Source organism: Butyrivibrio fibrisolvens, assembly GCF_037113525.1.
GTDB lineage: Bacteria > Bacillota > Clostridia > Lachnospirales > Lachnospiraceae > Butyrivibrio > Butyrivibrio fibrisolvens.
The window spans coordinates 3,690,975-4,152,347 of the sequence record NZ_CP146963.1 but is presented as its reverse complement, the minus strand read 5'-3'; the positions used below and the strand labels follow the sequence as shown (position 1 = coordinate 4,152,347).

The window sequence follows — 461,373 nt, the reverse complement described above, 5'->3', positions numbered from 1 at the left end:
AAGTGGAAAGGTTACAGTTGTTTTGAACGGAGCTTTTGTTGATTACACGGGTAATCCAGATTCCCAATATCAATTTAGCAATATTTATATTTTTTGAATCTGATAATCGTAGTTATTTTAAATATAGAAAAAATATAGATCATATGCCACTTTAAGTAATACTAATTAGAAATAATAGATTGATTGTTTTTAAACTTATATAAATCTTCACTTAAACTTAAGAAAACTCAAAAATCATTTGCACTTTTGTATGGGATTGCGTACAAATAACAAACTAATAAGAGCAGAAAAGATATTGGCTTATGTGTGGACCAATGTCAGAGAGAATTTACTCAAGTTAAAGATAAGGAATAAAAATGGAAAAACAAACGAATTACAAAGTATTAAGTTTTAAAGAATATGGTGATGAACGAGGTAACCTTGTCGTAGCGGAAGGGTCAGGTCTTGACGTGCCATTTGACATAAAAAGAGTTTTTTATATGTATGGTTCTGATTCTGATATTATTCGAGGTAATCATGCCAATAGATATACACATTTTGTATTAATCAATGTATGTGGAAGTAGTAAAGTTTTAGTCGATGATGGAAATAATAAAGAAGTGATAATTCTTGATAAACCTCGAATGGGGCTTTATCTTGGCCCAATGGTTTGGAAAGAAATGTATGATTTTTCTCCAGATTCAGTACTTCTTGTTTTGGCTAGTGAACATTATATTGAAGGTGAGTATATTCGTGATTATAGTCTTTTCATAAAGGAGATAGACTCCAAGAAAGATTAACATTAAATGGCTAGTACTTATAAAATTCAAATAATATGTTAATGGGTTCGCTATTGTGTCAACGTGGTTTACATTGATAAAGTGATTTTTACAAATATACTATAGAAAGGAAAGCTAATAATTAGCATATTATAAAAAGGTTTTCAAATATTTGAAGCGTTAATCCTATTAGGATTATTAAAGGTATTTAAGTATTACAATGGTTTGATTTATTATGGTTGAGTACTAAGATCTTTGTAAATATAAGAACGGGAAGAGAGAATAGAGATTTATTATGACTTTTTGTACATTATTTGATTCTTATTATTTAGATAAAGGAATAGCTTTGTATAGATCCTTGGAGAGAGTTGCTGGGGATCAATTTAAACTGTATATTTTTTGCTTTGATGAAAAGTCTTATGAAGTCTTAATGACTATGCAACTAAGTCAAGCTATACTGATTAAATCTAGTGTATTTGATAATGAAAAAATGCTCGCTCTAAAAAAAGAAAGGTCTAAAGCAGAGTATTGCTGGACATGTACACCACAGACTATAGAGTATGTTCTTGATCATTATGATGAGGAGAATGTTACATATATTGATGCGGATTTATATTTCTTCAGTAATCCTAAAACATTATTTGATGAGATAAAAGATGCTAATGCCAATATAGTAATAACAGAACATAGATTTGCTAATAATTTTAGTGGAAGAAGAATGCTTAAAAGAAGTGGAAAGTATTGTGTAGAATTCAATTATTTTGATCAAAGCGATAATGCTAGGGAGTGTCTAGAATGGTGGAAAGAAAAATGTATTGATTGGTGCTATCATATTTACGAACCAGAACGCATGGGAGATCAAAAGTATCTTGAAATGTTTCCTAAATTATTCAAAGGCGTTCATGAATTACAACATGTTGGGGGCGGAGTAGCTCCGTGGAATTTAGGACAATATACTTTGTTGAGCGCAATGAACGATACAATTGTGTTATCAAACAAAAAGCAAAATATAAAGTTTAACTTGATTTTTTATCACTTTCAGAACATCAGATATATTGGTACAGGTTACGTAAATATTTATTCAGGAACGAAAGACCGATGTATAAAAAATACAATATATATCCCATATCTAGAGACTATTGAGGAGATAAGAAGTGAATTAAGAAAATACGGTATTACTTTCGATGTTAAAAAATCATATTCTAGCAACAAAGTACTAGCATTTTTACAAAAAAATGTTTTGAGATATAAAATCAAATCTTTAACTGATATATATAATTTGAAGAAATTGTCTTATAGCGACAATGGATGAAAGAGGATCATAATTAGTGAAGGTTTTATATATTACAAATGTTCCGGCTCCTTATACAGTCGATTTTTTTAGTCAATTAGGACAAAGAATAGATTTAACTGTAATTTATGAGAGGAAGACGGCATCTGATAGGAATTGTAATTGGAATTCAAATGCATTTGTTAGCTACAAGGAATTCTATTTGAAAGGAATTAATTTTGGTCACGAGCAGAGAGTATCATTGGAAATAATTAAATATTTGAAAGATAGTTATGATGTTGTTGTAGTGGGAAATTATTCTTCCCCAACAGGAATGTTGGCAATAATATATCTTAGGCTAAAAAATAAAAAATACATACTACATGCAGATGGCGGGATAATAAAACAAGATAGTAGAGTGAAATATAATTTAAAAAAATGGCTTGTTTCTGGTGCGAATAATTGGTTTTCCAGCGGGAAGTATTGCACAAAATACCTTACACATTATGGCGCTGATTATAATAAATGCTATGAGTATTGCTTGGCTTCAATTCATGATAATGATATAGCCCATGAACCATCAAGTGAGAAAGAAAAAAACGATTTACGGACAGAACTTGGACTTGGTTTATCAAAAGAAGATTTCATTTTTTTGGCTGTTGGATCAAATATACATAGAAAAGGGTATGATATTTTGGATGAGGCATTGGAAATAGTAAAACAGAAATGTGATAGAAGTATATCTGTGATTGCTATTGGAGATGGATATAAAAACGAATATCACAATATTACATTTGTCCCATTTAAGGAATTTGAAGTTATTAAGAGATATATGAGATGTTCAGATGCATTTATTCATCCAACGAGAGAGGATATTTGGGGACTTGTTATAGCAGAAGCGATGTCTCAAGGATTGATAGTTATAACTACAGATAATTGCATGGCGGGACTTGAGCTTGTTAACCGAGAAACAGGGATTGTCGTTCCAGTGCAAAATTCGGAAGCATTGGCACTAGCTATGATATCAATTATGAACTTATCAAAGATTCAGTTTGATGAAATGCAAAAGCGTTGTATTCAGATAGCATCTAATTATACTATCGAGAAGATGGTCGAACGATACTATAAGATTTTATGTGAGGTTATTGAAATATGAATCAAAAAGACTGTCTGATCAGTATATGTATAGCTGCTTATAATGTAGAAAGATATATTGAGGATTGTGTAAAATCCGTTTTAGGGCAAACCTATAGTAATATTGAGATTTTGATTATTGATGATGGATCAAAAGATAATACAGGTATAATAATAGATAATTACATAGGCGTAGATGATCGAATTAGAGTAATACATAAAGAAAATGGTGGATTAGGCTCTGTCAGAAACATCAGTATAAGCGAGTCAAAAGGCGAGTATTTATTAATGATAGACGGCGATGATTACTTGACACCTGAGATGGTAGAAATAATGTATAAAGCCATATTAAAAAATACTGCAGACATATGTATTTGTGACTATTTTATAGATGAGATAAAACAGAGTTGCAGTTTTCATAAAGAAAAAGTACTATTAAAAGATGAATTTATGCCTTTGATATTAACGGATGATATTCAATCCGTTGCTTGGAACAAGCTTATTAGAAGAGAATGCTTAGATAATGTGTTATTTCCTAGTACAATAGTTCAAGATATTGCAGTAATGCATAAAGTATTTAATAATGCCAATCGTATAGTGTTACTTAGTGACAAATTGTATGTTTATAGAGATTCATTGTTCATTAATCCCAACAATATTACGAATGGTTCGGCATCTCGCTTTGAATCTAGCTATTACAGGGCATTATATTTTGATGATAGGTTAATCTATGCTAGTGAGCAATATAAGAGTTGTACAAGTGTTTTGACAAACAAAGTAGCGGGATTCTTATGTGCTGCATATTTGAAAGCCGTTCATGAGAAAAATCATTACATTGAAAGAGAAGAGATAAAGTTAAGATTGAAGGAATTATTAGACAGAAGAGATGCAGGCTTTCATCTATCAATTAAAAATAAAGTTGTTGTGTTTATAATCTTGTATGTAAGTTTGCTTGTTCCAATAACTTCCAGTTTATATATGAAAAAGCGATATAAGATATGAAAAAAATAATATATTTATCTAATGGCTTAAGCAAGGAAAAATATAATGAGATTTATGAGAAATATGGAGAGTATCCAAAGCAACAGATGCAACAGTATAATCTATCATTAACCAAGGGTTTTGGTGCTAACGATGGATATTTGGTAGAGGCGCTTAGTGTATATCCAAGTAATTCAAATAGCTTAAGTAAACTAGTAACACTAGCATCAGATGAAAAAAAGAGCTATGCGCATTATTATTATGCTCCTTATTCTTCCAATAGAGTGCTTAGACAAATTTTGATATTTATATATATATTCTTTTTTATCCTATTTAAATCTAGTGGTGAAACAATTATTATCTCAGATGCACTCAATATTGTCTCAAATCTTGCATTAATTATTGCGTCTAAAGCAAGGAAGAAAAAAAGTATAGGAATTCTTACAGATTTGCCAGAATTTATGGGATTGAAAGGTGCTACGTTAGGTTTATTACATAAAATAGTAGCATCTTTTGATGCATATGTTTTTTTATCTGAGCCTATGAATAAAAAAATTAATTTTCATAATAAACCTTACGTGGTAGTTGAAGGCCAGATAGAAGAATGTGGAATATTAGGGAAAGATTCGTTAATTAATGAAGATAATAAGAAGAGAAATATTGTATATGCAGGTAGTTTGACTATAAGTAATGGAGTGGCAAGGTTTATAGAAGCATTTGAAAAATGTAATCTTACTAATGTTGAGTTACATCTTTATGGGAAAGGTGAATTGGTAAGTACAATCGATTTTAGCAAATCTAAGAACATTGTATATAAAGGACAGGTTCCGAGCAGTGAGTTGAAGACTATTTTAAAAAAAGCAACTTTATTGGTTAATCCAAGACCTACTGATCAAGAATTTGTACAATATTCATTTCCATCTAAGCAAATGGAATACATGGCTTCAGGAACACCGGTGTTAACAACGCATATTCCTAGCATGCCTGATGAATACTTAGATTATGTGCTAGTTATCAAGGATGAATCTATAGATGGAATGACACGTAGTATTATTGAAGCTATGAAGATGACTGATGAGCAATTACTAATTTTAGGCCAAAAAGCTAGAGAATTTGTATATAAAAATAAAATAGGAAGAGTTCAGGCAAGAAAAATTTTAGATATGTCTGATCGAATATAGGTGTAAAAGTGAAAGTATTATGGTTATGCAATCTAATCCTTCCTCAAGTTAGGAATATACTTGGGCTAAATAAGACAAATGGTGGGGGATGGCTCCGAGATATTTATGAAAAGGCTATTGATTCATCAAAAATTGAGATTGCTACTTGTGCACCTATGGATGATATCGACTATAAAAAAAGCAAAGATATAGTTAAGGCTGAGTATAGAAAAAGTAAGTTTTGGGGTTTTTACAAAAACAATACCCGTTATGAGAATTATGATTTATACGTTGAAATGCAATTAAAGAAGATAGTTGCTGAATATACGCCAGATATAGTACATATATGGGGGACAGAATATTCTCATTCTTTAGCAATGATAAAAGCTATTGATGACTCTGGTAAAATAGTAATACATATTCAAGGCTTAATTTCGAGATGTGCAGATGCATATTTGGATGGAATTCCGGATTGGGTGGTAAATAGATTAACAATAAGAGATTTTTTGAAAAGAGACGGTTTGTTAAGACAGCAAGAAAAATTTTATAAAAGAGGCAAATTGGAAATCGAGGCTATTAGAAAATGCTCTTATGTTATGGGAAGGACTGATTGGGATAAAAATGAGACTTTGAAAATAAATCCAAGCATAGAATATTTTAAATGCAATGAAAATATTAGAAGTGAGTTTTTACTATGTGATAAATGGGATATTAATTCTATTGAATCAAATTCTATTTTTATGAGCCAGGGCTATTATCCAATAAAAGGTTTTCATGTGATGATAGAAGCTCTAAATATATTGAAAAAAAGAATTATGAAGTGAAACTGTATCTTGCAGGATTTAATCCATACAATTTGGACTGTTTTCGAAAAAAAATATTTGTTAGTAGTTATATAAAGCATTGTGTTGATTTGATAAATAAATATCAATTACAGGACAATGTTGTTTTTTTGGGTGAGTTAGACGCCGATGAGATGGCGTATTATTTAAGAAAATCAAATATTTATGTTATGCCATCTACTATTGAAAATTCACCTAATTCAATGATGGAAGCTATGATTGTTGGAACACCTTGCATCGTATCTAGGGTAGGTGGGATTCCTACAATTGGTAAGGAAAATGAAGACTGCTTGATGTTTGAAAATTGCAATTATAATGAGCTTGCCGAAAAGATTGAAAATGTATTGCTAGATCAAAGCTTGGCTCAAAGATTGTCTTCTAGAGCTATAAAAAATATGGAGAATGTACAGAACATAGATGATAACTTCCAGACATTATTATCAGTTTATGAGCATGTTTATAATGAATATGTAACTAGATAAGTTGCTATGTATGTTATAAATGTTTAGAAAGAGAAAAGAAAAATTATGTTTGGGGTTATGGGACTAATGAGTTGTTTTTTATGTAGCTATATTTGCTGGTGAGAGTGAACTTAATTATCATATGGGTAAATATGTAAAGATATATAGCCTTTATGTTTAATAACTATCTAGGTAGAAACAAGCTACTGTAAGAAAGGACAATCTAGTAATTAACAATGAATAGCAGAAATAGTGAGAGTAATCATGTGAATATGCCTTTTTATTCAATTATTATCCCCGTTTTTAATACGTATGCATTTTTACGTAGGTGTGTTAGAAGCATCCAAAATCAGAGCTATAAAGATTTTGAAATCATTTTAGTTGATGATGGATCGACAGATGGTAGTGGATCATTATGTGATGAAATATCTTATGAGGATTCAAGAATAGTTGTTGTACATAAGGAAAATGGTGGATTAAGTAGTGCTCGAAACGCGGGCATAATAATAGCAAAAGGGCAATATATTTGTTTTGTTGATAGTGATGATTATATAGAACCAAGCATGCTTATGGATGTTTTTGAAGTATTAAATAGAGATGGTAGCGACATAGTATGCTGTGGAAGATATGATGTATATTCTAATATTGAAAAAATAATAGGTTTGATTCCAACAGAGGATGGTATTATTTCTCCTATAGAGTGTTTCTCAAGAATGCTTACATGGGAAGGTATGGACTTTTCAGCATGTGATAAGGTTTTTAAATCTAAATTATTTGATAATTATAAATTTCCAATTGGTAAGCTAAGTGAAGATGTAGCTGTTATTTATAAAATAGTATTATCTGCCAATAAAATTAGTCTTATCCCAAAACCTTTGTATAATTATTGTCATAGACAAGATAGCATTACTACTTCATCGTTTAGTGAAAGAAGTCTCGATGTTTTAAACCATGCAAATGATATTTTGGAGTTTGTTTCACAAAAATATCCTAATATCATGTCAGCTGCAATATACTATAGAAGCACCGTACAGATATGTATTGTTGATAGCATATTGTCGTCGAAGCTTTCAAACATCATAAAGTACTGGGGGTAATAAAATCATCAATTTGTGAATTGGATAATAGAAAAGAAATACTTAAAATGTATGGATCAAAAGGAAATTCAGAGTTAAAAGTAAAAAAATCCAGACTATGCAATTTAAATTTCTTTATAGTGTATACATTTATTGTAAAAGTATATTTAAACATAGTTATTATAAAATATCTACTAATATTATTAAGATATATAAGAAATTATTCCTTTTAATGATATTTTGCTAATGAAGCTGAAAATAGAATATTGTAGATTAAAGCATAAACAATTGTTTTATTTGTTATCTACCCCATACTATGGTAATGTGGGAGATCAAGCTATCATTTTGTCTGAGCGAAAAATGTTGCTTGAATGTATGGAAAAGTCAAAGATAATAGAAGTCAATTCTTTTGAATATTCTTTTTTAGATGATTATTTAAAACAGAAAATTCGTCAAAACGATGTAATTGTCTTAGATGGAGGAGGAAATTTTGGAGATACTTGGCCTCATACTATGGAACGAATAAATAATATAGTTAAAAGGTATAGTAATAACAGAATTATCATATTCCCAGAAAGTTGGTTCTTTCAAGTTAATGACCCTAATAATAAACTTTTGCAAAGCACTATAGATTCATTTAGTGCTAATAAAAATGTGTTGTTGTTTGCCAGAGATACATGGTCTATGGGGGAAATGAAGAAGTGGATAAATGGTGTAAATATAAAATATGCCATGGATATGGTTTTTTATTATGGAGAATTTGAGCCTCGTAAAGTGAAAAGCGGTGTGATTGGTTGGTGCATTAGAGAAGACAAAGAATCTGCTCTCGGATCTTCAGTTGATATGCTAAAATCAGGAGCTATTACTAACGGATATATTATTAAGATTATTAATAATGATACATATATGCCCATCCGAAAATCACAACGAAAATCATATGTAAAAAGTATAATAGATCAGTACAAAGATTGCGAATTGATTATTACAGATAGATTTCATGGTATGGTATTTGCTATTTTACTAGAAATACCATGTTTGGTTTTTGATAATAAGACAGGAAAGGTAAGACATTCTTTTATTGATTTTGCTGAGAACTTGAATGGCTGTCGTTTGTTGTCAGCGGATGATATACCTAAGTTTGACTTTGAAAAAGCAATTAATCTTAATTATGTTAACATGGATAAGCTACATGAAAAGATAAGAATTAACAAAGAGATGATACTTCGAAATATTAGAGAATGGAAGGACAAATAATGGAAATAAAGAGACTAATAAATTGCTTTGTTCCTGTTTCAGTTTGTAACTTCGAATGTAGTTATTGCTACATTCCACAGATTACTGGAAGAAAAAAAAATGCTATGCCTGAATGGAAATTATCTCCGCCAGAAATCGCTAAAGCACTTTCTGCACAAAGGCTAGGTGGACAGTGTTTTATGAATATTTGTGGCGATGGTGAAACTCTTATACCTAAGGAGATGCCATCGATAATCGAAGAATTGCTAAAAGAAGGCCATGTATTAGAAATAGTTACAAATGGCACGTTGACAGAAAGATTTGAAGAGATTTTTAAAATAGATAAAGTTCTTCTTGAGAGACTTGAGTTTAAATTTTCATATCATTATGCAATGCTCAAAAGAAAAAATATGCTTGATGTTTTTTGGAATAATGTAAATAATGCAAAGAAATTTGGATGCTCCTTTACTATAGAATTAACTCCTCATGATGAATTGATTCCCCTAATTGAAGAAATAAAGCAAGATTGTCTAAAAAATGTTGGTGCGTTATGCCATATTACAACTGCATTTAATTATGCCGATAACTGGAATTTGTTAACTAGTTTATCGAAGGAAGAGTATTGCAAAGTGTGGGGACAATTTGACTCACCAATGTTTGATTTTAAAATGAGTGTTCTGGGAGAAAAACGAACAGAATATTGTTATGCTGGCGAATATCTCATATCTGTTAATATTGCTAGCGGATATGCTACGCAGTGTTATGCGGGAATAGGACAAAACATATTTGATAATATTGAAAAGCCAATTAAGTGGTTGGCAGTAGGAAAGCATTGTGAATATCCATTATGTTTCAATGCACATGCACTAATGGTATTTGGGGCAATACCTGAATTAGCAACAGATATATATTATGATGATATTAGAAATAGAAAGTGTAAAGACGGTACAGAATGGCTTAGTCAAACGGTAAAAGATGCTTTTCATTCAAAATTTATTGAAACCAATAAGCGTTATAGTATAAGTAAAAAAATAGTAAATGAATTGATGGTGACATGCGAAAAGATAAAGAGAAAACTTTCGAGATGATAAGTTATGTACAAAGACAAATGAATCAATCTCAGAAGGTACAAACAATAATAAACATAATTACAGGAGTGTTGGTTCTTGTATTCAATATGGGGATTAGTTTCTTTGTTTCTCCGTATATTGTTAAAACTTTAGGAGAGGAAGCAAATGGATTTACCCAACTTGCAAGTAATTTTGTTTCATATGCTTCGTTGATTACTTTGGCTTTTAATTCTATGGCTAGTCGTTTTATCTCAATATGCTTTCATAGAGATGATATTGATGGGGTTAATAAGTACTATTCATCTACTATGATTTGTAATTTAATTATTACTGCGATAATGTTACCATTTGCTTTATATATGATTCAACGGTTAGATAACATAATCGTAATTGAGTCGGCAAATATTAATGATGTCAAAGTGTTATTTGCTTGTGTTTTTGCCAATTTCTTCATTAGTCTTTTATCATCAGTATATAGCATTTCAATGTTTGTGAAGAATGCATTATATATACAAAATACGATATCATTTATTAGGAGTTTTCTTAATGCGTGTTTATTGATTGTTTTGTTTTATTTTTTTCCTCCAAGAATTTTCTTTGTGTCATTGGTAGGAGTCTTTTTGACTATAGTATTCACTTTGGCAACTATATTAATACATAAAAGGTTAATGCCTGACATACAAATAAAACTAAGATATTTTAACGCTGAAGCTGTAAAAAAAATGGTGGCTTCAGGTATATGGAATACTATTAATCAATGTGGAAGTTTATTGATGACGGGCTTAGACTTAGTGGTAACTAATTTATTGGTTAGCCCAGTTTCGATGGGAGTATTGGCTGTAGCAAAGACAATACCAACCGCGATTATTAATTTAGCATCTACACTTAATGCTAATTTAGCGCCCTCATTAACAATTAATTGGGCGAAAGGAAATCGAAATCTTTTGCTTAAAGAATTACGAAGCGGTATGAAGATTTCAAGTGTAATAGTATCAATACCATTAATGGTTTTTTGCGCTTTTGGTGTGGAATTTTATTCATTATGGATGCCAACACTTGATGCAAAGCAATTAACATTATTATCTTTTTTGACATGTATGGCATTTGTTCCGTGGGCGGGGCCCCAAGCACTTAATAATATCTTTACAGCGGCAAATAAACTAAAAGTTAGTACGGTGACGTTTTGCTTGTCAGGATTATTAAATATAATAATTACTTTTATATTATTAAAAACTACTGATTTAGGAATTTATGCAGTTGCTGGAACAAGCTCTGTTATACAAATTATTCGTTGTATAACAGTAACTGCTCCATATATTGCATATTTAATGGAACTTAAGTGGTATATATTTTATAAAGATGCTTTAATATCAACACTTTGCTGTTTGTTAAATTATATTATATCTCGTTGTATAGCAATTGTTATACATGCAGATAGATGGGATGTGTTGATTATCGATGTTCTTTTGTCAGTTATTGCGTCATTTAGTATTGATTTATTTGTTGTACTTAATAAAGAGGAACGTTGCAAGTTAATTGCGAGGATTATAAAAAAATGAGATCGCTTGCTTTTGTGTTCAAAAAAAACACTATTGCTGTTATTATGATGACGGTGGGACTTGTTGTAATCATAGGTATTATATCTTCAAAAACGGATTGGTTGAGTTTGAAGGAATATGAGCCAGACAATTTAATAATGCTGCAAGACTTAGAATATGGGAATCGTAGTTTTACATGCACAGGGTCAACATATGATTCAGAACATGATCAAATATGGGTTTGTAACTACGGAAGAATTAAAAATGATAGTCAGGAGAAGCTTAATCCGAGTGTTGTTTGTTTAAATGTAGATTTCGAGATTCAAAATGAAATATTTCTCAAAGATTTATTTGAAACAGATAATATAAATCTTCAGGGAATTACCTGGAAGAATGGCGATAATACGCTCTTTTTAGCAATCGGGGGGGTATAGCGCATATTACAGAAGAAGGGGATTTTTTAGGAATTATTACTGTAGATAATTATTCTAATATAAATGGTATAGCATATGATGACCAGACTGATACACTTTGGGTATTATGCGCAGATAAATATTTGCTTAATATTAGTCTTGAAGGAAATGTGTTGAATGTACTTAATTGTGATATAAAAGATCAAGATCAATTATTGATTATAGATGGAGAGCTATTATTCACAGCTGGAGCAGATTACTTGGGAGATAAAAATTATTTATACCGTATAAATAAAGATGGTAAATGTAGATTGCTAGGTGCATTAAAGAATTCATATGCGGTTGAAGGAATGGTATTTATAGATGATTCTTTATATGTTTTTAACGATGGGTATTACCATGATGCGAAGATTAAAAGTAAGCGCTAAGTTTTCCGGCGGATTCTGAAATCCGCCTAAATACTTCATAATGAATCTGAACAACAGACCACATTTTACTGTCACACCAGTGTTGCTGATTTGAACTATTAGACAACATTTTGGTGTCTATATCAGGAGGTTTAAGATGTCAGATTCATTAACAAGTTACAAGTCTCTTGACGATTGGTTCCGTATTGTTACTGAATGTCGTCAGAGTGGTTTGACCGATGATCAATGGTGTCAGATCAATGGTATTAATAAAAATACCTTTTATAGTGCTATCAAGCGGCTTCGCCAGAAGGCATATGAAGTACCATCTCCAATGCGATGTCCGCATGATGATATACACGACCTGACCTGCTCTAAGCAGGATGTGGTCAAAGTAGATATCGTTTCAGATATCGAACCACCAGAGGAATATATTCCTAAAGTGGTGCCGCACATTGACAATTCACATATGATAGAAATCGAGATTGGTGGAGCAAGAGTTTCTCTTTGTAACGGAGCTGATCCGGATCTTGTTTCTAAGACACTCTCAGTCTTGAGGAGTCTTTCATGATCGGCGATATAACAGCTGCAGATGAGATATACATCGTCTGTGGCTATACAGATATGCGAAAATCCATTGACGGGTTATGTGCTATCGTTGAAGATAAGCTTCACATGGATCCAAGAAGCAGTGCGCTTTTTCTTTTTTGTGGAAGACGAGCAGACCGTCTGAAGATACTCATGTGGGAGTCTGATGGATTTGTTCTCCTTTACAAGAGGCTTTCTGTTACGCAAGGCAGATATCGCTGGCCCAGAAATAAAGATGAAGTTAGAAATCTTACCTGGCGTGAGTTTGACTGGCTTCTTTCAGGCATCGATATCGAACAGCCTAAGGCCATCAGAGCTTCTTGAAATTTCGGTTCTGCTTTTTGTGCAGTTTTCTCCAAAGCCCCTTAAATGGATTAATACGAGGTCAAGTTTTCTTGTACTTTGGCATATTTGACGATATTAATTGCTCTTAATGTCTGATAAAATCTATGTATCAGACTTAAGGAGGCTTTAAGTGGCAAGAGATTCCAAAGATCTTCAGCTTATAGAGCTGAAAGACAACATCAAAGAATTAAATAATACTATCGGGAATCTCAATTCACTCATTGAGGCTGCTAATAAGCGTGAAGCTGAGCATCTGGCGGAAGAGCAAAGGCTTCGCGAACAGATAGACTATCTGACCAAAAAGCTTTTTGGAAAGTCCAGTGAAAAGCGTGATGATATCGAAGGACAGTTAAGCCTTTTTGATGAAGCAGAAACTCTTGCATCTGATGATGATCCGGAAGAACAGGAATTCATCTCTGTTGAGCAGCATACACGTAAAAAGAAAACCACTATGGCAGATAAGTTTGCTAACCTTCCGACACAGAAGGTTTATCTTGATGTTCCGGAAGATCAGCGAAAATGCGAAGTCTGTGGTACTCCCCTCGAAAAGATAGGTGAAGAGTTTGTACGCAGAGAAATCGAGATCATAAAGCCTGCCATAAAGATAATCGAGTATTACAGCATCAGCTACGGCTGCCCTAACTGCAAAGTAAATGCAGAAATTCCATACATCGTAAAAGGTCGAGATGGACATCCACACATGCTTCATGGTATGGCATCAGCAGGAACTGTTGCCTGGGTAATGTATCAGAAGTACGTTAACAGCCTTCCACTATATAGACAGGAAAAAGATTTCAAGATGTATGGAGCAGAAATCTGCCGTGGAACAATCGCAAGCTGGATTACCAAAAATGCTGAAGAGTTCTTTACACCTATGGCTGAGTACTTCAGAAGAAAACTTGTTTCAGGCAGATATGCAATGGCAGACGAAACTCCCGTTCAGGTCCTTAAAGAACCCGGAAGAAGAGCTGAATCCAAGTCGTACATGTGGGTATTCCGTTCGGGGGAGTTTGATAAGGAACAGATAGTATTGTTCCATTACTCACCAACTCGTGCCGGTGATACTGCAAAAGATTTCCTTGATGGTTTTCATGGTTATCTGATGACAGATGGTTACAGCGGGTACAACAAGTTGAAAGACTGTACGCGGACTTCATGTTGGTCGCATATACGACGCTATCTGATAGATGCCATTCCTAAAGGCCAGCAGTATGATCTTGCCCAACCTGCTGTACAGGGACTGGTATATATAGACAGGCTCTTCGATATGGAACGAAAAATCCATGAAAAGAAGGGCGTTACTTATGATGCCATAAAGGAATATCGTATCGAGAAAGAAAAACCAGTTCTTGAAGGATTCTGGAATTGGGTAGATGATCAAAAACCGTCCCCAAATACAAGATTCCACAAGGCTATAGTATATATCCAAAACAGAAGACCATATCTTGAAACATATCTTGAGGATGGAGGTTGCAGTTTTAACAACAATACTTCCGAAAGATCATGTAAGGCTTTTGTTACAGGACGTAAGAACTGGTTGTTCTCTGACAGTACCAAAGGTGCCAACGCAAGTGCTCTAACCTATTCCATGGTAGAAACAGCAAAAGCAAACGGAGTAGATGTATATCTTTATCTAAAACTACTCCTTACCAAGTGTCCAACATCGGATTTGAGTGATGAAGAACTGGAAAAACTTTCTCCATGGAATCCTGAGTGTAAAGAAGCGTTGGATAAGCTTTACATTCAGAAGCAAAATGCCATCTTTGATTCAATGTAATCTTTATCATATGTGAATTGTCAAGGTGCTCCGATTACTGAAATCATAGTAATCGGGGTATATTTTTATGGGCGTTATGCCCTTGTACCTAATAATTAGTTGGGGTGGCATGCGTTACCACCGGAAAACTTAGCGCTTACGATTAAAAAGAATTATGTTGCCGTATATACAAATGTTTTAAATAGTTGATAAGAATTTTAGTTATACACATTGGACGTGTTTTCTGTTTGGTGTAAGTATCTTATACCTGAATTTCCATAGGATTTCCGACTAAAAGGGATTCCGCCTCAAAAAAGGCACTTTGAAAATCGAAAAAACTCAGTAAAAATGCGCGTTTGAGCCTGACTTTTGTTGCCGAAAATAGCTTCCTGTGGTAGAATATATTTAGTAGGAATTCCGACTAAAACTACAGGAGGAAAACACATGTATCTGGATGCTTATGTGAAGGTGCCTGAGGTAAAGGGAAAGATAACTTTCAGGACGAAAGGCAACACAACATATGTCGAGTTTGAGTATGACAGAGTCTATAGCACTGAGAAGCAGTATACAGATGTAAAGCGAAAAACGATAGGAAAGCTTGCTGATGAAGATAAGCGTATAATGCAGCCAAATGAAAACTTCATCAAGTTTTTCCCTGACATTGAGCTCCCAGAAGAAAGGGACAGATCATCAAGGAGTTGTGGGCTACGGATCGGTACATGGGTTGTTATCAGGAAGATAGTTAATGAATATAAGCTCGCTGAGATCCTAGGGAGATATCTTCCGTGGAAGGATGTGGGGCTGTTTCTTGATCTTGTGGCATACTCAATTATTGAGGAAGATAACCGTGCCCAGCATTATCCTGCGTATGCCTATAGTCATCCTCTCTTTTCTGAAGGTATGAGGATATATAGTGATTCAAAAGTCAGCGAGTTCCTCAATACTATGGATGCAGATACCAGTGTCATGTTCCAGAACGACTGGAATGCGGAAAGGAATCACCGGGAGAGGATATATTTTTCATACGATTCAACATCTAAGATATGTGAAGCTGGAGACCTCAGGATAGTAGAAGTCGGTCATTCAAAGGAAAATGTAGAGACGGATATTTTTAACTACGCAATTGCCTATGATACAAAGAACCGGGAGCCACTTTTTTACGAAATATACCCCGGCAGTATCAATGATATGTCACAGTTCCAGTGCACTGTGGAAAAGGCTAAGGGCTATGGATATAAGAAGATAGGATTTGTTCTAGACAGAGGATATTTTAGTAAGGATAACATCTATCAGCTTGAAGATAGCGGATACAGTTTTGTCATGATGCTTAAAGGCAAGGCTGATCTTGTACAGAAATGGGTGCTAGAGAATAAGGGATCATTTGAAACGAGCAGATCGTGTAATATACCTGCTTATCAGGTCTATGGGAAGACCATTGAGAAGAAACTATTTGGGACAGATAAAAAGCCAAGATACATACATCTGTATCACAGTTCATCGTTGGAAGCAGATGAACGTACCGGCGTAGAGAAGAAGATAAATCAGCTTACGGCTTTTCTTAACAGTCATATAAATCAGTTCAGGGATTTTGGACCTGGAATGGAAACATACTTTGAACTGCACTATGACGAGAATGCAAAGAAGACTGGAAAGAAAGATAAGGACACAGCAGATAGTTCAGCAAGGAAGTTTGTGTTTTTTGAAGAAAAGATGCCTGTTATAGAGCTGGAACTTAAGCTTTGCGGATATTTTGTTATTGTCACATCAGAAAAGATGACAGCAAAGGAAGCGCTGGAAATCTATAAAGGGAGGGATGCATCCGAGAAACTGTTTTTATCAGACAAGACTTTCCTTGGCAATCACTGCTTAAGGATTGGTTCTGATGAATCAGCCACATCTAAGATCTTCATCGAGTTTGTTGCGCTGATAATAAGAAACCGTATGTACAACTATCTCAAGGATGAGATGAAGGAAATGGCTACCAAGCCTAATTACATGACAGTTCCTGCTGCAATAAGAGAGCTGGATAAAATCGAAATGTCCCGTCAGCTTGATGGGGTATACAGATTTGACCATGCAATAACAGCGAAGCAAAAGACAATACTCAAGGCATTTGGACTTACTGATGCAAATGTAAAATACAGGGCGCAGGAAATAAGCAAGATGCTTGAGATGGCAGATTGATGGAGGGTGATGATATGGCTAGAATGACATCGATGGATGCACTTGAAACTAAGATAGAGAAGGCACAGGAACAGGTGAGCAGAACGAAGAAACAGTATGATGCTGCTCTTGCAAGACTTAGTGATCTGTTGGACAAACGGGATGCGCTCAGAAGGGATGAACTTGTAAAGGCAATCCTAAAGAGCGATAAGACATATGAGGAAGTACTGGAGTTTCTTGGCTCCGGCCAGGAAGAGGCAGAATGATGACTGATCAGACAGAGATAATTGTCATGCTTTTGAAGAAACTTATAGATAAAAACGGACCCGAGTATCTTTTGGAGAAACCTTATGATGCTTATAAAGAACTGAACAGATATATGGAAGCAGACAACGCGGTTACTGCTGCGATGCTTTGTTTTCTGGTGAGCGGGCTTGTGAGCGATGCAGAGAAAGGCTGTGAGCCTGAGGAACTGTCAAAGGCTATACAGAAGAAATGCTGTTTCAACAAGAAGATGTCGGATCTGCTGTCAAAGATCTTCTGTGTACTTTATTCGGAAGAAAACAAGACAGAGTGGAAAGCAAAAGACAGTGAAGGGCTATCGGAGTTCCTGAAACAGGAGCATACTTTCAGATGGGAAGGATGCTCTGTCTGGGATGCAGGGAATGGTACAGTGGACTGCTACTATGATGCGGACATGGTATTGAAGCCGACTAAGGAAGCCGGGAAAACAGATGGTCTGAAGAGTATGCTAAAAAAGAATCCATTTGTTACGACAGATGCGATTTATAAGTTTTATGAAAAGGAACTATGTAAGTACCTCGACCATGAATTTGAAGAGTATTGCACCTGCGATGATTATTACCAACCGGTGGTTGAAGATTTTGAACTGGAATATGATGTGAAAGCCTGGGCAAAGAAAAATGGATTCAATGTCATCTCATGCAATGGAGATGGTAGAGATGACGGATATGAACCCAAGTTCAGAAGAGGTTGGTGAGAGACAAAAGACGACTTTTAGTCGGAAAAATCGTGGAAAATGAGGTTATACTCAAATGCTAATTATGTATGAGTGCTAAAGCAGATGATAAACTATAAGGGGGATTTTTGTTGATAACAATTAATAATTTGAGTGCTCGACTGAAAAAAAACGATAAGGCATTATGTATGTTATCATTAATTCTTGTTTTTGCGGGATCAGCAGATACAATGATGTCGTTTAGTTATAGACATATTATGTATTATAGCATGATTTTTAATTCTGCTCTTTTGGTGACATGTTTGATGTTGAAGAAAAGAAAAATAGAATGGAAGCTTTTTAAGATTGTAGTAGTATTATTGATTCTTGTATTTGTAAGTATGTTCGTAAATGCTGATTGGCATGGTTACTCTCAAATACTTGTTTTAATTATAGCATTTTTATTTGTAGAAAATGTAGATTATTTTGTCTTTTGGAAATTATATGATGGTTTTATTTTAGTGATTTCTATATTCTCATTAGCAGTAATAGTAATGTATATGTTGTTTCCAACAATGTTTATTTTTATTGCTAATTATTTACTTATCGTGATTGGTAATGGGGATAATGCGCTTAGTTTTGTTAATTTGGGGGTGACAGTAGTTCCATTATTTTCGATGCAGATGGGGGTGAGAAACTATGGATTGTTTCGTGAACCAGCAATGTTTTGTATATATGTTGGGCTGGCGTTGGGATATAACTTATACTCATCAAAGATTTCAAGTTCAAAATCACTAATCAAAATACTGATATATTTAGTTACAATTCTAACAACCTGGTCTGTTACGGGATTTGTTGCAGTTGCTTTTCTGATGACGTTTTATCTATTATTCTATTTTAGAGTGATGGATACTAAAGAAAAGCTATTTTGGATATCTGTATTATTAATTGCTTTGCTACTTGCTTTAAAATTCGAGGTATTCGGCTATCTTTATTCAAGAATACAATTGCATGGTCCGAGTGAAGAATCTGTACTTTCAAGAGTGTATTCCGTTATAGGAGGAGTACTAGTAGCAATTATAAATCCATTCTTTGGGATTGGAGCAACTAATAGTTGGCAGGAATTTGATAGAATTTGTAATTTACTCATTGGTAGAACAGTAATGTGGGCTAATCATGTTACATATTATATGGCTTCATATGGATGTATCTATATACTTATTTTCTTAGGAGGGGTATACAAGGCACTTAAAAAGATCACTGATAATAGAATTGCAATTGTTATGCTTGTTTTTGTTTTACTCTTGCTATGTGGAGAAGTGATGACTTATTCATCGCTAATGTTTATTTTGATGTTATATGGATATAAAAGTTGCTATGATTGATGATTCTTGTCTATTTGGTACAAGTATCTTGTAATACTCGGACACTAGTTCCGCAATTATCCGGACAATGGTTCTGTTAACATCCGGACAAGATTCCTGTATCAAGTGGACAAGATGACATCTATTTTTTATATTACTCGCTTGTCGCCATGTTGTCATCTCCAGCGTCAGCTGGCCTATGTTCTATTGTAGGGCGACGAGAAGGACCTTTTAGGTCAAATCTATACGCATTGCGAACTATGCGGTCAAGGACCGCATCTGCAATCGTTTGATCCTTGAAAACTGAAACCCAATTCTTAACAGGTAACTGGGCAGAGATAGCTACAGATTTATGTCTGTGATATCGCTCTTCGATGACTTCAAGAAAGTCCTGAGTCATACCAAGATCAAGCTGCTTCATGCCAAAATCATCAAGTAGCAGTAGCGTCGGTTTTACCAAATCCTGCATGAGCTTATTGTATGAGCCATCTCCTCTGGCAATGCTCATATCGGTAAGAAGCCTTGGAACTCGATAGCATCTGACAGTCAGACCTCTTGTGCAAGCTTCTCTGCCAAATGCTGAGAGCAGATATGTTTTACCTACACCTGTTGCACCAGTGATGATAAGATTGTTACCATTTGTTACCCATTGACAGTCTGATAGTCTTGCTACATCAGATTTTTTCAGCTTTCTGGAAGTGTCATAATCGATATTTTCCAAGCATGCTGTTGGTTCTCTAAGATGTGCCATACGTATGAGGCGGTTGGTTTTTGCCTTTGTCCTTGCATTAAACTGGGCTGTTACTATCATCCCAAGCCTGTCATCGAAGGACAGAGCCTGCGAGGCAGGAAGTTCATCCTGCCGGGCATACTCAACTCTCATGGCATTCAACTTCATTGCTGTTAACTGTTCCGCTGTTTGGTAGTTCATGATGTTTCACCTCCTATTCCCATTCTCCGACACGGAGATTCTCATGCTGTGGAGTTGGAGTGTCCGCATCGGAACTGTTTACGGGCTTTCTATCCTGGTTATTTTTCAGGATGTTCTTAAGTGTTGAGTAATTAACAGAGTTAAGTTCAATTGCCTTTTTACAGGCATTATCAACTCTGATATTACCATACTGTTTACTGAAGTTGATCACTGCCATACAGGATTTGTATGCCTGTTCCTCGTAGTCTACCGACTTAAGGAGTGTATCTATAAAGTGATAAGCATTGGTTCCAATACTTCCTGCTCTGCAGCGGTAATGAGCACCATCATACTGATTGAATTCTCTTACTGCACGATGGTTTGCAGGCATATGATTCTCATCGGTAACATAACGTTTTCCTGCGAAGCGTCTACGATGGATAGCTACTCTTTCGCCTATGTCGTTGAATATTTCAATCTTCTTGGCATAGACATGTACTTTAACAGAAGCCTTGTAAAGACTATAAGGTACTGAATAGTAAAATCCATAACAAAGGATGTGATAGTTATTGGGAACTGTCTTTACAGACAGTGTCTCATAATACTCAAACGGGTCCTTGGGTAAAGGCCTTAGTGCCGGCTTATCCAGTGCAAGAAAGTTACTTTCTCTTGAGCCTGGACGATGTTTGAAGTTCCTCTTTGATAATTCAAGTACGCGATCACGAATATCTGCATTAAGAGCATCAAAGCTATGATAAGTTTTACCTTTGAGCCACTCAAGAAGCCATGTCTCGAGCCAACCAACGCCGGATTCAACGGTTGACTTATCCCTTGGCTTTCTGACTCTGGCAGGAATGATGCCAATTGATAATGTCGAGCCAAATCCCTGTATGCTTGGTTAATCTCAGGGTTGTATAGATTTGCATGTATTACAGCAGTTTTACAATTATCTGGTACAAGTATTCTGGGAAGGCCTCCATACCATTCAAAAGCATCAATATGAGCCTGATTCCAGTTGATCTGAGTTTCGTCAGGAAATGCTTCAACAAATGGATATGAACTGTCTCCTAGTGTAGTTACAAAGAAGTGAGCTGAGTGAACAACTCCGGTTCCATACTCAACAACGCAGTCGAGGGTATCGCCAATCCAGTCAATAAACAGTTCTTTGCCTGGTTCGCGTTCCTGAGGAAGTACAACTTCTTTGCCTGTCTTATCTTTCCAGGTGTTGAACTTGGCACAAAAATAGCTATAACTGTAGCCATCAGGATTATCCTTGCGGTATTCCTGTTCCCAGATGTAGAAGAGGTTGATTCTGCTGCTGGACATAAGCCTTTTGTAGATTGATTCCCAGTCGGGTTCATCTTTCGATTGCTTGCGGCCGAATGTTTCAGGATAAATAAGTTCATTTATCCTGTCAGGAGAAAGCTTTAAGGCTTCCTCATAGCTGAGTCCACACTCTTTGCACTTGTTTAAGATGTCGCCAACAGTGGTTTTTGAACAACCTACTGCAGATGCAATATCTCGTAAGTTGAGCTTCATTTCCCTCAGGCGAAGGATTTCAGTAATTTTCATTGTTTCAAGACACCTCATTTCATACCCTCCTTAGAATGTAATTAATTACATTCTAAGAAGATCAATATGAGATGTCATTTGTCCGGATGATTCAGGAATGGCTGTCCGGATGATTCAGGAACAGTTGTCCGTATGTTTCAAGAATGCTTGTCCGGATAATAAAAGATCACGTGTTAATGATCTTTTAGCTTGACCCTGAACTGCTCTCACTCAATGACAAGAGACTGCTCAGGTTGTTGTCAATAGTTCCTGATGGCTATTGGATGGCATCAGCCATCCATCACCATCATTTTAGTTATAGATTTTATGTCCTTCGTACCTTGATAATTTTACAAAGTTCATTAAGCGCAAATGAGATTGCTATTACATCTTCAAAACAAAGCGGTTCGTATGGATGAAGAAGCTCATAGCTAATCTCCTCAATATCATCCAGAGATTCAAGTATGCAGCTCATCTTTTTATTTGGTATACAGAGGAAGAATCCATCATGGCACTGCCCGAAAATCAGTTTAAACGTATCCTTAAAGGCATATACTGTGACTTCGTATGGTTCGTGCAACAGCTCTTCTACATCAATCTTTGCTGTGTGCATGGTTGTGTATGCATCTTCAGGGTCATCTCCGTCGAATTCTGTTACGGGAAATTCGTAAGTGATTATGATACCTCACCTCCAAGCATCTCGTGGTCTATGACAAACTGAACCTGATGTTCATCGATGAGACGCTTATTCTGCTGACTTGCATACATAAGACATCCATCACAGATATGGTTTATTCGTCTTGGTATACCTGTTGAAACTTTATAGATCTCATCAATAGCTTTATCGGTAAATATATCCTTACGTCCTTCAGCGTAATTAAGATGAGATTCTATATAATGCTGAGTCTCAGCTCTGTCAAGATGCGGTATAACGCAGCTTATATCTATCCTGTGCCTTACAGCAGCATATCTTTGAAGTTTGAGCTTATCCCAAAGTTCACTTTGGCCAACAAGTACAAGTGCCATGGGGCTCATTGAATCAAAACGATAATTCAGAAGAAATCGGAACTCTTCGATAGTTTCTTTTTCAAGAAGATGCGCTTCATCGAGAATGCATACAACTTTTTTGCCATGGACACCGCGAATTATCTCGACTTCTTTTTGGAGTTGTCTCTTGGCATCACCTCTGTAGAACTTTGATTCAATCCCAAGCTGATCAAGCATTCCCTTATAAAACCATCTCGGGGTAAGCTTGGAATCAGATAGATAAAGGAAAAGGTACTCGTCCTTGGGAAGGGTTGACACAAACTTCCTTATCAGAGTTGATTTACCACATCCGGCATCAGCTGTAACTACAGCAAAGAGCTGCCTATCAGCTGCGTATGAAAGTCTTCCGAGCGTCTCATCTATGGCGATTGATTCATAAAGCTTTTCGGGTGGAACATTTCTGGTAAACGGTGTGTGTTTCATATCAAAGAATTGTTCATACATTGTTGCCACCTTCCTTTCTGTAGGAAGCGAAGGAGATGGCATCTGTAAGCCTCTTCTTTGACTGCGCATGTTTCTTTTCAAGAGCATCCAGGAACCTTGACGTTTCAGATGTTGCAAGCTGTATGCCGACCGGAAGGGTTTCGTTCTTGTCGCAGTATTCTCCAATCTTTAATGGCTTTGCGGTAAACGGTTCAATCCCCGGATAAGATACTGTGATAGTCTCAGGAAAGAACGGGTCATAGGCTACTTCCACCATGTGGCTGATAAGTGAAGGTTTAGTTTCGTACTTTCGTCCTTTAAAGCTTATGCAGGCTCCTTTATCTACCTGCCGTGTGACGTGGTACATGAAAGCCTCTGATACAGTTGATGTATCGATGAATGTAAGCGGTCTTTTGTCACGATTAAATTCTTGAACTGGAGTTATACCTTCATTCGGCACATTTACTCCGACGCTTTCATAGTACTCTCTGATACCAGAATGAGGCTTCTTGTTGTAATACTCTTCAAGGAAGATGGTCCAAAGGCGATTAAGTTCTTCAAGAGAAGTGATTTTTTTGAGTTTGGCTTCTCGCAAAAAGGCATCGACTACCTGATGGAATTTCTCAATCTTGCCTTTACTTTTACCGCTTCGCACCTTGGCATGGTTGATTCTTATGCCAAGTCTTGTAAGTGATAGCTTGAGCTGTTTTGCTATGTACTGAGTTCCATTATCAAAGTAGCATGCATCAAACTTTCCATAACGGAGTATGACCTTTCTGAATGTATCTTCAACAATGGTCTCTTCCTGGTTGTCATAGAACTGCGAAGAAAGTATCATCCTGGAATGGTCATCGATAGCAGAAGAAAGATATGTCTGAACTTTCTTTCCACCTATCTGTAACATCGGTCCATACTTAATGTCACCTTGGACAAGCATCATTCTGTGAGGCTTGCAGAATCTTTTGGATGAGCTTTCTCTGGCATCTGAATATACCTTAAGATGTTTGGTTCCAAAGCCCTGTTTGTACATGTGGCGTTGAAGAGTAGACCTTTTAAGAACACCAATAGGAACTTTACCTTCAATCTCAAGGATCGTTATGATTTGATCCACAGATCTTCCTGGTACCTCAAGCCTAAGCTGTATGGCTTCTTTTACAAGGTTGTCAAAGTTCTCTGGCAGCTTGTGTGAATGTACTCCTGATCTTGGAACAGGCTTAAGACCTTCAAACTCATTATCGCGAAATGAACTTTCATATCTGTACAGTGTTCTTGGTGAAATATCGTTCTGAACTGCGATCTTGTTTCGCATCTGGATCTTTTTAGCATTATCCATTTCAGGATCCAGAAGTGGTGATATAAGCCTGAAACGTTCAAGAGCCTCACGTTCCTGCCATTTGATATTTTCGTTATTTTCCATCGTCAGTTACCTCCTATGAGGCAACTATACGAGAACTGATCTTGACACTCAAAACAAAGTGAGTGCAAAGAATTACCAGACAGGGACAAGATAATTACCGCTATTGTAGATGGTGCGGATGATATATCCCAGCCAGTGAGGTTTGACTTCAATTTTTTTGAAAGTACTGAGCAATGATACGCCTGATATCAGGAAGTCATCTCTGTTATCAAGCAGCCTGTATATGGTATTGCGAAGATATCCTTCGGCACGTTCTTTGTTTTCTTTGTACCACAGGATCCATCTTTTCATAGTTTCCTCACAAGGGTAGTCTTCGGAATCCTCATCATCTGATGTAACAATTCCATCTATGACTCCGGTTATTATCTCTGAGTCATAATGTTTATAGGGGACCAGGCAATCCGGCAACTCTGTATGAAAGCCCCCACATCCCAAGCATTGAAGCCTTCGGATGATAAACCACTCTATAATACCACCTTCCTTGCGGTGTATCCGTTTCTTGGAATCTCGGTATTTAAGCTCACCACCACAGTGAGGACACGGTGGTGTGATACCATTGCTCTCAACTAAAAATATTTTCTTTATGGCGGGTAAGGTAGTACTCTGATATAATAATCATGGTTGAAAAACCACGTCCCAGAGTACGCGACTTTCCACGGAGGGTGCTCTGGGACATTCCTTTTTATATACTGTTCTTATGACAGTATACAGAGCAGTTCCGTGTCAAACAAGCAGATCTGTATTATGTTAATTTGAGAGGTCTACAACAATCACGTGTCCGGATAATTCAAGAATTTTGTCCGGATGTTACAAGAATCATCAGTATAGTAATTATATCCGTTAAAAGTACCATTGCTTAGAGGATTATCGTGATCCTGAAGCCCCATGGCAATATACAGACTGATAGGTTCACCTGTTCCCATGTCGTAGCCGGAAGCTCTCCTGTAGGATTCAGATAACGCTCCCGAGAAAATGGTAGCTACTATAGGAATCAATATTGCTGTTAATAATATAGAGCGGCTTTTAGAACGTATAAATTCGAGCATGCATATAATAACCATTGCTATCATCATTATCTGATATTGCTGTTTGATAAGACATGCTGTTCCTATAAGTATAATTGAGACGGTTATAAACAGATATTTCTTTTGGGATGATATTTGTATTGATAAGATCAGAAAATATAAAGACCAAAGTGCCAGTGCAAATCCAAGCAACATTCCATATACTTGTAAGATGTAAAAAAACATTGGAAAAAATAGAAATGAAAGTAGTATTACCAGTTTTACGACAAGCATATCTTTAATAGTCAGCCTTGCGATTCTCCAAACACATAAATTTATAAGCTGATACCATAACAGTTCGAATGCAAAAAAGATACGTAGATCCATTGTGACTTTGCCAAGGATACGCTCATAACTAAGTAATCCCAAAAGCGCGGGGTTCCAGCTGAAATAATAGCCATCTTCTATTCCGATATAGTTTCCTTCATTGAATCTCTCTATATAATTATAGATCATCATAGAATCAGAATGGACTATTGGTATGCAGTTTATTATCAGGAATACCCCGGCAATTGTCATTAAAAGTGCCATCCCTATGAACATAGTAGTGTCTGATACTTTTGTAAGAACATATCTTATTATTAGGTAAAGGAATATAAGAAAAGATACCAGTGTCAGAAAAGAAAGGATATCGTGTGATCTCAGTTCCAGATGTTGATCTTCTACGCTCTGGTATACATAATGTGCCAGCGAATTAAGTGAAAAAACAATTAGCGCTATACCTGCAATTAACAGAACAAAAACTATCGCTACTTTATACAGTTTGGCTCCCATTTTAATTATCCCCTTGTATTAGTTGAAATGAGTTTATGCATCAGTAAAGAGAAATAAAGAATAGAAAAGCATTGTATGGTTGCTGATATGTTTGCAAGAAACGAATATGTGATATAGTAATTGACGATATATAGCTTATTATAGGTGGTTTTAGCTTTGAAGTAAACTGATTGCGGAATGACATTGTAGATTGGGTGTGTTATACTATCAAGGGTGGTGGCGGTGTCGTAGGCATCGCTAATTTCTTGATTTTTCTACAATTAACTCCAAAAGACAGGTTTAGATAATATGAATGATAATGCATCAAATACTTTTAAAAAGAATAGTAAGTATTTATATAGATTCGCATGTGAAGCATTTTTTTCACTGGTAGCTGCAGTGATTTTTTTCTGCTTTTGGTATGAGTTTGTCAAAGAGCATAATAATACTGGTTCCCTTCTAGGTCTTGGTAACCTTGGAATGGCTACAGGTATCTATCTGATCTTGTTTGTTATTATAGGAAGATGGCTGCATGCCTTTAAGGTTGGCGTAGAGAGGGTCGCCAATATTCTTGCCAGTCAGGTTCTCACTATTTTTACAGTTAATATAATTGAATGTTTTGTATCCTGTGCTATAACAGGACAGTTCAGATTTTTCTTTAGTTTTATGGAAATATATTTTCTGGCATTCATCGTACAATCAGTGATCAATTGTATTTTTGCTGTGATAATGATCAATGCTTACAGACGGACATTCCCGCCGCTTAATATCATTGAAGTATACGGAGATTATAGAAATGATCTTTGCTATAAAATAAATGGAATTCGTTATAAATATGTTATTAAAGAGCAGATTTCTGTTGATGAAGATGAGGATACTATTTGTGATCACATAAAGTCTTACGATGCAGTGCTTCTCAATGATCTTCCAGCACATAAGAAGAATAAGCTTGTAAAGATGTGCTACAAAATGGATAAAAGGGTTTATTTCATGCCCAAGATATCTGATATTCTTGTTAAAAATTCTGAAGAGCTTAATCTTATAGATACACCACTGTTCCTTAATAGAAATAGTGGAATTACAACACAGCAGCTTTTTATGAAGAGATTTTTTGATATTGTACTTAGCTTTTCTGCGTTGGTTATCTTAAGCCCCTTGTTTTTGATCACTGCTCTGGCTATCCATCTAGAGGATGGAGGTCCTGTATTTTTTAGGCAAGAGAGGGTTACTATTGGTGGCAGAAGATTCATGATCCTTAAATTCAGATCTATGATAGTCGATGCTGAGAAGGATGGAAGACCTCGCCCTGCTGGAGAGAAGGATGACAGAATAACTAAGGTTGGAAGTATTATAAGAGCTATACGAGTTGATGAACTTCCACAGCTCATTAATATATTAGCCGGTGATATGTCCATAGTAGGTCCTCGCCCTGAAAGATGGGAACATGTTGAGAAGTACACACAGGAAGTACCGGAATTTCCTTTTAGACATAAGATGAAGGGTGGACTTACAGGATATGCGCAGGTATATGGTAAGTACAATACTAATGCGCTTGATAAGCTAAAGTTGGATCTTTTATATATTACAAATTATTCTCTTCTTTTGGATCTTCAGATCATCTTCGAGACAATTAAGATACTTGTACAAAAGGAGAGTACAGAGGGATTCACGGATGAAGCCAGAAAGGATATGCATGATGCAGATGTGTGAGAATAATAAACTATTTAACAAAAGAATTATTTTTTATTTAGTTAGAAAAGAGCGTAATAGTGATGACTGTCTACGCTCATTTATTTTGTGATACTTTATAATGGCAAGCGTTATTATAATAGAATGATCTAAACGGAGTAGGAATATATCGTGGAAACATATGATAAGATTATAATTGGCGCAGGATTATACGGACTATATTCAGCGCTCTTTTGTTGCAAAAAGGGGCAGAATGTTATAATACTTGAATGTGATAATGCGCCATTTAAACGTGCTACATATATAAATCAGGCAAGAGTACACCAGGGATATCATTATCCAAGGTCTATTTCTACTGCCATGAAATCTGCAGGGTATTTTGAGAGATTTAATAAGGATTATGCTTTTTGTGTAAATAAAGAGTTCGATCAGATATATGCTACTTCCAGTCAGTATTCCTGGTCGGATGGGCAGCAGTTTAAGGATTTTTGCAAGGCTGCTAATATTCCCTGTGAAGAGCTGCATGCAAGTAATTATTTTAAAGAAGGTATGTGTGATGGAGTCTTTAGGACCAGAGAGTATACATATGACGCTATGATACTTAAAGATTATCTGCTGGATGAACTTGCAAAATATCCGGATCAAGTGACCATTAGATATGGAGCAAAGATATCAGAGATAATCAAAGAATCCGATGCATTTATTATCTGTGATGAAGATGGTTCAAAATATAAATCCGGATTTGTTCTTAATTCCACTTATGCAGGAACCAATCAGATATTAGAAATGGCTGGTTTTGAAAAGTTTGGAATTAAGTATGAGCTTTGTGAGATCATACTTTGTGATGTCAATGATAAGCTTAAGAATGTTGGTTTTACCGTAATGGATGGACCATTCTTTTCAATAATGCCATTTGGTAAGACCGGTTTTCATTCACTTACATCTGTTACTTTTACGCCGCATACTACAAGCTATGATCAGGTTCCGACCTTTACATGTCAGGATCGTAGTGAAGGCCACTGTTCTGTGCATAGATTGGGTAACTGCAATGATTGCCCTGCTAAGCCTACAACAGCTTTCCCGTATATGGCGAATCTTGCAAGAAAGTATATGCTTGATAGCTATGAATTTGAGTATAGAGGGTCGCTGTTTTCAATGAAGCCTATTCTTATGAGCTCTGAGATTGATGATTCAAGGCCTACTGTGATAAGGACATATTCAAAGAATCCGACCTTTGTCGGAGTTCTTTCGGGTAAGATCAATACAGTCTATGACTTGGATGAGGTATTAACTAATGGATAATAAAGAGAAGAATTTTGCATCTGCAATAATTTATGTCCACAATGCAGAAAATCGAATAGAAGAATTCTTAAAAGCAATCATCGACTTTATGGAAGATAACTTTGAACATTCCGAGATCATCTGTGTTAATGACTGCTCTGATGATAGAAGCGTAGATATCATAAAAAAGTGTAGTGATTCAGTTACTGGTACAAGTGTTTCCGTAATAAATATGAGCCATTTTCATGGACTTGAACTTGCTATGGATGCGGGAATGGATCTTTCTATAGGAGATTTTGTGTTTGAATTTGATAACACAGTACTGGATTTTGAGCAGGGCATGATAATGGAAGTTTACAGGCGTTCTCTTCAGGGATTTGATATTGTAAGTGCTTCGCCTAATAGAAAAGCAAAGCTTTCGTCGAGACTGTTTTATAAAGTATTTGACAGATTCTCAGATACTACATATCAGATGACTACCGAAAGCTTCAGAGTACTTAGCAGAAGAGTCATTAATCGCATAAGTTCTATGAACAAAACAATTCCTTACAGAAAAGCTGTGTATGCGAACTGCGGCCTTAAAACTGATAACATTAAGTATTTTCCTAAAGTCTTTTCTGCTGAAACGTCTGATAAGAGAGAAAAAAAGTACCGTTCAGGACTTGCGGCTGATGCGCTTATCCTTTTTACAGATCTTGGATATAGCTTTGCCAAAAGTATGACAGCACTTATGATGCTCATGTCTGTATTTATGGTTTTGTATGCTATAGTTATCTTTGCTACAGGCCATCCTGTTGAAGGCTGGACTACAACCATCCTGTTCCTTGCAGTTGCGTTCTTTGGCCTTTTTGGGATACTGACAATAATCATTAAGTATCTGCAGCTTATAGTGAATCTTGTATTTAAAAGAAAGCACTATAATTTTGAAAGTATTGAGAAGCTTACGAAATAAGAGGTATAGAATATGACAGCACTGGTTGGATATACAGGCTTTGTTGGAAGTAATATATATGCTGAGTCTGATGGGAATATAGATGCAGTATATAATTCAAAGAATATAGAAGATGCTTATGATACAGCTCCTGATCTTCTAATCTATGCAGGGCTAAGGGCAGAGAAGTATCTTGCTAATAATGCTCCTGAAAAAGATATGGAACTTATTAAGCAGGCAGAATATAACATAACAAGGATCAAGCCTAAGAGATTAGTGCTTATTTCTACAATAGATGTATTCAAGGATCCTGTTGGTGTTACAGAGAAGTCAGAAATAGATACTAATGATCTGCATGCATACGGTTATAACAGATATGAATTAGAGCTTTGGGTCAGGAGAAACTTCCCTGATGCATTGATCATCAGATTACCGGGCCTTTTTGGTAAGAATATTAAAAAGAATTTTATCTATGACTTTATAAATGTTATTCCTTTTATGTTGAAGGAAGATAAGTTCAAAGAACTTGCTTTACGCGATCCTGATCTTAATAAGTATTACAGTTTGCAGGATAATGGCTTTTATAAAGTTAGTGTTTCAGATGACGAGAAGGAGCTGCTTAAGGATAAGTTTAGAACGCTTGGATTCTCAGCGCTTAATTTTACTGACAGTAGAAGCAAATATCAGTTTTATAATTTGGGAAGATTATGGGACGATATTCAGGTGGCTTTGGATAATGGCATAAGATTATGGCATCCTGCAACAGAGCCTGTATCTGCAGCGGAAGTTTATAAGTATCTGACAGGGGAAGGGCTTGTAAATGAGCTTTCAGGAAAGCCTGCAGAATATGATTATAAGACCATTCATGATTCACTATTTGGTGGGAATAGTGGCTATATCTGTACTAAAGATGAAGTATTACAGGATATAAAGAATTTTGTTTGTTCTGAAGGAATGTAAAATATGAAGTTATCTATATCTAATATTGCATGGACAGCTGAGAATGATGAAGTTGTTTATAAAATGATGAAAGACAAGGGCTTTTCAGGACTTGAAATTGCACCGACAAGAATATTTCCAGATAATCCATATGATCATGCTATAGAGGCTAGGAAGTGGGCAGAAAAGCTCTTTGAAGATCAGGAATTCAAAGTATCTTCCATGCAGTCAATTTGGTATGGCAGGCAGGAAAAACTGTTTGGTTCAGAAGAAGAGAGAGATGCTCTAATAAACTATACAAAGAAAGCAATTGATTTTGCTAAAGAGATTGGATGTGGAAATCTTGTTTTTGGATGCCCTCGTAATAGAAATCTCCCAGAGGGAGCAGATGATCAGGTAGCAATTGACTTTTTTAAAGAGATTGGTGATTATGCTGCTGATAAGGGAACGGTTGTAGCTATGGAGGCTAATCCGCCTATTTATAACACGAACTATATAAATGATACGTCTGCTGCATTAGTTCTTATAGAGAAGGTTGATTCTAAGGGATTTAAACTTAACCTTGATATGGGCACTATGATTGAAAATGGAGAAGATGTATCTGTTTTGAATGGTAAGGAAAGCCTTATTAATCATGTCCATGTAAGTGAGCCCGGTCTTAAAGTTATAGAGAAGCGGGAACTTCATAAGAAGTTATTTGACAAGCTTAGAGAATGTGGATATGACAGATATATTTCTATTGAGGTCTCAAGACAAGAATCCATAGAAACATTAGAAGAGATGATGAATTACGTTAAGGCCATCTTTGGATGACTTTATGTATGATAGGAATTGCTGTTCAAAGATGTTATAGTAAGTGGCTGGCAGGAGTATTATATGATTCATGAAAAGCAGAGTGGTGTGCCTAAATTTGAGTGCACTGAATATAATTCAAAGACCAAAGATTATGCGGTACTGATCCCTATCATCAACGAAGGCGACAGGATCCATAAGGAACTTTTTAGAGCTAAGAAACATAACATTTCTGATCATGTTGATATTATTATCTGCGATGGCGGATCAACTGATGGATGTACTGATGAGAAGAAGCTCAGAAGCCTTGATGTTAACACTCTTCTTGTAAAGAAAGATACAGGTAAGCAGGGCGCCCAGCTTCGAATGGGTATCTGGTGGGCACTTGAACGAGGCTACAAAGGTATACTTACTATTGATGGCAATAATAAAGATAGTATCGAGGATATTCCAAGGTTTATAGATAAGCTTGAAAAGGGATATGATTTCGTGCAGGGATCAAGATTTATAAAAGGCGGACGTGCTATCAATACTCCTATGGTAAGAAATATAGCTGTAAGACTTATTCATGCACCTGTGATATCATTAACAGCGCATCAAAGGTTTACAGATACAACTAATGCATATAGGGCATATTCAAGACGTTATCTGACTGATGAGAGGGTTCAGCCTCTTAGAGATATATTTGTGACTTATGAGCTTCTTGCATACTTATCAGTAAGAGCTACTCAGTTGGGAATGAAGGCGTGTGAGGTTCCGGTTACAAGGGCTTACCCTAAGAAAGGCAAGACTCCGACCAAGATAAGCTTTTTTAAGGGCAATAGCGAGCTGATGAAGATACTGTTTAGAAATGCCAGGGGGGCATACAATCCGTGATGGAGTGTCAGACTAAGCATAATTATTCGATGATCTTAGTGGATTACAATACGATCGCAGCTACAGTCTGCTATATAAAGTATTGTAAGGACGCTTTGATTTCAAAAGGAAATATAGAATATATTATTGTTGATAATTCTGAAGATGCTTCAGGATTTGAATATTTGAAACAGCATTACGAATTATCTCCGGTTAAGGAAATGGATAAGGGACAGATATACTCTTTTGAGTTAGAGGGTATATCTGTATATTATTATGCCACCTATGAGAATCTCGGATATGCAAAGGGGAATAATCTTGGTGCAGAGCTTTCATATTCACTTTTTGGAGATTCCATTCTTGTTTTTTCAAATAATGATATTTTATTTGAGGGTAAGCTTAATCTTGATATTGCAGGAGATAAGTTTACCAAGGATGTTGTAGTGGTTGGACCTGATATACTCGAGGGTGACAAACATTTAAATCCCATGTATAAAAAGAGTATAGTGAACTGTCTTTATGGTAATATGATCAAGACTTTGCGAAATAAGATCGAGGATCATTATACATTTTCCGGATGCTTCTGGTTTTTTGACAGCGCCTTGTTTGAACAGGTAGGCGGCTTTGATCCTAATACATTTCTGTATTTTGAGGAATATATAATAGAAGAGCGCATAAGACGTGCCGATCTGAAAATGGTATATTGCCCTGAAGTTACAGTAATACATGATCATGATTATAAGAAAGAGACACCTCAGCATTTTGAAAAAGTCAGCAGGTTATTTCTGAAATCATTGTGTTATTATGCCAGAGAGTATAAAGGCGTAAGCAATATAAAGATGGGCTTTATTAAATATCCTTATTTGATTATTCTGAAGCTTTTTGTCCTATTAAAACATATATTGTGAATTGGGTAGATATATAACAATCTAAGCATTTATGGAGATTTTTGTATAAATATGAAAATGGCAACTAAAAAACCAGGCAAGATAATTGCTGAAATAAAACAATCTGCATACATAAAGTGGTTTTGTAATAATCGTAATAGTATTATAATTGCACTTTTGATTTCTGTTTTTATCACCATATTATCTCATCCGGGAATCATTTATATTGATTCCTATGTTCGAATATCATTTACTGATAGTTTAAAGACATCTATTAAGGCTTTTTTAACTGGAGAATCTGCCTTATATCCGTCAAGCTCATGGCTTACTATTACACCCTCATTTTTTATTTTGCTTTCTAAAGAGATAGTTGGATCTATCATTCTTTATACATTTACCCAGTGCTTTTTACATTGGTTGTTAACTATTGTTTTTATTGATCAGTTAAATGAAAAGCAGCATCCGCTGTGGAATAAGATATGCCTTTTTCTGTCTCCTGTTATGTGGGCTTTTGGAGTATATTATGAGGCGAGTGTTGGTAGTGCCATTGCTATGTTGGCAATTCTTTTGCTTATCTGGAAATGGAGAGCACTTCAGGTTAGATTCGATAAGGTTATTACTGTTATCCTGATTATCGGATTTTCATTTGTATGCTTTGGATATAGGGCGAATGCTTTTTCTATAATTCCGGCCGTGATAATTATTGTCCTGTTAAGAGAAAAGAAGCTTTTGGCAAGAGTATTATTAAGCGCGTCTGTACTTCTTGGTTTTTTTGTTTCTGCATTTTTGCCTTCTCTTTTGAATATCAGAGTTTTGCCTTCTTATTCTGCAGGATTTGCATGGGAGATAGTATCTGTAATTCAATCTATGGAACCTGATAAGCAGTATGAGTATATAGATTACCTGGATGATCTGTTTGGAGACGGGGCTACTGCTATTGCAGTGCAGAATAACAGCTATGATGAGCAGGGATCATCTATCAATGGTATGTTTAATTCACCGATATCTTCAATGGCCATATCAGAAGGAGATCATTCTACAAGGCTGGTCAAGAGGTATGTGAAGATGGCGCTGCATGAGCCTAAAATGTTCCTAAAGACGAAATGGGAATTTATTTCTCATTCATTAGGAATCGGAAAGCCTGTAAATATGTATGAATATTATTATCAGCCATGGGATCCTGATAATGAATTTGGATTAAATGATTCACAGCAAAGAGCGTTTTATGTAAATTTCTTCCTTGCATTTATGGAATTTAACAGTATTATTAGAAGGCCATGGATCATGTACTTGCTTAGCCTTGTGCTTATTTTGATATGGCGTTTTAAGTATCAGGGAAAGAAGGCACCATTAAATTTATATGAAGCTACTTTTTTGGTCTCATTATTTTATTATGGTGCATATCTCTTAAATACGCAGGCATTCGAATTTAGATATTATTATCCATCATGGATATTATTGTTTGCTATTATCATCGGACTCATTCCGCAGATGTTTTTTAATAGCAAGAGGTCAAAGATAATTACGTTGACAGTATGTTTGGTCATTATTATTGCTTCACTGGCTGGTGGATATAAAAAGTATAGAGAAACCAGTGATGATATAGTGGCAGCTATTGATGATGTGGATACGACGTCAACTGCTATTATTTGATCGTTTGTATTTCTGTATTATGCTATAATATAGTCAGTTATGCGTATTTGCAGATAACTATTAGTGTTATCAAAAAGGCAATGTTACAATAACTGACTATTCTTGCTATGGGAAAGTATTATGAAAAAAATCGATATAGTAATTCCTTGTTATAACGAATCCAAATGTGTAGAACTGATATATGATGCATTGAAAGAGCTGTTTAGTAATGAACTTAAAGCTTACAGCTTTAGTGTTTTGTATATTGATGATGGAAGTAAAGATGATACTTTAGAACGTATTGTAAAGCTTTCAAATGCTGAAAACAGTAATGTCAGATATATATCTTTTGCACGAAACTTTGGTAAGGAGTCAGCTATTTACGCGGGACTTGAGAATGCTGATGGAGATTATGTGGCACTAATGGATGCGGACCTTCAGCATCCGCCGCACCTTCTTATAGACATGCTTCATGCTATCGAAGAAGAAGGATATGACTGTGCTACAGCCAGAAGAGTAAAAAGAGAAAAAGAATCCAGAATCAGAAATTTATTGTCTAATTCTTTTTATCATGTTATCAACTTGGCTACAGGTATGAAACTTGCACCGGGCATGACAGATTACAGGCTTATGAAGAAGCAGGTTGCTGATGCGATAGTTTCCATGAGAGAGCATGAGCGTTTTATCAAAGGTATCTATTCCTGGATCGGATTTAATTCCAAGTGGATTGAATATGAAAATGTAGAGCGTGTTGATGGCGATAGTAAGTGGAATTATAAGGGCCTATGGAATTATGCCAAGACAGGTATTATTGCCTTTGCCGTAGCGCCTCTGCGAGCAGTGATCTATTTGGGATTTCTTGTTATTTTAATTTCATTTGTTTATGGTGTCAGGCTGTATGCCATGTCGATTTCTGGTGCACGTCCATGGCAGGATACAACAACTATTTTGTTACTTCTTTTATTTTTGGGAGGAATGATAATTCTTCTCCTTGGAATAATAGGGGAGTATCTGGCAAGGATATATATGGAGGTTAAGAACAGACCTATATATATCGCCAAAGAGAAGAAGCTGGATGTGGACAAAGATTAATTATTTATTCTTTGTTGTGCGTTAAATGTAAATTCGAAAGGACAGATATTATACAGTGATTGGAACGGAGTTTTCATACGGTTCCGGACTTGGTAATCAGCTCTTTTGGTATGTATGCGCAAGAGCTGCTGCTGAGAATAAGGGCTGCGAGTTTGGAATAATAAATCCAAAGGGTCTTGCTAATAATATGCATTCCGATACAGGAATGTATTTCATGGATATAGACCTTGGCATAGAGATACCGGAAGCGGATAAGTCAAAATTTACTATATTTGAAGATGAAGATCACAGACTTTACCTTGGTAACTCTTCACATGACATGGAACATGGAGTCTATGTAAGCGGAGTTGACAAAGCTTTCTTTGATATTGAGGATAATACCCTTTTGTATGGTAATCTTCAGGGTGAAGAGTATTTTGAAAAATATAAGGACAAGCTAAAGGACTGGCTCAAGGTTAAGCCGGAGTATGATTCACATGAATATACCAAAGATAATCTTTGTATTATTCATTTAAGATGTGGAGACTACTCCAATTCACCTGAACTGTGGCTTGATAGGAAGTATTGGCTTCATGGCATTAAGAATATGAAAAAGGTTCGTCCGGATATGGAATTTCTGGCAGTAACAGATGATGTAGAGGCTGCTCACAAGATCCTTCCGGAGGTTAAGGCTGTTACCAATGACCTTGCCAAGGACTACGTAACTATCAAAAACGCTAAGTATCTTTTATTATCAAATTCATCTTTTGCAGTGTTCCCGGCTTTTACAAGTGATGAGCTTGTATATGCCATAGCCCCAAAGTATTGGGCAAGGCATAATGTATCAGATGGATACTGGGCATCAGAACAGAATATATATAGTTGCTTTCATTATATGGATAAGAAGGGTGGCGTCTTTTCAGCAGATGAATGCAGGAAGGAACTTGAAGAATACAAGAAGGCTTCTCCTGTTTACAGAAGACTTGATAGGAAGCCTGGCGCAGTTCTTAAATTCGGTCAGAATATCAGAGCTAAAGCTCTGTATTTTGCATATATGTCCAGAAAGGCATACAGAAGCATAGTAAGGAGAATGGGAATCATCGGATAATGAAAGGGGAGAACTATGAGTAAGCGAATTAAAGCAAGATTATCAGTTTTTCTAATGTGTGTATTAGCCGTCTTTTCTGTAATGTGTATTAGATCAGATGCGTTTGATACATATACTGTAAGTGGTACGGTAGGTATTGATACAACAAGTAGTTATCTTTATTTGAACACTCCGCAGGGCAAGATGACGATCGCTATAGACCCTGAGACAGATTTGAGCGGTTGTAAGATGCTTCTTCCTGACAAGGAAGTAACGGTTGAATGTCATAGGGGCCAGGATGCCTGTCTTCATGCATCTAAGATATATGAGACCGTCGCAGTTGTCGACTCTTCAACTTCTGCAACAGTATATGGTACTGTTACAAGTAAGACTACAGAAGATGTGATATTCCTTTCAACAACAGAAGGAACCATGCAGATCAAGGTTGATAGTACTACTGACTTTACTGGATGTCAGCTTGTTGCTATTGGCAAGGCTGTTTATATTAAAGTTGCAAGAGGAAGTGATGCATGTCTCCATGCAGTAACTGTAAGTGATAGTGATCCGTCTAACAGTGTTCCTGATACTATTATCGTAGGCGGTGTGGAAATGCCTAATGTAAGAGGTACAGTTACTGCTGAAACCACTACTTCGTTATTATACTTTTCAACATCCTATGGTACGATGATCGTTAAGTATGATAGTAACACAGACTTTTCAGGATGCCTGACACTGATTCCGGGACAGTCTATAGCAGTTGCGCTATACAGAGGCAATGATGCATATATGCATGCTGCAAAGGTTACAAATCTTGGTAATGCCAATTATAATGATGCAGGAGCATATACGACTACAGCATCCTTTACAGGTACTGTATCTGTAAGCTCTACTCTTAACACCTTGTATCTTGTTACATCAGATGGTACTATGCTCATTAAGCTTGATACGACTACAGCTTTGTCAGGACTTCCTCTTATAGTAGGGCGGACGGTAACAGTTACATGTGGATATGGAGCTGATGCTGCCTGGCATGCAATGAGTATTAATTAAAATAATATATAGTGTGTGCATTTATGATATAAAACGCATACTATAATGGTTGAGTGATCATGAAGTATAATATAGAGTCTCGCATGAGAAAAATATACAGACGACATATTTTATATCTGGATTATGCAGCACTTAGTGCTGCATATTTCCTTGCAATTTTTTCCAGATATATTTTTCTTGCGCCATTTTATGAAAGAACAAAAGGAATACAGGGACTTTATGTTTCTTTGTTCATGGTGTTACTGCTTATCAATGTAGTATTAAGCTATACCAAGGGTTCAAAATGGGGACTTCCTGTTGAGCAGAGTAGGACAGAGATCATATTTACTGTCATCAAGACGCAGATCTATTTCCTTTTGATACTGCTTATCTATCTGTTTATAGCTAAATGGAGCAGCAGAGTATCAAGGACTGTTATAGCTGCATTTTTCATCTACAATACGATATTTGATTCTGCTATAAGGATCTGGTACAGAAGACGTATACTTGGAAAGATCAGAAATGACAGTATCTATCAAAAGCTCCTTCTTATAACTGATAAAAAGCACGAGTCTGTTATACGGCACCAGATGTTAGAGCTTGGTGGAGGAATCGTAGATAAGGTAATAACTGTTGAAGATATGGCGGGCAATATAGATGATGAGCTCACCTTGGATGATTCTGATCTTAATTATGAGAGAGCTGTTATATATCTTCCTGACAGTAAACCCGAAAAGGTTGGCACTGTTGCAGAAATGCTTGCTTCAAAGAATATACCGTCGGATGTCATTATAACTTTCGAAGGTGGAAGAGTTTCACATAAAAGTATCAATTCTTCAGTAGGCTATAATGCCATAAGGTATACTGCTATGCTTCGTAAAGGTGTTGTTCTTGGGGTGAATTATACGGTTTCTAATATATCTGAAGCTGTTACATATGTACGTAATCACCTTGACCTTCTTAAGGGGCAGTACATTTGCTTTTCAAATGTACATACTACGGTTATGTCTTATGACAGAGAAGACGTCAGAGAAGCTGAGAATAGCTCTGCGTTAACCTTCCCTGATGGAGCTCCTATTGCAAGACTTCTTCGTCACGACACTGATACAGAAGCTGTCAGGATGCCGGGACCTGATTTCATGGAAGAGATGCTTAAGGCATCTATGGATGGACAGACTACTCATTACTTCTATGGCTCGACTCAGGAGACGCTTGATAAGCTTAAAGCTAATATCGAAAGAAAGTATCCGGGAACTATAGTTAAAGGCTATTATTCGCCTCCTTTTAGAGATCTTTCTGATGCTGAAGAAGATGAGATGATAGATATGATCAATAAGGCTGACCCAGATATTATATGGATTGGTCTTGGAGCTCCCAGACAGGAGAAATGGATGCTGGCACATAAAGGAAAGTTCAGAGGTGTCTGCGTTGGAGTAGGAGCTGCATTTGATTTTCATGCGGGCACTATTAAGAGAGCTCCTATATGGGTTCAGCTCATTGGCCTTGAATGGTTGTATCGTATGCTTCAGAATCCGGAGCGACTTGTTAAGAGATACTTTTTTACCAATATAAGATTTATGTGGCTGATTGCAACCGGCAGGAACAAGAAGAAATAAAGAGGACAAAATTTGGGACAGGGCATTGAGAATGATTCTCCGTCAGTACAAAAGAATACTGTCTTTAATACTATAAGAACAATATCGAGTATTATATATCCGCTTATTACTTTTCCTTATATCAGCAGGGTATTGGGAGCTGAGAATGTAGGTAAGGTTAATTTTTCATCTTCGTTTGTCAGCTATTTTTCCCTTATCACAACTCTTGGTATTACATCATATGCCATCAGAGAATGTAGCCTTGTTAAGGATGATAAGAAGGAACTTGAGAAGACTTCAAGTCAGATATATTCGATCAATATCTGTATGGCTGTAGTAGCGTATGTTGTACTCATCCTGTGCACATTATTTGTTCCTAAACTTAGCGGATATAAGACTCTTATTCTGATCCAAAGTCTAGGAATTATCCTTACTGTTATCGGAACCGACTGGCTCAATACAGCCATGGAGGATTTTCGGTACATAACTATAAGAACGGCTGTATTTCAGATATTGGCACTTATATGCATGTTTGCATTTGTCCGTTCCAGAGAGCATTACAAGGCATATGCTGTTACTGCTATTATTGCATCAAGCGGCGCCTATATAGCCAATGTTTTTTATAGAAAAAAGTATTGCCATGTAAGATTTACTACTCACATGGACTGGAAGAGACATACCGGGCCAATAGTGACCATGGTTACTATGATATTGGCACAGCATATCCTGAATAATCTTGATATAACAATGATCGGTGTTATCAAGGATGATACGGCGGTTGGGTTATATACTACAGCTGCATATTTGATCAACTTTGTAACCCAGCTTGCCAATGCGATCATATTTGTGATCATGCCTCAGATGACTAAGGCATTTGATAATAATGATAATGAACAGCTCAATAGCTTGTACAGGTATACGGTTTCATTTATGCTTGCTGTTGCACTTCCATGCTTTGCAGGGCTTCTTGTAATGCCGGAAGAGATATTGACTCTTATTGGTGGGGCAGAATATTTGCCTTCGGCAGGAGTAGTAAGGATACTTTCTTTTAGCATGCTGTTTATGCTGGTTGGAAGCTTCTTTGGTAATATAATCCTGATTCCAGCTAAGAGAGAAAAGCAGTTCATGAGAGCCTGCATGTCAGGTATGGTCATAAATGCAATAACTAACTGCATACTGATACCTCCGCTGGGAATACACGGAGCAGCTATTACAACTGTTGCTGCGAATATTGTTATCATGGTTATAAGTATGATCGGAAAGCCTGCAGAGATAAGGCTTTCTAATGTAGGCAAGATCATTACCGGTCCTATATTGGGTACTATATTTGTTTTTATTATTTGTATTGCGTTCAAGGTGTTGATAGAAAATGTGATAATAAGGCTTCTCATAGCTATAGTTGTAAGCGGTATTGCATATCTTGTGACTTTGATAGCGGTTAAGGATGAATTTGCTCAAAGTACTATTATCCCTGTGTTTAGAAAGGTATTGAAGATAGGTAAATAATAGTAGTTTTGGTCCTTTATAGATTTTGATTTTAGATACTTTACTGAAGTGGATGGCTTTATATGAAGATTTTGATGATCAATAAATTCCTCTATCCCAATGGTGGATCTGAGACATATATGTTTGGTCTTGGCCAGTATTTCCAAAGTATTGGACATGAAGTCCAGTATTTTGGAATGGAGCATGAAGGCAGATGTGTAGGCAACAATATGGATGCCTATACTAAGGATATGGACTTTCATGGGGGCTCTGTTTTTTCTAAGATAACTTATCCCTTTAAGACAATATATTCAAAGGAAGCAAGGAAGAAGATAAGACTTGTACTTGATGACTATGAGCCTGATGTGTGCCACCTTAATAATTTCAATTATCAGCTGACACCTTCTATAATCCTGGAAATTGATGCCTGGAGGACGGAAACAGGTCACAAGTGTAAGATAGTATATACTGCCCATGATTACCAGCTTATATGCCCTAATCATATGCTTAGGGACTTAAAGAGCGGAGCTAATTGTGAGAAGTGTATTGGCGGGCGCTTTGGTAACTGTACTAAGAACAGGTGCATTCATGGAAGCCTGTTAAAGAGTGTTATCGGAAGCTTAGAGGCGGAATATTGGAAGAGCAATAAAGCGTATTCATACATTGATGCCATTATCTGCCCTTCAGAGTTTATGAAGAAGAAGATGGATACGAATCCATTATTTGCAGGTAAGACTATAGCAATGCATAACTTCCTTCCTGAAGAAGTCAAGACTGCTGCTAATAAACAGATGCCAACTATAGAACCGGCTGATTATAAACTGCCGGAACACACCTATGTTCTGTATTTTGGAAGGTATAGTACGGAGAAGGGAATAGGTACGATCCTTAATGCTTCAGAAAGGCTCCCTGAGATCACTTTTGTATTTGCAGGTAAGGGACCTCTTGAAGCTGCTGTTGACTCAAGAGCAAACGCTGTAATGGTCGGAGTTGTCAATGAGATAAACGGTGCAGGTTCCAATGTCGTTAACCTTGGATTTAAATCAGGGGATGAGTTAAGACAACTTATAAAGAACGCTGCATTTACTATCTATCCATCAGAATGGTACGAGAACTGTCCATATTCTGTTATGGAATCTATAGCTCTTGGAACACCTGTAATGGGAGCTGATATAGGTGGTATTCCGGAACTCATAAATACTATTGAAAAGGGCTCTGATAACGCTACCGGAGAGACGTTTGAAAGCGGCGATGTAAGTGCGCTGGTCAAAAAGGTTCAAAGCCTTTATAATGATACGGGTAAACTTAAACAGTACCGCTTGAATTGTAAAGCAGGTCTCTTTGATGATGCAGCAGTATATGCAGAGAAACTCATGAAAATTTACACAAGATAATAAATATATCCTGAAAGTTGGAGATCTAGATGGTTAGAGTAGAAAAAAGAAATTCCTTCCGTGACAAAAGCGTAATAAAGGATTTCTATCACAAGTTTGTAAAGACAGGAATGGAGAAGGCTAATGATCGTATGGTGAATTCATATGATATGAATAACCTTCCGCAGCCTACTGAAATAGAGATTGAGACAGTTAACAGATGTAATGGAGATTGTCCTTTCTGTCCTGTTAATGTACATGAACCTCAAAGGCCATATGCAAAAATGACAGATGAGCTTTTTTATAAGATCATAGATGAGATTGCTCAGTGGGATTATAGAGGTCAGATAGCTCTTTTTAGTAATAATGAGCCCTTCCTTGATCCAAGGATCATTGATTTCCAGAAGTATGCCAAGGAGAAGATTCCGAATGCCAAGTGGCATCTCTATACTAATGGTACTGTAATGACTCTTGAGAAGTTCATAGATATCATGCAGTATCTTGATGAGATGGTCATTGATGATTATAGTGATGAGCAGGTATTAAGTCCTAATCTTAAGCCTATATATGAATATGTTGAGCAGCATGAAGAGCTTCAGCCAAAAGTTCTGTTCAGCCTTCGTCTTAAGCATGAGATTTTGAACTCAAGAGGTGGACAGTCACCTAATAAGAAGGAAGTAGCCCATAGAAGTAAGGCTAAGTGCGTCCTTCCTTTTCAGCAGTTTATAATTAGACCTGATGGACATGTCAGTCTTTGTGCAGCAGATGCACTTGGCAAGTATGATCTTGGTGATCTTAATAAGATGACTGTACAGCAAGCCTGGTATTCTAAAGAGCATATGCAGATAAGAGAAGCTATGAAGAAGATCGGAAGAAAAGGCCTTATGCTCTGTGATAAGTGCGACCTTGTAGGCGGCGAAGTGTGATCATAAGCCTGATAGCTAAAATATGATTGGTATGGGATGTCAAAGCGAAAATGCATTCTAATAAAAATAAATCAAAACTTCATATAGCAATGATAGGACAGAAGCGTGTTCCGTCCCGCGAAGGCGGCGTAGAAGTTGTAGTATGGGAACTTGCTACAAGACTTCGTGATAAGGGACACGTTGTTGACTGTTACAATCGTTACCAGAAGCACAAGCAGCCGAGAAATAAAGTTGCTGGAAAGCCCGGACTTTATTTCGATGATATCAGGATAATAGTTGTTCCGACATTAAATAACGGAAAGCTTAATGCTATAGTATATGCTTTCTTTGCAACTATCAGAGCCCTCTTTGGAGGATATGATGTTATTCATTATCATGCAGAAGGCCCCTGTCTTATGCTGTGGCTTCCAAAACTTTTTGGTAAGAAAGTAATAGCAACCATTCACGGTCTTGACTGGCAGAGAGCAAAATGGGGTAACTTTGCATCCAAGATGCTCATGACAGGTGAGAAGATGGCCGCAAAGTATGCAGACGAAGTCATAGTCTTGTCCAAAAATGTTCAGGAATATTTTAAAGAGACCTATGGCCGTGATACCCACTATATTCCTAATGGAATATCAAGGCCTGTTATCAGAAAGCCCGATCTTATCACTAAGAAGTATGGGCTTAAGGGTCACGATTATATAATGACCTTATGCCGTATAGTTCCTGAAAAGGGTATTCACTATCTTCTTGAAGCATATAAGAATATTGATTCTGATATGAAGATAGTAGTAGCAGGGGGATTTTCCAATGCTGCTGAATATATGGAACAGATAAGACGTATGGCAGCAGAGGATCCAAGAGTTATCCTTACTGACTTTATACACGATCAGGAACTTGAAGAGCTTTGTTCAAATGCTTATACCTTCTGCCTTCCAAGTGATGTAGAAGGCATGTCCATAAGCCTTCTTGAAGGCATGAGTTATGGAAGGTGCTGCCTTGTAAGTGATATTGATGAGAATATAGAAGTTGTTGGAGATAAGGCAGTATCTTTTAAAAAGAGCGATGTAGAAGATCTAGGTAATAAAGTAAGATTCCTTATAGATCATCCTGAAACAGTTAAGCAGTATGAAGATATGGCAGCAGATTATATCTGTGACAAGTACAACTGGGACAAGATGACTGATGCAACGATTGAGCTTTATAACGGATAAAATAGCAGGTATATTATGTCTAACGTTAAGACAATAACTAATCAAACTTCAGATGATAACAAGGTAACAGCAGCACAGTACTGTTACCTTCTTTATTTTGCGGTCATGTTCTTTGCAAAGGCAATTGGCCTTTATGACGGACAGCTTTTATATAACATATCTATAGTAGTAGGAATGACTCTTTTTGGATTGAAGGTCCTTATGTCCAGACACAGCATATTTGAGCTTTGCTGGATGTCTGTTCTTTTGATATGCGGATTCATGGTCGTTCTTAATACTGATCAGAGGGGCTTTCTTTTTTATATGACACTGGTTGCGGGTATAAAAGATGTTCCTGAGAAGAAGGTATTTAAAACAGCCCTTCTTATTCTTGGATTTGCTTATCCGGTGATGGCATTTCTTACATTATCAGGAATTGTCAGTGAGTATTACAGGCTTCATCACAAGATAGGTATGTATATTATCTGTCATGGACTTGGATATCCGCATCCTAATGTAACCCACATTACATATTTGATACTTACTATGCTGATCCTGTATTTTGTAAGGAACAGATCTGCTGTGCAGATGCTTAAGATAAGCATTTTTCTTATGCTCGGTAATGTGATTGTATTTGGATATACATTTAGTTTTACAGGTGCTATAGCAGTGACAGTATACCTTATAATTAATTTCTGCTTAACCTCAATTCCTAAGGCAAGAAAGTTGTGGGGAGTTCTGTCACAGATGGTACTTCCAATATGCCTTGCATTTGCTCTGATTGGACCACTTGTGATCAAAGGACATCTTTTTGATATTATAAATAAAGCATTAAATACACGTTTCTATCTTTCAAAGTATTTTTTGACTATGCAGCCGGCAACTTTTTTTGGTATGAGATTTTTGCCTGAAGAGCTGGAAAACTATAACTATACTATGGACTGTTCTTATGTATATGGACTAAGACAGCTTGGGGTTATTCCTTTTGTAATTCTTATTTTGTTTCTTTTATATACAATATATTCGCTTAATAAAAAGGGAAGAAATGTTGAACTGGCAATAATGCTTGGTATATGTGTTGCTGGAGTTACAGAACCCTTCATGTTTAATTCATCATACAGAAATATGGCTTTTGTACTGATTGGAATGCAGATCTTTGAATTATCAGATAAGATTTCAAAAAAGCTTCCGTCGTTTTGGAATAAAGAAATTCATATTATCAAAGCTGGGGATATTGTAGTTAATAGCAATGCGTTGTTAGTAGATAGAGTGGCCGGATATTGCGAGGATATTATTAAAAGAATAACTGAAAGTAAGGTTAGATTCGGTATTTTGTTTGCAATAATGTGTATAGCCTCAATTATAGGTTATTACGTTGCTGTACAACATCCAACTACAATGTATGTTAATTATGATATCAATGAAGAAGCTGACTGGCCTGAGACGATGCTTACGTTAGAAGATGTAGCAGAACTTGAAGAAAAGGGAGAGATAATCCTTGATTATACAGGGGAAGGTACTCCTATGTACGCATATGATGGACTTACTCCTATTATAGAATATAACAGGCGGGCGTTGGCTGTAGGACTTTATACAGGTGCACTTGGTGTTGTATTGGTATCTCTTGGTACGGCCCGATTCAGGAGCAAAAGAAAATGAGCTATATATTGATATTGATCATAGCTGCGGCTCTTCTTTTATACAGGAGCTTTCTTGGCTTTGATCAGACAGATGAATCATATTATTATGCCCTGGCTAAGAGACTGAGCCAGGGAGATCGCCCTTTTGTGGATGAGTGGTACCCTTCACAGTTTTCTTCAGTTTTACTAAAACCATTCTATAAAATATATACCTTTTTTGTTCCGGACGGAACAGGAATTATTCTGGCTGGAAGGATCACATATCTTGTCTTGGCAGTTTTAGTTGCTGTATTCATATTTAGAAATATGCATAAGAACAAGAATGTTTCTTTAACAGCAGCTCTTCTTTATTTATTCTATGCAAGGCAGAACGTAATGGGGCTTAGCTATTATCAGCTCTATCCATCCTTTATGATACTTGCGCTTATATTTATTGAAAAAGGATTTGGAGTATATATGATTCTGGCTGGCATATTTACGTCATTAGCTGTTATCTGCATGCCGTTTTTAGCCCCATTTATTTTTATTATTTGGATTGCTGCCATGTTTCGAAATAGGAAAGCGTTTTGGTTTGCAATCGGGGTTGTAATAGCTGCAACTGTTTATCTATGGCAGATACTTTATAATTCTTCCATAGAAGAACTTATGATCAATTTACAATATGTGATCGAGAACCCTGACTATGCTGATCTTAGTACATTGACCAAGATAATTAAGACTATTCTGACTTTGGGGCTTAATTGCCTTACCGGCGCTGTAGTGATGATAGTACTGATCATTATGCGTTTTAGAAAAAGACCGGTCAGCAATAATACATTTATATATACATCTTTAATTGCTTTTGTTCTTATGCTGATCTTTGGAGAGGGATTTACCAGTACAGGAACGGTATATATTCAGATTAGTTTTATAGGAGCTGCATATATAGTTAGAATGATTTTAGACAGAAGCGGCAAAGGTATAAAAGAGCTTATATCTAAGTGGCCCATTATAATGTATATTTCAGGTCTTGTGATGGCTTTTGCATTCTGGCTGGGATCTGATACCTGTGCTACATGCCTTTGTACCGGACTTGTGGTATCCTCATTGGCAGCGGTTGCTATTATTTATGATTATGTGATTGAAAATAACGAAAAATATAGCGAATCAAATAAGCGAATAATAGCTATGCTATTTGTATTGATGATTATTTCTTCCTGCTTTGTTCGCGTGTTTGGACCAATCTACAGAGATACCGCCGACAGAAGTGCTCTTAATACCAGAATTTGTCAGGGACCGGCTAAGGGACTTATGGCAGAAGCTGAAGATGCAGAACAGTATGATGAAGTATATGCTGTTCTTAAGGACTTTGAACAAAAATATCCTGATTCAGAACTGAAGATTTTTTACAGTAAATTTCTTCCTTGGGCATATTTATGTACTGAGTATAAATTTGCAGCACAGACACCATGGCGTATAGCTCTTATGAATGAACAGCTTGAAATATATGAAGAGATTCATCCGGAGAATATACCGGATATTGTAGTAATATTTAATGAAGATATAGGAATTACTAATGGTATGGATGGTGGAGAACACATGAATGAGTGGAATCCACGTGAAGGATATCTTTGGGACTATATGACAGAACAAGGGTATACTCAGATAACTACTTCAGTTGCAGATATTTTTATTCGGAGGGATTTATGACAAGCGCACTTGTATCTGTAATAGTACCGATCTATAACGTTAAAGATTATTTGAAAAGATGCTTGAAATCAATTGATGCTCAGACATATCAAAACATCGAAGTATGGCTTGTTGATGACGGCTCAACAGATGGCTCGGGAGAAATCGCTGATAAATTTGCGAAGAAAAACCACAAGAAGTTTAATGTGATCCATAAAGAAAACGGGGGACTTTCTGATGCCCGTAATGCAGGACTTAAAAAGGCAACAGGTAAGTATGTTACCTTTGTTGACTCTGATGATACCATTCATCTTCAATTCATAGAGCGTATTGTAACAAGAATGGAAGCTACCGGAGCACAGGTTGGAGTAGCGGATTATATAAGAAAAGTAGTTTCGAGTGGAGATGAAGTATCTGCTGATAGTAAAGTATCTGAAGATAAAAAAACATCTGAAGATAGAGAAAAATCTAAAGATGTTACATCATCAGCAGAAACAAAAGGGAAGTTGAAAAAAGGCAGTACTCAGGTGGTTTCAGCCAGAGAGGCAGTTAAGAATACATATCTGTCAAGAGCACATGGTTGGTCATTTACAACTTGGGGCAAAATCTACAGACGTGATCTTTTTGAAAAGCTTGATCTGACATTTCCAAAAGGAAAGATCCATGAGGATACATATACTACCTTTAAGCTTTTATATAATGCTGAGGTTGTCGCTTATGTAAATAAGGTCTTATATTATTATTCAGTAAGACCTGATAGTATCATGACAAAGGAACTTGATATAAGACACCTTGATGCCATTCCTGCTACAAGAAGTGCCTGCGAATATTTTGCCAATGCAGGAGATAATGAGATAGCTTCACTTGCAGTGAACTATCATTTCAGGTATATGTTTTACCTGGATTACTGGTTTAGAAAAAACAAAAACATAAAGCCTGAAGAACTCGCAGAATTTGAAAAAGAGATAAAGAAAGATGCGTCAGTATATGCGAGGTCAAAATATCTGCCATTTAAAAAGAGAATGGCTTATAAACTGGCAGCAGCGATTAAATTTGAGCCTCTGTTATCTTTGGTTAAAATGAAGACGTGAGACGAATTATCAATAAAAGTATCTAATTTAGTACAAGGCGGACATATGAACATAATTCACTTTTATGCAAGATATTTAAGAGAATCACATAATTGGAACAGAGAACGTGAAGTTACTCGTAATGGTGTTATGACTTTTGCTAACTGGTGGAGAGAAGATCCGCATAAGAACTGGTTTGCAAGATTTATTGATGCTGGGAATAAAGACCCTGAGCGCAGGATCAGATTCTATAGTATTTTTGGACCTTATAGTAAATTGAAGGAAGATTTTGATGGAGCCAAGATATTCTTTTCCGGAGAAAATCTTGAACAGCCGGTTTTACACAGAATACTAAAGACAGATCCTATAGAAGACAGGATATGGGCTGACAGAAGAAAGCTGTATGGTAATTATGGAGCTGGAGAAGTGGATCTTGCTATAGGTTTTGGTAATAGAGAAGAGGATTCACTTCTGGGATTTGAAGGGAGCAGGAAGACAAAATATATCCGCTTTCCTTTATGGCTTACATATGTCTTTGATCCTGACTGTACTCATGATGATATTAAGAGAACCATAGATGAGATAAATGCAGTTCGTTCTACAGGCAGGAAGGATACCCTCCTTCTTGCATCGCATGATTTCTGGGGGACAAGGTCAGATATCTTAAAGAGTCTTGAAGGTGTATGTGATATTAGTATTGCCGGTAAATGGCGCAATAACACCAAAGAGCTCTGGGAAGATTATGACAATGACAAGAATAAATATCTGTCAGAATTTAAATTTAACATATGCCCTGAAAATGTTGATGCACCGGGATATGTAACAGAGAAGATATTTGATGCTTTTAAATGCGGAGCTATTCCTATATATCAGGGCTGCCTAGGTAAGCCTGAGCCGAATGTGATAAATACAGATGCAGTACTTCTATGGGACTTCGATGGAGATAATTCAGATACTATAGCCTTGATTAAAAAACTAAATTCGGATAATGTATACTATGATAACTTTGTATCTCAGCCTAAATTCAAACCGGATGCGGCAGAGTATGTAGTTGCATGTATGGATGAGCTAAGGCGTAGCTTTGACAGGCTGATCTGATTAGGATCGGCAGAGCAAGATTCTTTTATAAGATCCTGAAAGAAGAAAAGGTTGTAAATAGATGGACGAACTTAAGAAATTACGAGCAATATTTACTCACAAGCAGAAAGCAGATAGTCTGGTGCTGCTTATTTTTATTGTAATAGGAACAGCATTTGAGCTTTTGGGAGTTTCTATGATTCTCCCTGTTATTAACAGTATTTTGGATAAGGATACTATTCTTGATGAGGATCCATATAAGTCTGTTGCAGGGATTCTTGGAATAGATAATCCTAATACTTTCGTTTTTGTACTGCTTATGTCTTTGATAGTATTGTATATAGTTAAGAATATCTATCTTATCTTTATGTATAACAGGCAGTACAAATATATATATTCCAACATGCGCTTTCTTTCTACAAAGCTTATGCGTTTCTATCTGGGCCAGTCCTATAGCTATCATAAGAAAAAGAATTCATCGGAGCTTCTTAGAAATGTGAATCAGGATGTAGCAGATTTCTTTGGAACTATTCAGGCACTAGTATTTCTTGTAACAGAAGGACTGACAGTTACAGCTCTTATAATATATCTGTTTATCAAAGATAAGACTATTACTATTGCAGTTGGCTTTATTCTTGCCATACTGGTACTTCTTTTTCTTAAGGTTTACAAAAAGCACCTTGGACTTATGGGGCAGAAGAATCGTTTCTTTGAAGCTCAGGTTAATAAGTGGGTTCAGCAGGCTTTTAATGGTATTAAAGAAGTTAAGGTCATGAACAAGGAAGACTTTTTCTTCAGAAAATATGATGAAGCATTTGCAGGCAGAGTTAAGAGTGAATACACATATCACACTATGGTTTCTATTCCTAAGCCTGTTATTGAAGCCGGCGCTATGTGCAGTCTCCTTGGTGCTATAAGTATAAAACTCCTTCTTGGAGTAAATACCCATTACTTTATTCCTACTATATCGATATTTGCAGTTGCATCTATAAGAATGCTTCCGTCCTTTAACAGGATTACAGAGTATCTTGGAACGATTTCTTATCAGAAAGCTGCTATTACTTCTATCTACAATGATTTCCTTGAGATGAAGGAAGCTGAGAAGAGTCAGAACGGCGGTCTTGAAAGAAGTAAGAAGAAGCTTTCTCTTAAGGAAGTGCTGCACCTTCAGAACGTATCTTTCCACTATGATGATTCTGACAGGATGATCCTTGATGATATATCTTTTGACATTAAGAAGAATACGTCAGTGGCCTTCATAGGTCAGTCAGGTGCAGGAAAGACAACTCTTGCAGATATCATACTTGGAGTATTGGAACCATCAGACGGACAGATACTTGCAGATGATATAAACATAGAAGACAAGCTTGATGAGTGGCACAATGCGATAGGTTATATCCCTCAGAATATCTATCTTATGGATGACACTATTGCAAGGAACGTTGCATTTGGTCTTTCTGATGAAGAAATTGATATGGAAAGGCTAGAGCGTGCCTGCCAGAGAGCGCAGCTTACTGATACATTAAAGGAACTGCCAGACGGGCTTAATACTGTAGTAGGAGAACACGGTGTCAGATTTTCAGGTGGTCAGAGGCAGAGAATAGGTATTGCAAGAGCTCTTTACAATGAGCCGGAAATACTCATACTTGATGAAGCTACATCAGCACTTGATAATGAGACTGAGGCAGCAGTTATGGAAGCAATCGATGCCCTTCACGGCGAGATGACTCTTATAGTAATCGCACACAGGCTCAGCACTATCAGGAACTGTGACTTTGTTTATAAGATAGGTAAAGGTAAGGCGGAGCTTCAGCCCAAAGGTGCTTATCAGAGCAAAGACATCAAGAAATGATATATGGTGTCTGTCTGCTAGTATATAATCGGAGTTTGAATGAGTTTAAAAGATACCATTAAGAGGACAAGCCTCTTTAAAGTATTAAATGAATATCGTTGGCGAGAGCATATGACACATCCGGGTAGTAAATACCCGGATAAAACTTTTTATGTAATAAGGCGTCATGATATGTATGCAGGACTCTTTTCATTTGTAGCGACTAATATCGCATCCATCAAAGTGTGTCTTGATAATGGATATGTTCCTGTAATAGATATGAAGTCTAGCCGTAATTCGCTTCTTCTTCCTGATGAAGTTGGTAAGATCAACGCCTGGGACAGGCTTTTTGATCAGCCCTTTGGTTTTGATCTTGATGATATGAAGATGGCAAGGAATGTGATTCTTGGATCTATTCATCCTCCGGAAAGCTTCCCTGACTATCGCATGCTGGAAGATGAAGAAGAGCTCAAGATGTGGAATGAGCTTGGACGTAAATATGTAAGAGACTGCATGAAAGCCGAAGATGTTCAAAAAGCAGACGATTACATGAAAGAGAATTTTGGTGTAGATGGAAGAGTACTTGCAGTAGTAGCAAGAGGAACAGACTATATCTCCAAAAAACCCTGGAATCATCCTATTCAGCCTGATGTTAAGACTATGATAGAAGATGCAAAGAAACTGATGGAAGAAAAGGGGTGTGACTATCTCTATCTTGCAACAGAGGATAATGCAATATGGGATATGTTTGAAGAAGCTTTCCCAGGGAAGCTGTATAGCTATCAGAAGCAGCACTACGACGTACCTGATGGAAAATATATAGCGGACGTTGCAAATGATATTCAGGCGCCTCTTGAACGTAACAGAGAGTATCTGATATCTATCCTGATCGTATCCAAATGTAATTGTCTTCTTGCAGGTGCATCAGGCGGAACTTATGGAGCTCTCCTTATGACAGATGGATATGAATATAAGAATATATATAACCTTGGCAGATATAAGTGATATATCTGCCATATTTTAATTCATGCATTATTGAATTCATGAAAAACTGTAATGATTTTTGAAATGAGACATTGCCTTTTATAATAGCTCTGAATATACAGATATATGCGTATCAATCATTGTATCTATATTGTATTTATTTACAATATACTCTGAGATGGATCTTTGATTATAGCTTTCATAATTTTCTATAAGCTGTTCTAATTTACTGGCAAGATCATCCGCATCTTCCGGCTTGAACAAAAGGCCGAGTTTAAGGTCGCCTTTATCAGTAGCATTCATGATCTCAGCCGGTCCTTCAAGATCTGCCGCAACAGAGGGCATACCTGTAGCAAGAGCTTCGATAAGAGATATTCCAAATCCTTCGTAGCGTGATGGTAAGACAAATATATCGCTGTTTGTAAGAAGGGTAGGGACATCATCCACATTACCTAAAAAGGTAAAGTGCTCAGTTAAGTCCTTATCCTGAATATATTTTTGAAGTTTGTCATAGCTTTCCTGCTGACCTTTAAATATATCTCCTGCAAATGTAACATGAATATTTGGGATTTTAGGTATAAGCTTTTCTATAGCGTATACTAAAAGGTCCTGTCCTTTTTTATCAGGATAAAAGCGGGCAACATTAAGGATTTCTATCTTGCTTGAGATTATAGGACTGTTCTTAATTTCTGTATTAAAGGCAGTCTGCCTTTCGGCATAGTGGAATCTCTCGGTATCAATTGCATTATGGATCGTTATAACTTTATCTGCAGAAACATTCCTAGTCAGAATTTCAGCTTTGACAGAATCTGATATGGCTATAGTCTTATCAAGGAATAGATTCCCAAGCCATACCTTGAGATTGGAATATTTAGGATAATTGCCGCTGTCGTGGACTGTGTTTATGATAACAGATCTGTGAATTCCTATTTTGCAAAGACCTGAGAAAATAACACAGTTTATGCCGTGACAATGAATTACATCTATATGATTTTTGCGGACATACTTTGCAAGCCTTCGCATATATTTGAAGTCATTCCTGTTACCGACAGGACGCTTAAGCTCCAAAACAGTAACTTCCGGATTGAGGGCATCCATCATAGACTTTGTCTTATCGTCATTGATGACGCATAGCCAGACCTTATGTCCTTTTTGGATAAGGGAATTGGACATGTCTACTATAAGTCTTTCAATTCCACCTACATTAAATGAAAATATTTCAAACATGATATTCATGAGAAAGCCACCTTGAGAGTAAGATTAACTGTATTGTACCACTTTCAGCTAGGTGGTTCTATCTAAGGAATATATTTGGCTTTTTTGTGTTTTTGTGGCAATATATATGAGGGAGTTTAGCATATGAAGTGTTTACTGATAGTTCCTGCCTTCAATGAAGGCTCGAATGTCGAAAAGGTAATAAATACAATTAAAGAAAAATGTCCGCAGGCTGATTATCTTGTCGTAAATGACTGTTCTACAGATAATACCAAAGAAGAGCTTGGACGTATCAAAGCCTCATATATTTCAGGTTGCGTTAACCTTGGAATAGGCGGGGCTGTTCAGTGTGGTTATAAATATGCCTTGAAGAATGGATATGATATAGCTATTCAGGTAGATGGAGACGGGCAGCATGATGTTAGCTATGTAGCTGAGATGGTCAGGATAATCGAATCAGGAGAAGCTGATATTGTGATCGGATCCAGATTTATAGACAAGGAAGGATTTCAGTCATCAGGAGCAAGGAGAACTGGTATTAAATTCCTGTCAGGACTTATTTTCCTTATGACAGGAAAGCATATCAAGGATGTTACCAGCGGTTTTAGAGCGGTTAATCGAAAGTTTATAGAAGTTTATGCTGATGATTATCCGGATGACTATCCAGAGCCTGAAGCCATAGTTATGGGACTGGTAAATGGTGGCCGTATCAAAGAAATGCCTGTTATGATGCAGGAGCGAATTGGCGGTACAAGCTCTATTAATGCAAAGAGAGCTGTTTACTACATGATCAAGGTATCACTTGCTGTAGTTATCAGAAGGATAAGCCTGGGACTTAGAACTCCGGGTAGTAGAATGTTTTCATGAGTAGGTAGGGAGGATAGATCGTGATAGGTGGATCACTTAGACTGACACTTATTGTTGTTCTCATAATATATTTTGTTATTATTTTGAAGCTTCTTAAGGATAAAGCTTTATCTTTAAAATATTCACTGACCTGGATATTTAGCGGAGTAGCCATGCTTATCCTTGTTATCTTTCCTCAGATTCTTCTTTGGGTATTTTCAAAGATAGGAATTCAGGGGTACATGAATGGATTTTTCCTCATGTGCATTGGTTTTGCGATTATCATTATGATGTCACTTACATCTATTGTATCAAGACAGAATCGTAAGATACGTACCCTTATTCAGGAAAATGCGATACTTGAAAAACGTATACGTGAAATAGAAGAGATCATTAAAAACTCATAATATATCTGGGATATCAGGAAGTAATCTATGGAAGCGAAGAAGAAAAAAATAGTTAGCAGTATAATTGCATATGCTATATCAGCCATATTGTTTGGCTTTTATGTACTTATGCTTGTACGTAGCATAAATCCTCAGACTACAGATGATTATCGAATGAGATATCTTGAAGATGGATATTTTTATGGTCAGCAGGATGAGTAAGATTATGAAGAAGAAAATAGTTGTTTTTGCAATATTATTTATAATGCTGTTGATCTGGTGGAGGGTTGAATACAAGGATTCTGTTACCGGATTTTATGAACAGGCAGTTGAAGCGGGAGAGCAGACCTTTACCGCTTCTATTTCTGATGTAAGATTTATTGTTATGACCAACAATGATCCTGTTCTTAAAAACAGATTGGATACAGAGGATGTATCAGTTGGTATAACTATCTGGTCAGATGATGGGGAGTATTATGATGCTGTTTCACAGCCTCTTTCCATTCATACTAACGGATATACCAGTACAGAAAATACCAGGTTTGAAGATCTTCCATTTAATCTTACAGTAGGTAAGCAATACAATATCGCATATTCTGCCCAGCTTCAGGATGGTACTCCTGTAGATCAGTTATCATTCCTTCTTTATGGTGACAATAGAAGTGTGGATTTATATAGTTTTGTGCTGATACTTATGATAGCTTTAGTATTTGCTCTGATGATCTTTACTCCTTGGAAGTTTGAAGTTCGATTTTCTCTTGTTTGGGCTTTGATGCTTGTACTTGCCATGGTCATCATGCCGGGACTCATGACAGACAGAGGAAGTGATTCGGCTCTGGCAGATTCTGAAAGATCAGCATTTGCAACCAGTTATGCCATGTCCAATGGAATTCTTGGCAGTGAGAAGACAGATGATGAAGGATATGTCTATATTAAAGAGAGCGGTATTCGTAACATTGGCTATAACATATACGGAGTTCCGCTTATAAGATTCTGGCTCGATGATAGTTATGGAAATTGCAGATCTGAAGGACAGGTTAGCTATTTGTTTAAGACAGATGATGGACTTCACTTGTTATCTGTTCCTTCTGCTTTAGTAGTTACTGCTTTGCGTGCTGTATCAGCCGGATATAAATGGATTATCATTTGCGGATGGCTTATAGGTGCCATTATTACTTTTGTACTTGCTCTTATAGCTATGAGGATAGCGCCTGATCACAAGAGATTTATAGGACTTATTATGTGTCTTCCATCAACACTTATGATGGCAATGTCATATTCAGGTATGGGAATTCTTATAGGTCTTGGACTGGTTATATTTGCACTTTTTAGTAAAAAGCTTGAGCCTGACCATTCTAAGATGGCTTCCTGGATACTTGTTGCTTTTTTTGCAGTATGGGCTTTGATATATACATTTGCTCATTGGAATCTTTCATCTATTCATACCTTTGTTGGAGCTGTATTGGGATTATTTACATCTTTTGATAATTGGCTGTTTACTATAGCGGCATATGATAATGAGTCTTTATATGATGTTTCAGTATTGCCGGCATACCTTATGCTTATTTGCTTATGCTTGATGTCACCTTTATGTAGTAAGTGGACAGGGAATATGTCAGAGCGTATGAAGAAGGTAATCGAAGCTGTTTTGATAGGTCTTTCATGTCTGATGATCCTGATAAGATATGATCAGTTCTGATAACGGAAGTATATGAAGAAGATAGTAAAGGTAGTTACTATTGCTGTAGCAATAGCGCTTGTGCTTATAGCGATCAAAAATGAATATGCCAGATTCCTGATGCAGGATGTTTCTTATGGTATGCCTGCTGTTATTGCTGAGGACAGGGAATATAGGGATAATGCAGATGATCAGGGAGTGACTTTGTTTATAGGGTCTTCCATGTTCAGGCAGGGACTTGATATTTATAGTCTGGAACAGGGACTTGATGGAAGGAACTATATTTTGTCCTATAACGGTAATGATCCGGCTCTTGAATATCTTGAGCTTGAGTATCTGATAGATAATGATGTCAGGATTGCCCATCTGTATATGGATATGTATACAGGCTCTATGATTAAGTCTCCCTGGGTAAGCGATGATCTTATTTTCCTTCAGACTGATACTGAGTTTAAGCTTAAAGTCTGGAATAATATCAAGGCTGATGCCGGATTCTCGGATTTTTGGGAAATGTTTGTATCAAGCGGCAATGATCTGTTATTGTCATGGCCTGTATATAATACTGTAGCAAGTAGTGTGTTTTACAGAGGCGGCAATATATCACAGACAGCATCTGTTAATGGTGAGTTTCAGGAGAATGTAGCAAAAGATAATAATACTTATTTGGCCTCTCCTTATGAAGATCTGGAACCTGGTGATGGATTTAATGATGAGCAGATTAGCTATATTCGTAAGATCATAAAGCTTTGCAGAGATAATGAAATAGAGATTACTTTTATAGAGACACCCAAGTATATATCCTATGGTATCAGCAGAGAGTATATGGAAATGATATATAAGTTTGCATTGATACTTGAAGAGGAGAATACACAGTATTATCTTTCAGGCACATCAAAGGCATCTATTCCGACAGATGCTAAGCTTCCACATCTTAAAGGTACTGTTGAATTTGATAATAGTAAAGCAGATTATTTTATTGATCCTATTCACTTGTCACCAAGCGGAAGAACTCTGTACACTCAAGAACTGGCAGAGGTTCTTGACTGATCGTTTTCAGGATGGTTTAAGATCCTGGATCACTTTAATAAAAACATAGAGGGATTGAATTGAACGTTTTTAATGAGCTGGGCATTTTATTGGGGAGTGATATTTTTATATTCCTGATATTCTGTCTGGTAGCAGTAGCTGTTAACTATATATTGCCTGTGAAGCTGCGAAACTATTGGATCTTTGCAGTAGGAATCGTGTTCTATGCTTTGTGTGATCTTAGGTTTCTTGCGCTTATTGCTGCTGAAATAGTGGCTAGTTTCTATGCAGGACTGTATTTTGGACGTAAGAGCGTTGGTAAGAAGAAACTTATTCTTATTACCATGATCTTTGCAGGAATACTCGTATTTTTCAAATTCTCATCAGCAGTTATCTCTGATTTTGATATTGATATTATAAAAGTGGCTATTCCTATTGGTATTTCATATTATACCTTCAGGATACTAAGTTACCTTTTTGATGTATATAAAAAGAAAAGGGAAGCAGAAGAAGACTTTGTCATTTATGCTGTGTATGTATCCTTCTTCCCACACCTTCTGTCAGGACCTATTGCTAGATCCGAGGGCATGACGGAGAGTCTTCATAAGGGACTTGTGTATGATAAAGAATTGTTTGCAAGGGGCATCATTCTGATAATATCAGGCCTTTTTAAGAAGGCGGTAATAGCAGACAGGATGAGTGGTTATGTAAATCTTGTATTTACTAACCCTGAGTACTATCCGGGGCTTGCATTATGGATCGGCGCAATCCTTTATACAATACAGCTTTATTGTGATTTTGGTGGCTATTCAGAAGTTGCTATCGGCATTACCAATATGTTTGGTATGAAATGTGAAAGTAACTTTAACAGGCCATATCTGTCTGGCTCCATGCGTGAGTTCTGGAGAAGATGGCATATATCCTTTTCCAGATGGCTGACAGACTATATCTACATACCGCTTGGAGGCAGCAGAGTTAAGAAGTCAAGGCATATCCTTAACACAATGATAACCTTTGCGGTATGCGGACTTTGGCACAGATGCAGTCTTAATTATCTTATGTGGGGTTTATACCATGGACTGATGAACCTGCTATCTCCAAAGTATAAGAAGAGAAGTAAGGAACTTTCAGGACTTCCTGATGATTCGTGGAGCTTTTCAAAAGTCTGGAAGAAGATACCTGGTATTGTTTTGACGTTCTTCTTTGCAATGACTGGCTGGATATTTTTCAGAGCTGATAGCCTGACGATAGCGCTCAGGTATATAGCCAGAATGTATACCAGCTTTAGTCTTAGTATGGCTGATATTCAGAATTCAGTTTTCATATTTACAAGTGATATGACAAGTGCATCCTATGCGATAGTCCTTTTTATTATGGTTCTTATCCTGCTTATCAAAGAGCTTCAGGATGAAAATATGGAAGCCATGCTAACAGGTGAAGATATAGTATTCAGGCACCAGATACGATGGACAGGTGTTTTTGTAGTATGCATTATATTATTTGGTGTTATAGGTAATGCCAGTTTCCTGTATGCGGGATATTGATCTGTGTAATATCTGAATTGGCCGTATTTTTGGAGTTTATATTTTTATGACAGATAACAAAATGAATTTTAAAAAGAGTCTTATATTTATAGCGGTGATCATGTGTCTTGGTATTATTTGTACACTTGCCATGGCACCTCTTTGCGTACCTGATGAAGAGATACATTATAATGATGCACTATATATGTCTAATCAGATGCTTAAAGCAGTAGGACATAATGATCTTAGGATACCTGCAGCAATGGATCAGATCGTGAGTTTTAGAGATGGAAGTCAGACAGTGTCTTTCTGGACTGATTGGACTACAGGACAGGAGCTTGTAGATTCAAAATTTGGTACTTCATGGGAAGGTACAATGCCATCATTCCCATACATCTGGTCAGGGCTGTTTCTTGCTATAACAAGGCTTATGGGTGCTCCTTATCAGGTAATACTGATCGTTAGCAGACTGGCTAATCTCCTGTTTTTTGCTCTTATTGCAGCACTTTCTATCTATGTTTGCCCTCAGATGAAGTGGGCGATAATGGCAGTATCATTTCTTCCCTCAACTGTTTGGGGAGTTAATTCTTTTTCTTATGACATGTGGAATACAGCATTTGCTGTGCTGTATGTCGCTTATATAGCACGTTGTATGACACTTGATAAGATAAAGATCAGGAACATTGTTGGGATATTTATCTTTATGATGCTGTTTCTTCCAACGAAGTTTATTTATTTCCCAATGGCTTTGCTTATCTTTATGCCGTCATATAAGAAGCTGGACAGGAAGGATAAAAGGGACATTATTATATTTGGAGGAGTAGCTCTTGCTATAGTTGGAGGCGTTCTCTGGTATTTACGAGGACCTGAAGTTATAGCATATTTTAGTTTCTGTTTTGACTTAAGAGCAGAGGCTGATTATTCCAATGTATATACTCTTTCAACTATAATTCATCATCCGTTCCATGTTTTTTATGTTATAGTTGCAACATTTATAGAGTATACACAGCATTTCATTATCAAGAGTATATGCGGAGAAAACTATAGCCAGCATGTTCCGGGATTTCTTCAGTTTGCGATCATTGTGGTTTTTGTCTTGCTTATATCCGGATCTGTAAATATTAGGAGAGCTGATAGTGATCTCTCTTCAGATGACGTTACTGAATTTCGTAGTATCAGAGCAAGACTAATAGCTGCGTTTATATATGTAGTCAATTCAATTGGATTTGCTGTTGCATTTCTGCTTATGTTTAATATTTACAGTGAAGGTGAGTTCCGCCTTATAGTGGGAATGCAGGGAAGATATTATCTTCCACTTTTAATGCTTCTTCCTTTTATTCTTAATAACCGCTTCTGGAAGCCTGATGAGAAGACTATGAAGAAGCTAATGGTAGCACTTATAGTTCTTAATGTTGTTGTTACCTTCTGTAAGTTTGCAGGAGTTATGGAGACCTGATACGGATGACCAAGACTAAGCTTATCCAGATAAATACAGTGTGCAATACCAGCACAGGTCATATTATGGGTGACATAGCAAGAGGAGCAAATGAAGCTGGTTTTGATACTATGATCATATATGGAAGAAGGATGCCATTTGATGATCTTAATTGTGTAAAAGTTGGGAATAGCGCCTTTTTCTGGCTTCATGTTGCACTTACAACGGCATTCGACCTTCAGGGACTTGGTTCTATACTGATCACGCGCAAGATAGTTAATATATTAAGACGAGAGAATCCTGATATTATTCATCTTCATAATATTCATGGTTACTATCTGAATTATCCGATTTTATTTAAATACCTTAGAGATGAGTTTAAAGGCAGGGTCTTTTGGACGCTGCATGACTGCTGGGCATTTACAGGTCACTGCGCACACTATGTTGCAGCAGGATGTGATAAGTGGAAAACAGGATGCAGTCACTGTCCTTGCAAAAATGAATACCCTATAAGCTGGGGATTGGATTCATCTAAGGGTAATTATACAAGGAAGAAGAAATTATTTTCCGGGATTTCAAATATGACGCTGATCGTACCTTCAGACTGGCTTAAAAGCCAGGTACAGGAGTCATTTCTTAAGGATTATCGGACTATAGTCGTTAATAATGGAATAGATGTAAAGCGCTTTAGTTATAATAAGTGTGAAGATATAAGGGCTAAATATGGAATTGCCGAGGATAAGAAGATAATCCTTGGTGTATCAAGTGTATGGAATCGCAAAAAGGGATTTGATGATTTCATTAAGCTTTCCGAAGTCCTTCCAGATGATTATGTCATTGTTCTTGTGGGACTTAGTCCTTCACAGAAGGTTACACTTCCAAAGAATATTGTTGGTGTTGTAAAGACAGCTGATCAGGATGAACTTATAAAGCTTTATTCGGAAGCTTACATTTTCATGAATCCGTCACTTGAAGAGTCATTCTCTCTTGTAACTGTTGAAGCTATGTCTTGTGGTCTTCCGGCTATAGTCCTCGATACCAGTGCGGTTGGAGATCTTGTACGTCCTGAAGTGGGAGTGGTTCTTCACGAACATGAGAGTGAAGATTATCTTAATGCTATAAAGCATATAGATGATAAGCTTAAAGCAGGAGAATATGATCGAAGCTCTATATCAGAATATGCCGGTAGGTATTCAAAGGCATCTATGATAAATAGCATGCTTAAAATATATAATGAGAATAGAGATAAAGACTATGAATAAGCGTATATTAAAAAATAAATCCGACGTTTTTAAAATACTTATGATCGTGTATCTGGTGATAATGGCTGTCCTATTTGCAAGCTATTATTATGCAGATTTCAGAGAGGTATCATGTGTCGGTATTAACTTTTGGGATATTCTGTTCAGAGGAGATCTTCTTCATTTCTATGATCAGGATTTTATTTATGATGGAATTCAGTTTTTTCCCAACTATAATATCCTGATGTATATGATCTTTGCAGTATGGAATCTGCCAACCTGGATTGTTACTAAAGTTTCGGCTGTGGATGTTTATAATTCTACGCTCTGTCTTCTGTGGATGAAGAGTATAACACTTATCTGGACAGCTGCTTTCATGTGGACTTTCACTAAACTGATAAAGGTATGTATAAAAGAATCTTCTAAAGAAAGCGGTATTGATGGGGAGTCATACGAAGATATAATATTTGGTGATCCTGTCAGAACCGGAGCGGCATTGTTTTTGTCATCAGCTTTCTACATGAGCGCAGTAGTTATCTGCGGTCAGTACGATATTATAAGCATGACATTTGTAATGCTGGGAATACTTCATTATATTACAGAAGATAAGATAAAACATGGCTATAATGTCTTTTTCATCCTGTATTTTGCAATTGCGCTTCCTCTTAAGATGTTTGCACTTCTTGTATTTATTCCGCTTCTTCTTTTGAAAGAGAAAAGGATTTACAGAATAGTTGTAAATGGAATACTTGTGTATCTTCCAACTTTACTTTTAAATAAGGTGTTCCCTGTCAAGTATGTTATTAATCCTGAAGTTGCAGAAGGGCTCACCTTGTCTTCAGCTAATTCTTATGACATGAGTCTTCTTCCATTGTATGTAGATCTTTATGATTTCATAAACATAGGATTTGGAGTTTTGTTCTTATATGTATTTGCGGAAGTGATCTTACTGATCATATGCTACATGTTTGATCTGAATAAGTCAGATTCTAAGATTAAGTGGATCATTTATGTTTGCTTCATGACTTATTTTAATCAGTTTGTACTTGCATATTCACATCCATACTGGCTTCTTATGATAGTTCCTTTTATAGTGATAATGATATTACTTAACAGGAAATACATGTATATAAATATTCTTATAGACACAGTAATGTGCCTTGGAATGCTCCTTGCACAGATGTTCTTCTTCACCTGGGCATATACAGGAGAGATTGTGATGAGGTCTTTCTGGAGATACATTACAGGTTCTAAACATGAGTTTGTGTCGCTTACAGAATTTGCAGCACGCTTTGTGGCCGACGATCGTCTGCAGACTTATGCTACAGGTATAGGACTTACTATATTTACTGCTGGAATGTTGGTATTTGCAGTGATCAATTGTCCGCCTATATACAAGAGACTTAAGATCGTAGATTATGAAGAGAAAGTAACTACATGGCTGTTTCCGGCAAGACTACTTGGTGGTCTTATATTTGGAATGATTCCTTTAGTATTGTATTTCCTTGTATGACGATTAAAAATCAGAATGGAAGAAGAGAAATAATAAATGCAAAGAATAAAATTATCCTCTATAGTGAACAAATTGAAAGAAGTATGCAGGTATTTTAAATCCTTAAAAACAATTGATGCTGTATTACTGGTTGTAGCTTTGCTATTTAGCTTTCTAACCATGTACTATGCAGATATAACTGTTACAGGACAGTATGGTCTGACTTTCTGGGACTCTCTTTTTGATGGTAAGATCCTTAGTTTTTATGAGAATGCTCTTTCAAGTGGTGTTGCTCCAGAAGGTGCAGTATATGATATTGGAACCTACATAATATTCGGCATTTGGCAGCTTCCTATATGGATACTTAATAAGGTGCTTGGTGTCAGTGCTCTTTCTGTAGGTGCGCTGTTATGGCTAAAGTTACTGCCGGTTCTTTTTCTGCTACTTACAACATATGAAACAGCAGAACTTTCATATAAGCTTGGTATCAGTGATACTCTTAAAGCTCAGGTGGGAATTGTGTTTCTAACATCTCTCATTACATATTTGCCAGTTATGGTAGTGGCTCAATATGATGTAATACCTTTGTATTTTATGGTCAGAGCTATAAATGCCTATGTTGACAGAGATGACAAGAGTTTTTATATAAACTTTGCAATATCTATGACAGTGAAACCTTTGACTATACTTGCGCTGTTTGTGCTAATAATCCTTAGGGAGAAGAATGTCGTAAGGATTGTCGTAGATCTTATCAAAGGATCATTTTTGATGATAATATGTAAGGCTGTTTATTCTATGAATGAAGCTTATAAGTTAAGCTGTAGCGGGTTCCTTCAGAAGAATATGCCGTCGCTTTTTGATGCATCAGTTAATATGGGAAGACTGGGTAATGCTTCACTTTTCATAATAGGGCTTATAGTAGTATATCTTGTGGCATATTTTGATGAATCATATCTTGATGCATCAAAAGAAGGAGCAGTAGCAGAACATATTAGCATTGACAGGAAAGCTTTATTGTATGTTTTTGGGGTATGGGCTGTATTTGTTGCATTTGCATCTGCAACCTGTTATTGGACTATATATATGGCTCCATTTGTGATACTTGTGTGTTTCATGTGTGGCAGACATCTAGATAAAGTGCTTCTTGTTGAAACTGTCATGGAATGTGCCCTTACGGTTCTTATGGTTTTAAGCTTTAGTTGGGTATATGGCGGAGATATGACTTATGGCTATCTTATTCTGAAAGGCTTTTGTGGCAAGGCTATTGCGGGCGAAGATGGTAAGACTATAGCGGGGCTTTTAAATTGGATATTATCGGCAGGAGAGCTTGCTCCGGCTATATGTGGTGTGTTTGTTGCTTGCTTAGCTGCGATTGGAATAAGAGCATATTTATGTAATAAAAATAGAGTACTTGAAGATATAAATTTGCAGGTAAGTGACAATGTTCAGGCCGTTAAATGTAATATATGGCTTCTGCGTCTTAAGATAGCTATTATCTGGATGTGGTGTATAGCGACACTTGGAGCTTTGTATTTGACAGGCAGGTAATATCAAGACTCAAAATACTGATTATTTATTTAATGTTATTATTGATATTTAAACAATTAAGGACTGGGTAATCTGATGGATTTAATGATTAATGATTTATATGAGGCTATTAAGATCAAAAAATACCTTACTCGTGAGAGGATATATATCTTTGTTGTAGGTATAATATCAGGACTTATCGCTCATATTTATTATATGGTCAATAGAATAGCAAGTGATGATATGGCAGTAATTGGTTATTCTGAAGACCCTTATAATGTGATCGAGTATGTTGTAAGAGGAAGTGCTACAGGAAGATGGCTTGGATCAGTAGTTGATCTTGTTATGACCTGGTATAGATCATTCTATGTTGCAGGATGGATCACTATAGTTCTAATGGCTTTGATATCACTTTTTCTTATCAGCTGTTTTAATATTAAAAGTAAGACAGGTATGGTATTAACAACTGTCTTAATTGAGATATCTCCTGTAACTCAGGGCTATGTTGTACTTGGTGAGATATCTTATGTTATAGCATCTTTATTTGCGGTTGTTTCAGCGTGGCTTATTATTAAGCGAAGAGGCGTGCTTTCAACATGGATTAGATCATTTATTTTTCTTGGACTAGCACTTGTGATCATGCCAACTAATATGTCATGCATGATCACAACTATTTTGCTGTGGGCTATATCAGAACTGGCGTATAGTAAAGAAAATAGTGCTGACGATATTATGAAGCTGATACTAAAGGCATTCGTAGTATTAGTTATGGCAGGAGCATTTCTGTTATTGTCTTCAGCTCTTATTATGAAGATCGGCAATGTATCATCTACAGGATATCAGGGCGCTGAACAGGCTGTTAGTGGATCTTTTCTAACACAGCTTCCACTTAATCTGTTTCAGGTTTACAAGAAGTTTATAGTACAGGGATTATGGAAGATACAGATTGTACCTGTTTTAAGAATTACTTATTACCTGGCTTATATCATTGATCTAATCTTGATCTTTGTTTTATGGAGTCAAAGTAAAAAAGATAATGTGTCATCTTCAGGTAAAAGGGCTGTATTGATAGGAATTGGACTGATACTTGTTCCTGTAGCTGTGTGCACAATTACAGTTATTAGCTATGGTTTTATGTACAGAGGCCAGCATAGATTTCCGCTTATGATCCTGATTATCGGTGGAATAATGCTTACAGAGAAGGTATCAATGCTTTATGGCAGTGCTATTAAGCAAAAGTCAAAGAAGATTTGGAACGTATGTATAATTGCAATTATTAATAGCGTTCTGATGATCTATGGCTTTTTCCTTTATGACAATATAGGCTACCAGATGCAGCATTATGTAATGGAGCATGATTCTGCTTTGTGTATCAGAATTTTATCAGCACTTGATGCGAATGAAGATTTTGAATATTCAGATCCAATATATTTCCTTAACATTACTACATGGGATGAAAATGAAGCTGTGACAGATGCTAAATACGAACCGGAATTATATTCTGTTATCTGGCCTGTAGTTACGACCAATCTGTATTGCTATGGAGATATTTCCATACGAAGACATATGACGAATTATGAAGGTGTTGACTTTATAAGCCCGTCAGAAGAAATTCAGAATGAGATAGAGGATTCAGAACTCGTAGAGCAGTATGATGATCTTAAGGCCTGGGATTTTGTGATCACAACCTATAAAGGTGTTACTGTAGTTGTTGTAAAAACCGTAATGCCTCCAAATGTTCTCTACGGATAAAGTCATGCATACAGAATTGCTATATTGGGCTAACGCATTTATAATGTTTATCGGATGTGAATGATTATGAAAAAAATAAGTATTGTTGTACCTTGCTACAACGAAGAAAATAGCATAGAGGCGCTTTATAAGGTGATAACTGACATGTTTCATGATCAGTTATCTTCTTATGACTATGAACTGATCCTTGCGGATGACTTTTCAAAAGACAGAACGAGAGAAATTATTGCTCGCATGTGCAAGGAAGATAAGCATGTTAAGGCTGTTTTTAATATGGCCAATTTTGGATTTTCCAGAAATGTCTTCTCAGCACTTCAGGAGATGACAGGCGATGCTGCATTTTTGGTTTTTGGTGATATGCAGGATCCGCCACAGCTTCTTCCAGAGTTCATAAAGAAGTGGGAAGCCGGATGCAAAGTTGTTATAGGCCAGAAGACTGCAAGCGATGAGAATAAGTTTATGACTTTTATGCGTAAGCGCTATTATGGTCTTATCCGCATGCTATCTGAAAGACCTCAGATTGAAGAGTTCAATGGCTATGGTCTGTATGATAAGAAATTCATAGATATATTGAGAGATATTGATGATGTTCAGCCATATCTTAAAACAGTTGTTTCTGAATATGCACCTAATCATGGAGTAGTATATTATCATCATCAGAAATCTGTCAGAGGAAAGTCAAACTTTAATTTTTACAAGAACTATGACTTTGCTATGGAGGGCATAACTTCTTCTACCAAGAAGCTGCTTCGTATAGCGACTTTCCTTGGAGCTGGTTTGGGTCTGTTTAGTATCATATACTCTATCTATGTATTTGTAATGAAGCTGATATCACCCGATTCATTTCCTGCCGGAACGGCATCCATAATGATAGGTGTGTATATCATTGGCTCTGCACAGCTCTTCTTTATAGGTGTTCTTGGCGAATATATGCTTAGCGTAAATCTTAGAACTATGAAGAAACCAAGAGTAGTTGTTGATAAGAGACTTAATTTTGATGATCACGAAGATGTTTTGAATTAAGACGTTTAAAATTATGACATTATAGATAAAGGATAAAGATGATTATGAATTCAAAATCAGGAATTGAAAAGTTCATCACAAATCCTTCCAGAACACAGTTAATAATATATATAGCGGCAATGATAGTAATATCACGTGCCGCCTTTTTTCTGTTGTATGTATGGCATTTGGATGGAAGCACATTTCAGGGATTCCTTGAAAGTATTAATATTTGGGATAGTAACTATTATAAGATGATCGTGACAGATGGATATCCCGAATCTGCAACGGCACAGTCAAGTTGGGCATTTTTTCCTTTATATCCTCTTACTGTAAGACTTGTAACTAAGCTTACAGGCATGAATATTGATCTTGCAGGATTTCTGATAAGCAATATCTGTTGTTTTGTTTCTTGTATATATTCGTATCTTTATATCATGGAGACAAGAAAGAATGCAGAAGAGGCTCTTTTTTATCTTACACTGATGGTAATGGGAGTGTGCGGCTTCTATGAGAGTATAATGTATACAGAAGCCATGTATCTGATGTTCTTATCAATGTGTTTCTATTATATGGAGAAAGATTCATATTTGGTAATGGGAGTATGCGGAGCATTAATGACAGCTACTCGTAATACTGGAGTATTTTTTGTATTTGCTATTCTTTTCTACTGGATACATAAGATTCAGGCAAAATCTTTCAAGGAGTTTGTGATACGGACTTTTTCAAATTCTAGACTTGTACTTGGAACTATGATGGTTCCTTTGGGAATGTTTTTATTCATGTATCATTTATGGAATCTTACAGGTGATCCACTTGCATTTGTTCACATACAAAAAGCTTTTATGCAGGATACAAAGCCGGGTATGTTTAATGTATTTGCAAGAGCCGTTGATTTATACGGAGGACAGCTTTGGTTCTGGGGATATGTTATAGGATTACTCTTGATACTCGTAATGCTGTGTACTCTTAAGAAGAATTCAGAGCGTGTATGGGGAATCATTAATTGGATAATCCCATTCCAAAGAGGAATGGGATGTCAGCAGAGATATCTCCATATCGATATTGTTACGGAACTTTGCTTTTCAGATTGGTGTATGAAGCTTAAACGTAGGTGGCGAATTGCAATATTGGTTCTGATGGCGCTTGCAGAACTTGTGCTTATGATAATGTGGCTTGATAGGAACGGATTTTTGGTATGAGAATTCTTTTAGTAAGGCCTTGGCCATATAAACTTAATATCGATAGTTACAACGTTCAGGAGATAGGCTTGTCACGAGCTTTAGTTAAGCGAGGGCATAGCTGTGGCATAGTCCTTTATCTTGAAGAAGGAGAGAGCTATACGGAAGAATATGAGCAGGGGATTACTATCTATTATTTGCGCGGCCGTAATTTCTTCAAGAATGGCCTGTTTGGCAAAGAACTTAAAAATATTATTGATGGATATGATATTATTCAGGTTCATGAATATGACCAGATTCAGAGCTGGAAGATATATTCTCATATTCATGATAAAAAGGTAGTTATATATCATGGACCTTATTTTGATAAGTTCAATAAGGGATATAACTTAAAGTGCTCGGTATTTGATTCTATGTTCCTTTCGTTTAGCCATAGGGCTAAGGATGAAGTGACCTGTCTTACCAAGAGTCCCCTTGCAGCGGATTTTTTAAAGTCGAAAGGTTTTAAGAATGTCACAAGTGTTGGTGTGGGACTTGATACAAAGCCTTTTGAAGGTGATGGAATAGACGATATATCGGATCAGATGCCTGGTGATAAGGTTAACATTATCTATGTTGGTAAGCTTGAAGAAAGGCGTAATACGCCGTTTCTTTTTGATCTTATGCAACGGATCCTTGATTCTGTTCCTGAAGCTTTCTGTACAGTAGTAGGTTCTGGAGACAAAGAATATGTTGAAGCGCTGCAGGATAAGATAAGTGCTTTAAAGGATACTGGAAGATTTCTATATATCGAGAAGGCGCCGCAGAAGGCCCTTGCACAGGCTTATAAAAAGGCTGATATCATGCTCTTTCCATCTAATTATGAGATATTTGGAATGGTTCTTCTTGAGGCAATGTTCTTTGAAAATGCAGTTATTAGCAGTGTGAATGGTGGATCATCAGAGCTTATATCAGATGGAGATAATGGAATTATCTGTAATTCATTTTCTACAGATGAATGGCTTGATAAAGTTACAGAACTTGTCAAAGACAAAGATAAGCTTTATTCTATAAAAGCTAATGCTTCTAAGACGATACATGATTCATATACTTGGGATAGTATAGCAGAGAAGTTTGAACAGGCGTATTGCTTGGAAAATATGTAGATTGTTAGGTATCAATAGTTTGAAGATATCTACTAAGCTGATATAAAAACAGATAATACTCGTAAGGTGGTATAAAGTGAAGACAGATAGAACGAAAAAGCTGATATTTGCGATCATTTCGATAATTGTTGTTTGTGCAATTAATGCATCTGTAGTAATGGTAACGGGTGTAGAGACAGAAAATTCGCTTCTGGAATTTGTAAGTAAGTTTTCATTTTCTGTTTCAACTGTAAATATAGTCGATGTAGTATCATGCTTTGGTATATACGCACTTCTCACATATGCATTTGGTGATGATAAGTTTAAATTAGTAATACCTGAGCTGATAAGCGCTGTTTTACTGTCATTTCTTTATATATGGTGTTTTAGCTATAAGCTGACACAGGATACATCAGCTCTTTTTGATAATCCGTTTCAGACATATATAACTATTTTCAGATTCTTGGGATATACAGTTTTATTTTATGCCGCTATAGAGAGCTTTTTCAAATTCCTTGGATCGGTGAATATCAAAGAAAATAATACGTCTTGTAAAGATGTCTTTATTATATCTTCTGTTGTTATATTCCTTGGTTGGCTGTTTTGGATCGTTATGGCATTTCCGGGAACAGTTGCCTGTGATGGAGTAACACAGCTTGGTCAGTACTATTTTGATTCTGTGTCAGCACATCATCCTCCTCTTTCAACCTGGATAATGGGAGTATTGTTTGATATTGGAAAGGGGATAACTAAGAATCCAAGATACGGTGTATTTCTTTATCTGTTCGTACAGGCTATAGTGGGTGCAGTCATTATAGGATATAGTATTTACACAATGGCTAGAATTGGTTTTGGCAGGATTGTTTGCTATGCTATAGCTGTGTTCTTTGCAATAATCCCCATTTTTGGAATGTTTGCGCAGTGGTATGAAAAGGATCTTTTCTATGGCCTTTTTACACTTCTGTTTTTGACAAAGCTGATCACTATGTGTCTGGATACAGAAAATGTTTCAATTAAAGATTGCATTATATTGACAGTGGAAGGCCTTCTCTGTGTATTCCTGAGAAATAATGGAATTTATGCTGTGATCCCGGTAATGATAGTAATGGCTTTCTTGATGAAGAAGAAACTTATACGCAGGTTACTATGGGGATGTTCAGCATTTGTAATAGTAGTATCTATCATTGTGAATGGCCCTGTGTTCAATTCTATGGGAATAGAAAAGGTTAATATCAGAGAAGCCCTTAGTGTTCCGATGCAGCAGTCTGCAAGATATGTTAAAGAATATGGCGGTGAAGTAACCGAAGAAGAGATGGCGGTTTTGGGAACCTTTTTTAACGATTATTATAATCTACCTGAAATATACGAGCCATTCTGTGCTGACTCAGTAAAGAATACTGTATTTGTCCAGAAAGAAAACCTTGGTAAGTATTTTCTTACATGGTTTAAAATGGGACTTAAGCATCCGGGAGTATATTTTGACGCCTTTATGTGTCTGAATTACGGATATCTGTCTCCTATAGAGCAGAATGCTGAAGCGAACGGAGATATGCCCAATCAGGATATGGAGAATGTTATGTCTCAGCTGATCGAAATGGGAGTAGATGGAAGCCAGGATTTAGATAATATTCAGATATTGAAGAGTATTATTTATGTAAATATGGTATTTCCATTGATCAGATATCTTTCCATGCCAGGTGCTTATATGTGGCTGACCATTATACTTATAGCGTTCTTCATAAGGATTAGAAGCCGTAAAGGGTATGTGATACTGATACCGAACATTATAAACCTATTAGTATGCCTAGCATCTCCTTTATGTAATGGTATGAGGTATCAGCTTCCGGTAATACTGTCAATGCCAATAATGATCGCTGTTACTATATATTTAATTAATAATAGTGAAAAACAAAAATAAAATTTTGAAATAGGACGAGATTATGAAGTTTTCGATTATTATACCTGTTAAAGAGATAAACGATTATATCCGCACAGCCATGCCTCATTACAAGAACATGGAATTTGATGATTATGAGATACTTATATTCCCTGATCATGTAGATGATGCGGTTGCTAATGAAGATGTTTTTAAAGCACTTGGCGATAAAGTGAGGATCATACCAAGCGGAGAGACTGGACCTGCTGAGAAGAGAGATATGGCGCTTGAGTATGCTAAGGGTGAGTATATTGCTTTTATAGATGATGATGCATATCCTGCAGCTCAGTGGCTTACAAAGGCATATGAGCTTCTTCAGGGAAGTGATGTTGGCGCTGTTGGAGGCCCTGCCGTGACTGCTCCTGAAGATGATATATGGCAGCAGGCATCAGGTAAGACATATGAGTCTAAGCTTTGCAGTGCAGGATATACATACCGATATATTCCTGAGCCCAGAAGAGATGTTGATGATCTTCCCAGTGTTAACCTTATCGTAAAGGCTGATCTGTTCAAAAAGATTGGCGGTTATGATTCAAACTATTATCCCGGTGAAGACACAAAGCTTTGCCTTGATATTGTTAATACAGGTCATAGGATAATTTACGATCCGGAGATCCTCGTATATCACCATCGCAGAAGGATGTTTAAGGCTCACCTTAAGCAGGCTACTAATTATGCTAAGCATAGAGGATATTTTGCCAAGGTGCTTCCACAGACATCAAGAAAATTTGCTTACTTTGTTCCAAGCCTTTTTGTTCTTGGACTTATACTTGGACCGATCCTTGCGATATTCTTTCCATTTATCTGGTATATATATGGCGGAGTATTGGCTTTATACTTTGTACTGCTTGCTCTTAGTATTCATAAACCGGGAAGTTTTAGCGTATGGATACTGACAATGGCCGGCATATTTACAACCCACGTTGGATATGGCATACGCTTTGTTCAGGGATTGTTGTCTAAAGAACTTTTAAGGTAAGAATTTTTAATATAGTAGATGTCCCCTCTTGGCTGGTTTGAACTGTGTCTCCAAAGTTGGATTTTGGAGCAATTCAAACCGGTCAAGAGGGGACATCTTATTTATACTGCTTTGAGTTATATTACAGACGAATAGATTGAAACGAGGTCATCTACAGTTTTATTTATATTATATTTTTTCTCTGAAAGGATACGTCCTGCATGCCCTAATTGTTTTCTGTAGTTTTCATTTGAAAGGACCTGGTCTAAAGCGTTTTCTATAGCTGTGGCGCTTTTACTTTGGATCATAAGTCCTTCTTTTTGGTCTTCCAGCATATATTGCATACCACCAACTTTAGTCACGATGGTCGCACAGCCATAAGCCATTGATTCAATTGGAGACAGTGGCATTCCTTCAAAGTAGGACGGAAGGATAAATATGGAGTGACTTTTTAAGAGCTCTTCCTTATCGGATCCTGTGATCCAACCCGGTGCTGATATGTGCTTGGAATCAGCAGCAATCTTTTCTCTGAATTCCGGTTCTTCGAAGCGGCCTGCAAGAGTAAGGTGAAGATCAGGATACTTGTCTTTTAGGTTGTTAACAGCTTCCAGAAGCTCGTTTATACCTTTATCCTTACATATTCTTCCAAGGAACAGGATGTTCCTGTTTGAATAGTCTTTGGTACTAATATCGTAATCAGGAATCTTAATTGTATTTGGAAGCATGCAGAGCTTTTCTTTATCTACTATATGACGGAAGAAATCGTACTGCGCTTTTGTAAGAACGATGAATTTATCACAGGCATTAAACAGCCTTACCATTTCATCTCTTTTTGATCCCTTAAGATCATTTCCATAAAATCTGTTTATATCGCCGCCATGCTGATGTATCACAAGCTTTTTATTGTGCTTTAAAGCAAGCTTCATGAACAGGGATTTACGATAGTAACTGGCATCAGCAGCAACATTGACATGGAGTATATCATAGTCTTTTATGCATATACTGACTTTAATATAAGCCTGGATGGCTTTAAGAAGCTTTTTAAATTTACTGCCATCAACCATAGTACCTATATAGCGAAGAGTGATCTTTCGATCAAGACCTGTATCATACAGGTTGTTGACAACGCCTGATACTCCGCCTTGAACACTGCGGTCGGGCCCGATCATAAGAACTTTTATTTTTTGGGTGTCTTTGCTCAAAGTGGTTGAAACCTCCGAAAATTCTACTGTTAATATAAGTATATTACACCATTTGATTCAAATGAACTATGTTATTATTGGTAGGTTATACAGCATACTAAAATCTTTGATTTGAAATGAGTACATGGTAAAATAAATCCTGGTATAAAAAACATAAGAGTAAGGACTATTATGAAGAAATTACTTAAAAATCTGACAATTATTCTGGCTATTGCATTTATGCTTAGTCTTATTCCCATAATACAATTATCCCCACATATCTATGCTCAGGTAGATGACTTCTCATTTTCGCGTTTTACACACGTAGCCTGGGTTCATACACACAATATTTTTGCGGTTATAGGAGCTGCTTTTAAGACTATTCCATTTTTCTATACTTTATGGCAGGGAACTTATACATCAGCATTTCTCATGTCACTTGAGCCAGGTATATGGAACCAGGAGTTTTATCATATAGTACCGATGCTTATGATAGCTATATTAGGAGTAGCTACATTCTGGTTTGTTAGTAGCTTTGTATCAGGAGTCCTTAAATTGGATAAGTATATAAGTTCCGGTATTACTCTGCTTATACTGATGATTTCCTTCCAGTGTATTAAGCAGCCGGCAGAAGCTTTCACCTGGTACAATGGAGCAATCCACTATACCGGAATATATGCTATGTGGCTTATATTGATTACGTGTAATATAAAAGTGTTTGCTTCGGGCGGAGCAGGCAAAAGAGCGCAAGTTGGACTGTGTTTGTTAGCGTTTCTTGTTGCAGGTGGTAATAATCTTACAGTACTTACTGCACTGATAGTTCAGGCCTATATGCTTCTGTTTATTGGAGTTATGGCTTTGTTTAAAGGAAAGCTAACAGGAAAGGAATCAGAAGATAATAAAAAATATTGTGAGCACAAGGCTGGTTATAATAAGCTTTTGATTACATTTATACCGGAAACAATATGCCTGTTTATTGGAGCTATGATCAACTTTCTTGCTCCAGGCAATGCTATCCGTATGGAGGCGATGGGGGGTAATTCTAATGGTATAGTTGAGACTATAGTTAAGTCTTTTTCTGCAGGGCTTAAATATAGCTTTGACTGGACTATAAGTATTTCATCATTATTGTTTATTGCATGGCTACTACCTTTTGCAATGGTCATCATTAAGAGACTGGTTGATAAGTTTGGCTTTGAATTTAAATTTCCGCTTCTTTTGATCCTTGCTGAGTACTGCCTGTTTTCTGCCATGTGGGCTCCCAATATATATACTTCAGATGAAACTGAGGTTCTCAGAACTCAGAACTTTATATATTTGGTGTATATAGTTTTACTTACTGTGACTGTTACTTATCTTATGGGATGGGTATATGTAAGACTGCTTAGGAAATATAAGATCACATCCAGGCTTCCATTACTGTGTGGAGCGTTGGTTGTCTGTGCTACGATTGGATTTGCTGCTACTATAGTACATGCAGGAAGTTATGGATATTACACATCGGTTGCTGCCTATAATGCAGTGAAGTCGGGGGATGCACTTCAGTGGGCAGGGACTATAAGATATGATTTTAAAGTGTTGGAAGAATCGGATGCGCCGGAAGTAAGAATAGCAAAGCCTGAGTCAGGATCTCCTGTTATTACCTGCGATGAGATAGAGGAGTGGAGACACGGCCTTGTATATTATTATGAAAAAGAATCAGTATTGTATGATTTTGAATGATAGGTAATTTTTTATATTTAATATAAAATTGGATGGCTGAATTCGCTATTTCAGCCATCCAATTTTTTTATTTTCTGTAATTTTCAACTATCTTTTTAACAGCATGTATTACATCATCTACATCGCTATCTGTAAGTCTTGGATAGAGCGGTATGCTCATGATTCCCTTGTATACTTTTTCTGCATTAGGACACAGGCCTTTTTCGTAACCAAGGCTCTTATAGTATGGGAACCAGTATACAGGAACATAGTGAACCTGACACTGAACATTCTCAGCACTCATGGCATCAAAGAACTGTCTTCTTGTGCAGTTCAATTTATCAAGGTCAAGCTGTATGATATACAGATGTCTGGATGTATCTGATTCAGGAATGTTCTTCTGAACGATTATCTCAGGGATATCCTTAAAGGCTTCATCGTACTTCTTAACTATTTCCTTACGTCTTGCAACAAATGAATCAATCTTTCTAAGCTGGCTGCAAAGAAGAGATGCCTGAATATCTGTCATTCGATAGTTAAAGCCAAGCATCTGCTGCTCGTAGTACCATATGCCTTCATGAGGGCCTTCAAGCATTTTGCTTTCATCATGTTCCATACCGTGAGAACGAAGGAGTAAAAGCTTTTCATAATATTCTTTATTGTTTGTAAGAACAGCACCGCCTTCTCCGCAGGTTACAGTTTTAACCGGATGGAAGGACAGGCATGTCATATCTGCAATTGATCCGACCATGCGACCTTTATAACTTGAGCCGATAGAGTGTGCAGCATCTTCGATGAATACAAGATTATGCTTGTCACAGATTTCTCTTATTCTGTCTGCTTCTACAACCTGACCTGTGAAGTCTACTGCTACTACAGCCTTAGTATTAGGTGTGATATGTGCTTCTATGGAAGCGGGATCTATGTTGTAGGTATCAGGGTTGATATCTGCAAATACAGGTTTTCCGCCGCAGTAGAGAGCACAGTTGGCACTTGCCATGAATGTAAGGGGAGTGGTTATAAGTTCATCACCCTTACCTATACCAGCAACAGCAGCTGCAAGGTGAAGTGCTGCGGTACAGTTAGTTACAACTACAGCATATTTTGCTCCTGTATACTCGCAGAGCATCTTTTCTGCTTCATCTACCTTAGGGCCGCATGTGATATAGTCACTAAGAAGGGTTTTCTTAACTTCTTCAGCATCTTCTTCCGTTACCCACTGACGGCCATAAAAGAGTTTATTTGCGCGGACCGGAGTTCCGCCATCTATAGCTAATTTTTCCATATATTATCCTTTCCGGCAACTTGCGATGATGTCACAGGCTGCAATACTTATATAGCGAATTAAAGTTGAATTGTGGTGAATTACGATATATTAGCATAAAGATTATAGCCCATTCAATTAGTTATGGCAATTTGGTACAATGATAGTCGTAGAGTTTGAATGTATTGCCATTTGTAATATAATGTCGTATGGACTAAATCAGATAATTGTTTTTGGAATACTAAAACAAATGCAACAGGGTAATAAGTGATAATAAGGAGTTAATAAGTTATGCATATAGTTTTACTTTCAGGTGGTAGTGGAAAGCGCCTTTGGCCGCTTTCCAATGATGTTAGAAGTAAGCAGTTCATCAAGATGTTTCATGGAACTGAGGACGGTGAACTCGAGTCAATGGTGCAGAGAGTTTTTCGCCAGATCAAGACGGCTGATCCATCAGCGGATGTAACAATAGCTACAAGTAAAAGGCAGGTATCTGCTATTCGCAATCAGCTTGGAGATAAGGTTTCAATCTGCGTTGAGCCTACAAGAAGAGATACGTTCCCTGCTATAGCGCTTGCAGCATCGTTCCTTCATGATACCAAGAATGTTGGCGATGATGAAGCTGTAATTGTATGTCCTGTTGACCCTTATGTTGATCAGGATTATTTTCAGTGCTTCCACGAGCTCGAGAAGATGGTTAAAGAGGGCTCTTATAACCTTAACCTTATGGGCGTTGTACCAACATATCCCAGTGAGAAATATGGATATATAATCCCTAAGGAAGAAAGTCTTATAAGTGAAGTTAAAGAGTTTAAGGAAAAGCCTGATCTTGAAACAGCTAAGACTTACCTTGAACAGGGTGCGCTGTGGAACTGCGGAGTCTTTGCTTTCAGACTTGGATATCTTATGGATAAGGCTCATGAGCTTCTTGAGTTTACAGACTATCATGATCTTAATGCTCACTATGAGAATGCTCGTAAGATAAGCTTTGACTATGCTGTTGTTGAGCATGAGACATCAATAGGCGTTGTTCGCTATAAGGGTGAATGGAAGGATATAGGTTCCTGGAATACATTTGCAGAAGAGATGCCTGATCGCATCATTGGCAATGCTCAGATGGACGAGACATCTAATAACAGCAATATTGTTAATGAGCTTAATATTCCTATCCTTGGAATGGGTCTTAACAATATGATCATAGCTGCATCTAACGATGGAATCCTTATTTCAGATAAGACACAGTCAAGCTATATTAAACCTTTTGTTGAGAAGATGCACCAGGATATCCGTTATGCTGAGAAGTCCTGGGGAAGCTTTACTGTAATTGATGTTCAGGAAGATGCTATGACTATAAGAGTAGAACTCCTTCCAGGACATAAGCTTAATTATCATAGTCATGAACATCGTGATGAAGTATGGACAGTTATGTCAGGTACAGGTGTTGTTATAATCGATGGTAAGCGCCGCGACGTATCAGCTGGAGACGTTGTAAGACTTCCAAAGGGAAGTAAGCATAGCGTAATTGCTTCAACTCATATGCAGATCATAGAGGTTCAGATTGGCGAAGAGATAAGCGTAGAAGATAAGACCAAATACCCATTTCCTGAATTTTAAGTCGTAAAGGTTGAAAATAAATGTTTGAAAACATGAATGAAGAGGAAGCAAGAAAGCATATATTAGCAGAAGTTACAGCCTATTGTGATAAATATCATACAAAGAAAGATTATAAAAAGGGAGACCGGATTCCATACGCATCAAGAGTTTATGATCATGATGAGATGGTGAATCTGGTCGATTCCTCTCTTGAATTCTGGCTTACATCTGGAAGATATACAGAAGAGTTCGAACGAAAGTTTGGAGAATACCTTGGGGTACGTTTTGTATCCCTGGTTAATTCCGGATCTTCGGCTAATCTTCTTGCTTTTATGACACTTACATCACCGCTTCTTGGCGATAAGAGGATATGCCGCGGTGATGAAGTTATAACTGTGGCAGCAGGATTCCCGACTACGATCGCACCTATTATTCAATTTGGTGCAGTTCCTGTTTTTGTAGATGTTACGATTCCCCAGTACAATATAGATGTGGCTATGCTTGAAGAGGCTCTGTCGGATAAGACTAAGGCTGTAATGATAGCTCATACCCTTGGTAATCCTTTTGATCTTAGGGCTGTTAAAGCTTTTTGCGACAGGCATGATCTGTGGCTAATAGAAGATAACTGCGACGCTCTTGGAAGCAGATATGATATGGGCGATGGGATGAAATATACCGGTACCATTGGTGACATCGGAACATCAAGCTTCTATCCACCCCATCACATGACTATGGGAGAAGGTGGAGCAGTATATACAGACAATCCTCTTCTTAATAAGATAATACGTTCAATGCGTGATTGGGGACGAGACTGCATTTGCCCTCCGGGACATGATAATGAGTGTGGTCATCGCTTTGACGGGAAGAGAGGAGAACTTCCTGAAGGCTATGATCATAAGTATGTGTATTCACACTTTGGTTATAACCTTAAGGCTACTGATATGCAGGCTGCTATCGGATGTGCACAGCTGTCTAAGTTCCCTGAGTTTGTTCAGAAGCGTAAACATAACTTTCAGTTTTTGACAGATGAACTGGAAGATACTAAAGATCAACTGATTCTGCCAAAGGCTGCAGAGCATGCAGATCCAAGCTGGTTTGGGTTTTGCATTACATGCAATGAAAGTGGTCGTAGAGCAAAGCTTGTTCCATATCTGGAACAGCATGGAATTCAGACCAGAATGCTGTTTGCAGGCAATATTTTAAAGCATCCATGCTTTGATCAGATAAGATCAGGTGATAAGGAATACCGTGTTGTTGGTACTCTTGATAATACTGACCGTATCATGAACGATACGTTTTGGATTGGCGTATATCCCGGTATGACTGATGATATGCTTAAAGAAATGACAGACCGCATTAAGGAAGGCTTACGTATATAGCCATAACTTTGATACAGGGATATGAGGTTAAGAATGAAAAAGCTAAAAGATTTTATAAATAAAGTACTGACAATGCGTAATCTGGCGGTTGCGTCCATAGCTTTAATGGTGGTAGCGCTTCTGCCGGTTATAATGTGTTCATTTCATAATTATGCTACCGGAGATGATTTTTATTATGGAGCAGCAATTAAACAGGCGTTGAGGGATGGCAGAGGCTTTTTTGGATGCATATCGGCAATGTGGAGCGATATTGTCGAGGAATATTTTGCTTTTCAGGGAACCTGGTCTTCGGGAATTATGTTTCGTCTGGTTCCGGTACTTGTGAGCGAGCGCTTTTATACTGTGACAACCTGGATTTCTTTTCTGATGTTACTGGGATGCACCTGGTACTTTTTACATTATGTTCTTATAGCAAAGTGTAAGTGGAATAGTGCGGCTTTTTGGATCGTAATAAGTATTATGAGCATCTGTCTGACCCAGTGGATGCCGTTCCCGAGAGCAGGATTATTCTGGTATACCGGAATGATCCATTATGTATTCCCATTTGGAATTACTATGCTGGTATTTACCTGGTGTTTTAAATATCTGGAAACAGATAAGATCAGGTATTATGTAGGCATTATACTTGGAATGACTTATATCGGAGGCGCAGGCTATCCAGAAGTTGTTTTGGCAGCAGGCGGTGTATTCTTCGTTTTTGTATGGATGGCATTTATAGAAAAGGTCAGGAAGAAACAGTTATGGCTATTAAGCATTCCGTTTTTACTGGAGATGATCGGATTTGCCATTAGCGCAGCTGCACCTGGAAATAAAAATCGTGGTGGTGAGGACTTTGGATTTAGCATTACTAATCCTGAATTATTCACGGCTTAATTACAAAGCCGCATAGTTACTGTATTTAAACTGCATATTGCTTTCACTTAATAAGTGAAATCTTATGGGTATTAATAAAGCCCCAATTCTGTTAAAATTTTAGGTGTCGAATCCAAAACCAAAACAGAAAAGAGGCTTCATATGTCTAGTTTAGATTACACAACCTTAGAAAGCAATAAGCGTTTTAAATTAAATTTTGATGGAGGCGATTTATCCTCCGATGCTGGTCTTCTCCTTATAAAGGAGTTCATCAGCAAACTGCACTTTGACAAGCTGATAAGCAGCATATTTCACACCAATGATTTTTCAATCCGCAGAACCCACAAGGATGATGCAAATCTTCTGCAAGTCATATACCAGATATTCTCGGCATACTATGAAGATGACTGCGCCGATGAGCTCACTAATGATCCTATTCTCACAGCTGTCCTGGCGAAGAAATCACTTGCTTCACAACCAACTCTGTCTCGCTTTTATAACCGCATGGATGACAATACTCTGAGACAGTTTGATAACCTCATGAAGGCAATGCGCAGGATTGTTTACAAGATAAAAAGTCCTGAATTTATCCTTCTGGATCTGGATTCTACATTACTTGATACGTACGGCAAACAGGAAGGTGAAGACTTCAACTTTCATTACCAGAAGCATGGTTATCATCCGCTTGTCTGCTATGATGGTCTGACTGGCGACCTTTTGAAAATTCAACTCCGTGATGGCGCTGCTTACTCAAGCAATGGTGTAGCTGATTTCCTAAGACCTGTTCTCGAGGAACTTTCCTCAATGGAGTTTGCCCCTGAGCTTTCTCTTCGTGGAGATAGCGGTTTTGCTACTCCTGAGCTATATGAATTGTGCGAAGAGGACAATTATAAAGTCTCCTATGCAATACGCCTGAAGATAAACTCCAAGCTGAGATCTCTCGTTAAAGCTGAAGATGCGCTTCTTTTCAAAATGACCCAGAAAAATGCTGTTGATTATGCTGTTGTATACGGTGAGTTTTATTATCAAGCTAGAATCTGGAACAAGCCCAGGAGAGTTGTCTTTAAAATCGAGAAACCCTATAACCAGATAACTCACATGTATACTTTTATAGTTACAAACATGACTGTAGATATAAAATCAGTAATCAAGTTTTACTGCGGTCGAGGCAACATGGAAAACTTCATCAAAGAAAGCAAGAACGGATTCGACTTTGGGGCTGTCAGCAGTCATTCAAAGCTTGTCAATGCAAACCGTCTTCAGATCCATGCACTTTCTTACAACATATTCAATTGGTTTAAACGATTGGCTCTGTGCGCTTCAATGAAGAAACAATGTGCAGATACAATCCGTTTGAAACTGATCAAGATTGCCGTTAAGGTAGTCAGATCAGGTAGATATATTTATTTCAAACTGTGTAGTAGCTGCCCTTATATATCTGAGTTTTACGAAACACTCACCAATATAAATAGCTTGCAACCACAGTTGGAATAGCAACTAACAATGCACCTTGGCAACTTAAAAGTCTTAATTTCTGATACATAGGGATAGTCTACCCTTTTTTAGGACTAAATCCCGCCTATTCTTGGAATCCACTTCAAAAAAACGGATTGTGTGTCAGCTTTTGAAGATTTAAGTTGTCATGAATAATTCAGGCTAATGTGTTTGTTACATTAGGTAAGTGCTTTAAAATGGGAATAACAGGAAGCGTTAATTATCTGATAGATACTCCTTTGTTATGGATATTGACGATCTTGGTACTGGCTGTATCATGGCGCATGTTCAGTAATAATACGGATCAGCAGGTTAAAGTTATTCTTAAGCATCCTGCATTATTCTTGATAGTATCATATCTATTGGTTAGTGCTGTTTATGCACCTCAGATGTATGCAGGAGATGTTCAGTCCGGATATTCGGGTGGAGTGTTCGATTCTTATTACTTTACCTTTATTGTTGTTTGGATCTTGGAACTTGTATATTTGAGTGGTTGGTTCTGGTTATATGTAGCACCGGATCTTGGACATATTGATAAAGCGTCCATAAAACTTGTTTTGTCTGCTGCTATACTGCTTATCATGGTTGTTGCCGGTAAGAATATGGTAAAGACATCAATTGATTATACCTGTTATAGCTTTTGGGCTAGTGGACAGCTGGCTGATTTTGAAGAGCAGATGCAGGAGCGTCTTGCAATCTTGCAGGATGATACGATAACGGATGCGGTAGTACCGGAGATGAACAGTGAGCAGGGACCTTTTATGCATTTTGCTTTGATGAGAGATCCTGCTGTGTATACTAATAGTGTTACGAAACGGTTTTATGGAAAGCATTCTGTTATCGCAATTCCAAGAGATGAGTACAATGAACATTTGGGGAAATGAGATTTGACTTTGGAAATGAGATCTGTCATGTAATGTAAGAAGCGGGTTCATTTGAAGTAAAGGAGTTTTTGTATGAAAGTAGTTCTTTTGGCCGGGGGATATGGCACAAGAATAAATGAAGAAAGTCATTTAAAGCCAAAGCCTATGATCGAGATTGGTGAGAAGCCTATTTTATGGCACATAATGAAGGAGTATTCTCACCATGGTTATAATGAATTTATTATCTGTGCAGGTTATAAGCAGTATGTCATAAAGGAGTGGTTTGCCAATTACTATCTTTATAACTGCGATGTAACTTTTGATCTTACAGATGATAATCGCATGACGGTTCATAATAATGCGGCTGAGCCCTGGAAGGTAACAATAGTCGATACAGGCCTTGATACCATGACAGGTGGACGTATTAAGAGGGTACAAAAATATATCGGTGATGAAACTTTTATGCTGTCTTACGGCGATGGAGTAAGTGACATCAATATGAATGATATCCTGAAGTTCCATAAGAGCCATGGCAAAGTTGCTACGATCACTTCTGTTAACATAGGTCAGCGTTTTGGAACTATGGAGATGGAAGGCGACAGGATATCTTCTTTCAGAGAGAAGAATGAAAACGATGGCAGCCGCATTAATGCAGGATATATGGTCTTAGAACCTGAGATATTTGATTATATCGAAGGAGATAATACTATCTTTGAAAAGGATGTATTAGAGCGCCTTGCAAGTGAAGGCCAGCTCATGGGCTATCGGTATGACGGCTTTTGGCAGTGCATGGATACAAAGAGAGAAAAGGACAGGCTTGAAGCTTTATGGGCAGGCGGTAATGCCCCATGGAAAACATGGGAGTAAAGTTGTAAATAATAGTTTTTGTAACTAAGAAGGGCAGATAATATGAGCATAGTAGATGTAAGTAAGAGATATTTAATTACAGGAGCAGCAGGATTTATAGGATATCACTTATCAAGAAGGCTTTTAGAAGCAGGAGCTTCTGTTATTGGCTTTGATAATATGAATGATTATTATGATGTATCTCTTAAAGAGGAGCGTTTAAGACTTCTTAAGGATGTATCATCAAAAGTAGGTAATGGTAACTTTACATTTGTTAAGGGGAATCTTCAGGATAAATCTGTTGTTGATCAGGTCTTTGGAAAATATCATCCTGATATCGTGGTTAATCTTGCAGCTCAGGCTGGTGTCAGATATTCAATAGATCATCCTGAAAGCTATATAGAATCTAATATTATCGGTTTTTATAACATTCTTGAAGCCTGCAGACACAGTTATGATAATGGAGCATCAGGTGTAGAGCATCTTCTTTTTGCATCATCAAGCTCTGTATATGGTGGTAACACTAAGGTTCCTTTTAGTACAGAAGATAAGGTTGATGAGCCTGTAAGCTTATATGCTGCAACCAAGAAGTCCAATGAGCTTATGGCACATTCTTATTCTAAGCTTTATGGAATACCTTCTACAGGGCTTAGATTCTTCACTGTATATGGTCCTCTTGGACGCCCTGATATGGCACTCTTTAAATTTACTAATAAGATATTAAAGGGAGAACCTATTCAGATATACAACAACGGAGACATGAAGAGAGACTTTACGTATGTTGATGATATCGTTACAGGTATTATGAATATGCTTCCGTGTCCTCCTGCTGATAATGGTAAGGGTGCACGTTATAAAGTCTATAATATAGGCAATAATCATCCGGAACCTCTTATGAATATGGTTTCATTTTTGGAAGAAGCCCTTGGTATGGAGGCTCAGAAAGAATTCCTCCCTATGCAGGCTGGAGATGTGTATCAGACATACGCCGATGTATCAGAGCTTGAAAGGGATTTTGGATTTAAACCGGATACATCTCTCAGAGATGGAATTAATTCTTTTGTAAGATGGTACAAAGAGTATTATAAATTGACATAAGGTTTATAAGAGTGTCATATAAACTGAGATATTTTGTTGTTATAAATGAGTAATTTAAAAGACTTCTTGAACATTGATAGTTCAAGAAGTCTTTTGCTTGGATTTAGTAATCAGCTATCTTGTATGGATTGTCCAGATATGTATCATCAAGACCAAGCTGTCTGTTGATAAGATGTGTTACAACTGCAGCGAATACTTTTCTGCCGCGCTGGGTAAGATGAATTCCATCTTCTGCCAGATAATCTTTTGCGGTATAAGTATCCAGGTCCATGAATCTTCCATGATATGCATCAAAGATTATGCATCCTTCGTTTTCTGCTGTCTGGATGCAGTTACCAGCATATTCTTCATAAGTAGCATAAGAGTTATGGTACATATTGCCATCACCAAGGAATGCGCCGTCCTTGCCCCAGAACTGGCAGTATATTGGAGAGCAGCACACTATTCTTGCTTTTGGACTTGCCTGTGACAGCTGGAAGAGTGCAACGTGCATGGCATTAACATAGCATGAAACATTTTTGATATCGGTAGAATCTGCCTGTGGTCTGTTTGAAAGGAAATCATTTACACCGTATTCTACAACGTAGTAATCGACTTTGGCAGGATCTATGCTGTTTGCGACATCTGCTACGCCATAGTAGTCAAATATTGAACTGTCGCCTCGGCCGTTCAGGAATTCGGATACGTTATAGAATGAGGCATCGCTGTATTGGTATTGTTCACCTACTTTTGTAGATGCAGTAGTTCCGCCGCATCCAAGGTTATATACGGTATAACCGGTAGAGTTATGGACAAGATCCGAAATAGAAGTTCCATCTTCTCTTCCGTTGGCAAACTGACTGTCTCCAAGGAATACGATTACTACCTGCCCGTCACCTGTAGGATCATTAAGTACAGTTGTACTACTTTCGGATGCTGTATCAACCTGTTCAGTTGATGAAGCTTCTGTTGAAGCATTGTCAGCAACATCTGCGGTACTTGCTTCCAGTGATGATACAGTACTTGAAGCTTCAGTTGCTGAGACAGAGGATACAGATGCGCTGTTTGAAGCGTTTGCAGAATCTGATTCGGATGCAGCTTTCTTTACTGTAGTATCAAAACTGCAGGCTGACAGCATAGACGCACCAAGCAAAAGCGCTGTAAGTCTTGTTAGTCTTTTTTTCATAATATTCTCCAATCGTATATATTTCACTTAACCTTATATACTATTGTGCTTTTCAAAACACTTACACCATAATACCACATGTCGCGATATCCTGCCTTAATTATATATGAAAATAAAAATACAATACTTGCACTAATATGGTATAATATCGTCGGTGACTATGCTTTGTGTGTCTGAATACTTTCCGTTTATAGTCACATAAGGGTAGAAAAAGCTATATTGAAGCAAAATATATTTTTGAATCGAGGATAGATATGGATAAGATTGCGGTACTTATACCGTGCTACAACGAAGAAAAAACCATTGAGAAAGTTATTAAAGATACACAGAGATGTCTTCCTGAGGCTGTTATCTATGTTTATAACAATAATTCCACAGACAGAACAGTGGAAATTGCAAAGGCCTGCGGTGCAATTGTAAGAAATGAATATATGCAGGGCAAGGGCAATGTTATACGTCGTATGTTCCGTGAGATAGAGGCACAGTGCTATATCATGGTAGATGGAGATGACACATATCCTATGGAGTCAGCTTCTGAGATGGTAGATAAGGTGCTTAACCATAATGCGGATATGGTTGTTGGAGACAGACTTTCTTCAACTTACTTTACTCAGAACAAGCGTCCTTTCCATAATTTTGGAAACAGCCTGGTTAGAAGTTCTATAAACAGACTCTTTGACTGTGATGTAAGAGACATCATGACAGGCTATAGGGCTTTCAGCTATGAATTTGTTAAGACCTTCCCTGTTTTGTCCAAGGGCTTTGAGATCGAGACTGAGATGACGATCCATGCTGTTACTAACAACATGCAGATTGAAAACGTCGTTATTGAATACAGAGACAGACCCGCAGGTTCTGAGTCTAAGCTCAACACCTACTCGGATGGTTTTAGGGTTATTAGGACTATCTCCCGTCTTTACAGAGATTACAAGCCAATGCACTTTTTCTCAGCAATGGCGTTTGTGCTTGCTGTCCTTGCAATAATATTTATCATTCCAGTATTCAAGGAATACTGGGAGACCGGACTTGTTCAAAGATTCCCTACTCTGATCGTATGCGGTTTTACTATGATTGCTGCGCTTCAGGCTTTCTTCAACGGTATGATGCTTCAGAATATGGCTATCAATAATCGCCGCACTTTTGAGATGCAGCTCAACGGTCTTCACAGGAAGAAGATGTCAGTTATCGCTGAAGAAAAGGATGTTAACTAAAACAATCAGTAATTAAGAATAGTGTACGCTATAGAAAGAAGTAATAAGTTATGCCAATTAAAGTAAACAGTTTCATGGGAAAACTCGGCTGGAATGCCAGAAAATATCTTCCAAATCTTGCCAGCAATGCTTATCTTAAGCTTCAGTTTATAACAAGATCACGTGCTCAGAAGAAATATGTTGACTATTTTTTAAATAGTCCTGAAGTTCCAAAGCCAAATGTAGTTAATATCGAGACTATAAACAGATGTAATTCCACCTGCGCTTTTTGTACTGCCAATGTACATGCAGAAAAGCGCCCTCTTGCCAAGATTGATGATAACCTTTACCGTTCTATTATCGATCAGCTTGCAGACTGGGGCTATAAGGGACATCTTACACTTTATGGTAATAATGAGCCATGGCTTGATACCCGTATCGTGGAATTCCATAAGTATGCCAGAGAGAAGCTCCCGGAAAGTTTTATATTCATGTCAACCAATGGCCTTATACTGACACTTGATAAGGTCAGAGAGATACAGCCTTATATCAATCAGCTCATCATCAACAATTATTCAATGGAGATGAAGCTGCATCCTAATATCCAGAAGATATATGATTACGTTAAGGCTCATCCTGAAGAGTTCAAGGATATCGATATTCAGATCCAGATGAGATATCTTCAGGAGGTTCTTACTAACAGGGCTGGAAGTGCTCCTAATAAGAAGGCTACTGAGAAGGTAATAAGAGAGACATGTCTCCTTCCTTTTACAGACATGTGGATTATGCCTAATGGTAAGATAGGTCTTTGCTGCTGTGATAACTTTGAGGTAACAGATTTTGGTGATCTGAATACAACACCTCTTAAGGAAGCCTGGGGAAGTCCTAAACTTATGGCTGCAAGAAAGGATATCGCTTCAGGTCGTCAGAATTATAAGTTCTGTACACATTGTGACTTCATTGATGCGGGATTCCGTATGCAGCTTGTCAAAGCTATTCTTGAGCACGGTGAAGATGCTGCTCACAGCATTGGTGGTCAGGAACGTATGAAAGTTTTCAATCAGGAAAAATAATCTTAGATAACGGCGATTTTATGAAAATAAGATCGCCGTTAATAAACAAAAGGGGACATCATTTTGGCTGGATATACTACTAATAAAACTGTGAATGTTCAAAATAATAATAATATCTTTCGTTATATAGCTGCAGGTATTATATTTCTTTTATTAGTGCTGATATGGCCTCTTTCTTTATTTCAGACAACAGATTCTGATATCAATAATCGTCTTTTAAAAGAAGATGACTCTTATACCTATTATTACCTTTCGTCAGGTGAATATATCACTACAGTATTAAAAGGAGATGGCTCCTATATAGATAATGGTGCAGTAAGGCTGCGTTTTCAGGGACAGGTGTCTCAGGATGCCTGCATGCACTATTATATGTATGATCCTGAAGGCAATATGGTTGTAGATCAGCATATTGATCTGTTTGAAAGACCAGAGAATGATGTTTATCAGATTCCTTTTGGAATAGTAATGGATAAGGGCGCTGGCTACCAGTTTATCATTGCGCCTGATAATGATTTTACAGTTGGAGTTTACTGTCTTGGAGAGTCTACAGAACCTGCTGTTGTAATGCACAGCTCTGACCAGATTTCTTCTACGACTCCTGTGGCTGTATCAGGAATTTTTAAACTGTGTATTTGGATTTGTGGACTTCTATGTATTGGCGTGCTGATAGGCTCTGCTGTTTTTGAGTCTAAAGATAAAATCAGTTGTTTATTTAATAATAAAACTTTTATTCCTGCAATATTGTCTCTGTTATCAATTATTGTTTATGGCCAGTACTTATTTGATCATAATATTGAATCTGGTGAAGGCCTTATAAAGGGTGCTTTTTTCGTTGTGATCATTACGATATTGGCCTTCATGTGTATATTTGCAGGCAGATTTAAACTTCCTATTTACGGATTTTTGATCCTTGCGGTAGGAAGCATTTATATTCTGACATTCCCGGCAGGTTCAATACCTGATGAAGTCAACCATTTTTACAGAGCCTTTTCTCTGGCATTTGGTAATCTTCAGTCTGTTAAGTTTAGTGATACTAGTGTTGGCGCCGTCCTTCCGACTGCGATTCAGTCTCTTTCTGATCCGGAAGCAGTATTTGATTTTGCAGATACAGCACAGATAGATTTTAATAATACAAGTCTTTATGCTCCTGTGTGTTATATTCCACAGATAATTGGAATAAGAATAGCTTTATTATTTACAGGTAATGTACATTCTGTATTTATGACTGCCAGATGGGCAGGCTTTATAGGCGCATTTATTCTTTATATGCTCGCTCTTTACATTATTCCTGCAGGCAGAGAGTTACTGTTCGCAGTAATGATGCTCCCTATGACGATTCAGGAGATGACAGGAGTAACTTCAGATGGCATGACCAATGCTATAGCTTTTTTATTTATTGCACTGGTTCTTAAGAAAGCTGTTTCTGATAACAGTCTTTCCAACAAGGATATAGCTCTTGTTACAATTATTGGAACACTGGTTGGAATGTGCAAGATTGTCTATATTGTGCTTCTGATTCTTCTCTTGCTTATTCCGGTTAGTAATACGTCTGGAGAAGGTAATGATTACCGTAGCAAGAAGAGCGATAATTCCAGATTTACATACGGTATTATGTTTGGCATTCCTGTCATTATGTGTCTTGTTTCCAATGTTTTCTTTGGTCAGAATCTTGTATCCAATGGAGAGAATATGGAAGCAGGAGCACAGATAAAGTATGTTTTAACACATATTCCTGCTACGATTATGACTGTTATAAGGTCAACTATAGAATACGGCATGCAGTGGATAGGAGAGATGACAGGTGATTATCTTGGACAGCTCAACATAAGGACTCTTCCTGTTGTGACTCTTGTTCTTGTTATAGTACTTATAGTTTCTTCTAAGAATATCAGGCTTCCTGAGAAGCTTAGATCTGTTAAAGCTATATGGATCTATGGATTTATCAGTGTGTTTGGCTTTTTACTTATTCTTGGAAGTATATATGCTACCTGGAATACTGTTGGAGATTTCCTTATAAGAGGAATTCAGGGAAGATACTTTTTGACAATACTACCGGTATTCGGTTTGTTTATTGCAGCACTTTCATCTAAAGGTGTGAATGATGATAATGATGGACAGCTTTCTTATTTTTATGACTATCATATCGGATCATATATACTTTTAGTGATTAATATGTTAGTAATAGTAGATGTATACACTTATATCATTATGAACGGATAATAGAAGTACTTGAGGGATTTGGCATATGAAAGCTTTATTTGACAACGTGGGCAGATTTTTAAGAAGATTTTGGTATTTTATTATTATAGGCCTGTTTTTTGTCTGTGCTTTAGTCCTTTATAAGACTGCTGGTACAGGTAGCTATTTTGCTATTCATGATAATCTTGATCTTTTCATTCCTCAGTTTCAGATGATGAAGAATGATGGGACGTTTTTTGCCCTTGAAGCAGAGACGGATTTTCTTAATAATATCAGCAGGAATGTTCTGCCATCAGAGTTTTCTCTTTATACGATATTGTATATGATCCTGCCTGCAGGTAAGGCATATGTTGCAGGCTATTTTATAAAGATAATTATCGCCATGATCGGAGGGGCACTTCTTTCATATGATATCCTCACAAATGAAGGCATAGATGAATGGGCTAGGCATGGTGTGTATTATGTACATCCTGTCAAGAATGATTACTCATCTTCCATGGCTATTGCTATTCTTGTTTCATTTGCATACGGAATACTTAACCTTTTCCCGGCGTTTGGAATACCCTTTGCAGCAATTCCGCTTATCATATATCTTTTAAGGGCGGTATACAGAGAGCCTTCAGTTCTTATATATTTTCTGATCTTTTGTTATCCTTTCCTTTCTTATTTTTCTTATCATGGAATCTTTATCATGGGGTATCTTGTGATAGCTATTATCTGGATGTGGATAAGGCATCATGAATTCCCGTTTAGGCTTTTTATAGCTTTGATCCTGTTGGCTGTTGGATCAATTATATTTGAATACAGACTTTTCATGACGATGCTGTTTTCGAACGAAGTGACCATTAGATCAACAATAGCTCAGGCGGATATGTCACCTTTAGCAATTGTGTTAGAGACTTTAAGGGTTTGGGCATTTGGTATGATGCATGCTAATGATGCGCATATATATATTGTTCTTCCTGCATGTATCATTTACTTTTTCTATCTTAATGCCAAGTATATTCGTAATAATAATTCTTCCGGAATCGTACATGATTACTTTAACTTTTGTGCTGCAGCGATTGCTTTTAACAGTATTATTTATGGTTTGTATTTCTTTGCACCTGTTCGTAATCTTTTTGAATATTTAGTACCGCCGCTTAAAGGCTGGCAGTTTAACAGGACTATATTCTTTAATCCATTTCTCTGGTACGCTTCATTTATGATCGTGTGCTACAGGATATGCAAATGGACCAGACAGAATTTTGTTAGTTCAGGACGAGGAGCTGTTTACAGAGGCCTTGTATATCTTATGGTACTGGCTTCTATAGCTGTTATTATAATGCAACCTGCTCTTCCTTTTGGACAGGATGCAAGATACGATGATATTTACTACACAGCATATGGAGAATATTATAGACATAATCATGACGGCAATACGCCTGATAATAATCTGAGCTTGGAAGAGTTCTATGATCCGCAGCTTTTTGAAGCATTAAAAGAAGAAATCGGGTACAAAGAAGGAGAGCAATGCGTAGCTTACCTTATGTATCCGGCACAGCTTGAGTATAACGATATATCAACTCTAGATGGTTATCTTGGTTTTTATTCTCAGGAGTATAAGAATAAGTGGCGCAGTGTCATTGCACCTGCGCTTGAGCTTCAGCCTGCATCAGCTACTTATTTTGACAATTCCGGAATAAGATGCTATCTGTATTCAGGTGACTATTTATCAGTACCTATGTATGCCAAGAATCTTGGCGGCGTAGCACAGGATAATTTGTATATTGATAATAAGGCTCTGTCAGAGCTTGGATGTAAATATATTTTTTCACGTGTGGAGATAACAAATTGTGATGATATGGGTCTTGAGCTTATAACATCAAAGCATGGAATCGCATATAAAGTTTATGTTTATGAACTGCATGAACTTATCAGCGAAGAAGAGAACGAAGGAGAGAAATGAAGAAGTATATAGATTTATTAAGGGTGAAGCATTATATAAAAAATGTATTAGTGTTCATTCCTTTGTTTTTTGGTGGCGTGATCTTTGAGAAAACTCTTTTTATTAATGCATGCTTGGGTTTTATTGCTTTTTCAGCAATTTCTTCTGCGATTTATATCCTTAATGACTATAGAGATATAGACAAGGACAGGTTACATCCAAAGAAAAAGAACAGGCCACTTGCAAGTGGGCTTATTAGTAAAAAGGCGGCAACTTTATTATTTCTTGCATGTCTTTCTGTGGCTGTGATCATGTCGGTTGCAGTAGGTGATTACAGAGCTTTTCTGCTGCTTTTGTTATATTTTATGCTGAATCTGTTATACAGTATGGGCTTAAAGAATAAGCCTATAGTTGACGTAGTTATACTTGCTTCAGGCTTTGTTATCAGGGTATTTTATGGCGGAGTGATCACGAATGTTGTGATCTCCAAGTGGCTTTATCTTGTAGTAATGGTCGGAAGCCTTTATATGGGTCTTGGAAAGAGAAGAAATGAATTAAGGACCCAGTCAGATACACGAGATGTATTAAAGCATTACAATGAAAGCTTTTTAGACAAGAACATGTATGTATGCTTTGCTCTTGTAAATGTTTTTTATGCGCTGTGGTCTTTGGAGATGCCTAATCCGGGAATGATCTGGACTTTTCCTTTCTTTCTGGTGCTGCTCATGTGTTATTCACTGAATGTTGAAGGCAATTCAGATGGAGACCCGGTTGAAGTTATAATTCATGATAAACTGCTTATAGGTATAATAGTTTCTTACGCTGTATGTATTTTTCTGCTATTATATGTCTTTGGTGAGTAATAATACATTAATGAGGAATTAGTATGATTAAGAAAATAAAAGAGGCTGTTTCGTTTGAGAGTCCTTTACATGTAGTTCAGATCATTACATTTACTTTTGTCATAGAACTACTGTTATCTTCAATTATGTTTTTGGCTGGGCTATGCATAACGTGGCCTTTTTTCTTTGTGTCTTTTGCATTGTCAGCTCTTGTAACGATTGTTGTTGATAAAGAGAAGGTCTCATGGTTTGAAATATTGCTCTCTTTGATCATCATTGTCTTTTTATCATGGATATGTGGGTTGATCTTTGATTATTCCTATGATGGCAATGCTTATCACAAGGTGGCAGTTGGCCTTTTGAAGAATAATTGGAATCCTTTTTTTTCAAAGCCTAATCTGAGCCTTACAGAAAAGCTTGCATCTGCGAGTTTTAATGACAATGTATATATTGAATCCTATTGTAAGATCACCTGGATTTTTGGCGCCAGTATTTATGCTGTTACAGGACTTATCGAGACTGGAAAGAGCTATACTTTGCTTGCTATGTTATGTTCTTTTTTGCTGGTGTTTTATTATATGCGCAAAAAGGAGTATAAACTCTCTATTTCTTTTCTGACTTCAATCCTTGTGATGCTGAATCCGATCGCGGTGCAGCAGATTTTTACTTTTTACATTGATGGCTTTTTGCATACGATAATATTTATGCTCATCATAGCTCTGATCATGCTTGAAGACAGGCAGACTTTTGATATGGGACAGTCTGCAAGCCTTGTTGCGGGGCTTATGATCATATGTGGTAATATCAAGTTTACAGGGCTCTTGTATGGAGGCCTTTTCTGCATAGCATTTTACCTGTATGACTTTTATAAAGAATTCAAGCAGCAGAAGGGTATCTCCAAAAGTATTATCAGAGAAACAATTTTGTATTTTGTACTCGTAATAGCTACTGTCGTATGGGGCGGTGCTACAACTTATATAACTAATCTGGTAAGGCATGGTTCTTTGACCTATCCTCTTACTGGTGAAGGTAAAGTAGATATAATGACCGGTAATTCTCCTTTTACAGAAGAGAATCATTTTAAGAATCTGTTTATCTCTTTGTTTTCTAAAGTTGATAATTTTCAGAACGGAAGTGGGAATACAACTAAGTTTAAGATCCCGTTTACATTTAGCCTTGAAGAATTAGCCAAGTTAAATATTCCTGATGCCAGGATTTCAGGCTTTGGTGTCATTTTTGGTGGCTTACTGATAGTATCTGTCATTATTATGACAGCGTGGTTTATTAAGGGAAGGAATGATAAGAAGAAAGTTATTATAGGCCTTATTTTACTAGTGTCTATAGCTTTGACTTTTGGAATCAAGGAAAGCTGGTGGGCAAGATATTCGCCATATATTTATGCTATAGTTCTGATGGCGGCTTTTGTCAGTATGAGTAGTGAGAAAGTGCCGCTTAAGATTGCTGCGTATATTTTTGTTGTACTGATTCTCTTTAATAATTGTCTTCCGCTTATTCATACCAAGGGGTACTATAAGGATTCAAGAGAAGCTGATGCCTTTTTTGAGGAACTGACTTATCAGAACGAAATAGAGATATCTAATTCAGAATATAAGGGCGTTTATTTCAACTTTAAAGATTATGGTATATATTATCGAATTAATAGTAAACTTGAAGAAGATGATAATGTAAATACTACAAATTATCTATGGACAAAGTGGAGAGCTTTAAATAATATTAATAACTGAGTGCCTTTTATTATCATGGGATGATGCTTGAAATTTCTCAGAAGAAGCGTAAGGAAGAGTGATGGATAAGAAATATAGAGTCATTGAATTTAAAGAGTATGGCGATGAAAGAGGAAATCTTGTCGTTGCGGAAGGTGATGGTATAGATATTCCTTTTTCGATCAAAAGGGCTTTTTATATATACGGATCAGATTCTGAAGTTATACGAGGGATGCATGCTAACAGGCTTACTAAGTTCGTTTTGATCAATGTTGCAGGTAGCAGTGATGTTCTTGTTGATGATGGAACGCACAAGGAGATCATCAAGCTTGATAAGCCAAGAATGGCTCTTTTCCTTGATACCATGGTCTGGAAGGAGATGTACAATTTCTCTCCGGATTCTGTTCTTATGTGCCTTGCAAGTGAGCATTATATGGAATCAGAATATATTCGTGATTACGATGAATTTTTAAAAGAGGTTAAGGGGTGAAATTTTGAGTAAGATATCAATTGTAGTACCGGTGTATTGGAATTCTGACACACTGGATATGCTGTATGAAGATATGAAGACCAAGATACTTGGGCAGCTTGGTGATTATGAGATCGTTTTTGTTGATGACGGATCAGGAGATAATTCCTGGGAAGTTATGAATAATATAAGAGAAAGAGATCCTGAACATGTTGTATGCGTTAAGCTTGCTCATAATTTTGGTGAGCATGCAGCACTTCTTGCAGGTCTTTCCGTATGTACCGGAGACTGCGCTGTAACTAAGCAGGCAGATCTTCAGGAAGATTCAACTCTTATCCTTCAGCTTTATGAGAGCTGGAAGCGTGGCAATAAGGTGGTGCTTGCAGTCAGAGAGTCTCGTGATGAGAATGCTGTTAAGAAGTTCTTTGCAGGTGTTTACTATTATCTTGTACGTAAGACTATCAATAAAGAGATGCCTCAGGGTGGCTGTGATTGCTACCTTCTTGATCGTCAGGTCATTGATACACTTGAGCATATGAGTGAGAAGAATTCTTCACTTACTCTTCAGGTTATGTGGGCAGGATATCAGTCAGAGAAGATTTATTTCCACAGACTGGACAGGACAGTTGGTAAGTCTAGATGGACGCTTGCCAAGAAGCTTAAGCTTGTAATGGATTCGCTTATAAGCTTTACATACCTTCCTGTTCGTTGCATGAGCTACGTAGGAACAATATTCTTCCTGGCTTCTATCGTGGGTATAATACTTGTTATAAGAGAGAAGCTGACAGTCGGAACTCCGATTGTTGGATATGCTTCTATAATGTGCGTAATTCTTCTTTCTGCAGGACTTATTCTGCTGAATCTAGGTATCCTTGGTGAGTATATCTGGAGGACACTGGAAGAATCCAGAAAGAGACCGCCGTTCCTTATTGATGTGGTCAGAAAATCTAAAGATGATAAAAATGATTAATAATTATAGGACATAATATATGATCATCAATATGATAAATATCATTTTGAAGTATTGATGATACATGATTATTTTAAAAGGATTATCAGATTATGAAGATTTTAGCTAATAGAATGGATCTTGGCTTTAAAATGCACCAGCAGGAATATGAAGATGCAGCTCTTCACGTTCTTCGTTCTGGCTGGTATATTCTTGGTAAAGAGCTCGAAAGCTTTGAACAGGAATTTGCTTCTTTTCACGAGAAAGAGATTATAGATGGAGATATAGATACCTGTAATTGTACAGGCATAACAGGCGGTGCTGATAGTAATAAACTTTACTGCGCAGGCGTAGCTTCAGGTCTTGATGCTCTTTGGATAGGTATCAAGATGCTTGGTATTGGCGCAGGAGACGAAGTTATCGTTCAGGGCAATACATATATTGCAAGTGTTATGGGTATTACTATGAACGGTGCAACTCCAATATTCGTTGAACCCGATGAGAATTCTCAGATTGATATTGATGCTATAGAAAAGGCTATCACTGATAAGACCAAGGCTGTAATGGTAGTTCATCTTTATGGTCAGGTTACAGATATAGACAGAATTGTAGATATTTGCAAGAAGCATAATCTTTATCTTATAGAGGACTGTGCTCAGGCCCATGGAGCTAAGTGGAACGGACAGAAAGTTGGAACTTTTGGTGATGTAGGCTGTTTTTCTTTCTATCCAACCAAGAACATGGGAGCCTTCGGCGATGCAGGTGCTATTATCGCCCATGATCCTAAGATCATAGAGGATGCTAAGACATACCGCAATTACGGAAGCCATAAACATTATTACAATAAGCTGGTTGGAGCTAATTCAAGACTTGATGAGATGCAGGCAGCACTTCTGAAAGTAAGACTTAAATACATGGATGAGATCACACAGGAAAGAAGAAAGCTTGCTACAACATATACAGAGAAGATACAAAATCCTGAGATCATTACTCCGGTTGAAATTGATAACAGCTATGCTGTATGGCATCAGTATGTAATTAGATGTAAACACCGTGATAAGCTTATCGATTATCTTAATGAGAAAGAGATTGGAAGCATCATTCATTATCCTGTTCCGCCACATCTTCAGGAAGCATACAAATATCTGGGACATAAGGAAGGGGACTTCCCTATCACAGAAGAATATGCTAATGAAGTATTATCTATTCCTATGTACAATGGAATGTCAGATGAAGAGCAGATGTATGTAATTGATGCGTTGAATGCATTTAAGGCTTGAAGAAGATATACTCATAAATAATGGTCTTAAAAATACCGCCCTAGCTTCCTAAATAGGTTGCTAAGGCGGTATTTATTCATAATAATTATTATGCTGAATTGAAAACTTAAATTCCAGTTCATTCAGCCAAAAACTGGAACTTAGTGTTGCAAAGTTGCTACCGGAAATAAGTCTTGCAAACATTCCGGTGTGATATATTTATAGTTCAGCACCAGAGTCCGGATGGCGTATACCAAGGAGAATTAACCATGGCTAAAAACGCACATCTAACTCTTGATGACAGATCTACTATCGAAGTATCCCTCCGAGAGGGAGATTCCTTTACTGATATAGGAAGAGAACTAGGAAAAGATCCCTCCACTATAGCAAAGGAAATAAAGAACCATATACAGTATTCCCGAAGTGGTAGTTACAACCCATGTGCCAAACGCGCTAATTGTTCACTAATAGGGCAGGCATGCAAGCCATGCAAAAATCCGCATCATGGCATTTGCAGGAGGTGCTCTTTCAGAAACTGCTTTGAGCATTGCCCTGATTTTGTGGAACTTACATGTCGCAAATTAAATAAACCTCCATATGTATGTAACGGCTGCGATACCCGCCATCGATGCAAGCTTGAACGACACCTGTATGTAGCAAAGGCTGCTCAACAAGAGTATGAATCCCAAAGGTCTGAAAGCCGGCAGGGAATCGCAATAACACCAACTGAATTGAAACGAATTGATGCGATCATTTCGCCACTTGTTAAGCAAGGTCAGTCAATACACATGATCTGTGTCAATAATGGAGATGACATAATGCTTGATGAAAAGACCATCTATAACTACATTGATGCCGGTCTCCTATCTGTGGACAACATAGATCTTCCTCGAAAAGTTCGTTACCGTGTTCGTTCTCATAAAAAACCTGTCAGAGTAGACAAGCAGTGCCACATAGGACGCACATATGAAGATTTTGAAGCATTTCTTTCAGCTAATCCAGATACAGCTGTTGTTGAAATGGATTCAGTAGAAGGTCGCAAAGGCGGAAAAGTATTACTGACTATATATTTTAGGGACAGTAGTTTGATGCTTGCCTTTATACGAGATGCTAATACTGCAAAATCTGTAAAGTGCATATTTAATGACCTTTATGAAAAGCTTGGTCATGATGTATTCACACAGCTTTTTCCTGTCATACTTACAGATCGTGGTAGCGAATTCACTGATCCGCTTGCCATAGAGTTTAATGACAATAATGAACGTAGAACCCGCATTTTCTATTGTGATCCACAACGATCTAATCAGAAGGGAGGTTGCGAAGTAACTCATGAGATGATACGTCGCGTTCTTCCTAAAGGCACATCGTTTGATAACCTGTGTCAAGATGACATTTATCTTATGATGAGTCACATAAATTCATACAATAGAAAAAAGCTGAACAACCAATCCTCACATCAGCTGTTCAGCTTCCTTCACGGTGAGAATGTACTTGATACCCTTAACATCAAGCTCATTCCTGCTAACGAGATAAATCTCACACCTCTGTTGCTGAAAAAGTAAAAATAGCTTACGCCATTCGGAACACATACCGATTCTCAGAGGGGTGGAATTTAATCTTGCGAAAAAGGAAGCTTAATTCGACCTCCGATTAGTGTGCGTACTTTTTCATAGATATTTATCTCGAAAAAAGCATAACAGCTTTTATGAGTCAAAACAATGTGTTTGGAATTGTAAATTCCAATAATAATCAACTTTGCAATACTAATTTCCTAAAAATCAGGAACTATATAGTTTTACTGGAATTTACTCTTGCGAGTATTCTAGTAAAACGGAATTAACTTTTGCAAACTGGAACCTCGGATTCCAATTCAGCTAATAATTATTATGAATAATTATTTTGAATATTTTTTTGAATATTACTTTTGAATGATTCGTTTAGTTGGTTTTTATGATGCTATATTTCTAGAATCTATAGTTTATTGATTTTTAAATTTAGCTAAAAAGTATTCGTCTAAAGGCTGGCCTTCTGCCCAGATATCTTCTTTGAAAAGGCCTTCAATACTGAAACCGCCTTTTTCGCAGGCTTTAACTGAAGCAATGTTGTCTGCCATGATCCTGCAATATACCTTATTAAAACCTAATTCTTGAAGACCGAAGTCAGAAGTAAGACGTGCCATTTCTGAACCGCGACCACCACCGGCATACTGTTCTTCTCCGATGAGCATGCCATATTCACATTTTTTATTGGCCCTGTCAAAATTTATCAGATATGTACTTCCGATTTTTACATTGTCAGCTTTGTCCCATACAACAAACTGAGCAACTTCATCAGTCATGACCTTATTCTTTATCCAGTTACGCTGACCCTCTACAGTAAAAGGTTCTTTGATGAAAAAGCGTGACATAACATAGTCGCTGTTACGCCATTTTACAAAGATTTCAGCGTCATCTAAAGTCATTGGGGTAAGGAAAATCTTCTCACCTTCTATTTTTATATTTGCGTCCATTGGAAAATCCTTTCATTGAAGCTCGTGATATTGTGATGATCAAATCCTCATCACATCTTTTATCAAAGTATAATATTAGCATTAAATGATTTCTTTTGCTAATTAATAAAAAGGAGACGGCTTACCGTCTCCTTAATATAGCTTAGTAGTTTGCTATTGAAAGCGGGACCTCAATAGATCCTTCTCCTTCGGAATCGTATATTCCCATATCATCAAGAATGATTCGTCGTAGTGCTTTTGCATACACAACTCGTCCCCTGTATGATAAGTGAACGCTATCTTCAAGGTATTCCTTGTAGGTATAGGAATTGAGATTAAATGCACCGCCGCCTATTGCATCGAGCTTTCTGGCACCTATATTATCAGCAAGTTTGAGTGCATAGTCAGCATAGTATGCAAGAGAACCAAGTCCTTTAGTGACATTATATGCATCTCCCATATCTTTACCGGAACCGTTATAGAATCTGCAATAACAAGGTGTACAGATGATGAAATGAGCATTTGGAGATATTTCTTTGAGGAGCTTTATTCCTTGGTTAAGTGCACCATAGAAGGTGTGCTCATCATAAGGATCCTCTTCGTTGTACATATCTACAGCTGTGTAGTAATCGTTATAACCATATTCGATAATGTAATAGTCAACTAATTCAGGCTTGATAGCATCAAGAACCATGTTGAATTCCTGATTAAGTATATTTGAATAACGTTCAGTGCTGACTTCACCTCTTAACATATGGCATATGGCAGTGAAGTTGGCTTCTTCGTAGTCGTTCTGATCATTGCTGGCATTGAAACCGCTTTGTGATCTTTCAACTCCCGCACAGGTTCCGCCAACTCCAAGATTGTAGTGGAGAGCATTCATCTCTTCTCCAACAAGTTCTGAGATGGATGTGCTTGAATTTCTCCATCTGTCAAACTGGCTGTCACCTATAAATACAAGTTGAAGATCGCCGTCAGGAACTGGCTCGTTACCGCCGCCGTAAGGATCTTTGGTAACAACAGGAGCGTCTTCACTTGGCTCGGCTGAAGTAACTTGTGTACTTGAATTATCAGAAGCTGTAACTGTTGAGCCTGCAGCTGGATCCTGCGTGCTGACTGATGAAGCCTGTGAAGGCTCTGTTGAAGATATTACATTAACAGAAGATGACTGTGTGCTTGCTCCGGTGCTTGAAAAAGCTGGTGATGTACAACCTGTTATTAAGGCAATTGAAACAATTAAAGACGTTATTGATAGACTATTATTCGTAGACATTTTTCCTCCCCTTTGTGAAAATATTACGCAAATATTACAAAATAATAATATCATATATAATATTTTTTTGCCATAAATATCGCTTAAAATCGATAAAATATAGCTTTTTGGGATAAGAACTATTATAATAGGCAATGGATTTAGATAGGAGAAAATAACAGTGGAATTTTATTCACTTGCATTCTGGGGCATTATCGCTATAGCTCTGGTATTGTATTATACAGTAATGAAAAGCAGGCAATGGATTTGCCTGCTTGTTTTCAGTGTTTTGTACTATGGTATCTGCGGACTTTCAGGTGTGCCTTATATTATCGTTACAACACTGACTACCTGGTTTTGCGGCCTCATGATATCACGTACGGTCAAAAAGACCAAAGAAAAAAGAAAAGCTCCGGGTTTATCCAGGGATGAGAAGAAGACCATTAAGAACAAGGGAGTATTCCAAAAGAGGATATGGCTAATACTTGACCTTGCTATAGTTCTAATGATACTTGCATGCGTTAAGTATCTTACAGTTTTTGAGATATTCAAAGTTTCAGGCCTTATTCTTCCTCTTGGAATATCTTTTTATACATTCATGGCGATAGCTTACATCGTTGATGTTTACAATGAAAAGTATGAGCCTGAGAATAATTTTTTCAGACTCCTTCTGTTTTTATCGTTTTTCCCTCAGGTAATTCAGGGACCTATAAGCAGGTATGATAAGCTCCGCTCCCAGTATGATATGGTTCATTCATGGAATGGAAGTACATTTAAAAGAGCTGTATGGCGTTTTCTTTTTGGCGCTTTGAAGAAATATGCCATAGCAGATATGCTATCAGGTTCTATATCCGGTATTTTTGATTATGGAAGTGAAGGGCTTCCGGGATCACTTATAGTGCTTGGTATTCTCATGTATTCAGCTCAGCAGTATGCAGATTTTTCCGGTGGAATAGATATGGCTCTTGCTGTTTCTGAAATGTTTGGTATAGAGCTTATGCCTAACTTTAAACGCCCGTATTTTGCAACGTCTCTTGGAGATTTCTGGCGTAGATGGCATATATCTCTTGGTGCTTTCATGAGAGATTATGTCTTTTATCCCTTTGCGCTTCTTAAGTTTATGCAGAAGTTTGGCAAGTGGTGCAGCAAACATTTTGGTAAGCATTTTGGACGCGTCCTTCCTGCAGGTATTGCAAATATTCTTGTATTCCTCCTTGTAGGTGTATGGCATGGCGCCGAGATGCATTATGTGATCTGGGGTCTATACAATGGCTTGGTGATCGCATTATCAGATATCTGTGCTCCGGCTTTTGAAAATATAAATAGTAAACTAAAGATAAACGCTTCATCAAAAGGAATGCATATTTTTAGGATCGTCAGGACTTTTATTATTGTTAATATAGGCTGGTACTTTGACAGAATATATGATTTCGGGGATTGCATTCATTGTTTGCACAATACTGTTACAAACTGGGCATCTTTTGAATTTACAAGAATGTTCACTCAGAAAGTTGTAGACACTGTTGACTCAACAGCATATCTTTATGGCGGATATGTTATTGCAGTTATAGGGGTAATTATAGTATTTGTGGTTAGTGTACTTGAAGAAAAAGGGCATGATGTAAAGGCTATGATAATGAGCAGAAACCTTATGTTCAGAAGTCTGATAGCTTTAGTAGTTATACTTCTTATACTTGCATCCTTCATGCTGACCACCGGCACAGGAGGATTTATGTATGCGAATTTCTAAGAAGCTTGCAGCATGTGCTGCGGTTATTATTGCATTTGTTTTGATTAATAACCTGCTGTGCTTTTTACTTGAACCGTACATGGGTTCCAGTACCGAGATGTGGACATACTTTTATGATAAGACTAGTAGCCAGCAAGTCGAAATGGTATATCTTGGGACTTCTCAGTGTGAATGTGCTTTTAACCCTGATGTTATAGATGCAGAACTTGGCATTGTTTCTTTCAATATGGGAACCAATATGCAGTCTTTTGAAAATTCGCTTATTGCCATTAAAGAGGCTCATGCACAGGGAATCGATAAGATTGTTTTTTCTGTAGACAGAGATATGCTGATGCAGGACAGGTCGGATAATTTCAGAGCTGATGCAAGTTTTGTAAGTGCTTATACAAGGAAGCAGGGACCGGTTAAGGCTTTTGTGACTTCGGCCGAATTTATTACATCCCCTGCCTTTATTACAAAGCCGTCTTCGATCAACTTCTTTTTTCCATGGGTATACAACAGAAGTACTAACATTCCTTTGAATGTCAGACAGAAGATTTCAGGAGTTATTGAAGATACTGATGGCCACAGACTTGAATCAGGATATGAACCATCTGATGAGATATGTGATCAGTCCTTGGTATACACTACTGTTGAAGAGGCTGATACTTATGCCTGGGGAAGAGATCTTCCTGTTCTTGAGATAACCAAAGAGAACAGGGCTATTCTGAATAAGATCTGTAAGTACTGCTATGATAATGGTATAATGCTTTATCCTGTTGAAGTTCCGTATCCGACGTTTATATCTCAGCATACTAAGGAAAGTTATTTCGCGGTTTATGAAGAGCTGAGAGATTTGTTCGGACAGTATGGATTCGATTATTATGACTTTAATCTTATAGATGAATCTTACTATAGCTGGGAACTTACGGAATTTAAGGATCAGGGACATTTTAATACGCAGGGAGCTGATAAGTTTTCAAAGATGTTTGCTGATTTTATGAAGCTTGATAAAGATAGTAAAGAAGGGTTATTCGATCTGTAAGGACCATTTAGTTTGTGAGTATAATGAAATTGCAGGAGATAAACGATGCAAAGATCAATAATTGATTGGCTGTTAAATAGTACTAAAGAAAGACCTGATGCCGTTGCGGTATCTGATCCAGATAAGGAATACACATATACAGAGCTCTTGAACTATTCAAAGAATGTTGCGGCAAAGCTTCTGCCTTATGTAAAGCCTTGCCATGCAGTTGCTTTCTACATGGAGAAGAGCGCCGATGGTCTTTGTGGCATGATGGGAACTGCCATGATTCGTGGCTTCTATAGTTTTATAGATGTCAGAGCGCCTCAGGCGAGAATAGACAAGATGCTTGAGATCCTTGAACCGGATGTGATAATAACAGATGAGAACTTTAAGGATAAGGCAGAAGTTTATTCTGATAAATTCAAGGTAGTGACAATAGAAGAACTTTTAACTTTTAAAGAAAGTGAGAGTTCTGATATCGAAAATAATGCTGGTAAGAATAATGAAGTTCTTTTTGACGCTACTGATGTTGGCTTCGAAGTTAAGGAAAGAATGCTTGAAGCCCTTGACACGGATCCCTTATATGTCAATTTTACAAGCGGATCTACAGGTGTTCCAAAAGGCGTTATGGTCAATCACCGCAGTGTGATCGATTTTATTGACTGCTTCACAGATATTTTTGGAATTAATTCAGATGATACTATGGGCAATCAGGCTCCCTTTGATTTTGACGTATCTGTAAAAGATATATACAGCTGCCTCAAAGTCGGAGCAAGACTTCAGATCATCCCCCGTGCTTATTTCAGCGCACCTACAACTCTTATGGATTATCTTGTAGATAACAAGGTTACTGTTCTTGTATGGGCGGTTAGTGCCATGTGCTTTGTATCCATTATGAATGGACTTGGTTACAAGGTTCCTGAGAATATACGTATGATCATGTTTTCAGGAGAAGTTATGCCTTCAAAGCACCTTAATACCTGGCAGAAATATATCCCGGATGCTGAGTACATTAATCTTTACGGACCAACGGAGATTACATGTAACTGTACCTACTACAGGCTTCCTAAAGGAAAGATACTTGGAGATTCAGAGACACTTCCTGCAGGTAAGGCTTTTCCTAACGAGAAGGTATTTCTGTTAGATGATGAAGATAATCTTGTCGATGAGACTAGTGTAGGAACTATGGGAGAGATATGCGTAGGAGGAACCTGCGTTGCTGTAGGCTATTACAAGAATCCTGAAAAGACAGCAGAGTCTTTTGTCCAGAACCCGCTTAATACAGCTTATCCAGAGCGTATATACAGGACCGGAGATATCGGTAAGTATGATGAGAACGGTGATCTTATCTATGTTTCAAGAAAAGACTTCCAGATCAAGCACCTCGGTCAGCGCATAGAGCTTGGAGAAATTGAAAATGCAGCCACAAGCATAGATGGCGTAACAAGAGCGTGCTGCCTATATGATTTTAAGAAAAAGAAGCTGATCTTATGCGTTACAGGATCTTTGGATGGAAGAGAGATAACATCGGCTTTAAGGGAAATAGTGCCTCAGTTCATGGTTCCTAACAAGGTTGTGGTACTTGAAGAGATGCCGCTTAATAAAAATGGTAAGATAGATAGGACAGTACTAAACTCGCAATATACTGCTCAGTGAAGAGCACTGCTTTTGTAGACAACATAAAAGGTACTTAAGTAGATAGAGAGGGTTATATGATAGATAATGAAGAGTTTAAGAAAATAGCTGATGAATATGCAACTCCATCATATATCTTTAATATTGATGATCTTAAAAAGCGTGTAGCAGACATCAGACAGATAGTCGGAGATAACATCGGTCTTTGTTATGCGATGAAAGCCAATCCTTTTCTTACAAAAGCTATGTCTGAGGTTGTGGACAAGCTTGAAGTATGTAGCCCGGGAGAGCTGGATATATGCGTAGCAGAGAAGATAGATGGCGACAAGATTGTATATTCGGGCGTCAATAAGACCAAAGAATCGATAATAGATGCCTTTAAGGCAAAAGCAGGTATTTATACAGCAGAATCTGTATTACATGCTAATTTATTGCAGGAAGCGGCTTGGGAAATTAAAGAATGTGGACTAATTTGCGAATCTAACGATGATTATCTGAAAGAAGAGAAAATGGCCAGTGGTTCTGATGATTTTTTTTCAGATGGTTTCAAAGTTCCTGTACTACTTAGGTTAAATGCCGGTAGCCAGTTTGGTATGTCCAGAGAGGATATTTGTTATATTCTGGATCATCAAGATGATTACCCGAATCTTGAATTTGTCGGTATTCACTACTTTGCTGGAACACAGAGGAAAAAGCTCAAACAGCAGATAGAAGAACTGGAAGAACTTCATGTTTTCATTGAAGAGCTTCGTGTTAAATACAGTCTCCCGCTTAGAAAACTTGAGTATGGCCCGGGACTTCCTGTTCCGTATTTCGAAGGTGAAGATTTCGAAGATACTCTTTTACCACTTAAAGATCTGGCACCAACGCTTACGGAAGTATCCAGGTGGTGCGATCTTACAATTGAGATGGGAAGATTTTTCACATCAACCTGCGGTATATATATATCAAAAGTAATGGATATCAAATCCAATAAAGGCACCAATTATTGTATAATTGATGGTGGAATCAATCACATTACCTATTTTGGTCAGGTCATGGGTATGAAGATTCCGATCATGAGGCACATAGAAGGCGATGGTCAGGCTGTTTATGGTACGGTTGAAGGAACAGCGGATTACGCCCTTTGCGGAAGCCTTTGTACAACTGCTGACGTTCTTGTCAGAAAGGTTTCATTCACGAATCTTAAGATTGGTGATATACTTGCATTTGAGAATATTGGAGCATATTCGATCACAGAGGGACTATATCTGTTTTTGAGTAGGACTATGCCTAAGGTTCTTATTTATGAAAATGGTAAGGTAAAGGTCGTTAGAGACTTTAAAGATACCTCAGTACTAAATCATTAGTTAAAAGGAGTTTTTGTGATGGATGAGAATTTTATTAGTATTTTAAGTGAGATAAAAGAAGATGTGGATTTCGAAAATGAGACAGCACTCATTGATGACGGAATCCTTGATTCTTTTGATATTCTGCAGATTATCAGTGCGCTTAACGAAGAGTATGATATAAGCATACCTGCATCTGAGATTGTTCCTGATAACTTTAATAGTGCTAAGTCACTTTGGGCTATGGTTGAAAGACTTCAGGACGAGGACTGAGTGATTTTGGGAGAATAATATGTCTGAAAATATAGGAAAGCCGATCCTTTGGATCGTAATTCCATGCTATAACGAAGAAGAGGTTCTGCCGGTAACAGCACCTCTTTTTCTGCAAAGGATAAAAGAAATGGCTTCATCCGGAATGATTTCGGATAAGAGCCGTATTTTATTTGTTAATGACGGATCTAAAGACAGAACCTGGGAACTTATAGAAGACCTTGCCAAGTCTGATGAGCATTATATAGGCATTTCACAAAGCCGCAACAGAGGACATCAGAATGCTGTTCTTGCAGGTCTTATGGAAGCTAAAGATGTTTGTGATATTACTATTTCCATCGATTGCGATGGTCAGGATGATATCACTGCAATGGATAAGATGGTGGCAGCATATCTTGACGGAGCTGAGGTTGTATATGGCGTTCGTTCAAGCCGTGATACTGATACTTTTTTCAAAAAATTCACAGCAGAATCTTTTTATAAAATCCTTAATTGGATGGGAGCAGAGGTTGTCTACAATCACGCGGATTACAGACTTTTAAGCTCTCGTGTTCTTAATGAATTTGCTGATTTTCACGAAGTTAATATCTACCTTAGAGGAATGGTTCCGCTTGTTGGCTTCAGATCAGCGACTGTATATTATGAAAGACATGAACGTATAGCCGGTTCCAGCCATTATCCACTGACCAAGATGCTTCATCTTGCTTTTGATGGAATAACATCTTTGTCCATTAAGCCTATTTCCATAATTACAGGAATCGGCAGTATTGTAAGCTTTATAGGTTTTATAGGAATAATATGGGCGATCGTTGTTGCTTTAAGCGGCGACGGATTCCCCGGATGGGCATCAACTGTATGTATGATCTTATTCCTTGGCGGTATACAGCTTATTTCCATCGGTGTTATCGGTACCTATATAGGCAAGATCTATATGGAGAGTAAGCACAGACCAAGGTACATAATAAGCGAGAAGACGTGGGAACCCTACGAAAGACATTACAAAGGATGATATTATATGGGCACTTATGAACCTAAGATTAGTATCATTGTTCCGGTATATAAGGCAGAAGATGTCATTCAGAAATGCATAGACAGTATGCTGGCTCAGAGCTATCGTAACTTTGAAGTTATTCTTGTTGATGACGGATCACCGGATGGATCAGGCAAGATCATTGATTCAGCTCATATCAGAAGTTCAAAAGTTATTGCTGTTCATAAAGAAAACGGAGGCCCTTCTTCCGCGGCTATCAAGGGCGTAGAGTATGCCTGCGGTGAATACATCATGTTTGTGGATGGCGATGACTGGATCGAGCCTGATATGATTGAAAAAATGGTGGTGCATTTAACAGGAAGTGATGCCGAAGTCATCTGTAGTAATTATATTATCGATAAGGAAAAATCAGATAAGCGCGGTAATATCTCAGTTCATGCTACTCCTGTAAGGATGCCGGCAGAGCCTGGAGAATATGTAGGAGAGCGCCTGGAGAAAGAGTTAAAGAAGGAACTGGTGGGGCATGAGAGAAGACCTATTTTCCTGTCCAGATGTTTTAAACTTTACTCGGCGCAGCTTGTCAGAAATAATCTTCATTTTGTAGATGTCTCTATTAGAATGGGAGATGATGTTAACATGATCACTCCGATTCTGCTTGACGCAAAGCGTATTTTTGTAATGCAGGATTCATTTTTTTACCATTATGTTTTTCATTATACATCTCTGGTTCATAGTTATGATCCGGGCTTGTATGATAATTGCGTAAGGCTTCGTGATAAGCTTGGCGAGATTTTGCTGGCTAAGAAGGTTCCTCATGCAATGGAAAAGGCAAGATATGAATTCCTGTATCTTTTTTTTCTGGTGGTAAAGTCAGAACTTCGAAGACCCTTAAAAGATGCTGCGGAATCAGATAAAAGGATCAGAGAATTATGCCGGATCGAGGATACGGCAAGGTTATTAGCTGATTATCCGGACGAAATATGTGATAGGGCTAATAAACTTATGATCCCGATATTACAGGGCCCGACAGCACTTAATATAGGATTTGCCAGGCTTGTTTTTGGTCTGCAGAAGGTTTTAGGTGCGTAATAGAACAGGTACTATTCTTAAGATTTATATTTAGTATTTTATGACAGTATTAAAGGACATATTATGCAAAATCCGGATAAGACTATAGCTGTTGAAAAAGAAACTATTACCCAGCTAAAGAATATTAATAAAAAGTCTTTAAAACAAAGGTGCAAAAATCTGGCTAAAAAGCTCATGGGAAGGGCAGCAGACCCTAAAGATATGATCTTTTGGCCTGCAGGTATGCTCCTTCTGGGACTTACTGAGATCAGAGATGATCAGCTAAATGCAAGTGTCAGAAAAGAATCCTGCATAGAAGCGGTTGAAGAATATCATGCCCTGTGGACATCAAGGCAAGGTGGACGAGTTCGTTTTGTAGACGATGCACTTGCAGGTTTTTCTCTACTGCGAATGTATGAGATTACTGCTGATGGTAAGTACCTTGATTCAGCTCATAGGATTTTTTCTTTTCTAAAAGATACAGCCAAGGATAGTGAAAGATCGATCATTTATAATGTTTCAGGACGAGATGATTTTATCCTTGCAGATGGAGTTGGTATGACAGCTCTTTTTCTGTCATATTATGGATCTGTTTTAAAAGGTCTTGATGTTGAAGATGAAGCTAGGGAGGCTTTTGATCTGGCGGCTCTTCAGCTTATAAATTTTAGAAAAAACGGATGCGACTCAAAAACACATCTTCCCTATCATGCATACAGCCTTACAAAAGGTAAGCTTGGAATATTGGGCTGGGGACGCGCTGTCGGCTGGATTTTGATGGGAGTTGCAGGTTGTGCCATGTATCTTCCTGAAGATCATGAGCACAGACAAACTATCATGGAATGGGCTAAAGAGCTTGTAGAAACAGCTATATCTTATCAAAGAAGCGATGGAGCTATTGCCTGGGATCTTCCCTGCATGGAAGGTCATGTTGATTCATCTGCAACAGGGATGATAGGATGGAGCATTAAGAAAATAGGTTCTGTTATGACAGATGGTTTGGTAGAATCAGAAGATGTTCTTGATAAGCTGGATAAGGCATTATTGTATCTTACAGAAAGCAGCGGCAAGGTTATAGATTCCTTAAGCCCGTGCGAAGACCTCGCTGTACATAGACAGGTCTATGGCACAAATGCCTGGGGACAGGGAGCAGTGCTTGCCTGTCTTAAAGCAAAATAGAAAATAAAGGTGGTTATATGAAAAATAAATTCGATTTATTCGTCCCTGGACGTCTGTGTATCATTGGTGAACACAGTGACTGGGCCGGAATACACAGAATGACCAATTCTGATATCGTACCTGGTCAAGCAATAGTAACCGGTATCGAGCAGGGAATATACGCAACAGTAGAAAAGGCTGACCATTTCATCGTTGAAAGTCCCCTTGCAATGTATCACGGAGAATCTCTTTGCTGCGAGATGGATACCGATAAGCTTCTTGAGGTTGCTTATAAGGGCGGATTCTTTTCTTATGTAGCCGGTGTTGCATCATATATCAATGAGAATTATCACGTTGAAGGTCTCAAGATCACAATAACCAGAATGGATCTTCCCATTAAGAGCGGCCTTTCAAGCAGCGCCGCTATCTGCGTTTTAGTAGCAAGAGCTTTCAATAGGATGTACAATCTCCACCTCAATACCATGGGCGAGATGAGAGTTGCATACAACGGCGAGCAGCGCACCCCGTCCAGATGCGGCCGACTTGATCAGGCGTGTGCATATGGCGTTAATCCTGTCAGAATGTTTTTTGACGGAACAGAAGTCAGCGTTAAGACTCTTACTGTTAAGACGCCGCTGTACTTCGTGGTTGCCAATCTGAATGCCGGCAAGGACACAGTAAAGATTCTCGCGGATCTCAACAAGTGCTTCCCTTTTGCCCAGAATGAGATAGAAAAAGACGTTCAGCAGGCTCTTGGTAAAGATAATGTCTTCTACATTGAAAAAGCCTGTGACGCGATTGAAAAGGGCGATGCCAAAGCTCTCGGCCAGGTCATGATCGATTTCCAGAATAACTTTGATACAAAGGTTGCCAAGGCATGTCCCGACCAGCTTACAGCGCCTGTTCTTCACGAGGTATTAAAGGATGAGACATTAAATAGTCTTTCATACGGCTCTAAGGGCGTAGGTTCTCAGGGTGATGGAACAGTTCAGTTTCTTGCCAAGGATGAGGAAAGCCAGAAGGCCATAATAGAATATCTTAAAGATGTAAAGCATATGGACGGATTCCCTCTTACTCTTAGACCTAAGAAGGCTGTTCGTAAAGCAATCATCCCTGTGGCAGGTTTTGGGACAAGGCTCTTCCCTACAACCAAGGCTATCAAGAAAGACTTTTTCCCAATCCTTGATACGGATGGAATATTAAAGCCTGTTCTTCTTATCCTGCTTGAACAGCTTGTTGAAGCTGATATAGAAGATATCTGTCTTGTCATCGGCGAAGAAGAAAGACCTTTATACGATATGTTTTTTGCCAGACTCTCATCAGAAAACTATGATAAGCTCTCGGATGAGAAGAAACAGTACCAAAACCTTCTTATGAGCCTTGCCAACAGGATCACATACGTATACCAGAAGGAAAGAAAAGGCTTCGGCCATGCAGTATATCAGTGCAGAGAATTCACAGGCGATGAGCCCGTACTCCTTCTCCTTGGCGATATGATCTACAGATCAAACACATCACTTAACTGTATGCAGCAGATGATAGATGCCTACGAGAACTGCGGACTTCCAATGATCAGTATGCACACAGTTGACCCCGAAGATGTCGTCCACTACGGAATAATGCACGGACAGTGGGAAAATAGTGAGCAAAGGCTTCTGAAACTCGACGAGATCAAAGAAAAGCCAACAGTGGATTACGCTAAGGAATATCTGAATGTTCCTACTAAAAACTGTGATGAGAACTACTACGCAGTCTTTGGACAGTATATCCTTACCAAGGAAGTATTTGATAATCTTGAGAAGAATATCAAAAACAACGTCCTCGAAAGTGGCGAGATCCAGCTTACAACAGCCCTTGAACAGACAAGAAATGATGTTGGAATGGTTGGCTTCGTAGTTGATGGTAAGTCCTATGATGTCGGACTTCCTGAAGAGTATGTAAAGACAATAAGTACATATAATAAAATATAAATCATTATTATCCGGATGTATTCATTATGTATGAGTGCGTCCGGATTTTTTGCGTAGGAAAATTGAGGTAAAAAAATAACATGATTCCATTTTTGAAAAAATAGTCGAAATAAAGAATATTAATAGCCGCCCAAAAGCCAGAAAATGTACTGTATATAATAAAATATGCAAATGTTTAATCGTAAATGAATAGTTAAAAATATTTAATTAAGGCTGTGAATATGAATATTCAAACCAAGGCAGATTCTGGGCTAAGACCCTATAGTTGTAAAATCGATAAAAAGTATACGCCGATTCGAACCCCTGAGGATGACGTTTCGTCGGATTTTATACACAAACGATATTTTGTGTTATATAATTCTTTTTGTGTTTTGAAGAACGCATAAATATTTCTTATGTGGTCTGGTTATTCCTAGATAAGTTTTTATTGGGGGAAGACATAGACCTATCTCTACCGCGTCTTATAAGAAGGGGACTTTTAAGGCGATAGGTTCTTGGTGACTGCGTTATTGTTCAATCTCTTTTTCAATAATGGCAATAACGCAGCATACCGTCTAAATAAATATAGGATCTATTTATCCTACAAGATCATTTTGTTCTGGAAGTTTTTCTTTATCCTACAAGATCATTTTGTTCTGGAAGTTTTTCTTTATCCTGCAAGAACATTTTGTTCTGGAAGTTTTTCTTTATCCTGCAAGAACATTTTGTTTCTGAAAAGATTTCTTTATTTAATAAGATTTCTAACTTCCTGAAGGCTTTTTCCTGTATTTCTGGCTATAGAAGCTAAATCATCATATTCAAGCTTTGATCTTTCAACGCCATATCCTGTTACTCTTTTTTCTCGAACCTGTCCCAAAGGAGTATTAAGAGCTTCTTCAGTTCTTTCAAGGATATATCTGTTACAGATGGTTTCACGTATTCCTATAGTCGTTGTGTTTTTGAAAATCTCACGAACCATCTTTTCTTTGTCAGTAGTGGAGCATATTACAGTCAGAAGAATTCCCGGACGATTCTTTTTCATGGTAATTGGAGTAGTGAATACATCTCTTGCCCCTGCTTCCATAAGTCGCTCAAGAGCAAAGCCCATTTCTTCTCCGGTCATGTCGTCAATGTTGCAGCGAAGCTCAATGATCAAATCGGTATCATTATTATCTGAACTATTTCTAGCTGTTTTCTCATCAGAGTGTATTGTTCTATCTTCAGCTGTTTTCTCATCAGAGTGTATTGCTCTATCTTCAGCTGTTTTTCCATCAGAGTGCAATGCGTTATCTTTATCTGTTTCTTCATTAAATCGCATTGCTTCATTTTGCGTAGTCCCTACCATGGCTCTTACGCAGTTCGCTCTTTCAAAGTCTTTATAACCCATTCCATATCCAATACTATCTGAAGTCATAGCTGGCATTGCCCCATATTCATTAACAAAATACTTAAGGATAGCAGCCCCTGTAGGAGTGCACAGCTCACCTTTAATCTCTGTACTATACATAGGTATTTCCCTAAGAATATAAGCAGTAGCAGGCGCTGGCACAGGAAGTATTCCATGAGCACACTTGACCTGCCCGCTTCCAACATGTATAGGAGAAGCTATTATCTTGTCCGCGCCGATTTTTCTTATGAGGATACAAGCTGCTGTGATATCAGCCACTGCATCCATTGTTCCAACCTCATGAAAATGAATCTCAGTAACAGGCTTACCATGTACGAGCCCTTCAGCTTCAGCGAGGATATTGTAGATGGATTTTACATCAGTCTTGATCTGTTCTGACACTTTCAAACTATCAACAATATCATTGATCTTTTGAAGATTGGAATGATGGTGGTGATGTTCATGATTATCATGTTCATGGCTGTGCCCATGGTCTGAGTTATGATCATGCTCGTGTTCGTGCCCATGGTGTTCGTGCAATCCCTCTGCCTCATCAATCCCATGAACTTTCACACTAACATGCGTACCCGTGATCCCGCACTTAACGCTTTTTTCCACATCAAAAGTCACATCAGGGATTCCCAATAAGGAGATTTCCTTGATAGCCTCAGCCTTATCTTTTTCATTCATTGAGTCAAGAAGGGCAGCAGTGAGCATATCTCCTGCAGCACCCATTCCAAGATCCAGATATAGTATTTTCATCAATAATCTCCAAAAAGTATATGTTTTCGTAACTTTGAAACAGAAACGCGCATTTACTGCGTGTTTCGCAATTTAATGAATCAGTCGGCAATAGAGCCTTTGACAAAGTCGAGCTGAATCTGTGTTCATTTCATATGGTTAATAAGACTTGCCTGATACGCCGCCCCAAACCCGTTATCTATATTGACAACAGAAACGCCGCTTGCACAGGAATTCAGCATAGACAAAAGAGCTGACAGCCCGTTAAAAGAAGCTCCGTACCCAACCGAAGTTGGCACCGCAATAACAGGACATTCTGCAAGTCCGCCAATAACACTTGCAAGAGCCCCCTCCATACCTGCAATAGCAATGATGACCTTGGCTCCCATGATATCGTCCATATGAGAAAGAGTTCTGTGAATTCCGGCTACGCCAACGTCATAGAGTCTGACAACTTCATTTCCCAGAAACTCGCAGGTAAGCGCAGCTTCTTCAGCAACAGGAATATCGCTTGTGCCACCGGTTGCGATAACGATCTTTCCAAGCCCGTCAGCCTTTGGCATATCTCCGATAATGCCGACTCTTGCATCTTCATGGTAATCGATCAAAATGGCTTCCTTCTTATGATTATCTGTACCATTTTCAGTAGCGAAACCTATTTTGCCAGAGGATGTTGAGTTCGAACCATTACCAAAACCAATTTTGCCTGAAGGTAAGGAATTTTCTCTATTATCAAACCCAATAGTGCCGCATAGCTTTTTTCTGACTTTAACCGCCTTTTCAGCATCCATCCTTGTAATAAGAATCCGCTCCTGGTCATTTTCGACCATAGTTCTTACGATCCCTGCAATCTGGTCAGCACTCTTACCCGCGCCATATATAACCTCTGCAACGCCCTTGCGAAGCTTTCTGTGAGTGTCGACTTTAGCATATCCGATATCTTCAAAAGGCCTTTTCTTGATAGCAAGCTCAGCTTCCTCAATGGAAATCTCACCGCTTTTAACTTTATTTAGCATTTCATGGATATTTTCCACGACTGCCTCCTTGTCTCTATTAGATATTTTTTATTCTGAGTTTCGGAAATATTATCGTTATCAAACAGTCATGACTTTTGAAGCAAAGCGCCAAACAGTCATCCCTTCACCCCAGTATCAATAACCTCATTCATACTACCAGTCCTATACCCCTGCAGATCAAGTGAAACATAGGCAAAACCGTACTCCTTAAACCTGGTAACAATCTCACCCCTGACATCATCACTCGCAATCCTCAGAATATCCTCTGCCGGCACCTCAATCCTCGCAATCTTCCCATGAATCCTCACCCTATACTGCTCAAATCCAAGCTCCGCCAGAAAATTCTCCGCCTTCTCAACCATCTTAAGCTTCTCGGTCGTAATTCTTTCCCCATAAGGAACCCTCGACGCAAGGCAGGCAAACGAAGGCTTAGACCATGTAGGAAGTCCAAGCTCCTTGGAATACGCCCTGATCTCGTCCTTGGTAAGTCCCACCTCTCTAAGCGGACTCAAAACCTTAAGCTCCTTAACAGCCTCAAGCCCCGGCCTGTAATCCCTGAGGTCATCCATGTTTGAACCTTCTGCGACATTTGTGATCCCATTTTCTTTTGCCAGATCGATGAGTCCCGAGAAGAGCTTATGCTTACAATAGTAGCAGCGGTTCTTAGGATTGGCCGCATACTCCTCAAGCTCCAGCTCATGCGGCTCATAGAAGAACTGCCTGATGCCTTCCTTTTTACAGAAGGCACCAGCTTCATCATATTCATGTCTTGGAAAAGAAGCTGAAACACCCGTAACAGCAATCGCCTTATCCCCCAGAACGTCATGCGCAACCTTAAGAAGAAAAGTCGAGTCAACGCCTGAAGAAAAGGCTACAGCAAGGTTTCCAAGTGATCTTATATATTCTTTTAACTCTTCAAGTTTATTCATGATTCAAATACTGCAGCGCAGTCTTTAAGCCTTTCTATTACATTGATGTGCTGAGGACAAGCGCTTTCGCACTGGCCGCATCCGATACACTGTGATGCAAGTCCCTGACCCTGTGTGACGCGGTCATAATCAGCCTGCCCCTGATCGATCTGCTCCCAGATAAGCTGCTTGTTTCTTGCAGCAAAAATAGCCGGGATCGGAATCTGCATAGGACAGCCCTTTGTACAGTAATGGCACGCTGTACATGGGATTGAATTAACAGATGCAAGCGCCTTCTGAGCCTTCTTGATAGTCTCAAGTTCGCTCTCATCAAGCTTTTTGAAATCCTTCATATAAGAAAGATTGTTCTCCATCTGCGCTACATTGGACATGCCGGAGAGAACTGTAAGGATGCCGTCCATTGAAGCCACATATCTAATGGCCCATGAGGCAAAAGACATATCGGGCTCTGCAGCCTTCAAGATCTCCTGAACTGACTGAGGCGGATTAGCAAGTGCGCCGCCCTTAACAGGCTCCATGACAACGATTGACTTGCCATGCTTTCTTGCAACCTCGTAGCAGGCTCTGGACTGAACAGTCGGGTTATCCCAGTCAGCATAATTTATCTGAAGCTGTACAAACTCAGCATCAGGATGCTTTGTAAGAAGCTCGTCCAGAAACTCAGGAGTGTCGTGGAATGAGAATCCCCAGTGCTTTATAAGCCCCTTAGTCTTCATCTCTTTTACAAAATCCCAAATGCCATAATCGTCGTACTTCTGTATATTGCCCTTTCCAAGCGCGTGAAGGAGATAGTAGTCAAAATAGCCTGCGCCAGTCCTTTCAAGACTTATCTCAAGCTCTTTTTTCGCATCCTCTGCATTCTTACATCCCGCATAACCCGCATTTAACTTGGTTGCAAGAGTGTAGCTGTCTCTTGGATGCCTTTCAACAAGCGCCTTCCTTGTAGTCTCTTCCGACCCCTCATATACGAATGCTGTGTCAAAATAAGTAAGTCCAGCCTCAAGGAACATGTCTACCATCTTGGATGTCTGCTCAACATCGATAGTATTAGTGCCCTCGATCCTGGGAAGTCTCATCAGACCGAAACCCAGTTTGGGCGTGCTTTCGCCAAAATATTTTTCTGCCATAGTTGTATCTCCTTTGCCGATTTCAATAATGTTTGCCAATAAAATTAAAGATATGATCAGTGATACTTCTTGCTTACAACTCTAGATATTTGAGCCAATTAAATTGTGCATAAGTCGCCATATAAATATGGTATCAATAATGGGCCACAGGTATCAATAGATAAAAGAAACTTTATGTTTATTTTATATCTATAGAATTGATATATATATGGTTTTGTTTTTTTGGTCGGAATAGTGAAAGAATACAGCATGCGGCCGTCCAATGACATTGTCGTATATAAGTGATATAGTTAACATATATACGATAATTGGCTGTAGTGTAGCTCAAACGGTGAGGTGCCTATGACAGAAACATATCTTGATATTATGGAAGATTCTCTTCGTAAGAAGATCGAAGTAATGCAGCAGATCGAGATTCAAAATGGCATACAAAAGAAAGCTTTAGAAAGACCGGAAGGTCCCGACCAGGACGCCTTCGATGAAGCTGTCCGTGTAAAAGGCGATCTTATAGGCAAAGTCACTGAACTTAATGACGGCTTCGCAGGTCTCTACGACAAGATAAAAAACGAACTTGACGACAACAAAGACAAATATCGAGACCAGATCACCCGCATGCAGAACCTGATTCGCCAGGTGACAGACCTTTCCAACACCATTGAAGTCCAGGAAGTCAGAAACAAAAAGCTCATAGATTCCTATTTTTCTAATTCAAAAATATCTGTGAAATCCAGCAAGCAGAGCGCAGCTGTATCTTCCGATTACCGCACAACTATGAACAAATCAGCTGGTGCCCAGTCTCATTTCGTCGATAGTCAAAGTTAAAAACTCAAGTCTGGTTATGCTATACTGAACATGGTGTAAAAAACGTTAGTGAAAGAGCGCATCGTCAGACGCTTATCACATGCGCAGTATGGGGACTAATATGGGTGATATAAAGAACATTTCAAAAGCTGATAACAGCTTTCTATATATGATAAAAGGCATTGCATGTATCACGGTTATTTTTATTCATTGCCTCTTTCCGGGTACAGTAGGTAAAGATATTCAGGCTATGTCCAGGTTTGCAGTGCTCTTTTTTTTCGTTGTATCAGGCAGGTACATTCTAAGAAACCTTCCATCAGGTACAAAAGCATCTATTATAAGAAGTCGAATGGCAGCTAAGATAGGGCACGTGTTTGTCATTACCCTATTACTAACACTTCTTTACAATGCCTATTCTTTTGTAGTTGCAACAACATCAGGATTCGGCATTCAGGATCTGATCTCCCAGAAATACAATCCCCACGAGCTATTCCTCTTGCTTATGTTCAATTCCGGCAAAATACTCTACGACTACACATACGACATAGATCATCTGTGGTATCTTTATGCAGTACTCTACGTCTACATACTGATATTTATTTTTGCCCCATATGCAAAAAAATGGAGCGGATTTCTGACATTTTTTTTCACTGGAATGCTCTTTTTCGCAGAACTCCTGCAGCTCTATTACCCCATACGCCCTTTCGACATAAGCATCCGCACCTGGTACATGGTCAGAAACTGGCTTCTCGAAGGAATCCCTTTCATAATGGCCGGCGTATGGCTTGATTCAGCCATTAATGACAAAAGAGATACCAAGGCAGCAGAACTGGTAAGAAAACTTGTCGGTGCATGCTCCCAAAGTAAAAATGCACGTAGAAATCGTGTTATCCTTCATGCATTCCTTATATTAGGTATAGCAATGTCGGTTCTTGAGTACAGACGTTTTGGTGAAATGACAGTTTACGTGGGTTCTGTTGTTACGATCTGCGCGATAATGTTCCTTGGCGAAGCATATGGCCAGACCGAAGCAATTGTTGCAAAGCCCACTTACCTCTGTCACCTGGGAAAAGACCTTTCTGCATCGGTTTACTATTTTCATATAATGGTGATCTCGATTATTAGTCGTACATTATATAGCTTGGAAGGCAATCAGCTATATGCATGGTTAAAACCAGTGATTGTAGCTTGCGTATCTATACTGGTGGCTGAATTGATCTTCTATATAAAGAAAAGATTCTGTAGGAGAAGGTGACGCTGAACTATTGCAATAATTGGTATGGAGTTGTGGTTAAAAGAGATCTTCTAATAATAAAAAGAATAGGTGGTATTAGAATTTTTACGATAGGTTATAAGGCTTTGTGATATAAAAAAATGATTTTGACGTTAAGGAAGATGAAAAAATGCCGATAAAAACAAAGATATGTGCATCATACAAAGGTAAGAGGATAAAGCAGAAGGAAAGCTTATAATTAAAGGCTTTGGCAAGGTTTTGATTGCTATCCCTGAATACGATGTACAATTTATAACTAAACGATAAAAAAATATTGAAAAAAATTAGAAAAATTGCTTGACACTGTAGGGGGCGTTTGATAATATATTACTTGCGCTGCGGCGGTAACGCCTCACGAAAACAGCGCAAACATAAAGCTTATAAATATCGAGCTTGTATTATGGAGCGATATCGAAGTGGTCATAACGAGGCGGTCTTGAAAACCGTTTGGCGGCAACGCCACAAGGGTTCGAATCCCTTTCGCTCCGCTGTAATCACAAAGCGGCATAGGACAGGATACATCGTCCGCTGTTAATTAAAAGATTAGATCTAAGTTCTAGTGAATATGATCTATGAATCAACCTTTTTGCAGAAGTACTCAAGTGGTTGAAGAGACACCCCTGGAAAGGGTGCAGGTCGTTAATAGCGGCGCGAGGGTTCAAATCCCTCCTTCTGCGCTCATCTGCATAGCAGATGTAAGATTACAAGCACTTTGACAACTTAACAGTAATGCAACCCTGAAAATTCCAGTTCTTCTTATATAGAAGGACAGAATGTTCAGAAGAACAAAAACCAAAAGTAAATTTTTGATGGTTTAGCCACCATCAAGCTGTCGAGAGATCGACAGAGGAGCAGAATTATTCTGATTTAAGTCAGTGTAAGTCTGAACCGGAAAGAACAAACATTAAAGTGAGAGTTCGATCCTGGCTCAGGATGAACGCTGGCGGCGTGCCTAACACATGCAAGTCGAACGGAGTTATTCGCTGATGAAGCTTCGGCAGAATCTTGAATAACTTAGTGGCGGACGGGTGAGTAACGCGTGGGTAACCTGCCTCATACAGGGGGATAGCAGTTGGAAACGACTGATAACACCGCATAAGCGCACAGTGTCGCATGACACAGTGTGAAAATATTTATAGGTATGAGATGGACCCGCGTCTGATTAGCTAGTTGGTGAGGTAACGGCCCACCAAGGCGACGATCAGTAGCCGGCCTGAGAGGGCGGACGGCCACATTGGGACTGAGACACGGCCCAAACTCCTACGGGAGGCAGCAGTGGGGGATATTGCACAATGGGCGAAAGCCTGATGCAGCGACGCCGCGTGAGTGAAGAAGTATTTCGGTATGTAAAGCTCTATCAGCAGGGAAGAAAGACCTCGTAAGAGGGGATGACGGTACCTGAGTAAGAAGCCCCGGCTAACTACGTGCCAGCAGCCGCGGTAATACGTAGGGGGCAAGCGTTATCCGGATTTACTGGGTGTAAAGGGAGCGTAGACGGTGTATCAAGTCTGAAGTGAAACCCCACGGCTCAACCGTGGGCTTGCTTTGGAAACTGGTAGACTAGAGTACTGGAGAGGTAAGCGGAATTCCTGGTGTAGTAGTGAAATGCGTAGATATCAGGAAGAACATCAGTGGCGAAGGCGGCTTACTGGACAGCAACTGACGTTGAGGCTCGAAGGCGTGGGGAGCAAACAGGATTAGATACCCTGGTAGTCCACGCAGTAAACGATGAATACTAGGTGTTGGGAGACATAGTCTTTCAGTGCCGGCGCTAACGCAATAAGTATTCCACCTGGGGAGTACGTTCGCAAGAATGAAACTCAAAGGAATTGACGGGGACCCGCACAAGCGGTGGAGCATGTGGTTTAATTCGAAGCAACGCGAAGAACCTTACCAAATCTTGAGATCCAGATGAATGATGGGTAATGCCATCAGTCCTTCGGGACATCTGAGACAGGTGGTGCATGGTTGTCGTCAGCTCGTGTCGTGAGATGTTGGGTCAAGTCCCGCAACGAGCGCAACCCTTGTCCATAGTAGCCAGCAGTAAGATGGGCACTCTATGGAGACTGCCAGGGATAACCTGGAGGAAGGTGGGGATGACGTCAAATCATCATGCCCCTTATGATTTGGGCCACACACGTGCTACAATGTCGTAACAAAGGGAAGCAACCCTGCGAAGGTGAGCAAATCCCAAAAATAACGACCCAGTTCGGACTGTAGGCTGCAACCCGCCTGCACGAAGCTGGAATCGCTAGTAATCGCAGATCAGAATGCTGCGGTGAATACGTTCCCGGGTCTTGTACACACCGCCCGTCACACCATGGGAGTCGGAAATGCCCAAAGTCAGTGGCCTAACCGTAAGGAGGGAGCTGCCTAAGGCAGGTCGGATAACTGGGGTGAAGTCGTAACAAGGTAGCCGTAGGAGAACCTGCGGCTGGATCACCTCCTTTCTAAGGAAAATAAAGAAGGAAGAAGTAAGGAGTTGCATTACTGTTTAGTTGTTAAAAAGCTAAAAAACGAACAAAAAGCTTTGAAAAAATCGAGCTTGACAGGATAAATACTGAAGAGTAAGATAGCAAAGCACTGAACCTTAACAACAAAACATTTCTGGTGGCGATGCGCTTCGGGGAAACACCCGTTCCCATCTCGAACACGACGGTTAAGACCTTAGCGGCCGAAAGTACTATACTGGTAACGGTATGGGAGGATAGGTGGCTGCCAGATTTATAAAAAAGTTTTAAATAGCGATGAGAGATCAGAACCTGTTTCCGATTTCTGATGACTGTTTAAAACAGTCGTAGGGTTTTAAATCTTGTATTTAAAACGCATTGTTCCTTGAAAACCGAATACTGAAATATAGATTATATCTAGTCATTCCAAATGATGAAGATATGTTCTATGTCCAAACCAAAATCAAGACATCAAAAAGGTGAATTTATTCATCAATTAAAAAACATTTCTAAAGAAATGGGCACTGACTATAACATATCGCTGTGTTATAGATCAGAAGAGAATCCAGAATGATCGAAAGATCAGGACTGATTCCTACGTAACTGGTTAAGTTATGTAGGGCGCAGGGCGGATGCCTTGGCACTAAGAGCCGATGAAAGACGTGATAAGCTGCGAAAAGCTGCGGGGAGAGGCAAATACTTCATGATCCGCAGATATCTGAATGGGGCAACCTAACTAGGAAGTACCTAGTTGACCTTAACTGAATCCATAGGTTAAGGCCGGGAACCCGGTGAACTGAAACATCTAAGTAGCCGGAGGAAGAGAAAACAAAAGTGATTCCGTAAGTAGCGGCGAGCGAACGCGGAAGAGCCCAAACCAGAGAGCTTGCTTTCTGGGGTTCGGACTGTATAATCGATTCAAGTCTGCTAACAGAAAGGTCCTGGAAAGACCTGCCAGAGAACGTGAAAGCCGTGTATGTGAAAGTGGATGAGACGAGACAGAATCCAGAGTAGGACGAGACACGTGAAACCTTGTCTGAATGAGCGGGGACCACCCCGTAAGGCTAAATACTACTTAGTGACCGATAGCGCATAGTACCGTGAGGGAAAGGTGAAAAGGACCCCGGGAGGGGAGTGAAAGAGAACCTGAAACCCTGTGCCTGCAAGCTGCGAAAGCTCTATATACGAGTGATCGCGTACTTTTTGTAGAACGGTCCGGCGAGTTATGTGTACCGGCAAGGTTAAGTATCTAAGATACGTAAGCCGAAGGGAAACCAAGTGTGAATAGTGCGAGTAGTCAGTATACATAGACCCGAAACCGGGTGATCTATCCATGGACAGGATGAAGCGGCCGTAAAAGGCTGTGGAGGTCCGAACGCACATCCGTTGAAAAGGGTGGCGATGAGCTGTGGATAGGGGAGAAATTCCAATCGAACTCGGAGATAGCTGGTTCTCCCCGAAATAGCTTTAGGGCTAGCCTTGTAGCGTGCCTGTTGGAGGTAGAGCACTGAATATCCGCGGGGGCTTCACCGCTTACCAAAGATTATCAAACTGCGAATGCCAGTCAGGTTTAGCACAGGAGTCAGACTGCACGAGATAAGTTGGGCAGTCAAAAGGGAAACAGCCCAGATCTACGGCTAAGGTCCCAAAGTACGTGTTAAGTGGAAAAGGATGTGGGATTTCATAGACAGCTAGGATGTTGGCTCAGAAGCAGCCATCCATTCAAAGAGTGCGTAATAGCTCACTAGCCGAGAGGTCCTGCGCCGAAAATTACCGGGGCTAAAACACGACACCGAAGCCTAGGGATTGCTTGTATCTACGGGTATAAGTGATCGGTAGGGGAGCATTCATAAGAGCGTTGAAACTGTACCGATAAGGAGCAGCGGAGCGTTATGAAGAGAGAATGCCGGAATGAGTAGCGAGATGAGGGTGAGAATCCCTCAGGCCGAATATCCAAGGATTCCAGGGTAAAGCTGATCTGCCCTGGGGAAGTCGGGGCCTAAGACGAGGCCGAAAGGCGTAGCCGATGGACAGCAGGTTGATATTCCTGCACCAGATATCATCAGAACTGTGGGGACACAGGTAACAGGGACAGCCCGGGAGAGCAGCCCGGGGCAAGCATGGCGCGAGGCCAGGGAGAAACCCCTTGGTAGGATTGTGCTGTGTGATGCGGAGCGAAATAAAGTAGTGAAGTGTCCGGAGGACCTGTGAGAAAAGCCGCTATAGTGTGATATCTGCCCGTACCGTAAACCGACACAGGTGGATGAGGAGAGAATCCTAAGGCCGACGGAAGAAGCATTGCTAAGGAACTCGGCAAAATGTACCCGTAACTTCGGGATAAGGGTAGCCTTCATGTATGAGTACATGAAGGCCGCAGAGAAGAGGCTCAAGCAACTGTTTAGCAAAAACACAGGTCTATGCGAAACCGAAAGGTGAAGTATATGGGCTGACGCCTGCCCGGTGCTGGAAGGTTAAGAGGAGAGGTTAGAGCAATCGAAGCTTTGAATTTAAGCCCCAGTAAACGGCGGCCGTAACTATAACGGTCCTAAGGTAGCGAAATTCCTTGTCGGGTAAGTTCCGACCCGCACGAAAGGCGTAATGATTTGAGTACTGTCTCGGCAATGCATCCGGTGAAATTGAAGTGCCAGTGAAGATGCTGGCTACCCGCGCCAGGACGGAAAGACCCCATGGAGCTTTACTCCAGCTTGATACTGGGATCCGGTATTGTATGTACAGGATAGGTGGGAGGCTAAGAAGTGATGACGTCAGTTGTCATGGAGCCGCTGTTGGGATACCACCCTTACCGTACTGGATTTCTAACCATGGACCGTGAAACCGGTCCGGGGACAATGTCTGGCGGGGAGTTTGACTGGGGCGGTCGCCTCCGAAAGAGTATCGGAGGCGCTCAAAGGTTCCTTCAGGATGGACGGAAACCATCCGAAGAGTGCAAAGGCATAAGGGAGCCTGACTGTGACACCGACGGGTGGAACAGGTACGAAAGTAGGACTTAGTGATCCGGTGGCAGAACGTGGGATTGCCATCGCTCAACGGATAAAAGCTACCCTGGGGATAACAGGCTTATCACTCCCAAGAGTTCACATCGACGGAGTGGTTTGGCACCTCGATGTCGGCTCATCACATCCTGGGGCTGTAGCAGGTCCCAAGGGTTGGGCTGTTCGCCCATTAAAGTGGTACGCGAGCTGGGTTCAGAACGTCGTGAGACAGTTCGGTCCCTATCCGGCGCGGGCGTAGGATATCTGAGAGGAGCTGTCCTTAGTACGAGAGGACCGGGATGGACGGACCGCTGGTGTATCTGCTGCGAAGGCAATCGCATAAGGCAGGGTAGCCAAGTCTGGCAGGGATAAACGCTGAAGGCATCTAAGCGTGAAGCCCCCCTCAAGATGAGATATCCCCACGCAAGTGGTAAGACCCCTTGGAGAGTACGAGGTTGATAGGCACAAGGTGTAAGAGTGGTAACATTCTCAGCTGATGTGTACTAATAGGTCGAGGACTTAACCAATAAGTCAAGAAGTTTGGAAATTCAGTGTTCGGTTTTGAGGGAACAATACATTCCTCAATAGCTCAGTCGGTAGAGCATTCGGCTGTTAACCGAAGTGTCGTAGGTTCGAGTCCTACTTGGGGAGCTACAGATCTCCGATCTGTTCTTTTTTTATATTTTTCGCTGTGAGGCGAGAACACGGCCCCTTGGTCAAGTGGTTAAGACATCGCCCTTTCACGGCGGTAACAGCAGTTCGAACCTGCTAGGGGTCATCACAATTTGGAGCTTTAGCTCAGTTGGTTAGAGCAACCGGCTCATAACCGGTCGGTCCTGGGTTCGAGTCCCCGAAGCTCCACTTTTTTCTAAATTTAATATGTTAAGACATGGGATCTTAGCTCAGCTGGGAGAGCATCTGCCTTACAAGCAGAGGGTCACAGGTTCGAGCCCTGTAGGTCCCATTTTCTTTATAAAATTGTTAATACGCCGGCATGGCGGAACTGGCAGACGCCTGGGACTTAAAATCCCATGGGTAGTAATACCCGTACCGGTTCGATTCCGGTTGCCGGCATATTTAAAAACGACAGGCTAATGCTTGTCGTTTTTTATATTGCACTTTTAGAATATCAAATTTTTACATTTTTAGGGTTGCATTATAGTTTTTGAATATTGCATTTTAAAATTTTGGGGATAGATAGTGTGTTTGAATTAGTATGACTTCTTGAATGTAAATTACAGAAACGCGCATTTACTGCGCGTTTCGTGATTCGATGAATCGGTTGGCAATAGAGCCTTCGACGAAGTCGAACTCAATTGGCTCTATTGCTGCATTTTTGAATCTATGATTCAAAAATGTATGATAAGTAAAAACTTACGTTATACAGATTATATTAGTAAATATAAATATTGTATAATTAGCTTATGTTTATCTTTTTTTGGAGGTAATTATGGTAGAAGACAACATTAAACGTGAACTTGGATATAAGACTGTAGAAGATTCCAAGGTTGAACGATATAAGGTAATGATGCATGAAGATATCAATGGTTATGGCCGTCTTTTTGGTGGTAATCTTATGCTCATGATCGATGAAGCAGCAGGTATTGTTGCTACAAGACATTGCGCACATACAGTTACAACAGCTGCTGTTGATAATCTTCAGTTTAAAAAGCCTGCTTTTCTTATGGATATTGTAGTTATAGAAGCTTATCTTACTTATGTAGGCAGGACTTCAATGGAAGTGAGAGTTGACACTTATGTTGAAGACAGAAAGACAGGTCTTCGTCATGTAATAAACAGAGCATATCTTACAGAAGTATGCCTTGATGATAATGAAAAGCCTATTACTATTCCTTACGGTCTTAAGATCGAGACAGAGTGCCAGAAAGCAGAATGGGAAGGTGCTCTTAAGAGAATTGATATGCGTAAAAAGCGCAGAGCAGAAGGCTTCTAAAAACTATTATCACCACGTGAGCAGTATTGAAAATTGATATATGGTGTGTTATTATTTTAACAAATGCTTGAATAAAAGGGCGCTATAGGATTCTATAGTCGCTCATAAATCACGGATATGTGAAAGGAGAAGTTACAAAATGAGTAAGAGTTTTGATGATATCCTTGCAAAACTTAAAACAACAGGCAAAAAGAAGCTTGCAGTTGCATATGCACAGGATGAGCATGTATTGGAGGCTGTAGAGCTTGCACACAAGAAAGGCATTGTTGATGCTGTTCTTGTAGGTGATGCAGATAAGATCGCTGAGATCGCAAAAACTCTCAATATGAATCTTGATGAGTATGAAGTAATTGACGTTAAAGATATGCAGGAAGCTGCTACATGTGCAGTTAAGCTTGTACATGATGGCAAAGCTGATATCTACATGAAGGGTTCTCTTGATTCCAAGACTTTCCTTAAGAGTGTTCTTAACAAAGAAGTTGGTCTTCGTACAGGCCAGACACTTTCTCACGTTTGTGTTTTCGAAATCCCAGGTATCGACAGACTTTTATTCCTTACAGATGTTGCATTCCTTCCTTATCCAACACTTGAAGATAAAAAGCAGATCATCGAATATACTGTTAACGTAGCAAGAGCTTGTGGCGTTGAAATGCCTAAGGTTGCTCCACTTGCTGCAGTTGAAGTTGTAAATCCTAAGATGCCTGTTACAGTTGAAGCTGATGAGCTTACTAAAGCTTGCGAAGCTGGCGAGATCAAGAACTGCATCGTTGATGGACCTCTTTCCATGGACCTTGCTATTGATCCTGAAGCTGCTAAGTTCAAAGCAGGTGCAGAGGATCGTAAGATCGTTGGCGATGCCGACATTCTTCTTTTCCCTGATATTCACGCAGGTAACCTTACATACAAGACAATCGTTCGTCTTGCAACAGTTAAGAATGGTAACATCCTTCTTGGAACAAAGGCTCCTGTAATCCTTACATCACGTTCTGACAGCGTTGATGTTAAGCTTAACTCTATCGCTCTTGCAGCAGTAGTTGCTGAAGACCAGAAGAACGGCACAATCTAATACAATAAATAGGATTCTGGATATATTATCTTGAATCTGAGTTTTTATAATTAGTTCAAGTACTGATAACTGTAATCATTCAACAATAAAAAGGAGATAAAATTATGGCAATCAAAAGCCTTATTATCAATCCAGGCTCTACATCTACAAAGATCGGTATTTTTGAAGACGAAGAACTTAAGATGGACGAAACTCTGCGTCACTCTACAGAGGAGATCGCAAAGTACGATTCAATAATTGATCAGAAAGACTTCCGTAAGAACATCATTCTTGACTTCCTTAAGGAAAAAAATATTGATGTTACAACATTCAACGTAATCGTTGGTCGTGGTGGTCTTTTAAAGCCTATTGAAGGCGGTACATATGAAGTAACAGACGCTGTTGTTAAGGATCTTGAGATCGGTGTTCAGGGACAGCACGCATCAAACCTTGGTGGTATCCTTGCTCGTGAGATCGCAGACCAGATCGGCGTTAAAGCTTATATCGTTGACCCTGTTGTAGTTGACGAGCTTAGCGATGTTGCTCGTGTATCAGGTATGCCTGATGTTCAGAGAACATCTATTTTCCATCCTCTTAACCAGAAGGCTGTAGCAAGACGTTATGCTAAATCTGTTGGCAAGAAATATGAGGATCTCCGCCTTGTAGTTGCTCACCTTGGTGGCGGTGTTTCTGTAGGTGCTCATGATCATGGCCGTATCGTAGATGTATACTCAGCATTTGAAGGTGACGGTGCTATGTCTCCTGAAAGATGTGGCGGACTTCCTACAGGCGCTCTTATCAGACTTTGCTATTCAGGCAAGTTCTCTGAAAAAGAGATGCTTAAGAAGGCTACAGGTGCTGGCGGATTCAATGCTTATCTTGGAACTAACGATGCAAGAGAAGTTATGAAGAAGATCGATGCTGGCGATGAGAAGGCAAGACTTGTTATGGATGCCTTCATCTTCCAGGTTTGTAAGGACATTGGTGCTCAGGCAACTGTTCTTAAGGGCAAGGTTGATCAGATCATCATCACAGGTGGTATCGCATATAATGAAAGAATCACAGCAGCTATGAAAGAAAGAATCGGTTTCATTGCTCCTGTAACAGTATATCCTGGTGAAGATGAGCTTCTTGCACTTGCTCAGGGCGCTATCCGTGTAATGAACGGCGAAGAGCAGGCTAAGGTTTATTAAGTCATAAATTTTGAGATATTAGTTTTATAATACAGTGATAGAGACTTCGAATTTTACTTTGAAGTCTCTATTTTTTATTTTGAGGTCAAAAAAGTTATTACCGTTTTCTCATTCAACTTATGATAGGCTGTTAGTTTTTTCCCTGAATCACTTGATTTTAAAATTTACAAGCTGTTAATTGAATAGACACATTATTTTTGATATAATGCTAGTCGGACTGCGACTATCTAAAAATAAATAGGCGTAGCTGGGTTAATTAACGCCATTTAAGTGGGGAAAGTTGGAAAGTTATGAGTTTACTCGATAAGATTATTGGAACACATTCAGAGAGGGAATTGAAAAGAATCACTCCTATCGTAGATAAGATTGAATCTCTTCGTCCTGAAATGCAGGCTCTTACAGATGAAGAGCTTCGTGCAAAAACAGATGAATTTAAGAGACGTCTTTCAGAAGGTGAGACGTCAGATGATATAATGCCTGAGGCATATGCTGTTGTCAGAGAAGCTGGTAAGCGTGTTCTTGGTATGGAACATTTCCGTGTACAGCTCATTGGTGGTATTATCCTTCACCAGGGTCGTATTGCTGAGATGAGAACAGGTGAAGGTAAGACACTTGTTGCTACACTTCCTTCATACCTTGATGCTCTTGAAGGCAAGGGCTGCCACGTAGTTACAGTTAACGACTATCTTGCTAAGCGTGATGCTGAGTGGATGGGTAAGATCCATGAATTCCTTGGTCTTACAGTTGGTATCGTTCTTAACGGAATGAACTCAGATGAGCGTCGTGCAGCATACAATTGCGATATTACATATGTTACTAACAACGAACTTGGTTTCGACTATCTTCGTGATAACATGGCAATCTACAAAGAACAGTGCGTTCTTAGAGGATTGAACTTCGCTATCATCGATGAGATTGACTCAATCCTTATTGATGAAGCAAGAACACCTCTTATCATTTCAGGTCAGAGTGATAAGTCAACTAAGCTCTACGAAGCCTGCGATATGCTTGCCAAGCAGATGCAGCGTGGTGAAGACGTTGGAGATTTTTCCAAGATGGATGCTCTTATGGGTATCGAACAGGAAGAGACCGGCGACTTTATCGTTAACGAGAAAGATAAGCTTGTAAACCTTACAGCGCAGGGTGTTGCTAAGGTTGAACGCTATTTCCATATTTCTAACCTTGCAGATCCTGAAAATCTTGAGATCCAGCACAATATAATTCTTGCACTCCGTGCTAATAACCTGATGCAGAGAGACCATGATTATATTGTTCGCGATGATGAAGTTCTCATCGTTGATGAGTTCACAGGTCGTGTAATGCCTGGACGTCGTTATTCAGATGGTCTTCATCAGGCAATTGAGGCTAAGGAGCATGTTAAGGTTAAGCGTGAGTCCAAGACTCTTGCTACAATCACATTCCAGAACTTCTTTAACAAGTTCAACAAGAAGTGTGGTATGACAGGTACAGCTCTTACAGAAGAGCAGGAGTTCCGTGATATCTATGCACTCGACGTTGTAGAGGTTCCAACAAATGAGCCTGTTGTTCGTAAAGATCTTCAGGATGCAGTATATAAGACCAAGAAAGAAAAGTACGAAGCAGTTGTAGAAGCTGTTAAGAAAGCTCATGAAAAAGGACAGCCTGTTCTTGTTGGTACTATTACCATCGAGACTTCAGAGCTTCTGTCCAAGATGCTTACTAAGGCTGGTATCCAGCACAACGTACTTAATGCAAAGTTCCATGAACAGGAAGCTGAGATCGTTGCTGAGGCTGGTAAGCACGGCGCTGTTACGATCGCAACTAACATGGCTGGTCGTGGTACTGATATTAAGCTTGACGAAGAGTCAAGAGCAGCCGGCGGTCTTAAGATCATAGGTACAGAGCGTCATGAATCAAGACGTATTGATAATCAGCTCCGTGGACGTTCAGGACGTCAGGGTGATCCGGGTGAATCCAAGTTCTACATTTCACTTGAAGATGACCTTATGAGACTCTTTGGTTCAGAGCGTCTTATCAGTATGTTCAATGCACTTGGAATTCCTGAAGGACAGGAGATCGAGCACAAGGCTCTTACAAAAGCTATCGAGTCTGCTCAGAAGAGAATCGAGGAGAATAACTTCGGTATTCGTAAGAACCTTCTTGAATATGATGCAGTTAACAACGAGCAGAGAGAGATCATCTATAAAGAGCGTCGCCGCGTTCTTGATGGTGAGTCACTTCGTGACAACATCTACAAGATGATCACAGATATTGTTGAAGAGAGCATTGATACTGTTATTGGCGATGGTCAGAACATTGATGACTGGGATCTTAAAGAGCTCAATGAACTTCTTTTGCCAACAGTACCTCTTAAGCCTGTAACTCGCGGCCGTATCACAAAGAAATCCAAAGACGGTCTCAAGCAGCAGCTTAAGGAAGAGGCAGTTGCTCTTTATGAAGAAAAAGAGACAGAGTTCCCTGAAGCAGAGACAATCCGTGAGATCGAGCGTGTAATTCTTCTTAAGGTTATCGACCGTAAGTGGATGGATCACATCGATGATATGGATCAGCTTCGTCAGGGTATCGGTCTTCAGGCATATGGTCAACGTGATCCTAAGATCGAGTACAAGATGGCCGGCTATGACATGTTCAATGAGATGATGGAAGGAATCAAGGAAGATACTGTAAGACTTCTTTTCCATGTACATGTTCAGGAGAAGGTTGAGCGTGAGCAGGTTGCCAAGGTAACTGGTACTAACAAGGATGAATCTGCAAAGAAGGCTCCTGTAAAGAGAGCTGCAGTTAAGATAAGACCTAACGATCTGTGCCCATGCGGTAGCGGTAAGAAATATAAGAACTGCCACGGCGCACAAGGCGGAGTGGAATAATTTAGAGGTTAAAAGATGGTTGTATTAGATAATATGAAGATCGAGATCCAGAATCTCAAGCCTACACTGGATGAGGTTACTGCTTCTCTTGATCTTGAAACTAAGAAGAAAAGAATTGAAGAGTTAAACCGTGAGATGGAAGAGCCTACCTTCTGGGATGATGCTGAAAAGGCCAACAAGAAGACCAAAGAGCTCAAGAACATGCAGGATCTTATTGAGAAGATCGAGAATCTGAATGTTCAGTACGGTGACATCATTGACATGATCGACATGTGCAATGATGAGGGTACAGAAGATGATGATATGGCAGCTGAGATCAGAGCTGATCTTGATGAGTTTAAAGTTGTTCTTGAAGAGATCAGAATTGCCAATCTCTTAAACGGTGAGTACGACAAGTGCAATGCGATCCTTAAGCTTTCAGCAGGTGCCGGTGGTACAGAGGCATGCGACTGGTGTTCAATGCTTTATCGTATGTACACAAGATGGGCTGAGCGTCACGGTTTTACTGTTGAAGTTCTCGATCTTCTTGATGGTGATGAAGCTGGTATTAAGTCAGTTACTTTCCAGATCAATGGATTAAATGCATATGGATACCTTAAGTCTGAAAGAGGTGTTCACCGTCTTGTTCGTATCAGTCCTTTCAACGCACAGGGTAAGCGTCAGACATCTTTCGTATCAAATGATGTAATGCCTGATATCGAAGAGGATCTTGATATCGAAGTTCGTCCTGATGAGATCAGGGTTGATACTTATCGTTCAAGTGGTGCAGGTGGACAGCACATCAACAAGACATCATCTGCTATTCGTATCACACACTATGAAACAGGTATCGTTGTTACTTGTCAGAACGAGCGTTCACAGTTCCAGAACAAGGATAAGGCTATGCAGATGCTCAAAGCTAAGCTCCTTATGCTCAAGATGGAAGAGAACGAAGCTAAGCTTGCAGGTATCAGAGGTGAAGTTAAGGATAATGCATGGGGAAGCCAGATCCGTTCTTATGTTCTTCAGCCATACACTATGGTTAATGACACAAGAACAGGCGAGAAGGTTTCAAACGCTGACGGAGTCCTTGATGGAGATCTTGATCCATTCATCAATGCTTATCTTAAGTGGCTTGCAACAGGTGGTAAGCCGGTTGGAGATGTTGAGGAAGACTAAGTTTTTTCTCCTATAATATGAAAATGCAAAGGGGCAGACGCTACGGCGTTCTGCTCTTTTTTTATGAAGAAATAGCAGATAGTTATATATTAAAGCTACGTTGGTGGTAGTGATAGAGTTAAATATTAAGACTATGCTGATCTTATCGATAGGGTAATACATAAAGAATATATCAATATTGCCGATAGGTATTAATAAATGGGAGAATACGAAAGGAGTCGTATGCTTATACAGTTTACAGTTAATAATTATAAAAGCATAAAGGATACTGTAACTCTTGATCTTCAGGCTGTTTCTGAAGTTAAAGAGCATAAGGATCATATAATAGAGCTTGAAGATGATGAATTTCTTCCACTGGCTATAATCTATGGACCAAACGGTAGCGGTAAATCGAATCTTCTTAAAGCGATTGAGCTTGTTAAAGGTCTTGTCCTTGGCCAGGCGGGCGGCGAAGAAGTTGTTCCTTTTTATTTTTCAAAAGAAAGCAGAAATGATCCTAGTAAGTTCGAGATCATTTTTTCTTCAGAAAATGCTGAGTACAGGTATCGGCTGCATATTAAAGAAGCAAGTGTTGTATATGAAAGCCTTGATCGTATCAACAATGACAACTGGCGTAGAGCTTCTATATTCGAAAGAAAAGAAAACGAAGTTACTGTAAGAAAAATATTCAAAGCCGATGAAAAAAAGCTTGAGAAAGCTACAGATATAACAGGAAGCGAAACGTTTCTTGGAAGGATCATACGTCTTTTCCCGGAAAATGAGATAGTTACTGATGCTACAAACTTCTTTGTAAGCGGTCTTGATTTCATGCAGGATGAGAAAAATGCAGACGTGCTTCTTACAGATGCACTTTCTCAGGAAGACGTATGGGATCTTTTCAGAAATATGATCGCTGAACTTGACCTTGATATTGTTGACCTTAAGGTTATACGCAGTAAGATTTATGTGACTCATCAGATTGGCGATGCTAAATACGAGATTCCTCTAGAAGCAGAATCTTCTGGTATCAGGAAGACAATATATCTTCTTCCGGTTATTGCTAACAGCCTTCTAAAGGGCCAGGCGGTAATGCTTGATTCAGGTATGCTTGAACTTCATCCATCAATACTTAAGCATATTCTTGGATATTATCTGAATAGAAACAGTAATCGGCGAAACGCACAGCTGATCTTGACTTCATATGATATGGTGGCGCTTGATAAGGACTTCCTTCGACGTGATGAGATATGGTTTGCTGCAAGAAGTGAACACCAGAGGACTGTTCTTTACAGTCTTGCGGATTTTGTCGTTCAGGAGGACAGGATCAAAGATAAGAAGTATGCCAAGAGATATCTTGAAGGTGTATATGGCGCTGATCCGTATATTCGCAATGTGATTAACTGGAACGAAGTTTTTGTGGAAAAAAACGAAGAGGAATAATATGCGATTGAAAATCGCTATTTTCCATATTTATCTTGATAATTAGCTAATTTAATCTTAATCCTATAAGGGCTGGAATTTACTTTTACAAATAAGATGGTTCTTGATTATGTGAATTATTACAAAAAAATATTGACGAATTCACGGCTCTATGATATTCTAGTACAGCGACATGAAATTTTAGGTCTTTTTTTTATGCATAAAATTTGACCTTTAAGAAAAAAGATAGAAAGCGCGCGGAGGTAGAGAGATGCGTACAAGAATTACACTTGCTTGCACAGAATGCAAGAACCGTAACTATGATACTACAAAGGATAAGAAGACTCACCCAGATCGTATGGAGATCAAGAAGTACTGTCCTTTCTGCAGAAAGCACACAATGCACAAGGAGACAAAGTAATCCTGCGACAGAAGGGAGACCGATACAATGGGAGAATCAGATAAGACAGAAGTATTAAAAGATAAAGCTTCTGAAAAGAAAGAGCCTAAGAAGAAAACAATCAGCTCATTCTGGGAAGGTCTTAAATCAGAGTTTACTAAGATTACATGGCCTTCAAGAGAGACTGTTGGTAAGCAGACAGTAGCAGTAACTATTATCTGCGCGGTTATGGCTGCTCTTATTGCTGTTCTTGATTATGTTTTCGGACTTGGCTTAAATTTCATTCAGAGCCTGTAATCTGAGGATGTTAAGCAGTTATTCACAGTAGCAGGAATTTGATGAGGAGATGCAAATGGCAGAAGAAGAAAAGAACAACATGAGCGAAGCTGCAGAATCAGCTGAAGTTGAAAATGTAGCCGAAAGTCAGGATGCCCTTTCAGAAGAGGATAAGACTTCTGAAGCAAAGTGGTATGTTGCTCACACTTATTCAGGATATGAGAATAAGGTAAAAGCCAATCTTGATAAGACAATTGAAAATCGTCACCTGGAAGATCAGATTCTTGAGGTGCGCGTTCCGCTTCAGGATGTAGTTGAAGTTAAGAATGGTGCAAAGAAGACTGTTCAACGTAAGATGTTCCCTGGTTATGTCCTTGTTCATATGATTATGAATGATGACACATGGTATGTAGTACGTAATACCAGGGGTGTAACAGGTTTCGTAGGTCCGGGATCTAAGCCTGTACCGTTGTCAGATGCTGAGATTAAGCCTCTTGGTATTAAGACTCAGAACGTGACAGTTGATTTCGAAGTTGGAGACGAGATTGCTGTTGTTGCAGGCGTTTGGAAGGATACAGCAGGTATCGTTCAGCGTATGGATTACAGTAAGCAGACAGCTACTATCAATGTAGAACTGTTTGGTCGTGAGACTCCTGTTGAGATCAGTTTCGCAGAAGTGCGTAGAATTGATAGCTAATAGTATTTATTAGCTGGATTTATACTGGTTCGGTATAAACGTTTTGTTTTGATATAGAGCAGTAATGCTTTATATAGATATATTCACCTATGGAGTGGGAGCAGAAGGTCTATAGCCCCTAGGTAGCTGTTCTGAGTCTTCGGAACGGTTGATTCTTTTGCGCTCAACCACATATTTTCTTAGGAGGAAGCCAAAATGGCAAAGAAAGTCGAAGGATACATTAAGTTACAGATCCAGGCCGGCAAAGCAACACCGGCACCGCCAGTTGGACCAGCTCTTGGTCAGCACGGCGTTAACATCGTTGAATTCACAAAGCAGTTCAACGCTAAGACAGCAGATAAGGGTGACCTTATCATCCCTGTTGTTATCACTGTTTACACAGACAGAAGCTTCACATTCATCACAAAGACTCCCCCTGCAGCAGTTCTTCTCAAGAAGGCTTGTAACCTGCAGAAGGCATCCGGTGTTCCGAACAAGAACAAGGTTGCTAAGGTTTCTAAGGACAAGATCCGCGAGATCGCTGAAATGAAGATGCCTGATCTGAATGCTAATACTATTGAAGCAGCTATGAGTATGGTTGCTGGTACAGCACGCAGTATGGGTATAGAAGTAGTAGACTAAGGAGGAGAGCAGATCATGAAGCACGGAAAGAAATATGTTGAAGCTGCAAAGCTGATCGAAAAAGCAAAGCTGTATGAAGCTGACGAAGCAATTGCTCTTGTCAAGAAGTCTGCTTCTGCAAAATTTGATGAAACTGTAGAACTTCACATCAGAACTGGTTGTGATTCCCGTCACGCTGATCAGCAGATCCGTGGAGCAGTAGTACTCCCTAACGGAACTGGTAAGACAGTTAAAGTTCTTGTATTCGCTAAGGGTACAAAGCTTGACGAGGCTCAGGCAGCTGGCGCTGATTATGTAGGTGGAGATGAGCTTATCCCTAAGATCCAGAACGAGGGATGGCTTGATTTCGACGTAGTAGTAGCTACACCTGATATGATGGGTGTTGTTGGTCGTCTTGGTAAGGTTCTTGGTCCTAAGGGACTTATGCCTAACCCTAAGGCTGGCACAGTTACTATGGATGTTGCTAAGGCTATTGCTGATATCAAGGCTGGTAAGATTGAGTACCGTCTTGACAAGGCTAACATTGTACACGTTCCGATCGGAAAGGCATCTTTCACAGAGCAGCAGCTCACAGAGAACTACAATGCTATTATGGAAGCTATTTCCAAGGCTAAGCCAAGCTCAGTTAAGGGTCAGTATCTTAAGTCTATCTCCCTTGCAACAACAATGGGACCTGGCGTTAAGATCGTAGCTAACCGTTATTAATTAACGGTCGGTAACTTAATAAGCTATCGAGGCAGCCACCATCTCTGATGGTGGCTGCTTTTTTATGCTCTTTTTTATGCTCTTTTTTATGCTCTTTTTTATGCTCTTTTTTATGCTCTTTTTTATGCTGTATTTTATGCTCTATTTTATGAATGTTCTATTTTATGAATGTTCAACTTTATGTATATCAACATTTTTCTTGCATGAATTTTTATAAAACCTAATTAAATGCGGCTATTGATGAAAGTCGTTCTTATTGCTAACATTAGAATATAGAATATATAAGCTGATTGAATATAAGATCAGAAGTGCTTTTCAACTACGTTTTCTAATAATTCTATGTCATAATGGGAGGTCTAATGCGAAGAAGAGAACATAAGGTGTATGTAAGACGCCTGAAATGCTATGGAAGAGGGCTTGTGCGTAGTTTTTTTCCAGCTATGGTTCTTGTTTTTTGTATTTCAGGCTGTCAGCTTGCAGCAAATGAAAGTAGTCTTGGTGCATCTGCAGTTCAGATAGATGAATCCGGTAATGAAATAGAATCTGATACTAATGGTACTGAGTATCTTAGCGGTGCTGTTGGAGTGCCTATGACTCAGGAAGAAGTTAGTGAAATCGGTGAAGAGGGTGCTACTGATATTGCAGATATAACCGATGAGGACGTTGCGCTTTCAGCAGCGTCAAATGCCTCTTCAACTGAAGAAGTTGCTTCAGAGCCTGATCAAAACGTATCTCCATTACCCAATGAACTGACTTTTGATATTGCTGATGGAGAAGATGTTGCTACAGTAGTGTTCGGCGGAGATGTACTTTTTGCAGAAGAATATGCAATTAAGTACAGCATTGCCAGAAATGGCGGCACTATTGAGGGTGTTATAGATCAGGGCCTGCTTGATTGTATGAGAAGTGCAGATATTTGCATGGTCAATAATGAGTTTCCATATACAATGGAGGGTGCTCCGCTGGAAGGCAAAACCTGGACATTTCATGCAAATCCGACTTCTGTTCAGTACCTTTTCGATATGGGCGTTGATATTGTGAGCATAGGGAATAACCATGTTTTTGACTATGGCGCAATAGGCCTTTCCAATACGCTTACAACGCTTGATTCTGCCCAAATGCCATATGTTGGTGCTGGTCGTGACCTGGAGGAAGCTTCAAAGACAGTTACATTTACTGCAAATAATGGCCTTAGGATTGCCTTTATAAGTGGCTGTGATATAGAAGGAAGCGATCCACCTTTTACCAGGGGAGCTACAGATACTCAAAGCGGAGTTTTCAGGGTAAGACAGGATGAACTTTTATGTCAGAGAGTAGCTGAAGCTAAGGCTACAGGTGCTTTCGTTGTAGTTTATATGCATTGGGGTCTTGAGAACACACTTGAACTTAATTATCTGCAAAAAAACCAGTCAGCTGATCTTGCAAATGCAGGAGCAGACCTGATAATCGGCGATCACCCGCATATATTGCAGAATCTTGATTATGTTAATGGTGTTCCTGTTATCTTCAGTATGGGTAATTATCTTTTTAATTCAAAGACTCTTGATACATGCCTTATTGAAGCCAAGATAAGTACCCAGGGTCTTGTGAGCTGGCGATTTATCCCTGGAATCCAGTCATCTTCAACTGTAAGAATGGCTTATGGAGATGAAAAAACAAGGATCATCAACTTTATGCAGTCTATTTCACCGAATGTTACTATTGATGGTGAAGGCTATATAACGCCTAATAATGCTCAGGGTTAAAAAAATTAAAATCGAAATTATAATAAAAAAGTATTGACAAAATACGTTTAAATGTTATATAGTATTCAAGGTCGTCAGACCTAAGCCGAAGACAGCAGGTGGTGAAAACCGTAAATTTGCGTAAGCGAATGCCCGCCGAGGAAAAGTATATGTTTATGACTTTACCCTCCCATGTCTTTGGGAGGTTTTTTTATTCGGCCAATTCTATAAGGAGGTAAAAAACATGGCAAAGGTTGAAATTAAGCAGCCTGTAGTAGCAGAGATCTCTGAGAAGATCAAAAATGCTCAGGCACTTGTTCTTGTAGATTACCGCGGACTTACAGTTGCTCAGGACACAGAGCTTCGTAGAGCTCTTCGTGCAGAGGGTGTAACTTACAAGGTTTACAAGAACACAATGATGAAGCGTGCATTCGAGGGAACAGATTTTGCTCAGCTCGATGGTATGCTCGACGGACCAAGTGCAGCAGCTATTTCTGAAACAGATCCTGCAGCACCTGCTCGTATTCTTGCAGAGTTCGCTAAGAAGAACCCACAGCTTGAGATCAAGGGTGGTGTTTGCGAAGGCAGATTCTTCGACGAGAACACAATCAAGGAGATCGCTTCTATCCCTCCAAGGGATCAGCTCCTTTCCCGTTTGCTTGGTTCTATGCAGTCACCTATGGCAAACTTCGCTCGCGTTATCAAACAGATCGCAGAGAAGCAGCCTGAGGCAGCTACAGCAGAGGCACCAGCAGCTGAGGAAGCTCCTGCAGCTGAAGAAGCACCTGCAGCAGAATAATTATTCTGTCGCATATACTTGAAAATTCAAGTGAGGCCTGAATAGTCAGGCAAACTAATAACAAAGAATTATACCAAATTATATGGAGGTAAATTATCATGGCAAAGTTATCCACACAGGAAATCATTGACGCTATTAAAGAGCTTTCAGTTCTTGAGCTTAACGATCTCGTAAAGGCTTGCGAGGAAGAATTCGGCGTATCAGCAGCAGCTGGTGTTGTTGTAGCAGCAGCAGGCGCTGGCGCAGGTGCTGCAGAAGAGCAGTCTGAGTTCAACGTAGAGCTTACAGAAGTTGGTCCTAACAAGGTTAAGGTTATCAAGGTTGTTCGTGAGATCACAGGTCTTGGTCTCAAGGAAGCTAAGGATCTCGTAGATGGCGCTCCTAAGATGATCAAAGAAGGCGTTGAGAAGGCTGAAGCTGAGGATATCAAGGCTAAGGTTGAGGCTGAAGGCGCTAAGGTTACTCTTAAGTAATTTAAACCTTTATAATGTTTTTACCTGGCGGAGAAGAGAAATCTTCTCCGCTTTTTTTATTCTTGAGTTTGTTTCTTATATTTTATTCTTAGATTTATTTCTTATATTTCATTCTTGAATTTAAATCTAATATTATATTCTTATATTTTTATCTTTTGTTTGGATATTTCAGTTGTCAGGAATTATTCTTCAGCTCTTTTACCAAAAAAATCATTTGACATTTGTATAGATTTGCATTAATATGGAAAATGCACTTATTGTGGAGTGAAAGGCCTAATTATGCCCTTTTATATTTTCAAGGTCAGAAACGGGTCGGAAACTCTTTTCATAAAATCCAAAGAACGGGGTGAATGTCAATGGAAAAGTACAGAATACATCCTACTGGTTCAGACAAAAATGTCCGCATGAGTTTTCAGCGCCAGAAGGACACCCTCGAGATGCCAAACCTCATTGAAGTCCAGAAGAATTCCTATCAGTGGTTCCTGGATGAGGGTCTCAAGGAAGCCTTCGATGATATCTCTCCAATTGAAGACTACAGCGGTAAGCTGAGTCTTGAATTTGTAGACTTCAAACTCTGCGAAGATGAAGTTAAGTATTCTATCGAGAAATGTAAAGAGAGAGACGCAACATATGCTGCTCCTCTTAAGGTTAAGGTACGTCTTCATAATAAAGAGAAAGACGAAATCACAGAACATGAGATCTTCATGGGTGATCTTCCTCTTATGACTGCTACCGGAACATTTGTAATCAACGGTGCAGAGCGTGTTATTGTATCACAGCTCGTTCGTTCACCTGGTATTTATTACGATATTACATATGATAAGCTTGGTAAAAAGCTTATCGCATGCACAGTTATTCCTAACCGTGGTGCATGGCTTGAGTACGAGACAGACTCTAATGATGTTTTCTATGTTCGTGTTGACCGTACACGTAAGGTACCTGTAACAGTACTTATACGTGCTCTTGGTATTGGCACAAATGAAGAGATCATTGATCTGTTCGGTGACGAGCCTAAGCTTCAGGGTTCTTTCTCAAAGGATCCTTCAACAGACTATCAGTCTGGTCTTCTTGAACTTTACAAGAAGATCCGTCCCGGCGAGCCGCTTTCAGTTGATAGTGCTGAGTCACTTATCAACGCTATGTTCTTTGATGCAAGAAGATATGATCTTGCTAAGGTTGGCCGTTATAAGTTCAATAAGAAATTACACCTTAAGAATCGTATCGGTGGCCAGATCCTTGCTGAAGATGTTGTTGATGAGACAACAGGCGAGATGCTTGCTTCTGCAGGAACAAAGGTAGACAGAGCCCTTGCAAAAGAAATTCAGGATGCAGCTATACCTTATGTATGGATTCAGACTGAAGAGCGCAATATAAAGGTTCTTTCTAACATGATGGTTGACCTTACTCACTATGTTGACTGCGATCTTGAGCAGCTTGGCATCAATGAGGATGTTTACTATCCTGTACTTAGAGAGATTCTTGATGAGTATGCAACAAAGGATGATGCAGAAGGTCTTGCTGAGACTATTCTTGCACGTAGAAATGATCTTATTCCTAAGCACATCACTAAGGAAGATATCATTGCATCCATCAACTACAATATGCACGTAGAGTACGGCGTAGGTCACAGTGATGATATCGATCACCTTGGTAACCGTCGTATCCGTTGCGTAGGTGAGCTCTTACAGAACCAGTACAGAATCGGTCTTTCAAGACTTGAGCGTGTTGTTCGTGAGCGTATGACTACTCGTGATGCAGAGGAGATTTCTCCTCAGACTCTTATTAACATTAAGCCTGTTCAGGCTGCTGTTAAGGAGTTTTTCGGATCATCACAGCTGTCTCAGTTCATGGATCAGAACAACCCTCTTTCTGAGCTGACTCATAAGAGACGTCTTTCTGCACTTGGACCTGGTGGTCTTTCAAGAGACCGTGCCGGATTCGAGGTTCGAGACGTACACTATACTCACTATGGTCGTATGTGTCCTATCGAGACACCTGAAGGTCCTAACATCGGTCTTATCAACTCACTTGCTTCTTATGCAAGAGTTAACGAGTACGGATTTGTAGAAGCACCTTATCGTCGTGTAGACCATACAGATGCAGAGAATCCTGTTGTTACAGATGAGATCACATACATGACTGCTGATGAAGAAGATAACTACCGTGTTGCTCAGGCTAACACACCTCTTGATGCTGAGGGTCACTTCATCCGTAACAGTGTATCAGGTCGTTATAAAGAAGAGACTTCTGAGTACCAGAAGAATCTCATTGATTATATGGACGTATCACCGAGAATGGTATTCTCAGTTGCTACAGCCCTTATCCCATTCCTTGAAAACGACGATGCTAACCGAGCTCTCATGGGTTCAAACATGCAGCGTCAGGCAGTACCGCTTCTTACTACAGATGCTCCTGCTGTTGGTACAGGTATGGAACAGAAGGCTGCAGTTGACTCAGGTGACAGCGTTGTTGCCCGCAAGGCAGGTACAATTGATTTTGTAGACTCTAAGATCATTCGTATGACTTACGATGATGGTGAGAAGGAAGAATATCACCTCACTAAGTTCATGAGAACTAACCAGTCTACATGCTACAATCAGAGACCTATCGTTGATAAGGGCGAGCATGTTGAAGCTGGACAGGTTATCGCAGATGGTCCTTCAACATTCCATGGTGAACTTGGTCTTGGTAAGAACCCTCTTATCGGATTCATGACATGGGAAGGTTACAACTACGAAGATGCTGTTCTTCTTTCAGAGCGTCTTGTTCGTGATGATGTATTTACATCAGTTCATATCGAAGAGTATGAAGCAGAAGCACGTGAGACTAAGCTCGGACCGGAAGAGATCACACGCGACGTTCCTGGCGTTGGTGATGAAGCATTAAAAGACCTTGACGAGAATGGTGTAATCCGTATCGGTGCAGAGGTTCGTGCCGGTGATATCCTTGTAGGTAAGGTTACTCCTAAGGGAGAGACAGAGCTTACAGCTGAGGAAAGACTCCTTCGCGCTATCTTCGGTGAGAAGGCTAGAGAAGTACGTGATACTTCCCTTAAGGTTCCTCATGGTGAATACGGTATCATCGTTGATGCTAAGGTATTTACAAGAGAAAATGGTGATGAGCTTTCACCTGGTGTTAATAAGTCAGTTCGTATCTACATCGCACAGAAGAGAAAGATCTCTGTAGGTGATAAGATGGCTGGTCGTCATGGTAACAAGGGTGTCGTTTCCCGTGTACTTCCTATCGAAGATATGCCATATCTTCCTAACGGACGTCCGCTCGACATCGTGCTGAACCCTCTGGGCGTTCCTTCACGTATGAACATCGGACAGGTGCTTGAGATCCACCTTTCACTTGCTGCAAGAGCTCTTGGCTTTAACGTAGCAACACCTATCTTCGACGGCGCTAACGAAAAAGATATTCAGGATATGCTTCAGATGGCTAATGACTATGTCAACATGACATGGGAAGACTTTGAAGCTGCATATAAGGATGTAGTAATGCCTGAGATCATGAAGTATCTGTATGATCACCGTGATCACAGAGAGCTTTGGAAGGGCGTTCCGATCACAACTGATGGTAAAGTACAGCTCCGTGATGGACGTACAGGTCAGAAGTTCGATGGTAAGACAACAATCGGACACATGCACTACCTCAAGCTCCACCACCTTGTAGACGATAAGATCCACGCTCGTTCTACTGGTCCTTACTCTCTCGTAACACAGCAGCCTCTGGGTGGTAAAGCTCAGTTCGGTGGACAGCGTTTCGGAGAAATGGAAGTTTGGGCACTGGAAGCTTACGGTGCTGCATATACTCTTCAGGAGATCCTTACTGTTAAGTCCGATGACGTAGTAGGTCGTGTAAAGACTTATGAAGCTATCATCAAGGGCGATAACATTCCTGAGCCTGGTGTTCCGGAATCATTCAAGGTTCTTCTCAAAGAATTGCAGGCACTTGGCCTGGATATCCGTGTTATGCGTGAGGATAATACGGAAGTTGAGATCATGGAATCTATTGATTACAGCGATTCTGATCTTAGATTCGAGATTGAAGGCGAGAATCGTAGAAACTTCGAGGATGAGTCCTTTGAAGCTAACGGATTCTCAAAGCAGAAATTCGATGAAGAGAGCGGTGAGCTTGTAGCTGATGAGGATGAATTCTCAGACGGATTCGATGATTTTGACGCTGCTATCGATGCTCAGGCAGATGATGGTATTAACGATTAATCCAGGTAACTACAGTTGATAAGTTGAAGACGTGCCTGTCTTAAGGGGCAGGCACCAGACAAGGAGAATATAAGCATGTCAGATTCAACAATGAATAAAGCAATCAATGAGGCTTCCAGCGGAAGATCAACTCTTCAGCAGCAGTATCAGCCGATGACTTTTGATGCAATTAAGATTGGTCTTGCTTCTCCGGAAAAGATTCGTGATTGGTCACATGGTGAAGTTACAAAGCCTGAGACAATCAACTACAGAACCTTAAAGCCGGAGCGTGATGGCCTTTTCTGCGAAAGAATTTTCGGACCTACAAAGGACTGGGAATGTCACTGCGGAAAATATAAGAAGATTAGATATAAGGGTGTTGTTTGTGATCGCTGCGGAGTTGAAGTAACAAAATCCTCAGTTCGTCGTGAGCGTATGGGTCACATCGAGCTTGCAGCTCCTGTTTCCCACATTTGGTATTTCAAGGGAATCCCTAGCCGTATGGGACTTCTTCTTGATATATCTCCAAGAATCCTTGAGAAGGTTCTTTACTTCGCATCATATATCGTACTTAATCCAGGAGAGACAACTCTTGAGTACAAGCAGGTTCTCTCTGAGAAGGAATATCAGGATGCAAGAGAAGAGTTCGGTAACAAGTTCCGTGCAGGAATGGGCGCTGAAGCTATCAAAGAGCTTCTCATCGATATCGATCTCGAGCAGGATTATGCTCAGCTTAAAGAAGAAGTTGAGACATCAAGCGGACAGAAGAGAGCACGTGTCATCAAGAGACTTGATGCAGTTGAAGCTTTCCGTGAGTCAGGCAATGATCCTAGCTGGATGATCATGGATTGTATCCCGGTTATCCCTCCGGATCTTCGTCCTATGGTACAGCTCGATGGTGGACGTTTTGCAACATCCGATCTTAACGATCTGTATCGTCGTATTATTAACAGAAACAACCGTCTTAAGAGACTTCTTGAGCTCGGTGCTCCTGACATCATCGTTCGTAACGAAAAGAGAATGCTCCAGGAAGCAGTTGATGCTCTTATCGACAACGGTCGTCGTGGTCGTCCAGTAACAGGACCTGGTAACCGTGCTCTTAAGTCACTTTCAGACCTTCTTAAAGGTAAGTCAGGACGTTTCAGACAGAACCTTCTTGGTAAGCGTGTCGATTACTCTGGTCGTTCCGTTATCGTAGTTGGTCCTGAACTTAAGATTTATCAGTGTGGTCTTCCTAAGGAAATGGCTATTGAGCTTTTCAAACCTTTCGTTATGAAAGAGCTCGTTTCCCGTGGAATCTCACAGAACATAAAGAATGCCAAGAAGCTTGTTGAGCGTCTCGATGAGCAGGTATGGGATGTACTTGAAGATGTTATCAAAGAGCATCCTGTTATGCTTAACCGTGCTCCCACACTTCACAGACTTGGTATTCAGGCATTTGAGCCTATCCTTGTAGAAGGTAAAGCTATTAAGCTTCATCCTCTTGCATGTACACCTTTCAACGCCGACTTCGATGGTGACCAGATGGCTGTTCACCTTCCACTGTCAGTTGAAGCTCAGGCAGAGTGCCGTTTCCTGATGCTGCTTCCTAACAACCTGTTGAAGCCTGCTGATGGCGGCCCTGTTAACGTACCTACACAGGATATGGTACTTGGTCTTTACTACCTTACACAGGAGCGTCCTGGTGCTAAGGGAGAAGGCAAGTTCTTCAAGTCTGTAGACGAAGCAGTTCTCGCTTATGAGAATGATGTTGTAACTCTTCAGTCTAAAGTATATGTTCGTGTAAGCAAGACTCTTGCTGACGGAACAGTTGCTACAGGTGTTGTACAGAGTACAGTTGGACGTTTCATGTTCAATGAAATGCTTCCACAGGATCTTGGATTTGTTGACAGATCTAAGCCTGAGAACCTCCTTAAGCCTGAAGTTGATTTCATGGTTGGTAAGAAGCAGCTCAAGCAGATTATCACAAAGTGTATCAACGTTCATGGAACATTCAAGACAGCTGAAGTTCTTGATTACATTAAGGCTACAGGTTATCATCTTTCAACAAGAGCAGCTATGACTGTTTCAATTTCTGACATGACAGTACCTCCTCAGAAACAGGAGATGCTCGATGAAGCTCAGAAGACAGTTGACCGTATCGCTGCTAACTATCGTCGTGGTCTTATTACTGATGAAGAGCGTTATCGTGCAGTAATCGATACATGGATGCAGACCGATAAAGAGCTTACTAACGTGCTTCTTGAAGGTCTTGATAAATATAACAACATTTACATGATGGCTGACTCCGGAGCCCGTGGTTCTAACCAGCAGATCAAGCAGCTGGCTGGTATGCGTGGACTTATGGCTGATACAACAGGTCGTACAATCGAACTTCCTATCAAGTCAAACTTCCGTGAAGGTCTTGACGTTCTGGAGTATTTCATGTCAGCTCATGGTGCTCGTAAAGGTCTTTCTGATACAGCTCTTCGTACAGCCGATTCAGGTTATCTGACTCGTCGAATGGTTGACGTATCACAGGAACTTATCATTCGTGAAGTTGACTGTTCTGCTGGAAAGGCAGAGATCCCTGGAATGACAGTACGTGCATTCATGGATGGAAAAGAAACTATCGAGCCATTGTCAGATCGTATCACAGGACGTTTTGCATGCGAGACTATCAAGGACGCAGAAGGAAACGTACTTGTTAAGAAGAATCACATGATCACACCTAGCCGTGCAGAGAAGATCCTCTCTGTTGGTGTAAATGCTAAGGGTGGCCCTATCGAGGCAGTTAAGATTCGTACAATCCTTACTTGCCGCAGCCACGTTGGTATCTGTGCTAAGTGTTATGGTGCAAACATGGCTACAGGTGAAGCCGTTCAGGTTGGTGAAGCAGTTGGTATCATCGCTGCTCAGTCAATCGGTGAGCCTGGTACACAGCTTACTATGAGAACATTCCATACTGGTGGTGTTGCCGGTGGAGATATTACACAGGGTCTTCCTCGAGTAGAAGAGTTGTTCGAAGCACGTAAGCCTAAGGGACTTGCGATCATATCTGAGCTTGATGGTCAGGTAGAGATTCGCGATACCAAGAAAAAGCGTGAAGTTGTTGTTACTAACGATGAGACAGGTGAATCAAAGGCATACCTTATTCCTTATGGTTCACGTATCAAAGTTCAGGATAAGCAGACAATCGAAGCTGGTGACGAACTTACAGAAGGTTCAGTAAATCCTCATGATCTTCTTAAGATCAAGGGAATCCGTGCGGTTCAGGATTATCTCCTTCGTGAGGTTCAGAGAGTTTACCGTCTGCAGGGTGTTGATATCTGCGATAAGCATATCGAAGTTATCGTACGTCAGATGCTCAATAAGGTAATGGTTGATGAGAGTGGAGATACTAACTATCTGCCAGGAACACTCGTAAGCGTTCTTGATTTCGAGGATGACAACGAGAGACTCATTTCCGAAGGAAAGAGACCTGCAGTTGGTAAACAGGTAATCCTTGGTATCACAAAGTCAGCTCTTGCAACAGATTCCTTCCTGTCAGCTGCTTCCTTCCAGGAAACAACTAAGGTTCTGACAGATGCAGCTATCCGCGGTAAGGTTGATCCGCTTCTCGGACTTAAAGAGAACGTTATCATCGGTAAGCTTATTCCTGCAGGTACAGGTCTTAAGAGATATCGTGATGTAGGTCTTAATACAGACGAGCATTTCAAAGATCCTGCAAGAATGATCCTTAGAAAGCAGCCTTCATCAAGCAGAGCTTCATTCGATAGAAGCGCTGATATGGAAGATGGAATTGTTGCTGAAGAAGTTGTATCCGTAATGGATGATGACGAATAATTCAGTTCCATATTGACAATATTGCATTAAAATATTATAATATCGAATTGTGTGAAAATACGGAAAGGGGAACGTATGTCCTCTTTCCGTGTTCGCACGTTGATATACACATTTCAACAGGAGGTAAAAAGAATGCCAACATTTAACCAGTTAGTCAGAAAAGGTCGTCAGACATCTGTAAAGAAGTCTACTGCTCCTGCACTTCAGAAGGGTTTTAACTCTCTTCACAAGAAGGACATAGCTACAGCTTCTCCTCAGAAGCGTGGTGTCTGCACAGCTGTTAAGACAGCAACACCTAAAAAGCCTAACTCAGCTCTTCGTAAGATCGCCAGAGTGCGTCTTTCAAACGGCATCGAAGTAACATCCTATATTCCTGGTGAAGGTCACAACCTTCAGGAGCATAGCGTTGTTCTTATCCGTGGCGGAAGAGTTAAGGATCTGCCTGGTACAAGATATCACATTATCCGTGGTACACTTGATACAGCCGGTGTTGCAGATCGTAAGCAGGCTCGTTCCAAGTATGGCGCTAAGAGACCTAAGGCCTCAAAGTAATTTAGTAACAAAAAATTAAATTAAGTGTTGGAGTTCTTTGAACATATAGTAATATAAATGATCAAACGAGCTTGCAGTTAAACTCGGACTGAACATACGGCAGTCAAAGTAATACAGCAGTAGAAGCTTTATCAGTTATATTAGTAAGTTTTAGGAAAACCGCACGAACACTTAATGCATGCGAGGCACTTGTGCACAAGTTGCCGTAGAAAGCCCCGCAAGTGAGTACCTATGATTTATTAACTAATAAGGAGGGAAGAACCGTGCCGCGTAAAGGACATATTGTAAAACGTGATGTACTGGAAGATCCAATGTACAACAGCAAGGTTGTAACAAAGCTTGTAAACCAGGTTATGCTGGATGGCAAGAAAGGTGTTGCACAGAAGATTGTATACGGAGCTTTCGCACAGGTTGAAGAGAAGGCTGGAAAGCCAGCTCTCGAAGTATTTGAGACAGCTATGAATAATATCATGCCTGCACTCGAAGTTAAAGCTAGACGTATTGGTGGTGCTACATACCAGGTTCCGATCGAAGTTAGACCGGACAGACGTCAGGCCCTGGCTCTTCGCTGGCTTGTACTGTTTTCACGTAAGAGAGGCGAGAAGACTATGATCGATCGTCTCGCTGGCGAGATTATGGATGCTTCTAACAATACAGGAGCAGCTGTAAAGCGTAAGGAAGACATGCACAAGATGGCAGATGCAAACAAGGCTTTCTCACACTACAGATTCTAATTATATATTCTGTTATAGAACGTTGTTTGCAATCATTTAGGAGGAAGAACCATTGGCTAAAAGAGAATATCCATTGGAGAGAACCAGAAATATAGGTATCATTGCTCATATCGATGCTGGTAAAACAACATGTACAGAGCGTATCCTCTATTATACTGGTGTTAACTACAAGATTGGTGAGACACACGACGGCGCTTCTACCATGGACTTCATGGAACAGGAGAGAGAGCGTGGAATCACAATTCAGTCTGCAGCTACAACATGCCACTGGACTCCACAGGAATACGGCAAAAAGATCGCTGGTGCTCCTGAGTATCGTCTTAACATTATCGATACTCCTGGTCACGTAGACTTCACAGCAGAAGTTGAGCGTTCACTCCGTGTACTTGATGGTGCAGTTGGTATCTTTGATGCTAAGAACGGCGTTGAGCCACAGTCTGAGAACGTATGGCGTCAGGCTGACACATACGGCGTACCACGTATCGCATTCATCAACAAGATGGATATCGTTGGTGCAAACTTTTACCACGATCTGGATATGATCCGTGATCGTCTTGGTAAGAACCCGATCGCTATCAATATCCCGATCGGTGCTGAAGATACTTATGAAGGACTTATCGATCTCTTCGAAATGAAAGCTTATTATTTCAAGGGTGAGAAGGGTGCTGATGAAGATTGTGAAGAAATCCCTGAGGAACTCAAGGATCAGGCTGAAGAGTGGCACAACAAGATGGTTGAGCAGATCGTAGAGCTTGATGAGAACCTTATGGAGAAATACCTTGAAGGCGAAGAAGTTACTACAGCAGAGCTCAAAGCAGCTCTTCGTAAGGGAACAATCGCTTCTGAGGCAGTTCCTGTATGTAACGGAACAGCTTACAGAAACAAGGGTGTTCAGAAGCTTCTTGATGCAGTTATCGAGTATCTTCCTGCTCCTACAGATGTACCGGACGTTGAAGGTACAGATATGGAAGGAAATGAGATCACATGTAAGTCTACAGAGGATGGCCCTCTTGCAGCTCTTGCATTCAAGATCGTATCTGATCCTTTCGTAGGTAAGCTTGCATTTATCCGTGTTTACAGAGGTATCCTCAAGTCAGGATCTTATGTACTCAACTCAACAAAGGATAAGAAGGAACGTGTAGGTCGTATCATGCAGATCCATGCTGATAAGCGTACAGAGATCCAGGAAGCATTTGCTGGTGATATCGCTGCAGCAGTTGGTTTCAAGGATACAACTACAGGTGATACAATCTGTGATGAGAACAGTCCTGTTATCCTCGAGTCTATCGAGTTCCCTGATCCTGTTATCGAGCTCGCTATCGAGCCTAAGACAAAAGCAGGCCAGGCTAAGCTTGGTGAAGCTCTTGGTAAGCTTTCTGAAGAAGATCCTACATTCCAGGTACACACTAACCACGAGACAGGTCAGACTATCATCGCTGGTATGGGTGAAGTTCAGCTGGAAGTTATCGTTGACCGTCTCCTTCGTGAGTTCAAGGTTGAGGCTAACGTAGGTGCACCTCAGGTTGCATATAAGGAAGCATTCACAAAGGCTGTAGATATCGAGTCTAAGTATGCTAAACAGTCCGGTGGTCGTGGTCAGTATGGTCACTGTAAAGTTAGATTCGAGCCTATGGATGCTAACGGTGAAGAGCTTTACAAGTTCGATAACGAAGTTGTCGGCGGTGCTATTCCTAAGGAATTCATCCAGCCTATTTCTGAAGGTATCGAAGAGGCTATGAAAGCCGGTAATATTGCTGGATTCCCTGTTGTTGGTATCCACGCAACTGTATACGACGGATCATATCATGAAGTCGATTCATCTGAAATGGCATTCCACATTGCCGGATCTATGGCATTCAAGGATGCTATGGCTAAGGCATCACCTGCACTTCTTGAGCCTATCATGAAGGTTGAGGTTACAATGCCTGAGGAATACATGGGTGATGTTATCGGTGATATCAACTCCCGTCGTGGCCGTGTAGAAGGTATGGATGACATGGGCAATGGTAAGATTGTTCGTGCATACGTTCCTCTTGCTGAGATGTTCGGTTATGCAACAGACCTTCGTTCTAAGACACAGGGTCGTGGTAACTACTCAATGTTCTTTGAGAAGTATGAGCCAGTACCGAAGAATGTTGCTGACAAGGTTATCTCACAGTACAAGCAGGCCTAATTTAAGCAAAAAAGCTTGAATTTGCGCCGATTATCGAATATAATCGAAATAGTCGGTGCTCAAAATATTCAATAACAATAATGATAATGTTGTTACACATTCATTTAAGGAGGACTTAAAAAATGGCAAAGGCACATTTTGACAGAACAAAGCCGCATTGTAACATTGGTACAATCGGACACGTTGACCACGGTAAGACAACTCTTACAGCTGCTATCACAGCAGTTCTTGCTGACAGACAGGGTGGCGAAGCAGTAGCTTTCGATCAGATCGATAAGGCACCTGAAGAAAAGGCACGTGGAATAACAATTTCATCTGCTCATATCGAGTATGAGACAAAAAACAGACACTATGCACACGTTGACTGCCCTGGCCACGCTGATTATGTAAAGAACATGATCACTGGTGCAGCTCAGATGGATGGCGCTATCCTCGTTGTTGCTGCTACAGACGGTGTTATGGCTCAGACAAAGGAGCACGTTCTTCTTGCTCGTCAGGTAGGCGTTCCTTACATCGTTGTATTCATGAACAAGTGCGATATGGTTGATGATCCTGAACTTCTTGACCTTGTTGAGATGGAGATCAGAGACCTTCTTAACGAGTACGAGTTCCCTGGCGATGATACACCTATCATCCGTGGTTCAGCTCTTAAGGCTCTTGAGGATCCTAAGTCCGAATGGGGTGACAAGATCGTTGAGCTTATGGATACAGTTGATTCTTATATTCCTGATCCTGCTCGTGAGATCGATAAGCCTTTCCTTATGCCTGTTGAGGACGTATTCACAATCACAGGTCGTGGAACAGTTGCTACAGGTCGTGTAGAGAGAGGTCAGCTCCACCTTAACGACGAAATCGAAATCGTTGGTATCAAGGAAGAGACAAAGAAGTCAGTTGTAACTGGTATCGAGATGTTCCGTAAGACTCTTGACTACGCTGAAGCTGGTGATAACGTAGGTATCCTTCTTCGTGGTGTAGATCGTACAGAGATCGAAAGAGGACAGGTTGTAGCTGTTCCTGGAACTGTTACATGCCACAAGAAGTTCACAGCTGAGGTTTACGTTCTTACAAAGGATGAAGGTGGACGTCATACTCCTTTCTTCAACAACTATCGTCCTCAGTTCTACTTCAGAACAACAGACGTTACAGGTGTTTGTAACCTTCCTGATGGCACAGAAATGTGCATGCCTGGTGACCACGTAACAATGTCTATCGAACTTATTCACCCTATCGCTATGGAGCAGGGTCTTACATTCGCTATTCGTGAAGGCGGACGTACAGTAGGTTCAGGCCGTGTTGCTACAATCGTTGAGTAATTTTTACTCATAACTTTGTAAAAAACATAATGAGAGTTCGGGTGTGTAAACATCCGAACTCTTTTTTTGGGAAAAACATTAAGGTAATTTTCATTTACGGGGAATATCATTATATAAATAAATTATTATTAATTACATTTGATGTGGGGTTCTAGTTATATACTTATATGAATAAACAACATAAAACTAGAATTTATGAAAAATAAAAAATCAATATTTTAGATAAACTTTACATATAATATGCTTTATCAAACTTATAATATATATTATGTACTGGCTTTTTATTTTAATTGATAGAAAGGTAAGTCAGTTCATTGGAGGTATTGATTTTATTGACTTGGAAAGTAATGACTTTTACTAAATTAGTATAAAAGTCATAATAACATGAACATGGGGAAGTACTAATGGAACGAGATAAAATACCGGCAGAGAGAATGCTGGGTAATATTTCATTATCAGATTTAAAAACCATTTCACAGGAAGACATTGAACAGCTTCTAAGAATGACTGATCAGATTCAGGACTTTCAGGAACTGATGATGAAATATGAGTGTGCGATGTACGAGATAAAGACAAAGCTAGATGTTCTTAATAAAGAATTGTCACTTCGTAATAATCGTAATCCTTTTGAATCAATCAAGACTAGAATTAAGGCTCCTATAAGTCTTTTTGAAAAAATGCAAAGGAAGGGAATTCCTTTTAAAGTTGAAAATATAAAAAATAATATTAGTGATGTTGCAGGAATCAGAGTAATCTGCTCATTTATAGATGATATTTATATGCTTGCCGATTGTCTTAAAGATCAGGATGATGTAAGACTTATAGAAATCAAAGACTATATTGAAAATCCAAAGCCAAGTGGTTACAGAAGTCTTCATCTTATACTTGAAGTTCCGATATTCCTTACACATGATAAGGAATTCATGACTGTTGAAGTTCAGTTTAGAACTATTGCTATGGATTTCTGGGCTAGTCTTGAACACAAAATGAAGTATAAAAAAGATATACAAGATGCAGAGATGATCACAGAAGATCTTTGCTTTTCAGCTGATATGATCAATCAGATTGATAGAAGAATGCAGCAGATCCGTGAAAGAATCGATTCTGGAAAAGTTAAAGATAGTCTATCAGAAACCAAAATTGATTTTAGTAATTTAGAATATAGTGATGATTTAATATCAGATGCAGATAAGAATGAACAGGGAGAAGAAAATGAACCGATTTCAGATTCAAAGCCTGAAAATACGATAAATGCAGTTTTAGATGCTGCCAAGAAACAGATAAGTCATTCTAACTCAATTGAAGTTGAACCTTCAGACCCGATTTTTATAGCTTCTGCAAATGCTAAGGATAATAGTAAAAAGAAAAGTGCTAAAGCTATAGAATCAAGTATTAGATAAAAGATACTATAAAAATTATAGTAAGAAATTATTGCAACATAAGAAAGACAACATAGGAATTATTATTTTAAGATTTCTTTATATAGAATATTGTATAAAGAATATTATATAGAGAATACTATATAAAGCTTATTATATAAAGATGCCTCCAACACTTATATGTACATGATTATACATACCAAGCTTGGAGGCATTTAATATTCATTTATATATGAACGAAAAGGTGAACTACAACCAAAATGGTGGGGAGTTATAGTTCTTAGCTTAATTGCTTATAAAGCAGTCCATCTTCCGCTGGCACCGCAAGGAAGTACCAATCCATTAGAAGATACAGGAAGTCCAACTTCATCAGCTTCGATCTTTCCTTTATGAATAGGATCAAGAACAGTATGAAGCATATATGAAAGAACTGCCGGCTGAAGGCCTGTTGTATATGAGTTGATCAAAAAGAAGAGAGGATTATCTGAAAGAACCTGTGAGCAAAGTTCAATGAATGGATATATGCTTTCCTCGATTTTCCAGATCTCACCTTTTGGTCCTCTACCATATGAAGGAGGATCCATGATGATCGCATCATATTTATTGCCGCGGCGAATCTCGCGCTGAACAAATTTGGAACAGTCATCTACAAGCCATCTTATGCTTGCATCTGCAAGTCCTGATGAAGCTGCATTTTCTTTTGCCCAGGTAACCATACCTTTACTTGCATCAACGTGAGTTACTGATGCACCGGCTGCAGCAGCAGAAACAGTAGCTCCACCGGTATAAGCAAAAAGATTGAGAACTTTAATATCACGACCGGATTCTCTTATAAGCTTTGAAAACCAGTCCCAGTTTGCAGCCTGTTCAGGGAAAAGACCAGTATGCTTGAAGCTGAAGGGTTTAAGATGGAAGGTAAGTGAGTTATAGTTGATAGTCCATTCTTCAGGAAGAGAATTAAATTCCCATTCACCTCCGCCTTTATTGCTTCTATGATAATGACCGTTAGGTTTTCTCCAGCCGGGAAGCTTTTTCTCTGTATTCCAGATGACCTGAGGATCCGGACGAACAAGTTGGTACTTGCCCCAGCGCTCGAGCTTCTCGCCATCTGATGTATCTAAAACTTCATAATCTTTCCAATTTTCTGCAAGCCACATAATTACTCCATTTCAATAGCCTATTATTTCTACTATATAGTTAACTACATTTCTGCTATATATAACTACGTTTCTAATACATAGTTAACTGCATTTCTACTATATAACTATGTTTCTAATACATAGTTATATATATTTCTGCTATATATAACTACATTTCTAATACATAATTAAATTCGTTTCTACTATATATAATATAGCGAATCTGATTATATTACAAAAAAAGGCTTATTTAAATAGTTAATTGATCATGAGGACAATAATTATAGAAGAAATCACATTTAATCATGGAAAAACTCTTAAACAGTATAAAACAGGGACATTCTGATATTATTAATCGAAATATGATTAAATTATTGTTCTTGAAGATTAAAATATATCAAGAATATTGATTTAAACGAGCTACTTTGGCGTTTTTGGACGAAAAATCATATAAATCACTTGCAAATCAATAAAAAAAGTAATATATTAGCAAGTGCTGTGACATGATAGCGTTGAAGCGAGAGGTTGCCACATTATCCAGTGATGTGGGTTTTCCGTGGAGCGAATGTCAGTGGGCTGCATGACAGCCACAAAATCATGACGACAAGTCACTGTACAAGCAAATGATGTCTGCTGCAAATCCTTAGGGATTGATGGGCAGAAACGACGTGAAGTGAAAATCTGAGTTGTAATTTGGGTTGCGAATCAGGACACACACGGGAGAATGTACAGTCACCGCTTGTCGTACTTAAACAAAAGTGCGAAAAGGAGGCGACTTTTTTTATGGCAAATCAGGTAATGAGGATTACTCTTAAGGCATATGATCATCAGTTAGTTGATGCATCTGCTAAGAAGATCATCGAGACAGTCAAGAAGAACGGATCTCAGGTTTCAGGACCAGTTCCGCTTCCTACTAAGAAGGAAGTAGTAACAATTCTTCGTGCTGTACACAAGTACAAGGATTCCAGAGAACAGTTCGAGCAGAGAACACATAAGAGACTGATCGATATCATCACACCTACACCTAAAACAGTTGATGCACTGCAGAGACTTGAAATGCCTGCAGGCGTTTACATCAACATCAAGATGAAATAATTCATCAGAAACTACTAATTATTTTAACCTCTACTAGTATGATGCAAGACGCATGATGCCGCGACACTGGAAATTACTTATATAAGTAATAAAACGACATTGCGAACGCTTTAAGCATCCGCTGTAGATGAACCAGGAGGTAAAAAACATGAAGAAGGCTATTTTAGCTACTAAGGTCGGAATGACCCAGATCTTCAAAGAAGACGGTTCACTTGTTCCTGTAACAGTACTTCAGGCTGGACCGTGCGTAGTAACACAGATCAAGACACAGGAAAACGATGGTTATTCTGCTGTTCAGGTTGGTTTCGTAGATAAGAAAGAAAAGAACTACGAATCTGGCAAGGTTTGGCACAGACATGGCGTAAACAAGGCTGAGGCTGGTCACTTCAAAAAGGCTGGTGTAACATCCAAGAGATACGTCAGAGAGCTTAAACTTGAGAACGCAGCTGATTATCAGCTTGGTGCAGAGATCAAGGCTGACATCTTCGCAGATGGAGACAAGATCGATGCAACAGCTATCTCAAAGGGTAAAGGTTTCCAGGGCGCCATCAAGAAGAATGGTCAGCACAGAGGACCTATGGCTCACGGTTCTAAGTTCCATCGTCATCAGGGTTCTAACGGTTCAAGTTCTGATCCTAGCCGTGTATTCAAGGGCAAAGGTATGCCTGGTCACATGGGCGCTGTAAGAGTTACAGTTCAGAACCTTGAAGTAGTAAAGGTAGACGCTGAGAAGAATCTCATTCTTGTTAAAGGCGCTGTACCAGGACCTAAGAAGGGCCTTGTTACTATCAAAGAAACAACAAGAGTTGAGGCATAACGAAGGAAAGGAGGACCATTCAGATGGCTAACGTATCTGTTTTAAATATGGAAGGTAAAGAAGTTGGCAAGATCGACCTGAACGATGCAGTTTTCGGTGTTGATGTCAACGAGCACCTTGTACACCTTGCAGTTGTTCAGTATCTTGCTAACAACCGTCAGGGCACACAGAAAGCAAAGACTCGTTCCGAAGTTTCCGGAGGTGGCAGAAAGCCATGGAGACAGAAGGGAACAGGTCATGCTAGACAGGGTTCAACAAGATCTCCTCAGTGGACAGGCGGCGGTGTTGTATTCGCTCCAGTTCCAAGAGATTATTCCTTCAAGATGAACAAGAAGGAGAAGCAGGCAGCCCTTAAGTCCGCTCTTACAGATAAGGTAGAAAGCGGCAATATCGTAGTTCTTGATGAGCTTAAGTTCGATGAGATCAAGACAAAGAAGTTCGCTGAAGTTATGGCAAACATCAATGTAGACCGTAAGGCACTTGTTGTTCTTGCTGATAACGATCAGAACGTTGTTCTTTCAGCTCGTAACTTTGCTCAGGCTAAGACAATGCAGGCAAACTTACTTAACGTTTACGATATCGTAAATGCAAAGACACTGGTTCTTACTAAGGACGCAGTAAGCAAAATCGAGGAGGTGTACGCATAATGGCAGCACTCGAATATTATGACATTATCCTGAAGCCCGTTCTGACTGAGAAGTCAATGAACCTTATGGGCGATAAGAAATACACATTCCTTGTTAATCCTCAGGCTAACAAGACTCAGATCAAGGAAGCTGTAGAAAAGATGTTCGAAGGTACAAAGGTTGCTAAGGTTAACACACTTAACGCTGATGGTACTAAGAGAAGAAGAGGTCAGGCAGTTGGTTTCACAGCTAAGACAAAGAAGGCTGTTGTAACTCTGACAGAAGATTCTAAAGACATCGAGATTTTCCAGGGACTCTAATTTATAGTTAATAATTATGCGTGCAAGGCCCTAGCAAGAGTCCAAGGCCAAGGGTATCATCCCTCGCATGCGACAAAATAAGGAGAAAAATAATCATGGGAATTAAGAAGTATGGTCCTTATACCCCATCCAGAAGAAACATGACTGGTTCTGATTTCGCTGAAATCACAAAGAAGACTCCTGAGAAGAAGCTTCTTGTTTCAAAGAACAGCATTGCTGGACGTAATAACCAGGGTAAGATCACAGTTAGACACAAAGGTTGCGGCGGTAGAGTTAAATACAGACTCATCGACTTCAAGAGAAATAAAGATGATATGCCTGCAAAGGTTATCGGTATCGAGTACGATCCTAACCGTACAGCTAACATCGCTCTTATCTGCTACGCAGATGGAACAAAGTCATACATCCTTGCTCCTGCAGGTCTTACAGATGGCATGACAGTTATGAACGGTGCTAACGCAGAAATCCGTGTTGGTAACTGCCTTCCACTTTCAGCTATTCCTGTAGGTACAGAAGTTCACAACATCGAGCTTTATCCTGGAAAGGGTGGTCAGCTTGTTCGTTCAGCTGGTAACTCTGCACAGCTTATGGCTAAGGGTGAGAAGTATGCTACACTTCGTCTTCCTTCTGGTGAGATGAGAATGGTTCCGATCGAGTGCCGTGCAACAATCGGTGAAGTTGGAAACATTGAACACAACCTTATCAATTATGGTAAGGCAGGCCGTATTCGTCACATGGGTATTCGTCCTACAGTTCGTGGTTCTGTTATGAACCCTAACGATCACCCACACGGTGGTGGTGAAGGTAAGGCTCCGGTAGGTCGTCCGGGTCCATGCACACCTTGGGGCAAGCCTGCTCTTGGTTATAAGACACGTAAGTCCAAGAAGGCTTCTAACAAGCTCATCGTAAGAAGAAGAAACGGTAAAGCCATCAAATAATTGAAGGGAGAATAAAATGTCAAGATCACTTAAAAAGGGACCTTTCGCTGATGCAAGTCTCTTAAAGAAAATAGATGCTATGAACGCACAGAACGAAAAGCAGATCATCAAGACCTGGTCACGTCGTTCAACGATCTTCCCTTCATTCGTAGGGCATACGATCGCAGTTCACGACGGAAGAAAGCACATCCCGGTATATGTAACTGAGGATATGGTTGGCCATAAGCTTGGTGAGTTCGTTCAGACCAGAACTTTCCGCGGCCACGCAGGCAACGAGAAAAAGACAGGTGCCAGATAAGGTAGAGCGAAAGGAGGTTCATTATGGCAACAGAAGAAAAGAAGAAGTCCAGATCTCAATACAAAGTTGAGAGAAATAGAGAAAATAGAGAGACAAGACCACACGCTAAGCTTACATACGCTAGAATTCCTGTTCAGAAGGCATGCTTCGTTATGGACGCTATCCGTGGTAAAGATGTAACAACAGCTCTTGCTATCTTACAGTACAATCCAAGATATGCTTCAAGCGTTATCTATAAGCTCCTTGCAAGTGCTGCAGCTAACGCAGAATTCCAGGGTAAGAACCGTGAAAATCTGTACATTGCTGAGTGCTATGCTAACAATGGCCCTATCATGAAGAGAATTCATCCTAGAGCACAGGGCAGAGCTTACAGAATCAACAAGAGAATGAGCAACCTCAGCATCATTCTGGATGAGAGATAAGAAAGGAGAGCTAAAATCAAATGGGACAGAAAGTTAATCCGCATGGCATGAGAGTAGGCGTTATAGCTGACTGGGATTCCAGATGGTACGCTGAAGAGGGTGCATTTGCTGATAATCTTGTTGAAGATTACAAGATCAGAAAGTACCTTAAGAAAAAGTTATATGCTGCAGGTGTTTCCAAGATTGAGATCGAGAGAGCATCTGACAGAGTTAAGGTTATCGTTTTCACAGCTAAGCCTGGCGTTGTAATTGGTAAGGGCGGCAACGAAATCGAGATCACAAAGAAAGAGCTTCAGAAGCTTACAGATAAAAAAGTCATGGTTGATATCAAAGAGATTAAGAGACCTGACCGCGATGCTCAGCTTGTTGCAGAAAACATTGCTAGCCAGCTTGAGAACCGTGTATCTTTCAGAAGAGCTATGAAGTCTTCAATGTCAAGATCCATGAAGGCAGGCGTTCTTGGTATCAAGGCTTGCTGTGGTGGTCGTCTTGGTGGTGCTGATATTGCTCGTAAAGAGTTCTATAGCGAAGGAACAATCCCGCTTCAGACACTTAGAGCTGATATTGATTATGGTTTTGCAGAAGCAGATACAACCTATGGTAAGGTTGGTGTTAAGGTTTGGATCTACAAGGGAGAAGTTCTTCCTAAGAAAGGACCTAAAGCTGATGCTGACAAGGAAGGGAGCGATAAATAATGTTAATGCCAAAGAGAGTTAAACACCGTAAACAGTTCCGTGGTTCTATGGCTCACAAAGCTACTCGCGGTACAACAATCGCTTACGGTGAATATGGAATAGTTGCCCTTGATCCTTGCTGGATCAGATCCAACCAGATCGAGGCTGCCCGTGTAGCTATGACACGTTTCACAAAGCGTGGTGGACAGGTTTGGATCAAAATATTCCCTGATAAGCCTGTTACAGCAAAGCCTGCTGAAACTCGAATGGGTTCAGGAAAGGGTACTGTAGAGTACTGGGTATCTGTAGTAAAGCCAGGTCGCGTAATGTTCGAGATCGGCGGTGTATCTGAAGATGATGCCAGAGAAGCACTTCGTCTTGCTATGCACAAGCTTCCTTGCCGCTGCAAGATCGTTTCCAAGGCTGATTTGGAAGGTGGTGTATCTGATGAAAACTAATGCATATGTTGAAGAGCTTAATAAGAAGGATGCAAAGGCTCTTAATGAAGAGCTTGTTTCTGCAAAGAAGGAACTTTTCAATTTAAGATTCCAGAAGGCTACTAACCAGCTGGATAATACTGCAAGAATCAACACTGTTCGTAAGAACATTGCTAGAATTCAGACAGTAATCACACAGAAATCAAAAGTAGCTGAATAATTTCGCTGAAGTTGCGGGAAAGGATAAAGAATCGTGGAAAGAAATCTTAGAAAAACACGTGTTGGTAAGGTTACAAGTGATAAGATGGACAAGACCATCACTGTTTCCATTGAAGACCATGTAAAACATCCTCTTTACAAGAAGATCGTTAAGAAAACATATAAGCTTAAAGCACATGACGAGAACAATGAGTGTCATGTTGGCGATACAGTAAAGGTCATGGAGACAAGACCACTTTCAAAAGATAAGAGATGGAGACTTGTTTCTATTATTGAACGCGCTAAATAATTTTGAGTATATTTTTAAGATAACTCATATTCCTGCGCATTATAAAGAAGGAGAATTAACATGATTCAACAGGAAAGCAGACTTAATGTCGCTGATAATACTGGTGCAAAAGAACTGCTTTGCATTCGTGTTATGGGCGGATCTACAAGAAGATATGCGAGAATCGGTGATGTAATCGTTGCTTCTGTTAAAGATGCAACACCCGGTGGTGTTGTAAAAAAGGGTGACGTTGTTAAAGCCGTTGTTGTTCGTACAGTAAAGGAGACACGTCGTAAAGATGGTTCCTACATCAAGTTCGATGAGAACGCTGCTGTAGTAATCAACGATGACGGTAATCCAAAAGGAACACGTATATTTGGACCAGTTGCTAGAGAGCTTCGTGATAAGAAATACATGAAGATACTTTCTCTTGCACCTGAAGTATTATAAGGAGGAACCCAAATTATGGCAGCAAGTAGAATTAAAAAGGGAGATACAGTTCGTGTTATCGCTGGCTCCTATGAAGACAAGGGTCATGAAGGTAAGGTTCTGTCCGTTGATGCTAAAAATCACAGAGTAGTTGTAGAAGGTATCAACAAGGTTAAAAAGCACCAGAAGCCTTCTATGCAGAATCAGAACGGCGGAATCGTAGAAGTTGAAGCTCCTATCGATATCTCCAACGTTATGCTCGTAGTTGACGGTAAGACAACACGCGTCGGCATCAAAGAAGAAAGAGACGAAAATGGCAAGGTTGTCAAGAAGTCTCGTGTTGCTAAGGCAACAGGCGAAGTTATCGACGTGATCTATCCGTCACAGAAGAAGAACTAACGGGAAGGAGGTACTAAGACGTGAGCAGATATAAAGATTTATATACAAATGAAATCGTTGACGCTATGACAAAGAAGTTCGGCTACAAGAACGTTATGGAAGTTCCGAAGCTTGACAAGATCGTTGTTAACATGGCAGTTGGCGAAGCTAAAGAAAATGCTAAGGTTCTTGAGAACGCAGCTGGCGACATGGAAATTATCACAGGTCAGAAGCCCGTTCTTACAAAGGCTAAGAAGTCAATCGCTAACTTTAAGATCAGAGAGGGCCAGGCAATCGGTTGCAAGGTTACTCTTCGTGGCGAGAAGATGTATGATTTCCTGGATCGTCTCGTAAACCTGGCACTGCCTCGTGTACGTGACTTCCGCGGCATCAATCCTGATTCCTTTGACGGAAGAGGCAACTATGCTCTTGGTATTCGTGAACAGCTTATCTTCCCTGAAATCGAGTATGATAAGGTTGATAAGACAAGAGGAATGGACATTATCTTCACAACAACAGCAAAGACAGACGAAGAGGCTCGTGAGCTTCTCAGACTGTTCAACATGCCTTTCGCAAAGTAATCATAGGAGGAAAGAAAAAACATGGCTAAATTATCCATGAAAAGAAAACAGCAGATGAAACCTAAGTTCTCAACAAGAGCTTATACACGTTGCAGAATCTGCGGTCGTCCTCATTCAGTTCTTAGAAAATACGGAATTTGCAGAATCTGCTTCCGTGAACTTGCATATAAGGGCGAGATCCCTGGCGTAAAGAAAGCCAGCTGGTAATTAGGACAAGTGATCACTTTGTGATCAAGTTCAACAAAATTTATTGCGGCTTCGTGTCTCTCCCCTTTTTGGGGAGTAAGGCGGAGCAAGAATATTAGGAGGAAAATTAAAATGGCAATGAATGATCCTATTGCAGATATGCTTACAAGAATTCGTAACGCTAACACTGCTAAACATGATACTGTAGACGTTCCTTCATCAAAGATGAAGCTTGCAATCGCAAACATTCTTCTTGAGGAAGGTTATATCAAGAAGCTTGACGTTGTTGATAACAAGGGCTTCAAGGATCTCCACATCACACTTAAGTATGGTGCAGATCGTAACGATAAGGTTATCACAGGTATCAAGAGAATTTCCAAGCCTGGTCTTCGTGTATATGCTGGTAAGGATGAGCTTCCAAGAGTACTTGGCGGTCTCGGAATTGCTATCATTTCTACAAACCAGGGTGTTGTAACTGATAAGAAAGCAAGAGAGCTCCAGGTTGGTGGCGAAGTTCTTGCATTTATTTGGTAAATTGGAGGTACGGGCATGTCACGAATCGGTAAAATGCCAATCGCAATCCCTGATGGAGTAAACATCACGGTTGCAGAAAATAACAAGGTGACTGTAAAAGGTCCTAAGGGAGAACTTACAAGAGATTTCCCTGCGGAGCTTTCAATCGAGCAGAAAGACGGCGAGATTGTTATAACAAGACCAGATGATCAGAAGAGAACAAAGGCTCTGCACGGACTTACAAGAGCACTTCTGAACAACATGGTAACAGGTGTTAAAGACGGATTTGAGAAGAAGCTCGAGGTTGCAGGTGTTGGTTACAGAGCTGCAAAGAAGGGCAAAACTCTCACACTTACTCTTGGATATTCTCATCCGGTAGAACTTGAAGATCCAGAAGGTGTTGAATCTACTGTTGAAGGTCAGATCATCACAGTTAAAGGTATCGACAAGGAAAAGGTTGGCCAGTACGCAGCAATCATCCGCGAGAAGAGAGCTCCTGAACCATATAAGGGCAAGGGAATCAAGTACGTTGATGAAGTAATCAGACGTAAAGTCGGTAAGACCGGTAAGAAGTAAGAGATAAGGAGAGTGTAAAATGGTTAAGAAAGAATCCAGACAGGAAATTCGTGAAAAGAAGCACCTGAAGGAACGTAAACGCTACAGCGGCACTGCTGAGAGACCAAGACTTGCAGTGTTCAGAAGCAACAAGAACATCTACGCTCAGGTTATCGATGACGTAGCTCAGAAGACTCTTGTTTCTGCTTCTACTCTTGAAAAAGACATCAAGGCTGAGCTCAAGAACACCGATGATGTTGATGCAGCTGCATATGTTGGAGATGTAGTAGCTAAGAGAGCCCTTGAGAAGGGTATCAAGGCTGTTGTTTTCGACAGAGCAGGTTACATTTATCACGGTAAGGTTGAAGCCCTTGCTGATGCTGCCAGAAAAGCTGGCTTAGAATTCTAAGAGAGGAGAACAGAATTAAATGAAACGTACAGTCGTTGATGCAAGTCAGCTTGAGTTAACAGATAAAGTCGTTACCATTAAAAGGGTTACCAAGGTAGTTAAGGGTGGCCGTAACATGAAATTTACAGCTCTTGTAGTTGTAGGTGATGGTAATGGACACGTAGGATGTGGTCTTGGTAAGGCTACAGAAATTCCGGATGCTATTCGTAAGGGTAAGGAAGCTGCAACAAAGTCACTTGTTACAGTTGCTCTTGATGAGAATAACTCCATTACACATGATTTCGTTGGTAAGTTCGGAAGTGCTGAAGTTCTTCTTAAGAAGAGCCCAGAAGGTACAGGTATCATCGCTGGTGGTCCTGCACGTTCCGTATGTGAACTTGCTGGTATCAAGAACATTCGTACAAAGTCTCTTGGTTCCAACAATAAGCAGAACGTTGTATTCGCTACAATCAACGGTCTCAGCAAGCTTAAGACTCCTGAGGAAGTTGCAAAGATGCGCGGCAAGTCTGTAGAAGAAGTTAATGCTTAAGGTAACAGCCTTAAGGAAAGGAGAAATCAATGGCAGCAGAAAAGAAACTCAAAATCACATTGATTAAATCCACTATCGGTGCTGTGCCTAAGCAGGTAGCAACCGTTAAATCAATGGGATTTAAGAAACTTAACAGCAGTGTAGTTCTTCCGGATAACTCCGCTACAAGAGGACAGATCCAGCAGATCAGACACCTTGTTAAAGTTGAAGAAATGTAATGATATAAACACGGTTCTGCAAATATTTTTGCAGAACCATGTTTGCTATGCACCCAAAAGGTGCGTATAATATAATGAGCGAGCAGATTATGAGACACGCTGCGAGGCATAATCTGCGTCTTAGTGATTCTCGCAGCGGGAAATGAGGAATATCATGGAATTATCAAATTTAAGACCAGCTGAAGGATCAGTACAGTCAGACAACTTCAGAAGAGGACGTGGACACGCTTCAGGAAACGGAAAGACTGCTGGTAAGGGTCACAAGGGTCAGAAGGCTCGTTCAGGAGCTCCAAGACCAGGTTTCGAAGGTGGTCAGATGCCTCTGTTCAGAAGACTTCCTAAGAGAGGCTTCAAGAACATCAATTCTAAGAACTATGTAGCTATCAATGTTGACAGACTGGAAGCATTTGATAACGGAGCTGAAGTTACTGTCAGCGCACTTAAAGAAATGGGCATTATCAAGAAGGAAAATGATGGTGTTAAGATTCTTGGTGGCGGAGAATTAACTAAGAAGCTTACGGTTAAAGTAAATGCATTCAGTGCATCTGCAAAAGAAAAAATCGAGGCTCTTGGTGGAACAGCAGAGGTGATCTGATGCTAACAACCCTAAAGAATGCATTCAAAATTAGAGAAATCAGAAGCAAGATAGTGTTTACACTTCTGATGCTTGCAGTAATCAGACTTGGTACATTGATTACTGTTCCCGGTATATACGGTGAGCAGTTCTCATATTGGTTCCGTCAACTTACAGCAGGCGGAAGTTTCGGATTTATGGAACGTTTTACAGGTGGATCATTCGAACAGATGTCTATTCTGGCTCTGAATATCACACCTTACATTACGTCATCTATCATTATTCAGCTACTGACAATTGCTATTCCAAAATTCGAAGAATGGCAGCATGATGGCGAAGAAGGTCGTAAGAAACTTACGAACATGACTCGTTACATCACAATAGCACTTGCGCTCGTAGAATCAATTGCTATGGCAGTAGGTTTCTATCGCAATGGACTTCTTATCAAATCTCAGAACTGGGTATATTGTGTAGAAATCGTTGCAGCGCTTACTGCAGGTAGTGCATTCCTTATGTGGATTGGTGAAAGAATTACGGATTATGGTGTAGGTAATGGTATATCCATTGTCCTTACAATCAACATTGTTTCCAGAATGCCGAAGGATTTAAAGACTCTGTACGAACAGTTCCTTCTTAATCACTCAGTAGTACAGAAGGTTGTATACGGACTTATCATTCTTGTAATAATCATAGCAATGGTAGTGCTGGTAGTCCTTCTCAATGATGCAGAGCGTAAGATTCCGGTTCAGTATGCTAAGAAACTGCAGGGCAGACGTCTTGTAGGTTCTAGTGGAGCAGAGATTCCACTTAAGGTTAATACAGCCGGCGTTATGCCTATCATTTTTGCAATGTCACTTTTCCAGTTCCCGATCATCGTATCTCAGCTTTTGGGATATAAGGGAACAGGAGTATGGAGCGAGGTTCTTAAGTACCTCAACGAAGGCAACTGGATTCAGCCTTCACAGTGGAAATATAGCGTAGGACTTGTATTATATATACTTCTTATGATATTTTTCGCTTACTTCTATACAGACATTACATTTAATCCGCTTGAGATTGCAGACAATCTTAAGAAGCAGGGTGGATTTATCCCAGGTATCAGACCTGGTAAGCCAACCAGCGATTATCTGCAGAATATGCTCAAATACATCATCCTTATTGGTGTATGCGGCCTGATCATCGTAGCGGTTCTTCCAATCGTATTTAACGGACTTTTTAATGCCAATGTATCATTTGGTGGCACTTCTCTTATCATCGTTGTAAGTGTTATACTTGAAACAGTTAAGCAGATTGAGTCACAGATGCTCGTTCGTAATTACAAAGGCTTTTTAGACGATTGAGATAATTAGAAAGAGGCCGGGTTTCATGGTTTTGCATGGCCCGACCTTCTTTTACGTTGACTAAAGAATATAAGCATAAAAAAGAGGAGACAGGGGAATGAAGATTATAATGCTGGGAGCACCTGGGGCCGGAAAAGGAACTCAGGCACAGATGATCTGTGACAAATACAATATTCCGCACATTTCAACAGGAGATCTTTTCAGATCAAACATTAAAAATGGTACAGAACTTGGAAAAAAAGCTAAAGAGTATATGGACAAGGGACAGCTCGTTCCTGATGAACTTACTGTAGAGCTTCTTTTAGACCGAGTTGCAAATGAAGATTGCAAAGATGGATATGTTCTTGACGGATTCCCAAGAACAATACCTCAGGCAGATGTTCTTGATAAAGAGCTTACTAAGCTTTCAGATAAGATAGACTTTGCTATAGATGTAGAAGTTCCGGATGAAAATATCGTTAGAAGAATGTCAGGAAGACGTGCTTGTCTTAAGTGCGGAGCTACATATCATATTGAGCATATTCCACCAAAGCAGGAAGGCATTTGCGATCGTTGTGGCAGCGAGCTTGTACAAAGAGATGATGACAAGCCTGAAACTGTTCAGAATCGTCTTAGTGTTTATCATGAACAGACACAGCCTCTTATAGAATATTACAATAGCAAAAACATCCTTAAAACAGTAGATGGAACCAAAGATATGAATGATGTCTTTGAAGATATCGTTAAGATCCTTGGATAATTGAGGTCCTGTTATGCAGATCTTTATCAAGACACCGGATCAGATTGATCTGATGCGACAATCAGGGCACCTCTTAGCGCAGGTGCATGCAGAATTACATCAGGCATTACGCCCGGGAATGTCTACTCTTGAGATTGATACCTTAGGAGAAGAGCTGATCAGAAAAATGGGCGGTATACCTAACTGCAAGAATTATGAAGGTTTTCCCGGTTCGATATGTATTTCTATAAATGAAGAAGTAGTACATGGAATACCAAGTGCCGACAGAATATTGCAGGAAGGTGATATCGTAACATTCGATACCGGCCTTATTTATAAAGGATGGCATTCTGACGCCGCAAGAACATGGGGGGTAGGTTCGATCAGTCCTGAGAAAAAGCAGCTGATAGATGTAACAAAGCAAAGCTTTTTCGAAGGAATCAAGAAGGCACGTGCGGGTAACAGACTCTACGAAATATCCAAAGCCGTTGATCAATATGTTACAAAGTATGGATATGGAATAGTACATGAATTGACAGGCCATGGAATAGGACAGAGTCTTCATGAAGACCCCAATGTTCCCAATTACAGACAGATTCGAAGGGGAATAAAACTTCAGAAAGGCATGACGATATGTGTTGAGCCTATGATCACTATGGGTAAAAGATATGTCGGATGGCTTGATGATGATTGGACAGTTGTGACAGTCGATGGTTTGCCTGCTGCTCATTATGAAAATACGATCGTAATAACAGATGACGAACCTGAAATATTGACAATGCTTGAAGATGAAGAATAATATGCTGCACATAGCAAGGAGGAAATAATGTCTAAGGCAGATGTAATTGAAATCGAAGGAAAAGTTATAGAAAAGCTTCCTAACACAATGTTCCGTGTTGAACTTGAAAACGGACATGTAGTTCTGGCTCACATCAGCGGAAAGCTCAGACAGAACTTCATCAGAATACTTCCCGGAGATAAGGTTACTATGGAACTTTCTCCATACGATCTTACAAAGGGTAGAATTATTTGGAGAGACAAATAATTTTATTGGAAAAAAATTACCGAAATTTTTGTATAAAATTTGTTGCATTTTAATTTGATTTGCGCTATACTATAAAACGGTCTTCTTTGTAGAAGGCTCTCTTTGCGTCTATTTTTAGTAAAGAGGTAGTATGACATAAAATGTGGGAAACTACAGGAAAGGAGTCGGGATGAAAGTCAGATCTTCTGTTAAGCCTATGTGCGAGAAGTGCAAGGTCATTAAGAGAAAGGGTGTCATTCGTGTTATCTGCGAAAACCCTAAGCACAAGCAGAGACAGGGATAATTCGATTCGTCCGGGCGCCGCTACATGCGGCTGATGTCTGTTCGATTAATATATCGTAGAGCCTACGTATATTACTTTTTGATACCAATATTATTATTGTGTGTTGGAAAGATCGGATCCTGTCCGATTGGGCATAGAAATTTCGCAAAGGCGGAGTTATGAATCAAAGATTCAGATGCCTCAATCAAAAGTAACCGTATGACGCTAAAAACAAACATATAGGCAACAAGCCACGCCTTTATGCACGCGTACATACATATAATTTATTATGGAGGAATTATTAAAATGGCTCGTATTGCAGGTGTTGATTTACCTAGAGACAAGCGCGTAGAAATCGGCTTGACTTACATTTATGGAATTGGCAGAACAAGTTCAAACAAGATTATTGCAGCTGCTGGTGTTAATCCAGATACACGTTGCCGTGATCTTACAGATGAAGAAGTAAAGAAGCTTAGTGAGATTATCACTAACGACTACATGGTAGAAGGTGATCTTCGTCGTGAAGTAGCAATGAATATCAAGAGACTGACTGAGATCGGATGCTATCGCGGAACTCGTCACAGAAAGGGTCTTCCTTGCCGTGGTCAGAGAACAAAGACAAATGCAAGAACACGTAAGGGACCTAAGAGAACTATTGCTAACAAGAAGAAGTAATAGTAGTCAGTCACTCGTTGACACAAATGATATAAGAATCGTGCATTCAATCATTTGTATACAAACTAAAAGGAAGAAAGTAGGTTAGTTTACTATGGCAAATCAGAAAGCTAGCGCTTCAAAGAAGCGTGTTAAGAAAAACGTTGAACACGGTCAGGCACACATCCAGGCATCTTTCAACAACACAATCGTTACACTGACAGATGCAGCTGGAAACGCTCTTAGCTGGGCAAGTGCAGGCGGACTCGGATTTAAGGGTTCAAGAAAATCTACTCCTTATGCTGCACAGGTAGCTGCTGAAACAGCTACAAAAGCTGCTCTTATCCATGGGCTTAAGACAGTTGATGTGTTCGTAAAGGGACCGGGTTCAGGAAGAGAAGCTGCTATCAGAGCACTCGCAGCTAATGGACTTACAGTTACAAGTATCACAGATGTAACTCCAGTTCCTCACAACGGATGCCGTCCGCCTAAGAGACGTAGAGTATAAGATTAGTCTTATGACTGATTTTTGCTGGCTGCGTCAAGCAGCCAGATATGCTTTGCTTATTTATAAGCAGGCAAAATAGTAGTAATAAATAGCAATTTAGTTAGTTGGAAGAAGGTCATGTCCATGATGGACAAAATTGATTGTAAACAACAGCAGGACAAATATCCTGAAGAAAGGAGCCACATAAAATGGCAGTAAACAGAACACCGATACTTAAAAGATGCAGATCTCTTGACCTTGATCCTACATTCCTTGGATATGACAAGAAGTCAAAGAGAAACCCTCAGAGGTCTGGCCGTAAGATTTCAGAATATGGCCTTCAGCTTCGTGAGAAACAGAAAGCAAAATTCATTTATGGAGTACTTGAGAAGCCTTTCAGAAATTACTATGAGAAGGCTGATCAGATGAGAGGACAGTCCGGTGAGAACCTTATGGTTCTTCTCGAGAGAAGACTCGACAACGTAATCTTCCGTCTTGGTTTCGCAAGAACAAGAAGAGAAGCTCGTCAGGTAGTTCTTCACAAGTTCGTACTTGTTAATGGTAAGGTAGTTAACGTTCCTTCTTACCAGCTCAAAGCAGGTGATACAGTTGAGATCAAAGAGTCTGCTAAGAACATGCAGAGATTCAAAGATATCGCTGAGATCGCTGGTGCTAGACTCGTTCCTGCATGGATCGATGCTGACAAGGAGAATTGGAAGGGTACTATTTCACAGCTTCCAGCAAGAGACATGATTGATGTTCCTGTTGACGAAATGCTTATCGTCGAGCTGTATTCCAAGTAATTCGTAAATAATTAATGATTATATAAAGAATGCAACTGTTGACTAAGCATAAAAGGAGGAAATATCAGTGTTTGATTTTGAGAGACCAAATATTGAAGTAGCAGAAATCTCAGATGACAAGAAGTATGGTAAATTCGTTGTAGAACCTCTTGAAAGAGGTTATGGTATTACACTTGGTAATTCCCTCAGAAGGATTATGCTTTCTTCTTTACCTGGTGCTGCAGTTAGTCAGGTCAAGATCGAAGGCGTTCTTCATGAATTCAGTTCTATCCCTGGAGTTAAAGAGGATGTTACTGAAATCATAATGAACATCAAAAATCTTGCTATCAAGAATAAATCTGAAACAAATGAGCCTAAGATTGCTTACATCGAATATACAGGTGACGGCGTTGTTAAGGCATCAGATATTCAGGTTGATCAGGATATCGAGATCATGAATCCCGATCAGACTATTGCTACACTTTGCGGTGCTGATGCAAAGCTTTATATGGAGCTTACAATCACACGCGGCAGAGGATATGTCAGCTCAGATAAGAACAAGTCTGGAGACCTTCCGATCGGAGTTCTTGCAATTGATTCAATTTATACACCTGTTGAGCGTGTAAATGTAACAGTTGAAAATACTCGTGTCGGTCAGGTAACTGACTTTGATAAACTGACACTGGATGTTCACACAAATGGTACACTTGAGCCTGATGAGGCTGTAAGCCTTGCAGCAAAGGTACTTTCAGAGCATCTGTCTCTTTTCATTGATCTTTCTGAAGTAGCTCAGACTGCTGATGTTATTACAGATAAAGAAGACAATGTAAAGGGTAAAGTCCTTGAGATGTCAATTGAAGAACTTGAACTTTCAGTTCGTTCATTCAACTGTCTCAAGAGAGCCGGAATCAATACTGTTCAGGAACTTTGCAATAAGACACCTGACGATATGATGAAGGTTCGTAACCTCGGACGTAAGTCACTTGAAGAAGTTCTTGCTAAGCTCGAAGAGCTCGGCCTGCAGCTTAGAAAAGGTGAAATGACTGAGGAACTTAACTAATGGAGTTAATTCGCTGAAGGTAAAACCAAAGTGTACGGATGCGAATCTCATGGTAAACATCACATTTTGCGGGTAAGCCCAATGAGCGCTGCAAAATGCACCAACGCAGAGGGAACTCTGTAATGAGAAAGGAAATATAATATCATGGCAATGTACAGAAAGCTTAGCAAAGCAAGCAAGCCTAGAAAGGCTCTTCTTAGAAACCAGGTAACAGAACTTCTTTACAATGGTAAGATCATTACTACTGAAGCTCGTGCTAAAGAGGTACGTCAGATTGCTGAGCACCTTATCGCACTTGGAATCAAAGAGAAGGACAATACTGAGACTGTTACTGTTGAAGTAAAGCACTGCAAGAAGGACGCTAACGGAAAGCGCATCGTTCTCGAGAGAAAGTACAACGAAAAGCTTAAGAAGACTCTTAAGGTTTACGATTATGACATCGAGAAGAAGGAAGTTACAAAGGACAAGCCTTCACGTCTTCACGCTAGACGTCAGATGTACAAAGAGCTTTACAAGGTTACAGAAGTTCCTACAGAAGGAAAGCTTCGTAAGCAGAACACAAAGGTTGTTGATCTTACAGATAAGATCTTCGATGAGTACGCTGTAAAGTATGCTAGCCGTAAGGGTGGCTACACACGTATCATCAAGGTTGGTCAGCGTAAGGGTGACGCAGCTATGATGGTTGTTCTTGAGCTCGTTTAATACAGTTTAGGATAACATTAAAAAACGCATGCACTTAGGTGTATGCGTTTTTTGCATATGATATTTCTGTTTTCTTCAACTTTAATATGAATTATAGATTTTTTGGATAGTTATATTTATTGATTTGCATTTTCTGATGAATTCTGAGTTGTAGAAGAGTACGCAGCCTCAGGATGCTTTTGAGCGTATTCAGAAAGTGTTTCTCCGGAATTAAGTAAGCGTGCACCTATAGCGCAGATGATAATGCAGATAACCAGAAGTAAGATCTTTTTATAAGTTCCCTGAATATTATTCATTTTAAGCCTCCCGATCCCTGAATTTCGTTGCTATACCAATATTTTACTCTAATTGACGCTTCTTGGCTAATTTTGTATAATCGTGGAGATACAAAGCGATATTATGCGCTAAAACGTGGTAATAGAGATTTGATCAAAAATTAATAACAAAAAACTTAGAGATATCCCTAATAATATGAATAATAATTCATCACATATGATCCATACTAAAAACGTCAGATTTCAATATGTAAAGCATGATGAGGAAGGCAATCCTGTCGGCACCGTTACAGCAGTAGACGGAGTTGACATGACCGTAAATAAAGGCGAATTTATTGCTATTTTAGGTCATAACGGATCAGGAAAATCTACACTCGCCAAGCATTTTAACGCCCTTTTATATCCAAGTGAAGGGGCTGTTTTTGTTGACGGAATGGATACAACAGATGAAGATAAGGTCTGGGATATACGTCAGAAGGCTGGTATGGTCTTTCAGAACCCCGATAACCAGATCATAGGTCAGATAGTCGAGGAAGATGTTGGATTTGGCCCTGAGAACATGGGAGTGCCTACCGAAGAGATCTGGGAAAGAGTAAATGAAAGCCTTAAAACTGTAGGCATGTATGAATATAGAAAAGCATCTCCAAATCACCTGTCAGGTGGTCAGAAGCAGCGCGTATCTATAGCCGGAGTCATAGCTATGCATCCGGAGTGCATTATTATGGATGAGCCAACAGCGATGCTTGATCCATCAGGACGCAAAGAAGTCATAAGAGCTGCCAGGGCACTTAATGATGTAGAGAACATAACAGTGATATTGATCACTCATTACATGGAAGAAGTAGTCCATGCAGACAGAATCTTTGTTATGGATAAGGGGAGAGTCGTGATGTCCGGAACCCCGCGAGAAGTCTTTTCCCAAGTAGATAAGCTTAAGGAGTTAAGGCTCGATGTCCCGCAGGTTACTTTACTTGCAGACAGTCTTAGAAAAAAAGGACTTGATATCCCGACAGGCATATTGACAAGAGATGAGCTTATCGATTCACTTTTAAAACTAAATCAAAAAACAAATCAGAATTCTTGATTATTACAAGCATTAGAACAATCAAGATCATCTTTTTTGAAAAAGAAGAAACTGTTTCATTAAGATTAAATCTTAATGAAAGGCATTACAAGATTTTTTACAGACATATTTTAATCGAGGAATAACATGGCATTAAAGCTAGATCATGTCAATTACATATATGATGCGGATACCGAAATGGCACACGTGGCTCTCAAAGACGTGACGCTGGAAATAGGTGGCGGAGAGTTTATCGGCCTTATCGGCCACACAGGATCCGGTAAGTCTACCCTTGTCACGCACCTAAATGGCCTCGTTAAGCCTACCTCCGGCCAGGTACTTTTTGATGGTCAGGACATCAATGAAAAGGACTATGATCGCAAGAAATTAAGATCTAAAGTCGGTCTTGTGTTTCAGTATCCTGAGCATCAGCTTTTTGAAACAGACGTTTTGGCCGATGTATGCTTTGGACCCAAGAACTTAGGCCTATCTAAAGATGAAGTAGAAAAAAGAGCTTACGAAGCCCTAAGACTCGTAGGACTTAGTGATGAATATTATAAGCAGTCTCCATTCGATCTTTCAGGCGGCCAGAAAAGGCGTGTTGCAATAGCAGGAGTAATTGCCATGGAGCCCGAGATACTTGTTCTTGACGAACCCACTGCAGGACTTGATCCCAAAGGCAAGAATGAGATTCTCGACCTACTCAAAAAGCTCCATAAAGAAAAAGGCATAACCATAGTTCTGGTCTCACATAGCATGGAAGACGTTGCGAACTACGTTGACAGGATCATCGTAATGGATCATGGTCAGGTTCAGTTCGATGATGAGCCAAGAAAAGTATTTGAAAACTATAAAGACCTTGAGAAGATGGGACTTGCAGCGCCTCAGGTAACATACATCATGAAAGACCTTAAGGAAAAAGGCTTTGATGTTGACGATACAGTTACGACAATAGAGCAGGCTGCAGATGAGATCATGAAAGTTTTTAATAAATAATATCAGTATTTAGAATTATAGAAAACAAGGACAAAACTCAATGTTACGAGACATTACTATAGGACAGTATTATCAAACTAAATCCGTCATCCATGATCTTGATCCAAGAGTCAAGATAGTGGCTACGCTTGCTTTTATAATATGTCTGTTTATGGTAAACAATCTGACAGGATATGCAGTAGCAGCTGCGTATCTTGTAGCGATCATATATCTGTCACATGTTCCGCCATCATTTATATTCCGCGGAATGAAAGCCATATTCATGCTCCTTATGATCACATTTTTATTCAATCTCTTCCTTACACCTGGGGAGACACTTGTATCTTTTTGGATCTTCAACATTACAAAAGAAGGCCTGATACTTGCAGGTAAAATGGCAATAAGGCTGATATTCCTAATAACAGGATCATCAGTCATGACACTTACGACCACTCCAAACCAGCTTACAGACGGCCTTGAAGTTCTTCTGGGACCGTTAAAAAAGCTCAAGGTTCCGGTTCATGAGATCGCCATGATGATGGCCATAGCCCTTAGATTCATACCAATCCTCATGGAAGAAACTGATAAGATCATGAAAGCGCAGATGGCCAGAGGTGCTGACTTTGAAACAGGCGGAATGATCAAAAAGGCCAAAAGTCTTGTGCCAATACTTGTCCCCCTCTTTATCTCAGCATTCAGACGCGCCAACGACCTCGCCATGGCCATGGAGGCAAGGTGCTATCACGGCGGAGAAGGCAGAACAAGGATGAAGCCACTTATGTACAGACATCGCGATTTTGTCGCATATGCCGCCTTTATTATATTCATGGCTGCCATGATCGTGTGTGGCAGAATGAGTTTTTTGGTCTGACTTATGGAAAAAGAACTACAATAAATATATTCTTCACGATCTTGTATGGTGAATTCGCATTTACTGCAAATTTCGTGAGGAAGTGACAAAAGTTATAAATTTATCGAATAATAAATATTTATTGAGATCTAAAGATCTTATAGAAATGGAGTAAATATGCCAAGAGTAATGCTGATAACAGCATATGACGGCACAAATTATAACGGATCAGCGTATCAGCCTGAGGCTACAACAGTAGAAGGTATGCTGATGCGCGCACTAAAAGGATTAACAGGCGAAGACGTAGAGCTTATAGGCGCAAGCCGCACTGATGCAGGAGTTCACGCACTTAGTAATCTCTTTGTGTTTGATACAGGTTCTACCGTTCCTCCGGATAAGTTTTCCTACGCCCTTAACAGCATGCTTCCTGAAGATATAAGGATCATGAAATCAATGGAAGTCGATAGTTCTTTTCACCCAAGGCACTGTAACACAGTCAAGACCTATCAGTACAGGATATGGAACGCCGATGTGATGCTCCCTGTCAAAAGACTCTATGCCTGGCATTGCAGCTTTGATCTCGATATCCAAAGGATGCAGGCAGCAGCGCATTATCTGGAAGGAACTCACGATTTTACCTCATTTTGTAATACACAGACTCAGACACCTGACCACGTACGCACTGTTTGCAGCGTAGGTGTGTTCAGAGAAGGTCAGGAAGTCGTTATTGAAGTAAAAGGTAAAGGCTTTTTGTATAACATGGTAAGGATCATAGCCGGTACGCTTGCTATGATTGGCAGAGGCAAGGGCGAGCCGGAAGATATAATAAATATGCTTGAAGCAAAAGACAGGTCCGCAGCCGGCCCTACAGCGCCCGCAAACGGTCTTTGCCTTATGAAGTACGAATTTCCGGATAAAGAAGTATCTCTGTGAGCACTAGAAATAGAAATGCCAATAGATTATCCTGAAAAACCTAAATCAGTAAGTATGATTTACAATAAAATGCTTGACAAATCTACTAAAATCAGACTAAAATATATTGCTGTGTGACGATTTTTTGTTACACATTTAATTTGTTAATATCATTCGGAAGACCCGGTAAGCTTCCAATGATACAGTGAAAACTTGCCTTCATGGTGCGGTTTTCATAGGTGCATCGGCACCGCGAAGCGTCTGCCTCACAAACAGAGAAGTCTATCCACGGACTTTAGTGCTTCGTATATATCATGGCAGAAATCAGGTGAAGGGTTTCTGTAACGTGAAAAGGCTGGCGGCAGTTCTTTTCATAGTATATAGTCACAGTAACTATGGAGGTAATACGATGAAAACATTCATGCCAAGCGCAACTAACGTAGAGAAGAAATGGTACGTAGTTGATGCAACAGATAAGACACTTGGTCGTCTTGCTACAGAAGTAGCTAACGTCCTTAGAGGAAAGAACAAAGCTATCTACACACCTAACATTGATACAGGCGATTTCGTAATCGTAGTAAACGCTGAGAAGATCAAAGTTACAGGTAAGAAGCTTGATCAGAAGATTTACTGGCACCACACAGATTACGTTGGTGGTCAGAAGCAGGCTACACTTCGTGAGATGCTTAACACTCACCCTGAAAGAGTTATCGAGCACGCTGTTAAGGGCATGCTCCCTAAGGGTTCTCTTGGAAGAGAAATGTACACAAAGCTTCATGTATATGCAGGACCAGAGCACAATCACGCTGCTCAGAAGCCTGAAGTACTGGATTTTTAATTACAGGTAATTGAAAGGAGAATTCAAAATGGCTAAAGCAGCAACATATTATGGTACCGGCAGAAGAAAGAGTTCTGTTGCACGTGTATACCTTCACCCTGGTAAGGGAAATATAACAATCAATAAGAGAAACATTGACGATTATTTCGGTCTTGAAACACTTAAGACAATCGTTCGTCAGCCACTCGTAGCTACAGAGACTTCTGAGAAGTTCGACGTAGTTGTAACAGTTAGAGGCGGCGGTACAACAGGTCAGGCTGGTGCTATCCGTCACGGCATTTCTCGTGCACTTCTTCAGGCTGATTCTGAGGAGTACAGACCTACACTTAAGAAGGCTGGATTCCTTACAAGAGATCCTCGTATGAAGGAAAGAAAGAAACCAGGTCTCAAGAAAGCACGTCGTGCTCCACAGTTCTCGAAGAGATAATCATCTGCTATTGCAGAATATTATTTCTTCGGAAATATTCAAAGATTTATTACCGGAAGCCCATGTGGCTTCCGGTTTTCTATTTAAGTCGTTCCTATTCGGGAATTAAAAATTTCACTTTACGATTCTATAAGATACTAGAAGATGCTTCAAAGACCCTATTTAGGCATGTCTATTGGTTTGTGCTTCTTAGTGTTCTTGACTACAAATCTTGTTTTATTCTGTTTGAGTCAATGATCGCAGTGTGTCAGATTGACTGCAATTCCAAGATTATTCTATATAAGTCAACCAGCTACGGTTGAGGATTTGACTGCAAATCCAGTTTTCTCATATATGGGTCAACTATTGTACGGGGAGGTGTTGACCTTAAATCAGGTAATTCCAAAATGAGTCAATTGTCTTTGGGAATATCTATGACCGCAATTCCATAATTCTGTACATGAGTCAAGTGTCGAGCTGTAATCAGATGACTACAAATCCGGTCTTATTCAAAATGAGTCAATGTAAGACTAAGTAGCTAGTTGACTTCATTTCTACTAATGCTCTATTTGAATCATATTCTGATGAAAAAAATTGACCTATTCTTAATAAAATCTTATTTGAATCAATTCATAATCTCCTAAAGAAAAAAGAAAACAACAAAGAAAACAACAAAGAAAACAGCTTCAACACAAGAAAATACTTATTATTATCACCAATCGAAAGAAAATATAAAAGAAAAGAGGAAAAATAATTGTATGGATTAAGAGAAATGCTTTTACAGGAGCAAAAGCACCTGCGAGGCATAATAGCTAATACAAAAGAAAAAGATATTGCTACTCCTGAAGGACGACTTCGCATATCAGTTGATCACGGAGTGGCCAGATATTATCAGTGCGTAGATGACAGATATGGAGAGTATATCCCAAGGGATAATGTACAGCTTCCTCGTCAACTGGCACAGAAAGCATATAATGATACAGTACTTAAGACTGCTGAGGCAAGAGCCAAGCATATTGCCAGATGCCTCAAGAATTATAATGATGATGAGCTTGAACAACTATTTACGTCGCTACACCCTGAGAGACAGAAACTAATCACTCCGGTTGAGCAAACATTTAGCCAATTACAAGAACAATGGTACTCAGAGCCATATGTTGGCAAAGCTTTCAAAGAAGGAATGCCTGTAATTCTTACAGAGAAAGGAGAACGTGTCCGATCAAAGTCGGAGAAAATCCTTGCCGATTTCTTTTACCGGAACAATATTCCATATAAGTATGAAAAACCATTAAGCCTATCAGGTTATGGGATAGTCTATCCCGATTTCACATTCCTTTCGAGAAAACTACGAAAAGAGATTTATTGGGAGCACGAAGGGATGATGGACAAGCCTGAATACGCCACCAAGGCGGTTAAAAAGCTCAATAGCTATCAAATGAACGGGATACTTCCCGGAGAGCGCTTAATCCTTACGTTTGAGACGGAACAGGATGTTTTGAATACAAGGATTGTCAGCGAATTGGCGGATAAATATCTCAGATGAATGAATACCTCGGGTGAACTGTAATTAATTGATTTGCATGCCGGTATATTATATCGCATACTGTAAATGTATGTAATAAAATGAGAGAAATGGCGGAGTGAATATGCTTTTATACCATTATTATGACAAGAAAATCGGCCCTTTTAAGAATTTGTCAGATCTTAGCATAGAAGAAGCCAATAGAATCCTTTTGACTATCAAATCTGAGAAGCCTGAGACCATGTGTGCAAAAAGGCAAGATAGCTATATTGCAGACAGAAGGCATTTCGAAAAAATACAGAAGCAATAAATGTCTCAAATGAATTATAATCATTGCTAAAGTATATGGTATGGGATAAGAGGACGAAAAATGGATTTCAGAAAGGCAACTTTAGAAGATATTGATATGCTTGTTACTACAAGAATAGAAGTGCTTAGGGCCGCAAATGGGCTTGATGCAGGTGTCGACATGTCAGAAGTGGAGAAGGAATCCAGAGAATACTATTCCAGAGCACTTACAGATAATACGCATACTGCATATTTAGTATCCGATGGAGATACATTTGTAGGTGCCGGAGGTGTGAGCTATTTCAAGGTCATGCCTACTTACCATAATCCAAGCGGTGAAAAGGCCTATATTATGAACATGTATACCGCTCCGGCCTATCGAAGACAAGGCATTGCTTATAAAACACTGGATCTTCTTGTGAAGAATGCTAAGAGCAGGGGAATAACAGCGATTTCTCTTGAAGCTACTGATATGGGAAGGCCTCTGTATGAGAAGTATGGCTTTGTAAAAATGAATAATGAAATGGAACTTAGTGGAGATGCAAAATGATAGCTGAAGGAAAGCATATCTATATATATGGTGAAAAGGGGAAAGCTGCGCCACTCATAGTCATGAATACATTTCAGGGCAATGGAAGTGATGTTTATAGCGCGCTTTGTACTATAGCGGAAAAAGAGCTGAATCTTGCTGTTATAAGTGATATCAACTGGAATGAGGAGATGTCCCCCTGGGAATGTGCTCCTTTGTATAAAAATGATAGCCCCTACACAGGAGGGGCAGATAAATATCTTGATAAGCTGACTGGAAGCATAATCCCTGCTATAAAAGCTGAGCTTGGTGCAGAGCCTGAATATACGGCTATTGCAGGCTATTCACTTGGAGGATTGTTCGCTATTTACAGCTTGTACAGGACTGATGTGTTCTCAAGAGCAGTAAGTGCATCCGGATCTATGTGGTATCCTTCATTTTTAGAATATGCAGAAAAAAATAATTTTGGTAAAATGCCTTCAAGAGTATATTTTTCCCTTGGCGATAGAGAGGCGCGCACTCGCAACGCGCTTCTTAGCACAGTTGAAGATAAGACCGGAAAAGTTTATGATCAATACAAGAATAAGGGCATAGAAACTACGTTTGAAATGAATCCCGGAAATCATTTCAAAGATGCGGATCTGCGTCTTGCAAAGGGAATAGCCTGGATACTTAAATGATCTTAACTAATAAATAATTAACATCAAGAGAAAGACCAAAGAGAGCGGCCATGACAAATACAGAACAGACCACACAAAATATGACCTCAGGAAACAGTATGAAACAGATCATACTGTTCTTTTTGCCCTTATTATGGGGAAATCTTTTCCAACAACTATATAGTCTTGTGGATAGCATTATAGTTGGCAAGGGAATCTCGGATCAGGCGCTGGCTGCTGTTGGGGCAACCGGGACACTTAACTTCCTTATACTTGGATTTGTTGTGGGGATGACCAGAGGATTTGGCATAACCTTTGCCCAGAGCTTTGGAAAAAACGATATGGCTATGCTGAATGCATACATCAGAGCAGCCAAGAAGCTCAGTATCACGTTTGGAATAGCCTTTACTGTTGTATGCGTTTCTTTGCTCAATAAGATGCTGACGTTCTTGAACACTCCTGAAGATATCTTTGACGATTCGTATAGATATTTTGCTGTGATCTTATTGGGAATTGTAGTGACGGTTATGAATAACCTTGAGATTACAATTCTCCAGTCAATGGGAGATTCCAGAACGCCCCTCACTGCTATGATCTGTTCATCACTCGTGAACATCATGCTTGATATTATTTTCATAATGGCCTTTGGCACAGGAGTTGTCGGAGCAGCAGTGGCAACAGTGGTCTCTCAGTTTGTATCATACCTTTTGTGCCTTAAAAAGCTTAGAACCATCGATTTTATGAGTCTGGGAAAAGACACGTCAGAAATAGCAGATGAAAAGAATATATTGGTTGAACTGATGAAAATAGGACTTCCTGTGGCACTTATGAATTCGGTCACAGCTGCAGGGGCCATGGTATTGCAGTACTTCGTAAATCTTATGGGAAGTGCATATGTGGCAGCCTATTCAGCCTGCATGAAATTTGCATCACTCTTTGAGCAGTTCGGAATGTCCGTAGGTCTTTCCATGATGACCTTTGTGGGGCAAAATAAGGGCGCTGGCAAATATGACAGGATACGCACAGGAGTAAGACAGGGCCTGATGCTCTCTACACTTGTGAATGTGCCTATATCGCTCCTTATGATATTTGTGCCCGGAAGCCTGGCAAGGATGCTGCTGACTGACAACATGATAATCGGTTATTGTACCGATTTCATGCCGATCATGGGAATAAGCTTTTTTGCCCTGGGCTGGCTTTTTGTATACAGATATTCTGTTCAGGGGTTGGGCAATACCTTTATACCAATGCTCTCAGGCGGGCTCGAAGTCATTATGAGACTGATCTTTGGCTTTTTGGTAGGAAGGAACGGATTTAAGGGAATTGCCATTTCTGAAGTATCTGCATGGATAGGCGCTTTTTTGATGCTCATGGTGACATACTATTGTTTAATTGGCAAAAGAACTAAAGTTATATAGGTCAGTGTTTTAGCGGATCTTTCATCGGTAGCAAAATTCTGACAGACGTTAGTTGCTATGATATTTGCAGTACCTATGATGGATGAAAGGGCAGCAGTAATGGAACTATGGGACGCTTATGATTCAAAACTTAATAAAATTGATGGAATGACACTAATTCGCGGGGAAGAAGTTCCAAACGGATTCTTTCATCTTGTGTCTGAAATTATTGTTAGACACGTTGATGGCACTTATTTACTTATGCAAAGAGAGCATGGAAGGCATCTGGGAGGAATGTGGGAAGCCACTGCAGGAGGATCTGCACTTCAAGGCGAAGATCCGCTTGCTTGTGCGCTACGCGAACTTTCAGAAGAAACAGGAATTAAAGCCGATAAGCTTACAGAAGTAGGTCGTGTTCTGCATCACCTACATAGATCAATATATGTGGATTACCTTTGTGAGACTAATATTGATAAAAACAGTGTGGTATTGCAGGAAGGAGAAACGTCTGCATATAAATGGGTATCGGCAGAGGAACTGCGCTCAATGCCCCGTGAGGCGCTTGCAACACAAAGGATGCTGAATTTTATTGAAGAACTTAATTGATGCAAAAAAAGGCAAGTGAAAAGCAAGAGAAAATCTATAGAGAAGCTATAGAAAAGCCATAGAAAGAGAGGAGTGCATGGGAGTATTAACTGGGAAAGAATGGGCTTTTGATACCGCTGCATCCAAATATGAGAGGATGCGACCTGGGTATACAGAAGATTTATATAAACAGATATTTGATTATTGCTCTATAGATGAGCAAAGTGAACTTATTGAGGTTGGTATAGGAGGAGGCCAGGCTACACTGCCTTTTCTTAAAAAGAACTCTCATGTTACTGCTATTGAGTATGGGAAGAACCTTGCTGATATATGTAAAGAGAAGTTCAAGGATTATACAGGCTTTGAAGTCATAACATCAAAGTTTGAGGACGTAGAACTTAATGATAATGCCTATGATTTAATATATTCTGCATCAGCTTTTCACTGGATATCGGAAGAAATTGGATATACAAAAGTATATAAAGCTTTAAAGCCCGGCGGAGTGATCAGGATATACGATACCATGGATCTCCAGTTGGCTAGAAAAGTGAAATAGAATTAGTCTTTTTCTCATCTTTGATTATATACAAAGTTGAGATTGTTATAAGAGGATGGTAGATGTTATCATCAATATATTGATACTCGAAAGGAGAAGGCATATGAGGAAATATGTAATCGCTCAGTAATCTGAGCTTAAAATAAAAATGAACAATTAAGCTCAGATGAATCCTTAAAAGAACAGGAGGATTTATGAGCTATATCAAAGCAGAAACGATTCTGCCCCAAGATCTCATCGAGGTTATTCAGCAATATGTAAGCGGTAAAAATATTTATATTCCGTGTAAAGAAAAACAGGACTGGGGAAGCCAGACTCATTCGAAACAATATTATGCAGCAAGAAATCGGAATATATACAAAGAGTATAAAAATGGATTTACTGTGACAGACTTATCCAAGAAATATTCTTTATCGGAAAAATCAGTTTACAGAGTACTGAAAAGCCAGAATAGATAACATATGGGGGAGAATACAAATGGAAGAACAATTTTTTTATCATGTAATATCGGATATGCCCAAGAAAACAGGGGAGCATATAGTATTGGATAAAAGCCATCCTAATGGCGTTCATAAGAGAGTATATGACCATATCAAAATAGTTGAAGACATATACAATAATCCGGATAAATACAAGGATACAGAACTTGATTATCCGGTAATAGTTGCTCTTCGAGAACTTGCACTTGAGAAAGTTAGAAAGCAAAAGTATCCGCAGTATCCTTCAAGAATGGCATCGATCTATGTTTCAAGATCATTCAAAGAAGCAGAACAATGGGGAGATTATTTTGCCAAACTTGGTCGTCCGACATATGGAATTGCAAAGGTCAAGGTTAATGGCAATACCTATGAAGGAGATGCATATAAGTGCTTTGACGGATGCGTTTCTGAAGAAGAAAATCTTAAAATGGCTGAAGTATACTGGCGCAATGGAGAAAACGACGATGGCCACCGAGAAATTCTAGAGATTCTTGCGGCTGGTGATATTGAAGTTATTGAGATTGTAAAAGAAATTAACGCTAATATTTGATAAGTCCATGACTTAGGGAGTTCACATGAACTCCCTTTTTGGCATTAAATTATGACGAATATATTCTATGAGGCAGAACTATGAATAATCTTTAGATGGAGACGACAACATGAACAAGACAGGAACACGTACATTAGAAACATCAAGACTTATACTTAGGAGATTCACCATCGAGGATGCCGATGACATGTACAACAACTGGGCATCAGATCCCGAAGTTACGGAATTTCTCACCTGGTCTCCACATCCAAATGTAGATTTTACAAGGCAGCTTTTAAAAGACTGGATCAGTAAATATGAAGATGGTGCATATTTTAACTGGGTAATTGAACTTAAGGAAAATGGGCAGGCTATAGGAAATATTTCAGTAGTTGAACTTAATGAAAAGTTAGAAGCCGCAGAAATAGGATATTGTATGAGCAAAAACTACTGGGGACAAGGCATAATGCCTGAAGCATTGAAGGCAGTTATGGATTACCTGTTTGATGTCGTTAATCTTAACCGCGTTGCGGCCTGCCACGATGCAAATAATCCTAAATCCGGCAGAGTAATGGACAAAGCTGGAATGAAGCTAGAAGGAACTTTGCGTGCGACAGGAAAGAATAATAAAGGAATTCTATATGATAAAGTGTGGCATTCAATGATTAAAAGTGATAGATGTTAGAATAAATTATTCGTGTTAAAATTGGAGAACTTAATAAAAAAAAGACAACATGGGAGATCAAAGATGATAGACGGACACATTCATATAGAGTATGGAGATTATACACTTGACTGGATACAGAAGTTTGTTGATAAGGCTGTGGAAATGGAGCTTGATGAGATAAGGCTTCTCGAGCATAACTATATGTTTAAAGAGTTCGAACCCATGTACGACACAGTTCGTGCCAAGAGTGACTTTGTAGACAACTGGTTTTTACGAAAAGCGGGAAAAAAGAGCTACGAAGAGTACCTTGACCTAATAGATAAAGTCAGGGCCAGACAGTATCCTGTAAAAATTAAATTTGGACTTGAAGTATGTTTTTTCAAGGATTCCGTGGATCTGGTCAAAGAACTTACCAAGGATAAAGGCTTTGACTTTTTACTTGGCAGCATCCATTTTGTCGATAACTTCGCCTTTGACCACACAGCACAGTTATGGGAAGGAATCGATGTAGATAAGACCTATAAAACCTTCTTTGAAGACTCAATAGAACTTGCGAGGAGCAAAGCTTTCGACGGCATTGGCCATCCCGATTCAATAAAACTATTCGGTCATAGACCATCCTATGACCTGACAGATTATTATGAAAGGCTCGCAATAGCCCTTTCAGACAGCAATATGTACGCCGACCAGAACAGCGGAACTCAGAGAAGATGCCCGGATACATCTCCCCTTGGCATGGATAAAGAACTTATAAAAGCGCTTAAAAGACATAATGTAAAAATTATTACATCTTCAGATGCACATCACCCTGAGGACGTAGGTTACAAGATCAGAGAATTACAGGATGTAGTTATGACATGCCAATAATTAAGGAGATCTGAAAAGATTTTTGATGTAATTCGATGTCGGTAAATGCATGAATGTTTTTGGTGTAAACCAGACAACTGATAGTTTGGATAATCGATATTCGTGAGGCTTCCAAAGAAAAGCTGATAAATTGCACCTCAGGACAATAGTCTGGGGTGCTTTTTGTTGCACAAGACCGGCAAGCGAATGGATGCTTGCATACAAATTCATTTGCCGGTCGTAAGAACATGGAGCATGAAATGCGGAATGTTCGTGTGCGAAATCGAGTAGGAGTCAGCCTACTCGATTCCCCATTTCCTTCTCATAACACCCCACATGATGAAAGCAATAATAAAAAACTCGCAGTATAACAGCATATAACAGTTGACAACAGTTATATACTGTTATATGCTGTTTGTGGAGGGCAACGATATGCATATCATTTTAAATAACACCTCAATGGTGCCAATCTACGAACAGCTTGTGAATCAGGTCAAGAACGAGATAATAAACGGTGAACTTGCCGAGAATGAAGCACTTCCCTCGGTCAGAGCATTATCCGGAGAACTAAGGATTAGTGCTCTTACAGTCAAAAAAGCCTATGACAAACTGGAAGAGGAAGGATTCGTCATAACGGTGCATGGAAAAGGCACCTTTGTAGCTGCAACCGACAAGTCTCTTGCAATGGAAGCAAGAAGGAAGACCGTGGAAGATGACTTTGCAGCCGCAATTCAGAAAGCAAGCGCAGTTGGCTTTACCAAAGAGGATATTCTTGAGATCGTACAGATCATATTGGAGGAAAACTGATGGTTAAAGTTGAGAATCTTATAAAAAACTACGGAGATTTTAAACTGGAAGTCTCTTTAGAAATACCGGATGGAGCAGTTACCGGAATAGTTGGAAAAAACGGCGCCGGAAAGAGTACCACGATCAAGTCGATCCTTGGACTTATTAAGCCGGACGGCGGACATGTCACAGCTAACGGTAAGGAAGCATCAAAACTTACTGGAAAAGATAAACAAGAGATAGGCGTTGCCCTGTCAGACTCGGGCTTTAGCTCTTTTCTAACAGTTAAGGATATTACAGCAATACTCAAAAAGATGTACCCTTCCTTTAACGAAGATCTTTTTAGAAAAAACTGTTCATCCCAAGGACTTCCTGAAAATAAACAGATCAAGGATTTTTCAACAGGAATGAAAGCTAAACTCCGCGTGCTTGTAGCCATGAGCCATAATGCAAAGCTACTCATCATGGATGAGCCAACAGCAGGCCTTGACGTTGAAGCAAGAAACGAGATACTTGACCTTCTCAGAGAGTACCTGCTTGAGGATGAAAACCGTTCGATCCTTATCACATCCCACATATCCTCAGACCTTGAGGGACTTTGTGATGATATCTACCTGATCCATGATGGCAAGATAGTCCTTCACGAGGATACAGATGCGATACTTGGCAATTACGGCATACTTAAGGTAAGCGAAGAAGCTTATGAGAAGCTTGATAAGAGCTATATCCTCAGCACCAAAAAAGACCACTTCGGATATTCCTGCTTCACAAATGAAAAGCAGTTTTATGCAGAAAACAACCCGAATATAGTCATTGAAAACAGTGGAATAGATGACCTTATATTGATGATGACAGGAGGTAACTAAAATGCTTGGACTTATAGAAAAAGATCTTAGACTCACACTAGTCAGAAAGCAGACACTTGTAATATTCCTGGTAATGGCACTTGTTATGGGAATGTCGATGAATGGATCCTTCCTCATCTCGTACCTTACGATGCTTGCAATGATAGTCGGAACAGGAAGCATAACTTATGATGAATACGACAACGGCTTTTCGTTCCTGATGACACTTCCCTTCGACAGAAAGACATATGTAAGAGAGAAGTATCTGTTCAGCCTGATCGTATCTGTTGCAGCATGGTGCTTTGGAGCTATAGTCTTTGCCATTATCGATGTAGTTCGAAATGGAGGCGCCAGCCTCTCAGAGATCCCGATGATGACCGCAGTAATACCATCCATGTATATTGCAACAGCCATCATAATCCCTCTTCAGTTTAAGTATGGCGCAGAAAAAAGCAGACTCGCACTCTTTACAATATTTGGCCTTATTGCAGTTCTGGTGCTCGGATCTAAATCACTTTTAAAAGATTCAATTACTCCTGTGGTTAATATCATAAACACACTCCAAAATCTTTCAGGAGCTGTGATAATCTTGATCCTTGTTACATTTTGCGGCATTGTTTCAGTCATATCCTACCTGTTTAGCGTACAGATCATGGAGAAAAAAGAATTCTGATCCCATAACTTTTGCTGAGTATTAAGCTACAACTTTACTCATTTTATCAAGAATTCTTTCTGCCCCGCCTGTATAATGAAATTACGATATCGTAATAGAAAGGATTAAGAGCATGGAGAACTTAAGACTCCTTATACAGGCTTTGGAATATATCGAAGATAATCTGACGCAGCCTATCAAAACGGAAGCCATTGCTGATCATCTGCACTGCTCTAAATCCACTATTGAAAAGCTTTTCAAGTACATTAACAACATAAGTATCAGGGATTACATAATCCGTAGGCGTATGAGCAAGGCTTCAAGAGACATTGTCCACAGTCCCGAAAAATCACTTCTCGATATAGGTATAGAGTACGGATATGGCAGTAATGAAGCCTTCACAAGGGCTTTTTATAGTGTGTGGCAGGTATCGCCGTCGGAGTTTCGAAAGAATCCCTCTTTATTTGAGCTTTTTCCCGGATACAGAATTGACCGGGAGCTAATGGAGGAAAAGACGATGGCAGATAGAAAGAAAATTGATATTAGTGAATTATATGACTGTATAAAAGGCAGAAAAGGATGCTTCCTTATCCTTGGAGACATCAAAAGCCTTATACCTATCAACGAGATCTCCCATAAAGCAGGTGACCTTGCAATAATAACTGCCATGAAACGAATGGAGCAGGCAGCAGGACCTGATGACGTTGTTTTCAGGATTGGCGGCGATGAATTTGTCATGCTTACAAACTCATCAGATGAAAATTATGCCAAGAAAGTCTGTGAGGAAATCTTAAATCACAATGAAGAGTGCATAGTATGGGAGGGAAAAGAAATCCCGATGTCAATGTACGTTAAGGCAGTTCGCTATGAAGGCGGCACAGCCCTTAGATATTCTGAGTTTTTTACCATGCTTCAAAATGAACTCAGTGATGAGTACAAAAAGCAGTATTCGGGCTGAACAATACGGCCTAAATAACCTATTTACAAGAAAATTCTGGATGAAGTTACAATATTTTTAAGTTAGGGTAAATGAGATTAAAGCAAGTGAATATTAGCAAAACACTCACCTGATGCAGTTACACAATTGCATCAGGTTGCTTTTTATGTGAAAATGGCTTTATATCTTCGGGGGAGGAATATATATAATGTTGATAAATATTAATATCAAACAACTATCTAAACGCGGAAGACGGGTTAAACCGGTCCCGTTTGTCTATGATAAGCCCTTTGATACGGTAGAAGACTTTATAAAAGCTACGGTCAAGATCATGTACTATGCTTTTATGAACAAGGAAGCAGGCACCATAGAATCTGAAGACGGAGTCTTCCCTGTTTCAAATTCGGGCAAAGGTACTTCTGATTCAGAAAAAGGTAATCCTGATTCAGACAAAGGTACACATAATTCAGATGATGATCATCACAATTCCCAGCGTAAAGTCTTATCTCAGGAAGAACTGGACAACATGGCAGAAATTGGCAAGATTGCTTTTGATCTTGTATACGGAAGTAAAGACGTTACACTTGATAAAGCATATGAGACAGCACTCCTTGCCTATAAAGACGGCCTTGTGCGCCTTTTTGTGGGAGATAAGGAAGCTGGAGAGTTAGAGACGCCGCTAACACTTAAAGACGGCGATGAAGTTACATTTATACGACTTACATTTTTGGCAGGAAGGATCTGGTAATTTAAATTATGGATGAATATAAGGCATATAGAAAGATACAGGACAGAATAGACAAGGAAGAAAACGCTCTTCTTAAAACATATCCAAATGAAGTAAAAGAGTTTCTTCAGGCAGCAGGCTCTTACCACATTACAACTATAGTAAAGGTAGATCATGCACAGGCAATAAGAAAATACCTGTTAGAAACTGGTAACAAACCAAGCACATATTTTAAAGAGCACAAGGACTATTACAAGGGATGGATCAGAGATGAATTTCTTGATTCTTTTTACTACGCAGTAGATAACGTTATCTACTATCAGCATACTGACAGCTCCTATAGAAGGACGCTTCGAAGCGGAGCCTATGAAGATAACATAGGTAAGATCGCAGCTATTATAAGCGCTTTCCATAAGGACTCTATTTGGGGAAAGGACGCTATAGGCCTTCTTTGCGGCAAGTTCACTGAAGAGGAAGAAATATATTTTACGTTTAGACGAGACAGGATCCATGCTTATCTTATTGCTGCAGAACTTGACAGAGGCAACAAGGAACTTGAAGATTACCTCGAAGACCAGATTTTTGGAGAAGGCACAAGCGTAAACTATGAGATGATCCGCGGCATCATGATGAGTAAGAGTACAAGGCTTTATGAAGCTCTTGGCAAGCTCCTTCTTGCTGCTAAGCTCCAGGAAGGTTTAAGACAGTCCATCTGTGAAAATATGGACTGCGGACGAGAAGAAGCCTTTCTCTATTTTTACAAGATCCTTATAGACAATGACATGTTCAGATTTTCATCTGTAATAAGAGCAGGTGCAACCTGGACAGGCATTATAAACACAGATTCTTCCAAGCTTGACAGGATCTCCAAGAAAATGTTCGAGCTTTGCTATGAGTATCTTACTAACTTAGATGCAAGAAAAGCTGCGCTTTCAAGCGAAGATTCCATGGAGCTTTATATGGCTCTGTGGGCTTTTGGATGCCATGACTCAAGAGACAGCTCACAAATTGCTAAGGATATTTTTGCAAACGGAACACCTCACCAGAGGCTCGTTGCGATGTACTACCTTCTTGAAATGGGATTTGGAGACAGCACAATTACCGAGGCGCTTAAGTTTCATGCAGATGAAACTGACCTTATGGCTCTTGCAATTCCGCACCTTAGGGTACAAGCGTATCACTGTATAGATAAGCTGACCGGTAGTGTCTATGGCTTTAACAATAATAAAGAAAGAGATAAGCTTAAAAAGATCAAAGACAAAGTTATTAAAAAGGCTGAATTTGTAATAAACGAAGCTGATGCCCGCCTTGTTTATGATCGCCTTGTCTTTATATACAAAAATATTAAGGGCAAAAAGGCAGAGTTTGATCCTGTTGTATTCCCATGGTATAGCGCAACGCTATCTAAATCTGATCTTGTTATGATAATGGCTTATATAGCCAGATATGTTAAGGATAAAGAAATTGAAGAAACTGTGCTTAGCCATATAGCAGATCTTGAAGGCAACTATAAAGCGTATGTACTGCTTCTTCTTGCTTCAGTTCCTGAAACACCTTTTCAGAGAAAAACAGTTCTTTCCATGATCTCAAGTGGTGATACAGAGACAAGGTGCATTGCTTTCGATATCCTTGGTGAAATGGACTTTACAAGCGAAGATTATAGTGCTTTGGAGGATTCACTCAGACTTAAAAAAGCGGATATGAGAAAAGAAATCCTGTCTATTCTTTATAATCTTAAAAGGCAGGAACTATTGGATACCATAGAAAGGCTCCTTGCAGCCAAGTCAGAAGAAAAGCGCCTTGGCGGACTTAGTCTTATCATGATGCTCAAAAATGATGAAGAAAGATCTTCTGAATTTAAGGAATCCCTTAAGCTTCTTGGGACAGACGCAGAAAGAACGGATCATGAAAATACTCTTATCGCAGAAATTAAAGGTACTTCAATATCAGAAGGCTCTAAAGTAACAGAAGAGCCATTATATGATCCTGACGCTACTTACAAGCCTGTACTAGATGAAGCATGGATATCAAAATGCAGAGAAACTTTTGCAAAAGTATTCCCTGATTCAGTTCTTGCAAAGAACGAAGGTGACGCAGGTAAGGGCCTTAAGGCTGGCAAGAAGATCCTTGATAAAGTCCTTGGAAAAGGCTCATCTTCAGATGAAAAAGAAAAGCTCTTTGCGCTTGCTCATGAACTAGATGACCTTATCGTAAAGAACAAGGATAAAGAATATGTTGACCGTGAAGGCGAAACCAGGCTCCTTAGAGATGCGCAGCACCTTTATGGAAGTTATGTTGATAATAAACGCGAGATAATCTTCCACGATCTTTGGGATGAATTTTATAAAAAGACCCTTGGAAGCGATTATACACTTGCCCTTCGCCTCTTGATGCTTGTATATGCTCCTGATTCAACACCCGGATATGAAGAATTCTTTGAAGATGCTATTAAAGATATCTTTGGACCATGTTATGAAGATAACATTGAGTTTAAGTATCCTAATCTTGTAAGATGCGTCCTTCAATACCTTGAAACGGAATATAGAGATAGTATAGCTTTTATAGAGATAGGAACATCTGTATATTCATATCTTCTTAATGAGTATAAAGGACCTTTGGCCTTTAACTATACTTATAAAGACAGCTGGTCAGAAAAAGAAGAAAAAGCTTATAAGACTATCATTTCTCATCCGATCATGGCGAGGTTTAGTGAAATTTATACTGCAAACGAAGACTTTTTTGACAAGTTGTTCCCTATTAAGTGCGCAGTAGCAGATAAAGCTGATCTTAAAGGTGAAAAGGTCGAGTATGGATACAGGTATGAATCGAGGAATGTTAGCATTCAGGATTATCTCAAGGCTTGCCAGCTTGGTATCATATCAAGACAGTTCCTTGATACTGTGCTTTGGAGAGGGAAATCTATCTCAAATTCAGTAAGACTAATATCTGATTATGCAAAAAATATAAGAGAAAAAGGAAAATCTATAGCAAAACGCGGATATTCTTATGGTGGTAATGATCCTGAACACCAGCTTTATTACAAGAATAAAGACAAGTATGCAGATAGAAATGAAGCACTAGCTGCTTTGGTTAATTCCTGCTATGACAAGATTGTTCCCGTACTTGCGGAAAGCGAGCTTGGAAGAGGCGATATTGAAACTGAATATTCTGCAGCCAGCAGATCGCTTACAAGACTTTATGGAGGCTCATATTTTGTAAGGATACTGTCTGCCCTTGGTAATCAGAAGATTGACAGAAGCGCATATTATAGCTATTACTACACCTATAATGCGCCTTCCAGAGTTGAGAGCTTAAGCCACCTTCTTAGCATATGCGTTCCAGGCGAAGGTGATGATGCAGAAAGCTTAAAAGCAGAGCTTTCAGGCAAAAAGATCAAAGATTCAAGGCTTGTAGAAGCAGCTCTTTTTTCACCTGAATGGATAAATATAGTAGGAGAATACCTTGGCTGGGAGGGCTTTGTGCCTTGCTGTTACTACTTCATGGCTCACATGAATGAGCGTTTTGATGATAAGAGAAAAGCAATGATCGCCAAGTATACACCTTTGTCTACGGAAGAACTTAACGGCGGAGCCTTCGATAGCGAGTGGTTCAAGGATGTTTATAAAGCTGTTGGCGCAGACAGATTCAAGATCATATATGATGCAGCCAAGTATATAAGCGACGGCGCAAAGCACACAAGAGCAAGAAAATACGCAGATGCAGCCCTTGGCAATCTCGATATGGAAAGCGTTATGAAAGAGATAGAAGCTAAGCGTAATAAAGACTATGTCATGTGCCTTGGAGTTATTCCGTCCAAAAAGGCAGCAGATATTAAGGACAGATACCTCTTTATCAGAAAGTTTGAAAAAGAAAGCAAAAAGTTCGGAGCTCAGAGAAGAGCAAGCGAAAAGCTTGTCAGCGAGATGGCTATCAAGAACATGGCAACAGCTAATGGCTATCAGGATGATATGCGCTTTGTCCTTAGAATGGAGAGCAAGGTTTCTGAAGGCCTCCTTAGCTTTTTTGACCCAAAACAGGTTGAAGATATAGAAGTAAATCTTGAACTTGATAAGGAAGGAAAGCTTTTAGTTGTCGTTAATAAGGGCGGCAAAAAACTTAAATCCATACCTGCAAAACTTAAGAAAAACGATTATATCTTAGAACTTCAGGAAGCTAAAAAGACACTTGCAACGCAAGGCTCTAGAAGTAAGACCATGTTTGAAGAAGCAATGGAAGAAGAGACTCCGTTCACTATTGGAGAGCTTCGAGACCTTTCAAAGAGCCCTGTTATAGGACCTGTTGTAGGTGCACTTGTCCTTAAAGCAGGAGATGAGTTCGGATTTATGGATGAGCTTTCTAACCTTAAAGATAAAACAGAAGTACTTATAGCTCATCCATGGCATCTTTATAAAGCCGGAGTCTGGAGAGATTTCCAGAAGAAGATCTTTGATATGGAACTTAAGCAGCCATTTAAACAGGTCTTCAGAGAACTTTACATTAAGACTGATGATGAAAAAGAGCAAAAGCACCTGAACAGATTTGCAGGCAATCAGATCCAGCCAAAGCGTACAGTAGCACTTCTTAAGACAAGGCGCTGGGTTGCAGATATGGAGGATGGTCTTCAAAAGGTATACTACAAAAAGAATATCATCTCTTCAATTTATGCTCTTGCAGACTGGTTCTCACCAGCAGATATCGAAGAGCCGACACTTGAGTGGGTGGTATTCTATGACAGAAAGACTTTCAAAGAGTTAAAAGCAGGAGAAGTTCCGGATATCCTTTTCTCTGAGACAATGAGAGATGTGGATCTTGTAGTCAGCGTAGCTCATGCAGGCGAAGTTGATCCTGAATTCTCACACTCAACTATCGAGATGAGAAAGGCGATCGCAGAATTTACACTGCCACTGTTTAAGCTTACAAACGTAACCTTTACAGACACTCACGCGCTCATAAAGGGAACAAGGGGAAGCTACAGCGTGCATCTTGGAAGCGGCATAATACATCAGGAGGGCGGCCCTATGATCAATATCCTTCCTGTTCATTCACAAAGAAGAGGAAAGATATTCCTTCCATTTGTTGACGATGATCCAAAGACAGCAGAAGTAATATCCAAGATCCTCCTTTTGGCAGAAGATCAGAAGATCAAGGATCCCTTCATACTTGACCAGATAAAGAAATGAATTTTATATAAAAAGCAAAAGCATATGGACTAGCTTACTTCGTCTCTAGATACAAGACCCTTATCGATCTTTCCGAGCTCTTTGGATCCTTCCTGGATTATCTTCTCGGTCTGATCATAAAGAAGAGTTTCTTTTTCCTCTTTATCCATGTCGGCAAAGTCACCTTGTCCACAAGCATATCCCAACAGGATATGCTTGATGCTTTCTGCACAGTTCCTGTAAGTCCTGTGCTTGTCTGTGAATTTAAGCGTAGAACTGATTCCGACAACAATGGAAGTTATCGCCGTCATAAAAGGCACCATATATCTGCTAAACCATGGGAAATTCTCTGCACCTGAGAATACAGAAACAAATGTAGCAAGCGCCGGAATGATAACACCAAGTGCAGAAAACCATCTGTGGTATTTTCTGTTCTTGTTGGCATTCTTGATATAATAATCGAGAACCAGTCCGATCCTAATACGTTCTTCATCATTAGGAACCGAATTAAGTAAGAAAAGATACTGCTCATTTTCAGGTAATTTAACGAGCTCTCTAAGCTCCATGGTTTTCTGATTTTCAGAGGATGACTTATTAGTATTATCAGACATTTGGCACCTCCCAGCAAAATGGTAAACCGTATATTTCTACACATAAAATTATACAATGAGCAATATTAAAAAGAAATAAATTATTGCAATAAGTATACTAGAAACATTTCGCGCATATAAAAGCCCCTCTACATCCTGGAAATTTCCCGGGGATGGTAGTTGATAAAGGCTTTCCTCGTCTCAAAAGTGTTAAAATTCAAGGATTGATCAAGAAAGGAAAACTATGGAATCTTATTGTACAGTATTATCCGATAGAGTTAAAAATGTTTTGGATGCTCATATGACAGCATCAGATATCATAGAAGATACAAAAAAATTTGTCTACGATATGCTTGATCCTACATCTGAACGTGGAGACATGCTGTACCGATATGAACATTCTATAAGGGCAGCAGAGAATGCAAAGGTGATTGCACGTGCCGAAAATCTGCCGGAAGAACCGTTAATCCTTGCGTGTCTTTTACATGACGTTGGCTACAGAGAATGTGATGACGACTGGCGAAGACATCCTTTCGTCAGCGCAGATATTGCAAGGGTATACCTCCAGAATATTAACTATGATCCTGATATGACAGCAGAGATGGTACGCGGAATCGCAAGACATAATCTTACTGACGGTATTCCCGAGGATATGACAACCTTCCAGATATCTATTAGGGATTGCGATGATATAGATAGATTCGATATTATCAGAACAGCCATGGTCATGGGTGGGACCGTATTTGAAAAGACTAATAGCGAGATCATAGAAAGCTGCGAAGAAGCCATATCTAATGCCAAGTGGCTCATGAATCTTCCACGCGGAACTAAGACTGCAGAAATACTTCTTAAGAACAATCTTAATAAACGTATAGATCTTTTAAATGAAATAATTGCCCAGGCAAGAAAAGGCTTTTAAGATGGCTTTTGGTTAATTCTTAAAAAGTCATACCATTTTTATATAAAGGTGTAAGGAGGAACTAGTTGAAATGGCATCAAGTATAATACATCTTGCGGTAACTAATGAACTTATAAAGAAGTACACTTTTAAGTAGACCGTTTATAAAAGGGTGCATTGGGGATAAGTAACTTTATGACAACTAAGGAGGTTTATGAAAAGATGTTAAATGATTTTTTTGATATAGATAGTGAACCGATAGTTGTAGATACGATCAAAGAGATTGACCCTAAGATTTGCCTAGAGGGCCATTGGGAGCCTGTTGAAACTTCTGATACCTTAGCTGATCTTATGACTTTTGATAATTGACATTAAAGGAGGCTGGATACATGGAATATATACACAACGTTCAGTACTATGAAACCGACAAGATGGGCATAACCCATCACTCAAACTATATCAGATGGATGGAAGAAGCAAGGATAGACTTTCTGTCTCAGATAGGATGGGACTATGCAAAGCTTGAAGAGATGGGGATAATTTCACCGGTTCTGAGCGTGACTTGTGACTACAAGCAGAGCACGACATTCCCGGACAGTGTTCATATAAGCGTCTTGGTAAAAGAGTTTAAAGGCGTTAAGCTTCACCTTGCCTACGAAATGAAGAATCAGGATGGAGGGACTGTATGCAAGGGTACATCTTCACATGCATTTTTAAATCGTGAAGGAAGACCTATCCGAATGAAAGATGAGAAGCCAGAGCTTTTTGAGGCACTTAGCAGTTTGGTATCTGCATAACACTATATGGGAGGAAAAGCAATGCTTTATGACTTGGTAAAAGAAAACAGAAGTTACAGAGGCTATAAGGAAGGTTACACTATATCTGAAGAAGATCTCAAAGACCTTATAAATATGGCAAGAATCACTGCATCAGGAGCAAATCTTCAGCCGCTGAAATATAGGATCGTTACTGATAGTAGTGAAGTAGATGCTCTTAATTCCTTAACCAGATGGGCCAAGATGCTGAACAAAAATTTAACCCTTTTTACCATTAAATTGACATTAAAAGATACCGATAAAATAATCGGTATCTTTTTTTATCTCGAAATTATTTATAAATAGGCTGGGATTTGTCATTTTCTCATCGGCGTTTTTATGCGATTTAGGTTAAGGAGGCATAGATGTTTGATGTATCTGTAATTGTACCCATGTATAACGCGAGGAAGTATATCGTAGACTGTGTTAACGGACTCCTTAGGCAGAGTCTTGATAGTGTTGAGGTTATTATAGTAAATGACTGCTCGAGTGATGACAGCATGAAGCTTTGCAAAAAGTACTTTGGCAACAATGAGAGAGTACAGCTTATTGACCAGCCCAGGAATATGGGACCGGGAGCAGCAAGAAATGCAGGCATCGCCGTGGCCAGAGGAGAATACATCGCCTTTGCAGACAGTGACGATGCGGTAAGGCCAGATGCGTACAAAGCCATGTACGATGCAGCAAAAGAGGCTGATGCCGACGTTATTCATGTGACGGGAGCGCTGATACAGACAGTAGATGATGCTCCTGATAATTTAGGTATGCTTACAGATGATAAGCTTTACAGAGTTACTCTCGATGAGGGAGACAGACCTGATAAGCTCACAATCCTTTCTGATAATGTAGAAGACAGGCTAAAAGAGTGGCATTTGCACCACATTCACTGGAGTATATGGAATAAGCTCTACAGGCGCAGCTTTATTGAGGACAATAATCTTCGGTTTGGTGATACCAAGATGGCTGAAGATCAGGTTTTTTGCCTGGGGTGTCTTTTAAAAGCCAGGAAATATGCCAAGCTTCCGGGTGAGTGGTATCTGTACCGCATAGGAGGCGCGTCTCTAACAAGAGGTCAGAAGCAGGTTAAGACGCTTATAAATGCGCTTACAACGCAGATGAAGATTACAAAGCTTATCGATGATACTGTAAAAGGCGTTCCATACCTTGAAAGTAACAAGAGCAAAATAGATGAGATCAAAACCTATGTTCTAAATCTTTTAGAGTCCTCATATATCCAGCCTGCCTGCGGGAAAATCGGTGCAAAAGAGCTGTATGAATGCAAAGAGCTAAAGGAACTGTTTAATAATAACTTTGGCGATCTTTCTGATTTTGCACTATTTGAGTTTTTAAATTCCCATGACGATGTTAAAGATGTTATTGACGTCAATGAGATGCTTAATATTCCGTCATTTTGGAAGAGCAGAAAAGAAGCTGAGGAAAAAGGAGCACAGTAATGGGTGAAAAAGAATATCTGGTATCGGTTATAACACCGTTTCATAACACGAAGATAGAATTCTTTAAAAGAGGCTATGATTCCTTAAAGAGGCAGACACTTGGCTTTAAGAACATTGAGTGGGTGGTTGTTGTCCATAATTCTGATGATTCATATGCTGATGCGGTACGAAAGCTCACCAAAGAAGATGACAATGTCAAAATATATATCCTGAATAATGACAAGAGGACACCGTCCAGCCCCAGAAACTATGCGCTTACAAAGGCACAGGGCAAATATATCGCTTTTCTTGATTCTGACGACTTTTTTACTGATGATGGTCTTAAGGAAGTTGTTGAAGGCATGGAGGAAACCGAGGCAGATATTGCAAGTTTCAGAGCAGAGACCCTTCCTGAGGATGAGACTGTCATTCAGGCAATTGATACAAGAGCAAGGTTTGATCAGACGGTTCATATGCTTGAGTTCAAAAAGGGCGATGAAAAGCTCAATGACCTTATATATGCAGGTGGCCTTACTATCTGGAGTAAGCTCATAAGACGGGATTTTCTGAGTAAATACAATATCGGCTTTTCCCTGGACATGAAATATGGCGAAGATGTCTGCTTTAGCATGGAATGTCTTGGTAAAGCCAAAAAGATCATAATACTTCCTCAGACAATTGTATATGTGTACTTTATGAACCACGGCTCTCTTGCACAGGATATGAACCACACACCCGAGAGCCTTTTAAAGCTTGCAAGTGACTTTGCAAACATTTTTGATGTGACTGCAAAGGGAGGCTTTAAGCTTGAAAAACTCGCGTGGCCAGTCCTTGGTTATCTTGCCGAGATGATGGCGATAACACCTGGTCTTGACGATGAGTTTAGGAAAAGAATATACGACCTTATGCACAAATATTTTGGTATCTTAGGTCCTCTTGAGCCTGATGCCAAGTTCTTTAATGCCCAGATGGCTGAACATTTCATGAAGCGTGCCCGCATGATAATTCTCGGAGAAGAAGATAATGATGAAATGGCGAAAAGTTCGCTCCTTCCAATACTTCTTGCAAATGCAGATACAGAATACGGGCAAAGGTATGGTTTTGGAAGTATACACAAGGTGGTGGATTACCAAAAGAAGGTGCCTCTTTCTGATTACAGTATGTACAGGCCGCTTATTAAGCTTATGACCCGAATAGGAGAGAGTAACCTGATCTGCAAGGAGAAGGTAGTTGCCTATTCAAGTAAGCTGTGTCCTGACGGTGGAGAATTTCTGGTGCCTCAGACTGCGCCATTTGTTTCTGTATATCAGAATGTGCTGATTGAGGAGCTTAAAGCGGCCAGATACTCGACATTCCTAGCAATAGAGAGTGCAGGAGAATCAGGGACTATCCGCTTTAATGATGGCGCACTACTTCATTCAGTTGCTGATACAGTTCTTGCTGGTATCAGGAAATCTGATATCTATAATTCGCATGCTAGAAGTACTGAAAATAAGTATGGAACTATCACAGCGCCAGAGAGCGTATTATTTAAAAATCCCGGCGAGGATTTAAGATATGCAAAGCTTTTATTTGCGCTCGCAGACCCTGATGTCTCACAGATCATCGTGCCATTTACCGTAAATATCCTTGATATGGTGAGGTTCCTTAAGTGTATGTGGGAGATGCTTGTAGAGGATATTGCAAGCGGAAGAGTATCTGAAGTATCAGGTCTTGCTGAAGGCAGAAGGAAAGAGCTTTCAAAACTTTTGAAACCTTCAAAAAGGCGAGCAAAAGAGCTTAGAACAATTTTTGAACAGGGGTTTGAAAATGTATTGCCCAAAATCTGGAAAAATCTTGATCTTATAATTTCAGCAGGCTCCGGCGAAAATGCTGTTTATTCAAGGCAGATCATGAAGTATATAGGGAGCGTACCACTTGACTATGGCTATCTTGGCATTGCCGAGGGCATTATAGGAAAAGTATCTGCTCCCGGAGAAAATACCTATATCATTATGGAAAAAGATTCATTCCTTGAGTTTTTGCCGGAGGATTCAGATAAAGACAAGACATTTATAGCGTCAGAACTCGAGATATCCAAGCACTACGAAGTCATCATTTCGAACATGGCAGGACTTTACCGCTACAGAAGCGGAATCATAGTTGAAGCCACAAAGATACAGGACGGTCAGACCTATGTGCGCTACTGTTATGACAGAAAGGATGTAGTTACTGTTAGTGGTGTATCCATAAATACACTGTCACTCAGGCAGGCTGGTAAGAAGATAGATGAAGAAGCCGGTATGATAACTTACGATTATTGTCTATTTGCAAATGATAAAAAGAACTGCTTCGAACTCTTCTTAAAACCTGAAAAAGAGGGCAATTATAGTGCAAAGCTTGTTCAGGAGATTGCAGAAAAGGAGCTTTCAAAGGTGATACCGTCATATGGAAGAGCAAGAAAAGCTGGCAAGATTGATAAGATCAGGATCCATTTCCTTCCTTCAGCAGATGCTGACATTGTGAAGGGAAAAGCTCCAAAGCCAATCAGGATAATACACGCATCTTCTGATGAGAAGCTCTTTAAAACCTACAGGTTATACGAGGTATAGGAGGAACTTAAAGTGGAATTATCAAGGATAATCTCGGGCGAGATGTATTTCTATTTTGACGGGGCTTATTGTGGAATGAGGCAGGAACTGACATTTGATGAGGATATTGACGGGAATGTATTAAAAGAAGCACTTCTAAAGACTCAAAAGGTGCATCCATATTTAAAGTGGACCATCGAAGAAAAGGATGGCGAATTCTTCTATAAAGATACAGATACGGATACGACCCTGATTGAAGGGAATAAGGACATAGTACTTGGAACAGATGAATTTGATGGTCATCTTATCGGCTTTTTGTACTATGGTAACAAGCTTCGTATGGATCTTTATCATGGCCTTACTGACGGTGTCTCATCAAAGAGGATAATGGAGACTTTGCTGTATCACTATTTTTCCATCAAGGATGGATGTGAGTACAAGGCAGATAACATTTTGATAAAAGAAGCTGATGAAAAGTGCGGATATTTTGACGAGCCTTATGAAAAGGAAATCCCGCCTTTTACCCCAAATGATACACCTTTTGCTGCTCCGCCTGAAGATGAGATCTTCAGATTCTCAGAGCACGAAGAGGCTGATGCCAAAAGCTATGTCCAGTGCATCAGGATATCTGACAAGGATTTCATGAGTTTTGTAAAAGAAAATGATTCGTCACCTGCAGCAGCTTTTGCAGTGCTCATGAGCCAGACTATCCAGAAAATGTATCCAGACAATAAAAAGCAGGTCAAGATCAATGTGCCGATCAACCTAAGAAGCGTTCTTGGAGTTGACTATACATTTAGAAATACAACAGGCGATGTGGCAATCTACTATGACCCTGATAAGCTTTTTAAGCTGGATATCAAGGACCAGTGCAAAGCTATGCGCACAAGTCTTAAAGAAAAGATGGCTCGTGATAACCTTCTGTCTGTAGCAAAATCGCAGGTCGATTTTCTTGGTATGTCAAAAGGCTATAAGGGCTACGACGCCAAGTATGATATGTACAGCAGTATTCCGCTCCCACCATCAGACTCGATTTTTATCAGCTATATCGGGAAACTTAATGCTGATTCATACGATAAGCATATAACAGATTTTTCGCTTATTAGCGGAGCCAGAGACGGAATAGTATTTAATATCTGTGACTGCGGCGGTGATTTTGTTCTGACATCCATGAAAAAGGGATCACTAAAAGGTTTTTCTGATGCATTTTGTGAACATCTTAAAACTTATGGGCTTGATGCCAGGGTGATGCCTGAAAAAGAAATAAAGCTTAAATATGTAGCGCTTAGAGAAAGACTTTCTCTTAAGGGAAAAAGATTATATGACTGATGTCTTTGATACATAAATTGTGTGCGGAGGAAATAGTCATGAGTACAGATATTGGAACAAACAATAAGATGTTCCTGTTTTTATCAAGTGGAGGAAAGGCAGCAGTAATTGAGTACCGCTACCGTCTGACAGAGGATATATCCTATGATGCGCTTCTTGAAGCGACAAAGGATGCGGTAGAATCTTTTCCATACTTTGGTCTTAAGCCTGTAGTTGATAGGGAGGGAAAACTCGTCATGGAAGATAATGACGCTCCTATGCCTGTTTTTAAAAAGGACGACAGATTAAGAAATTTAGGATCAGAGGATACTTATAGATATCTGTTTCGTGTTCTCTACGGCGATGATGAGATCTATATTGAAGCATCCCATGGCATTGGCGATGGAAGAGGTATCATGGCCTTTTCACAGACGCTTATCTATTACTATCTTGTTCATACAGGAAAGACTATAGACACAGAAGGAATGATCTATACCAAGGCTGACCTGTCTGATAAGACTTTGACAGATCATCTTCTTGAGCGCATATCAGAGATAACACCGGAAAATAATGTAGAAGAGACTTCTGTATCAAAAATCTTCTGTCCTACAGAAGAGAAGGTTATGAGCGGAACGCCATATACTAAGCGCCTTGTGCTTAGCTGGGATTTTAAAAAGCTGATGGATAAGATAAAACCTCTTGGCGCATCTCCTCTTACTTTTTTCCATGACCTTATATCAGGCACCATGTACGAGTATTATGACGTAAAAGATGCGACTGTAGTAGCAGATGTCCCTGTAGATGTAAGAGAAAAGCTGGGAAGCCGCGCACAGTCCAACTTTACCGTTAACATAAGCATACCGATTACAAGGGATATTATAGGAAAAGGAAGAGAAGAGCGTTACAAGTCGCTCAGAGATAAGCTTGGTGAAAAGACTAAGATAGAATATCTTGCCTATACCATGAAGGGCACTGCACAGTTCCTTACCATGATCGAACAGATTTCTCTAAGAGATGAAGCCATGCTACAGATGATGGAGAGTAAAGCTTCAAGTACGCAGGAACCTATGAGGAGCTATCTTCTGTCCAATATTGGTCTTATGAAGCTTCCTAAGGACATGATGCAATATGTAAAGGACTTTGATATCTATTTTACCAATCTTGAAGCCTCTCCTGTATTTACAATGCTGACCTTTGGAGGAAAAGGAATGGTAATAGTCGGACAGAACTTTGAAGAGACGGGCCTTATCGATACTGTATATTCAAAGCTAAAGGCTATGGATGTTGACGCAGATCTCAGGGACTATGGCCGATTTAAGATGGATGATGCAAATGTTAAGGGTTTTTTTTATTTATAACAGAGTAAATATATGAATAAGAGAGAAAATGGACTCGATCTGTTGAGAATCATTGCAGCGTATCTGGTTGTCTCGTTGCATGTCTGTACATTTGAAAGAAATCTGGTGTCAGACCTTGGAGAGCTTAATTTCAACTATCATTATTTTATGTTTATAAGACAGATAACAACAAGTGCAGTAATTGTTTTTATCATGCTTTCCGGAGCGTTTGTTCTTAAGGCATCATCCACAAAGGACATTGGCACATTCTATAAAAAAACCTGGAAAAAGCTTGGTATTCCGACAGTTATTTTTTCATTTTTTTACTGGCTGTTTAATGCGTTTGTTTATTGGAAAACAGGAATTTATGGATTGGCATATGGAATAGAAGATCTGACGTATCCTCAGGCTCTATTGTTCCAGGGAATAAGCTTTTTGAAAGGTATACCTTCTGAGCATATGTGGTATATGTATACGCTCATCGGATTATATCTTATGGCTCCTTTTGTTGCTCTTGGCAAGGAGAAGACAGGAGAAGCCGGCTTTAAAAAAATAGCATTTATAGTCTGCATCTGGGGCATAATCGATGCACTTGTAAATCCATCATCCCTTTTTTGGGGAATTGGCTATTGCGCACAGCTTCTTGGTGTATTCATGATGGGATATGTCGTTCATGAATGGGCGCTTGAAAGAAAAGGAAAAAATGGACTCGGATGTTTTCTTATTGTTCTTGCAACAGTCATAACAGCTGTTGAGTATTTTATTTTTCTGGCGATCAGGGATAATAGTACCTTGTTTAGTTATGTTACACCAATGGCCCCATATAACCTGATACTTGTGATCGCATCCCTGGTTTATGTTGCCGGCTTTACCATCATTGATATAAAAAAGGACTTTGGATATCTTTCTCTTCTGACTTTCTGGGTTTATCTTCTTCATCCTGCAATAATGATGGTATTATTTCTCATCGAGGAAGCTGCCTTCAAGGTTCCATATCTGGAAATTGGAAACTCAAGTCCGTTCCTTATTGGCACCGGTAATTCTATTCTGGTATATGTTCTTTCTTTTGTCTTTGGACATGTGATCGAAAAATGTTCTTCAGGTAAAAAATAAAGAGGAAACAAGAGCATGAAAAAAATAGCAGAGCTCCTTTCATTCAAAGAGTATATGTATATGCTTATCTGCGTCTGTTTGATCGTGGGGCAGGTATTTTTTGAAATAAAGATTCCTAACGTGATGGGAGAACTAACTGATCTTGTCTATTCTGGAAAAGCAGATATTTCAGAGGAGATAAAATATGGAATCATAATGTTTGCATATGCTGGTTTGTCGCTTGTTTTTTCATTCCTTGTGGCTTATCTGGTTGCAAAAGTAGGAGCTGCGCTTGACAGAAGGGTGCGTAGACAGACTTTTACGAAGATCATAGATTTTTCGCTAAAGGAAGTTGGCGACATTGGTACATCAAGCCTTATAGCCAGATGTACTACTGATATATATCAGATTCAGAATTTTTTTGTAAATGGTTTTCAGCCGCTAATTAAATCACCGATAATGATCATCTGGGTTACTGCGCAGATCTCGGGCGCCAATGTCTATTACAGGAGTGCCACGATTACAGCGGTGGCCATACTTGTTGCGGTTTTGTCAGCTATTGCAATACTGGTTCTTCCAATAGTAAATAAGGCACAGTATGCCAAAGATGAACTTATTCGCATTGACAGGGAGCATCTGGATGGCATACGTGTAGTCCATGCATACAATGGCTATGAGAAGCAAAAAGAAAGATTTGAAGAGGCAAATAAGAGGATAACAGATCTTCTTCTTCGCTATGATAAGTCTTCAGCACTATTTGCACCATTTTCTAATATGGTTATGTATTCACTTACTGTCATCATATACATAATGGGCGCATATATTGTTGCAGACTCAGCCAAGAGCCTGCGTTCAAGCGTCAGCAATGAAATGATCGTCTTTGTGTCGATGCTTTCTATGCTTATTAGCAGTTGTATATATCTGATCATTATTATGGTTCTTTTGCCTAATGCATCTGTTTCGCTTAAGCGTATTGCACAGGTTTTAAATAAAAAGACCATGATTATGGATCCGGAGGAGGCATTTGCAAAAGATCCTGCAATATGCGGAACTCTGGAATTCAGAAATGTTAGCTTTATGTATCCTGGAAGCCGTGAATATGCTATCAGAGACATATCCTTCAGGATGGAAAAGGGCGAGACTGTTGCGATTGTTGGAGGTACAGGTAGTGGCAAGACGACACTTTTAAATCTCATACCAAGGCTGTATGAAGCGACAGAAGGAGAAATTTTAGTTGACGGCGTTGATATTAAGAAGATGAAGCTTAAGGATCTTCGAAATATCTTTGGCTATGTTCCGCAAAAGAGCTTCCTTTTTTCCGGAACGATCGTTTCAAACATTGATTTTGGCGACAATGGTAAGTTGAAAAAGACTATTGAGGAGATAGTAAAAGCGTCAAAGCTTGGAAAAGCAGATGAGTTTATAAGAGCAAAGGAAGGCGGGTATAATGCGCATGTTGAGGAGGGCGGTTCGAACTTCTCTGGTGGACAGAGGCAGAGACTTACAATCTCAAGAGCTATCTGCCGCGATCCTGAGATATTCCTCTTTGATGATTCCTTCTCTGCTCTTGATTATAAGACTGACAAGACTGTGCGAGAGGGACTTAAGGAAACTCTTTCCGGTGCTTCGGTACTGATGGTTGCACAGAGAATATCCACTATCAGAAGCGCAGACAGGATTATCGTCCTTGATAATGGAAGAATGGTCGGAATGGGTACTCATGATGAGCTTATGACAAGCTGTAATGTATATCGTGAGATTGTCCTTTCACAGACGGATACGGAGGCGACCGGATGAAGAATAATATATTTTCTAAGATCGCAGTATTCGGGCAAAAATATAAAACATATTTTGTTGCAGGCATCGTACTTGGAAGCATAGGATCTCTTTTAAACGTAGTGATCCCGAACATGATTAAAAATATAGCTGCGCTAATTTCGCAGAGCCTTTATACAAATGTGATGGACTTTGATGCGATAAGAGTTGTTGCCATAAAGACAGCGGTAGTTATTATCATAAGCTTCATAGCAAGCTACTTTGGTGCATGGTGTCTTACCATTGCAGGACAGAATATGGTAAAAGATCTTCGAAGTGCCCTGAATGATAAAACAGACCGTGTTAAGATGAACTATTTTGACACAACAGCTCTTGGAGATACGGTGAGCAGAATGACTGATGACTGCGATGCATTTTCGGCGGCTATATCTTCCAACCTTGGTAAGGCAGTATTCTCACTTATCATAGTGCTGGGCTGTCTTATTGTGACTTTTGTTATAAATCCGCTTTTGGCATTTTGCTCTATTGCCAGCATTTTACTCGGACTTTTTATCAATGCCTCTTTTGCAAAGATGGGGACAAACGCTATCAAAGAACAGAGAAGGCTTCTTGGCAATATGAATGGAATGATAAATGAGTCGATCACCGGCCATATGCTTATCAAAGCCTTTAATGGAGAGGAAGAAGTCCTTGGGCAGTTTGATGAAAAAAATCAGGATCTTAGCAGAGCACTTTTTAAATCGCAGTTTTTTATCAGCGTGCTTACTCCTTTCATGGATTTTGTAAGTAACTTTACATACGTTGTAGTCTGCCTTGTGAGCGGAATCATGATCATCCTTGGGAAGATGCAGATAGAGACGATTGTTGCATTTATTTTGTATATCAAGATGGTCACATCGAACCTCACACAGATAATACAGGCACTTGGAAGTATTCAGCCGGGAATTGCGTGCGGTGAGAGAATAATGGAATACCTTGAACTTGAGGAAGAGACAGATGAAGGCAGGGAGAATGTGTCCAAGACTGAAGGCGATGTTGTCTTTAGGAATGTGCGCTTTGGCTATGTTGAGGGACAGATCGTATTAAAGGACTTTAGTGCACACATTAAGCCTGGAATGAAGGTTGCGATCGTCGGACCAACCGGCGCGGGAAAGTCTACACTCATTAACCTTCTGATGCGCTTTTATGAGCTTAATTCAGGCTCTATCATTGTAGATGGCGTGCCTATAAAGGATATTCCAAGATCAAAGCTTCATGATCTTTTTGCGATGGTGCTTCAGGAGACCTGGACCTTTAAAGGAAGCATAAGGGAAAACATTGTCTATTCCACTAAAAATGTTGATGATGAGGAGCTGGAAGGGGTTATTGAAAGAGCAGGGATAAAGTTCCTTGTTGATGCAATGCCGGATGGCGTAGATACTGTTTTGTCAGAAACTGCTAATGTATCTTCAGGACAAAAGCAGCTTATAACAATAGCAAGAGCAATGCTTAAGAATTCACCGATAATGATCCTTGATGAGGCTACATCATCGGTAGATACAAGAACAGAAAAGCTTATACAGAAGGCAATTGATGATATGACTAAAGGGCATACCAGTTTTGTTATCGCACACAGACTTTCAACAATTAAAAATGCTGATGTCATCTTTGTTCTTAAGGACGGTGACATAGTTGAGACTGGAAATCACGAGGAGCTTTTAGATGCCGGAGGCTTTTATAGTGAGCTTTACAAGGCAGGTCTTGATGCTACATAACAGCTTTTTTGAAAGGTCTTTTCACAAGTTAAGGAGGATGCAATATGCCAGCTATTTCTGTTATCATGCCAATGTACAAAGCCAAAAAGACGGCAATGTACAGTATAGATGCACTTTTGAACCAGACCTTTAAGGATATAGAGGTACTGGTTGTGGATGACTGCTCTCCGGATGATTCCTATGTAGTTGTTAAGGAGCATTATAAGGATGAACCAAGGGTTGTCCTTATCAGGCAGGATATAAATCAGGGTCCTGCTGAAGCCAGAAACAGGGCTTTTGAAGAAGCAAAGGGCGAATACGTCACCTTCCTTGACAGCGACGATGGAATTATAAAAGAGGGCCTTGAGAAGATGTACGAGGCAGCTAAGAAGTTTGATGCTGATGTAGTGCATACTACAGGATGTTTTTTTCCTGTGCATAAGCCGGATGTTATGGATATCATGTCTGTTCCAAAGGAAAACTACCTTCCCCAGGACAAGGATAAGGACATACCGGGTGAAGCGACTCTTCTTACGCAGGATTTCGGAGTAAGGCTTTCCAACTGGCTAAATGGCACCTACAACGGAAATGTATGGGGCAAGATGATTAAAAAGAGCTTTATCATGGACAACAATATCCGCTTTGCATCTATCAAGATGTCAGAGGATGTTCTGTTTTCCTTTGAATGCCTTATGCGTGCAGGCAAGTATGTGATACTTCCATACAAGTGCATAATCTACAGAATGATAGGAGAGAGCCTGTCAAGGGGCAGGAAGGATGTATCTTACATGCTTAAGCTTCTTGAAGCTACATTCAGTGGTAATGACAAGTTCACGGAAAAGATGAATGAGATTCCATATTTTAAAGATAATCCTGAAGATAAGGAAAAGGTACTTAAGTATGTGAATGATGTCATGGATATGATCTATCTTGTTCCGGCATTTCAGTCGGTTGGGGAAGATAAGCTGCTATGTGACGATCGAACTTCTGAGCTTTTTATTGAGCACTTTGGGAACCAGGCACAGTTTGCTCTAAGATGCTTCTTCATGAAAAATGCAAAGGAGCCGCCGGCACCTTCTTATCTTATCGATGATATCACCTATGAGGGCTTAAATGCGCAGCTTGAGATGTACAAGCAGAGCCTTAAGTGATGATCTTGGGGGTTGGGAGAATACGCAGCTTGAGATGCGCTAGCTAAGCTGTAAGTGATGATTCTTTGATTTGTGGAGAAAACAAGTTTGAAAGTGTTCCACTTTCAAACGCGAATTGGTGTCACGAGCTCCACCAATATCGAACCATTAGTCACTCGTTTCACTCGTGACATGAGGTTAAATATGGAGATAATAAAAATGTTAAGTGGTAACGAAATGATGATCGCACTTGAGGGGCGTCTTGATACAACCACCTCGCCGCTTCTTCGAGAGCAGATAGCACAGATACCACCGGAAGTTGAAAAGGTCAAGTTTGACTTTAAGGATCTTAACTACATATCTTCAGCAGGACTTCGTGAGATACTTGTCTGCAGAAAGAAATTCAGCGGCGATAAGATGAAGGTAGTCAATGTGTCTCAAGAGATATATGATATTTTTGCGACAACTGGTTTTGATCAGATCATTCCGCTTGAAACAACTAAAGATGATATCTCAACATATATGAACCTGTCCTTTAAGGCTTTTTTGGCCAAAAAGGTTGAAAATACTCCGGATGCTGTTGCTCTTGTTGATGACAGGGGAGAGTTTTCCTGGAAAGACATAGATATTTATTCACAGATAATCGCTGAGGGTCTTGCCAATAAGGGAATAAAAAAAGGAACTCATGTAGCTTTGTGCGGTGTCAATTCCGTAAACTGGGTTCTTACTTTTTTTGCCATCCAAAAGCTTGGTGCTATGGCTCAGCTCCTTAATTTCAATATGAGTGCTGCAGATGTTGCTAAGGTTGCTACAATCGGCGATATCACTCACTTTTGCTATGGAAGTATGCCTGAGATGCAGGATCAGGAAGCATTTATTGACGAGCTCAAAAAATCAGGCTGTCCTTTATGCGAGTTTATCTCCATTAGAAATGACAGACAGGATATACGGGAAAGAAGAGATGAATATGAGGCAATCAGGTACAAATTTCAGGACTTTGTAGAGGCTGACTGGCCATGTGTCACCTTATTTACTTCCGGTTCTACAGGAAAGCCCAAAGGCGTTCTTTTATCCGCCTACAATATTCTGAATGCAGCCAATACTAACTATAAGGATCAGACACTTACTAATAAGGACAGAACCTGCCTTATACTTCCGCTGTTTCATATATTTGGTCTTGTAGCAGGTCTTTTTGCAAATGCAATAGCAGGCTCGACTCTGTATTTTCCAAGTAACATAAGGACTGGTACTATTCTGGAACTTATTGATAAGGAGAAGTGCACATTTTTCCATTCAGTCCCGACCATGCTCATTGCGCTCATCAATAATAAGGACTTTACAAAAGATAAACTTTCGTCTGTTCGCTGTACCATCATTTCAGGTGCGGCGGCAACCAAGGCACAGATCCTGATGTTCAAGGAAAATCTTCCCAATGACCACTTTATGTCATCCTATGGTCTTAGTGAGATGGCACCTGTATCCATCTCAACTTATGGCGACAGCGACGAGCATCTGCTTACTACTGTAGGTAAGCCTGTTGACAATATTCAGGTTCAGATACGAGACCTTGAAACCGGCGAAAAATGCGCTACCGGCACATCCGGAGAGATACTTGTACAGGGATTTAATCTGATGACAGGATATTATAAGACTGATATAGAAAGTCAGTCTATCGATGATATGGGATGGCTTCATACAGGTGACCTTGGCTTTTTGGATGAAGAGGGCTATCTTCATCTTTCAGGAAGGCTTAAAGAGCTTATCATAAGGGGCGGTGAGAATATCATGCCGCAGGAGATTGAAGCAGCGATATCTTCACTTGACGTTGTTAATAACGTCAAAGTCATCGGCGTTCCAAGCGAGTTCTTTGGAGAAGAAGTCTGCGCGTGCATTAAGGTTAAAGAGGGCAAAGAGTTTGACCAGGAAGCTGTTAAGATTGAACTTTCAAAGAAACTGGCCAAATATAAGATTCCAAGCTATTTCGTAGTTTATAACGACTTTCCTATGCTTGGTACAGGTAAGATAGATGTTGTGAGTCTTAAAAAGGATGTATTAGAAAAACTAAAGTAAGATCTAATGTTTATGAAGAGGGTATAGTTTCATGCAATTAATAGATTCTTTTCCCACCCAAAAGATCGGAGATCTTGAGTACAGGAGTGGACGTATATTCCCATTTGGAGCATCCATAGTAGATGGTGGAGTTAATTTTAGTATTTTTTCAAAGGAAGCAGTGTCCTGTACTTTGGTCTTATATCACCATGGTCAGGATAAACCCTTTGTTGAGATACCTTTTCCTGAGGAATACAGGATAGGTAATGTATATTCGATGATGGTTTTCGGACTTAATATCGAAACTATCGAGTATGGATACCGTTTTGACGGACCTTATAGCCCTATGGATGGACTTAGATTTGATAAAGATAAGGTTCTTCTTGATCCTTATGCCAAGTCCGTATCAGGTCGAAGTGTTTGGGGAAGGAAAGATAATGGGGATAAGCTAAAGCCCCTGCGTGGTCAGATAATACGCGAAGATTATGATTGGGAAGGGGACAAGCCCCTTGAGATTCCTGAAAAGGATCTTGTTATCTATGAACTTCATGTTAGGAGTTTTACCAGGGATGATTCAAGTGGGGTTAGGCATCCGGGGACTTTTGCCGGTCTTACGGAGAAAATCCCATACTTAAAAGAGCTGGGCGTTAACTGCGTAGAGCTGATGCCGGTATTTGAATTTGATGAATTTGAAAACTCAAGGGAAGTTGGTGGCAGGACTCTGTACAACTACTGGGGCTATTCAACAGTATGCTTTTTTGCCCCCAAAGCAGGTTTTGCTGCATCGGCGCCTTTTGGTATGGAAGCGGATGAACTAAAACACTTAATAAAGAAATTTCATCAAAATGGTATAGAAGTAATACTCGATGTTGTTTTTAATCATACAGCAGAGGGCAATGAAAATGGGCCTTATATCTCATATAGAGGTATAGATAACAGAACCTATTATCTGCTGACCCCGGATGGCTGGTATTACAATTTCAGTGGCTGTGGTAATACCATGAACTGTAATAATCCTGTTACCCGCGACATGGTTTTAGATGCCCTCAGATACTGGGTTTCTGCATATCATGTGGACGGTTTTAGATTCGATCTTGCATCCATTCTGTCAAGGGATGAAGCTGGCGCCCCTATGGTTTATCCGCCACTTCTTGAAAGGATAGCCAATGATGCCGTACTTGGTAAGAGTCTTCTTATAGCCGAAGCCTGGGATGCAGGTGGTTTATATCAGGTTGGAAGTTTTCCTGCATTTGGACGTTTTTCGGAATGGAATGGTAAATATCGCGACTGCTTAAGGCATTTTATTAAAGGAAGCGGAGAGTCAGCTCCTGAGCTTTACAGACGAATAAGAGGATCAGATGATTTATATCGCTTCAGAGGACCCAGAGCATCTATAAATTTTGTGACCTGCCATGACGGCTTTACTCTTTATGACCTTGTTTCGTACAATGAAAAGCATAATGAAGCCAATGGCGAGAACAATAATGACGGATGCAATGACAACGAAAGCTGGAACTGCGGTGTAGAAGGAGATACAAAGGATCCTCAAATTATTGATCTTAGAAAACGTCAGATGAAAAATATGTTGACGATCCTTCTGACAAGCAGGGGAATTCCTATGCTTCTGTCCGGAGATGAGTTTGCCAATACCCAGTGGGGTAATAATAATGCCTATTGTCAGGATAGTGAGATTTCATATATTATCTGGTCACTTTTTGATAAGAACAAGGACCTGTTTGAGTATGTGAAGAACCTTGTGGCACTTAGGAATGAGTACCCGGTTATAAGAGAAAATTCTTTTGATCTTGGAAATAATGGGACCGGCTATCCGGAACTTTCTTTCCATTCTGCCAAGCCATGGCAGCTTGATGAGGGCGCATCAAATCTGTGCTTTTCATATATGTATGCCCAGGATCATGCAAGGGCAGGAACTAAAAAAGATGCGTTTATATATGTTGCAGTTAATGCATATTGGGAAGATGTATACTACGAACTTCCAATAATTCCTCAGGGAATGAAATGGTATTTAAGACTAAGTAGTAGCGGAGATGTATATTCAAAAGGTAAAGAAAAGACTTTGGGTGATCAGGGCAGTTTTATGCTTGGCGCAAGGTCTACACTTGTACTGATTGCTAAATGAGCGATTGATATATATGTCGATAAGCTCGAAGAGATTTGAATTAAGATTTTGAGAGTCGTGTGCAGAAAATATACTGTAACACGGCTCTTTTTTGTTATAGTATTACTATATGTAAAGAGAATAAGCTAAGTAAGCGTTAAGACAACACCACAGCAAAGAGAGGAACTTAAGGCAAAACTTGGTCAAGCAATCGCGCTTATTCCTGGGAAAAGCGAAAGCTGGCTTATGATCGATCTTGCTGATGAGCAGAACATGTATTTCAGAGGCGAAGGTCAGGAACCTACAGCCTTTATAGCTGTAAACATCTACGGTGATCCCAATCAGGGAGCTTTTGAAAAGCTTACCGCAGAACTTACAAAGATCTATGGAGAAGTACTTGGAATCGCTCCAGACCGTATCTATGTCAAGTATTCAACAACCCATGACTGGGGATGGAACGGTAATAATTTTTAATAACAACAAGCTGCATGGTATAGCTGTTTTGACGGGTATTCAATTCTGGAGATCAAAGATGTTACTTTAGAGATTGAGCAAAAGAAATAAGGGATTAGAGTGTTGGATTTTCAATTTGCATAGCATAATACATGAAATTGTTATTGATGTATAAAACTCATCTGATTACATAAAAACATCATCTGAACATAAAATGTATAAAAAGGTTACAAGTACATAAAATACATAAAACAGATATATTGACATATTTGACATATTTGTATAAAAGCATAAAATTAAATATAGATAATAATTGATTGTCAATTGCACTTATGGAAAGGAAGTATTATCATGTTTTCTAATCCATTTTCACCTATTTTTGGTGGCAAACCGGATGTGTTTTTTGGTCGAGACAGAATCCTTGGTCTTTTTGACCTTGCCATGGTCGATTCTGGAAGCGATGAGCGAGCGATATTTATAACTGGAACACGAGGTTGTGGTAAGACTGCTTTATTAGAGCAATTATCTATAAGAGCTAGTAAGAAAAACAGAAGAGTCATAGATCTTGGTCCGGAAAATACTATTGAGCAACTGATGCATGAATTAAGCGGGTACGATGAGGTGACCAATACTATTAGTCCTCAGGCTAGTGTCAGCGTGCTTGGAATTGGCGGTGGAATCAGCGGAGGATCTGTCTCTAAAACTAAGCGTATTGGCAGAGAACTTCTTCAGCCTATTCTTCTGGATGCATGTGCTAAGTCCAAACAAGGTTTACTTGTTACAGTGGATGAAATTCAAAAGGTTCCAATTGAAGATGTCTCATCTCTTTGTAATGCCTTTCAGATGGCTTCACGAAAAGGATATGATATCATGCTTGCGGTTGCAGGCCTTCCTTACGCATATGGAAATATTACGAGGCATGAAGGCTGTACGTATCTTAGACGCGCATCACATGAAGAAATCGGATTATTTACCTGGGATGAGGCTGAAGATGCCCTTAAAAAAGTGTTCTCAGGTATCAAAGGACTACAGATAGATAATACCTTTTTGAATAGAATTAACGAGAGCAGTTTTGGACACCCATATATTATGCAACTTCTTGGTTATCACCTGATCTTGCAGGTCAATAATCATAACCCGGATAAAAAGCATACTGTAACTGAAGATGAGCTGTTGGAAGCTGAGAAGAATGCGCTATTTGCATATGAACAGAGAGCACTTGTTCCTCTTTTTGAAGAGCTTCCGGAAAATGAGAAACAATACCTGATAAAAATGTCTTTGTGCATGAGGGATGATCGTCTTAGCTCAACGTCTGAAATAGCAAAAGCTTTGGGAGTATCTCAAAGTAAACTTAGCAGAAACAGGGCGTATCTTATTGATCACGGTATTATTGCTGCTGCAGAGCGCGGTAAAGTCATGTTTTGCATTCCATACCTTTCTGACTTTGTAAAAAAAGATAGAGGCGTAACCAAAACGATAGATGTTGTTAGACAACGAAGGGTTTAACACGCCGTGAGCAATTCATCCCCCACCTCTATAGGTGGTGGGATTTCTTGCTCACGGCGTGTTAAAAAGTCATACCATTTTTATAGAAAGATGTAAGGAGGAACTAGTTGAAATGGCATCAAGTGAAAAAGAACTTGCAGCTCTCAAAGAAGGTAAGGGCTTAATAACTTGTTACGACACATCCCGGGATAATATGCCTTATTCACTTCTCGAGACTACCCTTAACACAAGAGACCTTGGCGGCTACAGGATCGATGGCACAGACAGACTCACGAAGTATGGCCGTGTGATAAGAAGTGACGTTGCCAATTACCCTTCGGAAAAAGATATTAAGTTCCTGAAAGACAATGGCATCACCACCATTATCGATATGAGGAACAGCGAAGAAAAGGAACGCAAACCTCACGGCCTTGCGAATCTGGAAGGCTTTGATTATCATGATATCCCAATCGAAGAAGGAAGCGGTATCCCGGAAAGTGTAGAGGCTGTGCCGGATAGCTACTACAAGATCGCTCATTCTGAGAACCTTGCAAAGGTATTTAAGACTATCGCAAGTGCCAAAACAAATGTAATGTTCAACTGCAGCGCCGGAAAAGACAGATCAGGCGTGACATCAGCACTTTTATTATGGCTGTGTGGAGTCAGGAAAAGCGATATCGTCTATGACTATATGAGAACTAAGCTCAATAACGAAGAGCGATTCAAGATGATTCACGAAAACTTTCCTGATATCGACATGAACATCGTCATACCTAACGAGAACAATATGTACAGATTCTTCGAGCTTATCGAAGAAAGCCATGGTACAGTTCAGGCTCTTTTTGAGGCAATAGGAATTGATGCAGAGCTTCAGGCTAAGATAGTTGCTAAGATGTGTAAATAGAATATTTATAGAATGATTCTGGAGATATAGTTTTATTAACTATAAATTCAGGGATATATATAATGGAGCATTCCTGTAATTCAGAAATAACGCCAATTGAATAAAAAGAAACCTCTAAGTAAGATAAAGGTGTTCATCTTGGCGGATGAAAAAACATCTTATGCTAACCGGAGGTTTCTCAAAATGAATTTTACACAGAATGACAGACTTAAGCAAGTTACGGCAAATACATTGATTGTTGGGGTTGATGTTGGATCACAGACACATTTCTGTAGAGCGTTTGACTGGAGGGGATTTGAGCTATCCAGAAGAGTGTTTAAGTTTAGTAACGACCGAATGGGATTCCTTACATTCCTTCGATGGACTGAGGAACTCATGAATAAGACCGAAATGAAGAAGGTTATTGTTGGCTGCGAGCCTACTGGTTGCTACTGGCTTACGTTTCAGAAGTTTTTACAGGATCATGATGTAAAGCTTGTAACAGTAAATCCATTTACTGTAAATAGAAGCAAAGAACTGGATGATAACAGCCCAGAAAAGAGTGATCTAAAGGATCCTAAAACAATTGCTATGTTGGTTAAAGAAGGAAGATATTCAACTTCTTATCTGCCGGAAGGAGTATATGCGGAGATTAGAGAAGCCTCTGTGTGTAGAGACCAGATCATGAAGCAGCATGTGCGTCTGTCTAATCAGATACAGGGATGGTTGCAAAAATTCTTTCCTGAGTATCTGGATTGTTATTCCGATTGGGATTCAACAAGTGGACTTATGCTTTTAAAGAGTGCACCACTTCCACAGGATATCCTAAAAATTGGGGCAGGTGGAATCAATCAGATATGGCGTGATGCAAAGGTACGTGCAGCAGGGCTAAAGAGGGCTCAGACCCTGGTAGAAGCTGCACAGGAAAGTGTAGGTTTAGAAGCTGGTGAGGCTGCAAGACTCGAGATTTGGGTTCTTGTGAATGACTATATACTGAAGGCAGAACAGCTCAAAAGACTTGATGAATACCTGGAGGAAAAAGTAAAAGAAGTACCGAATGTGGAGAAACTGCTCGCCATTAAAGGAGTAGGGATGAGTACTGTGATTGGCTTTATAGCAGAGGTTGGTGATATCGGACGTTTCACTGACCCAAAGCAGATACAGAAGCTTGCAGGGCTAGAGATAGTCAAAAAGAGTTCTGGAAAGAAAAAAGGGCAGCCAAGAATCAGTAAGAGGGGCAGAAGAAAGTTACGTAGAACAATGTATGAATCGGCTCGTGCACTGATGAACTGGAATCCTGCATTTCAAGATGTATTCCTTTATTACAGGAACAGAACAAGAAATCCTCTTGGAGGAATGCAGGCAAAGATAGCAGTTGCATGTAAGGCTATCAGAGTGTTCTATGTAATACTACAGACAGGTTGTGACTTTGATGAAGAAAAGTTCCGAAGGGACATCATCAGACCGGAAGCAGCCTAATTAAAACAGCACATACTGTACCAGACAACGTCCGCCAAGAGTTCAATTGGTGCTGGATTACAGGAGTGCTCTCTAGCAATGACAAAGCAGAGCGAAGCCGCTAAGACATACTATATAGGGCATGACCCTGGAATGGAGCAGAGGCGGCACCCCACTATGGGTAGGCTGGACGAAGGAATTTAGGACACTCCTACGGGAGTACGATCCTGTTAGACATGAGAGGTTAGCAGCCATAGGGAAGAATGGGACACAGATTCGCCTTCATAAAAAGGATGACGTTATCTTTCGTGCACCCTTCTGACTGGAAACACATATGCATTGTACCTGAAATGACATAGTTTTCGCCCATTATTTATTGCTTATCATTGTTTGTAACTTATTAACCAATTGCACAGAAGGCTTAAATGCTGGTTCTTTTGTGCAAAATATATAAGAAAGTATAGAGAGAAATAGTATGAAAAAAGAATACAACTGCGGATTTACTAATGACAACAAATGGTTCAGATACAGGGCAGCAGCCATAATCGTAGAGGGAGACTCTGTCCTTTTTGCAGGTAATTCAATAGACGATTACTACTATTTAATCGGCGGTGGAGTACACATGGGCGAAACTGCAGAGGATGCTGTAAAGAGAGAAGTATTTGAAAAATGCGGCGGCGCATTCTCGTGACTTTAGTCGTGAGTTAGCCGCCGCACCTTTTATTTAATCAGAGCATATGGTATAATGTATTCATGGACAAAATAATATATACTACTAATATATCTAATCTTACATATGGTAGAGGATATGTTTATTCTTTGCAGTATCACATAGTATGGTGTACCAAGTATAGAAAAAAGGTTCTTTTGGACGGGATAGATAACGAGATCAAAGATTATCTTAACGATCTTGCAAAGGAATATTCTTTTTCAATCATGGCTATGGAAGTCATGCCAGATCATATTCATATTCTTGTCGACTGCAAACCGCAGTTTTTCCCATCAGATATGATCAAGATATTAAAAGGGAATACCGCACGATGGTTGTTTATGAAACATCCTGAGTTAAAGAAACAGTTATGGGGGGGACATCTTTGGAATCCGTCCTATTGTATTGTTACGGCCAGTGACAGAAGCTATGATCAGGTGAAGCAGTACATAGATTCACAGAAAACGCGTTAAAAGAAAGGGGGTTCTGCGATATGAAGATCATGTCAACTTATTCAGTAAAGATAAAAGAATACAATCATATATTTAAAGACACGATCAGACTCTATCGCAGAGCTGTAGACTTTTATATTGATGTAATCCTTAATGAATGGGACAGCTTTTTGTTATGCCCCAATCAGAATAAGGTTGTGAGTCTTGCTGAAAGCTATAGCGTAACATCAAAGAAAAGACCTGTCGTAAAGTATGATTTTGGTATGGATTTTTATAAATTTCCATCATACTTAAGAAGGGCAGCCATTGCGGAAGGCTATGGGAAAGTCTGTTCATATAAGTCAAATCTAAAAAACTGGGAGATCCTTGATCCTCGTCAAAGAGGAGAGGCACCATCATTACCAAAGTCAGGATACATATATCCAGCCATGTATAGAGGGAATACATTTAACAGACTTGATGATCTTCATGCACAGCTTAAGGTCTTTTATAACAATACCTGGGACTGGATCGCGGTAGCACTCCGTAAGACGGATGTTGACTATATCAGGAAACACTGCTTTTTGAGAAAAGAGTGTGTGCCGACATTGCAAAAGCGTGGCAAGCAGTGGTTTCTTGATTTTGCATTTGAGGAAAAAGTAAAACTTAGTGATACAGACATCTTTGATCAGACAATACTATCTGTAGACCTTGGAATAAATAATGCCTGTACATGCTCAGTAATGTGTGCGGATGGCACGGTCCTTGGAAGAAGGTTCCTTCGTCTTCCAAGAGAATACGACTCTCAAAAGCGCAAGACTGATCGCATCAAAATGGCACAGCGTCATGGTTCACAAAAAGTCTCCAAACTCTGGAGGCTTGCTTGTGGTGTCAATGATGACATAGCAGTCAAGACAGCAAAGTTCATTGTTGATACAGCAGTAGAATATAAGGCAGATACAATAGTTTTTGAGCATCTGGATCTTAATGGACGTAAACGGGGATCAAAGAAGATGAGACTTCATATGTGGAAAGCCCGCTATGTGCAGTCGATGGTAACTGACAAGGCACACAGACTTGGCATGCGAATATCAAGGGTGAACGCATGGGGAACATCAAGACTTGCATTCGATGGCTCAGGAAAAGTATTACGAGGAAAAGAATCATCTAAAACAAAAGGTAATTACAGTCTGTGTGAGTTCAGCACAGGAAAGATATATAACTGTGATCTGAATGCAACCTACAATATAGGAGCAAGATATTTTATACGTGAGATAATAAAGACCTTTTCGGCGACGAAAAGGCAGCGGCTTTTGGCTAAAGTTCCAAAGGCCGTGTATAGGAGCACATGCACGTTGTCTACGTTGATTAGTCTGGATGCAGAACTTCACGCTGAGGCGTGATGTTTCGGTGCCAGACCGTATATGTAGTCAATGAGTTCATACCTCAGAAAAACGGGTATGGAAGCACGCGACTTTAGATAACAGTCGTGTGAGGCTTCACGAAACAGGCGTCCATTATGAGATAGATCACCTTGCGATCATTCACGAGAATTTTTTTGATGAAAACCAAGGTGCGCTTAAGGGGCTTGATTGTCACGAACTTGCATTATATTCCCTTATGAAGCCGCGTGGAACCAAGGAACTTAACAGCCACAGCACAACTCAGGGAATTGAAGAGAAGATGCACTGGCTGCCTATAGCTGACCTTGATAAATACAAGTCTTTTCCCACATTCATGAAAGATTACCTTCAGTCAGAGCATCACGGTATAGAACATATCGTAACCGATGAAAGGAACGACAAAGTAATATGGGAGAAGTAAACCCGAGAATTATTTATGGAATAAATACGGATAAAGACGGGCGCTGCGTTCATTATCACAGTGACGTTGATGTAATAGCCAATAAATGTGCTAAATGCCAAAAATTCTATGCTTGCTACAAGTGCCACGATGAATTAGAGGATCATCCATTTGAGCCTGTAGATTCAGATGAAGAGGCAACAGCAATGTGCGGTGTATGTGGTAAATTGTATAGTTATAAAGAATATTCATGTTTATCAAAATGCACAGAATGTTCACATGGATTTAATCCTAGATGTTCTCTTCACAAATCGGTTTATGTAAAATGATTTTTTGGATTAATCTTATGAGAATAATTCAAAAATATATTACTATGAAGAAAGAGACGGCCTCAGTATTTAATTACCGGGGCTGTAACTTCTAAATCCATTGTCCCATCATCATAAAAGATTGCTACCATCGGATAATTTGAGTGAAAATTGTTGGAAGCATTCTTACTAAACTGATACCTGTCGCCAAAATGTTCTGTATTAAGGCGTTTACCATAATGCTCAGAAATAGCAAGAAGCTCTGCATTACTCAGAAGATATCCGTAAGCTGGAGCGTTGGTCCTTTTGGGAATAATAGAAGTAATATCCATTATATACTCATACCCGGTAACATGAGGAATTGTTTTAGTTGCTTCTTGGAGTGCGGCGTTCACATATTCAACTCTCTTTTTCTGATATGTTTTAGGGTAGATATGAGCAATATTAAGAACCGCAGCATCTACAACTTTTTTTGCTATATATTCGCAGATATAGTCATATTCTGTCCTGACGGTTGCACCATATCGAGATATCCATTTGTTTTCACGCTCAATCCAAGTGCCGTATTTCTCAATGGCAGATGAGTTCTTTAAAGGTGTCATCAGTATTTGACGCCCTACAGTACCATATAGTTTTCTTAATATTATTACGAACACTATTGCGAGGATAACATATTTGATCATCCCTATGTGGCTATTATAGAGCCATGAAAAAAGACAAACCAAAGTAAGTATTATAGGCAGTCCCCAAACTAATGAACGCCATACCATTACATAAAAAAGAGCATTAGCAATAGAATCTAACCCACCAGAAGGTGCAAGTTTTCTTCCTAAAGTCCACATCAGGATATGTCCAACCAAAAGCCAGATTATGGCTATGATCAGCAATATCTTAAACATATTATATTATTAAAATCCTCTCCCCCAATGCCGTTCTTATATAGCAATTAGTATAATTATATACCTGTTTTCCAAAAATGATAAAAAAACAAAAGTATACGAAAATAAAAATATACGAAAATAAGATAAAATATGTACATTAGTACATATTTATTTTTTTGAAAAAATATGACAGAATAAAGGAGTGGCGGTTAAAAAGTAAACCATATTTATAAGATTCATATTAGGAGTATATACATGAAAAACTTGAAAAAGTTGACACTGTTACACTCAAATGACATGCACGGTGATTTCCTTGCCGAGCAGGTAGATCAGGATCTTATAGGAGGCGTATCCCTCCTTTCCGGCTATGTGAGCAAAGTTCGCCATGAAGAGAAAAACGTCCTGTATGCAATCGCAGGAGATATGTTCAGGGGATCTGTTATCGACTCTGAGTTCCACGGAATCTCAACAATTCAGATCATGAATATGCTTGCCCCTGACATTGTAACCCTTGGCAATCATGAGGTTGACTATGGCGTCTCACATCTTCTTTTCCTGGAAAAATGCGCCGAGTTCCCGATAATCAATGCCAATCTCCATATCAAAACCAATAATGCAAGACTCTTCGAACCCTGTAAGATCATAGAGATAGACGGGATGAAGATTCTTTTCATAGGAATCATCACAGAGGTAGCCCTCATGCAGTGCAAGATGGATAAGATGATAGGAACTCTTGTAACACTGCAGGATGCAGCTGAAGAAGTTGGAAGGATCTGTGATACATATAATGCTTTGGATATTGATTTTACAGTGCTCCTGACACATATAGGTTTTGAAGAAGACCAAATGCTCGCTGCAATGCTTGACCCTGCGTGGGGCGTTGATGTGATAATCGGTGGGCATTCCCATACCTTCATTGAAGAACCTGCTGTTGTCAACGGCATACCGATCGTGCAGGCAGGCACAGGTACGGATCAGATCGGGCGCTTTGATATTATGATCGATACAGACAATAACTGCATCGACAGCTATACCTGGAAACCGATTCCCATAAATGAAAGAACGTGTCCTAAGGATCCTGGCATCGAGGAAATAATAAATAACTATAAGACAAGTACTGATGCAAAATACGGAAGGATTATCACCAAATTCGTTAGAGAGCTTACTCATCCTACACGTATAGAAGAGACCGAGCTTGGCGATCTGTATGCAGATGCACTGCGCGAGACCTTGGGACTTGATATCATGCTCCTTGGCTCAGGCTCTATCCGGACAGAGAAGCTTGGACCTGTAGTTACCAAAAAAGACTTTGATGAAAACTTCCCCTATAATGACGGAGTATTTGTAACCTACTGGACAGGTAAGCAGCTAAAACAGGGACTTCTCAGGATGCTAAGAGATGAAGCTCTTGCGGGAGAGCATACAGAGTTTTATCAATTGTCTGAAGGCCTTGAAGTCGAGTATGATCAGAAATCGCATTCTTTCCTAAAATTCAACTTTAATGGTGAGCCTATTGATGACAATAAAATATATTCTGTAGGACTTGAACAGTTCCACTATACCAATACGAAAGATTCATTCGATTTAGAAGTGGCAGATCTTGATAAGAACAGAACGTCAAGACAGATATGTACATCCTGTGCAGGTGTTCTTGAAGAGCTTTTACAAAAGGGTCAGCATCAGGATGCTATGGGTAAGGGTAGACTCATTATCCATCTTGAAGATGGAACAACGAAGGGAGTATGACTATGGGAGATGTACTTAATTTTAAATGTCCATGTTGTGGCGCAAAACTTACTTTTAGCGGCAAGACTGAAGAGATGACCTGCGAATACTGCGATGCCAGTTTTTCCATAGAGCAGGCTAAGGCAGCTCAGGAAGCTGAGGAGCAGGACGCCGCATCATCAAGCATGACCTGGACTACAACAGAGCAGCTCCTTATACAGGATGAAAATGGTAAAGTAAAAGGCTACCGTTGTCCATCATGTAGCGCCGAGATGGTGGCTGATGATAACACAGCAGCTACAGAATGCCCATATTGCGGCAATCAGGCGATAATACCTGAGTCTTTCTCAGGACTCTATAAGCCGGATTATGTTGTGCCTTTTTCTGTTGATAAGGAAAGTGCCAAAGGAAAGCTTAAGGACTTTGTCAAAGGCAAAAAGCTACTGCCAAAATCATTTACATCAGGTAACAGGATCGAAAATATCACAGGACTTTATGTTCCCTTCTGGCTTTACAGCTGCAAGGCAGATGGTACTGTGACTTTTGAAGGTGTGAAGAAATCAACTAGAGAAGATGCCAGATACACATATGAGAAGAAGGATTTCTACAGAGTCAGAAGAAGCGGAGAGATGACCTTTGAGAAAATCCCGGTTGATGCTTCAAGCAAGATGGATGCCACTGTTATGGAATCTTTAGAGCCTTTTGACATGACTAAAGCTGTGAAGTATGATGCTGCCTATTTTAGCGGCTACCTTGCAGACAGATATGACATTGCCGAGAACGATGCCAGACCAAGAGCTAATGAGCGTGTAAAAAATACCTTCAGAGATAAGATGCGCGAGCAGGTATCAGGTTATGATACAGTTGATGCCAAAGCAGAAAATATAAATCTGTCTGATGCCAAAGCTGAATATGCCATGCTACCTGTATGGATGATGACCACCAAATATGAAGGCACCTCTTACACCTTCGGAATAAACGGACAGACAGGAGAAATGGTTGGAAGCCTTCCTGTAGATAAAGGTCTTTACTGGCTTAGATTCGTTATCGGCATGGCAGTTTCTTTTGCCATAATACTTCTTTTGATCCTCTTCTTTGGAAAAAGTGGCATAACAATAAAAGGAGCCGTTATCGATCTTGTGATATCAGCCATAATTGGATTTATTTATGTATCCATTTTAAAAGGCGGTATGAGCAATGTTCAAAAGAGCAGAGCTGCCGCAAGATACATGAATGATTCTTCATACAAAAAAGGTAAAGCTGTTGATATCTTTATGTATAGCAAGACTGAGAAGAAGGAAAAGCAAAAGCAGTAGAAATATAAAAAGACTAAGAAAGAATTTAAAATAATTAGAACAGCAAAGAGAAAAACTTTCCGTAATGGAAAGTTTTTCTTTTACAACCAGTACAACAAGTGTATTATAGTAAGTGTTTGTTCCATGTAGAATAAAGTCATGAAAACGAGCAAGGAGGAGATGGAACAACATGAAGCTTTTGATACATGATTATAGCCGTGAAGAGTGGGAGAGACTCGCGCACAAATATAGTGATTGGAAAGTTATTTCTTATACAGAGAATATAAGACCATGTGCAGGTTGCTTTGCATGCTGGGCCAAAGAGCCCGGAGTATGCGCTATAAAAGATGGATATGAGAAGATGGGTGCTATGATCCATGAAGCGGATGAGGTGCTTGTAATAAGTAAGTATACTTATGGCGGATTTAGCTCTTTTGTAAAAAATGTATTTGACCGCAGCATAAGCTATATTCTTCCATATCTGACAATTAGTCATGGTGAGATGCATCATAAAAGGAGATATCATGAGTCTAAAGTCTTCTCTTTTATCTTTAGAGGAAATAACCTGAAAGACTCTGAAAAAGAGGCTGCCAGAAAATACGTCATCGCATTTTGCAAGAATTTCTACGGAAAGATCAAGGATATTAGTTTCGAGGAATTTGAAGAAGATGACATGACATCCTGTCTTAATAAGGCTAAAGAAGAAAATAGCGATAAAATAGTTTTATTAAATTGCAGTATGAGAGGAGACCATGCTAATTCTAAAAACCTTCTCACAAAGATGGATAAAAGTATTGAAGGCGATACAGAGATTATAAATCTGGTGTCATATATTAATAAATATGATGAATTATTGGAGATTCTGATATCCTGCAAAAAGATTGTTCTTGCCATGCCTTTATACGCAGATGGAGCACCTTCTCATGTTCTGAGACTTATGGAGATGATGGAAAAACAGTGCGCAGCCAGCAAAAAGCAGATCTATGTTGTAGCTAATATGGGATTCTATGAAAGCAGGCAGATCAGGAATTTGCTGGGCATGGTAAAAGCATGGTCCGAGAAATGCGGTTACGAATATTGCGGCGGAGTGGCTGTCGGTGCAGGCGAGATGCTTGGTAAAATGATCCGCATACCGGATGCATACAATACTCATGCAAGGAACGTGGCACTTGCTCTTGATGAATTAGGAAAAGCAATCTCATCTTCAGAGGAGGTAGCGGATATATATGCAGATGCATATAAGTTTTCACGCCTTTTCTATCTGATCTATGGTAATAACGGCTGGACCAAAACTGCCAAAAGAAATGGTTTGACAAAAAAAGATTTACTTAGAAAAGCAGAATAATTGAGGATCAAATGTTAAGAAAAACTTGCATAAAGTAAAAGAATCATGCAGTTAAAACTAAACGAAAACATAAAAAAATATCGAAAGAGTATGAACCTGACACAGGAAGATCTGGCAGAAGCTTTTGGAGTCACAGTTGGAGCTGTATCAAAATGGGAAAGTGGAAGTAATGTACCGGATATTCTCACCCTTATGCAGCTTGCTGATTTTTTTAGTATCTCTGTTGACGTACTTCTTGGATATAGCATGTCTTCTAAGAATGTAAAAGACATTTCCGACAGACTGGATGCTCTTTTGCATGAGGATAAATATGACGAAGCTATTGCCGAGGCTGAAAAAGCGCTTGTAAGGTACCCGGGGAATTTTACGATTCTCACCAGTTGTGCGCACACATACCATGTTGTTTCATCGGTAAAAGACTTAAAGGATTACAGGAACAAGGCAATTGAACTTTATGAATCGGCGCTTTGCTACGTTTCACAAAGTGATGACCCGGATCAGGAAACATTTAGTATCAAATTCCGCATTGCAACTTTAAAGGGTCGTGATAACCCGAAGAAGTCTCTTGAAGAGTTTAAAAAGATAAACTATCAGGGAATAGCAGACATCAGTATAGCCAACATTTTAAGAATGATGGGCAAACCAGATGAGGCAATGGAAGTCTACACAAGAGTCTTGGTATCTATTCTTGTTAAAGTCTTGCAGTATGCTACAGAAATGTTTATGGTTCTGGTTTCCATGGATGACATAAAGTCGTACAAGGAGGCAAGTGACCTCATGGACTGGTACATGACTATAATAGATGCAACCAGCATGGATAAACGCAAGAACAGTTATCTTTCCAAAATGAAAATTATGGGACTGATATTTAAAGCGTTGGCTCTTTCATGCCTCAAAAAATATGATGACATGGAAAAATGCATCGACTCTGCCTTGGAAATAGCCAGAAAGTACGACAAAAATCCTTCAAATGATTTTTCTGGAAAGATTAAATTCTGGCATGGAAGTAAGGACTATCACACATCTATATATGATGATTTTGGTGTAGGCGCTGTTGCCGGAATTGACAATCTTTTCAACATGGGGCCTAAAGTGCTGCCTGAAAAAGTAGTAAAAAAGATGGAAAAGGCACAGGAATACTGGAGAAATCTGTAGCTGCTTTTATTAAGTAAGGTAAATTGTGATATCATTTTAGTATGAGTCTACCGGTGCTAGGAGTGCTTTGCCATGAACAAGAATGAGAGCAAGTATTTTAAGTCTGCGGAAAAAATGCATACAGCGTTACTGACACTTCTTGACAGAAAAGATTTTGAACTTATTTCTGTTAAGGAGATATGTGAAACCGCTGGCGTTAACAGATCCACCTTTTATCTTCACTATGATAATGTAAATGATCTTCTGCATGAAACGGTGGAAGCTGTATATAAAGATTTCTTTGGGCGCTTTGGCGCTGAGGGGCCTGGAGCACTTGATATTGATGAAAAAAATGAGGATGAGCTGTTCTTCGTAACCCCCAAGTATCTTATGCCATATCTGGATTTTGTGGAAGAGAACCGCAAGCTCTTTTATCTGATGTATGAAAAGAACGAGATGATGGGCGCTGAAAAGACCTATGAAACCTGGTTTAAAACAATATTCGGCCCCATTCTTACAAGGTTTGGAGTTCCCCAAAAAGAACAGCCACTTATCATGGTCTTTTATCTTAAGGGCATTATCGGAGTTGTCACTGAGTGGGTACGAGGTGGATGCACCGAGTCAAAAGATGAGATCATAAGCGTCATACAGAAGTGTATCATCAAGCCATAACGCAGTAAAAACACTATATCGGATTTACAAATCAACACTTTTTACAAAACGTGTCGGGACCTGTACTCCTGAAATCAACACATTTTGCAAAAAGTGTTGTTCTTTTTGTGTGCTCATTTTCCTATAATGACTTCAAGCTCAAAGCAAAGAGCGAAAAACAAATTGAGAATAAGAAAGGAAAAGATAAATGAGCAAAACAAATAAGATGTATCTGGTAACAGGAGCAGCAGGATTTCTTGGAAGCACAGTCTGCAGAAAGCTTGTTGAAAGAAATGAAAAAGTAAGGGCGTTTGTCCTTGAAGGCGACAAGTCAGCAAAATATCTTCCTGAGGAAGTTGAAATAGCATACGGCGATCTTTGTAACAAAGATGACCTGGAAAGATTCTTTGAGACACCTGAAGATACGGAAGTAATTGTGCTTCATATAGCGAGCATCGTAACAGTAAATCCTGATTATAGTCAGAAAGTCATGGATGTAAATGTCGGTGGAACAGAAAACATCATAGAGATGTGCAAAGAGCACAAAGTATCAAAGCTTGTCTATTGCTCATCAACAGGAGCAATACCTGAGGAAGAAAAAGGAACCATAAGAGAGTGCGAAGGATCTATTCCCCTTGATCCTGAGAGAATCAAAGGCTGCTACTCATTGTCAAAGGCTATGGCAACAAACGTGGTGCTCAAAGCTGCAAAGGAAGGCCTTAACGCCTGTGTGGTACACCCATCAGGAATCCTTGGACCTGAGGATTTTGCAATGGGCGAGACCACCAAGACTTTAGTTGACATCATCAATGGCGAGATGCCTGCAGGAATCGATGGAAGCTTTAATCTGTGTGATGTAAGAGATCTGGCCGACGGACTCATTGGGGCAGCTGATAAGGGCAAAAGCGGAGAGTGCTACATCCTTGGAAATGAGCCTGTTAGTTTTAAGGATTTTACAAAGCTTGTTTCAGAGGAGAGCGGTTGCAAGCAGATGAAGTTCTTTTTACCAATATCAGTAGCAAACCTGATTGCCGGGGTACTTGAGAAAAAGGCTAAGAAGACTGGAGAAAAGCCTCTTATGACAACATTCTCCGTTTACAACCTTGCAAGAAACAACCGATTTGATTCAAGTAAAGCAAGTAAGGATCTGGGTTATACCACAAGGTCATATAGAGAGACCATACGTGACGAGATCAGATGGCTCAAAGAAACAGGAAAGATCGCATAAAAAGGACATTCAAGAGAAAAGAAGGAGAAGAATACTATGAACGATTTAGATAAGGTTTATGCAGAAAGTGTTGCAAAGGATTACATGCCAAAGGAAACAAATAAGGTAAGGCAGCTTAAAAAGCTTGATGAAAGAGCAAAGCTTCCGGCATTTATAACAGCCATGACGCTTGGAATTATTGGGACTTTGATCTTTGGCACAGGGATGTGCTTTGGACTTAGCGTCTTTGGAACAGGAGTAATTTTCATGGTCATTGGGGTGCTGCTAGGAATAGTAGGTGCTGCTGTCTGTATCATCAACTATCCTTTATACAAAAAGCTCCTTAAAAAGGGCAAGGAAAAATATGCCTTTGAGATTCTGGAACTTGCAAAAGAGATAACAGGAGAAGCATAATGACTGAAAATAAGACTGTAGAAACAATACTTAAGAATGGTGACAAGCGGTCTTGTGCTCAATATGACATGTCAGAGTGGGAAATTTATCATTGATCTGACACAGGATTTTTCGACTGACAAATATGTAAATGCACTTAGGAAGCAGTTTGAAAAGGCAGGAATAGTATTAGGTGATAATTCTGATATAACCCCAGGCTATCATCAGCCATAGGTAAATACATATGCAGAGTAAGCGCTACTAACTATATAATGGTAACAGAGACCGATACATCTTGTGAGGAGGACGAATATGAAGCGTGATACAGTAGTTACTAAACTTAGAAAGCTGGCAGAAAATGCCGATGTTTCAAATGTGGATTTTCCAAGCTTCTTAAATGATCGGGGAGTAAGCAGACATGATTAATGAAAGGGTAAAAGAGTTTCTTGTCTCCAATAATCTTGGTGATAGGCTTACTGAGCATGCAGAGACGATTGATACAGTTGAACATGCTGCACAGCAGATAGGTTGCACCGAACCGGAGATTGCAAAGACATTGTCTTTTGTGGTAGATGAAAAGCCTGTAATTGTGGTAATGGCAGGCGATGGTAAGGTTAACAGTTCTAAGTTCAAATCAATATTTCACACTAAGCCACACATGATACCCAGAGATCAGGTAGAGAGTATCACGGGATTCCAGCCAGGTGGAGTATGTCCTTTTGCTGTGGCTGATGACATCCCTATCTGGCTAGATGTATCCATGAAGAGATTTGAATATGTCCATCCTGCAGGAGGTAATGAGTTTACTTCTGTTAAAGTTACACCTTCAGAGCTTGAAGCTGTTACCGGAGCCGAGGGTTGGTGTGATGTGTGCAAGGGATGGGAAGAAGACGAGTAAAAGTGTTTGTGCTAAAGGAGGAAGCAGATGAGCAGAGTTAATTTTGGAGCAAAACCACTAATGTACCCGCAGCCGGTTCTTATCATTGCAACATATGATGAGAATGGAGTGCCGAATGCTATGAACGCAGCATGGGGCATAACCACTGATTTTAAAGAGATTTCAATCAGTTTGTCTGAGCACAAGACTACTGACAATCTCGCGAAGAGAGGAGCTTTCACAGTAAGCCTTGCTACTGAAAACCAGGTAATTCCCTGCGATTACGTTGGAATAGAATCAGGAAGAAAAGTACCTGACAAATTTGAAAAGGCCGGATTCCACGCAACAAAAAGCGAGTTTGTTGATGCACCTTTGATTGATGAACTTCCGGTTGCTCTTGAGTGTAAGGTAAAGAGCTTTGAAGATGGCATTCTGATTGGAGAAATCGTAAATGTCTCTGCAGATGAGAGCGTAGTGACAGATGGAGCAGTTGATATCACAAAGCTTAAGCCTATAAGCTTTGATCCATTTGGTAATGGATATTACGGAGTTGGAGAAAAGGTGGGCAATGCTTTTAAGGATGGCATGCAGTTGAAATGATAAAGAGATTCAAAGAGGTAAGTGGTCCTTACTATATGCTTCGCAAGCGGTGCATAATCTGTATAAAATTACAACAATACAATATTAACTTCCCCCCCATAACTCTATTAAAAATATGAGCTATGGGGGGAAGTTGTTGAGTCGAAATACATAGCTTTGCCTGTAAATGCGAATATTGCTAGGGTTATGGCTATCACTTTGAGGATTAAATTTCCACAACTATCAATATTAAAATAGTTATGGAAATAATGTGGACAAGAAACTTTCAAAAGTGATACAATTATACCAGATAAAATTTCCACAACTCGTTTTTGAGATGAGTTGTGGAAGAAAAGGCGGAATCGTATGATTGGAAGAGAAGCAGAACTCAAGCAACTAAAGTCATTAAAAAATGAGGAAGAGCCTCAGTTTATAGCAGTTTATGGAAGAAGAAGAATCGGAAAAACATATCTGATTCGAGAAAGCTTTGGGTACGAGTTTGCCTTCCAACACACCGGAGTTGGTAATGATGAGAAAAAAAGTGCCGAAACACAGAAGCAGGAACAGTTAGATAAGTTTAGAGAGTCATTATCGGAAGCAGGATATGATTGCAGTGAAAGGCTCACTTCATGGGCGGAAGCATTTAATGGGCTTAAAGAAGTAATCAAAAAGTCAAAAGAGAAAAAGAAAGTTATATTTATTGATGAACTTTCATGGATGGACACCAAAGACAGCGGCCTTGTGACTGAGCTTGAGCATTTTTGGAACGGATGGGCCACAGCTAGAAAAGAAAAAGATGTGATTTTGATTATCTGTGCATCCGCCACTTTCTGGATTATGGAAAAAATAGTGAATGATAAAGGCGGATTTCACAATCGACTAACAGGGCAAATACACCTGAAACCTTTTACACTAAAAGAATGTGAGGAATATCTCCAGGCTAAGAAAATACTGCTAAACAGGCATCAGATTATACAGTGTTACATGATTATGGGTGGTGTTCCTTATTATTGGAGCCTTCTTAAGAAAGGTCGAAGTCTTCCGCAAAATATTGATGATCTTTTCTTTGCAGAAGATGCACCACTTCGAAAAGAATATAATAATCTTTACAGAGCACTATTTAAAAAGCCAGATCAGTATATCAAGATAATAGAAGCACTGAGCGTTGAAAACAAAGGGATTAGCAGAGCAGAGATATGTGAGAAGACAGGAATTGCCAGTTCAGGTGAACTCTCAAAAAAAATACAGGAACTTGAAGACTGTGGATTTATAAGAAAATACATACCTGCTGGATATAAAGAGCGAAACGCGATATATCAATTGATAGATAACTACACTTTTTTTTACCTTAGATTTTTAAAAAATAATACATTTGATGATCATTATTGGCAGGTTCAAAACAATAGTCCAAGCATAAATGCATGGAGTGGAGTGGCTTTTGAGCGTGTGTGCCTGGAGCATGTGCCTCAGATTAAGGCTGCATTGGGAATATCTGGAGTGCACACAGAAGTAAATGCATGGAAATGTGAGGCTGATAAAAAGAAGGGACTACAGGGATCACAGATAGATCTGCTTATTGTAAGAGATGATCAGATTACGAATGTATGTGAAGCAAAGTATTCAAAAGCAGACTTTCGAGTTGATGCTGCATTTGATAAAGATATGAGGCGTAAGATATCTGATTATATGGTTGATAGTAAGACTAAACATGCTATTCATCCGACTTTAATTACAAATTACGGTATTGTAGAAAATGAGTATTCAAGCGAATTACAATCAGTTATCACTGGAGAAGAGTTGTTTAGATAGATGAAATAGTACATGCTTTGAAGGGATTGATGAAGAGTCGATTCTTGATCCGCATATCAAATGTCACAGAGAATGTCACAAAGAATGTCACAGAGGTTGTCACTGAACTGTTTTCAGATGTTTCGAAAAAGTATTTGAAGAACTATAAAGGTAAACAGAAAGCAACCGCTGAAAAGATATTTAAAGGATATGCAAGAGTTTGGGGCTGTTGAACGAAAAGATAGTGACACAGATGGCGAGTGGCTATTATACTAAAAAATTGATAAGTATGAAGACTATGTGAGGTCACTTACATGAAGATTGGAGAATTTGCCAAAAAGCATCAGGTAACTGTTGATACAGTCCGTCACTATATAAATGAAGGCTTGCTTACGCCGCTTCGGGAGAATACACAGTATAACTTCTCTGAAATTGATGATGGGGTAATGGATACAATCCTTCTTTTGAAGAGCATGAATTTCAGGCTGGATGAAATGAAGGCATACCTGCTCGTGCAGACTATGTTTACCAGTAGTACATACAGCTATCTTGGCAGCTTTAAGACTGATTTTGAAAAGAAGCTTTTGGAAAATCAGAAAGAAATTGAGAAGCTTCAGAGGGTAAACAAGATAATCGAAGATAAGCTGTCTGAGTACAACAAAGGCTTTTCTTTCAAAAGGGGCATTGCTCTGGGATTGTTGCAAAGTCTTCAGTGTTCTGAATGCTGGAACCTTCTTGAACTTGAAAAGCCGGAGCTTTCTCATAATGAAATTCTTGGTGGTGAGCTGGTCTGCCCTAAGTGCGGTAAAAGATATTACATAAGGTATGGAATACTTTCAGATAAGCCCATAGATGATATGGAAGATCGCACAGAAGGCATATCTGAGATAGCTGAGAACTATCTTAAAAAGAACGATGAAGCCTATACTCTTACAGTCCGGGAGTTTTTTCAAAAGGTAGCCGAGGTTACCGCAGATGGCTGTAAGGATGCTCATAATATCATGATAGTTGGGGATGCTTGCGGCTTTATAAACAGTGCCTTTTTAAGGTCACTACCTGAGAATGCAAGGCTATTTGCTATTCTTGATGAGAACATGTCCATCAAGCTCATGGAAGATCTTTTGCCAAAAGAGACTGTGATATATGTGGGGAAGATTGAAAATTTCCCATTAAAAGAGGAAATGGATTACATCTTCTATCAAAATTATGATGTGGATATAATGAATAAAAAGCTGGTACAGATATATCCAAATCTTGCAAAAGGGGCAATCGTAGACAGCTTTAAGACTATTTTTCATGTGGCAGATCCGCCAATCCCTGATGAAAAGAAATACCTTGATGATATGAAAAATCTTGGATTTCAAAAACATTCAGCCTATAAAACGAAAAATATTCTCTTAACAAAGGAATCTAACGACTGGAGCATTCTCGAAAACAAAACAGACATTGAAATACAATATGGCATTTACACTTTCAAAACCTTGGGTTGACCCAAGGTTTTTTCTATAACAGGGGAAAAATCGCCCCAAAAAGTGTGTTGACATCGTCTTAACCCAAGGGACTATCCTTGTCATATCAAATGATGGAGGTTCTTATGAAGAAGTATTTAAAGAAAAATGTAGGGAGTTTAATCCTTGCGATTGTTTTTGCTATAGCATATGCCGGGGCTTTTGTTGGTATCAGCTTATTGCTGCAGGAAATCATTGATATTGCGCTGGCAGGAGAAATAAGGAAAGCGGCGATTATTTCAGCGTGCTATATAGCCGCATTTTCTTTTATTTGTTTCATGCAGGCACTTACGCAGGTAAGGCTTAACCAGAAGGTAGCAGGCGAGATCAGAAGCACGATTGTAGGAAAAATTTTAAAGAAAGATACGCTTTCTTTTGAAAAATACAAAGGAAGCGACTACATATCACTGGTCCAGAATGATGTGAAAAAGATTGAGGACGGGGATATTGAAACCATTCTTTCTATAGTGTCAGCAATAGCAATGCTGGTTATGGCAGTCATAGTTATGACGCGGTATTCCTGGGTATTCACTGCGTTTATGTTTGGAATGACTTTAGTGATGTTCGTTGTTCCTACCATCTTCACTAAAAAGCTTTCTGCAGCGGCTTTAGAGTTATCAAAGGCGCAGGAGAACATGACCGAGGGGCTGACAGAAGTGGTTTCCGGTTATGAGGTGGTCAAGTCCCTTCAAAAAGAGGACTATGCTACAGCTAAATTTGAAAAATGCAATAGCCTTCTTATGAAAAGAGCTAAGACATTTGGCCTTGTAAAACAGATAAATAGCAGCACATCAAGTACACTAATGTTTTCCATGCAGATGGTAATATGTCTGCTTGCCGGATACTTCATATACGCAGGAAAAATTAGTTACGGTAGCACTGTAGGTGTGATCCAGGCATCAGGGTGTTTTTGCCAGCCATTATTTCAACTCTTTGCGCTGATACCGGCGATAAGGGCTCTTACTCCTATTTGGGAAAAGATTGAAGAGTATACTGCGGTTGAGAACGATGAAATAGAAGTTTCTATCCCAAAGAAAGATTGGAACAGAATATCTTTCGAAGACATATCTTTTGCCTATCCAGGGGAAGAAAAACAGGTGCTTTCAGATATCTGTTTGTCTATAGAGAAGGGGAAAAAGTATCTGATCGTTGGAGAGAGCGGCACGGGGAAAACAACCCTGATCAATATGATTTGTGGAAACTATGCCCCTTTGGGAGGAAGAATTCTTTTTGATGGAAAAGCTGTGGAAAGCGCCATGGAAACTCTAAAGAGAAATACGGCTGTTGTTTGGCAGAATGTATTTCTTTTTAATGAGAGCATAAAGAATAACATTCTCATGGGTGCTACTGATGAAAAGAAACTTGGTGACGTAATACAAGAGGCTAGAATCGCTGAAATGGTAATGGATAAAGGAATAGATTATGAAGTGGGAAGTGATGGAAGTCTTCTTTCCGGTGGACAGAAACAGCGCATTGCCATAGCAAGAGCTCTTTTTGCAGACAGGGACATAATTGTTCTGGATGAAGGTATAAGTGCACTGGATAAAGAAACTGCGCTGGAAATTGAGGAAAATCTTCTTAGTCGGAAGGGGCAGACTCTTATTTCAATCTCACATCATGTCCTGCCAGAAATGAGAGCTAAATATGATGAAATCATAGAGCTTAAGGATGGGACAATCAGGATAGCATAAGATATAAGGATAACATAGATGATTTTAAGGAGCATTTAATCATGGAAGGTAATACTGAAAATATAGCTGTAAATATGAACGTAGCAACGCTTTCACAGATAGAGCTGCTTGTTGATCTGGGATATTATTCCGATACCAATGATTTTATCAATCAGTCAGTAAGACAAGCGTTAGAGCAGAAGCAGTCTGTAATAGAAAACGAAGCATACAGGCACCATAGGTACAATGAAGAGTGGTTTACAGGAATATATGTATTTACCGAGAACCAGCTTATCCGCGCAAAGGAAACCGGTAAAAAGATTAAAATCAGCGGTTATGGGATTGTAGTCATAGACAATGAACTGGATGAACTCGCGATAGAAGCAATTGAGAGCATTGATATTAAAGGGAAAGTGATTGCTTCAGATACTGTGAAGGAGCATTTTTCGCTGAGGTAGTTAAAGCCATTAAAAAGGATGTCACATTTGTGGCATCCTCTCTTCCTGTATATATTATACCACAGATAAACACTGTATTTAAAGCCTTGTTTTGAGGGATTGGTACTGCTAAATTGAGAGAAAAGAAAAGACGAGGGGGCTATTTATGAAGTATATGACTTTTAATTCTTCCTGCTCCTATGCAGGGCTTGCAAACATGCTTGAGAAAAAGGGCATTGATGTAGAGGATTACGAGATTGCTCTTGCAATGAAACTCCCGTTCATGATTGACAAAAACGAAGATGGCTATATTGCAGGGCCAATGCTGCAACAAAAGAAATGGTTCGATGTTTATCTTAATGCTCATGGCTATGAAATCACAGAAGAATGGGTGGACAGGTCGGATGTGTTCAACTGTCTTCAAGGAAAAGATACTGCGATGCTGGGCATAAGGATGGATAACGGCAGGCTCCATTATCATGCTGTTGTTTTTAAGGGAATGGAAGATGGAAAGGCGGCCTTCATGAATAATAAGCATGAAGGTGGATCTGACCCGGATGAATTTAAGTTCACGGCAAATGAGCTTGAAGAAAGAGTACGTGACAAAACAGTAGTCGCAACCATAACTCCCACCGAAGTCAGAATGGTTGATTTCACAGCCCTTTTGGAGCAATCACTAAAGAACCTTGATAACCTACAAAGAGATATGGACGATTTTTGCGCCGTACAACATTCCAATCAGGAAATCCTTGAGAAAGAGTTTGGTCTATTCAGGCCGCTTCTATTAGATGGACCGTCTATGATGAAGCTTATCGGACAGGACGCAGTTTTAGAGGACATGAAGTCCCTTCAAAAGGTATTTGTTCAGGTGGCGCTTAAGGACAAAAGAGATGATGTAGTACTGTCTGATTGTTTTGATATGGAGCTACTTCAAAGTGTTTGTTATAGATGGAAAATGCTTATCCGGCAGGAACTGGAACGAATAGTATGAGTTCGGATTTTCACAACTATTGGACTGTTTTTCTCAACGATTAGTGGAGTTATGTAACCGGATGATTAGTTCAACCTATGATGTTCAGTACATTATACTGACATTACATCAGCATAATTGGCGAAGGCAATTATAAGCCCTCAAGTCTTGCGAATAATGACTTGCAAGATTTTTGGGGTTATGGTAACATAAAATCGCTTTAAAAAACAAATTGAGGTAAATAAAGGATGAGCAATAAGGTTTTCTGATATAAAAGCTGAACAAAGATAGTTACTACCTGCATGACAGGTTTTATTTTTGTACGCTTATATCAGATTATCTGTGCCACCTTGCCTTTCTATAATAGGCTAACAATGGTATAGGACTGCTTTGCGTACAGAAAAGTATGCAGAGCAGTTTTTGTTTTGCTTTATCAAATTATAGATTGGAGAAAACCTTTGAATAAATACTTTTTTTATAACAAGAAAAAACTCATTATTTACATGCTTCTTTCACCCGCAATGGCAATCACATCAGTTCTGTTTTCATTATCTCTTGAACCGCTTATAACGGTTTCTACACAGGGAAATTTTACATTGATGATGAAAATGATAGCAGCTTTCATGTTTATAGTTATTGCAGATATGTCAGTTGCCTATTTTCATAAAATATCTCGCGAGAATCTGAGGAAAGAGTTCCTTATAGCTCTTAAGAATGATCTTTTCACAGGAATAATGAATAAAAGCTTTCAAGAATTCAGGAAAGAACCACCATCATATTATGTTTCTATGATGCAGAGAGATGTCAAAAAGATCAGTACTGACTACTTTGACAGCGTATGCGGCATTTATAGGGTTACAACAAGTTTCATTGTAACTGTAATAGCGCTTATCAGAGTCAATCCTGTAATCTGCTTCATAAATGTGCTTATTGCAATGTTTTCTGTTTTTATACCAAAGATATTTCAGGAGAGGTTAAAGAAGAATTCTACTCAGGCTTCTACTGCATCGGCAGAGTATCAAAGTGTAATCTCTGATGCGCTTATAGGCTTCAATACTATAAAGCTTTATTCTGTCTTTTCAAAGATAAAGAAGCAAACAGAGGAAAGAAATGAAGCGAGCGAAGAGGCCGAGTGCAACCTTGTTAAGACAAACTACCGTATTGCATATATATCTATTATGTGTTCGCAAGTAGGCTATGTTATGACAATTATTACAAGTGCGGTATTTGTCTACCTTGGTAAGATAAACATTGGTACGATACTTGCTCTTTCGCAGCTTATTGGAGGAATACTGGCGCCATTCCAGGAAGTGCCCATGTTTATAACAAGCCTAAAGTCAGTATCAGTTGTTGTTGATAAATTAAAGAAATGCTCGGAGGTTGATTTCGATAACGTAGCAGAAACTCAGCCGCTTGATGAAGACTATACGTTAAAAGCTGAAAATGTCCAAGTTTGTTTCGGGGATAAGAAGGTACTAAAAGACGTTGAAGTAGAGTTTAAACAGGGAAAGAAGTACATAATCATGGGCGATAGCGGATGTGGCAAGTCCACTTTGGTAAAACTGTTCCTAAAAATGTCTGAGAATACAAAGGGAAGAGTGCTTCTTGGAAACAAGAATATCAGTGATATTCCTGATAAGCAGCTCTACAGCGTTGTGAATTACATGCAGCAGGAAGTATTCCTTTTTGATGATACAATTCGGAATAATATAACTCTGTTTAAAAACTATTCTGATGAAGAATTGCAGAAAGCTATTGATAACGCTGGACTTACGGAATACATAGGCAACCTTGAAGATGGGGTGAATACAAGAATAAATGGAAACGGCTACAATCTTTCCGGTGGAGAGAAGCAGCGAATTGGTATTGCCAGAGCACTTCTTGCAGGTGCAAAAGTTTTTATCTTGGATGAAATTACATCTAATCTTGATGTATCAAAGGAGCGCTATATTGAAGAGCTTATCATGAACATTGAAGGTGTAACTGTAATCATGATCACACACCGTATCAATGATGCGACGCTTAATAAGGCGGATGAAGTTCTCGTCATGAAATCCGGAAGGATACAGGAGCGTGGAACATTTAGTGACCTTATGAGAGCAAAGGGACTTTTATATGGATTTAAAATGATTGCTGAATTAAATGTATAAATAAAAAGAGATTTTCTGAGGATGATTCTTCAGAAAGTCTCTTTTTTTCAGCATTTAGATATAGTATCATCAAAGAAATATCGATATAGTATTCCCGAATAATTTACTATGAAAGTGGGAGAAAAGCTATGATGATCGCCTTGGCAGCCGTTGGTTTTAGGAACGGCAATATTACATACAACAAAGAGAAGATTAAAACTGTAATCCGCGACCACGGGTACAAGCAAGCCGACATTGTTCTATTTGGTGAGACCTTTTTACAAGGTTTTGATTCGCTTTCATGGAATTATGATAGTGATAAGAGCATTGCTGTCAAAATGAATGATCCGATTATCGATGAGATAAGGAAAACTGCAAAAGAATACTCCGTTGCAGTGTCCTTTGGTTATATTGAGAAAACAGAGGGCAGTTTGTTCAGTAGTCAGTTGACCGTGGACAAAGACGGGGAGATCCTCGATAATTTCCGCAGGGTTTCTGTTGGATGGAAGGAACCAGTAGCCGATTTGCAATACAAAGAGGGAGATGGTTTTCACACATTCTTATTTGAGGATAAGAATTTTGCAGTAGGTTTATGCGGAGATCTCTGGGATGATGTATATGTTGAACAGATGAAGGAACTAAATGCAGATATTGTTCTCTGGCCAGTTTACACGGATTTCAATTACGAAGAATGGAATAAAACCATTAAATACGAGTATGCTGAACAGTCTGTGCGTTTTGGCCATGATGTATGTCTTGTAAATTCGGTATGTTTGGACAGAGAAGGATCTGAGATAGCCAAAGGTGGGGCAGCTTATTTTCAGGACGGCAGAATTAAATGCCAAACACCTGCCGGGGAAGAAAGTATTCTTTATGTTCCGGTTAGTTCAAATGCAAAGGGCATTGAACCATAATATTCCAGTTGAACTAAGTCGCTGCGCCACAGCCTTGGCAGGCCGTCGCGCAGCGACTTAGTTCAATTCAAAAATAAAATCACATTCAAAATCTTACAACATCTTCTTACAAAAACCAATTAGTATTTGACTTATAAATATGCTGATTGTATAGTCAATAAAGGGGGCAACCAATCTGATTGCTCCCTCATAAATCTAAATTATCATAGAAGATTCCTATTTATAGAAAAAATTTCAAACTCTCAATTTGGCACAGATTCTTTTACTTAATTATGAAGAAGTATTTCTCCATCTCGTCAAGCGAATCAAAATCTTGTATCTGAATAAAACACAGATAGAGGGTTTGTGCAACATCATTATAATAAAACTGTCCGTAATTCATGCCGTTTACCTTTACTTACACTGCAACTCCAACTCATCAATATACTCGTTTAACTTCTTTGTATCGGAAACCCTGAAGTAACTCTTCTCCGGTTCCTCTTTGCCATCTACCAAATAGTAAACTATTATGAAGCCGTGATCTTCAGTTTTTCCGGAAATTTCTTCTTCATCCGCAAAATTCTCATTAGCTACCGGCTGAAGTGAAACAATAGTGTCTTTCAGCTTATCATATTCTTCTCTTCCGAAGTCTCCTTGCTTCTGTTCGCCGTTTTCTGCAACAGTCAGACGAAACAGCTCCGAGTTTCTATAAAAAATCGCCGTACAAATCTTTTTAACCGTGGTCACATCTCCTAGCGAAAACCCGTACTGAACATCAATCCTGACAGCATTCTCCATAATCGTGTTAACTGCCTCTTTCTCCTGCGCTGTTCTCGTATCTCCGCATGCAACAAGCGACAGCATGAGCACAAGCACACCGATAATACCAACAAACTTTTTCATTTTTCCTTTAAACACTTCTTTTCTCCCTTTCAGTTGAACGAGGGTCACATTTGTGACTATCGTGTTTGTATCACATCTTGTATCTGAATAAAACACAGACACTAAATATTGTCTTTACTCTGATACAAGATATGATTCACGTGTCCCAATTATATCATTATATGGCAGTTTCTTCCGACTGTTTTTTCCTGATAGTCTAATTCTCCTGAAAGAAGATATATACTGTCATACTGCTTTTCATTTAATTTTAACACCCTAACTGTTCCGGTCTTCTGATGTATATTAATTATGTACCAAATTTATTACACACAGAGCCAAAACGATATATAATTTAAGTAGCAAAACTAACGAACCTCAGCCTTAGGACATTTGCTAAGGGCTGAGGCTTTTCTTTGGAAATCCGGTGTCAAAATTTAAAAGATTTACAACTTCTGAGGATGCCAAAGATTTTATTCGCATGGAGTATGAAAAGAGGGAATTGTGAAGATATATTTTGCGAGACACGGACAAACAGATTGGAATACTCTAGGAAAAGTGCAGGGCACAACTGACATTCCATTAAATGAAAATGGAATAGCGCAAGCACAGCTGCTTTGCAAAAGACTTGAGGAAATAGATATTTCTTTTGAAAAGATATACACCAGCTATCAGGCTAGAGCTGTAAAAACTGCGCAGATAGTAGATGAGCATTTCCATACAGGATATGAAATAGTTAGAGGCTTGGAAGAAATGAATCTGGGATTGTTTGAAGGGCATACCTGGGATGAGATTCTTTCTTTATATGATGAAGAGCATGAGCTGTGGCTTTCAAATAAGAGATATAATTGCACCCCTGACGGCGAATCATATCAAATGGTTATGGAAAGACTGTTTAAAGCACTTGATTATATTCTTGGTCAGCACAACACTTCTTCAGATAAGAACCTCCTGATAATATCACACGGAGCTGTAATCATGACGCTTCTTGCTATGAAAAGAAATATACCCTTTGAGCAGTCGCATACAATTGAGGTTGACAATGCGTCACCTATTGAATTCAGTATCGAGGAACTGAAAGATATAAGAACACGGCTTTAATGGAGATGGTATGACTAGGATTATGATAAAGGTGGTTAAAGATGGTTACGTATTATGATGATGGAACTATAAGAATTAGGAGCATGATTCCTGAAGATGCAAAAATCCTTTATGATACATATTTTTCGTATGGCTGGCATCCTTCCGTAGATACATATGAAAAGTATTATAAAGAACAGGAGGATGGTAAAAGATTTGTTTTTATCGCAGAGTATGATGGCAGAGTCTCCGGGCAATGTACTCTGGTTCTGAATCCTACAGAAGGTCCTTGGGGAAATCAAGGCTATCCTGAAATTGAAGATCTGACAGTTTTCTTTGATGTTCATAATAAAGGTATTGGAAATAGGCTTTTGGATGCTGTTGAAAAAGAGGCGTCAAAAGTTTCCGATAAAGTTTACTTGGCAGTTGGGGTTCATTCTGGATATGGACCAGCCCAGAGGATGTATGTAAAAAGAGGTTACAATTTTGATGGCAGCGGAGTTTGGTATAAAGGGAAACAATTAGAACAGTATGCCCCCTGCATCAATGATGATGATCTTTTACTTTATTTGGCTAAAGATGTTTAAATTCCAGCAGTGCGCCCAGCTAAGGGTGTTTAATCAAGTAGGTGAGAATCCTGCTTTGCAAAGGTCTAACCAATCAGCAAATAGCGAGTCTTGCGTAGCAGTCGGTAACGGCTGGTGCGAAGCGTAGACAGCGAGTTAGCAGGGATGAAATGCTATTGAGCCTCGAAAAGTTATGTATCCGCATGGTCGACGGATTTGCTGACTCGGAAGACAATATCGAGTATCACGATATGGTGAGCGATGCTCGGCGCGGCGGGGTCATAGGGCCATTCATGCTAAACATTATGAGTAAACATCAACTGGGGAGAGCCTGCAGTTTCTCGTACAAGAGTATGATATACCAACGTAGCTTGGAGGATATCAAATGAACTGCAGGCAGTCGGATAGCTTCATAGTACTGATGAAGTCGGGTAATTCCGATGGAGGGAAGGGAGCTACATAGTAACGGTCTTTCTGAGGACACATCATCCGTACTCAGGGACGGAGGAAATGATGACAACGAAATTGGAAAGAATAGCAGAAATATCAGCGCGAACAGCTAAGCCAGTCTTTACGAGTCTGTATCATATGATTGATGCTGACCTTCTCAAGCAATGTTTTAATGAGATTGATGGGAAGAAGGCAGTAGGAATCGATGAAGTGACAAAAGAAGAGTATGGCGAGCAACTAGACAGCAACGTCAAAGACCTTGTCAGAAGGCTGAAGAACAAAGCATACAAGCCCCTGCCCACCAAGAGGGTATTTATCCCTAAGGGCAATGGCAAGATGAGACCGTTGGGCATTGCATCTTTTGAAGACAAGATGGTACAGCTTGCTCTCAAGAAAGTGTTGGAAGCGATTTACGAACCACGCTTTCTGAATTGTATGTATGGTTTCAGACCAAACAGGGGGTGCCATGAAGCACTAAGAGATGTCTACCAACATCTCTCACGTGGCAAGATTAACTATATCGTTGATGCTGATGTCAAGGGGTTCTTCGACCACATCGACCATGAATGGATGATGAGATTTCTCGAATGGCACATTAAAGACCCAAATATACTGTGGCTGATACGAAAGTATCTTAAAGCAGGAGTTATGGTTGATGGTACATTTGAGGACACGGAAGAGGGAACAATACAGGGAGGTAATATCAGTCCCACCCTGGCAAATGTATATATGCACAATGTACTCACCCTATGGTTTAAGCTTGTTGTCAGAAAAGAGGCAAGGGGAGATTGCTTCCTCGTAAATTATGCCGATGATTTTGTGGCGGGGTTCCAATACAAATCAGATGCAGAGAATTACTACTCTGCATTGCAAGTGCGTATGGCAAAATTTAACCTCGAATTGGAAGAAAGTAAGAGTAGACTTATTGAGTTTGGTAGGTACGCAGAGCAGAATCGTAAATCAAGAGGGTTGGGAAAGCCAGAAACATTTGACTTCTTGGGCTTTACTTTCTTTATGGGCAAATCCCGTAAAGGATTTCCATGCCCTATGGTAAAGACTTCCCGCAAGAAATTTGAGAAGTCACTGAAGAGCTTCAAAACGTGGCTCTATGATAATAGAAATCAGCCTGCAGGAAATCTTATTCAGCAACTTAATGTAAAGCTTGTGGGATATTACCAGTATTACAGTGTGACTTTTAATGGCTTTAAAATGAGTGCTTTTCTGCACCGAGTTCAACAGTTTCTACACAAAGTGCTTAATCGTAGAGGCTGTGGTCGCACCTACACATGGGATGGCTTCATTGATTTGTTAAAGGTATTCCCTCTTGCCAAACCAAAGGTTTACTATGCGCTATATTGAGTGTGAATGTTACTGTGAGGAGCCGTGTGCGGGAAAGCCGCACGCACGGATCTGTGAGGGGCTAGGGGTGCGAGACCCTAGTCTACTCGCCTAACTCACCAACTGCTAAAGGGATATGCTTAAAATACTGAGCAGGAAGAGATATATGAGTATAAAGTGATTGCGAATACATTGCGTACAGGCGTAATAATGTGTTAATATTAGTTTGCGTACTGTGGTATATTTTGCAAAATATTACCTTGCGTATTATTGACAAGGAGAGAGTTATGGAAATTAAAAGAAATATCTATTATAAGATATCTGAGTGGAAGAAAGAGACAAATGGGACGAAGGCATTACTGATTGAAGGAGCCAGACGAATCGGAAAATCAACGGTTGCTGAAGAATTTGCTCAGAATGAGTATAAGTCCTATATTCTCATTGATTTTAATAAGGCTAAGAAAAAGATAAAAGATGCCTTTGAATCCCTTGATGATCTGGATGTTTTTTTTCAGACACTGACGCTTGAATACAATACAAGGCTTTATCCTAGAGAATCTCTGATAATATTTGATGAAATACAGAAATTTCCAAAGGCCAGGGAGGCAATTAAATATCTTGTCGCTGACGGAAGATATGACTACATTGAGACAGGCTCGCTGATATCAATTAAAGAGAACGTAGAAAACATAACAATTCCATCAGAAGAGCGGAAAATGCAAATGTATCCTGTGAATTTTGAGGAATTCATGGTATACATGGGCGAAGAAATACTTCTTGATCATATAAGAGAGTGCTTTGAGAAAAGCCAGCCGCTTGATAGGCAGATACATAATAAGGCTATGCGCTTATTTATGGAGTATATGCTTGTTGGCGGAATGCCTCAGGCAATAGTAGCATATAAGAAAAATGGAAGGGATTTTCATGCTGCCGATGTAGAAAAGAGGGATATTCTTGCACTCTATGAAGATGACATCAAAAAGGCAGCCAAGAAATATAAATCAAAGGTCTCAGCTATCTTTGATAATATCCCGGGCTTTTTGTCAACGCACGAAAAAAGGGTTGTTTTAAGTGAAGTGGATAGTAATAATGGGACATTTGACCGTTACGATGAGCCCTTATTCTGGCTTGGCGATTCCATGATATGTAATCTTTGTTACAAATGTAATGACCCGAACGTTGGTCTGGCACTAAATAAAAATGAATCCTATGTAAAGTGTTATATGGGAGATACAGGATTATTAGTAAGCCATGCATTCAGTGAGAATGAAATCATGGATGAACAGCTTTATAAGCAGATAATGGATGGGAAACTGTCACTTAATAAGGGAATGCTCTATGAGAATATGATAGCGCAGATGATTACAGCATCCGGTCGTAAGCTCTTCTTTTACACAAGATACAGTGCGGAAAAGCATCGTAATGATATTGAGATAGATTTCATCATCTCGAACGAGAGCAAGACAAAGTTTAAAATCAGCCCTATAGAAGTGAAATCATCAAAGAATTACACTACATCATCACTTGGAACATTCAAAGAACTCTTTAAGAAAAGAATTGATAAGCAGATAATAGTGCACCCTAAGGGATATTCAGAAGCGGATGGAGTCATAAAAATACCTCCGTATATGATGTACCTAATATAACTTACAGATTATCTTACAAAATTACTTTAAGATAATTGTTCTTATTAACAATTAAAGAATATTGCCGATATATAAGATAGCAATGGAAATGCGTGTCTTTTCAATGGATTGACCATCCTTGGAAGGGCACGTTTTTTTTATCTGGAGGCATACATGGGAATAGCAGCGATAGCGAATGATTATCTAACAGAACCTTTCAATTATGGAGTAGGAAAAGAGTCAACTACCACTGTAGGCGAGACAATAAACTTTGGACAGAAGCTTCAGGCTGAAACTGAAAAGAAATGTCCATATAGCTTTTTAGCTAAGGATGGAATCATACAGTATAACGGAGTTATTTTTGGCTGTGATTACAAGCAGAATGCAATAACTCTTGGAAATATGTATGAAAAGAACAAAGTTCTTAAGATAGCCCTTCCTAGTGGCGGAAGCCTTCATGTCAATATAGATAATTTTGATGATCTCGCTAAAGCTGCTAGCATGTTCACACCCGAGGATCTCAATGCCATTATGCGTGCCATCCATGAATATAATCATTGCACCAGAAAACGCATGGAGATTGAAGAGGAAAAAACTGAAACTGCAGAGGAAGCCGCTGCGGAATCTGAAACGCCTGATGCTGAAAAAGAGCCCGAGGTTGACGAAACAAATCTGATTGCTCAGATTAGTGCATTTAGGATGGAACTTTTTAACAAACTTATCAATAATGAAACCGAGATCAAAATCCAAATCGGTAGTCAGGAAATGAGTATAAAGGAATGGGATAAGCTCATGAACAGCATTGATAAAGAGCTTGAAGCTATCTATGAAGCCCTTCTTGATAAAGAGGAAAAGAAATCTGAAAAGGAGCAGGAAGAGAGAATCAGAAAGCTTTTTGAAGAGAGAAATGCAGAGAAAGAACAATATATCTGAAAATAGCAAAGATTCTCTTGCTTCAGATAACGTTTTTAAGTGTTCACAAAAACATCTATACCATCCCCATAACTCAAAAAAAATCAGAGTTATGGGGATGGTATAATTGATTTTTGGCTCATTCTTTTTTATAGTAGATGATTCTTCAGGAATCCTCTTTTTTTCAGCGTTTGTATATAGTATCATCAAAGAAATAACTCATCATAGGCTTGACTCGGCCCTAAGGGCATACCGTAACATAACAATCAACAAGAAAGCTGACTGGCAGCAGTGATAATTATTATGGAGGTATGACTTTTGTCACTTCGTTCCAAAAGTCATGTAAATAGGCCAATTGAGAACACCTTCGGTGTTGGGCCTATTTACCTACCGATTCACTTTCTTACGAAATCTGCAGCAAATGCAGATTTCTATTTCAAGGTTGCGAAAACATATACTAATGGGAGCTGTTATTATGGAAAAAGAAAATATGCAGCAGATTTATTCTGTTGAAGCTGATAGCTATGACTGCATAGGATGTGCAATAGCCAAAGGAGAGCTTACTCCACCAGGCGGAACAATCTATGAAAGCCGTAATATTGTACTTGCAGCTGATCCTGAAGTTCCGATACCGGGCTTTTTAATAATAACAGGAAGAAGGCACGTAAACTCTTTTTCCATGTTGTATAAAGAAGAGTGGATGGAGATAGGTGAAGTTATTTCAAAAGCAGAGAGAGCTATCAAGAATCTCGGACTTGCTCAGGAGATCACTCTCGTTCAGGAAGAACGCTCCAAACATTTTCATATCTGGATATTCCCGACTAAAGATTGGATGATAGAAAAGTTTGGAAGAGGAGTAAGTAGCCTCAGAGATATTTCAAGATATGCTATGGAAAATGCGACTGGGAGCGACTGGGAAGAAGTTGAAGAGGCAGTAAGAGAAATAAGAGCAGAATTTTATAAGGGGAATTATGAATACTAAAAATATTACTATTGATCATAAAGATATAGATTCATGTAACATTGATTTTAAAATGAGTGATAAGGCTATCAAACTTCCTGAGCGTCTTTCAAGGACCACGATCTATGAAAGCGATTATGTGAGTCTTTATACAGATAGAGTAAAGCTTCCGAGCGGTCAGATCATAGAGAAATATCACCAAATCCATTATTCAAGAGAAGGAGTATCCATCGTAATCTTTAACGACAAGGACGAGATCCTCATGATCAGGGAGATGAGATATTCCGCAGGGCGTCTTGAATGGGAGATTCCGGCTGGAGGCGTGGAAAAAGGCGAAGCGATTGAAGATGCTGCAAGGCGCGAAGTTATGGAAGAGACAGGCTGTACCGTTAAAGACCTTAAATTCCTGTGTTCACAGACGCCATCAAATGGAATGACCGATCAGGTTATGCACGTGTTCGGCGCCAGGGTTGAAAGCGAGGGCACTATCAAGGACGTTGATGAAGTTGCAGACAAAGTGTGGATGCCTGTTAGTGAAGTTAAAGAACTTCTTAAAAATAACGAGACCAAAGATGGCATCGCTATACTTGCTATACTATTTGCATTGGAATTCTACGAAAGATAATAGACATATTCTTATGATTTTGATCAGCAGGTAAATAGTCTGATCAAAAGTCATAAAAAAGATATTAGTATTTTTTAGGAGAGAAAGATTTGTTAGAAGTAAAAGAAAAGAATTTAGACAGAAGAGAGTGGTATAACGACACACAACGCGACTTTAAATGCATGTACCAAAAGGATGAATATTTCGAAGGTGGAGTAGGACTTATTACATTTACTGGATTAACTGAGCCTGAGATGGTGGATAGTCCCAAAGGAAAGCTTTGTATAGCAGACAATGGTTATCAGTGGCTTGAAATTGCACCTAAAGACGGTAACTATGTGATCACTTCAATGTTCCGCGAAGGTAAGATTTTCCAGCACTACGTTGATATTACTCTTAGAAATGATATAGCTGAAAATGGCGATGCAAAATTCTACGACTTATTCCTTGACGTAGTTGTATCCGAAGACGGCAAAACTCAGACTATAGATCAGAACGAGCTAGAAGAAGCTTATAATGATGGCGTCATTACCAAAGAAGAACTCGAACTTGCAAGAAAGGCAGCAGGCGACGTGTTGAAACTTTTGGACAAGAATAAAGATATGCTCGAGCAGAAAATCATAGAATATCGCAGGATATTAAGTGAGAGTCTTTGATATTTTTTCAAGTTGTGAATGGGAGGTTCTAACTAATCATGAAACCATTTCTAACTATTCATCATCTAATACAGGAATTAATCGGTGTGATCGGAGAAGCCATATCACTTATTGTGGCTATTGTGATGATTTTTACTATTAAAGAACCTGTTCCGGTTCACTATGATATTGCTGGAAATGTAGATCGTTACGGCTCTATAGGAACTATAATAATTATGCCGGTGATTTTTATACCATGTATACTAATTCTTTTGGCAGCAGTTCACATATTTCCGCTGTCGTTATGGAGCTTACCAGTAAAACCTAAGCCCGGAAGAGAAGCGCTTATATATAGGGATACTGCATATATGGTAACTTTATATACTTTGCAGACAGGAATATATTCACTTCTTTCTACAATCTTCGCGGGATTTGGAAAGACTACGTTAGTTGGAACATTAAGTGCTATATGGGCGATATCAATGGTTCTAACGGCTTTAATAATATTCATAAAATGTATATTAGAAAATCGATGATGTATATATGTTTTTGCTGACGGAGGTGCATAATGATTCTACTTATTAACGCTTGCGTAAAAGAAAACTCAAGAACTAAAAGGATTGCAGATAAACTTCTTGAAAAGCTGGATGGCGAAGTTTTAGAAGTAAAACTTGAAGACATCTCTTTCCCTAAGACAGATGAAAAATTCCTTGCTTATAGAGATGATTGCATAGCAAGATGCGACTTCACAGACGAGTATTTCGACCTTGCCAAGAACTTCGCGAAGGCAGATAAGATCGTAATCGCCGCACCATATTATGACTTATCATTCCCAGCATCACTTAAGCAGTACATCGAGCACATCAATGTACTCGGAATAACCTTCGAATATACAGACGAAGGCTACCCCAAGCCTCTTTGCAAAGCTGATAAGCTCTACTATGCCACAACAGCAGGCGGAGCATATGTTCCGGAAGAATTTGGATATGGCTATATCAAGGCCCTTGCCCAGAATTTCTATGGAATAAAAAAATGCGAGAAGATCCAAGCTGTTGGACTCGATGTAGTAGGCGCGGATGTCGAGGCGATAGTTAACGAGTGTATAGATAAAATTAATATTTGACTTTGCCCTTAGGGCATACATTAGACTTCTTTGTATCACCTGATTTACCAGGATTAATTACGTAGCATAAGGAGAGACATATAAGTATGAAAATGGGAAGCAGCAACGACCGCGACGCAGTAAAGGCTCAGTACGCATCATCCAAAAGCCTTGATATCAGATTAAACTTCCACAATATGTATTCAACCAACAAGATGGGCTTTGGCCCCTGGCTTGTAGAGGGTTATGAGATAAAAGAAGGCATGAAAGTTCTCGAACTTGGTACCGGCACAGGCAGCATGTGGACCGGACATGACGACCTCATCGCAAAGTGCGATAAGCTTGTCCTTTCTGACTTTTCAGAAGGCATGCTCGATACTGCCAAAAATAACGTTGGAGAGCGTGACAACGTAGAATACAAACAGATCGACGTCCAGAATATACCTTTTGAAGATAATTCTTTTGATATAGTAATCGCCAACATGATGCTCTATCACGTACCTGACATAAATAAAGCTGTCAGCGAGATACGAAGAGTCCTCAAAGACGACGGCATCTTCTACAGTGCTACATACGGCGAGCACAATTTCAACGACATTATTGCTGAGTGGTTTGGACTTTTCGGCGAAAGCTATGATCCTAACCACCTCTTTACCCTTCAGAACGGAGGCGAAGTTCTGGGCAGAGAATTTGCCGATATAGAAGTGCGCCGCTACGAGGATTCACTCCATGTAACTAATATTGACGACCTTGCAGATTACCTTCAGAGTCTCAAGGCTCTTCACGGCATCGGCACTATGGAAAGAGATGAGATACTCAAGATGCTGAAACTTCATGAAGAAGACGGCGCCATCAACCTGCAGAAGGAATACGGCACTTTCGTAGCCCGCGGCGCGAAATAATATTCAAAAATATACGGCTATTGACAAAAACTATAGCCTGTTATAGTCTAAAGCAAAGCTGTGAAAAGAAGAGTAAGTTGTTAGGAGCTTTACAGAGAGCCGGCGTTTGGTGAGAGCCGGTGAGCAAGTAACATCTGAACATGGTCTTGGAGCTGCGTACCGAGGCAGGTAATTGCTTAGGCTACGACGGGTGCACCCGTTATAGTGATAGACTATCGATGGATCATTTCCCGTCCGTAGTTGATGAGACCCATATCGTGAGATATGAGTGAATTAGGGTGGTATCACGAAGCTTATTAGCTCTCGTCCCTGAATAATATTCAGAGAGGAGGGCTATTTTTTTATTAATTTTTGTAACTGTAAGTTTAGTGATCTTAACCTAAGGAGGAAATGAGATGAATAGAAATATTTTGATAGGAGGAGCCTGGCCCTACGCCAATGGCTCACTACACATCGGACATATAGCAGGTCTTTTACCGGGAGATGTACTCGCAAGGTATCACAGAGCCTGCAAAGATAAGGTTTACTTTGTATCAGGAAGTGACTGTCACGGAACTCCTGTAGCGATCCGTGCCAAGTCTGAGAACAAAACGCCCAGGCAGGTAAGCGACCATTATCACGAGGAATTCGTAGATGCCTTCAAGCGCCTTGGATTCACCTATGACCTTTATACCAAGACATCAAGCATAGAGCATAAGACCTTCGTGCAGGAATTCCACAGAAGGCTATACGAAAGTGAATACGTTTATGAAAAAGAGACTCCGCAGGCCTTCTGCGATAGCTGCAACACCTTCCTTGCGGACCGGTTCGTGACAGGAATATGCCCAAGCTGCGGTGCGCCTGCAAGAGGAGACCAGTGCGATGCCTGCGGAACAGTTCTTGACCCCGAAAGCCTTAAAGCCCCCATTTGCGCCGTATGTAAAACCCCCATATCCTTTAAAAACTCCAAGCACCTTTACATTGCAATTACTAAATTGGAAAAAGAGCTAAGACGTCTTGTAGATACCAGCACATCCTGGCGCAAAAACGCCATATCTTTTACCAATAAGTATCTCGATGAAGGCCTAAGAGACAGAGCTCTGACCAGAGATCTTGAGTGGGGAATCCCCGTGCCCAAAGAAGGATATGAGAATAAAACCATATACATCTGGGCAGAGAACGTGCTCGGATATCTGTCTGCAGCCAAGGTTGTGGCAGACCAAAGGGGCGAAAGCTTTGAAGAACTGTTCGGAGCTGATTCCAAGCACTACTACGTACATGGCAAGGACAATATTCCCTTCCACACCATAATCTTGCCAGCGCTTCTTATCGCCAACGGACAAGGCTACCACCTTCCTGACCAGATCGTGTCCAGCGAGTATCTGACGCTTGAAGGCAGGAAGATCTCAACAAGCCAGAACTATGCTATATGGGTCAAAGACCTTTTGGATAAATATGATCCCGATTCCCTTCGCTACTATTTTCTTGCCAACGGACCTGAGAAAAAAGATGCGGATTTCTCCTGGACTGAGTACGTGAATAACCACAATGGCGAGCTTTTGGGAGCATATGGAAACTTTATAAACAGAACCCTTACTTTTATCACCAAATACTTTGATGGGATCGTGCCTGAAGGCCAGTTGTCAAAAGAGTGGGATGAAACTTTAAGAAAGCTCTATGAAACAACAGGAAAGAAGATAGAAGACGGGCATTTTAAAGATGCAGTCGAGGGAATCTTCGAAGTAGTCAGAAAGGCTAACAAATATTTTGATGAACAGGCACCGTGGAAGACAAGAACTGAAAATATCGAAGCCTGTAAGAATACCCTGTTCCAGTGTACCCAGATAATTGCAAATCTGGTTGTCATCCTGGCTCCATTTACTCCATTTTCATCTGAGAAAGTCTGCAAATGGCTGAATATTTCAGATGACTGGAGCTATAAAGAAGTAAAAGCTGGATATAAACTACCTGAAATACAGATATTATTTGAAAGGCTTGATAAAAAAGTGATAGAGGAAGAACGAGATAAATTGAACTTGAAAGATTAAGAAATTAACTGGAAGTATTGGTAATACGAACTCCATAAATATCGAACTATTAGTCGTTCGTGGCATGAGACAAAACTGAATTTATAGAATAAACAGAACAATGTTCTGTTTATTCTTGACAACCCACCATAAACGGATGCATTATAAAATTAACAGAACGATATTCGGTTTATGGAGGGCTAGAAAATGATGAACAAAAATAATGCATTCAAGGTAGGTTATTTCGATTTTCATAAGGATCCGGAATTGAATTTCCAGCTCAACAGGTTCTATACCTATGGAGCATTCACCAAAGAGGAACTGTTGGATATCGGCAGCAGGATCGATGGCTTTGATAAGTGGATATCTCTTTTTTGCGAACTTGGTGAAAAGACAGAAAAGGAGGGCAATCCATTCAAAGCAGCAACCTGCTTCCGCGCTGCCCAGTTCTTTACCCTAAGTGGAGAGAAAGATACAGAAGGTAATAGCCTTAAGCACACACTGTATGACAGATGCATAAAGCTCTATAACGAATACTTTTTTAGCAGTTATGAGAATCTTTCTTTTGCCAGAGTCCCTTTTAAGAATTGTGAGCTTCCTGTATATTACTCTACCTGCGAAGATCCTAAAGGAACCATTGTGATCCATGGCGGATATGACAGCATCTCACAGGAGTTTCTTGTTATGCTGCCTTACCTTACTGACAAGAACTATAATGTATACTTTTTCGAAGGCCCCGGACAGGGAGAAGTACTCATGCATTATGATGTCAGGATGACTCCAAAGTGGGAAGACTGTACAGGAGCAGTACTCGACTATTTCGGCCTTGATGACGTAACCCTTATAGGCGTTTCACTTGGCGGATATCTTGGAACCAGGGCAGCTGCCTATGAGAAAAGAATCTCCCGCCTTGTCATGTTCGACCTTATGTATGACTTCTATGGTGCGATCCTTAACAAAATGGGAAGCTTTGGCAAAGTATTCGACTATCTGACACGCCACAAAAGGAACATCCTCTGGAAATGGCTTAATAAAAAATTTGACGAGAAGTATTTTACCAAGTGGCTTCTTTTGCAGGGATATGCAATTTATGAAAATATCAGCACTCCATATGAATACTTCAACCACATCAAGGAGTATAATACTAGAGAGATTTCAAAACTCATAACACAGGATACACTTGTGCTCGCAGGCGCAAGTGACATATATACTGTGTATTATCAGGATCAGCTGGACGCACTGGTAAACGCAAGGAGCGTTACTGGAAGACTCTTTACCAAAGAGGAGCACGCAGACCACCATTGTCAGGTTGGCAATATGGGACTTGTGCTTGATACCATAGCCGGCTGGATAGAGGAGAAGACTAATGGCGAGAAAACCGGTACTGACAGGCGGGAAGAGGGATGAGATAATCCATACAGCCATGAAACTGTTTTTTGAAAATGGTTACGAGGCAACTTCCGTCAGAATGATAATGAATGAAGTTGGCGGCGAGATAGGCATGTTCTATCACTATTTCAAGTCCAAAGATATACTGTTTGATACAGTGGTAGAAACATTTTTTACCGATTATAGGAAAAAAGTTGAAGAAGTAATGTCTAATTGTGCAACGCGAGATGACCTCGTAAAGACCGTACTTCCCATGTACGAGCAGGCGATGGATAACATGAACAAGCTTAAAGGAAATCTCCATTGGACCATTCTTTCATCTATGCACGAAGAGACTTTGAGAGCTTTTCTGCCAGCAATTGAAGATCTGATAAAAAAGTGGGATGTTAATAACAAAACTGATGTGAAGATCGTTGCAGGGCAGCTTTTGTACGGCCTGTCCGCAACAATCCACTCAGAAGAATTTGAAGAAATGACACCTGAGGATAAAGAAGAGTGTATCCTTGAGTTTCTGGGAAGGATACTGGACTAAATGACTAAAGATAAAGACTTAACAGTGGGAAATCCCCTCAGACTTATCTCATCATTTGCCGCTTCAATGATGATAGGTAACATATTTCAGCAGCTCTATACAGTAGTTGACAGTATCATCATTGGTAAGAAGATTGGCTCACTTGGAATAGCCGCAATTGGAGGAACTGACTGGCTTATATTCCTTGTTAACGGATTTCTCATCGGCCTTATTCAGGGCTTTTCAGTTCTTCTTGGTAACAAGTTTGGAGAGAAGAACGAACAGGCATTTGACTATTACTATAAGAAGGCAAGAAAGATCTGTATTGCGATATCAGTATCTTTTGTGACCGTTTTACTATTATGTTCCAATTTCTTACTTACCCTTATCGGAACCAAGGCAGAGGCATTCGATTTTGCAAAGACATACGTAGATATAATCTTTATGGGAATCCCATTTCTTGTATTCTATCAGTTCTTTGCTGCAACACTTAGAAGCCGCGGCAATAGCCATGTTCCGCTTATCGCAATGACAGTGTCATCGCTTTGTAACATCGCACTTGATTATCTTTTTATATGCATTTTCCATATGGGAATAGCAGGAGCAGCCCTTGGAACTATCCTGTCTGAGTGCGTGGTAATGATCATATGTGGCTATAGTCTATACAGATCTGATATGGGTATCCATAGGGTGGGTACAGACAACAGCTTCAAAGTCCAAGGCGCATACAATGAGCTTATCTTCATAGGCCTTCCAATGGCGCTTAAAAGCGTTATTACAGCTATCGGAGGACTAATAGTCATAAGGAATGTCAATAATTATGATATAGATTTCCTGACAGGCTACACTATTGCAGGCAAGATCTACGCCCTTTTAGAGATCGCGGCATCATCTTATGGAATGGCTGTTGTGGCTTATGTATCACAAAATCATGGAGCAGGCCACAAAGACAGGATTCGCTCGGGTGTAAGATACAGCCTTGTACTTGGCGTGATCACAGCACTCATCTGCTCAGTTATCATGATATTTTTTGGCGAAAGAGGTATGAGCCTTTTTGTAGAAAATAAAAATGTTTCGCCTGATGTCTTTATGTATGGACGCGAGTACCTGTTTGTACTTGGACTTTTCTATCCACTGCTTTACATCCTCTATATAGTAAGGTCTGCACTGCAAGGCATAGGCAATACATTTGTTCCTATGATCTCAAGCTTTGGACAGCTCATAATGAGAGTGTTCTGCGCAGTTATCTTAACAAAGCTTATCGGTTGCAGCGGTATCTACTACGGAGAAATATCCGCATGGGTACTAGCCGATCTAATACTGATATCAACATACATATACCAGATGTACATAAGAAATTCGAACAGATAAATATCTAAGGTTCTCGCTTATTCCTGGGACTGGCAGTTTATACAGTCTTTACTTGTCTTTCGAATATTCTAATTCAAGGCATGATATCTAAAATAATATATTCTGGGATTCAAACTCGCTTCGCTCAGACATGTGAATCCCAAACAGAATAAATTATTTCATCTATCAAGCTCTTGAATTTACGAATATTCTCAAAGACAAGTAAAGACTTTATAAACTGCCAGTCCCAGGAATATTTAAGTTTTGGAGATATTTATTTGTTCGGATTTTTTGATATACGGAAAATATATATCAAAAGTAAACAGAAAATTATTGACATATATAGGTTGCCGATATAGTATATAGATAATCTATACAATATATCGGCTGCCTATATAATTTTAAACAAACTGTAATTAATCACGCATGCTTTCCCAAACAATTGGGAAGTTTGCGTAGGTAATAAATAATTAAGATATGGAGGACACTATGGCAATTGATAAATCACTGATTTCCGGAAGTATGACTATGCTGATCTTAAAGCTCTTGTCTGAGAAAGACATGTACGGCTACGAGATGATCGACACCCTTCGTAAGAAATCTCAGAACATTTTTGAACTTAAGGCAGGTACTCTTTACCCTCTTCTTCATAACCTTGAAGAGAATAATTTCGTTACGGTATATGAGCAGGAAGCTCTTGGCAAAGTCAGGAAGTATTACAGCCTTACCAAACAAGGTAAAAAAAAGCTTGAAGAAAAGACTCAGGAATGGAACACCTATCAGAAAGCGGTTTGTAACGTACTTGTAATGGAGGCTTGAAATGGAAGAATACTTAAAGGCGGTTATAGAACAGATCCGGTGTAAGAACGTAAGACCCTATGTTGAGAGAGAACTGCGTGACCACCTGGAAGACCAGATTAATGACAATATCGCAAGCGGAATGGATAAGGATGAAGCTGTAAGGGCAGCAGTAAAGGATATGGGGGATCCCATAGAAACCGGAATTGCACTAGATAGAGTTCACAGACCTAGTATTGCGTGGGGGATGATAGCTCTTGTATTTGTTATAAGTATTGCTGCGGCGCTTATACACTTTGCAATTGCAAGTGGTGCTGAGGGTAGTGTTTATAACCAGTCCAGTAAAACGATGATCATGTTTGGAGCAGGTTTTCTTGTAATGCTTGCTATATATTTTGTTGATTATACGCATGTTGCAAGATTTTCAAAATTGATTGCTCTTTGTCTGATCGGTCTTTGTATCTATGCAAGAATGTTTGGAACATACATTAACGGAGCACAGTTATGGGTCAGAGCTTTCTTTATTGATATTAATGTTGAAGCTGTGATGATGCTGTATGTACCTGTATTTGCAGGTATACTTTATAAATACAGGAATGGTAGAGCGACTTCAAACAAAAGACATAGCGCAGTCTTTGATCTTATCAAGATACTGTTCTGGATGATCGTCCCTGTATTTTTTGTAATGCAGATGCCAGCACTTGTAACAGCTCTTATGATGCTGATATCAATGCTTACACTACTTACCATCGCAACCTCTAAAGGCTGGTTCAAGGTTTCAAAGCCTATAGCAATAACATCAATATGGGGCGTATTTGTAGGACTTCCGGTGATCGGATCCGTAGTCATGTTCTTTGGAAATGGATTAGCAGATTATCAGAAAGCAAGACTTGTGGCCTTTTTTACAGGAAGTGGTGAAGCAAATTATCTTACTAATGTATTAAGAAATGTAGCAGTATCCTGCAGACTCTATGGAAGTAACGGAGTAGATGCAAGTATTACAATACCTGAATATAACTCCGCATACGTCCTTTCATATATATCAATTACATACGGCCTGATCGCAGGAATACTTATTGCATGCGCACTTGCAGCTCTTATTGCGATAGTCTTTGGAATATCACTTAAGCAGAAGAATCAGCTTGGAATGCTTATGGGATGCGGATGTGGTATGGTACTTCTTGTAACTACTTTTATCAACATCTTTCAAAATCTTGGATGGTTCCCGCCTTCAAGAACATTCCTGCCACTTATGTCTTCCGGCGGAAGTTATATCATAGTTACGTATATACTAATAGGAATAGTTCTTAGCATATACAAATACAAAAGCATTTATCCAAAGCACGTATCAGTGGATTATAAAATTTTATAAATACAACTTCACCTAAAATGACAAAAAACCGGCATTTTTGGGGAAAATGTACATTGTTTTTATGGATGAGCCTGGAAAGAAAGGATACGCCATTGCTCTTCGGGCCGTTTTTTTGCCCTTGACGGCTAATTCGAATTAGCCTATAATTTAGCTAATTCGAATTAGCCAAATTATAGAGGTAACAAAATGGATACCAAACAAAGAATACTGGATGAAGCATTGACGCTGTTTTCAGAAAAGGGATATGCAAATGTTTTTGTTGCGGATATTGCGAAAAGGGTTGGTATTAAAGCGCCATCTCTTTATAAGCATTACAAAAACAAGCAGGCCATTTTTGATGCGATCATTGAAGAGATGAACAGGCGATTTTTAGAGGAAGCAGGTGCTCTTAAGATCAACGGGGCGGATGCTGCCAAAGATGCTGAGATCTATAAGCATATAACGGAAGAGCAGCTGATCACACTGGGGAACAATCTGTTTCTTTATTTCCTGCATGATGACTATACAAGACGTTTTCGTAAGATGCTTACCATTGAACAGTTTCATGATAAAAAACTTGCAACTGCATATATGAAGCAGTATGTGGATGATCCGCTTTCATATCAGGGAATGCTTTTTGGCCTGATGGTTTCATCGGGTGTATTACAGACCGAGAATGTGGAGATCATGACGTTGCATTTTTACGCGCCAATCTACATGCTTCTGACCATATGCGATCGCAATCCCGAGCGTGAGAAAGAGGCACTTAAGACAATGGAAGCGCATATTCGGCAGTTTAATAAACTGTACGCAAGAGATGAAAAAAACATGCAGAATAATAAGAGGAGATCGCAGAGGAGAGCAAAATGAAGATCACAGTGATAAACGGAACCGAAAAACGTGGTGTTACATACAGAATGAAGGAAATATTTTTAGAGGAGTTCAGAGACAATTCAAAGATCACGGAATATTATCTTCCCAAGGATGGTCCGGGGTTCTGCATAGGATGTACTGCGTGCTTCAGGAATGATCAGAAGCGTTGTAAGGATGCTGAGAAGGTGCAGAAGATTGAGAAATCCTTGCTTGAAGCGGATCTGCTTGTTTTTACATCACCCGCGTATGTTTTCCATACAACCGGCGCAATGAAGGCTATGCTTGACCATTTCGGCTACAGGTGGATGCCTCACCGGCCGGCGAAGGAAATGTTCGGGAAGCGGGCGGTGATAATCACACAGTGCCTGGGGGCCGGTGGAAGATCCACAGCAAAAGATATTAAGGACAGCCTTTCCTGGTGGGGTATTTCGGACATCAAAGTAGTAAGTTTCAAGTTGATGTCCGAAATTGACTGGGACAAGATCGAGGACAAGAGAAAAGCATCCTTTCAAAAGAAGCTGAGCAGTGTCGCGCGAAAAATGCATGCCATAAATTATGATAAACCGGCTCATACAAATGTTATGGTGAAAACAAAGTTTTACATGGTAAGGATGCTGCAGACAAGCCTTGGTAAAAAGAATCCTGAGTACACTGATTTTAAGTATTGGAATGAGAACGGCTGGATCGGCAAAGTAAGACCATGGAAACAGATTAAAGATTAAATTGCCTGTGGGTCTAAAATTCGTAATGCGATAAAAGAATGGCGAGAGTGAAACAGTGATGTACATCAATGAATACGAAAGGGTTATCCTCACTGCGGTTATATACATGATGCAGGCTATAACGCATGCATGATTCGCACAAAAAAGTAAGTGTAAAACAGACCTTTATCAGTGTAATTGATAGGGTCTGTTTTTATTTGGTGATAAAGTTAGAACAGGAAGAGAAAAACATATTTGTAAAAAGGAGATTAACCATGACAGATTATATCGCTTTTTGCGGACTTGATTGTGAACAGTGTGAAGCGCGTAAAGCAACGGTTAATGATGACAACGAGCTTAGAGCAAAGGTTGCCAAAGAGTGGTCTGAGCTCAATGGAGTAGAGATAACCCCCGAAATGATAAATTGCGTAGGCTGCAGGCTTACAGGAGTGAAGACGCCTTTTTGCCAGTCTTTGTGTAAGATCAGGCAATGTGCATTGGGCAGGAAGGTTATTACTTGCGGAGACTGCACTGAAATGACATCATGTTCCAAGCTTTCTGAAATAATCAGTAATAATCCTGATGCCAAGCGCAGACTTGAGGGTAAATAAAGCTCAGGACTTTGATATAATGTGTTGTAGTTAAAGATAATCGCGCTATGACAGGGGGATTTATGGAAAACAAGGACTTTATTGAGGATTCTGAATTACGTATAGCTATCTGTGATGATGACAAGTCTGATCGGGAAAAGGTACATGTTCTTCTTCAGGAATATTTGAAAAAGAACTCTATCAAAGCCCAGGTCAGAATATTTGATCATCCGGACACACTTATAGAGGAGTGCGAGCATTATAGACCTCATATTTACATTTTGGATATAGTTATGCCAATGGTTACAGGAATACAGGCTGCCAGAGAACTTCGGTGGAATCAGCCCGATGCTCAGATTATTTTTGCAACTTCTGAAAGCTCATATGCATTGGAGTCTTTTGATGTAAATCCCATAAATTATATTTTGAAGCCAATAGAGAAAGAAAAATTCTTTTCAACTCTTGATCTGGCTATTTCTCGCGTGGACATTGATAGTGATAAAAGCGTTTGCATAAAGATCAAGGGTGGCATGCAGACACTGCGGCTTAGCGACATTCTTTATATAGAATATCGCAATCATGTGGTTTCATACCATATGGATAATGGTGAGATCATATCAACCCCAACCCTGAGAATAGGATTTGCAGAATATCTTTCAGAGAATCATTCCGGCAAAGATTTTGTAAGATGCCATGAATCAATAGCTGTGAATATAGCAGCAATTGATAAACTTACAAAGATAGATATTACGCTTCGAGGTGGGGAGCAAATACCTGTTACAAAGAGCAGATATTCTGATGTTATTGATAGTTATATGGATTACAGGTTTTGAAAGGTAATGCAATGAATAATAAAACAAACAATTATGATATTCCCAAGAGAGATGGAAGTGTATGGCCGGAGGATATCTGTCCTGCATACACACCAAGAGAGGATGCTATTCCAAGTATAAAAGGCTGCTGGTACTGTAAATATGCAGATTTTCATCTTAAAGAAGAAAGGGCACTTGAGGTAGGCATCTGCAAATGGCCCAAAAAAATTATTGATTAAGAGGGAAATGAAAAATGGCTGACCTTTTGTCCAATCCATATACATTGCTGCTATTAGGGGATATAGTAGCTCTTTTTCTGTACTATGCCATGCATTTGAGTTTTTACGTGATGCGAGAATTCTTTAAGAAGCATAGGATTCTCGTATTTATGATATATGCATTAACTGTGCTGTCTTTCTTTTACGCCAATACGCTGGGAGTGATTTATATAAATATGATAGCATCATACCTGGCATTCCTCATTCCATTATTCATTTGCTATAAAGTTAATAATATTCGAGGCATAATATATTTCATTTTCTATCTTGCTGCCCAGAGCGCAATTGAAGTATCCATCACGTTTTATGTTCAAGGCGTTCAGAGTATGGATATGGTTAAGATAAACTATGACTTTATGACTCCTCAGAGCTATGGAATTATCTTGTCTTTGCAGATTATTGTGGTCAGAGTCATCTGTCTTTTCGGAAATAAGGATAAGGACAAGAGGCTTGATAAGGAAATTCTTCCATATGTTGTGCTGCCAATCGCTACTATCATTATTTTGGTTCTTGATGGCAACAGATATCTTAGAGGAGAGGAATATAACCTTTCCCAATATACTGAACTTATGGTGGTTCTTGTAGCTATTAACATACTGGTCTTTGGATTTCTTGAAAAACACACAAGACTCATGAAAATGGAGATGGAAGCAAGGCAAAATGAGTCAAAGCTTCAATCAGATGCGGTTATTATGGAGATTGCAACCAAAGCCATGAGGGAACGACTTGCTATTTCTGAGAGCATCATGCAGCAGGACAGAGCCATGCGTCATGACAGAAGACATTTTGAGGCTCTTCTTCAAACTCTTTTACAGGATGGCAAGACGCAGGAAGCCCTGGATTGTCTTAATGAGAGGCTCAAACAGGAACCCCACTCTGTAAAAAGATATTGCGAGAATACTACACTTAATGCGGCAATCACACATTACCTGTCTATGGCCGAAAAAGAGAATATAAAGGTAAATATATCTGCTAATATCCCTTCAAATCTGAATGTGGATGAGATGCAGCTTGCCATAGTGATCAGTAACCTTATAGAGAATGCTATCCATGCTTGCGAAAAAGTTCCTGAGAGTGAGAGACGGATTGACATCACGGCTAGGTATAAAAGTCAGCTTCTGTTTGAGATCACGAACTCATGCGCTGAGGAAGTAAAGCTGGATGAGGAAGGACATCCGTTTAATACTGAGGAAGAGCATGGAATAGGAACTAGAAGTGTTCTTAACTTTATAAATCAAACAGATAGCGATATTAGATATATAACAGAAGAGAAGACTTTTAAGGTCAGAATGCTGATAAATTAAAGAATAAGTGTAAAACAGACCTAAAATCAGTGAAACTGGGGTGGTCACCTTATCTGCGCCGCTTCTTTTGGCGTATTTAAGCAGATCATCTTTTCAGGGATAGATTAGAATTTGATGGTGGGACAGCAAAATGATTAGACTTATGGAGAACATTGACTTAGCACAATGTGGCATGATTTATGCAAAAGCATTCCCCATGGAACATTGGGGAATAGATTGGACTGCAGAAAATGCAGCAGAATATCTTCGCGATTTTTTTGAACAGAAAAGATTTGTTGGATATGTTTATGAAGAAAATGATGAAGTGCTAGGTTGTATATTTGCGCTTTGTAAAATTTCCGGAAGCAAAGAAGAAATTTACATTAATGAGATGGCGGTACTTCCCGAACGACAAGGGCATGGAATAGGTAAACAACTATTAAATGCGGTCAAAAATTACAGTAAAGAAAAAGGACTTGCAGGCATTGTTCTTTATACAAGCGAGTATGCACCAGCGGCTAATTTTTACGAAAAGAACGGATTTAAGTTATCAAATGGAACAGTATGTATGTATTGCGAATGCAATCACGATAGGGAAACTTAAAATCTGGTCTTAAATTGCTGGAGACTATGGAACGTAGGTATTCTTTCTAAGCTATCAGGAATCCTTGCAGGTAAAAAAGTAAACACAAAATGCTTAAAGGATGTTGTAATGAGAATAGGAATAATTCAAGCGAGCTCTCAGGCTGAAAAAAATGAGCTGATTTTTAATACTGTCAAAAAATATGCCCCTAAAGATGCTGAAGTCATAAACTTTGGCTGTACTTTAGAAGAGCAGGAAAAGTATTCATATATAGATGTTTCGGTTCTTGTTGGTATATTACTTGCAAGCGGCGCAGTTGACTTTGTTGTTACCGGTTGTTCATCCGGCCAGGGAATGATGCTGGCGTGCAACAGCATGCCTGGAGTAATTTGTGGATATGCGCCTACTCCTAAAGACGCTTATCTGTTTGCACAGATCAACAATGGTAATGCTATTTCACTTCCGCTAGGCGAAGACTATACATGGGCAGGCGAAGATAACTTTGAAAAGACAATAGAAGCTCTCTTCTCTGAGCCATTTGGACAGGGATATCCAAAGAGTGAAGCAGAAAGAAAGCGGAAAGACACTGAGAAACTCAAGGAAATAAGAAGAAAGTCGCAGATTCAGTTTGAAGATTTATTGGGTTCATTAGATACGTCAATAATTGAGAAAATAAATAAAAAGAATGATGTGATCAAGTTTCTGAAGGAGTCAATATGAGTTTACAGTTATTAAAGGCAAGTACTTCTGATGCGCTTTCATTGAATGGAATATCGAAGCGCGCATTTGACAGTGATGTACTGATCGGTGCGGAATCACCGGGAGGACCTCCCGGATATATGTCATTACAATTTCATACGAAAATGGCACGACAGGGGCATTTGTATAAATTGACAGATGATGGACTTATTGTTGGCGGAGCAATCCTTTTTTTGGAAAACGATGTTTTGAATGTTGGCAGGATATTCGTTGCACCGGAGCATTTTCGAAAAGGGTATGGGCTTTTTATTATGCGAGAAGTGGAGAATATGTTTCCAGAAGTAAGAGAGTATACACTGGATACTCCTATTTGGAATGTCAGGACAAATAGTTTTTATACTAAGCTTGGCTATAAAGAAATAAAGCGCGATAAGGAGTTTGTGTTTTATTCAAAACATGTAGGACACTGATATTAGTTATAAAAAAGGGCCAGTACAGTTTGATCAGAATTGAATTATTATAAATTCTATTAAATCAGTGAAAAACAGACCTAAATCAGTGTGATTTGAGTCTGTTTTCTTTTGCTATGATAAAGTATGGTCACTACTACTACATATAAATGTTCAGAGGCTAAAGCAGTATCCATGCGGATGACACGAAGAGTATCGCCAATGTTACTGAACGATTCTTTTATTTTTTCATGACCTTTGTTACTTTGAAGAAGCCGGAAGGAAATTTTTCAAGAGAGAGGATCAAAAAATGAAAACAAAAAAGAAGAGTTTACTAATTGGCTGCATCTTGATCGCAATGTTTGTTTTATGGACAGTGCTTATTATGACAATCGATGTTCAGCCGGTTGGGCAGAATGGAACAGACATAGGATTTGCTGATTTTAATATCGAATTTCATGCATTGACCGGAGTCAATATGACCCTTTATACAATCACTGATTGGCTTGGGCTGGTACCAATAATTATATGTATGATATTTGGATGTGTTGGCTTTATACAACTAATAAGCAGAAAGAGCCTGCTCAAAGTGGATAAGGATATCTTAATTCTTGGCATCTATTATATTATTGTCATTTTTGCATATCTGATTTTTGAGATGATACCTATAAACTACAGGCCAATTCCTATAGAAGGTGTTATGGAGGCATCATATCCTTCATCTACTACGCTACTTGTACTTAGTGTTATGCCGACACTGATTGAGCAGACTTCCCGGAGGCTGAATAATGATCAGGCAAAGAAGATTATTAACGTCTTAGCAGTCTTATTTTCGCTTTTTATGGTTGCGGGAAGGTTGTTATCCGGAGTCCATTGGTTTACGGATATCATAGGCTCAGTACTGTTAAGCATTGGCTTGTATTATTTGTACAAGGGTTTCGTTCTATCATGCATAAGTGAATCCTAAAAAGGAGATATCTTTTATGGAATTTGGCGAAAAGCTATTGGAACTGAGAAACGGCAAAGGAATGACGCAGGAGGAACTTGCAGAGGATTTGTTTGTCTCTAGAACAGCTATTTCAAAGTGGGAGTCTGGAAGAGGTTATCCTAGTATAGATTCGTTAAAAGAGATATCTAAGTATTTCTCTGTTTCAATAGACGAGCTTCTTTCAAGTGAAAAACTTGTAACTATTGCAGAAAAAGAGAACAGGGCAAATATTCACAGAGTATTGGATTATCTTTTGGGACTGGTTGATCTTATGGTGTGCGGACTGATATTCCTTCCGTTGTTTCCGCATACGGCAGATGGATTGGTTTTTGCTGTGAGCATGCTAGAATACTGCGATGTTTCAGCCAGTATCAAGGTGATTTACTGGGTGTTGTTTTTAACACTTGTGGCGATAGGAATGGTCATAGTGATCTTAAACCGTTTTAACCTCGAAAGACCAAAACGGGTAATGATAGCATTGTCTATGGGGATAAGTGTAATAACTGTACTTGTTCTGGCAATCACAAGGGCTGCTTATGCCACATCTGTTGCCTTTATTTTGACGACCATAAAGGGAATGTTATTTTATAGACGGGAAAAAGCATAATGATAAGAAATTGAGGGAAAAAATATGAGTAATTACACAATTAGATTAGAAGAAAAGAAAGATTATAGAGACGTTGAAAACTTAGTAAGAGAGTCATTTTGGAACGTTTATCGTCCTGGATGCAGTGAGCACTATGTAATTCATGTGCTCAGAGATGATCCCGGGATATCTTGACGGCATCACAGGGGGATATCAGACCCCTAAGGGATACTATGTTGAAGACTCAGATGTCGAGGAGTTTGACAAGACATTCCCTCCGAAGGAGAAATTAAAGCTTCCCGGACAGATTTTTGATTAACAATTGGAGAATTAAGATGGAAACAGATAGAATAAGGATTTATTGAGATCTGAATGGAAGGAATAATATTATATGGAAATTATGCTTGCTGACAAACATAACTTCACCCACGATTCATTGAAAGGCTTTCAGCGATATCAGGAAGTGAAGAATGTGTATCGTCTGCATGATGGGAAAATGATATTGGTTTACAATCCCTTCACAGAGGATTGGGATCTTGCACGCCGCCTGCAAAAAGCTGATGATATTCTCAGTGGGCGATATGTGACATACTGTGCGTTTGAGGAAAACTGTGTGGTTGGCGAGATTATGCTGATCCCACAGCTAAATAAAGGGCGACTCATCATAGATAGCTTCCATGTGTCTACGGATTACCGCCGTCGTGGAATTGGCAGATCCCTGCTTGAAGCCGCCAGACAGGAAGCCCTGAAGAGAGGAGCGCATGCCTTGTATGCATCCTGTTGTTCATCTGAGGAAACGATAAACTTCTACTCCGCTATGGGTTTCCGCCTCAGTTCTGACCCTATTCCTTCCTGTGTGGAAGATGAGCCATATGATCTTCAGATGGAATGTATGATCACCCCATACTAATTGGACAGTCGATAGAAATAAGTGAAAAACAGCCCCAAATGAGTGTAATCTCGGGGCTGTTTTTTGTTTGGTGATAAAGTGATGATCGGAAGGAGACATAACAATATATGGAAAAACGTGTAAAATGGTATGTAGGTCTAAGCTATTTTGTATTTTGGTTTATGGTGCTGGGATTATGCGGGACAGCAAGCATGGTGTTTCATTGCCCGCCAGTTGTAATGAGGATTTTATCCAATATCTGCGCGTGGGCACCTACGATTGTGCTGCTTATAGGCTTTAAGTATTTTTGTCCTGACCGTAGGATTGCCGACTTTTACAAAAAAGCTTTTGGTGGAAAGGTAAACATAGTAACGCTGGTAGCTTCAGCTATACTTACGCTTGGAGCTACTATTATTACAGTATTTGTTTTGTCCTTGATTCAGGGGAAGGCATTTGGTGAATACTGGAATCTTGGATCCTACCCGTTCTGGGCGTCATTTTTATTCTCGATCACAACGGGGCCAACAGGAGAAGAGTCAGGCTGGAGAGGTTATCTTCGCCCATACCTTAATGCAAAATACAGTTTTTTCAGTGCATCAGTGATACAGGGAGTTATATGGGCGTTCTGGCATACCATACTCTGGTTTGTAGATTCAGATTATATGGGAATCCAGATGATACCATACGTTCTGTCCAACGTCATCGTAATGACGGGACTTTGCTTTATTATGAATCTTTTCATGGAAAAGAATGATAATCTGATCTATAGCATAGTGATACACTTTTGCTTTAATTTCCTGTATTGTTTCTTACAGGTTGATATCTGGTTTTATGTTGTACTGTCAGCAATATACATAGTGATTATTGCGCTGATATGTTGGAAAAAGAATGTGATGTCAAAAGAATGATATTCGTTTAAAATAACAAGAAGGAGGAAGGACATGATCAATTGCAGTGTATATGCTCCATGCAGATAAAAATATTTGTATGGAGGATAAATAACAATGAAAAACAGAATAAAGGAATTAAGAGATTTTTACATAATCTGGATCACACAGAGCTTATCACAGCTTGGTAGTGCAATAACAGGATTTGCGCTTACGCTGTGGATGTATGAAAAGACCGGATCAGCGCTGAGTACTGCAGCACTTACAATCTGCACATATGCGCCATATGTCATTATGAGCATTTTTGCAGGAGCAATAACAGATAAATTCGATAAAAAGAAAACCATGCTCATATGCGATCTTTTAGCAGCACTTACAACGGTTGTTGTATTTGTACTGTACAAAACTGATACGCTGACCATGTGGCATCTATATGCCATCAATGCCTTTTCAGGTCTTATGAACACTGTTCAGCAGCCTGCTTCAGAAGTGGCATATTCACTTATCGTTCCAAAAGAGCATTATCAGAAGACCAGTGGCTTTCAGCAATTGTCCCGTTCGCTTATTTCAATTGGCAATCCGCTGATAGCTGCAGCACTCTATGGACTGGCAGGGTTGGATACGGTTATTGCGGTAGATCTTCTGTCTTTTGCCATAGCATTTGTGGCATTATTGTTCTTTATAAAACTACCTGAGATCAAGGACGGAACAAGTAAGGACGAAAACGTGATCAAACTGGCTAAAGAGGGGCTAAAGTTCCTAAAAGAAACTCCGCTCATACTTACTGTAATACTGTTTATGGCGGGGGTTAACCTCACAGCTTCAGCCTTTGATGCGGTACTTCCGGCCCTTGTTATACCTCAAAAAGGTAACAATGTGTATGGGATCGTAACAGCATGCTCAGGGCTGGCCATGGTAGCAGGAAGTTTCCTTCCAATGATCCTGCCAAAGCCCAAGGACAGGGTAAGAGTCATATATCTCACGATGCTTTTTGCGCTGGGGATAGAGAACTTTTTACTGGCCTTTGCAAGAAGCTCTGTTTTATGGTGCATAGGCCAGATAATAGGATGGGTATTTGTTCCACTCATGGCAGCCAACCAGAATGTAATAATGCGCAATGTCATTCCAATAGAGCTTCAGGGAAGAGTATATGCTTGCAGAAATACTCTGCAGTTTTTTACTATTCCGATCGGACTTTTCCTTGGCGGACTCTTTGTAGACAAAATCTGCGAACCGTTTATGGCATTGAAAAGTAATGATCCGTTCTGGACTTTTCTTTTCGGAAGCGGAAAGGGTTCAGGTGCCGCAATGATGATGTTCATTCTTGGTGTGACAGGAACAGCCATATGTATAATATCTGGTCAGATCATGAAAAAATATAGATATACTGAGTAAGACTCTGGATTTGAATTTCAGTGTAAAACAGCTCCAAATGAGTGTAAATTTGGAGCTGTTTTTTGTTTTATGATAAATATATTATTGGAAAAAAGAAATCAATTATTCATGCAACAGCAGCTGCTGGTATGGCACTCGCCTGAAGGAGGAATAATTGCAGAATAACTATTTGCAAAAAATGTCTGAACAGTATCAGGTCAACCAGATAATGAAGACAAATGAAGAGAGCAAGGAGAATGGGCTTACACTGACGAAGGAAGATGCTACAGCCTTAGTGGCAGCAAGGGGAGACACTCTGAGGGAAGAAAGACGCGTGGAATTTGGCGATAGCATAAGCCCCAAGCTTATTCGTGCATTTGCGGATTCATCATTTATCAATCAGGAAGATTACGCCGAAACTATTGCCCGTTTGCAGGAGATCTTTTTCCTGTACAAGAATGAATCCATGGACATGGTTTCAGATGATGAACTGCTTGGTATTATGAAAAACGCCTATGAAAACGAGTCTGGTGGTGATCTTGAATATCTTGAAGGAACAGCATTGGAAGACTTCGCAAGAAGCGTCAGGGCCGGAGAGAACTGGGCTGACAGATATAAGCGCGAAAAACTAAACTTAGGAGACGATTTTGATGAATTATGATCCGGAAGAGCTTATTTCAATAGTTGCTGAATTAACTGACCTATATACGAAGGGCGAGAGCACATCAGTGACCTACGAGGCAGCACAGCATCTGATGGAAGCGGTTTTATATTGCATTCATGAAGCAGAGTCTATGAATGCTAATGGCCTTGTGCCCTGCCAGCAGGCGGATGCAAGAAGCCTGTATAAAGCAGGATTTCAGGAGGTTGTGGATAAGGTAGAACGTGCCAAGGGAAAATATAAGGTCCTTATATCTTCATTTTCTTCATATGGCAATCGCAATCTGAATGACACTGTTTTAAAAGCTATTCCGGGATTCTTTGAACTTTATTCTCCAAGGTTTTCTCCTCAGGAGACGATCATTACGATGGATTATCCTACACCGGTCCCTGTTGAAGGTAAGACTGGGATTGATGCAATTGAAGAATACATTGATAAGATTGAAGCTGAACAGCGCTTTCTCGCAAAGTTTCCGCCCGGATATGTTGAGGAGATATTAAGATCCTATACAGCAGATTATAAGGATCAGTTTTTTAATATGTCAGAAATAGTTTTTAAGTGTAAAACAGACCCAATTGAGTGAATTAAAGGGCCTGTTTTTTATTTGGTGTTAATGTGATGATCAGTAGATGATGAGTACAAGGATTTAATTCAAGGAGATATTAGTATAATGAGAGAAAAGAATACGATTTTTGGAAATGGACAATTTTATAAAAGTGTACTTGCGATAGCAGTACCTATAATGCTTCAGCAGCTTATACAGAGCATGGTGTCATTGATTGATAACTTTATGGTATCAGGACTGGGAGATGTATCGATGTCCGGAGTAAATGTGGCCGGACAGGTGCTTTTTGTGTTTATGGTCTTTACTAACACAATCTGCATGACCGGAGGAATATTCCTCACGCAGTTTTTTGGCGCTAAAGATCGTGGCGGAATGCAACAAGCGTTTATGTTTAAACTACTTGCGGGACTTGTAGCACTCATTCCATATCTTATGGTGTGTCTTATTTACCCAAGAGAAATACTGTCACTTATGGTTATTGGAAATACACAGGCTCCGCTTATTCTTGATGAGGCAGTAAAATATATACGAATCATGTCTGTTGTGGGAATTCCCATGACAATCTCTGTAAGTATCGCAAGTTCACTCAGGGATATGGGGCAGGTCAAAATACCCCTTGTCGTAACAGTAGTAGCAACTCTTACAAATACTGTATTCAATTATCTTCTTATCTATGGAAATCTTGGATTTCCTGCATTTGGCGTCCGGGGAGCTGCTTATGCTACTGTAATAGCGAGATCATTAGAGTTCATTATATTTTTGGTTATCTATTTCAGAAGCAGACCTGATTTTGCAATTCGCTTTAACAGAGATTTCATGGTAGACGGAAGATTGTTTAAGGAAATACTAAAGAAAGGCGCTCTTATGCTTTTCTGCGAGATGACATGGGTTCTTTCTGAAACATTGACTACGGCAATTTATAATGGAAGAGGCGGAGCAGATGTAGTTTCGGGAATGGCATCAAGCTTTGCCATAGCTAATCTTTTCTTTGTAGCATTTGGAGGAATTTACTCTGCAACTACAGTAATAATCGGAAAGACCCTGGGAGAGGGAAATCTTCAGAAGGCACGAACAGAAAAAACATGGCTTTTATCAGGAGCTGTCGTATTTGGCGTTGCCATGACTTTTGTCGGATTTGCCACAACACTTATTATTCCTGTTGTGTTTGGAAAGCTAAGTCCAAGCGCCATTGCAATTTCAAGGAGTATGGTAATACTTATGGCGTTTTTTATGCCTGTATGGGTACTTGTAAACGCGCAGCAGGCCATTGCAAGATCCGGTGGTGACACAAAGATGGGAGCATATGCAGATGCCGGAATAACAATAGTGGTTATGCTTCCAATGCTTTTCCTGCTTGCAAGATATACCGATATCGGACCTGTACAGATGTACCTTTGCGTAAAGATCCTGGATATTGTCAGGACCCTTATTTTCCATTTTTGGCTAAAGAAAGAGCGCTGGCTTAATAATCTAACTTGCGAGCATCAGCCGGAGCCGCTTGTACAAAAGTCTTAATAGGCTATGGAAAATCCATGCTCCATTGTGGGTGTTAGCACGGATTTACTTGTAGTATTATAAATTGAGAAGAAAACTGTAGAGGCAAGGGTATAGAAATGACTATGAGGGAGTTTCTTTTAACAGCGATAATACTTAGCATATTTGCTATGCTTTTTGAGGGGATTATTGTTTTTAGAAACCTCAAAAACAAGCTGCATGCATATCTTTTTCTCAACTGCATCACAATGCTGGTCAATAATACCGGATATCTTCTGGAACTCCTTTCCAAAACTGAAGATGGTCACCCCGTTGCCTCTGAGGATGACCATGGAATCGGAACCAGAAGTGTCCTTGACTTTGCTAAAAAGACAGGGAGCGAGATCAGATATATTGCTGGGAACGATATGTTTAAAGTACGCATGTTAATAGGATGATGCGAGGAATGCGTTTATGAAACAGGGCCAAGAGGAATCAAGTATGAAGACCTGAGTCTTGCTGTATGTGATGCGCTAAAAGAGCTTGCGACAGGAAAAATAACTCCTGAAGAAGCCGCAGATCAGATTGAGAGAGTATCAAAGGAAACAATACGATAAGTTTGAACAACAGAATATTTAACTCAAAATGATCAAAAACCGGCAATATGATAAAAAAGTTGCTGGTTTTTCTTCATGCGCTCGTATAAACTTTAGAATGAAAGAAAAGAGGTCTAAAGTAAAAAATCAAAAAACATCTATTTTAAACATGACCGAGGGTAATCCGGTCACACTTATTCGTGTTGTTGACGGAAGAAAAGTAATTAAGAAGTTAAGGGAGACCAGAAAATGAAGCAATTAATTGTTGTAGCTGACATGGAGGGAGCCAGCGGTATCTTTGAATCGAATAGAGAGGCTTTATGGCACGAGGAGATGTACCCTCAGAATAAATTGTGGCGTTCTTATGGCAGAGGTTGTATTACCAGTGATGTTTTGGCGGTATGCAATGCTGCAATTGATTTTGGTATAGATGACATTATGCTCCTTGACATGCATCATGCAGGATGCGCGGAACCTAATGTAGACACTACAAAGCTTCCATCAAAGGTCAGACTTTTTGATCTGCCTAATAGATGTATGTTTTGGGGAAGAGCCAGAGGACAGGCTGCATCAGAACCGTATGGAATAGTTACAGTAGGACAGCATGCAAGAAATGGAGAACCTGATGCCTATTTTCCTCACACAATACATACTCCACCTATAGAATCATTCTATATAAATGGTAAACATGTTGCTGAAATAGGGGCAAGTGTTTTGTGCTTTAGTGGTGCACCATATATTGCTAATATCGGCTGTGCTGCTTCACATACAGAAGCACGAGAAATGTCTACTAATGTCACATGTATAAGCGTAAAGGATAAAAGTAAGGGATGGGAGCCTACACCGGAAGAAACATACCCAATCATTTATGATGAAATGATGAAGGCTCTTAGTGATTACAATAATAAAACAGCAGTTCCATATGCAGACAGGTATGTATGCGAATTAAATCTTACAGAAGATAGATATTTTGATGCCCCATTAGATTTTCCATGGAAAGGAACATTTACAAAAAAGAAAGCTACGTGGGAAACACATGATATTGAGACTGCATTAAGTCTGTTTTGGGAAGTTCATAATTATATGAAAAAGAATGAAATATAAACTTGTGATAGAAGACGTAATCATCATACCCATCTGTCATCAGGGATATATAAGATTATGGGTGAAAGGATAATCTTATGCTGGCAATCGATCAGTCGCTATAACATGCCATCATAATCTATAAACGGGAGGCTTAATATGGGTAAAAATAATGCAAAAAGCGGTATTGGTTTTTGGCTACTTATCTGGCTTCTTGGACTTGCGGGGCAGCTATGTTGGAACATGGAGAATCAGTGGTTTAATACGTTTGTATATGCCAAGATAGCCAAGGACCCGACTATCATTTCATGGATGCTTGCAATATCTGCAGCAGCAACCACAGTTTCTACATTTCTTTTTGGATGTGTTTCAGACAGAAAGGGTAATAGAAAGACTCTTGTGTCTGTGGGATATATCCTCTGGGGAATTTTCACCATTATCTTTGGAACAACAGAATTTATGAATAAAGGCAGTGATTCTGCACTTATTGGAATTGCATTTGCAGTAGTAGCTGCTGATGCAATCATGAGTTTTTTTGGCTCCATGGGAAATGATATAGGTTTTAACGCCTGGATCAATGACCATATGACACCTGATAACTCCGGTGCTTTGGGAGCAGCTCTTGCTGTACAGCCGGTAATAGGAACCATTGTGGGAACTATTGCGGGAGGATTACTTGTTGGTGCAGATGACAACTATATGAGACTATTTACAGTTATTGGAGGAAGTGTGATCCTTCTGGGAATAGTATCACTGTTTGGAATGAAGGATGTTGACACCTTAAAGCCATCAATAAAGGGCTCATTTTCAGAGCAGTTCTTTTCAATATTTAACATAAAAACCTATCTCCAGCACAGAGAACTTGTATTTGTAAATCTGATGCTTGCGGTATACTTTATATCTTTTAACGTGTACTTTTCTCATCTTGGGAACTTCATGATCTATTATCTTGGATTTACAGCAGACACTATGGGACTTATAGAAGGCGTGGGTCTTATTGTTGCTATGTTTGTGACTATTCCTGCTATTAAGCTTATAAAGGCTGACAGATCGTCGCTTCTGATATTTGTAGCGATAATTTTGAATTCTATTGGGCTTCTTGCTATTGGGCTTTTCGTATCACCTACAAACGTTGACCCGAGTACCATATGGAATCCAAATCTTATGGCAGGAATGCTGTTTGTTGGCGTTGGATATATTCTCTTTTTACAGACCATCACAGTATGGTCAAAGCGTCTTTACCCTGAGGATTCAAGAGGACAGTTTGAGGGGATCAGGATTGTCTTTTACGTGCTGATACCTATGGTGATCGCACCACTTATATCCAATCCTGTTATCAAGAATAGTGGCGAATTTGTTGATGAGTACGGATTTACGGAGTATCTGCCTACAAATGCTGTTTTTATTGCAGGGCTCATAGTACTACTCGTAACGCTGATTCCACTGTATTTTGCTGATAGAGAACGTGAACTACCCATCACCTAAAGGTAATGGGCTTCTAAGAGCCTAACGGCTCCATTTAAGAAGTTTGATATTTAAGTTTCCACCTGATATTCAGGCAATCCTTATTCTTACAGGCGTGTCCACATCGCCTCTACCGTATAGGATACTAAGATCCACAACGCTACTTTTACGCATTATATTTAATGCCCCATTAATATCGGCATTGAATTTAATCCCTCTGGCAGTCTTGTACATTCCACGATGTATTCTGTTACCACTGAACTGATATTCCTTTGGATTGTCATCATTGTAAACAGGGATATCATCTTTATCCCAAAATGATGACCTTGATGTATAGCTTTCTTCCTGCTCAACATAAGTAATACCATTAAGCTCGCAGAGGTATGACAGTTTATCCCTCAGTATTCCATAGGGTATGTTGACAAAATTCTGATTGTTCTGTTTGCCTATATGAGAACTCCGTTGAAATGTAACATTATATCCGGCTACAAGGGTTCCGATATCGTTAGAGATACAGTAGTCTATAACCTTACGTGCAGCTTTGCTCATATAGTCATTTACTTTATTGTTACGATCACGAGCAATGGCTTTCTGACGATTTGTAGTCTTTTTGCCAAAATGCTGCTTGTCCTTAATGGACTGCAGGCGGGCATTTTCTTTGTTAAACCACTGGTTAATGGACTTGAGTCTTCTTCCGTCGATTATGAACGATCTGCCATTATTTGATACTGCGGTTACAAGATTGTTTATACCAAGATCGAGCGCCAGTGCATTGTTTTTGTTAAGATTTCTTTGAACACACTCAGCTTCGTAAGTGTACTGAATTTCAAAGAACCTGGCATGAGCTTTTGGTATGATACGTATCTCTTTAACCTTTTTATCAAGCAGGATCGGCGGTATTGTGATTTCAACCGACTTGTGGGTTTTCTTAAAGCTGTTTGAAAACGGAAGTATCAGCTTATTCCCGTTAAGTCGTACAAAACCTATAACAAGTGTGGTATACCCGTCTTTTGGAAGATAATTTGGCAGTTTGCAATCCTTAAAAGCATATTTACCTTGTTTTGCAAGTTTAAGTAAGCCAAAGAATGACTTGAAACTGCCGTCTACTTCTTTGAGGATCTGCTGTGCCATATTTGAATTTAAGGTCTTGTAATTAAAACTGTTCTTTAACAGAACATAGTTCTTCTCATACTTCAGAAACTTACCTTCAGTAAAGTAATACTGCCTAACATTATAGATGGCTTCATTTGCAAGATTTTTAGCTGAATGACACAGTTCTCTTATTGAACGGTAATCGTCTTTCGATAGATGTTTTACCTGCTGTTTTACAGTAAGATACATACAGTTTTCTCCTTTCATAAGACTCGGATCACTCCTGTATATATATTATATCATATGTTTTACCTAAAAGAATGTGTTGCAGTAAAATGCACGCATCTATTAGTGACGCCATTCATCCCACGACCCAGATGGGTCATGGGTTTTCTGGCTGAATTATTATAAAAAGTAATTCATGCATAAATAAAAGGCATATAGCGGTAATTAAGCGGCTATATGCCTTTTATAAAACTTGTTTAAGCAATATTACTTAAACAAGTTGAGAATACGCTTGTTTACTGGGATGCACCATAGTGGTGACAAGTATTTTCAAGGTGGTGCTTGATGTTTTTTCCTCTACAAGAGATACTAAAGTCAAATCTGCAGATCAAAAAACAAATGCGGAAGGAGCGGATCTGACATGGTCGAATTTGGCGAACAACTTAGAAGAGCGAGAGAAGCAAAAGGAATGACACAGCAATCCCTTGCAGAACAATTATATGTAACGAGACAATCAGTTTCTCGCTGGGAATGCGGAGATAGATATCCGGATCTTCTTACTACAAAGAAATTATCTCAGATTCTGGAAGTGAGTCTTGACGACCTCTTATCCGGAAAAGAAATGACTAAAGTAGTAGAGAGAAACCCTGTAGTTGAAAATAAAGTGGTAAACAACATAATGATAGTTCTTTATGCTGCAGTTGTATTTTCCTATCTAATATCAGCAGTTGGTATTGCAGTTAGGGCGTTTGCATTAGAAGCATTTCAATTGATTCCGGTTCAGGTGATATTCCAATTCGCTGGAACAGGAGTTTCAATAGCAGCTTTCATCTATGGCCTGATCTGTGCTGTAAGAGGAACACTTTCACCGAAAAGGATGGGAGCGGTTTTGATGGCTTATTTTCTGTCTTCTTTTATTATTGATACAGATGGGGCTTTTAAAAGTTTCTTTCTTAGTGGAGCAAGTCTGATGTCGTTCAGAGCATGGAAGATAATTGCACTCATAGCAATAACATATTTTGTACCAATGGTTTTGGGATCAGTAGCAGTATTTTTCTTCTTTGTTCGAAGCCAGAACAGAAAAATATGGGCTGTCGCGATTGCCGTTGTTTCGCTTTCGGGAATATTTTATGCTGTATATTCATTATATGTTTCTGTAATAATAGCTAAAGTTAATGCCGGCATAACAGAGCCTGTTTTGTCAGCTGAGTATTATTCTGTAAGAGCGGTGCTATTGATTGCTATTTATGTGTTGGGACTTTATCAGACATATACACTATACAAAAAAAGGGTGTCTGCGGCAGAGATTGCTCAGGGCATAACATCAACTATTTAGTAAGAGGAGATGATGTGAGAAGGATATATGCTTTCGCATATGTCTTTCACTGTGAGCCAATAGAGATCAATTGTATGGGCGTATAGTGGCAATAAAGCTGCTATATGCCTTTTTATTTGCAGCCCAGTAGAAATGCAATTGCTGATGCATGAAAACATCAACCAAAACTTGTTTAAGTAATATTACTTAAACAAGTTTTTGGAAGAATCATACCAGATTAGCGGTCATTCACATTTATATGCTTTTATAGTTTACATTGGGTGATTATAGCATATTATAGTGAATTATATGGCTTTATATTAAATTATATGATATTATAGTATAAAATAAGATATTATATTATTTTATATTTAGTGATAAAACGGAGGTCTGTATGACTGAGAGAAACCCATACGCCATCAGCTTTGGAAGAATACCGACACAGTACATTAGCAGAGATATTATAATTGACGAGATTACCAGCGCATTCAACAGTGATATTTCTGAAGAGCAGGCATTTAAGATAACCGGGATAAGAGGAACAGGCAAGACTGTTACACTGACAGCAATAGAGAAGGAACTATCGCAGTCTAAGGATTGGATCATAGTAGACCTTAAGCCTGGTGCAGAGTTTACTAATGACCTTGTGGCTTATCTCTATACAGAGGTGCCTTTTATCACATCCTATATTGATGCTAACCTTAATCTTTCAGCCTTTGGAATTGGACTTGATCTCAAGAAAAAGAGTCCTGCAGCAAGTCTGGATCTTGTTTTAGTAGAGCTACTTAATGAGATCAAAAAGAAAAAGAAGCGTGTTCTTGTTGCTATAGATGAAGTTAGAAAAACTGATTCGCTAGTTGATTTTATACAGGAGTATCAGATTCTTATAAGAAAAGACCTTCCGATTTATCTTCTTGTTGCTGGCCTTTATGAAGATATAGAAGACATCGAGAATACTGATGGACTGACATTCTTTTTAAGAGCTACCAAGTACGAAATGACTCCTCTTAACATAGGAGTTATTAAGGAAGATTACAAGCTTACAATGGGTCTTTCTGATGATGTGGCATATAAGCTGGCTGTTATGACTAAGGGATATGCATTTGCCTATCAGGCATTTGGAAAGTATATGTGGGATTCAAAGAGCAAAGAGATAACGCCAATGGTACTGGCCAAGGCTGATGATGCGCTTGCTCAGAAGGTATATGATAAGATTTGGAGTGAGTTACCTCCCAAGGATAAGTGGTACTTGAGTTTTATCGTCCAGAAGGACAGTATGGATGCTTCGGAACTTCTTGAGATTACCAAGAAAAAACACAGCGATTGGAGCGAACCAAGAAGGCGTCTTATTGAGAAAGGCGTAATTGATGGCCAGGTCCGTGGGAAAATCATTTTAAAACTGCCGAGATTTAAAGAGTATGTTGAAAGTAAACAGTTCTGATAATTGGTAATAAAAGTAATTGATAACAGGATGTTTCAAATAATCAACGCTTTTATATCAGGGGAAATAACAGACGAACAATGTAAGCATTGTCTTGCTACTAATTTAGGAAATCAGTATGTATTTACAAGTAAGCGAGCTGCACGAAAGTTGAAAATACTTGAGAGAGCATATATATCATCCAGTGAAAGAGATTATTATAAAGGTATAAGAACAGAAGAAAGTAAACTAGGTGACGATAAGGTAAAACTTGCAAGAAGGCAATACAGAGGAAAAGGAAAATATATCGACGACATTTTAAAGTAATGTACAAAAGGAGTGACAACCTATATGAGAAAAATAGACAAAGATGGTCTTCTTCTCTGCGATATGCAAGGCAAAGTATTTGAACTGTCTGTCACTGCACAGGATAATAGTTCAGAGATATTCATCCGAAGATTTATGAATAGTGAAGTGGCAAAGCAACTGGATAACATGGCAGTGTTACAGAGCAATATTCAGGCAGCAGATATTCTAAGTTTAATAGACGAAGAGTATGGTAAGTCTAATTATGGCTCAGTTAAGTATACGCCGAATGAGCTATACTGGATTGGATACCTATATAGATATTTTGCTTACACTTATGATAAGACGTCTGTACAGGTATATAAGATTGTTAAACCAAAAGAATTGCGAGGATTATTCCTTCCTTATCATACGATGGATCCGTCGCAGGCTATAGATAGAATACTCGAAGCAAAGGGACTTGCAAACGATAGTGTTGATGAAGAAAAAAGGCAATTTCAGATATTTAAGAGGATTAGAGAAAAGAAACTTCGCTAAATGATATCTGGATATGAAAATATATTATTGACATAAAATAATCTGACAGTTATACTTACAACTAATATTTTTCTGAAATTCAATCAAACGATTACCAATTATACCTACAATGTGAGGTGATGAGTTATCCTTATATTAACTCCACCAATTGGTATCGAAAGCTTCATCAATATTGAACCAAGAGGTTAACAAATGAAAATGCTTAGACTCGTCAATTCAATGCTCACTACCAAATCCGTGAATAATAATCAGGGGTTTAAAAGTGTTGAACTGATGAGGATAAGAGAATCGCAGTATATTATTTAATCAAAAGCAATTCAAAAGATATACCTATGAATTCATTCCTCATCAGACCAGTAAAGTTTGATGAGGATTTTTTTATAGCCCAAAGAAATACTAATACAGAATAGGAGAAAAGAAAAATGAGTCTTAAGCTGATCAAACTAACAAAAGAATACGAACACCAGCTTGGTGAGATGATCGATGAATGGAAAGAAGACCAGGTCAAAAATAATACTGATCGTTCACCTTATGCGATCTTTAAAAATGATTATCACGATTTTGATTACTATCTTGAGAATCTGGAACTTAAGGAAGCAAGAGACGGCCTTGTGCCAGACTCAACTTTTTTCCTTCTTGATGAAGACAGGAACAGACTTCTTGGGGCTGTCAACATCCGCCATTATCTGAACGATCACCTTCTTAGAGAAGGCGGACATATAGGCGATGGCATAAGACCTTCAGAAAGACGTAAAGGTTACGCTACTAAGATGATCGGCATGGCGCTTGAAGAATGCAGGAAGCTTGGAATAGAAAAGGTCCTTATAAGTTGCCATAAGACCAATATAGGCTCTGCCAAGTCCATAATGAATAACGGTGGAGTCCTTGAAAATGAGGTCACAGATGAAGACGGCGAAATTCTGCAGAGATACTGGATCACATTATAAAAGAGGAAAAAACATGAGAATCAAAGAACAGCAATACCAACTCCCCAATGGTGAAATAGCCATTATAAAAAGTGCAGGCCCTGAAGATGCCATGCAGATCAAAACTCACAGAGAGTTGACTTCTTCCGAGACCCATTTCATGGCAAGAGAACCTGAAGATGGTCAGATGAATCTGGAAAGAATTACCGAAATCCTGAAAGGTGTTTCGGAAAGTGACAGAGACTTCATGGTAACAGCCTATGTTGATGGCAAGGTAGTAGGTGATCTTGGAGTTACCCTTGTAAGACCACATGTAAAATATCTCCACCGCGGATACCTTGGAATGTCCATCCGCCAGACGTATACCGGCATGGGTCTTGGAAGCTTCATGATGAAGACAGCCCTTGAACAGGCCAGAGAGAACGGCTTTGAGCAGGTAGAACTTGGCGTATTTGCAGACAACGACAGAGCAAGGCACCTCTACAAGAAATACGGCTTTAAGGAATATGGCGTAAATCCAAGAGCTTTCAAGCTTAAAGATGGAACTTACATAGATGAGATAATCATGGCGAATATTTTTGATGAGGAATAATATATGATAACCAAAAATGAAATCCCGGTTTTAGAATACGACGACACATCGCTTGAAGTCATAGCACCTGACCATGACTTTGAGGATACAAAACTCCCTGAGAAGTGCCTTTTTACCTTCCTTGGAGACGTAGTAGATGAATATGCCAAGGCGCATAATGCTAATGTAGCAAGAGAATTTATAACAGTATCTCACAACGTCAACATCTACATACTCCATGAGGACCAGGAGGATATCTGCCTTGTGCAGTCCACTATAGGAGCACCGGCAGCAACATCACTTATGGATACCCTGGTATCCTGTGGCTGCAGGAAAGTAATCGCAGTAGGCTCCTGCGGCGTACTTGCAGACCTTCCTGAGAATGCATTCCTTGTGCCAACAAGGGCTTTGAGAGATGAAGGTACATCTTACCATTACCTGCCTGCATCAAGATATATTGAACTGGATAAGGAACCTATCGCAGCAATAGAAGATACCTTCAAAAGGCACAACCTCCCATTCACCCCCTGTACCACCTGGACTACAGACGGGTTCTTTAGAGAGACCAAAGACATGGTTAGTTACCGCCTGGAGGAAGGTTGCCAGGTAGTTGAAATGGAATGCGCAGCTCTTGCAGCCTGCTGCAGGAAAAGAGGTGCAAGCTTTGGTCAGTTCCTTTTTACCGCCGATTCTCTTTCCAACGTTCACGAATACGACGCCAGAGACTTCGGAAAAGATTCTCATGAAAAGGCACTGCTCTTGGGACTTGATATTCTAAGAAACTTCTAATAAAGCAATGATGGTTTTCATAAAAAGAACATTGTCGATATTTCGTATATTTTCGTGGTGGTAGTAGTATAATAGATTAGTAAACATTAATCTGATCATAAGTATTTTGGGCTTGGAATATGAAGAAATTAAACCACGCAACAAAATATACGATAATGATCTGCATAGGCCTTGTTATCTTCAATATAGTTTTCGGATACGTCTTTACTGCAGAAGCAGCCAAGACCATGAGAACGCAGATCGATGAACGTATGCTCGAATTTAACAGGGCAGACAACGCCATGTATGCAGATAAGAGAGCCTTCTACCAGACACATGAAGATAGAAGGAAAAAAAGAACTTAGCATGATAAAGATAATACAGTCTGAAGCCCCCATATCACCACCCCCGCAGCCGCATAGCTGCGGGATTTTCTTTGTGTGATACTTTTGCGACCATTCATCTAGTAATATCTTTCTTGTAAGAACAAAACACATTTTCAAAGGTGAGGTTAAGATATTATGAAAAAGAACGTATTAAAAACAGCAATGCAGGAAATCTTTTTCCTCCTGACGCAATATAAGATTTACTTGTAGCTACGAAATACCAGAAGAAAGGAGGTGCGAAGTGTATAAAGACAGCATTCAAAAAACACTTGATTATATAGAAGAAAATCTGAAAGCGCAGGTCACTGCAGCTGAGCTGTCAGACATGGCGGGATATTCCCTGTTCCATTTTTATAGAGTATTCCAAAGTGCTGTCGGGATGCCTGTTATGCAGTATATACTCAGAAGGCGGCTTCTTGGTGCCATATATGAAATTGGATCCGGGGCTAAGAAAACAGATGCCTCCTTCGCATACGGATTTGATACCTACGCAGGCTTCTATAAATCATTTGTACGAGAACTTGGATATACACCAGCAGAATACCTCCGGAAATTCAAGGTCAAAAAGCCTTACAAGATCAATATTTTTCAGGAGGAACACATTATGGTAAGTCATAAGAAGATTGCAGAATTACTGCCACTCTGGGGACTTCAGGACGAGAAGATTTCAGATGTAGTCTATGGAGAAAGAGGCGAAATCAGCGACTGCGCCAAATACGTTGGCGAAGATCACATAATCAAATATACCAATAACCTTGGTAATGTTAAAAAAGCTATAGAGATATCCAAAGCTCTCGATAGTGTAGGATTAGAAGCGGCTTTAGCTATTCCGACTCTGGATGGAAAAGAATACGTAGAAAACGGAGAACTATATTTTTACCTTACTAAAAAAGTTAAAGGAGAAAGCGTACACGCAAGCAAGGTCTACCTTGATGAATATGAGGACAAGGCCCGCTTCATAGGTGAGATCATAGGTCAGCTTGACCTTGCACTTGCAAAAATCGATGTGGTAGTAGACGAAGCTGATACCCTTGCCGCAGCCCGCGACTACGCCCTTCCAAAGTTAAAAGAGATTCTACCAATTGACGAAGACTTTGCTGATAAATATCTAAAGAAGGTAGAAGAGCTGTATCCAAAGCTTCCAAGACAGATCATTCACAGAGACCCTAATCCCGGCAACATCATTGTATCAAGCGATAAGTGGGGCTTCATCGATTTTGACTTGAGCGAAAGAAACGTAAGGATCTATGATCCATGTTATGCTGCAACCGCAATTTTATCAGAGTCATTTGAAGATGGTAATGAAGAGAAGCTCACCAAGTGGATATCTATCATGAAAGAAATCCTTTATGGATACGATACAGTAGTGCATCTGTCAGATGAAGAAAAAGAGGCTGTTCCATATATCATCCTGTCAAATCAGTTCATTTCTACGGCCTGGTTTGCGGACAAGGAAAAATATAAGGATATCTTTGATGTTAATGTCAAAATGACAAAGTGGATTATCAAAAACATTAATAAAATTAGTATATAAGATATGAATAACACTGATAGGAAAAAATACTTATAAGATAAAACGCAGATAAAATAAGCCTTACATTGATAAATACTATATTGCTCATTACTCAAAAATCAGATACAGTAGTAATAATATTTATACGAACGGAGGAGCAATTAGGTGGAACATTTTATTGATGAGAAGACCGTGATGCGGTTTTATCTTGATTGCATGGAGAAGGATGAGATCATCTTTTTAAAGGGGAAAACAGAGCTTAAGGAAGATATCAAGAAGGCTCTGGAGAAGCTGATCGATGAATCCAAGATGAACAACAAGATCCAGATAGCAGTAGGACTTTGGAAGAAACTTTTTGAAGCTGCCATGAGCTATCTGTCTCCTAACAAAAGAGGATATGATAAGATCTTCAAGTATTTCGATTCCTATGTTGAGTTCGAGGAACTTATCTTTGCATCTGATTCTTTTTACAGAGATCATACTCTGCACTGCCTGTGGGTATATTTACTTGGGGAGTACCTTTACAGAAATCCGGAGTTCTCTGAGCTTTACCGCTTGAATCGTGAAACTGAGCAAGGCTTAAAGCTTATGGAGAAGCTTACAGACAGCCTTCCTATTGTTGAAAAAAATGATGCCAGGAAGCTTAAGACGATTTTAAAGCTATCTGATGAATCACAGTGCTTAGCAGAATCTGTAAGATGTATCGCAGCTCTTACTCACGACCTTGGATATCCGCTTAAGAAAATTGAAAAGATCAATAAGGCTATGAATAAGGTTCTTCCCTATTTTGCTATTCATAACTTTGATAATTTCAGTTTCGAATATGAGAATATTCAGCAGGAGTTTGTGAACCAGTTTATTGACTTTATTTCAAGACAAAGTATTATAAACCTGTCTCAAAAAGATGACCTGTCAGAAGAAACACAGGATGTGATAAAAAAAGTATTTGTTGAGTCTTCATATAAACAAAACGAAATCGGCACAGTAATTGACAATTTAGAGTCACTGACGAAGGAAGAAAAAGATTTGCTGGAAGGATGCTTTGAAGTATCTGCTTATTTCCATTCACCATTTAAACAGAAGGTTTCATATTACAATGATTTTGAAGCATATCAGCATGGCATTATGAGTGCATTCCTTTTGATGAAAAATCTGGAGGCTTTTCAGGATATCGATTATTGCGAGCCGGATACACTTATTCCAATCCCAGATGCAAGAACTATATCACTTCATGATATTTTGTCATCTATATCTAATCATACAAGTGACAGTTATCAGATTCAAAATGTTGATGAAAACTCATTCCTTACTTTTGTAGATGAACTTGAAGAGTTCTCCAGAATCTCAAGAGCAAGCCAGAACAGAGAGTACGTCGAGGAATTCTGCGATACAGCACTTTACATGGAAGATGGCTGGCTCAATGTAGTATTTGAGTTCAACAATACCAACCTTGATAACCTTGATCCTGAGATTTCCTTCAAGGGAAGATGTAAGAGATTCCTCTCCCTCTTTGACATCCCAAATCTTGATAAGTATCTCAAGATAAGAGTTACCATCGTAGGTAAGCTTCCTACTGACCAGAACGAATACGTTCTTGAAATTGCAAATAAGCATGCAGATATCAGGATCAACGGAGAATCCAAGGATATCCCTAAATACCTGAAATCCACACAGTTCTTTACCAAAGAAGAATACGCACAGATGTAAAAATAACCCGCAGCTGCGATGGCAGTTGCGGGTTCATTACAATAATCTTTTCAATAGATACTAAAAACATAGAATGATGTAGATGCCAAAAGTGTTTTTTGATTTTGCATGACTATGGTTCTACGAAAATCTTACAATCCTCAAACATAACATTTCAATCGAACAGGGACTCATCAATCTCTGCTTCTTCCATGTCTTCAACAGGAACAGCCTGATACAGTGACAGATATTCTTCATATTCCAACATGGTTATAGCATTTTCATTATAGGAGAACTGACTGCCTTCATCATAAGTACCGCTTTCAGAATCCTCATATGTAGCTGAAAGCGAGATCATTTCAACCACATCACCATTCTCATCATATCGTATAAGAACAAGAATCTGTCTTCCTTCATGAAGGAAGTCGCTATGAGAAACATAGGTATGATCTTCACCATAAAAGACGCTGCATGTATCAGAAGTTCCATCTCCGTGATCAAGAAGGACAAGTTCTCCGTCTCTTACATCATATATATCAAATCCATAATAGAATGTAGAGATAAGAAGTTCGTTCTCGCCGTCTTCATCAACGTCGTAGTAATAGGCGGAAGGAATCATATCGAAGTCTTCTTTTACAAAACTGTATTTAGCTGAGAACAGCTCTCCATCATATTCAAGTGCATCATCCAAATACTGTTGGTAGATAGCGCCTGCATCGACTTCATCATCAGCGGGCTCTTCAGCAGGCTCTTCGCTTGCTTCGGTAGTAGATATGTCGTTACTATCTTTTGAAGTATCTTCGGTATTATCAGTATTGCTATCAGTATCAGAAGTTTCTTCTGCATCAGTATTAGTGGCATCAGTCTTATCAGCAGCATCACTGGCAGTATCGCCACAACCATGAGCTATAAGCATTGCACTTAAACATGTTGCAAGAATCAGGGACTTGAAAATTACTCGATTTTTCATGATCACTTACCTCCGTACGTTAATTATAGGTTAACGGAATAACATATACAAGTCATCAATTCAGTAAAAACAGTCACAGTGGAAGATATTTATAAAAGTTTTTAACGTTTTTATGGTAAATGGGGTATACAAACAGTATAATACTATTGTCGCAATTGTTTTTTTTCTTATGGAGGTATTTGAATGCAATATCAGATATTAAGTCAGCCATTTACAGTTCTAACACTTTCCATGAATGCCGGTGAAGCTATCAAATGTCAGAGCGGTGCTATGGCATGGATGACTCGTGGTATCAGAATGGAAACCAAGACAGGTGGTATTGGTGGTATCTTCAAAAAGGCTCTTGTAGGTGAGTCTATTGCTCTTAACCACTATATTGCTGAGCAGCCCGGTGAACTTACACTTGCTAAGCACAGCCCTGGCGACATTCTTGCTTTTGATATAAGCAAATCTCCAATCATTGCCCAGAAGACATCATTCCTTGCATCTACAGAGAATGTAAATATGGATATCTTCCTTCAGCACAAAGTCGGTGCAGGATTCTTTGGTGGTGAAGGATTCCTTATGCAGAAATATACAGGCGCAGGCTTCGCGTTCCTTGAGATCGACGGTGCAGTTCAGGAAAGAACACTTGCTCCCGGACAGCAGCTGGTTATAGATAGCGGATATGTTGCAGCTATGGAAGCAACCTGCACCATGGAGATCGAGACAGTTAAAGGTCTTGCGAATGTTTTCCTTGGTGGCGAAGGCTTGTTCAACACAGTAGTAACCGGCCCCGGTAAGGTATGGCTCCAGACAATGCCAATCAATTCACTTGCGATGAACCTGTATCAGTACATGCCTCATCCAAGTAAATAATAAGTAGAATATGATCCACAGCGAGGTGGCGAATTGTCACATTGCTGTGGATTCAATTTATGAACTAAGGAGTTAACCATGGAATTTAGAGAAGTAGTAGAAAATCGTTATTCATGCAAAAAGTATGGACCTAAAAAGGTAGATAAAAAGACACTTGAAGCAATCCTTGAAGCAGGAAGAGTCGCTCCTACAGCTAAGAACCTCCAGGAGCAGCATATATATGTAGTTGAGTCAGAAGAAAATCTTGCTAAGATCGACAATGCAACTCCTTGCAGATACGGAGCGCCTACCGTGCTTGTAGTTGCTTTTGATAAGAACAATGTATTTACATATCCGGGAGAAAAAAGAGATTCCGGAATCGAAGATGCATCTATAGTTGCTACACACCTTATGCTCGCAGCATACAATGAGGGAGTTGACAGCTGCTGGCTTAACTTCTTCGATCCTGACAAGCTGGCAAAGGATCTCGGCCTTCCTGAAAATGAAGAAATCCTTATGCTTTTAGATCTTGGCTATGCAGCAGAAGATGCAGGTCCTCTCCCTAACCACGGCAGCAGGAAACCTTTGTCAGAGACAGTTAGTTATATTTGATTGCCATAAATAACAGAAAGAGCAATATAACAGGCTGAACGCTTCAGCCTGTTATAAAGTAAATTTTAGCTTAACATAGGCGAAAACCCACAGGCTTGCCTGTGGGATGAAGCCTTTACACTTAGGGTACATTAAAGTATATTATGCCTTAAGGAGTTAAAAGAAAATGACTGGTGAAGAATACAAGAAGGCTCTAAAGCAATACCATAAACTTTCTGATAGGCATATTTTAGTCGCTGAGACTGATATGCCTTATTCTGATGTGCTTAAGATTGTGATCCTTTCTGATAAAATCCGCAAGGCAGGCAATGAACTTGTTGGTCTTATGAGAAAGAATTATGATCAGCTTTTTCGAACAAAGAGGTATCGCAAACTATTATCCCTATATGGTAATACAGGAGATAAAGCTAAACGCAAAATTCTTGCTAATCAGCTTAATGAAATGCAGAAATCCTATAATGTCACATGGGATTACTGTAGAAAATCTATGATTCCAATAGGCAAAAAGTATGGTGTCGATGCTGTCTTTGCTCTAACCAAAGCTGAAGATGTTTGGCGTGGTATGGAAAAATGTCTGTATGGTAATGGCAGGACCATACATTTTTCAAAATATGGAGAACTTCCTTGTATCCGAGCAAAACAAATAAACCGTGGTATTCCTATATCCGTAAAAGATAATAGATTGCAGTTCAAACTTGGAAAGACAACTTTCGGGATACAGGCAGATGACAGGTTTCAAGCAGACGAAGTAAATGCTGTTTTAGCTTATCTTGCTGAACCTGAGATTATGGATAAAAAAGCTGTTAATACACTCATTGAAGATTCCTATTGTGTAGATACATACAGACCTTGCTATGCCACGCTCGTTTCCAAAATGATAAGGGGTAAATACCGAGTATATTTACACTTAGCTATTGAAGGTAAGGCGAAACCGAAATACGATAAATATGGCAATCCCCGTCATAAATACGGCAAAGGTATGATAGGTGCGGATATTGGCACGCAGACCATTGCCTACACTTCTGATACAGAAGCAGGATTGAAGAACCTTTCGGAGCGTGGCAATAGTATACAGACTTCCGAACGGAAAGAACGTCTGCTCTATCGTGCTATGGACAGGTCAAGAAGAGCAACCAATCCACAAAATTACAATGATGATGATACTGTAAAGAAAGGTCATAAGACTTGGAAATACTCAAATCATTATAAGAAACTGAGAGCCAGACATTCTGAATTATGTCGTATCAATGCTGTAAACAGAAAGCTTGCAATAAACGAGGATGTAAATCACCTGCGGAGTCTTGGAGATGTATTTGTTACTGAGCCTAAAAATGCAAGTAAGCTCATGAAGCGAGCTATGGAAACAACTAAGAACGACAAGGGTAGATTTAACAAGAAAAAGCGGTTCGGTAAATCCATAAAAAACAGATGCCCCGGAGGTTTTCAGTCAAATGTAGAGAAGAAATTCAAAGCCACAGGTGGCACATATATAGAAGTCCCGAATAACTACAGGGCTTCGCAGTATGACCATACAGCAGATGTTTATATAAAAAAGAAGCTGTCCGACAGATTGTTTAAACTACATGATGGTACTGAAGTACAGAGAGATTGGTATTCATCGTTCTTACTATACTGCTATGATCATATGACGCGTGATATAGATAAAAATAAATGCAATACAAAATTTGAGGAACAATACAACAGAGAAAAAGCTTTAATCACTTGGATTAAGGCTAATAAACTTAAAATATTAAACAGTGGAATTAAAATAGCTTAACAACTTAATAATCAGGGAGATTGACTGTACTTCCTTGTTAAAAAGCAAAAATTTACCGCTAATGTGGTCGTTGGACTGCTTGGTAATAAAAGTCCTGATTTAAACAGATTTACACTTGTAACTCCAAAGTCTGAAAATGATGTACGATTACAAGCTACACTTGCCAATCAGAACCCCACGGGCTTACCCGTGGGTACAGTCAGATTTTCGCCATAAAGATAAAGTGGATAAGAATAGACTTTTGATAAGTCATAACATATATACATTTCTAATCTTGACATTGAATGAGTGACGGAGTATAATCGGACGCGTACAAAATAATTGTGTACAATGTATAGGCCATACTATCATAGATATGTAGTTTCAACAGGAGGCTTAAATGGACATCAAAGAAGCAATCAAAAACAGACATAGTGTAAGACAGTATTCTTCTGACAGAATAACAGGAGAAGTGAAATTATCATTAGAAAAGCTTATCCAGGAGTGCAATGAGGTTAGTGGTCTGAATATTCAGCTTATTACTGAGGACCCTGAATGCTTCGATACACTTCTTAGCCACTACGGAAAGTTTTCGGGCGTTAACAACTATATCGCACTTGTGGGCGATAAGAAGCTTAAGAATCTTGATGATCTTGCAGGTTACTATGGTGAAAAGATAGTTCTCGAAGCTCAGATGCTTGGCCTTAATACCTGCTGGGTTGCAGGAACATACGGCCGCGGAAAGTGTAAAGCAAAGTTAGTAGCAGGAGAGAAGATCGTATGTGTTATCGCTCTTGGCTATGGACTTAACAGCGGAACAAGTCATAAGTCCAAAAATCTGTCAAAACTTTGCGGTGTTCCGGAAAACGATATGCCAGCTTGGTTCAAAGAAGGCATAGATGCAGCTCTTCTTGCTCCAACAGCGCTTAATCAGCAGAAGTTCTTCATTACTATTGACGGTGAGGAAGCAAAGATAAAAGCTGGATTTGGTTCCCTTACAAAGCTTGATATGGGAATCGTCAGATATAATTTTGAAGCAGCATCCGGACATAAGTGCAGAATTGCATAAAACGCGATTTTATCAAAAAAATATTATATGTAGTTATGATATATAAAAAGCTTACAATTTTCGTAATTGTGGGCTTTTTTTGTGCCCCAAAGTAGTGTAGAATATATAAGTTACTATTAAGACCCCTGTACATAGAAATGGACAGAAGTTCGTTCCTGAACTACACATTTCTGAAAATGTACTGTAGATACTTTCTGTATCTTGAAAATCCCAAAGTAAAACCAGTTTGAATTATTATTTCAAACTCCAAATTGATTTCGCGAGTTCTGTCAATTTGGACCGTTACTCACCCATCACCTCGCAAATAGAAGAATTAGTTTTAATTTATTATCTGACCCTAGGAGTTTGAATAATATTCAAACTCCAAAAGTGGCATCGCGAGCTCTGCCACTTTCAACCATTAGTCACTCGTTTCACTCGCAACGTGAGGTAGGGAGTTAATCAAAGATTAACTCCGGAAGTGGTGTCGCAAGCTCCTCCACTTCTAATCATTAGTAACTTGTTTCACTTGCGACATGAGGTTGTTTTATGAGTTATATTGAAGTCAGAAATCTGAAAAAGGATTTCGTTGTAAAAAAGAAAAGAGAAAAAGGAAAAGTTTTGAGGGAGAAGGAAACTGTAAGTGCTCTTAAAGGAGTATCTTTTTCAGTTGATGAGGGAGAACTTGTAGGTTACATAGGCCCTAACGGAGCCGGTAAATCAACTACAGTTAAGATCCTGTCAGGAATCCTTACACCTGACGGCGGAGAAGTATCAGTTGGCGGCATCGCTCCATGGAAAGATCGTAAGCGCCATGTTAAGAATATCGGTGTTGTCTTTGGTCAGCGTAGCCAGCTTTGGTGGGATGTTCCAATCATAGACAGCTATAACCTTTTAAAAGATATATACAGAATCCCTCAGAAAGATTATGAAGAAAGACTCCATGAACTGGCTAAGGCACTTGACCTTGAACCTCTTATGAGAACACCACTTCGTCTTCTTAGTCTTGGACAGAGAATGAGAGCTGAACTTTGCGGATCCCTTCTTCACAGACCTAAACTTCTTTTCCTTGATGAGCCTACGATCGGACTTGATGCTGTAAGTAAGCTTGCTCTTCGCGACTTTTTGAAATGGGAAAATAAAGAGTATGGTACGACCATCATGCTTACAACTCACGACATGGAAGATATCGCAGCTCTTTGTTCAAGAGTCATGGTACTTGGACATGGCCAGAAGCTCTTTGATGGAAAACTTTCTGACCTTCTTGAACGCTTCGATACAGTGCGTAAAGTTAGCGTCAAATACGGAGCTGAAGAACCGGATCTTAAACTTCCTGAAGGAGTTACCTGTAAGAAGACAGAAGACGGACTTGAACTTAGCTATGAGCCTGCAAAACTTCCTACAGCCAAGCTCCTTGATATCCTGCAGGATGCAGGCAATATAAGAGAGCTTACACTTCAGCCTGAGAACACAGATCACCTGATTGCTGCTATGTACAAGGAGCTTGACCTATGAAATCCTATATCTCTGTTTTTAAAATGAGGCTTCGCATGGAGCTTCAATATCGCGGCGCCATGATTGGCGGAATACTGTGCCAGATGTTCTTTGGACTTGTTCTTGTTGCGCTTTACAGAGCCCTTTATGAAGGACATCCTCAGTCTATACCGATTGAAAATGTCGCAACATACGTATGGCTTCAACAGGGGTTCTTTAGAATGATGCTGGCATCTGATTCAGAACTTTTAGACAAAATAAGGACAGGCGATGTCTCCTATGATATGTGCCGCCCTGTAAATATGTATGGCTTTTACTATGCAAGGATAATGGCTTTAAAGATGATGGGAAGTTTAATGAGAGCACTCCCTATGTTTGTTCTTGCTTTCCTTCTTCCAAAAGGATGGGGTCTGCACCTTCCTGCATCACTTCCAGCTTTTTTGGCAGCCATTCCCGCGCTTGCACTTGGACTTTTATGTGTATGTGCACTTGAAAATATCACAGTAGCTTTTACCATGATAACCTTGGATCCAAGAGGAATACAGGGACTTCTTAACCTTTTGATGATGACCCTTTCTGGTAACATCCTTCCTCTGACCCTTTTCCCGGATAGCTGGCAGAAGGTCATAACCCTTTTCCCATATGCCCAGCTCCTTGATGCACCTATAAGAATATATACAGGTGATTACGGACTTGAAAGCGTACTCAGAGTATACATGATCCAGAGTATATGGATAGTAATACTTGTGACATTTGGAATATATATGTGGAACAGAAACCAGAAACGTATGATTGTACAAGGGGGCTAAGGGAGTTGATCTACGATCAACTCCGGACATTGGCAAAGCCAATGTCCAAATATTATGTTCTCCTTGCAGTCGAAACATAAAGAGGAATATGGAATGAATACTCTACGACTATATATAAAATCAATGGCAATGCTTCTAAGAAGTCATTTGCAATATACCAGCTCATTTTTTATGCAGACACTCGCCCAGCTTGTTATGGAGGGCGGTGAGATGATGGCGGTCATCCTTATTGTTGACAGATTTCAAAGTCTTAAAGGATGGTCCGGCGGTAATCTTTACTTCTTTTTTGGAATGATGTCTGTATCTTTTTATCTTACTGAGATGTTTGGAAGAGGAATAACAGGAGACTTCCCATCAATGATCAGAACAGGACGCCTTGATACTTTCCTTGTAAGACCAAGAGGCGTTCTCACCCAGGTCATGTGTGCAGGAACTGACCCAAGAAGAATAACCTGTATTGCAGTAGGAACAGTAGCACTTATCATGGGTAGTAATCTTTCTAATGTAGTATGGACTCCACTGAAGGTTTTCGTTCTCATAGAATCCATAGCCATGAGCTGCCTTCTCATACTCGGGCTATTCATGATAGAAGCTATCTTTAGTATATTTAGTGTGAAATCAGTAGAGCTTGTAAACGCCATCACTTACGGCGGAAGAAGTGCCTGCCAGTACCCGATTGACGTATACCCCCTACCGCTCCGCGTACTCTTCACTGTTGTAGCTCCCTTCGCATTAACACTCCACGTCCCCGCATCCTGGATTCTTGACAAGCCTCTTTACGGATGGCCTTGGTGGGCAGCAGTAGTTACTCCACTTTCAGGCATATTAGTCTTTTGCATCATGACAGTTTTATTCCATGTAGCACTTAGACATTACAGATCAACAGGCAGCTGATACTAATATACTGCGCCACTTGTAATTTGATTAATAATAAATGAACCAGTACATTAGGTATTTTCTGTTATATAACCAATATTTATGACAAACAAAAAACTTCGGATTTCTCCGAAGTTTTTTACTGGTTAATTAACGAAAATATTGCTACGCTTTTCAAAGTATGAACGGTTAATGATGATCATGAGAATCGCAATCACGATGCGCGGAATACTTAGATTATACATAATACCTGTAGATGAAAACGCTATATAGACTAAAATATCTGCTACAAGGCTAGTTACATAAACTAATGTAACCATATTATTTGCGCTGCTTTTTCTTTTAATAATTGAAAGAGCTCCCAAAATGCAGATTATTCCGGTTACTATAAGGCAAATGGCAGAAAAGACTAGTGTTCCGCTGATTCTTCGATATGAGTAGCTGCCAGTCAGTGAAAGACACCACAGGCCAACAATAATGCTTACAATAGCCGAAAGCCAAAAAGCAAAATAGCCAAGAAAGTCCGCCCATTTCGTCCCCAGCTGTGGTGTATAGCTATCAGATGACTTCAAAGTATCTACGTAATGATCTGACTTTAAAATATCCTCATTGCTAAAGTTTTCTTCCCCTAGTGGCGCACAGCATACAGGACATAATTCTGCAGAACTGTCGGTAATCATAGTGCCACACTTTTTACATACCATATTTAAATCTCCTTTTCATTTTTTCTGTGCATTTTTAAGCACATTATGCTAATGATAAAAGAAAAAAATGAATATTTCAAGGAGATTGTTAAAATGTAACATATATGAAAATTACGATAAAAATAGCATCACTGCCGCCCTCCGAAATATGGCACAACGTAGACTCTTTTTTTATGTGCGAAGCCCCCTCAATCCTCGTTGTTGAAGTGCTTAAGGGCCTTGGTCATTTCGTCTGCTTCGCCTTTGGACAATATGATAGAGATGACTGTCGCAATAAGGTATACTCCTGCAACGCTAAGTGCAACCATAATACAACCATTTAGTGTCAGCTCAAACCAGTCAAAGACACTTCCCATACCCATAATGATTACGCAAAGTATCAGATAATGAGCGAAGGTCAGTAGTATCCTGACAGGCACGCTGATCGGTTTTTTCGGATTTATGGAAAAGAATGCAGTAGTCACAAGCGCCGTAACAAAGCTTGCCCCCATGATCTGAGGGAATATTGCAGTCCAGATATCATCGTATCCCATCAGATTGATCCATACGATGACCATAATTCCTGTATTTATAATTAGAAACCATTTAAGTAGATCTAAAAGAAAATTCTTCATATGTGCAACTATGACCTCCGCCTTACTTTCCAATACCAAGTTTTTTCTTAAGCTCAGGGACGTATCCCCTTGAGATGATAATGTCTTCGCCGTTTTTGAGACTCGCTATAAAACGCCCGTTAAATTCAGGACTCAGGTGATCAATTGCCTTGATGTTAACTATGGCATTTTTGGATATCCTCAAAAAGGCAGAACCGGCAAGAAGCTCTTCAATTTCGAAGAGCTTTTTTCTTGTCTCAAAACAGTTTTCCCTTGTATATGCAAAGACGCGGTTGTCAGTTGCATCAAAGTACAAAATGTCCCTTGTAGGCACCATTCGGATACTTTCGTCTTCATAAACAGCCATAGTATCCTTGCCGGTGCCATCCTTTAAGCGGCGAACCATCTTAAGAACATCGTCGCTTAATGTGGCCATCTTTATAATGATCTCATCCTCTTCACCGGGTAACGGTGTCTCGATAGTAATCTTCATTACCTGTCCTTCTTTTTGCTTATTGTTAAGTACATTGTGGAAAAAATGATGAATATAACCCCTACAGCTACTAGTATACCTACAGATGCGCCCCCGGACAACCTGCTATCACCAAGGAAAAGATCCATACCCATAATGCGGTCAACTTCACTTCTCATCGTATCTGGTGTTCCCTCAAACAAGTTTTTTTCGATAGGATTAAGCATAACTTTTCTGAAAAGAGATGATCCATATATGAAAGGAAAGCACTTTACAGCTTTCTGCATGCCTTCACTCATCTGACCAAGTGGAAAATAGATTCCGCCAAGGAAGCCTGCCAGTGTTCCAAGGATGATACCTATACCGCTCCAGGCACTCTGGCTCTTAATAACTGATGCAAAAAGGAACATAACTGCGGAATAAACAAATGTGTTAAGCATTATCAAGGCAAGCAGTTCAAAGTGAGTCTTTACAGGAAGTACATCCATTCCCTTTATAACACCGATGATCTCTGTAACGATAAGTGTGATAACGCACATGATAACTCCAGCAATCCAGGCAGAGCTTACATATCCAAGTACGAATACAGGTCTTTTTACAGGCATTACAAAAAGTGAATTGAGACGGTTACCTGTTCTGTCTTTGATCATGTTTGAATAAAAGGCGTGTGTTACAGTAGATGCGTTGATCGTCATGATTCCTGCACAGGTCCAAAGGAAACTGAAATTTTTGATGGTAGTAACATCGCTGTCGCCACCTCTTCCAGGTACCATCTTTATGGCATCAAGTAGATCACTGTTATTTATATCTCCCAGGAAGAATACCATAAGTACGATGATTATAAGCATTGATAATAGTGAAAAAAATACAGCGCTGTAGTCTCTAAAATATAAACTAAGATTTCTTTTATTGATTGCAGTAAAGCTTCTCATATATGCCTCCCGTAAATCTTTAACTAAGATTTTTGTTATTTTGTTTTAGGTATGTACCAGATACGTTCTATATCTTTCTGATTAAGATCCTATATTGCAGCTTCCAGATCCCTTGTAACATTCAAAAATACGTCATCCATTTTGCCTTGAATAATCTCAAATCCATCAATGACACCTACAAGTTTTTCTGCAGTCCTTGCAGCACTAAAAGGATCATTTGCCTCTACAAGTCCTCCGTAAGATGTAGTGATAAGTTTTTCATTACCGAGTATGTCTGTAACTTCGCCTAGCCTGTTTTCGCCAAAATATAGCTTTAAGCTGTCCTTGGCGAATTTTTCTTTGAGTTCGAAAGGAGTTCCTTCTGCAACTTTTTTACCCTTATTTATAATGACGATCTTATCTGCTGACTGGGCTTCTTCCATGTAGTGAGTTGTAAGAAATACTGTCATATCGGTGTTTGCTCTCAGCATTTCAACTGCGTCCCATACAAAGGTACGTGTTGCAGGGTCGAGGCCTGTTGTAGGCTCGTCAAGGAACAGGATCTTGGGACTATGCATGAGGGCGAATGCTATTTCGCATCGTCTTTTTTGTCCACCTGACAAAAGCCTATAACGCTTATTCATGATGTCAGAAAGCTTTAAGATATCCGAAAGATCATAGAGCCTTTCTTTTATGGTCTTACTATCAAGTCCCAGCATCTTTGATCTTGTAACGATGTTTTCTTTTACCGTGAACAGGTCATCAAGGACATTGGACTGATATACAACGCCGATCGATCTTCTGATATCCATATCCTCTTTTCCCAGCTTGTAACCGCAGATAGTAGCTTCTCCATCGTCCGGTGTAAGTATAGTAGATAGCATGTTTACCGTAGTAGATTTTCCCGCGCCGTTAACTCCGAGGAATCCTACGAAATCGCCCTGCTTTATCTCAAAGCTAAGGTTATCAACTGCATTAAAACTTCCGTATCTTTTTGTGAGGTTTTTAAGTTCAATCGAATTCATATGCTTTTCATATCCTTTCGTGTATTTATCTGATAAGTGGATGATATGGCAAAAAAGACATTTGAGAAATAGAAATGCAAGTAAGTTGTAATTTTGAGGGGGTAAGTTGCAAAAAATATAGTATAATCAGAAAAGACTTCGCATTAAGGGAGGGAATATGTTCAACGACATTCATATTGGTCCGGTGACACTTCATATGTATGGACTGATGATCGCGATCGGATTTATATCAGCGCTTTATATTGTACTTAAGAGAGGCAAAAATAAAGGTTTATCTGAAGACACAATATATGGAATTTTCTATTGTGCAATCATCGGAGGGCTTCTTGGCTGCAGGCTTTTATTCTATATAGTAGAGATTCCGGCTATCATTAAAAATCCGTCTATCTTATGGAACTTTAAGAACGGATACGTAGTATATGGCGGCATTATTGGAGGAATAGTTACTTCTTTTATCTACTTGAAAAAGTTTAGAAAAGAAAAGTTTCTGCCATATTTTGACGTAGTTATGCCAGCAGTTTCTATTGCACAGGGCTTTGGAAGGATCGGATGCTTTTGCGCAGGCTGCTGTTACGGTGCTCAGACTACAAGCAGGTTCCACATAGTATTTACTCATTCAAGCTTTGCACCTAACGGGGTACCACTTATCCCGACTCAGCTGATATCATCTGCAGGTGATTTTCTGATAGGTCTTATCCTCATCCTTTATTCAAGGAAGGAGAAAACTGCAGGAAGAACTTCAGCAATGTATCTTATTCTCTACGGAATAGGAAGATTTGGCATTGAGTTTTTAAGGGCAGACTATAGAGGAAGCCTTGGCATATTCTCTACTTCACAGATCATTTCAATGGTGATGGTCATAATCGGCATTGTACTTTTTACAATGGCGCCTAAACTGGTACAAGAAGAAACAGAAGAAACAAAAGAAGAAGTAAAAGAAGAAGTAAAAGAAGAACAATAAGTTTAAAGGACATCCTCATAATAGGATGTTCTTTTTTAGTGGATCAGTTTGATAAATTAAACTAAAAGTGATTTTCTGACGATAAAGAAATATATGTGAATTGTTGGAGAGTCACTATGCTATATGAAGGCAAGATAATTAAAAGAAGACCGCTAAAGAGAAGCATCTTTTTGGGATGCTCTATGTTTTTTGTGCTTCTTTGCCTGGTACTTAGCATTGTGACATATAGATCATATACAAGTTCCCTTTACAGATCCTATGAAGAAAGAATGTCAGATATCCTCAATTATGTTCAGAGTCACATTGATATTGAGGATCTTTCAGAATGCGTAGCTACAGGCGTTGAGTCTGAAAAATACGTTGAACTTGTTGATTTTATGGACGGTATCATGGAGGATTTCGACATACATTTTTTGTATATTGTATATCCTATCATGGACGAGAATCCTGCAATGCTGAATGTATTATCTGCTGATACCAAGTATGGCAGAATGTATGAGCCTGACGGGTATTATCTTTGCTCGATCTCCTATGATGACTATGCCCCTGAGGAGCTTAAGCTTTATTATGATGCCCTCCAGGAAAATGACGGAACGAACATCACATTTTTTAAGGACTTTAGTTCCTGGGGATATGATTATTCAGGAGTAAGAGCTCTCATTAATTCTAAAGGCGAGAAATATGCCCTTCTTTGTGTTGATATAGAAGTCTCAGAGCTTCTAAAGACTATCAGAAAATATACAACGATTAATATTGTTTTGATAATACTTCTGGCTATTCTCTTTATCATGGGTTTCCTCGTATGGCTTAACTATAATATTACTGAGCCTATAAGCAGGCTTGAAAAAAGCGTAGTAGAATTCGCCAACAATGCCCATGACCAAAAGGATCTGGACAAGCTCGTCTATTATGCTCCTGATATCCATACGCATAACGAGGTTGAATCCTTGTCTGATGCGGTAATAAGGATGTCAGATGACATGAGGGAATATGTTAAGCATGCTATTGATGCTGAAGTCAAGGTTGAAGACATGAAGAGTAAGGTTAGCCAGATGGATATGGTAGCCTACCAGGATGCACTTACGCATGTCAAGAATAAAGCGTTTTACGATAAGATCAAGGAAAGAGTTGATGATGAGATTAAGAAAGGCAAAGCAGAATTTGCTATTGTTATGCTGGATCTGAACAGGCTTAAGATAATCAATGATAATTATGGACATGAACACGGCAATGATTATATCTTTGGCGCGTGTCATGAAGTATGTGTTATTTACAGCCATTCTCCAGTATTTAGAATTGGCGGAGATGAGTTTGTAGTGCTCCTTGAAAAGGATGCCTTTAATGAGAAAGATGCATTGTTTGCAAAGCTCCGTGATACTTTTAATAAAGCATCACAAGATGAATCCAGAGAGCCATGGGAACGATATTCGGCAGCAGCAGGTATGGCTGTTTATGACAGTAAGACGGATAGCTGTATGGATGACGTATTTAAGAGGGCTGATGAACTTATGTATCATGACAAGCAGGAATCTAAGCTTGGCAGGAAATAAGCAGATGGATAGCCATAAGTATTATCAGAAATACTATATTTAAAAGGCTGAATACTACTATATATTTTCCCTTTTTACTTCCTTCGATCTGTCCGTAGAATTTGAATGAAATAAGGCTTGCCATTGAAGCAATAAGTGTTCCAAGGCCGCCGAGGTTGGTTCCGATAACTAAAAGCTTAATTTTGTCAGTCATTCCTGAAAGAAGTATGGCAGCAGGAACATTACTTATAAACTGACTGGAGACAATAGCTGTTATTACTTCACGCCCGTAGAGTATGCTTAAAAGAGCATCTTTAACAGGGCTTATTCTTTTTATATTCCCCACAAATATGAACAGGAAAGTAAATGTAAGAAGGAGAAAATAATCTGCATCCTTCAGTGTATTTTTGTCTATGACAAAAACGCCAAGTATAGTTGCGATAAGTACTGCCCAGTAAGGAAGCACGTGCACGACAACAAGAAGGCTGAGTACAAACAGGATAAGGTATCCTGTTATTATCTTTTTGGAAAAAGACTTTTTGGCTTCTCCATAACTGCTATCATCCGGCTTTGCTACAGTTTCATCAGATGATCCCTTTCCCTTTGGAAACATAACGATGCTGCAGATAACAAGTATGATAAGTGATGATAAGCTGTAAGGAAGCATCAGGCCTATAAAGCTTCCTATGCTCATTCCTGAAAGAGAATACAGGTACAGATTCTGCGGATTTCCTATAGGTGTCAGCATACTTCCGAGGTTTGCTGCAATCGTTTCAAGTACTATCAGCTTGATGGCAAAAGAGCTTTTCTTTTCCCCTTCAAGATCATCCATCATGCCTATGATCTCTATAGAAAAAGGCACGAAGCTTATAAGGGCAACGTCATTGGTTATGAACATACTAAAGAAAAAGCAAAGCAGGATAAGTACACCTGCAAGACCTCTTTTGGTTGTTGTGCGCTCAAGAAGTTTTTCTCCGATGTATTTAAATACATTTTCCTTACGAAGTCCTGCCATAACAAGCATTAGACAAAAGAGTATACTTAAGGTTCTAAAATCTATATAAGAAATATACTGGTCATCCGGGTGCACAAAAAAGGCACTTATTACTGCCAGAATCAGAGATATTATTGTAACAGGTTCTTTTTTTAGTAATTCTTTCATGATCAACCTCACAGGGAGCTGATCGAAAATCAACATCCCTTTTATTGAATCTTTCTGCTAAAAATATATAATAGTGATTGCAGGATTATCGGAGAAACACAGCAATCAGGTCGCTTATAGGTATAAAAAAATCATTGTGGCAGACCGAAAATAATAATACTACATTTAAGTTTGATGTTACAGAGGCAATCTTTGATCATTAAAAAAAGGGGTATTCTTATGAGCGTTATTTCATGTTCAGCGATCATTCTTGCAGGCGGAGTTGGTGCACGTATAAGTAGTACTGATATACCAAAGCAGTATATTGATATCTGTGGCAGGCCGCTTATCTCATATGTTTTAGATACGGTCATTTCTGACCCTGTGATCACAACCGTTGTTATCGTATGTGCGGATAGCTACAAAGACCTTGTAAGTGGCTGCTGCGGCGCTGCTATGCGCGATAGCGGAAGACATGGAGTTGAGATCAAATATGCTGCACCTGGTTTTAACAGGCAGATGTCTGTTTTGAACGGTCTTTTGAAACTGGAGAACTCAATAGGCGATGGTGATCTTGTAGCTGTAATTGATGCTGCAAGGCCTTGTATGACAAGGCAGATGCTTGATGCCTGTATAGAGGCGGCAGACGAAGCGGATGGAGCTATACCTGTTCTTAAGATGAGAGATACTGTTTATATGTCAGAGGATGGCAGACATCTGACTGATCTTCTTGAAAGATCAAAGGTACTTGCCGGTCAGGCTCCCGAAGTATTTAGATTTGGCAAATATCTTGCAGCCAACAAAAAGCTCACTCAGGCTCAGATGGATCATATTCACGGAAGCAGTGAACCTGCTATTATGGATGGCATGAAGATAGTTATGATCCCTGGGGATGAGAACAATTATAAAATTACTACAGATGCAGATCTTAGGCGGTTCAGGACTGATTGCGAGATGCGCCAGGAGATGTGATGTCATGACTTTTTGAGGTTATTATGGATTCATATTCAGATTTTGCGCTTGTATACGATACTTTTATGGATGAAACGCCCTACAGTGAATGGGCAGATTATATAAGCGAATTAATTAGTAAGTACGGTATTTCAAAACCGAAGAAATCCGGCCCGGTTTTAGAAAAAGAGGATTCTGATCAGGATTCTTCCAATAAAGATAATTCTAATGATGTTTCTGAAGAAGAGATGCTCTCTCAGGAACGTGATCTTATCGTTGAACTTGGCTGCGGCACAGGTTCTTTTGCCGAAGAGATGGCTTCAAGGGGCTATGACATCATGGGAATAGACAATTCCCAGCAGATGCTTCAGATAGCCATTAACAAAAAAGACAAGTCAGGCCACGATATCATGTATCTTGAACAGGACATGAGAGAGTTTGAGCTTTTCTGTACAGCAGGAACATTTCTAAGCGTCTGCGACAGCGTCAATTATTTGACGGAAGTCCAGGATGTTGTTAAAATGCTAAAGCTTGTAAATAATTACCTGTATCCGGACGGTATCATAATTTTTGATTTTAATACCCTTCACAAATACAGAGATGTCATCGGTGATACGACTATCGCAGAGGACAGAGAGGATTGTGCTTTTATATGGGATAACTGGTTCGACAGTGATACTTCTATTAATGAGTATGATCTTACTATCTTTGTCCATGAAGGTGATAACAGATACAGAAAATTCAACGAAACACACTTCCAAAGGGGCTATACGCTTGATGAGATGCTCTCTATAGTTAAAGAGTCCGGTATGGAATTTGTTAAGGCAATAGATGCTGATACCCATGAAGATCCGGATGAAGACAGCGAGAGGATCTATATTATTGCAAGGAAGAATTCTGAGAATAATACCAGGGTCATTGAAGAATGAATTGTGAGAATGACACTGGAATAATTGAAGGGTGACTTCTTAGAATAACACCAGAATTGAGGATTATAAATGAAAGTTAATGCAAGTTACAAAGATTATATGGTGCGTGCTACTGCTGCATCAGATCAGATAAGAGCTTTCGCAGTTACTTCAAGAGATCTTGTAGAGACTGCAAGAAAGCTTCACAACACAAGTCCTATAGCTACAGCAGCTCTTGGACGACTTATGTCAGGAACTCTTATGATGGGCTCCATGATGGAGAATGATAAGGATCTTATCACAGTTAAGATAGATGGCGACGGCCCTATGGGAGGACTTCTTGCTACAGCTGACAATAAGGGCCAGGTTAAGGGCTATGTTAATAACGGCCTTGTGATCCTTCCTCCAAACGAAGCAGGACACCTTAACGTAGGCGGCGCTATAGGAAAGGGATCATTTACCGTTATCCGCGATATGGGTATGAAGGATCCTTATGTTGGACAGGTTCCGATTTATACAGGTGAGATAGCAGAAGACTTTACCTACTATTTTGCCCAGTCACAGCAGACTCCTTCATCAGTCGGACTTGGCGTACTCATGAACAATGAAAATACAGTCAGAGAAGCAGGCGGATTTATAGTTCAGCTCATGCCTTTTGCTGATGAAGCTGTAATTTCTCATCTTGAAGAGAATCTTAGTAAGCTTAAGTCAGTTACAGATATCCTTAAAGAAGGTAAGACCCCTGAGCAGATGCTTGAGATAGTTCTTGAGGGCTTTGACATTAAATGGAACGGCACGATGCCTGTTGAGTGGCACTGCAACTGCTCCAAGGACCGTGTATCAAGAGGTCTCATCCTTCTTGGCAAAAAAGAACTTGAAGACATCATAAAAGATGGTAAGCCGATAGAGACTAAATGTCATTTTTGTGAGAAAAAATATAATTTCGATATAGAAGAACTTAAGAAGCTCTGTGAAGAAGCTAAATAAAATGCTTTACTTTTATATGAAAGGAATAGACATCATGGCAACTATTAATTTTACTAAAATGCAGGGTGCAGGTAACGATTATGTTTATATAGATGGGGCTAAGAATGTGATACCGGAGGCTATCAAGCCTGACGTTGTACGCAAACTTTCTGACCGCCATTTTGGTATCGGAGGCGACGGCGTAATTTTTATAAATCCCATAGAAGGCGCTGATTTTGAAATGGAGATGTACAACGCAGACGGTTCAAGAGCAGAGATGTGCGGTAATGGCATAAGATGCGTTGCCAAGTTTGTATATGATCATGGTATGACTGATAAGACTAAGGATCTTGCCATAAGCTCATTTGGAAGAAATAGATATCTTGATCTTACTGTTACTAATGGAAAAGTTTCTATGGTAAAGGTTAATATGGGAGCACCTATTCTTACACCATCCCAGATCCCGATGGATGAGAATAAGTTCCATGACAAAGACAAGATCGTAGATTATTGTATACCGATTGAAGACAGAAACTTCAGAATGACCTGTGTATCCATGGGCAATCCTCATGCAGTTGTCTTTGTTGGAGACAATGAGAACCTTAATTCTTTTCCTTTAGAAAAATATGGAAGAAAGTTCGAAAACCATCCTTACTTCCCACAGCGCACCAATACAGAGTTTGTACATGTAGATGACAGGAAGAATGTTCATATGCGTGTATGGGAAAGAGGTACAGGTGAAACCCTTGCCTGCGGAACAGGATGCTGTGCAACAGCTGTAGCATGTATTCTCAACGGTCTTACAGATGATGAGATCACAGTTCATGTTCTCGGCGGAGATATCATCTGCAGATGGGACAAAGAGAGCAATAACGTCTATATGACAGGTCCTGCAGTAACTGTTTTTGAAGGAAATGTTGAGATTTAAGTAATAATTCTAAAACGCGATAAAACGTGGTTTAGAACGTGATTATCCGATTTGTACATTGTTAAATTTTTACAAAATTTTTATCAAAATTATGGAAACTTTAAAGTGTCAAAAACCCTTGATTAGAAACTCATTATCAGTTACATTATAGAAGACGCTTATAGAAGAGAACCAAGGATTGATCACCATCGAGTACGGGTTGGGGAACCGGTATTAAGCGGTGCAATCAGTTTCAGGACCAGGGAGGTATGAATGTTTATATAATTACTGCATTTAATTTATTGAATGCGGTATCTATATATAAGTTGCATGGCAGCATGTAATGAACGACGTTTAAAGACCTGAAATACTGACTTACATCACGGGCAATGGTGTTGATCTATAAGTTTGGAAGGAGCACTTGCGACAGGGAGTTGCAAGATGCTTCTTTTTTTGTCAAAATCTATTTAAGAGTTTGAAGTTATTTGAACTTGAACTATCGTATGTTTATCCCACATCTATAGAAACGAGGACGCTTGCATGCGTATTCTGTATTATGTATGGAATGAGTTTACAGGTGAAGATACGAGAGCGGTTATGCGTGAGCTTGGTCATGATGTAGAAGAATTACGCTACCCCTGGAATCGTATGGACGTGGACGATGGCTTTGACAATGTTCTTGAGAACTGTCTTAGGATGAAGAAGAATGGAAAGGCTGTTGACTGCGTATTTACCTGGAATTTTTTTCCTATAATATCAAGAGTATGTCATAGACTACATGTGCCCTATATATCATGGATCTTTGATTCGCCACATTTTCCTCTGGCATCGAAAGAAGTTAGTAATAAAGAAAATAGAATCTATCTTTTTGACAGGGGGCTTGTAGATCTGTATAAGAGCCTTGGGATTGAGACTGTTCACTATAGTCCGCTTGCAGTTAATGGAGTAAGACTTAAAGCTATTTCAGATTCGCTTATGGACTATCCTTGCTATGAACATGATGTAACTTTCTTGGGTAATCTTTACGATAATGAATATAACTTTTATGATTACACCAAAGAATATCTTCCTAAAGATCTCAGGATTTTTTTTGAAGATATAATGGAAAAACAGCGGCAAACTTTTGTAGAAGACTTTATTCTGGATGAGAACATTGTTTCAAGGGAAAAGATACAAGAGTTAAATGAGTATATGAAATTTAGCCTTTCTAAGGAATCTTATGATTTTGACGAGGATATACTTATAAGGGATATTCTTAAAAAGAAGGTAACGCAGGATGAAAGACGTTTTTTATTAGAAGAGCTTGGACAGAAGTTTAAACTTGACCTTTATACCAAAGCTGATGGGCCTACGCTGCGTTATGTCCGTGATCTTGGACAGGCTGATTATATGGTCCGTATGCCGCATGTATTTAATAGAAGTAAGATCAATCTAAACTTTATGATGAGGTCTATAAGGACAGGAATGTCGCTTAGGGTTCTTGATGTAATGGGCGTAGGCGGTTTTCTTCTTTCGACTTATAGAAGTGAACTTGAAGAGTACTTCACAGACGGACAGGAACTTGTTATAGTACGTGACAGGGATGAACTTGAATCTAAGATAGAATACTTTCTTGAACATGAGGATGAACGCAGAGAAATAGCCCGTCTTGGACAACAGAAGGTTCTGGAGAGCTTTGATTATAGGAAGTTATTACCGGGTATTCTGCAAATTACAGGATAGTTTCTGATTTTTGGTAATAATTTATGTATCTTTATACATTTTGTTGAAATGTTTGGACAATATTTATGGTTGCCTCTGTCACTTTAGTGTGATAGAATATCTTTCATGGACGTACAAATGTCCGCGTGGTGCGAACGTTTTTTCTTAAATACTCCATCAATATCCATTGTTTTTGCTGATGGTTGTGACATGAGGATGATCATGAAAGAACATTCAGGTTATTACATTGTTCAAAGACAGGCTATACCAGAAGTACTTATAAAGGTAGTTGAAGCCAAGAAGCTTCTCGAATCTGGCAGGGTACGCACAGTTAATGAGGCAGTTGCCCAGGTAGATATCAGCAGAAGCTCTTTTTACAAATATAAAGATGATATCTATGAATTCCACGATTCACTTTCCGGATCGACATTCACACTTACATTTCAGGTAGATGATGAGCCGGGACTGTTATCAGATGTCCTTGGTATCATTGCAAAGTCAGGCGCTAATATTCTTACTATTCATCAGTCTATACCGATTGACGGAGTTGCATCTTTGTCCATAAGTCTTCAGGTGATCGATGAAGGAGTGAGCGTAACAGATCTTTCATCAGCAATCGGTGAAAGGACTGGAGTTCATAAAGTTCAGATAAGTGGCCGTGGAAGCGGCGTCTCTTAAAGGGACATATATTTTTAGTATTAGATGTTTTTTTATGATAAATGTTCAGCATTCGTGAGCATCTTACATAATTTTTGAATAATTATACGTGCTTTGCACGTGGAGTAAAAGGGAGGCAATATGGCCAAGGCAGCAGTATTAGGTTATGGAACAGTTGGAAGCGGTGTAGTTGAAGTCCTTGATACCAACAGCGCAGAAGTTGAAAAGAGCGCCGGTGAGAAGATTGAAGTCAAGTATATCCTTGATCTTCGCGATTTCCCTGGTGATAAGCATGAAAAGCAGATTGTTCATGATATTGAAGTTATATTAAATGATCCTGAAATTGACGTAATATGCGAGACCATGGGCGGACTTGAGCCTGCTTTTACTTTTGAAAAGAGAGCTTTGGAAAAGGGAATCAGTGTCTGCACATCCAATAAAGAGCTTGTTGCAGTTCACGGACCTGAACTTGTAAAGATCGCTAAAGAACATAACTGTTCATATTTATTTGAAGCATCTGTTGGCGGCGGTATTCCTGTTCTTCGTACACTTAACACTTCCCTTAAGCACGAGAAGATAGATTCTATCACAGGTATCCTTAACGGTACTACTAATTATATACTTACTAAGATGGACAGAGAGAAGATCGGATTTGCTACTGTCTTAAAAGAAGCACAGGACAAGGGCTATGCTGAGCGTAAGCCTGAAGCTGATATTGAAGGTTATGATGCATGCCGTAAGACAGCAATACTTGCTTCACTTATGTCAGGCCAGTATGTGAAATACGAAGATATCGAGACAGAAGGTATCACCAAGATCACTCAGGAAGATTTTGCATATGCAAGAAGCCTTGGAATGTCAATTAAGCTTCTTGGCATGATCAAGAAGAACAACTCAGGATTTTTTACCATGGTATCACCATTCCTTATACCATCAGAGAATCCGCTTGCATTTGTAAATGATGTATTTAATGCTATAGTAGTTCATGGCAATATGCTTGGAAGCACTATGTATTACGGCAAGGGCGCTGGTAAAGAAGCTACTGCTTCAGCTGTTGTAGCGGACCTTATCGACCTTGTGATCCACAAAGGAAGTCACATGGATGTGAACCTTACAGATGCACCTGCACAGCTTTCTGATAATGGAAGCTACGTTCACAGATTTTTTGTAAGAGTAGATGAAAATAGTGAAGAGCAGGCCAGAGAGCTTTTTGGTTCTGAGATAGAGGTTGTAGAGAGCAAGGAAGTATTTGGCGAATTTGCTTTCGTTACAGATCTTATTTCAGAAAAAGATTTTAAGGCAAAGTATTCACAGCTCGAGAAACCTAAGGGATTCCTTAGAGAGCTTTAAGGAGAGGCATATAAAATGAAAAAGGTAGTAAAGTTCGGCGGAAGCTCACTTGCAAGCGCCGCACAGTTTGAGAAGGTTGGTAAGATCATAAGAAGTGATGAGGGCAGAAGATATGTAATTCCTTCAGCTCCCGGCAAAAGAAATTCAGGCGACAAGAAAGTTACAGATATGCTTTATGCTTGCTATGCACTTGCAGAAGCAGGCAAGAACTTTGAAGCACAGCTTGCTGATATAAAGGCTCGTTATGACGAGATCATCACAGGTCTTAAGCTTGATTTTTCACTCTCAGAAGATTTCAAGGAAATAGAGAAGCGGTTCAAAGATAAAGCCGGAAAAGAATACGCCGCATCAAGAGGTGAATTCCTTAACGGTAAGATCATGGCACAGTATCTGGGATATACCTTCGTTGATCCTGCAACAGTTGTTTGTTTTACTAAAAACGGCGACTTTGATGCAGAAAAGACTAACGAAAAGATGTCTGCAAAACTTGCTAAAACAGAAAAAGCAGTTATCCCCGGATTCTTTGGAGCAAAGCCTGATGGAAGTATCAAGACTTTCTCAAGAGGCGGATCTGATATCACAGGTTCTATCGTAGCTCGTGCAGTAAAGGCTGATGTATACGAGAACTGGACAGACGTAAGCGGCTTCATGATCGCAGATCCCCGCATTATCAATAAGCCACAGTCTATCGAGATCATTACATATACAGAACTTCGAGAGCTTGCTTACATGGGTGCATCAGTACTCCATGAAGATTCAATCTTCCCTGTACGTAAGGAAGGTATTCCGATCAATATCAGAAATACCAACAAGCCTGAAGATGAAGGAACATGGATCGTTGAATCTACAGCAAGAAAGTCCAAATATACCATCACAGGTATTGCCGGTAAAAAAGGTTTCTGCTGCGTGAACATATCCAAGGATATGATGAACTCAGAGATCGGTTTTGTAAGAAAAGTTCTTCAGGCATTTGAAGATCATGATATTTCTATCGAGCATGTTCCGTCAGGAATCGATACTATGACAGTATTTGTTCACGAAGATGATTTTATTAGCAAGGAACAGGCAGTTGTAAGTGAGATCCACAGACTTGCAAAGCCTGATATGCTTGAGATAGAATCTGACCTTGGCCTTATAGCAGTCGTTGGTAGAGGCATGAAGTCCACAAGAGGTACTGCAGGAAGAATCTTCTCCGCTCTTGCACATGCTAATGTTAACGTAAGAATGATCGATCAGGGCTCATCTGAGCTTAATATCATCATCGGTGTTGAAAACAGAGACTTCGAAAAAGCCATCAGCGCTATTTACGATATCTTTGTGGAAACACAATTATAAATGCACATAGAAGTACATCCCTGTACTTCTGAACATGTGCTAGTTACATCCTGTAACCCGCACATAGAAGTACATCCCTGTACTTCTGAACATGTGCTGGTTATGTCCTATAACCCCTCTCTTTTGTTAAGAACAATTTGATAGGTTGTTTCTTATATGCTTATTCCAAAAATGGCACCTTGCATTTGCAAGGTGCCATTTTTAGTAAAAAGCTTATTCTGTAGCTGTGTAGGTGTACATATATTCAAGGAACTTAAGTGCTTCCTGTGTATGACTTGAATTACCTATGATGCCGAATACAGGAACTGTTCCTGCAAAGGTCTGTGTTTCCTGCATGAAAGCTGTATCTGTAAGAACGATTCCTACAGGCATAGGATCTTCCATAGTAGAAGGATCAGGAAGTACGAAATTGTCTGCGGTAACTATTGAACTTGGAGATGATATTCCAAGCATGTAGCTTATCTCCTGATCAGAAACTGTAGCATCACTTGTGGCATCATCCAAATCATCAGCTGCGCTTTCTTCCAAAGATGCATCTGAAGAACTTTCATAAGAGCCGTCCATAATAGCATCGATTATTGCCTTGTCTACGTAATAGATATATCCTTCGTATTTGGAGAGCTCTTCTTCAGACATAAGGGTTCGCAGATCTGTCATGTAGTCGTTTCTTGCATACTGCTCAAATACTGACTGATCGGTAACTATAACATCAAGATCACCTGCAGCTGTGATCGCCATGATCCTTTCCTGGGTTGATACATCGTAGCTGTTGTACTCGCCTGTACTTAATGTTACGTTGGTATCTATCAGAACATCGTAACTTGTCGTATCAATTCCTGCATAGTTTGCAAAATCTTCTCCGATCACATCACTGTCCGGATGCAGCGTTGAGTTTATCATCATTGCATAGAATCCATATGGAAGATTTGATAACATATCTCTTATAAGAAAAAAAGTAAAAAGACCTACAAAAACTACTACGACTGTATGAATCTTGTAGTAATCCCAAAAGTAGGCCATCATTGCCTTAAAGCCCTTCTTTCTGACTTTCTTGTGCTGTTTTTTAATATCATCCCAAACTGCCATAAATAAACCTTCAATTTCCTTCAAATTTAGATAGGGCTTAAGAAGCCCTTAGGTCATAATAAATAAATTAAAGCTATTGGTCAATTAAAAAAATATGAAATTACCGGAGTAATATTATAAAAAAATGAATTTACGTATGTATCATTGAAAATATATGAAAAAATTGAAGGATAAGCCGGATATTTACAATTTTTATACAAAATTTATCAATGAGAGAATATATCGAGTTGAAAAAGCTTGCAAGTTTCGCTAAAGTAATATATCATTACTGTCAAATATTTTTTGAACAGATGGTAAAATTTTTAATATACTGCGATCGGAGATGTTACTATGAACGAACTTGATTATGTTGAATGTATGGTGAAGAGAAAGACAAAACCTCTTTTTGTATTTCTGAAGTATTTATGCATTTTTCTTGCTGTTATCTGCGCATTTGGCTTTATGCTTTTAGGATTTCAGATCATTGGTACTATCGTTACACTTGCATTTACCGTATTCTTTGGCTTTATGGCTTATCTTTGCAACCTTAACGCTAATATTGAATATGAGTACCAGTACTGCGACAGAGAAGTTACTGTTGATAAGATCCTTAACAAGAACAGTCGTAAGCGTGTAGGTAAGTTTGAAACAGAGCGTATGGAGGCTTTTGGTCCCATCAACTCTTATCATCTTGACGAATATAAGAACAAGAACTATCAGGTTCTCGATTTCTCTGATGGTGAAGTTCACCAGCCTGATACAAGATATGCTTTTTATTATGATGGACGTCAGAAGCTCATCATGAACCCCGATGAAAAGCTGGTTGCTGCTGTATATCAGGTAGCACCTCGTAAGACATTTAAAGACTGATTACTATTTTGATGCAGGCGCAGAGTATATTTGGCACCTGCATCGTTCTTAATATAGGTAACAATAAAAGTTAATATATATGAATTAGGAGAAAAAAATGGGCAAAATTATCGGTGAAGGAATTACTTTTGATGACGTATTACTCGTACCTCAGTACTCTCAGGTCATCCCAAATCAGGTTCAGCTTGGAACACAGCTTACTAAAAAAATCCATCTCAACATCCCTATGATGAGTGCTGGTATGGATACTGTTACAGAACATGATATGGCGATCGCTATGGCTCGTCAGGGTGGTATCGGTATCATCCACAAGAACATGTCAATCGAACAGCAGGCTGAAGAAGTTGATAAGGTTAAAAGATCTGAAAACGGTGTAATTACTGATCCGTTCTCACTTTCTCCGGAACATACACTTGCAGATGCAGATTCACTTATGGCTAAGTTCAAGATCTCAGGTGTTCCGATCACAGAAGGCAAGAAGCTTGTTGGTATCATCACAAACCGTGACCTTAAGTTCGAAACAGATTACAGCCGTAAGATCAAGGAAGTTATGACTTCTGAAAATCTTGTTACAGCTCCGGCTGGAACAACTCTTGAAGAAGCTAAGAAGATTCTTGGACAGTCCAAGAAAGAGAAGCTTCCTCTTGTTGATGAGAACTTCAACCTTGTAGGTCTTATCACTATCAAAGATATTGAGAAAGCAGTTAAGTATCCTCTTGCTGCAAAAGACAGTCAGGGAAGACTTGTATGCGGCGCCGGCGTTGGTATCACAGCTAACGTTCTTGACAGAGTTCAGGCTCTTGTTGACGCTAAAGTTGACGTTGTAGTTCTTGACTCAGCCCATGGTCATTCAGAAAACGTTCTTAACTGTCTTCGCATGATCAAGGAGAGATTCCCTGATCTTGATGTTATCGCAGGTAACGTTGCAACAGCTAAAGCTACAAGAGATCTTATTGAAGCAGGAGCTGATGCAGTTAAGGTTGGTATCGGACCCGGATCTATCTGTACAACACGAGTTGTAGCAGGTATCGGTGTTCCTCAGGTTACTGCAGTTATGGAATGCTATTCAGTAGCAAAAGAGTATGGAGTTCCGATCATCGCTGATGGTGGTATCAAGTTCTCAGGTGATATCACAAAAGCTATCGCAGCAGGTGGTAGCGTAGTAATGATGGGTTCAATGTTTGCAGGATGTGATGAAGCTCCAGGCGCAACAGAACTTTTCCAGGGTCGTAAATATAAGGTTTACAGAGGAATGGGTTCTATCGCAGCTATGGAGAACGGCTCTAAAGACCGTTACTTCCAGGAAGGCGCCAAGAAGCTTGTTCCTGAAGGTGTTGAAGGACGTGTTGCTTACAAGGGAATGCTTGAAGATACAGTATTCCAGCTTATCGGTGGTCTTCGTTCAGGTATGGGCTATTGCGGATGCAATACGATAAAAGAGCTTCAGGAGAATGCTCAGTTTGTTAAGATCACATCTGCAGCACTTCGTGAGAGCCATCCACATGATATTCATATCACCAAGGAAGCTCCTAACTATTCAGTAGATGATAATTGATCATTAAGAAAATAGGTAGAATTATTTTAAGATGCCATGGCAACTAATGCTGTGGCATCTTTTTTGTAACTTTTTTCCAGGTTTTCTTTAGATATCTTTATTTTGAGGGAAAATTCTAGTTTTGGTATATATTTACAATACCGATAACTATTTTCATATCATTTCAAACATGTTATCATTAATAAAAGTATGCACAGGTATAAAGTTAATTGACATATATGGCGAAATATACTAGTAGAAGAGGAGCGGGTAAACGCGAATCGGTATTATCTATATCGTTTCGTTCCAGAGTTCATTCAAACTCAGTTAAAGGAGTGTACGACTATGTCATTACTTTCAGGACTTGAGAAATTTGGTCTAGGTAACCTTAAGAGTGAGAAGATCTTCGACAAAGAAGAAACCAAGGTCGAGGAAGAACCAAAAGAAAAGCCCAAGACAGTATCTGTTGGTCAGGAGCTTCCTGAGGAAAAAACACTTGTTTTTGAAAAGAAATACGATTGTCCTGTTTGCGAGACAAGCTTTACTTCGCTTACAGTCAGAACCGGTAAGGTTCATGTTAAGGAGCAGGAAATAGATCTTCATCCTATCTATGATCTTATGGATGAGATCAAATATGATATAGTTGCATGCCCATCCTGCGGATATGCAGCCCTTGCCAGATACTTTGAATCTATAACCAAGAGGCAGAAGGATGCTGTCCGTGAAAAGATCTGCATGAACTATAAGCCTATTAAGAACAAATATGAAATTTATACTTATGATGATGCTCTTGAGCGTTATCAGCTTGCTCTTGCCAATGCTATCGTTAAGGACGCCAAAGCATCAGAGAAGGCATATCTGTGCCTTAGGTATGCATGGCTTATAAGACAGATGCTTAGAGATCCTGTAACGATGGCTCTTCCTCATTATAGTGAAGAGCGTCAAAAGGAAATGCAGGGAGAAGAAAAAGAGCTTTTAAAGAATGCTCTTGACGGCTTTGTAACTGCAAAGCAAAGTGAGTCATTCCCTATTGCAGGTATGAATACCATTACACTTGATTATCTTCTTGCAGCTCTTTATATGGAAAATGAAGAATATTCACAGTCTCTTAAACTTATCGGAGAGATTCTTGTGTCCAGATCCGCAAGTAATCATACTAAAGAAAAGGCACGTGACCTTAAGGATATGATCGAAGAAAAGCAGAAGGGATAAATAAAAAGTATTCAATAGTATAAGTTTTAATTAAATACAAATAATATAAAAGGCATCCGCTTTCGCGGATGCCTTTTTGGTCTCTGTGTTTAAGTTGTGAACCAGATTTCTATACTTAGAAAACTGGTTCCATGCAGGTAGGAGTATTATTTCTCATCATCGAAGAATTCTTCTGTTTCTGAATCGTCATCCTTTTCTTCTTTAGCGGCTTCACTGGAAGCACGATCAAGGTTGACATATCCGCGTTCATCTGATGAGCTGTCATCAATATCGGCATCATCAAAATCATCGAAATCATCAAAATCATCATCTTCGAGATCATCATCGAATTCACTGTTCTTCTTGTTGAGGTAATAGTAAATACCTGCAGCGGCTGCAGCTGTCGCAGCACAAAACATAACAAACTTACCGAAACCGTGTGATTTAGACATTGTAAGCCACCTTCCTGTGCCATCCGGCACATTAACTAATTTCTACACGTGATTTTATTTTAATACATTTTGAGCGAATCGAAAAGAGGAAATATCCTACCAAATTAACAGATTTGTGGCATAATGGTTATATAATTAATATTTTTGGGAGAGAGAAGGCATGGACGATAAGTTTTTTGACCTGAAAAAAGAGAAACAGGACAGAATACTAAATGGGGCACTTAAGATATTTGCTTTGAATGGTTATAAGAATGGGAGTACAGATGTAATAGTAAAGGAAGCAGGAATAAGCAAAGGACTTCTTTTCCACTATTTTGGTACTAAGCAGGAATTATACCGCTTTCTTCATGATTATAGTATTCGTTTTCTGCAGCTCGAAATAAGGAGTAATGTATCTGCAACGGAGACTGATTATTTTACGATCTGGCGCCAGATCCTTGCTTCCGAGGAATCTATCATGGAACAGTATCCATATATGATAGCCTTTTTGGAATCTGCAGAGACAGAAACAGATCCTGATACGTTTGATCCGGAAGAAGGCAGAAAGAAATGTCGTGATGTATATGCTGCTGCGACAGGGAATGCAGATCTTGTACATATTAATCCGGATGTAGATATTAAAGCCATAGAGGATATGCTTCATTTTACAAGGAACAATGTCCAGAGAAGACTAATGTTCAAAGAAATGATGGATGCCGGAATATATGTTCAGCAGGTATCTCATTATTTTGAGATGATGGCTAAACTTACATACATTTAATGCCGAAAAGTTAATAGTGAGACTATTATCCGAAAACCATCTGTGGTGAAAGGAGCGGCCATGAGTAAAATTGTCATAGCAGGTATAACTCAGTTTGAAACAGTCATTAAGGTGGACAAAATTCCATTTGATGTTGAAAAACAGCTGCATGATGCGCCGGTTCATGTTGGAGGTGGCGGAGATTCTATGAATGAAGCCTTTGCTCTTACTACACTTGGCGATACAGTTTATTTTATGTCTGTTGTCGGGCAGGATCAGAATGTAGAAGTATTTAATCCGCCTGATTTCAAAGTCCATATTAATACTGATTATATACTCCCTGTTATAAAAGCCACTCCTTCCGAGATCATATTCTTTGATGATGATCAGCATCAGCTTATTTTCCAGGATCTGAAAGATGTCAGAGAAGCTAAGTATGACATGTCCATGGTCAGACCGATCATGGCAGAAGCTGATTGTCTTCTTGTTTCTAATGCGAATTTCTGTAGACCATTTGTTCATTATGCTCTTTCTGCCGGCAAGAAGATTGCGCTTAATATGCGCGCTTATTCTAAGGAAAAAGAGAAGTATAATCTGGACTTTTTGCAAAACTCTGACATTATCTATTTAAGTGATGATAACGTAGAAGGCGATCCATATGAATTTATCGATGATTTTGCAAGACGTTTTGATCCTGAGATAATCATTCTTGGTCAGGGCAAGACCGGCCTTATTCTTTATGACAGGGATTGTCACATTAAGCTTCATTATAATTCAGTCAAGACAAACGAAGTTGTCAATTCACTTGGTGCAGGTAATGCACTCATTTCTGCTTTTATTCACTACTACCTTGAAACTAAAGACAGTGTTAATGCTATAAAGAACGGACTTTTATATGCATCCTATAAGACAGGATTTATGAGAACCTGTGAAGGCTTCCTTACTCCGGAACAGGTTGAGCAGTGGCGTGATCTTATATGGAAAACGCAGTCTATTACTGATATTTATGGCATTGATATCCCCGAAAACTGATATGGGGATAAAAAGATAATTGCAATTGCTTTTGTATGGTGATATATTATTTTAGAAAACGTTTTCCAAGAAGAATGTAAATTATTGATCAAGGGGGCATAAAATGTCTAAAGAGACTGTTAAAGTAAGAAGAAGCGGAGTGCTGCTTCCGGTTTCAAGTATTCCTTCACCATACGGTATTGGTACCTTTGGAAAAGAAGCTAAAAAGTTTATTGATTTTCTGAGCAAAGCCGGTCAGAGCTACTGGCAGATTCTTCCGCTTGGTCCTACAAGCTATGGAGATTCACCATACCAGTCTTTTTCTACATTTGCAGGAAATCCATATTTTATTGATATAGATACTCTTATAGAAAAAGGATTCCTGACCAAAGAAGACATCAAAGGGTTTGATTTTGGTAAAGATGCTTCTAAAGTTGATTATGAGAAGTTATATAAAGGACGCTTTAAGGTTCTTGAGAAGGCATATAGAAACAGCGGCCTTTCAGCAAAGAGTTCAAAGAACGCAGATCCTTCATATGTAAAGCAGTTCGCAGCATTCATTAAAAAGAATGCATGGTGGCTTGATGATTATGCTCTTTTCATGGCACTCAAAAATGTTCATGATGGTCAGAGCTTTAGCAAGTGGCCTGATAATGAGCGCTTAAGAGATAAGGCTACTTTAGAAAAGTGCATGGATAAATATGACGATGAGATAAATTTCTATCGTTTCCTTCAGTTTGAGTTTGCTATTCAGTGGGCAGATGTTAAGGAATATGCTCATGAATGCGATGTTGAGATAATAGGAGATATCCCGATCTACGTTGCATATGACAGTGCAGATACTTGGGCTAATCCGGAACTCTTCCAGTTTGATAAGGACAATGTTCCGCTTGGAGTTGCAGGATGTCCTCCGGATTCTTTCAGCGCAACAGGACAGCTTTGGGGTAATCCTCTTTACAACTGGCCTTACCACAAGAAGACAGGCTATGAGTGGTGGATGAAGAGAATCAGTCACTGCTTTGAGCTGTATGATGTAGTTAGAATCGACCACTTCAGAGGCTTTGATGAATACTATTCAATTCCTTACGGAGATCCTACAGCTGAGTTCGGACATTGGGAGAAGGGACCCGGATACGATCTTTTCAAGACTATGAAAGACAAATTCGGTGACAGTTTAAGAGTTATCGCAGAGGATCTTGGATTCCTTACACCATCAGTACTTAAGCTTGTTCAGAGAACAGGCTTCCCTGGAATGAAGGTACTTCAGTTTGCATTTGATTCTAGAGAGGAAAGTGATTACCTTCCTCACAACTATCCTCATAACTGTATCGTTTATACAGGAACTCATGATAATGAGACAACAAGAGGCTGGTTTGAAACATGCAATTCCAAGGACAGAGCTTTTGCCAAGAAGTATCTTGATATTCATACAAGAAAAGACATTGCATGGATATTCATAAGAAGTGCAATGGCATCAGTTGCTGATACATGTATCATTCCTATGCAGGATTATCTGAACCTTGATGACAGTGCAAGGATCAATATCCCTTCAACACTTGGCGGTAACTGGGAGTGGAGAATGGATGAAAAGGCATGCACAGGGGAACTTGCAAAGCGCATGTATGATATGACAAAGCTTTATGGAAGAATCTGATGACGTAAGGGTCAAAAGTCATTTCGATTCGAGCTTGCTCGAAATCGAATATGAATTTATGACCCTCAAAACATGAGCAAAGTAGCACGTAGTGCGGATTTGCGAATGTTTTAGGATTGTGAGAGTTTCGAAGAAACGGAACAATCCGTTAGTCATAAGGTGTCAAAAGGAACTTTTGACACCTACCTCATCTGATAACAGATCGTTTAAGGGTAAAAGATATATGCTGAATTTGCATATATTAAAAAAATAGAAGGTATGAGTTAATATAAGGTTCACAGGCATGATAAAAAGCAATATAATTTATCCTGTCTGTGAATTTTTTGTTTGTTTTCTACTTGACTGAAAAGATCTTGAGAGCGGTTTTTGAGAGTAGGAGTCTTTAATATTTAGAAGGTGAACTTATTATGGGTATGGAAATTGAAAAAAAGTATACAGTAAAAAACTTACCGGATGATCTTGGAAAATATGAGTATCATCTTATTGAACAGGGATATCTTAATGTACATCCTGCTATAAGGGTAAGGCAGGAAGATGATCATTATTATATGACCTATAAGGGGGCAGCCGGAGTAGTTGCCAAAGAAGAATACAATATGGAGCTTGATGAAGCTTCTTATAAGCATATGCTTAAGAAGGCGGATGGTAATATCATCACCAAAAAAAGATATCTTGTTCCTATTAATGAAGATGCCTTTACTAAAGAGTATCTTGAAATGCATGCTGATGATGCCAGGGCTCTTGAAGATGGAAAGATAAAGATAGAGCTTGACGTATTTGAAGGATTTTTTGAGGGTCTTATCATAGCAGAAGTTGAATTTCCGTCTCTTGAAGCTTCGGACAATTATCATCCTGCATCCTGGTTTGAAAAAGAGGTCACAGGGCAGAAAGAATACAGCAATGCTCAGCTTACAACACTTGATAAATTTGTTGTGGAAAAAACTTGACACATATGATATAATTCGTAAATGGCTGTGTTTATGTTTATTATGCACATATTTTTAAGGAGGATTTTTTCATAAAATGAGCGTACAGGTAGAAAAATTAGAGAAGAGCATGGCGAAGCTTACTATCGAAGTTCCTGCAGAAGAACTCGAGAAGGCTATTCAGAATGCTTATAATAAGGATAAAAACAAGATCCAGCTTCCTGGATTCCGTAAGGGTAAAGCTCCTCGTAAGATGATCGAGCGTATGTACGGCGTAGGTGTTTTCTATGAAGATGCTGCTAACGAGCTTATCAACAATGAGTATCCTAAGGCTGCTGATGAGTGCGGCGAGTCAATCGTATCTAACCCTAAGATCGAGGTAGTTCAGATCGAGTCTGGTAAGCCTTTCATCTTCACAGCAGAAGTTGCTCTTAAGCCACCGGTTGGCCTTGGAAAGTACAAGGGAATCAAGGTTTCTAAGCAGGATACAGAAGTTACAGACGCTGATATCGATGCAGAGATCAAGGCTGAGCTTAACAAGAACGCAAGAGTTGTTGATGTTACAGATCGCGCTGTAAAGATGGACGACCAGATTACACTTGATTTCGAAGGATTTGTTGATGACAAGGCTTTCGAAGGTGGTAAGGGAACAGATTATCCTCTTACAATAGGTTCAGGTTCATTCATTCCTGGTTTCGAAGATCAGCTCGTTGGCGCTGAGATCGGCAAGGAAGTTGAAGTTAACGTTACTTTCCCTGAAGAGTATCAGGAGAAGTCACTTGCAGGTAAGGCTGCTGTATTCAAATGCACAGTAAAGGGCATCAAAGAGAAACAGCTTCCTGAATTAAACGATGAGTTCGCATCAAACGTTTCTGAGTTCGAGACACTTGCTGAGTACAAGGAAAGTGTTAAGAAGAAACTTGAAGATAGAAAGAATGCTGAAGCTAAGGCTAAGAAGGAAGACGAGGCTGTAAAGGCTCTTATCGATGATTCAGAGATCGAGCTTCCTGAAGCTATGGTTGAGACTCAGCAGAGACAGATCGTTAACGATTTTGCTCAGAGAATGCAGTATCAGGGTCTCACAATGGAGCAGTATCTCCAGTACACAGGTACAACAGCTGAGAAGATGCTTGAGCAGGTAAGACCTCAGGCTGAAGAGAGAATCAAGAGCCGTCTTGTTCTTGAGGAAGTTGCTAAGGCTGAGAACATCGAAGTTTCTGATGACGAAGTTAATGCTGAGCTTCAGAAGATGGCTGATCAGTATCAGATGGAAGTTGAGAAGGTTAAGGAAATCCTTGGTGAGAGCCAGCTTAAGACTCTTCGTGAGGACCTTGCTGTTTCTAAGGCTGCAGAGTTCATCGTTGAGAACGCTAAAGAGTCTGCTGCAAGAAAGACAACAAAGAAAGCTGCTGAGAAGGCTGATGATGCTGATGATGCTGAAGCTGCTACAGAAGAAAAGCCAAAGAGAACAAGAAAAACAACAAAGAAGGCTGATGATGCTGAAGCTGCTACAGAAGAGAAGCCAAAGAGAACAAGAAAGACAACAAAGAAGACAGAAGAATAATTCTTTGATTTCTTTTGAGTTTTATAACGTAAAATATATTTAAACATAAGATTATCCTCCATAAGTAGACTTCTGTATTAAATAAATCTGCTTATGGAGGTGATTTTGTATCTGTGGTTTTATCTTTTGATGAGATCCCATCTGCACGAAAAGCAAGAAAAACGATCGATATTAAGGTAAAGTTGTAGTTACAAACTGTCGATATATTTATTGGCTTTATGCTACTTGCGTAAATCGAAAAAGCAGTAACTGTCTATGTTTTTTATCGTCAGTTATAGGTTTCGATTATTACGATTTTATAGTTATTTCATTGATTTACCCCCTGGGAAAGCGTAAACTTATATTGTAATGCTGTTTATTACAATGATTTATAACTATCCGACATTAAAAGATTGGAGGACAATTAAAAATGAGTTTAATTCCTTATGTCATTGAACAGACAAGCCGTGGAGAACGTTCATATGATATATATTCACGTTTGCTTGAAGATCGTATTATCTTCCTTGGTGAAGAAGTAAATGCTACATCTGCAAGCGTAATTGTAGCACAGCTCTTATTCCTTGAAGCAGAAGATCCTTCTAAGGATATTCATCTTTATATCAATAGCCCCGGTGGTGAGATCACATCCGGTATGGCTATTTATGACACAATGCAGTACATCAAGTGTGATGTATCTACTATCTGCATAGGTATGGCAGCAAGTATGGGTGCATTCCTTCTTGCAGGCGGTGCTAAGGGCAAGCGTCTTGCACTTCCTAACGCAGAGATCATGATCCACCAGCCACTTGGCGGAACTCAGGGTCAGGCTACAGAGATTGAGATCGCTGCTAAGCACATCTTAAAGACTCGTGAGAAGATGAACAGGATCATGGCAGAGAATACAGGCAGACCATTCGAAGAAGTTGCAGCTGCAACTGAGCGTGATAACTGGATGACTGCTGAAGAAGCACTTAAGTTTGGTCTTATCGATTCTGTTGTTACAGCAAGATCACAGTCTGGTGAAGATAAGGACAAGAAAGATAAAAAATAATTCTAACTTATAAGGAGTAAGAATGGCAGGTAAAATTTCCGGAGAAATCAGATGCTCTTTTTGCAATAAGACACAGGACCAGGTCAAGAAGCTTATAGCTGGACCTGCAGGTGTATATATTTGTGATGAGTGCGTTGAGATATGCTCAGATATAATTGAAGAGGAATTTGAAGAGGAACCTGAAGAGGCTATTGATCATAATATCAATCTCTTAAAGCCTGTTGAGATCAAAGAATTCCTTGATGAGTATGTTATCGGTCAGGAAGATGCCAAGAAGGTTCTTGCTGTATCCGTATACAACCACTATAAGAGGGTCACAAGCCCCAGAAATTCTGTTGATGATGTAGAACTTCAAAAGAGTAATATCTGCATGATCGGACCTACCGGTTCTGGTAAGACATATCTTGCACAGACACTTGCAAAGATCATAAATGTACCTTTTGCAATTGCTGATGCTACAACTCTTACTGAGGCTGGTTATGTCGGAGAAGATGTTGAGAATATTCTTCTCAAACTGATCCAGGCAGCTGATTATGATATTGAGCGTGCTCAGTACGGTATTATCTACATTGATGAGATAGACAAGATCAGTAAGAAGGGCGAGAATGTATCTATCACCAGAGATGTATCAGGTGAAGGCGTTCAGCAGGCACTTCTTAAGATCATAGAAGGTACAGTTGCAAGCGTTCCTCCTCAGGGCGGACGTAAGCATCCTCATCAGGAAGTAATTCAGATCGATACAAGCAACATCCTCTTTATTTGTGGTGGTGCTTTTGATGGACTTGAGAAGATCATTGAAGCCAGAATCGATCATAAGTCAATCGGATTCAATGCTGAGATCCTTGATAAGTCAGAACGTGAGATCGGTCAGGTGCTTGAGCATGTAACACCTCAGGATCTTGTAAAGTTCGGTCTTATTCCTGAGTTCGTAGGTCGTGTTCCGATCACAGTAACTCTTGAAGGACTTACAGAAGAGTCTCTGGTACGTATCCTCAAGGAGCCTAGAAACGCTCTGGTTAAGCAGTATCAGAAGCTTTTCGGACTTGATGATGTACAGCTTACATTTGAAGATGATGCCATCATGAAGATCGCATCTATGGCTCATGAAAGAGCTACCGGTGCCCGTGGTCTTCGTTCCATTATGGAAAAGGCTATGATGGATGTAATGTACAAGATTCCATCAGATGAAAATGTAGAAGAGTGCATTGTCACTAAGGCTGCAGTTGAAGGCGAAAGCCAGCCGCTTCTTGTTTATAAAGACCAGAAGAGACTTAAGACTGCAAAATAAAATGACTGATGATACAGGCAGGAGTAATAAGCTCCTGCCTGTTTTGAGGATAACCACACATTTATAGTAAGGACGGTTAAACATGGAATTTAAGATAAAAAATGCTGAACTTGAAATAGTCTGTGGTATTACAAGTAAGCTTCCAAATAATACTCAGCCTGAGTTTGCTTTTGCTGGTAAGAGTAATGTTGGTAAGTCATCTCTTATAAACGGACTTATGAACCGCAAGAATCTTGCACGTACAAGTTCAGAGCCTGGAAAGACACAGACTATCAACTTTTATCATGTAAACAGTGAATTTTATCTGGTCGATCTTCCGGGCTATGGTTACGCAAAGAGAGCCAAGGGCGAAGTTGAAAAGTGGGGCAAGATGATAGAGAACTATCTTCATACATCCCGCGTTCTTAAGAATGTATTTCTTTTGATAGATATAAGACATGAGCCTTCAGCCAATGATATCCAGATGTATGAATGGATCGTTCATCAGGGATTTGAGCCTATCATTATTGCTACCAAGGCGGATAAGCTCAATAAATCACAGCTTCCCAAGGCAATAAAGCTCATACGTCAGACACTTAACATGCCTGCAGATGAGCTTCTGATCCCATATTCAGCTGTTACCAAAAAGGGAAGAGAAGAGATATACGACATCATAAATGAAAGACTGTAGATTTAAATAATTAATCCGATAATATAATTATAGAAACAGACTATTTTTATGAATTTTATTGTTTTTGTGATTTGTTATCGGATTTTCCTTATTTTGTCCAGGGAGAAAGGAAACATTTATGAGATGTATCAGAACCCCTATTAAATCAACGGTCTATAAATATGAACTTGGAAAAGGCTATGAAGATGGTTTTGAGCCCTATTCAGAGGTGGTTACCAAGGGCTGGTTTGTGACGGACAATCTGGTAAAAGTAACAAGGGATAATGGTCTTATCGTATGCCCTTATATCAATCACAGAAGAGGCCGCACATTCGTTTGCGAGAATGACTATGTAATAGTAGATGATGACGGAACCAAGCATCTGTGCGGACATGATAAGATATTTGACAGATACGAGATGATCGAGGAATGACTTGGGCGTTAATTTATTTGCTATAGGTTTGTTATATAAATCGAAATAAGCTTGATTTAGTTGTTTTATTGAACTTTATATATTTTGATCAAAGATCGGAAGCATGAAAGTGTTTCCGATTTTTTTATATTTATTTTATTGACTATAGTTTTGATGGTGTTATAGTTGATATAGAACAAATAACACTTAAGAGTTATTATGGTATTTGTGTAAAAAGTTTTGTAAATATGTACACCGGAGCATGTTTTTATTAAATGCTCGAAGGGAGAAGTTATGAATATCCAGAAATTTACGCAAAAGTCTCTTGAAGCAGTAAATAACTGCGATAATGTTGCAAGTGAATATGGCAATCTTGAGATAGAGCAGGAGCACCTTTTGTATTCTCTTCTGACTATTGAAGACAGCCTTATAGCTAATCTTATAGAGAAGATGGGAATCGACCTTCAGACCTTTATAGGAAGAGTTGAGAGAGCTTTGCAGAAGCGCCCTAAGGTTCAGGGCGGAAAGCCTTATATTGGAGAATACCTTAATAAGGTTCTTATAAACAGTGAAAATGCTGCCAAGTCTATGGGAGATTCCTATGTTTCTGTTGAGCATCTGTTTTTAGCTATGCTCAAATCTCCCAATAAGGAAATCAAAGAGCTGTTCAAGGAATTTGGTATAACAAGGGAATCTTTTCTCAAAGCATTATCAGAAGTAAGAGGTAACAGAACAGTTGATTCAGATAATCCTGAAGCCACTTACGATACTCTTGCAAAGTATGGAGAAGAGCTTGTTGAAAAGGCAAGAAACCAGAAACTTGATCCTGTAATCGGAAGAGATTCTGAGATAAGAACTGTTATCCAGATCCTGTCACGTAAGACCAAGAATAATCCGGTGCTTATTGGTGAGCCTGGCGTTGGTAAGACTGCTGTTGTAGAAGCTCTTGCCAGACGTATAGCAAATGGTGATGTACCTAATTCGCTTCTTAACAAGAAGATCTTTTCCCTTGATATGGGAGCACTTGTTGCGGGAGCTAAGTACAGAGGCGAATTTGAAGAAAGGCTTAAGGCTGTCCTTGAAGATGTTGCCAAGTCTGACGGAGAGATCATTCTCTTTATCGATGAGCTTCATACGATCGTTGGCGCAGGTAAGACTGACGGCGCCCTTGATGCTGGCAATATGCTTAAGCCCATGCTTGCAAGAGGAGAACTTCACTGCATAGGTGCGACAACGCTTAATGAATATCGTCAGTATATAGAGAAGGATGCTGCTCTTGAAAGACGTTTCCAGCCGGTAATGGTTAATGAGCCGACAGTGGAGGATACAATTAGTATACTAAGAGGTATTAAGGAGCGTTACGAGGATTTCCACGGTGTTAAGATCATGGATAATGCTCTTGTCAGTGCGGCAATACTATCTAATCGGTATATATCAGACAGATTTCTTCCTGATAAGGCTATCGATCTTGTAGATGAAGCCTGCGCGCTTGTTAAGACAGAGAAGGATACCATGCCTGCTGAGATGGATGAGATGACACGTAAGGAGACTCAGCTTCAGATAGAGAAGACCGCTCTTGAAAAAGAGAATGATTCACTTTCCAAAGAGCGTCTTGAGAATATCAAAAAGGAGCTGGCAGAGCTTAATGACAAGTTGTCAATCTTGAAGTCAAAATGGGAAAACGACAGAAATCTTGCTGATCACCTTTCTAATCTTCGTGAAAAGATCAATAATGTAAAATCTGAAATGGAGATTGCAAAGAGAAACGGAGATTTTGCTAAAGCTGCAGAGCTTCAGTATGGACAGCTTCCGGCACTTGAGAGTGAACTTGAAGCGGCAGAACAGAAAGAACAGGAGAAGGATGATTCACTTGTAAGCAGCGGCGTTTCCGAAGATGAGATAGCCCGCATTGTATCAAAGTGGACAGGAATTCCTGTTTCAAAGCTTTCTGAAAGTGAGAGAAGTAAGACTCTTCATCTTGCTGATGAACTGCATAAGAGAGTAATAGGACAGGACGAAGCTGTTACCAAGGTTTCGGAAGCTATAATGAGATCGAAAGCTGGCATCAAGGATCCAACCAAGCCTATTGGTTCGTTTCTTTTCCTTGGACCTACTGGTGTAGGTAAGACAGAGCTTGCCAAGTCACTTGCGGCATCACTTTTTGATGATGAGAACAACATCGTAAGAATTGATATGAGTGAGTATATGGAGAAATACTCAGTATCAAGACTTATTGGAGCACCTCCCGGATATGTTGGATATGAAGAAGGCGGTCAGCTTACCGAGGCAGTTCGCAGAAAGCCTTTCTCTGTAGTTTTGTTTGATGAGATAGAAAAGGCTCATCCTGACGTATTTAATGTAATGCTTCAGATACTCGACGATGGCCGCGTTACAGATTCCCAGGGACGAACTGTAGACTTTAAGAATACTATTCTTATCATGACATCAAACCTTGGCGCACAGAGCCTTTTAGAGGGTATCAGAGATGATGGTACGATAGAAGAGAATGCGCAAAGTGAAGTTATGAACGAGCTTCGAATGCACTTTAGACCTGAGTTTCTTAACAGACTTGATGAGATCATCATGTTCAGACCACTTACTAAGGACAATATAAACGGTATAGTCGATCTTATCGTAGATGATCTTAATAAGAGACTTGAAGAAAGAGAGATAAGCATTAGACTATCAGATGCTGCCAAAAAGCTTATAGCAGATGAAGCCTATGATCCAAGCTATGGTGCAAGACCTCTTAAGAGATATATTCAAAAGTATGTTGAAACTATGTCAGCAAAGCTTATACTTGAAGATAAGGTAAGACCTAAGGACGTTATCACATTTGATGCTGAAGACGGTCATCTGACCGCAGAAGCAGGAAAGGTATAAGATAGTATGTCACTTGAAAATATCCCTAAAGATCCCGTTATGCTCATGTCCTTTATGAACATGAAACTTAGAGACAAGTATTCATCTTTGGAAGTTCTTGCAGATGATCTTGACATAAGTGAAAGTGAACTTAAAGAGCTTGTTGAAAGATTAAAAAGCGCAGGTTTTGATTACAACAGTTCAAGAAATCAGTTTATTTAATGATCTGAATAGTTTGTATTAAAGGTATTACGTACATTCCCCAAAAGAAGGAAGGAGTTATCTCCTTCCTTCAAAAAATTCATCAATATTATGTACAAGTTCTGGTGGCGGCATGGACTTGAGAAGATATTTCTCGGGTTTAAGTGCGGCCACTTTTAGTACTGATGTTTTATCGCTCTTGGCTGTAAGGAACATAACAGGAATGTTTTTGGTCATAGGGTCATTACGAAGCATTGCAAAAACCTGAGGGCCTGATACAACAGGCATCATGTAATCAAGAAGTATAAGATCTACCTGATTGGTTGCAAGGAAGGTAATGGCATTCATTCCGGAATTGGCAATGTAAACTTCGTATTTGATAGAAAGCCATTCTTTTATGGTTCTGAGCATTACACCGTCATCATCTACCACAAGGATCTTTTTCTTATCAGAATCAGGATCAAGAAGAGAGTGTTCTACAAGTTCGTTCATGGCACTTGCAAGCATCTTGACGTTTAGAGGACGTTCGAACTTTCGGGTTATCTTGGCTTCCGGGATTATTTCAAATGCAGCATTGAATTCATTGATATTGCCGATAAGGAATAGCTTAATATGCTCTGTATCTATAAGTTCGCGCAAGGCTTCCATAATGTCAGCAGGAACAGGCTCTTCAAGATACATGACGTATAGTGGAGAGCGGCCTGATGTTGCCTTGATCAAACTTGTCTCAGGATTGATGCCAATTACTTCATAACCTTCTGCTTCAAGCCCTTTAACAACTGCTTTAACCATGAACTTTTTGGAATCACCAATAAGAATCGCCTTCTTTTCCATGGAAGAGTATCCTTTCAGATAGGGCACATTAGTCTCAATATAAAAATACTATTGAAGATATAATTAATAATACCATATTTAGATAGTATATATTTGTTATTTTGCTATTTTTGCAAAATATTAAGAATTCCGTCTCTGTTAACTGAAGCAAGCATTGAACGAACTTTGTCCAGTAGCTCCTTAGAAGATTCAGGAATACTGTAGTTTTCATACAGTTCAGCGATAGCTGCATCAGCACTGTCAAAATCAAAAGCTTCAACTAGCTCTCTTATACCTGATTTGTATTCTTCAAGCTCACTTTCTGATATTTCAGGAAGAGCATCATCTGGGGCATTTTCTTCAAACATCATAGGTGCGAGCTTTTCCCTGTAGCCATGGAACAGAGCCAGAAGGAGAGGTGTTTTAGCCTCTATCTCTTCGACGTTTTTGTCATCTCCGCATTTTTCAAGATATTCTGCATCTTTTGATAGTTTGAGAGCGCCTATAAGTCTTGAAGAACTCTTAAGTGAGTGTACCTGAATAGTATAGTTTTCGTAGTCACCGTTTTTGGCATATTCTTCTATGAGCTTACCTTTTTCAGCTATCGACGAATAGAAATCCTTTAAGACTTTTTGGAGTATCTCAGGACTTCCGCAGTTCTGCAGTGCAACATCAATATTTATACCTGCAGAATCTCCAAGGCTCTTTAGATCCTTCTGAAGATATTTTTTGCCGCAGATTACGATGTGGTCTCCTTCATTGATCTCAGTTGTCTTGACAGGGTTCTTACGAATGTCGCTGATATCTGCTGCGTATTCAGGAGTGCCAAACATATGTACAGATTCTTTTGGCAGATAATCAATGAGCATCTTTTCTAGCTTGACGCTGTCTACAGGCTTGGAAAGATAATCTGAGAATCCTGCTTCAAGATATTCCTCTCTGGCTCCTGCTATGGCATTTGCTGTAAGGGCTATGCATGGAGCATTAAAGGACAGATTCTTGGGACCCATGTTCTTAAGTCTGTGAAGGGTTTCTATTCCGTCCATTTCAGGCATTCTGTGATCGATGAAAATGATGTCATATGCCGTCTGAGTTACCATTTCAAGACACTGGGCACCGGAAACAGCAGTATCAACTGTCAGCTGTGTATCTTTTAGAAGACCTACAACAACTGTAAGGTTCATGGCTGTATCATCAACAACCAGGATCTTTGCATCAGGAGCGTGGAATGAAGTGCGGTATTTCTTGTGGGACGACATGCTCTTTCTGAAGGACTGGGATATATCACCCACAGGCTCTTCCGAAATGACTCTCTGCTTTATGGCAAAAGAGAATTCGCTTCCTTTTCCATATTCGCTCTTTACATCCATATGAGAATCCATCATTTGAAGGAGGTTTTGAACGATGCTTATTCCAAGACCTGTACCTTCTACTGTACGATTCCTTACTTCGTCTATGCGTTCAAACGGAGTATAAAGACGGTCAAGATCATCTTCCTTCATGCCTATTCCGGTATCTTCAATTTTTACCTTTAGATAAATGTTGTCGCCGCCGGCTTCTTCATAATCTAAAGAGAAAGTGACACTACCTTTGTTGGTGTACTTGACCGCATTAGTAAGAATGTTAAGGATGCACTGCTTGATCCTGATATCATCACCGTAGAGAAGGTGAGGTATGTTGGGATTAACATGGATGATCAGATCAAGATGCTTTTCCTGAGCCCTGATGGATATCATATTGTAAAGATCAACGATAAGTGAGCCTATATCATATTCAATAGGGATGATCTCCATCTTACCTGCTTCGATCTTTGAAAAATCAAGGATATCATTTACCAGAGAAAGAAGAGTTCTGCCTGATGACTGTATACTAAGTGCATACAGGGTCAGATTTTCATCTTTATCGTATTCACGCAGGATCATTTCATCCATGCCAAGGATGACATTGATAGGAGTGCGAAGCTCATGAGACATGTTTGAAAGGAAGGAGTTTTTGGCAGCATTAGCCTGCGTTGCAACTCGCAGATCTTCCATAAGCTTTTGCTCTTTTCTCATGGACTGGACATAGTTGACCAGATAGTCTGTAGTCTTTTCAATACTGTGGTAGAGATCTTCAACCTCATTTCCGGTATCAATGTTAAGGTCATGGATAGCTTTGACCTTGTCTACAACATCAAGATCAAAAGAGCTGTGGATGACAGAATCCGAGTCGGAGCTTATGACCTCATTGTCATAGGAATCATCAACAAAGTCAGATGTAGCCTTAGTTAGTCGTACAATAGGCGCGGCAATTCTTTTTTGAGAAAAAAAGTTGGTGAAAATACCTGCAGGAATGGCTATATTCATGATGAACATGATAAGCCTTATGTTATAGGCGATTCCGTTTCTGTTATATACAAAGGTGTTGTAAGTGCTTGTGAGGAGAACTTTGGACAGATTGAAAGTTGCGCCTTCTGTATATACTACGGTTTCATTTTCTTCGTTAAGTTCATAAAGCCCATTGTCTGCGCTGAAATCAAGTACATCCAGAATGCCCGAAACTTCGCCCGATTTATCTGATGGGACGATTACATCGGAAGATATGGACGGAATCAGAAAGGCGGAAGCAAAGGCGGCACCTATACTGAAAATGATACAGTCTATGGCTATAAGCGTTGTAAGCCTTGTACTAAGTACTGATTTCTGGATAGTCTGATAATCTGTATTTGCATAGTAGACGCCATAAGGAATCTTGGATTTCAGGTTATCAGGAAGATATTTAAATATTTGATGAAGCAGGGCAAAAGAAAGAAGAGCTTCAGGCAGTGCCCCTATCATATAAAGAGCATAAGTCTCAGACATTGGACGGACAATCTCTATATTCCTTATCCTGCATACCAAAAACCACCATAAGGGTCCCAGGTTAAATGCAATAATAAGCGCACCAACAAGAGCAAAACGTCTTTTTAAAAACCATCTGTGAGATGACATATAGCCTATGGCAAAGACAGTTGCTGTAAAGATGAACATCATGTAAAGGTATCTTGCATCTGATAAAGATTTATAAATAAAAATAGTATAGACAAGGAGTATTCCCCAGAAATAACCATGAAAACCGGTCATGAGGATAAGTGGGATATCCTTGAAAGTGAATTCAAAGGATACATTGCCGATTCGCACCGGGATTCCTGAGTCAACAATACAGATGGAAATGATCGTAGCACAAATATAGCAAAGAAAACTGATAAATATCTTCAGAATTTTCTGCCTGGTGAAATTACCTGTTATGTCAAAAATCAGCAACCTTCTGTTCGACATATACACTCCAATAAAATTATTAAGGAATCAGATAATTTATCGGCATTTTTAGACATAAAAAATAGACTTGCGGTTAAAAAACCAAAAAGCGGCAAAAAATGTTAGGGTGTGGTATAATCGCTAGGTGAGATTTAGTCTTATGTGAACCTACGGGTTCAAAAAATTGTTTTGTAAATCGAGAAAGGATGTTCATAAAAATGGGCAGATATTTTGGTACAGATGGTTTCAGAGGAGAAGCTAATGTAGGACTTACAGCAGATCATGCATATACAGTAGGTCGTTTCCTTGGCTGGTATTATGGCGAGCTTAAGCGCCAGAAGGGAGATACATCAGCTCCAAGAGTTGTTATCGGCAAGGATACAAGACGTTCAAGCTATATGTTTGAGTATAGCCTTGTGGGAGGCCTTGTAGCATCTGGTGCAGATGCTTACCTTCTTCATGTAACAACTACTCCTTCAGTTGCCTATGTAACTAGAGTAGATGAGTTTGACTGCGGTGTTATGATCACTGCCAGCCACAATCCATTTTATGATAATGGTATAAAGCTTTTAAACGGTAATGGCGAGAAGATGGACGAGAAGACTATCGGACTTGTAGAAGATTACATCGATGGTAATCTTACTGCATTTGGTAAAAAGTGGGATTCAATTCCTTTTGCCACAAAGGATTCCATCGGATGTACAGTTGACTATGTATCAGGAAGAAATCGCTACGTAGGATACCTTATTTCTCTTGGACTTTATTCTTTCAAGGGAATGAAGGTTGGTCTTGACTGTGCTAACGGCGCATCCTGGAACATTGCTAAGAGCGTATTTGATGCTCTTGGTGCTACAACTTATGTTATCAATGATGAGCCTAACGGAACTAACATCAATAACAATGCAGGTTCTACACACATTGAAGGACTTCAGAAATTCGTTGTAGAAAAGGGTCTTGATATTGGTTTTGCTTATGACGGTGATGCAGACAGATGTCTTTGCGTTGACGAAAAAGGTAATGTTGTAAACGGAGACCACATTCTCTATGTTTACGGCAAATACATGAAGGATAAGGGCGAACTTGTTAACAACACAGTTGTTACAACTGTTATGTCTAACTTCGGACTTTACAAGGCGTTTGATGAAGCAGGTATAGATTACGCTAAGACTGCAGTTGGTGATAAGTATGTATATGAGTACATGACAGAGAACAACTGCGTAATAGGCGGTGAGCAGTCCGGACATATCATCTTCAGCAAGTATGCTACAACAGGTGATGGTATCATGACATCCATCAAGATGATGGAAGTTATGCTTGCAAGAAAGAAGAAGATGTCAGAGCTTTGCTCTCCTCTTACAATCTATCCTCAGGTACTTGAGAATATCCGTGTAACAGATAAGACTGCAGCTCAGAATGATCCTGACGTTGTAGCTAAGGTTAATGCTGTAGCAGATGAACTTGGCAACACAGGAAGAATCCTTGTTCGTGAGTCAGGTACAGAGCCTGTTGTCAGAGTTATGGTAGAAGCAGAAGATAAAGAGACTTGCAGAAATTATGTAGAATCTGTTATCCGCGTTATTAAGGAAAAAGGCTTCGCTGCAAAATAATATAAAGTACTATAAAGAAACATAAGGTTATATAAATATATAAAAGACTAATATTTGAAAGCTTTTTTCAGGTATTAGTCTCTTATTTGTAGATATGCATGGGGTTACCACATGGATTTGTTTGAATATGCAAGTAAGAAGGCTGCAGCCACTGAGTCACCTCTTGCAGCTCGTATGCGTCCAACAAGCCTTGATGAGGTTGTAGGGCAGCAACACATAATAGGACGTGACAAACTTTTATATCGTGCGATAAAGGCTGACAAGATAAGGTCCATCATCTTGTACGGACCACCCGGAACCGGTAAGACGACTCTTGCCAAAGTTATTGCTAATACAACAAAGGCTGAGTTTATGCAGATCAATGCTACCATAGCCGGCAAGAAGGATATGGAAGATGTTGTAAGCAAAGCCAAAGATAACCTTGGCATGTATCAAAAGAAGACTATTCTTTTTATAGATGAGATACACCGCTTTAATAAGGGGCAGCAGGATTACCTCCTTCCATTTGTAGAAGACGGGACTGTGATCCTTATTGGTGCTACTACAGAAAATCCATACTTTGAAGTTAATGGGGCTTTGCTGTCAAGGTCAGTCATATTTGAACTTAAGCCCTTGTCCAAAGAGGATGTGGCAGTTTTAATAAATCGTGCTGTATATGATAAAGAAAAGGGCATGGGCTCTTTTGATGCAGTGATAGATGATGATGCGGTAGAGTTTTTGTCTGATATGGCTGACGGCGATGCAAGACATGCTCTTAATGCTGTCGAGCTTGGCATTATGACAACTGAAAGAAGTGAAGATGGTAAGATTCACATCACACTTGACGTTGCAAGAGAATGTATCCAGAAAAAGGTCGCTCGTTACGATAAGGATGGCGATAATCACTATGATACGATTTCTGCTTTTATCAAGAGTGTCAGAGGTTCTGATCCTGATGCAGCGGTTTACTATCTTGCAAGGATGATAAGTGCAGGAGAAGATCCCAAGTTCATTGCAAGGCGTATGATGGTGCTTGCATCTGAAGATATAGGTAATGCAGATCCTCAGGCACTGCAGGTTGCAGTTGCAGCAAGCCTTGCTGTAGAAAGGCTTGGAATGCCTGAAGGAAGGATTACACTTTCGCAGGCAGCAAGCTATCTTGCAACAGCACCAAAGAGTAATGCTGCTATATGCGCCATTGACGATGCTATGAAGGAAGTTGAAGGAAGCGGAAATCTTCAGATACCTACCCACCTTCAGGATGCTCATTATAAGTCTGCATCAAAGCTTGGCCACGGCGTTGGATATCAGTATGCTCACAACTATCCAAACCATTATGTTAAGCAGCAGTATCTTCCGTACGAGCTTAATGGGAAGGAGTTCTATTCACCTTCAGGTAACGGGTATGAACTCAAGATAAGAGATCATATGAGGGCTCTTAAGGCAGCAGAAGAAAAGCGTCTTAAAGAAGAGCAGAGTAGCGAAGAATAGACTAAAACAGAACATAGTAAAGAATAATAACTAAAAGAAAAATAGCAAAGATCTAATATATCTTTAGGAGATTGATACACTTGGCATCTCAGTATTTAACACTTTATAAAATAATAGTTCTGTACATGCTTAAAAGGTCTGATGTAGAGCTTTCCAAGTCCCAGCTTTATGACTTTATACTTGGAAATGAATACACTACCTTTATGACCCTTCAGGAGGCTTTTGGAGAACTCAGTGAACAGAAGCTTATAAATGAACGTAAGGAGCGCAACAGGACCTTCTTAGAGCTTACAGAAGCAGGAGAAGAGGCTTTGCACTTCTTTATAGGTCAGATGAATCCTGAGATCCGCCTTCAGATAGATGCTTATCTTAAGGAAAATAAGATAAAGCTTCGCAATGAATCATCTCTTCTTGCTGATTATAACAAGCGTTCAGATGGTCAGTATGTGGCAAGACTTATTGCAAAGGAAATGGGAGAGGATCTTATAAATATCCAGATAACTGTCCCTACTGAAAGTATGGCAGATCAGGTCTGTGCCAAATGGCATGACAAGAGCACGGAAATATATTCATATATTGCAGATCAGCTTTTAAATGATTCGGATTCTAAAACGGATCAACCATGATTCAGATACTTTGTAAATTAGGTTTGACAAGGCATTTGGTAACTAGTATAATAACATTCGTGGCTTGCGAAAGATAAGGATTTATCCGCTTTTGCAGATATGCCAGGCTGTTGTAGCACAGTCGGTAGTGCGTCGCATTGGTAGTGCGGAGGTCACGGGTTCGATTCCCGTCAGCAGCTTTTTATATAGACTCTCAAAGTCAGATGTGTCATGACTTTGAGAGTTTTTTGTTTTACTTAAATATACTGATAAGATATGAGAATTTTTCTCTCGAGATGTGAGTACGAATGTTTTATATAAAAAGGGTCGGTACCGAAATTGGTACCGACCCTTAAATAGTCATAATGTGAAGTTTGATCTCGATTCAGAGATCTTATCAGCCGCCATTTTGCTGATCGTCTGAAGGCGGTGCTGCATCAGGCGGAGTCGTGTCTGCCGGCGGTTGTGCATTTGGATCAGGAGTTGCATTAGGATCCGGAACTGCATTTGAATCCGTTCCGGCTGCCGCAGCGGCATTCCGGTTGATTATTTCCTGATTCTGCTGAACCAGAATTTCCTGAGCATTAGGCTGGGCAAAGAAGCTTTCATTATGTGGACATAGTACATTAGGATCGACTACGCCGGCTTCTCCAGCTGAACCTGCTGAGTACTGCTTTAATATATCCGGCTCTTCAGGAACTACTGTTACAACCTGCTGTACCTTGAATGGACACAGATCAGTTGCGGCAAGTCCTGAATAATTACATATTGTCTGATATACATGTACGTTACAGCTCTCTGTAGGAACTGTTCCGACTTCGAAGTATTCAGTTCCAAGACTACCATCGCAAATGCCTGCTGTTGGAAGAAGTCCTGAATCCTTACATACAGTTGCTGTCGTGATTCCGCTAGGCACCTGGAAGGTGGCAGAAGGAAGATCCTCGTGAATCTGTGACATTACCTTACGCCAAAGAGTCTTTGCAAGGTGTGTCTCTTCTGATGTAGAAAGATCTTCGTTGTTGTCATAACCGGCCCAGCAAGTAGCTGTGTAATAGTTAGTAAATCCGCAGAGCCATACGTCATTTTCATCTGATGTAGTACCTGTCTTGGCAGCGATGGCTGTTCCACCGAAGTTAACAGCTGTACCTGTACCGGATGTTACAACGTCCTGCATGGCACTTGTAAGAAGGAATGCAGTTGTTTCTTTAAGAACCTGCTCACCTTCGATAGCAGTATTATCAATGATGACATTACCATCATGGTCTACTATTTTTGTAAAAAGCTTAGGTTTGATATAGTATCCGCCATTTGCGATAGTAGCATATGCTGAGTTGATCTCAATGTTCTTAACACCGTAAGTGATACCACCAAGACACAGTGTCTGCTGTATATCGGAGAATACCTTACCGTTACGCTCTTCACGTTCAACAAGGGTTGTGATATGGAACTTGTTTACAAGATAATCATAACCAAGCTGAGGAGTGATGAGTGTCATAAGCTTAACAGTTACAACGTTCATAGAATCGCGGATACCTGATCTTAATGTAGAAAGACCACGATAGCCGTTGTACCAGTTTCTTACAGGAGTTCCGTTAGTATAGTTGAACGGAGCGTCGTTGATGACTGTAGCAAGTGTATAACCGGCGCTGTCAAGAGCAGGAGCATAAGCGGATAGAACCTTAAATGCTGAACCTGGCTGTCTCTTAACGTCTGTTGCTCTGTTAAGAGTTCTGCTCGCTGTCTTGGTTCCTCGTCCGCCTTCCATAGCTACGATATATCCTGTAGCCTGGTCTTCGATCGTAAGAGATACCTGAGGCTGGGGAGTAAGAGTGTATTTTTCATCAATGATAGTATCAGTCTCAGTGACAACAGCAGCCTTATACTGTTCGATAGCTTCTTCTGCAGCTTCTGTAGAAGAGAAGGTCAGGTCAAAGGATCTGTTGGATTCTTTGAAGTAGGTCTCCATCATCTCGTCGCTGTAGTTTACATATTCACCGGATTCTGTCTTTATAGTAAGAGCATAATCCAGAAGATAGCTAGTATTTGCAGGGAAGTTTGATTCATCCTGGAAGACTTCATCACATATTCCCTGGATATGAGGATCCATTGTTGAATAGATCTTAAGACCACCACTGTAAAGAAGTGAATATGCCTGAGTTTCTGTATAGCCTGCTTCTACTAATGCGTTAAGTACTTCATCTGTAAGAGCATCAACGAAGTAGGAGTTAACTGTATTGTCTTCAGTTTCTGAATCTACTACCTGAATTCTGGAATATGGATCATCCGCCATGGCTTCGTCATACTGAGCCTGGGTTATGAACTCGAATTCAAGCATGTTGTCGAGAACTTTTTTACGTCTCTCAGCATTTTTATCAGGGTGAGTGATCGGGTTAAACTTACTCGGGTTCTGAGTGATACCTGCAATAACAGCACATTCAGATAATGTCAGCTCACTTACTGATTTATTGAAATAACGAAGAGAAGCTGCCTGTACACCAAGAGTGTTCTGACCAAGGTTAATGGTATTCATGTAGTTAAGAAGAATATCTTCCTTGGACATTGTCTTTTCGAGCTGGATCGCGAGGTACTGCTCCTGGATCTTACGCTTGAACTTTGCTACAAGTGTGTCCTCTTCTGTCCATCCTGTAAAGACATTGTTCTTGATGAGCTGCTGAGTGATGGTTGAAGCTCCTTCTGAGAAAGAGCCTGATGTTGCAGCAACATATCCTGCACGAATGATACCCTGAATATCAATTCCGTTATGATCATAAAAACGGGCATCCTCGATTGCAACGAATGCATTCTGAAGATCCTTTGGTACCATATCCAGTGTGACAGGAATACGGTTTGAGTCTGTAGATACGAGCTTGGCAATCTGATTACCTTCAGAATCATATACAAAAGTACTGAATCCGGAAGGAGTTACATCGATATTGCTTATATCAGGAGATGAATCAATAATACCCTGAAAGGCTCCGATTCCGGCGCTTATAAGCAGTATAACTACAGAAAGTACAGCCAAAAGGAACAGTTTGAATGACATGGTTGCAAACTTCTTGCCCCATCGACCAGTTCCGTTACGAAGCGCAGTTTCTTGCTTTCTGACGCCTTCTTTACTATAATTCATAACATTTGCCTCCAATTTATCAGTCTATTATAGCAAAAATGGGCGCTCGAATAAAGAAGGTAAGCTCAAAGTTAACAATTTATGATATGTTTTCGCAACTTTGAATCAGAAATCCGCATTTACTGCGGATTTCGTAAGAAAGTGAATCGGTAGGTAAATAGGCTAGGCACCGAAGGTGTTCTCAATTGGCCTATTTACATGACTTTTGGAACGAAGTGACAAAAAGTCATGTGTTTTCGTGACTCTGAATCATAAAAACACGATTATTACATTTTTTATAGGAAAAAATCATAAAGAGTACGTATAAAAAGATAATATTATTGTATTTTAACCTTGTTTTATCACTTCAGGTTCGTTTACTATATTTTTATGGAAAAAATTAACGAAAATGACAGATCATATAAAATCATAGTTGAAGGCGGAAACGACGAGATCGAAATTAAAAAATCCCGCTTTATAGGACAGGCTTTTCCGATTGAAAGTGCTCAGGAAGCAGAAGAAATCATTAAATCTGTGGAAAAGAAATATTGGGATGCCCGTCACAACTGCTATGCCTATATTCTTGGCTCAGGAAGTGAAGTACAGCGCTTTTCAGATAACGGTGAGCCTTCAGGAACTGCAGGAAAACCAATACTTGAAGTCCTTCAGGGAGCAGAGCTTACCAATACACTTATCATAGTTACAAGGTATTTTGGAGGTACACTTCTTGGAACAGGCGGACTTGTAAGAGCCTATACCCAGGCTTCCCAGGCAGCGATCGCAGCATCCAAGACAGCGGTAATGACATATGGGCAGAAGATAACCTTTAGCATCGGCTATGATATGGTAGACAAGATCCAGCACACCTTCGGCCAGATGGAAATACCACTTAATAATCCTGTATATGGCGCAGATGTTAGCTATGACATAATCGTAAGTGCAGGGGATGTGGAAAGTGTCAAGACCAAGATCACTGAGATCACAAGTGCAAGAGCAGTAATAGTAGAAGGAGAAAAGGGCTTTTTCCCTATATAAACACAAAATAGTGCAAATAATATAAGCCAGCGACATCAATCGTCGCTGGCTTTTCTGATTCTATGTATCGATTACAGGATGTAATTAAGTACATGTTCAGAATTGCGGAGTTTTGAAAAAACTCCTATGCAACTTCTATGTACCATTATTTTTTATTTTTAAATCCTGCTCTCTTACGCATTGTAGGATCAAGGATTCTCTTACGAACACGAAGTGTTTCTGGTGTTACTTCAAGAAGCTCGTCTGTATCGATGAACTCGATAGCTTCCTCAAGAGACATAACCTTAGGTGGAACAAGACGAAGAGCTTCATCAGATGATGATGTACGTGTGTTAGACAGATGCTTTGTCTTACATACGTTAACTTCGATATCTTCGCTCTTACCACTTGAACCGATTACCATACCTGAGTAAACCTTATCACCTGGCTTAACAAAGAGAGTACCACGCTCCTGTGCATTGAAAAGACCATAAGTAACAGCTTCACCTGTCTCGAAAGCGATAAGTGAACCCTGCTTACGATATGAAATCTCTCCCTTGAATGGTGCATATCCGGAGAACTCAGTATTCATGATACCGTTACCCTTTGTATCTGTCATGAAGTCGTTTCTGTAACCGATGAGACCACGTGAAGGAATGTTGAACTCAAGACGGCTGTATCCGCCGTTAGTTGTACCCATGTTTACAAGTTCACCTTTACGCTCTGAAAGTCTTGAGATTACAGTACCTGAGAATTCTTCAGGAACATCTACATAACATTTTTCCATAGGCTCGAGTTTCTTGCCATTTTCATCTGTCTTGTAGATAACTTCAGCCTTTGATACAGCGAACTCATAGCCTTCACGACGCATGTTCTCGATAAGAACTGAAAGGTGAAGCTCACCACGTCCCGAAACTTTAAGAGTATCTGTAGATTCTGTATCTTCAACTCTGAGTGATACGTCAGTATTAAGCTCTTTGTAGAGACGGTCTCTGATCTGACGTGATGTAACGAACTTACCTTCCTGACCAGCAAGAGGAGAGTCGTTAACGATGAAGTTCATGCTGATAGTAGGCTCTGAGATCTTCTGGAAAGGAATAGCAACAGGATTCTCAGGTGCGCAAAGTGTATCACCGATCTTCATATCACTGATACCGGAAATAGCTACGATAGAACCGATTCCAGCTTCTGTAACTTCTACTTTGTTAAGACCATCAAACTCATAGAGCTTGCTGACCTTAGTCTTTATAAGTCTGTCAGGCTCATGGTGGTTAACGATAACAACTTCATCATTAACTTTAACCTTACCGTTATCAACCTTACCTACACCGATACGACCTACATATTCGCTGTAGTCGATAGTTGAGATAAGAACCTGGGTATTAGCTTCAGGATCTCCTGTTGGTGCAGGAATATACTCAACAATTGTATCAAGAAGAGGCTTCATGTCTGTTCCCTGATCATCAAGTGACTTGGAAGCAACACCAGCCTTAGCAGATGCAAATACGAAAGGACAGTCAAGCTGCTCATCGTTAGCACCAAGATCCATAAGAAGCTCAAGTACTTCGTCGATTACATCGTTAGGACGAGCTTCAGGACGGTCGATCTTGTTGATACATACTACAACAGGAAGTCCGAGCTCCATTGCTTTACGAAGAACGAACTTAGTCTGAGGCATAGGACCTTCAAAAGCATCTACAACAAGTACTACGCCATTAACCATCTTAAGTACACGCTCAACCTCACCACCGAAATCAGCGTGGCCTGGTGTGTCGATGATGTTGATCTTAACGTTATTGTATGAAATAGCTGTATTCTTGGACATGATTGTGATACCACGCTCACGCTCGATATCATTTGAGTCCATGACTCTTTCTGCTACTTCCTGGTTGTCACGGAAAATTCCGCTCTGGTGAAGCAGGGCATCAACAAGTGTTGTTTTACCATGGTCAACGTGAGCGATAATGGCAACGTTTCTAATGTCATCTCTTGTCTGTATCATTCTGGTACTCCTTAAAAAACTACGGGTTCCGGATCTTTGCCGGAATCCTATTCATATAGTAACTTCTTAATCTGTTATTTCAAAACCAACACATTTTAGCACTATAAAACACGCGATGCAACAATGATATCAAAAAAACATTTATAAATCGATGTAAAATATACACCAACTATTAACATAAAACAAGAATTAATTAGTCAAAATTACGTATATTGTTATAGAGAAGCCTGATGATATTAAGAAGCAAGAGTGTGTTACAAATCAAAAATCCGCAACGAGTGCGGATTTTTTGAAGAAACAATATAAAAACTGATTATTATTAAAAAGATTGCGACTTACAACATAGATTTCAAAGTTAGGACTTGCTGTTAAGAAGTTCAATAACAGCGCTACCATTACGTTTTGCCTTAACAATATACTCAGGAATCGCTTCTTTCAGCTTCCCGGTAATTTCATCAGCATGTTCATTAAGCCATTCATAGCCTTCTATAAGCTGCTTACTTGACTTTAGGTCCTGAACTGGTAGCACATATTTTTCCTCAGTTCCAAAGAGATCTTTGGCAATTCCTCTTGCCTTAACCGAATAACCGATAACTAGAGTTGGTACACAGGATGAGTATGCGGCAATAGTTGCATGAGTTCTTGCTCCTATAAAGAGTCTGCATCTTGCTATATAGCCCTTAAGCTCAGGGGCATTATGATCTTTAATAAGAAGAACCCGGCCTGTGTCCTTGAACTTCTCATAAAGGCTTGTAAGAGGAATGTTGTCGTTACTTCTATCCCAGACAACGTGAGGTATAAGGGCAACAGTATTATCAGTAGTATCTAAAATGTGTCTGATAAGATCTTCATAACACTTAAGTGCAATGTCCTTATCTTCAGCGTACATTCCAATAAGAGGACTTAAGTTAAGTCCTATAGTCTTTCCTTCCTGCCATCCTTCCGGAAGAGGGAGAAACTTTGTATCAAGTGTAAAAGCAGGATCCGGAGCAAGTTCAAGCCTTTCTTTAGATACGCCTGCATCCAAAAGGGCATTATAAGTAATGCTTTCTCTTGCGAGGATCTTGTCATACAGCTTCATATCAGCTGCTACGTCACTTCTTTTTACAAGGTCAGGTTCAACGCTGCAGCCAAGAAGGATAGTTTTAGTGCCAAGCTTATGGAGCATGCTGTTAGTAAGCATGATCTCTTCCACCATGTAATCGTAGCAGTAGGTATCGCCTCCGATAGATACGCCTACCTTTGGAGGGTTCTTGTACATGGGTTTGAATCTGTATCTGAGAAAAGACTCTTTGTCTCCTGTTAACTTTCTGTAGACATAGTAAAGAGTATGATTTATGACATTTCTTGCCATATGCTTTTCTTCAACAAAATGGCATATGTCTTCAGGAACATATAGAAGGTCCTCGGCTCTGTCATTTGTCATTACGTCAGGTGTGATAGTAGGGTCCTGACTGTGAAGAAGTTCTGTAAGAGATCTTACGATTGCTTCGCAGCCATGGTTGCCACTTCCTGAATGCATGTATAAAGTAACTTTATTATTCATAAGTATATGTCGCTATTATCGACAATCCTTTCTTAATTTGGTTCAAGTCATAGAACATTATAGCATAGACAAGGTGTGGTTGTTATAAAGCATAAAAACTGATCGGTATAATGCTTGCGATATACTTGGTAAATCATGCGTTTTGGTTGACACCAAAAATTGCCGGTGCTATGATGTAGCTGTTCAGAGATAGAGGTTGCGTGTTTTATTAGTACATTCTTGGATGCTGCAGCGGTACTTGAAGAGAATGGAAAGGAAAATGCGCCGAAAGGTTCGGAAGCAGCTGCATTCCGGATTCTTGGGCATACATCTAACAGGTGTATGACTGTCATCAGTAATGATGGGGCGCTATCCGATAATCCCAATAATTTTGGAAGATTGTAGGGTGAGCGCACAAAGGGCGCTCACCCTTTTGTGTAGATTAGCCGGGCAAGTAGAGCGTGGACCTGGCAAGAGAATTATTTAAGGAGGCACTATGGCAGTATTTAAGGGAGCAGGAGTTGCTATTGCAACACCATTTAATCAGGATGGATCAGTTAATTATGATGAGTTTGCACGTCTTATCGAGTACCAGATCGCAAATGATACAGATGCGATCATCGTATGCGGTACTACCGGTGAAGCTGCAACAATGAGTGAAAAGGAACACATGGATGTTGTTAAGTTCTGTATAGACAAGGTTAACCATCGTATACCTGTCATTGCAGGTACAGGTTCTAATTGTACTCAGACAGCGGTTGAGCTTTCTAAGGAAGCAGAAGAGTATGGCGCTGACGCTGTTCTTTCAGTAACACCTTATTACAACAAGGCTACACAGGACGGACTCGTAGCACACTTTGGCGCAGTTGCTGATGCTATCAAGATCCCTGTTATCATGTACAACGTACCAAGCCGTACAGGTTGCAATATCCTTCCTGCAACAGCAGCAAAGCTTGTCAGAGAGAAGGATAATATCGTAGGAATCAAGGATGCAGCTGGTAATCTGTCTCAGACTGCAGAGATGATGCACCTTACAGATGGCGCTATAGACCTTTATTCCGGTAATGATGATCAGGTAGTTCCGATCATGTCACTTGGCGGAATCGGTGTTATCTCCGTTCTTTCTAACGTAGCTCCAAAGCAGACTCACAAGATGTGCGAACTTGCTCTTAAGGGTGATTTTGCCGGTGCTGCAGATATCCAGCTCAAAGCTATCCCGCTCATTAAGGCTCTTTTTGCAGAAGTTAATCCTATTCCTGTAAAAAAAGCTATCGAGTTCCTTGGCTTTGAAGCAGGTCCACTTCGCCTTCCTCTTACAGAAGTTAGCCCTGAGCATGCACAGCAGCTCAAGAAAGCTATGCAGGACTTTGGTCTTATCTGATAGATAATAGTGAAAGCATATAGCGAATGAATAGTAGCGAATATGTCTTTCACTATATTTTTACAATAATAACAAATGTTTAGTATTAGTGGAGGAATAATATAAATGGTAAAGGCAATAATGAACGGCTGCAATGGCCGCATGGGACACGTAATTGTAGATATTGCAGAAGCTGATAATGATATCAGTATCGTTGCAGGTGTAGATAAGTTTGGAGAGAACAATTATTCTTTCCCGACATTTAATAGTATTGCTGATGTAAATGTTGAAGCTGACGTAGTAATAGATTTTTCTAACGCATCAGGAGTCGATGAACTGTTAGATGTATGCGCAGACAAAAATCTTCCTGTAGTACTGTGCACAACAGGTCTTTCTGATGACCAGCTTGCACATGTTAACGTGGCATCTAAAAAGATCGCTATCCTTAAATCAGCTAACATGTCAGTTGGCGTTAATGTCCTTATGAAGGTCCTTAAAGAGGCAGCTAAGGCTCTTGCAGGATCAGGCTTTGACATGGAGATCGTAGAGAAGCACCATAATCAAAAACTTGATGCACCGAGCGGAACAGCTATGTCTCTTGCAGAAGTTATAAACGATGCAGCAGGCGGAGACTACGAGTTTGTATATGACCGTTCAGCAAGACGCGAGAAAAGACCTGAAAAGGAAATCGGAATAAGCGCAGTGAGAGGCGGCACAATAGTTGGTGACCACGACGTTATCTTTGCAGGAACTGACGAAGTTATAACATTCTCACACAGAGCATATTCAAGAGCTATTTTTGGTAAGGGAGCAGTAGAAGCTGCCAAGTTCCTTTCAGGAAAACCTGCAGGAATGTATGATATGTCAGATGCACTCGGCCTTAAATAAGCGGAGGTGTAATCTTGATATTCAGACCCTGTATTGATATTCATAATGGAAAAGTTAAACAGATAGTAGGCTCAAGCCTAAGGGACAGTCAGGATGAATCTACCGATAATTTTATTTCAGAGCTTGACGGAACCTACTATTCGGATTTATATTGTACTCTTGGCCTTAAAGGTGGCCATGTTATTATCCTGAATCCTGCAGGTAGTAAGTATTATGATGAGAGCCTCAGGCAGGCTAAGCTTGCCCTTTGTGCTCATCCCGGCATGCTTCAGATAGGTGGAGGGATAAACCCTGATAATGCCAAAGCTTTTCTGGATGCAGGAGCTTCACACGTAATAGTCACATCCTATGTATTTAAAGATGGCAGGATCGACAGAGATAAACTTGAAATACTGAAGAAAACAGTAGGAAAAGAGCATCTTGTTCTTGATCTTTCCTGTAAGAAAAAAGGTGATGACTATTATATAGTTACTGACAGATGGCAGAAGATGACAGATACGAAGCTTTCTATTGAAACGCTTGATGATCTTTCAGACTCTTGCGATGAGTTCCTGATCCATGCAGCAGACGTGGAGGGAAAGCAAGGCGGAATAGAAGAAAATGTCGCTACTTTACTGGGAAACTGGGCTAAGATACCTGTGACATATGCAGGTGGTGTCCACAGCATTTCGGATATTAAAAAGCTTAGGGAAATAGGAAGAGCGAAAGTAGATGTTACAGTTGGTTCTGCACTGGATATTTTTGGCGGATGCCTGAGTATAAAAGATGTGATAGATGCTTGTAAATAGCCAGGAAGGTATATAATACAAAACCGGAGCAGCCTCGCTGCCCCGGTTAATTGTTGGAGTAAAATAAATCTTTGCTTTATAGTTAAGGCGGACCTTACACAAAAGCTTACATCCGTACTATAGATGGGATGTCTTCGATATTATTTAAATATCAAAGCTTGTTTACGTTTACTGCCTGAGGTCCTTTTTCGCCCTGGATTACATCATACTCTACAGAAGCACCTTCGTCGAGAGACTTGAAGCCTTCCATGTTGAGTCCTGAATAGTGTACGAATACATCGTTACCAGCTTCATCAGAGATGAAACCATAGCCTTTCTGATTGTTGAACCACTTAACTGTACCTTTGTTCATTGTAATACCTCCACTGGATAATAAAAAAGTAATCACTACGCTGTCTGATGTTTGTATAAAGTCTATAGCCAACATACCTACTCAAACAACAAATCTAGGTTATCACAAATATCAACAAAAGTAAAGATGATTTTTTGCATCTTTTTAGAAAATTATAACAAAATAATAAAGTATTTAATGAATAAAGGTCTGTACTTTACTTCACAACTTTACTATGATAAAATGTTCAAGGAATAAAGCATATTAAAAACAAGTTAATCAAATTGGAGGATTATCAAAACATGAATAAGAAAATACATACAGATTCAGTGGACCATTTATTTGAAGCGGTTCTTTGTCTGCAGAATAAGGAAGAGTGCTACAGCTTTTTTGAGGATCTGTGCACAGTAAATGAGCTTTTATCTCTTTCGCAGAGATTTGAAGTTGCATCAATGCTTCGTGATAAGAAGACCTATCTTGAGATTGCTGAAAAGACCGGAGCTTCTACAGCGACTATCAGCCGTGTTAACAGATCACTTAACTATGGTGATGACGGATATGAAATGGTATTTGAAAGACTTCAGTAAGTTTTTCTGATTTCAAAACTTACCCTGGTCGGTATCAGATGGTAGCGATAGGGAAATATATATGTTCCAAATCAAAAAGAAGACCGCGAGGGTCTTCTTTTTGATTTTAGGAAATCAGTGACTTTTGTCACTTTATTCCAATAGTCATGCTCTATGTTGTTACATCATTCATTTGTTATCTGATTCAACTGTTGCAGCAGCTCTTTCCTTGGCCTGTGTTGCAGAGTTGATATCTGTAGTCATTGTACATCTGCCCTGGAAGATGGCGTTTTCATCGATTACGATGCTCTTTGTTGTAACGTCGCCAACAAGCTTACCGCTGTCGCTTACTTCAAGCTTTCCGGAATTGCAATCAATATTACCGGTGATCTCGCCTGCAAGGAATACATTCTGGGCTGTAACATCGCCGTTAACCTTACCGCTCTGACCGACAATGAGACTTCCCTCGATATGAACAGGACCATTTATTGTTCCGTCAATACGGGTAGTATCACGAGCACTGAAAGCTCCATCACAAGTTGCGCCTGCACCGATAAGAGTTACAACCTTTTGAGCTTCATCCTCATATGTACTGATTGGGGGTGTCTTTTGTTTGCTGCTGTTGAACATATCTATGTTCTCCCTTCACATTAATCTTGATAATAGATTTAGCCGTTAATCTCGAGCATATCTTCCGGATTAACAAATTCATCATTATATTTTATCTGATAGCCGAGAACTGCTCCTTTATCCCCAACAAGGAAAAGAGCTGAACCTCTGCTTACACTGTCGCCTTCTTCAACAAGTACAGTACCGGAAACACGATAGATACTCTTATAACCATTACCATGATCTATAGTGATACATTTTCCGTATTTGGAATCAGATGTGATAGTAAGGACTGTTCCTGCTCCTGAAGCAACTACATGTGAACTGCCGCTTGCATTAAACACAAGAATGTTATCGCCTTCTTTGGCGTTATCTTTGGAATCTGAAGAAGGATCATCAAGACGAGCTTCATAGGAAGCCTGGCTTGAAAGCGGGAATCCTTTTGGAAGAGCTGCTTCGATCTTGGCTGCTTCCTTGGCTTCTTCATCATCTACCATTATATTAAGGGCTTTACTAACCTGTTCGTAGTTAGCCTGAAGTTCTGAATTAGCAGACATAAGACTGGAATTCTGTGAAGAAAGTTCGCTTATCTGTGCATTCTGCTGGTCGATAACTGCCTGCATGCTTGTCTGCATAGCAGAATTCGAGGATTGTAGATTTTTAAAGCGTAGCGTAATATATGCGACATAGCATACGATTGCAACCAGTATTGCAAATAGAGAAAAAGCAAGCACCTGTGTAGCCACATGCCCCAAGTGAATCTGTTTACTTTTCCTGTCAGAATCACCAGAAATGATCATGAATGTATAGTGTCTTTTATGGCGGTGCTTACGCGGTTGTAGTTCTTTACCCATCAATCATTAACCTCCACCTTTAAGGACCTCAAGTACGTATTCTAGCACACGCCAGGTTTAATAGCAACAAAGCGTTAATATTTATGTAACAATGTCATAAAAACATAGATGATTTTTGGGCAGATTGTTAAGCTGTTGAATTTTTTATTTGAATAGAGTATTATTAGAAAAGCCTTAATGTGGGAGAGTATCTCCCCCTGGCAAAGATTATATAAGAAAGCAGGTTACAGATATGGCATTACTTAAAAAATGGAGAGACATGGCTTATTCAGAGACAGCCAACAAGGGTGATCTCCAGAGATTATGGACAGAATATTTCGGAAAAGAAAAAGATATTTATGCAGAGCTTCTTAAGAATCCTGATGAAGAAGTAAAGGGAACAGTTAAGGAACTTGCTGATAAATATGGCGTTGATATTATGACAATGACAGGCTTCCTTGATGGTATCGATGAAAGCCTTAAAGTTGCTAATGATATCGAGAACATGGAAGAGGATACAGTTGTAAGCCTTGGTTTCGACAAAGAGCTCCTTTACAAGAACATGGTAGCTGCTGAAGCTGACTGGCTCTATAACCTTCCTGAATGGAACGAGATCTTCGATGAAGATAAGCGCAAAGAGCTTTACAAAGAGCAGAAGAACTCACGTACAGTTCACAACGCTCCTAAGATCTATCCTAACGATCCATGTCCATGCGGAAGTGGTAAGAAGTACAAGAAGTGCCACGGCAAGAACGCTTAATAAGCTGATGACTATGCCTTTACAAATATCTGTAAAGGGCATATAATCATAAAAACCTAAATATAGATATATCATTTCTATATTTTTAAATCGTTGACGAGAAGAGTAAGCAGTGAAATTCCTCAGAGAATGACACCGGGTTTATCCTGTGCTGTGAGTGTCTGGAAGGAAGCTGACCGAAAACTAACTCTGAGAGGCCCCAATCCGGCACGGTGATTCCGTTATAATCCAATGAGATATCCTTTTGGAAGAAGTTTTTTTCCTAAGGATAAAGCAAGGTGGAACCGCGTTAATTACGCCCTTTGCATTACATTACTGTAGTGCAAGGGGCTTTTTTAGGTCCGTTTTTCGGATTCTAAACTAAGCAATAAGCCTTTTGCACCCATGAGCACAAAAAGTGCAGAAAAGGAGAATTAAAATGGAAAAAGAAGAATTCCTGCAAGTTTATCGTCATTCACTGGCACACATTCTTGCAAAAGCCGTAATCGAAATTTATGGCAAAGAAAACGTTCAGTATGCAATCGGACCACAGATCGATGATGGTGCATACTATGATTTCGTTATCGACAAGTCTATAAGCCCTGATGACTTTAAGACTATCGAAGACAAGATGCGCGAGATCATCAAGAGAAGAGAAGACTGGACAAGAAAAGAAGTATCCAAGGAAGAAGCTCTTGAAATGTTCAAGGATCAGAAGTTCAAGACAGAGCTTATTCAGGAACTTCCTGAAGATGAGACTATCACAGTTTACTATACAGGTGAAGATTATGTAGACCTTTGCCGCGGACCTCACGTTGCTAACTCTCAGGAACTTATGAACTGCTCATATCAGGTTAAGTCTGTATCAGCAGCTTACTGGAGAGGCGATGAGAAGCGCGATCACATGCAGAGAGTTTATATCTATGCATTCCCTGATAAGAACCAGCTCAAGGCTCACCTTGCAATGATCAAGGAAGCTATGGAGCGTGACCACAAGAAGATCGGTAAGGACCTTGACCTGTTCATGTTCAATGAGACAGCTCCTGGTATGGCTTACTGGCTTCCAAGAGGATGGAGAATGTATCAGGAACTCCTCAAGTTCTCAAGAGAGATCCAGGACAAGCACGGATACACAGAAATCTCCGCTCCTTTAATCAACAACAAAAAGCTCTGGCTTATTTCAGGCCACTGGGCTCACTATGTTAATAACATGTTCATGGTTCCTGGTATTACAGATGGAACTAAGGCAGAAGATACTATCTCAAGCGATGAGACAGCAGCTCGCTTCTCACTTGAAGCAGAAGATACAATGGCAGCTAAGCCTATGAACTGCCCTAACGCTATGATGGCTTATAAGAGAACTAACCACTCTTATAAAGAGCTTCCTATCCGTTACAGTGAGTATGATGTTCTTCACCGTAAAGAGAAGTCTGGACAGATGAACGGACTCTTCAGAGTTCAGGAATTCCGTCAGGATGATGATCATACATTCGTAACAGAAGAGCAGATCAAGTCTGAGATCAACGATGTTATGAACATCGCTGATGAGATCTATGGCACATTCGGTATTACATACCGCGCTGAGTTCTCAACAAGACCTGATGATTTCATGGGTGATATCGAAGTTTGGAACAAAGCTGAAGCAGCTCTTAAGGAAATCCTCGATGACAAGTATGGCGAAGGCGGATACGAGATCAACGAAGGTGATGGTGCTTTCTATGGTCCTAAGATCGACCTTCAGATCAAGGATGCACTTGGACGTGAGTGGCAGTGTGGTACAATGCAGCTCGACTTCCAGCTTCCTCACAACTTCGAGCTTACATACCAGGACAAAGATGGTCAGATGAAGCAGCCTGTAGTTGTTCACAGAGCAATCTATGGTTCACTTGAGCGTTTCATTGGTATCATCACAGAGCACTTCAAAGGTGCATATCCATTCTGGCTCTCACCTTATCAGGTAGGTATCGTTCCTATCAGAGAAGAGCACAATGAGTATGCTGAGAAGATCGCTAATGAGCTTACAGCTAACCATGTTCGTGTTGAGCTTGATACAAGCGACAGCAACATGAAAGAGAAGATCAAGAAGTTCAAGAACTACAAAGATCCATACATTCTTGTTATCGGTGACAAGGAAGCCGCAGAAGGAACAGTTTCAATCAATGTTCGCGGTTCCAATAAGCAGATCCAGAATGTTCCTTTCAAGAAGTTTGTTGAGATGTGCAACAAGATGAATCTTGAAAGATCACTTGAGCTCATCCAGTCTCTTGATGAAGAATAATATTTAAACCAAAGGCATGCAGGTTATCCTGTATGCCTTTTATTGTGCGCTTGGCAGGCACAAGGTATAATTAAAAAGTGATCTGACAATATTTCTAAGATATATGTGATTCAAACATTTATATTTTTCTGCGTGGCAATGATGGATTATAGGGGGAACTTTAATGAATACATTACTAGATGGGAAAAAGATTACTATTGGCACCTGTTACTATCCTGAACACTGGCCTGAAACCATGTGGCAAGATGATCTTGAAAGGATGAAGAGAACAGGAATTGAAGTTATCAGGGTTGGAGAATTCTCCTGGAATCTGACAGAGCCTGTTGAAGGAACCTATGTCTATGATTTCTGGGATGAGTTTCTTGATCTTTGCAGCCGCATAGAAATGAAAGTTATCTTCTGTACACCTACAGCTACGCCTCCAGCATGGCTTACTGAGAAGTACCCGGAAGTATTAAATGCAAAAAGAGACGGAAGTCTTATCTATCATGGCGAAAGATGTCATGTCAATCACAATAATATAGTTTTCAGACAAAAGACAGAGCTCATAACAGAGCATCTGGCTTCTCATTTTGGTTCACACCCCAGCATCATTGGATGGCAGATAGATAATGAGATCAATTGCGAGACAGATGAGTTTTATTCTGAAAGCGATGATCTTGCTTTCAGAAACTGGGTTCAGAATAAATATGAAAGTCTTGATGCACTTAACGCAGCATGGGGAACCAGATTCTGGAATCAGACCTATTCCTCTTTTGTCGAAGTACATATTCCAAGGCAGACTAATCATAACGTAGGAAATCCTCATCAGAATCTGGACTACAGAAGATTCGTATCAGACTCCGCCAGAAGCTATATAAAGCTTCAAAGTGATATAATCCGCAAGTACCTTAAGGAAGGTGATTTTATCACTACTAATGGAATGTTCAATCTGGACAACCATTCCATGAACAAAGAATCTCTTGATTTCTTTACATATGATTCTTATCCGGATTTTGCTTTTGATGAATATTATGAGACAAGAGGCGCAAGAGACCTTCTTGACCGTAACTGGAGCAAGAACTTATCAGAAGTAAGAAGCATCTCAGAACCATTTGGCATAATGGAACAGCAGTCAGGAGCAGGCGGCTGGACCACAAGAATGAGAATGCCTACTCCAAGGCCCGGACAGATAAGACTTTGGACTATGCAGTCTATAGCACATGGTGCTGAGTATGTTTCATATTTTAGATGGAGAACTGCTACAGTCGGAACAGAGATATACTGGCACGGAATACTTGACTATTCAAACCGTGATAATCGCAGGAAAAGAGAAGTTGAACAGGTTTGCAGTGAAGTTAAAAAGCTATCAAGGATCTGTGGCAGTAGATATGCAGCCAAAGTTGCAGTAATTAAGACCTGGGATAATGAGTGGGATGCCCAGTGCGACAACTGGCATAAGATGCTTGAAGATATCAGTCAAAAGGGCATATATGCAGCTGCAACAAGAAGTCATACTCCTCTTGACTACGTTTTCCTTGGACCTGAAACATCTGCTGAAGACCTTGGAAAGTATGACCTTCTGATCTTCCCTCATGCAGTTGTAGTAACGCAGATGGAAGCCATGATACTTGAAAGATATGTTAAAAATGGTGGAAGGCTTCTTCTTGGATGCAGGGCAGGTCTTAAAACTTCCGAAGGCCACATTACTATGGATGACCTTCCCGGAGTATTTAAGCAGATGGCAGGCTGCGTTGTTACTGAATTTACGCCTGAAGCTCCCGATGAAGAGAATATTTATGTTATAAAGCCCGGAGATAATGGGCAGAAATTCAGGATGCATGCACAGGGATTCTTTGATCAGTTTGAAGTGACATCTGAAACGGCGCAGGTTAAGGGAGTATATGACAGCACCTATATCAAAGATGAACCGGCGCTTGTTAAAAATGTTTATGGAGAAGGCAGAGTTTACTGCTTTGGAAGTACCTTCCCGGAAGATACGGCAGCTGGCCTTCTTAAGATGCTTGGTGTAAGTAATCCTTATGAACAGTATCTTGACCTTCCTGAAGAGTGCGAGCTGGCAGTAAGAACCGATGGAACTTATACCTGGCTGTTTGTACTTAATTATGACAAGTCAGAAGCTTCACTTGATATAAAAGAAGAGATGCTTGATGTATTAAATGGTGGTAGCGTACACGGAACATATAAGCTTCCGGCATACGGTGTCGCAGTGTTTGAAATTTAATTTTATTTCTAAGAATGAGCGAATCTAAGAAAAAATATCTAAAATAAGTAAATCAAAAAAGACAATGCGTTTAGATAGTTAAACGGCATTGTCTTTTTTAATATCACATAGGATTGTTATTATAATTAGTGTTTATATAGAATCAATCTTCTTAATAATATCAGATGCGAAAACATGTGCTCTTAAAAGGTCCTGCCTGTCAGGATGAGCCTTTGCCTTATCATAGGCATCGATTACGATCTGCAGCTGCTCGTCAGAACACTTACCTCGGCAGGCTTCATACTTTTGCCTGAATTCTACGGGCATACGTCCCTGGCAAAAATATGATCCAAGAACTTTGTTATCATTTGGAAGCCATGTAGTTGCGGCAAACTCAAGCTTTTTGTAGTAAGCATCAGTATTGCCAAGGCCGCAGGTTCCGAATATGGCAACGTTCTTGCCGTGAAGAGAAGAAAGAAGATCGATTATTTCCATAGAACATGTTCCGCAGTTAGCCCAGAAGCCGATAAAGTAATTCTCAGCTTCATGAAGACCTGCAAAAGAGCGGATATTAATGATCTCTTTTCTTGAATCAGGGATCGCATTATATATTTCTTCGGCAATCTTTTTGGTATTGCCTGTTTCGCTTGCATAAGCAACAAGATATTTTAGCATATGAAAACTTCCTTTTTATCAGATGCAGAAAAATGGAACAAAGCAGCCACCACCGCCGCAGCAGACATTGCAAAGGATCATAGTCATGCATAGCCTTGAACAGTCCACGCTTCCAGCAAAAGGATATCCGTAAGAAGAGCTTTGCTGCATATACCAGCTTCCGCCGGAACTTAAGATCTGAACAAGTTCCTGATAATTACGGTTGCCCGGCTCCATCTGTGCTGCCATCTGGGCATGCTGCAGAGCAGTTGCATTATTACCTACGCCATTGTTGGCAACAGCGCTGTAGTAATACCACATGGCTGATCTGTTCTTAATAGTATCAAGTACGTTAAGAGCTTCTCTAAAATGGCGGCCCTGTATATAATTGACCGCTGCACGAAGGTGGATGGAATCCTCGTCATCTTCACCTGCGCTTCTTTGATTATAAAAACCACCAAATCCAAAATCACCAAAGTCTCCGAAACCGCCAAAACCGCCGTAGCCGGAACCATATCTGCCTGAAGATCCTGACTGTGAATAGTCACCGGATCTCTCTCTCATTATCTGCTGATATGCCTGCTGGACAAGCTTGAACATTTCTTCAGCTTTATCTTTATGTGGGTTATTAACATTAGCATCGGGATGATATTTTCTGGACATATTCCTGTAGGCCTTTTTGACCTCATCATCACTTGCGTCTCTTGATATTCCCAATACCTTATACGGATCAGACATTATTATCGTAATCTCCTGACTGCGCTAACTTACACATTTTCTTCGTGCGTCTCGCTGTTTTTAGAAAGCTTTTTGGACCTTGTACCATGAATTATCTCATACTTGACCCAAACGCCGGAATACAGAATGTTACGAAGGATAGTAACATTTTCAACAATAGGAAGCATCTCAAAAGCCTTGCAGCATTCTGAAATCATCATTGTCAGAAGCTCGGAACAATAAGTATCGAACCCTTCCGGATTTTTCTGCCATATTTCTTTAAAGGGATTGTAAGTGCCCTTCTTCATATCTTTCTCTATATCATCGCAGGCGTCAAGTATATATATGAATTTTCCAAGGAAAAAACCTATCCGTCTAAGTGCAGACGCCCAGTCATCTTCCTGATAACAGAAAATCTCGGCAAATATCTCTCCGAAAAGACCTGAGATCTTATCAACGTTCTGTTCACCAGATTCTTCGCATTCGTTTATGCGGCGAAGACCGGATTTTATAAATGCTGCTTTTTCAGGATATTTCTTTTCTGCCTTATGAACAGCACCAAGGAGAAGCTTTGAGTATAAAAGTTTTGAGACTTTTTTTTCGTCATCCCAGTCGTCCCTGCATTTGTAATAGGCAAGAAGGACATTCATATCTGCTGCGTATTCCGTGAATTTATTGATCCTTGTTGACTGCTTGACTATAGGGTGAACTACGCAGTGTGTCTGATCGATCTTTTCCTCAGGTTCATAGAGACCTGATAGAAGCATGATCAGAAAAGTCAGATCATAAGTCAGGGTAGCCTGTCCGGAAAGGCCGTAATTTTTCTTAAGGATACGGCAAAATCCGCAGTAGTATGCATGATATATATCAAATTCCTTGAATTTTATTTCTGGTTTATTGATAGTAATGTAACCGAACATTATAGCCCTCTCAAGCTCTTTTTCTGAACTCAGTACCACATTTCGGACATCTTACCATTATGTTGCCCTTGCCACGAGGGATACGGATCTTCTGGCTGCAGGAAGGACATCTGTAGATATGGTAGTGTCTTGCCTGATCAAAATTGTATCTGAAGTTCTTGAAAAAACCTACAACGCGGTTTCTTATGCGGATGTACTGCTCATTTTCCTTATATCTTTGTGGAATATTTTTGGAAAGAAGCCGATAATAGCTGTAGATAATAAGTGCAATTATTATATAGCCTATAATACTGCTTCTTGCAATGATGTTTACAAACATCAGAATAAAAGTAAGACCAAGTAAAAACTTGGAAAGAGCATCGTATCCATATGTAATATATCTACCCTGCATATGAGTATACATAAAATTATTGAATTTAATTATATAATCCCTAAAACGCATTTAAGTTTAACACCTTTCTCTTATTTGCAGATGTACCCGTCTGGTACTATAATGACGTATGGGTCAAATGATAGCTTTTTATGTAAAAAAAGATCAAGCTGTCTTAGTACCAAAGAAAACGCAGATGTTTATTTCTGGTTTCTATAACAAATTCTATAATTCATATGTATAAAATACAATGATGCAAGAATAAATAAATATAAAAAAATAGTAAACACTGCTAAAAAAACAATTTATACAGGGAGCACTGATAATCAATGCAGATCGTAATCGTAGGCTGTGGTAATGTTGGACGTTCACTTATCGAACAGCTAAGCAAGGAAAATCACAACATCACAGTTATAGAAGAAGACAGTGACGTTATTCAGAACGTAGTTAACAACTACGATGTAATGGGAATAGTTGGTAACGGAGCCAGCTACTCTATCTTAAAGGACGCAGGAATTGAGTCTGCAGATCTGATGATAGCAGTGACTGATTCTGATGAGATCAACCTTCTTTGCTGTCTTATAGCCAGAAAAACAGGACATTGTCATACTATAGCAAGAGTACGTAATCCTGTTTATGCAAGAGAGATCGACTTCATAAAAGAAGAACTTGGTCTTTCAATGGTCATAAATCCTGAAGAAGCCTGTGCCAATGAAGCAGCTAAGCTTCTTAAATTCCCTTCAGCCAATAAAATAGATACTTTTGCCAAGGGAAGAGCAGAGCTTATCAGAATCACAGTTTCTGAGAATTCCAAGCTTTGTGACAAATCCATCAAAGACATTGCCCAGGAACTTAAACTTCCTGTACTTATTGGTATTGTCAGAAGAGGCGAAGAGGTATTTATCCCTAACGGATCTTTTATCGTAAGAGCCAAGGATGAAATATCCGTTATCGGTACACCAAGGAAGATGCTTGCATTCTTTAAAAAGAACAATCTTCCTACAGTCGGAGTCAAGTCCACTATTATCGTAGGTGGAGGACAGACCTGCTATTACCTTGCCCAGCAGCTCATAGCTTTTGGTATCAATGTAAAAATATTTGAATCAAACGCAGAACGATGCGATGAACTTGCATCTCTTTTGCCGGAAGCTCTTATAATACATGCTGATGGTACTGACAGACAGGAACTATTGGAAGAAGGACTTATCGGAGCCGAGTCTTTCGTTGTACTTACAGGTGTTGATGAAGAAAATATCATGCTTTCCTTATATACAGCAACTGTTTCTAAGGCTAAGCGTATTATCAGAGTTCACAGAGCAGGCTACAACGAGCTCATAGGAACACTTGATGTTGGTAGTGTACTTAACCCTCGTAGCATCACAGCTGATAAGATCGTTCAGTATGTCAGAGGAATGACTAATTCAATGGGATCTCAGCAGCTTGAGTCCCTTTACAAGATGGATGACGATAAGGTTGAAGCACTTGAGTTTATCATTCCTGCAGGCAGCCCTGTCATTGGAATCCCGCTTCATGAGCTTCCACTGAAGAAAGGTACACTTATTGCCTGCATTAATCATCATGGTGAGATAACACTTCCTACAGGTCAGAGCCAGATTCAGGAAGGTGATTCTGTAATCATTATTACAACCTGCACCGGATTTGATGAAATAGAAGATATTCTTGCTGAAAAATAAGAATCATTAAGCTGGAAATAGGAGGAGCGCCCTGCAAAAGGGCGCCTTAGACCATGAACTTTTCTATAATAAGATACATTTTATTTATGCTGGTCGAATTTATGGCAGCACTTCTTGCAGTACCAACTCTTGTCTGCCTTATATACGGCGAATGGAAGGATGCGATCATCTTTGCTTCTATTGCACTGATATGTCTTGCATCCGGTTTTTTCTTTGGTTATCTCAAAAAACCTGAAAATAGAACTTTTTATGCAAGAGAAGGTTTTGTTACAACAGCTCTTGCATGGATAATTCTTTCACTTATAGGTGCAGTTCCCTTTACTGTTACAGGAACTATCCCCAACTATCTGGATGCTGTATTTGAAACCGTATCCGGATTTACAACAACAGGAGCGACAATCCTTACAGAGATTGACGGTCTTACAGAGTTTCATAGAGGTGTTCAGTTCTGGAGATGCTTTACTCACTGGGTAGGCGGTATGGGAATCCTTGTATTCATGCTTGCGATACTTCCTATGGCTGGAGGTTATTCCATGCACCTTATGAAGGCAGAAAGCCCGGGCCCTTCAGTTGGTAAGTATGCTCCCAGGGTTAAAGATACAGCCAAGATCCTGTATAGCATTTATATAGCCATAACACTTACTGAAATGGTATGCCTTAAGATAACAGGCCTTTCTGTGTATGAGTCTATGACTCTTACATTTTCTACAGTTGGAACAGGAGGATTTGGCCTTCTTGGAACCAGTATTCTGGAATATTCTTATGCTACGCAGGTTGTGATAACCATATTTATGGCTCTTTGCGGTGTAAACTTCAGTGTTTACTATTTCCTTCTTACCAGGAAGTTCAAAGAGGCATGGCATATTGATGAGATGCGCTGGTACTTTATTATCATGTTTGCATCATCCATTCTTATAGCTTTAAACGTTGTTCAAAATGGTGTTATCGCTTCATTTGGAGAGGCATTTCATCATTCGATGTTTACAGTAGCTTCTATTATGACAACTACAGGTTTTGCTACTTTGGACTTTAATGTATGGCCGCAGTTTTCAAGGACGCTTATATTCCTTCTTACCTGTATTGGTGCTTGTGCGGGATCTACCGGTGGTGGATTTAAGTTTTCAAGAATTATTATCCTTATAAGAAATGCCAAGAACGAAGTAATCAAGACTCTTCATCCAAAGAGTGTTCAGAAAGTTTATATGGATGATCACGTTGTGGAAGATACAACAGTAAAAGGAACTAATGCTTATCTTGCTATCTATACCATTACATTCCTTACTTCATTTTTACTTGTTGCTTTCTTTGAATCATTTAATGTGATCGATTTTGAAGTGTTTGATTTTGAGACTAATATCACGGCAGTTGCGGCAACCCTCAATAACGTGGGTCCTGGTCTTAACATGGTAGGACCTACAGGCGGCTTCCATGACTTCTCATGGGCATCCAAGGTAGTGCTTATCTTCGACATGCTCGCAGGAAGACTTGAACTGATGCCGGTACTGATTCTCTTCTACAGGAAAACTTGGCATAAGTGAGTCGTTATAGTGGGGGGATTCCTGCGGTTGGCAGTTAATAAATGATTTGGTCGTCATGAAAAATATATAAAATTCAAGGCACACTAAATGGAGATTTATATTCTAGGGTCCGAAACTCGCTTCGCGGGGGCATGCGGACCCTGAGCAGAATATAAATCTCCATTTACTATGCTCTTGAATTGGGTTACAGGATGTAACCCCGACATGTTTAGAAATGCATGAATGCATTTCTATGTCGTTATATATTTTTCAAAGACGACCAAATCATTTATTAACTGCCAACCGCTGGAATCATCGCGTTATAGAAGCTTTCTTATGCCAAGTTTGAAAAGCAATAGGATGATTCTGTAAATTAACCGCGCGTGAGTATGAAATACCTTAGGAAGAATATCAGGATCAGGTGAGCGGGATAGAATATATAGAAAAAGTATTTAAAGTTTTTCTTGATGAAACCGCGCTGTCCGTTATATAAGTTCATCAGTATGAATGCTGGGAATGACCATTCTTCCATGCCTCCGGTTAAGGCTGTTGACATGGTGAAGGCCATGAAGAGGTAGGCGAGGAGGGTGGCTATGGGTCTTATGTTATGGAAATAGTATAGGATTGCTATAACGCAGATTCCGTAGTGTGAATAGTCGGTTTTCATGTAATAGGCTGCCAGTGCGGCTATTGCAAAGGGGAGTATGGAGGCAGCGTAGGCTAATACGATGTTGTGTTCTCTGAGCTTTTTAAGAATAGTATCAGCTGCCCACATTCCTAAAACGCCGAGTGCAAGGGTGAAGTACACGTTTTGGTACTCCCAGAGGTCTTTGTCGCTGTTTTGGTAGATTTCTATAAGGTTAAGAGTGTCATAGTTCTTTCGGGCGATAAGTGCTATGTCGAATGGGATTTCTGATATAAAGCCAAAGATAGAGAGGGTTATGGCGTATCTTTTTTTACTTCTTGTATGAAGGTAGCCTTCAACCAGAAGATAACAGAATATCGGGAATGCAAAGCGTCCGATGCCTCTTAGTATCAGATAAAAATGATCATAAATTTCTAAGGGAGATGCTTGTATATCAAAATCAAGAAGCCATCTTCCCATATCCCCGGAAACTATTGCGGGATATATAAATCCTGCAGCAAAGTGATCTATAAACATGATCACGATGGCGAATACTTTTAAAAATGAACCGGATAGGAAACCGAAATATTTTCTATTTGGAATTGTTGTAGTGTTGGTATTCATATTATTCTCCCCTTTAAAACAAAAATGGAATGTCACAAATATATGTTTTTGTAAACTTGAAATAGAAACATGTATTTACTGCATGTTTTGGGTATTTACGTTCAAAAAGTTACGATATATATTTTTGATTACAACATTTTCATTGTAAATTTGCTAAGATAGAATTGCAAGAAATGAGTCAAAACATCAGGTGGGAGTTAATCTAAGATTGACTTTACAAATTGGTGTCACCAAGATCGGAACATATACATGGGAGTTAATGTATGAGTCTTACAAGTGAGATTAGAAGACATTTTGGCAAAGACGATGAGAGCGGGATCAAGAAGCTCAAAGAAGATATACAAAAGATATACAAGGATATTGAAGAAGAAAATAAAAGAGAATGTGCATCTGACATAGATAAGATATGTGAAGATCTCAATGACCTTTACATGGACGAAGATAATGAAACAATGGTTATTGAAGCTATACAGTCTCTTAGTTTCTATCAGAAGTATCCATGGTTTCGCAAAGCTTTTATTAAGCTTCTGTCTTTCCTTGAAGAGGATTATTATCTTAGGACAGATGCGATGAGGCATGTACTTGATAGCGGCTGGGCTTCTAATGAAACTTATGCGCTTTCTGAAGATACTAAGGCAGATTCTTTTGTCCAGAAGCTCCTTCCTGATATAGTGGAAGATTATTATATTGGTATACCTGAAGACGAACTCACATCCGATCTTTTAGAGCTTAAAAGAGATGCCTGTATCAAGAGATTTTTCCTTGGAAGATATATTTATAGGAATCTTTCATGTCTTGATGATATCAAAGCCAGATATCAATACATTTACAGAACGTTGGACAAAGAGGTTGAGGCTGTCAAAGATAGGCCAGGAAGCTATGAAAGAGAGCTTGAAGAAGAAATCTTTAAGTGGTCCAAAAAGGTGGCGCAGGAACAGGAGGCTAAGACTTTTTCAACGAGTCAGCAGCTCCATGATAGCCTAATAGATACTTATTACAAAAATCTTTCTGCAGAATTCCCGGATGAAAGCGATGAGCTTAAAGAGGAATGTTTAAAGTGGAAAAAAATAAGGGGCAATGATACATGCCCCTGCGGTAGCGGTAAAAAGTTTAAGAAATGCCATGGTGCCTGATGCGAGGCAGGTTCCATTCAAAGTGGATGGCAAGAAGTCTTATGATAATAACGGTAGATGCGCCGATGACCGTAGCAACGCTCTGACCTGAAAAGTCCCATAAAAGGGCACAGACAAGGGCGCCTGCAATAGATGCGCAGGCATAAATGTGTTTGCAAAGTATATAGGGCTTGTCGCCTACAAGAAGGTCACGAAGTACGCCTCCACCTACACCTGTGATGGTTCCAAGGAATACGGTAAGGAAAAGTCTTGGTCCGTCACCTGCATTAAAGGCTACCTCAACGCCAAGTACGGAGAATGCAGCAAGACCTACAGTATCTGCCAGAAGTACGATCTTCTGAAATTTGGCGCCGGATATCTTTTCATATCCTGATGCTCTGAAATAGACATATGTAAATACTACGATCGCTGAAATGCAGGCGATGAGCACGTATGAAGGATCTGTAAAAGCATCAGGCGGAATCTTGCCAATGATGATGTCACGCATGATACCACCGCCCACAGCTGTTATAGCGCCCACAATAGTTACGCCAAGAAGGTCCATCTCCTTCTTGATCGCAGTCATAGCGCCGGATACAGCAAATGCTACAGTTCCTATGATGTTGAGAATTAAAAGAAGTTCTGCCATGTCAGTTTGTCTTTCCCTATAAATTTCTATAAATTTAACCCCATTTTTCTATCTAAGTTTATCATATTTTATGCGAGATTGAATGTTTGTAAGCTTGTATTTTGTGCTATTATTATTCAGGCAAGTAAAACGTTTCAGGAATGTAACTATGTTACATTCTAAACTCGCGCATTCAATTAAAACTCTATATTTATTTAATATGGGAGGGCCTTCCTTTGGATAATAAGATCACTGATTACAGCTGTAACGAATTTGCAGGTAAGCTTGCTGCCAAGGTTTCAGTGCCTGGAGGTGGAGGCGCTGCAGCACTTGTTGGAGCACTGTCTATGGCTCTTTGCTCTATGGCAGGCAACTTTACTACCGGTAAGAAAAAATATGCTCAGTACGAAGAAGAGCTTCAGGCTATATTAAAAGAGGCAGAAGATATAAGAACAAGACTTCTTGACCTTGTAGAAGAGGATGCAAAGATGTTCGAGCCTCTCTCAGTAGCTTACAGTATACCAAAAGAAGATCCGCAGAGAGTAGAAAAGCTTGAGAAGGCTACCCTTGATGCAATCGCCCCTCCTCTTGAAATGATGAGACAGATAAAAAGAGTAATAGAGCTTTTAGAGCGCATGAAGGAAATCGGCTCTGTCATCATGATATCCGACGTTGGATGCGGCGCAGCTCTTGCTGGTGCAGCCCTTAAGAGCGCGAGTCTCAACGTATTTATAAATACTAAATCTTTACAGGATAGGGATAAGGCAGATAGCTTTGAGCAGGAAGCTGACAGCATTTTAGATGAATATGTTGCTAGAGCTCAGAATGTATTTGACGATGTCAACGCAAAGCTTAGAAAGTAATATAAGATTGATTTATAAATAAAAGCAGAGTGGTTATTTTCTGATAAAACGGATAAAAACATATTTGACAACACCTCAGAAATGGAGAGTTTTATGGCAGAATTATTAAAAGGAAAGCCCGTTGCAGACTCACTTGATGAAGTTACATTAAAAAGGGCAGATGCACTAAAGGAAAAGGGTATAACCCCGACACTTGCAATTCTTAGAGTTGGTGAAAGGCAGGACGACCTGTCTTACGAACGCGGTGCAACAAAAAGATGTGAAAAAGACGGAGTAGCAGTTGTAAATAAAGTGCTTCCGGAAGATTGCTCTCAGGAAGATCTCATGGCTGCGATCAAAGAGCTTAATGAAGATGACAACGTTCATGGAATACTAATGTTCCGCCCACTTCCTAAAACTCTAGATGAGAAGGCAGCATGCAATGCGATTCTTCCATCCAAAGATGTTGACGGCATAACACCTGGCTCTATGGCTTATATCTACAGCGGTCTTGGAGAAGGCTTTGCACCCTGCACATCTCAGGCAGTTATGGAGATATTAAAGTATTACGAAATCGACCCTAAGGGTAAAAAAGCTACAGTAGTAGGAAGAAGCCTTGTTATCGGAAAGCCTGTATCGATGCTTCTTATGAATGCAAACGCCACAGTAACAATATGCCATTCAAGAACTGAAAATATGGCGAAAGTTACTAAAAATGCCGATATAGTAATTGCGGCACTTGGAAAAGCAGAAATGCTTAATGCTGAGTATTTTGAAAACGGCCAGACAGTCATCGACGTTGGAATTAACTACAGCGAAGAAAAACAAAAGCTTGTTGGTGATGTAAAGTCTGACGAAGTGGAAAGCGTTGTAGAAAAGCTTACACCTGTTCCTGGCGGCGTAGGATCAGTTACAACAGCAGTACTTGTAAGCCACGTAGTTGAGGCAGCAGAGAGACTACTAAAATAAATAGCAATTGCGTAAGTAATCAGGAATTATTGTTATGAATTACAGGTAATGGAATTGCTATAAGGAGAATTAGAAAGAACTATTTAGAAAAGAAGTACTTAGGAAAGAAAAAATTTTTAGAAGTAAAAATATTATTTGGAAGTATTTAGATAGAAACAAAAAAAGAAGTATTTTTGAAATTTTCAAAGGAAATAGGAGTAATAACAATGCGTAAAACAAAAATCATTTGTACAATCGGCCCTGCAAGTTCATCAGAAGAAGTTCTTACACAGATGTGTGAAGCCGGAATGAACGTTGCAAGACTTAACTTCAGCCATGGTGATCATGAGGAGCAGCTTGGCAAGATCAAGGTTATCAACAAGGTTCGAGACAAGATGGGTCTTCCAATCGCGATCATGCTTGATACTAAGGGACCTGAATACAGAATCGGTGTATTCAAGGATCACAAGGCAACTCTTGAAGAAGGCCAGGAATTTACCTTTACAGTTGACGATGTAATCGGTGATGAGAAGAAAGTATCTGTAAGCTATAAGGGATTTGCAGAAGACCTTAAGAAGGGTGATACAATCCTTGTTAACAACGGACTTGTAATCTGCGAAGTTACCAAGGTTAAAGGTAACGACGTAATCACAAAGGTTATAGCAGGCGGAACACTTTCTGATAAGAAGAGCATGAACTTCCCTGGCAAAGTTCTTAAGCAGGCTTACCTTTCTGATCAGGACAAGGCAGACCTTCTTTTTGGTATAGAGCATGACATCGATTATGTTGCAGCATCCTTCGTATCTACTCGTCAGGATGCTCAGGATCTTCGTGACTTCCTTGATAAGAACGGCGGAAGAGACATCGACATCATCGCTAAGATCGAGAACAGATCAGGCGTTGATAATATCGAAGAAATCTCAGAAGTTGTTGACGGCATCATGGTTGCAAGAGGTGACCTTGGTGTTGAGATTCCATTTATGGAAGTTCCTTCAGTTCAGAAAGAGATCGTTCAGAAGTGCCGACTCCTTGGAAAAAGAGTTATCATCGCAACAGAAATGCTTGAGTCTATGATAACCAACGTACGTCCTACAAGAGCTGAGATCTCTGACGTTGCAAACGCAGTATATGACGGAGCTTCTGCTATCATGCTCTCAGGAGAGTCAGCTGCAGGTAAGTACCCTGTAGAAGCTGTTAAGACAATGTCAGAAGTTGCAGAATATACAGAGCAGCACATCAACTACACCAAGAGATTCAAGAACATGGACTTCAGCATTAGAAATAACCTCGATGCTATCAGCCATTCAACATGTTCTATGGCAATCGACGTTGATGCAAAGTGTATCGTAGTAAGCTCCATCAGCGGCCTTACAGCCCGCATGGTAAGCCGTTTCAGATGTCCTGTTGAGATCATCGGTATGACAACATCTGTTAAGGCATTCAGAAAGCTTGCACTTTCATGGGGCGTATATCCTCTGCTTTGCGATGAATTTGAATCACTTGATGTTCTCTTCTTCCACGCTATGCAGCAGGCTACCAAGATCCTCGACCTCAAGATGGGAGACAACGTAGTTCTTACAGGCGGTAAGATCGGTGGAACTTCAGGTCATACAAACATGATCAAGGTTGAGACTATTCATAAGATTTATTCATAATCTATAAATAGGGCTTTGGTCAAAAAAGAGTAAAGCTTGATTTAATAGTTGCATCATATATGCTTTGGTGTTAGCATTATGATAAATAAAAAGAAAGAGCGCATTGCGCATAGGTGAAGGAATGTTTATTAGATAATTTAGCTTGAGTGAACACTATCAGAAATGATCTTGCTGCTTATGGCAGCTGTTTTGTGTACGCTTAATCTGGATTATCATGCATTTCTACTTATGGCAGTTTGTTTATAGTAGGTTTATTTGTGTGAGTCTATTTTGTGTATGCAAAATAGACTCATTTTTTGTGATGAGGCAAATATTATTATTGCTTACAATAAAAACTCGTATTTGGGCGGTTGATGCCAAAGCGTAAGAGATCATTTCTTTGACCGGAGGTAAGTAAATGTTACAGATAAAGAATCTCACTATTACACACAAAAAAGACCTGCGAATAATATTAGAAGATTTCAATATGGTATTAAATGATGGCGATAAAGCCGTGATCATAGGCGAAGAAGGTAATGGCAAATCTACCCTTATGAAATGGATCTATGATCCTGATATGGCGGAAGAGTATGCAGAATGTCAGGGCGAAAGAGTTCTTGGGGCAGAAATGTTAGGATACCTTCCACAGGAACTACCTAAAGAAGATAAGACTAAAACTTTGTATGAATACTTTTCAGCTGCAAAGCTTTTCTTTGACAAGACACCAAAAGAACTTGCGGCTATGGCAAGTGAATTTCAGATTCCGGGCGACTTTTTTTACAGTGACCAGATAATGGAAAGCCTGTCGGGCGGCGAGAAAGTTAAGGCGCAGCTTATGAGGCTTCTTATGGATAACCCTACAGTGCTACTACTTGATGAGCCTTCAAATGATATTGATATCAGCACTTTGGAACTTCTAGAAAAGCTTATAAATAACTGGAAGCACATAGTTCTCTATATCTCTCACGATGAGACTCTCATTGAGAATACTGCCAACATGATCATCCATATCGAGCAGATCATGAGGAAGACTAAGAGCAGATATACTATCGTGAAAGATAATTACAAAAACTATATCAAAAGAAGAGCAGAAAGTTTTGAAAGGCAGGAGCAGCAGGCAATCAACGACAGAAATGAGAAAAAGCGCCGCGATGAAAAATATGCCAGGGTTTATAACAGCGTAGAGCATGCTCTTTCCAATGTATCAAGGCAGGCTCCCGGCGTTGGTAAGAACCTTAAGGATAAGATGCATACTGTAAAAGCTATGGGTAAGCGCTTTGAAAAAGAAGATGAGAACATGACCAAGATGCCTGAACAGGAAGAAGCGATCTTTTTTAAACTGGGAAATGAAAGCGCCAAAATGCCGGCAGGTAAAACTGTTATCGAGTATGAACTTGATGAACTGAAAACTCCTGATGGAAACAAAGTACTAGCAAAGGATATTTTCTTAAGAGTAAGAGGACCTGAAAAGATCTGCATTGTCGGAACTAACGGAGTAGGAAAGACGACTCTTTTAAAGAAAATGGCGGATGAACTTCTTGGAAGAAGTGATATAAAGGCCCAATACATGCCACAGAACTACGAAGAACTACTTGACCTTGATGCAACTCCGGTTGAGTTTTTGGATGATACTGGTGATAAAGCTATACGTACTCGTATTAGGACTTATCTGGGGTCATTGAAATACACAGCTGATGAGATGGATCATCCGATCAGAGAATTATCCGGCGGACAGAAGGCTAAGGTTTTACTTCTTAAGATGAGTTTATCAGATGCGAATGTTCTTATACTAGATGAACCTACGCGTAACTTTTCACCGCTTTCAGGACCTGTTATCAGGAAGATGATAGCATCTTTTCCAGGAGCAGTTATAAGTATATCTCATGATAGAAAATATATAGAAGAAGTATGTACAAAGACTTATACATTAACCAAAGAAGGTCTTGAATAATTTTGAGTGATTTAAAAAGAAATTAAGAAAGTATATGCAAATTAGTTCCTTAGAAAATTGTGAGTACCTATTGAAGCATATTCATAGACAACAAGGAGAGGAGATTTTGTATGAATTATTTTGTTGAAGGGTTACAGGGAAGCGGAAAGAGCACCCTTGTTGATAAATTATCAAAACTTAAAACAGATTGTTGTACCGTCAAAGAGGGAGACTACTCCCAAATAGAGCTTGCATGGTGCGCATATATGGATGAGCAGACATATCAGGATAAACTTAATACCTATCCTGATATGAAGGACATAATAGAAGCTAATACCTATAAAGAGAATGATAAAAGAATCGTCTGCTATACCAAGATAAGAACTGATAATAGAGATTTTTACAAAGATTTAGAGCAGTATGAGATATACAATGGAAGAGTTTCTTATGAAGACTTTAAACAGATTGTTTTTACAAGGCTTAAGGCATGGAACCAGGACAACATGATCTATGAATGTTCACTTTTTCAAAACATTGTTGAAGATATGATCCTATATAGATGCGCATCAGATGATGAGATCATAGATTTTTACAAGTCTATAAGAGAAACTCTTTCAGATAAGGATTATCATGTTTTCTACCTGAAAGCTGATGATATTGTAGGTAATCTAAATGTGATCCGTAAAGAACGGTCTGATGATAAGGGGAACGAGATATGGTTTCCTTTAATGATCGATTATTTTGATAATTCCCCTTATGCAAAAGAAAAAGGGCTCAAAGGTGAAGATGCTCTGATAGGGCACTTTATTCATAGACAAGAGCTGGAACTTAAAATCTGCAAGGAAATTTTTCCTGATAAATGTACTGTGATCAGTTCTAAGAATTATAGCGACGATGAGCTATCTGAGTAATCAGTTATTATCTTCTAAACGGCGCGGAATACTAATTTTGATTATTATATGGGCCTAAGCTTGATAAAACCTGACCCTTTCAAAATGTCTTGCTCATAAATGAAAAAGGTGATAAAATGTAACGCGTTTTTGTGCCAAGTTTTAATTTTGAATATAATGAAGATGTGGGGGAAGAAAAATTCTCCTTTGTCCAGATTTGTATAGACATTTTTTGAAGGGATCAGATTTAATGGCTGGAAAAAATAAAATGGGAATAATCAGCAAGGTTATAAAAGTTATCATTTGTATTATTGCAGTTCTTGCACTGATCGTAGTAGTTGGATTTGGTATTCTGACTATTTTTGAATATAGACCGGATGATACAGAAAGTATCGAGCTTACAGGAGAATCTTCCAAGAACCTTTCCACAGGAGATACTTTTACAGTACTTACCTGGAATACAGGATACGGAGCTTTGGGAGATAACGCAGATTTCTTCATGGACGGCGGTTCTATGGTTTATACTGCTGATGAAAAAAGAGTTAAAGAAAACCTTGAAGCTATTGATTCTGAAATTGAGACTGTAAACCCTGATATCGTATTCTTACAGGAAGTCGATACAGTTGCAGACAGATCCTATAAAATAAATGAAGTTTCATTTTTTTCAGAAAGAAATCAGGGCAAAATAAGCTCTTATGCCCTTAATATGGATGCAATCTTCATTCCATATCCAATTCCTCCAATCGGAAGGACCAAAGTTGGAATTCAGACTCTGTCATCATTTGAGATAGCATCAGCTACAAGACTTTCACTTCCTGTACCATTTAAATGGCCGGTAAGCACATGTAATTTCAAGAAGTGTCTTAATGTGTCCAGAGTTCCTGTGCAGGGATCTGACAAGGAACTTGTTCTTATCAATCTCCATCTTGAAGCTTATGATAGCGGAGAAGGCAAGATTGCACAGACCAACATGCTTCGCGAAGTGCTTCAGGCTGAGCTTGATGCAGGTAACTACGTAATAGCAGGCGGAGACTTCAATCAGGTATTCTCCAATACTGATGCAAGCGCTTATCCTACATATGAAGGTGCATGGCAGCCTGGAAGTATAGATGTAGCTGAATTTGGTGATGGAGTTACTTTTATTACAGATAGCAGCGTTCCAACATGCCGTTCACTTGATAAGATCTACAATGGAGCAGACAAGGATACTTTCCAGTACTATGTTATTGATGGATTTATAGTATCTTCTAATATTGTGATCGATTCCTGCGAAACTCAGGACCTTGGATTTGTAAATTCAGACCATAATCCTGTTCTTCTTACAGTAACTTTAAAATAATTACAGACCTCGAATATATAAGGGTTGAGAATAGTGTAAAAATGCCGAAATAATAGACGTAATTATGTCACCGGATATCTCTATCAGAGTTTGCTATAAGAGGTAAGCCTATGATCCAGCATCGTTACGTTCTTGATGACAGACTTAGCATGTCGGAGATGATAGATAAGATCAAAAATTCTCCGGAATATGTTAATGGTAAAAAAGGTCTTTTGCAGCTTATTGAGCCTAGTAATGACTCAGATTTGATCCAAAAAGACCTTGATACGCTATGCGAAAATCTTCCCGGCCTGTCAGTGTTTGGAATGACCAATCATGGAGCTCTGAGCCGTGAAAATCATTCTGTTGAAGTTGTTGTATGCTGCGTTATATTTTTTGACAAAGCATATTTTAGTATTGATGTATTCGACTGTTCTGCAGGACTATCTACGTATGATGCAGGCGAAAAGTACGTTAAGCTTCTTAAAGACAAAAAAGATCTTAAAGGCATCCTGATGATGTCTTCTGCTTTTGATCTGTGCCCTGAAACATTTATTGACAGGGTTGCAGGTTATGACAAAGATATAGTCATGTTTGGAGCCCTCGCAGGAACCCACAAAATGGGCGATGACAGGTCTAAGATATATGTCGGGCAAAAGATATATAACAGGGGAATCCTGGCTGTAGCTTTTTGCGGCGAGGACCTGAACCTGGACTATTATTATAATCTTGGATTCAAATCTCTTGGTAAAGAACTTGTTGTGACAAAGTCAGATGATAAAGGCATTGTTTATGAGATAAACAATAAACCTGCGTTTTCTGTATATCAGGAACATCTTGGAATTGGCATGAACGAGTACTTTTTTGAAAATACCAGTTCTTTTCCTTTCTTCCTAAAAGACAATGGAATACCTCTTGCAAGAGTAGCTCTTGAATACCGTGATGATGGAGCTTTGTGCTTTGCAACTCAGATTCCGCAGGGAAGTTCTGTAAGTTTGAGTTATTCAACTACAGATATGCTTCTTTCTGAGTCGGGACAAAATGCTGTAAAGCTTTCAGAATTTTACCCACAGGCTATTCTTGTCTATGCCTGCATGAGCAGAAGAATGCTTATGGGCGATGCCATGGCAGATCTTGAGTTTGATTTTTATGAGCACGTTCTTTCATCATCTACATGGGCAAGTGGCTATGGAGAAATACTTCATGCGGATGGTATGAGAGGATTTTTAAACGCATCCTGCGTAGTTGTTGGAATGAGAGAAGGACCTGTCCCTGAAGAAAAAGATCGTCCTGTATATCATTTTGACAGTAAATATATGTGCAGCGATGTGAAGAATTCAGAAGATGGATTCCTGCCACTATCGACCCGTCTTGTAAATTTCCTTGAATCTACGACTTTAGATTTAAGAGAAGCTAATGAACAGCTATTTAAGGTGGCCAGTCTTGATGAGCTTACACAGATCTATAACAGAAGAGCACTTAATTACTTTATGAACAAGTTCCTGGAAAACAGAAGCAGATACCAGAATATTGCTGTTATGATGGTTGATGTTGACCATTTTAAGCGGGTAAATGATACCTATGGTCATGATGCAGGAGATATGGTCTTAAGAGATGGTGTAGGACAGGTTAAGTATCTCTTCAATCAGGCAGATGTTATCGGAAGATGGGGTGGCGAAGAATTTGTAGGAATAAAACCAAATTTGTCATTTGAAGAAGCCAAAGAATTCTGTGAAGCGATGCGTGAGGGTGTGGCACAGATGGAATTCGGAGAAGTTGGGCATATTACAATTAGCATAGGCCTTACCATGGTCAAAGATAAAGACAGTGTAGATAGCGTCTTTAAGAGAATTGATGAAGCACTTTATGAAGCAAAAGAAACCGGAAGAAATAAAGTAGTTGTAAGGTGATAAGGCAGGATAAAAGACAATAAAGTTGAAAAAAGATAATGAGATAGAATCAGAGATAATAAACTAGTGTGCTGGCTCATTCATATTTGATTAAATATGAACGAGTCAGTACACTAGCCACTTATAAGTTAAAAAAGCCAATCGACGAAAAATTGTCGATTGGCTTTTTATAGTGGTGCGTCTGGCGGCACATTTTTATTCCAGATTAAGCTTATGTTTGGTGATCAAAACGCTTGCAAAGTACATGGCAGCTGAGATCAGCAGGCATGTAACAGTTCCTATGACTGCAGCCATGACCAATGCAGAATCTGTATTATATTCATCTAAATGGTACATTTCAATGGTATCTTGCAGATCATTACTATTAACAACCTTAAAAATTGTTGATATTATAGCTGATATGATCTTGATTCCAAAATAGCTTACAATAGCGCCGATAATTCTATGCTTCTGCCACAACTGACCAAGACTTATAGCAAAAAATACTGTCGTAAGAAAATAAATAATACGAGATATTCCCCAGAGTACATTGGTTACAATAACTTCAATTGGCGTCTCATAGAGACCTTCAATCATATTATCTACCATATGCGTAAAAAGATTACCCGAAGCAGATTCGCCTATGGAATAAAATCCCATTACTACAAAAACAATACTAAGAATGATACATAATATATTGATAATTTCAAAAATATAAGCAACCAACATTCTTGAAAAAAGAATTTCACTGGTAGTAGCAGGAAGTGTAAATGTCAGATACCCCTGCGAACTGTAAAGGCTGCGATAATAATGAACCACAATAAAAACAAGGCATATTGTTCCAAGGCATGGAAGTATCAGTGTATATAAGCCGAGCCCCATAGTTGTAAAAAAACCTGAAGCATCTGAACTACTGAACGCTGAGGTGCTTACGGAAAGTCCAATAAAAGCTCCGATAATCAGTATTGCTACATCAAGTAATAAAAATAGTTTCCAAGTATCTATAAATTCATGTTTAATTAATTTCCCCAACATCTGAATACCTCCCTGAACAGTTCATCAATAGTCTTACCATGCTGTTGTCTGAGCGCATTTACTGAAGAATGGAGTACGATATGTCCATTCTGCAAGAAGATGGCTTCATCAAGTACATTTTCTACATCAGAGATAAGATGTGTCGAGATCAGGATAGTAGCCTGATGATCATAGTTTGAGATAATGGTATGCAGGATATAATCTCTTGCTGCAGGATCAACACCTGCGATCGGCTCATCCAGAATATACAACTTGGCATGTCTGCTCATTACAAGGATCAGCTGAACCTTTTCCTTATTACCCTTGGACAAGGTCTTGATCTTGACATCCGGATTTAAATTAAGTCTTGCAAGCATATCGTAGGCACGTGCCGGATCAAAGTCCTGATAGAAATCCATGAAAAGTTCGATGTTCTGTTTGATAGTTCTGCTTTCATCAAGATAAGTCTTGTCAGGCAGATAGGATATAACACTTTTGGTTTCTACGCCTATTTTGTTTCCATCCACGAGAACCGTACCGCTTGAAGGTCTAAGCAGTCCGCAAAGAATTTTGATCATAGTGGTCTTGCCGCTACCATTTGGACCAAGAAGTCCAACGATGTGCCCGCTCTCAACTTCGAGATTGACGTTATCCAAAGCGGTAACACTGCCATAGGATTTAGATAATCCATTAAGCTGAATTAGTTTATTCATATGAAAATTCCCCCTTTTTTCATTAGACAAGATTTTATCATTAGAGGACTTAGGTTGTAAACATTATAAAATAGCCTGTTAAAGTGCCTTATTGATAATTTTATTACGGATTAAAATTCAAAAAGAAATGCTGTGATATAAAAAATCCCACACCACATGAAAGTGATGTGAGATTCTTTTGCCATAATTAAACATTTATAATGTGCTGATCTGCCAGCTTATTCAGCATCTGCGAACTGAGACTCATGCTTCTTGAAGAAGTCAACTCTTGGAAGAAGCTCTTTGAGCTCGTGATTATCAAGATCACCAACATAAGATGAGATAGGATCAAGAATCTTATCCCAGTTCCAAAGAGACTTGTCGATGTTCATGTACTCTCTAAACATCTCGCATCCGTCTGGAGCGATAGGGTGAACTAAGATAGCGATGATCTTGCATGCATAGAAGCAGTCTGCTACGATCTGTTTTCTAAGCTCAGGGTCACCAGTGTTATCAGCTTTCTTAACGTTGTTAACCCAGTGCTTGTTGATCTCTCTGATATAGTCATCAAGAGTATATGAGATACGATGGAAGTCATGATTGTACATATGACGCTCGTACTCAGCAATAGTCTTTTTGGACAGCTCTACGATAGAAGGTGTGATCTCGTTTGAAGGGATCTTGCCTTCGTAGTTGTTCTGTACAGCATAGAAGCAGGATCTGATAAGTCTGTTAAATACGTTGGTAAGAAGGTTTCCTTCTTTTAATACCATATCGATACCTTCCTGCTCTTCCTTAGGCATGTAAACCTGAGGCTTGAAGCTTACGCTCTTGGAAGAAAGGCCAAGGCTCATGAAGTGCATACGAAGCTGCTCTGGTGTGTAGTATGCAAGGAGTTCATCAGCCATCGGAGGCTTGATATCTGAGCTTGAACTTGCCTTCTTGTCCATGAAAAGAACGTGTCTGTTAGGAATGATATGAGGAAGATTGATAGCAGCCATATCAGGATGCTCTTCCTTCTTGTATTTAAGTCCTGTGAAGATACCCATTTCTGCAATAGCATAGAAATAGATATTGTCTTCGCCGATGAACTGGTAAACCATAGCGTCATCGCTATCCCACCATTTCTTCCATTCATCTTCAGGAAGGCCCTTGCTCTCAAGATAAGTTCTTGTGAATGAGATAGGAGCCCAGAGTGATTCAGGCCATACCCAGAAAGTAAGGTCTTTCTGATCTTCCTTATCAGGAACCTTTACGCCCCAGTCAACATTACCGGAAAGTCTGAATGGAACCAGAGTCTTACCTGATGTATAGTGAACACCTTTTTCCTCAAGAATCTTTTTAGCCTCATCGCGGGCATCAAGGTTTTCGAAGATAAACTGAACGAAGGACTTCTTTTCCTCATCGATCTTTTCAAACTTAGGGAAAAGACTCTCAAGTGCAGCCTGATCTTTCATGTTCTTACGAGGAATGATAACGCTTGGCTTACCAAGGAATTCGCCGATAGTATCAAGTGAGTAGCGGCGTGTATTTGAGCCTTTTCTAAGAGCATCATTACGCTCTTTCATAAGATCGATAAGATCTTCAAGGCAGAAGTACCAGTTTGTAACTGCCTTAAGTGAAGGCTTCTGACCTGAAAGTGCACTTACAGGATTGATAAGCTCTGATGGCATGTACTGATGACCAAGAGAACACTCATCAGCATAAGCCTTGTCTGAGCAGCAACCAGGAATAGGGCACTTACCAAGAACCTGACGGCCGTTAAGGAAAACCTGCTTCTCTTCATCATAGAACTGAAGAGTAGAGAGCTTTTCGATATATCCGTTTTCGTAGAGCTTGTTGAAGATCTCAGCAGATACCTTTGTGTGCATCTTGCCTGCTTCACCAAGAGCAGAAGCACCGAAAAGGTTAGGGCTTATCTTATAATCAGCAAGAGTCTTTTTCTGCTTCTCGTGATTACCTTTAACGTATTCTTCTATAGTTCCTTCGTAACCGTCTTCCTTTAACTTTCTGTAAGCTTCCATGATAGGAGAGCCGTAGCAGTCAGTACCTGATACGAAGATAACGTTCTCTTCACCGATTCTGTCTCTTAAAAAGCGTGCAAAGATATCAGCGTGGATAAACATACCGCCCACGTGACCGAAGTGAAGAGTCTTGTTGCCGTAAGGCATACCGCCGGTTATGACCGCGCGCTTTGGCCAGACAGGCTTATCATCTCTCATAAGTCTTTTGTTCATCTAATAATTCCTCCATGATAAAAAAGGTAGTTCGGGAACAAAATAAAAAAGCCCCTGCAACTACCGTTTAGTAGTTACAGGGACGAATGATCGTGTTGCCACCCTTGTTCCTTAAACCGTCACCGGCTTAAGCTTATTAAGTACGCATCAACTAAATGACTTAATACTCTTGTTCTGTAACGGGAACTCCCGTCATAGCATCACCTAAAAAAGGATCCGTATGCGGCTCCGAGGCCTGGTTCATCCGGTCTGTGTCACTTCCTTTCAGCAGCGAATATTACGTGAATACTCTACGGAAGCTCTCTGTGGACATCAAAAGGGATTACTCTTCTCTTCATAGCCTTTTTGAATAATAAAGTTTGATAATGGACCTGAAGATTATATATTGACAGGTCATTATCAGGCATCAAAAGTCATTTTGAAACCTACTCTTTATAATGACTCAATCAAAAAGAGATGTCAACTAAAAAAATAAATCAAGGGTGTTGACATAATGAGTGTTATGGGTGTATATATAACACATAAACAGTTGCAACGACATAAGTTGGTGTAGCGAGCTCCACCAATTATAACTATTAGTCACTCGCGACATGAGGTTAACAATGAAGATATCGCAGAATTCTAAAGTTCCGATCTATCAGCAGATAGCAGACAGCTTTCGAACAGATATTCTTGAAGGAAGGCTAGGGCAGGGAGAGTACCTCCCGTCTATAAGAGGCCTTGCCAAGGAACTCAAGATAAGTGTCATCACTACCATGAAAGCATATGAAGAGCTTGAGAGCGAAGGGATGGTAACCGCAGTCCAGGGTAAAGGTTATTATATAAACCCTCAGGACGGCGAGATGCTTAGAGAGCAGCATATGCGTAAGGTTGAGGATGCACTTATGGAAGCTATCAAGTGTGCTAAGATAGCAGGAATGACAGATGACGAACTGACAGACACACTTAAGACACTACTAAGGTTTGAGGAGGAATGACATGGAAACACAGGCAGTAATCTCTTGTAAAAATATAGAGAAGAAATATAAGAATTTTAAACTTAAGGTTGATAAGGTTGACTTCCCTAAAGGATTTGCAACAGCACTTATTGGCGAGAATGGAGCAGGTAAGACAACTCTCCTTGAACTAATAGCAGGTCTCAGATTAGACCACGAAGGAGAGATAAGATATTTCGGAAAGTATTCAGAAAAAGACAGAGAAGAAGACCCGGTAGTAAAGAATAGCATCGGATATACAGGGACAGGTAATTACTTTATGCCGGGATGGAATCTTAAACAGACTAAAGAAGTTCAGGAACTTTTATTTGATGGCTTTGATGGTGATAAATATGACGAGATTTTGAAAGAACTGGCTTTTTCTGCTGATAATAAGACTGATGCCAATAAAAAGGTAAACTCATTATCAGATGGTAATAAGACCAAGCTTATGCTGGCAGGAGTTCTTTCGAGAAACACAGAACTTCTTTTGATGGATGAACCGGCATCTGCGCTTGATCCTCTTATGAGAGAAAAACTCTGTGAGATCATAAGAGAGTATCTTGCTGAAGCAGAAGGAGAAAAGTCAGTCATCTTTTCCACACATAATATAGCGGATATGGAAAATGTCACTGACTATGCAGTTATTGTAGAAAATGGTGAGATAGCTGAACAGGGCTTTGTAGAAAATCTTAAGGAAAAATATACATACGTCAAAGGCGATAAAAAAGACGAAGAACTTGGTAAGAAATATATGTATGACATGACTACCAATAATTACGGCTTTGAAGGACTTTGCCTTTCAGACGACCTGGATAAATTGGCGGGCGCTGATATTATTACTGAGACTCCTACACTTACGCAGCTTTCTGTTGGCATTATGCGTGCTAACACAAGACTTAAACTTGCATAAGTAAAGTGACAGGAGATTAGGCATGAAAGATATATTAAAAGTATACAGGATATTTTGTAATAGTATATACAGTATTGTTGTGTTAGTTCTTTTTCCGGTTTTGGCTATTGGAATTCATACAATGCTTACAGGCAGGCTTGCCGAATGGAGTCTATTTATTATTGCTTTTTATATGATGGTCCTTGGTGTGTTCGGAGATTTCTTTTGCTATAACGGGATAAATTCTAAAGATTTTCAGTTTGGACTTTTTAGAAATACCCTTAATGGAAGAAATAATATTAAACTTGCCATTGTTACAGATCAGGTAAGAAGATTTTTGCAGATATGTTTTGTTCTTCTGATATGCGGCGCTATAACACTTATCAGTAAGTCGGCCCTAAATAAAAGTGAAATAGTATTACTAATACTTATACTCATAGCATTTGTTTATGGCGCTAATTCGATCATTATATCTATTCTTAGGTTCATTACAGAATATACGATATATATGGGAACGGCATTTATACTTGTTGCATTATTTGGCGCAGCTGTCAGTGTGCTTATCTTATACAGATATGAGTATATGACGATTAATCTGTGGACGTGGCTGATAGTATTTATAGTTTTGGATGTAATAGGCAGCTTTTTGGCAGTGAAAATGCCCTTAAGGAATTTTGATAGAAGCTTTAAAGAACGTGAGGTTTGAAAATGTTAAAAGATTTTATTACTGCAGTTAAGTTATTAAAATACAATCCCAAAGTTAAAAGTCATGCAGTGTTTTCGGGGATTTTCTTTGTAATCGGACTGTTTTTTGAATTAACAGGTAAAGGCGATTCGATTTTGGGAGTTCTCTATTTACTGTTCCCTGCTACAACATTCTGGCAGTCTCATTACACATCCTGCATGTGTGGCCTAGTTCAATCATCACAGGCCAAGAAGAAAATGCAGACGTATTATCCGTTTTTGCTATGTATACCATATCTATTATTAGTATATGTAATCGTATTTGTATATCATTTTTATCTTGCCAAAAATGGAATGGAGGGCTTTACATATTCTGTAAATTATGGAATTCAGAGTAAGTATCTCTTCTTTGCAGGAGCAATGCTTGGTATTTTACTTATATATTCTGTAGTCAGTTATAAATTATTTGTTGGATCTACTATTGTACTTGGGATAGTTGAAATTTCAATTATTTTTCTTGGACTAAGCGAATCTCAGAAGCTGATATCTTTCTTTGGCAGACATTTTGCTCAGTCAGTGGCTTTTAGCATCATATTTGTTGTGATTGGATGTGCCGGAGCTGTTATTATGGCGAATCTCTTATACAAAAAAGATATTGATGAGATCGCAGTAAACGGAATTGCCAGAAGTCTTAATAAATAATGATAAGTGATAAAAAAAGAGATGATCGATAAGATCATCTCTTTTTTAGAGCGATAGACGGGTCGCTGCTCGTCCGGTGGACGAGCGCTTAGCGACGACCGGAGCGAAGCGGAGATACGAATCCTGCACCGCGGGTGAGCGGCTCCTCTGCCGCTCACTAAAACGAAAAGCACATCCTTTACGGATGTGCTTTTCGTTTTACTAAAGCGATAGACGGGGCTCGAACCCGCGGTCTCGACCTTGGCAAGGTCGCGCGTTACCAACTACGCCACTATCGCATTTATTCAGTTTCGCTTCGGTGCTCACCTCAGCGACATGTATGATATTACCTCAATTGAATTCTGTTGTCAACGACTATTTTCAAAAAATCCAAAAATAATTTCATATCAGGCACAGAAATAAGTATATAGGGAGCATAGAATCTTAAAATAATGCACTCGTCCAACCTTTTTTTACCATGAGAGATCTTAGGTCAAAATCTTCATCGAATCTGAAATAGTTACAACTTACATCGAATGCCCCGAAGATCATCTTTCTTTTGGCCATGGCATTTATCTGCTTTATAACAACTTCTCTGTCCCTATGCACTCCTTTACAATAATCCCAGGTTGAGTATTCGGGGTGGTTGACCATTAATGGACCATATTCCTGTATATAATCTATGGCTTGGCATGTTTTAGCATACTTGACAAAGAAAAGCATGGAAAATGCCATTTCAAAACATCCAAATTCTGGAACTGTGAATAGCATGGCAAATCCCATCATAAGAAATATGATCCCAAATATCAAAGTGCCTGTGTTTAAGAAGATCACAAGGGATGCTTTAAGATTTTTTCTGCTTTGTTTCATTGTATTCATTATACGGACTCCCTTGTGATATTTTTGACCTCTGATCTTTTAATACCTCTTTGGTAGTTACAGCAAGGGCATGTCACATAATATTTGGTATGAAGAGGTATAACAGGGAGGAAGAAAAGGGTGAAGTATAAACTTTTCTTTTTGACCTGATGCTTTGAAGTATGCAGGCAGTTCATGCAGTACTCAGCATTATATGTATGTGCTATTACCTTTGTTTTGTCACTTAATCCATATAAAAACAGCATGGTACTCTCCGAATAATTTTTTTACGATCATCATGATATAATAAAAGTAGGTATAACATTTTTTTATAATAACGGCAAGAAATTATTAAACTATCACAAACTCAGACCAAAGGAGGGACCCTTTATGAAACTGACATTTATAGGTGCTGATCACGAAGTTACAGGAAGTTGTCATTGTCTGCAGGCTTGTGGTAAGACGATTCTTGTTGATTATGGTATGGAGCAGGGACGCAATATATTTGAGAATGCACCGCTTCCTGTTGCACCTGCTCTTATTGATTATGTATTTCTTACACATGCTCATGTTGATCACAGCGGACTTATTCCTTCACTTTATGCCAATGGTTTCAGGGGCAAGATCTATGCTACAGACGCTACGGCAGATCTGTGCGATATAATGCTTAGAGACTGTGCTCATATCCAGATGCAGGAATCTGAATGGAAGAAGAGGAAGGCTAAGCGTAACAGCAGGCTTGAAGGAGCAGAACCTCTTTATACTATGGAAGATGCTGAGGGTGCGATCAGGCAGTTTGTGGCATGTGAGTATGATGAGATAATTGATATCTGTGATGGGATCAAGATCAGATTTACAGATATCGGCCACCTTCTTGGAAGCTCCAGTATAGAAGTATGGCTTTCGGAAAAAGGGCAGGATCGCAAGATCGTTTTTTCCGGAGATATAGGTAATATCTGCCAGCCTCTTATCAAGGATCCTAAATATACAGAAGAAGCGGACTATGTTGTTATGGAGTCTACTTATGGCGACAGACTTCATACGACGGAGAGACCTGATTATGTCAGGGACCTTACGGAGGTTTTAAACAGAACATTTGAAAGGGGCGGTAATGTTGTCATCCCTTCTTTTGCAATAGGAAGAACCCAGGAAATGCTGTATTTCTTAAGGCAGATCAAAGAAGAGCATCTTGTAACCGCAGTTCCTGATTTTGATGTATATGTAGACAGTCCTATGGCGGTAAGCGCTACTCAGCTTTTTGCTGACCATGAATATGCATGCTATGACGAGGAAGCCCTTGAATTTGTGAGAAAAGGCATAAATCCAATATCTTTCCGCGGACTTAAACTTTCAATAACCCAGGAAGAATCTGTAGCCATCAACTTTGATGATAAGCCCAAAGTAATCCTGGCAGCGTCCGGTATGTGTGATGCAGGCCGTATCAAGCATCATCTTAAGCACAATTTGTGGCGTCCCGAAAGTACCATTCTTTTTGTTGGTTATCAGTCAATTGGAACCCTTGGAAGAGCTATATTTGACGGTGCTGAGAGGGTCAAGATCTTTGGCGAAGAGATCGATGTTAATGCCGAGATCACTAAGATAGAAGGACTTTCCGGTCATGCGGACAGAGACGGACTTGTGGCATGGCTTAACGGATTTACTAAGAAAAGACCTAAAAAAGTTTTCATAGTGCATGGTGAAGATACTGTAACAGTTTCATTTGCAAGTTATCTAAGAAACGAATTTGGATATGATACCTATGCTCCGTATAGCGGAACCATATTTGATCTAATTTCGGGACAGTTTGATAAAGAAGGCGTTCCTGTTCCTGCTATGAAGAAGACAGGTGAAGCTGTATCTGATGTATATGCAAGACTTAAGGCAGCAGGTGCAAGACTTATCGCAGTTATTGGCAAAGTCAGCGGCATAAGCAACAAAGATAAAGCAAAGTTTGCGGATCAGATCAATGCACTTTGTGATAAGTATGACAGATGAAAATAATCTGTTATAATGTTTATGTTTCTTATTAAGATTAAAACTGACTTGTTAAAGGCAATATTTGCTTATTATATTTCCAAATTATAGATTATAATAATTATCAATACGCGCCTTACTGGGTAGTGTATTAGATTCTATGGGGGATTCTTTATGTCTAAAGCTGATGAATACTTTATTGAGATGTGCAATGATATTCTGACTAATGGTACTACTACAGAAGGTCAGGCCGTTCGTCCACATTGGCCGGATGGAGCATCTGCATATACGATCAAGATCTTCGGTCAGGCACATACTTATGATCTTTCTAAAGAATTTCCACTTATGACTCTCCGTAAGACAGGTATCAAGACAGCTACAGATGAAGTACTTTGGATATATCAGAAGAAATCTTCAAATATCAAAAATTTAAAAGGTTCGATCTGGGATGAGTGGGCTGATGACAATGGCTCTATAGGCAAAGCTTATGGCTGGCAGATCGCAGAGAAGAATTCATATAAAGGCGTTACAGAAGAAGGAATCGATAAGGCTTTTCCTACATGGAAAAAAGAAATCGAAGGAAATAAGGTAATGTATTCATATGTTCCTGGACCTGGTATCCCTTCTATGGAAGAGCGTCTTGTACCAGGAACTGATGCATACGAAAGACTTGGCGAGCCTGACATAGTTTTTGACAGAGAATCAAAGATAGCAGTTATGGATCAGATGAACAAGGTTATCTATGACCTTAAGATCAATCCATTCTCTCGCCGTATCATGACTACCACATGGAATGTATCAGAACTTTCTGATATGCATCTTGAACCATGTGCATACAGCATGACTTATAACGTGACTCAGGACAAGGCAGATGGAAGACTTGTTCTTAACGCTGTTCTAAATCAGCGTTCTCAGGATATGCTTGCAGCAAACAACTGGAATATTGTCCAGTATTCTTCACTTGTGCATATGCTAGCACAGGTATGTGATATGAAAGTTGGCAAACTTCTTCATGTAATCGCAGACTGCCATATCTATGACAGGCATATTCCATATATCAAAGAACTTATAGGAAGGACGCCTCTTCCGGCACCAACTTTCCACCTTAATCCGGATATCAAGGATTTTTATGACTTTACAAGGAATGACGTGAGTGTAGAAAATTATGAGGTAGCAGGAGACCAGTTTAAAGATATACCGATTGCCATTTAAGATTTTGCTGGTCTTAAACAGTGTAAATGAAAGAATTTCTGAAAACGAAGTATTTAATAACCAGGATTATAGCGTCAATCCTGATTCTTTTAACCGCGGGAGTCTTTATCTATGCATCTTTAGACCCGGTGGATTCTTTTCGTTTGCATTATAAGTACTCGGATTTTTTCTCGGAGAGATGGCAGAATGATCCGGATGGCCAGGTAATAAGTGATGAATATATCGAGATCGGACCCGGAGAATCGGTTCGGTTATATCATAAGTTACCGTATTCTATCCCGCCTGAAGAAGCTATAGCAATATATGATCCCGAAATGTATATTGCCATATATGCTAATGGCACCTTCCTTGGAGAATTTGCCAAAGGTACGGATGATGTTCTGGGCAAAGAGATTGGAAATACCTGGTTCATGATAAATATTCCAAAGTTTGCATCGGGTAAGTTCCTGACTCTTGAAATGACAAATCCTACATCAAGAAGCATTCGTTTCTACTTCAATTACGCAATATTTGGACAGCGCAATGACCTTAATAATGAGATTTTCATTAAGAATATGAGTGCTATTCTTAATGGAATTATTTTCATTGTTGTTGGTATAATTCTGGTTATTTTTTCGTTCTATTTATTTAAATTTAAGATAGAGTCCATGGAGCTTCCTGCAGCTTATATGTCAGCTGTATCTATATTTTCAGGAATCTGGCTTTTGATGGAATCAAATCTTCCTCAGTTTATAAGCAGTTCGGTATCTGCCAGATATTCAATGGCAGTATTTCTTTTCATGATCATTCCTATCTTTCTGTTACTGTTTTTCCTTGAATATATAAATTGCGGGAAAAAAGTCACACTGTTTCTTTTGTGTACTTATCTTTTTGTAATGTCAGTTTCAGTATTTTTGTATGTGACAGGGATATCGCATATTTCTGTAAGCTTTGTGGGGTTTCTTATCTATTTGTATGCCATGATCCTGACACTTCTGGTACTTCAGATAAGAGAGCTTATCCTGACAAAAGACATGTATATCTTTGCATCGATAATCGGAACTCTTTTCTTTATTATTGTCTCCGGTTATAGTGTCATTCGTTATCGCATGGTTTATATAGAAGGCAATTCAAAATACTTCAGGCTTGGATACAGCGTTTTCCTTATGACTATAACCCTCACCGTGCTGTTTAAATCTTTCCATGAGATAAGAGGTGAGATGACACTCAGAAGGCTTAAAGAACTGGCATATGTCGATACCGTAACAGGCGGTAATTCACTTGCTTATCTTAACGAGAAGTTTACAGAGATAGATAAGGAAAAACGTGGCGAGTACTGGCTTTTGTACATGAACCTTGTCGGTTTTAAGGCAGTAAATGAGATCATCGGCTGGGAAAATGGAAATGTATTGTTAAAAGAACTGTATCAGCAGAACCAGACCACTCTTGTGGATGGTGAAGCTCAGGCAGCACTTGGCCAATCGAGTTTTGCAATGCTGATAAAGAGCGACAAAAAGGCAAATGAAGTTAGACGTAAGTGCTCACAGCTTAGAGAAGGCCTTGAAAAGGTACTTAGAGATAATTTTAAGTCATTATCTGTAAGAGTTGAGTTTTCAGCATGCCCTATAAGTGCAGGAGATGAGAACTTTAAGGCAATCCTTGATCTTGCCAGAATAGCTTATAGAAACTCAGCAGCTTCCTATGACATTGCATCTGACTGCTGGATGTATACTGAAACGTGTAAAGACAAGCTCCGTGTCGAGAAGACTATGGAGAACAGGCTTGAAAAGGCTCTTACAAATAAAGAAATGGAGCTCTTCCTCCAGCCCAAAGTTGATCCTCATACAGGCAAAGTTACAGGAGCAGAGTCTCTTGTCAGATGGCGCAGAAATGATGGAACTATTTTAAGACCTGTATACTTTATTCCTGTTTTTGAAAGAAACCGTATGATAGCAAGGGTTGATCTCTTTATGTTCAGAGAGACCTGCCTTTTTATAAAGAAATGGATCGATGAAGGGAATGAACCCTTCAGGATATCAGTAAATATCTCTAAATACAGTATCCTGAATCCGGAGAACTTTGAAAGCTATGAGAAGATTATAAGAGAGATCCAGCCTCCGATTCAGTGGATTGAGTTTGAAATAACCGAGTCCATGGCTTACAATAACGAAGATGACATTGCCGAGATCATCGACAGAATCCATGATCTTGGTGCTACAGTATCCATGGATGATTTTGGAAGTTCATACTCCAACCTTGTTGCGATCCAAAGGCTCCAGTTCGATACAGTCAAGATCGACAGAGGCATCTTTACCCATGGCTTCCCTGATAATGAAAAGAGTTTTCAGATGGTCAGCGCTCTTATGCGCATGTTTACAACAATCGGTATATTCGTTGTAGCAGAAGGCATAGAGTCTGAAAATCAGGTACAGGTACTTAAAAAGCTTGGATGTCATTCCATACAAGGATACTATTATTCCAAGCCGCTTGATGTTGAGAGCTTTAAAGAGTATTTTATCAGCACTAACGGCGTAGAGGATATTGGCAAAAGAGCCTGAAGATATAAAGAAAAGAGGACAGCATTTATATGAAAGCAATAGTTGCAGTAGATAATAACTGGGCAATAGGATACGGCGGTAATCTTCTTATCAGCATTCCGGCTGATCACAAGATGTTCCGTAATGAGACCAAGAATAAGGTTGTAATACTTGGAAGAAAGACTCTTGCAACATTCCCAAACAGCCTTCCGCTTGACCAAAGGACCAATATCATCTTATCTGCAAATCCGGATTATACGGTTAAGAGTACTTCTACAGGAACTGCTATCATGGCAAGGAGCATTGAAGAGGTACTGAAGATAGCTTCAGAGTATGATACCAACGATGTATATGTTATCGGTGGCACAAGCGTTTATACTCAGCTTCTTCCATATGTGGATACATGTATTGTTACCAAGGTTGACAGGGAGTTCACAGCTGATGCATACTTCCCTAATCTTGAAAAAGATCCTGAGTGGGAACTTGCAGAAGAAAGCGACGAACAGTACTACTTCGATAACTGCTACACATTCCAGAGGTGGATCCGCAAGTAAGAGTCGAATAAACGCGTAGGTTTTGATGGGGTAGGCTGTGCCTTCAAGACTGTTACAAATATAATCATAAGCCTCATGTGAAAATAACCCGGATTTTTCTAAGTGTCTTTTCCGCTTCCGTGAACACGCAGTACTTACGCTCCAAAGACACTAAGAAAAATCCGGGTTATTTTCAAAATCGGCCTATGATTATATTTATAACAGTCTTGAATCCTAAGTTGTCGTACAACCATCAAAAAGCTAAACGTTTATTTTAAACGGTTGAAAAAGTTGTAGATATAAGCATTTCTTGATTTATAAATAGTCAAGGAATGCTTTATTTTTTTATAAGAAAGTAAACACAATTTGAGCATAAATAAAACACAATTTCATCACAATTCAAATCTAAACTAAAGCCATAAAAGCACAAGAGCTAAAGGCAAGCTTGATGCAAGAGTTCTATAGAGCAATATGAAACAGGTTTAAAAAGTTAGATTATCAATCATACAGAGCTTTAAAAGCTCGGAAAGAGGTAGAGAGATGAATGGTGATGAAATCCTCAGAAATGTTAATAATGATGCAGTTCAGAACAGTGGTGATGGATTGAATGTGCAGGATGTAAGTTATATTGCGAATGAGAATGTAAAAGATGTAGCTAATGAAAAGATAAATGCTGTAACTGATGAAGCAGTTAATTGTGATAAAAATGAAAATGATGCGAATACTATAAAGTCTGATATCAAGAAAGAAAACAGAAAAGCCAGAAGAGCAGCTAAAAAAGAAGCGAGAAAGAAAGCAAAAGCGCAGAGAAAAGGTAAGATGACTGGAAAGATTGCAGGAGCACTTGCGCTTGCAGCGGTGTTTGGAGTTTGTACGGGAGCAGGTATTTATGGAGCTTCGAATTTTACAACTCTTTCACTTAATGATGGGTCAAATACTTCTTATAGCATAGCTGCAACTAACACAGATACTGATTCGTCGGATTCTGAGATCAAGGTTACGACTACAAGTAATACTCAGGTCGTTACGACAGATGTTACCAGTGTTGTGGCTTCTGTAATGCCTTCGATCGTATCTATAAATATAAAGGCTACAACTACAACAACAGATTTCTTCGGGCAGTCTTATCAGCAGGAGTCTGAAGGAGCAGGATCTGGAATAATTATCGCTAAGAGTGATACGGAGCTTATCATTGTTACTAATAATCATGTAATAGCAGATGCGAATTCCATGGAAGTTTCATTTGTAGATGGTAGCAGTGCTACGGCGTATCTTAAGGGAACAGAATCTTCTGTTGATATAGCTGTGATTGCTGTAGAGCTTGAGGATCTTTCTGAAGATACGCTTAGTTCTATAAGCATTGCTACACTTGGTGATTCTAATTCACTTACAGTTGGCGAGAGTGCTATAGCTATTGGTAATGCTCTTGGCTATGGTCAGTCAGTTACAACGGGTGTTATCAGTGCACTTGGTAGAGAGATAGAGACAGAAGATGGCGAGACCAATACTTTCATACAGACAGATGCAGCAATTAACCCTGGTAACTCTGGTGGAGCACTTTTAAATAGTGCAGGTGAAGTAATTGGAGTTACATCAAGTAAGATTGGTGCTACAACAGTAGAAGGAATGGGATTTGCGATTCCAATTTCTGATGTAATAGATCTTATCAATGATCTTATGAATGAAGATACTAAGATTACAGTTGCGGAAGCGCAGAAAGGTGCTTTGGGCGTATCTGTAATGACTCCTACAGGAATAGACGGAGCCTATGTTGCAGCAGTAAGCGAAGGAAGTGCAGCAGATAAGGCTGGAATTGAAGCAGGAGATCTTATAACATCTTTTGATGGAAATGACATAACATCTGCAGCTGACCTTACAAGTATTATGTCTTACTATGCAGAAGGAGACACAGTTACTGTAACTGTTCTTAGAAGAGTTAACGGTCAGTATCAGTATGTAGATATTGAAGTAACGCTTGATAATGCATCTGAGCTGTCAGGCTCATCATCAAGTGGTGATGATAACAACCAGGGTTATAGCTTTGGAATGCCTGGTCAGTCTGGTTCAGAATCGGAACATGAATCACAGCCGCAACAGGGATTTGATTCTCAGGGTAATGAATCACAGTCTGAGCAAGAGTATGATTCACCGCAGGGAAATTATGGCGGCGGTTCAGGATTTTCATTTGGCGGATAATAAAACCAAGGCAAAGCTAAAAAGTCCAATAATATAAATTTGCTTAAAATCGCTATCCCTCCACAATGCGATTTTAAAATATAATTCCACAAAACGTGCGAATCCATACGCACCCCCTACACAAAAAGAAGGCCTTCTTAACGAAGACCTTCTTATACTTTGAAGAATGAAGAATTTCTGAACGTTTGTTTTTATTTAAAGATCACAAATGACTGTGGTCCTATAACAATGTTATCGCCTGATTCTGAAATAAGAGCTTTTCCTATCTTGTAGATGGCATCTGTAGCCTTTGCTCCATTAAGAGGAGCAGTAACTTCTTTTTCGGAAGGGTTAACTGCGATGATGAGATTTCCTCTCTTATATACAAAAGGGAATTTCTCTTTTTCTGCATAGATGACTTCGAAGCTTCCGTCTGCTTTGAGGTCATCTTCTTTATGTCTTAAAGCTATGATATCTCTTACTGTGTGGATGAGAGATTCAGGATCTTTTTCTGCACTTTCAACTGTTGGAGCATCATCTGCTTTATCTACAGGAAGGTAGAGCTTATCGCTTTCTGCTTCTGAGAAACCGAGGTTCTTGCCGGTTGTCCACTGCATAGGTGTTCTTGAACCTGTGCGCTGGAAGCCGCCTTCTTTGGTGGGCTGGCCTTTTATGTATTTCATTCCAATCTCGTCGCCGTAGTAGAGGAATGGAACTCCGGGCATAGTGAAGAAGAAGGAATAAGCAAGTTTAAGTTCTCTGATTGAAAGAGAAGCTGTTTCTCTAGGAGTGTCATGGTTACAGGTAAAGAAGCTTATATAACCATTACCTTTTGTATTATTATATTTGGGAAGGTAATCATCAAGGAAACGCATGATGTCGCCGCCTGCTCCGCATTTAAAGAAGCTGTGGTCACCGCCGTCTGTCTCGTAGTCACGTACAAGTGTGTTGTAACCGTTGTAATGATGGTCGAGATAGAAGTCCATGTCGAAGTGAGCAAGGTTAAGAGCGGATGTGGGATTGCACCACTCAGATACCATGGCAGCTTCAGGATAGTCTTTAGCCAGCATTTCATTAATATCAGCCCAGATTGCGCTTGTAGCTGACTTTACTTCATCATCTTCTTTGACCAGAGAATCTGCCATATCTACGCGGAAGCCGTCGCATCCGTGATCAAGCCAGAATCTCATGATATCTTTGAGAGCCTGCCTTGTAGCAAGGCAAGCAGGAGCATCAGGAGCCATCTGCCAGTCCTCGGTTCTGTTAAGGAAGCCGTAGTTAAGAGCTGGCTGGCACTTGAAGAAGTTGAGCATGTATACGCCGTCTCTGTCGCTGTCACCGGCAATATAAGGATGATTGCCGATTCCCTGCCATACAGACTTGGTCCATACATAACGGTCTGAATACTCGTTTCTTTCAGGCTTTGCACTTTCTTTGAACCACTCGTGTTCTTCTGATGTGTGTCCGGGAACAAGGTCAAGAAGTACGCGGATGCCCTTTTCGTGAGCTATCTTAAAAAGGTTATAAAGGTCTTCGTTAGTTCCGTATCTTGGAGCAACCTTCTTATAATCTCTTACATCATAACCTGCATCCTTAAATGGAGAGTCGTAGCAGGGATTGATCCACAGAGCATTACATCCAAGGCTCTTGATATAATCAAGCTTTTGGATGATTCCGTTTATATCACCGATTCCGTCAGCATTAGTATCATAGAATGACTGAGGATAAATTTCATAGAAAACTGCGTCATTAAGCCACTTAGGCATAGTCACCTCTTTCTGCGCAGGCGCGCTAAATAAAAGAATTAATATAAAAACCCAATATAGTTAACCGCTTAAGCTTGTTTCATTTTAACATGTCTTTTGTGCTTGTAAATTACCTTACGCAAGTTTCGTGGGAAGTTTCGCAAAAAAAGATTTGATATGTGAAAAAAGATCTTTGATGGCTTAAAAATGTTATGATTTTTTTATGTTGTTTGACGATTATAAATGGTATGTACCATTCTGAAAATGTCGTTTAACGATCAAAAAATTATGCTTAGTCCCGAAAATGTCATACGTCGGATAAATAGTGCGGTTCGTCAGATGCTCTAACAGGCTGATGAGTTAACGAGTATAATATTAAACAACTGGCATTTTAGTTAAAACAGGAATACCAGATATGGAACTTGAAAAATTTATTGAAATCAATTGTGGGAAAGGTTAAACGGTTGAAAATGTCTAAAAAGAATACAAATTATAATATGATCAAGCGATTGATCATATTGGACAGTGTCTTTGCATATCTGATAGCAGTGTTGTTATGTCTTATATTTAGTCAAAATGCGGCATGGCTATTCGAGAATATTTTTGATAATAATGTGTATGTGCCACTGGCATTCATATTGGTATATGAATTTGTGGTGTTTGTTCTAACACTGATCTATACTGTAAAGATTTTAAAAGGCAATGATTATTATTCGGAAAGTGAAGCTATTGATCTTGCCAAACTACAGATGATAATGAGACTTGTACAGATTCCTGCGTATGCGGTTATCTTCTTCGTGGGAGTGATCGGAACGATGCTCATTTTTATGATCCTTTTATCGATGGCCTTATACATTCTGGATGTAATAAGCATTGCTGTAACCGGATTATCATCTGTTCCGGTGTATTATATCCTCGAAGATGCAGGTCTTATATCTAAAAAGAGACGTATTATCTATACTATATGCGGATTTTTGTTTGGTATGGATGTTATAGTGGCTTGTCTTTGTTACATTCAAAGTAAATCTGCAGCGTAATGCTTTTTGAGTAAATGATCCAGTATCTGAATGAATATGTAATCAATAAGTTCTTGAATCAAGATAATTGTATGGAGAGCGATGATTTAGACTGATGAGGATTCATGATAATTATTGAAACTCGTATTTGCTGTGTGTTATGAATATTCAAATATGATATACTTGTTAACAGGAAGAATTGCATAAAATTTTTTGGGCGATTCACGTATCAAAACAAAAGTTTCGTAAAGGTATACTATGGATATTAAATATAATAGAAAATCAAAAGAAAATCTGCCTGTAGTGGCAATATGTTATGACTTTGATAAGACTCTGTCTCCTGATGATATGCAGGCTCAGGGATACATCCAGTCAGTTGGATATGATGTGGCTCAGTTCTGGAAGGATACCAATGATCTTGCAGAGCAAAATGATATGGATGTGAACCTTGCATACATGTTTAAGATGGTACAGGAAGCAGAAGGCAAGCTGATCTTCAATAAAGATAAGCTTGCAGAGTATGGCTCTAAAGTTAAGGTATTTCCCGGAGTTGAGACCTGGTTTGAAAGGATCAGAGAATACGGCAGACAAAAGGGTGTAATAGTTGAGCATTACATCATTTCATCAGGCCTTAAGGAGATGATCGAGGGAACAGCTATGGCTGATTCCTTTACAAGAATATATGCTAATTCTTTTTTCTATAATGAAAAAGGAATAGCACAGTGGCCTGCTTTTGTTGTTAATTATACAAACAAGACCCAGTTCCTTTTCAGGATCGAAAAGGGCGTTCTTGATATCAACGATCCGGGAGTTAATGAGTTCTATAAACCTGAAGACCTTCGTGTTCCTTTCAGAAATATGGTTTATATCGGAGACAGCGATACAGATATTCCATGTATGAGACTTGTTAATTCTCTTGGCGGACACTCTATTGGTGTCTATGATCCCGGAACAGGAGATAAGACCAAGGTTTACAAGATGATCCGTGATAACAGGATCAAGTTCTTCGCTGCTGCAGATTATAATGAGGGCACGGAGATAGATGAGCTGGTTAAAGCCATCATAGACAGAACAGCAGTAAATGAAAAGCTTGAAGCTGAGCACATAAAGTCCGTTGAGGAGACCAGAGCTAACTCGTAGGGAGGTGCAGTTATGCTTAGAAGTTTGGCTATAGCAATTTCCATGTATTCAAGAATTCCAATGCCGCAGTTCGAATGGAAAGAGAAGGATATGAGGTATGCTATATGCTTCTTTCCTGTTGTAGGTCTTATCATAGGTATAATTGAATATCTGTTATGGATCCTTGGAAGGAGCGTTTATGCTTCTAGTATGCTCAAAGCCTGTATCTTTATTGCTATTCCGCTTATGGTTACAGGTGGCATACATGCAGACGGTTTCATAGACACAGCAGATGCCTTCTGCTCTTTTCAGAACAAGGAAAAAAAGCTTGAGATAATGAAAGACCCTCATGTTGGAGCTTTCGGGATTCTCAGATTTGTAATACTTCTTCTTATATATTTGGGATTTTCACATCAGGCATTTGAGGTTTGCGTAAGAAGGCAGTTTTATTGCATTTTTGCAGCTTTCATCCTTGCCAGAAGCTTAAGCGGCCTTGCTGCAGTTACTTTAAAGAGTGCTAAGGCAGAGGGAACTCTTCAGTCTTTTATCAAGGATTCCAACAGAAATATGGCAGCAGGGATACTTGCCTGTCAGGCTATAGTTATATTTATCTTTATGTTTATAGCAAACTGGAAGACGGCTCTTGGCTTTTTGATCTGTTCAGTTCTTGTGTATATCTATTATATACACAGGACTTCAAAGCAGCTTGGAGGCATTACAGGAGATACAGAAGGGTGGTATCTGTGTATTCAGGAGACTGCATATATGGTAACTGCTGTAATAGTCTGGCATCTGTCTATTCTCTTTTTATAAAAGACATTAAGCTCATATTTTGAGCTTGGAATTTCATCCAATAAAATCGACATTTCATCATTTTTTATGTTTGTTTTAAGCATGATAGAGGTATAATAGTTCATAGAGTTTTTACGAAAAATTGAAGCATTGTAATGCTTTCAAGAATAAAAGGAGATTAAAGTATGAAAAAGAAAGATATTCAAAACCAGCAGCAGGTTCAGGCTGCACCACCTAAGAAGGGGATCAGATTATCAACTATTGTTGAAGTATTTATGTTCATCACAGGAATACTTCTTACAGCAATGTTCTTCCTTCCGGTTTATAAAGATACTGTAAAGTATAATTCAGACTACTTTAAGCTTGATAACCTGCTTAATGTTTTCCCTGATAATGCAGCTTCATATCTCGGCCTTGCAGGAAGATTCCTTGATGACCGTAATGTGGCAGTTACAGTAATGATCTTTGCATTTATGTTAGTAATGCCTATTCTTCTTGCAGTACTGACATTCCCTAAACTTAGAAAGATTTCTGCACTTTCAATCATTCCTATCATCATCCTTGTTGCAGGACAGTTCTTCTTCGGTTTTGGATTTACAGTAGAGCAGAAGGCTCTTGAGCTTGCTCCATTTGGATATTTCTACAGCGTACTTGTATTCCAGCTTCCTATGATGTATCTCATCTTCATCATTCAGTCTATCATTGAGAAGGGCAGAATGAAGAGAGAAGCTAAGAATGCTCCTGCTATGGATCCTTCATATCAGCAGTTTGCACCTCAGGGTGGATTTGGTCAGCAGCCTATGGAAGGTCCTCAGTTTGGTGGACCACAGGGCGGATTTGGCCAGCAGCCTCCTATGAATGATCAGCAGTTCGCACCACAGGGCGGATTTGGCCAGCAGCCTCCTATGAATGATCAGCAGTTCGCACCTCAGGGTGGTTTCGGACAGCCTATGGAAGGCCCTCAGTTTGGTGGACCACAGGGCGGATTTGGTCAGCCGGCTCCTATGAGCGATCAGCAGTTTGCACCACAGAATGATTTCCAGCAGGCACCTTCTTTTAACGAGCAGCCTCAGAACAGCTTTGTAACAGAAGCTCCTGAACCAGCTCCTGCTCCAGAACCAGTTCCGGTACCAGCTCCTGAACCAGTTTTTGCAGAGCCTGCTTTTAGTGCGGCAGCTGAACCTGTTGTAGAAGCTCCTGTAAATTTTGAAGAAGCTAAGGAATCTGTAACAGAAGATTTATCTGAAAAGGCTCCTGAAGTAGCTGAAACTGTAGATAATACAGTAGGCACAATTGATGCTTCTATAGAAGCTCCTCAGGCAGAGGAACCTGTAAAGATGCAGCCTGCATTCTGCCAGCAGTGCGGAGCTAAACTTGAGCAGGGCGCACTTTTCTGCATGCAGTGCGGATCACCTGTTAAGTAATTAGTAGTTAAATAATTAGATATCATGAAGCGCCATCAGAGTAAATCTGGTGGCGCTTTTTTACTAAAAGAAATGAATAGAATTATAATACTTATCAGTAGAAAAGCGGTTGCTTGTTTTTGTATTAAAAAATATTTTATTTTACTTTGAATGATAGCAATGTTTAGAAAATTCAGAGCAATATTTAGATATATAGCACTCTTGCTTTTTAGCTAAAATTAGGTAAAATTAAGTTAATATTTTACCTGAGGGAAGGATTTTTTATGAACATAAGATTTGATGAAGAAAACAGACTGTTTGTTATAGATACTGAAAATACAAGCTATGTTATAGGTGTTTTGGGAGAAGAGGGCTTTCTTGGGCACCTCTATTATGGGGATAAGATAGAGTTTGAGGATGCTTCATATCTTTATAAACTTCCTCAGAACCTGAACGTTCCTGAGCCTTTAATGCGCGACAGGAGCTCTTTTTTGGACTGTTATCCATTTGAATATACGTCCAATAATGTTGGTGACTACAGAAAGAGTGGAATAGAGATAACTGATGATAATGGCCACACAAGTCTCCAGCTGTGTTATGAATCTCATGAGATCTATAAAGGCAAGAAGAAACTTGAAGGTCTTCCTGCAACCTTTGGAGAAGATACAGGTACAATGTCTTTAGATATCGTGTTAAAAGATAGCGTTGTAGGGCTTAAAGCTATATTGACCTACAGTATCTTCGAGGGACTTGATACAGTAATAAGATCGGTTAGGCTTATAAATGAATCTGATAAAAATATTTTTATTGATAAAGTAATGTCTATGACAATGGACATGGATCAGGAAGACTATAAGCTTCTTACACTGCACGGATCATGGGCTCGTGAGAGAATGATGGACTTTAGGGATATAGGATATGGAGATACATCCATAGAATCATTCAGAGGTGAGTCTTCACACCAGTTCCAGCCATTTATGGCACTTGTTCAAAATGGTGATTCACAGGATACAGGAAAGGTATATGGTTTTTCTTTTGTTTACTCAGGTAATTTTGAGGCAGGGGTATGCAAGAGCCAGTTTAATAGCATAAGAATGTACATGGGTATCGGATCTAAGAACTTTAGATGGAAGCTTAAGAAAGGGGAATCTTTCCAGGCGCCGGAAGTAGTTCTAACATACTCATCAGAAGGCCTTGGCAAAATGACAAGAACTCTTCATGACCTTTACAGAAGCCATCTTATCAGAAGTAAGTACAAGGATATGGAGCGTCCTATACTTATTAACAACTGGGAAGCGACTTATTTTGATTTTGACTCGGATAAACTTCTTGCTATCGCAAAAGAAGCTAAAAATAGCGGCATAGAGATGCTGGTCATGGATGATGGCTGGTTTGGACAAAGAAATGATGATAACTCAAGCCTTGGCGACTGGTTTGTAAATGAAGATAAGCTTAAGGGTGGACTTAAAAAGCTCGTTGATGATGTTAATGCTATCGGAATGAAGTTTGGTATCTGGATGGAGCCTGAGATGGTATCTCCTGTATCAAAGCTTTATGAAGAGCATCCTGACTGGGCAATTCAGGTACCCGGGAGAGAACCTTGCAGAAGCCGTAATCAGTATGTTCTTGACCTTACAAGAAAAGAAGTCAGAGACTATATATACGGCAGGATCAAAGATATCCTTACAAGTGCCAACATTGAATATGTTAAGTGGGATATGAACAGGCAGCTCTGCGACCTTGGTTCACTTGGTCTTGCTGCCGATACTCAGGGAGAACTTAGTCACAGATACATGCTTGCAGTATATGAACTTCAGGAAAGACTTGTAACAGACTTCCCTGACCTTTTATTGGAGAACTGTTCAGGCGGCGGAGCAAGATTTGATGCGGGAATGCTGTATTACAGCCCTCAGATCTGGTGTTCAGATGATACAGATGCTATAGAGAGACTTAAGATTCAGGAAGGCACAAGCCTTATTTTTCCTCTTAGCACAATGGGAGCACATGTTTCTGACTGCCCTAACCATACAGTTGGAAGAACTACACCTTTTAAGACAAGAGGAGATGTGGCTCTTGCAGGAACTTTTGGTTACGAGCTTGATATTACAAAGATTCCTTCAAGTGACAGAGAAGATATTCCTCGTCAGGTTGCTGTATACCATAAATATAATCACCTTGTAAGAGGCGGAGATTATTATAGGCTTTCATCCTATCAGAGAAATCATGAGATGGATGCATATATGGTTGTAAGTAAGGATAAAAAAGAAGCTCTTATTACCTACGTGAAGGTTGTAGCTTCTCCAAATCCAGCAAGAAAGATACTCAAGGTTCCGTATCTTAGTAAAGATGCAATCTATCAGATAGAAGGAAGTGATATTAAAGTTAAGGGTTCGACCCTTGAAAGAGTCGGAATCGTGTTACCTTCTCTTAATGGAGATTATCAGTCAGAGCTTATTCATTTGGTGGCAATAGACTAAAAATGTTATATCTTATAAGGATCAGAGAATAATTGGCTAAGGGAGACCGTTATGGCTAAGAAAACTACAATGTCAGATATCGCAAAGGAACTTGGGATAAGCACAGTTACAGTATCCAAGGCTTTGTCAGGACAAAAAGGTGTAAGTGAAGAGCTTCGCCAGAAGGTAATGGATATTGCAAGAGACAGAGGTTACCAGAAATCTTTTGCAAGTCAGCCGAAAGAGAGCTATAAGATAGGCGTTCTTATAGGCAGCAGATATGTTGGGAACATAGATTCATTCTATGGTCATATGTATCAGATCTTTTCTGCAAAAGCCGCTAAAACAGGATCATTTACAATGCTTGAGATCTTAAGTGATGAAGATGAAAAGAATCTTGTTTTTCCTAAGATCATAGGCGATGGAACAGTAGATGCCATAGTTATCATGGGAGCACTTAGCGAAGAGTACTTAAATATGCTTGATGAAAAGCTCAAGACTCCGACCTTCTACATGGATTTTACTGATAGAAAGCACCAGAAGGATTCTGTAATATCCGGAAGTTACTATGGTTCATACATCCTGACCAACTATCTTTTTGATAAAGGTCATACTGACATAGGATATGTCGGAACTGTTCTGTCTACATCATCTATTACTGACAGATATCTTGGCTATGTCAGAGCTATGATGGAGCATGGCAAAGAGATCAACAAGAACTGGATACTGGACGACCGAGGCATTGACAATGACAAAGTCGATTTTGAAAAAAATACAGTATTTCCCAAAGGCAAGCTCCCGACTGCCTTTGTATGTAACTGCGATCTGTCAGCTAATATGTTCATTCAGTACCTTAAGATAAAAGGCTACAGGGTTCCTGAGGATATTTCACTTGTAGGATATGATGATTTCCTCTTTGCAGATGGGGCATCTGTGGGAATCACAACCTATAAGGTTGATATGGATGAAATGGTCAAAAGAACTATCAAGAGGATCAATCACGTCTTAAGAGGCGAGAAATATCGTGGAGGTCTTAGTATTGTTGAGGGATCTTTGGTAGAACGAGATAGTGTTAAGGATCTGACTAAGAGTAAAAAAGTCTGAACTTGAAAAACTATCAAAAGTAATGTGTATGACTTCTTAAATGTAAATTACAGAAACGCGCATTTACTGCGTGTTTCGTGATTCGATGAATCGGTTGGCAATAGAGCCTTCGACGAAGTCGAACTCAATTGGCTCTATTGCTGCATTTTTGAATCTATGATTCAAAAATGTATATTAAATGAGGTAATAGAAAACAAGCGTTAGTTTGGTAAAGTAAATCATAATGAAGTAAAAATTAGCTAACAAAAATTTAGGTATGGATTAAATTAGCTAAAAAACTAAAAGTTTAACAAAAACTCGAAAAGCTTTATAAATCAACATATTAAGTAAACTAGAGCAACTTGCAAGAGGAGAAAACTCCCAAAAACAAGTTGCTCTTTTTGTTTATTAAGTAGAAGTTAGTTAAAATATAAGCTAAAATATTGATTAATAAAAATAAAAGTATAAAATATTAATTAGCTAAAAACTATATAAATATTTAAGGAGGATATTATGAATAAAAAGAAATTATTGGCACTTCTGACAGTATCAGCAATGACAGCATCTCTTATTGGATGTTCTGGGGCAGCTGATGGAACGACAGATGCCGGAAGCGGAACACCTGGTGGCAACACAGAAAATGCTTCCGATACAACAGATACAACCGGCACTACTGATGCAGGTGATACAACAGGGGGAGAAACCGGAGAACTTTCTTATACTTCTTTAAACCTTGATGATCACAAGGATCTGACAGCTTCTATCAAGTTCCTTCATCACAAGACAGACCGTGAAGCAGACGGAACAATGGCTAATATGATCGCTGAGTTTAATAAGGAATTCCCGAATATCACCGTTACAACTGAAGCGGTTACAGATTATGCAGAAGATGCTCTTCTTCGTCTTTCTACAGGTGACTGGGGCGATGTTATGTTCGTTCCAGAAGTAGACAAGACAGATTATGCTACATACTTTATGCCACTTGATACACTTGATAATCTTTCCCAAGAACTTAACTTCGTTGATGCTAAAGAGTTTGACGGACTTTGCTATGGTATTCCTTACATGGCTAACGCACAGGGACTTCTTTACAACAAGAAGGTATTCGAGGATGCAGGAATCACAGAGCTTCCTACAACTCCTGAAGAATTCGTAGCTGACCTTCAGCTTATCAAAGATAAGACAGATGCTATTCCTCTTTATACAAACTATGCAGCAGGATGGACAATGGGTGCATGGGATGCTTATGTAGGAATCGTTTCTAACGGTGACAATACATACATGAACCAGAAGCTCGTTCACACTGCTGAGCCATTCACAGATCCAGGTGATGGAACAGGCGCTTACAACGTATACAAGATCCTTTATGATGCATGCGCAGGCGGACTTATCGAAGATGACTACACAACAACAGACTGGGAAGGCTGCAAAGGCATGATGAACAGAGGAGAGATCGGAACCATGGTTCTTGGCTCATGGGCATTTGCTCAGATGCAGGAAGCAGGCGATACACCTGAAAACGTTGGATATATGCCATTCCCTATCACTGTTGGCGGTAAGCAGTATGTATGCGCAGGTGGTGATTACAACTATTGTATCAACGTTAACTCATCTGATGAGAACAAGCTTGCTTCACTTGTATTCGTTAAGTGGATGGTTGAGAAGTCAAACTGGTGCTACAACGAAGGTGGTTACACAGTAGTTAAGGGTGGTCAGAATCCTGATATGTACGCTGCATTTGATGGCTGCGAAGTTCTTTCAGATCAGCCTTCACTCGCTGGCGAAGAGACATTCCTTAATGACATGAACGCAGAATCAGAGCTTTCAATCAATGCAGGTGGCAACGACAAGGTACAGCGCATAGTTGAAGCTGGCGCTACAGGTTCAGAGAGCTTTGATGATATCATGGCAGACTGGAACCAGAAGTGGCAGGATGCACAGGAAGAACTTGGAATAGAGGTTCTTTACTAATACGACTTTCTTCATGGCCGGGGGGAAGTATTCTCCCCGGTCATATTTATGAATACAGGTTAAGAAATATGGCTTTTGTAATTATATTAGCTATATAAATAGTATTTTTATAAAAATAACTAACATGACAGCAATTAAATGAAGTTTACAACTTAGATGGAGCTTATATGTGACATGTCACATATAAGCTCGGCATGAAGGGAATCTTATGAAACATAAAAGAACATTTAAAGAATGGATAAAAAGCAGAGATGGGCAGCAGGTTCTTGTTATGATCGCCTTTATGATAGTTCCACTTCTTCTTTTATTCGTGTTCACCTATTTACCGTTTGGTAAGATGTTCGGCTTTTCTTTTTACAATATGAAATACGTCGGAGCCCGCAAATATGTCGGCTTCAAGAATTATCTCAAAGTATTCCAGAGAGATGACTGCTTTGGTGCTTTGAAACTAAGTCTTTACTATATGCTCGGATCTGTAGTACAGCTTGTACTTGCACTTTATCTTGCAACTGTTCTTAGTTTTAAAGTTAAAGGCGGAGCTATTTTCAAAGGATTTATGTTTTTTCCTTATCTGATCAATGGTATAGCAATTGGATTTATTTTTAAGTTTTTCTATACACGAGGCTTTGTTTTTGACACCGTACTTCAATGGTGTGGTTTTCAACTTGATAACCTTCCGTACTGGCTCAGAGATCAGAGTATCAACAACTTTTCACTGGTGGGAACTTCAGTGTGGAGATACTTTGGTCAGAACATGGTCTTATTCATTGGTGCGATCATGTCTGTTGATTCAGAGCTTTATGAAGCAGCAATGCTTGATGGAGCTAACAGATTTCAGCAGTTCAAATACATCATTATGCCAAGCATAAAGACGATCATCACACTTAACGTTATCCTGTCGATCACAGGTTCACTTAGTGCATTTGAACCTCCTTACGTTATTACAGATGGTGCAAACGGAACTGGTACTTACTTTGTAGTAATGCATGAAATAGCACACACCCAGCAGAAGGTTGGACTTGCTTCTGCCATGGCCATCATACTTCTTCTTATCATCTTTATGGTAACGATACTGCAGAAGCTCTTCTTTAAATATGTATTCAGAAACGCTGAGGATGAAGATCCAAGAGCTGCCAGAAAAAGAGAGCGAGCACTTGCAAGAAGCATGAAAAAGCATGAAAGAAATATAAAGCTTGGAGGAAAATAAGTTTGAGCATATCAAAAATATTACGAGCAGTTCTTACGACTGCCAAATATATATCACTGATATTCTTTTCATTCTGCGCTGTGCTTCCGGTTGTATCATGCTTTATCACAGCTTTCAAGACTGATGCAGAGTATCAGACTACCAATGTAATGACAATGCCGCAGAGCTGGCTTAATTTTGACAATTTCGTTCAGGCATTTACAAAAGCAGGAATGGCAAGAGCTTTCATGAACTCTACTATAATCCTTATCTGCGTACTTTTCTTTTCAGTAATGATAGGAACTCAGCTTGCGTATGTACTTAACAGATTCAAGTTCTTTGGAAATACCATTATAAGAGCACTGTTTTTGTTCGCATCACAGCTTCCCGGCGTTGCAATGCAGATCGCGGTTTATGAGATCATGTACAATCTTGGCTTTATCAACTCACTTGTTGGTTACATCATCATGATGTGCGGAACGGATATCATCTCAATCTATATTTATATCCAGTTCTTTGAAAACATCGATTATTCGCTTGATGAGTCAGCTATTATCGACGGAGCTAATTACTTTACTATTTTTTACAAAGTTCTTTTCCCGCTTCTTAAGCCGGCTATCGTGACCAGTTGTATCTTAAAGGGCGTTAGCACTTACAACGAGTATTACTGCGCAAACCTGTATCTTCAGGACAAGAAAAAATATGCGACAGTAGCAACATCACTGTACACCTTTGTAGGACCGCTTGGTAGTAAGTATAACCTTATCTGCGCAGGTGTTATCATTTCACTCTTGCCGGCACTTATTGTTTTTGTACTGTGTCAGAAGCAGATCTATTCAGGTCTTACAGCAGGTGCTGTTAAGGGTTAAAAACTTATGTGAATTGGCTGAATGAATTTAAAAAAATCTGAGGATAAAAGGATGGTTGAGAAAGTTAGACAGCATCTTATTAAAGAGCTTATCCCTTTTTGGAAAGGGCTACGAGACGATGAATACGGCGGATATTATGGGCTTTTAAGCTATGACCTTGATCTTGATAAAAAAGCTGAAAAGGGATGTATCTTAAACAGCAGGATATTGTGGTTTTTCTCAAGTGCATATACTTTGTTAAAAGAGAAGTCGCTCCTTGATGAAGCCCGTCATGCTTATGAGTTTATGACAAAGTACTGTATAGACAAGACTTATGGCGGGATCTACTGGTCCATGACTTATGACGGCAGGGTGCTTGATTCTACAAAACATACTTATAATCAGGCCTTTGCCATATATGCATTGTCCGCATACTATGAAGCATCAGGTGACAAGGAAGCACTTGACCTTGCCGAAAATTTATTTTCCATAATAGAGAATAAAAGTAAGGATGATATTGGGTACAAAGAAGCATCAAATGAGAAGTTTGAAGAAGCTAAAAATGATAAACTATCTGAGAATGGGGTAATAGCATCCAGAACCATGAATACGCTTTTGCACGTCCTTGAAGCTTATACGGAGCTTTACAGGGTTTGTGGCGATATGCAGGTTCGAAAAGCGCTTGAAAATATTCTTACCCTTTTTGCAGATAAGGTATACAACAAGGAGCTTCACAGGCAGGAAGTCTTTTTTGATAATGATTACAAGTCACTTATCGATCTTCACAGCTACGGACATGACATCGAAACTTCATGGCTTGTTGACAGGGCGGTGGAAGTAATCGATGAAGATGGAAGCTTGAGTAAAAAGATCACACCCATTACCCAGGATCTTTGCATGAAGGTGTTTGAAACAGCTTTCGACGGCAGATCTCTTGCATACGAATGTGAGAGAGGCGTTGTCAATGAAACAAGAGTCTGGTGGGTTCAGGCAGAAACAGTTGTGGGATTTATAAATGCTTATGAAAAGTCTGACTGCAAGGATGTGAAATATCTTGATGCTGCAAGAAATGTGCTGGACTTTATATTTGAATACCTTGTTGATAAAAGAAATGGCTCGGAATGGTTCTCGGAAGTTAATAAAGATGGAACTCCTGTTCACGGACACCCGATCGTTGAGCCGTGGAAATGTCCTTATCATAATGGCAGGATGTGTATTGAGATCATAAAAAGGCAAGTTTACCTGGATCAGTGATTCAAGTGATACATATAATCTTGGATCAAAGGTTCAAGAAATCATATTTAAGGAGACACAATGATACACGAAAAATACTTTGAACTGGTCAAAGAGCAGGAAGAGCTTATAAAAAGACCTAATAAAAAGAGCTCTTTTTACAACGGAATCTATGACAGATATGAGTATCCTGTTCTTACAAGAGAGCATGCACCTATATTCTGGAAATACGACATTAACAAGGAGACCAATCCATATTTTATGGAAAGACTCGGTGTTAATGCAGTCATGAACTCAGGTGCGATCTATTTAAATGGTAAATATTACCTTGTAGCAAGAGTTGAAGGCGCTGACAGAAAGTCCTTCTTTGCAGTAGCAGAAAGTGATAAGGGAACAGAAGGTTTCAGATTCTGGGATTATCCTGTTGTGCTTCCTGATACAGTTGCAGGCGAAACTAACGTATATGACATGAGACTTACTCAACACGAGGATGGCTACATCTATGGTGTATTCTGCTCTGAGTCTAAGGATACCAAGAACTCAGACCTCTCTGCAGCAGTAGCAGAAGCAGGTATCGTAAGAACCAAAGACCTTAAGACCTGGGAGAGACTTCCTAACCTTGTAACAAAGCGTTCTCCTCAGCAGAGGAACGTAGTCCTTCATCCTGAATTCGTAGATGGCAAGTATGCTTTCTATACAAGGCCTATGGATGACTTCATTGAGACTGGATCAGGAAGTGGTATCGGTTTTGGCCTTTGCGATGATATCGAGCATGCTGTTATCGATGAAGAGAAGATGACTTCAATCAGAAGATATCATCAGATAACAGAAGCCAAGAACGGTGCAGGTGCTGTTCCGATCAAGACAGACAGAGGCTGGATCCATATCGCTCACGGCGTTAGAAATACAGCTGCAGGTCTTCGCTATGTAATCTACGCATTTGCAACAGATCTAAATGATCCTTCAAAGGTTATCGCAGAGCCTTCAGGACTTCTTATAGGACCAAGAGAAGGCGAGAGAGTTGGAGATGTAAGCAACGTTGTATTTACTAACGGTGCTATCGTTAATGAAAATAATGAAGTGTTCATCTACTACGCTTCATCAGATACAAGACTTCACGTAGCAACTACAACTATTGATAAGCTTATTGACTATGTATTTAATACACCTGTTGATCCGCTTAGAAGCCCTGACTGCGTAAAGCAGAGATGCGAGCTTATAGCTAAGAACCTTGAGCTTTTGAAAAAGGATTAATATAAGAACAATCAGTATAAAAGCAACTAATAATAGCTGAACAATAATGAATTAAGTTAAAGAATAATAGTTGAGTTATTATATGTTTTAAAAATAATAAGCATAGTCGAGTTCAGATAGAGATATTAAACAATATCAATTAAAAATTTAAAATAAGTACAATAAGTAAATATATAAACATGTACATAAAAAGGAGTTATTAAAAATGTCAAAGTATAAAATGATCAGCGAACCATTAAAGAACATCCCATGGCAGGAAGGCCCGGAGAAATTCGAAGAAGCACCTGTTTGGAGATATAAGGAAAACCCAATCATTAACAGAAATCCTATCCCTGGCGTAGCCAGAATCTTCAATAGTGCAGTAATGCCTTACGAAGGAAAGTTCATCGGCGTATTCAGAGGAGAGCAGACTAACGGTATTCCTTACATCTACCTTGGACACAGTGAAGATGCTATTCACTGGGATTTCGAGACCAATAAGATCCCGTTTGTAGACAAGGATGGTAATCCATTTATGCCTAGATATGCTTATGATCCAAGACTTGTAAAGGTTGAGGATACATACTATATCATCTGGTGCCAGGATTTCTACGGAGCATCAATCGGAATGGCTAAGACTAAGGACTTTAAGACATTCGAAAGACTTGAAAATCCATTCATTCCTTTTAACAGAAATGCAGTTCTTTTCCCAAGAAAGATTAATGGTAAGTTTATGCTGCTCTCAAGACCTTCTGACAGCGGACATACACCATTTGGTGATATCTTCCTGTCTGAGAGTCCTGACATGGAATACTGGGGACACCACAGACACGTTATGGAGCGTTCTCCTGAGTGGTGGGAGTCAGTTAAGATCGGCGGCGGCGCTGCTCCTATCGAGACTTCAGAAGGATGGCTTATGTTCTATCACGGCGTAAGCAGCACATGCAATGGATTCGTATATTCAATCGGTGCTGCAATCCTTGATATCGACAACCCTTCAAAGGTTAAGTATCGCTGCGAGACATTCATCTTAACTCCTGAAGAGTGGTACGAGGAGAGAGGCTTTGTTCCGAACGTATGCTTCCCTTGTGCAACACTTCACGACAGTGAAACAGGCAGGATCGCAATCTACTACGGCGCTGCAGACAGCTATGTAGCACTTGCATTCACAAGACTTGACGACATCATTGATTATGTCAAGGAGCACTCTGTAGTAAGAGAGTCTGACACAGAGCTTGGAATCAGATAAAAGATATCCAGAGATATTATTGACTTTTGTATATAGACATAATAAAAATGAATTATGAGGGCGGCTGGGAATCCCGTATTCTCAGCGCCTTTTTATGAAAATGGAGACGAGATTATCATGATAGATTTTGATAAAGCAAAGGCTATAGCAAATCATGGTGATACAACAAGGCTTTTTAAACTTTTTAGTAAATTAGAAGAAGGAAAGCCGGTAACTTTATGCTTTCTTGGAGGTTCAATCACTCAGGGAAGTCTTTCATCAAAGCCCACTACCTGCTATGCCTACAAGGTATATGAGTGGTTTAAAGAGACCTTTAAGAACGATGATATTACCTATGTAAATGCAGGCATTGGCGGAACTACATCTGCTTTTGGCGCTGCAAGGTGTGACAGGGATGTGCTGTCTCATAACCCTGACTTTGTATTTGTAGAGTTTTCGGTTAATGACGAGTGCGATGACTATTTTTATGAGAGCTATGAAGGCCTTATTAGAAAACTTCTTTATAGTAGAAACCTTCCTGCAGTTGCAGCTTTATTCAATTTCTTTTATCAGGATGGCAAGACCAGCGAGAGAATCCATTCCAAGGTCGCAAGATACTATGGCATTCCGGCTGCATCAATGCATGGGGCTATCTATGAAGATATTTTATCAGGGAAGATCGAAGATATAAGCACTCTTTCACCTGACGGGCTTCACCCTAATGATACGGGGCATGACCTTCTTAGCAGAGTTGTAGCGAATCTTTTAGGATCTATATATGAGGAGTATAAAAAGGATAAGGAAACCTCAAGTATTGGCTCAACTATACCAAACGAGATCAAGGCACCTTTAACTGTAAACTCATTTGAAGGCGCTACTCGCCTTGATAACAGGAATTTCACGCCTGATCTTCAGGGATTTAGCGTAGATACTGCGCCTCAGAAGGACGTGACTGACTGCTTTAAAAATGGGTGGCTTGGCGCCAGACTACATGATAAGATAGTCTTTGAATTTGACCAGGAAAATGAATGTACAGGAATTGCTGTTCAGTATGATAAGACCATGAAGCGCCCAGCGCCTGTGGTATCAGTAATGGTGGATGACAATTCTTCCGAAAAGATATTAATAGACGCAGCATTCGATGAAACCTGGGGAGATCTTTTGGATATCAGACAGATCTTTTTACATGAGAAAAAAGGCCCTCACAGGCTTGAAATAGAAGTTATTGATGACAAGGATGGAAAGGCAGTACCTTTTAATCTGGTGTCGGTTATAATAACAAGATAATTAAAAAGAAACGGAAGTATTATTATGTTCAAAAATGATTTTGTGTGGGGAGTTGCGACCAGCTCTTATCAGATTGAAGGAAGAGATCAGGAAGACGGCGCAGGCCTCAATATATGGGATGATTTCTGCAAGAAGGGTACTATTGCGGACGGCTCTAATGCAGATGTTGCCTGCGATATGATCCACAGATATAAAGAAGACTTCGCTATCATGAAGATGATGGGAGTTAAAGCTTACAGATTCTCAGTAAGCTGGAGCAGACTCATTCCTGACGGAATCGGAGAAGTTAACAAAAAGGCAGTAGAACTTTACAGAGATATGCTCATCTGCATGAAAGAAAACGGCATCAAGCCTTTCATAACTCTTTTCCACTGGGAGTATCCGCTTGCACTTGAGGAAAAGGGCGGATGGGTTAATTCTGAAAGCCCTAAGTGGTTTGAAAGATATGCTCAGGTAGTAGGTGAAAGCTTTGCTGACCTTTGCGACGATTTCATTACATTTAATGAACCCCAGTGTACTATTGGACTTGGCTATTTGAGAGGCTATCATGCGCCTGGCAAGAAGCTTCCTGTTAAAGATACCTTATTTGCAGCTCACAATCTTTTGAAGGCTCACGGTCTTGCGGTTAAGGCACTGCGAAAGCTTGCACCAAATGCTAGAGTTGGTTATGCGCCAACTTGCGGCGTAGCTCTTCCTGCTACTAATAAGCCTGAAGATATCGAAGCTGCTAAGAAAAGATATTTCGGATTTGATGAAGATAAGGGCAACTGGGCATGGAATGTTACATGGTTCCTCGATCCTGTTATCTTTGGAAGATATCCTGAAGAAGGCATTGAGCTTTTTAAAGATGACCTATTCGAGATTACAGATGAAGATATGGAGCTTATAAATCAGCCTATTGACTTCATCGGCCAGAACATATATAACGGCTATCCTGTAAGCGCAGGAGCAAATGGCGAGATAGTTTATGCGGATAGAGACAGAGGCTACAACCAGACTGCAATGACATGGCCTGTTACTCCTGATGCTCTGTACTGGGGACCTAAGTTCCTCTATGAGAGATATAAAAAAGACATTCTTATTACAGAAAATGGTATGGCTGATTGCGATATACCTGCACCTGACGGAGGCATTCACGATGGATCCAGGATTGCATTCCTTGATAAGTATATAAGTAACCTTCAGAAGGCAGCAGATGAAGGCGCATCTATTATGGGATATTTTCATTGGTCATACTGCGATAACTTTGAGTGGGCTGATGGTTATACCAAGAGATTCGGTCTTGTATATGTAGACTATACAACTCAGAAGAGAACCATCAAGGACTCTGGCTTCTGGTTTAAGAAAGTCATGGAGACCAATGGCGCGAACCTTTCTATAAATAACAGCTGTAAAGAGCCTCTTTTCTTAGAACCACACTTTACTCACAATATCTGGGGCGGAACTAAGCTCAGAGACGTGTTCGGTTACGACGTAGAAGGCGATGACATCGGCGAGTGCTGGGGCATATCAGCTCTTCCTTCTGGCCAGGCAGTGGTAAAAAATGGACCGTTCAAGGGAATGGGACTGGGCGATCTATACAAGGATCATACAGAGCTTTTTGGCACAAAACATGACAGATTCCCGCTTCTTACTAAGATAATTGATGCAAAATCTGACCTTAGCATTCAGGTTCACCCTGATGATGAGTATGCAGCAGAGCATGAAAACGGCTCTCTTGGTAAAACAGAGTGCTGGTACGTGCTTGACTGCGACGAAGATGCAAGCCTTGTTGTAGGACATAACGCAGCTACAAGACAGGAACTTTCCGACATGATGGATCAGGGCAAGTGGAATGAGCTTATTAGAGAAGTTAAGATCTCTAAAGGTGATTTCATCCAGATAGATCCAGGCACAGTTCATGCTATAAAGGGCGGCGTTGTAGTGCTTGAAACTCAGCAGAATAGCGATATTACTTATAGACTTTATGATTATGACAGACTCTGGAATGGGGCAAAGCGTGAACTTCATGTAGACAAGTGTAAGGATGTTGTAACTGTTCCAGCGGTTGACGCATCTGCAGCTATAGTTCATGATACGGATGAGGCAGAAGGTGTAAGACTGCTTAATAGATGTAAGTATTATGAGGTATCAAGAGTAAATGTATCATCAGAAGTGACAGTAGATGCTACAGATAAGTACCTTCTCCTTTCAGTAATCGAAGGCTATGGTCTTATTGGAAGCCATCCGCTTAAGAAGGGTGATCACTTTATCCTTCCTGTTGGCTATGGCGTAGCTAAGTTATCAGGGGAGATGAAGCTTATAATGTCTAGTGAAGCCTGATGTTGAAAAAAAAATATAGTCACTAAAAATATAAAATCCTGCTTGGCAATAACTGCCAGGCAGGATTTTCTGCTTTTTATTCTTCTTCAATTCCGTGTTTTTTTAGAAGCTCACGAAGATGAGTGACTTCTTTGGTGAGATTTTCGATACATTCCTTCTGATACTTTTCATGAGCAATGTTATCTTCTCTAACTCTACATTGTTCTCTGATAGCAAAATCAGAGTTAGAAAGATATATAGATTCAGCTGTGGAATTCATGGATGGATTATCTTTAGTTATCATCTTGATTTCCTCCCAGGTAGTTGCTTTAAAAAGCTTGGCCCAAGTGTCAACTTTTTGTTTCCTATCATCAGGTCTAGCCATGTCTGTGTGATTTAATTCTATCACAAAGAGATTTGTTGGGAGAGGTGTATTCTGAATGTTATTCATCCAATAAAAGCGCTTGTGGCAACATTATTCGTCCAAAAAACGCAAGATAAAGTTGGATATTCGTCCGAAAAATGTTATAATCTTTATAGGATGAATCTTTACGGAGGTATTTGGAATGATGGAAAGATTGGTTCTTGAGCAGTTTAAAGCTTGGAAAAATAAAGATAAGAGCAAGAGAAAACCATTGCTTGTTACTGGAGTTCGTCAATGTGGCAAGACTTATTTGATCAAAAGTTTTGGTGAGACCGAATTTGATGAGATGGCTTATTTTAATTTTGATGGTAATGCTGGACTTAAATCAGTATTTGACTATGATTTTAATACGAAAAGAATAATTGATGAACTTGGAAGCATCATATTAGGAAAAACTATAGAGCCAGGAAAAACGCTGGTAGTTTTTGATGAGATACAGGATTGTTCAAGAGCAATTCAATCTCTAAAATACTTTTGTGAAGAAATGCCTGAACTTCATATAATTGCAGCCGGTTCACTTCTTGGTGTTGCTTTGAAAGATGAAGGAATATCTTTCCCTGTAGGTAAAGTAGATAGAATCGATATGTATCCAATGAGCTTTGAAGAGTTTGTGATGGCTGATGGCGGCGGTAAGTATATTGATGGGCTTAAGAAAATGTCGCTTGAAAGAGAAATTCCTGAACTATATACGATTCCGCTTGAGAAGTATCTGAAGAATTATTATATTGTAGGCGGAATGCCGGAAGCAGTTAAAACTTGGACTGAAACTCATGATTATAAAGAGGTTGAAGTAATCCAGGATAATATCTTAAGGGATTACGCTGATGATTTTTCAAAGCATACTAAGCCTGATACAGCTATCAAGATCAAACTGATTTGGGATTCGATTCCTTCACAGATAGCTAGAGAAAATAATAAGTTCATATTTTCACATGTGAAGCAAGGTGCCAGATCAAAAGATCTGGAAGATGCACTGGAATGGTTAGTGAATGCAGGGATTGCAAGTAAGCTTTGTATGGTACCGACTCCTGAGATCCCTTTATCAGGAGAGGCTGATTATACTTATTTCAAAGTATATATGTCTGATGTGGGACTACTTAGGAGAAAATCGAATCTGAACTATAGAACAATTCTTGAAGGGGATGAGGCTTTCATTCATTATAAGGGTGCAATAGCTGAGAACTATGTTTATACTCAGCTTAAATTCATGGGCATTGAAAGTTATTTTTGGAGAACTAAGTCCGATGCAGAACTTGATTTTATTACGGATTATGAAGGTGTTCTTGTACCTGTTGAAACTAAATCAGCGGATAATACAAAGGCAAAGAGTTTGCATCAGTTCTGTGGTAGGTACAATCCTAAAATAGCGATAAAGTCTTCTTTGAAAAATGTTGGTGACAATATGGATGGTGCGACTCATGTATGGTCAGTACCATTATATACGTTGTTTAGATTTAAAGAGTATGTATATAAGGAGATGGGGTGGAAATAAAATAGTTTATGCTTTTCTTTGACATCAACGCAATAATAGTGACTTCTTGTTGGTGTTGAAGTATAAATCTTATATTATTTTGCAGTATAGGAGAAATTAAAGGTATGGAATTATTAATAAAAGATGGTTACATGGAAGGATTTGAATTTGATAATAGAGCAATAGCACCTTATATCGAAAGTATAAATCGATGGATAATTAAGAAAAAACGTGATTACATTTCGAATCAACCTATGGCTGTCCGGGCAGGAGAAGATATTGATTTATTTATATCAAAGGAATTACGGTATAAAATATCACGCATATTGACTAATAATAATATCAATAAGAAAATAATTGAAGAAATTCTGAATGAACCATATTCTGATTAATGATTATAGGGGCTGCCGCAATGTGACAGCCCTGTATAATTATAGAAGCTAGTAGCTAAGAGATATACGCATGTAATATACATAGTGTCTGTGTCAGTGTACAGGAATGTATTGTTGATGAAAGTTAACTATTAATTGAGTAAGGATTCATTAATGCGAACAGAACTATACGATTTCTCTAGCGTTTTAAATGATTTTGGAATCTTATTATTGGAGAGTATTGAATTACGGTCAATGGGAGCAAATTTTCAGATCATTAACATTATAATTCTATTCGGATTCAATTATGATGAGTTCTAATACATTAATAATACCTTGGATTGTAAATACTCTTCCCCAAAAATCGTATTTAGTTTTTTATCCATGTATGCTGTTTGTTAGGACTATTCGGACAAGTGCTTTGATTAGGCTTTGGCTTATGCTGATCGCCGCTAGCTGTAGTAATTGTTCTTCCACACTTTTTGCAAATCCACTGTTGTGACATAATAAATAACTCCTTTCTTCATGGCTATTATTCTGTGAAAATAAAAATGTTAAAAAGTAATCATTGATTATCTTCTCATATTTTTCTTATCTAATGAGTCTATTGATAGTATTAGTATTTCTCTAAAATAATAAACTTATCAAACAAAGCATATTCTTCAAAAGAATCATTAGGAATCGCTCCTAAGAATAGAAGTTTAAGATTATTCTTATGTCATAACTATTATACTACATCAAAAATATTCTTCATATATTGGAGGCTTCTGGCATGATGGTGGGTAATATACCAGTCCTCTAATGTACTTTTACAATTGAAAAACCACCTGTGTTCCTGTAGAGTATTAGCGACCAAACCAAAACTCAAAGGAGTACCCACAGATGGTTTCTGCTAATACACTATGCAAAAAATTACTCAATGTCAAGCATGCTGTTGTAGAAGATGCATACTTTTATGATGACAATTATGGTGTAAACCACATACGCATACAGGTTCGTACTGATAAGTGGCATGAAGATTATTGTCCCTATTGCCATAAGAAATGTTCCCGTTATGATCAACATTCAAGTCAGCCCAGGACATGGCGTGGACTGGATTGGGGTGCCGTTCTTGTTGAAATTGAAGCAAGGACTCATCGTGTTGCCTGTCCTATACATGGGGTAGTAACAGCTTATACTCCATGGGCATATCCTGGTAGCGGTTTTACTCGTGACTTTGATTTAACAGTTGGCTGGCTAGCTGTTTACCTGCCACGAAGTGTTGTGTCTGAATATATGCGCGTCGACTGGGAAACTGTAGGCCGCTGTATAAACAGGACACTTAATGATATAGAGCCAGAGCGTTCAAAAAGGCTAAACAACCTTGTAAATATAGGTATTGATGAAACAAGTTATAAGAAAGGACACAAGTATATAACAGTCATCGTCAACCATGATACAAACACCGTAGTCTGGGCTGCTCAGGGGCACGGAAAGGGCGTGTTAACGCAGTTCTATAAACAGCTCACGCCAGAACAGCTCTCTTCTATAAAAATCGTAACCGGTGATGGTGCTAAATGGATCACCGAGTGTGTTAATGAGTTCACTCCCGACTGTGAGCGCTGCGTAGATCCATTCCATGTAGTCCAGTGGGCAATGGAGGCGCTCGATGAAGTAAGGCGTGATGTATGGCGTGAAGCATATGCTGAGTTCACGCAACTATCCAAGGAACATCCCAGAAAGAAAGGACGTCCGAAGGAAGATGATCCAACGTCTGCTATGCTAAATGCAGCCAGGGCCAAAGCAGATGCAATAAAGAATTCTACATATGCACTTGGCAAAGCTCCTGAACACCTTACCGAAAACCAACAGACAAGAATAACTATGATTGCAGAAAACAACAATCGTCTTTACAGAGCATATCGAATGAAGGAAATGCTTCGTCTCATCTTAAAATTAAAGGATGTCGATGAAGCAGATAAAGCATTAAATCGATGGCTCTGGTGGGCAAGCCATAGCAGGATTAAGGCTTTCAAGGAACTGTATCTTAAAATCAAGCGTCATCGTGAACACATTTTAAATGCAATTCGCTTCGGTATGAGCAATGCAAGAATCGAAGCAACAAACAATAAAATAAAACTGATTATTCGCAAGGCATATGGCTTCCGTAATATCCAAAATATGCTGGATATGGTTTATCTGGTATGCTCGGATTTGAGGATTCCACTTCCCAACCGAAAAGCGCGAAGTGCATAATCAGTATATTTACTGGGGTTATGTGGAGTTTTACCCACCATCACCCCTAAAGAGCCATATATTGTTATTTATTCCGATAAATAATACGAGGTAATTAGTTTTAAGCTGATAGAGATATCATCTGGTGTTGATTCTATACTTTTTATCTTTGTGCAAAGGAGAAGATGCGATGTTTTGTTTGAAATGTGGAACTGAGATACCCGATGATTCAACTTTTTGCTATAAATGTGGTGCAGAAATACCTAAAGAAATAATTAAAGATAGTGTGAATATCAGTCAAGAGAAGGAGTTAAGTCAAGAAGATAAAAACATACAATATTTAGAAAAATTGATTACGAAAAAGGAATGGACTGATATAAAAAATACCAAAGGAGATCTGGCTGCTTTTTCGTTTGGGAAAAAAGAATCTATATTGATCAGTTTAATAAGCCGGTAATTGAAATATTCAAAAAACTTGCAGCTGAAGCAGAGCAAAAACAAAAGTTTTTTGAAAAAATGTATAATGAGCAGATAAAATCTACTAAAGATATGTATCAAAAGGCTATACCATATCTTCAGAAGGATGTTGAAAGTGGTATTTTATTTGCTATAAAGATATTAAATGGCTTTGGTATTAATGATATAGATAAAGATTTATTATTGAGTTTTGTTGAGACAAAATATGATAATAATGAAGAATTTGTTTATGGAGATAGGATAACATACCTAATAGACGATGTTATAGAAACAATGGAATACCTATCTAGACAAGCTGAAAGAAATCAAAGGTTTAGAGAGGAAGGACGAAAATATAAAGGAAATTGGAGTGGTGGAGGCTTCGGTCTTAAGGGAGCATTGAAAGGCGCAGCAATGGCTGGGGCCCTTAATCTTACAGAAGGTTTTATTAATAACTTAGTACATGACGCTGCAACGTATGGCGATGATAAAAAAATAAAAGAGAAATTCAATAATTTATACAACCAAAAGCATAGAGCATTTTATAATGCATACGAAGAATATTACTTAACAGATATTTTTTCTAAACTGGTTATGATTTTATCTGATAAGGGGATTGTAAAATGGAGACCATATCAGGAAGAAGAAAACGAAAATGCGATCAGCGCACTTCAGAATAACCCATATAATACACTTAACTATTATCGACTTTATAATGAACTACAGAATAGCGATGAAAAGAAAAAGGTTAAGGAAATTGCAAAATTATTTGGCATACAATATTTTTATCTTCAATCCATTTGTAAATCAGATAATGAATCAATAGAGGAAATACTAAAGACAGACTTGCCTAATGAAACCAAGCTTGAACAAATAAGCAAAATAGGAGAATATAATCCCGATTCCAAAGCTTCTGAATATATAAATATTCTATCTAAAGAAATAAATAATGCAATTAGAATTGAACATGACGATTTAGTGAATTCGATTTTTAATGCAACTGATTGGTATGATATTGAGATTTTAGATCGCTACGAAGAAAAGTTAAATAAATTAAAGCTGGATATAAAAAAGGACAAAGAGGTAATTAAAAGATCTCAAATATGTAAAGAAGTCATAAGCAAGGTAAAGTCAAGTCTAATTGATAATATATTTCTTGCCTTATATGGAACTATCTTTTTGGATATAAAGAAAAAAGGTGTTCACCTTTATTCTTTAGGGGAATTAGTTGATATAAATACAGATCAATCAAATCCTTTGATTAATCGTAATGACTATAACTTAGACGGATCTGAATTTCCTATTTTTTATTTAAAATTGTCATCAAATGGCTATATTATAGTCACAACACAAGCCTTTTATATTAAGGATCATTCAAAAGAAGATCGATTCCTTATAAATGACATAAAAGATATAGGATGTAGTTATTCGGTATTTTCTGATTGTACATTTGACGTAAGATTAAAAAATAACAGGTACTACTTCGAAATAATAGATTGTGAGGCATGTCTATCTCTACAGGATTCAATTCATGAGCTGAATCGAATTATTAATGGAACATCAACATCAAGGTGTTCGGAATACGAGTTATTATCGATGCTTTCGGTTGATAGAATAGAGAAAAGAAGGTTATTTTGGTATAGAAGCGTTAGATGAAATAGATAGGATTAAAGATTATTTTATAAAAAACGACTTCCTCAAAGATGGAAATTTCACGCAGAAATGTAGTTCATTAAAAAATATATCTGAACATTGGATGGTTAATTCGTTTAATACTATTATTGAAAAACTGTCTTTGAATGTATATCAAAATAATGAGCATTCATTTTCAAGCTTTGAAACAGCTAAGTATTATTATGAACAGTATAAAAAATTAGAAAGTAACAATAGCGATTATCCCTGGCAGGCTGGGAAAGTATATGATATTGCACAAAATCTAATTAATTATTCAAATTATATTCCCGCACTGATTGAAATCGCTAATGTACTTAAAGATTCATATGGTGAAGGAATCGATGATGACAAAACAAAACTGCTAATAAAGCTGAAAAAGCTATGTGACAAATTGTCAACATCCGCAGGAAAATTTGAATATCGTTATTTAAAAACAATTGGTGTTCATAATCATTTAAGTAAGGAGAAGTATAATATTAATAATCTTTCTAGTTTTATTGATTGCAGTAATGAGCACCTGTTGGATGAGTTAATGAATCAAGGCAAGGTAGATATCATTATAACAGATCAGGCTGTATATGCTAGAAACAATTTTAACGAGTTGATTCGCATCCCGATTGAAACTATACAAAAAATATCTTTTAAAGAAGGAACTTTTTTTGGTAATAAAATTATTATATCTACGAACAATCCGCTGAATCAAGATTTTACGGTTAACACTTCTGGAAATCATAAAAATTATTTTGAAAGGCATGGAAAAGACTTTTTAAGTGATCAGAAAACAGAAGAAGAGATATCTGAAATACAAAAAACATTACTTAAAATTCTACAAGAATAAGAACTCTATAATGAAAGCAAGGTATAGTCAGAAGATAGTACTAGTGTAATGTATACATAATATGATAATGTTAAAGAGCAAGATGCTAGTATTGATGCCAAAAGTAATTAAACAAATAATAGTACGATGTTTGTTATTAAATTTCTCAAAACATCTTGCACTTTTTTATCTAATCGTGTATATTTTAGGTGCTGTACAACTGGCGGAATAAAATGGCGCAAAAGCCATGGGGAGTACGGCCTTAGTTTGAATTATGTCGACCGCCTGGGCAACCTGTATTTGGGATGCTCAGGCGGTTTTTCTATATTGTAATTCCGTTGTGATGCATTCAGTTAACCTAAGAAGAGTGATGATATTCACTCACATGGCTTGTACTGCGAGCTATGCAGGCTGTGCTTCTAACTTTTTCACTCGCATAGAGAGGACTATCATGACAGATTTACAGAAGGAACTTTCAGGCAATTCTTATCCGGGACGTGGTATTGTTATTGGCACAAGTGCTGATGGCAAGTATGCTGTATGCGCATATTTCATCATGGGCAGAAGTGTTAACAGCCGTAACCGCGTATTCGTAACAGACGGAACAGGAATCCGCACACAGGCATTTGATCCTTCCAAGATGGAAGATCCAAGCCTTATCATCTATGCACCTGTAAGAACATACGGTTTTTACACAATCGTAACTAACGGTGATCAGACAGATACTATCTATGATGGCCTTTCAACAGGCAAGACTTTTGAAGAGTCACTCAGAAGCCGTGAGTTTGAGCCTGATGCTCCAAACTACACACCTCGTATCTCAGGCCTTATGCATGTGATCACAGGTAAGTATGACTATGCTCTTTCTATTCTTAAGAGCGATCACGGCGATCCATCCAATTGCCAGAGATTCACATATTCTTATGAAAATCCAAAGGCCGGCGAAGGCTATTTTATCCACACATATATGGGTGATGGCAACCCGCTTCCAAGCTATGAGGGAGAGCCTACACTTGTAAACATCGAGGGCGATATCGACACATTCACAGAGAATGTATGGAATGCTCTTAATGAAGATAACAAGGTATCTCTTTTCACAAGATTCATCAACATCGCAACAGGCGAGTATGAGACAAGGATCGTTAACAAGAATAAAGACTGATTGTAGTAAAAATATATTTTTAGAATGCATATCATTTATGTAACGTAAGGGTCAAAAGAAGCTTTTAAAACTATGTTTTTCCTAATGTTATATTTGAATAAGTAACATTGAATGATAATGCGTATGAGAGAATGGGAGAATTAATATGAACGAATTACAGTTAAAATACGGTTGTAACCCTAATCAGAAGCCTTCCAGAGTATACATGGAGGATGGAAGTGATCTTCCTATCGAAGTTCTTAACGGCAAGCCCGGATATATCAACCTCCTTGATGCATTTAACGGCTGGCAGCTTGTATCTGAGCTAAAGAAGGCTACAGGACTTCCTGCAGCAACATCCTTCAAGCACGTATCACCTGCAGGAGCAGCAGTAGGACTTCCTCTTACAGATATCGAGAAGAAGATTTACTGGGTAGAGGATATGGGCGAGCTTACACCTATAGCTTCTGCTTATGCAAGAGCAAGAGGCGCAGACAGAATGTCTTCATTTGGTGATTTCATCTCTCTTTCAGATAAGTGCGACCTTGCAACAGCAAAACTTATCAAGAGAGAAGTATCTGACGGTGTCATCGCTCCTGACTACGATGATGACGCTCTTGAAATTCTTAAAGCTAAGAAGAACGGTAACTACGCAGTTATCAAGATAGATCCAAACTATGTACCTGCACAGCTTGAGAAGAAGCAGGTATTTGGAGTAACATTCGAGCAGGGACACAACTTCATTGAGATTGGCGATGACATGCTTTCTAACATCGTTACTGATAACAAGGAGCTTCCTGAGCAGGCTAGGATCGACCTTATCATCTCTCTTATCACACTTAAATATACACAGTCTAACTCTGTATGCTATGTTAAGGGCGGACAGGCTATCGGTATCGGTGCTGGTCAGCAGTCACGTATCCACTGCACAAGACTTGCAGGTAATAAGGCTGATAACTGGTTCCTTCGTCAGTGTCCAAAGGTTCTTGAGCTTCCTTTCCTTGATTCTATCAGAAGAGCAGATAGAGACAATGCTATAGATCTTTACATCGGTGAGGACTATATGGACGTACTTGCAGAAGGCAAGTGGCAGAACATCTTCAAGACTAAGCCTGAAGTTTTTACTGCTGAGGAAAAGAGAGAATGGCTTTCCAAGAACACAGATGTAGCTCTTGGCTCAGACGCTTTCTTCCCATTTGGTGACAACATCGAGCGTGCCTTTAGAAGCGGTGTTAAGTATGTAGCTCAGCCAGGCGGATCTGTACGTGATGACAACGTTATCGAAGCTGCTAACAGCCACGATATGGTTATGGCATTTACAGGAATGAGATTCTTCCATCACTAATTGGAAGTTTTGAAAAAAGAAATATAGATTTTTGGAAAAGGATCGGTATGTATTTCCGGTCCTTTTTTGTATAAAATGGAAGATGGTCTAATTAACAACGTAGAAGAATATGGAGAAGACGAGGAATTACCATTTGACTGAAGAACAAAATAGAAATCTTGAAACTGAATATATTGAAAAGCAACTTAAATTACAAAAGCAGATTGATTTTGCTAATGCGGTACACCCGGAATCTGTCAAGACTGTAGCTGGTGTTGACCTTGCATATTGGAAAGAAGATGACGGAGAGCACGCAGTATGCTGCATAGTTGTTATAGATTTTTTAACCAAAGAGATTATTGAGAAAAAGTATGTTTCAGAAAAGGTAAAAGTACCATATATCCCTGGATGCCTGGCATTCAGAGAAATTCCACTTTTTCTGAAGGCATATGAAAAAGTGGAGACAGATGTAGATGTTCTTTTCTTTGATGGTAATGGATATTTACATCCAAGACATATGGGACTTGCGACCCATGCAGGAATAGTAATAGGGAAGTCTACAATTGGTATAGCTAAAAGTTATTTTAAAATTGGTGACATAGATTTCACAATGCCGGAGCTAGAGCAAAACTCGTTTACTGATATCATTATATCCGGAGAAGTATATGGTAGAGTGCTTAGGACTCATAAGGCAGTTAAGCCTATTTTTGTATCAATTGGAAATAAGATAGATCTTGATACAGCAACACAGATGGCATCCGCACTCGTCACAAAAGATAGCCATATCCCTATTCCTACAAGGCTTGCAGATATTATGACTCACGAAGTAAGAAAGGCAGAAAAGAACTCTGTATGATCATTTGTGTTTGGGGTTTTAGTTAATCACGAAAGATTACCGACACATGAGTAATTTTATTATCAGGATCGGGATATTCTTTCTCGAAATGCATACCTATTGATTCTGCGGTCCTATAGGAACCGACATTTGTATATTTGCAATATGAATAGAGTGCTGGGTAATCCGTGTTAGTGAATGCCCAGTCTCTGACAGCAGATGCAGCCTCCTTGGCATAGCCCTTGCGCTGCTTATCTGCACGTATGTGATAACCAATCTCAGGGAGCATTTCGCCATCAATATTCTGAAGTGTTAATCCGCAGTCGCCGATCATCTCTCCGGTATCTTTTAAACATACAGCCCACAGGCCAAAACCATTATCGCGGTAGCGATTCATGTTTCTTTCGATCCAACTTATAACTCTTTTCTCGTCAAAAATATATGGATAATGCTGCATGATGTTTGTGTCAGTAAGGACCTTGTATAAAGCATCAAAGTCATCCATGTTCATTTCGCGAAGATACAGTCTGTCTGTTTCTAATATGATCTTTTGTTCCATTTATATCTTTATCCTTCCAATATAACTTACAAGGGTTTTACCGCTTTTTGGAGTAATAGATGAAATTCTACATCACGGTGAAAAGAACGTCTTGAAATTCCGGTTATGGTTAAAGCATCCGATGTAGATGCCTGTAATAATTCCAATCCCATGGCAACACCTATTCCTCTCATGACTCCAAGTATGATAGTATCCTGGCCTTGTTATAAAGTTTATAAAGCCACTTTAGAATCTATATAATAGCTGATATTATTATAATCAGCAATAAATATTGTTTAGATAAAATATCATTTGGATATAATTTTAAATAATAAATATATTTATAACAAGAAGCCCAAAGGCACAAAGGAGGAACAACTATGCCATTCATTTCAACTAAAACTAACGTAACAATATCTAAAGAAAAAGAAACTCAGCTCAAGGAACGCCTTGGTCAGGCAATATCGATCATCCCTGGAAAGAGCGAGAGTTGGCTTATGCTGGCGATTGAGGGAGATATTCCTATGTATTTCAGAGGTGATGGATCTGAACCTACAGCATTCATTGAGGTTAAGATATACGGAAGCGCATCATCTGATGTTTATGACAAGATGACTCAGGAACTTACAGGGATATATGGAGACGTTCTTGGCGTAGCTCCAGACCACATGTATATCAGATACTTCGGATCAGATGATTGGGGATGGAATGGTAATAATTTCTGATTCGCAAAAATGGAAAATATTTAAATTTGCGAAATGAAAATTATGAGTCAGTCACACTTAATTGGCTTTAAAGGCTCATAAAATAGGAGATTTCAAGATATGGTTAAACAGATAGTTAAGGATCCTTTTTTCTTACAAAAGAAATCCGAAAAAGCTACAGAAGCGGACAAGCAGGTAATAGAGGATCTTCTTGATACATTAAGAGCCAATCAGGACAGATGCGTTGGTATGGCGGCGAACATGATCGGCGCCTGTAAAACGATTATAGTGGTAGCTATGGGGCCATTCCATGTTGCTATGGTCAATCCCGTAATCACTAAGAAAAGCGGAGCGTATCAGACACAGGAGAGTTGCCTGTCACTGGAAGGTGTAAGACCATGCACCAGATATAAAGAGATCGAGGTGGATTATCTTGATAAGGACTTTAAGCCGCAGCACGGAAAATATAAAGATTTTACTGCACAGATAATCCAGCATGAGATCGATCATTTTTCGGGAATTCTTATTTGATTTACGTAAAGGACAAAAGTTACATCAAATAGAAGATGCTCGAGATTGAATAATATTATACGCTGCACATATATACTAAATGAAATGAGATAATAAAAATGGAATACATAGACATCTTTACAAGGGACGGACAATACACAGGAGTAACAAGACCCAAGCATGATCCTAAAAAGCGCGGGGAATATTACAGACATGTACTCGTGATCATGAAGACAACAGACAGCCCTGCGCCGGGAGAAGGCGAGGGGCTGTATATTGTTCAGCAAAGATCTCTCAAAGCCAGATTCTATCCCGGTATGTGGGATATGACAGGAGGCGCCGTGATGGCAGGAGAGCTACAAGAGGCAGCAGCCATCAGAGAAGTCAAAGAGGAACTTGATATAACGGTCTCACCTGAAGAGCTGAAACTTGGTTTTGAGAGAATCGTTGATTGGGATGATGGCACAGGACTTCTTTTGTCTGTATTTATGTGCAGAGTAGATGTTCCTGAGAACGGCTTTAAGTTTGATCCCCATGAAGTCAACGATGTGAAAGTTATGCCTTTCCATGAATTTCTCTATCATGTGTCGGATCACAACGACGAGGACTTCTGTAATGGCCTTAAAGAGATCGAGAAAAAGCTATGACTATGCTGAGCGGATCATTCCGACCATGCTCATAGGGTCAAGAACCACATCGAGTTTTTCAGGATCCATGAGCTTTTGTTCAAGTACGATTTCTCTTATGGTCTTTTCTTCGTGGAGGGCTTGTTTGGCTATACTTGCAGATTTTTGATATCCAAGTATAGGACTTAGAGCTGTAGCAATACCTACACTTCCTTCTTCAAGCTCTTCACAATGATCTGAGTTTGCAGTTATTCCTTTTATACAATTATCTATTAGGGTTGTTACAGCATGAGTCAGAACTGTAATGGACTCGAAAAGCTGGTAGAAAACTACAGGTTCAAAAGCGTTAAGCTCAAGCTGTCCTGCTTCTGCCGCCATGGCAATCGTTGTATCATGACCTATTACAAGAAAAGCCGCCTGAGTCACTACTTCGGGAATAACAGGATTAACTTTTCCCGGCATTATGGATGATCCATTCTGCTTGGCTGGAAGATTTATTTCATGAAGACCACATCGCGGGCCTGATGAAAGAAGCCTTAAGTCATTGCACATTTTGGAAAGGCTTACAGCACAGGCCTTTAGTGCGCCTGATATTTCTACAAAACTGTCAAGGTTCTCTGTGGCATCAAAAAGATCTGCGGCTTTGGTAAGATGATGACCGAATTCTTTGCTGAGAATCTTGGCTATATTTCTCTCGTAATAATCTGATGCATTTATGCCGGATCCTATTGCAGTAGCACCTATATTTATTGTATGCATCTCAAGACAGGAATTTTCCAATCTGCTACAGCACCTGTCTATCATAGATGCATAGCCACCAAAACTTTCTCCCAGAGTCATGGGGACGGCATCTTGAAGCTGTGTTCTTCCCATCTTGATAACATATCTAAACTGTAATGCCTTTTCATACAGAGTGCTTTCAAGTCTTCTAAGCTCATCAGTTAAAGGCTGCATAAGCCTGATCACAGTCATTTTACCTGCTGTTGGGATAACATCATTGGTTGACTGCGCCATATTTACATGATCATTTGGATGGATCTTATCATAATAGCCAAGCTTTCCACCAAGAAGCTCATTAGCCCTGTTGGCGATCACTTCGTTCATATTCATATTTGCGCTGGTTCCTGCGCCGCCCTGAACTGCATCTACGATAAAATCATCTTTAAAATATCCTTTTATTACTTCTTCAGCTGCGCTGCATATTGCCTTGGCTTTGTCATAGTCTAAAAGTCCGGCTTTATAATTAGTTATTGCCGCAGCTTTTTTAATAAGTGCCAGATTATTCAAAAATTCGGAATTCATCATATTGCCTGTTATTGCAAAGTTTTGTTTGGCTCTAAGAGCCTGTACTCCATAATATGCCTTTTCAGGTACTTCGAGTGATCCGATTGAATCTGATTCGATTCTCTTTTTCATAATAATCTCCTTTTGAAAAAAAGCGCTCTAACAGGACTTAGTGTCTTGTTAAAGCGCCGTTGCTTTGTTGACCATATTTAACCTCATGTCGCGAGTGAAACGAGCGACTAATGGTTCAAATTGATGGAGCTCGCGCCATCAATTTGGTTTTGAAAGTGGAACACTTTCAAACTTTATACCTTTGAGAGTTTATTGTAAATCCTTAAGTCGTTTTGATGATTTTAGAACGAATAATAGGTCTTCAACTTAATTAAATAAACTTTTTAGACAGAATAGTTTAAAAAATTAGTTTGCAAGGATAAAACAAAAAGTGCTAACATCATTTTATGCAAAGGAGCAGAAGCATTTTGTTTTCTGCTCCTTCTTTTTTTATTAGGAATATATCATGAGGAGGATTTTATTATGTATGATATAAAACTTGATAAGACAGATCTGAAGATTCTTCAGATGATAGAAAATGATGCAAGGGTATCTTTAAAAGAGCTTGCCAGTGCCAATTATATGTCTTCTCCCGGAGTAGCGGCACGTATGCGGAGATTGGAAGAACTGGGACTGATCAAAGGTTATCATACAGAAGTTGATTATTCACTTCTTGGTTACAATATCAAGGCTTTTATCAACCTTGAAGTAAACCCCAAAGATAAAGTTTCATTCTACCCGTATATAAAGGAAATACCAAACGTGGTCGAATGTAGCTGTGTCACAGGTGATTATTCAATGCTGCTTAAGGTCCTTTTTAGAAAACCAGAAGAACTGGATCATTTGATCAATGAGCTTCAGCAGTTTGGAAGAACTAAAACGCTTATAGCATTTTCAACTCCTGTGGAACACCGTCCATTACCCTTGGAAAAAATAGGAAAGAGTAATATTTAACTATAAAGATAATGACTTATAGTGCTTAGGTATTAGATGAGCTTTTACTTAGCATATCATTGATAGCTTTTACAAATTGAATAGCGGTGGGACTTAGAGTCTGATTTTTGGACCAAACAAGGGATGTGCCTGAACTTATAGATGGGTTTATGAGTCTTTTGACAATAAGATTTTCACCACCTACAAGCAGGGAAGTGAGTTTAGCTGCGCTGTAAGGAATGATCGATATGCCCATATCACACAGGCACCAGTTAAGTGATGTCATAACACTTTCATGAGAACAGATAATATTAGCATCAAATCCGCAATCAATGCAGGCGTTCTTTATAGGTGTTTCGTAAAATCTCTGAACAATTAGAGATTTATCTTTGAGATCATTAAAATCAAAATCATCATTAGCTGAAGCAAAGTATTTAGGAAGCGCTACAGCGCAGAGACTGTCTTCAGAATCAGAAACAAGACAGTCGATGCTTATATAGTTATATTTACTTTTATCAAAATTGTTCTTAATGATACACAGTTCTGCTGTGCGTTGATCCAGAAGTCTTAAAAGCCCCGAAGTATTACTTTCATACATTTGAAGGTTGAGCTTGGGGTTTTCTTTTACAAAGTCTTTTATAAAATTAGGGAAAAAGAGAATAGCAAGAGATGCGATACATCCTATATGCAGAGTTCCGCTGATACCATTTTTCATATCATCAAATATCTGAATAGTCTGATCAAAATCATGGGAGATAAGACTGGCCTGCTGATATAAGACTCTGCCTTCGTTTGTAAGTTCCAGGCTCTTGTTTTTGCGCTCAAAAAGCTTTACTCCAAGTTCACTTTCAAGAAGCATGAGCTGTTTACTAAGAGGCGGCTGTGACATATGGAGCTTCTTGGCTGCCGCAGTAATACCACCTTCATCCGTTATAGTCAGAAAATATTTTAGTTGTCTGATATCCATACAGATTTCCATCCCTTACAATTCTATATTTGTATCCGTGTGACTTTAAATCTGAATCTTCTATTAATATATTTTTGAGATCGGCGCCTCGAAATGTATATTTATACCAACTTGGCCGGGCTTTAAAAAAAAAATCACACACCCTGAATATAAAAAAATCCCCGATAACGAATTATTTTTATGTAATAAATTGAAAACGATAGTAGCATTTAATCAGCTGTTGGTCAATATGTTTTAAAATTATTTTGAATTTTTAAATTATTGTGCGGTATGACTAATACTCTTTGTCCCATATCCAAAAGATATGAATAGATATTCAAAAGATATTAGATTTTATCTGATAAATCCTGTACTATTCAAATCAATAAATAACCAAAGACAAAACAGGAAGGGGTGAAAGTATGAAAGTAGCGGTGTGTCAGGGAGATGCTGTTGGTGGTTATCCTAATAAAGAAGACCTTATCGAATACTGGAAACAGCAGTTAGGTGCGATTCCTGAAGTTAGTGATATAGATTTCTATGAAATGTTTGATGAATCCTGGGCTGGTAAATACGATGCGGTAATTGGCGCATGGATAAGAGACGGATATTTCGGAGAAGAATTCTTTAGTAAACATCAGAAACTCAAATATATAGCAACGCTTGGACATGGTTTTGGTAAGATCGATGAACTGGCAGCCAGAAGACATAATGTAACATTTACCAATACTGTATATGGTGATATGACGATCGCACAGTTCGGTTTTGGGCTTCTGATGAATATATGCCACCATATAGAAGATGAAGCAAGGTTCTATAAACAGATGATTGATGAAAATCATGGATTTACAGGAAGAAAAAAAGTTTGTACAAGACAGATCGAACTTTATGAAAAGACTATCGGGATAATAGGACTTGGAAATATAGGCTTGTGGATGGCTAAGATGGCACAGGGATTCGGAATGCATGTCATAGCTTATAGCAGGCACAAGAAAGTTGGACCTGAATATAAAGATATCGAACAGGTTTCATTTGATGAAGTACTATCAAGAAGCGATGTGATATCGATTCATTGTCCGCTTACAGACCAGACACGAGGACTTGTTGACAGAGAAGCTTTTTCCAAAATGAAAGATGGAGTCATCATCATAAATACTGCAAGAGGAGCGATCATAGATGAGGAAGCTTTAGTAGATGCCTTAAAGTCGGGCAAGGTGTATGCGGCAGGACTTGACGTTGTAGATGGAGAACCTGTACACGAGAAAAAACCTATATTCGATTGTGACAATGCAACGATAACGGCCCATATAGCCTGGGCACCTGAAGAGGCAAGATTCAGAACAATACGGATAGCAACGGAAAATTTAAGAAATTATATAGCGGGGGTACCTACCAGTGTTATTGCATAATTTTATAAAGACTTGTGACAAAGACGTCTGAATTTCTATGAAAAATAGAAACAGGCGTCTTTTTTAATAACATAAGTGGGAAGGAGGAGATTATGAAGAGGCTTGAGATCATTATAAAACCTGAAAAATTTGAAATTCTCCAGGAAATACTGGATGAATGTATGGCACATGGAGCTATGGTTTCAAATATTCAGGGTTATGGAAATCAGAAGGGTCATAAAAGTCTTTATAGAGGAGCAGAGCTTGAAATAGAGCTTCTTCCAAAGATAAAGGTGGAAACGGTGGTTGAAGATGAGCTTGTAGAACCGATAATCGCCCAGGTGTTAAAGGAGGTCAAAACCGGAAACTGCGGGGATGGAAAAATATTTGTCTACAATGTCGAAGATGCGGTTCGAATCAGAACAGGCGAGCATGGTAGCAAGGCACTTTGATAGGAGGGGATATATATGGATGCGAAACTTTTGATGAATATAATATGGACCATGCTTGGAGCTTTTCTGGTTTTCTTTATGCAGGCAGGCTTTGCAATGGTTGAAACAGGATTTACGAGGGCTAAGAACTCGGGAAATATCTTAATGAAAAATATGATGGATCTGGTAATAGGATCTATATTCTTTTTCCTGATAGGCTTTGCACTTATGTTTGGCAGTGATAATGCAGTGATCGGAACTAAGGGACTTTTTAATATCAATGCACTCGCTGATGAAAACGGAATGTTTAATGAACTTCCGATCGGTGTATTTATCTTTTTCCACACAGTATTTTGTGCAACGTCAGCAACAATCGTAAGTGGTGCTATGGCTGAGAGAACTAAATTTATTTCATATCTGCTTTATTCAGGAGCAATCAGCATGTTTATCTATCCTGTGACAGGTCACTGGATCTGGGGCGGCGGATTCTTATCCCAGCTTGGATATCACGATTTTGCAGGATCATGTGCAGTACATATGGTTGGAGGTGTGTGCGCGATAATCGGTGCATCGATCCTTGGACCAAGGAGAGGAAAGTATAGAAAGGATGGCAAGATCAAAGCTATTCCTGGACATAATCTTCCACTTGGCGTTTTAGGAGTATTCATTCTCTGGTTTGCATGGTTTGGATTTAACTGTGGATCAACAACAGCAGCGACAACTAATCTTGGCGATATAGCAATGACAACAAACCTTGCAGCATGTGCTTCAACTCTTGTTACCCTGATCGTTACCTGGGTAAGGTACGGCAAGCCTGATATCTCCATGACATGTAACGGAGCGCTTGCAGGACTTGTAGCGATCACAGCAGGAGCCGATGTTGTATCTGATTATGAAGCTCTCATCATTGGAGCAGTCGCAGGAATCCTTGTTGTCTTTGCAATAGAATTCATCGACAGGATCTTAAAAGTTGATGATCCGGTTGGTGCAGTAGGAGTACATGGAGTATGCGGAGCATTCGGAGCAGTAATGACAGGAGTATTTGGTGAAGGATGCAGCTTTATAGTTCAGCTTCTTGGAACATTTGCAGTTATCGCATATGTAGCAGTAGCCGCATTCATAGTATTTACTATCATCAATAAGATCGTAGGTCTCAGGGTCTCAGAGGATGAAGAAATTGACGGACTCGATGTTATGGAACATGGCTGCTCTGCTTATTCAAACTTTAATTTCCACAATGACAAATGATGACTGGATTAAAGTTTGGGAATGTGAGGTTGAATATGAAAAAACTTACAGTGGTCGTAAAGCATAGCAGAAGAAATGAAGTTCTGGAAATCTTTGAATCCTGTGCAGCATATGGAATCATGATCGAAGACATATCAGGATACGGAAACCAAAGAGGATCATCTACCAGATATAGAGGTATCATACAGCCGGTAACATGCCTTTCCAAAGTAAAGATAGAAACAGTAGGGGATGATGAAACTATAGAGACTATCATTAAGCTTCTGGAAGAAAGGCTAAGGACCGGGAAGATAGGAGATGGCAAGCTCTTTGTAGAAGAATTAAATGATGTTGTCAGAATAAGAACAGGAGAACGTGGCATAAAGGCATTATAGAAATCTAGTAACAAAAATCAGGGCAAAGAGGAGATGGTGTAGGAGTATGAGTGAGATAAAAAATACATCAGCAATGGAAAGAGCACAAAAGGCAAGAAGAAATACCGAGCGAATGGGCTCAGCTCCCATATTTCCACTGCTTTTGTCGATGGCAATACCCGGGCTTCTTGGAACCCTTACAACATATCTGTATAAAACAGCTGATCAGATATTTGTCGGTAATTTTGTAGGAAGAAATGCACTTGGCGGAATCTCGGTACTATCTCCATTTAACAATGTGGTCATAGCCTTAACCCTTTTTCTTACAGTAGGTGGAGCGTCAATGCTTTCTCTTGCAATGGGCAGACAGGATTATGAAAAGGCAAATAAGTTATTTACCAATATCATTATTCAGGCGGTGCTTATGGCAACGGTGGTGTGCCTTTTCTTTACCGTTTTTTCCGAATCCTTTGTAGGCCTTTGCGGAGCCAAAAAAGGAAGTGAAGTTTTTGACTACGCGGTCATCTATCTTAGGATAACTGCTCTGGGACAGATCTTTAATATGCTTAATGTCGGGCTTGCAGCCATTATAAGATCTGAAGGTAATACAAGATATTCAATGGTTGCAAATATGATAGGCGCCGTACTTAATATTTTTCTAAATACTATTTTGATAGTTGTATGTGGTTTTGGTATATACGGAGCTGCGATAGCAACAGTAGGAAGTCAGTTTGTAGGAGCTGTTTTTTCGGCAGCATATTTTATATCAGGCAAAAGTAATCTTAAATGGGCCGGTTTTAAAGTGGTTGATATAGGACAGATGATCACGGTAGCCAAGATGGGTATTGCACCTTCTATATTCCAGATGCTCAGCTTTATAACCAATATCATGATCAATAAATCACTTCAGTATTACGGTGATATCGATCCTTACTACAGCCTCCTTGGAGGAGGAGAGCTTTGTATATCGGCATTATCGGTGGTTAACACAGTAGAAGCTTTTATTACATCAGCTGCCTCAGGAATAAACCAGGCAGGAGCACCGGTCATCAGTTTTAACTATGGAAGGAAAAAATTCAAAAGAGTAAGAAGAGCATCTCTTACATCTCAGGGTATGGCATTCTTCTTTGCAGCGATCATATGGACACTCATGATGCTGGCTCCTGAATTTGTAATAAATCTTTTTAGCAAAAATGATGTTCAGCTTATTGAATACGGCGTGATGGCCATGAGAACCTGCAAGATGTTTGCACTCTTTGGCGGATTCCAGATGCTGGTAAGCATGTACTTTTCTTCTATAGGTAAACCGGAGATCGCAACTTTTGTATCCCTTTCAAGACATGGAATCTTCTTTATTCCGGCTCTCCTGATTCTTCCCAAATTGTTCGGACTTATGGGAGTGCTTCTGGCAACACCTGTATCTGATGCCTGCTCACTTGTTATTGTCACAGCAATGTACATAGGCGAGATGAAGAGGCTTGGAAGACTTCATGAAGGCGAGGATTTTGATGACAGAAGCTGGATAGCCAAAACTTTTAGAAGGCGTGCAAAAGCGGCATGAAAAGGAGGTTGGGGAGAATGCTCAAATATATTTTAAAGAGATTGTTGGTTGGTGTTGTAACGCTTTTTGCACTTGTCACATTGACCTTTGTCCTGGTTCACAGGATGCCGGGAAGCCCATTTGAGGCAGAGAACCTTTCACAGTCGCAGATAGAGCAGATGGAAGAAGCATATGGGCTTAATGAACCGGAATGGAAACAATATGTTATTTACCTTGAAAATCTGATGCATGGGGAACTTGGTGTTTCATACAAAAAGAACATCTCGGTTAATACTCTTATATCAAGAGGGGCACCATATACAGTCAGGGTTGGTCTTATAGCTTTCGGAATCTCAGCTGTGATCGGTATTTCAATTGGTATATGGATGTCGGTTACAAAGAGTCAGATCGTAAAAAATATACTTTTAGCATATGCCACCATGGGAGTAAGTGTTCCGGCATTTGTAATCGCATTATATCTAATGCTTTTATTCGGTGTTTATCTGGGACTCCTTCCTGTAGTAGGACTGACATCACCACTTCATTATATTCTTCCTGTTGCAGCTCAGGCATTCGGACCTGTTGCAACGATCGCAAGACTTACCAAGAGTACATATATGGAAGCAACGCAGCAGGACTACGTTATCATGGCAAGAGCCAAAGGGTTAAGTAACTTTCAGATCATGTTTAAACATGTACTTAGAAATGCACTGATTCCTGTAATTACATATTTTGGACCTGCTATAGCATTTACTCTTACAGGAAGCTTTGTAATCGAACAGGTTTATTCAATTCCTGGTATAGGAAGAGAATTCACAAATGCAATAACCAACAGAGACTATACAGTAATTCTTGGTTTTAGCGTTTTTATCGGAGCACTTATCATAGTTGCAAATCTTGTGGTTGATATTCTTTGTTCAATAGTTGACCCAAGGATCAAGCTTACAGATTAAGGGGGTGATCATATGGATACAAGGATCATCGAAGACTGGTTTTCGCCACTGCCTGAGGAAGAGAAAAACAGTGAATTTATAGCACTGGAAAGTAAGACCTTTATCCAGGAAGCCTGGGAGAGATTCAGGCAAAATAAGATGGCACTGGCAGGACTTTTAATACTTATCTTTATGGCTGTTATGGCAATCATGGGGCCTTTCTTATCACCTTATGAATATGATGCACAGGATACGTCCAATGCATATGCAGTCTTTTCTTCCCAGCATCTACTTGGTACTGATAAGTTTGGAAGAGACATCTTCGTAAGACTGTGTTATGGAGCCAGGATAAGCCTTAGCATAGGTTTTGGAGCAGCTATCATCAACAGTTTCATAGGTGTAGTCATTGGCGGTATCTGCGGATACTTTGGAGGCAAACTCGATACGCTGATCATGAGAATAGTGGATATCATCTATGCGATGCCTTCAATGATATATGTAATCCTTATCATGATGCTAAATGGCGCAAATGTAGAAAGTATTCTCATAGGTGTCTGTATCCCGGGATGGATAGGAATGGCCAGACAGGTAAGAGGTCAGGTCATAGCACTTAAGGAACAGGAATTCGCACTTGCAGCCATGGTACTTGGAGCAACAGATAAAAGAATCTTATTCAGGCACCTTATCATAAATGCCATAGGACCAATCATAGTCCAGATGACACTACTTGTTCCAAGTGCGATCTTTACAGAAGCATTTCTGAGTTTTATAGGAATCGGTATTTCAGCTCCAATGGCAAGCTGGGGGTCGATGGCCCAGGACGCAAGACAGGTAATGACGCTTCATCCTATGCAGATGCTTCTTCCAACTATTTGTATCTGCCTTACGATTTTTTCCCTGAACTTCTTTGGTGAAGGAATAGGAGATGCACTTAATCCAAAGAAAAAATAATTTAGTGAAAGGAAGGCCATGGCTATGAGTGAAAAATTATTGGAGATAAGCCATTTGACAACTGAATTTCTAACTCCAAATGGAATAGTACAGGCGGTAAGAGATGTATCCTACAATGTTGCCCCCGGAGAAGTTCTGGGAATCGTAGGTGAGTCCGGATCAGGAAAAAGCCAGGGAATGTATACACTCATGGGACTTCTTGCAAGTAACGGCAGAGTTGTAAACGGTACGATCAAGTTTAATGGCAAAGACATCTCCCCAAGGTATGAGAGTAAGAAAGCCAGGAAAGAATATGAAAAGCTCATGAGAACCGTAAGAGGAAATGAGATAGGTATGATCTTTCAGGATCCCATGACTTTCCTGAATCCGATACTTAAGGTCGGAACCCAGCTTACAGAAGGAATCAGGATACATACAAAATGCAGCAAAAAAGAGGCAAGAAAACAGGCAATAGAACTTTTGAGACAGGTAGGAATACCAAGCCCTGAAAAAAGACTTAACCAGTATCCTTTTGAATTCTCAGGAGGTATGAGACAGAGGATCATCATAGCAATAGCGCTTGCCTGTAACCCAAAACTTATCATTGCAGATGAGCCTACAACAGCTCTTGATGTTACGGTTCAGGCACAGATCCTTGAACTGTTGCAAAAGCTTACCAAGGAGAGAGGTTCAAGTGTAATAATCATTACTCATGATCTGGGAGTTGTAGCAACCATGTGCGACAGGATCGCAATAATGTATGCAGGCCAGATCGTTGAAGAGGGCACAGTGGATGAAATCTTCTATCATGCAAAGCATCCATATACAAAAGGCCTTCTAAACAGTATCAATAATTCAGAAAAAGATGATGATGAGCCGCTGGTACCTATCCCGGGAACTCCTCCTGATCTGACTTCGCTGACTGGAGGCTGTGCATTTATGAACAGGTGTCCTAATGCCATGAAGGTCTGCGCAGTTCAGGAAGGTCCGGTAACAAGATATAACGGAACCCATTTTTGCAGGTGCTGGCTTGAAAATATGGATGAATCTCTTATCAAGGTTAAGCCAATGAAGACTGTGGACGTAGAACCTGTAAGAAAGATCGTCTAAGGAGGTTTGTCATGGAAGAGAATGTATTAGAAGTAAAAAGACTTACAAAGTTTTTTGAAGTAAACAGGGGAATAAAACCTCAGGTGGTTCAGGCTGTTAACGACATATCATTTGAAGTAAAAAAAGGAGAAACCTTCGGTCTTGTAGGCGAATCGGGATGTGGCAAGAGCAGTCTTGGTCGAACCATATTAAGGATATATGAACCAACTAACGGAGAGATACTTTTTGACGGAAAAGATATTACAAAATTATCCAGAAAGCAGATGCTCCCATACAGGCAGAAGCTCCAGATGATATTTCAGGATCCATATGCATCACTTAATCCTAGATTTACAGTTGGTGAGATCATAGGAGAGCCTATGGAGATCCATAATATTGGCACACCGAAAACCAGACAGAAGAAGGTTCAGGAACTTCTGGAAATCGTAGGGCTTAAGCCTGATCATATCAGAAGATATCCACATGAATTCTCCGGTGGACAGAGGCAGAGAATAGGAATTGCAAGAACACTTGCTCTTGATCCTGAATTTATAGTATGTGATGAACCTATATCAGCTCTTGACGTATCGATTCAGGCACAGGTCATTAACCTTTTGGAAGATATTCAGAAGGCGACCGGAATAAGTTATCTTTTTATAGCTCATGACCTTGGAATGGTTAAACATATAAGTCACAGGATTGGCGTTATGTATTTGGGACACATGGTGGAAGTAGGGACATCCAATGATGTGTATAAAAAACCACTTCATCCTTATTCCAAAGCACTTCTAAGTGCAGAACCCATACCAGATCCTAATACAGCCAGAAGGAAAAAGAGAATCCTTTTAGAAGGAGAGATTCCAAGTCCTATCAACCCTCCAAAGGGATGTCCGTTTAATACAAGATGTCCATATGCGGTGGCAGAATGTTTCCATCAAATGCCGGCGAATTTTAAGGTTGATAACAGACAGGTCTCATGTTTCTTATATGCACCTAAATATCTGAGAATGAGAGAAAACTTAAGTATTGAAAATCTTGCTTAAAGTAGAAAGGGAGTGTGATTATGAGAAAAGTATTTAAGAAAGTTGTGGCTACAGGCCTGGCATTAAGTATGCTACTAGGGATGAGCGCCTGCGGTGATAAGAATAAGGCAGGCGATACGGCTTCGGCAGCAGGCAACTACAAGTCAATAACTACTACAATGTCTATGGAGTCAGGTACTCTTGATAGTGCCGGTATCACTTCATATTGGTGGTGGAGTTATACTTCTCTTGCAACAGCACCGCTTGTAGAGCTTGCTGCAGATGGAAGTTACAAGAATATCCTGGCAGATTCCTATGAAGTTAATGATGATATGACAGTATATACTTTCCATATCAAGGAAGATGCAAACTGGAATAATGGAGATGCAGTAACAGCTGCAGACTTTTTGAACACGATCACAAGGGCTCTTGATCCTGATTGTGGTAATGGATACTCAACAATGCTCTTATGTATTAAAGGAGCAGAAGCCATCTATAAGGAAGGCGCTGATATATCAACGCTTGGAGTTGAGTGCCCCGACGATAAGACGATCATCTTCAATCTTACAGAGCCTACGGCATATTTTATGGATCTTCTGACACTTCCGGTATTTATCCCGACCCATAGAGAACTTCAGACAGAAACAAATGGCCCCTGGTCAATGGGCGAAGATATGGATGCACTGGTAAGCTGCGGACCATTCTATATGGCTGAATATGTTCCAAATCAGTATTGCGTATATAAGAAAAATGATAGCTATGTTTTAAAAGATGAGATCCATCTTGATGAAGTAAAGACAATGGCTATGGAAGATACACAGGCAATAATCAGTGCATATAAGACAGGTGAACTTGATATAGCAACAGCAGATTATACAGTTCTTGAAGAATATGATGGTAGCGATGAGCTCGTAAAATATGTTGCAACAACAAGTAACTATGAACTCTTTGATATAACAAAGCCACCATTTGATGATGTAAGAGTAAGAGAAGCATTTTCGATCTCAATTGACAGGGATGCTGTAGCAACAGCCTGCGGTACGAATTATATCGGCACATCATTTTTTGTAGGAACAGGTGTTATATCCAAGGCTTCAGGTAAGACCTGGTCAGAAGAAGCTGGAGGAGAGCTTTTGACCTATGATGTAGAAAGAGCAAAAGAACTTCTTGCAGAAGCCGGTTATCCAAATGGAGAAGGCTTCCCTACAGTAACTTATAAGTATCCAAGTACTCAGATAGAATCCGATATAGCTCAGGCCCTTCAGGCTCAGTGGAAAGAAAATCTCGGAATCGAAGTACAGCTTGAAGCTCAGGAAACACAGGTAAATATTTCAGACAGACGTGCAGGAGATTTTGATATCTGCAGAATGCAGTGGACAGCAGACTTTATTGATCCATATACATATCTTTCAATGTACAGAACAACAGATTCCTACAATGATAACGGTACAAACTGCAGTGAATACGATGCTCTTATGGAAGAGTCCAATAAAGAATCTGATCCTGTAAAGAGGTATGAACTCTTACACGAAGCAGAAAAGATACTTGTAGCAGATTATTTCTGGGCAATTCCTGTAGTAAACAGGGAGACAATAGTACTAATGAATCCTAAGCTTACAAACAGGATCGTCGATCCATCAAGAGGAAATATAAGAACCAAGTATCTTGATATTGAGTAATGAATTGAAACCAACCATACACAGACTGTTACCTGGTCAAAGGGGACCAAACCTTTCAGGTAGCAGTCTTTTATTTTTAAGGAGGATGCGGATATGTCAGTTAAAGATTTAATGAGAGAGCCACTTAAAGGATTTCAGATCTATACAGCAGGAGGCATGATGGTAAAGCCGGGCCCCGGCATCATAAAACTTAATGCTAATGAAAATCAGATGGGATCAAGCCCCAAGGCACTTGAAGCCATGGAAAAGGAACTTAGTAAGTGTAATCTGTATCCAATGGAGTCTATTACGAATCTTAAGCAGAAGATAGCAGAGCATGTAGGAATGCCGGTGAGCTGTATCACAGCCTTTAATGGATCAGGAGCCGGAATTCAGGCAGTTGCAGAAGCTTTCCTTAATCCTGATGATGAACTTCTTATCTGTTCACCAACATATATGCAGTACTACAGACTTCCTGCCCAGTTTGGTGCAAAGCTTGTAGAGGTTTTTGGCAAAGATGGTGTGAGTACAGATCTTGATGCACTTTCGGCTGCAATTACTGATAAAACAAAGCTTATATATATCTGTAATCCTAACAATCCTACAGGTACGCTTCTGTGTCCGGACAAGCTTTCAACCTTTATTGATGATCTTCCTGATCACGTTGTATGTGTTATAGATGAAGCTTATATAGACTGGGTGGCAGATGACTCTTATCCCAGCATGGTCTCAAAGGTTCTGTGCGGCAAAAATGTTATCGTACTTCGAACATTCTCTAAGATATACGGACTTGCAGGTATCAGATGCGGATACGCTGTAGCAAGTGAAGAGATCATAACTTGTCTTAGTGCAATATCAGGTATCTTTGGAACTAACAGGGTTGCGGCAGCAGGCGCAGCAGCTGCGCTGGAAGATAAAGAGTTCTATAAGGCAGCACAGGACAACAATACAGAGCAAAGAGCTTATCTTTCAAAAGAACTTGAAAAGCTTGGTTGTACGGTAGTGCCGAGTTCTACAAGCTTTATCTATTTTGCACCGCACTGTGATACTAAGGAATGCATGAGTTATCTTGAATCTAAAGGGGTTTATATAAGATACTTTTCCGAAGAATATATTCGTGTTAGTATAGGTCTTCCTATGCAGAATCAGAAGTTCCTTGACACTATCGGAGAATTTATTGAAAAGAGCTGTGTAAAAGAGAAGGCAGTATAAAAGAAAGAAGTATAAAAGAAAGGAAGTATAACGAGAAGTAGAATAGTGCTAGCTGAATAAAGTAGAATAAAGAAAAGTAGAATAATGAGAAGAACAAAGAAAACAGTATAACAGTAAATGAAAAAAAGAGGGTCGATCACATAATAGATCGGCCTTCTTTGTGAATATAGAGCTTCTTCGATTATACTGTAATAATTTTATATTTGACTTTCGCTATACGTCATCAGATCCTCTGCCGCAGACATCTGGAAATACGGCGTGCCATCAGCTCTGAAGTGTACTCGCCTTATACCATCACATCTAAGAGTACTATCTATAGTAGTCTCTCCATGATAAGCTATCATCAGTTCGCCGTCTTCGTTAGTAAAGAATGAGTTGTGACCAGGGCCGAAAACTCCTTTTACAGAATAGAAGTTAAGGACTGGTGTAATGCTCTTGGTCCAGGAGGAGATATCTAACAGATCGGCATCGTCATCAGCTGTCAGAAGACCAACTGCATAGGTATAAGAGTTGGCTGCACCGCCTGAATATGTAACATAGAGCTTTCCTTCATGGATAAAGCCATAAGGGCCTTCGTTGTTGATAGTTCCTGATACATTCTCCCAACCAAGAAGAGGTCTTGTAAGGAGCACAGGTTCACTTGTAAGGATCCATGGCTTATCTTCATCAATGGATGCGATATAAAGCATGGAACCAGTATCATTCGGATGTCCGATGAACTGCCTGTATGACCAGATAAGATATGAACCTTTGCTTGTTTTAACATGGGTCATATCAAGGGTTATGGCGCCTTGTCCTATTGGCGTTCCATCCATCTTGCGCACCTTTACAGGATCTTCCCAGCTGTCAGCTTCTATGATACTTGCGCCTTTCTTTTTCTTCATCATATGACACTGAGGACCCCACTCATGGCCGCTAACAGCAAAAAGAATATATAATTCGTCTCCGATCACATGGAATTCGGGTGCCCAGAAGGTCTGCTCGAAGCCTCTTTCAGGATCAAATGGAAGGATGAGATGCTCGGTGACACCTTCTGCAAAGAGACCATGTACATCATCAGCTTCTCGCACATAGATACCTATATCATGACGATTGTCGCTGGTTGATATGAAATACCATTTTCCTTCCCATGGGAAAATAACGGGATCGCCGTATCCCTTTGCAAGAGGGAAGTCAAACTTCTGCTGGTGTATACGTCCATCCGGACCAAACTTTTTCTCTCTTGAAGATCCGTCGCTGTATGAAATTAGTATACCTGACTTGTCGTCCTTGCAGGTTACACCGGTGCATACTATTGGATTCCAGTATTGCTCGGCTTTCTTTGCTATTTCGGGATCTACTTCAAGGGCGTCTGCATATATTTGATTTTTAGACAGGAACTCTTTTTTTATAGAATCTGATGATTCATATTCTTTGGGGAGATATTTGGAGATTTCATCATCAGAAATAAGGTTTTCCTCTTCAAAGTGAATCAGATCTTTGGTTTTCCAAAGAACTTTTTGGTTTAAAGCATCCTTATCAACCTCGCCGTTTTCAAGGACTCTTTCTGCAGCAATACCGATCCATCCGTCTTCCATATTGAATATAAGCGGATTCTGAACACCCTTTGGGATGATGGTATTATCCTTGCTTATAGCACCTTTTGCAAAAAGAATTCCGTAGTTTCTGTTTAAAGGTGCAGCGCTTCCGTCATCAGAAATAACTTCGAAATGTACACTTCTTGCAAGCCCTTCCGGGTAATTGTTTTCATTAACTTCTCTTGTAAATACTTTGATTTTCATATTTTTAACCTTTTATGTCGTGGTTTTCTGTTACATCCCAATACTACCGAAATACAGGACCGCAGACTTACTATTTGTTGAGGAATTTTAGTCATTTTTTGCTATCTCTGATTATTAAGTCAGCTGATGAATATTCTCAAAATTTATAGAATTGTGCTCAGTTTTGGTGATTGAATTGTGCACTATTCTTTTTTGATATATAATTATCAGAAAATTGGCGCACTGCGCTTTTTTACCAGGATACGGGGGGACTGTTTATGAAATTGCTATTGAGGCTGAGTAAAGAGGCAGTAAGATACAGATTATTATATGTGATCGCAATCTTTTCAACCCTGATGCTTACTGTTATCAATCTTGCAGCGCCCAAGGCTCTGTCAGAGATGACAGGAATTGTAAGTAACGGCGTTGATGAAAACGGGATGAAGAGAATTTGGATTCTTACGGCCGTTCTTATTGGACTTTATCTTGGAAGGATCCTTTTCAGATTCCTTAGTAATTATCTTGCTCACAAAGCGGCATGGTACCTTGTGGGAGATCTCAGAACCCGTACTTATGATAAGCTTGAACGCATGCACATCGGATATTTCCATGATAAGCAGACTGGAGATCTGATGAGCCGTATAGTTAATGATACAAGGGATTTTGAACTTTTATATGCTCATATGATTCCGGAGACTATCACTAACATTGTGACTTTCATTGGCGTTCTCATAATGCTTCTTACTATCAATGTGAAGCTTGCTCTTATTACATGTGCACCGATCCCTCTTATTTTTATATCCGGAATTATTTTTTCCAAAAAAGTTAGACCCTTCTTCAGGGCATCGCAGAAGAAAATGGGCGAACTTAACGGTAAGCTTCAGGATAACTTGTCTGGTCTTCAGGAGATACAGTCTTTTGGCAGAGAAGAATACGAGACGCAGCAGGTTGATGAGAAGAACTTCGAGCACGTAAAAGCTATGCTTAAGGCGCTTAAGATCAGTGCTATATTTCATCCTTGCGTTGAATTTATATCTTCTATAGGTACGATACTTGTTGTCGCTTTTGGCGGCTACCTTGCATGGAAAGAAAGTCTTAGAGTCGAGGATGTGGTTGCATTCCTTCTGTATCTTGGACTATTCTATGCTCCTATCACAGGGCTTGCCAACCTTCTTGAGAATATGCAACAGTCTATGGCAGGCGCTGAGCGAGTTATCACGATCCTTGATGCGCCTTGCGAGATCAAGGACAAGGAAGGGGCTCTTGCGTTAAAAGATGTAAAGGGTGAGATCAGGTTTGAGAATGTGAGCTTTTCGTATGAGACTGGTGGTAAGATCCTTGATGATATCTCTTTTGAATGCGAGCCTGGTAAGATGCTGGCTCTTGTAGGTCCTACCGGAGTTGGTAAGACTACTATGACCAAGCTTATATCAAGATTTTATGAACCTACCAATGGGCACATATATATTGATGGTAATGATATTAATGATATTACTATAGAGAGTCTCAGGCAGAATATCTCGCCTGTTCTTCAGGACACATTCCTTTTTAATGGAACTATTGCTGAGAATATCGGCTATGCAGTTCCTGATGCAGACATGGATGAGATCATAGAAGCGGCTAAGGCTGCCAATATTCATAAGGACATCATGAATATGCCTGATGGCTATGATACGCTGGTCGGCGAAAGAGGTCTTAGGCTTTCTGGCGGACAGAAGCAAAGGGTAGCTATTTCAAGAGCTATACTTCGAAAGTCCCCTATAATAGTACTTGATGAAGCTACAGCATCTGTCGATGTTGAGACGGAGAAACAGATTCAGGAAGCGATTAACAACATTACAGGTAAGCGTACGATCGTTGCAATTGCGCACAGGCTGTCAACTATTCGCAACGCAGATCTTATTCTTGTCATTGAAAACTGTCATATAGCAGAAAGAGGAACTCACGAAGAACTTGTGGCACTTGGCGGAATTTATTCTCGGATGAACAAGATACAGGGATGAACTATTAATAAAGCTGGAGTGGGCTATGTCTACAATTGATATAGATGGGATCTTCGCCCCAGGCGAAGTTGTTTACAACAATTTTCATATATCATCAACTAAAACTATGGAAGAACAGTGGGATAATCTTCATGAAGACCTGATTCAGGTGGAATATGAGGGCGGTCTGATACTGGACATTGGCTGGTACCCTGAATGTGATCCTACAGGAAGGTTTATAATCAACCTAATAAAGGACTATAATTGGGAGAATCCGCTTAAAAGGATTGAAGCAAAAAATATAGGCGAGATGTATAGAGCTATAAATGCAATAATAGTTGAATTTATTCAAAAGAAAAATTATTAAAAAATTCTGAAAGAAACTGCGTTACAGCAGAAAAATGCTGTAATACAGTTCCTTTTTTGTTATAGTAAATGTAAGTTTTTTGAGACAACAGGAGCGTTACTGAACAATGGTAATTAAACAACTTAATTATGATGAATACAAAGGAAAGCAGTATAAAGCTGAGATTCGTTCAGATAAATACCTTTCCATCGAACCAGAAGGCGAAGGCTTCTCCATTGAATGGAAAAAAGCAGACAACGAGATAGTTGAGCCCCTTACAGATGACATGTTGTCTGAATGGCTGGATAATCCTATAGCCTATGGCGCTTTTGAAGGAGATACACTCATTGGTTTTGTAGAAGGTTTCTTCGAAGATTGGAACAACAGATACAGAATCTCAAATATATGCGTATTCGCTACAGACCTTCGCAGTAAAGGTGTTGGCACAGCTCTTCTTGAGAAGATCATGGAAGATGCTGTAAAAAGCGGTGCAAGAATGGCGGTTCTGGAGACACAGAGCTACAATTCAAAAGCAATTTCTTTTTACAAGAAAAATGGATTTGAGCTTATAGGCTTTGACAGATATGCATACTCAAACGATGGACCAAAAGAGCATAACATGAGAATTGAGATGGGTAAGAAGCTGTGATGACAGGCATAAAAGGTAAAAAATCTATGTACCTATACAGGACTGGAACGATGATGGGGCGCATGGACCGGAGAGATATATAGAAGCTCATATATGGACAGATGAAACAATTAACAAATGGCTGGAGAGGACTTAAGACGATGATTGTATTAGTAATTGATATTCAAAAAGGCATTACAGATGACAGGCTCTATAACTATGAGACTTTTCTCGAAAGTACGAAACGTGTCATTGATACTGCCCGTAAAAATAACGTAGAAGTTATCTATGTTCAGCATGATGACGGCCCAGGAACAGGCTTTTCTGTAGGCGATGTGGATTTTGAGATTGCCGATCAGGTTGCTCCTAAAGAAGGAGAGAAGATATATACTAAAGAAATTAATAGCTGCTTTGGTAATAAAGAGCTTGCAGGATATCTTGATGAGCAAGCTGACAAAACGCTGATGATCGTAGGTCTTCAGACGAATTTCTGCATTGATGCCTCAGTGAAATCTGCTTTTGAAAGAGGATATAAAGTCATAATACCGGAAGGTACGAACTCGACTTTTGATAACGACTATATGGACGGTGAGACAACCTACAAGTATTACAACGACATGATGTGGCCAAAGAGATTTGCAGATTGCGTTTCTTTGGACGAAGCACTTGGAATGATGGAGAGATAAACATGAATGAAGCATATTTTGCAGGCGGATGTTTTTGGTGCGTAACACCAATTTATAAGATGTACGGAGTGGATGAGGTTATCTGCGGTTATGCAGGAGGAGACGAAGTTAATCCTACCTATGAGCAGGTAAAGCATCAGGAAACAGGTCATAGAGAGACGATCAAACTCGTCTACAATCCTGAGAAAGTCTCATATGAAAGACTTTTAGATATTTACTTTGCTAACGTTGATCCTTTTGATGCAGAGGGCCAGTTCATCGACAAGGGATTTTCATATACCCTTGCGATCTTCTATAAAACTGAAGAAGAAAAAGAGATTGCTCAAAAGAAGATAGCCGAAATTGAAAAAAGCTCCGGTAAAGAGGCACAGGTAGCTCTTTTACCATATAAGAATTTCTATGAGGCGGAAGAATATCATCAGGATTATTACCTGAAAAATCCTGAGGCTTTTGAGAAGGAACTTATTGAATCAGGTAGAAAAAAGCAGTAGTAGCGAGCAAGGTTTTGGGAGGATACCAGGTATGTGTTTTGTATGTGACAGAGTTAGAGAGACTAGAGAAGGCAAGAACCCAACATTGGTAAAAGAGCTTGAGGAGATGAAAGCTAAGCTTCTTGTGGAGCTTAATAAAGTTTTTAGATAGAAAATATCGAATTAGTATCTATTGGAATTACACTGATATTTCTTGTATTATTCGGTAAGAAATTTGAGGTGAATAAGATGGATGAGAGACTTAAGAAACAGCTGGATTTTGCATTAGAAGTTGATAAGGAAAAGAATATTTTTAGACAGACCCATCTTTCAGGCCATGGCAGAAACGAGAACGACGCAGAGCATGCCTGGCATATGGCGCTGATGGCGTATCTTTTAAAAGAGTATTCTAATGAGCCTGTGGACATCGCCAAAGTCATGCTTATGTGCCTGATACATGATGTGGTAGAAATCGATGCCGGAGATACTTATGCTTATGATGCAGACGGTCTTAAGACTCAGAAAGAGCGTGAAGATAGGGCAAAAGAAAGAATCTTCTCACTTCTACCGGAAGACCAGAAAGCAGATTTGATAGCTCTTTTTGATGAGTTTGAAGCATATGAGACGCCGGAGTCAAAATATGCCCATGCCATGGATAATCTTCAGCCACTGATCCTTAACAACAGTAACGGGGGCTCAGACTGGAAAGAACATGGCGTTACTTCCAGTCAGGTCTATGGTCGACAGAGTAAGACCAAACTCGGCTCTGAGAAACTGTATCAGGAAGTTGTCGATAAGATTATTAAGGAGCAAATAAAAAAGGGAAATATCAAGGAATGATGGGAATTACAGGATGTACTTCAAGGTACGGAAGAAAGTAAGGGGCGATATGAATCTGAATTCTTTTGCTAAATTGATATCGGAAAAGCGAAAAGCTTTAGGGTTATCGATGACCGATGTTTCTGAAAAGACAGGTATTAATATCGAAGTTTTGGAAAAGTATGAAAAAGGTATACAAAAGCCTACTGCAGGTGATATTAAAAGTCTTGGAAAGATTCTAGATATCCCACCTGTTATACTTATGCATGGCCATGGAATCATGCATTCTAGTGGCTTTGACGAGGATGGACATAGAACATCAAAATGGACTGAGTTTTAATATGACTATACTTTTATAATAATTGGAGATTTAGACGTGGTTATAAATTTTTTGAATTAAAGCTATTGAAATTCAGGCTTAAGTGACAATTATAAATCGGTATAGGGTGGAATGGATATGATTATACGACTAATGACAATTGACGACTACGAAAAGGTGTATCATTTGTGGCTTTCTTGTGAAGGAATGGGGCTAAATAACCTTGATGATTCCAAAGAAGGGATTGCTAAATATCTTGATAGAAATCCGAATACTTGCTTTGTCGCCGAAATGTCAGATGAGATTATCGGTGTAATTATTGCAGGGCATGATGGAAGACGTGGGTTTATTTATCACACTGCGGTTAATTCTGATTATAGGAATCAAGGAATTGCGACTAAACTTGTAGATGCAGCTATGGATGCACTTAAGGCAAATGGAATAAATAAAGTTGCGTTAGTCGTTTTTGATAGAAATGTCACGGGAAATGCGTTTTGGGCTAAAGCTGGGTTTACTGTTAGAGATGATTTAGTATACAGAAACAAGGCTAATGTGGAAATGATAAGGATAGACACATAACTTCAGCTTTGTTGAGTTTGGAAATTGTACGGACATCAAACGTCATTCTGTGTAATAGAGAATAAGTGTACTAAGGTTGGGAATGTATTGTGAAGATATATTTTGCGAGACATGGACAAACAGATTGGAATACATTAAGAAAAGTTCAGGGGACTACTGATATTCCATTGAATGAGAATGGAATAGCGCAGGCACATCTGCTTTGTAAGAACCTTGAAGAAAATGAAATATCTTTTGAAAAGATATACACCAGCTATCAGGCTAGAGCAGTTAAAACTGCGCAAATAGTAGATGAACACTTTCATACAGGATATGAGATAGTAAAAGGCTTGGAAGAAATGAACCTGGGATTGTTTGAAGGACATACCTGGGATGAGATTCTTTCTTTATATTCTGAGGAACATAAACAGTGGCTTTCAAATAAAAGGTACAACCGCAGCCCTGGCGGCGAATCATACCAAATGGTAATGGAGAGATTATTCAAGGCACTTGATTATATACTTGAGCAGCATGATCCATCTTCAGATAAGAACCTGTTGATAATATCGCACGGAGCTGTCATCATGACGCTTCTTGCGATGAAAAGAAATATACCATTTGAACAGTCGCATACGATAGAGGTTTATAACGCATCGCCTATAGAATTCAGTATCGAGGAATTGAATGAGATAAGAAAACGGCTTTAATAAAGCTGCAGACAGAGGATTTAGGATAACAAATATGAAATACACAGAATTAACAGAAAAAGAACTTGATGAAAACATTGGCAGCTATGAGCTGAAAAGAAAGGACAAGTAATATGGCTTATCCGCGGACACTTAGTGACTACATACGTCTGCATGCAAATGACGCAGCAGATATGGAAGTAGATATTTGTCAATATAGTGAAAGAGATGATGTTTGGGGCTGCTTTTATCATGGCAAGTTAGTTAAAGATAAAATACCGGAATGGGCGCTCAGGTATGTAGTTAAAGAGGTCTATGAGTCTAAAGAAAATCATTCTTGTACTATTTATCTTAAAGCCCTGGAATAATAGTGGAATGGTTGTATTCCAGTAAAATGTGCTAATCGAGGTGGCGAATAAGCTGATTTTTTGCCTTGAGGATATACAATGTATATACAAAGGAGGTATTGCTTATGCAAGCTCAAGTAAAAACATGGGGCAATAGTCAGGAAATTAGAATACCGAAAGAAGTACTTCAAGAAGCTGCATTTTCAGTTGATGATATCCTTGATGTAAAGGTATCTAACGGTATGATTATGCTTGTCAAAACATTTAGACATAAATCATTAGAAGAGCGTGCTGCTGAATATGGTGGGCAGCTCCATTTGGATGGCGAATTTGACTGGGGTGAACCGGTAGGAAGAGAGATTTGGTAATGAAGGAAGAGTTACATCAGGGGGATATACTTAAGATTGAGCATATCAAGAAGCCGGTTCTTGTTGTAAGTAAGGATTTTTCAATCAGTCATATGAGATAATTGGTTGTCCTATTTTCGAAAAAGGAGAAGCAGGGCCACTTCACATATATATCAAGACAGATGATGTTGAAGGATATGTGCATCGTGAAAAAATGGCACTTCTTGATATGAATATTAGAGGATATTTAAAGATAGATAGGATACATTATCCTGACATAATAAATATAACAGATGCTATTCAAGGAATCTTTGACTACGTTTAAGAACAAAACAAAAAGGAATGCATTTGGGGCAGCATATGATTCGAATTACGGATTGTACGCTGCTTTTTCTATGTATATAATTATCCATAGACTTGAGATTATTAGACTAGACACACCTTGTCAGGTGCTATAATACGGCATTTCTCGCTTTACATCTTTATATGTTACTGATTTATTGGAAAAGATAGTCAAACATAAGAAGCGTTTTGCAATAATTGCACCTGCTCTTGGCATTAAAGTGCAATTATTGCATCATAAATATGAATCGAATTTGAACACAGTCTTTGTAAAAATTCGATTATCGATATGATTTCCTTTTAGGAGAGGATATTACAGCTTAATAGTCGATCATGGTCTCTTTGGGACGGGGAGTGGTAAATTATATTCAAAGTCACCTGCCCATTGTTAAGCGTATTTGTGGGGATGGCATTATGGTTAAATTCACATGGTTCAAAGATTCTGTTCCTAAACAGTTACCAGTAAAACAAGTCTATGGAATAGCATTTTCAGCTGACAATCGAGTCGTCTTGAGGATTGAGGATGGGAAATACAAATTGACTGGAGGTAAGCCTGAAAATACAGAATCCTTTGAAGAGACATTGAAACGGGAATATATTGAAGAATTAAATATTGAACTGGAAGATATCCATTACCTCGGGTATTTATTGGTGGAGGAAAACTCAGATAAGTATGCTCAGGTAAGAATGATAGCGAAGATAAAAGATATTTATGATAGCCATGTTGATCCGGCTACAGGAAAAATATATGGGAGAGAGCTGGTAGCAGTTAATGGGATTAAAGATCATCTAAACTATTCTGATCATGCAGGTAATGAGATGATTGATGATGCTATACAACTTGCCAAGGACAAAGATCTCTTGAGATATTGAAGATGCGGCAGAATGCATGATAAATGGCATCCCTTATGCAGGATTCGGATAATACTGAAATTTTGGCATATTATTCACATAAATGTACCTGTTATTCATAATTTATTGATGAACCCACGGCTTGAAGGTATAAAGGATACATGGAGGCAGAAAATTGAAGCTCTTTGTACGGGAAAATCAAAATCTGACAGAAACGGAAGTGGAAATAAGGTGTAAGGAGAGGACAGACGAAGTAGAGAATCTCGTATGCGCCATTAATTCCGCAACAAGTGTCGTCATAGGAGAAAAAGAGAATGGAGATAAAGCCCGGGTTTATCTTACCAAAATTCTCTATTTCGAGGCTGTTGACAGAAACGTTTATGCTTATACAGATTCTGATATCTATAGGGTCAGAAAAACCATGTACGACATAGAAGACATGGTTGCAAACGACCATTTTGTCCGTATTTCAAAATCAGTGATCGTTAATATCAGAGCTGTCAGAAGAATATCTCCTGATAGCGCGAGACGATTAAAACTCCTGCTTTCAAGTGGCGAATGGGTTATTGTTTCCCGAAACTACGTGGAAGATTTCAAGCAGAGTATTGGAATGAAAGGAAACAGCTGATTATGAAAAATGAGAAAATGGGATATGTGAGAGAAAAGAACCTTATAGATAGAACCAGGATTAAGATAGCCGTTCAAAAAAGTCTTTCAAGAGCTGCCATATTTTTTTCCATAACAGCATTGTTCGTTGGGATTGTTTTTGCTTTTGAAGGAGCTTATTTTGAACCTGTTGCACTAATAAAGCTCTGGGTCACTTTCTTTGTACTGGGAATTATAATGTTTTTTAGGATTCTTGCGGATTCAAGCAAATGGGCAATGGGAAAACCTTTTATCGTGAAAAATCTCATTTTTATGCCATTATTTCTGGCGGTGTCTTTGATATTTGCAATGGATGTTTCAAGACATAATGAGCAGATATTGCCAGCCTTCCCTAATCTTCTGATATTTGCTCTGATTTTTCTTTTGGTTTTTTCTATTACACAGATAATAAGTTATTATGTGATAAAAGCAAGGACAGACCGTATGAACGATGCTCTTTTGGAATTTCGAAAGGAGCAGAAGTGGGATGAAGAAGAATAGTATAGCCGTGTTAAGAGTTTCTTTGGGACTTGTAGTGTGGTTTTTGATCACAATGGCGTTTTCAAGAATTTTGGTACATAAGCTTCCTGAGGGAATACCGGATATTGTAATACTGATTTTGAGCAGTATGATCGTTCCTTATACTTTGGGACTTGCCGGATTCCTGGCGGTTACAGGTAGGATGGAAAAGGTAATGCCTAAGGCTGAAATCCCTGTAACTAGCGCGTTACTACTAAAAAGCCTGATAATTCAGCTTGGACTGTCTATACCGGTTATTACGGTCATTAACATCATTATCAGAATGCTTGGCGGAAACGTTGGCAGCAGTATGTCTGCAGATCTCTTTGGAAAGAACTGGTTGTTCTATGCAGCTTTGCTTTTGGTGTTCAATCCGATTTTCGAGGAACTTCTTTTTAGAAAAATGATTCTTGAAAGGCTTCTGATACTTGGCTCAAAAGAAGTAATCATTATCTCAGCAATCTTTTTTGCAATTCCACATGCTATATCCCAAGGTATTCCTCAGATGTTTGGAACTTTCATTGTCGCTCTGGTTTGGGGATATATTAGGATAAAGACCGGGAAGCTTTGGCCATGCATGATTCTTCATGGCCTGTTTAACCTATTCTGCGGATACATTATTACAGTTTTATCCGGCAATCCGGAAGGTGCAGTAGCAGTGATGTTTATCTTTATGATATTTCTTCCTGTACTTTCGGTGTTTTTGCTGGTTAGGAGTAGAAATTTTGGACGTGAGAAACAAAGCGTGGCATAGGCACGCTTCCTAGGGAGATGTGATACTATTTTAGAAAAATGGTATCACGACCACTTTTCTAAAATAGAGTGAATATAAAATGGTGAAAAAATGACATTGCCCAGCTTGGAGTGAATTATATATCACTAGGGAGACTTTATGGGACTAATAAGTGCTAATAATGGAGATTACGCTTTTGAAACAGTAGATGAAGCAATAGATATAGTAAAATCCAAATTATCAGATAAGAATGATATTTGGATCAGCCTTGATGATAAGTATCCCTGCTTGGTTGTCTGGATATTCGGAGAGTATGCTGCTTTGAATTTTTATCAAGATGAAGCAGGGGAAATGTGGTTGTCTTATAACGCTGACAACCATGAAGAAGTAAGCTTTATGGCTGGTGGAGAAGAGTGGAGTCCCGAAGCGACAGCTATTGTAAGCGCTGATGATGCATATGCCTGCATTCGCACATTTCTTGAAACAGGCAGCAGACCGGATTGTATAAAATGGCAGGAATTATAAGGAGGCTGACAACCATGCTAACAACTATATTTTTTTGAGGAACAAAACTAAATGCATATATCAGAACTGACATTTGATAATTTGACAGATGAAATAATAGACCGAGTGTTGTTTGAAGGTATTGAAGATACAGGAGAAAATGCAGATTGTATCATAGTTCTTGGCAGTATAAAGGCATCGCTATATAGAGTGCCTATTGCAGTGAAAGCTTATAACGATATGCGTGCTTCAAAGATTCTTTTATCTGGAGGAATCGTTAATGGTGCAGATAAAGGACATGCTGATGATATGCGTGATAAAGCTATAGCATTAGGTGTGAAAGCTGAAGATATTATTATAGAGAATAAATCCCAAAATACAGTTGAAAACATGTTATGTTCCATGCTGGAACTTCAGAGAGCTTTTTGGTTAAACAGGATAGAGAAGGTTCTGCTTGTGACTACTACTTACCACATGCGAAGGAGCCTAGCAATTGCTAAGTATCTCTTTCCTGACCATATAAGGGTTATCCCATGTCCTGCTGATGACAATAACACAAGACGTGGAAATTGGATGGAAAGTGAAGAAGGCAGGAAAAGAGCAACAAGCGAGGTTATTAAGATCATTAATTGCGTCAATAATGGTCTGTTTCCAGATTTTGAGATTTGATTGTGAAAATATCATAACAAAAGTGATAGTGAGTTATATTACAATTATTAAGGAGCAACGATGACACTCGAAGAATTAAAAACAAAACTACAGAAAAAAGCAATAATCTTTCAAACAGGGGGAACGAGACCAACATCCGAGCTTGGTGAGAGCTGGATAGGTGCGATTAAATGGAAAAGAGAAAGTGATGAGATTCCAAAGGATGTTGATGGTACGACAATGCTGCCACTGGCGTCTGTTTTTACAGAAAATCTTGAGTGGGTTCCAGCTCAGATTGAGGGGATTAAGCTTTGTAATATCTTTATTTCACCTAATATTATGGAACATCTTGATAATATGGATGGCTATTTCAAAGTGCAGATGTACGATTCTCTTGAAGACCTTAAACAGTGTGATCTTGTGATGGACAAGATAAAAGCATTTCCACTAGTTCCACAGCTTGTGGAAGATGACTGCCCGCAGTGGGATGGCGGCATGGATCCAGACCTTGAGGATGCTGTAAGTGAGCTTGAAAGAAGCGAGGGAATCGACTACTACGATGATATCCACATAAATGATTATTCAATGCACAAAGTTGGTGGATATCCGGCGTACATTCAGCCTGGAGACTGGGATAAAGAGTATGATTTTGTATTCCAAATTTCATCAGACCCAAAGGCTGGGCTCAACGTAGTTGATAATGGAAGCTTCTATTTCTTTTACAACAAGGCCAAAGATGATTGGATTTTGCAGTGTGATTTCTTTTAAGTTGAATATAAAATAGTGAAGAATCATACGATATGCTTCGGAGGAAAAGAGAAGTCGCTATAAAATACGAGAATATGTTCAAAGAGGAAAATAACGAAGAATGGCTTCAGCTTTTGGTAAGTCAGACTGATTATGCAAATGTTTCTTTTGAAGTTTTTTCTCAAAAGATGGCCAGATATATTTTTGTTATTAATTAGTATTGAGGATTAAAATGACACCTAGTGAAATGAACAAGGCTTTAACCAGTCTATTAATAGATAATATGAATTCATCTGGTTTTAAGAAAAAGAGAACCGGTGTTTTTTGGCGTAAAGTAAACAATTGCGAGCAGTATTTCTCTTTTTCATATACCAGGGATCGCGGACTTCCGGGAACTAATTATTCTATGTATCCCACACTTTCTTTTAGATATCAGAAGGTAGATGAATTACATTGTCTATTTATGGGAAAAGAATATGATGATCGCGAAAGACGCTTTGGAACAGGGAGTAAAGGACTGTATACGCTTGTTCCTAGAAGCGATTCATTTCGTTACAAATATAGTTCGAAAAATCCAATGAATGACCACGCTGAGCTTATATATAAAGATTTTGCTGATTATGCGCTTCCTTTTTTTGATAAATATGATTCTCTGGATAAAGTAGAAGCATACTTTGATAAAAATAGGAGATACAATCGCGAGGGCTTTGACGTCATAAGGCATAACGCTTATGGGTGTTGCATAGCAGCTGTCTTGTGCGCAAATGGTAAATTAGAAAAATGCAGACAACTCTTGGAAGAAGACGGCATAGTAACCGATGAACAGAAAGCAAGAATTATAGAATATATCGAATTACAGAAATGATTTTCAGAAAATGCTCGATATTGAAAGCATTAAGCAAAATTCAATTTAGGGAGATTACAGGGGAGAATATATCAAATGCTTGAAAAAATGGATGATTTCTTCACAGCTCGCGTTAATGGATATGACGAGCATATGAAGAACAATATTGAAGGGGCAGATTTATTTTATAAGTATACTGCATCGCTTTTGCCCAAAGAGAAAAATGCTAATGTCCTGGATTTAGGATGTGGCACAGGCCTTGAATTAGAAGAATTCTTTTCTATAAATCCATCTGCTAAAGTTACAGGAATTGATCTGACTAAGGCTATGCTTGATTCACTTAAGGCAAAATTTCAGGATAAAGATATAACTACGATTTGTGGATCTTATTTCGAAATTCCTTTCGGTGAAGAAATATTCGATGCAGCTGTTTCTGTAGAATCGCTACATCATTTTACCAAAGAAGAAAAAATACCACTGTACATAAAGCTTAGAAAATCGCTTAAGTCTGGCGGATACTTTTTGCTTACTGATTACTTTGCTGATCAGGATGAGCAAGAAGCATTTTTAAGACAAGAACTTCTACGAATAAGGCAGGAGCAGAATTTATCTGATGATGTATTCTATCATTACGATACGCCATTAACCGTTGAACATGAAAAGGAAGCTCTTCTTGCTGCCGGATTCACACAGGTTGAAGAACTTAATAGCTGGGAAGCGACTCATACCTTAAGAGCAATGAAGTGAAATAACGGACTTAGAAATTCGATGTTAATCTTAAGCAAGTCTATGTGAAAGTGCTTTAAATAAGTAAACGTTTTCGATATAATTCAGAAAAATAGAAATAAAAAGACCGCCTGAGCATCCTAATAACAGGTTGCCCAGGCGGTCGACATAATTCAAAACTAAGACTGTACTCCCCATGGCTTAGTGCCACTTTATTCCGCCAGTTGTACAGCACCTCAAATATACACGATTGGATAAAAAAGTGCAAGGTGTTTTTACAAATTTAACATGGAAGTTTTAGTTTAGTTTTGGAATCATTTTTTGTTAATGACTAAAACTTCCCAGATGAAAAAGAGAATCAAATTCTAATGTAGGATGTTTTGTAGTTTAAAAAATTTATAGAAAACTCTGGCTAATTACATATGTCATATTTCAAGCTGCCATATCTCCATTATTATTGCTGTTACTATTTTCTTTCTTCATTTTGATAATTCCAAGCAAAAGAATTATCGCTGAACATATAGTAATTGCAATAACAAATAATTCATGTTGTGTAAATGGGGGAGTATATGTATATCTAAATAAGCCTGAAGTATCATTAGATATCGTAAATATACCATAAAAAAGTCCAATTGCTCCTAAGATAATTTCGATTAGTGATGACAAACTTTTGTTACTCATATAGTTTTCCTCCATAATTTTACAAGAATTGTAAATATTGATCAAACAAGCTTATATGCTCAATCAATTTACGAAAAAAATAATGTTTACAGTTTCTATATACGCGAATTTTGAGCAGTAATGTAGCAAATAACTATACTTATATCAAAAATCAAAAACATCAAAATCGCATTATAATTACAAAATCACAAATCACATTCGATTTCATATGATGCATTGACTGTATATGCTGCTATATTCTTTGCTCGATAAATACTTTTGGCTTATACGGGTAGGCCCGACACCGACTTACGTTCATGGGGAGAATTATTAGTTAATGATTAATCTTGTGATATTTGGTAATTGAAGAAACGATTGCCCAGATACTGATAATTATCGCAGCAAATGGAAGAATCATATAATAGAAATAATCTTCATCAGACCAATAACTCCCGAACCATTCATAATATTTCATGTATCTTGAAAGTGTCACAAGTCCGTAAATAAGTAATACTATGCCGCCAACCAGTCTCCAGATGATTTTGTTAAAATCTTTATCATTTACTTTGGGTTTGGTGTTCTGGTTATTCTGACCATACTGGCTATACATAGGTGCCTGAGTAGAATAACTATTAGAGTCTGTGAACTGGCTTTGACTATATGCCGGTTGCTGAGTTTGTGTTACGTTCCCATAATGAACCTGTTGCTGAGTAGTATTATCTACTGGCAACTTGTACCCGCATTTGGGACAAAAAGCTGAATCTTCTGGCAGATTACTGCCACATTTTGGACAAAACATATCATCTCCTCCTAATCATTTTAAAAGAGCGGCAGGAAATCCCGCCACTCTTTTTATTTACTTTTACTGAATACCAACCTTAGCCCATGCATCTGAAGGAACAAGTGCAATGTAGGTCTTTCCTGGATTAACTACAAGCTCAGCACCATCTAATGTGTAGAACTTTGTAGCTCCTTCGAAAGTTGTCTTAACCCATGTTACAGGGATTACCATACCACCTGTGAGGTAATATCCAACATTAGTTCCGATGCAGTTATATACAAGGTATCCGTTCTGATCAAGAAGTGTGAAGTCACAATCCTGAAGGAATACATTTGTAAATGAAACCTGCTGCTTGTCATCACCGTCTACTACAGGGCTTCCGAACTCATAGTAGTCATAAGAGTTTGTTGCAGCGTTGTATACGAACTGTGTTGAATTGTGTGGAAATGGTACAGATACGTTTGTAGCAGGAGCTACACCTGCATCATCAGCAAGAGAGTTAGCACCAAATGTAAAGTGCTGACTTGTAGCCTGTGTATACTCTGCAGGATAACCAGCCTTAGCCATTCTTGTAGCAGCTTCACCAGCTACGCAGTATTCTGTGAATTCTCTGGCCTTACCATTAGGGATTCTTGAGAATCCGCCTGAAAGGTGGTTAAGACCTGTAGCATCAAAGTAAGGATAGATGTAGAATGGACCACCATCATGAATAAGTACAGCATTGTATTCTGCTGCAAGCATGATATTAGTTGGTCTTGTAGAACGGATATTTCCGATTCTTGAAACAGTGTTGTAATCCTTGTACACAGCCATAAGACGTGTTACACGGTTGTTGTGAGTTGAGTTGATCATCTCATATACAACATCAGCCTCAGATAAACCATAGTGAGGGTTAGCTCTCTTATCGTTATCGATCATTACAGCGATAGGACGCTGATTTTCAGGAGCTGTTGTTGGCATTCCTGTGAGTTCGTTAATGCCAGCCTGAGCGCTTGCAGATGTGCCGTTTATAGCAAGTGAACCGATTGCAAGAACAGCAGTAAGTGCAGAAACAGATACAGCCTGTAATAGTTTTTTCTTTGAAATCATCATAGACCTCCTCATATTTAGATAAATTAATTATACCTAAAAGTGTGATATAGTAAAAGTACATTATTATAATATCGGGGGCTGTATGCTTAGATTTTCTTTGGGATCGTCCGGGTCCGGTAAAAGCCACAAATTATATGAAGAGATAATAAGACGAAGCAGGGAAGATAGTTCCAGGAACTATCTTATTATTGTGCCTGACCAGTTCACCATGCAGACGCAGATGGACATCGTTAAGATGCATCCTGATCAGGGCATTATGAACATAGATGTCCTTTCATTTGGACGTCTGTCCCACAGAATCTTTGAAGAGACAGGAAAGCGTCATGAAGCTGTTCTTGATGACGTCGGTAAGTCTCTTATCTTAAGGCATGTAGCTGATCTTAATAAAGACGACCTTCCCGTGATCGGTTCATTTATGCACAGGGCAGGCTATATAGATGAAGTTAAGTCAACCATCTCAGAGCTTATGCAGTATGATGTAGGACCTGATGAACTTAAGACTTTGATAGATAACTGCGAGAGCAGAAGGTCGCTTAAAGGTAAACTTTCTGATCTGAGACTTCTATATCAAAAGTTTAAAGAATATACAGAAGATAAATATGTAACACCTGAAGAGACTCTGTCATTTTTATGTAAGAGGCTTTCAAAGTCAGAGCTTGTAAAGGATAGCGTTATCGTGTTTGACGGCTTTACAGGTTTTACTCCTATTCAGTACAGGGTTATCGAGGAACTTTTACTTATAGCAAGTGAAGTAATTGTAACCCTCGAAATGGACGATGAGACTGATCCCTATACTAATAATATAAATGAGCAGGAGCTCTTTTTCCTAAGTAAAAAGACTATTAAAAGCCTTCTTAAATGTGAGTGGAGAAGCTGTCAGAAGCTTGATCCCATGAACACTCCTGATTATGACAGGTGGAAGGAGTACAGGGACGAGCACAACAGCGACATTATTATAAAGGGCGAAAATGTAAGGCTTTCCGGCAATGCTCCCATGGCATTTCTTGAACAGCACCTGTTCAGGTATAAGCCTGATACCTACAGGAGCGATCAGTTCCCGGCATCTGACAGCATAGTCATCGCAGGGTGTGCTGACCCTTCTGAAGAGGTGCGCCAGGCGCTTATCTTTATCAGTCGCAGGATCAAAGCAGATAGGGACCTTTTCTACAGGGATTTTGCCATTGTCTGCGGTGATCTTTCTACCTATGGAGAGAGGATCAAAAGAGAAAGCAATACTTTTGGTATACCTGTTTATATCGATGAAACGAAGGGACTTAAGTTAAATCCCTTCATAGAATATATTAGAAGCGCCCTTGATATCGTAAGGACTGACTATAGCTACGAGACAGTCTTTCACTTCATGCGAAGCGGCATGATGGATTTTGATGATGATGATATCGACCTTTTGGAGAACTACGTAAGGTCTCTTGGAATTCGCGGGCATAAAGCCTGGGAAGATAATTTTGTGCGTCATCCAAGGTTCCGCAAGAAGACTAGCGATGAAGAGATAGTTCTTTTCCTTGAGAAGATGAATCTTATGAGAAAAGAGCTTGTGAACATGATAAGTCCTATCATGGAAAGCCACAAGAAGTCAGTTTTGGAGCTTTCTAAGGGCCTTTATGAGTTTATAAAAAGAGGCGATGCCTATTCAAAGCTTGAAAGGTATGCAAGGTACTTTGAACAGCAGGGGGACAACGTTAAGGCAGATGAGTACAGCCAGATCTATGGCAAGATCATGGATCTTTTAGATCAGGTGGCGTCTCTTCTAGGCGATGAGAAGGTTCCGATCAAGGAATATATGGAGATATTGGATGCGGGATTTAGCGAGATCGAAGTTGGTACGATCCCGCAGAACGTAGATACAGTAAGGGTTGGTGATATCGAAAGAAGCCGTCTTTCTGATATAAAGTATCTTCTGTTTCTTGGTGTTAATGATACGAATATCCCTAAGCATGCGTCTGAAGGTGGCATCTTGTCTGATATTGACAGGCAGTTTTTGAGTTCGAGGGCTCCTGATGTTGAGCTTGCACCATCTCCCCGCCAGCAGATGTATATTCAAAGGCTGTATCTGTATATGAACCTGACTAAGCCGTCCAGGCTTTTGTACATGTCTTATTCGGGGATTTCTGCAGATGGCAAGAGCATGAATCCTGCTTACCTTATAGGTAAGATCAAAGCTCTTTTCCCAGATCTTAAGGAAAGAAGGCCTGCTGAAGATCCTATAGACAAGCAGATCATGTCCCTTGAAGATGCTAAAACCTATGTATCTGAAAAGGCAAGGGACTATGCGGATGGCAATCTTACAGATGATGATGAAAAGAAGTTCCTGACTTTAT

The 461,373-nt window shown here is 39.3% G+C and carries 433 protein-coding genes, 9 tRNA genes, 3 rRNA genes, 2 pseudogenes, 3 riboswitches and 3 other annotated features (2 of these 453 running past the window's edge); of the genes and pseudogenes, 385 read left to right on the top strand and 62 right to left on the bottom strand.

Features of this window, described 5'->3' with window-relative positions; translation table 11 throughout:
• From WAA20_RS17685 to WAA20_RS17585, 21 genes are all read left to right on the top strand, one after another.
• Positions 1-97, top strand: the end of a protein-coding gene (locus WAA20_RS17685) for a hypothetical protein (protein ID WP_073390069.1). Its footprint begins 1,499 nt before the window's first position; 97 of the gene's 1,596 nt are visible here — the last part of the coding sequence; its start codon lies beyond the left edge, outside the window; the stop codon is at positions 95-97.
• Positions 98-356: 259 nt separating this feature from the next.
• Positions 357-779, top strand: a complete 423-nt coding sequence (locus WAA20_RS17680; protein WP_073390067.1) for an FdtA/QdtA family cupin domain-containing protein — start codon at positions 357-359, stop codon at positions 777-779.
• Between the two features lie 274 nt (positions 780-1,053).
• On the top strand, positions 1,054-2,070 hold the full coding sequence (locus WAA20_RS17675) for a hypothetical protein (protein ID WP_073390066.1): 1,017 nt from the start codon (positions 1,054-1,056) through the stop codon (positions 2,068-2,070).
• 16 nt (positions 2,071-2,086) lie between these two features.
• Positions 2,087-3,184: a glycosyltransferase family 4 protein gene (locus WAA20_RS17670; RefSeq protein WP_073390064.1), complete on the top strand. Its 1,098-nt coding sequence runs from the start codon at positions 2,087-2,089 to the stop codon at positions 3,182-3,184.
• Positions 3,181-4,164 carry a glycosyltransferase gene (locus WAA20_RS17665; RefSeq protein ID WP_073390063.1) on the top strand — a complete coding sequence of 328 codons (984 nt, stop codon included), beginning with the start codon at positions 3,181-3,183 and terminating at the stop codon, positions 4,162-4,164. Before WAA20_RS17670 ends, WAA20_RS17665 begins: the two co-directional genes overlap by 4 nt.
• Positions 4,161-5,324: a glycosyltransferase gene (locus WAA20_RS17660; protein ID WP_073390062.1), complete on the top strand. Its 1,164-nt coding sequence runs from the start codon at positions 4,161-4,163 to the stop codon at positions 5,322-5,324. Before WAA20_RS17665 ends, WAA20_RS17660 begins: the two co-directional genes overlap by 4 nt.
• A gap of 8 nt (positions 5,325-5,332) precedes the next feature.
• Entirely contained in the window at positions 5,333-6,127 is a 795-nt protein-coding gene (locus tag WAA20_RS17655; protein WP_338801686.1) for a hypothetical protein, read from the top strand.
• Positions 6,124-6,627 (top strand): glycosyltransferase family 4 protein, encoded by a 504-nt coding sequence (locus tag WAA20_RS17650; protein WP_338801684.1) that lies wholly within the window; start codon positions 6,124-6,126, stop codon positions 6,625-6,627. Before WAA20_RS17655 ends, WAA20_RS17650 begins: the two co-directional genes overlap by 4 nt.
• A 215-nt stretch (positions 6,628-6,842) precedes the next feature.
• Positions 6,843-7,703, top strand: coding sequence for a glycosyltransferase family 2 protein (locus WAA20_RS17645; protein ID WP_338801682.1), 861 nt, complete (start codon positions 6,843-6,845; stop codon positions 7,701-7,703).
• Between the two features lie 225 nt (positions 7,704-7,928).
• Positions 7,929-8,936, top strand: a complete 1,008-nt coding sequence (locus WAA20_RS17640; protein ID WP_338801680.1) for a polysaccharide pyruvyl transferase family protein — start codon at positions 7,929-7,931, stop codon at positions 8,934-8,936.
• Positions 8,921-10,003 (top strand): radical SAM protein, encoded by a 1,083-nt coding sequence (locus tag WAA20_RS17635; protein WP_139263862.1) that lies wholly within the window; start codon positions 8,921-8,923, stop codon positions 10,001-10,003. Before WAA20_RS17640 ends, WAA20_RS17635 begins: the two co-directional genes overlap by 16 nt.
• Complete coding sequence (locus WAA20_RS17630; RefSeq protein WP_081373973.1) at positions 9,970-11,544, top strand: lipopolysaccharide biosynthesis protein; 1,575 nt, start codon at positions 9,970-9,972, stop codon at positions 11,542-11,544. Before WAA20_RS17635 ends, WAA20_RS17630 begins: the two co-directional genes overlap by 34 nt.
• The gene (locus WAA20_RS17625; RefSeq protein WP_139263861.1) at positions 11,541-11,957 is read left to right on the top strand and encodes a hypothetical protein; all 417 of its coding nucleotides are present in this window, start codon (positions 11,541-11,543) and stop codon (positions 11,955-11,957) included. The genes WAA20_RS17630 and WAA20_RS17625 overlap by 4 nt, the downstream gene beginning before the upstream one ends.
• Before the next feature lie 152 nt (positions 11,958-12,109).
• Positions 12,110-12,364 (top strand): hypothetical protein, encoded by a 255-nt coding sequence (locus WAA20_RS17620; RefSeq protein WP_073390054.1) that lies wholly within the window; start codon positions 12,110-12,112, stop codon positions 12,362-12,364.
• 136 nt (positions 12,365-12,500) lie between these two features.
• The gene (locus WAA20_RS17615; protein WP_110072106.1) at positions 12,501-12,914 is read left to right on the top strand and encodes a hypothetical protein; all 414 of its coding nucleotides are present in this window, start codon (positions 12,501-12,503) and stop codon (positions 12,912-12,914) included.
• On the top strand, positions 12,911-13,255 hold the full coding sequence (gene tnpB / locus WAA20_RS17610) for an IS66 family insertion sequence element accessory protein TnpB (RefSeq protein WP_110072105.1): 345 nt from the start codon (positions 12,911-12,913) through the stop codon (positions 13,253-13,255). The genes WAA20_RS17615 and tnpB overlap by 4 nt, the downstream gene beginning before the upstream one ends.
• Before the next feature lie 151 nt (positions 13,256-13,406).
• Positions 13,407-15,053 carry an IS66 family transposase gene (locus tag WAA20_RS17605; protein ID WP_338801667.1) on the top strand — a complete coding sequence of 549 codons (1,647 nt, stop codon included), beginning with the start codon at positions 13,407-13,409 and terminating at the stop codon, positions 15,051-15,053.
• 423 nt (positions 15,054-15,476) lie between these two features.
• Positions 15,477-17,216 (top strand): transposase, encoded by a 1,740-nt coding sequence (locus WAA20_RS17600; protein ID WP_073390584.1) that lies wholly within the window; start codon positions 15,477-15,479, stop codon positions 17,214-17,216.
• Positions 17,217-17,230: 14 nt separating this feature from the next.
• On the top strand, positions 17,231-17,461 hold the full coding sequence (locus WAA20_RS17595; protein ID WP_027206638.1) for a hypothetical protein: 231 nt from the start codon (positions 17,231-17,233) through the stop codon (positions 17,459-17,461).
• The gene (locus WAA20_RS17590) at positions 17,461-18,195 is read left to right on the top strand and encodes a hypothetical protein (RefSeq protein WP_073390582.1); all 735 of its coding nucleotides are present in this window, start codon (positions 17,461-17,463) and stop codon (positions 18,193-18,195) included. The genes WAA20_RS17595 and WAA20_RS17590 overlap by 1 nt, the downstream gene beginning before the upstream one ends.
• Before the next feature lie 110 nt (positions 18,196-18,305).
• The gene (locus WAA20_RS17585; protein ID WP_073390574.1) at positions 18,306-19,538 is read left to right on the top strand and encodes a hypothetical protein; all 1,233 of its coding nucleotides are present in this window, start codon (positions 18,306-18,308) and stop codon (positions 19,536-19,538) included.
• A gap of 133 nt (positions 19,539-19,671) precedes the next feature.
• Here WAA20_RS17585 and istB read toward each other — a convergent pair whose 3' ends face one another.
• From istB to WAA20_RS17545, 8 genes are all read right to left on the bottom strand, one after another.
• Complete coding sequence (istB, locus tag WAA20_RS17580; protein ID WP_073390572.1) at positions 19,672-20,448, bottom strand: IS21-like element helper ATPase IstB; 777 nt, start codon at positions 20,446-20,448, stop codon at positions 19,672-19,674.
• A gap of 13 nt (positions 20,449-20,461) precedes the next feature.
• Positions 20,462-20,818 (bottom strand): hypothetical protein, encoded by a 357-nt coding sequence (locus tag WAA20_RS17575; RefSeq protein WP_073390571.1) that lies wholly within the window; start codon positions 20,816-20,818, stop codon positions 20,462-20,464.
• A 239-nt stretch (positions 20,819-21,057) separates the two neighbouring features.
• Positions 21,058-22,017: a hypothetical protein gene (locus WAA20_RS17570; RefSeq protein ID WP_073390570.1), complete on the bottom strand. Its 960-nt coding sequence runs from the start codon at positions 22,015-22,017 to the stop codon at positions 21,058-21,060.
• A gap of 286 nt (positions 22,018-22,303) precedes the next feature.
• Positions 22,304-22,591 (bottom strand): hypothetical protein, encoded by a 288-nt coding sequence (locus tag WAA20_RS17565; protein WP_338800972.1) that lies wholly within the window; start codon positions 22,589-22,591, stop codon positions 22,304-22,306.
• 62 nt (positions 22,592-22,653) lie between these two features.
• Complete coding sequence (locus WAA20_RS17560; protein ID WP_338800974.1) at positions 22,654-23,469, bottom strand: AAA family ATPase; 816 nt, start codon at positions 23,467-23,469, stop codon at positions 22,654-22,656.
• A complete protein-coding gene (locus WAA20_RS17555) occupies positions 23,462-24,865 on the bottom strand; it encodes a DDE-type integrase/transposase/recombinase (RefSeq protein ID WP_338800976.1) in 1,404 nt (467 codons plus the stop codon). Before WAA20_RS17555 ends, WAA20_RS17560 begins: the two co-directional genes overlap by 8 nt.
• Positions 24,866-24,937: 72 nt before the next feature.
• Positions 24,938-25,417 carry a DUF6431 domain-containing protein gene (locus WAA20_RS17550; RefSeq protein ID WP_338802767.1) on the bottom strand — a complete coding sequence of 160 codons (480 nt, stop codon included), beginning with the start codon at positions 25,415-25,417 and terminating at the stop codon, positions 24,938-24,940.
• Between the two features lie 218 nt (positions 25,418-25,635).
• Positions 25,636-26,703 (bottom strand): hypothetical protein, encoded by a 1,068-nt coding sequence (locus tag WAA20_RS17545; RefSeq protein ID WP_073388852.1) that lies wholly within the window; start codon positions 26,701-26,703, stop codon positions 25,636-25,638.
• A 288-nt stretch (positions 26,704-26,991) separates the two neighbouring features.
• On the opposite strand from WAA20_RS17545, the gene WAA20_RS17540 reads away from it, so the two are divergent.
• The 22 genes from WAA20_RS17540 to WAA20_RS17435 all read left to right on the top strand — a co-directional run bounded on the left by WAA20_RS17540 (position 26,992) and on the right by WAA20_RS17435 (position 53,720).
• Entirely contained in the window at positions 26,992-28,392 is a 1,401-nt protein-coding gene (locus WAA20_RS17540; RefSeq protein WP_073388851.1) for an exopolysaccharide biosynthesis polyprenyl glycosylphosphotransferase, read from the top strand.
• 150 nt (positions 28,393-28,542) lie between these two features.
• Positions 28,543-29,673 carry an FAD-dependent oxidoreductase gene (locus WAA20_RS17535; RefSeq protein WP_081373895.1) on the top strand — a complete coding sequence of 377 codons (1,131 nt, stop codon included), beginning with the start codon at positions 28,543-28,545 and terminating at the stop codon, positions 29,671-29,673.
• Positions 29,666-30,604 carry a glycosyltransferase gene (locus tag WAA20_RS17530; RefSeq protein ID WP_073388848.1) on the top strand — a complete coding sequence of 313 codons (939 nt, stop codon included), beginning with the start codon at positions 29,666-29,668 and terminating at the stop codon, positions 30,602-30,604. The genes WAA20_RS17535 and WAA20_RS17530 overlap by 8 nt, the downstream gene beginning before the upstream one ends.
• Positions 30,605-30,616: 12 nt before the next feature.
• Positions 30,617-31,543, top strand: a complete 927-nt coding sequence (locus WAA20_RS17525) for a sugar nucleotide-binding protein (RefSeq protein ID WP_073388846.1) — start codon at positions 30,617-30,619, stop codon at positions 31,541-31,543.
• Positions 31,544-31,546: 3 nt separating this feature from the next.
• Positions 31,547-32,335: a sugar phosphate isomerase/epimerase gene (locus WAA20_RS17520; RefSeq protein WP_073388845.1), complete on the top strand. Its 789-nt coding sequence runs from the start codon at positions 31,547-31,549 to the stop codon at positions 32,333-32,335.
• A 63-nt stretch (positions 32,336-32,398) separates the two neighbouring features.
• Entirely contained in the window at positions 32,399-33,190 is a 792-nt protein-coding gene (locus WAA20_RS17515) for a glycosyltransferase family 2 protein (protein ID WP_073388843.1), read from the top strand.
• On the top strand, positions 33,190-34,077 hold the full coding sequence (locus WAA20_RS17510) for a hypothetical protein (protein WP_073388842.1): 888 nt from the start codon (positions 33,190-33,192) through the stop codon (positions 34,075-34,077). Before WAA20_RS17515 ends, WAA20_RS17510 begins: the two co-directional genes overlap by 1 nt.
• Positions 34,078-34,134: 57 nt before the next feature.
• Positions 34,135-35,709 carry a hypothetical protein gene (locus WAA20_RS17505; protein ID WP_139263802.1) on the top strand — a complete coding sequence of 525 codons (1,575 nt, stop codon included), beginning with the start codon at positions 34,135-34,137 and terminating at the stop codon, positions 35,707-35,709.
• A 120-nt stretch (positions 35,710-35,829) separates the two neighbouring features.
• Positions 35,830-36,780 carry a glycosyltransferase family 2 protein gene (locus WAA20_RS17500; protein ID WP_073388839.1) on the top strand — a complete coding sequence of 317 codons (951 nt, stop codon included), beginning with the start codon at positions 35,830-35,832 and terminating at the stop codon, positions 36,778-36,780.
• A 55-nt stretch (positions 36,781-36,835) separates the two neighbouring features.
• Positions 36,836-37,867 carry an alpha-1,2-fucosyltransferase gene (locus WAA20_RS17495; RefSeq protein ID WP_073388837.1) on the top strand — a complete coding sequence of 344 codons (1,032 nt, stop codon included), beginning with the start codon at positions 36,836-36,838 and terminating at the stop codon, positions 37,865-37,867.
• Positions 37,868-37,882: 15 nt separating this feature from the next.
• Positions 37,883-38,896 carry a hypothetical protein gene (locus WAA20_RS17490; RefSeq protein ID WP_073388835.1) on the top strand — a complete coding sequence of 338 codons (1,014 nt, stop codon included), beginning with the start codon at positions 37,883-37,885 and terminating at the stop codon, positions 38,894-38,896.
• 83 nt (positions 38,897-38,979) lie between these two features.
• Complete coding sequence (locus tag WAA20_RS17485) at positions 38,980-40,491, top strand: WecB/TagA/CpsF family glycosyltransferase (RefSeq protein ID WP_242951201.1); 1,512 nt, start codon at positions 38,980-38,982, stop codon at positions 40,489-40,491.
• Between the two features lie 12 nt (positions 40,492-40,503).
• The gene (locus tag WAA20_RS17480; protein ID WP_073388834.1) at positions 40,504-41,976 is read left to right on the top strand and encodes a flippase; all 1,473 of its coding nucleotides are present in this window, start codon (positions 40,504-40,506) and stop codon (positions 41,974-41,976) included.
• A gap of 62 nt (positions 41,977-42,038) precedes the next feature.
• Positions 42,039-43,349 carry a glycosyltransferase gene (locus WAA20_RS17475; RefSeq protein WP_073388832.1) on the top strand — a complete coding sequence of 437 codons (1,311 nt, stop codon included), beginning with the start codon at positions 42,039-42,041 and terminating at the stop codon, positions 43,347-43,349.
• 29 nt (positions 43,350-43,378) lie between these two features.
• Positions 43,379-44,254, top strand: coding sequence for a radical SAM/SPASM domain-containing protein (locus WAA20_RS17470; RefSeq protein ID WP_073388831.1), 876 nt, complete (start codon positions 43,379-43,381; stop codon positions 44,252-44,254).
• A gap of 50 nt (positions 44,255-44,304) precedes the next feature.
• The gene (locus WAA20_RS17465; protein WP_242951200.1) at positions 44,305-45,450 is read left to right on the top strand and encodes a glycosyltransferase family 4 protein; all 1,146 of its coding nucleotides are present in this window, start codon (positions 44,305-44,307) and stop codon (positions 45,448-45,450) included.
• A gap of 15 nt (positions 45,451-45,465) precedes the next feature.
• Positions 45,466-47,088 (top strand): hypothetical protein, encoded by a 1,623-nt coding sequence (locus WAA20_RS17460; RefSeq protein WP_073388829.1) that lies wholly within the window; start codon positions 45,466-45,468, stop codon positions 47,086-47,088.
• Positions 47,085-48,758, top strand: a complete 1,674-nt coding sequence (locus WAA20_RS17455) for a hypothetical protein (protein ID WP_073388828.1) — start codon at positions 47,085-47,087, stop codon at positions 48,756-48,758. Before WAA20_RS17460 ends, WAA20_RS17455 begins: the two co-directional genes overlap by 4 nt.
• On the top strand, positions 48,755-49,828 hold the full coding sequence (locus WAA20_RS17450; protein WP_073388826.1) for a glycosyltransferase: 1,074 nt from the start codon (positions 48,755-48,757) through the stop codon (positions 49,826-49,828). Before WAA20_RS17455 ends, WAA20_RS17450 begins: the two co-directional genes overlap by 4 nt.
• Positions 49,829-49,873: 45 nt before the next feature.
• Positions 49,874-50,905, top strand: a complete 1,032-nt coding sequence (locus tag WAA20_RS17445; protein WP_073388824.1) for a glycosyltransferase family 10 — start codon at positions 49,874-49,876, stop codon at positions 50,903-50,905.
• A 61-nt stretch (positions 50,906-50,966) separates the two neighbouring features.
• Entirely contained in the window at positions 50,967-52,736 is a 1,770-nt protein-coding gene (locus WAA20_RS17440) for an ABC transporter ATP-binding protein (protein ID WP_073388823.1), read from the top strand.
• A 111-nt stretch (positions 52,737-52,847) separates the two neighbouring features.
• A complete protein-coding gene (locus tag WAA20_RS17435; protein WP_338801653.1) occupies positions 52,848-53,720 on the top strand; it encodes a hypothetical protein in 873 nt (290 codons plus the stop codon).
• Positions 53,721-53,798: 78 nt separating this feature from the next.
• Here WAA20_RS17435 and WAA20_RS17430 read toward each other — a convergent pair whose 3' ends face one another.
• Complete coding sequence (locus WAA20_RS17430) at positions 53,799-54,935, bottom strand: glycosyltransferase (protein ID WP_073388820.1); 1,137 nt, start codon at positions 54,933-54,935, stop codon at positions 53,799-53,801.
• Between the two features lie 123 nt (positions 54,936-55,058).
• Between WAA20_RS17430 and WAA20_RS17425 the strand changes: the two genes are divergently transcribed.
• From WAA20_RS17425 to WAA20_RS17350, 16 genes are all read left to right on the top strand, one after another.
• Positions 55,059-55,781: a glycosyltransferase family 2 protein gene (locus tag WAA20_RS17425; protein ID WP_073388818.1), complete on the top strand. Its 723-nt coding sequence runs from the start codon at positions 55,059-55,061 to the stop codon at positions 55,779-55,781.
• A 20-nt stretch (positions 55,782-55,801) separates the two neighbouring features.
• Complete coding sequence (locus WAA20_RS17420) at positions 55,802-56,167, top strand: DUF2304 domain-containing protein (protein ID WP_027203402.1); 366 nt, start codon at positions 55,802-55,804, stop codon at positions 56,165-56,167.
• A 27-nt stretch (positions 56,168-56,194) separates the two neighbouring features.
• Positions 56,195-56,368: a hypothetical protein gene (locus tag WAA20_RS17415; protein WP_167562740.1), complete on the top strand. Its 174-nt coding sequence runs from the start codon at positions 56,195-56,197 to the stop codon at positions 56,366-56,368.
• Positions 56,369-56,372: 4 nt separating this feature from the next.
• Entirely contained in the window at positions 56,373-57,845 is a 1,473-nt protein-coding gene (locus WAA20_RS17410; protein ID WP_073388817.1) for a hypothetical protein, read from the top strand.
• Between the two features lie 12 nt (positions 57,846-57,857).
• Positions 57,858-58,871, top strand: coding sequence for a hypothetical protein (locus tag WAA20_RS17405; protein WP_073388815.1), 1,014 nt, complete (start codon positions 57,858-57,860; stop codon positions 58,869-58,871).
• Positions 58,872-58,930: 59 nt separating this feature from the next.
• Positions 58,931-60,394 carry an MBOAT family O-acyltransferase gene (locus WAA20_RS17400; RefSeq protein WP_073388814.1) on the top strand — a complete coding sequence of 488 codons (1,464 nt, stop codon included), beginning with the start codon at positions 58,931-58,933 and terminating at the stop codon, positions 60,392-60,394.
• A gap of 46 nt (positions 60,395-60,440) precedes the next feature.
• Positions 60,441-61,829: a DUF2142 domain-containing protein gene (locus WAA20_RS17395; RefSeq protein ID WP_073388812.1), complete on the top strand. Its 1,389-nt coding sequence runs from the start codon at positions 60,441-60,443 to the stop codon at positions 61,827-61,829.
• Positions 61,830-61,834: 5 nt separating this feature from the next.
• Positions 61,835-63,070: a glycosyltransferase gene (locus WAA20_RS17390; RefSeq protein ID WP_073388810.1), complete on the top strand. Its 1,236-nt coding sequence runs from the start codon at positions 61,835-61,837 to the stop codon at positions 63,068-63,070.
• A complete protein-coding gene (locus WAA20_RS17385; protein WP_073388809.1) occupies positions 63,063-64,562 on the top strand; it encodes a hypothetical protein in 1,500 nt (499 codons plus the stop codon). Before WAA20_RS17390 ends, WAA20_RS17385 begins: the two co-directional genes overlap by 8 nt.
• A gap of 36 nt (positions 64,563-64,598) precedes the next feature.
• Positions 64,599-66,089 (top strand): hypothetical protein, encoded by a 1,491-nt coding sequence (locus WAA20_RS17380; RefSeq protein WP_073388807.1) that lies wholly within the window; start codon positions 64,599-64,601, stop codon positions 66,087-66,089.
• An 84-nt stretch (positions 66,090-66,173) separates the two neighbouring features.
• Positions 66,174-67,820, top strand: coding sequence for a glucosyltransferase domain-containing protein (locus WAA20_RS17375; protein ID WP_167562739.1), 1,647 nt, complete (start codon positions 66,174-66,176; stop codon positions 67,818-67,820).
• A 66-nt stretch (positions 67,821-67,886) separates the two neighbouring features.
• The gene (locus WAA20_RS17370; protein WP_073388804.1) at positions 67,887-68,843 is read left to right on the top strand and encodes a glycosyltransferase family 2 protein; all 957 of its coding nucleotides are present in this window, start codon (positions 67,887-67,889) and stop codon (positions 68,841-68,843) included.
• Between the two features lie 44 nt (positions 68,844-68,887).
• The gene (locus WAA20_RS17365) at positions 68,888-70,024 is read left to right on the top strand and encodes a glycosyltransferase family 39 protein (protein ID WP_167562738.1); all 1,137 of its coding nucleotides are present in this window, start codon (positions 68,888-68,890) and stop codon (positions 70,022-70,024) included.
• Positions 70,021-71,148 carry a glycosyltransferase family 4 protein gene (locus WAA20_RS17360; RefSeq protein ID WP_081373892.1) on the top strand — a complete coding sequence of 376 codons (1,128 nt, stop codon included), beginning with the start codon at positions 70,021-70,023 and terminating at the stop codon, positions 71,146-71,148. Before WAA20_RS17365 ends, WAA20_RS17360 begins: the two co-directional genes overlap by 4 nt.
• A gap of 76 nt (positions 71,149-71,224) precedes the next feature.
• Entirely contained in the window at positions 71,225-73,045 is a 1,821-nt protein-coding gene (locus tag WAA20_RS17355) for a DUF6020 family protein (protein WP_073388800.1), read from the top strand.
• A gap of 22 nt (positions 73,046-73,067) precedes the next feature.
• A complete protein-coding gene (locus tag WAA20_RS17350) occupies positions 73,068-74,042 on the top strand; it encodes a glycosyltransferase (RefSeq protein ID WP_073388798.1) in 975 nt (324 codons plus the stop codon).
• 116 nt (positions 74,043-74,158) lie between these two features.
• Here the strand turns inward: WAA20_RS17350 and WAA20_RS17345 are convergent, their stop codons facing one another.
• Positions 74,159-75,223, bottom strand: a complete 1,065-nt coding sequence (locus WAA20_RS17345) for a glycosyltransferase family 4 protein (RefSeq protein WP_073388797.1) — start codon at positions 75,221-75,223, stop codon at positions 74,159-74,161.
• A 171-nt stretch (positions 75,224-75,394) separates the two neighbouring features.
• Here WAA20_RS17345 and WAA20_RS17340 point away from each other — a divergent pair, with 171 nt between their 5' ends.
• The gene (locus tag WAA20_RS17340) at positions 75,395-76,924 is read left to right on the top strand and encodes a hypothetical protein (RefSeq protein WP_073388795.1); all 1,530 of its coding nucleotides are present in this window, start codon (positions 75,395-75,397) and stop codon (positions 76,922-76,924) included.
• A gap of 67 nt (positions 76,925-76,991) precedes the next feature.
• Here WAA20_RS17340 and pseC read toward each other — a convergent pair whose 3' ends face one another.
• Positions 76,992-78,188 (bottom strand): UDP-4-amino-4,6-dideoxy-N-acetyl-beta-L-altrosamine transaminase, encoded by a 1,197-nt coding sequence (gene pseC, locus WAA20_RS17335; protein ID WP_073388793.1) that lies wholly within the window; start codon positions 78,186-78,188, stop codon positions 76,992-76,994.
• Positions 78,189-78,458: 270 nt separating this feature from the next.
• Between pseC and WAA20_RS17330 the strand changes: the two genes are divergently transcribed.
• From WAA20_RS17330 to WAA20_RS17300, 7 genes are all read left to right on the top strand, one after another.
• Positions 78,459-79,781, top strand: coding sequence for a sugar phosphate nucleotidyltransferase (locus WAA20_RS17330; RefSeq protein ID WP_073388792.1), 1,323 nt, complete (start codon positions 78,459-78,461; stop codon positions 79,779-79,781).
• A 20-nt stretch (positions 79,782-79,801) separates the two neighbouring features.
• Positions 79,802-81,139, top strand: coding sequence for a lipopolysaccharide biosynthesis protein RfbH (rfbH, locus tag WAA20_RS17325; RefSeq protein ID WP_073388790.1), 1,338 nt, complete (start codon positions 79,802-79,804; stop codon positions 81,137-81,139).
• Between the two features lie 33 nt (positions 81,140-81,172).
• A complete protein-coding gene (locus WAA20_RS17320) occupies positions 81,173-82,012 on the top strand; it encodes a hypothetical protein (RefSeq protein WP_073388789.1) in 840 nt (279 codons plus the stop codon).
• 141 nt (positions 82,013-82,153) lie between these two features.
• Positions 82,154-83,485, top strand: coding sequence for an IS1380 family transposase (locus WAA20_RS17315; RefSeq protein WP_073388787.1), 1,332 nt, complete (start codon positions 82,154-82,156; stop codon positions 83,483-83,485).
• A 167-nt stretch (positions 83,486-83,652) separates the two neighbouring features.
• Entirely contained in the window at positions 83,653-84,369 is a 717-nt protein-coding gene (locus WAA20_RS17310) for a hypothetical protein (protein ID WP_139263796.1), read from the top strand.
• 72 nt (positions 84,370-84,441) lie between these two features.
• Positions 84,442-85,215 (top strand): glucose-1-phosphate cytidylyltransferase, encoded by a 774-nt coding sequence (gene rfbF / locus WAA20_RS17305; protein WP_073388784.1) that lies wholly within the window; start codon positions 84,442-84,444, stop codon positions 85,213-85,215.
• Positions 85,216-85,257: 42 nt separating this feature from the next.
• Entirely contained in the window at positions 85,258-86,292 is a 1,035-nt protein-coding gene (locus tag WAA20_RS17300) for an NAD-dependent epimerase/dehydratase family protein (RefSeq protein ID WP_073388783.1), read from the top strand.
• Positions 86,293-86,395: 103 nt separating this feature from the next.
• On the opposite strand, the gene WAA20_RS17295 is transcribed toward WAA20_RS17300, so the two are convergent.
• Positions 86,396-87,457, bottom strand: coding sequence for an SGNH/GDSL hydrolase family protein (locus WAA20_RS17295; RefSeq protein ID WP_073388781.1), 1,062 nt, complete (start codon positions 87,455-87,457; stop codon positions 86,396-86,398).
• Positions 87,458-87,711: 254 nt separating this feature from the next.
• On the opposite strand from WAA20_RS17295, the gene WAA20_RS17290 reads away from it, so the two are divergent.
• The 10 genes from WAA20_RS17290 to WAA20_RS17245 all read left to right on the top strand — a co-directional run bounded on the left by WAA20_RS17290 (position 87,712) and on the right by WAA20_RS17245 (position 100,651).
• On the top strand, positions 87,712-88,668 hold the full coding sequence (locus WAA20_RS17290; RefSeq protein ID WP_073388780.1) for a glycosyltransferase family 2 protein: 957 nt from the start codon (positions 87,712-87,714) through the stop codon (positions 88,666-88,668).
• A gap of 50 nt (positions 88,669-88,718) precedes the next feature.
• Positions 88,719-89,720, top strand: coding sequence for a radical SAM/SPASM domain-containing protein (locus tag WAA20_RS17285; protein WP_073388778.1), 1,002 nt, complete (start codon positions 88,719-88,721; stop codon positions 89,718-89,720).
• Between the two features lie 63 nt (positions 89,721-89,783).
• The gene (locus tag WAA20_RS17280; RefSeq protein ID WP_073388777.1) at positions 89,784-91,940 is read left to right on the top strand and encodes a DUF2142 domain-containing protein; all 2,157 of its coding nucleotides are present in this window, start codon (positions 89,784-89,786) and stop codon (positions 91,938-91,940) included.
• Positions 91,941-91,965: 25 nt separating this feature from the next.
• Positions 91,966-93,867: a DUF6044 family protein gene (locus tag WAA20_RS17275; protein WP_073388776.1), complete on the top strand. Its 1,902-nt coding sequence runs from the start codon at positions 91,966-91,968 to the stop codon at positions 93,865-93,867.
• Positions 93,864-94,709 (top strand): UbiA prenyltransferase family protein, encoded by an 846-nt coding sequence (locus WAA20_RS17270; protein WP_073388774.1) that lies wholly within the window; start codon positions 93,864-93,866, stop codon positions 94,707-94,709. Before WAA20_RS17275 ends, WAA20_RS17270 begins: the two co-directional genes overlap by 4 nt.
• Before the next feature lie 23 nt (positions 94,710-94,732).
• On the top strand, positions 94,733-96,433 hold the full coding sequence (locus tag WAA20_RS17265) for a hypothetical protein (protein WP_139263794.1): 1,701 nt from the start codon (positions 94,733-94,735) through the stop codon (positions 96,431-96,433).
• A 61-nt stretch (positions 96,434-96,494) separates the two neighbouring features.
• Positions 96,495-96,902: an FdtA/QdtA family cupin domain-containing protein gene (locus WAA20_RS17260; RefSeq protein ID WP_073388770.1), complete on the top strand. Its 408-nt coding sequence runs from the start codon at positions 96,495-96,497 to the stop codon at positions 96,900-96,902.
• A 4-nt stretch (positions 96,903-96,906) separates the two neighbouring features.
• Positions 96,907-97,851 carry a glycosyltransferase family 2 protein gene (locus WAA20_RS17255; RefSeq protein WP_073388769.1) on the top strand — a complete coding sequence of 315 codons (945 nt, stop codon included), beginning with the start codon at positions 96,907-96,909 and terminating at the stop codon, positions 97,849-97,851.
• Positions 97,852-97,943: 92 nt separating this feature from the next.
• The gene (locus WAA20_RS17250; RefSeq protein ID WP_073388767.1) at positions 97,944-99,110 is read left to right on the top strand and encodes a DegT/DnrJ/EryC1/StrS family aminotransferase; all 1,167 of its coding nucleotides are present in this window, start codon (positions 97,944-97,946) and stop codon (positions 99,108-99,110) included.
• Between the two features lie 248 nt (positions 99,111-99,358).
• A complete protein-coding gene (locus WAA20_RS17245; RefSeq protein WP_073390587.1) occupies positions 99,359-100,651 on the top strand; it encodes an IS30 family transposase in 1,293 nt (430 codons plus the stop codon).
• Positions 100,652-101,067: 416 nt separating this feature from the next.
• Here the strand turns inward: WAA20_RS17245 and WAA20_RS17240 are convergent, their stop codons facing one another.
• Positions 101,068-101,598, bottom strand: a complete 531-nt coding sequence (locus WAA20_RS17240) for a GNAT family protein (protein WP_073390198.1) — start codon at positions 101,596-101,598, stop codon at positions 101,068-101,070.
• 142 nt (positions 101,599-101,740) lie between these two features.
• Positions 101,741-102,850, bottom strand: a complete 1,110-nt coding sequence (locus WAA20_RS17235; protein WP_073390199.1) for an SGNH/GDSL hydrolase family protein — start codon at positions 102,848-102,850, stop codon at positions 101,741-101,743.
• A gap of 160 nt (positions 102,851-103,010) precedes the next feature.
• On the opposite strand from WAA20_RS17235, the gene WAA20_RS17230 reads away from it, so the two are divergent.
• From WAA20_RS17230 to WAA20_RS17190, 9 genes are all read left to right on the top strand, one after another.
• Positions 103,011-104,579, top strand: a complete 1,569-nt coding sequence (locus tag WAA20_RS17230; RefSeq protein ID WP_073390201.1) for an MBOAT family O-acyltransferase — start codon at positions 103,011-103,013, stop codon at positions 104,577-104,579.
• Positions 104,566-105,603 (top strand): hypothetical protein, encoded by a 1,038-nt coding sequence (locus WAA20_RS17225; RefSeq protein ID WP_073390202.1) that lies wholly within the window; start codon positions 104,566-104,568, stop codon positions 105,601-105,603. The genes WAA20_RS17230 and WAA20_RS17225 overlap by 14 nt, the downstream gene beginning before the upstream one ends.
• Positions 105,604-105,648: 45 nt before the next feature.
• On the top strand, positions 105,649-107,241 hold the full coding sequence (locus WAA20_RS17220) for an amino acid adenylation domain-containing protein (RefSeq protein ID WP_073390204.1): 1,593 nt from the start codon (positions 105,649-105,651) through the stop codon (positions 107,239-107,241).
• Between the two features lie 56 nt (positions 107,242-107,297).
• Complete coding sequence (locus WAA20_RS17215; protein ID WP_073390205.1) at positions 107,298-108,569, top strand: hypothetical protein; 1,272 nt, start codon at positions 107,298-107,300, stop codon at positions 108,567-108,569.
• An 18-nt stretch (positions 108,570-108,587) separates the two neighbouring features.
• Positions 108,588-108,821, top strand: a complete 234-nt coding sequence (locus WAA20_RS17210) for a phosphopantetheine-binding protein (RefSeq protein ID WP_073390207.1) — start codon at positions 108,588-108,590, stop codon at positions 108,819-108,821.
• A 19-nt stretch (positions 108,822-108,840) separates the two neighbouring features.
• Positions 108,841-109,827: a glycosyltransferase family 2 protein gene (locus WAA20_RS17205; protein ID WP_073390208.1), complete on the top strand. Its 987-nt coding sequence runs from the start codon at positions 108,841-108,843 to the stop codon at positions 109,825-109,827.
• A gap of 6 nt (positions 109,828-109,833) precedes the next feature.
• A complete protein-coding gene (locus WAA20_RS17200; protein WP_073390210.1) occupies positions 109,834-110,898 on the top strand; it encodes a glycosyltransferase family 2 protein in 1,065 nt (354 codons plus the stop codon).
• 63 nt (positions 110,899-110,961) lie between these two features.
• Positions 110,962-112,053 (top strand): glycoside hydrolase family 88 protein, encoded by a 1,092-nt coding sequence (locus WAA20_RS17195; RefSeq protein WP_073390211.1) that lies wholly within the window; start codon positions 110,962-110,964, stop codon positions 112,051-112,053.
• 17 nt (positions 112,054-112,070) lie between these two features.
• On the top strand, positions 112,071-114,002 hold the full coding sequence (locus WAA20_RS17190; protein ID WP_073390213.1) for a sugar phosphate nucleotidyltransferase: 1,932 nt from the start codon (positions 112,071-112,073) through the stop codon (positions 114,000-114,002).
• A gap of 724 nt (positions 114,003-114,726) precedes the next feature.
• On the opposite strand, the gene larC is transcribed toward WAA20_RS17190, so the two are convergent.
• The 4 genes from larC to WAA20_RS17170 form a co-directional block, all read right to left on the bottom strand.
• Positions 114,727-116,130: a nickel pincer cofactor biosynthesis protein LarC gene (larC, locus tag WAA20_RS17185; RefSeq protein ID WP_073390215.1), complete on the bottom strand. Its 1,404-nt coding sequence runs from the start codon at positions 116,128-116,130 to the stop codon at positions 114,727-114,729.
• A gap of 125 nt (positions 116,131-116,255) precedes the next feature.
• Positions 116,256-117,143, bottom strand: a complete 888-nt coding sequence (gene larB, locus WAA20_RS17180) for a nickel pincer cofactor biosynthesis protein LarB (protein ID WP_242951236.1) — start codon at positions 117,141-117,143, stop codon at positions 116,256-116,258.
• Positions 117,144-117,241: 98 nt separating this feature from the next.
• Positions 117,242-118,054, bottom strand: a complete 813-nt coding sequence (gene larE / locus WAA20_RS17175) for an ATP-dependent sacrificial sulfur transferase LarE (protein ID WP_073390216.1) — start codon at positions 118,052-118,054, stop codon at positions 117,242-117,244.
• Positions 118,051-119,181 (bottom strand): aldo/keto reductase, encoded by a 1,131-nt coding sequence (locus tag WAA20_RS17170; RefSeq protein WP_073390218.1) that lies wholly within the window; start codon positions 119,179-119,181, stop codon positions 118,051-118,053. Before WAA20_RS17170 ends, larE begins: the two co-directional genes overlap by 4 nt.
• 342 nt (positions 119,182-119,523) lie before the next feature.
• On the opposite strand from WAA20_RS17170, the gene WAA20_RS17165 reads away from it, so the two are divergent.
• The 33 genes and pseudogenes from WAA20_RS17165 to WAA20_RS17005 all read left to right on the top strand — a co-directional run.
• A complete protein-coding gene (locus tag WAA20_RS17165; RefSeq protein ID WP_073390219.1) occupies positions 119,524-120,003 on the top strand; it encodes a hypothetical protein in 480 nt (159 codons plus the stop codon).
• A 100-nt stretch (positions 120,004-120,103) separates the two neighbouring features.
• Positions 120,104-121,237, top strand: a complete 1,134-nt coding sequence (locus tag WAA20_RS17160) for an acyltransferase family protein (RefSeq protein ID WP_073390221.1) — start codon at positions 120,104-120,106, stop codon at positions 121,235-121,237.
• Positions 121,238-121,657: 420 nt separating this feature from the next.
• Positions 121,658-121,743: transfer RNA gene (locus WAA20_RS17155), tRNA-Ser, on the top strand.
• A 100-nt stretch (positions 121,744-121,843) separates the two neighbouring features.
• A tRNA-Ser gene (locus WAA20_RS17150) sits at positions 121,844-121,932 on the top strand.
• Positions 121,933-122,160: 228 nt separating this feature from the next.
• Positions 122,161-123,705, top strand: a 16S ribosomal RNA gene (locus WAA20_RS17145).
• 156 nt (positions 123,706-123,861) lie between these two features.
• A 5S ribosomal RNA gene (gene rrf / locus WAA20_RS17140) occupies positions 123,862-123,979 on the top strand.
• 331 nt (positions 123,980-124,310) lie between these two features.
• A 23S ribosomal RNA gene (locus tag WAA20_RS17135) occupies positions 124,311-127,225 on the top strand.
• The 16S, 23S and 5S rRNA genes sit together here with 7 tRNA genes alongside, the layout of an rRNA operon.
• 51 nt (positions 127,226-127,276) lie before the next feature.
• Positions 127,277-127,349, top strand: a tRNA-Asn gene (locus tag WAA20_RS17130).
• A gap of 55 nt (positions 127,350-127,404) precedes the next feature.
• Positions 127,405-127,476: transfer RNA gene (locus WAA20_RS17125), tRNA-Glu, on the top strand.
• A 9-nt stretch (positions 127,477-127,485) separates the two neighbouring features.
• Positions 127,486-127,559: transfer RNA gene (locus WAA20_RS17120), tRNA-Ile, on the top strand.
• Between the two features lie 30 nt (positions 127,560-127,589).
• Positions 127,590-127,662, top strand: a tRNA-Val gene (locus WAA20_RS17115).
• Between the two features lie 24 nt (positions 127,663-127,686).
• Positions 127,687-127,772: transfer RNA gene (locus WAA20_RS17110), tRNA-Leu, on the top strand.
• A gap of 376 nt (positions 127,773-128,148) precedes the next feature.
• A complete protein-coding gene (locus WAA20_RS17105) occupies positions 128,149-128,652 on the top strand; it encodes an acyl-CoA thioesterase (RefSeq protein WP_073388356.1) in 504 nt (167 codons plus the stop codon).
• 139 nt (positions 128,653-128,791) lie between these two features.
• Complete coding sequence (gene ptb, locus WAA20_RS17100; RefSeq protein WP_073388358.1) at positions 128,792-129,718, top strand: phosphate butyryltransferase; 927 nt, start codon at positions 128,792-128,794, stop codon at positions 129,716-129,718.
• Positions 129,719-129,822: 104 nt separating this feature from the next.
• Positions 129,823-130,890, top strand: coding sequence for a butyrate kinase (gene buk, locus WAA20_RS17095; protein ID WP_073388360.1), 1,068 nt, complete (start codon positions 129,823-129,825; stop codon positions 130,888-130,890).
• A gap of 290 nt (positions 130,891-131,180) precedes the next feature.
• Positions 131,181-133,757, top strand: a complete 2,577-nt coding sequence (gene secA / locus WAA20_RS17090; RefSeq protein ID WP_073388361.1) for a preprotein translocase subunit SecA — start codon at positions 131,181-131,183, stop codon at positions 133,755-133,757.
• A gap of 15 nt (positions 133,758-133,772) precedes the next feature.
• Positions 133,773-134,915 carry a peptide chain release factor 2 gene (prfB, locus tag WAA20_RS17085; RefSeq protein ID WP_073388363.1) on the top strand — a complete coding sequence of 381 codons (1,143 nt, stop codon included), beginning with the start codon at positions 133,773-133,775 and terminating at the stop codon, positions 134,913-134,915.
• A 222-nt stretch (positions 134,916-135,137) separates the two neighbouring features.
• Entirely contained in the window at positions 135,138-136,334 is a 1,197-nt protein-coding gene (locus WAA20_RS17080) for an ATP/GTP-binding protein (RefSeq protein WP_073388365.1), read from the top strand.
• Between the two features lie 250 nt (positions 136,335-136,584).
• A complete protein-coding gene (rpmG, locus tag WAA20_RS17075) occupies positions 136,585-136,734 on the top strand; it encodes a 50S ribosomal protein L33 (RefSeq protein WP_073388367.1) in 150 nt (49 codons plus the stop codon).
• A 27-nt stretch (positions 136,735-136,761) separates the two neighbouring features.
• Positions 136,762-137,010 (top strand): preprotein translocase subunit SecE, encoded by a 249-nt coding sequence (gene secE / locus WAA20_RS17070; RefSeq protein ID WP_073388368.1) that lies wholly within the window; start codon positions 136,762-136,764, stop codon positions 137,008-137,010.
• A 55-nt stretch (positions 137,011-137,065) separates the two neighbouring features.
• Positions 137,066-137,686, top strand: coding sequence for a transcription termination/antitermination protein NusG (gene nusG, locus WAA20_RS17065; RefSeq protein ID WP_073388370.1), 621 nt, complete (start codon positions 137,066-137,068; stop codon positions 137,684-137,686).
• Positions 137,687-137,881: 195 nt separating this feature from the next.
• Complete coding sequence (rplK, locus tag WAA20_RS17060; RefSeq protein ID WP_022754396.1) at positions 137,882-138,307, top strand: 50S ribosomal protein L11; 426 nt, start codon at positions 137,882-137,884, stop codon at positions 138,305-138,307.
• A 15-nt stretch (positions 138,308-138,322) separates the two neighbouring features.
• Complete coding sequence (gene rplA, locus WAA20_RS17055; RefSeq protein ID WP_073388372.1) at positions 138,323-139,012, top strand: 50S ribosomal protein L1; 690 nt, start codon at positions 138,323-138,325, stop codon at positions 139,010-139,012.
• Between the two features lie 359 nt (positions 139,013-139,371).
• Positions 139,372-140,757: a CapA family protein gene (locus WAA20_RS17050; RefSeq protein WP_167562729.1), complete on the top strand. Its 1,386-nt coding sequence runs from the start codon at positions 139,372-139,374 to the stop codon at positions 140,755-140,757.
• 67 nt (positions 140,758-140,824) lie between these two features.
• Positions 140,825-140,958 (top strand) — a sequence feature (ribosomal protein L10 leader region).
• A gap of 22 nt (positions 140,959-140,980) precedes the next feature.
• Entirely contained in the window at positions 140,981-141,535 is a 555-nt protein-coding gene (rplJ, locus tag WAA20_RS17045; protein WP_073388373.1) for a 50S ribosomal protein L10, read from the top strand.
• Positions 141,536-141,633: 98 nt separating this feature from the next.
• On the top strand, positions 141,634-142,008 hold the full coding sequence (gene rplL / locus WAA20_RS17040) for a 50S ribosomal protein L7/L12 (RefSeq protein ID WP_073388375.1): 375 nt from the start codon (positions 141,634-141,636) through the stop codon (positions 142,006-142,008).
• A gap of 356 nt (positions 142,009-142,364) precedes the next feature.
• Positions 142,365-146,234 (top strand): DNA-directed RNA polymerase subunit beta, encoded by a 3,870-nt coding sequence (locus WAA20_RS17035; protein ID WP_073388376.1) that lies wholly within the window; start codon positions 142,365-142,367, stop codon positions 146,232-146,234.
• A gap of 90 nt (positions 146,235-146,324) precedes the next feature.
• Positions 146,325-150,038 (top strand): DNA-directed RNA polymerase subunit beta', encoded by a 3,714-nt coding sequence (gene rpoC, locus WAA20_RS17030; RefSeq protein ID WP_073388468.1) that lies wholly within the window; start codon positions 146,325-146,327, stop codon positions 150,036-150,038.
• A gap of 132 nt (positions 150,039-150,170) precedes the next feature.
• Positions 150,171-150,590, top strand: a complete 420-nt coding sequence (gene rpsL / locus WAA20_RS17025; protein WP_022754389.1) for a 30S ribosomal protein S12 — start codon at positions 150,171-150,173, stop codon at positions 150,588-150,590.
• A 263-nt stretch (positions 150,591-150,853) separates the two neighbouring features.
• Positions 150,854-151,324: a 30S ribosomal protein S7 gene (rpsG, locus tag WAA20_RS17020; RefSeq protein ID WP_034484757.1), complete on the top strand. Its 471-nt coding sequence runs from the start codon at positions 150,854-150,856 to the stop codon at positions 151,322-151,324.
• Between the two features lie 52 nt (positions 151,325-151,376).
• Complete coding sequence (gene fusA, locus WAA20_RS17015; RefSeq protein ID WP_027206668.1) at positions 151,377-153,497, top strand: elongation factor G; 2,121 nt, start codon at positions 151,377-151,379, stop codon at positions 153,495-153,497.
• Between the two features lie 122 nt (positions 153,498-153,619).
• Positions 153,620-154,810: an elongation factor Tu gene (tuf, locus tag WAA20_RS17010; RefSeq protein WP_073388378.1), complete on the top strand. Its 1,191-nt coding sequence runs from the start codon at positions 153,620-153,622 to the stop codon at positions 154,808-154,810.
• 503 nt (positions 154,811-155,313) lie between these two features.
• Positions 155,314-155,913, top strand: a pseudogene (locus WAA20_RS17005) (GTP pyrophosphokinase family protein); the annotation flags it as partial.
• 569 nt (positions 155,914-156,482) lie between these two features.
• Here WAA20_RS17005 and WAA20_RS17000 read toward each other — a convergent pair.
• Positions 156,483-157,346, bottom strand: a complete 864-nt coding sequence (locus tag WAA20_RS17000; RefSeq protein ID WP_073388381.1) for a class I SAM-dependent methyltransferase — start codon at positions 157,344-157,346, stop codon at positions 156,483-156,485.
• A gap of 765 nt (positions 157,347-158,111) precedes the next feature.
• Here WAA20_RS17000 and rpsJ point away from each other — a divergent pair.
• The 31 genes from rpsJ to WAA20_RS16845 all read left to right on the top strand — a co-directional run bounded on the left by rpsJ (position 158,112) and on the right by WAA20_RS16845 (position 174,864).
• Positions 158,112-158,423: a 30S ribosomal protein S10 gene (gene rpsJ, locus WAA20_RS16995; RefSeq protein ID WP_022754383.1), complete on the top strand. Its 312-nt coding sequence runs from the start codon at positions 158,112-158,114 to the stop codon at positions 158,421-158,423.
• A 148-nt stretch (positions 158,424-158,571) separates the two neighbouring features.
• A complete protein-coding gene (gene rplC / locus WAA20_RS16990; RefSeq protein WP_073388383.1) occupies positions 158,572-159,240 on the top strand; it encodes a 50S ribosomal protein L3 in 669 nt (222 codons plus the stop codon).
• A gap of 23 nt (positions 159,241-159,263) precedes the next feature.
• Positions 159,264-159,887 carry a 50S ribosomal protein L4 gene (gene rplD / locus WAA20_RS16985; protein ID WP_073388385.1) on the top strand — a complete coding sequence of 208 codons (624 nt, stop codon included), beginning with the start codon at positions 159,264-159,266 and terminating at the stop codon, positions 159,885-159,887.
• Positions 159,887-160,186: a 50S ribosomal protein L23 gene (rplW, locus tag WAA20_RS16980; protein WP_073388386.1), complete on the top strand. Its 300-nt coding sequence runs from the start codon at positions 159,887-159,889 to the stop codon at positions 160,184-160,186. The genes rplD and rplW overlap by 1 nt, the downstream gene beginning before the upstream one ends.
• A 95-nt stretch (positions 160,187-160,281) precedes the next feature.
• Positions 160,282-161,124: a 50S ribosomal protein L2 gene (gene rplB, locus WAA20_RS16975; RefSeq protein WP_073388388.1), complete on the top strand. Its 843-nt coding sequence runs from the start codon at positions 160,282-160,284 to the stop codon at positions 161,122-161,124.
• A gap of 16 nt (positions 161,125-161,140) precedes the next feature.
• Positions 161,141-161,422, top strand: coding sequence for a 30S ribosomal protein S19 (gene rpsS, locus WAA20_RS16970; RefSeq protein WP_073388389.1), 282 nt, complete (start codon positions 161,141-161,143; stop codon positions 161,420-161,422).
• A 23-nt stretch (positions 161,423-161,445) separates the two neighbouring features.
• Entirely contained in the window at positions 161,446-161,844 is a 399-nt protein-coding gene (rplV, locus tag WAA20_RS16965) for a 50S ribosomal protein L22 (RefSeq protein ID WP_022754377.1), read from the top strand.
• 20 nt (positions 161,845-161,864) lie between these two features.
• On the top strand, positions 161,865-162,539 hold the full coding sequence (gene rpsC / locus WAA20_RS16960; protein ID WP_022754376.1) for a 30S ribosomal protein S3: 675 nt from the start codon (positions 161,865-161,867) through the stop codon (positions 162,537-162,539).
• On the top strand, positions 162,539-162,976 hold the full coding sequence (gene rplP / locus WAA20_RS16955; RefSeq protein WP_073388391.1) for a 50S ribosomal protein L16: 438 nt from the start codon (positions 162,539-162,541) through the stop codon (positions 162,974-162,976). Before rpsC ends, rplP begins: the two co-directional genes overlap by 1 nt.
• Positions 162,966-163,175 (top strand): 50S ribosomal protein L29, encoded by a 210-nt coding sequence (gene rpmC, locus WAA20_RS16950; protein WP_073388393.1) that lies wholly within the window; start codon positions 162,966-162,968, stop codon positions 163,173-163,175. The genes rplP and rpmC overlap by 11 nt, the downstream gene beginning before the upstream one ends.
• Positions 163,176-163,208: 33 nt before the next feature.
• Positions 163,209-163,463, top strand: coding sequence for a 30S ribosomal protein S17 (gene rpsQ, locus WAA20_RS16945; RefSeq protein WP_022754373.1), 255 nt, complete (start codon positions 163,209-163,211; stop codon positions 163,461-163,463).
• 60 nt (positions 163,464-163,523) lie between these two features.
• Entirely contained in the window at positions 163,524-163,892 is a 369-nt protein-coding gene (gene rplN / locus WAA20_RS16940) for a 50S ribosomal protein L14 (RefSeq protein WP_022754372.1), read from the top strand.
• Between the two features lie 15 nt (positions 163,893-163,907).
• Positions 163,908-164,270 carry a 50S ribosomal protein L24 gene (gene rplX, locus WAA20_RS16935; protein WP_073388394.1) on the top strand — a complete coding sequence of 121 codons (363 nt, stop codon included), beginning with the start codon at positions 163,908-163,910 and terminating at the stop codon, positions 164,268-164,270.
• Between the two features lie 20 nt (positions 164,271-164,290).
• Positions 164,291-164,830 (top strand): 50S ribosomal protein L5, encoded by a 540-nt coding sequence (rplE, locus tag WAA20_RS16930; RefSeq protein ID WP_073388396.1) that lies wholly within the window; start codon positions 164,291-164,293, stop codon positions 164,828-164,830.
• Between the two features lie 21 nt (positions 164,831-164,851).
• Complete coding sequence (locus WAA20_RS16925; protein ID WP_022754369.1) at positions 164,852-165,037, top strand: type Z 30S ribosomal protein S14; 186 nt, start codon at positions 164,852-164,854, stop codon at positions 165,035-165,037.
• Between the two features lie 111 nt (positions 165,038-165,148).
• Positions 165,149-165,550 (top strand): 30S ribosomal protein S8, encoded by a 402-nt coding sequence (gene rpsH, locus WAA20_RS16920; RefSeq protein ID WP_073388397.1) that lies wholly within the window; start codon positions 165,149-165,151, stop codon positions 165,548-165,550.
• A 15-nt stretch (positions 165,551-165,565) separates the two neighbouring features.
• Complete coding sequence (gene rplF / locus WAA20_RS16915) at positions 165,566-166,105, top strand: 50S ribosomal protein L6 (protein WP_073388399.1); 540 nt, start codon at positions 165,566-165,568, stop codon at positions 166,103-166,105.
• 19 nt (positions 166,106-166,124) lie between these two features.
• A complete protein-coding gene (rplR, locus tag WAA20_RS16910; RefSeq protein ID WP_073388400.1) occupies positions 166,125-166,493 on the top strand; it encodes a 50S ribosomal protein L18 in 369 nt (122 codons plus the stop codon).
• A gap of 19 nt (positions 166,494-166,512) precedes the next feature.
• Positions 166,513-167,022 carry a 30S ribosomal protein S5 gene (rpsE, locus tag WAA20_RS16905; protein ID WP_073388402.1) on the top strand — a complete coding sequence of 170 codons (510 nt, stop codon included), beginning with the start codon at positions 166,513-166,515 and terminating at the stop codon, positions 167,020-167,022.
• A gap of 29 nt (positions 167,023-167,051) precedes the next feature.
• On the top strand, positions 167,052-167,240 hold the full coding sequence (gene rpmD, locus WAA20_RS16900) for a 50S ribosomal protein L30 (protein ID WP_022754364.1): 189 nt from the start codon (positions 167,052-167,054) through the stop codon (positions 167,238-167,240).
• 154 nt (positions 167,241-167,394) lie between these two features.
• Positions 167,395-167,835 (top strand): 50S ribosomal protein L15, encoded by a 441-nt coding sequence (rplO, locus tag WAA20_RS16895; protein WP_073388403.1) that lies wholly within the window; start codon positions 167,395-167,397, stop codon positions 167,833-167,835.
• On the top strand, positions 167,835-169,154 hold the full coding sequence (gene secY / locus WAA20_RS16890) for a preprotein translocase subunit SecY (protein ID WP_073388405.1): 1,320 nt from the start codon (positions 167,835-167,837) through the stop codon (positions 169,152-169,154). The genes rplO and secY overlap by 1 nt, the downstream gene beginning before the upstream one ends.
• Before the next feature lie 97 nt (positions 169,155-169,251).
• Entirely contained in the window at positions 169,252-169,893 is a 642-nt protein-coding gene (locus WAA20_RS16885) for an adenylate kinase (protein ID WP_073388406.1), read from the top strand.
• A gap of 13 nt (positions 169,894-169,906) precedes the next feature.
• Positions 169,907-170,671: a type I methionyl aminopeptidase gene (gene map, locus WAA20_RS16880; RefSeq protein WP_073388408.1), complete on the top strand. Its 765-nt coding sequence runs from the start codon at positions 169,907-169,909 to the stop codon at positions 170,669-170,671.
• Between the two features lie 27 nt (positions 170,672-170,698).
• A complete protein-coding gene (gene infA, locus WAA20_RS16875; protein ID WP_022754358.1) occupies positions 170,699-170,917 on the top strand; it encodes a translation initiation factor IF-1 in 219 nt (72 codons plus the stop codon).
• Between the two features lie 169 nt (positions 170,918-171,086).
• Positions 171,087-171,200: a 50S ribosomal protein L36 gene (gene rpmJ / locus WAA20_RS16870; protein ID WP_022754357.1), complete on the top strand. Its 114-nt coding sequence runs from the start codon at positions 171,087-171,089 to the stop codon at positions 171,198-171,200.
• A gap of 285 nt (positions 171,201-171,485) precedes the next feature.
• Positions 171,486-171,854 (top strand): 30S ribosomal protein S13, encoded by a 369-nt coding sequence (rpsM, locus tag WAA20_RS16865; RefSeq protein WP_073388409.1) that lies wholly within the window; start codon positions 171,486-171,488, stop codon positions 171,852-171,854.
• A gap of 94 nt (positions 171,855-171,948) precedes the next feature.
• Positions 171,949-172,341 carry a 30S ribosomal protein S11 gene (gene rpsK, locus WAA20_RS16860; protein ID WP_022754355.1) on the top strand — a complete coding sequence of 131 codons (393 nt, stop codon included), beginning with the start codon at positions 171,949-171,951 and terminating at the stop codon, positions 172,339-172,341.
• 188 nt (positions 172,342-172,529) lie between these two features.
• Positions 172,530-173,123, top strand: coding sequence for a 30S ribosomal protein S4 (gene rpsD / locus WAA20_RS16855; protein ID WP_073388411.1), 594 nt, complete (start codon positions 172,530-172,532; stop codon positions 173,121-173,123).
• Positions 173,124-173,190: 67 nt separating this feature from the next.
• Positions 173,191-174,162: a DNA-directed RNA polymerase subunit alpha gene (locus WAA20_RS16850; RefSeq protein WP_022756760.1), complete on the top strand. Its 972-nt coding sequence runs from the start codon at positions 173,191-173,193 to the stop codon at positions 174,160-174,162.
• Positions 174,163-174,306: 144 nt separating this feature from the next.
• Positions 174,307-174,864, top strand: coding sequence for a L17 family ribosomal protein (locus tag WAA20_RS16845; protein WP_073388412.1), 558 nt, complete (start codon positions 174,307-174,309; stop codon positions 174,862-174,864).
• Positions 174,865-174,980: 116 nt separating this feature from the next.
• Here WAA20_RS16845 and WAA20_RS16840 read toward each other — a convergent pair whose 3' ends face one another.
• Positions 174,981-175,160, bottom strand: coding sequence for a hypothetical protein (locus WAA20_RS16840; protein ID WP_073388414.1), 180 nt, complete (start codon positions 175,158-175,160; stop codon positions 174,981-174,983).
• A 175-nt stretch (positions 175,161-175,335) separates the two neighbouring features.
• On the opposite strand from WAA20_RS16840, the gene WAA20_RS16835 reads away from it, so the two are divergent.
• From WAA20_RS16835 to WAA20_RS16725, 23 genes are all read left to right on the top strand, one after another.
• Positions 175,336-176,223, top strand: coding sequence for an energy-coupling factor transporter ATPase (locus WAA20_RS16835; RefSeq protein WP_242951184.1), 888 nt, complete (start codon positions 175,336-175,338; stop codon positions 176,221-176,223).
• A 126-nt stretch (positions 176,224-176,349) separates the two neighbouring features.
• Positions 176,350-177,198, top strand: a complete 849-nt coding sequence (locus WAA20_RS16830; RefSeq protein WP_073388416.1) for an energy-coupling factor transporter ATPase — start codon at positions 176,350-176,352, stop codon at positions 177,196-177,198.
• A gap of 40 nt (positions 177,199-177,238) precedes the next feature.
• Positions 177,239-178,048, top strand: a complete 810-nt coding sequence (locus tag WAA20_RS16825) for an energy-coupling factor transporter transmembrane protein EcfT (RefSeq protein WP_073388417.1) — start codon at positions 177,239-177,241, stop codon at positions 178,046-178,048.
• A gap of 156 nt (positions 178,049-178,204) precedes the next feature.
• Positions 178,205-178,960, top strand: a complete 756-nt coding sequence (gene truA / locus WAA20_RS16820) for a tRNA pseudouridine(38-40) synthase TruA (protein ID WP_073388419.1) — start codon at positions 178,205-178,207, stop codon at positions 178,958-178,960.
• Between the two features lie 388 nt (positions 178,961-179,348).
• Positions 179,349-179,777: a 50S ribosomal protein L13 gene (gene rplM, locus WAA20_RS16815; protein WP_073388420.1), complete on the top strand. Its 429-nt coding sequence runs from the start codon at positions 179,349-179,351 to the stop codon at positions 179,775-179,777.
• 28 nt (positions 179,778-179,805) lie between these two features.
• Positions 179,806-180,204 (top strand): 30S ribosomal protein S9, encoded by a 399-nt coding sequence (gene rpsI / locus WAA20_RS16810; RefSeq protein WP_073388422.1) that lies wholly within the window; start codon positions 179,806-179,808, stop codon positions 180,202-180,204.
• Between the two features lie 733 nt (positions 180,205-180,937).
• Positions 180,938-181,726 carry a hypothetical protein gene (locus tag WAA20_RS16805; RefSeq protein ID WP_081373868.1) on the top strand — a complete coding sequence of 263 codons (789 nt, stop codon included), beginning with the start codon at positions 180,938-180,940 and terminating at the stop codon, positions 181,724-181,726.
• Positions 181,727-181,829: 103 nt separating this feature from the next.
• On the top strand, positions 181,830-182,015 hold the full coding sequence (locus WAA20_RS16800; RefSeq protein WP_073388424.1) for a hypothetical protein: 186 nt from the start codon (positions 181,830-181,832) through the stop codon (positions 182,013-182,015).
• Positions 182,016-182,075: 60 nt separating this feature from the next.
• Positions 182,076-182,543: a GNAT family N-acetyltransferase gene (locus WAA20_RS16795; RefSeq protein ID WP_073388426.1), complete on the top strand. Its 468-nt coding sequence runs from the start codon at positions 182,076-182,078 to the stop codon at positions 182,541-182,543.
• A complete protein-coding gene (locus WAA20_RS16790; protein ID WP_073388428.1) occupies positions 182,540-183,202 on the top strand; it encodes an alpha/beta hydrolase-fold protein in 663 nt (220 codons plus the stop codon). The genes WAA20_RS16795 and WAA20_RS16790 overlap by 4 nt, the downstream gene beginning before the upstream one ends.
• Before the next feature lie 50 nt (positions 183,203-183,252).
• Positions 183,253-184,599 carry an MATE family efflux transporter gene (locus tag WAA20_RS16785; protein ID WP_073388430.1) on the top strand — a complete coding sequence of 449 codons (1,347 nt, stop codon included), beginning with the start codon at positions 183,253-183,255 and terminating at the stop codon, positions 184,597-184,599.
• A gap of 57 nt (positions 184,600-184,656) precedes the next feature.
• On the top strand, positions 184,657-185,184 hold the full coding sequence (locus WAA20_RS16780) for an NUDIX domain-containing protein (RefSeq protein WP_242951185.1): 528 nt from the start codon (positions 184,657-184,659) through the stop codon (positions 185,182-185,184).
• Between the two features lie 76 nt (positions 185,185-185,260).
• Positions 185,261-185,719 carry a class I SAM-dependent methyltransferase gene (locus WAA20_RS16775; protein ID WP_073388431.1) on the top strand — a complete coding sequence of 153 codons (459 nt, stop codon included), beginning with the start codon at positions 185,261-185,263 and terminating at the stop codon, positions 185,717-185,719.
• Positions 185,720-185,913: 194 nt separating this feature from the next.
• On the top strand, positions 185,914-186,177 hold the full coding sequence (locus WAA20_RS16770) for a CD3324 family protein (RefSeq protein WP_026652464.1): 264 nt from the start codon (positions 185,914-185,916) through the stop codon (positions 186,175-186,177).
• Between the two features lie 19 nt (positions 186,178-186,196).
• The gene (locus WAA20_RS16765) at positions 186,197-186,748 is read left to right on the top strand and encodes a DUF2441 domain-containing protein (protein ID WP_338801582.1); all 552 of its coding nucleotides are present in this window, start codon (positions 186,197-186,199) and stop codon (positions 186,746-186,748) included.
• A 109-nt stretch (positions 186,749-186,857) separates the two neighbouring features.
• Positions 186,858-187,412 carry a GNAT family N-acetyltransferase gene (locus WAA20_RS16760; protein ID WP_073388435.1) on the top strand — a complete coding sequence of 185 codons (555 nt, stop codon included), beginning with the start codon at positions 186,858-186,860 and terminating at the stop codon, positions 187,410-187,412.
• A 63-nt stretch (positions 187,413-187,475) separates the two neighbouring features.
• Positions 187,476-188,261, top strand: coding sequence for a PHP domain-containing protein (locus WAA20_RS16755; protein WP_073388436.1), 786 nt, complete (start codon positions 187,476-187,478; stop codon positions 188,259-188,261).
• 411 nt (positions 188,262-188,672) lie between these two features.
• Positions 188,673-189,047 carry a GntR family transcriptional regulator gene (locus WAA20_RS16750; protein ID WP_073388438.1) on the top strand — a complete coding sequence of 125 codons (375 nt, stop codon included), beginning with the start codon at positions 188,673-188,675 and terminating at the stop codon, positions 189,045-189,047.
• On the top strand, positions 189,047-189,892 hold the full coding sequence (locus WAA20_RS16745; RefSeq protein WP_073388440.1) for an ABC transporter ATP-binding protein: 846 nt from the start codon (positions 189,047-189,049) through the stop codon (positions 189,890-189,892). The genes WAA20_RS16750 and WAA20_RS16745 overlap by 1 nt, the downstream gene beginning before the upstream one ends.
• 1 nt (position 189,893) lies before the next feature.
• Positions 189,894-190,544 (top strand): ABC-2 transporter permease, encoded by a 651-nt coding sequence (locus WAA20_RS16740; protein WP_073388441.1) that lies wholly within the window; start codon positions 189,894-189,896, stop codon positions 190,542-190,544.
• Positions 190,545-190,656: 112 nt separating this feature from the next.
• Positions 190,657-191,481 (top strand): helix-turn-helix domain-containing protein, encoded by an 825-nt coding sequence (locus WAA20_RS16735; RefSeq protein ID WP_073388443.1) that lies wholly within the window; start codon positions 190,657-190,659, stop codon positions 191,479-191,481.
• A 187-nt stretch (positions 191,482-191,668) separates the two neighbouring features.
• Positions 191,669-192,208 (top strand): hypothetical protein, encoded by a 540-nt coding sequence (locus tag WAA20_RS16730; RefSeq protein WP_073388444.1) that lies wholly within the window; start codon positions 191,669-191,671, stop codon positions 192,206-192,208.
• 8 nt (positions 192,209-192,216) lie between these two features.
• Positions 192,217-197,367, top strand: a complete 5,151-nt coding sequence (locus WAA20_RS16725; RefSeq protein ID WP_073388446.1) for a DUF4132 domain-containing protein — start codon at positions 192,217-192,219, stop codon at positions 197,365-197,367.
• 29 nt (positions 197,368-197,396) lie between these two features.
• On the opposite strand, the gene WAA20_RS16720 is transcribed toward WAA20_RS16725, so the two are convergent.
• Entirely contained in the window at positions 197,397-197,957 is a 561-nt protein-coding gene (locus WAA20_RS16720; protein WP_073388448.1) for a DUF4231 domain-containing protein, read from the bottom strand.
• Between the two features lie 280 nt (positions 197,958-198,237).
• On the opposite strand from WAA20_RS16720, the gene WAA20_RS16715 reads away from it, so the two are divergent.
• From WAA20_RS16715 to WAA20_RS16605, 23 genes and pseudogenes are all read left to right on the top strand, one after another.
• Positions 198,238-198,855: an HD domain-containing protein gene (locus WAA20_RS16715; RefSeq protein ID WP_167562730.1), complete on the top strand. Its 618-nt coding sequence runs from the start codon at positions 198,238-198,240 to the stop codon at positions 198,853-198,855.
• Positions 198,856-199,056: 201 nt separating this feature from the next.
• Entirely contained in the window at positions 199,057-199,203 is a 147-nt protein-coding gene (locus WAA20_RS16710; RefSeq protein WP_167562731.1) for a hypothetical protein, read from the top strand.
• 20 nt (positions 199,204-199,223) lie between these two features.
• Positions 199,224-199,631 (top strand): thioesterase family protein, encoded by a 408-nt coding sequence (locus tag WAA20_RS16705; RefSeq protein ID WP_073388451.1) that lies wholly within the window; start codon positions 199,224-199,226, stop codon positions 199,629-199,631.
• Between the two features lie 21 nt (positions 199,632-199,652).
• The gene (locus WAA20_RS16700; protein WP_027204965.1) at positions 199,653-199,955 is read left to right on the top strand and encodes a nitroreductase family protein; all 303 of its coding nucleotides are present in this window, start codon (positions 199,653-199,655) and stop codon (positions 199,953-199,955) included.
• A 59-nt stretch (positions 199,956-200,014) separates the two neighbouring features.
• Positions 200,015-201,103: a glycosyltransferase gene (locus WAA20_RS16695; protein ID WP_073388452.1), complete on the top strand. Its 1,089-nt coding sequence runs from the start codon at positions 200,015-200,017 to the stop codon at positions 201,101-201,103.
• Positions 201,103-203,673 carry a GH3 auxin-responsive promoter family protein gene (locus WAA20_RS16690; protein ID WP_073388454.1) on the top strand — a complete coding sequence of 857 codons (2,571 nt, stop codon included), beginning with the start codon at positions 201,103-201,105 and terminating at the stop codon, positions 203,671-203,673. The genes WAA20_RS16695 and WAA20_RS16690 overlap by 1 nt, the downstream gene beginning before the upstream one ends.
• A gap of 12 nt (positions 203,674-203,685) precedes the next feature.
• Positions 203,686-204,981, top strand: a complete 1,296-nt coding sequence (locus WAA20_RS16685) for a hypothetical protein (RefSeq protein ID WP_073388456.1) — start codon at positions 203,686-203,688, stop codon at positions 204,979-204,981.
• 38 nt (positions 204,982-205,019) lie between these two features.
• Positions 205,020-206,318, top strand: coding sequence for a hypothetical protein (locus WAA20_RS16680; RefSeq protein WP_073388458.1), 1,299 nt, complete (start codon positions 205,020-205,022; stop codon positions 206,316-206,318).
• A gap of 12 nt (positions 206,319-206,330) precedes the next feature.
• Positions 206,331-207,410: an acyltransferase gene (locus WAA20_RS16675; RefSeq protein ID WP_027206533.1), complete on the top strand. Its 1,080-nt coding sequence runs from the start codon at positions 206,331-206,333 to the stop codon at positions 207,408-207,410.
• 15 nt (positions 207,411-207,425) lie between these two features.
• Positions 207,426-209,186, top strand: a complete 1,761-nt coding sequence (locus tag WAA20_RS16670; protein WP_027204959.1) for an ABC transporter ATP-binding protein — start codon at positions 207,426-207,428, stop codon at positions 209,184-209,186.
• The gene (locus tag WAA20_RS16665) at positions 209,183-210,919 is read left to right on the top strand and encodes an ABC transporter ATP-binding protein (RefSeq protein ID WP_073388459.1); all 1,737 of its coding nucleotides are present in this window, start codon (positions 209,183-209,185) and stop codon (positions 210,917-210,919) included. Before WAA20_RS16670 ends, WAA20_RS16665 begins: the two co-directional genes overlap by 4 nt.
• A gap of 44 nt (positions 210,920-210,963) precedes the next feature.
• Positions 210,964-212,049 carry a glycosyltransferase family 2 protein gene (locus WAA20_RS16660; RefSeq protein ID WP_027206531.1) on the top strand — a complete coding sequence of 362 codons (1,086 nt, stop codon included), beginning with the start codon at positions 210,964-210,966 and terminating at the stop codon, positions 212,047-212,049.
• 183 nt (positions 212,050-212,232) lie between these two features.
• Complete coding sequence (locus tag WAA20_RS16655) at positions 212,233-214,098, top strand: AMP-binding protein (RefSeq protein ID WP_073388461.1); 1,866 nt, start codon at positions 212,233-212,235, stop codon at positions 214,096-214,098.
• A 31-nt stretch (positions 214,099-214,129) separates the two neighbouring features.
• On the top strand, positions 214,130-216,217 hold the full coding sequence (gene glgX, locus WAA20_RS16650) for a glycogen debranching protein GlgX (RefSeq protein WP_073388463.1): 2,088 nt from the start codon (positions 214,130-214,132) through the stop codon (positions 216,215-216,217).
• Positions 216,218-216,388: 171 nt separating this feature from the next.
• Positions 216,389-216,670: pseudogene (locus WAA20_RS16645) on the top strand (phenylpyruvate tautomerase MIF-related protein); the annotation flags it as partial.
• A 330-nt stretch (positions 216,671-217,000) separates the two neighbouring features.
• The gene (locus tag WAA20_RS16640; RefSeq protein ID WP_022755678.1) at positions 217,001-218,155 is read left to right on the top strand and encodes an AAA family ATPase; all 1,155 of its coding nucleotides are present in this window, start codon (positions 217,001-217,003) and stop codon (positions 218,153-218,155) included.
• Between the two features lie 112 nt (positions 218,156-218,267).
• Positions 218,268-219,038, top strand: a complete 771-nt coding sequence (locus WAA20_RS16635; protein WP_242951186.1) for a tyrosine-protein phosphatase — start codon at positions 218,268-218,270, stop codon at positions 219,036-219,038.
• A gap of 183 nt (positions 219,039-219,221) precedes the next feature.
• Positions 219,222-220,496: an IS110 family transposase gene (locus WAA20_RS16630; RefSeq protein WP_073390585.1), complete on the top strand. Its 1,275-nt coding sequence runs from the start codon at positions 219,222-219,224 to the stop codon at positions 220,494-220,496.
• A 454-nt stretch (positions 220,497-220,950) separates the two neighbouring features.
• A complete protein-coding gene (locus WAA20_RS16625; RefSeq protein WP_338801577.1) occupies positions 220,951-221,166 on the top strand; it encodes an NUDIX domain-containing protein in 216 nt (71 codons plus the stop codon).
• Between the two features lie 62 nt (positions 221,167-221,228).
• Positions 221,229-221,657 (top strand): IS200/IS605 family transposase, encoded by a 429-nt coding sequence (tnpA, locus tag WAA20_RS16620; RefSeq protein ID WP_338801576.1) that lies wholly within the window; start codon positions 221,229-221,231, stop codon positions 221,655-221,657.
• Between the two features lie 20 nt (positions 221,658-221,677).
• Entirely contained in the window at positions 221,678-223,018 is a 1,341-nt protein-coding gene (locus tag WAA20_RS16615; protein ID WP_338801575.1) for a transposase, read from the top strand.
• Positions 223,019-223,106: 88 nt separating this feature from the next.
• Positions 223,107-223,439 carry a hypothetical protein gene (locus WAA20_RS16610; protein ID WP_073389531.1) on the top strand — a complete coding sequence of 111 codons (333 nt, stop codon included), beginning with the start codon at positions 223,107-223,109 and terminating at the stop codon, positions 223,437-223,439.
• Positions 223,427-223,747, top strand: a complete 321-nt coding sequence (locus WAA20_RS16605) for a CHY zinc finger protein (protein ID WP_073389532.1) — start codon at positions 223,427-223,429, stop codon at positions 223,745-223,747. The genes WAA20_RS16610 and WAA20_RS16605 overlap by 13 nt, the downstream gene beginning before the upstream one ends.
• Positions 223,748-223,809: 62 nt before the next feature.
• Here the strand turns inward: WAA20_RS16605 and WAA20_RS16600 are convergent, their stop codons facing one another.
• Positions 223,810-224,625: a hypothetical protein gene (locus tag WAA20_RS16600; RefSeq protein ID WP_073389533.1), complete on the bottom strand. Its 816-nt coding sequence runs from the start codon at positions 224,623-224,625 to the stop codon at positions 223,810-223,812.
• Positions 224,626-224,862: 237 nt separating this feature from the next.
• Here WAA20_RS16600 and WAA20_RS16595 point away from each other — a divergent pair, with 237 nt between their 5' ends.
• From WAA20_RS16595 to WAA20_RS16510, 18 genes are all read left to right on the top strand, one after another.
• Positions 224,863-226,353, top strand: a complete 1,491-nt coding sequence (locus WAA20_RS16595) for a bifunctional UDP-sugar hydrolase/5'-nucleotidase (protein ID WP_073389534.1) — start codon at positions 224,863-224,865, stop codon at positions 226,351-226,353.
• 2 nt (positions 226,354-226,355) lie between these two features.
• Positions 226,356-227,648 carry an MFS transporter gene (locus tag WAA20_RS16590; protein ID WP_073389535.1) on the top strand — a complete coding sequence of 431 codons (1,293 nt, stop codon included), beginning with the start codon at positions 226,356-226,358 and terminating at the stop codon, positions 227,646-227,648.
• A gap of 169 nt (positions 227,649-227,817) precedes the next feature.
• Positions 227,818-228,972 (top strand): flavodoxin family protein, encoded by a 1,155-nt coding sequence (locus tag WAA20_RS16585; RefSeq protein WP_073389536.1) that lies wholly within the window; start codon positions 227,818-227,820, stop codon positions 228,970-228,972.
• Between the two features lie 45 nt (positions 228,973-229,017).
• A complete protein-coding gene (locus tag WAA20_RS16580; RefSeq protein WP_081373938.1) occupies positions 229,018-230,127 on the top strand; it encodes a helix-turn-helix transcriptional regulator in 1,110 nt (369 codons plus the stop codon).
• 72 nt (positions 230,128-230,199) lie between these two features.
• A complete protein-coding gene (locus WAA20_RS16575; protein WP_073389538.1) occupies positions 230,200-230,778 on the top strand; it encodes a TetR/AcrR family transcriptional regulator in 579 nt (192 codons plus the stop codon).
• A gap of 187 nt (positions 230,779-230,965) precedes the next feature.
• The gene (locus WAA20_RS16570; RefSeq protein WP_026525878.1) at positions 230,966-231,985 is read left to right on the top strand and encodes an NAD-dependent epimerase/dehydratase family protein; all 1,020 of its coding nucleotides are present in this window, start codon (positions 230,966-230,968) and stop codon (positions 231,983-231,985) included.
• A 36-nt stretch (positions 231,986-232,021) separates the two neighbouring features.
• A complete protein-coding gene (locus tag WAA20_RS16565; protein WP_027218515.1) occupies positions 232,022-232,378 on the top strand; it encodes a dihydropteridine reductase in 357 nt (118 codons plus the stop codon).
• Positions 232,379-232,414: 36 nt separating this feature from the next.
• Positions 232,415-232,591, top strand: coding sequence for a hypothetical protein (locus tag WAA20_RS16560; protein ID WP_338801574.1), 177 nt, complete (start codon positions 232,415-232,417; stop codon positions 232,589-232,591).
• A 184-nt stretch (positions 232,592-232,775) separates the two neighbouring features.
• The gene (locus tag WAA20_RS16555) at positions 232,776-233,255 is read left to right on the top strand and encodes a YbaK/EbsC family protein (protein ID WP_073389540.1); all 480 of its coding nucleotides are present in this window, start codon (positions 232,776-232,778) and stop codon (positions 233,253-233,255) included.
• Positions 233,256-233,282: 27 nt separating this feature from the next.
• On the top strand, positions 233,283-233,834 hold the full coding sequence (locus WAA20_RS16550; RefSeq protein ID WP_027218519.1) for a flavin reductase family protein: 552 nt from the start codon (positions 233,283-233,285) through the stop codon (positions 233,832-233,834).
• 345 nt (positions 233,835-234,179) lie between these two features.
• Positions 234,180-235,622: an ATP-binding protein gene (locus WAA20_RS16545; RefSeq protein WP_073389541.1), complete on the top strand. Its 1,443-nt coding sequence runs from the start codon at positions 234,180-234,182 to the stop codon at positions 235,620-235,622.
• Positions 235,623-235,651: 29 nt separating this feature from the next.
• Positions 235,652-235,834, top strand: a complete 183-nt coding sequence (locus tag WAA20_RS16540; RefSeq protein WP_073389542.1) for a hypothetical protein — start codon at positions 235,652-235,654, stop codon at positions 235,832-235,834.
• 81 nt (positions 235,835-235,915) lie between these two features.
• Positions 235,916-237,091, top strand: a complete 1,176-nt coding sequence (locus WAA20_RS16535; protein WP_073389544.1) for a MerR family transcriptional regulator — start codon at positions 235,916-235,918, stop codon at positions 237,089-237,091.
• A gap of 104 nt (positions 237,092-237,195) precedes the next feature.
• Positions 237,196-238,800, top strand: a complete 1,605-nt coding sequence (locus tag WAA20_RS16530) for an ABC transporter ATP-binding protein (protein WP_073389545.1) — start codon at positions 237,196-237,198, stop codon at positions 238,798-238,800.
• A 41-nt stretch (positions 238,801-238,841) separates the two neighbouring features.
• Entirely contained in the window at positions 238,842-239,237 is a 396-nt protein-coding gene (locus tag WAA20_RS16525; RefSeq protein ID WP_073389547.1) for a hypothetical protein, read from the top strand.
• Between the two features lie 145 nt (positions 239,238-239,382).
• Complete coding sequence (locus WAA20_RS16520) at positions 239,383-240,207, top strand: hypothetical protein (RefSeq protein ID WP_073389548.1); 825 nt, start codon at positions 239,383-239,385, stop codon at positions 240,205-240,207.
• A 437-nt stretch (positions 240,208-240,644) separates the two neighbouring features.
• Positions 240,645-242,336, top strand: a complete 1,692-nt coding sequence (locus tag WAA20_RS16515; RefSeq protein WP_073389550.1) for an ABC transporter ATP-binding protein — start codon at positions 240,645-240,647, stop codon at positions 242,334-242,336.
• 128 nt (positions 242,337-242,464) lie between these two features.
• Positions 242,465-243,229 carry a carbon-nitrogen hydrolase family protein gene (locus WAA20_RS16510; protein ID WP_073389551.1) on the top strand — a complete coding sequence of 255 codons (765 nt, stop codon included), beginning with the start codon at positions 242,465-242,467 and terminating at the stop codon, positions 243,227-243,229.
• 393 nt (positions 243,230-243,622) lie between these two features.
• Here WAA20_RS16510 and WAA20_RS16505 read toward each other — a convergent pair whose 3' ends face one another.
• Positions 243,623-244,207: a hypothetical protein gene (locus tag WAA20_RS16505; RefSeq protein WP_338801571.1), complete on the bottom strand. Its 585-nt coding sequence runs from the start codon at positions 244,205-244,207 to the stop codon at positions 243,623-243,625.
• A gap of 384 nt (positions 244,208-244,591) precedes the next feature.
• Between WAA20_RS16505 and WAA20_RS16500 the strand changes: the two genes are divergently transcribed.
• The 39 genes from WAA20_RS16500 (at position 244,592) to WAA20_RS16310 (ending at position 278,522) form a co-directional block, all read left to right on the top strand.
• Positions 244,592-245,188 (top strand): histidine phosphatase family protein, encoded by a 597-nt coding sequence (locus WAA20_RS16500; protein ID WP_073389554.1) that lies wholly within the window; start codon positions 244,592-244,594, stop codon positions 245,186-245,188.
• 41 nt (positions 245,189-245,229) lie between these two features.
• Positions 245,230-245,754 (top strand): GNAT family N-acetyltransferase, encoded by a 525-nt coding sequence (locus WAA20_RS16495; RefSeq protein ID WP_073389556.1) that lies wholly within the window; start codon positions 245,230-245,232, stop codon positions 245,752-245,754.
• 492 nt (positions 245,755-246,246) lie between these two features.
• Complete coding sequence (gene ltrA, locus WAA20_RS16490) at positions 246,247-247,542, top strand: group II intron reverse transcriptase/maturase (RefSeq protein WP_073389559.1); 1,296 nt, start codon at positions 246,247-246,249, stop codon at positions 247,540-247,542.
• Positions 247,543-247,808: 266 nt separating this feature from the next.
• Complete coding sequence (locus WAA20_RS16485) at positions 247,809-249,167, top strand: AAA family ATPase (RefSeq protein ID WP_073389560.1); 1,359 nt, start codon at positions 247,809-247,811, stop codon at positions 249,165-249,167.
• A gap of 153 nt (positions 249,168-249,320) precedes the next feature.
• The gene (locus tag WAA20_RS16480) at positions 249,321-250,079 is read left to right on the top strand and encodes a hypothetical protein (protein WP_073389562.1); all 759 of its coding nucleotides are present in this window, start codon (positions 249,321-249,323) and stop codon (positions 250,077-250,079) included.
• A 454-nt stretch (positions 250,080-250,533) separates the two neighbouring features.
• Positions 250,534-251,040, top strand: coding sequence for an HIT family protein (locus WAA20_RS16475; RefSeq protein WP_081373940.1), 507 nt, complete (start codon positions 250,534-250,536; stop codon positions 251,038-251,040).
• The gene (locus WAA20_RS16470; RefSeq protein WP_242951222.1) at positions 251,030-251,644 is read left to right on the top strand and encodes an NUDIX hydrolase; all 615 of its coding nucleotides are present in this window, start codon (positions 251,030-251,032) and stop codon (positions 251,642-251,644) included. The genes WAA20_RS16475 and WAA20_RS16470 overlap by 11 nt, the downstream gene beginning before the upstream one ends.
• An 89-nt stretch (positions 251,645-251,733) precedes the next feature.
• On the top strand, positions 251,734-252,279 hold the full coding sequence (locus tag WAA20_RS16465; protein ID WP_073389563.1) for a DUF402 domain-containing protein: 546 nt from the start codon (positions 251,734-251,736) through the stop codon (positions 252,277-252,279).
• Positions 252,280-252,317: 38 nt separating this feature from the next.
• Positions 252,318-252,794: a DUF1648 domain-containing protein gene (locus WAA20_RS16460; RefSeq protein WP_073389565.1), complete on the top strand. Its 477-nt coding sequence runs from the start codon at positions 252,318-252,320 to the stop codon at positions 252,792-252,794.
• Positions 252,795-252,826: 32 nt separating this feature from the next.
• On the top strand, positions 252,827-253,381 hold the full coding sequence (locus WAA20_RS16455) for an NAD(P)H-dependent oxidoreductase (RefSeq protein WP_073389567.1): 555 nt from the start codon (positions 252,827-252,829) through the stop codon (positions 253,379-253,381).
• 86 nt (positions 253,382-253,467) lie between these two features.
• A complete protein-coding gene (locus WAA20_RS16450; RefSeq protein ID WP_081373941.1) occupies positions 253,468-254,262 on the top strand; it encodes a class I SAM-dependent methyltransferase in 795 nt (264 codons plus the stop codon).
• Positions 254,263-254,313: 51 nt separating this feature from the next.
• Positions 254,314-254,576, top strand: a binding site (T-box leader).
• An 81-nt stretch (positions 254,577-254,657) separates the two neighbouring features.
• Complete coding sequence (gene metG / locus WAA20_RS16445; RefSeq protein WP_073389569.1) at positions 254,658-256,289, top strand: methionine--tRNA ligase; 1,632 nt, start codon at positions 254,658-254,660, stop codon at positions 256,287-256,289.
• Positions 256,290-256,475: 186 nt separating this feature from the next.
• A complete protein-coding gene (locus tag WAA20_RS16440) occupies positions 256,476-257,675 on the top strand; it encodes an alpha/beta hydrolase (RefSeq protein ID WP_073389571.1) in 1,200 nt (399 codons plus the stop codon).
• Positions 257,635-258,189 (top strand): TetR/AcrR family transcriptional regulator, encoded by a 555-nt coding sequence (locus WAA20_RS16435; protein ID WP_073389572.1) that lies wholly within the window; start codon positions 257,635-257,637, stop codon positions 258,187-258,189. The genes WAA20_RS16440 and WAA20_RS16435 overlap by 41 nt, the downstream gene beginning before the upstream one ends.
• Positions 258,190-259,539, top strand: coding sequence for an MATE family efflux transporter (locus tag WAA20_RS16430; RefSeq protein ID WP_073389574.1), 1,350 nt, complete (start codon positions 258,190-258,192; stop codon positions 259,537-259,539).
• Positions 259,540-260,007: 468 nt separating this feature from the next.
• The gene (locus tag WAA20_RS16425) at positions 260,008-260,337 is read left to right on the top strand and encodes a PadR family transcriptional regulator (RefSeq protein ID WP_022754015.1); all 330 of its coding nucleotides are present in this window, start codon (positions 260,008-260,010) and stop codon (positions 260,335-260,337) included.
• 1 nt (position 260,338) lies between these two features.
• Positions 260,339-261,688, top strand: coding sequence for an FtsW/RodA/SpoVE family cell cycle protein (locus WAA20_RS16420; RefSeq protein WP_073389581.1), 1,350 nt, complete (start codon positions 260,339-260,341; stop codon positions 261,686-261,688).
• A 186-nt stretch (positions 261,689-261,874) separates the two neighbouring features.
• A complete protein-coding gene (locus WAA20_RS16415) occupies positions 261,875-262,537 on the top strand; it encodes a helix-turn-helix domain-containing protein (protein ID WP_073389588.1) in 663 nt (220 codons plus the stop codon).
• Complete coding sequence (locus WAA20_RS16410) at positions 262,534-263,262, top strand: flavodoxin family protein (RefSeq protein WP_073389589.1); 729 nt, start codon at positions 262,534-262,536, stop codon at positions 263,260-263,262. Before WAA20_RS16415 ends, WAA20_RS16410 begins: the two co-directional genes overlap by 4 nt.
• Before the next feature lie 254 nt (positions 263,263-263,516).
• Positions 263,517-263,852 (top strand): DUF3795 domain-containing protein, encoded by a 336-nt coding sequence (locus WAA20_RS16405; protein WP_073389594.1) that lies wholly within the window; start codon positions 263,517-263,519, stop codon positions 263,850-263,852.
• Positions 263,853-263,914: 62 nt separating this feature from the next.
• A complete protein-coding gene (locus WAA20_RS16400; protein ID WP_073389596.1) occupies positions 263,915-264,664 on the top strand; it encodes a LytTR family DNA-binding domain-containing protein in 750 nt (249 codons plus the stop codon).
• Between the two features lie 11 nt (positions 264,665-264,675).
• Positions 264,676-264,882 carry a hypothetical protein gene (locus tag WAA20_RS16395; RefSeq protein WP_073389597.1) on the top strand — a complete coding sequence of 69 codons (207 nt, stop codon included), beginning with the start codon at positions 264,676-264,678 and terminating at the stop codon, positions 264,880-264,882.
• A gap of 215 nt (positions 264,883-265,097) precedes the next feature.
• On the top strand, positions 265,098-266,225 hold the full coding sequence (locus WAA20_RS16390) for a sensor histidine kinase (RefSeq protein WP_167562755.1): 1,128 nt from the start codon (positions 265,098-265,100) through the stop codon (positions 266,223-266,225).
• 130 nt (positions 266,226-266,355) lie between these two features.
• The gene (locus tag WAA20_RS16385; RefSeq protein ID WP_073389600.1) at positions 266,356-266,808 is read left to right on the top strand and encodes a GNAT family N-acetyltransferase; all 453 of its coding nucleotides are present in this window, start codon (positions 266,356-266,358) and stop codon (positions 266,806-266,808) included.
• A 108-nt stretch (positions 266,809-266,916) separates the two neighbouring features.
• A complete protein-coding gene (locus WAA20_RS16380) occupies positions 266,917-267,507 on the top strand; it encodes an RpiB/LacA/LacB family sugar-phosphate isomerase (RefSeq protein ID WP_073389602.1) in 591 nt (196 codons plus the stop codon).
• A complete protein-coding gene (locus tag WAA20_RS16375; RefSeq protein ID WP_073389604.1) occupies positions 267,504-267,956 on the top strand; it encodes an N-acetyltransferase in 453 nt (150 codons plus the stop codon). Before WAA20_RS16380 ends, WAA20_RS16375 begins: the two co-directional genes overlap by 4 nt.
• A gap of 289 nt (positions 267,957-268,245) precedes the next feature.
• On the top strand, positions 268,246-268,902 hold the full coding sequence (locus WAA20_RS16370) for a phosphatase PAP2 family protein (protein ID WP_073389606.1): 657 nt from the start codon (positions 268,246-268,248) through the stop codon (positions 268,900-268,902).
• A 16-nt stretch (positions 268,903-268,918) separates the two neighbouring features.
• Entirely contained in the window at positions 268,919-269,530 is a 612-nt protein-coding gene (locus WAA20_RS16365) for a helix-turn-helix transcriptional regulator (RefSeq protein WP_027206513.1), read from the top strand.
• Positions 269,531-269,672: 142 nt separating this feature from the next.
• A complete protein-coding gene (locus WAA20_RS16360; protein ID WP_330393670.1) occupies positions 269,673-269,828 on the top strand; it encodes a hypothetical protein in 156 nt (51 codons plus the stop codon).
• A 72-nt stretch (positions 269,829-269,900) separates the two neighbouring features.
• Positions 269,901-270,419 carry a GNAT family N-acetyltransferase gene (locus WAA20_RS16355; protein ID WP_073389607.1) on the top strand — a complete coding sequence of 173 codons (519 nt, stop codon included), beginning with the start codon at positions 269,901-269,903 and terminating at the stop codon, positions 270,417-270,419.
• A 107-nt stretch (positions 270,420-270,526) separates the two neighbouring features.
• Positions 270,527-271,306, top strand: coding sequence for a type II CAAX endopeptidase family protein (locus tag WAA20_RS16350; RefSeq protein WP_073389609.1), 780 nt, complete (start codon positions 270,527-270,529; stop codon positions 271,304-271,306).
• A gap of 96 nt (positions 271,307-271,402) precedes the next feature.
• On the top strand, positions 271,403-272,680 hold the full coding sequence (locus WAA20_RS16345) for an MFS transporter (protein ID WP_073389611.1): 1,278 nt from the start codon (positions 271,403-271,405) through the stop codon (positions 272,678-272,680).
• 154 nt (positions 272,681-272,834) lie between these two features.
• A complete protein-coding gene (locus WAA20_RS16340) occupies positions 272,835-273,320 on the top strand; it encodes a DUF6323 family protein (protein ID WP_139263832.1) in 486 nt (161 codons plus the stop codon).
• Positions 273,310-273,903 carry a DUF6179 domain-containing protein gene (locus WAA20_RS16335; RefSeq protein WP_073389615.1) on the top strand — a complete coding sequence of 198 codons (594 nt, stop codon included), beginning with the start codon at positions 273,310-273,312 and terminating at the stop codon, positions 273,901-273,903. Before WAA20_RS16340 ends, WAA20_RS16335 begins: the two co-directional genes overlap by 11 nt.
• 87 nt (positions 273,904-273,990) lie before the next feature.
• Positions 273,991-275,400: an MATE family efflux transporter gene (locus tag WAA20_RS16330; protein ID WP_081373943.1), complete on the top strand. Its 1,410-nt coding sequence runs from the start codon at positions 273,991-273,993 to the stop codon at positions 275,398-275,400.
• A gap of 104 nt (positions 275,401-275,504) precedes the next feature.
• A complete protein-coding gene (locus WAA20_RS16325) occupies positions 275,505-275,816 on the top strand; it encodes a hypothetical protein (RefSeq protein WP_167562756.1) in 312 nt (103 codons plus the stop codon).
• Positions 275,817-276,003: 187 nt separating this feature from the next.
• The gene (locus WAA20_RS16320) at positions 276,004-276,207 is read left to right on the top strand and encodes a hypothetical protein (protein WP_073389621.1); all 204 of its coding nucleotides are present in this window, start codon (positions 276,004-276,006) and stop codon (positions 276,205-276,207) included.
• Positions 276,204-277,058 (top strand): M55 family metallopeptidase, encoded by an 855-nt coding sequence (locus WAA20_RS16315; protein WP_073389623.1) that lies wholly within the window; start codon positions 276,204-276,206, stop codon positions 277,056-277,058. The genes WAA20_RS16320 and WAA20_RS16315 overlap by 4 nt, the downstream gene beginning before the upstream one ends.
• A 138-nt stretch (positions 277,059-277,196) precedes the next feature.
• A complete protein-coding gene (locus tag WAA20_RS16310; RefSeq protein ID WP_073389625.1) occupies positions 277,197-278,522 on the top strand; it encodes an MFS transporter in 1,326 nt (441 codons plus the stop codon).
• A gap of 69 nt (positions 278,523-278,591) precedes the next feature.
• On the opposite strand, the gene WAA20_RS16305 is transcribed toward WAA20_RS16310, so the two are convergent.
• Positions 278,592-279,860 carry a transposase gene (locus tag WAA20_RS16305; RefSeq protein WP_338801544.1) on the bottom strand — a complete coding sequence of 423 codons (1,269 nt, stop codon included), beginning with the start codon at positions 279,858-279,860 and terminating at the stop codon, positions 278,592-278,594.
• 379 nt (positions 279,861-280,239) lie between these two features.
• Here WAA20_RS16305 and WAA20_RS16300 point away from each other — a divergent pair, with 379 nt between their 5' ends.
• The 10 genes from WAA20_RS16300 to WAA20_RS16255 all read left to right on the top strand — a co-directional run bounded on the left by WAA20_RS16300 (position 280,240) and on the right by WAA20_RS16255 (position 289,267).
• On the top strand, positions 280,240-281,154 hold the full coding sequence (locus WAA20_RS16300) for a helix-turn-helix domain-containing protein (protein WP_139263874.1): 915 nt from the start codon (positions 280,240-280,242) through the stop codon (positions 281,152-281,154).
• Between the two features lie 373 nt (positions 281,155-281,527).
• Positions 281,528-282,574, top strand: a complete 1,047-nt coding sequence (locus WAA20_RS16295; RefSeq protein ID WP_073390470.1) for an ATP-binding protein — start codon at positions 281,528-281,530, stop codon at positions 282,572-282,574.
• 3 nt (positions 282,575-282,577) lie between these two features.
• Positions 282,578-282,880, top strand: coding sequence for a DUF3990 domain-containing protein (locus WAA20_RS16290; RefSeq protein WP_139263875.1), 303 nt, complete (start codon positions 282,578-282,580; stop codon positions 282,878-282,880).
• Between the two features lie 24 nt (positions 282,881-282,904).
• Positions 282,905-283,396: an antitoxin gene (locus tag WAA20_RS16285; RefSeq protein WP_073390473.1), complete on the top strand. Its 492-nt coding sequence runs from the start codon at positions 282,905-282,907 to the stop codon at positions 283,394-283,396.
• Positions 283,397-283,818: 422 nt separating this feature from the next.
• A complete protein-coding gene (locus tag WAA20_RS16280; protein ID WP_073390474.1) occupies positions 283,819-284,343 on the top strand; it encodes a GNAT family N-acetyltransferase in 525 nt (174 codons plus the stop codon).
• Positions 284,344-284,356: 13 nt separating this feature from the next.
• Positions 284,357-284,914, top strand: coding sequence for a GNAT family N-acetyltransferase (locus WAA20_RS16275; RefSeq protein WP_073390476.1), 558 nt, complete (start codon positions 284,357-284,359; stop codon positions 284,912-284,914).
• 3 nt (positions 284,915-284,917) lie between these two features.
• A complete protein-coding gene (locus WAA20_RS16270; RefSeq protein WP_073390477.1) occupies positions 284,918-285,682 on the top strand; it encodes a nucleoside phosphorylase in 765 nt (254 codons plus the stop codon).
• 119 nt (positions 285,683-285,801) lie between these two features.
• Positions 285,802-286,026 (top strand): hypothetical protein, encoded by a 225-nt coding sequence (locus tag WAA20_RS16265; protein WP_139263876.1) that lies wholly within the window; start codon positions 285,802-285,804, stop codon positions 286,024-286,026.
• Between the two features lie 262 nt (positions 286,027-286,288).
• Complete coding sequence (locus WAA20_RS16260; RefSeq protein ID WP_073390480.1) at positions 286,289-287,581, top strand: helix-turn-helix domain-containing protein; 1,293 nt, start codon at positions 286,289-286,291, stop codon at positions 287,579-287,581.
• A gap of 144 nt (positions 287,582-287,725) precedes the next feature.
• Positions 287,726-289,267 (top strand): hypothetical protein, encoded by a 1,542-nt coding sequence (locus tag WAA20_RS16255; RefSeq protein WP_073390482.1) that lies wholly within the window; start codon positions 287,726-287,728, stop codon positions 289,265-289,267.
• Positions 289,268-289,421: 154 nt separating this feature from the next.
• Here the strand turns inward: WAA20_RS16255 and WAA20_RS16250 are convergent, their stop codons facing one another.
• Positions 289,422-290,216 (bottom strand): hypothetical protein, encoded by a 795-nt coding sequence (locus WAA20_RS16250; RefSeq protein ID WP_073390483.1) that lies wholly within the window; start codon positions 290,214-290,216, stop codon positions 289,422-289,424.
• Positions 290,217-290,399: 183 nt separating this feature from the next.
• Between WAA20_RS16250 and WAA20_RS16245 the strand changes: the two genes are divergently transcribed.
• The 7 genes from WAA20_RS16245 (at position 290,400) to WAA20_RS16215 (ending at position 297,666) form a co-directional block, all read left to right on the top strand.
• Positions 290,400-291,074, top strand: a complete 675-nt coding sequence (locus WAA20_RS16245; protein WP_073390485.1) for a TIGR00266 family protein — start codon at positions 290,400-290,402, stop codon at positions 291,072-291,074.
• 78 nt (positions 291,075-291,152) lie between these two features.
• Positions 291,153-291,665 carry a nitroreductase family protein gene (locus tag WAA20_RS16240; RefSeq protein WP_073390487.1) on the top strand — a complete coding sequence of 171 codons (513 nt, stop codon included), beginning with the start codon at positions 291,153-291,155 and terminating at the stop codon, positions 291,663-291,665.
• Between the two features lie 166 nt (positions 291,666-291,831).
• The gene (locus WAA20_RS16235; protein WP_338801537.1) at positions 291,832-293,442 is read left to right on the top strand and encodes a hypothetical protein; all 1,611 of its coding nucleotides are present in this window, start codon (positions 291,832-291,834) and stop codon (positions 293,440-293,442) included.
• A gap of 379 nt (positions 293,443-293,821) precedes the next feature.
• Positions 293,822-294,490, top strand: coding sequence for a nitroreductase family protein (locus WAA20_RS16230; protein WP_073390135.1), 669 nt, complete (start codon positions 293,822-293,824; stop codon positions 294,488-294,490).
• 528 nt (positions 294,491-295,018) lie between these two features.
• The gene (locus WAA20_RS16225; RefSeq protein WP_073390136.1) at positions 295,019-295,984 is read left to right on the top strand and encodes an ATP-binding cassette domain-containing protein; all 966 of its coding nucleotides are present in this window, start codon (positions 295,019-295,021) and stop codon (positions 295,982-295,984) included.
• Between the two features lie 35 nt (positions 295,985-296,019).
• The gene (locus tag WAA20_RS16220) at positions 296,020-296,772 is read left to right on the top strand and encodes a hypothetical protein (protein WP_139263866.1); all 753 of its coding nucleotides are present in this window, start codon (positions 296,020-296,022) and stop codon (positions 296,770-296,772) included.
• A gap of 123 nt (positions 296,773-296,895) precedes the next feature.
• A complete protein-coding gene (locus tag WAA20_RS16215) occupies positions 296,896-297,666 on the top strand; it encodes an ABC-2 family transporter protein (RefSeq protein WP_338801534.1) in 771 nt (256 codons plus the stop codon).
• A 128-nt stretch (positions 297,667-297,794) separates the two neighbouring features.
• Here WAA20_RS16215 and WAA20_RS16210 read toward each other — a convergent pair whose 3' ends face one another.
• The 5 genes from WAA20_RS16210 to WAA20_RS16190 form a co-directional block, all read right to left on the bottom strand.
• Positions 297,795-298,352, bottom strand: a complete 558-nt coding sequence (locus WAA20_RS16210; RefSeq protein WP_073390141.1) for a hypothetical protein — start codon at positions 298,350-298,352, stop codon at positions 297,795-297,797.
• Between the two features lie 188 nt (positions 298,353-298,540).
• Entirely contained in the window at positions 298,541-298,966 is a 426-nt protein-coding gene (locus WAA20_RS16205) for a hypothetical protein (RefSeq protein ID WP_073390142.1), read from the bottom strand.
• Between the two features lie 22 nt (positions 298,967-298,988).
• Complete coding sequence (locus WAA20_RS16200) at positions 298,989-299,438, bottom strand: LytTR family DNA-binding domain-containing protein (RefSeq protein ID WP_073390144.1); 450 nt, start codon at positions 299,436-299,438, stop codon at positions 298,989-298,991.
• Positions 299,438-300,349 (bottom strand): ABC transporter permease, encoded by a 912-nt coding sequence (locus WAA20_RS16195; protein ID WP_073390146.1) that lies wholly within the window; start codon positions 300,347-300,349, stop codon positions 299,438-299,440. The genes WAA20_RS16200 and WAA20_RS16195 overlap by 1 nt, the downstream gene beginning before the upstream one ends.
• Before the next feature lie 89 nt (positions 300,350-300,438).
• Positions 300,439-301,353 carry an ATP-binding cassette domain-containing protein gene (locus WAA20_RS16190; protein WP_073390147.1) on the bottom strand — a complete coding sequence of 305 codons (915 nt, stop codon included), beginning with the start codon at positions 301,351-301,353 and terminating at the stop codon, positions 300,439-300,441.
• A 157-nt stretch (positions 301,354-301,510) separates the two neighbouring features.
• Here WAA20_RS16190 and lgt point away from each other — a divergent pair, with 157 nt between their 5' ends.
• Positions 301,511-302,314, top strand: a complete 804-nt coding sequence (gene lgt / locus WAA20_RS16185) for a prolipoprotein diacylglyceryl transferase (RefSeq protein WP_073390149.1) — start codon at positions 301,511-301,513, stop codon at positions 302,312-302,314.
• 116 nt (positions 302,315-302,430) lie between these two features.
• On the top strand, positions 302,431-303,864 hold the full coding sequence (locus tag WAA20_RS16180) for a GGDEF domain-containing protein (protein ID WP_073390150.1): 1,434 nt from the start codon (positions 302,431-302,433) through the stop codon (positions 303,862-303,864).
• On the opposite strand, the gene WAA20_RS16175 is transcribed toward WAA20_RS16180, so the two are convergent.
• Positions 303,845-305,005, bottom strand: coding sequence for an SLC13 family permease (locus WAA20_RS16175; RefSeq protein WP_081373981.1), 1,161 nt, complete (start codon positions 305,003-305,005; stop codon positions 303,845-303,847). The two genes, WAA20_RS16180 and WAA20_RS16175, sit on opposite strands and share 20 nt — an antisense overlap.
• 219 nt (positions 305,006-305,224) lie before the next feature.
• On the opposite strand from WAA20_RS16175, the gene WAA20_RS16170 reads away from it, so the two are divergent.
• The 8 genes from WAA20_RS16170 (at position 305,225) to WAA20_RS16135 (ending at position 313,759) form a co-directional block, all read left to right on the top strand.
• Positions 305,225-305,956, top strand: a complete 732-nt coding sequence (locus WAA20_RS16170; RefSeq protein WP_073390153.1) for an IspD/TarI family cytidylyltransferase — start codon at positions 305,225-305,227, stop codon at positions 305,954-305,956.
• A gap of 23 nt (positions 305,957-305,979) precedes the next feature.
• Complete coding sequence (locus WAA20_RS16165) at positions 305,980-306,864, top strand: class I SAM-dependent methyltransferase (RefSeq protein WP_073390154.1); 885 nt, start codon at positions 305,980-305,982, stop codon at positions 306,862-306,864.
• A gap of 69 nt (positions 306,865-306,933) precedes the next feature.
• On the top strand, positions 306,934-307,830 hold the full coding sequence (gene hslO, locus WAA20_RS16160) for an Hsp33 family molecular chaperone HslO (protein ID WP_073390156.1): 897 nt from the start codon (positions 306,934-306,936) through the stop codon (positions 307,828-307,830).
• A gap of 43 nt (positions 307,831-307,873) precedes the next feature.
• Positions 307,874-308,737, top strand: a complete 864-nt coding sequence (gene dapF, locus WAA20_RS16155) for a diaminopimelate epimerase (RefSeq protein ID WP_073390177.1) — start codon at positions 307,874-307,876, stop codon at positions 308,735-308,737.
• A 519-nt stretch (positions 308,738-309,256) separates the two neighbouring features.
• A complete protein-coding gene (locus WAA20_RS16150; protein ID WP_073390158.1) occupies positions 309,257-310,438 on the top strand; it encodes a glycosyltransferase in 1,182 nt (393 codons plus the stop codon).
• 201 nt (positions 310,439-310,639) lie between these two features.
• Positions 310,640-311,095 carry an ACT domain-containing protein gene (locus WAA20_RS16145; RefSeq protein WP_073390159.1) on the top strand — a complete coding sequence of 152 codons (456 nt, stop codon included), beginning with the start codon at positions 310,640-310,642 and terminating at the stop codon, positions 311,093-311,095.
• Between the two features lie 120 nt (positions 311,096-311,215).
• Positions 311,216-312,424 (top strand): homoserine dehydrogenase, encoded by a 1,209-nt coding sequence (locus WAA20_RS16140; RefSeq protein ID WP_073390161.1) that lies wholly within the window; start codon positions 311,216-311,218, stop codon positions 312,422-312,424.
• Between the two features lie 15 nt (positions 312,425-312,439).
• A complete protein-coding gene (locus WAA20_RS16135; protein WP_073390162.1) occupies positions 312,440-313,759 on the top strand; it encodes an aspartate kinase in 1,320 nt (439 codons plus the stop codon).
• Between the two features lie 213 nt (positions 313,760-313,972).
• Here the strand turns inward: WAA20_RS16135 and WAA20_RS16130 are convergent, their stop codons facing one another.
• Positions 313,973-314,845, bottom strand: a complete 873-nt coding sequence (locus tag WAA20_RS16130; protein ID WP_073390164.1) for a hypothetical protein — start codon at positions 314,843-314,845, stop codon at positions 313,973-313,975.
• 330 nt (positions 314,846-315,175) lie between these two features.
• On the opposite strand from WAA20_RS16130, the gene WAA20_RS16125 reads away from it, so the two are divergent.
• The 3 genes from WAA20_RS16125 to WAA20_RS16115 all read left to right on the top strand — a co-directional run bounded on the left by WAA20_RS16125 (position 315,176) and on the right by WAA20_RS16115 (position 318,440).
• Positions 315,176-315,694 (top strand): DUF6106 family protein, encoded by a 519-nt coding sequence (locus tag WAA20_RS16125; RefSeq protein WP_073390166.1) that lies wholly within the window; start codon positions 315,176-315,178, stop codon positions 315,692-315,694.
• A gap of 97 nt (positions 315,695-315,791) precedes the next feature.
• The gene (gene guaB, locus WAA20_RS16120) at positions 315,792-317,249 is read left to right on the top strand and encodes an IMP dehydrogenase (protein WP_073390167.1); all 1,458 of its coding nucleotides are present in this window, start codon (positions 315,792-315,794) and stop codon (positions 317,247-317,249) included.
• 324 nt (positions 317,250-317,573) lie between these two features.
• The gene (locus WAA20_RS16115) at positions 317,574-318,440 is read left to right on the top strand and encodes a DUF2225 domain-containing protein (protein WP_073390169.1); all 867 of its coding nucleotides are present in this window, start codon (positions 317,574-317,576) and stop codon (positions 318,438-318,440) included.
• A 146-nt stretch (positions 318,441-318,586) separates the two neighbouring features.
• Here the strand turns inward: WAA20_RS16115 and WAA20_RS16110 are convergent, their stop codons facing one another.
• The gene (locus WAA20_RS16110; RefSeq protein WP_073390170.1) at positions 318,587-318,871 is read right to left on the bottom strand and encodes a hypothetical protein; all 285 of its coding nucleotides are present in this window, start codon (positions 318,869-318,871) and stop codon (positions 318,587-318,589) included.
• A 160-nt stretch (positions 318,872-319,031) separates the two neighbouring features.
• On the opposite strand from WAA20_RS16110, the gene WAA20_RS16105 reads away from it, so the two are divergent.
• The 11 genes from WAA20_RS16105 to WAA20_RS16055 all read left to right on the top strand — a co-directional run bounded on the left by WAA20_RS16105 (position 319,032) and on the right by WAA20_RS16055 (position 331,228).
• The gene (locus tag WAA20_RS16105) at positions 319,032-319,631 is read left to right on the top strand and encodes a TetR/AcrR family transcriptional regulator (protein ID WP_073390172.1); all 600 of its coding nucleotides are present in this window, start codon (positions 319,032-319,034) and stop codon (positions 319,629-319,631) included.
• Between the two features lie 60 nt (positions 319,632-319,691).
• Positions 319,692-320,642 (top strand): carbohydrate kinase family protein, encoded by a 951-nt coding sequence (locus tag WAA20_RS16100; protein WP_073390174.1) that lies wholly within the window; start codon positions 319,692-319,694, stop codon positions 320,640-320,642.
• Between the two features lie 103 nt (positions 320,643-320,745).
• Positions 320,746-322,275, top strand: coding sequence for a 4-alpha-glucanotransferase (malQ, locus tag WAA20_RS16095; protein WP_073390175.1), 1,530 nt, complete (start codon positions 320,746-320,748; stop codon positions 322,273-322,275).
• Between the two features lie 407 nt (positions 322,276-322,682).
• On the top strand, positions 322,683-323,222 hold the full coding sequence (locus WAA20_RS16090; protein WP_330393681.1) for a CYTH domain-containing protein: 540 nt from the start codon (positions 322,683-322,685) through the stop codon (positions 323,220-323,222).
• 76 nt (positions 323,223-323,298) lie between these two features.
• Positions 323,299-324,765, top strand: coding sequence for a trigger factor (tig, locus tag WAA20_RS16085; RefSeq protein WP_073390293.1), 1,467 nt, complete (start codon positions 323,299-323,301; stop codon positions 324,763-324,765).
• A gap of 409 nt (positions 324,766-325,174) precedes the next feature.
• Positions 325,175-325,795: an ATP-dependent Clp endopeptidase proteolytic subunit ClpP gene (gene clpP, locus WAA20_RS16080; protein WP_073390291.1), complete on the top strand. Its 621-nt coding sequence runs from the start codon at positions 325,175-325,177 to the stop codon at positions 325,793-325,795.
• A gap of 22 nt (positions 325,796-325,817) precedes the next feature.
• Positions 325,818-327,083 (top strand): ATP-dependent Clp protease ATP-binding subunit ClpX, encoded by a 1,266-nt coding sequence (gene clpX / locus WAA20_RS16075; protein ID WP_073390290.1) that lies wholly within the window; start codon positions 325,818-325,820, stop codon positions 327,081-327,083.
• Positions 327,084-327,165: 82 nt separating this feature from the next.
• The gene (gene yihA, locus WAA20_RS16070) at positions 327,166-327,753 is read left to right on the top strand and encodes a ribosome biogenesis GTP-binding protein YihA/YsxC (RefSeq protein WP_073390288.1); all 588 of its coding nucleotides are present in this window, start codon (positions 327,166-327,168) and stop codon (positions 327,751-327,753) included.
• Between the two features lie 118 nt (positions 327,754-327,871).
• Positions 327,872-328,165 carry a hypothetical protein gene (locus tag WAA20_RS16065; protein WP_073390287.1) on the top strand — a complete coding sequence of 98 codons (294 nt, stop codon included), beginning with the start codon at positions 327,872-327,874 and terminating at the stop codon, positions 328,163-328,165.
• Between the two features lie 273 nt (positions 328,166-328,438).
• On the top strand, positions 328,439-331,027 hold the full coding sequence (gene clpB / locus WAA20_RS16060; RefSeq protein ID WP_073390286.1) for an ATP-dependent chaperone ClpB: 2,589 nt from the start codon (positions 328,439-328,441) through the stop codon (positions 331,025-331,027).
• Between the two features lie 6 nt (positions 331,028-331,033).
• Entirely contained in the window at positions 331,034-331,228 is a 195-nt protein-coding gene (locus WAA20_RS16055) for a DUF4250 domain-containing protein (protein WP_073390284.1), read from the top strand.
• Between the two features lie 57 nt (positions 331,229-331,285).
• Here the strand turns inward: WAA20_RS16055 and WAA20_RS16050 are convergent, their stop codons facing one another.
• Positions 331,286-332,041 (bottom strand): response regulator, encoded by a 756-nt coding sequence (locus tag WAA20_RS16050; protein WP_073390283.1) that lies wholly within the window; start codon positions 332,039-332,041, stop codon positions 331,286-331,288.
• A 104-nt stretch (positions 332,042-332,145) separates the two neighbouring features.
• Positions 332,146-335,316, bottom strand: a complete 3,171-nt coding sequence (locus WAA20_RS16045) for an ATP-binding protein (protein ID WP_073390282.1) — start codon at positions 335,314-335,316, stop codon at positions 332,146-332,148.
• Between the two features lie 197 nt (positions 335,317-335,513).
• Between WAA20_RS16045 and glmM the strand changes: the two genes are divergently transcribed.
• The 4 genes from glmM (at position 335,514) to WAA20_RS16025 (ending at position 339,177) form a co-directional block, all read left to right on the top strand.
• Positions 335,514-336,902 (top strand): phosphoglucosamine mutase, encoded by a 1,389-nt coding sequence (gene glmM / locus WAA20_RS16040; RefSeq protein WP_073390280.1) that lies wholly within the window; start codon positions 335,514-335,516, stop codon positions 336,900-336,902.
• Positions 336,903-337,013: 111 nt separating this feature from the next.
• Positions 337,014-338,372 (top strand): replication-associated recombination protein A, encoded by a 1,359-nt coding sequence (locus WAA20_RS16035; protein WP_073390278.1) that lies wholly within the window; start codon positions 337,014-337,016, stop codon positions 338,370-338,372.
• A gap of 71 nt (positions 338,373-338,443) precedes the next feature.
• On the top strand, positions 338,444-338,998 hold the full coding sequence (locus WAA20_RS16030; RefSeq protein ID WP_338801522.1) for a DUF4364 family protein: 555 nt from the start codon (positions 338,444-338,446) through the stop codon (positions 338,996-338,998).
• 106 nt (positions 338,999-339,104) lie between these two features.
• Positions 339,105-339,177 (top strand) — tRNA-Thr (locus WAA20_RS16025).
• 197 nt (positions 339,178-339,374) lie between these two features.
• Here the strand turns inward: WAA20_RS16025 and WAA20_RS16020 are convergent.
• Positions 339,375-342,104, bottom strand: coding sequence for a transglycosylase domain-containing protein (locus tag WAA20_RS16020; protein WP_073390275.1), 2,730 nt, complete (start codon positions 342,102-342,104; stop codon positions 339,375-339,377).
• Between the two features lie 369 nt (positions 342,105-342,473).
• Between WAA20_RS16020 and WAA20_RS16015 the strand changes: the two genes are divergently transcribed.
• Entirely contained in the window at positions 342,474-343,118 is a 645-nt protein-coding gene (locus WAA20_RS16015) for a YigZ family protein (protein ID WP_073389016.1), read from the top strand.
• 145 nt (positions 343,119-343,263) lie between these two features.
• Here the strand turns inward: WAA20_RS16015 and typA are convergent, their stop codons facing one another.
• On the bottom strand, positions 343,264-345,099 hold the full coding sequence (gene typA / locus WAA20_RS16010; protein WP_073389015.1) for a translational GTPase TypA: 1,836 nt from the start codon (positions 345,097-345,099) through the stop codon (positions 343,264-343,266).
• A gap of 355 nt (positions 345,100-345,454) precedes the next feature.
• Positions 345,455-346,645 carry a polysaccharide pyruvyl transferase family protein gene (locus tag WAA20_RS16005; protein ID WP_073389013.1) on the bottom strand — a complete coding sequence of 397 codons (1,191 nt, stop codon included), beginning with the start codon at positions 346,643-346,645 and terminating at the stop codon, positions 345,455-345,457.
• A 182-nt stretch (positions 346,646-346,827) separates the two neighbouring features.
• Positions 346,828-347,004: riboswitch (Lysine riboswitch) on the top strand.
• Between the two features lie 116 nt (positions 347,005-347,120).
• Here WAA20_RS16005 and dapA point away from each other — a divergent pair.
• The 3 genes from dapA to hisA all read left to right on the top strand — a co-directional run bounded on the left by dapA (position 347,121) and on the right by hisA (position 349,660).
• Positions 347,121-348,005: a 4-hydroxy-tetrahydrodipicolinate synthase gene (dapA, locus tag WAA20_RS16000; protein WP_073389011.1), complete on the top strand. Its 885-nt coding sequence runs from the start codon at positions 347,121-347,123 to the stop codon at positions 348,003-348,005.
• Positions 348,006-348,110: 105 nt separating this feature from the next.
• Positions 348,111-348,872 carry a 4-hydroxy-tetrahydrodipicolinate reductase gene (gene dapB, locus WAA20_RS15995; protein ID WP_073389009.1) on the top strand — a complete coding sequence of 254 codons (762 nt, stop codon included), beginning with the start codon at positions 348,111-348,113 and terminating at the stop codon, positions 348,870-348,872.
• A gap of 14 nt (positions 348,873-348,886) precedes the next feature.
• Positions 348,887-349,660: a phosphoribosylformimino-5-aminoimidazole carboxamide ribotide isomerase gene (gene hisA / locus WAA20_RS15990; RefSeq protein WP_073389008.1), complete on the top strand. Its 774-nt coding sequence runs from the start codon at positions 348,887-348,889 to the stop codon at positions 349,658-349,660.
• A gap of 151 nt (positions 349,661-349,811) precedes the next feature.
• On the opposite strand, the gene WAA20_RS15985 is transcribed toward hisA, so the two are convergent.
• Positions 349,812-350,012, bottom strand: a complete 201-nt coding sequence (locus WAA20_RS15985; RefSeq protein WP_022755461.1) for a cold-shock protein — start codon at positions 350,010-350,012, stop codon at positions 349,812-349,814.
• A gap of 281 nt (positions 350,013-350,293) precedes the next feature.
• Between WAA20_RS15985 and WAA20_RS15980 the strand changes: the two genes are divergently transcribed.
• Positions 350,294-350,578 carry a YerC/YecD family TrpR-related protein gene (locus tag WAA20_RS15980; protein WP_073389006.1) on the top strand — a complete coding sequence of 95 codons (285 nt, stop codon included), beginning with the start codon at positions 350,294-350,296 and terminating at the stop codon, positions 350,576-350,578.
• 168 nt (positions 350,579-350,746) lie between these two features.
• On the opposite strand, the gene WAA20_RS15975 is transcribed toward WAA20_RS15980, so the two are convergent.
• Complete coding sequence (locus tag WAA20_RS15975) at positions 350,747-351,187, bottom strand: polymer-forming cytoskeletal protein (protein ID WP_073389005.1); 441 nt, start codon at positions 351,185-351,187, stop codon at positions 350,747-350,749.
• Positions 351,188-351,225: 38 nt separating this feature from the next.
• The gene (locus WAA20_RS15970) at positions 351,226-352,020 is read right to left on the bottom strand and encodes a M23 family metallopeptidase (protein WP_073389003.1); all 795 of its coding nucleotides are present in this window, start codon (positions 352,018-352,020) and stop codon (positions 351,226-351,228) included.
• Between the two features lie 232 nt (positions 352,021-352,252).
• Here WAA20_RS15970 and WAA20_RS15965 point away from each other — a divergent pair, with 232 nt between their 5' ends.
• The 3 genes from WAA20_RS15965 to WAA20_RS15955 all read left to right on the top strand — a co-directional run bounded on the left by WAA20_RS15965 (position 352,253) and on the right by WAA20_RS15955 (position 357,240).
• On the top strand, positions 352,253-352,759 hold the full coding sequence (locus tag WAA20_RS15965; RefSeq protein WP_073389002.1) for an SEC-C metal-binding domain-containing protein: 507 nt from the start codon (positions 352,253-352,255) through the stop codon (positions 352,757-352,759).
• Between the two features lie 418 nt (positions 352,760-353,177).
• Positions 353,178-355,016 (top strand): threonine--tRNA ligase, encoded by a 1,839-nt coding sequence (thrS, locus tag WAA20_RS15960; protein WP_242951206.1) that lies wholly within the window; start codon positions 353,178-353,180, stop codon positions 355,014-355,016.
• Between the two features lie 163 nt (positions 355,017-355,179).
• The gene (locus tag WAA20_RS15955; RefSeq protein ID WP_073388999.1) at positions 355,180-357,240 is read left to right on the top strand and encodes a beta-galactosidase; all 2,061 of its coding nucleotides are present in this window, start codon (positions 355,180-355,182) and stop codon (positions 357,238-357,240) included.
• Positions 357,241-357,372: 132 nt separating this feature from the next.
• On the opposite strand, the gene bilS is transcribed toward WAA20_RS15955, so the two are convergent.
• From bilS to WAA20_RS15935, 4 genes are read right to left on the bottom strand one after another with little or no spacing between them, the layout of a single operon-like run.
• The gene (gene bilS / locus WAA20_RS15950) at positions 357,373-357,894 is read right to left on the bottom strand and encodes a flavodoxin family protein BilS (RefSeq protein ID WP_073388997.1); all 522 of its coding nucleotides are present in this window, start codon (positions 357,892-357,894) and stop codon (positions 357,373-357,375) included.
• Positions 357,895-357,912: 18 nt separating this feature from the next.
• Positions 357,913-358,611, bottom strand: coding sequence for a J domain-containing protein (locus WAA20_RS15945; RefSeq protein WP_073388996.1), 699 nt, complete (start codon positions 358,609-358,611; stop codon positions 357,913-357,915).
• Between the two features lie 29 nt (positions 358,612-358,640).
• The gene (locus WAA20_RS15940; RefSeq protein ID WP_338801510.1) at positions 358,641-359,549 is read right to left on the bottom strand and encodes a DUF5685 family protein; all 909 of its coding nucleotides are present in this window, start codon (positions 359,547-359,549) and stop codon (positions 358,641-358,643) included.
• Positions 359,521-359,913 carry a hypothetical protein gene (locus WAA20_RS15935; protein WP_073389023.1) on the bottom strand — a complete coding sequence of 131 codons (393 nt, stop codon included), beginning with the start codon at positions 359,911-359,913 and terminating at the stop codon, positions 359,521-359,523. Before WAA20_RS15935 ends, WAA20_RS15940 begins: the two co-directional genes overlap by 29 nt.
• A 296-nt stretch (positions 359,914-360,209) precedes the next feature.
• Here WAA20_RS15935 and trkA point away from each other — a divergent pair, with 296 nt between their 5' ends.
• Together trkA and WAA20_RS15925 are read left to right on the top strand one after the other, a co-directional pair.
• Positions 360,210-361,574, top strand: coding sequence for a Trk system potassium transporter TrkA (trkA, locus tag WAA20_RS15930; RefSeq protein ID WP_073388993.1), 1,365 nt, complete (start codon positions 360,210-360,212; stop codon positions 361,572-361,574).
• 86 nt (positions 361,575-361,660) lie between these two features.
• A complete protein-coding gene (locus WAA20_RS15925; protein WP_330393660.1) occupies positions 361,661-363,112 on the top strand; it encodes a TrkH family potassium uptake protein in 1,452 nt (483 codons plus the stop codon).
• Between the two features lie 352 nt (positions 363,113-363,464).
• Here the strand turns inward: WAA20_RS15925 and WAA20_RS15920 are convergent, their stop codons facing one another.
• Positions 363,465-364,340: a TraX family protein gene (locus WAA20_RS15920; protein WP_073388990.1), complete on the bottom strand. Its 876-nt coding sequence runs from the start codon at positions 364,338-364,340 to the stop codon at positions 363,465-363,467.
• A 263-nt stretch (positions 364,341-364,603) separates the two neighbouring features.
• On the opposite strand from WAA20_RS15920, the gene WAA20_RS15915 reads away from it, so the two are divergent.
• Entirely contained in the window at positions 364,604-365,473 is an 870-nt protein-coding gene (locus WAA20_RS15915; protein WP_073388988.1) for an SEC-C domain-containing protein, read from the top strand.
• Here the strand turns inward: WAA20_RS15915 and WAA20_RS15910 are convergent.
• On the bottom strand, positions 365,451-366,101 hold the full coding sequence (locus tag WAA20_RS15910) for a trimeric intracellular cation channel family protein (protein WP_073388987.1): 651 nt from the start codon (positions 366,099-366,101) through the stop codon (positions 365,451-365,453). The genes WAA20_RS15915 and WAA20_RS15910 overlap by 23 nt on opposite strands.
• Before the next feature lie 215 nt (positions 366,102-366,316).
• On the opposite strand from WAA20_RS15910, the gene WAA20_RS15905 reads away from it, so the two are divergent.
• From WAA20_RS15905 to WAA20_RS15875, 7 genes are all read left to right on the top strand, one after another.
• Complete coding sequence (locus WAA20_RS15905) at positions 366,317-366,943, top strand: cyclodeaminase/cyclohydrolase family protein (RefSeq protein ID WP_139263810.1); 627 nt, start codon at positions 366,317-366,319, stop codon at positions 366,941-366,943.
• A 93-nt stretch (positions 366,944-367,036) separates the two neighbouring features.
• Positions 367,037-367,891: a bifunctional 5,10-methylenetetrahydrofolate dehydrogenase/5,10-methenyltetrahydrofolate cyclohydrolase gene (locus WAA20_RS15900; protein ID WP_073388984.1), complete on the top strand. Its 855-nt coding sequence runs from the start codon at positions 367,037-367,039 to the stop codon at positions 367,889-367,891.
• Between the two features lie 206 nt (positions 367,892-368,097).
• Entirely contained in the window at positions 368,098-369,525 is a 1,428-nt protein-coding gene (gene pyk / locus WAA20_RS15895) for a pyruvate kinase (protein WP_073388982.1), read from the top strand.
• A 397-nt stretch (positions 369,526-369,922) separates the two neighbouring features.
• The gene (locus WAA20_RS15890) at positions 369,923-371,455 is read left to right on the top strand and encodes an ATP-binding cassette domain-containing protein (protein ID WP_073388981.1); all 1,533 of its coding nucleotides are present in this window, start codon (positions 369,923-369,925) and stop codon (positions 371,453-371,455) included.
• Positions 371,456-371,565: 110 nt separating this feature from the next.
• Positions 371,566-372,345 carry a hypothetical protein gene (locus WAA20_RS15885; protein ID WP_073388979.1) on the top strand — a complete coding sequence of 260 codons (780 nt, stop codon included), beginning with the start codon at positions 371,566-371,568 and terminating at the stop codon, positions 372,343-372,345.
• Positions 372,346-372,574: 229 nt separating this feature from the next.
• Positions 372,575-373,663, top strand: coding sequence for an endonuclease/exonuclease/phosphatase family protein (locus tag WAA20_RS15880; RefSeq protein ID WP_073388978.1), 1,089 nt, complete (start codon positions 372,575-372,577; stop codon positions 373,661-373,663).
• Between the two features lie 110 nt (positions 373,664-373,773).
• Positions 373,774-375,552 (top strand): diguanylate cyclase, encoded by a 1,779-nt coding sequence (locus WAA20_RS15875; RefSeq protein WP_073388976.1) that lies wholly within the window; start codon positions 373,774-373,776, stop codon positions 375,550-375,552.
• A gap of 195 nt (positions 375,553-375,747) precedes the next feature.
• Here the strand turns inward: WAA20_RS15875 and WAA20_RS15870 are convergent, their stop codons facing one another.
• From WAA20_RS15870 to WAA20_RS15860, 3 genes are all read right to left on the bottom strand, one after another.
• Complete coding sequence (locus tag WAA20_RS15870; RefSeq protein WP_073388975.1) at positions 375,748-376,566, bottom strand: hypothetical protein; 819 nt, start codon at positions 376,564-376,566, stop codon at positions 375,748-375,750.
• Positions 376,551-377,258, bottom strand: a complete 708-nt coding sequence (locus WAA20_RS15865; protein WP_073388973.1) for an ABC transporter ATP-binding protein — start codon at positions 377,256-377,258, stop codon at positions 376,551-376,553. Before WAA20_RS15865 ends, WAA20_RS15870 begins: the two co-directional genes overlap by 16 nt.
• A 218-nt stretch (positions 377,259-377,476) precedes the next feature.
• A complete protein-coding gene (locus WAA20_RS15860; protein ID WP_242951204.1) occupies positions 377,477-379,474 on the bottom strand; it encodes a class I tRNA ligase family protein in 1,998 nt (665 codons plus the stop codon).
• A gap of 75 nt (positions 379,475-379,549) precedes the next feature.
• Positions 379,550-379,821: a binding site (T-box leader), on the bottom strand.
• A gap of 255 nt (positions 379,822-380,076) precedes the next feature.
• Between WAA20_RS15860 and WAA20_RS15855 the strand changes: the two genes are divergently transcribed.
• Genes WAA20_RS15855 through WAA20_RS15840 form a run of 4 tightly spaced genes read left to right on the top strand, consistent with a single transcriptional unit; the run spans position 380,077 to position 382,726 of the window.
• Positions 380,077-380,451, top strand: coding sequence for a GntR family transcriptional regulator (locus tag WAA20_RS15855; protein ID WP_073388972.1), 375 nt, complete (start codon positions 380,077-380,079; stop codon positions 380,449-380,451).
• A 1-nt stretch (position 380,452) separates the two neighbouring features.
• Positions 380,453-381,361, top strand: coding sequence for an ATP-binding cassette domain-containing protein (locus tag WAA20_RS15850; protein WP_073388970.1), 909 nt, complete (start codon positions 380,453-380,455; stop codon positions 381,359-381,361).
• 22 nt (positions 381,362-381,383) lie between these two features.
• Positions 381,384-382,046, top strand: a complete 663-nt coding sequence (locus WAA20_RS15845; protein ID WP_073388969.1) for a hypothetical protein — start codon at positions 381,384-381,386, stop codon at positions 382,044-382,046.
• Between the two features lie 2 nt (positions 382,047-382,048).
• Positions 382,049-382,726, top strand: a complete 678-nt coding sequence (locus tag WAA20_RS15840) for a hypothetical protein (RefSeq protein ID WP_073388967.1) — start codon at positions 382,049-382,051, stop codon at positions 382,724-382,726.
• 205 nt (positions 382,727-382,931) lie between these two features.
• Here the strand turns inward: WAA20_RS15840 and WAA20_RS15835 are convergent.
• The 3 genes from WAA20_RS15835 to WAA20_RS21075 form a co-directional block, all read right to left on the bottom strand.
• A tRNA-Gly gene (locus tag WAA20_RS15835) sits at positions 382,932-383,004 on the bottom strand.
• A 145-nt stretch (positions 383,005-383,149) separates the two neighbouring features.
• Positions 383,150-383,584 carry a hypothetical protein gene (locus WAA20_RS15830; RefSeq protein ID WP_073388966.1) on the bottom strand — a complete coding sequence of 145 codons (435 nt, stop codon included), beginning with the start codon at positions 383,582-383,584 and terminating at the stop codon, positions 383,150-383,152.
• Positions 383,584-383,760 carry a zinc-ribbon domain-containing protein gene (locus WAA20_RS21075; protein WP_366151404.1) on the bottom strand — a complete coding sequence of 59 codons (177 nt, stop codon included), beginning with the start codon at positions 383,758-383,760 and terminating at the stop codon, positions 383,584-383,586. Before WAA20_RS21075 ends, WAA20_RS15830 begins: the two co-directional genes overlap by 1 nt.
• A gap of 193 nt (positions 383,761-383,953) precedes the next feature.
• Between WAA20_RS21075 and WAA20_RS15825 the strand changes: the two genes are divergently transcribed.
• From WAA20_RS15825 to WAA20_RS15805, 5 genes are all read left to right on the top strand, one after another.
• Positions 383,954-385,558, top strand: a complete 1,605-nt coding sequence (locus WAA20_RS15825; RefSeq protein WP_073388963.1) for an MBL fold metallo-hydrolase — start codon at positions 383,954-383,956, stop codon at positions 385,556-385,558.
• A 153-nt stretch (positions 385,559-385,711) separates the two neighbouring features.
• The gene (thyA, locus tag WAA20_RS15820) at positions 385,712-386,749 is read left to right on the top strand and encodes a thymidylate synthase (RefSeq protein WP_081373903.1); all 1,038 of its coding nucleotides are present in this window, start codon (positions 385,712-385,714) and stop codon (positions 386,747-386,749) included.
• A 143-nt stretch (positions 386,750-386,892) separates the two neighbouring features.
• Positions 386,893-389,286, top strand: a complete 2,394-nt coding sequence (locus WAA20_RS15815) for an EAL domain-containing protein (protein WP_073388961.1) — start codon at positions 386,893-386,895, stop codon at positions 389,284-389,286.
• 29 nt (positions 389,287-389,315) lie between these two features.
• On the top strand, positions 389,316-389,819 hold the full coding sequence (locus WAA20_RS15810) for a dihydrofolate reductase (RefSeq protein WP_073388959.1): 504 nt from the start codon (positions 389,316-389,318) through the stop codon (positions 389,817-389,819).
• Positions 389,820-390,338: 519 nt separating this feature from the next.
• Entirely contained in the window at positions 390,339-391,994 is a 1,656-nt protein-coding gene (locus tag WAA20_RS15805; protein WP_073388958.1) for a trypsin-like peptidase domain-containing protein, read from the top strand.
• A gap of 191 nt (positions 391,995-392,185) precedes the next feature.
• Here the strand turns inward: WAA20_RS15805 and WAA20_RS15800 are convergent, their stop codons facing one another.
• Positions 392,186-393,739, bottom strand: a complete 1,554-nt coding sequence (locus WAA20_RS15800) for an alpha-amylase family glycosyl hydrolase (RefSeq protein WP_073388956.1) — start codon at positions 393,737-393,739, stop codon at positions 392,186-392,188.
• A gap of 476 nt (positions 393,740-394,215) precedes the next feature.
• On the opposite strand from WAA20_RS15800, the gene WAA20_RS15795 reads away from it, so the two are divergent.
• From WAA20_RS15795 to WAA20_RS15730, 14 genes are all read left to right on the top strand, one after another.
• A complete protein-coding gene (locus tag WAA20_RS15795; protein WP_139263808.1) occupies positions 394,216-394,755 on the top strand; it encodes a hypothetical protein in 540 nt (179 codons plus the stop codon).
• A 237-nt stretch (positions 394,756-394,992) separates the two neighbouring features.
• On the top strand, positions 394,993-395,874 hold the full coding sequence (locus tag WAA20_RS15790) for an HAD family hydrolase (protein ID WP_073388953.1): 882 nt from the start codon (positions 394,993-394,995) through the stop codon (positions 395,872-395,874).
• Between the two features lie 12 nt (positions 395,875-395,886).
• The gene (locus tag WAA20_RS15785) at positions 395,887-396,666 is read left to right on the top strand and encodes an adenosylcobinamide-GDP ribazoletransferase (RefSeq protein WP_073388952.1); all 780 of its coding nucleotides are present in this window, start codon (positions 395,887-395,889) and stop codon (positions 396,664-396,666) included.
• Positions 396,667-396,830: 164 nt separating this feature from the next.
• A complete protein-coding gene (locus WAA20_RS15780) occupies positions 396,831-398,069 on the top strand; it encodes a zinc ribbon domain-containing protein (protein ID WP_073388950.1) in 1,239 nt (412 codons plus the stop codon).
• A 263-nt stretch (positions 398,070-398,332) separates the two neighbouring features.
• Entirely contained in the window at positions 398,333-400,525 is a 2,193-nt protein-coding gene (locus WAA20_RS15775; protein WP_073388949.1) for an alpha-galactosidase, read from the top strand.
• Positions 400,526-400,576: 51 nt separating this feature from the next.
• Entirely contained in the window at positions 400,577-401,608 is a 1,032-nt protein-coding gene (locus WAA20_RS15770) for a LacI family DNA-binding transcriptional regulator (protein WP_073388947.1), read from the top strand.
• A 492-nt stretch (positions 401,609-402,100) separates the two neighbouring features.
• Positions 402,101-403,558, top strand: coding sequence for an ABC transporter substrate-binding protein (locus tag WAA20_RS15765; RefSeq protein ID WP_073388945.1), 1,458 nt, complete (start codon positions 402,101-402,103; stop codon positions 403,556-403,558).
• Positions 403,559-403,766: 208 nt separating this feature from the next.
• Positions 403,767-404,765: a carbohydrate ABC transporter permease gene (locus WAA20_RS15760; RefSeq protein ID WP_073388944.1), complete on the top strand. Its 999-nt coding sequence runs from the start codon at positions 403,767-403,769 to the stop codon at positions 404,763-404,765.
• Positions 404,766-404,767: 2 nt separating this feature from the next.
• A complete protein-coding gene (locus WAA20_RS15755; protein ID WP_073388942.1) occupies positions 404,768-405,613 on the top strand; it encodes a carbohydrate ABC transporter permease in 846 nt (281 codons plus the stop codon).
• A gap of 51 nt (positions 405,614-405,664) precedes the next feature.
• Positions 405,665-406,846 carry an AGE family epimerase/isomerase gene (locus WAA20_RS15750; RefSeq protein WP_073388941.1) on the top strand — a complete coding sequence of 394 codons (1,182 nt, stop codon included), beginning with the start codon at positions 405,665-405,667 and terminating at the stop codon, positions 406,844-406,846.
• Between the two features lie 60 nt (positions 406,847-406,906).
• Entirely contained in the window at positions 406,907-408,079 is a 1,173-nt protein-coding gene (locus WAA20_RS15745; RefSeq protein WP_073388939.1) for a glycosidase, read from the top strand.
• Positions 408,080-408,284: 205 nt separating this feature from the next.
• A complete protein-coding gene (locus WAA20_RS15740) occupies positions 408,285-409,307 on the top strand; it encodes a glycoside hydrolase family 130 protein (protein ID WP_073388938.1) in 1,023 nt (340 codons plus the stop codon).
• 117 nt (positions 409,308-409,424) lie between these two features.
• Positions 409,425-410,573 carry an SGNH/GDSL hydrolase family protein gene (locus tag WAA20_RS15735; RefSeq protein WP_073388936.1) on the top strand — a complete coding sequence of 383 codons (1,149 nt, stop codon included), beginning with the start codon at positions 409,425-409,427 and terminating at the stop codon, positions 410,571-410,573.
• Positions 410,574-410,597: 24 nt separating this feature from the next.
• Positions 410,598-412,895 carry a GH1 family beta-glucosidase gene (locus tag WAA20_RS15730; protein WP_073388935.1) on the top strand — a complete coding sequence of 766 codons (2,298 nt, stop codon included), beginning with the start codon at positions 410,598-410,600 and terminating at the stop codon, positions 412,893-412,895.
• A 76-nt stretch (positions 412,896-412,971) separates the two neighbouring features.
• Here WAA20_RS15730 and WAA20_RS15725 read toward each other — a convergent pair whose 3' ends face one another.
• A complete protein-coding gene (locus tag WAA20_RS15725) occupies positions 412,972-413,283 on the bottom strand; it encodes a hypothetical protein (RefSeq protein WP_338801502.1) in 312 nt (103 codons plus the stop codon).
• 157 nt (positions 413,284-413,440) lie between these two features.
• On the opposite strand from WAA20_RS15725, the gene WAA20_RS15720 reads away from it, so the two are divergent.
• The 9 genes from WAA20_RS15720 to WAA20_RS15680 all read left to right on the top strand — a co-directional run bounded on the left by WAA20_RS15720 (position 413,441) and on the right by WAA20_RS15680 (position 423,622).
• Complete coding sequence (locus WAA20_RS15720; RefSeq protein ID WP_242951203.1) at positions 413,441-414,790, top strand: AAA family ATPase; 1,350 nt, start codon at positions 413,441-413,443, stop codon at positions 414,788-414,790.
• Between the two features lie 104 nt (positions 414,791-414,894).
• Positions 414,895-415,161: a hypothetical protein gene (locus tag WAA20_RS15715; protein WP_073388932.1), complete on the top strand. Its 267-nt coding sequence runs from the start codon at positions 414,895-414,897 to the stop codon at positions 415,159-415,161.
• An 861-nt stretch (positions 415,162-416,022) separates the two neighbouring features.
• Positions 416,023-417,375 carry an ISL3 family transposase gene (locus WAA20_RS15710; RefSeq protein WP_073390590.1) on the top strand — a complete coding sequence of 451 codons (1,353 nt, stop codon included), beginning with the start codon at positions 416,023-416,025 and terminating at the stop codon, positions 417,373-417,375.
• 169 nt (positions 417,376-417,544) lie between these two features.
• On the top strand, positions 417,545-417,811 hold the full coding sequence (locus WAA20_RS15705; RefSeq protein WP_073388573.1) for a zinc ribbon domain-containing protein: 267 nt from the start codon (positions 417,545-417,547) through the stop codon (positions 417,809-417,811).
• A gap of 59 nt (positions 417,812-417,870) precedes the next feature.
• Positions 417,871-419,466, top strand: a complete 1,596-nt coding sequence (locus tag WAA20_RS15700; protein WP_338801498.1) for a hypothetical protein — start codon at positions 417,871-417,873, stop codon at positions 419,464-419,466.
• Positions 419,467-419,566: 100 nt separating this feature from the next.
• Positions 419,567-420,322 (top strand): hypothetical protein, encoded by a 756-nt coding sequence (locus WAA20_RS15695; RefSeq protein WP_338801497.1) that lies wholly within the window; start codon positions 419,567-419,569, stop codon positions 420,320-420,322.
• A 185-nt stretch (positions 420,323-420,507) separates the two neighbouring features.
• A riboswitch (ZMP/ZTP riboswitch) is annotated at positions 420,508-420,599 on the top strand.
• 153 nt (positions 420,600-420,752) lie between these two features.
• Positions 420,753-421,463 carry an IMP cyclohydrolase gene (locus tag WAA20_RS15690; protein WP_034454226.1) on the top strand — a complete coding sequence of 237 codons (711 nt, stop codon included), beginning with the start codon at positions 420,753-420,755 and terminating at the stop codon, positions 421,461-421,463.
• Positions 421,464-421,608: 145 nt separating this feature from the next.
• Positions 421,609-422,787, top strand: coding sequence for a phosphoribosylaminoimidazolecarboxamide formyltransferase (locus tag WAA20_RS15685; RefSeq protein WP_073388570.1), 1,179 nt, complete (start codon positions 421,609-421,611; stop codon positions 422,785-422,787).
• Between the two features lie 133 nt (positions 422,788-422,920).
• A complete protein-coding gene (locus tag WAA20_RS15680) occupies positions 422,921-423,622 on the top strand; it encodes an endonuclease V (RefSeq protein WP_330393653.1) in 702 nt (233 codons plus the stop codon).
• A 22-nt stretch (positions 423,623-423,644) separates the two neighbouring features.
• On the opposite strand, the gene WAA20_RS15675 is transcribed toward WAA20_RS15680, so the two are convergent.
• Positions 423,645-424,160 carry a GNAT family N-acetyltransferase gene (locus tag WAA20_RS15675; RefSeq protein ID WP_242951190.1) on the bottom strand — a complete coding sequence of 172 codons (516 nt, stop codon included), beginning with the start codon at positions 424,158-424,160 and terminating at the stop codon, positions 423,645-423,647.
• Between the two features lie 359 nt (positions 424,161-424,519).
• Here WAA20_RS15675 and WAA20_RS15670 point away from each other — a divergent pair, with 359 nt between their 5' ends.
• The 3 genes from WAA20_RS15670 (at position 424,520) to WAA20_RS15660 (ending at position 426,000) form a co-directional block, all read left to right on the top strand.
• Complete coding sequence (locus tag WAA20_RS15670) at positions 424,520-424,864, top strand: phenylpyruvate tautomerase MIF-related protein (RefSeq protein ID WP_073388567.1); 345 nt, start codon at positions 424,520-424,522, stop codon at positions 424,862-424,864.
• A 99-nt stretch (positions 424,865-424,963) separates the two neighbouring features.
• Positions 424,964-425,374 carry a peptide deformylase gene (locus WAA20_RS15665; RefSeq protein WP_022758447.1) on the top strand — a complete coding sequence of 137 codons (411 nt, stop codon included), beginning with the start codon at positions 424,964-424,966 and terminating at the stop codon, positions 425,372-425,374.
• A gap of 98 nt (positions 425,375-425,472) precedes the next feature.
• Positions 425,473-426,000, top strand: coding sequence for an NUDIX domain-containing protein (locus WAA20_RS15660; protein WP_073388565.1), 528 nt, complete (start codon positions 425,473-425,475; stop codon positions 425,998-426,000).
• On the opposite strand, the gene WAA20_RS15655 is transcribed toward WAA20_RS15660, so the two are convergent.
• A complete protein-coding gene (locus WAA20_RS15655) occupies positions 426,001-427,395 on the bottom strand; it encodes an aspartate ammonia-lyase (RefSeq protein ID WP_073388564.1) in 1,395 nt (464 codons plus the stop codon).
• A 402-nt stretch (positions 427,396-427,797) separates the two neighbouring features.
• On the opposite strand from WAA20_RS15655, the gene WAA20_RS15650 reads away from it, so the two are divergent.
• The gene (locus WAA20_RS15650; RefSeq protein WP_073388562.1) at positions 427,798-428,268 is read left to right on the top strand and encodes an Lrp/AsnC family transcriptional regulator; all 471 of its coding nucleotides are present in this window, start codon (positions 427,798-427,800) and stop codon (positions 428,266-428,268) included.
• A gap of 25 nt (positions 428,269-428,293) precedes the next feature.
• Here WAA20_RS15650 and WAA20_RS15645 read toward each other — a convergent pair whose 3' ends face one another.
• Complete coding sequence (locus WAA20_RS15645) at positions 428,294-429,214, bottom strand: LysR family transcriptional regulator (RefSeq protein ID WP_022757707.1); 921 nt, start codon at positions 429,212-429,214, stop codon at positions 428,294-428,296.
• Between the two features lie 401 nt (positions 429,215-429,615).
• Between WAA20_RS15645 and WAA20_RS15640 the strand changes: the two genes are divergently transcribed.
• From WAA20_RS15640 to hisC, 11 genes are all read left to right on the top strand, one after another.
• Positions 429,616-430,602, top strand: coding sequence for an NAD(P)-dependent oxidoreductase (locus WAA20_RS15640; protein ID WP_022757708.1), 987 nt, complete (start codon positions 429,616-429,618; stop codon positions 430,600-430,602).
• Between the two features lie 92 nt (positions 430,603-430,694).
• Entirely contained in the window at positions 430,695-431,033 is a 339-nt protein-coding gene (locus WAA20_RS15635) for a P-II family nitrogen regulator (protein WP_022757709.1), read from the top strand.
• A gap of 15 nt (positions 431,034-431,048) precedes the next feature.
• Positions 431,049-432,260, top strand: a complete 1,212-nt coding sequence (locus WAA20_RS15630) for an ammonium transporter (RefSeq protein WP_022757710.1) — start codon at positions 431,049-431,051, stop codon at positions 432,258-432,260.
• A 35-nt stretch (positions 432,261-432,295) separates the two neighbouring features.
• On the top strand, positions 432,296-432,634 hold the full coding sequence (locus tag WAA20_RS15625; RefSeq protein ID WP_022757711.1) for a P-II family nitrogen regulator: 339 nt from the start codon (positions 432,296-432,298) through the stop codon (positions 432,632-432,634).
• Positions 432,635-432,680: 46 nt separating this feature from the next.
• Positions 432,681-434,174: an MATE family efflux transporter gene (locus WAA20_RS15620; RefSeq protein WP_073388560.1), complete on the top strand. Its 1,494-nt coding sequence runs from the start codon at positions 432,681-432,683 to the stop codon at positions 434,172-434,174.
• A gap of 17 nt (positions 434,175-434,191) precedes the next feature.
• On the top strand, positions 434,192-435,106 hold the full coding sequence (locus tag WAA20_RS15615) for an ABC transporter permease (protein WP_022757713.1): 915 nt from the start codon (positions 434,192-434,194) through the stop codon (positions 435,104-435,106).
• A gap of 12 nt (positions 435,107-435,118) precedes the next feature.
• A complete protein-coding gene (locus WAA20_RS15610) occupies positions 435,119-436,036 on the top strand; it encodes an ABC transporter permease (RefSeq protein ID WP_022757714.1) in 918 nt (305 codons plus the stop codon).
• 24 nt (positions 436,037-436,060) lie between these two features.
• Positions 436,061-437,125, top strand: coding sequence for an ABC transporter ATP-binding protein (locus WAA20_RS15605; protein ID WP_027207050.1), 1,065 nt, complete (start codon positions 436,061-436,063; stop codon positions 437,123-437,125).
• 11 nt (positions 437,126-437,136) lie between these two features.
• Entirely contained in the window at positions 437,137-438,147 is a 1,011-nt protein-coding gene (locus tag WAA20_RS15600; RefSeq protein WP_051211888.1) for an ABC transporter ATP-binding protein, read from the top strand.
• Between the two features lie 20 nt (positions 438,148-438,167).
• Positions 438,168-439,805, top strand: coding sequence for a peptide ABC transporter substrate-binding protein (locus tag WAA20_RS15595; RefSeq protein WP_073388559.1), 1,638 nt, complete (start codon positions 438,168-438,170; stop codon positions 439,803-439,805).
• A 93-nt stretch (positions 439,806-439,898) separates the two neighbouring features.
• On the top strand, positions 439,899-440,996 hold the full coding sequence (gene hisC / locus WAA20_RS15590; protein WP_027207048.1) for a histidinol-phosphate transaminase: 1,098 nt from the start codon (positions 439,899-439,901) through the stop codon (positions 440,994-440,996).
• Positions 440,997-441,193: 197 nt separating this feature from the next.
• Here hisC and WAA20_RS15585 read toward each other — a convergent pair whose 3' ends face one another.
• Positions 441,194-442,777 (bottom strand): family 43 glycosylhydrolase, encoded by a 1,584-nt coding sequence (locus WAA20_RS15585; protein WP_073388557.1) that lies wholly within the window; start codon positions 442,775-442,777, stop codon positions 441,194-441,196.
• Positions 442,778-443,034: 257 nt separating this feature from the next.
• Here WAA20_RS15585 and WAA20_RS15580 point away from each other — a divergent pair, with 257 nt between their 5' ends.
• The 21 genes from WAA20_RS15580 (at position 443,035) to WAA20_RS15480 (ending at position 456,525) form a co-directional block, all read left to right on the top strand.
• Entirely contained in the window at positions 443,035-444,759 is a 1,725-nt protein-coding gene (locus tag WAA20_RS15580) for an ABC transporter ATP-binding protein (protein WP_073388555.1), read from the top strand.
• 25 nt (positions 444,760-444,784) lie between these two features.
• Positions 444,785-445,105 (top strand): hypothetical protein, encoded by a 321-nt coding sequence (locus tag WAA20_RS15575; RefSeq protein ID WP_081373877.1) that lies wholly within the window; start codon positions 444,785-444,787, stop codon positions 445,103-445,105.
• Between the two features lie 106 nt (positions 445,106-445,211).
• Positions 445,212-445,733, top strand: coding sequence for a GNAT family N-acetyltransferase (locus WAA20_RS15570; RefSeq protein WP_073388553.1), 522 nt, complete (start codon positions 445,212-445,214; stop codon positions 445,731-445,733).
• 101 nt (positions 445,734-445,834) lie between these two features.
• The gene (locus WAA20_RS15565) at positions 445,835-446,398 is read left to right on the top strand and encodes a cysteine hydrolase family protein (protein ID WP_338801474.1); all 564 of its coding nucleotides are present in this window, start codon (positions 445,835-445,837) and stop codon (positions 446,396-446,398) included.
• 2 nt (positions 446,399-446,400) lie between these two features.
• The gene (msrA, locus tag WAA20_RS15560; RefSeq protein WP_073388550.1) at positions 446,401-446,889 is read left to right on the top strand and encodes a peptide-methionine (S)-S-oxide reductase MsrA; all 489 of its coding nucleotides are present in this window, start codon (positions 446,401-446,403) and stop codon (positions 446,887-446,889) included.
• A gap of 228 nt (positions 446,890-447,117) precedes the next feature.
• A complete protein-coding gene (locus WAA20_RS15555) occupies positions 447,118-447,708 on the top strand; it encodes an HD domain-containing protein (protein ID WP_073388548.1) in 591 nt (196 codons plus the stop codon).
• A 49-nt stretch (positions 447,709-447,757) separates the two neighbouring features.
• A complete protein-coding gene (locus tag WAA20_RS15550; protein WP_167562734.1) occupies positions 447,758-448,027 on the top strand; it encodes a helix-turn-helix transcriptional regulator in 270 nt (89 codons plus the stop codon).
• Positions 448,028-448,138: 111 nt separating this feature from the next.
• Complete coding sequence (locus WAA20_RS15545; protein ID WP_338801469.1) at positions 448,139-448,585, top strand: GNAT family N-acetyltransferase; 447 nt, start codon at positions 448,139-448,141, stop codon at positions 448,583-448,585.
• Positions 448,586-448,674: 89 nt separating this feature from the next.
• Positions 448,675-449,271 (top strand): histidine phosphatase family protein, encoded by a 597-nt coding sequence (locus tag WAA20_RS15540; protein WP_073388545.1) that lies wholly within the window; start codon positions 448,675-448,677, stop codon positions 449,269-449,271.
• A gap of 113 nt (positions 449,272-449,384) precedes the next feature.
• Positions 449,385-449,618 (top strand): hypothetical protein, encoded by a 234-nt coding sequence (locus tag WAA20_RS15535; RefSeq protein WP_073388543.1) that lies wholly within the window; start codon positions 449,385-449,387, stop codon positions 449,616-449,618.
• A 104-nt stretch (positions 449,619-449,722) separates the two neighbouring features.
• Entirely contained in the window at positions 449,723-449,965 is a 243-nt protein-coding gene (locus tag WAA20_RS15530; RefSeq protein WP_073388541.1) for an AbrB/MazE/SpoVT family DNA-binding domain-containing protein, read from the top strand.
• Positions 449,966-450,700: 735 nt separating this feature from the next.
• A complete protein-coding gene (locus WAA20_RS15525) occupies positions 450,701-451,159 on the top strand; it encodes an NUDIX domain-containing protein (protein WP_051212981.1) in 459 nt (152 codons plus the stop codon).
• Between the two features lie 154 nt (positions 451,160-451,313).
• Positions 451,314-451,766: a LytTR family DNA-binding domain-containing protein gene (locus WAA20_RS15520; RefSeq protein ID WP_073388538.1), complete on the top strand. Its 453-nt coding sequence runs from the start codon at positions 451,314-451,316 to the stop codon at positions 451,764-451,766.
• Positions 451,767-451,768: 2 nt separating this feature from the next.
• Positions 451,769-452,284 (top strand): DUF3021 family protein, encoded by a 516-nt coding sequence (locus WAA20_RS15515; RefSeq protein WP_073388536.1) that lies wholly within the window; start codon positions 451,769-451,771, stop codon positions 452,282-452,284.
• Positions 452,271-453,056 (top strand): CPBP family intramembrane glutamic endopeptidase, encoded by a 786-nt coding sequence (locus WAA20_RS15510; RefSeq protein ID WP_073388534.1) that lies wholly within the window; start codon positions 452,271-452,273, stop codon positions 453,054-453,056. The genes WAA20_RS15515 and WAA20_RS15510 overlap by 14 nt, the downstream gene beginning before the upstream one ends.
• Before the next feature lie 138 nt (positions 453,057-453,194).
• Positions 453,195-453,560 carry an Imm1 family immunity protein gene (locus WAA20_RS15505; protein WP_073388533.1) on the top strand — a complete coding sequence of 122 codons (366 nt, stop codon included), beginning with the start codon at positions 453,195-453,197 and terminating at the stop codon, positions 453,558-453,560.
• An 81-nt stretch (positions 453,561-453,641) separates the two neighbouring features.
• Entirely contained in the window at positions 453,642-454,208 is a 567-nt protein-coding gene (locus WAA20_RS15500; protein WP_338801456.1) for a YdcF family protein, read from the top strand.
• A 60-nt stretch (positions 454,209-454,268) separates the two neighbouring features.
• Complete coding sequence (locus WAA20_RS15495; protein ID WP_073388529.1) at positions 454,269-454,955, top strand: DUF1963 domain-containing protein; 687 nt, start codon at positions 454,269-454,271, stop codon at positions 454,953-454,955.
• 74 nt (positions 454,956-455,029) lie between these two features.
• Positions 455,030-455,152: a hypothetical protein gene (locus WAA20_RS15490; RefSeq protein ID WP_338801454.1), complete on the top strand. Its 123-nt coding sequence runs from the start codon at positions 455,030-455,032 to the stop codon at positions 455,150-455,152.
• 14 nt (positions 455,153-455,166) lie between these two features.
• Positions 455,167-455,799 carry a hypothetical protein gene (locus WAA20_RS15485; RefSeq protein ID WP_073388528.1) on the top strand — a complete coding sequence of 211 codons (633 nt, stop codon included), beginning with the start codon at positions 455,167-455,169 and terminating at the stop codon, positions 455,797-455,799.
• A 75-nt stretch (positions 455,800-455,874) separates the two neighbouring features.
• Positions 455,875-456,525 (top strand): class I SAM-dependent methyltransferase, encoded by a 651-nt coding sequence (locus WAA20_RS15480; RefSeq protein ID WP_073388526.1) that lies wholly within the window; start codon positions 455,875-455,877, stop codon positions 456,523-456,525.
• A gap of 125 nt (positions 456,526-456,650) precedes the next feature.
• Positions 456,651-456,742: riboswitch (ZMP/ZTP riboswitch) on the bottom strand.
• A gap of 194 nt (positions 456,743-456,936) precedes the next feature.
• On the opposite strand, the gene WAA20_RS15475 is transcribed toward WAA20_RS15480, so the two are convergent.
• The 3 genes from WAA20_RS15475 to WAA20_RS15465 form a co-directional block, all read right to left on the bottom strand.
• On the bottom strand, positions 456,937-457,185 hold the full coding sequence (locus WAA20_RS15475) for a hypothetical protein (protein ID WP_073388525.1): 249 nt from the start codon (positions 457,183-457,185) through the stop codon (positions 456,937-456,939).
• 313 nt (positions 457,186-457,498) lie between these two features.
• Positions 457,499-457,963 carry a zinc ribbon domain-containing protein gene (locus WAA20_RS15470; protein WP_073388523.1) on the bottom strand — a complete coding sequence of 155 codons (465 nt, stop codon included), beginning with the start codon at positions 457,961-457,963 and terminating at the stop codon, positions 457,499-457,501.
• Between the two features lie 63 nt (positions 457,964-458,026).
• On the bottom strand, positions 458,027-459,034 hold the full coding sequence (locus tag WAA20_RS15465) for a DUF3048 domain-containing protein (protein ID WP_073388521.1): 1,008 nt from the start codon (positions 459,032-459,034) through the stop codon (positions 458,027-458,029).
• 85 nt (positions 459,035-459,119) lie between these two features.
• Between WAA20_RS15465 and WAA20_RS15460 the strand changes: the two genes are divergently transcribed.
• Positions 459,120-461,373, top strand: partial view of a PD-(D/E)XK nuclease family protein gene (locus WAA20_RS15460; RefSeq protein WP_073388520.1) — the 5' portion only. Its footprint extends 1,289 nt past the window's final position; 2,254 of the gene's 3,543 nt are visible here — the first part of the coding sequence; the start codon lies at positions 459,120-459,122; the stop codon falls past the right edge of the window.

Bases quoted from the DNA above. Each gene is read 5' to 3' on its own strand.
- WAA20_RS16450 (WP_081373941.1), top strand. From the start codon at position 253,468: ATGAAAATGGGAAGCAGCAACGACCGCGACGCAGTAAAGGCTCAGTAC.
- WAA20_RS17615 (WP_110072106.1), top strand. From the start codon at position 12,501: ATGTCAGATTCATTAACAAGTTACAAGTCTCTTGACGATTGGTTCCGT.
- WAA20_RS16345 (WP_073389611.1), top strand. From the start codon at position 271,403: ATGAAAAACAGAATAAAGGAATTAAGAGATTTTTACATAATCTGGATC.
- WAA20_RS16560 (WP_338801574.1), top strand. From the start codon at position 232,415: ATGGTGACAAGCGGTCTTGTGCTCAATATGACATGTCAGAGTGGGAAA.
- WAA20_RS16755 (WP_073388436.1), top strand. From the start codon at position 187,476: ATGATAGACGGACACATTCATATAGAGTATGGAGATTATACACTTGAC.
- WAA20_RS17405 (WP_073388815.1), top strand. From the start codon at position 57,858: ATGAAGAAGATAGTAAAGGTAGTTACTATTGCTGTAGCAATAGCGCTT.
- WAA20_RS16310 (WP_073389625.1), top strand. From the start codon at position 277,197: ATGGGTAAAAATAATGCAAAAAGCGGTATTGGTTTTTGGCTACTTATC.
- WAA20_RS16715 (WP_167562730.1), top strand. From the start codon at position 198,238: ATGACAGCATCAGATATCATAGAAGATACAAAAAAATTTGTCTACGAT.
- bilS (WP_073388997.1), bottom strand. From the start codon at position 357,894: ATGCTAAAATATCTTGTTGCTTATGCAAGCGAAACAGGCAATACCAAA.
- WAA20_RS17320 (WP_073388789.1), top strand. From the start codon at position 81,173: ATGAAAAAGCTAAAAGATTTTATAAATAAAGTACTGACAATGCGTAAT.
- WAA20_RS17475 (WP_073388832.1), top strand. From the start codon at position 42,039: ATGAAGATTTTGATGATCAATAAATTCCTCTATCCCAATGGTGGATCT.
- rplA (WP_073388372.1), top strand. From the start codon at position 138,323: ATGAAGCACGGAAAGAAATATGTTGAAGCTGCAAAGCTGATCGAAAAA.
- rpsJ (WP_022754383.1), top strand. From the start codon at position 158,112: ATGGCAAATCAGGTAATGAGGATTACTCTTAAGGCATATGATCATCAG.
- WAA20_RS16615 (WP_338801575.1), top strand. From the start codon at position 221,678: ATGAAGATCATGTCAACTTATTCAGTAAAGATAAAAGAATACAATCAT.
- WAA20_RS16575 (WP_073389538.1), top strand. From the start codon at position 230,200: ATGAACAAGAATGAGAGCAAGTATTTTAAGTCTGCGGAAAAAATGCAT.
- WAA20_RS16885 (WP_073388406.1), top strand. From the start codon at position 169,252: ATGAAGATTATAATGCTGGGAGCACCTGGGGCCGGAAAAGGAACTCAG.
- infA (WP_022754358.1), top strand. From the start codon at position 170,699: ATGTCTAAGGCAGATGTAATTGAAATCGAAGGAAAAGTTATAGAAAAG.
- WAA20_RS15980 (WP_073389006.1), top strand. From the start codon at position 350,294: ATGAATAAGAAAATACATACAGATTCAGTGGACCATTTATTTGAAGCG.
- WAA20_RS16690 (WP_073388454.1), top strand. From the start codon at position 201,103: ATGGGTGAAAAAGAATATCTGGTATCGGTTATAACACCGTTTCATAAC.
- WAA20_RS16180 (WP_073390150.1), top strand. From the start codon at position 302,431: ATGCTATATGAAGGCAAGATAATTAAAAGAAGACCGCTAAAGAGAAGC.
- WAA20_RS16430 (WP_073389574.1), top strand. From the start codon at position 258,190: ATGACTAAAGATAAAGACTTAACAGTGGGAAATCCCCTCAGACTTATC.
- WAA20_RS15955 (WP_073388999.1), top strand. From the start codon at position 355,180: ATGAATACATTACTAGATGGGAAAAAGATTACTATTGGCACCTGTTAC.
- WAA20_RS17440 (WP_073388823.1), top strand. From the start codon at position 50,967: ATGGACGAACTTAAGAAATTACGAGCAATATTTACTCACAAGCAGAAA.
- WAA20_RS16660 (WP_027206531.1), top strand. From the start codon at position 210,964: ATGCCAGCTATTTCTGTTATCATGCCAATGTACAAAGCCAAAAAGACG.
- WAA20_RS17105 (WP_073388356.1), top strand. From the start codon at position 128,149: ATGGTAGAAGACAACATTAAACGTGAACTTGGATATAAGACTGTAGAA.
- tnpB (WP_110072105.1), top strand. From the start codon at position 12,911: ATGATCGGCGATATAACAGCTGCAGATGAGATATACATCGTCTGTGGC.
- WAA20_RS17250 (WP_073388767.1), top strand. From the start codon at position 97,944: ATGAAGATTTTAGCTAATAGAATGGATCTTGGCTTTAAAATGCACCAG.
- WAA20_RS16840 (WP_073388414.1), bottom strand. From the start codon at position 175,160: ATGAATAATATTCAGGGAACTTATAAAAAGATCTTACTTCTGGTTATC.
- WAA20_RS16175 (WP_081373981.1), bottom strand. From the start codon at position 305,005: ATGAAAGAATTACTAAAAAAAGAACCTGTTACAATAATATCTCTGATT.
- WAA20_RS15550 (WP_167562734.1), top strand. From the start codon at position 447,758: ATGAATCTGAATTCTTTTGCTAAATTGATATCGGAAAAGCGAAAAGCT.
- WAA20_RS16435 (WP_073389572.1), top strand. From the start codon at position 257,635: ATGGCGAGAAAACCGGTACTGACAGGCGGGAAGAGGGATGAGATAATC.
- WAA20_RS16365 (WP_027206513.1), top strand. From the start codon at position 268,919: ATGGAATTTGGCGAAAAGCTATTGGAACTGAGAAACGGCAAAGGAATG.
- WAA20_RS15890 (WP_073388981.1), top strand. From the start codon at position 369,923: ATGTTACAGATAAAGAATCTCACTATTACACACAAAAAAGACCTGCGA.
- WAA20_RS15915 (WP_073388988.1), top strand. From the start codon at position 364,604: ATGAGTCTTACAAGTGAGATTAGAAGACATTTTGGCAAAGACGATGAG.
- WAA20_RS17035 (WP_073388376.1), top strand. From the start codon at position 142,365: ATGGAAAAGTACAGAATACATCCTACTGGTTCAGACAAAAATGTCCGC.
- WAA20_RS17160 (WP_073390221.1), top strand. From the start codon at position 120,104: ATGGGTGATATAAAGAACATTTCAAAAGCTGATAACAGCTTTCTATAT.
- WAA20_RS15875 (WP_073388976.1), top strand. From the start codon at position 373,774: ATGATCCAGCATCGTTACGTTCTTGATGACAGACTTAGCATGTCGGAG.
- WAA20_RS16200 (WP_073390144.1), bottom strand. From the start codon at position 299,438: ATGAAGATTACTATCGAGACACCGTTACCCGGTGAAGAGGATGAGATC.
- WAA20_RS15620 (WP_073388560.1), top strand. From the start codon at position 432,681: ATGAGTGAGATAAAAAATACATCAGCAATGGAAAGAGCACAAAAGGCA.
- WAA20_RS15840 (WP_073388967.1), top strand. From the start codon at position 382,049: ATGTTAAAAGATTTTATTACTGCAGTTAAGTTATTAAAATACAATCCC.
- WAA20_RS16210 (WP_073390141.1), bottom strand. From the start codon at position 298,352: ATGGTATGTAAAAAGTGTGGCACTATGATTACCGACAGTTCTGCAGAA.
- WAA20_RS16090 (WP_330393681.1), top strand. From the start codon at position 322,683: ATGGGTATGGAAATTGAAAAAAAGTATACAGTAAAAAACTTACCGGAT.
- pseC (WP_073388793.1), bottom strand. From the start codon at position 78,188: ATGGAAAAATTAGCTATAGATGGCGGAACTCCGGTCCGCGCAAATAAA.
- WAA20_RS16655 (WP_073388461.1), top strand. From the start codon at position 212,233: ATGGAGATAATAAAAATGTTAAGTGGTAACGAAATGATGATCGCACTT.
- WAA20_RS15635 (WP_022757709.1), top strand. From the start codon at position 430,695: ATGAAGAGGCTTGAGATCATTATAAAACCTGAAAAATTTGAAATTCTC.
- rplC (WP_073388383.1), top strand. From the start codon at position 158,572: ATGAAGAAGGCTATTTTAGCTACTAAGGTCGGAATGACCCAGATCTTC.
- tnpA (WP_338801576.1), top strand. From the start codon at position 221,229: ATGGACAAAATAATATATACTACTAATATATCTAATCTTACATATGGT.
- WAA20_RS16215 (WP_338801534.1), top strand. From the start codon at position 296,896: ATGGCAATGCTTCTAAGAAGTCATTTGCAATATACCAGCTCATTTTTT.
- WAA20_RS16405 (WP_073389594.1), top strand. From the start codon at position 263,517: ATGACAGATTATATCGCTTTTTGCGGACTTGATTGTGAACAGTGTGAA.
- WAA20_RS15525 (WP_051212981.1), top strand. From the start codon at position 450,701: ATGGTTAAATTCACATGGTTCAAAGATTCTGTTCCTAAACAGTTACCA.
- ltrA (WP_073389559.1), top strand. From the start codon at position 246,247: ATGACAACGAAATTGGAAAGAATAGCAGAAATATCAGCGCGAACAGCT.
- WAA20_RS16790 (WP_073388428.1), top strand. From the start codon at position 182,540: ATGATAGCTGAAGGAAAGCATATCTATATATATGGTGAAAAGGGGAAA.
- WAA20_RS17590 (WP_073390582.1), top strand. From the start codon at position 17,461: ATGACTGATCAGACAGAGATAATTGTCATGCTTTTGAAGAAACTTATA.
- WAA20_RS16830 (WP_073388416.1), top strand. From the start codon at position 176,350: ATGGCATTAAAGCTAGATCATGTCAATTACATATATGATGCGGATACC.
- clpX (WP_073390290.1), top strand. From the start codon at position 325,818: ATGGCAGGTAAAATTTCCGGAGAAATCAGATGCTCTTTTTGCAATAAG.
- WAA20_RS16770 (WP_026652464.1), top strand. From the start codon at position 185,914: ATGAGCTATATCAAAGCAGAAACGATTCTGCCCCAAGATCTCATCGAG.
- WAA20_RS15715 (WP_073388932.1), top strand. From the start codon at position 414,895: ATGGAATTATTAATAAAAGATGGTTACATGGAAGGATTTGAATTTGAT.
- rpsK (WP_022754355.1), top strand. From the start codon at position 171,949: ATGGCAAATCAGAAAGCTAGCGCTTCAAAGAAGCGTGTTAAGAAAAAC.
- WAA20_RS17485 (WP_242951201.1), top strand. From the start codon at position 38,980: ATGAGAAAAATATACAGACGACATATTTTATATCTGGATTATGCAGCA.
- WAA20_RS16035 (WP_073390278.1), top strand. From the start codon at position 337,014: ATGGATTTGTTTGAATATGCAAGTAAGAAGGCTGCAGCCACTGAGTCA.
- nusG (WP_073388370.1), top strand. From the start codon at position 137,066: ATGGCAGAAGAAGAAAAGAACAACATGAGCGAAGCTGCAGAATCAGCT.
- WAA20_RS16320 (WP_073389621.1), top strand. From the start codon at position 276,004: ATGATCAAAAACCGGCAATATGATAAAAAAGTTGCTGGTTTTTCTTCA.
- rpsL (WP_022754389.1), top strand. From the start codon at position 150,171: ATGCCAACATTTAACCAGTTAGTCAGAAAAGGTCGTCAGACATCTGTA.
- WAA20_RS17225 (WP_073390202.1), top strand. From the start codon at position 104,566: ATGCGAATTTCTAAGAAGCTTGCAGCATGTGCTGCGGTTATTATTGCA.
- guaB (WP_073390167.1), top strand. From the start codon at position 315,792: ATGGGCAAAATTATCGGTGAAGGAATTACTTTTGATGACGTATTACTC.
- WAA20_RS17450 (WP_073388826.1), top strand. From the start codon at position 48,755: ATGACAAGCGCACTTGTATCTGTAATAGTACCGATCTATAACGTTAAA.
- WAA20_RS15685 (WP_073388570.1), top strand. From the start codon at position 421,609: ATGAACGAATTACAGTTAAAATACGGTTGTAACCCTAATCAGAAGCCT.
- WAA20_RS15650 (WP_073388562.1), top strand. From the start codon at position 427,798: ATGTATGATATAAAACTTGATAAGACAGATCTGAAGATTCTTCAGATG.
- WAA20_RS17275 (WP_073388776.1), top strand. From the start codon at position 91,966: ATGAAAGCTTTATTTGACAACGTGGGCAGATTTTTAAGAAGATTTTGG.
- WAA20_RS15810 (WP_073388959.1), top strand. From the start codon at position 389,316: ATGAAAGCAATAGTTGCAGTAGATAATAACTGGGCAATAGGATACGGC.
- WAA20_RS16680 (WP_073388458.1), top strand. From the start codon at position 205,020: ATGAGTACAGATATTGGAACAAACAATAAGATGTTCCTGTTTTTATCA.
- WAA20_RS17200 (WP_073390210.1), top strand. From the start codon at position 109,834: ATGGGCACTTATGAACCTAAGATTAGTATCATTGTTCCGGTATATAAG.
- WAA20_RS15475 (WP_073388525.1), bottom strand. From the start codon at position 457,185: ATGAGTAACAAAAGTTTGTCATCACTAATCGAAATTATCTTAGGAGCA.
- WAA20_RS15565 (WP_338801474.1), top strand. From the start codon at position 445,835: ATGAAACAATTAACAAATGGCTGGAGAGGACTTAAGACGATGATTGTA.
- larC (WP_073390215.1), bottom strand. From the start codon at position 116,130: ATGAAAATACTATATCTGGATCTTGGAATGGGTGCTGCAGGAGATATG.
- WAA20_RS16530 (WP_073389545.1), top strand. From the start codon at position 237,196: ATGAAGAAGTATTTAAAGAAAAATGTAGGGAGTTTAATCCTTGCGATT.
- WAA20_RS17515 (WP_073388843.1), top strand. From the start codon at position 32,399: ATGATTCATGAAAAGCAGAGTGGTGTGCCTAAATTTGAGTGCACTGAA.
- WAA20_RS16555 (WP_073389540.1), top strand. From the start codon at position 232,776: ATGATTAATGAAAGGGTAAAAGAGTTTCTTGTCTCCAATAATCTTGGT.
- WAA20_RS17330 (WP_073388792.1), top strand. From the start codon at position 78,459: ATGCATATAGTTTTACTTTCAGGTGGTAGTGGAAAGCGCCTTTGGCCG.
- WAA20_RS16580 (WP_081373938.1), top strand. From the start codon at position 229,018: ATGCAGTTAAAACTAAACGAAAACATAAAAAAATATCGAAAGAGTATG.
- WAA20_RS17390 (WP_073388810.1), top strand. From the start codon at position 61,835: ATGACCAAGACTAAGCTTATCCAGATAAATACAGTGTGCAATACCAGC.
- metG (WP_073389569.1), top strand. From the start codon at position 254,658: ATGAATAGAAATATTTTGATAGGAGGAGCCTGGCCCTACGCCAATGGC.
- WAA20_RS17660 (WP_073390062.1), top strand. From the start codon at position 4,161: ATGAAAAAAATAATATATTTATCTAATGGCTTAAGCAAGGAAAAATAT.
- WAA20_RS15575 (WP_081373877.1), top strand. From the start codon at position 444,785: ATGTCTACAATTGATATAGATGGGATCTTCGCCCCAGGCGAAGTTGTT.
- WAA20_RS15720 (WP_242951203.1), top strand. From the start codon at position 413,441: ATGATGGAAAGATTGGTTCTTGAGCAGTTTAAAGCTTGGAAAAATAAA.
- WAA20_RS15555 (WP_073388548.1), top strand. From the start codon at position 447,118: ATGGATGAGAGACTTAAGAAACAGCTGGATTTTGCATTAGAAGTTGAT.
- WAA20_RS16765 (WP_338801582.1), top strand. From the start codon at position 186,197: ATGGAAGAACAATTTTTTTATCATGTAATATCGGATATGCCCAAGAAA.
- WAA20_RS15850 (WP_073388970.1), top strand. From the start codon at position 380,453: ATGGAAACACAGGCAGTAATCTCTTGTAAAAATATAGAGAAGAAATAT.
- WAA20_RS17540 (WP_073388851.1), top strand. From the start codon at position 26,992: ATGAATGATAATGCATCAAATACTTTTAAAAAGAATAGTAAGTATTTA.
- pyk (WP_073388982.1), top strand. From the start codon at position 368,098: ATGCGTAAAACAAAAATCATTTGTACAATCGGCCCTGCAAGTTCATCA.
- WAA20_RS21075 (WP_366151404.1), bottom strand. From the start codon at position 383,760: ATGAACTGCCTGCATACTTCAAAGCATCAGGTCAAAAAGAAAAGTTTA.
- rplB (WP_073388388.1), top strand. From the start codon at position 160,282: ATGGGAATTAAGAAGTATGGTCCTTATACCCCATCCAGAAGAAACATG.
- rpsH (WP_073388397.1), top strand. From the start codon at position 165,149: ATGGCAATGAATGATCCTATTGCAGATATGCTTACAAGAATTCGTAAC.
- WAA20_RS15490 (WP_338801454.1), top strand. From the start codon at position 455,030: ATGTTCAAAGAGGAAAATAACGAAGAATGGCTTCAGCTTTTGGTAAGT.
- thyA (WP_081373903.1), top strand. From the start codon at position 385,712: ATGTCTAAAGCTGATGAATACTTTATTGAGATGTGCAATGATATTCTG.
- WAA20_RS16720 (WP_073388448.1), bottom strand. From the start codon at position 197,957: ATGTCTGATAATACTAATAAGTCATCCTCTGAAAATCAGAAAACCATG.
- WAA20_RS17595 (WP_027206638.1), top strand. From the start codon at position 17,231: ATGGCTAGAATGACATCGATGGATGCACTTGAAACTAAGATAGAGAAG.
- WAA20_RS16675 (WP_027206533.1), top strand. From the start codon at position 206,331: ATGAATAAGAGAGAAAATGGACTCGATCTGTTGAGAATCATTGCAGCG.
- rpmC (WP_073388393.1), top strand. From the start codon at position 162,966: ATGAAAACTAATGCATATGTTGAAGAGCTTAATAAGAAGGATGCAAAG.
- WAA20_RS17270 (WP_073388774.1), top strand. From the start codon at position 93,864: ATGAAGAAGTATATAGATTTATTAAGGGTGAAGCATTATATAAAAAAT.
- WAA20_RS15855 (WP_073388972.1), top strand. From the start codon at position 380,077: ATGAAGATATCGCAGAATTCTAAAGTTCCGATCTATCAGCAGATAGCA.
- WAA20_RS16225 (WP_073390136.1), top strand. From the start codon at position 295,019: ATGAGTTATATTGAAGTCAGAAATCTGAAAAAGGATTTCGTTGTAAAA.
- WAA20_RS17380 (WP_073388807.1), top strand. From the start codon at position 64,599: ATGCAAAGAATAAAATTATCCTCTATAGTGAACAAATTGAAAGAAGTA.
- WAA20_RS15910 (WP_073388987.1), bottom strand. From the start codon at position 366,101: ATGGCAGAACTTCTTTTAATTCTCAACATCATAGGAACTGTAGCATTT.
- WAA20_RS16055 (WP_073390284.1), top strand. From the start codon at position 331,034: ATGTCACTTGAAAATATCCCTAAAGATCCCGTTATGCTCATGTCCTTT.
- trkA (WP_073388993.1), top strand. From the start codon at position 360,210: ATGCAGATCGTAATCGTAGGCTGTGGTAATGTTGGACGTTCACTTATC.
- rpsS (WP_073388389.1), top strand. From the start codon at position 161,141: ATGTCAAGATCACTTAAAAAGGGACCTTTCGCTGATGCAAGTCTCTTA.
- WAA20_RS15785 (WP_073388952.1), top strand. From the start codon at position 395,887: ATGCTTAGAAGTTTGGCTATAGCAATTTCCATGTATTCAAGAATTCCA.
- WAA20_RS15740 (WP_073388938.1), top strand. From the start codon at position 408,285: ATGTCAAAGTATAAAATGATCAGCGAACCATTAAAGAACATCCCATGG.
- WAA20_RS17425 (WP_073388818.1), top strand. From the start codon at position 55,059: ATGAAGTGTTTACTGATAGTTCCTGCCTTCAATGAAGGCTCGAATGTC.
- WAA20_RS15600 (WP_051211888.1), top strand. From the start codon at position 437,137: ATGGAAGAGAATGTATTAGAAGTAAAAAGACTTACAAAGTTTTTTGAA.
- WAA20_RS16600 (WP_073389533.1), bottom strand. From the start codon at position 224,625: ATGTTTAAGATATTGCTGATCATAGCCATAATCTGGCTTTTGGTTGGA.
- WAA20_RS16130 (WP_073390164.1), bottom strand. From the start codon at position 314,845: ATGGCAGTTTGGGATGATATTAAAAAACAGCACAAGAAAGTCAGAAAG.
- rplJ (WP_073388373.1), top strand. From the start codon at position 140,981: ATGGCAAAGGTTGAAATTAAGCAGCCTGTAGTAGCAGAGATCTCTGAG.
- WAA20_RS16640 (WP_022755678.1), top strand. From the start codon at position 217,001: ATGTTTTCTAATCCATTTTCACCTATTTTTGGTGGCAAACCGGATGTG.
- WAA20_RS16740 (WP_073388441.1), top strand. From the start codon at position 189,894: ATGCTTGGACTTATAGAAAAAGATCTTAGACTCACACTAGTCAGAAAG.
- WAA20_RS16370 (WP_073389606.1), top strand. From the start codon at position 268,246: ATGAAAACAAAAAAGAAGAGTTTACTAATTGGCTGCATCTTGATCGCA.
- rplF (WP_073388399.1), top strand. From the start codon at position 165,566: ATGTCACGAATCGGTAAAATGCCAATCGCAATCCCTGATGGAGTAAAC.
- yihA (WP_073390288.1), top strand. From the start codon at position 327,166: ATGGAATTTAAGATAAAAAATGCTGAACTTGAAATAGTCTGTGGTATT.
- rplD (WP_073388385.1), top strand. From the start codon at position 159,264: ATGGCTAACGTATCTGTTTTAAATATGGAAGGTAAAGAAGTTGGCAAG.
- WAA20_RS16785 (WP_073388430.1), top strand. From the start codon at position 183,253: ATGACAAATACAGAACAGACCACACAAAATATGACCTCAGGAAACAGT.
- hslO (WP_073390156.1), top strand. From the start codon at position 306,934: ATGAAAGTTAATGCAAGTTACAAAGATTATATGGTGCGTGCTACTGCT.
- WAA20_RS16360 (WP_330393670.1), top strand. From the start codon at position 269,673: ATGTGCTCAGAGATGATCCCGGGATATCTTGACGGCATCACAGGGGGA.
- WAA20_RS16705 (WP_073388451.1), top strand. From the start codon at position 199,224: ATGGAATATATACACAACGTTCAGTACTATGAAACCGACAAGATGGGC.
- WAA20_RS15690 (WP_034454226.1), top strand. From the start codon at position 420,753: ATGACAGATTTACAGAAGGAACTTTCAGGCAATTCTTATCCGGGACGT.
- WAA20_RS17645 (WP_338801682.1), top strand. From the start codon at position 6,843: ATGAATAGCAGAAATAGTGAGAGTAATCATGTGAATATGCCTTTTTAT.
- WAA20_RS17080 (WP_073388365.1), top strand. From the start codon at position 135,138: ATGCTTATACAGTTTACAGTTAATAATTATAAAAGCATAAAGGATACT.
- rpmJ (WP_022754357.1), top strand. From the start codon at position 171,087: ATGAAAGTCAGATCTTCTGTTAAGCCTATGTGCGAGAAGTGCAAGGTC.
- WAA20_RS15655 (WP_073388564.1), bottom strand. From the start codon at position 427,395: ATGAAAAAGAGAATCGAATCAGATTCAATCGGATCACTCGAAGTACCT.
- WAA20_RS16795 (WP_073388426.1), top strand. From the start codon at position 182,076: ATGGATTTCAGAAAGGCAACTTTAGAAGATATTGATATGCTTGTTACT.
- WAA20_RS15710 (WP_073390590.1), top strand. From the start codon at position 416,023: ATGGTTTCTGCTAATACACTATGCAAAAAATTACTCAATGTCAAGCAT.
- WAA20_RS17625 (WP_139263861.1), top strand. From the start codon at position 11,541: ATGAGATCGCTTGCTTTTGTGTTCAAAAAAAACACTATTGCTGTTATT.
- secE (WP_073388368.1), top strand. From the start codon at position 136,762: ATGGGAGAATCAGATAAGACAGAAGTATTAAAAGATAAAGCTTCTGAA.
- WAA20_RS16775 (WP_073388431.1), top strand. From the start codon at position 185,261: ATGGGAGTATTAACTGGGAAAGAATGGGCTTTTGATACCGCTGCATCC.
- WAA20_RS17050 (WP_167562729.1), top strand. From the start codon at position 139,372: ATGCGAAGAAGAGAACATAAGGTGTATGTAAGACGCCTGAAATGCTAT.
- WAA20_RS17600 (WP_073390584.1), top strand. From the start codon at position 15,477: ATGTATCTGGATGCTTATGTGAAGGTGCCTGAGGTAAAGGGAAAGATA.
- rpsI (WP_073388422.1), top strand. From the start codon at position 179,806: ATGGCTAAAGCAGCAACATATTATGGTACCGGCAGAAGAAAGAGTTCT.
- WAA20_RS15630 (WP_022757710.1), top strand. From the start codon at position 431,049: ATGGATGCGAAACTTTTGATGAATATAATATGGACCATGCTTGGAGCT.
- WAA20_RS15495 (WP_073388529.1), top strand. From the start codon at position 454,269: ATGACACTCGAAGAATTAAAAACAAAACTACAGAAAAAAGCAATAATC.
- WAA20_RS15535 (WP_073388543.1), top strand. From the start codon at position 449,385: ATGGCTTATCCGCGGACACTTAGTGACTACATACGTCTGCATGCAAAT.
- WAA20_RS17410 (WP_073388817.1), top strand. From the start codon at position 56,373: ATGAAGAAGAAAATAGTTGTTTTTGCAATATTATTTATAATGCTGTTG.
- WAA20_RS15860 (WP_242951204.1), bottom strand. From the start codon at position 379,474: ATGAACAAAAGACTTATGAGAGATGATAAGCCTGTCTGGCCAAAGCGC.
- WAA20_RS15625 (WP_022757711.1), top strand. From the start codon at position 432,296: ATGAAAAAACTTACAGTGGTCGTAAAGCATAGCAGAAGAAATGAAGTT.
- WAA20_RS15605 (WP_027207050.1), top strand. From the start codon at position 436,061: ATGAGTGAAAAATTATTGGAGATAAGCCATTTGACAACTGAATTTCTA.
- secA (WP_073388361.1), top strand. From the start codon at position 131,181: ATGAGTTTACTCGATAAGATTATTGGAACACATTCAGAGAGGGAATTG.
- WAA20_RS16800 (WP_073388424.1), top strand. From the start codon at position 181,830: ATGCTTTTATACCATTATTATGACAAGAAAATCGGCCCTTTTAAGAAT.
- WAA20_RS16050 (WP_073390283.1), bottom strand. From the start codon at position 332,041: ATGGAAAAGAAGGCGATTCTTATTGGTGATTCCAAAAAGTTCATGGTT.
- WAA20_RS17000 (WP_073388381.1), bottom strand. From the start codon at position 157,346: ATGTGGCTTGCAGAAAATTGGAAAGATTATGAAGTTTTAGATACATCA.
- WAA20_RS16745 (WP_073388440.1), top strand. From the start codon at position 189,047: ATGGTTAAAGTTGAGAATCTTATAAAAAACTACGGAGATTTTAAACTG.
- rplR (WP_073388400.1), top strand. From the start codon at position 166,125: ATGGTTAAGAAAGAATCCAGACAGGAAATTCGTGAAAAGAAGCACCTG.
- rpoC (WP_073388468.1), top strand. From the start codon at position 146,325: ATGAATAAAGCAATCAATGAGGCTTCCAGCGGAAGATCAACTCTTCAG.
- WAA20_RS16245 (WP_073390485.1), top strand. From the start codon at position 290,400: ATGCAATATCAGATATTAAGTCAGCCATTTACAGTTCTAACACTTTCC.
- WAA20_RS16315 (WP_073389623.1), top strand. From the start codon at position 276,204: ATGAAGCAATTAATTGTTGTAGCTGACATGGAGGGAGCCAGCGGTATC.
- WAA20_RS15510 (WP_073388534.1), top strand. From the start codon at position 452,271: ATGAAGAAGAATAGTATAGCCGTGTTAAGAGTTTCTTTGGGACTTGTA.
- WAA20_RS17350 (WP_073388798.1), top strand. From the start codon at position 73,068: ATGAAGTTTTCGATTATTATACCTGTTAAAGAGATAAACGATTATATC.
- WAA20_RS15845 (WP_073388969.1), top strand. From the start codon at position 381,384: ATGAAAGATATATTAAAAGTATACAGGATATTTTGTAATAGTATATAC.
- WAA20_RS15665 (WP_022758447.1), top strand. From the start codon at position 424,964: ATGGTTAAACAGATAGTTAAGGATCCTTTTTTCTTACAAAAGAAATCC.
- WAA20_RS16300 (WP_139263874.1), top strand. From the start codon at position 280,240: ATGGTCGAATTTGGCGAACAACTTAGAAGAGCGAGAGAAGCAAAAGGA.
- WAA20_RS17530 (WP_073388848.1), top strand. From the start codon at position 29,666: ATGGATAATAAAGAGAAGAATTTTGCATCTGCAATAATTTATGTCCAC.
- WAA20_RS16485 (WP_073389560.1), top strand. From the start codon at position 247,809: ATGGAAATTAAAAGAAATATCTATTATAAGATATCTGAGTGGAAGAAA.
- tig (WP_073390293.1), top strand. From the start codon at position 323,299: ATGAGCGTACAGGTAGAAAAATTAGAGAAGAGCATGGCGAAGCTTACT.
- WAA20_RS17505 (WP_139263802.1), top strand. From the start codon at position 34,135: ATGGCAACTAAAAAACCAGGCAAGATAATTGCTGAAATAAAACAATCT.
- rpsD (WP_073388411.1), top strand. From the start codon at position 172,530: ATGGCAGTAAACAGAACACCGATACTTAAAAGATGCAGATCTCTTGAC.
- WAA20_RS15470 (WP_073388523.1), bottom strand. From the start codon at position 457,963: ATGTTTTGTCCAAAATGTGGCAGTAATCTGCCAGAAGATTCAGCTTTT.
- WAA20_RS16230 (WP_073390135.1), top strand. From the start codon at position 293,822: ATGGACATCAAAGAAGCAATCAAAAACAGACATAGTGTAAGACAGTAT.
- WAA20_RS15985 (WP_022755461.1), bottom strand. From the start codon at position 350,012: ATGAACAAAGGTACAGTTAAGTGGTTCAACAATCAGAAAGGCTATGGT.
- WAA20_RS16710 (WP_167562731.1), top strand. From the start codon at position 199,057: ATGTTAAATGATTTTTTTGATATAGATAGTGAACCGATAGTTGTAGAT.
- thrS (WP_242951206.1), top strand. From the start codon at position 353,178: ATGGAAAAAGAAGAATTCCTGCAAGTTTATCGTCATTCACTGGCACAC.
- WAA20_RS16045 (WP_073390282.1), bottom strand. From the start codon at position 335,316: ATGTCGAACAGAAGGTTGCTGATTTTTGACATAACAGGTAATTTCACC.
- WAA20_RS15695 (WP_338801497.1), top strand. From the start codon at position 419,567: ATGGTTAATTCGTTTAATACTATTATTGAAAAACTGTCTTTGAATGTA.
- prfB (WP_073388363.1), top strand. From the start codon at position 133,773: ATGGTTGTATTAGATAATATGAAGATCGAGATCCAGAATCTCAAGCCT.
- WAA20_RS16105 (WP_073390172.1), top strand. From the start codon at position 319,032: ATGGACGATAAGTTTTTTGACCTGAAAAAAGAGAAACAGGACAGAATA.
- rpmD (WP_022754364.1), top strand. From the start codon at position 167,052: ATGGCAGCAGAAAAGAAACTCAAAATCACATTGATTAAATCCACTATC.
- WAA20_RS15505 (WP_073388533.1), top strand. From the start codon at position 453,195: ATGGGACTAATAAGTGCTAATAATGGAGATTACGCTTTTGAAACAGTA.
- WAA20_RS15865 (WP_073388973.1), bottom strand. From the start codon at position 377,258: ATGAATAAACTAATTCAGCTTAATGGATTATCTAAATCCTATGGCAGT.
- istB (WP_073390572.1), bottom strand. From the start codon at position 20,448: ATGAACTACCAAACAGCGGAACAGTTAACAGCAATGAAGTTGAATGCC.
- WAA20_RS15730 (WP_073388935.1), top strand. From the start codon at position 410,598: ATGTTCAAAAATGATTTTGTGTGGGGAGTTGCGACCAGCTCTTATCAG.
- WAA20_RS16250 (WP_073390483.1), bottom strand. From the start codon at position 290,216: ATGAAAAATCGAGTAATTTTCAAGTCCCTGATTCTTGCAACATGTTTA.
- glgX (WP_073388463.1), top strand. From the start codon at position 214,130: ATGCAATTAATAGATTCTTTTCCCACCCAAAAGATCGGAGATCTTGAG.
- WAA20_RS16595 (WP_073389534.1), top strand. From the start codon at position 224,863: ATGAAAAACTTGAAAAAGTTGACACTGTTACACTCAAATGACATGCAC.
- WAA20_RS15760 (WP_073388944.1), top strand. From the start codon at position 403,767: ATGAAACATAAAAGAACATTTAAAGAATGGATAAAAAGCAGAGATGGG.
- rplO (WP_073388403.1), top strand. From the start codon at position 167,395: ATGGAATTATCAAATTTAAGACCAGCTGAAGGATCAGTACAGTCAGAC.
- WAA20_RS17525 (WP_073388846.1), top strand. From the start codon at position 30,617: ATGACAGCACTGGTTGGATATACAGGCTTTGTTGGAAGTAATATATAT.
- WAA20_RS16110 (WP_073390170.1), bottom strand. From the start codon at position 318,871: ATGTCTAAATCACACGGTTTCGGTAAGTTTGTTATGTTTTGTGCTGCG.
- WAA20_RS15800 (WP_073388956.1), bottom strand. From the start codon at position 393,739: ATGCCTAAGTGGCTTAATGACGCAGTTTTCTATGAAATTTATCCTCAG.
- WAA20_RS17300 (WP_073388783.1), top strand. From the start codon at position 85,258: ATGAGCATAGTAGATGTAAGTAAGAGATATTTAATTACAGGAGCAGCA.
- WAA20_RS15830 (WP_073388966.1), bottom strand. From the start codon at position 383,584: ATGAATACAATGAAACAAAGCAGAAAAAATCTTAAAGCATCCCTTGTG.
- rfbH (WP_073388790.1), top strand. From the start codon at position 79,802: ATGTTTGAAAACATGAATGAAGAGGAAGCAAGAAAGCATATATTAGCA.
- WAA20_RS17460 (WP_073388829.1), top strand. From the start codon at position 45,466: ATGTCTAACGTTAAGACAATAACTAATCAAACTTCAGATGATAACAAG.
- WAA20_RS16100 (WP_073390174.1), top strand. From the start codon at position 319,692: ATGAGTAAAATTGTCATAGCAGGTATAACTCAGTTTGAAACAGTCATT.
- WAA20_RS17215 (WP_073390205.1), top strand. From the start codon at position 107,298: ATGATAGATAATGAAGAGTTTAAGAAAATAGCTGATGAATATGCAACT.
- WAA20_RS16150 (WP_073390158.1), top strand. From the start codon at position 309,257: ATGCGTATTCTGTATTATGTATGGAATGAGTTTACAGGTGAAGATACG.
- WAA20_RS15615 (WP_022757713.1), top strand. From the start codon at position 434,192: ATGCTCAAATATATTTTAAAGAGATTGTTGGTTGGTGTTGTAACGCTT.
- WAA20_RS16065 (WP_073390287.1), top strand. From the start codon at position 327,872: ATGAGATGTATCAGAACCCCTATTAAATCAACGGTCTATAAATATGAA.
- WAA20_RS16195 (WP_073390146.1), bottom strand. From the start codon at position 300,349: ATGAGAAGCTTTACTGCAATCAATAAAAGAAATCTTAGTTTATATTTT.
- WAA20_RS16425 (WP_022754015.1), top strand. From the start codon at position 260,008: ATGGCAATTGATAAATCACTGATTTCCGGAAGTATGACTATGCTGATC.
- WAA20_RS16140 (WP_073390161.1), top strand. From the start codon at position 311,216: ATGGCCAAGGCAGCAGTATTAGGTTATGGAACAGTTGGAAGCGGTGTA.
- WAA20_RS16165 (WP_073390154.1), top strand. From the start codon at position 305,980: ATGGATTCATATTCAGATTTTGCGCTTGTATACGATACTTTTATGGAT.
- WAA20_RS15610 (WP_022757714.1), top strand. From the start codon at position 435,119: ATGGATACAAGGATCATCGAAGACTGGTTTTCGCCACTGCCTGAGGAA.
- rplM (WP_073388420.1), top strand. From the start codon at position 179,349: ATGAAAACATTCATGCCAAGCGCAACTAACGTAGAGAAGAAATGGTAC.
- WAA20_RS15775 (WP_073388949.1), top strand. From the start codon at position 398,333: ATGAACATAAGATTTGATGAAGAAAACAGACTGTTTGTTATAGATACT.
- WAA20_RS16780 (WP_242951185.1), top strand. From the start codon at position 184,657: ATGATATTTGCAGTACCTATGATGGATGAAAGGGCAGCAGTAATGGAA.
- WAA20_RS17205 (WP_073390208.1), top strand. From the start codon at position 108,841: ATGTCTGAAAATATAGGAAAGCCGATCCTTTGGATCGTAATTCCATGC.
- WAA20_RS17165 (WP_073390219.1), top strand. From the start codon at position 119,524: ATGACAGAAACATATCTTGATATTATGGAAGATTCTCTTCGTAAGAAG.
- WAA20_RS17545 (WP_073388852.1), bottom strand. From the start codon at position 26,703: ATGGGAGCCAAACTGTATAAAGTAGCGATAGTTTTTGTTCTGTTAATT.
- WAA20_RS16520 (WP_073389548.1), top strand. From the start codon at position 239,383: ATGAAGTATATGACTTTTAATTCTTCCTGCTCCTATGCAGGGCTTGCA.
- WAA20_RS16510 (WP_073389551.1), top strand. From the start codon at position 242,465: ATGATGATCGCCTTGGCAGCCGTTGGTTTTAGGAACGGCAATATTACA.
- WAA20_RS17490 (WP_073388835.1), top strand. From the start codon at position 37,883: ATGAGTAAGCGAATTAAAGCAAGATTATCAGTTTTTCTAATGTGTGTA.
- WAA20_RS15580 (WP_073388555.1), top strand. From the start codon at position 443,035: ATGAAATTGCTATTGAGGCTGAGTAAAGAGGCAGTAAGATACAGATTA.
- WAA20_RS16585 (WP_073389536.1), top strand. From the start codon at position 227,818: ATGAAGCTTTTGATACATGATTATAGCCGTGAAGAGTGGGAGAGACTC.
- WAA20_RS16525 (WP_073389547.1), top strand. From the start codon at position 238,842: ATGGAAGGTAATACTGAAAATATAGCTGTAAATATGAACGTAGCAACG.
- rfbF (WP_073388784.1), top strand. From the start codon at position 84,442: ATGAAAGTAGTTCTTTTGGCCGGGGGATATGGCACAAGAATAAATGAA.
- WAA20_RS15640 (WP_022757708.1), top strand. From the start codon at position 429,616: ATGAAAGTAGCGGTGTGTCAGGGAGATGCTGTTGGTGGTTATCCTAAT.
- WAA20_RS16115 (WP_073390169.1), top strand. From the start codon at position 317,574: ATGTCATTACTTTCAGGACTTGAGAAATTTGGTCTAGGTAACCTTAAG.
- WAA20_RS17385 (WP_073388809.1), top strand. From the start codon at position 63,063: ATGAATAAGCGTATATTAAAAAATAAATCCGACGTTTTTAAAATACTT.
- WAA20_RS16665 (WP_073388459.1), top strand. From the start codon at position 209,183: ATGAAGAATAATATATTTTCTAAGATCGCAGTATTCGGGCAAAAATAT.
- WAA20_RS17315 (WP_073388787.1), top strand. From the start codon at position 82,154: ATGTCTAGTTTAGATTACACAACCTTAGAAAGCAATAAGCGTTTTAAA.
- dapA (WP_073389011.1), top strand. From the start codon at position 347,121: ATGGCAGTATTTAAGGGAGCAGGAGTTGCTATTGCAACACCATTTAAT.
- WAA20_RS17575 (WP_073390571.1), bottom strand. From the start codon at position 20,818: ATGCCTGCAAACCATCGTGCAGTAAGAGAATTCAATCAGTATGATGGT.
- WAA20_RS16015 (WP_073389016.1), top strand. From the start codon at position 342,474: ATGGAAAAAATTAACGAAAATGACAGATCATATAAAATCATAGTTGAA.
- WAA20_RS17680 (WP_073390067.1), top strand. From the start codon at position 357: ATGGAAAAACAAACGAATTACAAAGTATTAAGTTTTAAAGAATATGGT.
- WAA20_RS16845 (WP_073388412.1), top strand. From the start codon at position 174,307: ATGGCAATGTACAGAAAGCTTAGCAAAGCAAGCAAGCCTAGAAAGGCT.
- WAA20_RS16355 (WP_073389607.1), top strand. From the start codon at position 269,901: ATGGAAATTATGCTTGCTGACAAACATAACTTCACCCACGATTCATTG.
- WAA20_RS16825 (WP_073388417.1), top strand. From the start codon at position 177,239: ATGTTACGAGACATTACTATAGGACAGTATTATCAAACTAAATCCGTC.
- WAA20_RS16205 (WP_073390142.1), bottom strand. From the start codon at position 298,966: ATGAAGAATTTTCTTTTAGATCTACTTAAATGGTTTCTAATTATAAAT.
- WAA20_RS16495 (WP_073389556.1), top strand. From the start codon at position 245,230: ATGGTTACGTATTATGATGATGGAACTATAAGAATTAGGAGCATGATT.
- WAA20_RS17375 (WP_167562739.1), top strand. From the start codon at position 66,174: ATGATTAATGATTTATATGAGGCTATTAAGATCAAAAAATACCTTACT.
- WAA20_RS15770 (WP_073388947.1), top strand. From the start codon at position 400,577: ATGGCTAAGAAAACTACAATGTCAGATATCGCAAAGGAACTTGGGATA.
- WAA20_RS15920 (WP_073388990.1), bottom strand. From the start codon at position 364,340: ATGAATACCAACACTACAACAATTCCAAATAGAAAATATTTCGGTTTC.
- WAA20_RS17500 (WP_073388839.1), top strand. From the start codon at position 35,830: ATGAAAAAAATCGATATAGTAATTCCTTGTTATAACGAATCCAAATGT.
- WAA20_RS17640 (WP_338801680.1), top strand. From the start codon at position 7,929: ATGAAGCTGAAAATAGAATATTGTAGATTAAAGCATAAACAATTGTTT.
- WAA20_RS16565 (WP_027218515.1), top strand. From the start codon at position 232,022: ATGAACGATTTAGATAAGGTTTATGCAGAAAGTGTTGCAAAGGATTAC.
- tuf (WP_073388378.1), top strand. From the start codon at position 153,620: ATGGCAAAGGCACATTTTGACAGAACAAAGCCGCATTGTAACATTGGT.
- WAA20_RS15570 (WP_073388553.1), top strand. From the start codon at position 445,212: ATGGTAATTAAACAACTTAATTATGATGAATACAAAGGAAAGCAGTAT.
- WAA20_RS16335 (WP_073389615.1), top strand. From the start codon at position 273,310: ATGAATTATGATCCGGAAGAGCTTATTTCAATAGTTGCTGAATTAACT.
- WAA20_RS15465 (WP_073388521.1), bottom strand. From the start codon at position 459,034: ATGATTTCAAAGAAAAAACTATTACAGGCTGTATCTGTTTCTGCACTT.
- WAA20_RS17240 (WP_073390198.1), bottom strand. From the start codon at position 101,598: ATGGACGCAAATATAAAAATAGAAGGTGAGAAGATTTTCCTTACCCCA.
- WAA20_RS16925 (WP_022754369.1), top strand. From the start codon at position 164,852: ATGGCTAAATTATCCATGAAAAGAAAACAGCAGATGAAACCTAAGTTC.
- WAA20_RS17555 (WP_338800976.1), bottom strand. From the start codon at position 24,865: ATGGAAAATAACGAAAATATCAAATGGCAGGAACGTGAGGCTCTTGAA.
- WAA20_RS17470 (WP_073388831.1), top strand. From the start codon at position 43,379: ATGGTTAGAGTAGAAAAAAGAAATTCCTTCCGTGACAAAAGCGTAATA.
- WAA20_RS16305 (WP_338801544.1), bottom strand. From the start codon at position 279,860: ATGAAAGGAGAAAACTGTATGTATCTTACTGTAAAACAGCAGGTAAAA.
- clpB (WP_073390286.1), top strand. From the start codon at position 328,439: ATGAATATCCAGAAATTTACGCAAAAGTCTCTTGAAGCAGTAAATAAC.
- WAA20_RS15700 (WP_338801498.1), top strand. From the start codon at position 417,871: ATGTATAATGAGCAGATAAAATCTACTAAAGATATGTATCAAAAGGCT.
- WAA20_RS16540 (WP_073389542.1), top strand. From the start codon at position 235,652: ATGAAGAGTCGATTCTTGATCCGCATATCAAATGTCACAGAGAATGTC.
- WAA20_RS15585 (WP_073388557.1), bottom strand. From the start codon at position 442,777: ATGAAAATCAAAGTATTTACAAGAGAAGTTAATGAAAACAATTACCCG.
- WAA20_RS16390 (WP_167562755.1), top strand. From the start codon at position 265,098: ATGATAGCATCATACCTGGCATTCCTCATTCCATTATTCATTTGCTAT.
- WAA20_RS17220 (WP_073390204.1), top strand. From the start codon at position 105,649: ATGCAAAGATCAATAATTGATTGGCTGTTAAATAGTACTAAAGAAAGA.
- rpmG (WP_073388367.1), top strand. From the start codon at position 136,585: ATGCGTACAAGAATTACACTTGCTTGCACAGAATGCAAGAACCGTAAC.
- hisC (WP_027207048.1), top strand. From the start codon at position 439,899: ATGTCAGTTAAAGATTTAATGAGAGAGCCACTTAAAGGATTTCAGATC.
- WAA20_RS17445 (WP_073388824.1), top strand. From the start codon at position 49,874: ATGAACATAATTCACTTTTATGCAAGATATTTAAGAGAATCACATAAT.
- rpsE (WP_073388402.1), top strand. From the start codon at position 166,513: ATGAAACGTACAGTCGTTGATGCAAGTCAGCTTGAGTTAACAGATAAA.
- WAA20_RS16380 (WP_073389602.1), top strand. From the start codon at position 266,917: ATGAGAATAGGAATAATTCAAGCGAGCTCTCAGGCTGAAAAAAATGAG.
- WAA20_RS15935 (WP_073389023.1), bottom strand. From the start codon at position 359,913: ATGTATACTCATATGCAGGGTAGATATATTACATATGGATACGATGCT.
- WAA20_RS16475 (WP_081373940.1), top strand. From the start codon at position 250,534: ATGGAAAAAGAAAATATGCAGCAGATTTATTCTGTTGAAGCTGATAGC.
- WAA20_RS16400 (WP_073389596.1), top strand. From the start codon at position 263,915: ATGGAAAACAAGGACTTTATTGAGGATTCTGAATTACGTATAGCTATC.
- WAA20_RS16670 (WP_027204959.1), top strand. From the start codon at position 207,426: ATGAAAAAAATAGCAGAGCTCCTTTCATTCAAAGAGTATATGTATATG.
- WAA20_RS15900 (WP_073388984.1), top strand. From the start codon at position 367,037: ATGGCAGAATTATTAAAAGGAAAGCCCGTTGCAGACTCACTTGATGAA.
- WAA20_RS15745 (WP_073388939.1), top strand. From the start codon at position 406,907: ATGATACACGAAAAATACTTTGAACTGGTCAAAGAGCAGGAAGAGCTT.
- WAA20_RS17510 (WP_073388842.1), top strand. From the start codon at position 33,190: ATGGAGTGTCAGACTAAGCATAATTATTCGATGATCTTAGTGGATTAC.
- WAA20_RS16725 (WP_073388446.1), top strand. From the start codon at position 192,217: ATGGATGAATATAAGGCATATAGAAAGATACAGGACAGAATAGACAAG.
- glmM (WP_073390280.1), top strand. From the start codon at position 335,514: ATGGGCAGATATTTTGGTACAGATGGTTTCAGAGGAGAAGCTAATGTA.
- WAA20_RS17290 (WP_073388780.1), top strand. From the start codon at position 87,712: ATGGATAAGATTGCGGTACTTATACCGTGCTACAACGAAGAAAAAACC.
- WAA20_RS17430 (WP_073388820.1), bottom strand. From the start codon at position 54,935: ATGAATATCATGTTTGAAATATTTTCATTTAATGTAGGTGGAATTGAA.
- WAA20_RS15970 (WP_073389003.1), bottom strand. From the start codon at position 352,020: ATGGGTAAAGAACTACAACCGCGTAAGCACCGCCATAAAAGACACTAT.
- WAA20_RS17190 (WP_073390213.1), top strand. From the start codon at position 112,071: ATGAAAAATAAATTCGATTTATTCGTCCCTGGACGTCTGTGTATCATT.
- WAA20_RS16270 (WP_073390477.1), top strand. From the start codon at position 284,918: ATGATAACCAAAAATGAAATCCCGGTTTTAGAATACGACGACACATCG.
- WAA20_RS16235 (WP_338801537.1), top strand. From the start codon at position 291,832: ATGACTGGTGAAGAATACAAGAAGGCTCTAAAGCAATACCATAAACTT.
- WAA20_RS15530 (WP_073388541.1), top strand. From the start codon at position 449,723: ATGCAAGCTCAAGTAAAAACATGGGGCAATAGTCAGGAAATTAGAATA.
- rpsC (WP_022754376.1), top strand. From the start codon at position 161,865: ATGGGACAGAAAGTTAATCCGCATGGCATGAGAGTAGGCGTTATAGCT.
- WAA20_RS17260 (WP_073388770.1), top strand. From the start codon at position 96,495: ATGGATAAGAAATATAGAGTCATTGAATTTAAAGAGTATGGCGATGAA.
- WAA20_RS15515 (WP_073388536.1), top strand. From the start codon at position 451,769: ATGAAAAATGAGAAAATGGGATATGTGAGAGAAAAGAACCTTATAGAT.
- WAA20_RS16295 (WP_073390470.1), top strand. From the start codon at position 281,528: ATGACTGAGAGAAACCCATACGCCATCAGCTTTGGAAGAATACCGACA.
- WAA20_RS16410 (WP_073389589.1), top strand. From the start codon at position 262,534: ATGAAGATCACAGTGATAAACGGAACCGAAAAACGTGGTGTTACATAC.
- WAA20_RS15925 (WP_330393660.1), top strand. From the start codon at position 361,661: ATGCTGGTCGAATTTATGGCAGCACTTCTTGCAGTACCAACTCTTGTC.
- WAA20_RS16480 (WP_073389562.1), top strand. From the start codon at position 249,321: ATGGGAATAGCAGCGATAGCGAATGATTATCTAACAGAACCTTTCAAT.
- WAA20_RS15885 (WP_073388979.1), top strand. From the start codon at position 371,566: ATGAATTATTTTGTTGAAGGGTTACAGGGAAGCGGAAAGAGCACCCTT.
- clpP (WP_073390291.1), top strand. From the start codon at position 325,175: ATGAGTTTAATTCCTTATGTCATTGAACAGACAAGCCGTGGAGAACGT.
- WAA20_RS16375 (WP_073389604.1), top strand. From the start codon at position 267,504: ATGAGTTTACAGTTATTAAAGGCAAGTACTTCTGATGCGCTTTCATTG.
- WAA20_RS16460 (WP_073389565.1), top strand. From the start codon at position 252,318: ATGAAACCATTTCTAACTATTCATCATCTAATACAGGAATTAATCGGT.
- rplN (WP_022754372.1), top strand. From the start codon at position 163,524: ATGATTCAACAGGAAAGCAGACTTAATGTCGCTGATAATACTGGTGCA.
- WAA20_RS16220 (WP_139263866.1), top strand. From the start codon at position 296,020: ATGGAGCTTCAATATCGCGGCGCCATGATTGGCGGAATACTGTGCCAG.
- malQ (WP_073390175.1), top strand. From the start codon at position 320,746: ATGTCTAAAGAGACTGTTAAAGTAAGAAGAAGCGGAGTGCTGCTTCCG.
- WAA20_RS17285 (WP_073388778.1), top strand. From the start codon at position 88,719: ATGCCAATTAAAGTAAACAGTTTCATGGGAAAACTCGGCTGGAATGCC.
- WAA20_RS16630 (WP_073390585.1), top strand. From the start codon at position 219,222: ATGAATTTTACACAGAATGACAGACTTAAGCAAGTTACGGCAAATACA.
- WAA20_RS16240 (WP_073390487.1), top strand. From the start codon at position 291,153: ATGGAATTTAGAGAAGTAGTAGAAAATCGTTATTCATGCAAAAAGTAT.
- WAA20_RS17435 (WP_338801653.1), top strand. From the start codon at position 52,848: ATGACACATCCGGGTAGTAAATACCCGGATAAAACTTTTTATGTAATA.
- WAA20_RS17415 (WP_167562740.1), top strand. From the start codon at position 56,195: ATGGAAGCGAAGAAGAAAAAAATAGTTAGCAGTATAATTGCATATGCT.
- WAA20_RS16545 (WP_073389541.1), top strand. From the start codon at position 234,180: ATGATTGGAAGAGAAGCAGAACTCAAGCAACTAAAGTCATTAAAAAAT.
- WAA20_RS16440 (WP_073389571.1), top strand. From the start codon at position 256,476: ATGATGAACAAAAATAATGCATTCAAGGTAGGTTATTTCGATTTTCAT.
- WAA20_RS16590 (WP_073389535.1), top strand. From the start codon at position 226,356: ATGGGAGATGTACTTAATTTTAAATGTCCATGTTGTGGCGCAAAACTT.
- WAA20_RS15545 (WP_338801469.1), top strand. From the start codon at position 448,139: ATGGATATGATTATACGACTAATGACAATTGACGACTACGAAAAGGTG.
- WAA20_RS16735 (WP_073388443.1), top strand. From the start codon at position 190,657: ATGGAGAACTTAAGACTCCTTATACAGGCTTTGGAATATATCGAAGAT.
- WAA20_RS16330 (WP_081373943.1), top strand. From the start codon at position 273,991: ATGAGAGAAAAGAATACGATTTTTGGAAATGGACAATTTTATAAAAGT.
- WAA20_RS16420 (WP_073389581.1), top strand. From the start codon at position 260,339: ATGGAAGAATACTTAAAGGCGGTTATAGAACAGATCCGGTGTAAGAAC.
- WAA20_RS17675 (WP_073390066.1), top strand. From the start codon at position 1,054: ATGACTTTTTGTACATTATTTGATTCTTATTATTTAGATAAAGGAATA.
- WAA20_RS15975 (WP_073389005.1), bottom strand. From the start codon at position 351,187: ATGTTCAACAGCAGCAAACAAAAGACACCCCCAATCAGTACATATGAG.
- WAA20_RS15765 (WP_073388945.1), top strand. From the start codon at position 402,101: ATGAATAAAAAGAAATTATTGGCACTTCTGACAGTATCAGCAATGACA.
- WAA20_RS16730 (WP_073388444.1), top strand. From the start codon at position 191,669: ATGTTGATAAATATTAATATCAAACAACTATCTAAACGCGGAAGACGG.
- WAA20_RS15705 (WP_073388573.1), top strand. From the start codon at position 417,545: ATGTTTTGTTTGAAATGTGGAACTGAGATACCCGATGATTCAACTTTT.
- WAA20_RS17235 (WP_073390199.1), bottom strand. From the start codon at position 102,850: ATGTCTACGAATAATAGTCTATCAATAACGTCTTTAATTGTTTCAATT.
- WAA20_RS15965 (WP_073389002.1), top strand. From the start codon at position 352,253: ATGGCATTACTTAAAAAATGGAGAGACATGGCTTATTCAGAGACAGCC.
- rplP (WP_073388391.1), top strand. From the start codon at position 162,539: ATGTTAATGCCAAAGAGAGTTAAACACCGTAAACAGTTCCGTGGTTCT.
- WAA20_RS17295 (WP_073388781.1), bottom strand. From the start codon at position 87,457: ATGAAAAAAAGACTAACAAGACTTACAGCGCTTTTGCTTGGTGCGTCT.
- lgt (WP_073390149.1), top strand. From the start codon at position 301,511: ATGTTCAACGACATTCATATTGGTCCGGTGACACTTCATATGTATGGA.
- WAA20_RS17340 (WP_073388795.1), top strand. From the start codon at position 75,395: ATGAAGAAATTACTTAAAAATCTGACAATTATTCTGGCTATTGCATTT.
- WAA20_RS15870 (WP_073388975.1), bottom strand. From the start codon at position 376,566: ATGTTGGGGAAATTAATTAAACATGAATTTATAGATACTTGGAAACTA.
- WAA20_RS15670 (WP_073388567.1), top strand. From the start codon at position 424,520: ATGCCATTCATTTCAACTAAAACTAACGTAACAATATCTAAAGAAAAA.
- WAA20_RS15780 (WP_073388950.1), top strand. From the start codon at position 396,831: ATGAAAAAGAAAGATATTCAAAACCAGCAGCAGGTTCAGGCTGCACCA.
- WAA20_RS16750 (WP_073388438.1), top strand. From the start codon at position 188,673: ATGCATATCATTTTAAATAACACCTCAATGGTGCCAATCTACGAACAG.
- msrA (WP_073388550.1), top strand. From the start codon at position 446,401: ATGAATGAAGCATATTTTGCAGGCGGATGTTTTTGGTGCGTAACACCA.
- WAA20_RS16695 (WP_073388452.1), top strand. From the start codon at position 200,015: ATGTTTGATGTATCTGTAATTGTACCCATGTATAACGCGAGGAAGTAT.
- ptb (WP_073388358.1), top strand. From the start codon at position 128,792: ATGAGTAAGAGTTTTGATGATATCCTTGCAAAACTTAAAACAACAGGC.
- WAA20_RS17455 (WP_073388828.1), top strand. From the start codon at position 47,085: ATGAGCTATATATTGATATTGATCATAGCTGCGGCTCTTCTTTTATAC.
- WAA20_RS17360 (WP_081373892.1), top strand. From the start codon at position 70,021: ATGAGAATTCTTTTAGTAAGGCCTTGGCCATATAAACTTAATATCGAT.
- WAA20_RS16275 (WP_073390476.1), top strand. From the start codon at position 284,357: ATGAGAATCAAAGAACAGCAATACCAACTCCCCAATGGTGAAATAGCC.
- WAA20_RS17210 (WP_073390207.1), top strand. From the start codon at position 108,588: ATGGATGAGAATTTTATTAGTATTTTAAGTGAGATAAAAGAAGATGTG.
- WAA20_RS17245 (WP_073390587.1), top strand. From the start codon at position 99,359: ATGGCTAAAAACGCACATCTAACTCTTGATGACAGATCTACTATCGAA.
- WAA20_RS16835 (WP_242951184.1), top strand. From the start codon at position 175,336: ATGAATAATAATTCATCACATATGATCCATACTAAAAACGTCAGATTT.
- WAA20_RS16625 (WP_338801577.1), top strand. From the start codon at position 220,951: ATGAAAAAAGAATACAACTGCGGATTTACTAATGACAACAAATGGTTC.
- WAA20_RS17630 (WP_081373973.1), top strand. From the start codon at position 9,970: ATGCGAAAAGATAAAGAGAAAACTTTCGAGATGATAAGTTATGTACAA.
- WAA20_RS17565 (WP_338800972.1), bottom strand. From the start codon at position 22,591: ATGCACACAGCAAAGATTGATGTAGAAGAGCTGTTGCACGAACCATAC.
- WAA20_RS16280 (WP_073390474.1), top strand. From the start codon at position 283,819: ATGAGTCTTAAGCTGATCAAACTAACAAAAGAATACGAACACCAGCTT.
- WAA20_RS17395 (WP_073388812.1), top strand. From the start codon at position 60,441: ATGACAGATAACAAAATGAATTTTAAAAAGAGTCTTATATTTATAGCG.
- WAA20_RS17170 (WP_073390218.1), bottom strand. From the start codon at position 119,181: ATGGCAGAAAAATATTTTGGCGAAAGCACGCCCAAACTGGGTTTCGGT.
- rplL (WP_073388375.1), top strand. From the start codon at position 141,634: ATGGCAAAGTTATCCACACAGGAAATCATTGACGCTATTAAAGAGCTT.
- WAA20_RS16455 (WP_073389567.1), top strand. From the start codon at position 252,827: ATGATTCTACTTATTAACGCTTGCGTAAAAGAAAACTCAAGAACTAAA.
- secY (WP_073388405.1), top strand. From the start codon at position 167,835: ATGCTAACAACCCTAAAGAATGCATTCAAAATTAGAGAAATCAGAAGC.
- WAA20_RS16005 (WP_073389013.1), bottom strand. From the start codon at position 346,645: ATGAATAATAAAGTTACTTTATACATGCATTCAGGAAGTGGCAACCAT.
- WAA20_RS17560 (WP_338800974.1), bottom strand. From the start codon at position 23,469: ATGTATGAACAATTCTTTGATATGAAACACACACCGTTTACCAGAAAT.
- WAA20_RS15790 (WP_073388953.1), top strand. From the start codon at position 394,993: ATGGATATTAAATATAATAGAAAATCAAAAGAAAATCTGCCTGTAGTG.
- WAA20_RS15675 (WP_242951190.1), bottom strand. From the start codon at position 424,160: ATGGAACAAAAGATCATATTAGAAACAGACAGACTGTATCTTCGCGAA.
- WAA20_RS15795 (WP_139263808.1), top strand. From the start codon at position 394,216: ATGATCAAGCGATTGATCATATTGGACAGTGTCTTTGCATATCTGATA.
- WAA20_RS15485 (WP_073388528.1), top strand. From the start codon at position 455,167: ATGACACCTAGTGAAATGAACAAGGCTTTAACCAGTCTATTAATAGAT.
- WAA20_RS17370 (WP_073388804.1), top strand. From the start codon at position 67,887: ATGAAAAAAATAAGTATTGTTGTACCTTGCTACAACGAAGAAAATAGC.
- WAA20_RS16635 (WP_242951186.1), top strand. From the start codon at position 218,268: ATGGCATCAAGTGAAAAAGAACTTGCAGCTCTCAAAGAAGGTAAGGGC.
- typA (WP_073389015.1), bottom strand. From the start codon at position 345,099: ATGATACAGACAAGAGATGACATTAGAAACGTTGCCATTATCGCTCAC.
- WAA20_RS16125 (WP_073390166.1), top strand. From the start codon at position 315,176: ATGAACGAACTTGATTATGTTGAATGTATGGTGAAGAGAAAGACAAAA.
- WAA20_RS15805 (WP_073388958.1), top strand. From the start codon at position 390,339: ATGAATGGTGATGAAATCCTCAGAAATGTTAATAATGATGCAGTTCAG.
- WAA20_RS17465 (WP_242951200.1), top strand. From the start codon at position 44,305: ATGCATTCTAATAAAAATAAATCAAAACTTCATATAGCAATGATAGGA.
- WAA20_RS15825 (WP_073388963.1), top strand. From the start codon at position 383,954: ATGAAACTGACATTTATAGGTGCTGATCACGAAGTTACAGGAAGTTGT.
- WAA20_RS17570 (WP_073390570.1), bottom strand. From the start codon at position 22,017: ATGAGGTGTCTTGAAACAATGAAAATTACTGAAATCCTTCGCCTGAGG.
- WAA20_RS16570 (WP_026525878.1), top strand. From the start codon at position 230,966: ATGAGCAAAACAAATAAGATGTATCTGGTAACAGGAGCAGCAGGATTT.
- WAA20_RS16265 (WP_139263876.1), top strand. From the start codon at position 285,802: ATGAAGAAATTAAACCACGCAACAAAATATACGATAATGATCTGCATA.
- WAA20_RS15735 (WP_073388936.1), top strand. From the start codon at position 409,425: ATGATAGATTTTGATAAAGCAAAGGCTATAGCAAATCATGGTGATACA.
- rplW (WP_073388386.1), top strand. From the start codon at position 159,887: ATGGCAGCACTCGAATATTATGACATTATCCTGAAGCCCGTTCTGACT.
- WAA20_RS16145 (WP_073390159.1), top strand. From the start codon at position 310,640: ATGAAAGAACATTCAGGTTATTACATTGTTCAAAGACAGGCTATACCA.
- WAA20_RS16135 (WP_073390162.1), top strand. From the start codon at position 312,440: ATGAAAAAGGTAGTAAAGTTCGGCGGAAGCTCACTTGCAAGCGCCGCA.
- WAA20_RS17195 (WP_073390211.1), top strand. From the start codon at position 110,962: ATGCAAAATCCGGATAAGACTATAGCTGTTGAAAAAGAAACTATTACC.
- WAA20_RS16190 (WP_073390147.1), bottom strand. From the start codon at position 301,353: ATGAATTCGATTGAACTTAAAAACCTCACAAAAAGATACGGAAGTTTT.
- WAA20_RS16285 (WP_073390473.1), top strand. From the start codon at position 282,905: ATGAGAAAAATAGACAAAGATGGTCTTCTTCTCTGCGATATGCAAGGC.
- WAA20_RS15945 (WP_073388996.1), bottom strand. From the start codon at position 358,611: ATGTCTGATCCGTATAAGGTATTGGGAATATCAAGAGACGCAAGTGAT.
- WAA20_RS15480 (WP_073388526.1), top strand. From the start codon at position 455,875: ATGCTTGAAAAAATGGATGATTTCTTCACAGCTCGCGTTAATGGATAT.
- WAA20_RS15595 (WP_073388559.1), top strand. From the start codon at position 438,168: ATGAGAAAAGTATTTAAGAAAGTTGTGGCTACAGGCCTGGCATTAAGT.
- rplK (WP_022754396.1), top strand. From the start codon at position 137,882: ATGGCAAAGAAAGTCGAAGGATACATTAAGTTACAGATCCAGGCCGGC.
- WAA20_RS16415 (WP_073389588.1), top strand. From the start codon at position 261,875: ATGGATACCAAACAAAGAATACTGGATGAAGCATTGACGCTGTTTTCA.
- WAA20_RS16760 (WP_073388435.1), top strand. From the start codon at position 186,858: ATGAACAAGACAGGAACACGTACATTAGAAACATCAAGACTTATACTT.
- WAA20_RS15645 (WP_022757707.1), bottom strand. From the start codon at position 429,214: ATGGATATCAGACAACTAAAATATTTTCTGACTATAACGGATGAAGGT.
- WAA20_RS15750 (WP_073388941.1), top strand. From the start codon at position 405,665: ATGGTTGAGAAAGTTAGACAGCATCTTATTAAAGAGCTTATCCCTTTT.
- WAA20_RS16170 (WP_073390153.1), top strand. From the start codon at position 305,225: ATGAGCGTTATTTCATGTTCAGCGATCATTCTTGCAGGCGGAGTTGGT.
- WAA20_RS16550 (WP_027218519.1), top strand. From the start codon at position 233,283: ATGAGCAGAGTTAATTTTGGAGCAAAACCACTAATGTACCCGCAGCCG.
- WAA20_RS16395 (WP_073389597.1), top strand. From the start codon at position 264,676: ATGAATAATAAAACAAACAATTATGATATTCCCAAGAGAGATGGAAGT.
- rplX (WP_073388394.1), top strand. From the start codon at position 163,908: ATGGCAGCAAGTAGAATTAAAAAGGGAGATACAGTTCGTGTTATCGCT.
- larE (WP_073390216.1), bottom strand. From the start codon at position 118,054: ATGAATAAACTTGAAGAGTTAAAAGAATATATAAGATCACTTGGAAAC.
- dapB (WP_073389009.1), top strand. From the start codon at position 348,111: ATGGTAAAGGCAATAATGAACGGCTGCAATGGCCGCATGGGACACGTA.
- rpsM (WP_073388409.1), top strand. From the start codon at position 171,486: ATGGCTCGTATTGCAGGTGTTGATTTACCTAGAGACAAGCGCGTAGAA.
- buk (WP_073388360.1), top strand. From the start codon at position 129,823: ATGGCAATCAAAAGCCTTATTATCAATCCAGGCTCTACATCTACAAAG.
- rplV (WP_022754377.1), top strand. From the start codon at position 161,446: ATGGCAACAGAAGAAAAGAAGAAGTCCAGATCTCAATACAAAGTTGAG.
- WAA20_RS16325 (WP_167562756.1), top strand. From the start codon at position 275,505: ATGAGGGAGTTTCTTTTAACAGCGATAATACTTAGCATATTTGCTATG.
- WAA20_RS17365 (WP_167562738.1), top strand. From the start codon at position 68,888: ATGAATTCAAAATCAGGAATTGAAAAGTTCATCACAAATCCTTCCAGA.
- WAA20_RS17520 (WP_073388845.1), top strand. From the start codon at position 31,547: ATGAAGTTATCTATATCTAATATTGCATGGACAGCTGAGAATGATGAA.
- WAA20_RS15660 (WP_073388565.1), top strand. From the start codon at position 425,473: ATGGAATACATAGACATCTTTACAAGGGACGGACAATACACAGGAGTA.
- truA (WP_073388419.1), top strand. From the start codon at position 178,205: ATGCCAAGAGTAATGCTGATAACAGCATATGACGGCACAAATTATAAC.
- WAA20_RS16470 (WP_242951222.1), top strand. From the start codon at position 251,030: ATGAATACTAAAAATATTACTATTGATCATAAAGATATAGATTCATGT.
- WAA20_RS15880 (WP_073388978.1), top strand. From the start codon at position 372,575: ATGGCTGGAAAAAATAAAATGGGAATAATCAGCAAGGTTATAAAAGTT.
- WAA20_RS16605 (WP_073389532.1), top strand. From the start codon at position 223,427: ATGGGAGAAGTAAACCCGAGAATTATTTATGGAATAAATACGGATAAA.
- WAA20_RS16350 (WP_073389609.1), top strand. From the start codon at position 270,527: ATGGAAAAACGTGTAAAATGGTATGTAGGTCTAAGCTATTTTGTATTT.
- WAA20_RS16385 (WP_073389600.1), top strand. From the start codon at position 266,356: ATGATTAGACTTATGGAGAACATTGACTTAGCACAATGTGGCATGATT.
- WAA20_RS17635 (WP_139263862.1), top strand. From the start codon at position 8,921: ATGGAAGGACAAATAATGGAAATAAAGAGACTAATAAATTGCTTTGTT.
- WAA20_RS16535 (WP_073389544.1), top strand. From the start codon at position 235,916: ATGAAGATTGGAGAATTTGCCAAAAAGCATCAGGTAACTGTTGATACA.
- WAA20_RS17265 (WP_139263794.1), top strand. From the start codon at position 94,733: ATGATTAAGAAAATAAAAGAGGCTGTTTCGTTTGAGAGTCCTTTACAT.
- WAA20_RS16700 (WP_027204965.1), top strand. From the start codon at position 199,653: ATGCTTTATGACTTGGTAAAAGAAAACAGAAGTTACAGAGGCTATAAG.
- WAA20_RS17665 (WP_073390063.1), top strand. From the start codon at position 3,181: ATGAATCAAAAAGACTGTCTGATCAGTATATGTATAGCTGCTTATAAT.
- map (WP_073388408.1), top strand. From the start codon at position 169,907: ATGCAGATCTTTATCAAGACACCGGATCAGATTGATCTGATGCGACAA.
- WAA20_RS16020 (WP_073390275.1), bottom strand. From the start codon at position 342,104: ATGAATTATAGTAAAGAAGGCGTCAGAAAGCAAGAAACTGCGCTTCGT.